This is a genomic window from Pseudomonas sp. GW821-FHT03E01, assembly GCF_059420765.1.
The window spans coordinates 230,687-581,313 of sequence record NZ_JBWKUI010000002.1 but is presented as its reverse complement, the minus strand read 5'-3'; the positions used below and the strand labels follow the sequence as shown (position 1 = coordinate 581,313).

At 60.3% G+C, this 350,627-nt stretch carries 291 protein-coding genes, 2 tRNA genes, 2 pseudogenes and 1 riboswitch (1 of these 296 cut by a window edge); of the genes and pseudogenes, 139 read left to right on the top strand and 156 right to left on the bottom strand.

What is annotated here, in order from left to right; all coding sequences use genetic code 11:
* Positions 1-214: 214 nt before the first annotated feature.
* A complete protein-coding gene (locus AC07VO_RS05520; protein ID WP_018928403.1) occupies positions 215-1,018 on the bottom strand; it encodes a response regulator transcription factor in 804 nt (267 codons plus the stop codon).
* Between the two features lie 109 nt (positions 1,019-1,127).
* Positions 1,128-1,598 (bottom strand): prepilin peptidase, encoded by a 471-nt coding sequence (locus AC07VO_RS05515; RefSeq protein ID WP_018928404.1) that lies wholly within the window; start codon positions 1,596-1,598, stop codon positions 1,128-1,130.
* 75 nt (positions 1,599-1,673) lie between these two features.
* Between AC07VO_RS05515 and AC07VO_RS05510 the strand changes: the two genes are divergently transcribed.
* Both AC07VO_RS05510 and AC07VO_RS05505 read left to right on the top strand, forming a co-directional pair.
* Entirely contained in the window at positions 1,674-2,114 is a 441-nt protein-coding gene (locus AC07VO_RS05510; protein ID WP_018928405.1) for a TadE/TadG family type IV pilus assembly protein, read from the top strand.
* The gene (locus AC07VO_RS05505) at positions 2,111-4,879 is read left to right on the top strand and encodes a PAS domain-containing sensor histidine kinase (RefSeq protein ID WP_086944035.1); all 2,769 of its coding nucleotides are present in this window, start codon (positions 2,111-2,113) and stop codon (positions 4,877-4,879) included. The genes AC07VO_RS05510 and AC07VO_RS05505 overlap by 4 nt, the downstream gene beginning before the upstream one ends.
* Here AC07VO_RS05505 and AC07VO_RS05500 read toward each other — a convergent pair.
* The 5 genes from AC07VO_RS05500 to AC07VO_RS05480 all read right to left on the bottom strand — a co-directional run bounded on the left by AC07VO_RS05500 (position 4,849) and on the right by AC07VO_RS05480 (position 9,389).
* Entirely contained in the window at positions 4,849-6,831 is a 1,983-nt protein-coding gene (locus AC07VO_RS05500; RefSeq protein ID WP_086944036.1) for a pilus assembly protein TadG-related protein, read from the bottom strand. The genes AC07VO_RS05505 and AC07VO_RS05500 overlap by 31 nt on opposite strands.
* Positions 6,832-7,084: 253 nt before the next feature.
* On the bottom strand, positions 7,085-7,642 hold the full coding sequence (locus AC07VO_RS05495) for a DUF4136 domain-containing protein (RefSeq protein ID WP_495007487.1): 558 nt from the start codon (positions 7,640-7,642) through the stop codon (positions 7,085-7,087).
* Positions 7,643-7,695: 53 nt separating this feature from the next.
* Positions 7,696-8,325 carry a DUF4136 domain-containing protein gene (locus tag AC07VO_RS05490; protein WP_086944037.1) on the bottom strand — a complete coding sequence of 210 codons (630 nt, stop codon included), beginning with the start codon at positions 8,323-8,325 and terminating at the stop codon, positions 7,696-7,698.
* A gap of 12 nt (positions 8,326-8,337) precedes the next feature.
* The gene (locus AC07VO_RS05485) at positions 8,338-9,087 is read right to left on the bottom strand and encodes a methyltransferase domain-containing protein (protein WP_018928410.1); all 750 of its coding nucleotides are present in this window, start codon (positions 9,085-9,087) and stop codon (positions 8,338-8,340) included.
* Entirely contained in the window at positions 9,087-9,389 is a 303-nt protein-coding gene (locus AC07VO_RS05480; RefSeq protein ID WP_007937232.1) for a MazG-like family protein, read from the bottom strand. Before AC07VO_RS05480 ends, AC07VO_RS05485 begins: the two co-directional genes overlap by 1 nt.
* Positions 9,390-9,580: 191 nt before the next feature.
* Here AC07VO_RS05480 and AC07VO_RS05475 point away from each other — a divergent pair, with 191 nt between their 5' ends.
* Together AC07VO_RS05475 and AC07VO_RS05470 are read left to right on the top strand one after the other, a co-directional pair.
* Positions 9,581-9,874: a hypothetical protein gene (locus AC07VO_RS05475; RefSeq protein ID WP_018928411.1), complete on the top strand. Its 294-nt coding sequence runs from the start codon at positions 9,581-9,583 to the stop codon at positions 9,872-9,874.
* 85 nt (positions 9,875-9,959) lie between these two features.
* The gene (locus AC07VO_RS05470) at positions 9,960-11,300 is read left to right on the top strand and encodes an MATE family efflux transporter (RefSeq protein ID WP_086944038.1); all 1,341 of its coding nucleotides are present in this window, start codon (positions 9,960-9,962) and stop codon (positions 11,298-11,300) included.
* A gap of 23 nt (positions 11,301-11,323) precedes the next feature.
* On the opposite strand, the gene AC07VO_RS05465 is transcribed toward AC07VO_RS05470, so the two are convergent.
* The 6 genes from AC07VO_RS05465 to AC07VO_RS05440 all read right to left on the bottom strand — a co-directional run bounded on the left by AC07VO_RS05465 (position 11,324) and on the right by AC07VO_RS05440 (position 17,983).
* Positions 11,324-12,121 (bottom strand): DUF4123 domain-containing protein, encoded by a 798-nt coding sequence (locus AC07VO_RS05465; RefSeq protein WP_086944039.1) that lies wholly within the window; start codon positions 12,119-12,121, stop codon positions 11,324-11,326.
* The gene (locus tag AC07VO_RS05460) at positions 12,118-13,440 is read right to left on the bottom strand and encodes a contractile injection system protein, VgrG/Pvc8 family (RefSeq protein WP_086944040.1); all 1,323 of its coding nucleotides are present in this window, start codon (positions 13,438-13,440) and stop codon (positions 12,118-12,120) included. The genes AC07VO_RS05465 and AC07VO_RS05460 overlap by 4 nt, the downstream gene beginning before the upstream one ends.
* A gap of 233 nt (positions 13,441-13,673) precedes the next feature.
* The gene (gene speA / locus AC07VO_RS05455) at positions 13,674-15,587 is read right to left on the bottom strand and encodes an arginine decarboxylase (protein ID WP_018928415.1); all 1,914 of its coding nucleotides are present in this window, start codon (positions 15,585-15,587) and stop codon (positions 13,674-13,676) included.
* A 220-nt stretch (positions 15,588-15,807) separates the two neighbouring features.
* On the bottom strand, positions 15,808-16,179 hold the full coding sequence (locus AC07VO_RS05450) for a translation initiation factor Sui1 (protein WP_007914613.1): 372 nt from the start codon (positions 16,177-16,179) through the stop codon (positions 15,808-15,810).
* Between the two features lie 175 nt (positions 16,180-16,354).
* On the bottom strand, positions 16,355-16,912 hold the full coding sequence (locus tag AC07VO_RS05445; RefSeq protein ID WP_018928416.1) for an NUDIX hydrolase: 558 nt from the start codon (positions 16,910-16,912) through the stop codon (positions 16,355-16,357).
* A gap of 3 nt (positions 16,913-16,915) precedes the next feature.
* A complete protein-coding gene (locus AC07VO_RS05440) occupies positions 16,916-17,983 on the bottom strand; it encodes a DUF2333 family protein (RefSeq protein WP_064616066.1) in 1,068 nt (355 codons plus the stop codon).
* A 290-nt stretch (positions 17,984-18,273) separates the two neighbouring features.
* Between AC07VO_RS05440 and gcbA the strand changes: the two genes are divergently transcribed.
* The 16 genes from gcbA to AC07VO_RS05360 all read left to right on the top strand — a co-directional run bounded on the left by gcbA (position 18,274) and on the right by AC07VO_RS05360 (position 38,048).
* Positions 18,274-19,944, top strand: a complete 1,671-nt coding sequence (gcbA, locus tag AC07VO_RS05435; protein ID WP_018928418.1) for a diguanylate cyclase GcbA — start codon at positions 18,274-18,276, stop codon at positions 19,942-19,944.
* 51 nt (positions 19,945-19,995) lie between these two features.
* Positions 19,996-21,942 carry a methyl-accepting chemotaxis protein gene (locus AC07VO_RS05430; protein WP_086944041.1) on the top strand — a complete coding sequence of 649 codons (1,947 nt, stop codon included), beginning with the start codon at positions 19,996-19,998 and terminating at the stop codon, positions 21,940-21,942.
* 195 nt (positions 21,943-22,137) lie between these two features.
* Positions 22,138-22,476 carry a polymorphic toxin type 44 domain-containing protein gene (locus AC07VO_RS05425; RefSeq protein WP_086944042.1) on the top strand — a complete coding sequence of 113 codons (339 nt, stop codon included), beginning with the start codon at positions 22,138-22,140 and terminating at the stop codon, positions 22,474-22,476.
* Entirely contained in the window at positions 22,454-22,918 is a 465-nt protein-coding gene (locus AC07VO_RS05420; RefSeq protein ID WP_086944043.1) for a hypothetical protein, read from the top strand. Before AC07VO_RS05425 ends, AC07VO_RS05420 begins: the two co-directional genes overlap by 23 nt.
* 200 nt (positions 22,919-23,118) lie before the next feature.
* Entirely contained in the window at positions 23,119-24,861 is a 1,743-nt protein-coding gene (locus tag AC07VO_RS05415) for a protein-disulfide reductase DsbD (protein ID WP_018928420.1), read from the top strand.
* 132 nt (positions 24,862-24,993) lie between these two features.
* The gene (gene aroQ / locus AC07VO_RS05410; protein ID WP_007937215.1) at positions 24,994-25,446 is read left to right on the top strand and encodes a type II 3-dehydroquinate dehydratase; all 453 of its coding nucleotides are present in this window, start codon (positions 24,994-24,996) and stop codon (positions 25,444-25,446) included.
* 48 nt (positions 25,447-25,494) lie between these two features.
* Positions 25,495-25,959: an acetyl-CoA carboxylase biotin carboxyl carrier protein gene (gene accB, locus AC07VO_RS05405; RefSeq protein WP_018928421.1), complete on the top strand. Its 465-nt coding sequence runs from the start codon at positions 25,495-25,497 to the stop codon at positions 25,957-25,959.
* Between the two features lie 17 nt (positions 25,960-25,976).
* Entirely contained in the window at positions 25,977-27,335 is a 1,359-nt protein-coding gene (accC, locus tag AC07VO_RS05400) for an acetyl-CoA carboxylase biotin carboxylase subunit (RefSeq protein ID WP_018928422.1), read from the top strand.
* A gap of 325 nt (positions 27,336-27,660) precedes the next feature.
* On the top strand, positions 27,661-28,539 hold the full coding sequence (prmA, locus tag AC07VO_RS05395) for a 50S ribosomal protein L11 methyltransferase (RefSeq protein ID WP_018928423.1): 879 nt from the start codon (positions 27,661-27,663) through the stop codon (positions 28,537-28,539).
* Between the two features lie 30 nt (positions 28,540-28,569).
* On the top strand, positions 28,570-29,808 hold the full coding sequence (locus AC07VO_RS05390; RefSeq protein ID WP_086944044.1) for a DUF3426 domain-containing protein: 1,239 nt from the start codon (positions 28,570-28,572) through the stop codon (positions 29,806-29,808).
* A gap of 185 nt (positions 29,809-29,993) precedes the next feature.
* Positions 29,994-31,004: a tRNA dihydrouridine synthase DusB gene (dusB, locus tag AC07VO_RS05385; protein ID WP_018928425.1), complete on the top strand. Its 1,011-nt coding sequence runs from the start codon at positions 29,994-29,996 to the stop codon at positions 31,002-31,004.
* Positions 31,001-31,321 carry a DNA-binding transcriptional regulator Fis gene (fis, locus tag AC07VO_RS05380; protein WP_007907419.1) on the top strand — a complete coding sequence of 107 codons (321 nt, stop codon included), beginning with the start codon at positions 31,001-31,003 and terminating at the stop codon, positions 31,319-31,321. The genes dusB and fis overlap by 4 nt, the downstream gene beginning before the upstream one ends.
* 81 nt (positions 31,322-31,402) lie before the next feature.
* Complete coding sequence (gene purH, locus AC07VO_RS05375) at positions 31,403-33,010, top strand: bifunctional phosphoribosylaminoimidazolecarboxamide formyltransferase/IMP cyclohydrolase (RefSeq protein ID WP_018928426.1); 1,608 nt, start codon at positions 31,403-31,405, stop codon at positions 33,008-33,010.
* Between the two features lie 189 nt (positions 33,011-33,199).
* Complete coding sequence (gene purD, locus AC07VO_RS05370; RefSeq protein ID WP_064616059.1) at positions 33,200-34,495, top strand: phosphoribosylamine--glycine ligase; 1,296 nt, start codon at positions 33,200-33,202, stop codon at positions 34,493-34,495.
* Between the two features lie 99 nt (positions 34,496-34,594).
* Entirely contained in the window at positions 34,595-37,369 is a 2,775-nt protein-coding gene (locus AC07VO_RS05365) for a hybrid sensor histidine kinase/response regulator (RefSeq protein WP_018928427.1), read from the top strand.
* 82 nt (positions 37,370-37,451) lie between these two features.
* Positions 37,452-38,048 carry a MarC family protein gene (locus tag AC07VO_RS05360; RefSeq protein WP_018928428.1) on the top strand — a complete coding sequence of 199 codons (597 nt, stop codon included), beginning with the start codon at positions 37,452-37,454 and terminating at the stop codon, positions 38,046-38,048.
* A 119-nt stretch (positions 38,049-38,167) separates the two neighbouring features.
* On the opposite strand, the gene AC07VO_RS05355 is transcribed toward AC07VO_RS05360, so the two are convergent.
* The 5 genes from AC07VO_RS05355 to cobG form a co-directional block, all read right to left on the bottom strand.
* A complete protein-coding gene (locus tag AC07VO_RS05355) occupies positions 38,168-45,235 on the bottom strand; it encodes a TcdA/TcdB pore-forming domain-containing protein (RefSeq protein ID WP_192350770.1) in 7,068 nt (2,355 codons plus the stop codon).
* A 475-nt stretch (positions 45,236-45,710) separates the two neighbouring features.
* Positions 45,711-47,414: a precorrin-3B C(17)-methyltransferase gene (gene cobJ / locus AC07VO_RS05350; protein WP_086944046.1), complete on the bottom strand. Its 1,704-nt coding sequence runs from the start codon at positions 47,412-47,414 to the stop codon at positions 45,711-45,713.
* A complete protein-coding gene (locus AC07VO_RS05345; protein WP_018928431.1) occupies positions 47,414-48,145 on the bottom strand; it encodes a precorrin-2 C(20)-methyltransferase in 732 nt (243 codons plus the stop codon). The genes cobJ and AC07VO_RS05345 overlap by 1 nt, the downstream gene beginning before the upstream one ends.
* Positions 48,145-48,771: a precorrin-8X methylmutase gene (locus tag AC07VO_RS05340; protein WP_007937188.1), complete on the bottom strand. Its 627-nt coding sequence runs from the start codon at positions 48,769-48,771 to the stop codon at positions 48,145-48,147. Before AC07VO_RS05340 ends, AC07VO_RS05345 begins: the two co-directional genes overlap by 1 nt.
* Complete coding sequence (cobG, locus tag AC07VO_RS05335) at positions 48,764-50,065, bottom strand: precorrin-3B synthase (RefSeq protein ID WP_281253742.1); 1,302 nt, start codon at positions 50,063-50,065, stop codon at positions 48,764-48,766. Before cobG ends, AC07VO_RS05340 begins: the two co-directional genes overlap by 8 nt.
* A 143-nt stretch (positions 50,066-50,208) precedes the next feature.
* On the opposite strand from cobG, the gene cbiE reads away from it, so the two are divergent.
* The 24 genes from cbiE to ureC all read left to right on the top strand — a co-directional run bounded on the left by cbiE (position 50,209) and on the right by ureC (position 73,587).
* On the top strand, positions 50,209-51,420 hold the full coding sequence (gene cbiE / locus AC07VO_RS05330; protein ID WP_086944048.1) for a precorrin-6y C5,15-methyltransferase (decarboxylating) subunit CbiE: 1,212 nt from the start codon (positions 50,209-50,211) through the stop codon (positions 51,418-51,420).
* Positions 51,413-52,510: a cobalt-precorrin-5B (C(1))-methyltransferase gene (locus tag AC07VO_RS05325; protein WP_086944049.1), complete on the top strand. Its 1,098-nt coding sequence runs from the start codon at positions 51,413-51,415 to the stop codon at positions 52,508-52,510. The genes cbiE and AC07VO_RS05325 overlap by 8 nt, the downstream gene beginning before the upstream one ends.
* Complete coding sequence (locus AC07VO_RS05320; protein WP_086944050.1) at positions 52,507-53,229, top strand: cobalt-precorrin-6A reductase; 723 nt, start codon at positions 52,507-52,509, stop codon at positions 53,227-53,229. Before AC07VO_RS05325 ends, AC07VO_RS05320 begins: the two co-directional genes overlap by 4 nt.
* Before the next feature lie 253 nt (positions 53,230-53,482).
* Positions 53,483-53,794, top strand: a complete 312-nt coding sequence (locus tag AC07VO_RS05315) for a hypothetical protein (RefSeq protein WP_086944051.1) — start codon at positions 53,483-53,485, stop codon at positions 53,792-53,794.
* Positions 53,795-53,842: 48 nt separating this feature from the next.
* On the top strand, positions 53,843-54,241 hold the full coding sequence (locus AC07VO_RS05310; protein WP_019582256.1) for a DUF2946 domain-containing protein: 399 nt from the start codon (positions 53,843-53,845) through the stop codon (positions 54,239-54,241).
* Positions 54,242-54,289: 48 nt separating this feature from the next.
* The gene (locus AC07VO_RS05305; RefSeq protein ID WP_086944052.1) at positions 54,290-54,769 is read left to right on the top strand and encodes a copper chaperone PCu(A)C; all 480 of its coding nucleotides are present in this window, start codon (positions 54,290-54,292) and stop codon (positions 54,767-54,769) included.
* A gap of 21 nt (positions 54,770-54,790) precedes the next feature.
* Entirely contained in the window at positions 54,791-55,258 is a 468-nt protein-coding gene (locus AC07VO_RS05300) for a DUF2946 domain-containing protein (RefSeq protein WP_086944053.1), read from the top strand.
* Between the two features lie 225 nt (positions 55,259-55,483).
* The gene (locus AC07VO_RS05295; protein WP_192350768.1) at positions 55,484-57,601 is read left to right on the top strand and encodes a TonB-dependent copper receptor; all 2,118 of its coding nucleotides are present in this window, start codon (positions 55,484-55,486) and stop codon (positions 57,599-57,601) included.
* A 124-nt stretch (positions 57,602-57,725) separates the two neighbouring features.
* Complete coding sequence (locus AC07VO_RS05290) at positions 57,726-59,105, top strand: PepSY-associated TM helix domain-containing protein (protein ID WP_086944055.1); 1,380 nt, start codon at positions 57,726-57,728, stop codon at positions 59,103-59,105.
* Between the two features lie 246 nt (positions 59,106-59,351).
* A complete protein-coding gene (locus tag AC07VO_RS05285; protein ID WP_019582251.1) occupies positions 59,352-60,140 on the top strand; it encodes an ABC transporter ATP-binding protein in 789 nt (262 codons plus the stop codon).
* On the top strand, positions 60,137-61,084 hold the full coding sequence (locus AC07VO_RS05280) for an ABC transporter substrate-binding protein (protein WP_086944056.1): 948 nt from the start codon (positions 60,137-60,139) through the stop codon (positions 61,082-61,084). Before AC07VO_RS05285 ends, AC07VO_RS05280 begins: the two co-directional genes overlap by 4 nt.
* A complete protein-coding gene (locus tag AC07VO_RS05275; protein WP_086944057.1) occupies positions 61,081-62,091 on the top strand; it encodes a FecCD family ABC transporter permease in 1,011 nt (336 codons plus the stop codon). Before AC07VO_RS05280 ends, AC07VO_RS05275 begins: the two co-directional genes overlap by 4 nt.
* A 403-nt stretch (positions 62,092-62,494) precedes the next feature.
* The gene (locus AC07VO_RS05270; protein WP_064616046.1) at positions 62,495-62,863 is read left to right on the top strand and encodes a DUF6124 family protein; all 369 of its coding nucleotides are present in this window, start codon (positions 62,495-62,497) and stop codon (positions 62,861-62,863) included.
* Between the two features lie 408 nt (positions 62,864-63,271).
* The gene (gene urtA / locus AC07VO_RS05265) at positions 63,272-64,537 is read left to right on the top strand and encodes an urea ABC transporter substrate-binding protein (protein ID WP_019650644.1); all 1,266 of its coding nucleotides are present in this window, start codon (positions 63,272-63,274) and stop codon (positions 64,535-64,537) included.
* A gap of 190 nt (positions 64,538-64,727) precedes the next feature.
* Entirely contained in the window at positions 64,728-66,230 is a 1,503-nt protein-coding gene (gene urtB, locus AC07VO_RS05260) for an urea ABC transporter permease subunit UrtB (RefSeq protein ID WP_086944058.1), read from the top strand.
* Entirely contained in the window at positions 66,230-67,309 is a 1,080-nt protein-coding gene (gene urtC, locus AC07VO_RS05255; RefSeq protein ID WP_086944059.1) for an urea ABC transporter permease subunit UrtC, read from the top strand. The genes urtB and urtC overlap by 1 nt, the downstream gene beginning before the upstream one ends.
* Complete coding sequence (gene urtD / locus AC07VO_RS05250) at positions 67,306-68,175, top strand: urea ABC transporter ATP-binding protein UrtD (RefSeq protein ID WP_018928448.1); 870 nt, start codon at positions 67,306-67,308, stop codon at positions 68,173-68,175. The genes urtC and urtD overlap by 4 nt, the downstream gene beginning before the upstream one ends.
* Positions 68,176-68,295: 120 nt before the next feature.
* On the top strand, positions 68,296-68,994 hold the full coding sequence (urtE, locus tag AC07VO_RS05245; protein ID WP_019582243.1) for an urea ABC transporter ATP-binding subunit UrtE: 699 nt from the start codon (positions 68,296-68,298) through the stop codon (positions 68,992-68,994).
* A gap of 31 nt (positions 68,995-69,025) precedes the next feature.
* A complete protein-coding gene (locus AC07VO_RS05240) occupies positions 69,026-69,865 on the top strand; it encodes an urease accessory protein UreD (protein ID WP_086944060.1) in 840 nt (279 codons plus the stop codon).
* Positions 69,866-70,008: 143 nt separating this feature from the next.
* A complete protein-coding gene (gene ureA / locus AC07VO_RS05235) occupies positions 70,009-70,311 on the top strand; it encodes an urease subunit gamma (RefSeq protein ID WP_007937143.1) in 303 nt (100 codons plus the stop codon).
* Between the two features lie 9 nt (positions 70,312-70,320).
* Positions 70,321-70,854 (top strand): GNAT family N-acetyltransferase, encoded by a 534-nt coding sequence (locus AC07VO_RS05230; protein WP_018928451.1) that lies wholly within the window; start codon positions 70,321-70,323, stop codon positions 70,852-70,854.
* A 6-nt stretch (positions 70,855-70,860) separates the two neighbouring features.
* Complete coding sequence (locus AC07VO_RS05225; RefSeq protein WP_018928452.1) at positions 70,861-71,394, top strand: GNAT family N-acetyltransferase; 534 nt, start codon at positions 70,861-70,863, stop codon at positions 71,392-71,394.
* Complete coding sequence (locus AC07VO_RS05220) at positions 71,394-71,702, top strand: urease subunit beta (protein WP_018928453.1); 309 nt, start codon at positions 71,394-71,396, stop codon at positions 71,700-71,702. Before AC07VO_RS05225 ends, AC07VO_RS05220 begins: the two co-directional genes overlap by 1 nt.
* 184 nt (positions 71,703-71,886) lie before the next feature.
* Positions 71,887-73,587: an urease subunit alpha gene (ureC, locus tag AC07VO_RS05215; RefSeq protein WP_086944061.1), complete on the top strand. Its 1,701-nt coding sequence runs from the start codon at positions 71,887-71,889 to the stop codon at positions 73,585-73,587.
* 67 nt (positions 73,588-73,654) lie between these two features.
* Here the strand turns inward: ureC and AC07VO_RS05210 are convergent, their stop codons facing one another.
* Positions 73,655-78,574, bottom strand: a complete 4,920-nt coding sequence (locus tag AC07VO_RS05210) for an NEL-type E3 ubiquitin ligase domain-containing protein (RefSeq protein WP_225609211.1) — start codon at positions 78,572-78,574, stop codon at positions 73,655-73,657.
* Positions 78,575-78,815: 241 nt separating this feature from the next.
* Between AC07VO_RS05210 and AC07VO_RS05205 the strand changes: the two genes are divergently transcribed.
* Positions 78,816-79,943, top strand: coding sequence for a sensor histidine kinase (locus AC07VO_RS05205; RefSeq protein ID WP_086944063.1), 1,128 nt, complete (start codon positions 78,816-78,818; stop codon positions 79,941-79,943).
* Between the two features lie 163 nt (positions 79,944-80,106).
* On the opposite strand, the gene AC07VO_RS05200 is transcribed toward AC07VO_RS05205, so the two are convergent.
* Both AC07VO_RS05200 and AC07VO_RS05195 read right to left on the bottom strand, forming a co-directional pair.
* The gene (locus AC07VO_RS05200) at positions 80,107-80,412 is read right to left on the bottom strand and encodes a chaperone modulator CbpM (protein ID WP_018928457.1); all 306 of its coding nucleotides are present in this window, start codon (positions 80,410-80,412) and stop codon (positions 80,107-80,109) included.
* Between the two features lie 25 nt (positions 80,413-80,437).
* On the bottom strand, positions 80,438-81,385 hold the full coding sequence (locus AC07VO_RS05195) for a DnaJ C-terminal domain-containing protein (RefSeq protein WP_018928458.1): 948 nt from the start codon (positions 81,383-81,385) through the stop codon (positions 80,438-80,440).
* Positions 81,386-81,681: 296 nt separating this feature from the next.
* On the opposite strand from AC07VO_RS05195, the gene AC07VO_RS05190 reads away from it, so the two are divergent.
* Positions 81,682-82,956 (top strand): Hsp70 family protein, encoded by a 1,275-nt coding sequence (locus AC07VO_RS05190; protein WP_086944064.1) that lies wholly within the window; start codon positions 81,682-81,684, stop codon positions 82,954-82,956.
* A 130-nt stretch (positions 82,957-83,086) separates the two neighbouring features.
* On the opposite strand, the gene AC07VO_RS05185 is transcribed toward AC07VO_RS05190, so the two are convergent.
* The 3 genes from AC07VO_RS05185 to AC07VO_RS05175 form a co-directional block, all read right to left on the bottom strand.
* Positions 83,087-84,100, bottom strand: coding sequence for an AI-2E family transporter (locus AC07VO_RS05185; protein ID WP_018928460.1), 1,014 nt, complete (start codon positions 84,098-84,100; stop codon positions 83,087-83,089).
* 178 nt (positions 84,101-84,278) lie between these two features.
* On the bottom strand, positions 84,279-84,584 hold the full coding sequence (locus AC07VO_RS05180) for a PsiF family protein (protein ID WP_495007486.1): 306 nt from the start codon (positions 84,582-84,584) through the stop codon (positions 84,279-84,281).
* A 72-nt stretch (positions 84,585-84,656) separates the two neighbouring features.
* On the bottom strand, positions 84,657-85,445 hold the full coding sequence (locus AC07VO_RS05175; RefSeq protein ID WP_086944065.1) for an AraC family transcriptional regulator: 789 nt from the start codon (positions 85,443-85,445) through the stop codon (positions 84,657-84,659).
* A gap of 99 nt (positions 85,446-85,544) precedes the next feature.
* Between AC07VO_RS05175 and AC07VO_RS05170 the strand changes: the two genes are divergently transcribed.
* A complete protein-coding gene (locus AC07VO_RS05170; protein WP_018928463.1) occupies positions 85,545-86,420 on the top strand; it encodes a DMT family transporter in 876 nt (291 codons plus the stop codon).
* 98 nt (positions 86,421-86,518) lie between these two features.
* On the opposite strand, the gene AC07VO_RS05165 is transcribed toward AC07VO_RS05170, so the two are convergent.
* The 3 genes from AC07VO_RS05165 to AC07VO_RS05155 form a co-directional block, all read right to left on the bottom strand.
* Positions 86,519-87,409, bottom strand: coding sequence for an esterase/lipase family protein (locus AC07VO_RS05165; protein ID WP_018928464.1), 891 nt, complete (start codon positions 87,407-87,409; stop codon positions 86,519-86,521).
* 108 nt (positions 87,410-87,517) lie between these two features.
* Complete coding sequence (locus AC07VO_RS05160; protein ID WP_007903452.1) at positions 87,518-87,823, bottom strand: DMT family transporter; 306 nt, start codon at positions 87,821-87,823, stop codon at positions 87,518-87,520.
* A complete protein-coding gene (locus AC07VO_RS05155) occupies positions 87,824-88,462 on the bottom strand; it encodes an FMN-dependent NADH-azoreductase (RefSeq protein WP_018928465.1) in 639 nt (212 codons plus the stop codon).
* Positions 88,463-88,583: 121 nt separating this feature from the next.
* On the opposite strand from AC07VO_RS05155, the gene AC07VO_RS05150 reads away from it, so the two are divergent.
* Positions 88,584-89,513 (top strand): LysR substrate-binding domain-containing protein, encoded by a 930-nt coding sequence (locus tag AC07VO_RS05150; protein WP_086944066.1) that lies wholly within the window; start codon positions 88,584-88,586, stop codon positions 89,511-89,513.
* 152 nt (positions 89,514-89,665) lie between these two features.
* Here AC07VO_RS05150 and AC07VO_RS05145 read toward each other — a convergent pair whose 3' ends face one another.
* Entirely contained in the window at positions 89,666-91,741 is a 2,076-nt protein-coding gene (locus tag AC07VO_RS05145; protein ID WP_086944067.1) for an AsmA family protein, read from the bottom strand.
* 379 nt (positions 91,742-92,120) lie between these two features.
* Between AC07VO_RS05145 and AC07VO_RS05140 the strand changes: the two genes are divergently transcribed.
* The 7 genes from AC07VO_RS05140 (at position 92,121) to AC07VO_RS05110 (ending at position 97,377) form a co-directional block, all read left to right on the top strand.
* Entirely contained in the window at positions 92,121-92,639 is a 519-nt protein-coding gene (locus tag AC07VO_RS05140) for a hypothetical protein (protein WP_086944068.1), read from the top strand.
* Positions 92,640-92,798: 159 nt separating this feature from the next.
* The gene (locus tag AC07VO_RS05135; RefSeq protein ID WP_018928469.1) at positions 92,799-93,431 is read left to right on the top strand and encodes a TetR family transcriptional regulator; all 633 of its coding nucleotides are present in this window, start codon (positions 92,799-92,801) and stop codon (positions 93,429-93,431) included.
* Positions 93,432-93,645: 214 nt separating this feature from the next.
* A complete protein-coding gene (gene ureE, locus AC07VO_RS05130) occupies positions 93,646-94,146 on the top strand; it encodes an urease accessory protein UreE (protein WP_018928470.1) in 501 nt (166 codons plus the stop codon).
* Positions 94,143-94,817: an urease accessory protein UreF gene (locus tag AC07VO_RS05125; RefSeq protein ID WP_086944069.1), complete on the top strand. Its 675-nt coding sequence runs from the start codon at positions 94,143-94,145 to the stop codon at positions 94,815-94,817. The genes ureE and AC07VO_RS05125 overlap by 4 nt, the downstream gene beginning before the upstream one ends.
* Before the next feature lie 23 nt (positions 94,818-94,840).
* Positions 94,841-95,455: an urease accessory protein UreG gene (ureG, locus tag AC07VO_RS05120; RefSeq protein WP_018928472.1), complete on the top strand. Its 615-nt coding sequence runs from the start codon at positions 94,841-94,843 to the stop codon at positions 95,453-95,455.
* A 28-nt stretch (positions 95,456-95,483) separates the two neighbouring features.
* Complete coding sequence (locus tag AC07VO_RS05115; RefSeq protein ID WP_064616033.1) at positions 95,484-96,056, top strand: HupE/UreJ family protein; 573 nt, start codon at positions 95,484-95,486, stop codon at positions 96,054-96,056.
* 193 nt (positions 96,057-96,249) lie between these two features.
* Positions 96,250-97,377 carry an AGE family epimerase/isomerase gene (locus tag AC07VO_RS05110; protein WP_086944071.1) on the top strand — a complete coding sequence of 376 codons (1,128 nt, stop codon included), beginning with the start codon at positions 96,250-96,252 and terminating at the stop codon, positions 97,375-97,377.
* 55 nt (positions 97,378-97,432) lie between these two features.
* Here AC07VO_RS05110 and AC07VO_RS05105 read toward each other — a convergent pair whose 3' ends face one another.
* The 8 genes from AC07VO_RS05105 to amaB form a co-directional block, all read right to left on the bottom strand.
* Positions 97,433-98,203, bottom strand: a complete 771-nt coding sequence (locus AC07VO_RS05105; protein ID WP_086944072.1) for an SDR family oxidoreductase — start codon at positions 98,201-98,203, stop codon at positions 97,433-97,435.
* A 745-nt stretch (positions 98,204-98,948) separates the two neighbouring features.
* Positions 98,949-99,665: an ABC transporter ATP-binding protein gene (locus AC07VO_RS05100; RefSeq protein ID WP_086944073.1), complete on the bottom strand. Its 717-nt coding sequence runs from the start codon at positions 99,663-99,665 to the stop codon at positions 98,949-98,951.
* The gene (locus tag AC07VO_RS05095) at positions 99,662-100,534 is read right to left on the bottom strand and encodes an ABC transporter ATP-binding protein (protein ID WP_018928477.1); all 873 of its coding nucleotides are present in this window, start codon (positions 100,532-100,534) and stop codon (positions 99,662-99,664) included. Before AC07VO_RS05095 ends, AC07VO_RS05100 begins: the two co-directional genes overlap by 4 nt.
* Positions 100,531-101,811 (bottom strand): high-affinity branched-chain amino acid ABC transporter permease LivM, encoded by a 1,281-nt coding sequence (livM, locus tag AC07VO_RS05090; protein ID WP_018928478.1) that lies wholly within the window; start codon positions 101,809-101,811, stop codon positions 100,531-100,533. Before livM ends, AC07VO_RS05095 begins: the two co-directional genes overlap by 4 nt.
* A gap of 3 nt (positions 101,812-101,814) precedes the next feature.
* Positions 101,815-102,729 (bottom strand): ABC transporter permease subunit, encoded by a 915-nt coding sequence (locus tag AC07VO_RS05085; RefSeq protein ID WP_007939055.1) that lies wholly within the window; start codon positions 102,727-102,729, stop codon positions 101,815-101,817.
* Positions 102,730-102,900: 171 nt separating this feature from the next.
* Complete coding sequence (locus AC07VO_RS05080; protein WP_018928479.1) at positions 102,901-104,034, bottom strand: branched-chain amino acid ABC transporter substrate-binding protein; 1,134 nt, start codon at positions 104,032-104,034, stop codon at positions 102,901-102,903.
* A 363-nt stretch (positions 104,035-104,397) separates the two neighbouring features.
* Positions 104,398-105,681 (bottom strand): L-pipecolate oxidase, encoded by a 1,284-nt coding sequence (gene amaA, locus AC07VO_RS05075; protein WP_018928480.1) that lies wholly within the window; start codon positions 105,679-105,681, stop codon positions 104,398-104,400.
* A 94-nt stretch (positions 105,682-105,775) separates the two neighbouring features.
* Positions 105,776-107,266 carry an L-piperidine-6-carboxylate dehydrogenase gene (gene amaB / locus AC07VO_RS05070; RefSeq protein WP_018928481.1) on the bottom strand — a complete coding sequence of 497 codons (1,491 nt, stop codon included), beginning with the start codon at positions 107,264-107,266 and terminating at the stop codon, positions 105,776-105,778.
* Between the two features lie 187 nt (positions 107,267-107,453).
* Here amaB and AC07VO_RS05065 point away from each other — a divergent pair, with 187 nt between their 5' ends.
* Positions 107,454-108,365, top strand: coding sequence for a LysR family transcriptional regulator (locus AC07VO_RS05065; RefSeq protein ID WP_064616030.1), 912 nt, complete (start codon positions 107,454-107,456; stop codon positions 108,363-108,365).
* 126 nt (positions 108,366-108,491) lie between these two features.
* Here AC07VO_RS05065 and AC07VO_RS05060 read toward each other — a convergent pair whose 3' ends face one another.
* Positions 108,492-109,301 carry a helix-turn-helix domain-containing protein gene (locus AC07VO_RS05060; protein WP_064616029.1) on the bottom strand — a complete coding sequence of 270 codons (810 nt, stop codon included), beginning with the start codon at positions 109,299-109,301 and terminating at the stop codon, positions 108,492-108,494.
* Positions 109,302-109,475: 174 nt separating this feature from the next.
* Between AC07VO_RS05060 and AC07VO_RS05055 the strand changes: the two genes are divergently transcribed.
* The 5 genes from AC07VO_RS05055 to nadE all read left to right on the top strand — a co-directional run bounded on the left by AC07VO_RS05055 (position 109,476) and on the right by nadE (position 113,701).
* On the top strand, positions 109,476-110,927 hold the full coding sequence (locus tag AC07VO_RS05055) for an alanine/glycine:cation symporter family protein (RefSeq protein ID WP_064616028.1): 1,452 nt from the start codon (positions 109,476-109,478) through the stop codon (positions 110,925-110,927).
* A gap of 128 nt (positions 110,928-111,055) precedes the next feature.
* A complete protein-coding gene (locus AC07VO_RS05050) occupies positions 111,056-111,313 on the top strand; it encodes a hypothetical protein (RefSeq protein WP_007939041.1) in 258 nt (85 codons plus the stop codon).
* 3 nt (positions 111,314-111,316) lie between these two features.
* Positions 111,317-111,478: a hypothetical protein gene (locus tag AC07VO_RS05045; protein WP_156523278.1), complete on the top strand. Its 162-nt coding sequence runs from the start codon at positions 111,317-111,319 to the stop codon at positions 111,476-111,478.
* 164 nt (positions 111,479-111,642) lie between these two features.
* Positions 111,643-112,869: a nicotinate phosphoribosyltransferase gene (pncB, locus tag AC07VO_RS05040; protein WP_019650677.1), complete on the top strand. Its 1,227-nt coding sequence runs from the start codon at positions 111,643-111,645 to the stop codon at positions 112,867-112,869.
* A gap of 4 nt (positions 112,870-112,873) precedes the next feature.
* The gene (gene nadE, locus AC07VO_RS05035) at positions 112,874-113,701 is read left to right on the top strand and encodes an NAD(+) synthase (RefSeq protein WP_018928484.1); all 828 of its coding nucleotides are present in this window, start codon (positions 112,874-112,876) and stop codon (positions 113,699-113,701) included.
* 71 nt (positions 113,702-113,772) lie between these two features.
* On the opposite strand, the gene azu is transcribed toward nadE, so the two are convergent.
* Positions 113,773-114,219 carry an azurin gene (azu, locus tag AC07VO_RS05030; protein ID WP_064616027.1) on the bottom strand — a complete coding sequence of 149 codons (447 nt, stop codon included), beginning with the start codon at positions 114,217-114,219 and terminating at the stop codon, positions 113,773-113,775.
* Positions 114,220-114,564: 345 nt separating this feature from the next.
* Here azu and AC07VO_RS05025 point away from each other — a divergent pair, with 345 nt between their 5' ends.
* Positions 114,565-115,152 carry a cytokinin riboside 5'-monophosphate phosphoribohydrolase gene (locus tag AC07VO_RS05025; protein ID WP_018928486.1) on the top strand — a complete coding sequence of 196 codons (588 nt, stop codon included), beginning with the start codon at positions 114,565-114,567 and terminating at the stop codon, positions 115,150-115,152.
* A 68-nt stretch (positions 115,153-115,220) separates the two neighbouring features.
* Complete coding sequence (locus tag AC07VO_RS05020) at positions 115,221-115,412, top strand: hypothetical protein (RefSeq protein ID WP_018928487.1); 192 nt, start codon at positions 115,221-115,223, stop codon at positions 115,410-115,412.
* A 129-nt stretch (positions 115,413-115,541) separates the two neighbouring features.
* Here the strand turns inward: AC07VO_RS05020 and AC07VO_RS05015 are convergent, their stop codons facing one another.
* The 13 genes from AC07VO_RS05015 to rnr all read right to left on the bottom strand — a co-directional run bounded on the left by AC07VO_RS05015 (position 115,542) and on the right by rnr (position 133,867).
* Positions 115,542-116,432, bottom strand: a complete 891-nt coding sequence (locus AC07VO_RS05015; protein WP_086944075.1) for a transglutaminase family protein — start codon at positions 116,430-116,432, stop codon at positions 115,542-115,544.
* A complete protein-coding gene (locus AC07VO_RS05010) occupies positions 116,432-118,918 on the bottom strand; it encodes a circularly permuted type 2 ATP-grasp protein (protein WP_086944076.1) in 2,487 nt (828 codons plus the stop codon). The genes AC07VO_RS05015 and AC07VO_RS05010 overlap by 1 nt, the downstream gene beginning before the upstream one ends.
* A gap of 88 nt (positions 118,919-119,006) precedes the next feature.
* Positions 119,007-122,282, bottom strand: a complete 3,276-nt coding sequence (locus AC07VO_RS05005; RefSeq protein WP_064616025.1) for a transglutaminase family protein — start codon at positions 122,280-122,282, stop codon at positions 119,007-119,009.
* A gap of 188 nt (positions 122,283-122,470) precedes the next feature.
* Positions 122,471-122,920, bottom strand: a complete 450-nt coding sequence (locus tag AC07VO_RS05000) for a hypothetical protein (protein WP_019582210.1) — start codon at positions 122,918-122,920, stop codon at positions 122,471-122,473.
* Positions 122,917-123,837 carry an Ssp4 family T6SS effector gene (gene ssp4 / locus AC07VO_RS04995; RefSeq protein WP_064616023.1) on the bottom strand — a complete coding sequence of 307 codons (921 nt, stop codon included), beginning with the start codon at positions 123,835-123,837 and terminating at the stop codon, positions 122,917-122,919. Before ssp4 ends, AC07VO_RS05000 begins: the two co-directional genes overlap by 4 nt.
* Positions 123,838-124,051: 214 nt before the next feature.
* Positions 124,052-126,355: a YgiQ family radical SAM protein gene (locus tag AC07VO_RS04990; RefSeq protein ID WP_026286605.1), complete on the bottom strand. Its 2,304-nt coding sequence runs from the start codon at positions 126,353-126,355 to the stop codon at positions 124,052-124,054.
* 271 nt (positions 126,356-126,626) lie between these two features.
* Positions 126,627-128,024, bottom strand: a complete 1,398-nt coding sequence (gene dnaB, locus AC07VO_RS04985; RefSeq protein WP_019650685.1) for a replicative DNA helicase — start codon at positions 128,022-128,024, stop codon at positions 126,627-126,629.
* Between the two features lie 136 nt (positions 128,025-128,160).
* Positions 128,161-128,607: a 50S ribosomal protein L9 gene (rplI, locus tag AC07VO_RS04980; protein ID WP_007939577.1), complete on the bottom strand. Its 447-nt coding sequence runs from the start codon at positions 128,605-128,607 to the stop codon at positions 128,161-128,163.
* Positions 128,608-128,626: 19 nt separating this feature from the next.
* Entirely contained in the window at positions 128,627-129,520 is an 894-nt protein-coding gene (locus AC07VO_RS04975) for a YybS family protein (protein WP_019582207.1), read from the bottom strand.
* Positions 129,521-129,556: 36 nt separating this feature from the next.
* Positions 129,557-129,787, bottom strand: a complete 231-nt coding sequence (rpsR, locus tag AC07VO_RS04970; RefSeq protein WP_002551829.1) for a 30S ribosomal protein S18 — start codon at positions 129,785-129,787, stop codon at positions 129,557-129,559.
* A gap of 28 nt (positions 129,788-129,815) precedes the next feature.
* Entirely contained in the window at positions 129,816-130,238 is a 423-nt protein-coding gene (gene rpsF, locus AC07VO_RS04965; protein WP_007939579.1) for a 30S ribosomal protein S6, read from the bottom strand.
* 234 nt (positions 130,239-130,472) lie between these two features.
* Positions 130,473-131,240, bottom strand: a complete 768-nt coding sequence (gene rlmB, locus AC07VO_RS04960; protein WP_018928494.1) for a 23S rRNA (guanosine(2251)-2'-O)-methyltransferase RlmB — start codon at positions 131,238-131,240, stop codon at positions 130,473-130,475.
* Positions 131,237-133,867 carry a ribonuclease R gene (rnr, locus tag AC07VO_RS04955; RefSeq protein ID WP_018928495.1) on the bottom strand — a complete coding sequence of 877 codons (2,631 nt, stop codon included), beginning with the start codon at positions 133,865-133,867 and terminating at the stop codon, positions 131,237-131,239. Before rnr ends, rlmB begins: the two co-directional genes overlap by 4 nt.
* Before the next feature lie 226 nt (positions 133,868-134,093).
* On the opposite strand from rnr, the gene AC07VO_RS04950 reads away from it, so the two are divergent.
* The 4 genes from AC07VO_RS04950 (at position 134,094) to AC07VO_RS04935 (ending at position 137,336) form a co-directional block, all read left to right on the top strand.
* Positions 134,094-134,180: transfer RNA gene (locus AC07VO_RS04950), tRNA-Leu, on the top strand.
* Between the two features lie 165 nt (positions 134,181-134,345).
* Positions 134,346-134,432: transfer RNA gene (locus tag AC07VO_RS04945), tRNA-Leu, on the top strand.
* A 328-nt stretch (positions 134,433-134,760) separates the two neighbouring features.
* Positions 134,761-135,771: an extracellular solute-binding protein gene (locus AC07VO_RS04940; protein WP_064616022.1), complete on the top strand. Its 1,011-nt coding sequence runs from the start codon at positions 134,761-134,763 to the stop codon at positions 135,769-135,771.
* Positions 135,771-137,336 (top strand): ABC transporter permease, encoded by a 1,566-nt coding sequence (locus AC07VO_RS04935; protein ID WP_086944077.1) that lies wholly within the window; start codon positions 135,771-135,773, stop codon positions 137,334-137,336. Before AC07VO_RS04940 ends, AC07VO_RS04935 begins: the two co-directional genes overlap by 1 nt.
* Before the next feature lie 96 nt (positions 137,337-137,432).
* Here AC07VO_RS04935 and AC07VO_RS04930 read toward each other — a convergent pair whose 3' ends face one another.
* The 12 genes from AC07VO_RS04930 to AC07VO_RS04875 all read right to left on the bottom strand — a co-directional run bounded on the left by AC07VO_RS04930 (position 137,433) and on the right by AC07VO_RS04875 (position 152,432).
* Positions 137,433-139,367: a methyl-accepting chemotaxis protein gene (locus tag AC07VO_RS04930; protein WP_064616021.1), complete on the bottom strand. Its 1,935-nt coding sequence runs from the start codon at positions 139,365-139,367 to the stop codon at positions 137,433-137,435.
* 138 nt (positions 139,368-139,505) lie between these two features.
* Positions 139,506-140,798, bottom strand: coding sequence for an adenylosuccinate synthase (locus AC07VO_RS04925; RefSeq protein ID WP_018928499.1), 1,293 nt, complete (start codon positions 140,796-140,798; stop codon positions 139,506-139,508).
* 54 nt (positions 140,799-140,852) lie between these two features.
* Positions 140,853-142,040, bottom strand: coding sequence for an ATP phosphoribosyltransferase regulatory subunit (locus tag AC07VO_RS04920; RefSeq protein WP_007939588.1), 1,188 nt, complete (start codon positions 142,038-142,040; stop codon positions 140,853-140,855).
* A 318-nt stretch (positions 142,041-142,358) separates the two neighbouring features.
* On the bottom strand, positions 142,359-143,228 hold the full coding sequence (gene hflC / locus AC07VO_RS04915; RefSeq protein WP_086944078.1) for a protease modulator HflC: 870 nt from the start codon (positions 143,226-143,228) through the stop codon (positions 142,359-142,361).
* Entirely contained in the window at positions 143,228-144,400 is a 1,173-nt protein-coding gene (hflK, locus tag AC07VO_RS04910) for an FtsH protease activity modulator HflK (protein WP_018928501.1), read from the bottom strand. The genes hflC and hflK overlap by 1 nt, the downstream gene beginning before the upstream one ends.
* 96 nt (positions 144,401-144,496) lie before the next feature.
* Positions 144,497-145,798 (bottom strand): ribosome rescue GTPase HflX, encoded by a 1,302-nt coding sequence (gene hflX / locus AC07VO_RS04905; RefSeq protein ID WP_007939591.1) that lies wholly within the window; start codon positions 145,796-145,798, stop codon positions 144,497-144,499.
* 12 nt (positions 145,799-145,810) lie between these two features.
* Positions 145,811-146,071 carry an RNA chaperone Hfq gene (gene hfq / locus AC07VO_RS04900; protein ID WP_007902656.1) on the bottom strand — a complete coding sequence of 87 codons (261 nt, stop codon included), beginning with the start codon at positions 146,069-146,071 and terminating at the stop codon, positions 145,811-145,813.
* Positions 146,072-146,165: 94 nt separating this feature from the next.
* Complete coding sequence (miaA, locus tag AC07VO_RS04895) at positions 146,166-147,137, bottom strand: tRNA (adenosine(37)-N6)-dimethylallyltransferase MiaA (protein WP_086944079.1); 972 nt, start codon at positions 147,135-147,137, stop codon at positions 146,166-146,168.
* On the bottom strand, positions 147,137-149,047 hold the full coding sequence (mutL, locus tag AC07VO_RS04890) for a DNA mismatch repair endonuclease MutL (protein WP_086944080.1): 1,911 nt from the start codon (positions 149,045-149,047) through the stop codon (positions 147,137-147,139). The genes miaA and mutL overlap by 1 nt, the downstream gene beginning before the upstream one ends.
* Positions 149,044-150,474 (bottom strand): N-acetylmuramoyl-L-alanine amidase, encoded by a 1,431-nt coding sequence (locus AC07VO_RS04885; RefSeq protein WP_064616019.1) that lies wholly within the window; start codon positions 150,472-150,474, stop codon positions 149,044-149,046. Before AC07VO_RS04885 ends, mutL begins: the two co-directional genes overlap by 4 nt.
* The gene (tsaE, locus tag AC07VO_RS04880; protein WP_018928505.1) at positions 150,475-150,945 is read right to left on the bottom strand and encodes a tRNA (adenosine(37)-N6)-threonylcarbamoyltransferase complex ATPase subunit type 1 TsaE; all 471 of its coding nucleotides are present in this window, start codon (positions 150,943-150,945) and stop codon (positions 150,475-150,477) included.
* The gene (locus AC07VO_RS04875; protein WP_086944081.1) at positions 150,933-152,432 is read right to left on the bottom strand and encodes an NAD(P)H-hydrate dehydratase; all 1,500 of its coding nucleotides are present in this window, start codon (positions 152,430-152,432) and stop codon (positions 150,933-150,935) included. The genes tsaE and AC07VO_RS04875 overlap by 13 nt, the downstream gene beginning before the upstream one ends.
* Positions 152,433-152,495: 63 nt before the next feature.
* Between AC07VO_RS04875 and queG the strand changes: the two genes are divergently transcribed.
* Positions 152,496-153,560, top strand: a complete 1,065-nt coding sequence (gene queG, locus AC07VO_RS04870) for a tRNA epoxyqueuosine(34) reductase QueG (RefSeq protein WP_086944082.1) — start codon at positions 152,496-152,498, stop codon at positions 153,558-153,560.
* Between the two features lie 93 nt (positions 153,561-153,653).
* On the opposite strand, the gene AC07VO_RS04865 is transcribed toward queG, so the two are convergent.
* Complete coding sequence (locus AC07VO_RS04865; protein WP_086944083.1) at positions 153,654-154,265, bottom strand: trimeric intracellular cation channel family protein; 612 nt, start codon at positions 154,263-154,265, stop codon at positions 153,654-153,656.
* A 239-nt stretch (positions 154,266-154,504) separates the two neighbouring features.
* Positions 154,505-155,047, bottom strand: a complete 543-nt coding sequence (gene orn, locus AC07VO_RS04860) for an oligoribonuclease (protein WP_018928509.1) — start codon at positions 155,045-155,047, stop codon at positions 154,505-154,507.
* Positions 155,048-155,154: 107 nt separating this feature from the next.
* Between orn and rsgA the strand changes: the two genes are divergently transcribed.
* Together rsgA and AC07VO_RS04850 are read left to right on the top strand one after the other, a co-directional pair.
* Entirely contained in the window at positions 155,155-156,186 is a 1,032-nt protein-coding gene (rsgA, locus tag AC07VO_RS04855) for a small ribosomal subunit biogenesis GTPase RsgA (RefSeq protein ID WP_018928510.1), read from the top strand.
* A gap of 300 nt (positions 156,187-156,486) precedes the next feature.
* The gene (locus AC07VO_RS04850) at positions 156,487-156,972 is read left to right on the top strand and encodes a toll/interleukin-1 receptor domain-containing protein (protein ID WP_086944084.1); all 486 of its coding nucleotides are present in this window, start codon (positions 156,487-156,489) and stop codon (positions 156,970-156,972) included.
* 41 nt (positions 156,973-157,013) lie between these two features.
* Here the strand turns inward: AC07VO_RS04850 and AC07VO_RS04845 are convergent, their stop codons facing one another.
* From AC07VO_RS04845 to motA, 3 genes are all read right to left on the bottom strand, one after another.
* On the bottom strand, positions 157,014-158,180 hold the full coding sequence (locus AC07VO_RS04845) for a sterol desaturase family protein (protein WP_064616010.1): 1,167 nt from the start codon (positions 158,178-158,180) through the stop codon (positions 157,014-157,016).
* Between the two features lie 110 nt (positions 158,181-158,290).
* On the bottom strand, positions 158,291-159,337 hold the full coding sequence (gene motB / locus AC07VO_RS04840) for a flagellar motor protein MotB (RefSeq protein WP_018928514.1): 1,047 nt from the start codon (positions 159,335-159,337) through the stop codon (positions 158,291-158,293).
* 3 nt (positions 159,338-159,340) lie between these two features.
* Entirely contained in the window at positions 159,341-160,192 is an 852-nt protein-coding gene (gene motA / locus AC07VO_RS04835; protein WP_018928515.1) for a flagellar motor stator protein MotA, read from the bottom strand.
* Between the two features lie 166 nt (positions 160,193-160,358).
* On the opposite strand from motA, the gene AC07VO_RS04830 reads away from it, so the two are divergent.
* The 4 genes from AC07VO_RS04830 (at position 160,359) to AC07VO_RS04815 (ending at position 165,605) form a co-directional block, all read left to right on the top strand.
* Positions 160,359-161,891, top strand: coding sequence for an HDOD domain-containing protein (locus AC07VO_RS04830; RefSeq protein WP_086944085.1), 1,533 nt, complete (start codon positions 160,359-160,361; stop codon positions 161,889-161,891).
* Between the two features lie 96 nt (positions 161,892-161,987).
* Positions 161,988-162,803, top strand: a complete 816-nt coding sequence (gene rhdA, locus AC07VO_RS04825) for a thiosulfate sulfurtransferase (protein WP_007939613.1) — start codon at positions 161,988-161,990, stop codon at positions 162,801-162,803.
* Positions 162,804-162,821: 18 nt separating this feature from the next.
* On the top strand, positions 162,822-163,682 hold the full coding sequence (asd, locus tag AC07VO_RS04820) for an archaetidylserine decarboxylase (protein WP_495007485.1): 861 nt from the start codon (positions 162,822-162,824) through the stop codon (positions 163,680-163,682).
* 135 nt (positions 163,683-163,817) lie between these two features.
* Positions 163,818-165,605 (top strand): cyclic-di-GMP receptor FimW-related protein, encoded by a 1,788-nt coding sequence (locus AC07VO_RS04815; protein WP_086944087.1) that lies wholly within the window; start codon positions 163,818-163,820, stop codon positions 165,603-165,605.
* Positions 165,606-165,678: 73 nt separating this feature from the next.
* On the opposite strand, the gene serB is transcribed toward AC07VO_RS04815, so the two are convergent.
* Positions 165,679-166,893, bottom strand: a complete 1,215-nt coding sequence (gene serB / locus AC07VO_RS04810; RefSeq protein WP_495007484.1) for a phosphoserine phosphatase SerB — start codon at positions 166,891-166,893, stop codon at positions 165,679-165,681.
* A gap of 134 nt (positions 166,894-167,027) precedes the next feature.
* On the opposite strand from serB, the gene AC07VO_RS04805 reads away from it, so the two are divergent.
* Positions 167,028-168,557, top strand: a complete 1,530-nt coding sequence (locus AC07VO_RS04805) for an AhpA/YtjB family protein (RefSeq protein WP_064616005.1) — start codon at positions 167,028-167,030, stop codon at positions 168,555-168,557.
* Positions 168,558-168,843: 286 nt separating this feature from the next.
* On the opposite strand, the gene AC07VO_RS04800 is transcribed toward AC07VO_RS04805, so the two are convergent.
* The 9 genes from AC07VO_RS04800 to AC07VO_RS04760 all read right to left on the bottom strand — a co-directional run bounded on the left by AC07VO_RS04800 (position 168,844) and on the right by AC07VO_RS04760 (position 178,213).
* A complete protein-coding gene (locus tag AC07VO_RS04800; RefSeq protein WP_018928520.1) occupies positions 168,844-169,557 on the bottom strand; it encodes a PqiC family protein in 714 nt (237 codons plus the stop codon).
* Positions 169,558-169,733: 176 nt separating this feature from the next.
* Entirely contained in the window at positions 169,734-171,998 is a 2,265-nt protein-coding gene (gene parC, locus AC07VO_RS04795) for a DNA topoisomerase IV subunit A (protein WP_018928521.1), read from the bottom strand.
* A gap of 10 nt (positions 171,999-172,008) precedes the next feature.
* The gene (locus tag AC07VO_RS04790) at positions 172,009-172,530 is read right to left on the bottom strand and encodes a retropepsin-like aspartic protease family protein (RefSeq protein ID WP_018928522.1); all 522 of its coding nucleotides are present in this window, start codon (positions 172,528-172,530) and stop codon (positions 172,009-172,011) included.
* The gene (locus tag AC07VO_RS04785) at positions 172,527-173,516 is read right to left on the bottom strand and encodes an esterase-like activity of phytase family protein (RefSeq protein WP_086944088.1); all 990 of its coding nucleotides are present in this window, start codon (positions 173,514-173,516) and stop codon (positions 172,527-172,529) included. The genes AC07VO_RS04790 and AC07VO_RS04785 overlap by 4 nt, the downstream gene beginning before the upstream one ends.
* Positions 173,516-175,423 carry a DNA topoisomerase IV subunit B gene (parE, locus tag AC07VO_RS04780; RefSeq protein WP_018928524.1) on the bottom strand — a complete coding sequence of 636 codons (1,908 nt, stop codon included), beginning with the start codon at positions 175,421-175,423 and terminating at the stop codon, positions 173,516-173,518. The genes AC07VO_RS04785 and parE overlap by 1 nt, the downstream gene beginning before the upstream one ends.
* A 42-nt stretch (positions 175,424-175,465) precedes the next feature.
* Positions 175,466-176,074 (bottom strand): YqiA/YcfP family alpha/beta fold hydrolase, encoded by a 609-nt coding sequence (locus tag AC07VO_RS04775; protein WP_018928525.1) that lies wholly within the window; start codon positions 176,072-176,074, stop codon positions 175,466-175,468.
* A gap of 151 nt (positions 176,075-176,225) precedes the next feature.
* On the bottom strand, positions 176,226-177,041 hold the full coding sequence (gene cpdA, locus AC07VO_RS04770) for a 3',5'-cyclic-AMP phosphodiesterase (protein ID WP_026286607.1): 816 nt from the start codon (positions 177,039-177,041) through the stop codon (positions 176,226-176,228).
* A 111-nt stretch (positions 177,042-177,152) separates the two neighbouring features.
* Positions 177,153-177,605, bottom strand: a complete 453-nt coding sequence (locus tag AC07VO_RS04765) for a DUF1249 domain-containing protein (protein WP_007939629.1) — start codon at positions 177,603-177,605, stop codon at positions 177,153-177,155.
* Entirely contained in the window at positions 177,596-178,213 is a 618-nt protein-coding gene (locus AC07VO_RS04760; protein WP_018928528.1) for an NUDIX domain-containing protein, read from the bottom strand. The genes AC07VO_RS04765 and AC07VO_RS04760 overlap by 10 nt, the downstream gene beginning before the upstream one ends.
* A gap of 229 nt (positions 178,214-178,442) precedes the next feature.
* Here AC07VO_RS04760 and AC07VO_RS04755 point away from each other — a divergent pair, with 229 nt between their 5' ends.
* Complete coding sequence (locus AC07VO_RS04755) at positions 178,443-179,189, top strand: RsiV family protein (protein ID WP_086944089.1); 747 nt, start codon at positions 178,443-178,445, stop codon at positions 179,187-179,189.
* Here the strand turns inward: AC07VO_RS04755 and cytX are convergent.
* Both cytX and thiC read right to left on the bottom strand, forming a co-directional pair.
* The gene (cytX, locus tag AC07VO_RS04750) at positions 179,158-180,450 is read right to left on the bottom strand and encodes a putative hydroxymethylpyrimidine transporter CytX (RefSeq protein ID WP_064616000.1); all 1,293 of its coding nucleotides are present in this window, start codon (positions 180,448-180,450) and stop codon (positions 179,158-179,160) included. The two genes, AC07VO_RS04755 and cytX, sit on opposite strands and share 32 nt — an antisense overlap.
* A 213-nt stretch (positions 180,451-180,663) precedes the next feature.
* A complete protein-coding gene (gene thiC, locus AC07VO_RS04745) occupies positions 180,664-182,553 on the bottom strand; it encodes a phosphomethylpyrimidine synthase ThiC (protein ID WP_018928531.1) in 1,890 nt (629 codons plus the stop codon).
* A 166-nt stretch (positions 182,554-182,719) separates the two neighbouring features.
* A riboswitch (TPP riboswitch) is annotated at positions 182,720-182,825 on the bottom strand.
* Positions 182,826-183,018: 193 nt separating this feature from the next.
* On the opposite strand from thiC, the gene AC07VO_RS04740 reads away from it, so the two are divergent.
* Entirely contained in the window at positions 183,019-184,452 is a 1,434-nt protein-coding gene (locus AC07VO_RS04740) for a TolC family outer membrane protein (RefSeq protein ID WP_064615998.1), read from the top strand.
* Positions 184,453-184,518: 66 nt separating this feature from the next.
* Here the strand turns inward: AC07VO_RS04740 and waaA are convergent, their stop codons facing one another.
* Both waaA and AC07VO_RS04730 read right to left on the bottom strand, forming a co-directional pair.
* Positions 184,519-185,796 carry a lipid IV(A) 3-deoxy-D-manno-octulosonic acid transferase gene (gene waaA, locus AC07VO_RS04735; protein WP_064615997.1) on the bottom strand — a complete coding sequence of 426 codons (1,278 nt, stop codon included), beginning with the start codon at positions 185,794-185,796 and terminating at the stop codon, positions 184,519-184,521.
* 22 nt (positions 185,797-185,818) lie between these two features.
* A complete protein-coding gene (locus tag AC07VO_RS04730; protein WP_018928534.1) occupies positions 185,819-186,709 on the bottom strand; it encodes a LysR family transcriptional regulator in 891 nt (296 codons plus the stop codon).
* Positions 186,710-186,812: 103 nt separating this feature from the next.
* Here AC07VO_RS04730 and AC07VO_RS04725 point away from each other — a divergent pair, with 103 nt between their 5' ends.
* The 4 genes from AC07VO_RS04725 (at position 186,813) to AC07VO_RS04710 (ending at position 190,270) form a co-directional block, all read left to right on the top strand.
* Positions 186,813-187,145: a DMT family transporter gene (locus tag AC07VO_RS04725; RefSeq protein WP_007939639.1), complete on the top strand. Its 333-nt coding sequence runs from the start codon at positions 186,813-186,815 to the stop codon at positions 187,143-187,145.
* Between the two features lie 139 nt (positions 187,146-187,284).
* Positions 187,285-188,460, top strand: coding sequence for an NAD(P)/FAD-dependent oxidoreductase (locus AC07VO_RS04720; RefSeq protein WP_064615996.1), 1,176 nt, complete (start codon positions 187,285-187,287; stop codon positions 188,458-188,460).
* Positions 188,457-189,269: an aldo/keto reductase gene (locus tag AC07VO_RS04715; protein ID WP_086944090.1), complete on the top strand. Its 813-nt coding sequence runs from the start codon at positions 188,457-188,459 to the stop codon at positions 189,267-189,269. The genes AC07VO_RS04720 and AC07VO_RS04715 overlap by 4 nt, the downstream gene beginning before the upstream one ends.
* A 32-nt stretch (positions 189,270-189,301) precedes the next feature.
* Complete coding sequence (locus AC07VO_RS04710; RefSeq protein ID WP_086944091.1) at positions 189,302-190,270, top strand: metal ABC transporter ATPase; 969 nt, start codon at positions 189,302-189,304, stop codon at positions 190,268-190,270.
* 98 nt (positions 190,271-190,368) lie between these two features.
* Here the strand turns inward: AC07VO_RS04710 and hldE are convergent, their stop codons facing one another.
* The 4 genes from hldE to msbA form a co-directional block, all read right to left on the bottom strand.
* Complete coding sequence (gene hldE / locus AC07VO_RS04705; protein ID WP_086944092.1) at positions 190,369-191,799, bottom strand: bifunctional D-glycero-beta-D-manno-heptose-7-phosphate kinase/D-glycero-beta-D-manno-heptose 1-phosphate adenylyltransferase HldE; 1,431 nt, start codon at positions 191,797-191,799, stop codon at positions 190,369-190,371.
* Between the two features lie 102 nt (positions 191,800-191,901).
* Positions 191,902-192,507 carry an adenylyl-sulfate kinase gene (gene cysC, locus AC07VO_RS04700; RefSeq protein ID WP_018928542.1) on the bottom strand — a complete coding sequence of 202 codons (606 nt, stop codon included), beginning with the start codon at positions 192,505-192,507 and terminating at the stop codon, positions 191,902-191,904.
* Positions 192,500-193,204 (bottom strand): sulfotransferase family 2 domain-containing protein, encoded by a 705-nt coding sequence (locus AC07VO_RS04695; protein WP_018928543.1) that lies wholly within the window; start codon positions 193,202-193,204, stop codon positions 192,500-192,502. The genes cysC and AC07VO_RS04695 overlap by 8 nt, the downstream gene beginning before the upstream one ends.
* Positions 193,205-193,389: 185 nt before the next feature.
* Entirely contained in the window at positions 193,390-195,192 is a 1,803-nt protein-coding gene (msbA, locus tag AC07VO_RS04690) for a lipid A export permease/ATP-binding protein MsbA (protein WP_064615993.1), read from the bottom strand.
* Between the two features lie 156 nt (positions 195,193-195,348).
* On the opposite strand from msbA, the gene AC07VO_RS04685 reads away from it, so the two are divergent.
* Positions 195,349-197,214 carry an O-antigen ligase family protein gene (locus tag AC07VO_RS04685; RefSeq protein ID WP_086944093.1) on the top strand — a complete coding sequence of 622 codons (1,866 nt, stop codon included), beginning with the start codon at positions 195,349-195,351 and terminating at the stop codon, positions 197,212-197,214.
* A gap of 136 nt (positions 197,215-197,350) precedes the next feature.
* Here AC07VO_RS04685 and AC07VO_RS04680 read toward each other — a convergent pair whose 3' ends face one another.
* The 16 genes from AC07VO_RS04680 to glnE form a co-directional block, all read right to left on the bottom strand.
* Entirely contained in the window at positions 197,351-198,235 is an 885-nt protein-coding gene (locus AC07VO_RS04680; RefSeq protein ID WP_064615991.1) for a glycosyltransferase, read from the bottom strand.
* Positions 198,232-199,386, bottom strand: coding sequence for a glycosyltransferase family 4 protein (locus tag AC07VO_RS04675; RefSeq protein WP_064615990.1), 1,155 nt, complete (start codon positions 199,384-199,386; stop codon positions 198,232-198,234). Before AC07VO_RS04675 ends, AC07VO_RS04680 begins: the two co-directional genes overlap by 4 nt.
* Positions 199,383-200,267, bottom strand: coding sequence for a DUF6625 family protein (locus AC07VO_RS04670; protein ID WP_086944094.1), 885 nt, complete (start codon positions 200,265-200,267; stop codon positions 199,383-199,385). The genes AC07VO_RS04675 and AC07VO_RS04670 overlap by 4 nt, the downstream gene beginning before the upstream one ends.
* A 52-nt stretch (positions 200,268-200,319) precedes the next feature.
* The gene (locus AC07VO_RS04665; RefSeq protein ID WP_086944095.1) at positions 200,320-201,753 is read right to left on the bottom strand and encodes a PIG-L deacetylase family protein; all 1,434 of its coding nucleotides are present in this window, start codon (positions 201,751-201,753) and stop codon (positions 200,320-200,322) included.
* A gap of 8 nt (positions 201,754-201,761) precedes the next feature.
* Positions 201,762-202,658 (bottom strand): antimicrobial resistance protein Mig-14, encoded by an 897-nt coding sequence (locus AC07VO_RS04660; RefSeq protein WP_086944096.1) that lies wholly within the window; start codon positions 202,656-202,658, stop codon positions 201,762-201,764.
* Positions 202,658-203,788 (bottom strand): glycosyltransferase, encoded by a 1,131-nt coding sequence (locus AC07VO_RS04655; RefSeq protein ID WP_018928551.1) that lies wholly within the window; start codon positions 203,786-203,788, stop codon positions 202,658-202,660. Before AC07VO_RS04655 ends, AC07VO_RS04660 begins: the two co-directional genes overlap by 1 nt.
* Positions 203,772-205,529, bottom strand: a complete 1,758-nt coding sequence (locus tag AC07VO_RS04650) for a carbamoyltransferase family protein (protein ID WP_018928552.1) — start codon at positions 205,527-205,529, stop codon at positions 203,772-203,774. The genes AC07VO_RS04655 and AC07VO_RS04650 overlap by 17 nt, the downstream gene beginning before the upstream one ends.
* Positions 205,530-205,703: 174 nt before the next feature.
* The gene (locus tag AC07VO_RS04645; RefSeq protein WP_081626544.1) at positions 205,704-206,039 is read right to left on the bottom strand and encodes a YceK/YidQ family lipoprotein; all 336 of its coding nucleotides are present in this window, start codon (positions 206,037-206,039) and stop codon (positions 205,704-205,706) included.
* 168 nt (positions 206,040-206,207) lie between these two features.
* A complete protein-coding gene (locus tag AC07VO_RS04640) occupies positions 206,208-207,659 on the bottom strand; it encodes a lipopolysaccharide kinase InaA family protein (RefSeq protein WP_064615985.1) in 1,452 nt (483 codons plus the stop codon).
* Positions 207,659-208,411 (bottom strand): lipopolysaccharide kinase InaA family protein, encoded by a 753-nt coding sequence (locus AC07VO_RS04635; protein ID WP_064615984.1) that lies wholly within the window; start codon positions 208,409-208,411, stop codon positions 207,659-207,661. The genes AC07VO_RS04640 and AC07VO_RS04635 overlap by 1 nt, the downstream gene beginning before the upstream one ends.
* On the bottom strand, positions 208,408-209,142 hold the full coding sequence (locus AC07VO_RS04630) for a lipopolysaccharide kinase InaA family protein (RefSeq protein WP_018928556.1): 735 nt from the start codon (positions 209,140-209,142) through the stop codon (positions 208,408-208,410). The genes AC07VO_RS04635 and AC07VO_RS04630 overlap by 4 nt, the downstream gene beginning before the upstream one ends.
* Entirely contained in the window at positions 209,142-209,948 is an 807-nt protein-coding gene (gene rfaP / locus AC07VO_RS04625; protein WP_019582161.1) for a lipopolysaccharide core heptose(I) kinase RfaP, read from the bottom strand. The genes AC07VO_RS04630 and rfaP overlap by 1 nt, the downstream gene beginning before the upstream one ends.
* Positions 209,948-211,069 (bottom strand): glycosyltransferase family 4 protein, encoded by a 1,122-nt coding sequence (locus AC07VO_RS04620; RefSeq protein ID WP_086944097.1) that lies wholly within the window; start codon positions 211,067-211,069, stop codon positions 209,948-209,950. The genes rfaP and AC07VO_RS04620 overlap by 1 nt, the downstream gene beginning before the upstream one ends.
* Positions 211,069-212,130 (bottom strand): lipopolysaccharide heptosyltransferase I, encoded by a 1,062-nt coding sequence (gene waaC, locus AC07VO_RS04615; RefSeq protein WP_007939663.1) that lies wholly within the window; start codon positions 212,128-212,130, stop codon positions 211,069-211,071. Before waaC ends, AC07VO_RS04620 begins: the two co-directional genes overlap by 1 nt.
* A gap of 1 nt (position 212,131) precedes the next feature.
* Positions 212,132-213,166: a lipopolysaccharide heptosyltransferase II gene (waaF, locus tag AC07VO_RS04610; protein WP_018928560.1), complete on the bottom strand. Its 1,035-nt coding sequence runs from the start codon at positions 213,164-213,166 to the stop codon at positions 212,132-212,134.
* Between the two features lie 343 nt (positions 213,167-213,509).
* Positions 213,510-216,449, bottom strand: a complete 2,940-nt coding sequence (gene glnE, locus AC07VO_RS04605) for a bifunctional [glutamate--ammonia ligase]-adenylyl-L-tyrosine phosphorylase/[glutamate--ammonia-ligase] adenylyltransferase (protein WP_086944098.1) — start codon at positions 216,447-216,449, stop codon at positions 213,510-213,512.
* 383 nt (positions 216,450-216,832) lie between these two features.
* Here glnE and aceE point away from each other — a divergent pair, with 383 nt between their 5' ends.
* The 5 genes from aceE to msrA all read left to right on the top strand — a co-directional run bounded on the left by aceE (position 216,833) and on the right by msrA (position 226,823).
* Positions 216,833-219,478, top strand: a complete 2,646-nt coding sequence (gene aceE, locus AC07VO_RS04600; protein ID WP_018928562.1) for a pyruvate dehydrogenase (acetyl-transferring), homodimeric type — start codon at positions 216,833-216,835, stop codon at positions 219,476-219,478.
* Positions 219,479-219,489: 11 nt separating this feature from the next.
* Positions 219,490-221,436, top strand: a complete 1,947-nt coding sequence (gene aceF, locus AC07VO_RS04595; protein ID WP_086944099.1) for a dihydrolipoyllysine-residue acetyltransferase — start codon at positions 219,490-219,492, stop codon at positions 221,434-221,436.
* A 347-nt stretch (positions 221,437-221,783) separates the two neighbouring features.
* Entirely contained in the window at positions 221,784-223,178 is a 1,395-nt protein-coding gene (locus AC07VO_RS04590) for an alkaline phosphatase D family protein (protein WP_086944100.1), read from the top strand.
* A 235-nt stretch (positions 223,179-223,413) separates the two neighbouring features.
* Complete coding sequence (locus AC07VO_RS04585; protein WP_018928565.1) at positions 223,414-226,107, top strand: putative bifunctional diguanylate cyclase/phosphodiesterase; 2,694 nt, start codon at positions 223,414-223,416, stop codon at positions 226,105-226,107.
* Positions 226,108-226,175: 68 nt separating this feature from the next.
* Positions 226,176-226,823 carry a peptide-methionine (S)-S-oxide reductase MsrA gene (gene msrA / locus AC07VO_RS04580; RefSeq protein ID WP_018928566.1) on the top strand — a complete coding sequence of 216 codons (648 nt, stop codon included), beginning with the start codon at positions 226,176-226,178 and terminating at the stop codon, positions 226,821-226,823.
* 113 nt (positions 226,824-226,936) lie between these two features.
* Here msrA and AC07VO_RS04575 read toward each other — a convergent pair whose 3' ends face one another.
* The 10 genes from AC07VO_RS04575 to putP form a co-directional block, all read right to left on the bottom strand.
* A complete protein-coding gene (locus AC07VO_RS04575; protein ID WP_018928567.1) occupies positions 226,937-227,776 on the bottom strand; it encodes a 23S rRNA (adenine(2030)-N(6))-methyltransferase RlmJ in 840 nt (279 codons plus the stop codon).
* A 323-nt stretch (positions 227,777-228,099) separates the two neighbouring features.
* Positions 228,100-228,423 (bottom strand): hypothetical protein, encoded by a 324-nt coding sequence (locus AC07VO_RS04570; RefSeq protein WP_086944101.1) that lies wholly within the window; start codon positions 228,421-228,423, stop codon positions 228,100-228,102.
* 485 nt (positions 228,424-228,908) lie between these two features.
* Entirely contained in the window at positions 228,909-229,199 is a 291-nt protein-coding gene (locus tag AC07VO_RS04565; protein ID WP_230138900.1) for a hypothetical protein, read from the bottom strand.
* Between the two features lie 94 nt (positions 229,200-229,293).
* Complete coding sequence (locus tag AC07VO_RS04560) at positions 229,294-229,710, bottom strand: hypothetical protein (protein WP_086944103.1); 417 nt, start codon at positions 229,708-229,710, stop codon at positions 229,294-229,296.
* Positions 229,710-229,907 carry a hypothetical protein gene (locus AC07VO_RS04555; RefSeq protein ID WP_026331923.1) on the bottom strand — a complete coding sequence of 66 codons (198 nt, stop codon included), beginning with the start codon at positions 229,905-229,907 and terminating at the stop codon, positions 229,710-229,712. The genes AC07VO_RS04560 and AC07VO_RS04555 overlap by 1 nt, the downstream gene beginning before the upstream one ends.
* A 412-nt stretch (positions 229,908-230,319) precedes the next feature.
* Positions 230,320-230,679: a hypothetical protein gene (locus AC07VO_RS04550; protein ID WP_495007483.1), complete on the bottom strand. Its 360-nt coding sequence runs from the start codon at positions 230,677-230,679 to the stop codon at positions 230,320-230,322.
* On the bottom strand, positions 230,679-235,466 hold the full coding sequence (locus AC07VO_RS04545) for an RHS repeat-associated core domain-containing protein (protein ID WP_495007482.1): 4,788 nt from the start codon (positions 235,464-235,466) through the stop codon (positions 230,679-230,681). Before AC07VO_RS04545 ends, AC07VO_RS04550 begins: the two co-directional genes overlap by 1 nt.
* Positions 235,466-236,203, bottom strand: a complete 738-nt coding sequence (locus AC07VO_RS04540; RefSeq protein WP_086944106.1) for a DUF4123 domain-containing protein — start codon at positions 236,201-236,203, stop codon at positions 235,466-235,468. The genes AC07VO_RS04545 and AC07VO_RS04540 overlap by 1 nt, the downstream gene beginning before the upstream one ends.
* Positions 236,193-238,211, bottom strand: coding sequence for a type VI secretion system Vgr family protein (locus AC07VO_RS04535; RefSeq protein ID WP_086944107.1), 2,019 nt, complete (start codon positions 238,209-238,211; stop codon positions 236,193-236,195). The genes AC07VO_RS04540 and AC07VO_RS04535 overlap by 11 nt, the downstream gene beginning before the upstream one ends.
* A gap of 253 nt (positions 238,212-238,464) precedes the next feature.
* Positions 238,465-239,949 (bottom strand): sodium/proline symporter PutP, encoded by a 1,485-nt coding sequence (gene putP, locus AC07VO_RS04530; RefSeq protein ID WP_018928573.1) that lies wholly within the window; start codon positions 239,947-239,949, stop codon positions 238,465-238,467.
* Positions 239,950-240,409: 460 nt separating this feature from the next.
* Between putP and putA the strand changes: the two genes are divergently transcribed.
* The gene (putA, locus tag AC07VO_RS04525) at positions 240,410-244,363 is read left to right on the top strand and encodes a trifunctional transcriptional regulator/proline dehydrogenase/L-glutamate gamma-semialdehyde dehydrogenase (RefSeq protein ID WP_018928574.1); all 3,954 of its coding nucleotides are present in this window, start codon (positions 240,410-240,412) and stop codon (positions 244,361-244,363) included.
* Between the two features lie 145 nt (positions 244,364-244,508).
* On the top strand, positions 244,509-246,311 hold the full coding sequence (locus AC07VO_RS04520) for an acyl-CoA dehydrogenase (protein WP_086944108.1): 1,803 nt from the start codon (positions 244,509-244,511) through the stop codon (positions 246,309-246,311).
* A 99-nt stretch (positions 246,312-246,410) separates the two neighbouring features.
* On the opposite strand, the gene AC07VO_RS04515 is transcribed toward AC07VO_RS04520, so the two are convergent.
* The 3 genes from AC07VO_RS04515 to AC07VO_RS04505 form a co-directional block, all read right to left on the bottom strand.
* Positions 246,411-248,348, bottom strand: coding sequence for a methyl-accepting chemotaxis protein (locus AC07VO_RS04515; protein WP_086944109.1), 1,938 nt, complete (start codon positions 248,346-248,348; stop codon positions 246,411-246,413).
* A 100-nt stretch (positions 248,349-248,448) separates the two neighbouring features.
* A complete protein-coding gene (locus AC07VO_RS04510; protein ID WP_007936757.1) occupies positions 248,449-248,751 on the bottom strand; it encodes a cell division protein ZapA in 303 nt (100 codons plus the stop codon).
* Positions 248,748-248,978, bottom strand: a complete 231-nt coding sequence (locus tag AC07VO_RS04505; RefSeq protein ID WP_018928577.1) for a hypothetical protein — start codon at positions 248,976-248,978, stop codon at positions 248,748-248,750. Before AC07VO_RS04505 ends, AC07VO_RS04510 begins: the two co-directional genes overlap by 4 nt.
* A 208-nt stretch (positions 248,979-249,186) precedes the next feature.
* On the opposite strand from AC07VO_RS04505, the pseudogene AC07VO_RS04500 reads away from it, so the two are divergent.
* From AC07VO_RS04500 to selO, 5 genes and pseudogenes are all read left to right on the top strand, one after another.
* Positions 249,187-250,023: pseudogene (locus tag AC07VO_RS04500) on the top strand (MCP four helix bundle domain-containing protein); the annotation flags it as partial.
* On the top strand, positions 250,006-250,878 hold the full coding sequence (locus AC07VO_RS04495) for a methyl-accepting chemotaxis protein (RefSeq protein WP_370695248.1): 873 nt from the start codon (positions 250,006-250,008) through the stop codon (positions 250,876-250,878). The pseudogene AC07VO_RS04500 and the gene AC07VO_RS04495, both read left to right, overlap by 18 nt.
* Positions 250,879-251,136: 258 nt before the next feature.
* Complete coding sequence (locus AC07VO_RS04490; RefSeq protein WP_018928579.1) at positions 251,137-252,879, top strand: potassium/proton antiporter; 1,743 nt, start codon at positions 251,137-251,139, stop codon at positions 252,877-252,879.
* A gap of 34 nt (positions 252,880-252,913) precedes the next feature.
* The gene (mscK, locus tag AC07VO_RS04485; protein WP_086944111.1) at positions 252,914-256,264 is read left to right on the top strand and encodes a mechanosensitive channel MscK; all 3,351 of its coding nucleotides are present in this window, start codon (positions 252,914-252,916) and stop codon (positions 256,262-256,264) included.
* A 48-nt stretch (positions 256,265-256,312) separates the two neighbouring features.
* Complete coding sequence (gene selO / locus AC07VO_RS04480) at positions 256,313-257,776, top strand: protein adenylyltransferase SelO (protein WP_086944112.1); 1,464 nt, start codon at positions 256,313-256,315, stop codon at positions 257,774-257,776.
* A 6-nt stretch (positions 257,777-257,782) separates the two neighbouring features.
* Here the strand turns inward: selO and AC07VO_RS04475 are convergent, their stop codons facing one another.
* On the bottom strand, positions 257,783-258,184 hold the full coding sequence (locus tag AC07VO_RS04475; RefSeq protein WP_018928582.1) for a helix-turn-helix domain-containing protein: 402 nt from the start codon (positions 258,182-258,184) through the stop codon (positions 257,783-257,785).
* Positions 258,181-258,477 carry a type II toxin-antitoxin system HigB family toxin gene (locus AC07VO_RS04470; RefSeq protein WP_086944113.1) on the bottom strand — a complete coding sequence of 99 codons (297 nt, stop codon included), beginning with the start codon at positions 258,475-258,477 and terminating at the stop codon, positions 258,181-258,183. The genes AC07VO_RS04475 and AC07VO_RS04470 overlap by 4 nt, the downstream gene beginning before the upstream one ends.
* A gap of 195 nt (positions 258,478-258,672) precedes the next feature.
* Between AC07VO_RS04470 and trxC the strand changes: the two genes are divergently transcribed.
* On the top strand, positions 258,673-259,107 hold the full coding sequence (gene trxC, locus AC07VO_RS04465; RefSeq protein WP_064615951.1) for a thioredoxin TrxC: 435 nt from the start codon (positions 258,673-258,675) through the stop codon (positions 259,105-259,107).
* Between the two features lie 7 nt (positions 259,108-259,114).
* Here trxC and AC07VO_RS04460 read toward each other — a convergent pair whose 3' ends face one another.
* Positions 259,115-259,885: a ParA family protein gene (locus AC07VO_RS04460; protein WP_018928585.1), complete on the bottom strand. Its 771-nt coding sequence runs from the start codon at positions 259,883-259,885 to the stop codon at positions 259,115-259,117.
* Between the two features lie 356 nt (positions 259,886-260,241).
* Here AC07VO_RS04460 and AC07VO_RS04455 point away from each other — a divergent pair, with 356 nt between their 5' ends.
* The 20 genes from AC07VO_RS04455 to AC07VO_RS04360 all read left to right on the top strand — a co-directional run bounded on the left by AC07VO_RS04455 (position 260,242) and on the right by AC07VO_RS04360 (position 278,355).
* Positions 260,242-260,967, top strand: a complete 726-nt coding sequence (locus AC07VO_RS04455; protein ID WP_064615949.1) for a beta-ketoacyl synthase chain length factor — start codon at positions 260,242-260,244, stop codon at positions 260,965-260,967.
* Positions 260,943-261,755, top strand: a complete 813-nt coding sequence (locus AC07VO_RS04450) for a lysophospholipid acyltransferase family protein (protein WP_018928587.1) — start codon at positions 260,943-260,945, stop codon at positions 261,753-261,755. The genes AC07VO_RS04455 and AC07VO_RS04450 overlap by 25 nt, the downstream gene beginning before the upstream one ends.
* The gene (locus tag AC07VO_RS04445) at positions 261,733-262,008 is read left to right on the top strand and encodes a phosphopantetheine-binding protein (protein WP_018928588.1); all 276 of its coding nucleotides are present in this window, start codon (positions 261,733-261,735) and stop codon (positions 262,006-262,008) included. Before AC07VO_RS04450 ends, AC07VO_RS04445 begins: the two co-directional genes overlap by 23 nt.
* A gap of 9 nt (positions 262,009-262,017) precedes the next feature.
* On the top strand, positions 262,018-262,272 hold the full coding sequence (locus tag AC07VO_RS04440) for an acyl carrier protein (protein ID WP_007936741.1): 255 nt from the start codon (positions 262,018-262,020) through the stop codon (positions 262,270-262,272).
* Positions 262,269-262,814, top strand: coding sequence for a COG4648 family protein (locus tag AC07VO_RS04435; protein WP_018928589.1), 546 nt, complete (start codon positions 262,269-262,271; stop codon positions 262,812-262,814). The genes AC07VO_RS04440 and AC07VO_RS04435 overlap by 4 nt, the downstream gene beginning before the upstream one ends.
* Positions 262,811-264,493: an acyl-CoA synthetase family protein gene (locus AC07VO_RS04430; RefSeq protein ID WP_086944114.1), complete on the top strand. Its 1,683-nt coding sequence runs from the start codon at positions 262,811-262,813 to the stop codon at positions 264,491-264,493. Before AC07VO_RS04435 ends, AC07VO_RS04430 begins: the two co-directional genes overlap by 4 nt.
* Positions 264,486-265,220, top strand: coding sequence for a glycosyltransferase family 2 protein (locus tag AC07VO_RS04425; protein WP_018928591.1), 735 nt, complete (start codon positions 264,486-264,488; stop codon positions 265,218-265,220). The genes AC07VO_RS04430 and AC07VO_RS04425 overlap by 8 nt, the downstream gene beginning before the upstream one ends.
* Positions 265,217-266,164, top strand: coding sequence for a lysophospholipid acyltransferase family protein (locus AC07VO_RS04420; RefSeq protein ID WP_018928592.1), 948 nt, complete (start codon positions 265,217-265,219; stop codon positions 266,162-266,164). The genes AC07VO_RS04425 and AC07VO_RS04420 overlap by 4 nt, the downstream gene beginning before the upstream one ends.
* Complete coding sequence (locus AC07VO_RS04415) at positions 266,145-267,689, top strand: HAL/PAL/TAL family ammonia-lyase (protein ID WP_086944115.1); 1,545 nt, start codon at positions 266,145-266,147, stop codon at positions 267,687-267,689. The genes AC07VO_RS04420 and AC07VO_RS04415 overlap by 20 nt, the downstream gene beginning before the upstream one ends.
* Positions 267,682-268,107: an acyl-CoA thioesterase gene (locus AC07VO_RS04410; RefSeq protein WP_018928594.1), complete on the top strand. Its 426-nt coding sequence runs from the start codon at positions 267,682-267,684 to the stop codon at positions 268,105-268,107. The genes AC07VO_RS04415 and AC07VO_RS04410 overlap by 8 nt, the downstream gene beginning before the upstream one ends.
* A gap of 146 nt (positions 268,108-268,253) precedes the next feature.
* Positions 268,254-268,820 (top strand): outer membrane lipoprotein carrier protein LolA, encoded by a 567-nt coding sequence (locus AC07VO_RS04405; RefSeq protein WP_064615943.1) that lies wholly within the window; start codon positions 268,254-268,256, stop codon positions 268,818-268,820.
* On the top strand, positions 268,804-271,143 hold the full coding sequence (locus AC07VO_RS04400) for an MMPL family transporter (protein WP_086944116.1): 2,340 nt from the start codon (positions 268,804-268,806) through the stop codon (positions 271,141-271,143). The genes AC07VO_RS04405 and AC07VO_RS04400 overlap by 17 nt, the downstream gene beginning before the upstream one ends.
* Positions 271,143-272,300 (top strand): sodium:proton antiporter, encoded by a 1,158-nt coding sequence (locus AC07VO_RS04395; protein ID WP_173861138.1) that lies wholly within the window; start codon positions 271,143-271,145, stop codon positions 272,298-272,300. Before AC07VO_RS04400 ends, AC07VO_RS04395 begins: the two co-directional genes overlap by 1 nt.
* Positions 272,287-273,534, top strand: a complete 1,248-nt coding sequence (locus AC07VO_RS04390) for an NAD(P)/FAD-dependent oxidoreductase (protein WP_086944118.1) — start codon at positions 272,287-272,289, stop codon at positions 273,532-273,534. The genes AC07VO_RS04395 and AC07VO_RS04390 overlap by 14 nt, the downstream gene beginning before the upstream one ends.
* Positions 273,531-274,256, top strand: a complete 726-nt coding sequence (locus AC07VO_RS04385) for a class I SAM-dependent methyltransferase (RefSeq protein WP_064615937.1) — start codon at positions 273,531-273,533, stop codon at positions 274,254-274,256. Before AC07VO_RS04390 ends, AC07VO_RS04385 begins: the two co-directional genes overlap by 4 nt.
* The gene (locus AC07VO_RS04380) at positions 274,256-274,753 is read left to right on the top strand and encodes a DUF3261 domain-containing protein (RefSeq protein ID WP_019581872.1); all 498 of its coding nucleotides are present in this window, start codon (positions 274,256-274,258) and stop codon (positions 274,751-274,753) included. Before AC07VO_RS04385 ends, AC07VO_RS04380 begins: the two co-directional genes overlap by 1 nt.
* On the top strand, positions 274,750-275,946 hold the full coding sequence (locus AC07VO_RS04375) for a beta-ketoacyl-[acyl-carrier-protein] synthase family protein (protein ID WP_086944119.1): 1,197 nt from the start codon (positions 274,750-274,752) through the stop codon (positions 275,944-275,946). The genes AC07VO_RS04380 and AC07VO_RS04375 overlap by 4 nt, the downstream gene beginning before the upstream one ends.
* Positions 275,943-276,401, top strand: a complete 459-nt coding sequence (locus AC07VO_RS04370) for a hotdog family protein (protein WP_018928602.1) — start codon at positions 275,943-275,945, stop codon at positions 276,399-276,401. Before AC07VO_RS04375 ends, AC07VO_RS04370 begins: the two co-directional genes overlap by 4 nt.
* Positions 276,401-277,129 carry a 3-oxoacyl-ACP reductase FabG gene (fabG, locus tag AC07VO_RS04365; RefSeq protein WP_018928603.1) on the top strand — a complete coding sequence of 243 codons (729 nt, stop codon included), beginning with the start codon at positions 276,401-276,403 and terminating at the stop codon, positions 277,127-277,129. Before AC07VO_RS04370 ends, fabG begins: the two co-directional genes overlap by 1 nt.
* A complete protein-coding gene (locus tag AC07VO_RS04360) occupies positions 277,129-278,355 on the top strand; it encodes a beta-ketoacyl-ACP synthase (RefSeq protein ID WP_018928604.1) in 1,227 nt (408 codons plus the stop codon). Before fabG ends, AC07VO_RS04360 begins: the two co-directional genes overlap by 1 nt.
* Before the next feature lie 384 nt (positions 278,356-278,739).
* On the opposite strand, the gene AC07VO_RS04355 is transcribed toward AC07VO_RS04360, so the two are convergent.
* On the bottom strand, positions 278,740-279,636 hold the full coding sequence (locus AC07VO_RS04355) for a LysR family transcriptional regulator (RefSeq protein WP_086944120.1): 897 nt from the start codon (positions 279,634-279,636) through the stop codon (positions 278,740-278,742).
* A 118-nt stretch (positions 279,637-279,754) separates the two neighbouring features.
* On the opposite strand from AC07VO_RS04355, the gene AC07VO_RS04350 reads away from it, so the two are divergent.
* Entirely contained in the window at positions 279,755-281,029 is a 1,275-nt protein-coding gene (locus AC07VO_RS04350) for an MFS transporter (RefSeq protein WP_018928608.1), read from the top strand.
* Between the two features lie 69 nt (positions 281,030-281,098).
* Here the strand turns inward: AC07VO_RS04350 and hemE are convergent, their stop codons facing one another.
* The 11 genes from hemE to AC07VO_RS04295 all read right to left on the bottom strand — a co-directional run bounded on the left by hemE (position 281,099) and on the right by AC07VO_RS04295 (position 296,911).
* The gene (gene hemE / locus AC07VO_RS04345) at positions 281,099-282,166 is read right to left on the bottom strand and encodes a uroporphyrinogen decarboxylase (protein WP_018928609.1); all 1,068 of its coding nucleotides are present in this window, start codon (positions 282,164-282,166) and stop codon (positions 281,099-281,101) included.
* A gap of 233 nt (positions 282,167-282,399) precedes the next feature.
* On the bottom strand, positions 282,400-283,818 hold the full coding sequence (locus AC07VO_RS04340) for an FAD-dependent oxidoreductase (protein ID WP_007936832.1): 1,419 nt from the start codon (positions 283,816-283,818) through the stop codon (positions 282,400-282,402).
* 33 nt (positions 283,819-283,851) lie between these two features.
* Positions 283,852-288,297, bottom strand: coding sequence for a glutamate synthase large subunit (gene gltB / locus AC07VO_RS04335; RefSeq protein WP_064615931.1), 4,446 nt, complete (start codon positions 288,295-288,297; stop codon positions 283,852-283,854).
* A 352-nt stretch (positions 288,298-288,649) separates the two neighbouring features.
* Entirely contained in the window at positions 288,650-290,263 is a 1,614-nt protein-coding gene (locus tag AC07VO_RS04330; protein WP_064615929.1) for an AAA family ATPase, read from the bottom strand.
* A 10-nt stretch (positions 290,264-290,273) separates the two neighbouring features.
* Entirely contained in the window at positions 290,274-291,374 is a 1,101-nt protein-coding gene (aroB, locus tag AC07VO_RS04325; RefSeq protein WP_018928613.1) for a 3-dehydroquinate synthase, read from the bottom strand.
* Between the two features lie 150 nt (positions 291,375-291,524).
* Positions 291,525-292,043: a shikimate kinase AroK gene (gene aroK / locus AC07VO_RS04320; protein WP_019581860.1), complete on the bottom strand. Its 519-nt coding sequence runs from the start codon at positions 292,041-292,043 to the stop codon at positions 291,525-291,527.
* A gap of 4 nt (positions 292,044-292,047) precedes the next feature.
* Positions 292,048-294,123 (bottom strand): type IV pilus secretin PilQ, encoded by a 2,076-nt coding sequence (locus tag AC07VO_RS04315; protein ID WP_064615925.1) that lies wholly within the window; start codon positions 294,121-294,123, stop codon positions 292,048-292,050.
* Between the two features lie 13 nt (positions 294,124-294,136).
* Positions 294,137-294,664 (bottom strand): pilus assembly protein PilP, encoded by a 528-nt coding sequence (locus AC07VO_RS04310; protein WP_086944121.1) that lies wholly within the window; start codon positions 294,662-294,664, stop codon positions 294,137-294,139.
* Entirely contained in the window at positions 294,661-295,284 is a 624-nt protein-coding gene (gene pilO / locus AC07VO_RS04305) for a type 4a pilus biogenesis protein PilO (protein ID WP_018928616.1), read from the bottom strand. The genes AC07VO_RS04310 and pilO overlap by 4 nt, the downstream gene beginning before the upstream one ends.
* A complete protein-coding gene (locus AC07VO_RS04300; protein ID WP_018928617.1) occupies positions 295,281-295,847 on the bottom strand; it encodes a PilN domain-containing protein in 567 nt (188 codons plus the stop codon). The genes pilO and AC07VO_RS04300 overlap by 4 nt, the downstream gene beginning before the upstream one ends.
* Complete coding sequence (locus AC07VO_RS04295; protein WP_018928618.1) at positions 295,847-296,911, bottom strand: pilus assembly protein PilM; 1,065 nt, start codon at positions 296,909-296,911, stop codon at positions 295,847-295,849. The genes AC07VO_RS04300 and AC07VO_RS04295 overlap by 1 nt, the downstream gene beginning before the upstream one ends.
* A gap of 217 nt (positions 296,912-297,128) precedes the next feature.
* Here AC07VO_RS04295 and AC07VO_RS04290 point away from each other — a divergent pair, with 217 nt between their 5' ends.
* Positions 297,129-299,567: a penicillin-binding protein 1A gene (locus tag AC07VO_RS04290; protein ID WP_370741087.1), complete on the top strand. Its 2,439-nt coding sequence runs from the start codon at positions 297,129-297,131 to the stop codon at positions 299,565-299,567.
* 133 nt (positions 299,568-299,700) lie between these two features.
* On the opposite strand, the gene AC07VO_RS04285 is transcribed toward AC07VO_RS04290, so the two are convergent.
* The 3 genes from AC07VO_RS04285 to rpmE form a co-directional block, all read right to left on the bottom strand.
* Positions 299,701-300,969, bottom strand: coding sequence for a malic enzyme-like NAD(P)-binding protein (locus tag AC07VO_RS04285; protein WP_018929144.1), 1,269 nt, complete (start codon positions 300,967-300,969; stop codon positions 299,701-299,703).
* A 170-nt stretch (positions 300,970-301,139) separates the two neighbouring features.
* Positions 301,140-301,940, bottom strand: coding sequence for a thermonuclease family protein (locus AC07VO_RS04280; protein ID WP_086944123.1), 801 nt, complete (start codon positions 301,938-301,940; stop codon positions 301,140-301,142).
* 35 nt (positions 301,941-301,975) lie between these two features.
* A complete protein-coding gene (gene rpmE, locus AC07VO_RS04275) occupies positions 301,976-302,194 on the bottom strand; it encodes a 50S ribosomal protein L31 (protein ID WP_018929146.1) in 219 nt (72 codons plus the stop codon).
* A 330-nt stretch (positions 302,195-302,524) separates the two neighbouring features.
* On the opposite strand from rpmE, the gene AC07VO_RS04270 reads away from it, so the two are divergent.
* The 10 genes from AC07VO_RS04270 to AC07VO_RS04225 all read left to right on the top strand — a co-directional run bounded on the left by AC07VO_RS04270 (position 302,525) and on the right by AC07VO_RS04225 (position 315,506).
* On the top strand, positions 302,525-304,744 hold the full coding sequence (locus tag AC07VO_RS04270; RefSeq protein ID WP_086944124.1) for a primosomal protein N': 2,220 nt from the start codon (positions 302,525-302,527) through the stop codon (positions 304,742-304,744).
* Positions 304,745-304,910: 166 nt separating this feature from the next.
* Entirely contained in the window at positions 304,911-306,647 is a 1,737-nt protein-coding gene (argS, locus tag AC07VO_RS04265; RefSeq protein ID WP_018929149.1) for an arginine--tRNA ligase, read from the top strand.
* 1 nt (position 306,648) lies between these two features.
* The gene (locus tag AC07VO_RS04260; protein ID WP_007936813.1) at positions 306,649-307,359 is read left to right on the top strand and encodes an SPOR domain-containing protein; all 711 of its coding nucleotides are present in this window, start codon (positions 306,649-306,651) and stop codon (positions 307,357-307,359) included.
* 231 nt (positions 307,360-307,590) lie between these two features.
* Positions 307,591-308,121, top strand: a complete 531-nt coding sequence (gene hslV, locus AC07VO_RS04255; protein WP_007936812.1) for an ATP-dependent protease subunit HslV — start codon at positions 307,591-307,593, stop codon at positions 308,119-308,121.
* Positions 308,122-308,175: 54 nt separating this feature from the next.
* Positions 308,176-309,516 carry an ATP-dependent protease ATPase subunit HslU gene (gene hslU, locus AC07VO_RS04250; protein WP_019581849.1) on the top strand — a complete coding sequence of 447 codons (1,341 nt, stop codon included), beginning with the start codon at positions 308,176-308,178 and terminating at the stop codon, positions 309,514-309,516.
* A 205-nt stretch (positions 309,517-309,721) separates the two neighbouring features.
* Positions 309,722-310,102: a gamma-butyrobetaine hydroxylase family protein gene (locus AC07VO_RS04245; protein ID WP_018929151.1), complete on the top strand. Its 381-nt coding sequence runs from the start codon at positions 309,722-309,724 to the stop codon at positions 310,100-310,102.
* A gap of 243 nt (positions 310,103-310,345) precedes the next feature.
* Positions 310,346-312,025: a class II poly(R)-hydroxyalkanoic acid synthase gene (phaC, locus tag AC07VO_RS04240; RefSeq protein ID WP_026286647.1), complete on the top strand. Its 1,680-nt coding sequence runs from the start codon at positions 310,346-310,348 to the stop codon at positions 312,023-312,025.
* Between the two features lie 134 nt (positions 312,026-312,159).
* Positions 312,160-313,014: a poly(3-hydroxyalkanoate) depolymerase gene (gene phaZ, locus AC07VO_RS04235; protein WP_086944125.1), complete on the top strand. Its 855-nt coding sequence runs from the start codon at positions 312,160-312,162 to the stop codon at positions 313,012-313,014.
* Positions 313,015-313,143: 129 nt separating this feature from the next.
* On the top strand, positions 313,144-314,826 hold the full coding sequence (gene phaC, locus AC07VO_RS04230) for a class II poly(R)-hydroxyalkanoic acid synthase (RefSeq protein ID WP_018929154.1): 1,683 nt from the start codon (positions 313,144-313,146) through the stop codon (positions 314,824-314,826).
* 59 nt (positions 314,827-314,885) lie between these two features.
* The gene (locus tag AC07VO_RS04225) at positions 314,886-315,506 is read left to right on the top strand and encodes a TetR/AcrR family transcriptional regulator (RefSeq protein WP_018929155.1); all 621 of its coding nucleotides are present in this window, start codon (positions 314,886-314,888) and stop codon (positions 315,504-315,506) included.
* A gap of 89 nt (positions 315,507-315,595) precedes the next feature.
* Here AC07VO_RS04225 and AC07VO_RS04220 read toward each other — a convergent pair whose 3' ends face one another.
* The 3 genes from AC07VO_RS04220 to AC07VO_RS04210 all read right to left on the bottom strand — a co-directional run bounded on the left by AC07VO_RS04220 (position 315,596) and on the right by AC07VO_RS04210 (position 317,365).
* Complete coding sequence (locus tag AC07VO_RS04220) at positions 315,596-316,429, bottom strand: phasin family protein (RefSeq protein WP_086944126.1); 834 nt, start codon at positions 316,427-316,429, stop codon at positions 315,596-315,598.
* A 10-nt stretch (positions 316,430-316,439) separates the two neighbouring features.
* Entirely contained in the window at positions 316,440-316,862 is a 423-nt protein-coding gene (locus tag AC07VO_RS04215; RefSeq protein ID WP_064615915.1) for a phasin family protein, read from the bottom strand.
* Between the two features lie 227 nt (positions 316,863-317,089).
* Positions 317,090-317,365: a polyhydroxyalkanoic acid system family protein gene (locus AC07VO_RS04210; RefSeq protein ID WP_064615913.1), complete on the bottom strand. Its 276-nt coding sequence runs from the start codon at positions 317,363-317,365 to the stop codon at positions 317,090-317,092.
* A 154-nt stretch (positions 317,366-317,519) separates the two neighbouring features.
* On the opposite strand from AC07VO_RS04210, the gene ubiE reads away from it, so the two are divergent.
* From ubiE to AC07VO_RS04155, 11 genes and pseudogenes are all read left to right on the top strand, one after another.
* A complete protein-coding gene (ubiE, locus tag AC07VO_RS04205; RefSeq protein ID WP_007936800.1) occupies positions 317,520-318,290 on the top strand; it encodes a bifunctional demethylmenaquinone methyltransferase/2-methoxy-6-polyprenyl-1,4-benzoquinol methylase UbiE in 771 nt (256 codons plus the stop codon).
* Positions 318,290-318,913, top strand: a complete 624-nt coding sequence (locus tag AC07VO_RS04200) for a ubiquinone biosynthesis accessory factor UbiJ (RefSeq protein WP_086944127.1) — start codon at positions 318,290-318,292, stop codon at positions 318,911-318,913. Before ubiE ends, AC07VO_RS04200 begins: the two co-directional genes overlap by 1 nt.
* The gene (gene ubiB, locus AC07VO_RS04195; protein WP_018929160.1) at positions 318,910-320,514 is read left to right on the top strand and encodes a ubiquinone biosynthesis regulatory protein kinase UbiB; all 1,605 of its coding nucleotides are present in this window, start codon (positions 318,910-318,912) and stop codon (positions 320,512-320,514) included. Before AC07VO_RS04200 ends, ubiB begins: the two co-directional genes overlap by 4 nt.
* Before the next feature lie 91 nt (positions 320,515-320,605).
* A complete protein-coding gene (gene hisI / locus AC07VO_RS04190; RefSeq protein WP_018929161.1) occupies positions 320,606-321,007 on the top strand; it encodes a phosphoribosyl-AMP cyclohydrolase in 402 nt (133 codons plus the stop codon).
* Entirely contained in the window at positions 321,000-321,332 is a 333-nt protein-coding gene (locus tag AC07VO_RS04185; protein ID WP_018929162.1) for a phosphoribosyl-ATP diphosphatase, read from the top strand. Before hisI ends, AC07VO_RS04185 begins: the two co-directional genes overlap by 8 nt.
* A 24-nt stretch (positions 321,333-321,356) precedes the next feature.
* Entirely contained in the window at positions 321,357-321,635 is a 279-nt protein-coding gene (locus AC07VO_RS04180; protein ID WP_018929163.1) for a twin-arginine translocase TatA/TatE family subunit, read from the top strand.
* A 10-nt stretch (positions 321,636-321,645) separates the two neighbouring features.
* Positions 321,646-322,077: a Sec-independent protein translocase protein TatB gene (gene tatB, locus AC07VO_RS04175; protein WP_028939612.1), complete on the top strand. Its 432-nt coding sequence runs from the start codon at positions 321,646-321,648 to the stop codon at positions 322,075-322,077.
* Positions 322,074-322,868 (top strand): twin-arginine translocase subunit TatC, encoded by a 795-nt coding sequence (gene tatC / locus AC07VO_RS04170; RefSeq protein WP_018929165.1) that lies wholly within the window; start codon positions 322,074-322,076, stop codon positions 322,866-322,868. Before tatB ends, tatC begins: the two co-directional genes overlap by 4 nt.
* Positions 322,865-323,572 (top strand): 16S rRNA (uracil(1498)-N(3))-methyltransferase, encoded by a 708-nt coding sequence (locus AC07VO_RS04165; protein ID WP_086944128.1) that lies wholly within the window; start codon positions 322,865-322,867, stop codon positions 323,570-323,572. Before tatC ends, AC07VO_RS04165 begins: the two co-directional genes overlap by 4 nt.
* 212 nt (positions 323,573-323,784) lie before the next feature.
* Positions 323,785-324,867 (top strand): annotated as a pseudogene (locus tag AC07VO_RS04160) (methyl-accepting chemotaxis protein); the annotation flags it as partial.
* Positions 324,859-325,722, top strand: coding sequence for a methyl-accepting chemotaxis protein (locus AC07VO_RS04155; RefSeq protein WP_371917767.1), 864 nt, complete (start codon positions 324,859-324,861; stop codon positions 325,720-325,722). The pseudogene AC07VO_RS04160 and the gene AC07VO_RS04155, both read left to right, overlap by 9 nt.
* A gap of 110 nt (positions 325,723-325,832) precedes the next feature.
* Here AC07VO_RS04155 and AC07VO_RS04150 read toward each other — a convergent pair whose 3' ends face one another.
* The 20 genes from AC07VO_RS04150 to hutC form a co-directional block, all read right to left on the bottom strand.
* Complete coding sequence (locus tag AC07VO_RS04150) at positions 325,833-326,567, bottom strand: amino acid ABC transporter ATP-binding protein (RefSeq protein WP_007936789.1); 735 nt, start codon at positions 326,565-326,567, stop codon at positions 325,833-325,835.
* Entirely contained in the window at positions 326,560-327,519 is a 960-nt protein-coding gene (locus AC07VO_RS04145; protein WP_018929168.1) for an amino acid ABC transporter permease, read from the bottom strand. The genes AC07VO_RS04150 and AC07VO_RS04145 overlap by 8 nt, the downstream gene beginning before the upstream one ends.
* Positions 327,520-327,700: 181 nt before the next feature.
* Positions 327,701-328,498 carry a transporter substrate-binding domain-containing protein gene (locus AC07VO_RS04140; RefSeq protein ID WP_026286648.1) on the bottom strand — a complete coding sequence of 266 codons (798 nt, stop codon included), beginning with the start codon at positions 328,496-328,498 and terminating at the stop codon, positions 327,701-327,703.
* Positions 328,499-328,728: 230 nt separating this feature from the next.
* Entirely contained in the window at positions 328,729-331,299 is a 2,571-nt protein-coding gene (gene mdoH / locus AC07VO_RS04135; RefSeq protein WP_018929170.1) for a glucans biosynthesis glucosyltransferase MdoH, read from the bottom strand.
* A complete protein-coding gene (locus AC07VO_RS04130) occupies positions 331,292-333,097 on the bottom strand; it encodes a glucan biosynthesis protein G (protein ID WP_086944130.1) in 1,806 nt (601 codons plus the stop codon). Before AC07VO_RS04130 ends, mdoH begins: the two co-directional genes overlap by 8 nt.
* Before the next feature lie 320 nt (positions 333,098-333,417).
* The gene (dtd, locus tag AC07VO_RS04125) at positions 333,418-333,855 is read right to left on the bottom strand and encodes a D-aminoacyl-tRNA deacylase (RefSeq protein ID WP_018929172.1); all 438 of its coding nucleotides are present in this window, start codon (positions 333,853-333,855) and stop codon (positions 333,418-333,420) included.
* Complete coding sequence (pip, locus tag AC07VO_RS04120; protein WP_018929173.1) at positions 333,852-334,823, bottom strand: prolyl aminopeptidase; 972 nt, start codon at positions 334,821-334,823, stop codon at positions 333,852-333,854. The genes dtd and pip overlap by 4 nt, the downstream gene beginning before the upstream one ends.
* A 115-nt stretch (positions 334,824-334,938) precedes the next feature.
* Positions 334,939-335,859 carry an alpha/beta hydrolase gene (locus AC07VO_RS04115; protein WP_086944206.1) on the bottom strand — a complete coding sequence of 307 codons (921 nt, stop codon included), beginning with the start codon at positions 335,857-335,859 and terminating at the stop codon, positions 334,939-334,941.
* Positions 335,860-335,909: 50 nt separating this feature from the next.
* Positions 335,910-336,857, bottom strand: a complete 948-nt coding sequence (locus AC07VO_RS04110) for a choline ABC transporter substrate-binding protein (protein ID WP_028939608.1) — start codon at positions 336,855-336,857, stop codon at positions 335,910-335,912.
* Between the two features lie 327 nt (positions 336,858-337,184).
* Complete coding sequence (gene hutG / locus AC07VO_RS04105) at positions 337,185-337,988, bottom strand: N-formylglutamate deformylase (RefSeq protein WP_018929176.1); 804 nt, start codon at positions 337,986-337,988, stop codon at positions 337,185-337,187.
* A gap of 10 nt (positions 337,989-337,998) precedes the next feature.
* Positions 337,999-339,204 (bottom strand): imidazolonepropionase, encoded by a 1,206-nt coding sequence (gene hutI, locus AC07VO_RS04100; RefSeq protein WP_064615901.1) that lies wholly within the window; start codon positions 339,202-339,204, stop codon positions 337,999-338,001.
* A 17-nt stretch (positions 339,205-339,221) separates the two neighbouring features.
* On the bottom strand, positions 339,222-340,631 hold the full coding sequence (locus AC07VO_RS04095) for an amino acid permease (protein ID WP_018929178.1): 1,410 nt from the start codon (positions 340,629-340,631) through the stop codon (positions 339,222-339,224).
* Positions 340,632-340,713: 82 nt separating this feature from the next.
* On the bottom strand, positions 340,714-342,252 hold the full coding sequence (gene hutH / locus AC07VO_RS04090) for a histidine ammonia-lyase (protein ID WP_018929179.1): 1,539 nt from the start codon (positions 342,250-342,252) through the stop codon (positions 340,714-340,716).
* Positions 342,253-342,365: 113 nt separating this feature from the next.
* Positions 342,366-343,889, bottom strand: a complete 1,524-nt coding sequence (gene hutH, locus AC07VO_RS04085) for a histidine ammonia-lyase (RefSeq protein WP_086944132.1) — start codon at positions 343,887-343,889, stop codon at positions 342,366-342,368.
* A gap of 144 nt (positions 343,890-344,033) precedes the next feature.
* A complete protein-coding gene (locus AC07VO_RS04080; protein ID WP_018929181.1) occupies positions 344,034-344,864 on the bottom strand; it encodes a quaternary amine ABC transporter ATP-binding protein in 831 nt (276 codons plus the stop codon).
* Entirely contained in the window at positions 344,861-345,712 is an 852-nt protein-coding gene (locus AC07VO_RS04075; protein ID WP_018929182.1) for an ABC transporter permease, read from the bottom strand. The genes AC07VO_RS04080 and AC07VO_RS04075 overlap by 4 nt, the downstream gene beginning before the upstream one ends.
* Positions 345,713-345,782: 70 nt before the next feature.
* Positions 345,783-346,751: an ABC transporter substrate-binding protein gene (locus tag AC07VO_RS04070; RefSeq protein WP_018929183.1), complete on the bottom strand. Its 969-nt coding sequence runs from the start codon at positions 346,749-346,751 to the stop codon at positions 345,783-345,785.
* Between the two features lie 170 nt (positions 346,752-346,921).
* The gene (hutU, locus tag AC07VO_RS04065) at positions 346,922-348,604 is read right to left on the bottom strand and encodes a urocanate hydratase (RefSeq protein ID WP_018929184.1); all 1,683 of its coding nucleotides are present in this window, start codon (positions 348,602-348,604) and stop codon (positions 346,922-346,924) included.
* A 450-nt stretch (positions 348,605-349,054) separates the two neighbouring features.
* Complete coding sequence (locus AC07VO_RS04060; RefSeq protein WP_018929185.1) at positions 349,055-349,624, bottom strand: HutD/Ves family protein; 570 nt, start codon at positions 349,622-349,624, stop codon at positions 349,055-349,057.
* A gap of 12 nt (positions 349,625-349,636) precedes the next feature.
* Positions 349,637-350,347, bottom strand: coding sequence for a histidine utilization transcriptional repressor HutC (hutC, locus tag AC07VO_RS04055; protein ID WP_161793960.1), 711 nt, complete (start codon positions 350,345-350,347; stop codon positions 349,637-349,639).
* 146 nt (positions 350,348-350,493) lie between these two features.
* Between hutC and AC07VO_RS04050 the strand changes: the two genes are divergently transcribed.
* Positions 350,494-350,627 carry the 5' end (the start) of a formimidoylglutamate deiminase gene (locus AC07VO_RS04050; protein WP_086944133.1) on the top strand. The gene runs 1,231 nt beyond the window's last position, so the window shows 134 of its 1,365 coding nt (coding positions 1-134); it begins with the start codon at positions 350,494-350,496; the stop codon falls past the right edge of the window.

Sequence of the window (350,627 nt, the reverse complement as noted above, 5' to 3'; positions counted from 1 at the left end):
GGAATCGACCAGTGCCAGTTAAAAACTGTTACCTATGTGCTTGAACTGTTTTGTTACCTATGTGGGTGAGTCATACCGGCGAGACCTTTTGGTTACTTTTGGGGCGTTTGCCAAAAGTGACCCGCTGTAAGAGCGGAACCCTAAGCAGCCGTTACCGCAGAAATGGATATGTACCCGGTCAACAAGAACATGGTCGGCCCAAAGGCCGCCAAGATCAATGCGCAGAAACCCGCCGCCCCCCAGCATTCCCGGGCGACAACGCCAACGCCACCTGCGTACGATTATGCATATGCGTCAACCGCAACACCTGCGACACATAAAGCTTCACCGTGTTCTCGGTAATCCCCAACTCACAGGCAATCTGATAATTGGTCTGCCCCTTGCCCACCAACTGCGCCACCTCCAACTGACGCGGCGACAACTGATTGAACACCGCCGGCATCCCCACCACCCGCTCCGGTTCACCGACCACACCATCAACTGAACCTGACACAGGTTCCGGAGACGCCCCCCGACGAACCTTGTCCAGATCCTGATAAAGCTCATCGATCGATTCACAAAGATACTGCAGCTTCTGACTCAAATGCCCCAACTGCAGATTTCTCTGCCGCTCCTGCAAGGCCACCTCCTGACGCTGCAAACCTTCGAGCAACTCAGCCAGATCAATCGGCTTCTGATAGTAATCGGCGAACCCGATACGCAAAGCCTTGATCACATCCTGCTTGTTCGCATGCCCGGTGAGCATGATCGCCTCGAATGCCCGATGCTTGCCGGACAACCGCTGCAGCGCCTGGACAAGCTGGATGCCATCCATGTCAGGCATCTGCAAATCACACAGCACCAAGCCGATATTCACGTCTTCGCTGAAACGCTCGATCGCCTGATGGCCGGAGACACAAGGCACACAGCGATAACCATTGAGCTCGATGAACTCGCAAAGCTCTTCGACAATCAACGGCTCATCATCAACCACAAGAACTTTTACTGCCGAGGTAAGCTTGTTCACGTGCCACTCCATGCCAAGTCTGGCTTGGCTGCTCCTGCACCGACACCACAGGCTGTACAACAACAATTTTGAAAGTAGACGCACTTTCCAACTATGTACATAGAACAGGGGACGCCTGCGATTAATGCATCCAGGCCAGTGTGAGCAGCACACCCACCAACACGAACGGCGCAAAGGGCTGCTTTTTTGACGCGCCAGGCTCCAGGTAACGAAGACGCGCTCTAAGCCTCTGCCCCATATGCAGCCAGAGTCTTGGCGCCAGCAGCAGCCAGAGCACACTGGCCACCCCGGCGCCGATGAAACCGCCGAGCAGGTGCGTACCGTCCGTCGCAAGGCCCAGCGTCGCCATCAGCTTCACGTCGCCTGCCCCCATGCGTCGCACTGCATAACCGGGCAAGGTGAAGGCCAATGCCAACAACAAAGCCCAGCCGCCCTGCACCGCCTCGGCCCCCAGCCACGTAGTCCCTGTCCACAACAGATAGATAAGCGCCAGCACACCTGCACCGACGGTCAGGCCATTGGCGATGTGGCGTTCTCGGGCATCCTGTGCTGCGCAAAGCGTCAGCCAGATGAGTAGGACAAGGCTCTGCATCCGGTAAAAAACGTCCGTTTTGGCTGAATGATTCTATGCTGACACTACGCAGTAATTGTCAGGGTAGACGCACTCATGAAAACAGGCCTCCCCCGCAAGCAAAAAGGTGCCGTGGCGATTGAGTTTGCCTTGGTGTTCGTGATTTTTTTCGCCGTGTTTTATGGATTGGTCAGTTACAGCCTGCCGCTGTTGCTGATGCAATCGTTCAATAAATCCACGGCCGAAGCGGTGCGTCGCAGTGTGGCGCTGGACCCGAGCACCGCCAATTACGACACGGCGGTCAGAAACATCGCGACCACCGAACTGACCCGGCAGCTGGCCTGGATTCCCGCCGCGCTGAATTTCAACGTGGCCACCGACGCCAGCGCCACCTACACCGGCGGCGTGCTGACGGTCAGCATCAACTACCCCACCAGTAAACTGAATCAAGTGCTGCCGTTTCTGGTACTGCCGGGAATCGGTTCGGTGCCCAATCTGCCGCCGACCCTCACGGCCCAATCGAGCCTGCAGTTTTGAGCTCCGGGGACAAACTCTTCGGGCGTCTGCTCAATCGTCACCCGCCACAGACCCCGAACACGCCAGAGCCTGCGAGCGTGCAGCGTGTCGGCTTGCAGCTGCATCTGAATGATGAAGGTCGAGTGATTCAGCTGAGCGGTCCGTTGCGGCATCTGCTGGCGCAACAGATACCCGACGCGCAGTCACCGCACCTGCTCGATTACCTCATGCCCCATAGCGCCCTGTCGGTCGAAGGCAGGCCGGCCGAGTGGCAGGGACAAAACCTGGACCTGGACTTTTTTAGTCTCGCCGGGCAACCGCTGCACTTGCGCGGCTGGGTGCAGCCGTTGGGCGAAGGATGGTTATTGCAGTTGATCGACATCGGCGATCTGTTGCTCGAACGTCGACAAGCGCGCAGTCGTGAACAGTGCCAGTTGCTCGCGGCGCAGGTCAGCGAGCAGTTGCGCCTGTGCAGCCTGACGCGCCTGCCCGAGGTACTGGCCGAACAACTGCAAGGCCTGGCCCAGCGTTTTCAGATCCCGTGCATGGCCATGGCCTTGCTCGATGAACAGGCCGAGGGTTGGTTGATTCACCAGCAGCACGCGGCCTTCGATGCACCAAGGTTGTGGGAAACCCATCAACACCTGGGCACCGGCCTCGACAGTTTGAATGGCTCAGTCCCCCAACAGCTGACACCCAGCGAGCACCCACGCCTGCAAAGCATCTTCGGTAATGCCGAAGGGTTCGCGGTGCCCTATCGCAATGCCCAGGGCGTGGTCGCGTGGTTGCTCTGTGGTTTCTACCCGGTGCAAGAACGTGCCCCCGACTTGAGCGAGCGCGACTGGTTGCAACTCACCGCCGCCCTGGCCGGGCCGCTGTTGGAGCGCTTGCGCGAGCATCAGCACCACCTGCAACTGGAGCGGCTGGAATCTCTACAAGCCTTGCTCGGTACCGGTTGGTGGGAGGTCTTCAGCGACCATGCCGAAGTGCAATTGGCGCCGTCGCTCGCCAGTACGCTGAACCTTGCGAGCACTCGTTTTCCGCTGCACGACTGGCTCGAACAGATTCATCCCGCCGACCGTGAAGAGCTGACGATTCGCCTGCAATCCTTGCAAGACGAAGGCGCGCCGTTGCTGTTGTGCGTACGTCTGCATCGCCCCGACACGGCGCAAGCGCCGATCTGGTATCGACTGCAAGGCCAGGCGTTGGGCATCGGTAAAAACCGCCGGCTGGTGGGTTTCATGCTCGACATCAGCGACATCAAAAACCAACAGCAGAACGCCGCTGCCGCCCATGCCCGGCTGGACAACCTGATCGCCAGTTCACCGGCGGTGATCTACGTGCAGCGCTATGTCGAAGGGGCGCTGCAACCGACGTTTTTCAGTGACAGCCTGTTGCCGCTGCTCGGTTGGTCGCTCGCCGATTGCGCCGCAGGCTCGCTGGTGGAGCGGGTCCATCCTGAAGACCGCGACGGCTATTTCGAGCGTACCCGGCAACTGCTGCGCGAGGGTTCGGTGAGCGCCCGTTATCGACTGCGCGACAGTCACGGCGATTACCACTGGCTGCTCGACGAAGCCAAACTGCTGCGCGATGACCTCGGGTTGCCGGTGGAAGCCGTGGGCCTGTGGCTGGATGTCACCGAGGCGACCCTGGCCACCGAGAAAGTCAAACAGAGTGAAGAGCGCTACCGGATCCTGGTGGAAGACTCCCCGGCGATGATCTGCCGCTACCGCCCCGACCTGACGCTGACGTTCGGCAACCGGCCTCTGGCGACCTATCTGGAATGCCAGCCCGAGCAGCTGCCGGGGGTGAATCTGGGCAGCTGGATGTCGCCGGAGCAGCGCGAAGCGTTCCTCCAGCGCCTCAGTAGACTGAGCCCGGAGTTCCCGGTCAGCACTGCGGAGATCAACCTGCAACTGCCGGGACGGGAACATGCCTGGTGGGTCTGGTCGGATCGCGGCGTGTTCGACGACCAGGGTCGTTTGCTGGAAATTCAGGCCGTGGGCCGCGACAACACTGAGGTCAGGCGCGCCCAGCAGCAGCTTACCCAGAGCGCGAAAATGGCCACCCTCGGCGAAATGGCCACCGGGCTTGCCCATGAAATCAATCAGCCGCTGAACGTGATGCGCATGGCCATCGTCAATGTGCTCAAGCGTCTGAGCAATGGCGATGCGCAAATCGATTACCTGACTGACAAGCTCAATCGCATCGACGCACAAGTCCAGCGCGCCGCGAAGGTGGTGGATCACATGCGGGTGTTCGGCCGGCGTTCGGAGGTCGAGCAGCAGCCGTTCAATCCGGTTCAAGCCATCGAGGGCACGCTGGCGCTGCTGTCCGAAGGCTTGCGCGGCAAAGGCATTGAGCTGCGGGTCAGCGAGAGCGGTTTTGATGTGCAGGTGCGCGGTTACGTCGATCAGCTGGAACAGGTGCTGATCAACCTGATGGTCAATGCACGGGATGCGTTGCTGAGCAAACGCGAGGCCGACCCGGCGTTCAAACCGTGGATTTCGCTGTACGCCGAACGTGATGAGCATTCAGTGCGGCTGTGGGTCGAGGACAACGGCGGCGGCATCGACCCACGGTTGCTGGAGCGGATTTTCGAGCCATTCTTCACCACCAAACCGGTGGGCGTCGGTACTGGGCTCGGGTTGTCGGTGAGTTACGGCATCGTCGAGAACATGGGCGGACGGTTGAGCGTAAGAAACTCGGCCGAAGGCGCGCGTTTCTGCATTGAGTTGCCGATTGTCACGGGCGATCAGATCACCAGCGACGCGCGCCCTGAGTGACAACTGAGGTTGGCGCCGACGTCGACCTTGTTCAAGTCGACCCCAAGGCTTATCAGCACAGTGTTGATCAGACTATCGAGCAACGGGTTGAGCACGCCGTTGATTGCGCTGACCAGCAAACTGGTCACGCTGCTCAGGATCGCCCCCAGACCGCCGACGAGACTGCCTGACGGGCCATACATATCGACGTGAAGGTTGACCGGGGTGTTGAGCAAGTTGCTGACAATGCTGCTGGTGGAAAATGAATAGTAAAACGGCGGCTGGTTGATGTCCGGCAGGCTGTTGGCCGGTGGTGCGGAGTAGACATGGGGCATGTTGGTGTTCGCCGCCACACTGGTGTCGGCAACGACATCGATGCCACCACCGACGCCTGGCACACGCGGATCGCAGGTGATGGGCACGAACAACAACCTGCGACAGGTTTTGATCCCGATATCGATCAGTTTCAACGGCTGCACCGTGACCGTCGGTGGTGCGGTGTTGCTGCCGAACATACTGGCGGCATCGATCCGGCCGATTTTCAGGTTCACCAGCGATGCGCTGGTGTTGGTGGTCAGGGTTTTGTTGGTGTTGCTGATGCAGCTGTAAGCCGTGACGTAACTATCGGCACTGGCGACGTCCACCGCCACGTCGAGCCGTATCGGCCCCGGTAGCACGATGACGTCGGGCGTCTGACAGGGCACGCCGATGGCACAGGTCAGTGAATTGAGCACCGCCACCAGGTCGAGATTGAGCAAGGCGTTGAGGGTGTTGGTCAGCGGTCCTGCCAGATCCGCCGCGGCATTGACCAGCGCCGCGATGGCGTCCAGCGCCGGCAAGTCGATCGACAACAACGTGCGAAGCTGTGCGGTTCTCACGTAGATCCGATTGGGCCCCAGCGGATCCAGCGCGGCGTTTTTCGGATTGCCGATCGCGGAGAGTTGCGGCGGCTCCAACACCTGCACCCGAGCGGTGATTTGCGCCAGCCCTGCCAGATTGATCGGCACTGTCGCCACCACACCGTTTTTCTTGTTGGCCAGTTGCACGACGCCTTCGATCAGGTTGAACACACTCACAGTCGTCGCGAACGTTGAGACGTCGCTGCCGTTCTCGACGTGCAGCAGATTGCCCAACACCACAGTCGTGGAGCCAGCGGCCACCTTGAGAGCTTGCAGACCGACAATAGTCGCCGTCGCGCCGAGGGTGCCGCCGGGGTCCAGCACATTGACGGCGGTCTGGATCAATTGGCTGACGGCCACCGAAGCGCCCAATACCTGGTTATACCCGGCGGCGTTGAGGCCGAGGTCGACCTTCAGTCGATCAAGGTAACCCAGCAGGCTGATGTTGGTGTTCACCAACCCATCCCATCCTGCCACGGACACGTTCAGACTGCCGCCGAGCAAACCGCCGAACAGCGCATTGAGGGTGGCCGACTTGCTGCTATCGATGCTCAGCGCCGTGGTGCGCAGGGTCAGCGATGCCAGTGGTGGCGGCAGCCCCGCAACGGCGGTCGCCGTCAGGTTGAGGGTGGCCCCGGCCGGTGCACCGCCGAACAGGGCGCCAACGCCACCGGCGAAACTCTGCGGCACCGAATGACTGACGATCACCCGAATGGCTTCGCTGCTGCTTGGGTTAGCCACAAAAACCCGAAGACTGTTGGCGTCCAGGCTCAAGGTGCCACAGGCTACCGCCAGGCTGCGCGTGGGGTCAGGAAGGGTGAAGCCGTTGCGGTTTACGCTGGCGGTGGCATAGGCGGTAGCGCTGGCACCCACGGCGCAATCACCGTTGCGCGTGGCAGCCTCCAGTGCGGCCATGTCGGCTATCCGCTGCAAGCTGCGTTTTTCCAGGTACAAGCGGCCACTGTCGACCACGATCAGCAGGAACACCAGGGCCATGCCGATGGTCAGCACTGCCATCAAACCGATCGCTCCCCGTTGCCGGGCCGGGCTACGAAACTGCAAGCAGGGAGACATGGCGCACTCCTTTGCCGGCGCACCGCCGAGGGCTACCTCCATTGATGAAGAGCAGTGTAGACAAGGGTTTGCCGGATTGCTGGCAACTAGCCATCCCACCAACTTATTGTGGGCTTGTGTGACGACGAAGATCCTGTAGGAGCGAGGCTTGCCCGCGAAGAACGATAACGCGTAATGACTGAAAAACCGCGGTGTCTTCTTCGCGGGCAAGCCTCGCTCCTACAGGGGCTGTAGTGTTAGAGGGTTAAGCCATTTAGCGCGGTGGATAGTTAGCCAATATGCGCCCGACCGTCTGGCGTATCGTACTGCTGCGGTCCTCTGGCTTCGGTGTGCGGCTGAGGGTTTGCTCGTCGCTGCCACGCCACACCAGTTTGCCGTCCTTGCCATCGAGCAGGTCGATCTGGATGGTCGCCACCTTGTAGCTGACGTTGCGGGTTTCGTTGTACATCGGCCCGCCCCAATAGCCGTTCCATGGACCACCATAACTACCGCCATAGGAGGTGGTCACTTGTTGCTGGCGATCTTCAACGATCAGGTAGGTCTGCACCTTAAGGTCTGCCTTGGCGCCGGCGGCGGCCGGACGCAAGCCACGCTGATCCAGTTGATCGGCAACGGCCTGGCGGATGCGTTGCTCGGTCAGGTCACTCTTGATCCGTGGGTCGTCTGGACGGTACTGCACGGCGGGCTCTTTCCAGCTCCAGCTGCGATAGGCGGCAAAGTCGCGGCTGGCATCGAAGTCATGATTGACCTCGTTGGCGGCGCAGGCAGTGAGCAGCGCGGCGATGGCCAGTAAAACGAGACGGCGGAACATGATTTTTCTCCGATTGAAGACATGCACCTGCGGGAGGCTTCCTGAACAGGAAGCTAACTAGGAGGATACGCCGACATGGCCTTTTCGACAGCTTCGCGCAGGGCATCGGCACGTTCGCTCTGGTTGCCCTGACTGCTGGTTTCGGCACTGGCACTCCACACCGGTTGACCGGTGCTTGCGTCGAACAGATCGACCCGCACCACCACAACCTGTACCTGATAAGTACGGACGACCGGCACGCTGTTGTACATGCCGTAACCCGTGCCGTAGCGGTTGTAACCACCGCCGTAATACCCGCCGCCATAGCCGCCACCGTAACCAGAGCCGTCCTGCACCTGGCGCAAGCGGGTTTCCAGATGCAGGTCGGCGCTGACCAACAGGTCCGCCGGGCGGTTGTCGTGCAGTGGGCGCAAGCCGCGCTGGTCAAGGGCATTGCTGACGACTTCGGCCACCTGCTCCGAATCGGCCCAGGCCGTGCCCGCAGGCAGGCGCCCGTTGAGCCAGGCCCAGCTGCGGTAGCGACCGTAATCCCGTGGCGCCGCCGGGTAGGCGCTGCGGTCGAAAGTGCCGGCGGCCTGGGGCGGTGCCGGTGGCAAGGGATTGGACGTCGCGATGTAAGGGTTGCTGCCCTGACAGGCCGCCAACCCGAGACAGATCACCAGTAAACCTGAACGACTATTCATTGCGCACTCCGGTCAGATCGGCCGACAGATCCAGTGCAAGTAGCGCCCAAGCCCGGCGAAGCTTGGGTGACGGCGGTGAGCCAGTTCCATTTCGAGCAAGTCGAGCAGTTCGGCGCGGGCCTGGAATTCCACCGGCATGTAGTCATGAAAAACCCGCACTCCACTCTGGGTTTCGACCCGCCACAGCCCCTCAAGTTGCGCTGCCAGATCCCGTGGATCAAGCGGCTGTTGCGGCGTCAGGCTCTGCTTCTCGCCGGCCATGTCGTTCTTGCGCATCTTGCGGAAATGGCCCTTGAGCAGGTTGCGGTAGATCAGCGCATCGCGGTTATAGAACGCCAGGGACAACCAGCCATCCGGCTTCGTCAGCTGATGCAGCACTGGCAAAATCGCATGGGGTTCGGCCAGCCATTCCAGCACGGCGTGGCACAGCACCAGGTCGTAGGGTTCGGTGAGCTGACCGAGCAACTCCTGCCACGGCGCCTGAATGAATGTCGCGGTCTGCCCGGCTTCGGCAAAACGCTGGCGAGCGCCTTCAAGCATCGGCTCGGCGGGTTCGGCCAGGGTCACCTGGTGACCGCGCTGGGCCAGCCACAACGACATGTGGCCCAGGCCGGCACCGATGTCCAGTACACGCAACGGGCGGTCCGGCAGGGTTTCGGCCAGGTCGGCCTGCAGCACCGCGAGGCGGATCGCCCCTTTGGCGCCACCGTAGATTTTTTCAGCGAAGCGGGTCGCCAACTGATCGAAATGACGGTCGCTCATCAGCTGAACCGCCGTTCGCTGTCCGCGAGCTTGTTACGTACCACTTCATTCATGTCCAGTCCCAACTCGCTGCACAGCAGCAGTAAATACAGCACGATGTCGCCGATTTCCTGCCCGGCATGGGCCAGTTTGTCCGCCGGCAACTGGCGCGACTGGTCTTCGGTCAGCCACTGGAAGATTTCCACCAGCTCGGACATTTCCACGCTCGCGGCCATGGCCAGGTTTTTCGGGCTGTGAAATTGCCGCCAGTCATTGCGGTCACGAATGGCGTGCAGGCGTTCGGTCAGTTCAACAAGGTTCATCGGGCTCTCCTGAAGGCGTATAGCTTCAGGGGGATGACGGGTGAAGGCAAGTGGCAGCGTTGTGCCTGCGTACTTGCGCCATACTCAAAAAAATCGCAGCCTTCGGCAGCTTCCACGGGAACCCGGGAGCACGATCAATAGCCCAAGGCTCGGATCCGGCAACCACGCCACCACTCCATCAGGACGTACACATGCAGGTAGACAGCTTTTTCGAATGGCTCGGCCAGGCAATCGGTTCGGTCATCCGTTTTATCATCGACACCCTCAGTGGCCTGTTCAACCTGTTGAGCAACGCCGGCAGCAATTTTGTCGAAGGGCTGGCCCAGGCATTGGGCATGGAAACCTCGATCATCAGCATCATCACCTTGATCCTCGGGCTGATGCTGCTGTGGTCGGCGATCCGCGCCTTCATGAACGCGTCGATCATCATGGGGATTATCTGGTTGCTGCTGGGGTTGTGGTTACTGAGCTGGATCATTCACTAAGGCAGCCACACAGGCTCGCTTCCACAATGGATCGATGCGGATTCCGAGTTCGTCGCTACAATGCAGGCGCCCCCAAGGAGCCTGCATGTCCAACCTGATTGCCGACTGGCGCGACCGTCCGACCCATCGCCGCGTCTGGGCGCTCGCCGCCCCGATGATTCTCTCGAACATTTCCGTACCGCTGGTGGCGCTGGTCGACAGTACCGTCATCGGTCACCTGCCCTATGCTCATCAGCTCGGCGCCGTCGCGGTGGGCGCCAGTCTGTATACCTTTCTTGCCTGGGCCATGGGCTTTCTGCGCATGGGCTCCACCGGATTTGCCGCCCAGGCGGCCGGGCGTGGGGATGGCGCTGCGTTGCGGCAGATTTTGCTGCAAGGTCTGTTGTTGGCCATGGGCCTGGCCATTTTGTTGGGGGCGTTAGGTGTGCCGTTGAGCGGGGTCGCGTTGCACTTCATGCAACCGTCGGCAGAGCTGGATCAACTGACCCGCGAGTTTTTCCACACACGGCTGTTCGGCCTGCCGGCGGCGCTGGCCAGTTATGCGCTGGTCGGCTGGTTTCTCGGCACCCAGAATGCCCGGGCTCCGCTGGCGATTCTGCTGAGCACCAACCTGGTCAACATCGCACTCAACCTGTGGTTTGTGCTTGGCCTGGAGTGGGGAGTGGTCGGCGCGGCACGGGCCTCGGTGATCGCCGAGTGGACCGGCGCATTGATCGGCCTATTCATGACCCGCAAAGCCCTGCGCGCCTATCCCGGCCATATCGCCTGGGCCGCATTGGCGTTGTGGCAGAGCTGGCGCCCATTGTTGGCGGTCAACCGCGATATTTTCATCCGCAGCCTGGCGTTGCAGTCGGTGTTCTTCCTGATCACCGTGCAGGGTGCACGACTGGGCGATGCCACGGTCGCCGCCAATGCGCTGCTGCTCAACGGCCTGCTGCTGACCGCCCATGCGCTGGACGGTCTGGCCCACGCCGTGGAAGCCCTGTGCGGACACGCCATCGGTGCTCGCGACCGTGATGCCCTGCGCCGCTCACTGGTGGTGGCGTGCGGCTGGTCGTTGCTGGCAAGCCTGGGGTTTGCCTTGCTGTTTCTGTTCGCCGGGCACCTGTTCATCCAGATGCAGACCAACATCCAGAGCGTGCGCGACACCGCCTTCATCTACCTGCCGTACCTCGCCGCGCTGCCGCTGATTGCGGTCTGGAGTTACCTGCTCGACGGCCTGTTCATCGGCGCCACCCGCGCCCGGGAAATGCGCAACGGCATGCTGTTGACCGTGATCCTGCTACTGCCCTTCGCCTGGATACTGCAAGGCTTGGGCAACCATGGACTGTGGATAACCTTCCTGCTGTTCATGGTGCTGCGCAGCCTGACCCTTGGCACATTCGCCTGGTACTTGCGCAAGAACGACGGCTGGTTAAAAGGATGACGAGCGACATACCTTCAACCCGTTCAGGGTTGATCGTTCTGCCACAGGTTGCGCAGGCTATCGAGACGCTCCTGCTGGGTGGTTCCCGATAACGACTGCCCCGGCACGGCATCAGGGTGCTGCAAGCGCAGCCATAACCAGCCATCGAGCACCGGGCGCTCACTGAAACCCAGCGCCAGCCCTTCCTGCAGGTGAGCCCACAAGCTGTTGTAGTCGGTGCCGGTGGATCGGCTCCAGCGCCAGGCATGCTGCTCCAGCAGGCAGGTCTGCAAGCTGTCTCGCTGACGCGAGCTGAGGTTTTCTTCGATGGCCAGCGGCCTGACGGCAAGCCGTGGATTGAACAACTGTTGCCAGCCCAGACAGCCAATGGCCCGATCGGCCCAAGTGCCGCCGAACCAGCGTAACTGATCGATCGGACCGAGCCAGCGACTCAGCTCCTGCGCATCGCAGGCATCGAAAAAGTAACTCGCCGTTTGAGGGTTGTAGTAACTCAACAAGGCCCGGTGATGCAGGCTGAAGGTGACAGTGAGCATGCGGCGCAAATGCTCCAGCAGTTGTGATGAAGAGGCTTCACTGACCAGCAGCAACCCGCCCCATGTATGCGGCTCACTTGAGTACAGCTCGGCGAGTGCCGGGCATTCGCGAAGGTCGACCAACACTGGCCCGTGCTCACGCAACGGATGAAACTCGCTGCCTTCGAACAGCCAGAACCATCGGACATGAGCAAACTGTTGCCGCAACATCGCACCGGCCTGAGGCACGCCCGGCACATCGAGCAACAGCCATTGCGGGGTCGAGTCGGGCGCCTGAACGGCAATCATGCCGCACCGCTCTGGCCAAGCTGCGTCGCTGCCCGGCAAGTGCATAAGGATTGCGCGCAATGACTGAAACTGCCCCCACCTGGCAGCAAACACAGGAGTACCAAGGGTTCGCTGGATTGCAGCAAGCCCAATAAACCATCAACCGCGCGGCTGGCTTCAGTGGTCGAGGCGGATAGCAGCTCGACCATGCCCGGCTCTGCGCTGGACGGTGCTCCGGGAAGAAATCCGCTGATCAACGGTTGATCAGGATCACCTTCGATAAAGCTCACCAGCACTTGCGTGCCCTCACTCAAGGGCATGACACCCGCGCTTTCCAGCTCGCCAGACAACGGCAACCAACAGTGGCTGGGGGCTGCGCCTTCGCCCTGATATAGCCAGTCAAACTGCACGGCGACCGATCTGCCGGGATCGGGGCGAGATTCACCGACGTCGACTACCCATCCCCTTTGCAGGCTGTGCATCCTGGGTTTCACAACGGGATGAGCCGCGATGTAAGGCACCTCCTGCGCAACGACGCGCAGCTGGTTGCGATACAAAAAATCTGGCTGTTGTCCTCCCTGATGCTCGACATGGGTCACTAGCCAGAGACGATTCCAGTCCGCATACGGATGACCGGACAACGGCATCAGTTGACCGCTGCGCAGCGTTGGCAGGTTCGTCTGCCCCTCGGCAATCTGCCCGCAGCCATGAAGCTTGAACTGATGCACTCCCGGTCGCTCGCTCACATCCTCGAAGACCCTCTCTTCGCCACGGCGAAACTGCCCCGGACCGTCGCCCAAGACCAGACAATGCCCGCGTGTACGGTGCTCGAAGTAGTAATGAAGCCGCTCCTGGGCGCATAGACGCTGGAAAAACTGCAGGTCCGACTCCCGGTACTGCGTGCAGAAATCACGGGACGGGTAATCGCCGTTCAGGTCGAAACGACGATCCTTGCCGGCAATGCCGTGCTCCTTGAGAACCTGGGCGAGAATGTCCGGCACCGAGCGATCGCTGAAAATTCGCTGATTGAAGCGCTGGGCCAGGCAAGCAAGCCTGGGGCCCAGACGCACACGACAAAGCCTGGGCTCATTGCCATGGCCGGGTTGAACGAGGCCAAGCAACTGTCCGTGAATACCCTCCCCCTGCGGCCCGAAGTGTAAAAAGGCCGAGCGGTACAGCAGGCTTGCAAGGTCCAGTGTCGGGTCATCGTTCAGTAGATCCACGTCGAACGCAAAAGGCTCGCTGATCGCTTCACTACCGGTAAAGGTCAAGACCTCAAAGGGGTCGGCAAGACCCGCTATATCCAGACGAAATGACGGCTCGTTGACTGAATCGAACATCGGCGATTCTCTACAGGAGGGGCGGCCGGGGATTCTCGCTGAGAGACATGGCCGAGTAGAGTGCCGAAGTACAACTTAGGAAATGACCTACGCGAAAAGAAGACCACATCGCTTGGATTGCTCGGTATGTGGGCTATTTCGCGTGACAAAAGAGAAGCCCCGCACCAGGTCATCTGAAATTTCCGCAACCTACGGAGAAATTTCAGACAACCTGATGGGCGCGGTGCCCTACCTCAAGAAGACAGGTAAGACGAACGGGTCAGGCCCAGACGCAAGGCATCAAGGAACTGGGTGCGCTCGCTGGCGCTGATGCGGGCACTGGCGCACTTGTCGCGGTAGTGAGTCATCAGCTCTTCCGGCGACAAGTGCACGTAACGCAGCATGTCTTCGATGGTGTCGTGGGTTTCGATACCTGCGTGGTACACGCTGCCGTCAGCATTCTGATAGATGTTCACCGAGTCGGTGTCACCGAACAGGTTGTGCATGTCGCCAAGAATTTCCTGGTAGGCACCGACCAGGAAGATCCCCAGCAGGTAGTCTTCACCCTCGTTCAGACCGTGCACCGGCAGGCTGGTCTCGATGCTCTGCTCGTCGACGTACTGCTTGATCTTGCCGTCGGAGTCGCAGGTCAAGTCTTGCAGCACTGCACGGCGCAGCGGCTCTTCGTCGAGACGGTGCAGCGGCAGGATCGGCAGGACCTGGCCGATGGCCCAGGTGTCCGGCAGGCTCTGGAATACCGAGAAGTTGCAGATGTACTTGTCGGCCAGCTTGTCGTTGAGTTCGTCGAGCACCTGACGGTGGGAACGCTGACGGGCCTTCAACGAGTTGTGCAGGCGGCGGCAAACGGCGAAGTAGCATTGCTCGGCCAGGGCTTTTTGCGCCAGGGTCAGCTTGCCATCGGCGTATTGGGTGGCCACGTCACTCATGTAGTGCGTGGCGCGCCAGTAGGTCTCGGTGACCATTTCGATGTCGGTCGGGCCGAGCAGGTCAACCAGCCACTGCACGGTTTCCGGCAGTTCTTCCTTGTTGTCGATCTTCGGCACGTCGTCGTTGTGTTTCTCGACGTCGGTCACCTGCACCACCAGCATCGCGTGGTGGGCGGTCAGGGAGCGGCCGCTTTCAGAGAAGATGTTCGGGTGCGGCAGGCTCTGCGCGTCGCAGAATTCCTTAAGCATCCCGACCACGACACCGGCGTAATCGTCCATGTCGTAGTTGATCGAACTGGCGTTACGCGAGTGAGTACCGTCGTAGTCCACGCCCAAACCGCCGCCGACGTCGATGTGATCGACCGGCAGGCCAAGGTTGCGCAGTTCGCCGTAGTAACGAATCGCTTCCTTGAAGCCGTGCTGGTAGTCCGCCAGGTTGGCGATCTGCGAACCCATGTGGAAGTGCAGCAGGCGAATGCCCTGGTCCAGGCCAGCGGCACGGAAACGCTCGACCACCGACAGCAGTTGCGCCGCCGACAGGCCGAACTTGGATTTTTCGCCACCGGTGTCTGCCCACTTGCTCGACGCCAGGGACGACAGACGCACACGCAGGCCGACCTGAGGCTTGACCTTGAGCGACGCCGCTTCTTCGATCACCAGACCGACTTCGGATTCTTTCTCGATCACGATGAACACGTTGTGGCCCAGCTTCTGGCCCATCAGCGCCAGACGGATGAACTCACGGTCCTTGTAACCGTTGCAGACAATGGTGCCGCCCTTCGGCGCCAGCGCCAGTACCGCCAGCAGCTCAGGCTTGGAGCCGGCTTCCAGACCGATCGATACGTTCTGGGTGGCGATGATGTTCTCGATCACCGCTTCCTGCTGGTTGACCTTGATCGGGTACAGCGCGGTGTACTTGCTCTGGTATTCCAGGCGCTCGATGTTGGCGTCGAACGCACCGGTCAGCTGACGCACGCGGTCTTGCAGGATGTCTGGGAAACGCACCAGCAGCGGCAAGGACAAACCGCTTTTGCGCAGTTGGTCGACTTGCTCGAACAGGTCGATAGGCGAACTGGTCGGGCCGTTCGGACGAACTTCGACGCGACCGGCGTCATTGATCGCGAAATACCCGGCCCCCCAATGGCGAATCCCGTAAACACTGCGGCTGTCCGCTACTGTCCATTGGCTGCCATCGTCTTTGCGTGTGCGTCTTACGGACATCGAAGTCCCCTATAAAGAAGTCATAGAGCGTCGCCTTGAGTTCAGGCCGGCGCAGTCTAAAGAATGAAAATGACGTTTCGTCAACGAGGGGGTAGACCTCGCTGACCGCAGTGAGTTTAGAAACCGGTCATGAACAGGCTCTGTGAAAACCATGGAGACGACGCCAGACCAGAATGAAATCAGGACTGGATCAAGCCGCGGGTGGTTTTCACAGAGGCTGCTAGCCGCCGGACTTCTTCGCTTTGAAACCGTGTTTGATCAGCTCAGCCAAGAGTAGCTCGACATGATCGCCCTGGATTTCGATGATCCCGTCTTTCAACGCCCCACCGGTCCCACAACGTTTCTTCAACGTGGTGGCCAGTTCCTTGAGCGCGTCTTCGGCCAGCGGCACGCCGGTGATGGTCGTCACCGTCTTGCCGCCACGGCCCTTGCTTTCGCGTCGCACGCGAGCGATGCCGTCGCCGGCCGGGATAACGGTTTGTTTGCAGATGCAGGCATCCACCGGTTTACTGCATTCCGGGCAATGACGACCTGCGTCGGTGGAAAATACCAGGCCACCAAGGGCGGCGAAGGATGCGGCTTTTTTGGCCACCGGCAATCCTCTTGGGAGGACAAAGACTGATCGCAACCTTGGGCAAGGTTATCGACCGCGAAGCCCCACTCAGGCAGGGGCAGCGCTACTGAGCCGGGCACTGCCGGTTCAGCTTGAAAAGGTCGCGCAGTGTAACGGCAAAAAGCCGACTTGCTAAGAGCCAATCGGCGCCAATTTACAGCTCTTTTGCGACGTCATCCCCTTGGGCGCGAAGATAGCGCTTCAGGGCTGCCAAAGAGTCCGGGCAGTACGGCTTTTGCTGGATTTCCAGCAGGACCTGATCGATCGGGATAAAGCGCGCTTCCAGCACCTCTTCCGGCTGCAGGATCAATGGGCCGTCCCACACCGCCGAAAACGCCGAACACCAGAGCCGGTTGCCGGTGTCCTCGAAGAAAAAGTGATCGTGGGCGGTCAGTTCCACACCGCTCACCCCCAGCTCTTCTTCCAGCTCACGGGCCGCCGATTCGGCGTAGGTCTCGGTGGCCAGCACCATGCCGCCGGCCGCCACGTCCCAATAACCGGGATAAATCGCCTTGCTCAGGGTGCGCCGGTGAACGCACAGCTCACCGGCAGAATTGAACAGCATGATGTAGGTGCCGCGCCCGATCAGCCCACGCTCACGCAGGTCGGAGCGCACCAGGGCGCCGAGCAGGTTGTCCCGCTCGTCGACCCAGGCGATCTGTTCGGCATCGGAGGCCGCGCGGTGGGCGGCCTCTTTAGCGCTATCTACCATGACTCAGCCCTGATTGAGCAGTTGACGCAAGTCGATCACCGCGGCGTTGGCCCGGGAGATGTAATTGGCCATGACCAGCGAGTGGTTGGCCAGCACACCGAAGCCGCTGCCGTTGAGGATCATCGGGCTCCAGACCGGCTCTTGCGAAGCCTCCAGCTCACGGATGATCTGGCGCACGCTGACCGTAGCGTTTTTCTTCGCCAGCACATCGGCGAAGTCGACTTCGATGGCGCGCAGCAGATGGGACAATGCCCAGGCCTGACCACGGGCTTCGTAGAACACGTTATCGATCTGCATCCACGGGGTTTCAACGACTTCTTCGTCAACCTGCGGCACCTGGCCGAGCGCCGGGATTTCGGTTTTCAGCGCAGTGTTGAGCTTGACCCGACCAACGCTGGCCGACAGCCGTTGCGACAGCGAGCCCAGACGGGTCCCTACATCACCCAGCCAGTTGTTCAGGTTGTCGGCGCGGGCGTAGAACAGCGCGCTCTTCTGGTCAGGCCCCGACAGGCGTGCCTGATAGCGGCTCAGGGAGTTGATGCCTTCCTGATACTCGGACTCACTGGATGGCAACACCCAGCTCTTGTTGTCGAAGTTGAAGCGCGGCTCGGCCTTGGCCAAATCGGCGTCTTCGGCGGACTGCGACTGGGAACGGGCGAAGTCTTTACGCAGCGCACGGCTCAGGTCGCGGACCTGGACCAGCACGCCATATTCCCAGCTCGGCATGTTGTCCATCCACAGGCCCGGCGGGAAACGGTCGTTGGAAATATAGCCACCCGGTTTGGTCAGCAAGGTACCGGCGACGGTCTTGAGGGTTTCCACCGTGGTGTACCCGACCACCATCTGCTTACCTTCTTTCTCAGCTGCCATCTGGGCATTCTGCTGAACCGGGAACAGCGCGGGTTCCTGGCTCCAGTACCAGCCCAGCGCGATAGCCACCAACAAGTAAAGGCAAATCAGAGTGGCCAGCGCCCGGCTGAACAACAGGCCACCAAAATAACTGCGGGTGGCCGATTTCGGTTCAGCGGCACGCTCAGGCGCGCTGCCCGTGCGGTTCTTCCAGTCCAGCATGGCGATATCCTTTCAATCACTTGAGTTCATCGGTTCGACTACAACCCTACGCCATCGTGCCTTATTTGCCGCGCATTAAATCCTGCGGGACACAGCGAGCCATACAATGACTGCAATCGAAGCCATCACTATAAATGAAGCACAGCCTTGAGCCTATGCGACCAGTCGGTCGGGAACTGAATGATGTCGCTTTGCAGATTATTGACGCAGGACACTCATGCAATTGAAAAGAGATGCTAGCATAGAGCCACCAGTCGATCTCAGCATGCACCCTAACTAGTAGTCAGGATATGACCGAGCCAGAAGACCCCAGCCGTGAGCGCCTCAAGCACCACTTTGCCCAGCGGGTAATTCATCAGGCACGTCAGATTCTTGAGATATGGCAACGTCTGCAACGCAATGAATGGTCCATCACCGACCTGTCGGAGCTGAGCGAGGCCAATCTGCGCCTGCTGCGCTTTGCCGAACGTTTCGAACAACCGGAACACACCCTGCTGGCCCGTCATATCGGCCAGTCGCTGGAGGCCGTCGACGCCAATCGCGGACGCCTGAGCAGCGGATTGATCACTGACCTCAACCGCCTGATGCAGCGCTTGTCCCGCACCGGCCTGCGCCATGGCGATCAGCTCGAACACACCTTCCTGCCGCCGCTGCGCAAACCGATCTACGTGATGCTGCAGGATCACGACCGGGCCGAACGGCTGGCCAAGCAACTTGAATTCTTCGGGCTCAGCGCCCAAGCCCTCGACAGCGTCGCCGCGTTCCGCGCCTCGATGGTCGAGCGCTTACCGGCGGCGATTGTCATGGACGTCGACTTCAGCGGCGCCGGCATCGGCCTGAAACTGGCGGCCGAAGCCCAGCAAGGCTTGGAGCAGCCCTTGCCGCTGTTGTTTTTCAGCCTGCACGAAACCGACACCCCGACCCGCCTCGCCGCCGTGCGCGCCGGCGGCCAGGAGTTTCTCACCGGCACCCTCGAAGCCTCGAGCCTGCTGGAAAAGATCGAAGTGCTGACCTGCGTCGCCCAGTACGAACCTTATAAAGTGCTGATCATCGACGACTCCCGCGCACAGGCCTTGCACACCGAACGCCTGCTCAACAGCGCCGGGATCGTCACGCGGACCTTGATCGAACCGATCCAGGCCATGGCCGAGCTGGCGGATTTCCAGCCGGACCTGATCATCCTCGACATGTACATGCCGGCCTGCACCGGTACGGAACTGGCCAAGGTGATCCGCCATAACGACCGCTATGTCAGCGTGCCGATCATTTATCTGTCGGCCGAAGACGATCTGGACAAGCAGCTCGACGCCATGAGTGAGGGCGGCGACGACTTCCTGACCAAACCGATCAAGCCGCGCCACCTGATCACCACCGTGCGCAACCGCGCGGCGCGGGCGCGCAATCTGAAAGCGCGGATGGTGCGCGACAGCCTGACTGGCTTGTACAACCACACCCATATCCTGCAGCTGCTCGAAGACTGTTCATTCCGTGCCCGTCGCGAAAACAAGCCGCTGAGCTTTGCGATGCTCGACATCGACCACTTCAAACGGGTCAACGACAGCCACGGCCATCCCATGGGCGACCGGGTGATCAAGAGCCTGGCGCTGTTCCTCAAGCAACGGTTGCGCAAGAGCGACTTCATCGGCCGTTACGGCGGTGAAGAGTTCGCCATCGTCATGCCGGACACCGATATTGAATCGGCCTACAAGGTGCTCGATGAAATCCGTCAGCGCTTTGCCGAAATTCACTACCCCGCGCAGCCCCAGGACCTCTGGTGCACCTTCAGTGCCGGCGTCGTCGAACTGCACGAAGGCTCCGACAGCCTGATGATGGCCACACAGGCAGACGAGGCGCTGTACCGCGCCAAGGACGCCGGACGCAACCGCGTGCAAGCCGCGCGGGAGTCAAAGCAAAGTGCCACTTTTTCATCGGAATCGACCGATTCGGTCATAACGCTGTAACAGAAACGCAATAACTTCAGGCACTTACCATTCTGCCGTTGGTAGTCCGCAATGCGCCTGAAGCTGTTGACCAATCTCAATACCCTCCTTCTGGTCGCCGTGTGCGTGGCCCTCGGCGCGACCCTCTGGTGGTCGCAAAAAGCCCTGGAACGCCCCTATCTGTTGATGGAGCGTTACCTGGGCCTGTCCCAGCAGTTTCAAAATGAAGTGGCGCGCAACGTCGAGGATTACCTGGCCAGCGGCGATGCCCTGCGCCTGAGCAGCGCCAGCCAGACCATCGACAACCTGCAAAAGGAGCTCGGCGAATTACCTCCGCCCCTGGCCGATACCTTGCACCCCAGCCTGTCGAGCCTGGAAGAGTTCAGCAAGACGGACCTGCTGGCTGCCGGCAAACTCGCCGGCGATCCACAAGCCCTGCTGTTGCAAGCTGAACGCGAGCTCGGTGCCAGCCTCGATCAGCTCAGCCAGTACGCCAACGGCAACGCGGCGTACCTGACGCCTTTGCTCGCAGCTTCCCAGCATCTGGGCAAGTTGTCTTTGGCCCGGGACAAACTGGTCAGCAGCGGGCGCAGTGAACTGGCCGCCGATGTCGAGCGCGAAGTCGCCAGCATCCGCGTTCAGGCTGAACAATTGAACAGCTTGCCGCTGCTGGGGGTGACTGCCAGCAGTGAATCGAACACCGATGACTTCTCCGCCATGATGGGCCTGGAGAACACCGAGAAAGCCGTCGCCGAAGACGCCGGCGTCAGCCTCAAGCGCGAACTCAACAGCCTGCTCACCCGCTACCCGACTGAACTGGCACGTACGCGCGAACAGATCCAGAAACGCGCCGACCTCGGCGCCGCGACTCACTTGAAAATCACCGCCGTGCAGCAGGCCATCGCCGGGCTGGAACCGGTAGTGCGCGCCCAGCACGGGCAAATCCAGGGCGAAGTGCGGCTGATGCAGGGCGTGATGATCGGGCTGATTCTGCTGATCGCCTTGCTCATCGATACCTTGCAGCGACGCCTGGCCCGAACCCTGACCAATCTGGCACCAGCCCTTTCGATCTGGGCCGAGGGCGACTTCAGTCGCGACATTCAACTGGGTGCGACCAACCGCGAACTGCATGACATTCAAGCTTCGCTCAATCGCTTGCGTGCCTATCTGGTCGACCTGGTGGGGACCATTCGCCTCAATGCCGAGCAAGTCGCCGGCAGCAGCCGGACGCTGGCCGAATTGAGCAATGACCTGCACAGCGGCGCCGAGCATCAGGCCGGCGACACCGCGCTGATCCGCGACTCTCTCGGTGAACTCGAAGCAACGATTCAACAAGTCGCCGGTGATGCCAGCCAGGCCGCGGACGCCAGTCGTCATGCAGGGCTGGCGGTGGAGCATGGTCAGAAGGTCATCGGCCTGAGCCTCACCGGGCTGCATGCGCTGGTGGGTGAAGTGCAAGGCAACGCGCAGATGATCGAACATCTGGCCGAAGAGTCGGCGACTATCGGCGGCGTGCTGACGGTGATTCGCTCGATTGCCGACCAGACCAACCTGCTGGCGCTGAATGCCGCCATCGAGGCGGCCCGCGCCGGGGAGATGGGCCGGGGATTTGCGGTGGTGGCCGAAGAGGTTCGTTCACTGGCGCAGCGCACCGCCGGTGCCACCGCCGAGATTCAGACACTGATCGCCGGCCTGCAAACCGCCGCGCGACAATCGGTCGAAGGCATGCGCGCCCAGGTCGAACACGCCGAAGCCACGGCCAACCAGGCCCAGGCCGCCGACGGTGCGCTGGATAAAATCGTCGGAGCGATCCAGACCATTTCCGACACCGCCGTGCGCATCGCCGATGTCACTGCCCAGCAGAGCGGCGCTGTCAGCGAAATCCGTGATCACAGTGAGCGGATTCATCAATTGGGTGGGGATAACTTGCTGAGGATTGGTGAAGGGCGCAGCCAAGGCGAACATTTACTGACATTGGGTGGGCAGTTGCATACAGCGGTGCAGGCATTTCGGGTTTAAGGGCTCGGGCCTGAACGCTACCAACGAGCAAGATTATCGACACCTGAGTTTTTGTATGAAAACTCCTGCTTATCTATACGGTGCTTTTAGTCATCGTTTTGATGCTAGAGTTTAGCGCTTCAATCAATCGAGCGTGCACAGGAGTGCCCCGTGATAGTTCCAACGTCGCCCCCAGGCGTATCTGTGGAGGAAAACATGGCCATTGCCTTCCACAAGAAAAAAGTTTTGAAAGAGGGATCCGCATTCATTTACTCCTGGTTCTATAGCCAAGTCAGAAATCGCGGCCCTTGGGACTACAAAAAGCTATCCCCTGACTATGAAGCCTTTGGCAATTTCAATTACGGCGCGACCGGGATTGCTGCGGGGTTTTCCGAGAATGTTCTGTTACGTGCCGCCGGCCTTGCCCAGACACAGGCAAAAACGACAAAAGTAGAATTTGGAAGCTGGTGGAGCGAGGCTCCTTTTGGCGATGATCCTGCGGATCAGGAATGGATCAAGAAGGGAGTCAGGTATGCCCGTTTCAGGAACTACTAAAAACACTGCATACACAATCGTCGCCTCCTCCCTGCTAGCTGTATGCTTGGCTTACATCGGCTGGACATGGCTCATGTCTTCCGGCAACCCGGTGCTGACCGATGTAGTACTCAAACTGCCCCTTGGCGAAAACGGCTTCATCTACGGCGTCAAGGATGATCGAGGCGGAGCAACAGTACCGTTCAGCTATCGATACTATGTCTATCGCGAACTGACATCCAACGAGCAAATAGCGTCTGAACTCAAGACCGCTGGTCCGTTTTTAGTCACCCGAGATCCAGCCATAAAGGTCGATATCCAAGGTTCAACTATCAATGTATCGACCAACCAGGAAGTCTACGAGTATCACAGCAGCACGCTGTTTCGACATACCAACAGTAACCACTACACCCCTGTAACAATCAACTTGTGTAAACACTCCAGCGATCAACCAACAAAGTAAGCCCGAAGCCTGACTGAAACACCTCCCTGCAGGAGCTGCCGAAGGCTGCGATCATTTGATGTTGATCCTGGCGGTGGATCGAGCGTTGAAGATCAAAGTCAAAATATCGCAGCCTTTGGCAGCGCCTACGGGAGATCGGCGTAGTCGCATACATTGCACACTCAGCTATCATGCCCGCACCTCCAATACGCGAGATTGTCATGCGCCGTTTGCTCTGCCTGCTGTTTTTAGTGCTCGCCCTCCCGGCCTCCGCCGCCGGGTTGCTGGACAGTCGCCCCAGTTCCACCCTGGGTTCGATCAACAACAGCGCCGACTTTCTGCCGGTACGCGAAGCCTTTCAGTTGAGCCTGGTAGAAAGTACGCCGCAATCGATCAAGCTGCGTTTCGTCGCCACCGAGGGTTACTACCTCTACCGCCATCGCTTCCAGTTTCGCGCAGATCCGGCCGACGTTGGCCTCGGTGCGGCTCAACTGCCCAAGGGCGAACAAAAGCACGATGAATACTTCGGCGATGTCGAGGTTTACCACGGCATTCTCGATGTAGAACTGCCGCGCACCGATTCCCGCGCCTTTACGCTGGCCGTGACCTATCAGGGCTGCGCCGACAAAGGCCTGTGCTACCCGCCCGAGACCGAGCGCCTGAGTATTGATGGCAGCGGTGCCACGACCACAGCCTGGGGCTGGCGCGAACTGGCGCTGTTCTTCCTCGCAGGCCTCGGCCTGACCTTCACCCCCTGTGTGCTGCCGATGCTGCCGATCCTCTCCGGGGTAGTCCTGCGCGGGCAGATTGGCGGTTTACGTGGCTTCAACCTGTCGCTGGCTTATGTGCTGCCGATGGCCATCTGCTTCGCCCTGTTGGGTGCATTGATGGGCATGTTCGGCGCACAGCTTAATCTTCAGGCGCGCTTGCAATCGGCCTGGGTGCTGGTGCCGTTCGCGATGTTTTTCGCAGTGTTTGCCTTGGCGATGTTCGGGGTGTTCGAACTGAAACTTCCCTACGCCATCAGCAGCCGCCTGGACCGGATCGCCGGGCGCACCGAAGGTGGCTCACTGTGGGGCGCGGCGGTGCTGGGCGTGGTGTCGAGCCTGCTGGTTTCGCCCTGCGTCTCGGCTCCCCTGGCCGGTGCGCTGCTGTACATCAGCGCCAGCGGCGATGCCTTGGGCGGCGGATTGAAACTGTTCATGCTTGGCCTGGGCATGGGCGCACCGCTGTTGCTGGTGGCGACTGGCGGCGCGGCCTGGTTGCCGAAAAGCGGGCCGTGGCTGATCTACGTGAAAAACGCGATTGGTGTGCTCTTGCTGGGGCTGGCGATCGGTTTGCTCAGCCGAGTATTGCCAGGCCAGATCACTTTACTGTTGATCGGCTTGCTCGCCGGTGGCGTCGGTTTGTTCATGGGCGCGCTGGAGTTTGTCTATAAGCCGCCGAGAAAACGCCTGGGGCAATTGCTGGGGATGTTTCTGCTGTTTTATGCACTGGCCTGTTGGTACGGCGCGTTCAGCGGTCAGTCCGATCCATTCAACCCCATTGGCCAGCCGCGCCTCGTCGCCAGCAACGAGCAGCAAGCGCCAATCGCCAGCACCTGGCAAACCATCAGCACTCCAGCCGAACTGGATCGCGTCCTCGCCGAAGCCAAATCCTCCGGCACGCCGCTGCTGCTCGACTGGTACGCCGACTGGTGCATCAGTTGCAAAGTCATCGAACACGAAGTGCTCAACGATGCCAACGTCGTCGAACGTCTCAAAGGCTATCGACTGATCCGTTTCGACATCACCGCCAGCAACACCGAACAGCGCGCCCTGCTCGACCGCTACAAGCTGTTCGGCCCTCCGGCGCTGATGTTTTTCGGCAGGGACGGCGTCGAACGCACCGATGTGCGAGTGATCGGCGAGATAAACGCCACGGACTTCGCCGAACGTGTTGCGAAAGCAAATGACCGGATTTAATCACCCGGTCACATATTTCGCGCAAACATCGGCCATCGTGCTGCCTATTGCATAGAACTGGACAGTCACAAAGTCTTTGCGGCATAGTCGCCGGGTTCTGACAATTGCACACGGATCACAAAGGAGCAGCAGATGGCGACCCTATTGGTTTTGCACGGCCCTAACCTGAACCTGCTCGGCACCCGGGAACCGGGCGTCTATGGTGCAACCACCCTGGCACAAATCAACCAGGACCTGGAACAGCGGGCGCGCAATGCCGGCCACCATTTGCTTTACCTGCAAAGCAACGCCGAGTACGAATTGATTGACCGCATCCACGCTGCTCGCGGCGAAGGTGTGGACTTCATTCTGATCAATCCAGCAGCTTTTACGCATACAAGTGTCGCGTTACGTGACGCGCTGCTGGCGGTGAGCATCCCATTCATCGAAGTGCATTTGTCTAACGTGCATAAACGCGAACCTTTCCGCCATCACTCTTACTTCTCCGATGTAGCGGTGGGAGTGATCTGCGGCCTTGGCGCCAGCGGTTATCGACTGGCCCTGGAGGCCGCACTAGAGCAGCTTGAAAGACAGGCAACGGCTTGAACAACAAGCGTTAAACGCCCCTGACCGACCCTTGGGAGTTGATGATTCATGGATATCCGTAAAGTTAAGAAATTGATCGAATTGCTGGAAGAGTCCGGCATCGACGAGCTTGAGATCAAGGAAGGCGAAGAGTCCGTACGCATCAGCCGTCACAGCAAGACGCCGGCTCAGCAGTACTATGCACCGGCTCCGATGCATGCGCCGGCACCGGCTCCAGTTGCTGCCGCCGCTCCGGTTGCTGCCGCTGCGCCTGCGGCTCCAGCGGCTCCAACGCTGAACGGCAATGTTGCCCGTTCGCCGATGGTCGGCACGTTCTATCGCAAATCTTCGCCGTCCTCGCCATCCTTCGTTGAAGTTGGCCAGACCGTGAAGAAAGGCGACACCCTGTGCATCGTCGAAGCCATGAAGATGATGAACCACATCGAAGCTGAAGCCAGCGGTGTGATCGAATCCATCCTCGTCGAAGACGGCCAGCCGGTTGAGTACGACCAACCGCTGTTCACCATCGTTTGAATCGCGGAGAGCCTTTGATGACTGCGAAGTTGGAAAAAGTTCTGATCGCCAACCGCGGTGAGATCGCCCTGCGGATTCTGCGTGCCTGCAAGGAAATGGGCATCAAGACCGTCGCCGTTTACTCCAAGGCCGACAAAGAGCTGATGCACCTGGGCCTGGCAGACGAATCCGTCTGCATCGGTCCGGCCTCCGCCGCTCACTCCTACCTGCACATTCCGGCCATCATCGCCGCTGCTGAAGTGACCGGCGCTACCGCCATTCACCCAGGCTACGGCTTCCTTGCGGAAAACGCCGACTTTGCCGAACAGGTCGAGAACTCCGGTTTCGCGTTCATTGGCCCGAAAGCCGATACCATCCGCCTGATGGGCGACAAGGTATCGGCCAAGCACGCCATGATCGCCGCTGGCGTTCCAACCGTTCCGGGCTCCGACGGCCCACTGCCTGAAGACGAAGAAACCGCTCTGCGCATTGGTCGCGAAGTCGGTTATCCGGTGATCATCAAAGCCGCTGGCGGCGGCGGTGGTCGTGGCATGCGCGTGGTGCACAAAGAAGAAGACCTGATCTCCTCGGCGAAACTGACCCGCTCCGAAGCGGGCGCAGCGTTCGGCAACCCGATGGTCTATCTGGAAAAATTCCTGACCAACCCACGTCACGTGGAAGTTCAGGTGCTTTCCGACGGTCAGGGCCACGCCATCCATCTGGGCGACCGCGACTGCTCGCTGCAACGTCGTCACCAGAAGGTTCTCGAAGAAGCGCCGGCACCGGGTATCGACGAGAACGCGCGCGAGGAAGTCCTCGCCCGTTGCGTCAAGGCTTGCATCGACATCGGCTACCGTGGCGCCGGCACTTTCGAGTTCCTGTACGAGAACGGCCGCTTCTACTTCATCGAGATGAACACTCGTGTCCAGGTAGAGCACCCGGTATCGGAAATGGTCACCGGCATCGACATCGTCAAGGAGATGCTCAGCATCGCCGCCGGCAACAAGCTGTCGTTCACCCAGGATGACGTGGTCATCCGCGGTCACGCGCTGGAATGCCGGATCAACGCCGAAGACCCGAAAACGTTCATGCCGAGCCCAGGCACGGTCAAGCATTTCCACGCACCAGGCGGCAACGGCGTTCGCGTCGATTCGCACCTGTACAGTGGCTATGCCGTTCCGCCGAACTACGACTCGTTGATCGGCAAGCTGATCACCTACGGCGCAACCCGTGACGAAGCCATGGCGCGCATGCGTAATGCGCTGGACGAGATCGTTGTCGACGGGATCAAGACCAACATCCCGCTGCACCGTGATCTGACCCGTGACGAAGGCTTCTGCAAAGGGGGGGTGAACATTCACTACCTCGAGCACAAGCTGGCTGGCGAGAAGCACTAAGCTTCAGCCGGAACATGACAAGGCCGCCTTCGGGCGGCTTTGTTGTTTCTGGAGATGCCGCCCGGAAACCTTGTGGCGAGGGAGCTTGCTCCCGCTCGGTTGCGCAGCAGCCGCAAGACCATTCATCCGAGTTGTGTCAGACAGAGCCGTATCTGCCATTTTGGGACCGCTTCGCGCTCCAGCGGGAGCAAGCTCCCTCGCCACAGATACCGACGTCTCCGCTATTGGATGGCAACCCGGTCGTCTTCTGCCGCGCGCTCGCGTAAACTTGCGCGCTTCTCGCAGCCCGCTAGGCTGCAATCTATATTTTTCAAAGGTGCCCGCCATGCCTTGGCTGCAAGTCCGTCTCGCCATCAGCCCAGAACAAGCCGAAACCTACGAAGACGCTTTCCTTGAAGTGGGCGCCGTATCGGTGACCTTCATGGACGCCGAAGATCAGCCGATCTTCGAGCCGGAACTCAACACCACCCCGCTGTGGTCGCACACACACCTGCTGGCCTTGTTCGAAGGCGGCACTGACGCCGCCAGCGTGCTGGCCCACCTGGAGTTGCTGACCGGCAGCCCGCTGCCCGAGCATCACAGCGAAGTGATCGAAGACCAGGACTGGGAACGCAGCTGGATGGATGGCTTCCAGCCGATGCGCTTCGGCCAGCGCCTGTGGATTGTCCCGAGCTGGCACGCCGCCCCTGAGCCTGACGCGGTGAACCTGCTGCTGGACCCGGGCCTGGCGTTCGGCACCGGCACTCACCCGACCACCGCGCTGTGCCTGGAATGGCTCGATGGCCAGGACCTGAAAGACTGCAACGTGCTGGATTTCGGCTGCGGCTCGGGGATTCTGGCGATTGCCGCCCTGTTGCTGGGCGCCAAACAAGCCGTCGGCACCGATATCGATGTGCAAGCCCTGGAGGCCTCCCGCGACAACGCCGGACGCAACAACATTGCCGACGAGCTGTTCCCGCTCTATCTGCCGGAAGATTTGCCGCAGGTTCAAGCCGACGTACTGGTCGCCAATATCCTCGCCGGCCCGCTGGTTTCCCTGGCGCCGCAACTGTCCAGCCTGGTCAAGTCCGGCGGTCGCCTGGCACTGTCGGGTATCCTCGCCGAACAGGGCGAAGAGGTTGCCGCTGCCTATGCCCGGGACTTCGATCTGGATCCGATCGCCAATCGCGACGGCTGGGTACGCATCACTGGCCGTCGGCGCTAGAATGAGCGCCTGCATAAACCGGATTGCCGCATGACCGATAGCTTCGTCACCCAATGCCCGCATTGCCAAACCAGCTTCCGCGTCAGCCACGCTCAGTTGAGCGTGGCCCGTGGGGTGGTTCGTTGCGGCTCGTGCTTGCAGGTGTTCAACGCCGCCAGGCAGTTGCTTGAGCAACGGGCCGGCAAGGAAGCGGTAAAACCGGCTGCATCGGCGCCCGTAGAACCGCCCGTGCAGCGGGCCATCAGCCAAAAGCAATGGACCGCGGCCGAGATGGACCTGGACAGCCTGGACCTGGACGAAGAACTCGCCCGGCTCGAACAGCGGGAAATCCAGCCGACGACGGAGTTCGGTCACCCCCGCGAAGACAGCCTCAGTGCTCGTCGCGACAGCACCGAACACGACGAAGCCCCTTGGCCCGACAGTCTCTTCAGTGAGTCGGCCGCCGATCGTGCGCAAGCCGCCGACGCGCAGACGCCATCACCGATGGTCGAACCGACGATCGAGCCAAGCAAACACTCGCGCACCGAGCCTTCGCTGTCCATGGAGCCCGTGCCACTGGACGATGAGCCCGAGATACAGCAGCTGCGCCTGCACGACCCGCTCGACGCCCCGATCCCTTTTGGCAGCCTGTCGGCGAAAACCGATGACGATGAGATCGAAGATGACCTGCCCTCCGTCGAGCCCCTGCGCAAGCGACGCGAACGCAGCGAACCGGCCATGCGCGCTGAAGTGCTACAGGACCTGACCGACGATCCGTTGCAACTGGATTGGCAAAAACGCCGCTCCCCCTGGGGTCGGCGCTTTTTCTGGCTGCTGCTGATCCTGATCGGTGCCGCCGGCCTCGTTGGCCAGTACGTCGCCTACCACTTCGACGAACTGGCGCGCCAGGACCAGTATCGTCCGTGGTTCCAGCAACTGTGCCCGCACATCGGTTGCACAGTGCCGTCCAAGGTCGACATCGCGAAAGTCAAAAGCAGCAATCTGGTGGTCCGCAGCCACCCGGACTTCAACGGGGCGCTGGTGGTCGATGCCATCATTTATAACCGTGCGCCCTTCTCCCAGCCGTTCCCGCTGCTGGAGCTGCGCTTTGCCGACCTCAACGGCCACCTGATCGCCAGCCGTCGCTTCAAGCCCGGCGAGTACCTCAACGGCGATCTCGAAGGCCTGTCCGAAATGCCGCCGCAAACGCCGATCCACATCGCGCTGGACATTCTCGACCCAGGCCCCAAAGCGGTGAACTACAGCCTGAGCTTCCATTCGCCCGAGTAAAACACTCAAGCGTTGCAGGCTTGACGGCGGTTTCCTGACTTTGACCGTTCAAACCAAACCGCTGGCGATAACGAATTAGTTGTTCAGATTTTGTTCAATTCAGCCTTTATCCAGTCATCGAGAGCGGGTATCATGCCAACCCTTTTTCGAACTCTCATGATCCGGCCCCACAACAGGGAAGTCCTATGTCGGCGGTACGCATCGGTCCATATACATTGCACAACGGCTTGATCCTCGCCCCCATGGCGGGCGTCACCGACCAGCCCTTTCGTCAGCTGTGCAAACGATTGGGCGCAGGACTTGTAGTCTCGGAAATGGTCACCAGCGACATGAGCTTGTGGAACACCCGCAAATCGCGGATGCGCATGATCCACGAAGGCGATCCCGAGCCCCGCTCGGTACAGATCGCCGGCGGAGATGCGCAGATGCTGGCGGATGCGGCCCGGGCCAACGTCGAGCTGGGCGCACAGATTATTGATATCAACATGGGCTGTCCGGCGAAGAAGGTCTGCAACAAGGCCGCCGGTTCCGCACTGTTGAAAGATGAAGCATTGGTGACCGAGATCCTGCAGGCCGTGGTGGCTGCGGTCGATGTGCCGGTCACCCTGAAGATCCGCACCGGCTGGGACCGGGCGAACAAGAACGGTCTGACGGTGGCGAAGATCGCCGAACAGGCAGGCATCACGGCGTTGGCCGTACATGGCCGCACGCGCGCCGACCTGTACACCGGGGAAGCCGAGTACGACACCATTGCCGCGATCAAGCAGGCGGTGTCGATTCCGGTCTTCGCCAATGGCGATATCGATTCGCCCGAGAAAGCCCGGTACGTGCTCGACGCGACCGGTGCCGATGGCCTGTTGGTGGGCCGGGCTGCCCAGGGGCAGCCATGGATTTTTCGTGAGATCGACCATTATCTGCGTACCGGCGAAAAACTCCCGGCACCGGAACTGATCGAGGTGGAATGTATTCTGCTTGAGCATCTGGCCGCGCTGCATGCCTTCTATGGCGACGTCATGGGCGTGCGCATAGCTCGCAAGCATGTGGGCTGGTATCTCGCAACCTTGCCGGGCGCCAGGGAGTTTCGCGCCCACTTCAATCGTTTGGAAGATACGGAAGCACAATGCGCCTACGTTCGAGGCTTCTTCGCCGAACGTTACAAGAGCCTGACAGGGGACGGAGAAGGGGTGGCCGCATGACGATGATGACCGAGACTTTAGTGAGTGGAACAACACCCGTGAGCGACAACGTGAATTTGAAACAGCACCTCAATACCCCGAGCGAAGAAGGTCAGACCCTTCGCGGGAGTGTCGAGAAGGCGCTGCACAATTATTTCGCCCACCTTGAGGGCGCTGCCGTCACGGATGTGTACAACCTGGTGCTCTCCGAAGTCGAGGCCCCCCTGCTCGAATGCGTGATGAACTACGTCAAGGGCAACCAGACCAAGGCCAGTGAGCTGCTCGGACTGAACCGGGGCACCCTGCGCAAGAAACTCAAGCAGTACGATTTGCTGTAAGCATTCAATCAAACCAGAAAGGCGCCCACGTAAAACCGGTCGCCTTTTTTGCTGACTCCTTTGCTTTTGATGGAAATTGAGATGACCGACCAGACTACCCGCCTGCCGATCCGCCGCGCCTTGATCAGCGTTTCCGACAAGACCGGGATCCTTGAATTCGCCAAAGAGCTCGAAGCCCTGGGCGTAGAGATCCTCTCCACCGGCGGGACGTTCAAGCTGCTGCGCGACAATGGTGTTGCCGCAGTGGAAGTCGCGGATTACACCGGTTTCGCAGAAATGATGGACGGCCGGGTGAAAACCCTGCACCCGAAAATCCACGGCGGGATCCTTGGTCGTCGCGGTATCGACGACGCCATCATGAGCGAGCACGGCATCAAGCCGATCGATCTGGTAGCGGTCAACCTGTACCCGTTCGAAGCCACCATCAACAAGCCAGGCTGCGACCTGCCGACTGCCATCGAGAACATCGACATCGGCGGCCCGACCATGGTCCGTTCGGCGGCAAAAAACCACAAAGACGTGGCCATCGTGGTGAATGCCAGCGATTACGCCAACGTTCTGGAAAGCCTCAAGGCCGGCGGCCTGACCTACGCTCAGCGTTTCGACCTGATGCTCAAGGCCTTCGAACACACCGCCGCCTACGACGGCATGATCGCCAACTACATGGGCACCGTGAACCAGGCGGCTGAAACCCTCTCGACCTCCGGCCGCAGCGAATTCCCGCGCACCTTCAACAGCCAGTTCATCAAGGCTCAGGAAATGCGCTACGGCGAGAACCCGCACCAGAGCGCGGCGTTCTACGTTGAAGCCAAGCCTGCCGAAGTCGGCATCGCCACCGCGACCCAACTGCAAGGCAAAGAGCTGTCGTACAACAACGTGGCCGACACCGACGCCGCGCTGGAATGCGTGAAGAGCTTCGTCAAGCCGGCCTGCGTGATCGTCAAGCACGCCAACCCGTGCGGCGTGGCCGTGAGCCCGGACGCCGAAGGCGGCATCCGTCAAGCCTACGAGCTGGCCTACGCCACCGACACCGAGTCGGCGTTCGGCGGCATCATCGCGTTCAACCGCGAGCTGGATGCTGAAACCGCCAAGGCCATCGTCGAGCGTCAGTTCGTCGAAGTGATCATCGCCCCATCCGTCAGCGCAGAAGCCCGCGCCATCGTGGCCGCCAAAGCCAACGTACGCCTGCTGGCCTGCGGCGAGTGGTCGGCTGACCGCGTTCCAGCCTGGGACTACAAACGCGTCAACGGCGGTTTGCTGGTACAGAGCCGCGACATCGGTATGATCGGCAGCGAAGATCTGAAAGTGGTGACCAAGCGCGCGCCAACCGAGCAGGAAATCAACGACCTGATCTTCGCCTGGAAAGTCGCCAAGTACGTCAAGTCCAACGCCATCGTCTACGCCAAGAACCGTCAGACCATCGGTGTCGGCGCCGGCCAGATGAGCCGCGTGAACTCCGCGCGTATCGCCGCGATCAAGGCTGAACATGCCGGCTTGCAAGTGCAGGGCGCGGTCATGGCGTCGGATGCGTTCTTCCCGTTCCGCGACGGCATCGACAACGCAGCCAAGGTCGGTATCACTGCGGTGATCCAGCCAGGTGGCTCGATGCGTGATAACGAAGTGATTGCGGCAGCTGATGAAGCCGGCATCGCCATGGTCTTCACCGGCATGCGCCACTTCCGTCACTAATAAGACAACGGCCGCACTGAACCCGGTACCTGCTGCGTTGGAGCCGACCTCGATGATGCTCATTGCCAAAAGGCAACTCCGCTCATCGAGGTCGACTCCGCCTTGCATCTACCGGCTTCATTGCGACCTCCTACGGCGTGAAGCGCTTTAGGTTCCAAAACAGAATTAGCGTCATCCGAGGTTTTTGAAATGAATGTTTTGATCATTGGCAGCGGTGGCCGTGAACACGCCCTGGCCTGGAAAGTGGCTCAGGATCCGCGCGTGCAAAAAGTGTTCGTTGCCCCGGGCAACGCAGGCACCGCCATTGAAGCCAAGTGCGAGAACGTCGCCATCGACGTGCTGGCCCTCGAGCAGCTTGCAGATTTCGCGGAGAAAAACGTTTCCCTGACCATCGTCGGCCCGGAAGTGCCGCTGGTTGCAGGCGTTGTCGACCTGTTCCGCTCCCGTGGCCTGGATTGCTTCGGCCCGACCGCAGGTGCCGCGCAACTGGAAGGCTCGAAAGCCTTTACCAAGGATTTCCTGGCGCGTCACAAGATCCCGACCGCCGACTACCAGAACTTCACCGAGATCGAGCCGGCCCTGGCTTATCTGCGTGAAAAAGGCGCACCGATCGTGATCAAGGCCGATGGCCTGGCCGCCGGCAAAGGCGTGATCGTGGCCATGACATTGGCTGAAGCTGAAGACGCGGTGCGCGACATGCTCGCTGGCAACGCGTTTGGCGATGCCGGCTCCCGCGTGGTCATCGAGGAGTTCCTGGACGGCGAAGAAGCCAGCTTCATCGTCATGGTCGACGGCAAGAACGTGCTGCCGATGGCCACCAGCCAGGACCACAAACGCGTCGGCGACGGCGACACCGGTCCGAACACCGGCGGCATGGGCGCCTACTCCCCGGCACCGGTCGTCACCGCCGAAGTCCATCAGCGGGTCATGGACCTGGTGATCTGGCCAACCGTGCGCGGCATGGCCGAGGAAGGCAATGTTTACACCGGTTTCCTCTATGCCGGCTTGATGATCGACAAGGCTGGTAACCCAAAAGTTATCGAGTTCAACTGCCGTTTCGGCGATCCTGAGACCCAACCGGTGATGCTGCGTTTGCAGTCGAGCCTGGTGTTGCTGGTCGAAGCGGCCCTGGCGCAAGCGCTGGACAAGGTCGAAGCACAGTGGGATCCACGTCCGAGCGTCGGTATCGTATTGGCCGCTGGCGGTTACCCGGGTGACTACGCCAAAGGCGTTGCCATCAACGGTCTGGATGCAGCCGCGGCACTGGAAGGCAAAGTCTTCCACGCTGGCACTGCACTCAAGGACGGTCAGGTGGTGACGGCCGGTGGTCGGGTACTGTGCGCAACCGCCATGGGCACCAGCGTCGACACAGCCCAGCAGCAGGCTTACAAACTGGCGGCTAAAATCGACTGGGAAGGCTGCTTCTATCGTAAGGACATTGGCTACCGTGCCATTGCCCGCGAGCGTGGCGAAAATCAGGAATAAGCCATCCATTCGGCCAGGCAAGGGCTTGCAGCCCTTGCCGGACTATTCCGGCGCCGCGCATAGTTATATTCTGGCATCAACCTACGAAGGGATTTCGCCGTGCGCTGGCTCAGGATTGCCATAGGCTTCACCGTCACTCTGCTGACCTTGCTCTGCATGCTCCCGGCCCAGGCCTCGCAAGGCAGTGGCTGGGCGGTATTGCTCGACGAACAGGGCGATCTGCAGCTGAGCGACATCCGCTCCGGCCGCTACACCAATCAATTCAGCCCCGTTGAACTCGACCGCCTCACCGCAGCCGGGCCTGACGGTGCGCTGTGGCTGCGTTTCAGGCTGGCACCCGGCAAACACGAACAGTTGCTGAGGGTGTTCGCTCCCGACCTGTCGCACCTCAATCTGTATGTGCTCGATGGCGACCAGCTGATCGATCAATTGAATACCGGCACCGGGCAGCCTCAGGCTGAGCGCCCCCTGCCCGGCAACGACTTCATGTTGCCGCTGCCGCAAAGCGACAAAACCCTCGACGTCTATATGCGACTGGTCTCCGAACACCAGTTTCGGCCTTACATCACCCTGCAATCGGCGGTCATGAGCGCAGCCACTCAGAACCAGACGTTGATCTACGGTCTGCTCTTTGGCTGTCTCGGGATGCTGATCCTGCATAACCTGACCCGCTACACCTACACCCGCTCGCGCAGCAGCCTCTGGCTGGCAGCGTGCGAAGGGTTGTTGCTGCTCAGCCTGGTGCTGCTGCTGAACCTGGCCCGCCCATGGTTGCCGAACTGGTCCGTCGTACAAACACCCGGTGCCTATCTTGCCTTGCTGCTGACCGCACCTTGCGGCCTGATGTTCGCCTACCGTTTTTTCGCCCCGCTCGGCCCGCACCCGCTGAACAAGCTGCTGCTGGGGGACATCCTGTTCATCGTGGCCTGCGGCCTGCTGCTGTTGTTCGTCAACACCCTGCCGCTGAACCTGATCACGTACGCACTGGTTGCCCTGGCCGGCCTGAGCATGTTGTTCGTCAGCGCCCATCACTGGCAAAAAGGTTATCGCCCGGCTCGCCTGTTCGTGGCGGCCATGGTGGTATTCAACCTTGGCACGTTGATTATCCTGCCGGCGCTGCAGGGGCTGACCCTTGTCGCCCCGCAAGGCCTGATCATCACCCTGCTGGTGTTTATCTGTATCAGTGGCCTGTTGATGAGTGTGGCCCTGGGCGAGCGACAGCGTAGCATCACCGAAGACCGTTTCAGCGTCAGTCGCGACCTGGCTGCCAGCAATGCCGAAATAAACGCCAAAGCTGAATTCCTGGCGAAAATCAGCCACGAAATCCGCACCCCGATGAATGGTGTGCTGGGCATGACCGAACTGCTGCTGGGCACACCGCTGTCGGTCAAGCAGCGCGACTATGTGCAAACCATCCATAGCGCCGGCAACGAACTGCTGACACTGATCAACGAAATTCTCGACATCTCCAAGCTCGAGTCCGGACAGATCGAGCTGGACGATGTGCAGTTCGACCTCAATGCCCTGATCGAAGACTGCCTGAGCATCTTCCGCGCCAAGGCCGAACAACAGAACATCGAGCTGATCAGCTTTATCCAGCCACAGGTACCGCGCGTCATCAGCGGCGATCCGACGCGCCTGCGCCAGACCCTGCTGAGCCTGCTGGAAAACGCCCTGAAGAAAACCGACGAAGGCGAGATTCTGATCGTTGTCGCCCTGGATGAACGCAGCGCCAAACCGCGGCTGCGCATCGCCGTGCAGGACAGCGGCCAGCCGATGGAGGCTGAAGAACGCGACGCACTGATGCACGCCGAGCTGCACAGCAAGCATTTCCTCTCGGCCACCAGCCTGGGGGGCAATCTGGGGCTGGTGATTGCCCGTCAGCTGATCCGTTTGATGCAGGGCGAATTCGGCATCAAGAGCGGCGCCAACCAAGGCAGCACATTGTGGCTGACCCTGCCACTGGACCCGGACCGTCTCGAGCATCCGACCTCGGACCTGGACAGTCCGTTGCAAGGCGCACGCGTACTGGTCGTGGACGACAACGACACCTGTCGCAAGGTGCTGGTGCAGCAGTGCAGCGCCTGGGGCCTGAACGTCAGCGCCGTACCGTCCGGCAAGGAGGCCCTGGCGCTGCTGCGCACCAAGGCCCACCTGCGCGATTATTTCGACGTGGTCCTGCTGGACCAGAACATGCCCGGTATGACCGGCATGCAACTGGCCGCCAAGATCAAGGAAGACCCGAGCCTGAACCACGACATTCTGCTGATCATGCTCACCGGCATCAGCAACGCGCCGAGCAAGATCATCGCGCGCAACTCCGGGATCAAGCGCATCCTCGCCAAGCCAGTGGCCGGCTACACCCTCAAGACCACCCTGGCGGACGAACTGAACCAGCGCAACAACGGCCCGGCTACCTCGCAGCACCTGCCCACCGGCCCCACCCTTCCGGTCAAGGTGCCCAGCGACTTCCGCATCCTGGTGGCCGAAGACAACAGCATCTCGACCAAGGTCATCCGCGGCATGCTGGGCAAGCTCAACCTGCAACCGGATACCGCCAGCAATGGCGAAGAAGCCTTGGTGGCAATGAAGGCCCAGCGTTACGACCTGGTGCTGATGGACTGCGAAATGCCAATCCTTGACGGCTTCTCCGCCACCCAGCAATTGCGTGCCTGGGAAGTCGGCAACCAGCGGATTCGCACCCCCGTGGTGGCGTTGACCGCGCACATCCTCGCCGAGCACAAAGAGCGCGCGCGTCAGGCCGGCATGGACGGGCACATGGCCAAACCGGTCGAGCTGTCGCAGTTGCGCGACCTGATCGAGCATTGGGTTGCCCAGCGCGATCATCAGAATCGTACGGCTTCGACGTTCTGAGCAATCTCCCGTCGCGCGCCGACAACTTTCTAAACCGGCTGATAGACTCCGCTCCAACAATCTCCTGCCGCGAGCCGACATTATGCTCCACGTGTTATTCAGCGTTTATCTGAAGATGCTGGTGCTCTACAGCCCGTTCTTCGTGTTGTCCTGTTTCATCAGTCTGAGCCGCGGTTATTCGCGCAAGGAACAACGTCGCCTGGCCTGGAAAGTGGCAATTGCCACACTGGTTTCCAGCGTCTTGCTGTACCTGTTCGGGAGGGTGATATTTGACGTGTTCGGCATTACCGTGGATGCATTTCGCATCGGCGCCGGCAGCGTGCTATTCATCTCGGCGCTGGGCATGGCCCAGGGTAAGTCGGTGGTGCAAACCGACAACGTGCAGCAAGACGTGACCATCGTCCCGCTGACCATCCCCCTGACCGTCGGCCCGGGCACCATCGGTGCGCTGTTGGTGATGGGTGTCAGCCAACCGCACTGGGACGACAAACTCACCGCGATCCTCAGCATTGCCCTGGCCAGTTTCACGGTGGGGGTGGTGCTTTACTTGTCGAACCGTATCGAGCGGATTCTTGGCGATCAGGGCCTGCAAATCGTCAGTCGCTTGATGGGACTTTTTGTCTGTGCGCTGGCAGCACAGATCATCTTTACCGGCGTAAAAGGCTATCTGGTGCCCTGATAGGCGAACAACTCCGTCATCCCGTGAACGTGGTGATCGCCACACCGACCCCATCATGTCAAAGGCCGCGAACGGAATCGTTCGCGGCCTTTTTTCATGAACTCGGCGCCAGTCGCTGCTTATCCTGCGACTGCCGGCTCCGCCAACAACTCCTGCAGCGTTGCACTGCCGTTTTTTTCTTTCCTGTCGCGCAACCGCGCCACGAACATCGATACCGGATGGGATTGCAGCTTTTCAAACGCGAGGAACACATCACCGCGCAATGCCGGGTCGACGGAACACACATCACGGAAGATCAGACTGTGCTCACTGTCCGGGTCAACGATGACCAGATGTTCCTGAACAATCTCGAACAGCAATCTTTGCGGATCATCGAAGGCCCAGATCAATTTGCCTGGAATGGCCGGCACTTCACCCAGTGCGTGCCGGCAGTCGACGATGACTGAGTCGAGCCTCAGCCAGACAGCCTTCGTCAGGTGATAAGTCACGGCACCCTGCCCCAATCGCAGAATCAACGTATTGACGTCATCGGGAATCAGCGGCAGGAGATCACCCAGGGTCTTTTCTCCTTCGACAACCAGCACTTCGGCGTTGCGCTGGACATAATCGAACGGCCCGATGCTTCGCCTGTCCGGATACACACGCACCCGTCCTTCCCGGGCCTCATGCAGCAACACATTGACCTGGCCTTGAGTGCCCAGCAGCGAATAATCTACGGGCAGGTCCTTACCGGTAATCCGGATCAGCCGGGCGCTTTGGACGGCATACCACTGCAAGCTGCCGGGTTCGGACTCCACAGATACAAATTCGGCATGTTCCGTCGTTTCCAGTAACGCCTGGAGACTTTCGATCAAGTGTTCGCCATGGGCGCTCACCCAGTCGTGGCTGACGCCAGTGATGATCTCCACCTCTTGATGGCGGAGTTCGAGCAGTACGCCTTCAACGGTTGTCCCACGCAAGCCGGCGCCCTCGATGGTCACGTCGGCAAAACGCCAATCCGCCCACTCTGGTTGATGAGCCGGCAACCTGTCGCCCAGTAACAATCGCGAGCCCGTGCCGAATGCCTGATCAAGTTGCCGCGGATCGATGAACGTCTGATTCCAGATTTCACCGCTGGACAGATCGAACAGCCAGACCGCCTGATTGTCCGGGGTAACGCCAAGCAGGCGAATTTCCTTGTCGAGTCCCGGATCGCACAGCACCAGGCGGTTACTCACATACCAGGCACCCACGTTGCCGTTATCGGCGAAATTGCGCAGGCCGACAATGGCAATATTTTTGCCCGGGTAACGCTCGGCAATCGGCTCCAGCGCCTGCCACCACTGGGCGCGGCCGTTGAGCCACTGCTCGCTCAGGCCGCCCAGCTGCACCTCGCCTTGCGCGGTCAGGTTGAAAAACAGCCCCTCCTCATCGAGTGCCACATAGCCGCTCTCGACGGCCACGACCTGCTTGAGCCCGGCGGGCTGCACCCATTGGTGGGCCCATTGTCCCTTGTCCTCTGTCACGGTCCGTTGCAGTCGGCAAAGGGTCTGGGCGAGCCGGTCGTAAATGAAGAATATGTCGCTGTCGTCGGCCATCGGCAACAGCATCAGATCGTTCAGGTGCTTGATCGAATCGGCCCAGCCACGCGTGTGTTGAGGTCGGGGCAGCGGATGAATGAGCAACTGATCGCGACTGCGAACCCACGCCATGTCTCGCCGATCCGGGTCAAACTTCCAACAGATCGAAACGTAAGGCGCCGGCTGCCAGTCGACCGTTGTGAAGCCGTCCCGCTGAGGAACAGGATTGAAAGACACATACTTGCCGAACACCGATGACCAGTCGGCCAGCGTTTCGCTGGCAAACACCAACGCCTGCAGTTCCCGCGCCATATCGTGAGTCACGGAACTCAACAGCAATCGACCTTCATGAATCAGGTAACGGTACTGCCTGGCGGCCTGATTGCCCGTGACGTACTCCTGCACGACATGAATCACACCATGAGCATCCGCTTCGATACTGCGAATGGTGCCTTTGCTGTCCTCTAGCAGTAAGCGATAGCGATTCTTGAGCAAGCCTGTGGCGGCATCGACTTGCCAGATCTGGTGGCCCTCCGGTTGGTAGAAATAAGCAGAACCCTCGACCACCATCGACAGCCGCGCCTCGTCGGCCTCAAGGACGGTCTCGTTGCGGATATACAGGAAACGATCTTCAGCGCAGTCATACCAGGCATTGGTGTAACGGGGCTCGTCCGGCGCCTCGTACGGAATCAGGTAACGATGGATCTGCGTGTACGGCAATACCAGTCGATGCTCCTGCGCGAGGCCTTTGTAGTGCGCCAGCAATGCCTGTTCATCGAGTCCTTCAGGCGCTGTCTGCTGGAGAATGTCCAATTGGCGTTTGCCAGGGTCAACGCTGAACAACTGTTTATCCACCACCTGGATCAGCACCTCATGACGACCTTTGCCGGCAATTTTCACATGGACAGTACCGATGTACAGTTCGCCGTAAGGCTCGATGCGGATATCACTTTCACTCGCCCAGCTTGCCTGCAACACCCAGTGGCATTGCTTCAGGCTGGGAGAGACAAGACGGATACTTGCACCGGGATTGAGCATCAATGAACAGCTCCCCCCAGCGCCTGTCAGCTCATACGACAGCTTGCCGTGCCAGGCATCCGGCAAAACGGGGACCACCAGTGAACGATCCACCGCATCCAGTTGCACCTCGATGACTGTTTCGCGATACACCGGATTCAGGCGATGAAGGATGTAATGCGACGGAAAGGAATAGAACGTAAACAGAAATAGCCGCTGACCATCCGCTTGCTTTTTTTCAAGGCGCCGGGCCGTGTCAAAACCAGGGTCGTGAAATGCGGAGGCGAACGGCAGCGCCTTGTACTCATAGCCGTAAAAGGTTTGCGGTGTGCATGGCAGCACAATGGCTTGCCCTGTGGGCGGTGCAAATTCTTTTTGACCGGGCAGGTTCAATTCCTGGCGGATATTGATCGCCCGCGTGTAATCAACATCGAAACCCGGCACTCCAAAGTGGTCGTGCAGTGGAAACAGCTTCGGGCTGTCGAGCAGCAACTTGCCAGCACCCAGATCTATGCGCTGGACGATCAGCGAAGGCCGCACGACCCAGGCGCCAACGGTGTGATCGAACCGGTAGCCATGCGAGCGATAACCCCGATCCATGTCGTCGAAGAACTTGCCGACCTCCTCGGCGTCTCGCAAGATGCTGGCAAACCCTTGGGCCAGTGCAGCAACACCAATGGCCAGGCCACCAAGAATCACCCCGGCGCCACCGAGCACCGCAGCGGCGGTCGATGCGCCGGCCAGTCCTGCACCGATACCGCCTGCCGTGAGCGCCAGGCTGGCGGTATCGAATGTCAATTGAGTACCGAACTGGGCCTTCTCGACTTCGTTTTGCGCCGTCGACAGCTGATAAATATCAAAGCCGACGTTGGCCAGCCCCAATACGGCGCCGACACCTTCACCGGCTGCATGCCCCAAAGCTTCGCCGACGACCGGAGCGCAAGTACGAGCGATGATTTTCTCTTCTCTCAACGCGGTGCGAACCAACTGCACCAGGCCAACCACATCCACGACGGTGCCATGCACCAACTGGGCATAGTTGACGTAAGCGTGCAGGCGCACGGCGGTGGTCAATGTCCGGCCCTCCCCTTCCCGGCCACGCAACGCGTTCATCAACGCCTGAATGGCGAACCCTGCGTTGAGGGTGTGAACACTGCCGATCTCTGTCGGATCCACGACACCGCCCGTCCCGGCCGGTTTACGCGCCAGGGTCGAAAACTGTTCCGACAGCCAATTCTTGATCCGCAACAGACGGTGATCGCCGCTGATCACCTGAACCTCGTGTTCCGGGTCTGACGGATTGATCAGACTCACCCGATATTTACCCTCGGGCGTAATTTCCAGCGTTTCGAACAACGGCACCAGCGGCGTTACCGACGCATGCAACTCCTGCAAACCGACGCTGGCGTGTGCGATCTGCTGTCCCCACCAGTGGCTATCGAGCTCCAGCAAACTGCTGCCCAGATGCCAATTGTTGACCAGCGATTGCCCACGGGCACTGTTCAGGCGCTGGCGAATCGGACGCAGCGGTGCTCCCGGCAACGGTTCGGACTTCAGTAGCTGCTCCACGGCAAATCCGGCAGACAGCTTCAAGTCAGACACCTTTCCCCCATGCAGGTCAATCAGGTCAAACTCCGGCCGGGCTTGCGAACCATAGGCCGCGTAATGCCGTGCCATGCCCTGCTTCAGAAAAAAGTATTCCAGCGCCCGCTTGAACATGGCCGGTTGCTCGAACTCGAACAACGCGAAGTTGGGGTCGTAAAAATGATAAGTGGTGTGATCGCCCTCTACGGTCTTGGCCACCAGCATCGAATGATTGTCGGAGTTAAGCATCAGTGCGCGGCTGCCTTCATGTTGCTCGAGAGCGGCAGTGACCTGATCCAGGTCCGCGCGGTCAAGCGGTGCCCCTACATCGTTCAATTGCACATCCCGTAGCTCTTCCAGCGCTTGAAGGAAGGTTGCCGAATCAGCTTGCTCGGGATCGATGGCGGACAGATAGAAACGTTCACGCAACTGCCGGGAGGCCATGTCGTCCTGCATCAGTGCCGCGCTCATCACCAGGGTCAACGGGTAGCACCGACCACCAACCGCCTCGCCACCGCTGCGCAGCAGCAGATCCTGGGGAACCAGTTTGATGCTGCTGGCTTCGATCTCGTCGAGTATCTGCCCCACCTTCTCGACGATCTGCATGCGATGTTCAAGGGTCGCCACTTGCTGGATTTGCGCCATATGGCGCCCCCACTGGCCCGCCGTCCGCGCCAGTGTCAATGCAGCCTTTTTCAGTTCAAGTGCGCTGCCGGCCGCCCTCGGCGCCGGTTCTGAATCACTGTTCAGACTGGCGATGAATCCCGGTGCCTCGCGCTTGTACAGTTGCCGCTCAATGACGGCGTAACGGCCTGAAGCACCCTGCCCGACCATGCTGTTGGCCAGATTGTCCAGCTCACCGGTGAACTCCACAAAGCGTTGGTTATGCAGTGAGTCCATCCCCAACAACACCCCCAGCGACAGCCTCTGCAAGGGGGTCGTCTCGACGAAGTGACGGGTGCCATTGGCGATGTCGCTCAGCACTTCATCGACACCCGGGTTGTGGCTTTTCCCATCGTTCAGGAAAGCAGGGGCTTGCGATTCGAGGGGCTGATTACGAATGGCCTGGCGATCATCAAAACTCAGCGGCAGTGGATCTTCGAAGCGGATAGCGCCAGTGTGTCCCCGACTCATCGCCGCCATGAACGGCTCGCCCAGCCCTTCGACCAAACGCTCCAGCACGTGGGTCAGCAGCACCGGCCGCTCTTCGATCACCGGCCAGCCCTGCTCGAACTCAATCGTCGGGCCTTTGAGCAATTGCGCGATATCGCCGCTGTAACGGGTCTTGTATTGGCCTTCCTGCCAGCGTTTCTGCTCATTACTGACCCATTTATCAGGGTCGGTTTCATTGTCCTTCCAGGAATGGTCCAGTTCTTCTTCGGTGGCGCGGTTGACCGACGTGTAGCGCGCAATGGCGGCCTCCTTGCGCACGGCCTCAGCCACCGAGGGGGTAAAGTGGGCTCTTGCGTAATCGGCCATGCCATCACGCACGGCTCCAGGGCCGGTCAGGTAGATAGTCCCTTCGCTCTGAAGCCGAATGCCGTCGCGAAAGTAGGTCGCAATGGCATCGATCAGAAACCCTGCAAATATTTCCTCTTCCATCGACAGCTCAATCAGCGGCCCATACGTTCCTTCCACCACTTCCTGCACCAGCGGTGCCATGGCATCAACATCGCTCAAAGCAACGCCTCGTCGGGCGGCCAACCGGTTCGAAGCCTCAATCACCTCATAGTTGAACCGGAAACGCTCGAGCACGGTTTGCAGAATCGTCGAGCGGGGATGCGCCATCAGAAATGCATTCGTTATCGAACTGCCTTCCGACGCCGCTCGCAGCATAAAGGGTCGGGCCAACCGATCTGCCGGTGGCTGAAATACCTCACTCAGGCCCGGCCGGCTTTTTACAAAAGCCTCCAGTGCCGGCAAATGCTCAGGGGGAATCGTCTCGATGTAACTGGAGGATGCCCGACGCCCAGGCATCCATTCAGGATTGTCATTGAGCAATAACTGCAAAATCCCCAAATGCGCATCGGAACCCAAACCGTGGATATCGACTCCGCCCAGCGTTCTCGATAACGGCGGCAGGTTATCCACATCGGCATAGATGCCACCTTCGCCAAACAGAACTTCAACACGCACCACATCGGACGCCGCCGCCAGATTGCCGCGTAATCGCATTTCCTGTTCGTAGATGCCCTGTAATTGCAACGGCACCTCGGCCGCATCAAGATCGCGCAATTGGAAACCGTTCATGTCCTGCACACTGCGGTGATTGCTTTCCTTCAACGCTTGCAGCTTCGCCGCATCCTGGCCGTAGGCCCGAGTCAGCAAATCCATCCGAGCCTCATCGGCTGATTCACCGTTTGCCACTGCCGCATTGATGTGTGCGTACATCTGTTGCTTCAGAACAATAGCGCGCTCCTCGTACAGGGTTGCCAGTTCATCTTCGGAGATACTTTTGTCTGCAACCTGCATCAGGGCATGCGCCTTGGCGGCGTCAACAATCAGTTTGTTGGTTTGATAAGCCAGCAGCGCATCGCTGTCATACCAGAGATTGAGGGTGTAGCCATGCTCGGCCAACACTTGTTTCCATAGGTTGAGGTAATCGCGCTGAATGGCGCCGAGACCGCCACCGAGCCAGACAAAATGCAACACCTTGGGAACTTCCGTCGCCACTGTGTTCATCTGCTCCACACTGAACCGAAGACGCGACTCATACCGTTCGACTTCGTCATGTATCTGCGATAGTTGCATCGCGGTGTCGTCAGCATTGCCCGGCGTCTGCGAATCAAGATTGCGTTTGACTCGTTTGTTGCCCAGCAACAGTGTCAGCGTGTGTTTGAATAACCCTAACGGTTCGAGCAGTCTTGGCGATTCCAGCAACCCCACACAGGCAAAGTAATAACGCAATAGTTCCTCGTAGTGTGGACTGTCTTTATGCGACGACAATCCGCGTTCAAGATCCGCCAGTTTGAAAAGACTGACAAAATCAACATAACCATCCTTGTTTCGGCGCTCAATATCGTGCATGCGTATCCCGTTTACTGTTTCGGTTTAATTATCAACGAATAGGCCAGCCAATAAGCACAGACACTCAAACAACAGGGCATCTAAAGTCTTGGCCTGGAAGTTGAAAACTACGCCTTGAAACAGGCAAGCTCAAACAGGAAGAAATTCAATTAATTTCAATAAAGCAGAAACAAAAAAACCTAACAACACACTCTAACGACACCAAAAGTTACTTAACACACCACGAGCAAACATTAAACTACTGCCACTTCAAACAAACCTGTCACACACTCAACAATGCAAAATATTTAATATTTCCGAATAAATAAAACAAGACATTAGCGACAGAAAAAAGACCACAGGCAACCGCGCCAAATCCCATGACAGCCGCTGAAAAGGACGACACGTTCGAACGTGGAAAAAACCAACCCGACCACTGGGATTCCAGTGCTGTGAAGTGACGGAAAAGACTGCGGCCCCGAAGGGCCGCTGGCTATCAGGACGCCGGTTTTTCACCGTACCAGCGTGGCGTATACACCCAATCGCCGCCCTCCGCGCGAGGGAATGCGCAGGTAGTGGAAGAGCCGACGAGCACCATGGTGCGCATGTCCACTTGATCCGGGGTCAACGCCCCCAGAGTGGTCGTGCGCAAGGTCTGTCCCGGTCGGCCGATATCCCGCCCCAGCACCACCGGCGTTTCAGGTTTGCGATGCTGCGCGACGATCTCCAGCGCACGCCCCAACTGCCATGGCCGTGAACGTGAAATCGGGTTATAGAACGCCAGGGCCAGGTCCGCTTCGGCGGCCAGGTCCAGACGCTTTTCGATGATCGACCACGGCTTGAGGTTGTCCGACAGGGACATCACGCAGAAGTCATGCCCCAGCGGCGCACCGGCCTGGGCAGCGGTGGCGAGCGACGCGGAGACGCCCGGCAGGATCTCCAGCTCGACAGTGTGCCAGGCCGGGTCACTCGACTCGTGCAAGGCTTCGAGCACCGCCGCCGCCATCGCGAACACGCCCGGGTCGCCTGAGGACACCACGATCACCGAACGGCCCCGGGCCGCCAGTTCGAAGGCGTGACGGGCACGCTGCATTTCTTCGCGGTTGTCGGTGCAATGCAGCACCTGATCCGCGCGGAAGGGACCGGCCATGCGCACGTAGGTTTCGTAGCCGAGCACATCGGTGGCCCGGGCCAATTCGGCCTTGACGGCCGGCACCATCAGTTCGGCGGCGCCCGGGCCGAGGCCGATCACGGCCAGACGCCCGCGTGGGCGGCCGACTTGCGTGAGGTCCAGTGGTTGTTCGGTCACGGCCACAGCCACATTGTTTGTCGTTGCGATGATCGTCGCCTCGGGCACCGCGCTACGGGCCAACGCGCCGATATCGCTCGCCGGCGCGACAAAACGCAGCGGCACACCCAGCGCAACGGCCGCTTCATGCAACACCGGGTTGGCCATTTCAGTGTCAGGCGCCACCAGACAGGCCAGCGCCTGCACCGCGACGTTCGCCTGCTGTAACGCCGCGCAAACAGTGCTCGGTAAATCCGCCGCGGCGGCGCCAATCGCCACCGCAACACTGCGCGGATAAATCACCAGCTCATTGGCACTCGCCTCACGGGCGTTGCTGCCGACATGGATCGAACGCTGCGCCAGCGGATCTTCCACCAACTGCGCCTGCTCCAGCCACGGCGCCGCGCCTTCGATGCGCACGCTGTGCCCGGCGAGCAAATCAGAGACAAAACGCTTGCCCAGTTCCAGATCGCCAAGGGCGTAACCGCTTGGCGGATTGAGCAGGCAGGTGCCAAAGCGCAGTTCGCCGCTGGTGGTGATCGCCGCAGCGACCTGCAACCCGCTAGCGATCTCGCGCGCCATGACGTTCACGCCACCGAGGCCACCGAGCAAGGGCACCACCGCGCTACCGTCTTCGGCCACGGCCAGCACCGGCGGTTCGGCGCCCTTTTCCAGCAACAGCGCAGCCAGGGTGCGAATGACGATCCCCGCCGCGCACAGGGCAATGATCGGCGTGTCCTGCTGATACAGCTCGCGCAGGGTCGCGCCGAATTCGGGATAAGTGCGGTCGGCACCCTCGACCCGTCCGGCCAGGCCGTGGATCAACGCAGCCGGATACACCTGTTGAATGCGGCGGGCAGTGGCCAGACTGCCTTGACCGAGAATGACGATTGCGGGCGTGGAATGAGTCATCAGCCTTGCCACCGCTCGCCGGGAACGATGATCAGCGAGAAATACGGCGAGGACATCGGCTCGACCTGATCCAGCGGCACGATTTTCTGGTTGGCCATCGTCGCGCGCTCCACATACAGCGCACGCTCTGCCAGACCGAGTTCTTCGAGCACCTGACGGACCTTGGGAAAGTTGCGCCCCAGTTTCATGATCACTGCCGCATCGGCATCGGCCAGGCGACGCTTGAGGTCTTCGTGGGGCAGCACGCCGGACAACACCGACAGGCTCTGATTGCGATACACCAGCGGCGCACCGAGTACCGAGGCACCGCCGAGCATCGAGCAGACACCCGGCACGACTTCGGCTTCGTAACGCTCAGCCAGTCGATCGTGCAGGTACATGTAGGAGCCGTAGAAGAACGGATCGCCTTCGCAGATCACCGCCACATCACGGCCCGCGTCCAGATGCGCGGCGAGTTGTTCAGCGGCCGTATCGTAGAAATCGCTGATCACTTGTTCATATGACAACGGCGCCGGCAGCGCTTCGGTGGTCACCGGATAAACCAGCGGCAGCAGGGTTTGTGGATCTTGCAGATGCGCTTCGATGATGCCGAACGCATTGCCCTTCTTGCCCTTGGCGACGAAGTACGCCACCACCGGCGATTCGCGCAGCAGGCGCAAGGCTTTGACGGTAATCAGTTCCGGATCACCGGGGCCGACGCCCAGGCCAATCAAACGTCCAGGTTGCTGCATCATTCGATCTCCGTGGCGAGGGCATTGACGGCGGCGGCGGCCATGGCGCTACCGCCCAGCCGGCCTTGCATGATGACGAAAGGCACGCCACGGCTGTCCGCCGCGAGCATCGCCTTGGATTCGGCGGCGCCGACGAAGCCCACCGGGAAGCCGAGGATCAGCGCCGGCTTCGGCGCGCCGGCATCGAGCATTTCCAACAGATAAAACAGTGCGGTCGGTGCGTTGCCGATCACCACCACGCTGCCTTCCAGATGCGGACGCCACAGCTCCAGCGCGGCGGCGGAACGGGTATTGCCCAACTCACGGGCAAGCTCCGGCACGCTGTCGTCGCGCAGGGTGCAGATCACCGGGTTGTTGGCCGGCAAACGCGCGCGGGTCACGCCCTCGCTGACCATCCGCGCGTCGCACAGAATCGGCGCGCCAGCGGCCAGCGCATCGCGCCCGGCCTTGCCGGCGCCTTCGGAAAACTGCAGACCATCGATGGCCTCGACCATGCCGCAGGCGTGGATCACCCGCACGGCGAGTTTCTCCAGATCGGCCGGAATACGCGCAAGGTTGGCCTCGGCGCGAATGATCGCGAAGGAGTTGCGATAGATCTCCTGACCGTCGCGGATGTAATCAAGCATCAAGGGGGCTCCGTGAGCGGGCGTCGAGCAAGGCTGCGACCGCTTCAATAGTAAGGTTGTGTGCGTGCAGGGCGCCGAAACCCGGATGCCCTGCATCGCGAAAATAGAGGTCGTAGTGACCGGGGGCGACAGCCAGCAGCGTGACCGGTGCTACATGGGCCGCGGCGCAGGAACGCTGGCAGCCGGACAAATGCACTGTTTGATCGTGACGTTGCAACAGCGCGGCCAATTGCATGGCGTCACTCTTGGTATCGGCCAGGCCCTTGCCGCAGCCAGCGGAACCGGTGCAGGCGATCAACCGTGACACAGGCTGATCAGCCTCACATAGCAGGCCCAGTTGCTCCAGACGCCGAATCACTTCAGGCGCCCGCTCTTTTCGAACGTTGGGCAGCAACAGACTTTGCCATGGAGTGAAACGCAGACTCGCGTCGCCGAATTCGCACGCCAGTTGCGCCACGCCCCTGAGCATGACGGGATCGAGCCGCCCCAAAGGGGGGACGGCGCCGATATAGACGTGTTCGGCTTCACGTTGCGGATGAGCGCCGATGTGCAGAGTGTCCAGGTTCAGTGAACGCTGCCAATCGGCAATCGACTTCAAGGGCACACGCTCGGCCAGGCGAGCGAGAAACTCTGCGAGTGGATACTCGGCCAGCAAATGACGCATTCGTGTTTGATCCGGACGCGCCAGGTCGAGAAACAACTCCAGCACCGCTACCACCAGTGCGTGCCCCTGCTCGAGTGACACCGCGCCTGCGGGCCTGTCCGTAGGGCAACCCGCGAGACCGAACGCCAGCAACAGCTCGCCGTTTCGCTCAGCAGCAGACAACCACAGATCATGCGGGTGTTCGAGCATCGCCAACGCCTCGCCGCCATCGAGTTGCACGGCAAACTTGGCGCTGAGTTCGTGGAAACGTTCGTGGCTTTGCAGCGTCGTGAGGATCTGCTCCGCCAGCGCATGCGTGTCGAAGAGCATGTGCCGGTCAACCCCGGCAGACGGGCTGAGCATCAGATTGCGCACATCGTCGCCCGCCGCGGTACGCGGCCCCAACCCTGCGGCGAGCAGACTGTCGATCAAAGCCGTCTGCTCACTGCCAATTCCGCGAATCTGCAGGTTGGCCCGGTTGGTCGCCTCGATCACGCCCCCGGCAAACCGTTCGGCCGCGCTGGCCACCGCTTCAGCCTGGGTCGCGCTGATCGAGCCGCCGTTCAATTTGATCCGGCAGATGCCGCCATCCAGTGCCGGGACGATACGCAGCAACCCCGGGCAGGCCGAGGGGCGTAAGGCGGTAGACATCGGGCGTTCGTTCAAAGGGGCGACCGGCTGTGTGGGAAAGGCGCTTCGCGGGCGAAGGCGCGGTATTATGCCTGCTTTGTCCGACGGCATGAAAAGACTGCCCGTCGGAACACCCCGTTTGAGGCATTTTTTGAGGACTGCAGATGTCGCCCTGGCTGACAGTAGTAGGTATCGGTGAAGACGGCTTCAAGGGGCTGGGCAAGAACGCCCGTCGCGCCCTGCTGGGCGCTTCGCGGATATTCGGCGGCCAACGGCAACTGGATTTGTTGCCCGTGTGCATTCGCGGCGAGCGCCAGCTCTGGCCCAGTCCATTCTCCCTTGAACCCCTATTGGCGCTGCGGGGCGAGCCGGTTTGCGTGCTGGCCAGCGGCGACCCGATGTTCTTTGGCGTCGGTGCCAGCCTGGTGCGGCAACTGCCCGGCGCAGAAATGCTGATCCTGCCCGCCCCATCCTCCGTGTCTCTGGCGGCCGCTCGCCTGGGCTGGCCGTTGCAGGATGTGGTGACACTGTCGGTGGTCGCCCGTCCCGTCGCCGCGCTCAACGCTCATTTGTTCAGTGGTGTGCGCTTGCTGGTGTTGAGCAACGACGGCCAGAGTCCGGCGGCCATCGCGGCGCTGCTGCGTGAACGCGGTTTCGGGCCGAGTCGCCTGACCGTGCTGGAACATCTGGGCGGCGAAGCCGAACGGCGCATCGAGGGCGCTGCCAACGACTGGAGCGACCCGGCGATCGCCGATCTGAACCTGATCGCCATCGAATGCATCGCTGAACCCAACACGCCGCGCCTGTCGCGCCTGGCCGGCCTGCCAGACTCAGCCTTCCAGCACGACGGCCAACTGACTAAACGCGACGTGCGCGCCATCACCCTTTCTCGCCTCGCCCCGATCCCCGGCGAACTGCTGTGGGACGTCGGCGCCGGCAGCGGCTCGATCGGCATCGAATGGATGCGCGCTCACCCGAGTTGCCGGGCGCTGGCCATCGAAGCGGATGAGGGACGGCAGGCGTTGATTGAACACAACCGCGATGCCCTGGGCGTTCCCGGCCTGCAATTGATTCGCGGCAGTGCGCCGCAAGCCCTGAGCGGACTCGAACGCCCGGACGCGATTTTCATCGGCGGTGGCGTCACTCGTGAGGGCGTGCTCGATACTTGCTGGGCGCAACTCAAACCCGGCGGCCGGTTGATCGCCAACGCTGTGACACTGCAGAGCGAAGTGACCTTGATGGCCTGGCGTGAACGGCATGGCGGTGAGCTGACCCGCATTCACGTCGCCCAGGCGCAACCGCTGGGCGAGTTCGATACCTGGCGTCAGGCGCTGCCGATTACCTTGCTGGACGTGACGAAACCCCTCGATGCGTGACGAAACCGCCGAACAACCCGCCCCGCTGCGCAGCGGCCTGACCACCGGCAGCTGCGCCACCGCCACCAGCCTCGCGGCCGCCCGCCTGCTGCTCGGCGGCGTGGAAGCGGACGCCGTCGAGATCATTCTGCCCAAAGGCAAACGGGTGCAAATGCGCCTGGAATTCTGTCGACTGACGGACGACGGCGCCGAAGCCGGAACGATCAAGGACGCCGGCGACGACCCCGACGTGACCCACGGCGCCCTGCTGTTTTCCCAGGTGCGCCTGCACAGCGAACCGGGTATCCGCTTCAGCGCCGGCCGTGGCGTCGGCACCGTCACCCGGCCAGGGCTGGTGCTGAACGTCGGCGAACCGGCGATCAACCCGGTGCCGCGCAAGATGATCACTGATCACCTGACGTTGCTGGCCGAGGAACTGAATTACCAGGGCGGCTTCGAGGTCACGGTAAACGTCGAGGACGGCGAAGCCCTGGCGCTGAAGACCATGAACCCGCGGCTGGGCATTCTCGGCGGCTTGTCGATCCTCGGCACCAGCGGCATCGTCCGGCCATTCTCCTGCGCCGCCTACATTGCCTCGATCCACCAGGGCATCGACGTCGCCAAAACCAACGGTTACCTGCACATCGCCGCGTGCACTGGCAACGCCAGCGAAGACACCATGCGCCGGGTTTACGACTTGCCGGAAATCGCCCTGATCGAAATGGGCGACTTCGTCGGCGCGGTGCTCAAGCACTTGCGTAAAGTACCTGTGGAAAAACTCAGCCTGTGCGGCGGCTTCGGCAAGATCAGCAAACTGGCAGCCGGGCACATGGATTTGCACAGTCGGCATTCAAGCATCGACCTGCCGCAACTGGCCGAATGGGCCGCGGCGGTCGGTGCGGATGAAGCATTGCAACAGGCGATCCGCGATGCCAATACCAGTCAACAAGCCTTGGCCATGGCCAGCGCCGCCGGGATCGCCCTCGGCGACGCGGTGTGCCAGCACGCCCTCGACTTTGCCCGCAGCGTGGTGCCGGCGCAGGTTCAGGTCGAAGTGTTCGCCATCGATCGCCAGGGCGGGATTGTCGGCCATGCGGGAGTTGTTCAATGAAGCGCGTGTTGTTGCTCGGCGGCGTCACTGAGGCATTGGCCATCGCCCGAACCCTGGGGCCGGAGCACATCTATAGCCTGGCCGGTGTCGGTCGGGTGCCGACGGATCTGAACTGTCAGGTCCGCGTTGGCGGCTATGGCGGCGCCGAAGGTCTGGCGCAGTTCATTCGTGACGAAGGCATTGACCTGCTGCTGGATGCGACCCACCCCTACGCGGCCCGCATCAGCCACAACGCCGCCACCGCCGCGAAGTTGAGCGGCATTGCCTGTTGGGCCTTGCGCCGTCCGGCCTGGCAGCCACAAGCCGCAGATGACTGGCGCGAAGTCAGCGACTGGGCCGAGCTGATCGAAGCGCTGAAACCCTTTCGCCGACCGCTGTTCACCCTCGGTCGCGAGCCATTGCAGCACCTGCACGAAATCCCGTCGGAGCAATTCTGGACGTTGCGTGCACTGGACGTTTATCCGGGCAACGCGCGCTGCGAAGTGATCGGCGCCCGTGGGCCGTTTCTGATCGAGGATGAACGTGAGCTGTTCGAACGTCGGCAGATCGATGTGCTGATCAGCAAGAACAGTGGCAGCACCGCCACCGAGCCGAAGCTGGAAGTGGCGCGGGAACGTGGAGTGCCGGTGCTGGTGTTGAAGCGGCCGGTGTTGCCGGGGGTTGAGCGGGAGTTTGGGGCGGTGACTGAGGTTTTAACGGCCCTCACACAAAACTGGTAGCAGCTGGCGAAGCCTGCGTTCGGCTGCGCAGCAGTCGTAAAATCAAACACCACGGTCTGCCAGGTTGACTGCGGCGCATGGGATCACGACCGCTACGCAGCCGAACGCAGCCTTCGGCAGCTGCTACATAAAATGCGCAATCCCCTACATATCCATCGGACCTAACGCACAACATCATCCAAATCGACTGACTTGTGGGCTCACAACCCAACCCCCATATTTCAAGCCCCACCCATGTAACGGGAAATGGCGGATGACTGAAAAATTCACTCGCTTCGATATCACTGAGTTTCTCCTGACGTCTGCCGATATGTGGCACTACATCAAGGCCTGCGAAGAGGAAGACCCGGGCGATGGAAGCTTCAATCGTGTAGCGCTCAGAGATGTCAAACACACAATCCGGGCAAGAATCCAAAGTGCCCCTCAATTCGCTCAGGCATTAAGAGTCGAAGTCGCTACACTCTTTCAAAACGGCGAGGCTGAGCTTGCACGCCGGCTGCTCGATATGCTGACTGACTCGCTGCGACACCACACCGCACGCGGTCTTTTTACTTATCGCCCCTGATCAGGCTAAATAGCCGCGCCTGATCGCCCACTCAAACGGATCTGTCCCATGTCCCGACAACGGCTCGCATTTGCCTGGATCGCCTGCTTTGCAGTGCTGTTCAACATGCTCGCCATGCCGATGTCCGGAGCGATGGCCCAAACGGCGAAATCGCCGGCCGAACAGTTGCTGTGGGGCAGTTTCTGCTCTTCCAGCGGCACGAAGCTGGTGGCGATTTCCCTGGGTGACATCGAGCAGAAAGCCCCGCAGAACGACGATCATTCCAACATGCAGCATTGCTGGTGTTGCTCGGGCTCCGCGCCGTTGGTGGCGTTGCCGGGGCATACGCCGCAGTTGTATTACGCGCGATTCGAGGCCAATCGAAGCGTGCCGCCTGCCACGCTCGACACACCGACACCGCGCCAGCAATGGCCTAGCCTCAACCCCCGCGCGTCCCCTCTGGTGTGATTCCTTCTCGCAATTGACCTGCGTTTTGAATCATTCTGGAGAACTGCCATGTTGAACAAACTCATCGTCCTGGCTGTGTTGCTGCTGCCTGCCTGTTTTGCCAATGCCCACGAATACAAGATTGGCGAACTTGAGATCGCCCATCCGTGGTCGCAGGAGTTGCCGCCCAACGCGCCCACCGTCGCCGCGTACTTCGTGATTCACAACAGCGGCAAAACCGCTGATCGGCTGCTCAGCGTCGGATCGCCAATATCCGGCAAGGCCGAGTTGCACGAACATGTGATGCAAAACGATCTGATGAAAATGCAGCAAGTGCCCGACGTCGAAATCCCGGCTGGCGGCGAAGTCACCTTCGCCCCGATGGCGTACCACGTGATGCTGCTGGAGCTCAGAGACCGCAGCCTGTTGAGCGACGGCAAACGCTTCCCGCTGACCCTGCACTTCGAGAAGTCCGGTGATGTAACGGTCGAGGTCTCGGTGCAGAAAAAGGCGCCGGACAGCATGCAAGCGCACATGCACGCCCAATAATCGCCCCCGTTGAAAACGCCTATGCGCCCGCATAGCGCCAGGCCATCCGTGCGCCGCCGTCAGCCAATGAGCCTGACCCGCGGCAGCTGGATCAGCCTGTTCGCCATGCTGATGATCTTTATCGGCCCACTGATTTCTCAGTCGATGCCGATGGATTCGCGCGCGGCTGCTTCGAGCATGGCGATAGGCATGTCCATGAACATGTCGATGGACATGGGCTCGGACATGTCGGCAATGGAGCACGCCGACCACGACGCACAACCCGCCGCCGAACACTGCCGGCCGACAGCCGAGCATCACGCGCTGTGGGAAAAATGCGGCTATTGCAGCCTGCTGTTCAATTGCCCGGCACTCACCGGTGGCACTTCATTCACCGCGTTCGACACCCCGCCCGCCACCACCTTCACCACACCCGCCACCCGCCTGGGCCACGCCCGGCAAACCTTCTTTCCTGGCGCCCGCACACGCGCCCCGCCCATCGCCGCGTAAACACCTACCTCCGATCCCACACGGTCCGCAAGTCAACCCAAGCAACCTGTGGGGGCGATTTTTTTGTGGCGAGGGAGCTTGCTCCCGCCTGAGTGCGCAGCACTCACAAAAGGGGCCGCTGCGCAGCCCAGCGGGAGCAAGCTCCCTCGCCACAAAAGCTCGCTCCTACAGGAATTTGCGTCGGCTGCCGGCCGTGTCGTTTACGACTGTTCGATGGAAATTTTCATGTCCAGGTTTTCTGCTGACACACGTTTGGGCGCTGCCCAGGCTTTTTTTGCCCTGAACCCATCCCGCGTTCGCTTCAGGCACGCCACCGCTGCTCTTTGCGGCTTGTTGCTGACGCCAATGGTGCTGGCCGATGAACACGCCGGCCACACCGAAGAACTGAGCCCGACGGTGATCACCGCCATCGCGCCGAGCTCGCCGCTGACCGTCGTCACCAACCCCAAGGAGCCGCGCCAACCGGTGCCGGCCAGCGACGGTGGTGATTACCTGAAGACCATCCCCGGCTTCGCGCTGGTGCGCAACGGCGGCACCAACGGCGACCCGGTGCTGCGCGGCATGTTCGGTTCGCGCCTGAATATCCTCACCAACGGCAGCATGATGCTCGGCGCCTGCCCCGGCCGGATGGACGCGCCGACCTCGTACATCTCACCGGAAACCTACGACAAACTCACCGTGATCAAAGGCCCGCAAACCGTGCTCTGGGGCCCCGGCGCATCGGCCGGCACCATCCTGTTCGACCGGGAGCCGGAAAGCTTCGGCGAACTCGGCACCCGGGTGAATGCCAGCGTATTGGCCGGCTCCAACGGCCGCTTCGACAAAGTGGTGGACGCCGCCGCTGGCGGGCCGCTGGGTTACGTGCGCGTGATCGGCAACACCGCGCACTCCGATGACTACAAGGACGGCAACAACGACACCGTGCCCTCGCGCTACGACAAATGGAACGGTGATATAGCGCTGGGCTGGACGCCGAACGCCGACACCCTGCTGGAATTGACTGCCGGCAAGGGCGACGGCGAAGCCCGTTACGCCGGGCGTGGCATGGACGGTTCGCAGTTCTTGCGCGAAAGCCTGGGCCTGCGCTTCGAGCAGTCGAACATCGGTGAAGTGCTGGATAAGGTCGAGGCGCAGGTCTACTACAACTACGCCGACCACGTGATGGACAATTACACCCTGCGCACGCCGTCCGGCACCGGGATGATGGCCGGTCCCATAGCCTCCAATGTCGATCGCCGAACCCTCGGCGCGCGGATCAAAGCCACCTGGCGCTGGGCCGATGTGCAACTGATCAGTGGCCTGGACGCGCAAACCAACGAACACCGCCAACGCAGCGCCATGGGCGTCGACGCCTACAAGGATGTGCCGCGCAACAAGGACGCCGACTTCCACAACTACGGCGTGTTCAGCGAACTGACCTGGTACCCCGCCGACCGTGATCGGCTGATCACCGGCGCACGACTGGACCGTGCTTCGGCCAAGGATTATCGGCAGACCATCGGCTCCGGGATGATGGCCCGCCCCAACCCGACCGCCGACGACACCCGCGCCGACACCCTGCCCAGCGGTTTCGTGCGTTACGAGCATGATCTGGCCGACAGCCCGACCACGCTGTATGCGGGACTCGGCCATGCCCAGCGTTTCCCGGATTACTGGGAGCTGTTTTCACCCAAGTCCGGCCCTGCCGGTTCGGTGAATGCGTTCGACGCGATCAAGCCGGAGAAAACCACCCAGCTCGACTTCGGCCTGCAATACAAGACCGCCGACCTCGAAGCCTGGGCCTCGGGATATGTCGGGCAGGTGCGTGACTACATCCTGTTCAACTACACACCGGGGATGATGGGCATGACCTCGCAAGCCGAGAACATCGACGCGCGAATCATGGGCGGCGAACTCGGTGCGGCCTACAAACTGACGACCAACTGGAAAGCCGATGCAACCCTGGCCTACGCCTGGGGCAAGAACAGCAGCGACGGCAGCGCCCTGCCGCAGATGCCACCGCTGGATGCGCGCTTCGGCCTGACCTACAGCGAAGACAACTGGAGCGCCGGCGCCTTGTGGCGGGTGGTCGCGGCGCAAAACCGCATCGACCGGAACAAGGGCAACGTGGTCGGCAAAGACTTCGACAAAAGCTCGGGGTTCGGCGTGTTCTCGCTCAACGGCGCGTACCGGATCAACAAGAACTGGAAGGTCAGCAGCGGCGTCGACAACTTGTTCGGCAAGGCCTACGCCGAACACCTGAACCTGGCCGGTAACGCCGGTTTCGGCTTCCCGGCCAATGATCCGCAAGCCATCAACGAACCGGGGCGCACGCTCTGGACCAAGGTCGACATGAGCTTCTAAGAGCATCGCGGGCAAGCCCGCCCCCACAGCTTCAACACCGCCGTGGGAGCGGGTTTGCCCGCGAATGACTGCGCAGCAGTTACCAGACAATGACAAAAGATCCAAGCCTAGCGGAGCACTCGAAGTGAAACAGCCCAAACCGAATTTCTACAACCTGGCCTGGCGTTGGCATTTCTACGCCGGCCTGTTCGTCGCGCCGTTCATGGTGATGCTGGCCCTGACCGGCATCGTCTATCTGTTCAAACCGCAACTCGATCCGTTGATGTACGGCAGCCTGCTGAACGTCCCGGCCGGTCATCACACCGTGGCCGCCGATGACCTGCTCAAGCGGGTAAAAGAGGCGTATCCACAAGGCCAGATCAAACAATACCTGCCGCCAGTGAACGCCGAACGCAGCGCGCAATTTGTGGTGATCAATGAAGGTCATGAACTGAACGTGTTCATCGATCCGTACCACGGCGACATCCTCGGCGAGCAAGACGCGAAGAACAATCTGCAGGCGCTCGCACGCTCGATTCACGGCGAGTTGATGATCGGCACCGTCGGTGATCGGCTGGTGGAGCTGGCCGCCGGTTGGGGTGTGGTGTTGGTGGTCTCCGGGGTATTTTTGTGGTGGCCGCGTGGCCAGCGCGCCGGCATTCTCTGGCCCCGTTTGAACAGTCGCGGCCGCGTGCTGTGGCGTGATCTGCACGCAGTGACTGGCTTATGGGGGGCGGCGCTTTTGCTGGTGATGCTGCTCAGCGGCATGACCTGGACCGGCTTCTGGGGCAAGCAATACGCCGACCTCTGGAACCGCTTTCCGGTCGCCATGTGGAATGACGTGCCCAAGTCCGACGTCGAGGCCCGCAGCCTCAACAGCGCCACACGCCAGACCGTGCCGTGGGCCATGGAAAACACGCCGATGCCAATGTCTGGCGACCATGCCGAACACATGGCTCACGCCAGCACGCAAACCGGCCCGGCGGCGCCGACCATCAGCCTGCAAGACGTGCAAAACATTGCCGTGCAGCGCAAGGTCGAGCCTGGCTACAGCATTACCTTCCCGACCACCGCGACCGGTGTGTTCACCATCGCGGTGTTCGCCGACGACCCGCGCAACGACGCCACCCTGCACGTCGACCAGTACACCGGCGACGTCCTCGCCGACGTGCGCTGGCAGCATTACAGCAACGTCGCCCGCGCCACGGAGGTCGGCGTGATGCTGCACGAAGGCAAGATGTTCGGCCCGTTCAATCAGATCATCGTGCTGCTGATCTGCCTGATGATTTTGCTCAGCGCCGTCAGCGGCGTGGTGATCTGGTGGAAGCGTCGGCCACAGGGCAAGTTCGGTGTGCCACCCTTGCGTCACGACCTGCCGAAATGGAAAACCGCAACGGTCATCATGTTCGCCCTGGCGGTGATGTTTCCGTTGGTGGGGGCTTCGCTGGTTGTCGTGTGGCTATTGGATTGGGGGCTGCTGTCGCGCCTGGGCCGGCAAATTGAATCCACCTCACCTTCATCATGAAACAGGCGAGATACGCGTACGCGTAAAGCCAATACAATGCGGGCCAGCATTGAATCCTTGGCAAACCGCCAAGTTTTTGTGGCGAGGGAGCTTGCTCCCGCTGGGTTGCGCAGCAACCCCAAACCTGACGCCGCGGTTTCTGAGGGTATACCGCGTTGTAGGGTTTTACGACTGCTGCGCAGCCGAGCGGGAGCAAGCTCCCTCGCCACAGGTTGTGTGCTGGCTTGAACGATCATCAGGAATGAAATGACCTCGCTGAACCTCACCAACCTCGCCTGGACACCCCTGGGCCACGGCCACTGCCATCACCAGTTCCAGCTGCGTGACGCCTCCTTGCACGTGGCTGCCGGTGAGTTCGTCGGGTTGATCGGCCCTAACGGCAGCGGCAAGACCAGCCTGCTGCGGTGCGCCTATCGCTTCAGCAAACCCGAGAGTGGCGAGGTCAAGCTCGACCATCACAACGTCTGGAAGCAATCCTCCCGCTGGTGCGCGCAACGCATCGCGGTGGTGTTGCAGGAGTTTCCCGACGCCTTCGGTCTGACCGTCGATGAAGTGGTCGCCATGGGCCGCACGCCGCACAAAGGTCTGTTCGATGGCGATACTCTCGAAGACCGGAAGCTCGCAACCCAAGCCCTCGAATCGGTCGGCCTCAAAGGCTTCGAAGACCACGCCTTCGCCACCCTGTCCGGCGGTGAAAAGCAGAGGGTGATCCTCGCCCGCGCCCTGGCCCAGCAACCGCAATTGCTGATCCTCGATGAGCCGACCAACCACCTCGACCCGCGCTATCAACTGGAACTGCTGCAACTGGTCAAACGCCTGCAGATCGGCACATTGGCGAGCATCCACGACCTCAATCTGGCGGCAGCCTTCTGCGATCGGCTGTACGTGATCCATCACGGTCGCATCGTGGCCAGTGGCACCCCCAAAGAAGTCCTGACCACACACCTTTTGCACAACGTGTTCGGCGTCGACGCCCTGATCGATGACCATCCCTTGCACGGCTACCCACGAATCACCTGGATAACCCAACCATGACTTTGCGTTCCCTGCTTTGCGTCGCGTTGTTGCTGGGCAGTGCCCATGCCTTCGCCGAGGCCACGAAATACCCGCTGACTGTCCAGAGTTGCAACCGCGCAGTGACCTTCAAGCAAGCGCCGAAACACGCGGTCAGCCATGACATCAACATGACCCAGATGATGCTCGCCCTCGGTCTCAAACCCAGGATGGCCGGCTACAGCGGCGTGACCGGATGGAAATCGGTGACGCCCCAAATGCAAACCATCCTCGATGGCTTGCCGGAGCTGGCAGCCAAGTACCCGTCGGTGGAAACCCTGCTCAACGCCAACGTCGATTTCTTCTTCGCCGGTTGGGACTACGGCATGCGCGTCGGTGGTGACCTCACGCCGCAAACCCTGCAACCACTGGGGATCAACGTCTACGAACTCACCGAGTCCTGCGCGTTCGTGATGAAGCGCCCACCCGCGAGCCTGGAAGACACCTACAACGACCTGCGCAACCTCGGCAAAATCTTCGACGTGCAGGATCGGGCCAATGCCGTGATCGCCCGGATGCAGGCGCAAGTCGCCGAGGTGCGCCAGGATCTGCCGACGGAGAAGCCTCGGGTATTTCTCTACGACAGCGGTGAAGACCGGGCCATGACCTCCGGGCGCCTGGGCATGCCGCAGGCGCTGATCGACGCGGCCGGCGGGCGCAACATTCTCGATGATGTCGAGGCGAGCTGGACCCGGGTCAACTGGGAAAACGTGGTCGAGCGCAATCCGCAGGTGATCGTGATCGTCGATTACGGCGAAGTCACCGCTGAACAGAAGGAGCAGTTTTTGCTGAACAACCAGGCCCTGCAATCGGTGGACGCGATCAAGAACCAGCGCTTCATCGTCATTCCTTACGTACAGGCCACCCCGGGGATCGACAACGTGCTGGCGGTCGAAACCCTGGCCAAGGGTTTCCACGGCGAATGATCGACCGTCGCTATGCCTTGTTGCTGATCGGCCTCGGCGTGCTGTTGCTGATGTCGTGTGTGGTGTCGCTGGGTTTTGGCCCGGCGCGGGTGCCAGTGGACGTGGTGTGGCGGATTCTGCTGCACAAGGCGTTCGGTGTTGGCGAGCAGAACTGGACGGCCGGCCAGGAACACATCGTCTGGCTGATCCGCGTGCCGCGCATGTTGCTCGGCGCGCTGGTGGGCGCCGGCCTGGCGCTGATCGGTGCGGTGCTGCAAGCGGTGACGCGCAATCCATTGGCCGATCCGCACTTGTTGGGCGTGACCTCCGGCGCGACCCTCGGCGCGGTGATCGTGGTGTTGCATGTCGGTGAAATCGTCGGCCTGCTGACCTTGCCCATCGCGGCGTTCATCGGCGCGCTGCTGAGCATGCTGGTCGTGCTGATGATCGCCAACCGTCATGGGCGGCTGGACAGTGATCGGCTGCTGCTGTGCGGTGTCGCGGTGTCGTTCGTGATGATGGCGATCGCCAACCTGCTGCTGTTTCTGGGCGACCATCGCGCCAGTTCGGCGGTGATGTTCTGGATGCTCGGCGGCCTCGGGCTGGCGCGTTGGGAATTGCTCGCCGTGCCCGCCGCGAGTGTGTTGCTCGGGTTGGTGTTGTTGCTGGGCATGGCCCGGCCGTTGAATGCGTTGATGGCCGGCGAGCAGACCGCCGTGACCCTGGGCCTCAATGCCCGCACCGTGCGGCTGCGGGTGTTTTTGATTGCCTCATTGATGACCGGGGTGTTGGTGTCCATCAGCGGCTCGATTGGTTTTGTCGGGTTGATGGTGCCGCACATTGCACGACGGTTGGTGGGGGCCGAGCATCGACGGTTACTGCCGGTGTGCGTGTTGTTGGGCAGCCTGTTCCTGGTCTGGGTCGACGTAGCCGCACGCACCCTGATCGCCCCGGAAGACCTGCCCATCGGCGTCGCCACCGCCGCGATTGGCGGGCTGTTCTTCATCGGTCTTATGCGCCGGCGCTGACTCACCGCTCCCACAGGGTGATCGTTCCCACGCTCCTGCGTGGGAATACCGCCGGGGACGCTCCGCGCTCCGCTTTGAATGTTTAACGGATGTATCAGAACGCAGACCTTTCCCACGCATCTTTCAGGTTGTCCGTCGGAAGCGGGCTCTCTAGTCTTTGGCTGTCGCTGACAACTCAGCGATCGGGTGTGAGAAGCCCGGCAACTTATGGTCATCCAGTGTCTGTACACGCATAATCGCCGCCAGCTATTAGCTGCCTGCAAATGTGTTATGGCGGCTGTGTGCGGGCGGACTTCGGTCCGGCCGGGTGTCCATAACCGGTCTTCTCACCTCGCACATAGCTGCCACCTCTTCCCGTGTGAGAAGCGGCAAGTGGGGGCTCCAACGCTGGAGAAATTTTTCAATGGACAAATTAATTCCCGACCCACCCTTCAACACCACCACCCCCAACGCCGAAGTCTCGCGCAACGAAGAATTACTCAAGGATCGCGAAGCCATAAAACGCGCCCTCGACTACTATCTCGATCCCCCGGCGCCCTACACCGAAAAACCCCGCCGCCCCAGCACCATGTTCATCGTCGCACCGAATATGGATACCGAAAGCCTGCTGGCCCACGCCTACGAATCGTTAGCCACGGCGAGTGTCCTGGCCAGCGATTTCGCCAACGACCTGACCGCCCCGCAGCGCTACACGGCGCTGGCGATTCAACAGAGCATCATGCTGGCGGAGCTGGCGGTGAACCGGGCGCTGGATAACGTCGACCCGGCATAGCCCCCCCACTCTTTGGGAACGAGCCTTTGTGGCGAGGGGGCTTGCCCCCGTTCGGCTGCGAAGCAGTCGTAAAACCATTGCACGCGGTGCACCCGATACACCGCAGTTGCAGGTTTTGGGGCCGCTTCGCGACCCAACGGGGGCAAGCCCCCTCGCCACAGGTTTTGTATTCACAGCGCCTTTACCTTAACTGACCGGCATTGGGGCAATTCTTCGCCCCAATGTGGCGCATCTTCTCGCACCAACGCGCCAGCCCCGTCCCTTCATGGTGCGTCACGCAAACCCCGCAACCACTCTAATACGACATTTCCTTGCCCGTCCCCGACCGGGCACAGCCCTTGCAAAACAGCCTTCAGTCGTCCGCATCTGCCAACCATAAAAAACTTTAACGTTCATGGAGATCGCACAATGAAGCGTCGCAGTTTGATCAAGGCTTTCACACTCACGGCAAGCATTGCCGCGATGGGCATGACCTGGACTGTCCAGGCCGCCGAGACCATCAAGGTCGGTATTCTGCATTCGTTGTCCGGCACCATGGCGATCTCCGAAACTTCGCTCAAAGACATGGCGTTGATGACCATCGACGAAATCAACGCCAAGGGCGGTGTGAACGGCAAGATGCTGGAGCCTGTGGTCGTGGACCCGGCATCGAACTGGCCGCTGTTCGCCGAAAAGGGCCGGCAGCTGCTGACCCAGGACAAAGTGGCGGTGGTGTTCGGTTGCTGGACCTCGGTGTCGCGTAAATCGGTGCTGCCGGTGTTCGAAGAGCTCAACGGCCTGCTGTTCTACCCGGTGCAATACGAAGGCGAAGAGATGTCGCCGAACGTGTTCTACACCGGCGCGGCGCCCAACCAGCAGGCGATCCCGGCAGTGGAATACCTGATGAGCGAAGAAGGCGGCAGCGCCAAGCGCTACTTCCTGCTCGGCACCGACTACGTCTACCCGCGCACCACCAACAAGATCCTGCGCTCGTTCCTGCACTCCAAAGGTGTGGCGGACAAGGACATCGAAGAGGTCTACACCCCGTTCGGCCACAGCGATTACCAGACCATCGTAGCCAGCATCAAAAAATTCTCTGCCGGTGGCAAGACGGCGGTCATCTCCACCGTCAACGGCGACTCCAACGTGCCGTTCTATAAAGAGCTGGCCAACCAGGGCCTGAAAGCCACCGACGTACCGGTCGTGGCGTTCTCCGTGGGTGAAGAGGAATTGCGCGGCATCGACACCAAACCGCTGGTGGGCAACCTCGCGGCGTGGAACTACTTTGAGTCGGTGGAAAACCCGGTGAACAAGAAGTTCGTCAATGACTGGAAAGCCTACGCCAAGAAACACAACCTGCCGGGCGCCGACAAAGCGGTGACCAACGACCCGATGGAAGCCACTTACGTCGGCATCCACATGTGGGCGCAAGCCGCCGAGAAGGCCAAATCCACCGACGTCGACAAAGTCCGCGAAGCCCTGGCCGGCCAGACCTTTGCCGCACCGTCCGGCTACACCCTGACCATGGACAAGACCAACCACCACCTGCACAAGCCAGTGATGATCGGCGAGATTCAGGCCGACGGTCAGTTCAACGTGGTGTGGCAGACCGAAGGGCCGATCCGCGCCCAACCGTGGAGCCCGTTCATCCCGGGTAACGACAAGAAGCCGGAGTATGCGGTGAAGAGCAACTGAGCCACTGGGGCCTGAGCATGGAGCTCAGGCCCGACACAACTCCTGTGTGAGCGGGCTTTGTGGTGAGGGGGCTTGCCCCCGTTGGGCTGCGAAGCGGCCCCAAAAAACGGGACTACTGCGTAGTCCAGCGGGAGCAAGCTCCCTCGCCACACAGTTTGCTCCCACACTTAGTCCGCGCAAGGACACTGACATGCCCACTGCCTTTTACCGCTTGATCCTTGCCATCGCACTGTTACTGCCGATGGTCACCCACGCCGGCGACGCCGAAGACTTCGTCGCGGCCAATCCCGTGCAGCAAGCCAAGCTTCTGGAAGCCTGGGCCGCGCAGCCCGATCCGGCCCGTATCGAACTGATCAACGCCCTGCAACAAGGCGAGCTGACCATCGATGGCCAACCGAAAACCCTGCGCCTGAACAATCGCCTGCGGGGTCTGATCGACACCGCTTTGGCCAGCCACCAATTGCTCGCCGCCGACGCCAAAACCCGTCTGACCGCCGCGCAGCAATTGCAGAAAAGCGCCAAACCGGCGCAGCTGAAATTCCTCGACCAACAGCTGACCAGCGAACAAGACGAAACTGTTCACGCCGCCCTGAGCCTGGCCTTGGCCAATCTGCAACTGGTCGACAGTGACCCCGCCGTGCGCCTCGCCGCCGTGCGTTTGCTCGGTGAAACCGGCGACCCACTGGCCCGCACCCGCCTAGAAGGCTTGCTCGAACCCGGCGTCGAAGCCGACGCCAGCGTGCACACCGCCGCCGAAACCAGCCTGGCCCAGGTCAAACGCAAATTGCTGATCGGCGAAATGCTCGGCCAGGCCTTCAGTGGCATGTCCCTGGGTTCGATTCTGCTGCTCGCGGCATTGGGCTTGGCGATCACCTTCGGCCTGCTCGGGGTGATCAACATGGCCCACGGCGAGATGTTGATGCTCGGCGCGTACTCGACGTACGTGGTGCAGCTGATGTTCCAGCGCTTCGCCCCACAAGCCATCGAGTTCTATCCGCTGATTGCGCTGCCGGTGGCGTTTTTCGTTACCGCCGCCATCGGCATGGCGCTGGAGCGCACGGTGATTCGTCACCTCTACGGCCGCCCGCTGGAAACCCTGCTCGCGACGTGGGGCATCAGCCTGATGCTGATCCAGTTGGTGCGGCTGGTGTTCGGCGCGCAGAACGTCGAAGTGGCCAACCCGGCATGGTTGTCGGGCGGGATTCAGGTGCTGCCCAACCTGGTGCTGCCATACAACCGCATCGTGATCATCGCGTTTGCCTTGTTTGTGGTGGTGCTGACCTGGCTGCTGTTGAACAAGACGCGCCTTGGCTTGAACGTGCGCGCCGTCACCCAGAACCGCAACATGGCGGCGTGCTGCGGGGTGCCGACCGGGCGCGTGGACATGCTCGCCTTCGGCTTAGGCTCGGGCATCGCCGGCCTCGGTGGCGTGGCGCTCAGCCAGATCGGCAACGTCGGCCCTGACCTCGGCCAGAGCTACATCATCGATTCGTTCCTGGTGGTGGTGCTCGGCGGTGTCGGTCAATTGGCCGGCAGCGTGCTGGCCGCGTTCGGCCTGGGCATCGCCAACAAGATTCTCGAACCGCAGATCGGTGCGGTACTCGGCAAGATCCTGATCCTCGCGTTGATCATTCTGTTCATCCAGAAACGTCCGCAAGGCCTCTTCGCACTGAAAGGACGGGTGATCGACTGATGAACCAGCCTCTGCTCGTTACCGCGACAAAAAAAGCCGGCCCCAAAGTCACCATCACTGTTGGCGCGGTGATTCTGGTTTTGCTACTGGCGTTGCCATTGCTGTCGTTGTTATCGCCCGACAGCGCGCTTCACGTCTCGGCCTACACGCTGACACTGGTGGGCAAGATTCTTTGCTACGCCATCGTCGCCCTCGCCCTCGATCTGGTCTGGGGCTACGCCGGCCTCCTGTCCCTCGGTCACGGTCTGTTCTTCGCCCTCGGCGGTTATGCGATGGGCATGTACCTGATGCGCCAAGCCTCGGGTGACGGCTTGCCGGCGTTCATGACGTTCCTGTCGTGGACCGAATTGCCGTGGTACTGGACCGGTACCAGCAGCTTCCTCTGGGCCATGTGCCTGGTGATATTGGCGCCGGGATTGCTGGCGCTGGTGTTCGGTTTCTTCGCCTTCCGCTCGCGGATCAAGGGCGTGTATTTCTCGATCATGACCCAGGCCCTGACCTTCGCCGGGATGCTGCTGTTTTTCCGCAACGAAACCGGGTTTGGCGGCAACAATGGCTTCACCAATTTCCGCAGCATTCTCGGGTTTGGCATCACGGAACCGGGGACTCGCGCGGTGTTGTTTTTCGCCACGGTACTGTTGCTGGTGGCGAGCCTGTTCATCGGCTGGCGTCTGGCGCAAAGCAAGTTCGGCCGGGTGTTGACCGCGTTGCGCGATGCCGAGAACCGCCTGATGTTCTGCGGCTACGACCCGCGCGGCTTCAAGCTGTTTGTCTGGGTGTTGAGTGCGGTGTTGTGTGGCCTGGCGGGGGCGCTGTATGTGCCGCAAGTCGGAATCATCAACCCGAGCGAAATGTCGCCGACCAACTCGATCGAAGCGGCGGTCTGGGTTGCCTTGGGGGGGCGCGGCACGCTGATCGGCCCGCTGCTGGGTGCCGGCGTGGTCAACGGGATGAAGAGCTGGTTCACCGTGGCGTTTCCGGAATACTGGCTGTTCTTCCTCGGCGCGCTGTTCATCGTCGTGACGTTGTATCTGCCTAAGGGTGTGATCGGTCTGCTGAAGAAAAGGGGTGAACAATGAGGATCACTGCAACGGCTGAATTCATGCTCGAACCGGCCTTTTTCCCACCGCAGCCCAACAAGGATGCCGGTAGCAGCCGCGATGCCATCGGCCTCGGCCAACGCGTCGGCCCCGGCCTGAATACGCGGCACGGCACCATCCTGACCCTGGAAGACATCAGCGTCAGCTTCGATGGTTTCAAGGCCCTCAACAATCTGAACCTGTACATCGGCGTCGGCGAATTGCGCTGCATCATCGGCCCCAACGGCGCGGGCAAGACCACGTTGATGGACGTGATCACCGGCAAGACTCGCCCCAGCCACGGCAAGGCCTGGTTCGGCGAAACCCTGGACCTGACGCAGATGAGCGAAGTGCAGATCGCCCAGGCTGGTATCGGTCGCAAGTTCCAGAAACCAACCGTGTTCGAAGCCCTGAGCGTGTTCGAAAACCTGGAGCTGGCGCAGAAAACCGACAAGTCGGTGTGGGCCAGTTTGCGGGCTCGCCTGAGTGGTGAACAAAAAGATCGCATCAGTGAAGTGCTGGAAACCATTCGCCTGACCAGTTCGGTCAATCGCCCGGCAGGGTTGTTGTCTCACGGGCAGAAGCAGTTTCTGGAAATCGGCATGCTGCTGATGCAAGACCCGCAACTGCTGTTGCTCGACGAGCCGGTGGCGGGCATGACCGACGCCGAAACCGAATTCACCGCCGAGCTGTTCAAGCGCCTGGCCGGCAAGCATTCGCTGATGGTGGTGGAACACGACATGGGCTTCGTCGGCTCGATCGCCGACCACGTCACCGTGTTGCACCAGGGCAGCGTGCTGGCCGAAGGGTCGCTGGAGCAGGTGCAGGACAATGAGCGGGTGATCGAGGTCTACCTCGGTCGATGATTTTGCCTTTGTCGGAGCGAGGCTTGCCCGCGAAGAACGATAACGCGGTGTTTCAGTTCAACCGTGGCGTCCCCTTCGCGGGCAAGCCTCGCTCCTACAGGGAATGAGAGGAATTTGAAGATGCTGCAAGTCGACAAGCTGCACCAGTACTACGGCGGTAGCCACATCCTGCGGGGCCTGACGTTTGAGGTGAAGGTCGGCGAAGTCACCTGCCTGCTGGGGCGCAACGGCGTGGGCAAGACCACCTTGCTCAAATGCCTGATGGGTTTGCTGCCGGCCAAGGAGGGCGCGGTGAACTGGGAAGGTAAACCGATCACCACGTTCAAGCCGCACCAACGGGTGCATGCCGGTATCGCCTACGTGCCTCAGGGCCGGGAAATCTTCGGCCGGCTGACCGTGGAAGAAAACCTGCTGATGGGCCTGTCGCGGTTTCCGGGTTCCGAAGCCAAAGAGGTCCCGGCGTTCATCTACGAGCTGTTCCCGGTGCTGCTGCAAATGAAGCAACGGCGTGGCGGTGACTTGTCCGGCGGTCAGCAACAGCAGCTGGCGATCGGCAGGGCATTGGCCAGTCGTCCACGGCTGCTGATTCTCGATGAGCCCACCGAAGGCATCCAGCCGTCGGTGATCAAGGAAATCGGCGCGGTGATCAAAAAGCTCGCAGCCCGTGGCGACATGGCGATTTTGCTGGTGGAGCAGTTCTACGATTTCGCCGCCGAGCTGGCCGATCAGTACCTGGTGATGTCCCGGGGCGAGATCGTGCAGCAGGGTCGTGGCGAAAATATGGAAGCCGAAGGTGTGCGCGGGCTGGTTACGATCTAACCTGCAGCCTTCTGACGATAAATTAGACGATATGAATTTACCTCTCCCCACTGCGCTGTTTACCCCGAGCTGGCATGCCGAGCTGGAGCTGGGCTACGCCCGTTTCGGCGCCAGCACCCGCCCGGTACAGCGCCGTCATCAAGGCCCGCTGCGGGTGCAGAAGCACTTGTATGCCGAAGGCCCCGAGGTGTGTCAGCACATCATCGTCCACCCGCCGGGGGGGATTGCCGGCGGTGATCGGCTGGACATCTCGGCCAGCGTCGGCACGCACGCCTGGGCGCAAATTACCAGCCCCGGCGCTGCCAAGTGGTATCGCGCGGCCGGGCCGGCTTATCAGAAACTCGACTTGCGCGTTGCCGCCGGTGCTACGTTGGAGTGGCTGCCGCAAGAGACGATTATCTTCAGCGCCGCTCAGGCTGAACTCAGCACGAGCATTGATCTTGAGGGCGATGCCCGGTTGTTCTACTGGGACGTGGTAGCGCTGGGGCGTCCGGCCAGTGGCGAGCGCTTCGACCTCGGGCACTTCCAGGCCCACCTGGATATCCGCCGCGACGGCCAGTTGCTCTGGCACGAACGCCAGCGCATTACCGGGGATGACGGTTTGCTGGACTCGCCGATCGGGCTGGATGGGCAACCGGTGTTTGCGACGTTGCTGGTGACCGGAGAGATTGATAGTGAATTGCTGGAGAAGTGCCGCTCGCTGCCCAATGAGGTGCGCGGGGATCTGACGCAGCTACCGGGGCTGTTGGTCGCCCGGTGCCTGGCCAGCGAGGCGTTGTTGGCACGGGGCTGGCTGATTGATTTATGGCGATTGCTTCGGCCTGCGTTGCTCGGCCGCGAAGCCGTTCCGCCCAGAATATGGGCCACCTGAACACGATCCACTCTGTAGGAGCGAGGCTTGCCCGCGAAGAACGATAACGCGGTCTTCCCGTTAAACCGAGGCGTCCCCTTCGCGGGCAAGCCTCGCTCCTACAGGTTGAGTACACCTTTAACTGCCGATTATGGATTTCTACGATGGACCTGACCCCACGCGAAAAAGACAAGCTGCTGATCTTCACCGCCGGCCTCGTGGCCGAGCGGCGTTTGGCTCGCGGCGTGAAACTCAATTACCCGGAGGCCATGGCCTACATTTCCGCGGCGCTGCTCGAAGGCGCGCGTGACGGCCAGACCGTGGCCGAGCTGATGCACTACGGCACCACCCTGCTCAGCCGCGAGCAAGTGATGGAAGGCATCCCGGAAATGATCCCGGAGATCCAGGTCGAAGCGACGTTTCCCGACGGCACCAAACTGGTCACCGTTCACCAACCGATCGCCTGAGGCTGCGCCATGACTTACCACATCCGCGATGCGCTGCACGCCGATCTGCCGGCGATCCGCGACATCTACAACGACGCGGTGCTCAACACCACGGCGATCTGGAACGAACAGGCCGTGGACCTGGGCAACCGCCAGGCCTGGTTCAGCGCGCGGCAAGCCCAGGGCTATCCGATTCTGGTAATCGTCGACGGCGACGACAACGTACTCGGCTACGCTTCATTCGGTGACTGGCGCCCCTTCGACGGGTTCCGCCACACGGTCGAGCACTCGGTGTACGTGCGCAACGACCAGCGTGGCAATGGCCTCGGCCCGCAACTGATGGCAGCGCTGATCGAGCGCGCCAAAGGCTGCAACAAACACGTGATGGTCGCCGCCATCGAAAGCGGTAATAGCGCCTCGATCCGGCTGCACGATCGGGCCGGTTTTGTCGTCACCGGCCAAATGCCGCAGGTGGGTACCAAGTTCGGCCGCTGGCTGGACCTGACCTTCATGCAACTGATCCTCGATCCGGGCGCAATGCCACCCGATCCCCACAAGGAGTGATGCCCCATGAACGCCGCCCAACTGCGACGCGTCAATGTTGAAAGCTTTGCGCACTATCGTCAGGGATTGATTGATCTGCTGCTCGACGCCGTCGGCTATGGCGCCAGCGTCGGGTTCATGGCGGATCTGGACGCCACCCAGGCCCGAGCCCATTTCGATGAAGTCCAAGACAACCTGAACAAAGGCAACGTGCTGCTGTGGGTGGTGGTCAAGGACGAACAGGTGCAGGCCAGTGTGCAACTGAACCTGTGCCAGAAAGCCAATGGGCTGAATCGCGCCGAAGTGCAGAAACTGCTGGTGCGTGAACACGCCCGTCGTCGCGGCCTGGGCCAGCAGTTGATGCATGCCCTGGAGCTCGCCGCCCGCCAGCACAAGCGCGGCATGCTCTACCTCGACACCGAGGCCGGCTCCCCCGCCGAAGACTTCTACAAGGCCCTGGGTTACACCCGTGCCGGCGAAATTCCGGACTACGCCTGCGACCCGAACGGGCGCTACAAACCGACCGCCCTCTACTACAAGATTCTCCAAGGAGCCCAGTGATGATTCCCGGTGAGTACCAGATCCAGCCCGGCGACATCGAGCTTAACGTGGGCCGACGCACTGTCAGCCTGAAGGTGGCCAACAGCGGCGACCGGCCGATCCAGGTCGGCTCGCATTACCACTTTTTCGAAACCAACGACGCGCTGACCTTCGACCGCGTCGCCAGCCGCGGCATGCGCCTGAACATCCCCGCCGGCACCGCAGTGCGCTTCGAACCGGGGCAGAGCCGCGAGGTCGAGCTGGTGGACCTGGCCGGGCATCGCCGGGTGTTCGGGTTTGCCGGCAGGATCATGGGCGACCTCGACTGACACGCAAACCCTGTGGCGAGGGAGCTTGCTCCCGCTCGAGTGAGAAGCGCTCGCAACACAGCTGGTGCGATCTATCTGAATAAGCGGAGCGGCAGATTTTACGACTGCTGCGCAGCCGAACGGGAGCAAGCTCCCTCGCCACAATGGACCGCGGACTACCGCACTTCACTTTCAAGGCAAGCGCATGAAAATCTCAAGACAAGCCTACGCCGACATGTTCGGCCCCACCGTCGGTGACAAGGTCCGTCTGGCCGACACTGAGCTGTGGATCGAAGTGGAACAGGACTTCACCACCTACGGCGAAGAAGTGAAATTCGGCGGCGGCAAAGTCATTCGCGACGGCCAGGGCCAAAGCCAACGGCTGGCCGCCGAGGTGGTCGATACCCTGATCACCAACGCGCTGATCATCGACCACTGGGGCATCGTCAAGGCCGACGTCGGCCTCAAGGACGGGCGCATCGCCGCCATCGGCAAGGCCGGCAACCCGGACATCCAGCCCAACGTCACCATCGCGGTCGGCGCCAGCACTGAAGTGATCGCCGGTGAAGGCATGATCCTCACTGCCGGCGGCATTGACACCCATATCCACTTCATCTGCCCGCAGCAGATCGAAGAAGCGCTGATGAGCGGCGTCACCACCATGATCGGCGGCGGCACGGGACCGGCCACCGGCACCAACGCCACCACCTGCACCTCCGGGCCGTGGCACCTGGCGCGCATGCTCCAGGCCGCCGATGCGTTCCCGATGAACATCGGCCTCACCGGCAAGGGCAACGCCAGCCTGCCGGAGCCGTTGATCGAACAGGTCAAGGCCGGCGCCATCGGCCTGAAGTTGCACGAAGACTGGGGAACCACGCCCGCGAGCATCGACAACTGCCTGACAGTGGCCGACCAATACGACGTCCAGGTCGCCATCCACACCGACACCCTCAACGAGTCCGGCTTCGTCGAAACCACCCTCGCCGCCTTCAAGGGCCGCACCATCCACACCTATCACACCGAAGGTGCCGGTGGCGGTCATGCGCCGGACATCATCAAGGCCTGCGGTTTCGCCAACGTGCTGCCGAGCTCGACCAACCCGACCCGGCCGTTCACCCGCAACACCATCGACGAGCACCTCGACATGCTGATGGTCTGCCACCACCTGGACCCGAGCATTGCCGAAGACGTGGCCTTCGCCGAAAGCCGCATCCGCCGCGAAACCATTGCTGCCGAAGACATCCTGCATGACCTCGGTGCCTTCTCGATGATCAGCTCCGACAGCCAGGCCATGGGCCGCGTCGGCGAAGTCATCACGCGCACCTGGCAGACCGCCGACAAAATGAAGAAGCAGCGCGGTCCGCTGCCACAAGATGGCGAAGGCAATGACAACTTCCGCGCCAAACGCTACATCGCCAAGTACACCATCAACCCGGCGATCACCCACGGGATCAGCCATGAAGTGGGCTCGGTCGAAGTGGGCAAGTGGGCGGATCTGGTGCTCTGGCGTCCAGCGTTTTTCGGGGTAAAGCCAACGCTGATCCTCAAGGGCGGTGCCATTGCGGCCAGCCTGATGGGTGACGCCAACGCGTCTATTCCAACGCCGCAACCGGTGCACTACCGCCCGATGTTCGCCAGTTACGGCGGCTCGTTGCATGCCACCAGCCTGACCTTTATCAGCCAGGCCGCGCAGGAGGCGGGTTTGCCCGAGGCCCTGGGCCTGAAGAAGAAAATCGCCGTGGTCAAAGGCTGTCGCGAGGTGCAGAAAACCGACCTGATTCACAACGACTACCTGCCGGACATCGACGTCGATCCGCAGACTTATCAGGTTAAGGCCGACGGTGTCTTGCTCTGGTGCGAGCCAGCGGATGTGTTGCCGATGGCTCAGCGTTACTTCCTGTTTTGAGATTCGGTCAGGCATAAACCCGGCACGAGGGGTGTCATTCTTCGTACCGGGTTAGCTGTTTCTCAGGTCAATCCGTTGCTGGTGCGTTCATAAAGGCGATGTCCACCCTTTGCAGTTTCGCCCGATCCATCGCCTGTTGGGTCAGGGTTTTAAGCAGCGTTTTCATCTCGATATCGATCAGGTTCAACTCGGCGGCATAGGCTTGGTCAGTCATGACCTGGCCCGGAGCAATTTCGCTTTCCAGCTTACCCAGTTCAGCGGCGAGTACCCGGAGCTCCTGCTTCAGATCGGCCTTTGCCTGCAACGAAAGGTTCGGTTCGGAGGCCCTCTTTTCAAGCGCCATGTAAAACTCAGTCGTTGCATCGATTCGGCGCCTGAAAACTTTGAAGGCGCTTCGATTTGTGCCCCGTAGGTATGTTTCCCAGAACGGTTGTTCGATGATCGAATCACGCAGTAAATCGCCGGTTTCCAGCTCCATGACCCGCTGATACGCACTCTCGATCATCTCGGGAGTCACACCGGTGTGCGTGCGAAATTGCAAATCACGGGACTGCCAGGGCAGGTCCAGTCGCTCTGCCAGATCCGTCATGTAAGCCAGGTGGACCTCGACTTCATCGATACTTCCCGACACTGCGCCCTCAGCATCGACAGTCCTGAATTGCTCACCATTTTCCAGGCGCTCGGCAACCACTTTGTGGGCGATCCGGCTCAACTCGTCCAGCCGCGACTTGCCTCTGGCCAGCTGCACCAGTTCGGCCTCCACCAGGCCCGGGTTGGCCAATGCGTAAGCCTCATGGATCAGCACTTCTACGCCCATCGCATTGAACAACTGCGCCCCGGCGTCAACACAGTTAGTGACCTCCTCCCTGCCCATGACGAAAAGATTGCGCCGCAGCTCGCTGTCCTTGGACATAGCCTCCAGCATTCGCCAGAGCTTTTGCGTCATGTCCACCCTGAAGGCTTTGTCAGTTCTGAAGGCGGTTGATTGGGTGAGCTTCCTGATCTGATTGAAAAAAGGTACCGAACCGAACTCATCCTCCACGCTGTTCCATATCTCCTGTTTAGCGACCCAATCAGGTCGCGTCATGCCTTCCTCCCAATCAAGACTGTCGCGCACGCCGCGAGGCGGATACGGACGATCGGGGTCCAGGCCGACGGACCGGATATAACCTCTGAGCGTTTCCAGGTTCTCGGCCGACAACCACGGCGGATCGCGATTCAATACCGTGCGCGCCAACAGCTCCGCGGAGGCTGAGCCGGGCGTAACCTGCGGGATAACGGTCAGTTCGTTGCGCTGCAGGCTCAGGTAAAAATGCCGGAACCTGGGTTGAGCGAACAGCCCCTCCGGCCAGGTATCAATCCCGGTGTCACCCAGCATCAGGGTATGCAGCATGCGCATCCCACCGATGTCGGGCACTCTCCCCAACGGGTTTCCTTGCAGGTCCAGACTTTTCAGCCGGGAGAGCCATCTCAAATAGGTAGCTCCCTGGGCATCCAGCACAATCCGGTTATCACCGAGGTTCAGTTCGGTCAGCCCACGCATTCGCCCCACCGCACGAGGAAATTGCGTGAGCTGGTTACCGGTGAGATTCAGCGAACGGAGTTTCGGAAAATGAACCAGAAACGTGACGTGGGCATCGTTCATTCCAGTGCCCAGCAAGTTCAGGCTGGTGACGTGCTGAAAATCGGCTTCCAACAGAGGCATGCTTCCCAAGTGTCGCCCCAGGGGAACGTTTCTGAAATCAAGCGCTGTCCCGTACATATTTCCCAAAGGGTCCACATCCCTGGGCCCGGTGTGCTGCCAGCACTGGCGAATGGTTGTGTAGATCGAGTTTCGGGTCTGCCATTCGGCAATGCCGGCAGGGCTGTACCTGAACGCTTCGGTGGGTAAATTGAGCCAGTGCCGGAAATTGGCATTGAGGCGATCGAATTCCGCTTCCAGTGCGCTTGCCCGTTGTTCCGGGGTAACGTCGTCGCCCCCGCCGTCCAGGTAAACCTGGGCCTCGGTTTCCGTCCAGCCGGGGCGCACACTCCTGACCCGCTCCTGCGGCGTCACTCGGCCGGTCAGTTGTCGAATGCCCTGGGGGGCAAACATGCCACCGCGCAACTTCATCGTTTCGGGATCGTAGGCGGGCTTGCGCAGAGGGTTGTCCGCCAGCATCGGACGCAGCTTGTCACGCGCCAACGGGGCATTTTGAACACTGCGTTTGAGGTTCGCGCCTTGATAGATCTCGTACCCCAGCGCTTTGCGTTCGGCGTCGGGCAGAGCGTGCAAGACGGATGAAAAAAGATCGTCGGCACCCCGCAGATGGTTATCCTCGGCATCCCGCGCTTCATAGCCCTCGTCCGTGCTGACCAGCACTTTGCGCGTACGTGCGTTCTCCGGGCCAATGCTGTCGCGCAGGTGCCCGGTGAACGAATGTTCGCGAACTTCAATGCGCACGTCGCCCGGCCAGTTCGGCAAGGTTTCCAGGGTGTGCAGCGCCAGCCGTTCCGTATCCGGAGCGTGCATCGAGTCAAGGAACAGCCCTTCATAGGCGCGCGCCAAACGTACTTCCAGCAAGGCCGCCCGCACCTGTTGCCGCAGATGCAAGGCAATGCGCTTTTGTTCGGCCAGTGCTCGCAAATCCGCCGGAGCAGCGGCGGCCAGCAGTTCCTCGGCCACGCCGTCGGGCAATTGTGCAAAAGCATCCTGAAGCACCCGCACATTGGCATTGTCTGATGGCGACAGACCGCTCTGTGGCAGCTTCCCCGTGTCCGACCACGTCTTGAACCGTTCGATCGTGTCGACCAGCAACGCCGGCGGTGCTTCGTTTTCGACATGCAGCCGACGCAGCACATCTGCTTCGACGCCACTGGCGATCCGGATCTGCTCAAGCGTTGCATCGTCGAACGTTTCTACCCTCGCCCCCAACCGCCGCATGAGCTCGGTCGAGGTCCATTCGACAGGGCGGTCGAGCTCGGTATGCCAGGTGCCTGCGCCATTGTGTTCAAGCTTCGGTTGGTAGGCCATCGCTCGATCCGGATGGAGAATCCGCGGTTGCCCCGTGAGTGGATCGTCTTGCACCGCAAAGTATTTACCGCCGATCGACAGGAATTCCTGATCGTTGTGCAGATACAGGCCTCGCTCGTTTGGCTTCGTACCCGGACTCAGACTGACTTGATGTTCATACGGACTCAGGTCCGGATTCCATAGACGGGTCTTGCCGTCAGCGAGCACCACCGGCTTCAGCTGTTCGACAAAAGATGAAGGCCGGACCGCTGGCGCTGCGCCCGTGGGTAAAACATGCCCTGCCGCCATGATTGCCAACTGGGCAGCATTGATCAGGACACCGCACAGAAGCGCCGACGCTTCTTCCTTGTCTCCCTTGCTCCAGTCCTCAATGCCCTCCATGGTTTCGAGCAGCATTTGCCCGACCATCACGCCCAACATGGCCTCTCCCAGGCCCGGCACCAGCATTGCGCCGAAGTTGAACACATTCCAGCCGATGTTCGCGTAACTCCTCAGCCGCGCCCAGCGGGCATTGGCATCTTCATCGCCAGTGGGCACGGCGATATGTCGCGCATCGGCGATGGCCTTGTCCCGCCGCCATCGACTGAACTGAGGCCAGAGCGCGCCTTCGATCACATGGGTGATCGGTTCTGCGTCGGGGTTTTCCACTGCGGTTTCCCGCCACCATGGCCCCATGTTCAACGGTTCCCGCTGCTGCCAGGTGAAGGTGCTGAAGCGCTCCCTGACGCGAGCGAAAAACCTGCCCTGGTCTTTTTGCGGTACGAACCGACTGAAGAACTGCTGATAGTCCGACGAGCGCAACTGGCTCGTCAGCGCCTTCATGAAGTCGGTGAAGGATGGATATTCCTTCAAGGGATGTTCAGGGTCGTCAGGGACGTAGGCGATCAAGGTGCCATCGAGCCGGCTCTGCGTGAAAATATCGTTCCTGCCCAGCACCTCGTCGACCACACCACTTGGCCCGTTGGCAAAAAAGGCCTTGAGCAGTTTGAATTGATCAAACTCCTGCCCGGGTAAAATGGCCAGTTTGCGCGACCACTCCATCATTGTTCGTTGGTCTGCCGGAACCAGGCTGTTGTAGATTCGCTTTACTCGTGTCGGATCAGCCACTGCACTGAACAACACGATACCCGACAGCTTCACGCCCAAAAGAGTCAGCCGATGAGACTGTAACGGGCGATTGCCCATCGTGACGTTTGTCTGGTTGTCTCGCAGTTGCTGCAACTTGCCATATGCATAAGAAGTGATATCACTCTTCAAATAGGCAATCAGCGCTGACTCATTGAACGCGGCCTTTTCGGTCCCGATGAAGTGCTGCTCAAGCGAGGCCTTGGCATCAACCGCCGAAGGGGCCAGCAACCCTTTGATGTGCCGCTGATATTGCGCACCGAGATCCAGATCCCTGCAAAGGCTCGCAAAACTTTCGATGGTCAATGAATGGCGCCTCAGGGCTCCTTCGGCGTCGGTAATGAAAATGCCGGAGCCATCACGAAAGGCGCCAGCACGGGTTTCAGAGTCCTCGAAGTTATGGAGGGCAGCCTCCAGCAGAGTTGACTGCCTGAGCCGACTGGCATTGGTGTCGACGCCAAAACCCAGGAGGGCCGGAATATAAAGCCGTACCGATGTCGCATGAACATCCAGATCCAGGTTCAGCTTTTCTTTCAGGGCCTGAACAAGCAAGGGTTCGGCGAACTTATTGATGTCCTTTTGCAAATCGCCCAGTGTGTCATCCAGGCTGTCTTGCAACCGCCAGCGCTCACTGATGAGTTCGTTGAGATATTGACGGTTGATAGCGCTCGCCTTGATGTACCACTCGGGAACGTCCGGTTTCATATCAGTCGTTGATACAAAACTTGATACAGATGGTTTCTTTATGAATGCGGGAACTTTGGTTGCAAGATAATTCAAATAAACATTGGCGCCAGCTGTCATCTCTTGAGAGATATTGGAAACGCCCCCTTCTGACAATTCATTCATTGCGCATGTATCCCTATGCGTTTGAGAAGAACGCCAAGCTTATTCAATACCTGCAAAAACAAAAGATTAAATAACTGTTGGAAAATAGCGATAAAACAAACAACACCTTCCAACTTAAGAATCTAAAAAACAAATAAGTACCACCTGCAAGACCTGCAAGCATGATCCGGCGTGTCAGCGGTAGTTTTTACCGATCTACAAAGAGGCTAAGATGCCCAGACTCTCCAGGCAGGTAACGGCCATGCGCTTATCCGAATTCATCAGGCAACACGTGGACCGTATCGTCGATGAATGGGAACAGTTCGCCAGAACGATCACCCCGGCGGCCGAGTACATGGATCGAGCAGCCTTGCGCGATCACGCCAAGGCGATTCTGCTGGCGGCAGCGCGGGACATGAGCACCGCGCAAAGCGCCAGCGAACAGCTCGCCAAGGCCAAGGGCGAAGGCCCGGAGAAAACCCCAAGCCTGGATGAAGCGGGTGCCAGCCATGGCGAATTGCGGCATACCGTGGGCTTCGACCTGGTGCAAATGACCAGCGAGTTCCGCCATTTGCGGGCCTGTGTGATTCGGTTGTGGGTCGACAGCCTGGAGTCACCGGACCTGACCTATTTCCAGGACATGATCCGTTTCAACGAAGCCATCGATGAAGCCCTCGCCGAATCCACCGCCGCCTATGCCGAACAGGTCAACCATTCGCGGGATCTGTTTCTGGCGATACTCGGGCATGACCTGCGAGCGCCATTGCAGGCAGTGAGCATGTCCGCCGAGTTACTGCTGCGTAAAGCAACGCTTGAAGGCGATGCTTTGGCCTGTGCCAACAATATTAAGGATGGCGCGCGGAACATGGCGGTGCTGGTCAGCGATTTGCTGGAACTGGTGCGCAGTCGTCTGGGCAAGCGCCTGCCGATCGAACCGGCGCCCATGGACCTGGCCGAGACGGCGCGCGAAGCGATTGCCCAGGCTTGCGCTGCTCATCCGCAATGCGATCCGGCACTGAGCGTCGAAGGCGATACCCGGGGTGTATGGGATGGCCGAAGGCTCGCTCAAATGCTGCAGAACCTGATCGGCAATGCCTTGCAGCACGGTTCGAACCACAGCGTGATCAAGCTGAGCCTCAGGGGTGAAACGGACAGCGTTCGGCTCACCGTGCACAACGACGGCACGCCGATTCCGCCCGAGGTCATCGGCACAATCTTCGATCCACTGGTACGCAGTGCCGACGAAGAACTCGGCGGGCCGAGCACCAGCCTTGGCCTGGGGCTGTTCATCGTCAAGGAAGTGGTTGATGCCCATCAAGGGACGATCGAGGTCAGTTCCAGCGAGGCTGAGGGCACACTGTTTAGCGTGGTGTTGCCCAGGAAGGTGTAACGCCTTGGGACCGCTGTGGCGAGGGGGCTTGCCCCCGTTTGGCTGCGCAGCAGTCGTAAAATCGACGCATGCGGTCAGTCTGAAAAACCGCGATGACCGGATTTGGGGTCGCTACGCAACCCAACGGGGGCAAGCCCCCTCGCCACAGGTTTAGTGTTTACAGCTATTCGATCACCAAGCGCCCCAACCGCTGCTTGAGCATGCGGTTCTCGGCCCGCAGTTGCTGGACCTCGTCAAGCAGGTCCAGCGCCAGGGCGACACCTTCCCATTCCAGCTCCAGGTCGCGCCGCAGCTTGGCGGCGCGCTTGGCCAAAACCAGTTCGTAGTCGGTGAAACGCCAATCCTTGGGCTCTGTACCCTGTGGTTCGAGGATGCCGTGTTCGACGATCTCGATCACATGCACGTCCGACAACTCGGTCGCCTCACAGAATTCTGCCAGGTCCAATAGAACGATCACGGGGTCGCTCATGATTGGGCTCCTCCTTATCTCGGAATCAAAAATTCTCTCGCGGATCGAAAGCGGCTTTTTTCGCCAACTCCTCCCATAACGCCTTGACGTCATGGTCGAGTTTTTTCGGCATCACCGCCTTGAGCTGCACGAACAGGTAACCACGGTGCCCGGCCTTGTGCATCAGGCCGTGGCCCTTGGCGCGCATGCGCTGGCCATTCTGGCTGCCGGCCGGAACCTTGAGGTTGATCTTGCCGGTCAGGGTCGGCACCGCGACTTCGGTCCCCAGTGCCAGTTCCCACGGTGCCAGTGGCAAGGTGATGATCAGGTTCTCGCCTTCGACATCGAATTTGGGGTGCGGCGCAAAACGAATGGTCAGGTACAGGTCGCCATTGGCCCCGCCACCGATGCCCGGAGCACCCTGGCCCTTGAGGCGGATGCGCTCGCCGTCGGTCACGCCGGCGGGGATCTTCACGTTCAGACTTTTGCTGGTGTTGCTGACATGCTGGCCGGCAGCGTTGTACTGCGGCACCTGGAAGCTGACCTTCTTCGATTCGGTCGAGAGGGTTTCTTCCAGAAAAACCGGTAATTCCATTTCCACGTCTTGCCCTCGACGACCGGCGCTATGGCCCGACCGTCCACCACCACCGAAACCCGAACCACGGTTGCCGAAGATCGAACTGAAGAAGTCCGAGAAATCGCCCGTGTCCTGACCACCGCCTCCGAAACCACCACGACTCTGCCAACCCGGCGGGCCCTGGAACGGCTGGCCGTGGTGACCGTATTTGCGCAAGTCGTCGTATTCGGCGCGCTTGTCGGCGCTTTTCAGCGCTTCATAGGCTTCCGACGCATCCTTGAACTTGGCCTCGGCGTCCTTTTCCTTGCTGACATCGGGGTGGTATTTGCGCGCCAGCTTCCGATAGGCGGCCTTGATCGCCTTATCGTCCGCAGTCGGCTCCACGCCGAGAATCTTGTAATAGTCTTTGAAGTCCATCGAGGGAATCACCATCCATTATCGAAATCGCGCCACTCGGTACAGCATGCTCTGGTTTACAGCGTCTTGATTGATCAATCTCAATTTTGTGACCGGGCAGCGCATCAGTAGTTTATCGGCAGCCAGGCGCAGTTCTTGCTGTCGCCCAAGGATTGCCAAACCTATGCAGGGAAGTTTGGGGGTGATGGCGCATCTTTCAAGCGTAGATCAATGTGATTTAACAGATAGTCGGCCTTCGAATCTGCGCCGCACTGACATACACTGCGCGGCCGTTTTTTAACCGGAACTTGAAAGACATGAAAAACGCATCTCCAGCCCGTGCCTGCGGTATCGACTTCGGCACGTCCAACTCCACCGTCGGCTGGCTGCGCCCCGGCATGGAAACGCTGATCGCGCTGGAGGACGACAAGATAACCCTGCCCTCGGTGGTCTTCTTCAATATGGAAGAACGCCGCCCGGTGTACGGCCGGCTGGCGCTGCACGAGTACCTGGAAGGTTACGAAGGCCGGTTGATGCGCTCGCTCAAGAGCCTGCTGGGCTCCAAGCTGATCAAGCACGACACCAGCGTCCTCGGCACGGCGATGCCGTTCAAGGACCTGCTCGGGCTGTTCATCGGCCAGTTGAAAAAGCGCGCCGAAGCCGCTGCCGGTCGGGAGTTCGAGGAAGTGGTGCTGGGCCGTCCGGTGTTTTTCGTCGATGACGATGAACTGGCCGACCAGGAAGCCGAGAACACCCTGGTGGACGTAGCCCGCGCCATTGGTTTCAAGGACGTCTCGTTCCAGTACGAGCCGATTGCAGCGGCGTTCGACTATGAATCCACCATCGAAAAGGAAGAGCTGGTACTGATTGTCGACATCGGCGGTGGTACGTCGGACTTCTCGCTGGTGCGCCTGTCCCCTGAGCGACGCGGGCACGACAACCGTCACGACGACATTCTCGCCACCGGTGGCGTGCACATCGGCGGAACCGATTTCGACAAACAGCTGAGCCTGCAAGGACTGATGCCGCTATTCGGCTACGGCAGCCGTATGAAGAGCGGCGCCTACATGCCCACCAGCCACCACATGAACCTGGCGACCTGGCACACCATCAACTCGGTGTACTCGCAGAAATCGACCCTGGCCCTGGGCAGCATGCGTTACGACATTGAAGACACCGGCGGCATCGATCGCCTGTTCAAGCTGATCGACCAGCGCGCCGGGCACTGGCTGGCGATGGAAGTGGAAGAGACCAAGATCCAGCTGACCCACGCCGACAGCCGCCATGTGCCGCTGGACCGCATCGAGCCCGGTTTGAGTGTGGAACTGACTCGTGCGCTGTTCGAATCCGCCATCGACAACTTGCTGGAGCGGGTGCGCAACAGCGTGACCCAATTGCTGAACGACGCCAATGTGCGGGTCGATCAAGTCGACACGGTGTTCTTCACCGGCGGTTCGAGCGGGATTCCGGCGCTGCGCAACAGCGTCTCGGCGATGTTGCCGAACGCGCAGCATGTGGAAGGCAACATCTTCGGCAGCATCGGCAGCGGGTTGGCGATCGAGGCGGCCAAGCGTTACGGCCCGATGGATTGACCTGAAACCCTGTGGCGAGGGAGCTTGCTCCCGTTGGACTGCGCAGCAGTCCCTTCTTTTGGAGATAAGGGGGGCCGCTTCGCGCCCCAACGGGAGCAAGCTCCCTCGCCACAATTAGATCAACACGGGATCAAACCATCCCCACCTGCTTCAACTCACTCTTCAGGTACGCGTAATAAATCGGCCCCGCCACCACCCCCGGCAGGCCGAACGCGGCTTCGAACACCAGCATCGCCAGCAGCAACTCCCACGACTTGGCGCTGATCTGCCCGCCTACAATGCGCGCGTTGAGAAAGTATTCGAGCTTGTGGATAAAAATCAGATACCCCAATGCCGCCACCGCCACCCAGATCGACAGCGACAGGCCGACGATGGTGATCAAGGTGTTCGACATCAGGTTGCCGATCACCGGCAACAAGCCGAGCAGGAAGGTCAGCACGATCAGGGTTTTGGTCAGCGGCAGCTTGATCCCAAACATCGGCAGGACCACCGCGAGGAAAATTCCGGTGAAGAAGGTGTTGAGCAGGGAAATCTTGATCTGCGCGAAGACGATATTGCGAAACGCCTGGACCAACAGGTGCAAGCGGTCGAACAGCGCCGCGGCCAAGGGCTTGCGCTTGGTCAGGTCCGGTACGCGCTGCAAGGCGATGATCGCCCCCAGTACCATGCCGATCAGCAGCGTCACGAACATGTGCGCCGCGTCCTTGCCCACCAGTTGCAAGTCGCTCAAGTGCTTGCTCATCCACTCGCCGATGGCCACCCGGAATTCGGCGGCACTGGCCGGTAAATAAGCATCGATGAACGGCGGCAACTGCCCGCGTGCACGGTCGACCACGCCCATGAATTTGTCGAGGGAAGCACCGGGGTTTTCCGCCTCGTGCAGCAGGAAACTGATCGCACCGGCAAAGATCAGCGCCAGCACACTGACCACCAAAGTCCCCAGTAACGCCACCGCCAGCCAGCGCGCACGGCGGCCCTCGATCAGCCGTTGCAATTGCGGCGTGAGCATGTTGACCAGTTCGAACACCAACAACCCGGCCAGCAGGCTGGGCAGCAATCGCAGAGGGATCACCAGCAGCAAACCGCCAAAAATAATGACCCAACTGATGAGCAACAAGACCTGACGCTGAGAAAACGCTGACATACAGCCTCAAAACGAACGACGTGAAAGGATTGGCAGTCTGCCAGCGTTCCGGCGCCGAAGCGAGCAAACACGAACCTTGGGAGCGAGCCTGCTCGCGATAGCATCAACGCGGTTCTGCGTGATACCGAGTCGCCTGCATCGTCGGATCGCCGTCCGGAGCAGGCTCGCCCCACACTGCTTATTTTTTCTTCAGGCACTCACTCATGAACGCTTTGCGTGCATCGCCCTTGAGGCCCTTGGTAGTGGCATCGGCGTTACAGGTTTTCATCTTTTCTTGTTGAGGTGTCATGGGCTTGGCGGCATCGGCGGCCGGCGCGGCTTTGAGGCAGGTACTCATGAAGGCTTTGCGCTCATCGCCCTTGAGGCTCTTGGCGGTAGCTTCGGCATTGCAGGTAGTCATTTTGTTCTGTTGGGCAGTGGCAGCAAAACCCTGGGAGCAGAGCAGCAGACCGATCATAAACAACGGGGCATGCAACATCTTCATGGAGTTTTCTCCTTGTTACCGCACCGATGGGTACGGCCTCGCTCTGGAGTGTAGACAAAGCCTGTTACACCTTCATCTGCTATCAAGATGGCTGCGCCGATACTGTTCCGGCGTGCACCCGGCCTGGCGCTGAAACATCGCGATAAACGCCGAGCCGGTGCTGTAACCCATGTCGAAGGCGATTTCCTGAATGCTGCGGTGGCTGTCCAGCGCTTCGATCGCCGCCAGAAACCGCAACCGTTGCCGCCATTCACCAAAACTCATGCCCAACTCGCGAACAAACTGCCGGGCCAACGTGCGTTCGCTGACGTGAACCTGCCCGGCCCAATACGCCAACGGCCGGTTATCCCCAGGTTCGGCCTGCAAGGCTTCCAGAATGCCAAGTAACCCGGGACTGCTGGCGTAGGGCAAATAGCACTCATGCATGGGCGCCTGTTGCAGTTGGTCTACCAGCACTTGAGCCAGACGCTGGTCCGCGTCGTGCTCGGGAATTTTCACATCGCGGGCGGCGAAGTCTTTCAGGATCGCCTTGAGGATGTCGCTGATCGCCAGGGTGCAGGCCTGTTGCGGCAGATCGCGGCACAGCGTCGGCGCGAGGCAGACCGCGCGATAGTTGATCGGCTGATGGCTATAGAAACTGTGTTCGGTCCCGGGCGGCACCCATACTGCGTATTGCGGCGGCGACATGAAGCGGCTGCCGTCGACATCCATGTGCAACACACCATGGGCCGCGTACTCCAGCGTGCCCCACGGATGCCGGTGAGGTGCGGCGTATTCGTGGGCGTTGAAGTCGGCATAGCGGAAATACACCGCCGACGGCAGTTCGCTGAAATCCAGCAGGTCGATGTGTTTACTGTTCATGCTGTCCGGAATCAGGGGCAGATTGTCTGGATCGCAGTATAGGCTTGCATCCAGACAGGCGGATAATTGCCCCTCATTAACGTTCTGGCTTTATTCCCGATGCAATACGCTTATCCCCTGCTGGCCATTTTCATTTGGGCCGGCAACACCGTGATCAACAAACTCGCGGTGGGCGCAATCTTCCCCGCCGAAATCGGCTTCTACCGCTGGCTGCTGGCCGGGATTCTGTTCACGCCTTTCATGCTTAAGCCAGTGATCGCCCATTGGCCGGTCATACGCCCAAACCTGGGGAGGATCTTCATTCTCGGCGTACTCGGCATGGCGGTTTATCAGAGCCTGGCCTATTTCGCTGCAACACTGACGTCGGCCACCAACATGGGGATCATTCTGTCGCTGATGCCGTTGATGTCGCTGGCCATGGCGATAGTCAGCCTCGGCCAACGCCTGACCGCCGGAGCCCTGGCCGGCGCGGTATTGTCGTTTGCCGGTGTTCTGGTGGTGGTGTCGTCCGGCAGCCTTGGCGCGTTGCTGGAGCACGGGGTGAACCTGGGCGACGCGATGATGCTGATCGCCACGCTGGCGTATGCGGTTTACAGCACCTTGCTGAAAAAATGGCAGCTGCGCTTGCCGCCGCTGGTGTTGCTGTATTTACAGGTGCTGGTGGCGGTGGTGGTGCTGTTTCCGCTGTTCCTCGCCTCACCGAAAATCGGCCCGACCCTGCATAACATTCCGCTGGTGCTTTACGCCTGTCTGCTGGCCTCGATGCTTGCGCCGCTGGCGTGGATGCAGGCCGTGGTGCGCCTGGGCCCGAGCCGGACCACGCTGTTTTTCAACCTGCTGCCGTTGATTACGGCGCTGATTGCGGCGGTGGTGCTGCATGAGCAGTTGGCGTTGTATCACCTGGTGGGTGGGGTGTTGACGTTGGGTGGAGTGATTCTTTCCGAGCGCTGGACTACCACGTTGGGCCGCGCATAACTTGTAGCGAGGGAGCTTGCTCCCGCTCGAGCGCAAGGCGGTCGCATTCTGGGGGCTGCTTCGCAGCCCAACGGGAGCAAGCTCCCTCGCCACAGGGGTTAAACGCCTGCCGCCTTCAACCGCGCGGCATGCTCGACAAACAACCGCACGGGCTCCGCCCCTTTGCCCACCAGCCCCAGGGATTGGTTGACGATATCGAAGTGATCCATCGGGTATTGATCGCCAATCACCGTCCCGAGATGCGAGCTGTAGCGCCCGACCATCCCGTCGCAATGCCCCGCTTCACGCACGAAGGTTCTGGCAAACAACCGGCAACTGCGGTTGGTGCCGTCGAACAGGTTGCACCCGCGATCGGTCTTGCCCGGCTGCAAAGTCCCGGACCAGGAGTAATAGCGCACGCCATTGACCACTTCCGGGCCATGCCCACCCCAGGTGTCAGGCAGCCCCTGTGGATAACGCTGATTGAACAGCGCCACGCCGGCCGTGGTCAGCGATTGATGCGAAGCCGGGATATCCACCGGCAGTCGCGGCCCGCGATAACCGGTTTCCAGCAGGCACATCAATGCGCTGATCAACCACAAAAAAAAGGTGAGCAATCGGCCCCTGGCGCTGTCTGCCGGGTAATGATCGTGCAGGTAGTCCGCCAGCTCCGAACCGTGATTGGGCCCGGCCACCGAGGTCACTGACGCCACCTGGTCCGGGCGTTTTGCCGCAGCATACCGAGCGGTCAGCGAGCCCTGGCTGTGGCCGATCAGGTTGACCTTCTCGGCCCCGGTATCGCGCAGGATTTCCTCGATCCGTGCCAGCAATTGCTCACCACGCACCTCGGTTGAGTTAAGCGGCGAAACCTGCACCGCGATCACGGTTGCACCGTCCCGGCGCAACGCCGAAATGATCCCGAACCAATACGGATAGAGCAGCAGACGAATAAACCCGAGCATCCCCGGGACCAGCACCAACGGGTAACGCGTGGCGGAGCCTTGCGACATGGATGAACATCCTTGTGGTCGGTGAGATGAAGCAAGGCTGGATGCAAGGCCTCAGCCAAGCATCGCCACCCAAGATGACAACCCGGTGACCAATCTATGACATCCACCCTACTTCAACCCCACCACGCCCGCCACAATCAGCCCGACCGACACCAGTTTGAGCGCGGTCAGGCTTTCGCCCAGCAGCGCAAAGCCGAGGAACACCGTGCCCAGTGAACCGATAGCGGTCCAGATCGGGTAGGCGATGCTCACCGGCAATTCGCGCATGGCCAAGGTCAGGAAATAGATCCCACCCACGGCCGCCACCACAGTGATCACCGAAGGCCAGAGCCGGGTGAAGCCTTCGGCGTACTTCATGCCCATGGCGAAGGTGACTTCAAACCCGGCGGCGATCAGCAAGAACAGCCAGGCCATCTAGAACTCCCTGGCCAGCGCCAGCAAACGCTGTTCGGCCTCGGCCACGGAAACCTGGAAGGTGCGCTCGGCGGACTCTTCGCCCTCGGCGGCGACAACCGTGACGTCAGTGATGCCGATGAACCCCAGTGCCGTGCGCAGCAACGGGTCGGCATGGTTCATCGCTTCAAGCTCGCCACCGGGGCCGAAACCAAACCCGCCGCGACTGGTGACGATCAACGCCTTCTTGCCCCGCACCAGCGGTTCGTACTGCGCGATGCCGTTGTCCAGGGTGTGATTGAACGTCAGCCCGAGCCGCACAATCTGGTCGATCCAGGCCTTGAGGCCACTGGGCACGCTGAAGTTGTACATCGGGGTGGAAATCACCAGCAGATCATGGCCGAGCAACTCCCCCACCAACTCATCGCTGAGTGCCAGGTCAGCCTGCATCGACAGCGGTCGCGCTTGAGGCTCCGGATGAAAAGCAGCCGCTACGAAGGCTTCGTTGACGGCCGGGATCAACGCCCGGCCGACTTCACGGCGGGTCAATTGCGACTGCGGGTTACGGACCTGCCAGGCTGAAAGAAACACCTCGGCCAACCGCCGCGAGTGAGAGCGTTCGCCACGGGGGCTGGCGTGAATGGCAAGAATTGTGCTCATCTTAATCTCCTTAAGGGCTAAACTGAAACGGCTTGTGGTTGCAGCTTGAAGCGCACAGCCGCCTGCCTTCAAATGAGCAAAAATCAGTCTGGATGAATCTATTTCACCCATGGAGTTTTAAATGTTTGCCTCGTTGCCGTTGATCGCCCTGCGGGCCTTCGAATCCGCCTCGCGCCTGCTGAGTTTCAAGGCTGCCGCCGAAGAGCTGTCCGTGACGCCGACGGCGGTTTCCCACCAGATCCGCTCCCTGGAAAACTGGCTCGGCGTGCCGCTGTTCGAACGACTGCCACGCCAGGTGCGCCTGACCGAGTGCGGCGAACGGCTGTTCCGTAGCCTGCATGGCGCCTTGCTGGAGGTGGCGCAAAGCGTCGATACCTTGCGCCCGCAACGCAGCGGCACGAGCCTGACGATCTCCACCACCGCCGCTTTCGCCGCCCTTTGGCTGGTGCCACGGCTGGGACGGTTTTATGCCCGGCATCCGCACATCAGCGTGCGGCTGGACACTCACTGCGAAGTCATCGATTTGCATCAGGACGCCAGCGTCGATCTGGTGCTGCGCTACAGCCAAGACGACTACCCGAACCTGTATGGGTTGTGCCTGTTCGACGAGTCCTTCGGGGTTTATGGCTCGCCTGAACAAGTGGCCCTGGCGACCCGTCGGGTACCCACCCTGATCAGCGTGCAGTGGCATAACTCCAAACTGTATGCCCACGGCTGGGAAGCCTGGTGCGCGCAATCCGGCGAAACCTGGCTGGCCGGACAGCCAGCGGTGCGTGAATACGACGAAGAGCATTACGCCCTGCAAGCCGCCATTGCCGGGCAAGGTTTGGTGCTGGCGAGCAATATTCTGGTGTCGGAGAGTGTGGCCAGCGGCTTATTGCTGCCTTACCGGGGTGAGATTCAGGTCGACGGGGCCGGATACAGCGCACTGTGCGTTCCAGGGCGCGAACGGCATCCGCCGGTGCGGGCGTTTTTTGCGTGGTTGCAGGAGGAAGCTCGATTGTCTGGTCTATTGCCAAGATCGAAGCCTGCGGCAGCTCCTGCAGGGTAACGCATACCAATGTAGATACCCTGTTCGCGGGCAAGCCTCGCTCCTACAGGTTATGTGTCGCATGCCAATAATGGGCACGACGCAAAACTTGTAGGAGCGAGCGGTGCGGCGATCCGACTTGCCCGCGAAGACGTCATGACAGACGCCAATATTTACTTGGTGGGCTTGACCGTCACCGGTGCCTTGCCCGCCTTCATCTGCTCCAGCAACGGCGCACATTGATTCGGCTCGCCAGCACTCGGCGCGATCAGCGCCAGCAAACCCGCCGCCGGCGCGGCAATCACACCCAACGCCACCATCCCGGCCCCGCGCAGCATCAGCGGCACCGCTTTCACCCCCGCATCCGGCTTGATGAACTTACCCCGCACATACAGTGGCGAACGCAACGAAATCAAGCGCCAGCCCTTGGATTCCGGGCTGATGGTCAGGTCCAGTTGCTCGGTCGCCATGTTCGCCGTGCCATCGATGTAGACAATCGCGTTCTCGGTATCGAAGACGAACAACTGCGTGGTCGCCAGACCGCTCTTGATGTCGAAATTGGCCGCCGCGCAGTTGATCTTCACTTCCTTGTCGCCAAAGATTTTCCCGACCACATAGTTGCCGACATTGAGCCCGGCCAGCTCCATCAGCTCGCGACTGATGGCGCCATCATTGATCAGCATCTTCAAATTGCCGTCGGCAGTGCCCAGCAGCTTGGCCACCGAGTTGCCACGACCGGTAAGGTCGGCGTCGCCATTGAGCTCACCGAAACTGGTTTTCATCCGTTCAATGGACGGGAACAACTGTTTGAGCTTGAACTTGCGCGCGGTCAGTTTGGCCCGGCCTTCCAATGGCTCAGCGCGCCCGTTCAGACGAACCTGCGCATCCAGATTGCCGCCAGCCACGCCGAAACGCAGGGGCTCGAGACTGAGCACACCATCCGTCAGCACCAAATGGGTGTAGAGGTCGTTGAACGGCAGTTTTTCGCTGTGGACGATGCGCTTGCCAGTGAACTCGACGTCAGCGTCCATATCGCGCCAGCGCTCGGTCTTGAATTCCTCGACCGGCAGTATCTTGTCCGCCGGCTGTTTGCTTTCACCGCCGCGGGCCTTTTGCTTGGCATTGGAGTCGGCGCCGATCAGTGGGGCCAGGTCGGCAAACAACAGTTGATTGGACTCCACCGCCCCGCTGAGCTTGGGCCGCGGTTGACTCGCGACATAAGCCAGGTTGCCATGGATGTCGCTCTCGCCGATCTTGCCGTTGAAGTCCTCATAGCGGTAAACCGCCCCGCCCGACTCATGCAACTTGGCGGTCAAATGCCCATCCGTGGCGTACGGCGGGGTATCCGGCAGGGTCACGCCGATCAGCGGATAGAGATTGCCCAGGCTGGCACCGGCCAGTTTCAGGCGCAGATCCAGGGCGCCGAGGTTCAATGGGTCGGTGAGCGTGCCGGCCAGTTCGACGCTGGTGTCGGCAATCTGCATTTGCGCATGAAGCGGGAACGGCTTGGCGGCATCCTGTAGGGCCAGCAAACCACCGATTTTGCCTTGGCCAGCCAGATTCTGGCCGTGGTATTGGCCTTTGACCTTCAACGCGAACGCGTAATCCTGCGGCGAACCGCCCTTCTCAAGCGCGGTTTTCGCCGCTTTGTCGCCGACGATGTCACTGAACGGAATCGGCTTGCCCAGCGGATCGATCAGCAAGTCGAGGCGGGTTTTCAGGCTCTGGTCGTCGAGCGTGACATGGCCCTTGTCGAAGCCGATGGCACCGATGTCCAGCACCCAGTTAGAAGGCTCGGCATTCGGGTCCTTGGGGTCGAACTTGAATGTCCAGTTGGCGCGGCCGTCGGCCAGACGCTGCAGGTCAGCATTGGGCTCGGTCAGGTCGATGCGCGGGATCGTCACCCGCTGTGTCAGCAAGGCCAGCGGTGAAATACGCAGCTCGACGCGTTTGAGGGTGGCCATCTGCGGTTGCTTCGACCAGTCCGGGTTGCCCAGGCTCAGGTCCTCGGCCACCACATGCGGCCACGGTACCCAGGCCCGCCAGCCGCCTTCGTCGGGCTCGCGCTGCCAGACCACCGCGAGGTTGCCGTTGATGGCGAACGGACGATGCAGTTCTTCGGAGACTTTGGCGTTAAGGGGCGGCTTGATCCGGTTCCAATCAAAGAACGCGATGATCAGCACCAGGACGGCCAGCAGCACAACGAGGCTGGCGGAGGTCCAGGCAAGCATTTTACGAGTGCGCGTCATTGCACAGAGCTCCTGAATACGACTGAGCGCCCTGACAGCGACGCACTGATGAAACGTTAGGCCAGAACCGGCCTGCCATGAAATGTACGACTGGAAAACGGCCCGCAGGTTTAACCCGAAGGCCGATTCGAACGCAAATAGCCGTCTCGCCCCTCCCTTTTTAGCGTTACCGACCCCGCACTTTTGCGAGGCGAAAATGAGTCGAAAATACCCACCTCAGTGCAAAAACGTTCGCCGGAAACGCCCGTTCTAGAGCCGCTCGGCCAAACAATCAATTCCGTTGATTATTACCATTGCGTTTATGAACTTTTATATCGACTTATCGAGAGTAGCATTGACCTCGTACCCACTTTATCGCCCTCCCAAGGAGCAACCCATCATGAAACGCGAATTACTGCTTAGCCTGACCCTCTCAATGTTAGCCAGCACCGCTTTTGCTCTGCCGGCTGCCGATCAGGCCACTCCACAAGTCAAAGACAGCCACTCGGTGTTCAGCCAGACCGTTGCCGATGGTGCCAACGGTAACGAGCGCCTGAAAGAAAAAGGCCTGATCACCCAGGATGGCTCGGATCGCACCCCACAGGGCCAAACCCTGGCTGCTGACGGTACCGACCGTACCCCACAAGGCCAAACTCTGGCGGCTGACGGTACCGACCGTACCCCACAAGGCCAAACTCTGGCTGCTGACGGTACCGACCGTACCCCACAAGGCCAAACCCTGGCGGCTGACGGTACTGACCGCACTCCACAAGGCCAAACCCTGGCTGCTGACGGTGCCGACCGTACCCCACAAGGTCAAACCCTGGCCGCTGACGGTACCGATCGCACTCCACAAGGCCAAACCCTTGCTGAAGGTGGTGGTGACCGTGTGATCGAACGCAACAGCGCTGTGAGCTAAGCCCATGGCGGCCTGGAAAAAAAGCCCAATCCCCGGATTGGGCTTTTGACTTTATAGAAGCTGCATTTCCCCCGCGTGATCCCCCGACAGTCCGTTCGACGCCAGCGAAGCCGATTTGCTAGAGTGCGCCGCTGTCCCTGTCCAGAAAACACCCTTGCGATGCTGCCCCGCGCCGAACAGAAACAACAGACCCGCAACGCCCTGATGGACGCTGCCCGCCACCTGATGGAAAGCGGCCGAGGATTCGGCAGCTTGAGCCTGCGTGAAGTGACGCGAACCGCCGGGATCGTGCCCACTGGTTTCTACCGGCACTTCGCCGACATGGACGAATTGGGCCTGGCGCTGGTGTGCGAAGTCGGCCAGACCTTCCGCGAAACCATCCGCCTGGTGCGCCATAACGAATTCGTCATGGGCGGTATCATCGATGCCTCGGTGCGGATCTTTCTCGACGTGGTCACGGCCAATCGCTCGCAGTTCCTGTTTCTTGCCCGAGAGCAGTACGGCGGCTCGCTGCCGGTGCGCCAGGCCATCGGCCGCCTGCGCGAGGACATCAGCTCGGACCTGGCGGCCGATTTGTCGCTGATGCCCAAACTGCAGCATCTGGACATCGCCGGCCTGAGCGTCATGGCCGATCTGATCGTCAAAAGCGTGTTCGCGACCCTGCCGGACATCATCGATCCGCCGGCCGAAGCATTGCCCGAGCACCTGACACCACAGGCGAAAATCACCCAGCAGTTGCGGTTTATCTTTATCGGGCTGAAGCATTGGCAAGGACTCGGCAGTACCGAGTAACCCGTTAGAAAAAAATCGCAGCCTTCGGCAGAAGGCTGCGATCTTTTTGTGCGCTGCAAATTGGTGCGTAAACACCCGCCACGCACCAACTTCAATCAAAGTCCTGCAACATTGTGAGTCCCCCCCGTCGCTCTGACAGGCATTTCCTACCTCTCACCCGATTGGCAAGCCCCTTGCTCTAGCCTGAACATTGTTCATTGCTGGAAGCCTTCCGATGCTGGTGATTCATCGCAGAATCGACCCTCAACCCGTCTGGGCCGCCGAGTTGCACCTGACCTTCGAAGCCAGGAGCAAAAGCCGCTTGCGCTGTTTCAGTGCCGAGGGTGAAGACGTCGGCTTGTTTCTGGAGCGCGGCCAGCCACCGCTGCATGACGGCGAGTGCCTGCAAGCCGAAGACGGGCGCGTCGTTCGCGTCTGTGCTCGCCCCGAACAACTGCTGCACGTCACCTGCGCCAATGCGTTCGAACTGACCCGCGCCGCCTATCACCTGGGCAATCGCCACGTGGCCCTGCAAGTCGGCGACGGCTGGTTGCGCCTGCTCGATGATTACGTGCTCAAGGCCATGCTCGAACAGCTTGGCGCCAAGGCCGAGAACATCGAAGCGCCGTTCCAGCCGGAACACGGTGCCTACGGTGGTGGCCATCACCACTCGCGCCACGGTGACGAGGACTTCAACTACCCGCCGAAACTGCACCAGTTCGGCGTGCGCTTATGAACCCCGCCTGGGCGCTGCTGCGCCTGGCCAGCCCGCAGCTGCCGATTGGCGGCTACAGCTATTCCCAGGGCCTGGAAATGGCGGTGGATAACGGCCGGGTCAATGATCCCGACAGCGCGCGACGCTGGATCAGCGATCAATTGCTGCTGAACCTGGCGCGTTTCGAAGCACCGCTACTGCTCGCCCATTGCACCGCCGCCGCCGAAGAAAACTGGGCCGAGTTGCTGCAACGCTGCGAAGAGCATCGCGCCAGCCGCGAAACCCGTGAGCTGCATCAGGAGAGCCGGCAGATGGGCTATTCGCTGCAGCAGCTGCTCAACGGCTTGCCGGAGCTGGACGAGCCTGCTCGCGCCTTTCTCGAGCAACGCCCTGAACCGCACTTGGCTCTCGGCTGGGCGCTGGCGGCTCGCGCCTGGAACATCGACCCGCAAGATGCGCTGGCCGCCTGGCTCTGGAGCTGGCTGGAAAACCAACTGGCGGTGTTGATGAAAACCCTGCCGTTGGGCCAGCAAGCCGCACAACGCCTGACCAGCGAACTGCTGCCGTTGCTGCAACAGGCGCAGCAAGACGCCAGCCGAATCAATCTCGAACACGTTGGCAGCGCCGCTTTCGGTCTGTCCCTGGCGTGCATGGCCCATGAGCGCCAGTACAGCCGTCTGTTCCGTTCCTAGGGCCTTTTAGTTTGGAGAATCACATGAACACACAACCCCTGCGCGTCGGCATCGGCGGCCCGGTCGGCTCCGGCAAAACCGCCTTGACCCTGGCCCTGTGCCTGGCCCTGCGCGAACGCTACAACCTGGCCGTCGTGACCAACGACATCTATACCCGCGAAGACGCTGACTTTCTGGTGCGCAACGAAGCCTTGGCGCCGGAGCGGATCATCGGCGTGGAAACCGGCGGCTGCCCGCACACGGCGATCCGCGAAGACGCCTCGATCAACCTCGAAGCCGTGGACCAACTGAACCGGCGCTTTCCGGGGCTGGATCTGATCCTGGTGGAATCCGGCGGCGACAACCTCTCGGCGACCTTCAGCCCGGAGCTGTCCGACCTGACCATTTACGTGATCGATGTCTCCGCCGGCGACAAGCTGCCGCGCAAGGGTGGCCCCGGCATCTGCAAATCCGACCTGCTGGTGATCAACAAGATCGACCTGGCGCCGCTGGTGGGCGCGTCGCTGGAGATGATGGACAGCGACACCCAACGCATGCGCAACGGCAAGCCGTTTGTCTTCAGCAACCAGAAAACCGGCCAGGGCCTTGAAGAAATCATCGCCTTCATCGAACGCCAGGGCCTGCTGACTGCGGCCTGATCACACTTATCAACAAGGAAGCTTATCCATGACACTGAAACGCATTCTGGGCGCCATGGCCCTGCTGCTGACCCCAGCCATTGCCTTCGCCCACCCGGGCCATGGCGACAACGGCTTGATCGCCGGCATCAGCCACCCGATCGGCGGCCTCGATCACTTGCTGGCGATGGTTGCCGTGGGGTTGTGGGCGGCGCAGCAGAAAGGCGCTGCGCGCTGGGCCCTGCCGTGCACATTCGTGGGCACCATGTTGATCGGCGGCTTGCTGGGTTTTGAAGGGCTGAACCTGCCGGCGCTGGAAAGCGGGATTGCGGCATCGGTATTGGCGCTGGGCCTGGCGGTGGCGTTGGCAGTGCGTCCGCCGCTGAGCCTGGCGGTTGCGGCGACCGCGTTGTTCGCGCTGTTTCATGGCGTGGCGCATGGTCTGGAATTGCCGGACATGTCCAGTCCCTGGGCGTATGCCGCAGGGTTTGTGGCAGCGACAGCGGCGTTGCATGCCGCGGGTTATGCGATGGTTCGCGTCTTGCCTCAGGCCGCGGCACCATTGGTTCGGCTGGCGGGTGCGGCGTCGGCGGTAACCGGAGCTTGGTTATTAGCGGGTTAATTCTCTAGCGTCTGGACTGACCTCTTCGCGGGCAAGCCTCGCTCCTACAGGATTGTGTTTGACCCCGCAAATCGTGTCATGACACGAAACCTGTAGGAGCGAGGCTTGCCCGCGAAGGCGGCCTGACAGACACCGCATCTCTAAGGCCTGCTAACATGTCGCGCAATTAACCCTGCCGTGACGACGCCAGCCAATGCCGCATGCTTCCCGCTCTGCCTCCCAGCCTGAATTGACCGCCCTGTTCGCCTCAGTGCACCAGCACTTCCAGGACGTGATCGTGCCGCTCTGGCAGGGCCCCGGCTGGAACGCCGACATGGCGTTGCCTTATGAGGCGCTGGATGCCGAGCATAAACCGCTGCCCACTCAGCGCTACCGGGCCATGGCCTGCGCGCGGCAGCTGTACCTGTTCTCCAGCCTGATCGGCCAGGTGCCCAAGGCTGAAGAGCGCGCGGCGGCGCTGTTTCGTTCCTTGCAACGGCATTTCCACGATGCGGAGCATGGCGGCTGGTTCTACAGCATCGACCCGCAAGGTACGCCGCTGGACCAGCGCAAAGACCTCTACACCCACGCTTTCATCCTGTTCGCTTGCGCCCATTATTGGGACAAGGTTCGCGAACCGCTGGTGGAGTCGGTACTCAACGCCGCGCTGGAAGTGGTGGCGCAGCGTTTCGCCATGGGCGACGGCCTGTACGAAGCCAGCCTGGACCGTGATTGGTCCTCGCTCGACTCCGGGCCATTGCAGAACCCTCTGATGCATTTGGCCGAAGCCTTCCTCGCCACCCTTTCGGTGCGCGAAGACGCGGCTGTGCAGAACGCACTCATCGAGTTATGCACAGCCATGCAAAAGCGTTTCATCGACCCGCGACATGCGGTGTTGATGGAGAAGCCGCTGGGAGCTGTGGATAACTGGTTCGAGCCGGGCCATCAGTTCGAATGGTATTTCCTGCTGCAATCCTCGCCATTGCTGCGCGGCTCGACACTGCATGCCTCGCTGGAGCGCGCGTTTGCGTTCACCGAGCAACGGGGTGTCGATCAGCAGACCGGTGCCGTGCGAGCGATGCTGGAACTGGATGATCACCCTCGTGACGCAACCCAACGCATCTGGGCTCAAGCCGAATACCTGCGCGCCCTGACCTTGCGCCCGGGCAGCGAATCATCGGTGCAACGCCAATTGCAGGCGTTGCAGCAGCGCTTTCTGCACGCGGGCGGTTGGTATGAGTGTCGCGATGAGCAGGGCGAAGTAAGCCGCAAGGACATGCCTTCGACCACGCCTTATCACTTGGCAACCTGCTATCGCGGATTGGCCGAGTATCTCGGCTGAGTTTTTTGTGGCAAGGGGGCTTGCCCCCTCGCCACAGGCAAGCCCCTCGCCACCATTACGCCTTGCCGCCATTACGCTCAATGGCAAACCCGCTCCAGGTCTGGCTCACCGGCATCAGCTCAAGGCTGTTGATGTTGATGTGGGCCGGTGCGTTGAGCACCCAGAAAATGGTCTCGGCGATGTCTTGCGGCTGGATCGGGTCGGCACCGGCGTAAGTGGCGTTGTAACGCTCCTGGTCACCGGCGAAACGCACCAGCGAGAACTCGCTCTCGCACAGGCCCGGCTCGATGTTGCTGACCCGCACGCCCGTACCTTGCAGGTCGCAGCGCAGGTTCAGGGAGAACTGTTTGACGAACGCCTTGCTCGCGCCATACACGTGGCTGCCCGGGTACGGGTAGTTGCCGGCGATGGAGCCGAGGTTGACGATGCTGGCGCCACGACCATGAGCGATCAAACGTGGCAGCAACAGGCGGGTGCTGTACATCAGGCCTTTGATGTTGGTGTCGACCATGGTGTCCCAATCATCGAGATTGCACTTGGGCGCCGGGTCCACACCCAGGGCCAGGCCGGCGTTGTTGATCAGCCCGCGCAGCTTGGCGAAGGATGGCGGCAGGTTGGCAATCGCCTCCTCCATGGCCTTGCGGTCCCGTACGTCGAGCACCAGGCCATGGACCTCGGTCTGTTTCGACAACTCGGCGCACAGGGCATTGAGGCGCTCTTCACGACGACCTGTCAGCACCAGTTTCCAGCCGGCCTCGGCAAAACGACGGGCACAGGCTTCACCAAAACCGGAGGTCGCGCCGGTAATAAACAGGGTGTTGGACATCGTGTTCTCCTTGCGTCGGCTGACAGTCAGCCCTTGGAATAGAAAATCAACCGGCAGCATGCCCGGCCTTTTCCACAGCGGCAACCATGGCAAAAAACGTACAAAAAACGATCAATACTGGCAACACCCCATACCCCGTGGCTTGCAGCCATGTACGCGCACCTTATCCACAGGCCGGTCCACAGTTTCCGGGGGCAAGTGGAAAAGCTGCAAGCCGCTATCCACAAGGCTTTGCGGGCAGATTAGAAAGTTTTTTGCTTGACCCTGAGGCACCCGCTGTGTAACCCAGGGCAATTTGCACGACCGAGCGGTCGGAGCGACGATGGCGCCAAGCCAGCAACCACGGCCCTCAGCCGAGTCTTTCCAGAGTTTAACCACAGACTTATCCACAGGCTTGTCCACCTCGGCTCACACCGGCTTCGCTCATAACAAAAAGGTTGACAAAGCCGGCTTGAGGCTCGCCAAAAACACCTGATTAAAAAACAATCACCACTCTGCAGGCCACGGATTCAAAGGCTTACAGCCAGCTACTCCCACGTTATTCACAGCCAGCTCCACAGCAAACGGGGACAAGTCAAAACCGTGACAAAACAGCAATTTGCAGCGGCTTTATGTCGCGCTTTGAGAGGTCATGAATATTGTTTTCCACAATTTCCCTTTACCTCAAACCACAGCCTCGTGTAGGGATTGTGCGGGCATAAAAAAACGCCCTGAGTTCGTCAGGGCGTTTTCCAGGCTCTTCGGTTTAGTGCCCGCCGAGATAGGCGTTACGCACCTCCTCGTTCACCAGCAGCTCCTTGCCGGTGCCGGTGAGGCGGATCTGCCCGTTGACCATCACGTACGCCCGGTCCGACAGCTTGAGGGCGTGGTTGGCGTTCTGCTCCACCAGAAAGATGGTCATGCCCGTCTTGGCCAGTTCCCGCAGGGTCGCGAAGATCTGTTTCACCACAATCGGCGCCAGCCCCAGGCTCGGCTCATCGAGCAGCAACAGCTTGGGTCGGCTCATCAACGCCCGGGCAATGGCGAGCATTTGCTGCTCACCACCGGACATGGTCATGGCCCGCTGGTTACGCCGTTCCTTGAGCCGCGGAAACAGCTCGAACATGCGCTCCATGTCCTCGGCGGCGTACTTGTCACCGATCGGGATGGTGCCCATCAGCAGGTTTTCCTCGACGGTCATGTCGGGGAACACCCGGCGGCCTTCCGGCGACTGAGCGATACCGTTGGAGGCGATGTAGTGGGACGACTTGTGAGTGATATCCACACCCTGATAGACGATTTGCCCGTCAGTCGCCCGTGGCTGACCGAAAATCGACATCAGCAGGGTCGACTTGCCGGCACCGTTGGAGCCGATCAGGCTGACGGTCTCCCCTTCATTGATGTGCAACGAGACTTTCTTCAGGGCCTGGATCGGTCCGTAGAACACGTCGATCTCTTTCAGTTCGAGGATCGGTTGACTCATACCAGTTCCTCTTCGTCGGCGCCCAGGTAGGCGGCAATCACTTTCGGATCGTGTCGGATCGCATCAGGCCCGCCCTCGGCGATGACAACGCCGTGGTCCAGCACCACGATGTGGTCGGAAATGCTCATGACCATGCCCATGTCGTGCTCGATCAACACCACGGTCAGATCATGCTCATCACGCAGCAGCCGGATCATCGCGCTCAGCGCTTCGGTTTCCTGAGGGTTGAGACCGGCGGCCGGTTCGTCGAGGCAGATGATCTGCGGCCGGGTACACATGGCCCGGGCGATCTCCAGACGGCGTTGCTGACCATAGGACAGTTCACCGGCCAGACGGTTGGCGCAGTCCACCAGGTCCACCACTTCCAGCCAGTAGAAGGCGTGGTCCAGTGCATCGCTTTCGGCCTTGCGATAACCCTTGGTGTTGAGGATGCCGGCCAGCATGCCGCGGTTGACCCACATGTGCTGGGCTACCAGCAGGTTTTCCAGTACCGACATCTCCTTGAACAGGCGAATGTTCTGGAAAGTCCGCGCCAGACCGGCACGGTTGATCAGGTGCGTGCCACCGAACATCTTGTAGTGGAGCCGGCTGATGAAGCTTTTCGGCGAAACGAAATCGGTTGCCTTGAACGGCTCTCCGAGCATTTTGATGACGTTGGTCTTCACCCCACGGGTGTTGAGCTCGATATGCCCGCCGGACGCTTTATAGAACCCGGTCAAGCAGTTGAACACAGTGGTCTTGCCCGCGCCGTTGGGGCCGATCAACGCGAAGATCGAGTTGCGCTTGACCTTCAGGCTGACGTCACTCAACGCCTTGATGCCACCGAAGTGCATCATCAGGTTCTCGACCGAGAGTACGACTTCACTCATGGCGCTACTCCTTTACGCGGGGTCACACCGGTACGGCTGATCCGGATCAGGCCGCGCGGTCGCCAAATCATCATCAACACCATCAGGATGCCGAACAGCAGCACGCGATATTCAGCGAAGCCGCGCAGCAGTTCCGGAGCGACGGTCAACACGAATGCTGCCATCACCACGCCGATGGTCGAACCCATGCCGCCAAGTACCACGATGGCGAGGATCAATGCCGATTCGAAGAAGGTGAATGAGGTCGGGTTCACAAAGCCCTGATAGGTCGCGAAAAACACGCCGGCCAGGCCCGCTGTCGATGCGCCGATGGTGAACGCCGACAGTTTGACCAGTACGTGATTCAGCCCCATGGAGCGACAGGCGATTTCGTCTTCACGCAAGGCTTCCCATGCGCGACCGACCGGCATGCGGGTCAAGCGATGCTTGATGTACAGCACGGCCAGCACCACCAGGAACAACACCGCATAAATGAAGTAGTACTTCACGTCCGGGTTGTAGGCGATGCCGAAGAACTCATGAAAAGGTACCCCGCCGTCCTTCGCCCGCTTTCCGAATTCGAGACCGAAGAAAGTTGGCAACGGCGCCGCCATGCCATTCGGGCCACCGGTCAGGGACAACCAGTTGTTGAGGATCAACCGGATGATTTCACCAAAGCCCAGGGTCACGATTGCCAGATAGTCGCCGTGCAGACGCAGCACCGGGAAACCCAGGATGCACCCCGCCAGCCCGGCAGTGATCGCCGCCAAAGGCAGCACCGTCCAGAAGCCCAGCCCCAGGTATTGGTAACCGAGCGCCAGGCCGTAAGCGCCGATGGCATAGAACGCCACATAACCCAGGTCGAGCAGGCCAGCCAGACCGACCACGATGTTCAGGCCCAGGCCCAGCAGCACGTAGATCAACCCAAGGATGACCACGCCCAACAGGTAAGAGTTGGAGAAGAATGGGAATACCACGGCGACAACGATCACCAGCGGGACGACCCAGCGCAACCGGGATTTGTAATCAGGCGCCAGAACATGAACCCCGGAACCGGTGCTCTCGAAGCCTTCGAGAATTCTCAGGCCTTTGGGGGTTTGCAAGAACAGGCTCAGGGCAAAGCGGCCAGCCATGACAATGGCGACTATCCACGCCACGCGCGTCGGCTGCAGGTTGAAGCCGTAGCCGTCGAGGACCACACCAACAATCGGGCCGAACACAATCAGGGCGATGAGGCCGGCAAGAATCGCGTCAACCAGGCTTTTTTTGACATCAATGGTTTTAGTGGTTGAAGACATCGCTTACACCTTCGACACAAGAGGACGGCCAAGCAGGCCTTGAGGCCGAAAGACCAGAACAAGAACGAGCAGCGAGAAGCTGAAAACGTCTTTGTAATCCGAGTTGACCAACCCCGAGAACAGCGACTCGGAGATCCCGAGAATGATCCCTCCCAGCATGGCGCCGGGCAGTGAGCCGATCCCGCCGAGCACTGCCGCAGTGAACGCCTTGATCCCGATGACGAAGCCTGCGTAGAAGTCGAACGTGCCGTAGTTCATGGTGATCAGCACACCGGCCAGGGCCGCCATCGCCGCACCGATGATGAACACGTAGGAAATCACCCGATCGGTGTTGATCCCCAGGATCGAAGCCATCTTGCGGTCTTGCTGGGTGGCGCGGCACATGCGGCCGAGTTTGGTGTACTTGATGACATAGGTCAGCAAGCCCATGCCGACGAATGCGGCAACCAGAATGAAGATTTTGGTGTAGGTGAGTTGAACGAAGCCGCTCCCGACTTCAACTCGCCATGCACCGGTCAGCAGTGTTGGTACACCCTGTTGACGGGCACCCTGACTGATCTGTGCATAATTTTGCAGGATCAGGGAAATACCGATGGCGCTGATCAGCGGTGCCAGTCGGGTGGAGTTGCGCAGCGGTTTGTAAGCGACACGCTCAATGACCCAGCCATACACCGCGGTGACGATGATGGTGAAAACCAGGGTGCCGAGCATCAGCAGCGGGAAGGATTCAATACCGAAGTAAGCCAGCAGAGCCAGACTGATCGCCGCGAGGTACGCAGAGATCATGTAAACCTCGCCATGGGCGAAGTTGATCATGCCGATGATGCCATAGACCATTGTGTAGCCGATGGCGATCAGGCCATAGACCGACCCGAGGGTCAGGCCGTTGACCAGTTGCTGCAGGAAAATACCATCCATAACGCAATCTCACGCACTTGAGAGACTGCACAGAAGCCGGGTGCGACGGACCGGGGTTCAGCCGCCGGCGCAACTCGGTTGTGTGCAGCTCTACGAGAAAAGACAGGTACTGCACGGACATGTTTCAGGACTGCCCGGCGCGCAAGGCGCCGGGCAGATCAACCGCTCATATCACTTCTGTTTTTCCAGCTGGTGGTATTTGCCGTCCTTGTCCCACTTGTAAACCACGTAGTCGGAGACTTTCAGGTCGCCCTTGCTGTCCCAGGTCTTCTCGCCCATGACGGTCTTGACCGGGTTGGCTTTCAGCCATTTGGCAGCGTCCTCGCCCTTGTTGGATTTGGCGCCATTGAACGCTGCGGCCAGGGTCTGGACCGAAGCGTAAGCGTACAGGGTGTAGCCTTCAGGTTCGGTGCCGGCCTTGCGGAAGGCGTCTACCACGGTCTTGCTGTCTGGCAGCAGACGTGGGTCGGCGCCGAAGGTCATCAGTACGCCATCAACGTTCTGTGGGCCACCGGCGGTGGTCACCAGTTCGTCAGTCACGATGCCGTCATCGGACATGAACTTGACGTCTTTGAGGCCCTGTTCACGCAGTTGCCGAACCAGTGGACCGGCTTCCGGGTGCAAGCCGCCGAAGTAGACCACGTCGGCACCCGCCGCACGGATCTTGGTGACGACGGCGCTGAAGTCTTTCTCGCCGCGAGTCAGGCCTTCATACAGCACTGGCGTCACGCCGCGCTTGATCAGTTGAGCCTTGGTGGCATCTGCCAAGCCTTGGCCATAGGTGTCCTTGTCGTGCAGCACGGCGACTTTCTTGCCCTTGAGCACGTCGACGATATAGTCGCCAGCCACGATACCTTGCTGGTCGTCACGCCCGCACATGCGGAACATGGCACTCAGGCCGCGCTCGGTCACCTTGGGGTTGGTGGAACCTGGGGTGATCGTGATGATGCCGGCTTCATCGTAGATCTCGGAGGCAGGGATGGTCGACGAGGAGCAGAAGTGACCTACCACACCAACGACTTTCTTTTCAGTCAGGTCTTTGGCGACCGTCACAGCCTGCTTCGGCTCGCAGGCGTCATCGCCTTTGACCAGTACGATTTTTTCCCCGTTGACACCGCCGGCGGCGTTGACCGCATCAGCGGCTGCCTGTGCACCCTTCATGTACTGCTCGCCAAATGCCGCGTTGGCGCCTGTCATAGGGCCGGCCACACCGATTTTCACATCAGCCTGTGCAAACGCAGAAACACCCAACGCAGCTGCCACTGCGAGGGCCAGAAAGCCTTTCTTGTAAAACGTCTGGGACATGAGGTGGTGCTCCAAGGTTTTTTTTAGTTGGCACTGCGACTTCACTGAATGCTCAGAGCAAGGGCCGTGCCATCGGTTTTTTATTCTGAAAAAAGTCGCTGCTTTCTTGTTATTTCGACTGTTTCGATCCCATTTTCATTGGGCGTGCAACCGTCTAAACCGCGGGAGGTGAAACCATTTATTTCAAAAGGCGCAACCCGCATGCGCCATCATTGCAACCGCAGCGCCAAACGATGTGCAACCTGCCTGTAACAGCCCGCGTCACCGAACTGCACACTGCCGGTGCACAACTGCTACAACCCGCACCATTACAGGCTAGCCGCTTCGCTGAAAAGCGCTGCTTCCAGCAACATATTTCAACAATCAGATCACGATCCGCAGGCACTGGCCCGCGTGATACAGCGAAAAACCGGCCTCATACAGGCAGCTTCGCAGCCCCACGCCCGCCAATGGCTGCATGGGTGCGAAGGGAATCGGCAGGGCTTGAGGATTTCCGTTACACAAGTAGTCGGCGAAGGCTTTGCCGACCACTGTGCCGGTGGTCACGCCTCGACCGTTGTAACCAGTAACGGCCACCAGACCCGGTGCCGGCTCGAACAGGCGCATCAAATGATCGGGGGTGAAGGCGATGCAACCGGTCCAGGTGCATTCCCATTCCACCGGTTTCAGGTAGGGGAAGTAATGCTGCTGAACCCGATCGGCCCAGGCTTTGAGGAACCAGGTCGGTTTCTGGTTGCCATTGCCGAGACTGCCGAGCAACAACCGCCCCTCGGCATCACGACGGATGCTGCTGAGCACTTGCCGGGTGTCCCAGGAACCCTGACCACCGGGCAGAATTTGCTGCGCGGCGTCTTCGGTCAGTGGCACCGAAGCCACTTGATAGTAATAACCGGGGAAGAAGTTGCGACGCAGCTCCGTCCAGTCGCCTTCGGTATAGGCATTGGAGGCGATCACCACCTGTTCGGCCAGCACCGAACCCTGGGCGGTCTGCACCGACCAGCGCTGGCCCTGACGTTCGAGTCGGGTCACCGGGGAATGATCGAACAACTGACCGCCAAGGCCGATAGCCGCGTTGGCCAGCCCCGTGGTGTAGGCCATCGGGTTGATCGTGCCGGCACGCCGGTCGAGCAGCGCGGCGGCGATCTTCCGGGTGCCCGTGGCTTGTTCGCAGGCAGCTCCGGTCAACAATTCCACCGGTGCCCCACGACGTTTCCATTGTTCTTCGCGACTGCGCAGGTCCGCCTCGCCACGCGCGTTGTGCGCCATGTGCAGCGTGCCTTCGCGGCGCAACTGGCAATCGATGTTGTATTTGTCGACCAGGCTGAACACCAGCGACGGCGCGGCTCCGAGCATACGGTTGAGCTGACTGCCGACCGCCTTGCCAAAACCGGCTTCGATTTCGTCCGGAGGAATCCACATCCCCGCGTTGACCAGCCCGACGTTACGCCCCGACCCGCCATGGCCGGCGCGATGCGCTTCCAGCACACAGACACTTTTGCCTTGCTCCAGCAGATGCACCGCCGCCGACAGCCCGGTGAAACCGGCACCGATGACGCAGACATCCACCGTCACCTCACCCTTGAGCGCCGCATTGTCGGGCCTTTGCGGCGTCAGTTTTTCCCACAGACACTCTTCGCGTAACGGCATTGCCAGACTCCGAAAATGAAACCTAACCAACACACCATCGATCGTTCCCGCGCAGAGCGTGGGAACGATCGATCAACAGCTTGTCGCTTGCTGCTTAATCGAACGTAATCCCCTGAGCCAACGGCAATTCCAGCGAATAGTTCACGGTGTTGGTCTGGCGGCGCATGTACCCGCGCCATGCATCGGAGCCCGACTCACGACCGCCGCCCGTTTCCTTCTCGCCGCCGAACGCGCCGCCGATTTCCGCGCCGCTCGGGCCGATGTTGACGTTGGCAATGCCGCAATCGCTGCCCACCGCCGACATGAACCGCTCGGCTTCACGCACGTCGGTGGTGAAGATGCACGACGACAGGCCTTGTGGCACGGCGTTGTTCAGGCGCAATGCCTCTTCGAAATCGGTGTAACCGATCACGTACAGAATTGGCGCGAAGGTTTCGTCGCGCACCACATCGCTTTGTTCCGGCATTTCGACGATGGCTGGTGAAACGTAGTAAGCGTTGGGGAATTTGTCTTCCAGCTGACGCTGGCCGCCAAACACCCGGCCGCCTTCGCTCAAGGCTTGCTCCAGCGCGTCCTGCATGTTGTCGAAGCTGTGTTTGTCGATCAGCGGCCCGATCAGGTTGCCTTCCAGTGGATGGCCGATGCGCACCTTGGAGTAAGCGGCTTTCAGGCGGGTGACGATTTCTTCTTTCACCGATTCGTGGGCAATCAGGCGACGCAAGGTGGTGCAACGCTGACCGGCAGTGCCGACGGCGCTAAACAGAATCGCCCGTACGGCCATGTCCAGATCGGCGCTTGGGCCGAGGATCATCGCGTTATTACCGCCCAGTTCCAGAATGCTACGGGCGAAACGTGCGGCGATTTTCGGCGCCACTTCGCGGCCCATGCGGGTGCTGCCGGTAGCGCTGATCAGCGCGACACGCGGGTCATCGACCAGGGCTTCGCCTGCATCGCGGCCGCCGATGATCACTTGGCTCAGGTGCGGCGGGGCGTCGCTGAAGTTCTTCAGGACACGGTCGAACAGCGCCTGACAGGCCAGCGCGGTCAGCGGGGTTTTCTCCGACGGCTTCCAGATCACCGGGTTGCCGCACACCAGCGCCAGCGTCGCGTTCCAGGCCCAGACGGCGACCGGGAAGTTGAACGCGCTGATCACGCCGACGATGCCCAGCGGGTGCCAGGTTTCGCGCATGTGGTGGCCAGGGCGCTCGGAGGCGATGGTCAAACCGTACAACTGACGGGACAGACCGACCGCGAAGTCGCAGATGTCGATCATTTCCTGAACTTCACCCAGGCCTTCCTGAGTGATCTTGCCGGCTTCCCAGGAAACCAGCTCACCGAGATCGGCCTTGTACTCGCGCAGGATGTCGCCCAATTGACGAACCAGTTCGCCACGGCGCGGCGCCGGCACCTTGCGCCACAATTCGAACGCATGATCTGCGCGACTGATGTGCTGCTCGACTTCAGCGGCGCCTTCCCAGTTCACGGCGGCAATCCGACTACCGTCGATGGGCGAATGCACCGGCACTTTGCCGTTCTGGTACAGGGCCGGGTTCACACCAAGACGATCAAGCAATGCGGCAACCATGGGTCACTCCTCGAGCAGAAACAGAAAACGTGCAGCCGGATTAATTCGACTGATCTGACCTGTAGTTTTAGCGCTCCCGAGGTTCTCCAACAAACGACGATTAAGCGAGATATCATTCCGTTTATTCATGCTGCGAATCTGCCGGTAACACGCGTGCCACGTAGAGAGACAAGAACAAGGAGAACCGATGCTGAATAAACGCTACTTGCCGTCGATCACTGCGCTGCAGTGTTTCGAGGCCGTGACCCGGCATTTGAGCTTCACCCGCGCCGCCGAAGAGCTGAACCTGACCCAGAGCGCCGTGAGCAAACAGGTCGCGCAACTCGAAGAGTTGTTGCAGCATCTGTTGTTCCGCCGGGTGCGCCGACGCCTGCAAATGACCCCCGCTGGCGATTTGTATTTGGTGGAGGTGCGAAAAATCCTCACCCAAGTCGAAATGTCGACCCATTACCTGCGTTCCTACGGCGGAGACACCGAAGTCTTGCGCGTCTCCACCCCTCCGACCTTCGGTGCACGTTGGCTGGTGCCACGCTTGAAAGGCTGGCGCCTGCGTCATCCGTCAATCCATCTGGACCTGTGCAGCGAACAGGAAGCCGACGACCTGCTGCAAGGTCGTAGCGACCTGGCGTTCTACTTCGGCCAGGGCTCACGGCCCGGCACCGAATGCCTGAAGCTGTTTGGCGAAGAGCTTGTTCCTGTGTGCGCACCGGGCAGTCTGCCGGACACGCCGTTCACCGATCCGACCCAACTCACCGACCTGGTCCTGCTGCAAAACGCTTCCCGCCCCCAGGCCTGGCACGATTGGTTCGACAGCCAGGGCTACCACACCGAACACAGCTACCACGGCCCGCGTTTCGAAACGTTCTATATGTGCATCCGCGCCGCCCAGGTCGGCTGCGGCGTGGCGCTGTTGCCGAAGTTTCTGGTGGAAGAGGAATTGGCCGACGGCAAACTGGTCATTCCCTGGCAGCATGCAATGCCCAGCACCGACGCCTATTACCTGGCGTATCCGGAGCACTCGGCGGAAGTGCCCAAGGTGCGGGATTTTGTGAAGTGGATGCTGGAGCGGATTGATAGTCCGGATGCACCGCAGCATTGAGCCCTTGCGCAATCCCTGTGGCAAACGACATATGTGGCAAGGAGGCTTGTCGGAACGCCGCATTGCTCCGCTGGGTCGCATAGGAGCCCCAAAACCGGCAACACGGCTGTCAGGCTCATCATGGCGTCACGCAATAACAAAGAGGCCATCAACGACTTTGGTTTGAGCGAGACGTCCGCGCAAATCATCGTCGATGGCGGGATCATCCTTACTGTACAGCCGCACCCTGCGATACGCATTGACTGGATTGATCTCCTGCCCGAGATACTCCCAAACAACCCTTGAACAGGCGGGAGTACGATGATCAGCTGCGGAAACGCCCATCTTCAAGCCATTGAGTCGAGTAATACAGCTTTTGAAGCTCGGGATAAGAATGGTTTGGCTAATCTCATTGGACGTCAGCGACTCATAATCAATGAGGAACAAGCGATCCTGTAGGTAGTAGGCAATTCCCACGTATCGATACCGCTCAAACTCCCCATCCGCACCAGTTATCTGTAAGCGTTCATTTCGTTCGTATACGAAATGCTGCCCCTCCTCATACATATGCACCAGAGAACACAGAATGGAACCGGGCTCTGTCATTGCATGGTAGTACTCGTAGTAGTAACCCGTGTGGGCTTTTAGCTGCGACGACGACTGTTGCCGAAGGTGGTCAAGCATCCGCTGCGGTGCCGTCACCTCGCTGGACGGACTGATTCGCCTTGCTTTAGCGCCGATAAGAATGATGAATTGCTCTGTCGGCAAACCTATTTCGAACTCTTCGACTCCGAAAAAATCGCAGATCCGCTTAAGGTTAAAAGGTGTGGGAAGGTTGTTTCCGCATAGATATTTATTAAATTGCCCACGATTAATTCGAAGTTTCCTACAGACTTCCGCGACGGATCGATAGTGACTACACAGCAGTCTTAAGTTAGCCGGAAGAAAATCAGACATACAAACCCATCACAATAGCGCCAGAAGACTCGAACATAGCATCAACTCGCATCATTTTTAACCAACTTGCGAAATTGCGCGCAACGATAGATGACCGGATATTACGAATCCTGAAAGCTTCAGGACGCGCTACACCATAAATCCGCCAGCACTCTCATAAGCAAGGAGCTTTGAATGCTTGACATCATCAACGACTTTCTCTCTGGTAAGGTTTTGATACCTTTAGTTCTTGGGCTGGGAAGCTATTTCACAATCCGGTCAAGATTTGTCCAGCTCCGATACTTCATCCATATGATCTCGGTATTACACGGCAGCTGGCATACCGGCAATCATCACTTGAGTTCATTGCAAGCATTGACGCTCAGCCTTGCCGGTCGCGTCGGAACCGGCAACATTGTTGGTGTCGGCATTGCCGTGAGTATGGGCGGCCCTGGTGCGGTGTTCTGGATGTGGATGACCGCTCTATTGGGGATGTCGAGTAGCTTTTTCGAATGCTCACTAGGCCAGCTCTACAAGCGCTGCGATGGAAATGGTCTATATCGTGGGGGTCCGTCCTGGTACATCCAGCATGGTCTGGGCAAACGCTGGCTCGGAACGATTGCTGCGCTCCTGCTTTTGGTGACCTTCGGATTTGCCATCAATGGCCTTGAGTCTCATGCCGTATCGCATTCTCTCAACAATGCTTTTGGTTTATCGACTACATGGTCCGGACTCACGCTGTCTTTGTTGCTGGGCATTGTGTTCGTGGGCGGTATAAAGCGCATCGCGGCGGTCGCCGACTTATTGGTTCCCCTTAAAGTTATTGCCTATATCGGTGTAACGCTTTACGTGATCGTGTTGCAAATTGACCAAGTCCCCGGAGTGCTGCTCAGCATTGTCAAAAGCGCGTTCGGACTGGATCAGGCTTTTGGCGGGCTGGTGGGCAGTGCGATCATGATGGGGGTAAGGCGCGGAGTGTTCTCCAATGAAGCAGGACTGGGCAGTGCACCTAACGTCGCCTCTGCGGCAAAAATCGCCCATCCGATAGCACAAGGTGTGGTGCAGGCGTTCAGTGTCTTCATCGATACCATCATTATTTGCACGTGTACCGCGTTGATCATTTTGCTTTCCGGTTTTTATGCTCCCGGTTTCGAAGGCGACGGAATTGCATTGGCGCAAAACTCTCTGGCAGAGGTAGTAGGCGATTGGGGTCGGGTGTTCATCAGCGTGGTACTTTCCTTGTTTGTGTTCACGGCAATGCTCTACAACTACTATCTGGGAGAAAACAGTTTACGGTTCATATTCGCGGCGCCTCATAAATCATTAATTGCGTACCGCATATCCGTATTGATGCTGGTCTTTTGGGGTTCGGTTGAGGACCTTTCCACGGTGCTCGCGTTTGCAGACATCACCATGACATTTTTGGCCTTGGTTAACCTTATTGCGATGACACTGCTATTCAACGTCTGTATGCGAATCCTGGGCGACTATGATGAACAACGTCGCACAGGAATAAAAACCCCCGTTTTTGACTCAAGCAAATTCAGCGATCTGGATCTCGATTTGATAGCTTGGCCCGCGATAAAAAATCCTCTCCCGCCGAAGAACCCTGCGGATCGGCCTCCAGCTAAAGCTCAGATCGCATAAACTTCAATTGACGCTGAACCATTGCACTTATGCAATGGTTCAGCAGATAAGCAATGCCCAGGCAACATCATCCCCCAAAAACAATTAATCGCGCCCTCATAACCCAAGCGCGCTCAAGGAGTTCGTCTGTGAATCGCTACCAGCCTCTTAAATCCAACGCATCCAACATTCCAACTTTTTATATTGATTCGTACGCCGCACCCCACCTACTATTTGAAGATGCCTGTTTCAGAATACGCGCTGCAACGAGCCTTTTAGAGGCACTGACCTCTGTAACCGTTAAAAACACTAATGACACTGACTTTTTTCGCCTGATACTTCCAGCCTATTTATTGCTACAGGACGGTGTCGACGCGCTGGACCAAATAACATTTAAAGGATTGTAAGTCATGGCCAAATCAGCGACTCATGAAATGATAAAAGCAGCAATGATCAAGGCAATTGAAATAGGGCTTATTCCTCGTCACTCCCACCTTGATGGCTATGTAAGAAGTTGGGAAAGCCTGACGCTCGTTATCCAGGCAGCGCTTGAGGCAACAGCAGATAACTGAGAAACCACAGGTGTTTGCATTTGAAGGTGCCAGCCATGTGATTATTCCACCATGAACACAAAAAAAGCTGGCAATCCTCACCGCTGATATGCGCCACTAGCCCCATTCATTGAAACAGCTGCAACGTCGCTGCCACGGGCCGCGACCCGCCTGGAGACCCCGTTATGAGCGAGAGTGTGTTTGCCGATCGCATCGTGCAGAACCTGCTCGACACCGACTTCTACAAACTGACGATGATGCAGGCGGTGCTGCACAACTACCCTAACGTGGAAGTCGAATGGGAGTTTCGTTGCCGTAACAGCGAGGATCTGCGCCCGTACCTGGCGGAGATCCGTTTCCAGATCGAGCGTCTGGCCGAGTTGAGCCTGAGCGCCGATCAGCTGAGCTTCCTGGAGCGCATCAGCTTCCTGAAACCGGACTTCCTGCGCTTTCTCGGGCTGTTCCGTTTCAATCTGCGCTATATCCACACCGGCATTGAAAACGGCGAGTTGTTCATCCGCCTGCGCGGGCCGTGGCTGCACGTGATTCTGTTCGAAGTGCCGTTGCTGGCCATGGTCAGCGAAGTGCGCAACCGCTATCGCTACCGGGAAATCGTCCTGGAACAGGCCCGTGAGCAGCTCTATCGCAAGTTCGACTGGTTGACCGCCAACGCCAGCACCGATGAATTGTCCGAGTTGCAGGTAGCCGATTTCGGCACTCGCCGGCGCTTCTCGTATCGCGTGCAGGAAGAAGTGGTGAACGTGCTCAAGCACGACTTTCCCGGTCGCTTCGTCGGCACCAGCAACGTGCACCTGTCCCGCGAGCTGGATATGAAGCCGCTGGGCACCATGGCCCACGAATGGATCATGGCCCACCAGCAACTCGGTCCGCGGCTGATCGACAGCCAGATCGCCGCCCTCGACTGCTGGGTCCGCGAGTACCGTGGCCTGCTGGGGATCGCCCTGACCGACTGCATCACTTCCGATGCGTTTCTCGGCGATTTCGACCTGTTCTTTGCCAAGCTCTTCGACGGCTTGCGTCACGACTCCGGTGACCCGGTGCTCTGGGCGGAAAAGGCCATCGCCCACTATCACAAGCTGGGCATCGACCCGATGAGCAAGACCCTGGTGTTTTCCGACAGCCTGACGTTGCCCAAGTCTCTGGAGATTTTTCGGGCGTTACGTGGTCGGATCAATGTCAGTTTCGGCATCGGCACTAACCTGACCTGCGATATTCCGGGTGTCGAACCGATGAGCATCGTGCTTAAAATGACTGCATGCAACGGCCAACCGGTGGCCAAGATTTCTGATGAGCCTGGCAAGACTCACTGCAAAGACCCGAATTTCGTCGCCTATTTGCGACACGTTTTCCAAGTACCTGCCACCCTTTCCAGTACATCAAGCAAGGAGTGAATTCATGCAAGCCGTACAGCGTGAGATTGCTGAACAGCTCAAGGTCCAACCGCCGTTCGTGGATCAACTCGCCCTTGAGGCTGAAGTCGCCCGGCGAATCACCTTCATTCAGGATTGCCTGGTCAATTCCGGGCTCAAGACCCTGGTGCTCGGTATCAGCGGCGGCGTCGATTCCCTGACCGCCGGCCTACTGGCCCAACGCGCCATCCGTGAACTGCGTGAGCGTACCGGTGATAACAGCTACAAGTTCATCGCCGTGCGCCTGCCGTACCAGACGCAGTTCGATGAACACGATGCCCAGGCCTCGGTGGACTTCATCGCCCCGGACGAACGCCACACGGTGAACATCGGCCCCGCAGTCAAATCCCTGGCCGGCGAAGTGGCAGCCTTCGAAGGTAAAGAGGCCGTCTGGGTGGATTTCGTATTGGGCAATACCAAGGCGCGGATGCGCATGGTCGCGCAATACACCATCGCCGGTGCGGCTCATGGCCTGGTGATCGGCACCGACCACGCGGCAGAAGCCGTGATGGGTTTCTTCACCAAGTTCGGTGACGGCGCCTGCGACCTCGCACCGCTGAGCGGCCTGGTGAAAAACCAGGTCCGGGCGATTGCCCGCAGCTTCGGCGCGCCAGAGTCGCTGGTGGAGAAAATCCCGACCGCCGACCTCGAAGACCTGTCGCCGGGCAAACCGGACGAAGCATCCCACGGCGTGACCTACGCCGAGATCGACGCCTTCCTGCACGGCGAACCGGTGCGCGAGGAAGCGTTCAAGATCATTTGTGATACGTACAAGAAAACACATCACAAGCGTGTGATGCCGTTCGCGCCTTGATTCTGTCCCCTGTAGAAATGAGCACAAAAAAAGCGTCCCGGGTGGACGCTTTTTTTGTGCGTTTGAATCGATTACTTCAGTGTAACCGTGCCTTTCATCATCGAGATGTGGCCCGGGAACGAGCAGAAGAAGCCGTATTTTTCGGCTGCATTGAGCTTCGACACATCGATGGTCAGAGAGTCCTTTTCGCCAGCGCCGATGACTTTGGTGTGAGCGATGACACGGGTATCACCTTCTTTCAGGTAATTCTTGTCGATGCCAGCCGACAGGCCGTCGGTGGCGATCGGCTGCATGTCAGCCTCTTTGCTGATCACCAGGTTATGGCCCATGACGTTTTTCGGCAGGCTGCCGGAGTGGGTCAGTTCAACGGTGAAGGTCTTGCAGCTTTTGTCGATTTCAATGGCCTTGGTGTTGAAGGACATCTGATCGGTGGAGTCGATGGTCGTTTTGCACTCGGCAGCCATCAATTGGCTGCTGGCCAGTGTCAGCAGGGATACCGCAACAAGTTTGGCAAACATGGTGAATCTCCAAGGCAGGGTTAACAAAAGTGCGAATGGACAGAAGACTGCCTGAAATCTTCGCAAGTTCCTATGACCTGAATCAAAAATTGTATACAACTTTCGGGCTATGACCCCCATCGAAACAATCTACCAGCCAGACGTCTGGGACGGCCCTATCATCAGGGCCATCATTACTCACCTGGAGCGCCTGTCATGTCTTTCAGCAGCTTGTTGAGCAGTTTGTTGGCCGCCTACGCCTGTGGCGCCAGTGGCACTTACGAAACACCTGAACGCGCGGTTTAACCCTTGGTACGATGCGAGCCTGCCTTTACTCTGTGGTCCTGATTGACCATGGAGCAAGGCATGTCTTTAACGTCCGTTTGTGTATTTTGCGGTGCCAGCACCGGCACCAATCCGGCTTATCGTGAGGCGGCTGTCGCCCTGGGGCGAGCATTGGCCGAGCGCAAGCTGACCCTGGTCTATGGCGGGGGCGCCGTCGGGCTGATGGGAATTGTGGCAGATGCCGCACTGGCGGCCGGCGGCGAAGTGATCGGGATCATTCCGCAGAGCCTCAAGGACAAGGAAATCGGCCACAGCGGCCTGACCCGCCTGGAAGTGGTCGACGGCATGCATGCGCGCAAGGCGCGAATGGCCGAGCTCAGCGATGCCTTCATTGCCCTGCCCGGCGGTCTGGGCACGCTGGAAGAGCTGTTCGAAGTCTGGACCTGGGGCCAGCTCGGTTATCACGGCAAACCGCTGGGTTTGCTGGAAGTGAACGGTTTCTACAGCAAGTTGACGTCTTTTCTCGATCATATCGTCGGCGAAGGCTTCGTTCGCGGGCAGCACCGTGACATGCTGCAAATGAGCGAATCACCGCAAACCCTGCTCGATGCACTGGACGCCTGGCAACCCTCGGTACCGCCAAAATGGACCGAGCAAAAACCCAGCTAACGGCTCGGTGCCGATACAGGGCAGAATATGCGCCGCTCAACCTCACCTTCGACCCCAGAGGATCGCCCATGGCTAAACCTAATTATTCCTTCGCCAAACGTCAGAGAGACTTGGCCAAGGAGCAGAAGAAAGAGGAAAAGCTTCAGCGCAAGAAAGCTACAGCTGAAGAAGAAGCAGCAGCACTGAACCCGGATGCAGAAGGTGAAGTGGCGGCAGAAGATGATGTTGAAGCACCGAAAGATCAGGCGCCCGACGCCTGAGACCCTCAGGGCCCGATGATCTGATCAGGCCCACCGGATCTGTGTCCAGGGTCAGCAACGATGTTGCTGGCCCTCACAGGCCAATTTGAAACCCTCCTCCAAAAAACACATTCCCGCATGGGGTCTGCGCTATTCCAATGGCATCACTGTCACCCGAACTTCGGGATCATGGCTGCCACCGCCCAGAATCACCCCGCGCAACGGCGACACATCGGAAAAGTCCCGGCCCCAGGCCAGGGTGATGTGCTCCAGCGCCGGTTGCACATTGTTGGTCGGGTCAAAATCCACCCAACCCAACACCGGGCAAAACACCGATACCCATGCATGCGATGCATCGGCGCCGATCAGCCTTGGCTGGCCCGGTGGGGGCTGTGTCAGCAGATAGCCACTGATGTACCGCGCCGCCAACCCACGGGAGCGCAGGCAAGCGAGCATCAAATGCGCGAAGTCCTGGCAAACCCCACGACGCCTCTCCAGCACTTCCACCAACGGCGTCGCCACTTGGGTCGCCTCGGCGTCGAAGGTGAACTCGCTGAAGATCTTCTCCATCAACGCTTGAACACCCAGCAGCAATGGCCGGCCAGCAGGAAAGCAACTTTCGGAGAACTCGACGAAACTGCGTTTCAAATGCACGTAGGGCGATTCGAAGCGGTAACGGCAGGCTTCCAGCAACGCAGGCGAGAGTGGCTGACCGCTGTAGGTCAGCGCGTTGCAGGTCGCTTCCCAGGCCGGCGATTGATCGAAATCCAGCGACGGCCGCTCCAGCACTTCGACGGTGAGCCGAGCGTTGACCAGCAATTCATCGTGGGGGCGCTCGAACGCCAACCGGGTCAGCGGATTGCCGAACACATCCAGCTCATCCCTGCGTGAAGTCGGCTGGGGACTGATCTGCAACTGCTGTTCGGTGCAGCGCTGCCAGGCACAGGCGCGCGGCCACAGATGCGCCAGTTGCTGGGCCAGGGACACCGGGCTGTCGTAGTGATAATGGGTGTCGTGGAAGATCTGGTAATGGGCACTCATCAGACGGACACCGTGCGCTGGCTGACATCATCGACATGGGCGAAATGGCGCAAGGCCAGGCGATCCGACACCTGTCCGCTGGCATCGGCGATCTCTTGCAGCAGATCCGCCAACCCCTCTATGGCGGCGTGAACACTGGCCTCGCCGAACAGCGAGTTCTCCAGGCAGCCCAGATCGAAGTGCGCCAACCGCTCCACCAACTGCAGCAGACCTGTTTCGCGCGGCGCGCCGAAGTCGTCGTTCAAGCGCTTCAACGTACGGGTCACCAGTTTCAACTGGAACAGCACCGCGTGCGGGTTTTGTTCATCGAGCAGCAACAGGTCAAGCACCGGGATCAATTGCGCCACCGCCAGGTACCGCGAGCGGTAGGTGATGCTGCTGTTACCCAGTTCCAGCAGCCATTCCAGCCCGGCCTGATCGAAAGCCCCGGCACCGCGCAAAAACGCCGCCAGACTGCCGCTGAGAAATTGCAGCCGTTCGATCCGCCGACCGATCATCAGGAAACGCCAGCCTTCGTCCCGGGTCATGTCGTCGAGGGCAAAGCCGGACAGCGCCGCCAGCGACATTACCAACCGGTTGAGGAAGTCCAGCAACTCGCCGAAATCCGGCTCTTCGGTTTCCAGCTCCATGGCCTCGCGCTGCAACTCCACCAGCGCTTGCCAGTTCTCTCGCGAGAGCTTGCCGCGTACTTGCGACGCCGCCCACTGCAAACGCTGTAGATTGGAACGCAGGCTGAACGGCCAATCATCGCCGAGCAGCGCCGCCAGCAATCGCTGCGGCAACTCACCCTCCTCCGGCAACAGATTCAGGCGTTCACCGAGATCGACCGCCGCCTCCAGGGCTTGCGGGTCATCGCCATCGACATAGCGCGCGAGCATGACCCGCAGCAGCCGCGCGCTGTCATCGCAGCGCTCGCAATAACGGCCGAACCAGAACAGGTTCTCGACCACCCGCGATGGCAGATACGGATCACGACGTACCAGATCGTGAACGCCAATGTTGCGCTGGGCTTTCCATTGTTCGCCGCTGGGTGGGCGATCGCCCAACACCCAGGTGTCTTTGCTCGCGCCGCCGCGTTGCATCGACACCGCTTCGGCATCGGCCTCGGCGGCAACCCGGGTCAGGCCACCGGGCAGCACTCGATAACCCTCCCGACTGGCCACCGCATACACGCGCATGCCGATGGCTCGCGGTTGCAACTGTCCGCCTTCGGCCTGCCAGATCGGCGCCTGGGACAGTTGCGCCAATTCTTGCGCAACATAGGCATAAGGCCGTGCCTGCATGCGCTCAGCCAGAGCCTGGCGCTGTTTTTCACTCAAATCACGCCCAAACACCGGTGCAAAGCTCTGCGACGGAAACGCCGGCTTGATCAACAGTTCCGGCAGTTTTTCCAGGGCCTGGGCCAGCACCGGCGCTTCGCCGCACCACCAAGTTGCGATGGACGGCAGGATCAACTCTTCACCGAACAGGAATTGATTGATTTTCGGCAGGAAGCCCAGCAAACCCGGCGACTCCAGCACACCGCTGCCGAGGGCGTTGGCCACCAGCACCCGACCCTGACGCACCGCTTCGAGCAGCCCTGGCACGCCAAGGGCCGAGTCGGTGCGCAGCTCCAGCGGGTCGCAGAAATCATCGTCGAGCCGACGCATGATCGCGTGAACCCGGCGCAACCCGCTCAAGGTTTTCAGATAGACCGTGGCATCGCGCACGGTCAGATCACCGCCCTCCACCAGTGGATAACCGAGCTGACGAGCCAGGTACAAGTGCTCGAAATAGCTTTCGTTGAAACGCCCCGGTGTCAGCAGGACCACCAGCGGCGCTTCATCGTCGCTCGGCGCCTGCCGGGCGAGTGTTTCCTGAAGTGTGCGGAAGAACCCGGCCAGGTGCCGCACCTTCAAGTCGCGATACAACTCGGGGAAGGCCCGGGACACGATGGTGCGATTTTCCAGGGCGTAACCGGCACCGGAGGGTGCTTGAGTCCGGTCGGCGGTCACCCACCAGCGACCGTCAGGCGTGCGCGCCAAATCCACGGCATACAGATGCAGAAAGGCCCCGTCGGGCGGTGCGATGCCCTGGCAAGGCCAGAGGAAGTTGTTATGACCGAACACCAGTTCAGCCGGCAGCAGGCCTTCGGCGATCAAGCGTTGAGGACCGTACAGGTCCGCCAGCACAGCATTGAGCAAACGCGCCCGTTGAGCGATCCCGGCCGAAAGCTGCTGCCACTCATCGGCTGCAATCACATGAGGCAACAAATCCAGCTCCCATGGCCGATCAGCGCCCTTGGGGTCGGCGTAGACGTTGTAGGTCACGCCGTTTTCCTGAATCTGTCGGGTCAGCAGCGCCTGACGCTGCACCAGTTGCGCTGGCGTGCTGCGTTGCAATTGATCGAACAGCCGCCGCCAGTGCGGGCGCACGGCGCCGCTGTTGTCGAGCAGTTCGTGATAGGTGCCCGCAGTCAACGGGTAGCAGTCAAGCAGGTCAGGCATGGAAAGCTCGTCAGACAGCAAAGAACGGTCAGACTAACGCAGGCTCATGACGCCCGGATAGACGAAAAATCCGAGCGTCGCGTACGGTTTAAAAGCGTCGCAAATCGAGTGTCATCGGCAGCTCGTCGTTGATTTCCAGTTTCGGTACAGGAAGTTTCCCAGGCGTGTGTCCGATGCGGAAGAAACGCGCCATCCGCCGGCTCTCGGCTTCATTGGCGTTCACCGGCAGGCTGTCGTAGTTGCGCCCGCCCGGATGGGCGACGTGGTACTGACAACCACCCAGCGAACGCCCCATCCAGGTGTCGAGCAAGTCGAACACCAGCGGTGCGTGGACCGGGATAGTCGGTTGCAGACAGTTGTACGGTTGCCAGGCACGGAAACGTACACCGGCGACGAACTCGCCGACCCGACCGGTAGGTTGCAACGGCACCGGGATGCCATTGCAGGTCAGCAGATAACGTTGCGGCGGCAACCCCGTCAGCTTGACCTGCAAACGTTCCAGGGACGAATCCACATAACGCACCGTACCGCCCGCGCTGCCCTCTTCGCCCAACACATGCCAGGGCTCCAGCGCCTGACGCAATTCCAGTTCGATACCGCTGACGGCGTAGTCGCCGACCTTGGGAAAACGGAACTCCAGATGCGCCGCGAACCACTCGGCCTGCACCGGATAACCGGCGGCATTCAGGTCGACGATTACATCGGCGAAATCCTGCTCGATAAAGTGCGGCAGCAAGAACCGGTCGTGCAGTTCGGTGCCCCAGCGCGCCAGTTTCGGCGGCGCATAAGGCTCGCGCCAGAACCGCGCCACCAGCGCCCGCAACAACAACTGCTGAGCCAGGCTCATGCGCGCATGGGGCGGCATTTCAAAGGCTCGCAGTTCCAGCAAGCCAAGGCGTCCGGTGGCGCCGTCCGGTGAATAGAGTTTGTCGATGCAGAACTCGGCGCGGTGGGTGTTGCCAGTCACGTCGATCAGCAAATTGCGCAACAAGCGATCCACCAGCCATGGTGGGCATTCTTCGCCCGGCTCCGGCATCTGGGCGAAGGCGATTTCCAGTTCATACAGCGAATCGTTGCGCGCTTCGTCCACCCGCGGTGCCTGGGATGTCGGGCCGATGAACAGCCCGGAAAACAGGTAGGACAAGGACGGGTGGTTATGCCAGTAGCTGATCAGGCTGCGCAGCAGGTCGGGACGGCGCAGAAACGGTGAGTCAGCCGGGGTCGCGCCCCCCAGGACGAAATGGTTACCGCCGCCGGTGCCGGTGTGCCGGCCGTCGATCATGAATTTCTCGGTGGTCAGCCGGGTCTGGCGCGCCTCTTCGTAAAGAAACTCGGTACGTTCCACCAACTCGTCCCAGGTAGCGGACGGCTGGACGTTGACCTCGATCACGCCCGGATCCGGGGTAATGCGAAAGTTGCTCAGACGCGGATCGCTCGGCGGTTCATAGCCTTCCAGCAATACCGGGCAATGCAGTTCCTCGGCGGTGGCTTCGATGGCGGCGACCAGTTCCAGGTAGTCCTCGACCCGCTCCAGTGGCGGCATGAACAGGTACAACCGACCTTCACGTGCTTCGGCGCAGAACGCGGTGCGGGTCAGCCAGTCGGCGGACTGGTCGATCTCGGGCACACGTTCGTCGGCCGTTTTCGGTTGAGCGTGATTCCGTAGCTGGTCGGTGTCCGGTAGCGCCGGGAAATCCTGATTCGGGTCCGTGGGATGAATGAATGGGTACTCCGCAGCTTTCACCCAAGGCTGCGAACCGAGCGGCAAGCGATAACCCAGTGGCGAATCCCCCGGCACCAACCGGCAGTGTTCCTCGCGCAGGTACCAGCGACCGCTTTGCCATTGATCGCCCTTGGCGGTACGCGCCAGCGGCAGGACCTGACCGATGACCTTGTCCAGGCCTTGGCTGAAGACTTTGCGCAGGCGCGCACGCTCCAGAGGTTCTTCCAGGCGTGAGTCTTCGGCGCTGACGTTCTGCGGTAAAGCGCCTTCGCGCCAGAGGTAATAGAAATTGTCTTCGTAGGCCGGGAACACGAAGCGTGTCGGAATTTTCAAGCGTTCGGCGACACTCGCCAGGAAACGCCCGGCCAGTTCGCCATCGGCGCCGTAATCTTCCCGCTCGTCGGCAATCAGCGCGCTGTTATGCCAGATCGGCACGCCATCGCGGCGCCAATAGCAGTTCAGCGACCAGCGCGGCAGTTGCTCGCCGGGGTACCACTTGCCTTGACCGAAATGTACCAGGCCCTTGGGCGCGTAATGCTTGCGCATGCGCTGGAACAGTTCGGCTGACAGCCGACGCTTGTCTGGCCCGAGCGCGGCGGTGTTCCACTCGGCGCCGTCCGGGTCATCAATGGAAACGAACGTCGGCTCGCCGCCCATGGTCAGGCGCACGTCACCTTCGAGCAAATCAGCATCGATCTGCCGGCCCAATGCCTGAATCGCCAGCCATTGGTCTTCGGTGTAGGGTTTGGTAACCCTTGGCGCTTCCCAAATCCGCTCGACCGACATTTCGTGGGTGAATTCGCACTCGCACGGTTCCACCAAACCACTGATCGGTGCCGCAGAGGATGGGTCGGGGCTGCACGCCAACGGAATGTGTCCCTCACCGGCAAACAACCCTGAGGTTGCGTCCAGGCCGATCCAGCCGGCACCGGGCAAATAGACTTCGCACCAGGCATGCAGGTCAGTGAAATCCACTTCGGTGCCCGAGGGACCGTCGAGGCTTTTGACGTCGGCGGTCAGCTGGATCAGATAACCGGAGACGAATCGCGCCGCCAGGCCGAGGTTGCGCAGCAATTGCACCAGCAACCACGCCGAGTCGCGGCAGGAGCCGGAGGCCTGTTCGAGGGTGTATTCCGGAGTCTGTACGCCAGGCTCCATTCGAATCAGGTAACCGATGTCTTCGCTCAGGCGCTGGTTGATCGCGACGAGGAAATCCACGCTGGGCAGCGGCGTGCGGTCGATGCCGTCCAGATAGGCCTTGAATGTCGGCGTCAGCGGCAAGGTTTCCAGGTACGGCGCCAGTTCTTTGCGCTCATCCGCTGCATAAGCGAAAGGGATCTTCTCGGCGTAGGGCTCGAGGAAGAAGTCGAAGGGATTGAAGACTGCCATCTCGGCCAGCAGGTCGACCTCGATCCTCAGTTCATCGGTTTTCTCCGGGAACACCAACCGCGCCAGGTAATTGCCCTGAGGGTCTTGTTGCCAGTTGATGAAATGCTGCTCGGGCGAGACTTTCAGCGCATAGGACAGTATCCGCGTGCGACTGTGGGCAGCCGGGCGCAAGCGAACGATCTGCGGACCGAGCTCGACGGCGCGGTCGTAGCGGTAATGCGTGACGTGATGCAATGCGACATGAATCGACACGGCGGCCTCCTGCGAGCCAGGGCATAGACACAAAGCGCGCAAGACTTATGCCAGAGCGGCGGTCATTGCGCTTTATCAACAGACCCGGTGCAGTACAGCACCAAAACGGCGCCGTGGCCGCGGTTATGGTGCGAGAGTTGCACATATTTGTGGCGCACGTGTGAAGGGCGGGGCCCGAATCTACCCAACTAACGGGCTTTGTGCTTTGCAATAACAGCTTGGCGCAAGTGACGTACTTCAAGCAGCTTCTGGCGCATCTCGCGGTGACGCTTGCTGTTGAGCAGCAATAGCGCCAGCAATGGGAACAACAACGTCACAGCATAAGTCAGGGGATGCACCTCATATGCAATGGTGGGCAATACCCCAAGAAAACAAAGGGCCAGAAGCACAACCAGAGGCCGCACCCAATGCGGACGACCGCGCGCGACCATGAAATGGCAGTGCACGACAATGAGGGTCAGCGCGATCCCCCCGAAAAACGAGTACTTGGTGTTGTCAGCCAACGGAAGGCTTCGAAAATAGCTTTCGAAAAACAAAGGCACCGCAAAGACCAGGGTAAAAATTGACGCGAATATTGCCCCCATGAAGACCGGGAAATACTTCGATAGAAAATTGCGAATGCTGGGCAGCTCATTCATTGCTCAGCCTCCTCGTACAGACCTACGGCAATGGTGCGGACATTCCCCGAAATTGCACTGCCGGTAAAACCGATAGCGGCGCCCAAGGCGTCTTTTATCTGAGTGACCGTTGCATTCTTGACCTCGGTGGGTGTGAAACGCTTGGGCAATTCGCCCGACAACTGCTTCAACTTGATCATCTTCGACGTCAAGCGCGGGTCGTTGATGCTCAATAGTTCTTTGGTCAGTTTGGCACGCTCCTGTCGATTCAGCCCCCTGAGCACTTCCCTGACACTTTTCCCGGTCGTGGCCTTATTCAGCCTGACCAGTTTGAGCGCTGTCAGCGTGGATGCGCCTACCCCGACCAAGGACGCAGCATCCAGCGCAATCATGGTGTACTGGTACCACTCTTCGCTGTCGAGCTCATCGTTACGGGCGGGGTTGACGATCTCATTGCGGGTCCGATAGCCGCTGGCAAAACACTGCACTGAGCTGGCAGCCGCAGCGGTATAACCGAGCGCAGCGACCACCGTACTTGCCCCTGCCGAAAACGGAATAGCCACGGAACCACTGAGCACTACGATCCAGCCGATCACTGCACCCGCGCACGATAAGCTGGTGTTGACTGCCTCACCAACCAGGCGCGATTCGCGCGGATTGTCCTGCACCTGCTGGGCGAATTGCGCAGGCGCAATGTACTTCTGCGCCTCGCGCAAAATGATCCGCTTGGGCTTGATGCTGCAAATCGGCTTGAACTCGCGCAGGGTCACTACGTTGAACTCAGCGTCAATGTACACCACGCCCGCGCCGACGATTCCGGGGTCGGCGTCAATGGCGGCGAACAGGCGTGGCAGGTTGATCTGGCTTTCGATGCGTTGGCGGGCCATGAACTGGGAGGGGCTGTAATCCATGCCGATGCCCGGTAAGGGGTTGCTCATGTGAATCGTCCTTGAGAATCGGGGGTGAGATCTTTATTGCCCGTGCCGCCGTCATCGCGGGCGAGCCCGGCTCCCACAGGATTGGGCGTTATACAGGGAAATCGGTTGTCCGGGCAGCCGTTGAAGTGCGCGCCACCTTAGCAAACAGGCCGCACACTCGCTAGAAAACAAAACGCCAGCACTAAGGCTGGCGTTTTGCGATATGGCGCGGAGATTAACGCGGCACGACCGGCTTGCGCGCAGGCTTCGGCCCCTTGCCTTTGGCCGCGTCCTTACGCTCCTTGGCAGCCTGCTGGTTGCGGGCGAATGCCGCCGCCTTGGCCTGTTCACGCTTGTCCCACGGGTTACCGCCATCGCTGGCACGCGGTGGCAGGCCGGTGTGCTGGGTCAGGATCTTGGTGGTCGTTTCCTTGGCCACTTTGTGGCTGCCAGCCGGCGTCGAGTTCTTGCGACGGGCGCTCTGGTAGCTGTCGGTCGCTGGCTGATGCAACGGGATCAACTGGTTCTTGCCCGGCCCGATCAGGTCGGCGCGGCCCATGCGGGTCAGCGCTTCACGCAGCATCGGCCAGCCTTTCGGGTCGTGATAACGCAAGAACGCTTTGTGCAGGCGACGCTGCTCTTCGCTCTTGACGATGGTCACGCCGTCGCTCTTGTAAGTGACCTTGCGCAGCGGGTTCTTGCCCGAGTGGTACATCGCGGTGGCGGTGGCCATCGGCGACGGGTAGAACGCCTGCACCTGGTCGGCACGGAAACCGTTGCCCTTGAGCCACAGGGCCAGGTTCATCATGTCTTCGTCGGTGGTGCCCGGGTGAGCGGCGATGAAGTACGGAATCAGGTACTGCTCTTTCCCGGCTTCCTTGGTGTACTTCTCGAACATGCGCTTGAACTTGTCATAGCTGCCGATGCCCGGTTTCATCATCTGGTTGAGCGGACCTTCCTCGGTGTGTTCCGGGGCGATCTTCAGGTAACCACCGACGTGGTGGGTCACCAGCTCCTTGACGTATTCCGGCGACTCGACCGCAAGGTCGTAGCGCAGGCCGGAGGCGATCAGGATCTTCTTCACACCCGGCAAGGCCCGGGCGCTGCGATAGAGCTGGATCAGCGACGAGTGATCGGTGTTGAGGTTCGGGCAAATGCCAGGGAACACGCATGAAGGCTTGCGGCACGCGGATTCGATTTCCGGGGTCTTGCAGGCGATGCGGTACATGTTCGCGGTCGGGCCGCCGAGGTCGGAAATGACGCCGGTGAAGCCCGGTACCTTGTCGCGGATCTCTTCGATTTCGCGAATAATCGACTCTTCGGAACGGTTCTGGATGATCCGGCCTTCGTGCTCGGTGATCGAGCAGAAGGTGCAGCCGCCGAAGCAGCCACGCATGATGTTCACCGAGAAACGGATCATCTCGTAGGCCGGGATCTTTTCCTTGCCGTACGCCGGGTGCGGAACGCGCGCGTAAGGCATGCCGAACACGTAGTCCATTTCTTCGGTGGTCATCGGAATCGGCGGCGGGTTGAACCAGACGTCTACCTCGCCATGCTTTTGCACCAACGCACGGGCGTTGCCCGGGTTGGTTTCCAGGTGCAGCACGCGGTTGGCGTGAGCGTAAAGCACCGCATCGCCACGGACTTTTTCAACCGACGGCAGACGAATGACGGTCTTGTCGCGAGTCATTTTCGGGCTGGCCAGGATCTGTACGACCTTAGCCTCGCCAGGGTCTTCAACCGGCCCCTTTTCCTGCTCGATGGCGCAGGCGGCGGTGTCCTGGGTGTTGACGTACGGGTTGATGATCTTGTCGATCTTGCCCGGACGGTCGATGCGCGTGGAATCGACTTCGTACCAGCCTTGCGGCGTATCACGGCGGATGAACGCGGTGCCGCGCACATCGGTGATGTCTTCGATCTTGTGGCCGTAGGACAGGCGCTGGGCGACTTCGACGATCGCACGCTCGGCGTTGCCGTAGAGCAGGATGTCGGCGCAGGCGTCGATCAGGATCGAGTTACGCACCCGATCCTGCCAGTAATCGTAGTGGGCGATGCGGCGCAGGGAGGCTTCGATGCCGCCGAGCACAATCGGCACGTGCTTATAGGCTTCCTTGCAGCGCTGGCTGTAAACCAGGCTCGCGCGGTCCGGACGTTTGCCTGCCAGGCCACCGGGGGTGTAGGCGTCGTCGGAACGGATTTTCTTGTCGGCGGTGTAGCGGTTGATCATCGAGTCCATGTTGCCGGCCGCGACACCGAAAAACAGGTTCGGCTCGCCGAGCTTCATGAAGTCGTCTTTGGACTGCCAGTTCGGCTGCGCGATGATCCCGACGCGGAAGCCCTGGGCCTCCAGCAGCCGGCCGATGATCGCCATGCCGAACGACGGATGGTCGACGTAGGCATCACCGGTGACGATGATGATGTCGCAGGAATCCCAGCCGAGCTGATCCATCTCCTCCCTGCTCATGGGCAGGAATGGCGCTGGCCCGAAACATTCGGCCCAGTACTTGGGATAGTCAAATAACGGCTTGGCTGCTTGCATGTCGATAACCGGTGTTGGCTTTCATTGAATTTCGCGGGCGCGGAATATAGCACAAATTTTGACCAATTCCGACGGCTATGGTCGGAAATCGGTGGAGCTGTTTTCGCAAAAATCCCGGGGCTACATATAACCCTTGTGGCGAGGGGGCTTGCCCCCGTTGGGCTGCGAAGCGGGCCCCATAGTTTATCTGTGATACCGCAAATTCAGGATCTACGACTGCTTCGCAGCCGAACGGGGCGGTGCGGCGTTCCGACAGGCCCCCTCGCCACAGTTATTCATCGTCGTCGAAGTTGTAGCTACCCGGCGCCAGGTTTTCAAATCGGGTGTATTTGCCGATGAAGGCCAGGCGGATAAAGCCGATCGGGCCGTTACGCTGCTTGCCGATGATGATTTCGGCAATGCCTTTGTGTTCGGTTTCCGGGTGATACACCTCGTCCCGGTAAACGAACATGATCACGTCGGCGTCCTGCTCGATCGCTCCCGATTCCCGCAAGTCGGAGTTCACCGGGCGCTTGTTCGGGCGTTGCTCCAGGGAACGGTTGAGCTGGGACAGTGCCACCACCGGGCAGTTGAATTCCTTGGCCAGGGCTTTCAGGGACCGGGAGATCTCGGAAATCTCGTTGGTCCGGTTGTCACCACTGGACCCCGGGATCTGCATCAGTTGCAGGTAGTCGATCATGATCAGACCGATCTCACCGTGCTCACGCACCAGACGACGGGTCCGGGCGCGCATTTCCGAGGGGCTGATACCCGCCGTGTCGTCGATGAACAACTTGCGATCATTGAGCAGGTTGACCGCCGACGTCAGGCGTGGCCAGTCGTCGTCTTCCAGGCGACCGGCCCGGACCTTGGTCTGGTCGATACGACCGAGGGACGACAGCATACGCATGATCAGCGATTCGCCTGGCATCTCGAGGGAGTAAACCAGGACAGCCTTCTCGCTGCGCAGCACGGCGTTTTCCACCAGGTTCATCGCAAAGGTGGTTTTACCCATGGACGGACGGCCGGCGACGATGATCAGGTCGGCCGGTTGCAGGCCACTGGTCTTCTCGTCGAGGTCGGTGTAACCAGTGGACAGGCCGGTGATCGAGTTGTCGGTGTTGAACAAGGTGTCGATGCGGTCGATGGCCTTGGTCAGCAGGTCGTTGACGCTGACCGGGCCGCCGGTTTTCGGACGAGCCTCGGCAATCTGGAAGATCTGCCGTTCGGCCTCGTCGAGAATCTCGGCGGCGGTGCGGCCTTCAGGGTTGAAAGCGCTGTCGGCGATTTCGGTACTGATGCCGATCAACTGGCGCAGGGTTGCCCGCTCGCGAACGATCTGGGCATAGGCCTTGATGTTGGCGACGGACGGCGTGTTTTTTGCCAGTTCGCCAAGGTAACCGAGACCGCCGACCTGGGACGTCTGACCTTCCTTGTCCAATTGCTCGGCCAGGGTCACGACGTCGATTGGCTGGTTCTGGTCCGCCAGTTTGGCGATGGCCCGGAAGATCAGGCGGTGGTCATGCCGATAGAAATCGCCGTCGGAGACTTGATCGAGCACGCGTTCCCAGGCGTTGTTGTCCAGCATCAACCCACCGAGCACGGCCTGTTCGGCCTCGATGGAATGCGGCGGCACCTTCAGGGCAGCGGTTTGCAGATCGTATTGCTCGGGAGCGGAGATATCGTTCATGGCCACTTGGTTTATTCAGGAGAAGCAGAGGTTGTGAAAATCAGGAACTGCAGAAAGACAAAGGGCACGACCTGTAAACAGGATCGTGCCCGATGTTACCGGCAAGCACCCGAGGGTGCCAGCCGACAAGTGCTGCTTAAGCTGCTACCACGACAACGCGTACGGTGGCTTCAACTTCGGCGTGCAGGTGCACGGCTACGTCGAATTCGCCTACGTTGCGGATAGTGCCGTTCGGCAGACGAACTTCGCTTTTTGCAACTTCAACGCCAGAGGCGGTCAGTGCATCAGCGATGTCGTGGGTGCCGATCGAACCGAACAGCTTGCCTTCGTCACCGGCGGTGGCAGTGATAGTCACTTCCAGCTCAGCCAGTTGGGCGGCGCGGCTTTCAGCCGATGCTTTACGGTCTGCTGCGGCTTTTTCCAGCTCAGCGCGACGCTCTTCGAACGCAGCCAGGTTGGCTGGGGTCGCAGCGGTAGCTTTGCCGTATGGCAGCAGGTAGTTACGACCGTAACCAGCCTTAACGTTCACTTTGTCACCCAGGTTGCCCAGGTTGGTGACTTTTTCCAGAAGGATCAGTTGCATGTGAAAATCCTCTTAACTTTTAACCTTCACCGTTCGCGCTATCGGCATCTTTCGGTGCCGAACGACCGCGAAAATCAATCAGGCTGTCGACGATGGCCAGAACCACCAGCAACGGATAGATCAGCTGCATGAACAGCAACAGCGTGACGTACAACCCCACCAGCCAGAACTTGGCCAGTCGCTTTTGCGCCACCAGCCCGTGAATCAGGGCCAGCCCGGCGAACACCAGCGGTACGCTGCACAACGGCGTCAACATGGCCATCTGCGGGCCAAGATTTGGCCCCAGAAGCATTAACGCCAGCAGCAACATCGCCGGTCCCAGCGGGATTCGGATGGCGCGAAACTCGCGACCAAAACCACCCGGGTTGTACAACAACGCCTGCCAGTAGCGCCCGACAATCAGGCTCAGCACACTGACGATTTGCAACAACGCCGCAATCAGGCCAGTCAGGACCGGTGCAATCAGGGACGCAAAGCGCGCTTGCTCGTCTACCGACAATTGCTGGTAGACCTCACCGAGTAGCGACGGCATGACTTTTATCAAAGCCTGCGCCAGCATCTCGATCTGGGGCGCAAAAGCCGCCCCCAGCACCACTGAAAACACCAATCCCATCGCTATGCTGACCAGCAGCACGCGGTTCCAGGACTCGCTTGCGCGCAAAACCAACGCAAGGCTCGAAGACCCCAGCAGCACCAGAAGTGCCCGTGGATCATCGAAGAAAAGCCACCAGATCAACGCCGGCAGCAGTCCCAGAGCAAGTACGCCAACGGCGTCCTTCAATCCGCGCCGCAGGAGCACAAGGCATCCAGCGGCAGCACCCAACCAATACAACAACGGCAATGTTGCGCATCCGGCCACTACCAGAGTGGCCTGCATACGGCCGCGCATGATGAACTCAGCTAAGGCGCGCATGCATTCAATCCTTTGCTACGTGTCGACTGCCCGGTCTCAGCGGCCGTGGCTGTCGGTGTAGGCCAGCAGGGCCAGGAAGCGGGCGCGCTTGATAGCGGTGGCCAGCTGACGCTGATAACGTGCTTTGGTACCGGTGATGCGGCTTGGAACGATTTTGCCGGTCTCGGATACGTAAGCTTTCAGAGTGTTGAGATCTTTGTAATCGATCTCTTTCACGTCTTCAGCGGTGAAGCGGCAGAATTTACGACGACGGAAGAAACGTGCCATGTAATAGGCTCCTCAAAAGGTCCGTGGATTACTCGTCAGCGTTATCGCTGTTGTCGCTGTCATCACTGTCAACGCCTTCAGCGTCGGAGTGCTCAGGACGGTCGCGACGCTCACGGCGCTCACTGCGGTTTTCTTCAGCCTTGAGCATCTCGGATTGGCCGGTAACGGCTTCTTCGCGACGGATGACCAGGTTACGGATCACTGCATCGTTGTAGCGGAAGTTGTCTTCCAGCTCGGCCAGGGCCTTGCCAGTGCACTCAACGTTCAGCATCACGTAGTGAGCCTTGTGAACATTGTTGATTGCGTAGGCCAGTTGACGACGGCCCCAATCTTCCAGACGGTGGATTTTGCCGCCGTCTTCTTCGATCAGCTTGGTGTAACGCTCAACCATGCCGCCGACTTGCTCGCTTTGATCCGGGTGGACCAAAAAGATGATTTCGTAATGACGCATGAATGCTCCTTACGGGTTGTAGCCTGCCGCTCAAAAGCGGTCAGACAAGGAGTGAATGACACTTATGGACTTGCTTGCGATAGACACATGCGTGCCTGCCGTCACAGCAAGGGGCGCAATTGTAGAGAAGGGTCGAGGGAGGTGCAAGGCAATTGGTGATTATTTGAACAATCACTTCGACTGGAAAGCCGAACACTTGCAGGAGCCGCCTGCGGCGACTCCTGCAGAGGAGCCTCAGGACTTTTTGGCGGTCCCGGCGGCTTTGACGCCACGCTGGCGCAGCGCTTCGAACAGGCAGACGCCGGTGGCGACGGACACGTTGAGGCTGCTGACGCTGCCAGCCATCGGCAGGCGCACCAAATAGTCGCAAAGGTCGCGAGTCAGGCGGCGCATGCCGCTACCTTCGGCCCCCATGATCAGGATGGTCGGCCCCGTCAGGTCCTGCTGATACAGATCCTGTTCAGCCTCGCCCGCCGTACCGACGACCCACAAGCCGCGCTGCTTGAGTTTTTCCAGGGTGCGCGCCAGGTTGGTCACGGCGACCAACGGAATCACCTCCGCCGCGCCACAAGCAACTTTTCGAACCGTCGGGGTCAGCGTGGCTGATTTGTCCTTCGGCACGATCACCGCCAGCGCGCCGGCCGCATCGGCCGAACGCAGGCAAGCGCCGAGGTTGTGCGGATCGGTCACGCCGTCGAGCACCAGCAGCAAAGGCGCGCCTTCGGTGCGATCGAGCAGCTCGTCGAGCATCGCCTCGCCCCAGACCTGGCTCGGGCTCACGTCCGCCACCACGCCCTGGTGCACGCCTTCAACCCAGGCGTCCAGCTCGCGACGCTCTGCCTGACCGACGGCCACGCGATTTTCGGCAGCGAGTTCGATCAGCGTCTGAACGCGCGGATCGCTGCGGCCTTCAGCCAGCCAGATCTGCTTGACGCGTTTTGGGTGGTGACGCAGCAACGCTTCTACCGCGTGCACGCCGTAGATCTTTTCCAACTGACTCATGACTTGGCCTTAGGTTTACGCGCCCCGCCGCTTCTGGCGGCTGGAGCGGAACCCGCTTTTGGCGGGCCTTTACGGTGTTTGCTCGGTTTGGCTGGCTTGCCGCCGGAGGCCTTGTCAGGCGCCGACCGCCCGGTCTTTCCCCCAGACGCCGCTTTACCGCCGCTTTTCGCTTCAGACAGCAATGCCTGTTTCATTTCACGACTTTTGCGCAACTCGGCATTTTTTGCCGCCGCATCGCTCGGACGATAGGCCTCGACGGCCTTTTCCTTGGCCGGACGACGCCCGGCCTTGGCCAGTACTGGCTCGGCAGCTGTTTTGATAGCAGGCGCCGCGGTTTCAGTGCCGCGCTTTTTGCGACCGATCGGTGCGCTGATGGTTTTTTCAGCCATCTCGAAGTCGATCTTGCGCTCGTCGAGGTCGACGCGCATGACGCGCACTTCAACGGTGTCGCCCAAGCGGAAGCTACGACCGGTACGCTCACCGGCGAGGCGATGGTGCACAGGATCGAAGTGGTAGTAGTCACCCGGCAGCGCGGTGACGTGCACCAGGCCTTCGACGTAAATATCGGTCAGTTCGACGAACAGGCCGAAACCGGTCACGGCGGTGATCACCCCCGGGAACGATTCGCCCACACGGTCTTTCATGAACTCGCACTTGAGCCAGTTCACTACGTCGCGAGTGGCTTCGTCGGCACGGCGCTCGCTCATCGAGCACTGCTCGCCGAGCTGCTCCAGGGTCGCTTCGTCGTACGGATAGATCCGCGCTTTCGGAATGGTCATCGCACCGGCACGGCGAACGTGCGGGGTGTCCATTTTCGAATGGATGACGCTGCGAATCGCCCGGTGCGTGAGCAAGTCCGGGTAGCGGCGAATAGGCGAAGTGAAGTGGGTATAGGCTTCGTAATTCAGGCCGAAGTGGCCCTGGTTATCGGCGCTGTACACCGCTTGGCTCAACGAACGCAGCATGACGGTCTGGATCAGATGGAAATCCGGACGATCCTTGATGCCCGCGAGCAAAGCCTGGTAATCCTTCGGCGACGGACCGTCCTTGCCTTTGTGCAGGGACAGGCCGAGCTCGCCGAGGAAGGCGCGCAGTTTTTCCAGACGCTCCGGCGGCGGGCCGTCGTGGACGCGATACAACGCAGGGATTTCGTGCTTCTTCAGGAATTCGGCGGTGGCCACGTTGGCCGCCAGCATGCATTCCTCAATCAGTTTGTGAGCATCGTTGCGAACGGTCGGACGGATTTCGGCAATCTTGCGCTCGGAACCGAAGATGATCCGGGTTTCCTGGGTTTCGAAATCGATCGCGCCGCGCACGTGACGAGCCGCCAGCAGAACCTTGTACAGCGCATACAGCTGCTTGAGGTGCGGCAGAACGTCGGTGTATTCACCACGAAGCTGACGCGCTTCGGTGGCTTTCGGCGTTTCCAGCATGGCGCTGACCTTGTTGTAGGTCAGGCGGGCATGGGAGTGAATCACCGCTTCGTAGAAGCAGTAGTCGGTCATTTCGCCGGATTTGGAGATGGTCATCTCGCAAACCATGGCCAGGCGATCGACGTGCGGGTTCAGCGAGCACAGGCCGTTGGACAACTGCTCAGGCAGCATCGGCACCACGCGCTCGGGGAAGTACACCGAGTTGCCGCGAACCTGGGATTCGTTATCCAGCGCCGAACCGATTTTCACGTAGCTGGAAACGTCGGCAATCGCCACGTACAACTTCCAGCCACCGGAGAACAGGCGCAGCTTGCCCGGTTTGGCTTCGCAGTAGACCGCGTCATCGAAGTCGCGCGCATCTTCACCGTCGATGGTCACGAACGGCAGATGACGCAGGTCGATGCGCTTCTCTTTGTCTTTCTCTTCGACTTCAGGCTTGAGCTTGGCGGCTTCTTTCAAGACCGCTTCAGGCCAGACGTGCGGAATATCGTAGGTGCGCAGGGCAACATCGATTTCCATGCCCGGTGCCATGTAGTTGCCCACCACCTCGACCACGTCGCCTTGCGGCTGGAAGCGTGGCGTCGGCCAGTGAGTGATCTTCACTTCAACGAACTGACCGATCTGCGCGTTGGCATTGCGACCTGGCGTCACCAGCACTTCTTGCTGGATCTTCGGATTGTCTGCGACGACGAAACCGATACCGCCCTCCTCGAAGTAACGACCGACGATGCTCTCGTGAGCACGGGACACCACTTCGACAATCATGCCTTCGCGGCGACCGCGACGGTCGAGGCCAGAAACACGTGCCAGGGCACGGTCGCCATCGAACACCAGGCGCATTTGCGCCGGGCTCATGAACAGGTCGTCACTGCCGTCGTCCGGGACCAGGAAGCCGAAACCGTCACGGTGACCGCTGATGCGGCCCAGGATCAGGTCGAGCTTGTCCACCGGCGCATAAGTGCCGCGACGGGTGTAGATGAGTTGAGCGTCGCGCTCCATGGCGCGCAGGCGGCGGCGCAGGGCTTCGATCTGGTCTTCTGTGGTCAGACCAAACTCTTCGACCAGCTGCTCGCGGTTAGCAGGCGAACCTCGATCAGCAAGGTGCTGAAGGATCAGTTCGCGGCTAGGAATAGGGTTTTCATATTTTTCCGCTTCACGAGCGGCCTCGGGATCGAGGGACTGCCAATCGGCCATTAGAGAGTTTTCACCTTGTCTATATGCGGGTTAGTTTGGCATAGGCGTAATGAAACGGGAAATTTCAGGCTATGACAGCCCATCTAAAGCCCTTTATCGACACCGCGAAGCTGATTTGAATGCCGCCGGTAAAATTTTCCAGGTTTTTTTGATGACGGGGGTTTACAGTTAAAAAGACGCTCCGTATAGTGCGCGCCATCGACGACGCACTAGCGCTGCCGATACTGCCCAGATGGTGAAATTGGTAGACACGCCAGCTTCAGGTGCTGGTGACCGCAAGGTCGTGGAAGTTCGAGTCTTCTTCTGGGCACCAATTTCGAGCTTGAGATTAGATCAATTTCAAGGCTCACACAAAAACCCGCGAAAGCGGGTTTTTGCATTTCAGGCTTCTGAATTATTAAAATTAAATCAGGGGTTTACAGATCAAAATGCTCTCCGTATAGTGCGCCACATCAACAGCGGCAACGCTGAAGATCATGCCCAGATGGTGAAATTGGTAGACACGCCAGCTTCAGGTGCTGGTGACCGCAAGGTCGTGGAAGTTCGAGTCTTCTTCTGGGCACCAATTCAAATTCAAGGTCACGATCTTGAATTTCACAAAAACCCGCGAAAGCGGGTTTTTGCATTTCTGGCCTTTGAAGCCATAGCCGCCCTTTGTGGCGAGGGAGCTTGCTCCCGCTGGGCTGCGAAGCGGCCCCCTCATTCTTTCAGTCAAACCTTATTGCCCGGTTTTGCGACTGCTCCGCAGCCGAACGGGAGCAAGCTCCCTCGCCACAAAGATCTGCACCAGCCCCTCTAGCAAACCCTCACCCGCCCTGCAAGGCGCACTTGAGAAGCAATATCGTTTATCATTGTTTCAAGTTTTTGCAATGCGACAGTGAGGAACCCTGCGAATGATGCTTCGAAATACCCTGCGCCGCGGCCTGACCATCACCCTCCTCGGCCTGACACTCGCCATGCCCCTCACCCAAGCCGCCGATCCGGTTTCCCTGACACTCTATAACGGTCAACACAAGGAAGTCGGCGACGCCGTCGCCAAAGCCTTCGAAGCCAAGACCGGGATTCACGTCAATGTGCGCAAGGGCAGCAGCAACCAACTCGCCAGCCAGATCGTCGAAGAAGGCGATCGCTCCCCCGCCGATGTGATCTACACCGAAGAATCGCCACCGCTGAACAAGCTCGGCGAACAAGGCCTGCTGGCGAAAGCCGATGCCGCCACACTTGAAGTTCTGCCCAAGGACTACGTTGCCGGCAACGGCACCTGGATCGGCATCACCGCGCGGGTCCGGGTCGTCGCCTTCAACCCTAAACTGATCGACGAAAAAGACCTGCCCAAGTCCGTGATGGAATTCTCCGATCCAAAATGGCAAGGCAAGGTCGGCTTCGTGCCTAGCAGCGGCGCCTTCCAGGAACAGGCCGTGGCGATTATCAAGGTCCACGGGATGGACGCCGCCGAAGAATGGCTGACCGGCCTGCGTGCGTTCGGCAAAACCTACAGCAACAACATGGTTGCACTGAAAGCCGTGGAAAATGGCGAAGTCGCCACCGTGCTGGTGAACAACTATTACTGGTTCGCCTTGCAGCGTGAAAAAGGCCAACTCGATTCGAAACTGCATTACTTCACCGGTGGCGACGTCGGCGGACTGATCACCGTTTCCAGCGCTGGCGTACTGAAATCCAGCAAACATCCAAAAGAAGCCCAGCAATTGCTCGCCTACATGGCCAGCGAAGAAGGTCAGCGCGTGATCACCCAGACCACCGCTGAATACCCACTGCACAAGGGCATGGAATCGGATCGCGGTCTCAAGCCGTTCAGCGAACTGCAAGCGCCGAACGTCACGCCAGCCGATCTCGGCAACGCCGAAGAAGCCCTGGACCTGGAACGTGACGTTGGCTTGAACTGATGAGCGCCTCGTTATCCGCCCCCGCTTCGCATGGGGGTTACATGCCAAGGCGCAAGCGGCCGTCGATCTGGCTGCTGCTACCGGTTCTGCTGCTGGTGGTACTCAGCCTGTTGCCGCTGGCCTATGTCGGCCTCAAAACCTGGCAAGCCGGCTGGGCCGAGGCACTGCATCTGCTGTGGCGGCCCTACGTGTTTGGCCTGCTGCGCAATACCCTGGCGCTGATGCTGGGCGTCACATTGGCCTGCGGTGTGATTGGCTTGTCACTCGCCTGGCTGCTGGAGCGCAGCAATCTGCCGGGACGGCGGTTATGGGGCGTGATCCTGTGCCTGCCGTTCGCGGTGCCGGCATTTGTCAGCAGCTTCACCTGGGTTTCCCTGAGTGCTCACTTCGAAGGGCTGGGCGGGGCGATTCTGGTGATGACGCTGTCCAAGTACCCGCTGATCTTTCTGCCGGTCGCGGCAACGCTGCGCAATCTCGACCCCTCTCTTGAAGAGTCTGCCCGCACCCTGGGGCAGAATCGTTGGGGTGTATTCTTCAAAATCACCCTGCCCCTGCTCTGGCCATCACTGCTGGCCGGTTCACTGTTGATTGCGCTGCACATGCTGGTGGAGTTCGGCGCGCTGTCGATCATCGGCCTGCAAACCTTTACCACGGCGATCTATCAGCAGTTCGAACTGGAATTCAGCAACGCCAATGCAGCGATGCTTTCTGCGGTGTTGCTGGCGCTGTGCCTGGTGCTGCTATGGCTTGAGTTACGCGTGCGCGGCAAAGGCCGTCACGTACGCACCGGCCAGGGCGCTGCGCGGCATGCGGAGCAGGTTCGCCTCGGGCCGTGGACGGCTGTGGGACAACTTTACTGCTTGCTGCTGGCGATCATCGGCAGCGGCATTCCACTGGGAATGCTGGCGTACTGGTTGATGGTGGGTTCGTCGGCAGCGTTCCCGGTGGCCGCGATCAGCGAGGCATTGCTCTCGTCGCTGGCGCTGTCGCTCGGTGGCGCTGCGCTGTGCCTGGTGCTGGCGGTGCCGGTGGGGTTGCTGGTGGTGCGCCATAAAGGCCGACTGGCAATCTGGGCCGAGCGCTTGCCGTATCTGCTGCATGCACTGCCGGGATTGGTGATTGCGCTGACCCTGGTGTATTTCGCCCTGCATTATGTGCCAGTGCTGTACCAGACCTCGACGCTGTTGCTGATAGCCTATGCGCTGTTGTTTCTGCCACTGGCGCAAGCACCGATTCGCACCGCACTGAACAAGGCCGCACCGCAACTGGAAGAGGCCGCACGCACGCTGGGGGCGTCGTCTTTCAGCGCGTTTTGTCGGGTGACCCTGCCCATCATCTTTCCCGCCCTGGGTGCTGCGTTTGCGCTGGTGTTTCTGGATGCGATGAAGGAACTGACGGCGACGCTGCTGCTGAGCCCGACCGGGCTCAATACGCTGGCGACGGAAGTCTGGGCGCATACCGCGAATGTGGAGTTCGCGGCGGCGGCGCCTTATGCGGCGTTGTTGATTGTGGTGTCGGGGTTGCCTGTGTATCTGCTGACGACGCGGATGTATTTGAGTCGTTGAAAAGCTTCGCGGGCAAGCCTCGCCCCTACAAGGATTACGTAGCCCTTGTAGGAGCGAGGCTTGCCCGCGAAGGCACCAGACCTGCGAACGAGAAACCTAAGCCCTGAACTGCCCCAGGCTCGCCTTCAACTGCGCCGCCAACCCATCCAGCACCTTGCCGCTGGCCGTGGTCTCCACGACCGCCTGAGCCGCCTTCTCAGCTTGAGCATGGATGGTCTCAACCCGCCCACGCACGGCCTGCGCACCTTGCGCCTGATGCGCCGCGGCCTGGGTCGCCAGGCCGATCGCCGCATGCACCTGCTCGACCGACGCCTGCACCGACTGTTGCAACCGCGCGCTATCGCGCAACACCAGCAGGCCTTCGCTGGCCTGACGCCCAGCCTGCCCGATTGCCGCGACGGCCTCACGCGCGCCCTGCTGCAGTGCAACGATGTGCGCCTGAATGTCACCGGTGGAGCTCTGGGTCTTGCTCGCCAGAGCCCGCACCTCGTCCGCCACCACAGCAAACCCGCGACCGGTCTCGCCGGCACGCGCCGCTTCAATCGCCGCATTCAGTGCCAGCAAGTTGGTTTGTTCGGCGATCCCGTGAATCACCGTCAGCACCACTTCAATCTGCTCACTCTGTTGCGCCAGGCGCTCGATGACTTTCGCGCCGGTGTCGACCTGTCCGGCCAATGCCTCGATGAGACTACCGACCTTCGCCGAAGTCCGGGTGTTCTCATCCGTGGCCTGACGAATGCCCACCACCTGCTGCAAAGCGGCCTGCATGGCGTGGCTTTCAGACTGAGCCTCGTCAGCCATTTGCGACAACGCGCGCAGGCTTTCGGCCACTTCATCGCGCTGCATGCCAGCCGCCGCATCGGCACCAGCATTGCGCAGGGTCATGGCGCCGATTTCCACGCCGGTACGCTGGGCCACATCGCCCGCCTCGCGCACGATCGGCTGCAACTTATCCACAAAGCGATTAACCGCTGAGGCCATGTCGCCGATCTCGTCCTGGCTGTTGATCTGCACGCGCTTGGTCAGGTCGCCCTCGCCTGCCGCCAAGTCATCCATCGCGACAATGAGCATTTTCAGGCGATTGACCACTCGACGCCCCAGCACCACCGCCAGTAACAGCAGCACACCGAAACCCACTACCGCCAGGCCCATGCCGATGCGCCAGCGCAAAGCCCCCGCGGCTTCCTGCACGGCGCCCGTGGTGTTGGCTTTCATTTCAGAAGCAGTGGACTGCGCCGATTGCAGACGCCCGCGCATCGCCGTTGCGCTGTCGGCCGCCGCACCTTTGAGGCTGTCACCCACCAATTGATCGCTGCTGGCGATCAGCGCCGAGAAGCGCTTGTCCAGCGCCGCCAGATCGGTTTCCACAGAGGCAGTTGAGACCCCCATCAAGACTTTGCCGATTTCCACGCCATTGGGACTGATCGAGGCTTCGAGGTAGTAGACCGACGGATCGCTCTTCGCTGCGTCCAGCACCTTGTCCAACGCCCGCTCGCCCTGGCCTTTCTCCAGAAGCGCCTTGTTGATCGCGTTCTCCCGGTTGAGATAGCGCGTCAGGTGCTGGCCCGTGGCGTCGTCATAGACCACGAACAACACGTTGGGATTGCGCTGGGCGCGGCGAGCGAATTCGGACAGGGTGGGAATGTCGCTGTCCCACATGGCGCGGGGTGCGACCGACGCCAGAAGTTGCGCCATGTCATTGGCCGAGTCCTTCAGGTCCTTCTCCAGCGTCGTACGCAGTTGAGCCTGCTCGTCTTTCAAACGTGAAGACAGCCCAGCGGTCAGGCGCTGACGGGTATTGCTGGACAGGTTATCCAGGCTCGACGTGACTTCACGCCCCGCCTGCTCCAGCTCACCGGAGAGCTTTTGGCTATCGGAGCCCAAGCGCACGCCCAGATCGGTTTCCAGCGCAGTCACCGTGCTCCGGGTCAGAGCGACAGCCACCAGCACCTGCACCAAAAGGGCGATACCAAGGGTAACGAACACGGGCCGCAACAAACGGCTTTGTAACAGTGAGAGAACGGCCGACACAGGAAATCCCTCTACTCTAACGCCATTAAATTGATGGCATTCTGAAGGCAATATTCACAGCAAAGGTCATGCCGTCCAACAGGCATAAACGACAAAGGCCCCGATTAAGGGGCCTTTGTGTTTTACATCAACGACTTATTAAGCGAACGGGTGACGCAGAACGATAGTTTCGTTGCGGTCCGGGCCCGTCGAAATAATGTCGATCGGCGCGCCGACCAACTCTTCGATGCGCTTGATGTAGTTGCGCGCAGCCTGAGGCAGCTCCTCCAGGGTCTTGGCACCCAGGGTCGACTCGCTCCAGCCCGGCATCTGCTCGTACACCGGCTCCAGGCCGATGTAGCTGTCGGCGTCGGTCGGTGCGTCGATCACTGCACCATCTTCGTTCTTGTAGCCTACGCAGATGTTGATGGTTTCCAGGCCGTCCAGCACGTCCAGCTTGGTCAGGCACAGGCCCGAGATGCTGTTCACATCGATAGCGCGACGCAGGATCACGGCATCGAACCAGCCGCAACGACGGGCACGGCCAGTGGTGGCGCCGAACTCGTGGCCACGCTTGGCCAGGAACGCACCAACGTCGTCGAACAGCTCAGTCGGGAACGGACCGGAGCCGACGCGCGTGGTGTAAGCCTTGGTGATGCCGAGGATGTAGTCCAGGAACATCGGACCAACACCCGAACCAGTGGCGATGCCGCCAGCGGTGGTGTTGGAGCTGGTGACGTACGGATAGGTGCCGTGGTCGATGTCCAGCAGGGAGCCCTGGGCGCCTTCGAACATGATGTCCTTGCCGGCACGACGCAGGTTGTGCAGCTCTGCGGTGACGTCGAGCATCATCGGCTTGAGCAGCTCGGCGTATTCCATGCACTCGTCGAGTGTCTTCTGGAAGTCGATCGCTGGCTCTTTGTAGTAATTGACCAGTACGAAGTTGTGGTAATCCAGCAACTCGCCCAGCTTGGCGGCGAAACGCTCACGATGGAACAGATCACCGATGCGCAGACCGCGACGGGCAACCTTGTCTTCGTAAGCCGGGCCGATGCCGCGACCGGTGGTGCCGATCTTCAGCTCGCCACGGGCCTTTTCACGGGCCTGGTCCAGTGCTACGTGGTAGGACAGGATCAGCGGGCAGGACGGGCTGATACGCAGGCGCTCGCGCACCGGTACGCCTTTCTCTTCCAGCTTGTTGATTTCCCGCAGCAGGGCGTCGGGTGCAACCACCACGCCGTTACCGATCAGGCACTGCACACCTTCGCGCAGCACGCCAGACGGGATCAGGTGCAAGACGGTTTTTTCGCCGTCGATCACCAGAGTGTGACCAGCGTTGTGGCCACCTTGGTAGCGCACTACGGCGGCAGCATGTTCGGTCAGCAGATCAACGATCTTGCCTTTGCCCTCATCACCCCATTGGGTGCCCAGGACTACGACATTCTTACCCATAACACTTGTCCTCATTCGCGCAAACTTGGTGCCGGCGGCGGCCGGCAGGAAAACTCAAGAAGCCAGTGGCGATACTTGCCAAAGCCCGTTCTGCTGAATCAATTGCCGGTCGCAGTCCGCTTCACGGGCGGCGGCCAAAGGTTGCCCAGGCAATGCCTGAACGACACGCTGACCCTCACTGCGCAACTGGCAAACCTGCTGCCAGAGTGCTGCATCCGTACTGTCAGGCATCCAGATACCGCCAGACGGTAGCTCGATCTCAGCACGCCCCAGGGTCACCAGGGTTTTCAAATCGGTGGAGAAGCCTGTCGCCGGACGGGCGCGACCGAAGTCGGCACCGATATCGTCGTAACGACCGCCCTGAGCGATGGACTGGCCAACACCCGGCACGAACACGGCGAACACCACACCGGTGTGGTAGTGGTAGCCGCGCAATTCGCCCAGGTCGAAGTACAGCGGTAACTCCGGGAAACGCGTGGACAGACGCTCGGCAATCGCCAGCAAATCGTCCAGGGCCGCCAGAACAGGCGCCGGCGCATTGGCCAGACGCTCGCGGGCAGCGCTCAACACTTCACGACCGCCACACAGGTCGACCAGCGCTCGCAGCATGCCCGACAGATCGGCAGGCAGGCCTTCGGTCAAGGTAATGACCTCGTCGATGGCTTTACGTTGCAATGCATCGAACAACTGTTGCTCGACTTCGCCGGACAAACCGGCGGCGCGGGCCAGGCCGCGGTAGATGCCGACATGCCCGAGGTCCATGTGCACATCCGGCACATCGGCCAGTTGCAGCATGGCCAGCATCAGGCTGATGACTTCCACGTCGCTGCTCGGGCTGGCATCGCCGTACAACTCGGCGCCCAGTTGAATCGGGCTGCGCGAGGACGACAACGCACGTGGCTGAGCATGCAGCACGCTACCGGCATAGCACAGACGGCTCGGGCCTTCGCGACGCAGGGTGTGCGCATCGATGCGCGCCACTTGCGGCGTGATGTCGGCACGGAAACCCATCTGCCGGCCCGACTGCGGGTCGATGACCTTGAAGGTGCGCAGATCGAGGTCCTGGCCTGCGCCGGTCAGCAGGGATTCCAGGTACTCGATATGGGGAGTCACGACAAACTCGTAACCCCAGCTCTGGAACAGATCCAACACCTGGCGACGCGCAACTTCGATGCGCGCAGCCTCCGGTGGCAGTACTTCTTCGATGCCATCTGGCAGCAGCCAGCGGTCTACCGTTGCCATTACGCCATTCCCCTATGATCCGGGCAGCAAGCCTTTGGGCGAGCCTTGAGTGAAGCAGAAAATGATCGGCTCATGTGCATAAACCCCGCGCATGAACAACGTGGCGAAAAGCCTGGAACCGGCTTCGCCAACCACTTTCCTCGAAAAACCTGTCGAGTCATTCAACTCGGGCGCCTGCATGAAAACAGCAATCAAACGTGCAGACGCAAAAAAGCCGGGAATTTCCCGGCTGCCGCATCATACACACGTTTTCCCAAAGGATCACCCCGCCCGAGGCTTTAGCCGCCAGGCGGGGGGATGATTCAGGTCAACGTCGTATCAAGGCTTGGCTTTTTCCAGGTAACGGAAGAAGTCACTGCTCGGGTCCAGGACCATGACGTCGGATTTGTTCGCGAAGCTTTCACGGTAGGCACGCAGGCTACGGTAGAACGCGTAGAACTCCTGATCCTGGCCGTATGCCTTAGAGTAGATCGCAGCAGCCTGGGCATCACCATCACCGCGCACCTCTTCGGATTCACGATAGGCTTCAGCCAGCAGCACGCGGCGTTGACGGTCGGCGTCGGCACGGATGCCTTCGGCCAGCTCGTTACCCTTGGCGCGGTGCTCGCGAGCTTCACGCTCACGCTCGGTGCTCATACGCTCGAACACGCTGCGGTTCACTTCCTTCGGCAGGTCGATGGCCTTGACCCGGACATCGACAACTTCAATGCCCAGCTCTTTTTCTGCCATCTTGTTCAGCGAAGCGGTGATGTCTGCCATCAGCGCATCACGCTCACCGGACACCACTTCGTGCAGGGTGCGTTTACCGAACTGGTCACGCAGGCCCGACTCCAGACGACGGGACAGACGCTCGTCGGCAATCTGCTTGAGGCCGGAAGTCGCGGTGTAGAAGCGCTCGGCATCTTTCACGCGCCACTTGGCGTAGGCATCGACCATCACGGCTTTCTTTTCCAGCGTCAGGAAGCGCTGTGTCGGTGCATCCAGCGTCATCAGGCGCGCATCGAATATGCGCACCTTGTTGACGTAAGGCACTTTCACATGCAGGCCCGGCTGAACATCGGCCTGGACCACGCGACCGAACTGCAGCAACACCGCACGCTCGGTCTGAGCCACGATGTAGAAGCAGTTCCAGGCAACGATCGCCACGACGACGCCGATAATAAGGGCGATCAGCGATTTATTGCTCATCAGCGACTCTCCCTGGTACGTGCCTGCTGTTGCTGCAGATCTGCTGCCGCACGCACATTCACTTCATTGCTGCTGGCTGCTGCGCCGGTCACCGGAGTGCTGGTGCGGCGACCATCCTCGACCATCTTGTCCAGCGGCAGATACAGCAGATTGCTCTGGCCATTCTTGTTGCCGGTCACGAGAACCTTGCTGGTGTTGCTGAAGATTTCCTGCATGGTGTCCAGGTACAGACGCTGACGGGTAACTTCAGGCGCCTTGCGGTACTCGGCCACCAGTTTGGTGAAGCGGTCAGCTTCACCCTTGGCGCGGGAGACGGTCTCGTCGCGGTAACCGTTGGCATCCTCGAGGATGCGCTGGGCCTGACCACGGGCTTCCGGCACGACGCCGTTGGCGTAGGTTTCAGCCTGGTTACGCGAACGCTGCTCGTCTTCACGGGCGCGGATCACGTCATCGAAGGCTTCCTGGACTTCACGCGGTGCAGCAGCGCTCTGTACGTTGACCTGAGTGACGGTGATACCGGTGCGATAGGTATCGAGGAAACGTTGCAGACGCTCCTTGATTTCGCTGGCCATCAATTCACGACCTTCGGTCAGCACCTGGTCCATGGCGGTAGAACCCACCACGTGGCGCAAGGCACTGTCGGTCGCATGCTGCAGGCTGGTTTCCGGCTGATCGACGTTCAGCACGAAGTCCTGCAGGTTGCTGATCTTGTACTGCACGGTCAGCGGCACTTCGACGATGTTTTCGTCTTCAGTCAGCATTTGACCCTGCTTGGTATAGGCACGCTCACGCGTGACGTTTTCCAGGTACTTGCGATCGATCGGCGGGAAATAGATGTTCAGGCCCGGGCCGACGGTTTCATAGTATTTACCGAAGCGCAGCACCACGGCCTGCTCCTGCTCGTCGACCACGTAGACAGCGCTGTACAGCCACACGGCTGCGAGCACGGTCAGACCGATGCCGAGCAGGCCACCAAAGCCGCCACTCTTGCCCGGACCACCACCCTCATCACCGCGTTTCTTGCCACCACCGAACAACCCGTTCAGGCTTTCCTGCAGCTTTCGGAAGGCCTCGTCGAGATCCGGTGGTCCCTTGCGGTCGCCGTTATTGCGGCGCTTGCCACCCCAAGGATCCTGATTATTCGAGTTGCCACCCGGCTCATTCCAAGCCATAGCGCTCTCCATCTGATAAAGCAAAGACGCACCCACGGCGCGCCGACCAATGCTACAGAATGCCTGTCACCGCGGCACAACCGCTTTCTCAGGCTTTTATTGCAAAGTGTGTTGCTCGATGAATTCCATCGGTTGCAGACCTTCGCGGCTCACGAGTCGATTCAATTCGATCCGTGGCAAGCGAACGGCCAGCAGGCTGATGCCTTCTTCGTCGTGTTCTTCTTTTTGCACCGCACCGAGTTCGAAAAACTGCGCACGCAGTCGAGCAAAACGTTGCGGCAAGCGCAAGGTGCCAACAAACAAATCGCTGCCCAACAGTTCCGCCACTGCCTGCTTGAGCAAGTCCAGGCCGGTACCGTCCTTGGCCGACAACCAGACCCGCTGCGGTTTGCCATCGGCATCGCGCTGGATCTGCGGCTCAACCCCCTCGAGCAAATCGAGTTTGTTGTATACCTCAAGGATCGGCAAGTCTTGTGCCCCGATCTCCCCGAGTACCACCATGACCTGTTCGATCTGGGCCATACGATCAGGCTCGTGCGCATCGATCACGTGCAGCAGCAGGTCGGAGTTGCTCGACTCTTCGAGCGTAGCTCGAAATGCCTCGACCAGTTTGTGCGGCAGGTGACGAATGAAGCCCACGGTGTCGGCCAGCACGATCGGCCCGAGGTCCTCGAGCTCGAGTCGGCGCAAGGTCGGGTCGAGGGTCGCGAATAGCTGGTTGGCGGCAAAGACGTCGGAATCGGTGACCGAGTTGAACAGCGTCGATTTGCCGGCGTTGGTATAACCCACCAGTGAAACCGTCGGAATGTCAGCACGCTTGCGCCCGCGACGAGACTGCTCGCGCTGGCTGCGGACCTTTTCCAGGCGCCCCTTGATCTGACGCAGACGAATCCGCAACAGGCGCCGGTCGGTTTCCAGTTGGGTTTCACCCGGCCCGCGCAGGCCGATACCGCCCTTCTGCCGCTCAAGGTGAGTCCAGCCGCGAACCAGACGCGTACTCATGTACTCAAGCTGGGCCAGTTCGACCTGGAGCTTGCCTTCATGGGTGCGGGCGCGTTGGGCGAAGATATCGAGAATCAGACCCGTGCGATCGATCACGCGACACTCGAAAATACGTTCGAGGTTACGTTCCTGACTGGGCGTGAGGATGTGATTGAAAATCACCAGATCGACCTGTTCGGCTTTGACCAGGTCGCGTAACTCTTCGACCTTGCCGCTGCTGATCAGGGTTTTGGCGGTTGGCCGATGACGCGGCACGTTAAAAAACGCGACGGTCTCGGCACCAGCCGAAATTGCCAACTCCTGAAACTCCTGCGGATCTTCGCGCGCCTCAGGGTCCTGACCATCCAAGTGAACGAGAATTGCCCGCTCACCACCACCGTGGCGCTCAAAGAACAAAGGAGACTCCTATCAGGCGTTACCTGGCTCAGCGTCGCCTGCTTCGGATTCGGTTGCGCTAGGCAGACGAATTGGACGAACTGGCACCACTGTAGAGATAGCGTGTTTGTAAACCATCTGGCTGACGGTGTTTTTCAGCAGGATAACGAACTGGTCGAAAGACTCGATCGTGCCTTGCAGTTTGATCCCGTTGACCAGGTAGATGGAAACCCCCACTTTCTCTTTACGTAAAGTATTCAAGTAAGGGTCTTGTAGCGAATGCCCTTTTGACATGTGCCGCACTCCTTTAAGGATTCAATATAAAAAATAGGTAAACAGATGGCTTGGGGCCGTCACACCCCCAAGGATAGACGGCAATTGCAAGGACTCAGCTCAATATGGAGATGGTCCCGAGGTATTTCAAGGCGCGCGGCAGATTGTCGCAATCGAGGCTGTCCAACCAGTGTAAATCAGCCCAACTGCGCAGCCAGGTGAACTGGCGCTTCGCCAATTGGCGCGTGGCAATGATTCCACGCTCCTGCATCTCGGCTTGCGTCAGCTTGCCATCCAGGTAATCCCAGACTTGTCGATAACCTACTGCACGTATAGACGGCAACCCGGAATGCAAGTCACCTCTATCTCGCAGGGCTACGACCTCGTCGACGAATCCCTGTTCCAACATATTTGTGAATCTTTGTTTAATGCGCTCGTGCAGTACCTGGCGATTTGCCGGAGCGATGGCCAAGTTCGCGACAGTATAGGGCAATTGTTGCAGTCCCGAAGCGGCTGCTTCAGTACTTTGCGCAGATTGTCGCAAGCGTAGCTCAGTCATGCTCTGGCCGCTGACGCGATAAACTTCCAGTGCACGACTAAGGCGCTGCGGATCGTTCGGGTGAATTCGCGCCGCGGATTGCGGATCAATCACCGCCAATTGATCGTGCAGGGCTTGCCAGCCAAGGCGTGCAGCCTCTTCTTCGATTTGCGCACGAACGTCCGCATCGGCCGCCGGCATGTCGGCCAGACCTTCGAGCAAAGCCTTGTAATAGAGCATTGTGCCGCCCACCAGCAGCGGAATATTGCCCCGCGCGGTGATCTCGCCCATGGCTTGCAACGCATCGCGACGGAAATCCGCGGCGGAATAACTCTCGGCCGGGTCGAGAATGTCGATCAGACGATGCGGGAATTCGGCCAGGATCTCTTTGGAGGGTTTGGCGGTGCCGATGTCCATGCCGCGATAAACCAGCGCCGAATCGACACTGATCAGCTCGCAGGGCAGGACCTTGGTGAGTTCGATGGCCAGGTCGGTCTTGCCGGCGGCCGTCGGCCCCATCAGGAAAATCGCGGGAGGGAACTGGCTCATCAACGACCGCGCAAGAACAGTTTGTCCAGATCGTCCAGGCCCAGTTGGGTCCAGGTCGGTCGGCCATGGTTACATTGACCGCTGCGTTCGGTGTTTTCCATGTCCCGCAGCAGGCCGTTCATTTCCGGCAAGGCCAGGCGCCGATTCGCGCGAATCGCGCCGTGGCAGGCCATGGTGCCGAGCAGTTCGTTCAGGTGCGCCTGAATCCGGTCGCTGGTGCCGTATTCCATCAAATCCGCCAGCACATCGCTAACCAGTCGGTTGGCCTCGGCCTGTTTCAGCAACGCAGGGATTTGCCGGATGGCCAGGGTTTCCGGGCCAAGGCGCTGCAATTCAAAACCCAGACGCTGGAACCAGGCGACGTTTTCTTCGGCGCAGTCGGCTTCGCGCTGGCTGACCGCCAGGGATTCCGGCACCAGCAATGGCTGACCGCTCAACCCCTCGCTGGCCATGGCGACTTTCAGCCGTTCGTACATGATCCGCTCATGGGCGGCATGCATGTCTACCAGCACCAGGCCTTGGGCGTTTTCCGAAAGAATGTAGATGCCCTTGAGCTGCGCCAGTGCATAGCCCAGCGGCGGAATGTCATCTTGCCCGGCCGGCAGCGCGACCGCATTGGCCTCGGGCAACGGCGCGAAAAACTCGCGATAGGCCGCCTGGGCTTCGGCGACGGGCACGCCGGACTGAGGTCGCGGCGTGTATTGATACTGATAACCGGCACCGGCGCCAGAGCCCGCCGAAGTATTGAAGGACGGCTGGGCCTGAGGCTGCTCCAGCAGCGCATTGGCCGCCAGACGCATCTCGCCCTGCGGGCCGAACTCGCCGGCTTCGATACCGGTTGGCCGGACCACGGCTGTCGCGACAGGCGCGGCCAACTGGTCTTCCGGCCGCACATCACCCAAGGCGCGATGCAAAGTGCCGTAAAGGAAGTCGTGAACCATGCGCCCGTCACGGAAGCGTACTTCGTGCTTGGTCGGGTGCACGTTGACGTCGACGCCCGCCGGATCGACTTCGAAAAACAGCACGAATGTCGGGTGCCGACCGTTGAACAATACGTCGCGATAAGCCTGGCGCACTGCGTGCGCCACCAGTTTGTCGCGCACGGCACGGCCATTCACAAAGAAATACTGCAAATCCGCCTGGCTGCGGTTGAAGGTCGGCAACCCGACCCAACCCCACAAATGCAGGCCATTGCGTTCGATTTCGATCGGCAACGCCTGCTCCAGAAAGCCCGCCCCGCAGATCGCCGCCACACGCCGGGCGCGGGCCGCGTCATCATGGGCTTCGTGCAGGCTGAGGATGGTTTTGCCGTTATGGCGCAGATGGAACGCCACATCGAACCGCGCCAGCGCCAGACGCTTGATCACTTCTTGCAGGTGATCGAATTCGGTTTTTTCGGTCTTGAGAAACTTGCGGCGCGCCGGGGTATTGAAGAACAAATCGCGCACTTCCACCGAAGTGCCCACCGGATGAGCCGCTGGTTGCACGCGAGCCGCCATGTCCCGGCCTTCGGTTTCCACCTGCCAGGCTTGATCGGCGTCGCGAGTGCGGGAAGTCAGGGTCAGACGCGCCACGGAACTGATGGAGGCCAGCGCCTCACCACGAAACCCCAGGCTCATGACCTGTTCGAGGTCTTCCAGGTTGCGAATCTTGCTGGTGGCGTGACGGGCCAGGGCCAAAGGCAGGTCATCGGCGGAAATGCCACTGCCATCGTCGCGCACCCGCAGCAGCTTGACACCGCCCTGCTCCACATCGACATCGATGCGTTTGGCGCCGGAGTCGAGGCTGTTTTCCAGCAACTCCTTGATCACCGAGGCCGGGCGCTCAACCACTTCACCAGCGGCAATCTGGTTCGCCAGCCGTGGACTGAGTAGCTCGATACGCGCCGTGTTGGTCAGCACCTGGTTCATTCTTTGGCCGCCAGTTCAGTGCCTGGAATGGTCAACGTCTGACCAATCTTCAGCTCGTCACTTTGCAAGTTGTTGGCACTGCGCAAGGTGGCCGCAGACACCTGATAACGCACGGCGATCATCGCCAGGGTTTCACCGGGGCTCACGCGATGGTCACGTGGGCCTTGGGCGATCTTGCCGGAATCGCGCAGCCAGGCAATGTAGGTGCCCGGCGGCGGGTTCTGCTGGAAGAATTGCCGCACGCCGCTGCTGATGGAGCGCGCCAGCGCCTGCTGGTGGCTCGATGCCGCGAGTTTCGAGGCTTCGTTGGCGTTGGAGATGAACCCGGTTTCCACCAGGATCGACGGGATATCCGGCGACTTCAGCACCATGAACCCGGCTTGCTCGACACGTTGTTTGTGCAGCGGCGTGACGCGACCGATGTTGCTCAAGACTTTCTGGCCAACGTTCAGGCTGGAAGTCAGGGAAGCGGTCATCGACAGGTCGAGCAGCACGCCGGCGAGCATCCGGTCCTTGTCGTCGAGGCTGACGTTGCCGGCACCGCCGATCAAGTCGGAACGGTTTTCGCTGTCGGCCAGCCAACGGGCGGTCTCCGACGTAGCGCCGCGGTCAGACAGGGCAAACACCGACGCACCGAACGCTGCGGCTGACGGCGCGGCGTCGGCGTGGATCGAAACGAACAGGTCGGCGCCCTTCTTGCGGGCGATTTCGGTACGGCCACGCAATGGAATGAAGTAGTCGCCGGTACGGGTCAGTTCGGCGCGGAAACCTTTCATGCCATTGACCTGACGCTGCAGTTCACGGGCGATGGCCAGCACCACGTCTTTCTCACGCTGACCGCGAGAGCCCGAGGCGCCCGGGTCTTCGCCGCCGTGACCGGCATCGATCACCACGATAATATCGCGCTTGCCAGCCGGTGCGGGTGGCAGCTTGATCGAAGGCTCGGACGGCGTGACGGGTACGGCGGGTACCGTGGCCACAGACGGTGTTGGCGCAGGCGGTGGCGAGGCATCGGCCGCGTTGTCGAACAGGTCGACTACCAGGCGATTGCCGTACTGGGCGTTCGGCGCCAAGGTGAAGCTTTTCGGCGTGACGGCTTTTTTCAGGTCGATGACTACCCGCAAATCGGTCGGCGTACGCTGAGCCGAACGCATTGCCGTGATCGGCGTGTTGGCCGTGGAGACGTTCAGCGGCGAGCCGAGCGTCGCGCCATTGATGTCGATTACCAGCCGATCCGGTGCGGTCAGGGTAAAGACGCTGTGCTGGACAGGCCCCGTCAGGTCGAACACCAGTCGAGTGTTATCCGGCGCCCGCCAAAGGCGAACACTGTTGACCTTCGTCTCGGCCACAGCGTCGACGGTCACCGCCAAAAACAACACCCCTACGGCAGCAACCAACGCGCGAAAGCGCATACCTAACCCCATCATTTATTTGGATTCCAATGCCAAAACGGCACACCACGACTCGCCACGCGAGCCTTGGGGCAAAATTCTCAGCGAACGCCCGCTGTCTTGCGGGCTAATGGTAATGGTCAGGTCGGGCTTTGGCAAAAAGCCTGCACCCTTCTGGGGCCATTCAATAAGACATAATGCGTCGTCATCGAAATAGTCGCGGATGCCGAGGTACTCCAGCTCCTCGGGGTCGACCAATCGATATAAGTCGAAATGGAAGGCGCGGACGGCGCCGATCTCGTAAGGCTCGACCAGGGTAAAGGTCGGACTTTTTACCGCGCCGGTATGCCCCAGGCCACGGATGATGCCCCGGGACAGTGTGGTTTTCCCCGCGCCCAGATCCCCTTCAAGAAAGATCAGACCGTGCCCTCCGGTGGTTTTGGCGATACGTGCGCCAAAATCGCTCATGGCCTGCTCATCAGCCAGGTACAGGGTTACTTCAGACACGGTGCTTGCTCCTCCAACAACTGACGAATGGCTGGAATCAGATCACTGGCCGCCAGCCCGCGGCCTAATTTACCTTGTTGCGCACCGGCATTGGCGTGCAGCCAGACCGCCAGGCAGGCCGCGTCATACGCGTCCAGGCCCTGAGCGAGCAGGGCGCCCACCAGACCGGCCAGCACATCACCCAACCCGGCCGACGCCATGGCCGGATGGCCCTGATGACACAGCGCCAGACGCCCATCGGGGCTGGCAATCAGACTGCCAGCGCCCTTGAGCACTACCACCGCTGTATATTTTTTGCTCAACGCATGGGCCGCGGCCGGGCGGTCAGCCTGTACGGCCTTTGTCGATATCCCCAGCAATCGTGCCGCTTCGCCCGGATGCGGCGTGATGACACTACCTGCGGGCAAGCTCACGCCACCTTCGGCCAACAGGTTCAATGCATCGGCATCCCATACTTGTGGCTGCGACGCGTTGGCCGCGGCCGACAACAGGCTGCGCCCCCAGGCGGCCTGCCCCAGCCCCGGGCCGACGACCAGCACCGTGGCCTTCTCCAGCAAGCCCATCAATTGATTGGCCGACGACGTACCGAGCACCATAGCTTCCGGCAAACGCGCCAGGGCGGCCGGAACATGCTCGCTGCGGGTGGCCACGGACACCATGCCGGCACCGCTGCGCAGGGCACTTTGTGCACTAAGCAGGATGGCGCCGCCAAAACCGCGATCACCGCCAACGAGCAATACGTGACCGAATTTGCCTTTGTGGGCAGTTGGAGCGCGGCCGGTCAGACGCGGCACATTACCGGCCGTCAGGCGACGCGCACTGATCTCGGCCCCAATAAATGTCTCGGGGGCGACGTGCAGATCGTTAAATACCAAATCGCCCACCACATCCGCCGCGTCACCGGCGAACAGCCCCACCTTCAACCCGATGAACGTCACAGTCAGGTCTGCTCGAACCGCAATGCCGAGCTGGCGACCCGTATCGGCGCACAACCCCGAGGGGATATCCACCGCCGCAACCGGGAGCCCACTGGCATTGATCGCGGCGATGGCGCTGGCGAACGGCTCGCGCACTTCACCGGTCAGGCCGGTGCCGAGCAATGCATCCAGCACAATGCCGCGCAACTCGGAGTGCGGGGTCCAGCCTTGAATGGCCACGCCTTCGGCCACCGCCTCGGCATGCGCCGACGCGGCATCGCCCTGCAAACGCCCGGGGTCACCGGCGGCCAGCACCCGCACATGCCAGCCGGCACGTCGGGCCAGCACGGCCACCAGATAACCGTCGCCCGCGTTATTGCCATGGCCGGCCACCACACTCAATTCGTGCCCGGTCGGCCAATGGCGGACCAGCGCACGCCAGGTCGCCCGTGCCGCACGCTGCATCAATTCGAAGCCCGGTGTACCGGCCGCGATCACGCTCGCATCGAGCCCTCGGACTTGCGCGGCGCTATACAGCGCGTCGGGTAATTCATCTTTAGTGTGCGGCATGCGTCTTCAGGCTCCGATGTCTGGCAGAATTATACGCATCTCAGCTCCGGTTTCTCTCGCCTCATGCCCGCTATTACCACAGACCTGCCCGCCCTCGCCCAATCCATCAAGGACTGGGGCCGCGAGCTGGGCTTTCAGCAAGTCGGCATCAGCGGCCTCGATCTGGCCGAGCATGAGCAGCACCTGGAGCGCTGGCTCGCCGCTGGCTATCACGGCGAAATGGATTACATGGGCGCCCATGGCAGCAAACGCTCGCACCCGGAAGAACTGGTGCCGGGCACCCTGCGCGTGGTTTCCCTGCGCATGGACTACCTGCCGGGCGACACGCACATGGCGCAACGGCTGGCCCAACCGGAAAAAGCCTACGTCTCGCGTTATGCCTTGGGCCGCGATTACCACAAATTAATTCGTAAACGCGTGCAACAACTGGCGGAAAAAATCCAGGCGGTGATCGGCCCGTTCGGCTACCGCGCCTTCGTCGACAGCGCCCCGGTGCTGGAAAAGGCCATCGCCGAACAGGCTGGCCTGGGCTGGATCGGCAAAAACACGCTGGTCTTGAATCGCAAGGCCGGCAGTTACTTCTTCCTCAGCGAACTGTTCGTCGACCTGCCGCTGCCGGTGGACCCACCCCACGCCACCGAGCACTGCGGTCGCTGCACGGCCTGCCTGGACATTTGCCCGACCAATGCCTTCGTCGGCCCCTATGTGCTGGACGCCCGTCGCTGCATTTCGTACCTGACCATCGAACTGAAAAGCGCGATTCCTGAAGATTTACGACCGCTGATCGGCAATCGGGTGTTCGGTTGCGATGACTGCCAGATTGTCTGCCCATGGAACCGCTTCGCCCGGCCTTCCGGGGAAAGCGACTTCAAACCCCGGCACAACCTGGACAACGCCGAACTGGCCGAACTGTTCATGTGGGACGAAGAAAAATTCCTCAGCAGCACCGAAGGTTCACCGTTGCGTCGGGCCGGTTACGAGCGTTGGTTGCGCAATCTGGCGGTCGGCCTGGGCAATGCGCCGTCGAGCATTCCGGTGCTGGAAGCGTTGAAGGCACGGCGGGACTATCCGTCGGAACTGGTGCGCGAGCATGTCGAATGGGCGCTAAAACAACACGGGCTTATGTAGTAGCTGCCGAAGACTGCGTTCGGCGCGACTGCGAAGCGAGCCCTTCGGCCTCGAACGCAGCCTTCGGCAGCTGCTACAGGGACTGCGTGTAAATCAGGCTTCGTCGTTATAAACGAACTTGGGCATTTCCCAGTGGAAACGGATCGCCAGCAAGCGCAGCAGGAAGCCGCCGAATAGCGTGATCAGGATCGCCTGTTCACCCGGCAATTGCAGATAGATACAGAATAAATAGCACCACGCCGCAGCAAACGAGACGCTGGCGTAGAGTTCGCGGCGGAAAATCAGCGGGATGTCGTTGCAGAAGATGTCCCGCAGAATGCCACCGAATACCCCGGTGATCACGCCGCTGACCGAGGCCACCAGCATGCCGTGGCCCATTTCCAGGGCGGTCATGCAGCCGATCAGGGTGAACGCCACCAGGCCCGCGGCGTCGAGCACCAGAAACAGCGAGCGCAGATGGCGCATCCAGCGCGCAGCGAAGACGGTGAACATCGCAGCGATCGACGTCAGCACCAGGTATTCCGGGTGTTTGACCCAGGTCAGCGGGTAATGGCCAAGCAACACGTCGCGCACCGAACCGCCGCCCAACGCCGTGACGCATGCAATCAATACCACGCCAAACCAGTCCATGCCGCGACGGCCCGCAGAAAGGGCGCCAGTCATGGCTTCGGCAGTAATGGCGATCAGGTAGAGCATCAGCAACATGGTGGCGGTCCTTACGAGAAGGCGCGCAGTCTACTCAGATCGTCAGGGCACCAAAAGGGGGCAAGGGTACCTGTGTCGAGGGAGCTTGCCCCGCTGCGCCGCAGAGCGGCCCTATTTGCTGAGAGAGCAACTCTTCAAATAGACCACGCCGGCTGACTATACGACTGCTACGCAGCCGAGCGGGACGGTGCGGCGTTCCGACAAGCCCCCTCGCCACAAAAACCCTCGTTGCCACCCAATCAGAACTTGATGAAATTCTTGCGGTAGTGCTGCAGCTCGGCGATCGATTCGCGGATGTCGTCCAGGGCCAGGTGGGTGCTGCCCTTTTTGAAGCTGTCGCGCACGTCCGGTGCCCAACGCGCGGCCAACTCCTTGAGGGTCGACACGTCGAGGTTGCGGTAGTGGAAATAGCTTTCCAACGACTTCATGTGGGTATAAAGGAAGCGACGGTCCTGGCAGATGCTGTTGCCACAGATCGGCGACTTGCCCTTCGGCACCCATTTCTCCAGGAAGGCGATGGTCTGGGCTTCCGCTTCGGCCATGCTGATGCGGCTGTCGCGAACCCGTTGGGTCAGTCCGGAGCCGCCGTGTTGACGGGTATTCCACTCGTCCATACCGGCGAGGATCTCGTCGCTGTGATGAATGGCGATCACCGGACCTTCAGCCAAGGTGTTCAAATTACTGTCGGTGACGATGGTGGCCATCTCAATGATGACGTCGGTATCAGGGTTCAGCCCGGTCATTTCCAGGTCGATCCAGATCAGGTTCTGCGGGTTCTGCATATGTCGGCTCCTCGGCGTAGGTTCGCAGTTTAGCCTAGGGAGGCGGCCGGGCGTGCTAAACTCGCGACCGTTTTACCTAATCGCTGCATTCTCGATACGGAACACCCATGGCCAAACGCCAACTCAATCGTCGTCAAAACTGGCGCATCGAAAAGATTCAGGGCGAGCGCGCTGCCCGCGCCGCCAAACGCGAGTCCTCGGCTGTCGAGGCACTTGAGGGTGGCGACCTGGGTCCGGAACAGACGGGCCTGGTGATCGCGCACTTCGGTGTACAGGTTGAAGTCGAAGCCCTCGATGGTGAGCTGGCCGGCCAGGTATTCCGCTGCCACTTGCGCGCCAACCTGCCGGCGCTGGTGACCGGCGATCAGGTCGTATGGCGTGCCGGCAACCAGGGCATCGGCGTGATCGTGGCGCAACTGCCGCGCAAAACCGAGCTCTGCCGCCCGGACAGTCGTGGACAGCTCAAGCCGGTGGCGGCCAACGTCGACATGATCGTCATCGTCTTCGCACCGCTGCCAGAGCCTCATGCCAACCTGATCGACCGCTACCTGGTTGCCGCGGAACACGCGGGTATCCGCCCGTTGTTGCTGCTGAACAAATTCGACCTGATCGACGAGCAGAACGCCCCGGCGCTGAATGCCTTGCTGGCGGTTTACCGCACGCTGGGCTACCCGGTGCTGGAAGTGTCGGCGCACCACGGCAACGGCATGGAACAACTTCAAAAACTGTTGGACGGGCACATCAGTGTGTTCGTCGGCCAGTCCGGTGTCGGCAAATCATCTTTGGTCAACAGCCTGTTGCCGGAAGTCGAAACCCGCGTCGGCCCGCTGTCCGAGCTGTCGGGCCAGGGCACCCACACCACCACCACCGCGCGGTTGTTCCACTTCCCCGGTGGCGGTGAGCTGATCGACTCTCCGGGTATCCGCGAGTTCGGCCTGGGTCACGTCAGCCGTGCCGACGTCGAAGCCGGCTTCATCGAGTTCAACGACCTGCTCGGCACCTGCCGCTTCCGCGACTGCAAACACGACCGCGAACCGGGCTGCGCCCTGCTCAAGGCCCTGGAAGATGGCCGCGTGCAGCAGCAACGGATGAACAGCTACCGGTCGATCATCGCCAGCTTGCCTGAAAACAGCTATTAAACAGACGCGCCAGCCGCCCCGACATCAATGGGACGGCTGGCTGCTCGCAGCAGCCTACAAAAACCACCCATCGACTTAAACATCAGATATTTCTGTAGGGCATCCGCACGCCTGTTTGAAGGGTACTTCTCTTTAACCGTAAAGGCCTTGTTCCAGCCCTTCAACTGCATACATTCAAGCCCTCTTCGCATATTAGCGATACTGAGGGACAGCCATGCCAACCTATCACTTGTTCATCGTTCACTCGTGGAACCGTTCAGGCGCCCATTACCGCGAACTCGCCCTCAAGGGACACTTCTGATGCCTGTATTCATCAGCTATCGTCACGCGGATCGCCCCTACGCGATCGCCATCAGCAGCCGTCTGATACAGGCCAACATCAAGACCTACTTCGACGTGCTGGATCCGGAATCCCAGACCACTGACGACATCACCGGGGTCATCACCCGCTACATCAGCGCGAGCACGCATCTGATAGCCGTTGTCTCGGGCAAGACCGTGCCGCCATGGTGGGTACCGTTCGAAATCGGCGAAGCGACAATCAGCAACCGGCGGATTTGCTCATTCCAGACCGAACCGGCGGAACTGCCGCTGTACTTCGATAAATGGCCGAAGCTCAGCACTGACAAGGACCTGGATTTTTTCATTGAGGCCTACCGTGAAGAAGTGGCGACCAAGCGTTCAATGACACTGGATTCAATCAGCGAATCCCTTTGCGGCAGCTACAGACGCAATGCGGAACTGTTCCACGACCAGCTCAAGAGTCGCATCCGACGGGGTTTCTGAGAGGTGCAAAAAAGCCGCGTTCATCGCGGCTTTTTTTGGCCTCAGGAAACCGCTGCCGGCGGTTTCGGCTCGACGCTCTTCAGGCCAGGCTTCTGGAACGGGTACAAGTGCTGGCGCAGGATACCGCCCGGCAAGTCCTTGCCAAAAACCCCGTAGCGCGTCGGCCACTCCTTGGGTGGCAACTTGAAGGTGCCAAACAGCATATCCACCAGCGGCGTATGGATCGCATAGTTCTTGTAGATGTAATCCTTGTGCCGGGCATGATGCCAATGGTGATAGCGCGGCAGGACCAGCACATAATTCAGCCAGCCGCCGTTGATCCGTACATTGGCGTGGGCCAGCACTGCCTGCACCCCGACCAGAATCACGTAGGCGTTCAACGCCTGGGGCGCAAAACCCAGCAGCATCAAAGGCACCAGCACGCCGGTACGGGTGAGCAGAATCTCGATGAAGTGGACACGCGAACCGGCGAGCCAATCCATGTGCGTGCTTGAGTGATGTACGGCATGCATGCGCCATAACCATGGCACGACGTGATACAGCCGATGCAGCCAGTACTGACCGAGGTCAGCCACCAGTACCGCCAGCAAGAACTGCACAACGATCGGCAGGCTTTGTACGCTGGCCTGCAAATCCGCCGACACGGCCCAGCCAGCCATAAAGCTCGACGAGGCAGTGATGAAAATCAGGATGAACTGCACCAGCATATGACTGACAAAAAAGTAGGTCAGGTCAGTTCGCCAGTGCGGACGCAGAATGTTTTGCTCAGGGTCCTTGGAATAGAGTTTTTCCAGGGGGATAAAGACGATGGCCGACACCAGCAGAGCCAGGACGAACCAGTCCAGCCCCAGCGAGTACGGTGTCTGCCCAATCGAGCTGATCTGCACATTGGTGCCGCCGAGAAACACCGCCAGCCCCGAGGCGACAAGTCCGGTAATCCCCAAGCGCTTTCGCTTGTTGAGCAGGATATTCAGGGTGCCCAGGCTGAAAGACAGTACCAGCCCAAGCAATAGCGTGGTGCGCGCAAACTGTTCGTCGTACACCTTGCGCAGTTCGGCGGTGGTCAGCCATTCGGGAAAGAGAAAGCACAATACCGCCAGCAGGCTCAATAGCCCGAGCGTGGCTGAGATGTAGCCACTGACCCGCCCTTCACCAAACTTGAAGGGTGCATTGCCATGCTGCTGAAAATAGGACTTGAGTCTTTCCATTACTGATCTTCCATGATTCCGAAAACAAACTTGCAGTGAGTCGAGTCAGTGCGACGCTGCAGTGACGCAGCCAGAAACAGAAAAGCCACTCATGGTGGCTTTTCTGCAGGTTATTGCTTGGGCGGTACAGCGGGTTTGGGCGGTTCGCCCGGCTTCGGCGCCGGATTATCAAACAGATTCAAACGCTCACGAAGTTCGTGTGCCGGCAGCGGTTCCTTATCCGCCGGCAATGCGTTCGGATCGGCTGGCGGCGCATGCACTTCGCCCGGGCCACCCTGCCCTTGCGTCGGCGCTGGCGCCGGTTCGGCACCTTGTTCACCTTCGATGGCGCGCTGGGCTTTCTTGGTCAGCACCACGATGTCGATCCGGCGGTTGACCGGATTGAACGGGTTCTCCCTGTCGAACAGCGCCGACGAGGCATAACCGACGACTCGCGCGACCTGGGCATCCGGATAACTGCCGGCGACCAATGCACGACGAGCCGCGTTGGCGCGATTGGCCGAGAGTTCCCAGTTACCGAAATCGCCGGTGCCCGAGTACGGCTTGGCATCGGTGTGGCCGCTGATGCTGATCTTGTTCGGCACCGCTTTGATGGTATCGGCCATGGCCAGCAGAATGTCTTCGAAGTACGGCTTCAGACGCGCACTGCCGGAGTCGAACATCGGGCGGTTTTCGGCGTCCATGATCTGGATGCGCAAACCATCCTGGGTGATCTCGAAGAGGATCTGGTCCTTGAATTTCTGCAATTGCGGGTTTTCATTGACCTTGTTCTGCAACTCTTGCAGCAACAACTCCAGGCGTTCCTTCTCGACCTGCTCGGCCATGCCTTCAACCTGCTCGGCGTCGATGGTCACCTTGTCTGGCTGCGGCTGAGATTTCACCTCCGGGTTGAGGGTGTTCTCCGGCGCCAGGGTCGGCGTGCCGCCCAGGTCGATGATGTACGGTGTACCGCTTTCGGAAAACCCGACCGGGTCCTTGAAGTAACCGGCGATGGCGATCTTCTGTTCAGGCGTCGCGGTGGACAGCAGCCACAACACCAGGAAGAACGCCATCATCGCCGTCGCGAAGTCCGCGAAGGCGATTTTCCAGGCGCCCCCGTGATGCCCTCCGGCGATGCGCTTGACGCGCTTGATGATTATCGGCTGGTTATTTTCCATGACTTAACGACCGCGAACCGCTTGTTCCAGCTCAGCGAAGCTAGGACGGTGCGCCGGGTACAGAACCTTGCGACCGAACTCCACCGCCAGCGACGGCGGCATCCCGGAAGCCGAAGCCACCAGCGAAGCCTTGATGGCTTCGTAGGTGTTCAGTTCTTCCTTGGCATCGTGAGCCAGGGAGTGGGCCAGCGGACCAAAGAAACCGTAGGCCGCGAGAATACCGAAGAAGGTACCGACCAGTGCCGCACCCACGTGCAGACCGATGGACTTCTGGTCGCCTTCGCCCAGGGATGCCATGGTCACCACGATCCCCAATACCGCCGCGACGATACCGAAACCGGGCATGGCGTCGGCGATGCCGTTCACCGCGTGGGACGGGTGCTCGAGGTCTTCCTTGAGGCTGTAGAGTTCCATGTCGAACAGGCCTTCCAGCTCATGGGGGGCCATGTTGCCGGAGGACATGATGCGCAGGTAATCGCAGATGAACGCGGTCATGCGTTCGTCTTTGAGCACCGCCGGGTACTTGGCGAAGATCGGGCTCGCGGCGGCATCTTCGATGTCGCCTTCGATCGCCATCATGCCTTCGCGACGGCTCTTGTTGAGGATCTCGTAAATCAGCCCCAGCACTTCCAGGTAGAAGGTGTGGTTGAAACGCGAGCTGAACATGCCCAAGGACTTCTTGAGCACGTGCATTGTCATGTGGCCGGGGTTGGCCTGCAGGAAGGCGCCAAGGGCCGCGCCACCGATAATCATCACCTCGAAAGGCTGGATGAGAGCGGCAATCTTGCCGTGGGAAAGCACGTATCCGCCGAGCACGCTCGCGAATACGACGATGATGCCGATAATTTTAGCCATAGGTAGGAGAGCACTTACTGAGTCGGGTTCAAGGTCATATTCGGAAGTTAAAAAATCTCTTCTTCTACTTATCGGCAAAACTGCGCCAGACTATAGCCAGTTAAGGCGAAAAGCTAATTTGACCCGTTCAGGGCATAGGTAAAGCAGACGATGATCGCGTCCAGACATGGCTAACGAAACGAACGTCCCAACGCCAAAACCAACCACGCTTGAAGGCTGGGTCAAGCTTCTCGATGGCGTGCGCCTGCCGGTTCCGCAAGCCAGCCACGACCGGGTCTGCAAAGCCATCCGCGATAACCGCAGTTCCCTGCGCGACATCGCCGAACTGATGCAGGAAAGCCCGGCCCTGGCCTTGAGCGTGATTCGCGAAGCCAACCGTCACACCCATGGCAGCATGACCGAGCCTGCTGAAAACCTTGAGGTGGCGATCAATCGCCTCGGTTTGAAACGCACCGAAGAACTGCTCGACCGCCTGCCCGCCGAACCCCAATTGCAAATCCCCGTCGCCCTGCGCCAGCTTCAACTGATCAGCCAGCACGCCACTCAACAGGCCAACGGCTTTTTCGCCAGTCGCCTGGCGCGACTGTGGCAGGACATCCACTGGGGCAGCCTGCTGTTTCTTTCGCCACTCTGGCCCATGGCGCTGACCCACCCGCAGTTGCTTGAAGAATGGGAGCTGCGGGTTATCCATAAAGGCGAGTCGGCACGCAAAGTCGAAAAGCAATTGTTCGGCGTGCGCCTGCTGGACATCTGTCTGGCACTGGTGGACGTCTGGCGCCTGCCGATCTGGGTACAGCAAGGTTATCGGCTGCTGCGCAGCGAACAACGTGAGCTGGTGAAAGTCCTGCGCATCGCGCGCGACAGCGACCACCCATTGCGCCAACAGAACCGCCTTGATGACGACCCGACGTTACGCCGCTGGCTCAATCAGCCTGCCAATACCGTGCTGCTGGCCAACGGTCTGGCGTTGGCGGCACAACAGGCCTGGGACAGCCCCCACTGCGAGCGCTGGCAGTACCTGACCAGTCTTTACCTGCAAATGCCGATGGATGAGGTGCAACAACAATTGCACCAGCAGGCCGCCAACAGCGCTCGTCAACACGCTATGCCGGACCTCTGGCACGCGGCCGAATCGCTGATCTGGCCACCGGGTGCGCACCGCGTGCATGCCGGTTTGTTGCCCGCACCGGCACCGACCACCGAAGACCTGGCGAAGTGGCGCAAGCAATGCGCCGAATTGCTGGTGGAGCCGAGCCGCTTTACCAATGCCATGCACTTGACCACATCGGCCCGGGACGCCCTGGTGGCGTGTGGCATGCGCCGGGTGATGATTCTGATGGCCGATCGCACGCACGCCAATTTGCGTGTGCACCAGACCGCCGGGCTGCCCAAGGAAGTGGCCGGCCTGAACCTGGTGGTCAGTCAGAGCACCGTGCTGCAACGCCTGCTCGCGCAACAGGCCCAGGTGCGCCTGACGCCGGCCAACAACGCACAATTCTCGGCCCTGCTGCCAGCCAGCCTGCGCTCACAGTTCAGCGGCGAACACCTGCTGCTGCGCTCACTGGTCAACAACGGCCGGGTGATCATGATCGTGGTAGCGGATCAGGGCGGCGGACCGTTCTCGGAAATCACCGTGCAAGCGTTCGGCAAAACCTCTCAATGCATCGAAAAGGCCCTGCACAGCTTTAGCCACCGCTAGGGCCTGTTATCAGTTATTTCCTGCCCCAAAATAACTGATAACAGGCCCTCATGACGCTGCGCTACAATCCTCCCCTTTGTGCTCTGGAGACCTCACATGTCTGACTTCTCTGGCTTGGCGCTGGTGATCGAACCGAGCGACCTGCTCCCGCGTCTCGACTCCCGCGAACTGATTCTGGTGGACCTGACCAGCAGCGCCCGCTATGCCGAAGGGCATATCCCCGGTGCACGCTTTGTCGATCCAAAACGCACTCAGCTGGGGCAGGCACCTGCGCCTGGCCTGTTGCCGACCCACGCCGCGCTTGAAGCATTGTTCGGCGAACTGGGGCACAACCCCGATGCAGTCTATGTCGTCTATGACGACGAAGGCGGCGGTTGGGCCGGGCGCTTTATCTGGCTGCTGGATGTCATCGGCCACAGCAAATATCACTATGTCGACGGCGGCCTGCCGGCCTGGCTGGCGGAAGGCTTGCCCATGTCGATCCAGATCCCGCCGGCAGTCGGCGGCCCGGTCGCCCTGACCCTGCACGACGAACCTGTCGCCACCCGCGAATACCTGCAAAGCCGCCTCGGCGCCGCTGACCTGGCGATCTGGGACGCACGCGGCCCGCTGGAATACTCCGGCGAGAAAGTGCTGGCGGCCAAGGGCGGGCACATTCCCGGCGCGGTCAATTTCGAGTGGACCGCTGGCATGGATCAGGCGCGCAACCTGCGCATCCGCACCGACATGCCGAAAATCCTGGAACAACTCGGCATTACCAAAGACAAAGAAGTCATTACCCACTGCCAGACACACCATCGTTCTGGCTTCACCTATCTGGTGGCCAAGGCGCTCGGTTATCCGCGGGTCAAAGGCTACGCCGGCTCCTGGGGCGAATGGGGCAACCACCCTGACACGCCCGTAGAGATTTAAGTTTTTCAAGGACAGTTAATGAATCAGCGTTTGTTTATCCTCAGCCAATACCTGCTGCCCCATCACTTGCTCTCGCGACTGGCCGGCTGCATTGCCGAATGCCGTGTGCGCTGGTTCAAGAACGCCTTTACCGCCTGGTTCGCCAAGCGTTATCAAGTGGACATGTCCCAGGCGCTGGTCGAAGACCTGACCGCTTACGAGCACTTCAATGCGTTCTTCACCCGCGCCTTGAAAGACGGCGCTCGCCCGCTGGATCAAACCCCGGGCGCGATCCTCAGCCCGGCTGACGGTGCCGTCAGCCAGCTCGGCCCGATCGAACACGGTCGCGTTTTCCAGGCCAAGGGCCACAGCTTCAGCGTGCTGGAACTGCTGGGTGGCGACGCAGCCAACGCAGCGCCCTTCATGGGCGGCGATTTCGCCACCATTTACCTGTCGCCGAAAGACTATCACCGTGTGCACATGCCGCTGGCCGGCACTCTGCGCGAAATGGTCTACATCCCCGGCCGCATCTTCTCGGTCAACCAGACCACCGCTGAAAACGTTCCGGAACTGTTCGCCCGCAACGAGCGTGTAGCGTGCATTTTCGACACTGAACGCGGCCCGATGGCCGTGGTACTGGTGGGCGCGATGATTGTGGCGTCGATCGAAACCGTTTGGGCTGGCTTGGTCACACCGCCAAAACGCGAGCTGAAAACCTTCCGCTACGACGAAGCGGCCCGTGCGCCGATTCACTTGGAAAAAGGTGCGGAACTGGGTCGTTTCAAGCTCGGTTCTACGGCGGTCGTGCTGTTCGGGCCGGATCAAGTGAAATGGACTGAAGGGCTGGGCGCCCTTTCGCCAGTGCAGATGGGCCAGGGCATCGGCCTGCCAACCTCCTGATCCCTCGATCCGATCCCACGAACGCCTTTCGTGGGATCGGGCATTTCCTCCCGCTGCGCCCCCTCCTCCAGCGTTCATAGCTGCTACAGTCAAAGTCATTCGTTGCCCATTTCACGGTCGGAGTTTGTCCACGGCATGAATGAGACCAATCCTGCCCTGCTGCTACGCGCACCGATCCCGACGCAGTCGCGCCTGTCTTTCTGCGAAGCCACGCCACGCGACCTCAAGCGCTGGATCGCCAACCTGCCCAAAGCCAACATCGGTGAAACCGCTCGCCAGTTGTATCAAGGCCTGAGCGAACTCAACCAGTTGCTCACACCCAGCGACAATCGCCTGCAATTGCTCGAATTGCTGCGGCCCGAGGTGTATTACGTCTGCAAGCACCTGGAGCGGCATTTCCTGCATCAGGCCATTGTGCTCGACGAGCGTTCGCGCAAAATCGCCAACCTTTGCCAGGCGCTGCAGAGCCACTTGGCGATCGGCTACAAGCAGATCGTCGTCCGCATCGCACCGCGCTTCAGTAAAGACCGTGCGCCGCTGCTGACCCAGTCATTGCAACGTGCCGTCCATTGCTTGAACGGTACTTTGATCCGCGCAACTGAGCTCTATTGCCCGGCGCCCGAAGGGCTGTGGCTGGAACTGCATCAGCTGTACCGGATCGGCTGCGAACATCAGCTGCAACGTCAGAGCGTGCGCGATGAACTGGCCAGCCAGACGCAAAGCCTGAGTATCGAGCAGACCTACGTTGTCGCCCTCCTGCTGGGTGCTTCACGCTGCAATCAACTGCGCCAGAACCAGATCGCCCGGCTCGCCGAGGTGCTGGAACCCTGGAGCCAATGGATCAAGCTGCAACCCTTTAAACCGGACAACGGGCTGTTTGCCATCGTCCCGGATCTCGACAGCGGCCCGCGTTATCGCGTCAAGTTCCCGGCCGAACACCAGGAGCGCTTGTTGGGGATCGACCCGCAGCCCCTGGTCGCCGCCATCGAAACCCATCTGCAACAATCGGCCGACAAGGCATCGCCGCTGCCGGTTCCGATGGGCCTCAATCTGGATACGCTGCAACACCTGCATGCCGCCTGGGGGCAGGCCTCCGAGCGCGGCTTCCAGCGCACCGTCGGCCACGGCACGTTGACCCTGTGCGTGGGCATGAGCGCCCTGCACTTTTATCTCGGTGGCAAACGCCCGTTCAACGACATCCTGAAAAAACCCGGCGCCCGTCCCGCGCAGTTCTCGGCAACCGAGCCGACAGGACGCGCCAAGGACCAATGGAAACAGGCCTTCGACGCCGCCCCCCATGGCACGGCAGACACGCTGCTGCCCTACGAAGAGATCGAATATCCACACCTTCAGAAACATGACAACCACGAGGCGTCCGGCCAACAGCATTTCCCGACCTACGCGCTACCGGTGATCAATCACAGCCCTGGCGGTTATTGCCTGGCCTGGCCCGGCGCAGTGCCTGCCGAACTGCAGGCTGGCGAAATGGTCGGTATCGAGGATACGGCCGGTCAAGGCTGGAGCGTTGCCGTGGTGCGCTGGATCCGCCAGGTACGGGGCGGTGGCACGCAGATGGGTATCGAGCAGGTTGCGCCTTACGCCGAGCCCTGCGGCCTGCAACTGATTCGCTCCGACGACGAACACAGCCAGTACTTGCGCGGGCTGTTACTGCCCGCCATCAGCGCCATCGACCTGCCGGCCACCCTGCTCACCCCGCGCCTGCCGTTCCAGGAAGGGAATAAGGTGCTGATCAACACCAATGGCCAGGAACGCCCGGCCGAGCTGGAGCGACGGATGACGAGCACCAACAGCTTCAATCAGTTTGCCTACCGCTCCCTGGAGGTAGCCAGAAACGAAAACGCCGCGGAAGGCGGCGTGATCGGGGTAGCGCAAGAGTTTGATTCGTTGTGGAAGTCGCTATAACGGCGGGGCCCAGAGACCGAGGCGCCCCCATCGCGAGCAAGATCGCGATGGGGGCGCCCGGACGGTCGAAAACTCAGAGCTGCCCGTCGCGATCCCGGAAGCCCAGCAGATACAGCACGCCATCCAGCCCAAGGGTGGAAATCGCCTGCTTCGCCGATTGCTTGACCAATGGTTTGGCGCGGAACGCTACGCCCAGCCCGGCAATTGCCAGCATCGGCAGGTCGTTGGCACCGTCACCGACGGCAATCGTCTGCTCCAGACGCAAACCTTCTTTATGCGCCAGCTCACGCAGCAAATCCGCCTTGCGTTGCGCATCGACAATCGGCTCGACCGCCACGCCGGTGACCTTGCCGTCGACCACTTCCAGTTCGTTGGCGAACACATAGTCGATGCCCAGCTTGGCCTGCAGTTGCTTGGCGAAGTAGGTGAAGCCGCCCGACAGAATCGCGGTCTTGTAGCCCAGGCGCTTGAGTTCGGCGAACAGGGTTTCGGCGCCCTCGGTCAGGCGCAGGGAAGCACCGATGGCGTCCAGCACGCTGACGTCCAGCCCTTGCAGCAAGGCCAGGCGCTCCTTGAAGCTGGCGCGGAAGTCCAGCTCGCCGGCCATCGCCCGCTCAGTAATCGCGGACACCTGGTTGCCAACGCCGGCGGCCTTGGCCAGTTCGTCGATGACCTCGGCTTCAATCAGCGTCGAGTCCATGTCGAACACCGCCAGACGACGGTTACGGCGGAACAGCGAATCTTCCTGGAAGGCGATGTCGACGTTCAGCTCTTGCGCAACGCTGAGGAATTCAGCCCGCAGCGCTTGCGGGTCAGCCGCTTCGCCACGCACGGAAAACTCGATGCAACCCTTGCCCTTGTCGGCCGGGGTGTCCAGCGGCATGCGCCCGGACAGACGGTCGATATGGTCGATGTTCAGACCGTATTTGGCGGTGATCGAACTCACACGCTGCAATTGCTCGGCGGTCACTTTGCGGGTCAACAGGGTGACGATGTGGCGTTTCTTGCCCTGGTTGCCGACCCACTGCTGGTAATCCTCTTCGGACACCGGCGTGAAACGCACTTGTTGCTCAAGCTCATAGCCTTTGAACAGGATGTCTTTGAGCACCGAGTTGCCTTGCTCGGTGTCAGGAATTTCAACCAGGATGCCGAACGACAGGGTGTCGTGGATCACCGCCTGACCGATGTCGAGAATGTTCACACCACCCTGGGCCAGAACGCCGGTTATGGCCGCAGTCAGACCCGGACGGTCGACTCCCGTGATGTTTATCAGGACGATTTCGCGCAAGGCGCACCCCCGCAGGTGGAAAAAAACCGCATTCTACCCATTTTCAGTGACCATCGGGCACCGCGAGCGCTTTGACGGCCTAGGGCCTGTCGCTATACTGCGCGTCAACTTCACGGACAAAGAGCCGAGCTCAAGTGAACCGGCCCACGCCAGTAAAAACCGATAACTTCTTTCTGCTGATCTTCCGGGCACTGCGTCATCGCCGTGTACCGATCGCATTACGCATTGCCAGCCATAACGTGATCCTGGTCGCTCTGGCCCTGGTGATCTATGCCTGCGTGATGGGTTTGCAGTTCAAGCAGGCCATGCACGAGCAGGCGGATGCCCTGGGCGAAAGCCTGACTACCCAGACGGCTACGTCGGCCACGGAGCTGTTGGTGTCCAACGACATCCTCAGCCTGAATGTGCTGCTCAACAACCTGACCAAGAACAAGCTGGTGGCCCACGCTGCCATCTACAGCGTGGATAACCGCATCCTCGCCGAAGCCGGTCAGCGTCCCAAGCACGGCCTGCTGGGCGAAGCCGAAGGCATGTACCAGAGCAAGATCACCTTCCAGGACGTGACCGCCGGGCAACTGCGCATCAGCCTGGACATGGATCAGTTCCAGCAGCCGATGACCATCAGCCTGCAAAGCATGGGCATTCTGAGCGCGATTCTGCTGGCGCTGTCCCTGGCCTTGAGCCTGCGCCTGGGCCGCAATATCTCCACGCCGCTGCTGCAATTGCGCGTGTGGCTGCGCAATATCGACGAATACACCCCGGCCACCGAGCGTCAGGATGAAGTCGGCGATCTGGCTCGTCAGCTGCACGCCAATTTCGCGCCGGAGCCGGCCGAACCCGAGCCCGTTCCAGAGCCCGAGTTCAACGACAGCGATGACGACGAAGAGACCGATCCGGCCTTCGAAGTACGCAACCTGCGTGATCCTAGCTTCGATGAAAGCCGACCGGTGGCAGGTCTCAAGCCTGCTCCGCGGCGCATTGTCAGCACGGTCGAAGACGACGAGGATGACGAAGACCCGTTTGCCGATCTGCGTGACGACTCGACAGACAATGCGCCGAAATCCATCGCAAAGCCGCAGGTATCGAACGTACCTCAACACAGCGCGGTACTGGCGGTACAACTGGGCGCGCAGGATCAACTGCGTCGCCTGCCCCGCGCACGTCTGGAAGAGCTGCTCAAACGCTACCGCGATTGCCTCGATCAGGCGGCGTCGCTCTACCAGAGCGAACTGCACACCCTGAACGATGGCAGCACACTGATGCTGTTCCACACCGAAGACAGCGGCGATGACTACCTGACCAACGCCATCTGCTGCGGTGAGCTGCTGCGCGCCCTGGGCCATCAATTGCAGATCGAAGTCGCCGACAGCGGCATCACCCTGCAATTGCAGTTGGGCCTGACACTGGGCGACGAACTGTTCAGCTTGAGCCAGATCGACCTGCTGCTGACCGAAACCGCTCAGGATGCGCTGGCCCTGTCGCAACACAGCCGCAACCTGCTGCTGGTGGAGCGCAAGATCAGCGATGACGCGCTGATTCGCCAGCGTGCGCGGATCCGCCCGATTGCAAGCCCTGAGGGGGCGTGCTGCGTAGAACGCCTGATGGAGCCTTATCCATCGATGCTGGAGCGGCAACTGGCGCGGATGCACGAACGCCGGGCATAACCCGTAACCTTGTGCCCGCTATAGAGAAGCCCGCAGATGAGTGATCGTCTGCGGGCTTTTTGTTGTCCCTTAACTCTTGTAGCAGCTGCCGAGCCTGCGAGGCTGCGTTCGGCTGCACAGCAGTCGTAAAATCAGGCGATGGGCACGGTCAGGCAAAACGCACCAACAAGGTCTGCGAGGACTTCTTCCTCGAACGCAGCCTCGCAGGCTCCGCAGCTGCTACAACCAACCCGCAAAAACAACAAAGCCCGCACAAGGCGGGCTTTGTTCTGGACTCAATCCAGGCTCAGAACCTGAACACTTCCATATCCGTACGAATCGGCGAGGCCATCGGGATCTTTGGCTGTTTCTCGGGCTCTGCTGCCGGTGCTGCCGGTTTGGCAGCCGGTTTGCGCGGCGCTTCAGCGATCGGTGGCTGGTTGGCCAGTGGCTTGAGCGCTGTGGACAGTTGCTCGGCCAGACGCTGCAGCAACACACCCTGGGCCTGAACCTGGGACGCCGTGCCGCCGGAGTGCTGCTCCTGCAGATGAACGATACGGTTATCACGCACCTGACCACGACGATCGATCAGGCGCCATTGCGCGTCCAGGATCGCCGGTTGCGACACACCCGAGTCCAGACGGGTGATGGTCAGCAGAACCTGAACATCCGGCGTGAAGCCCACTGTCGCAGGTGCCAGGACAACGCGTTGGCTGTCCAGATGACCAGCGACCTGACGCAGCAACAGCTGATCGATGTCCGACGACAGGCTGCCCGCCCAACGACCGTCGGCCGATGCTTGAAGGCTGCCATCCGGCTGACGCTGCAACAAGGTTTCGCGTTGCAGGTAATCAGCAACCGTTACCGGGCCCAACAATACCGCCATGCCCGCGCTTTGCGCAGGCTGAGCCGGACTTCCGCTGTCCAGCTGATACAGCGACACCGGCTGGTGCACGCTGCAACCCGCCAGGCCAAGAACGCCAGCGAGCATCAAAATAAAAGGAAGGCGCAGAGCAGTCATCGTCCCATCCAGGTGGCTGCCACAAGGCTCACCACAGTGAAAATACTCAAAAAATATGAAGAACACTCGGCTACGCCGGCGCTTGAAAGGCCATATCATCCGTGAATATGCGTTCCGACTCCAGCGCCAAAGCGTCGATCTACGCGTCAAATCGTAGATCGAGCGCTCTAGGACGCTTAATTGAGGTTTTCGACGAACAGCGCATCCACCCTCTGGAAGCCCCGTGGCAGTTTGTTACCGCGACGCCCACGCTCACCTTTATAGTGTTCAAGGTCGTCCGCCTTCAGTGACAAGGTACGTTTGCCGGCCTGCAGCACCAAAGTGGCGCCCTCCGGCAAAACAGCGATGTCCGTGACATATTCTTCGCGACTGGCAACACGCTCACCGGGAATCCCGATGATCTTATTCCCTTTACCTTTACCTAATTGTGGCAGATCGCTGATTTTGAAGATCAGCAGGCGACCCTCGGTGGTCACCGAGGCCAGCCAGTTGTGTTCACGGTCGGCCACCGGACGCGGCAGGATGACCTTGGCGTTGTTCGGCAGGCTCAACAGGGCCTTGCCCGCCTTGTTCTTGGCTTGCAGGTCTTCGCCCTTGACCACGAAACCGTAACCGGCGTCGGATGCGATCACGTACAGCGCATCGTCTTCAGGCATCAGCACGCATTCGAAGCTCGCCCCTGGTGGCGGCGTCAGACGACCGGTCAGCGGTTCACCCTGGCCACGGGCCGACGGCAGTGTGTGGGTTGCAACCGAATAACTGCGGCCGGTGGAGTCGATAAACACCGCAAACTGGTTGGAACGCCCGGCCGCCGAGGTCTTGAAGCCATCCCCGGCCTTGTAGGACAGCCCGGTAGCATCGATGTCGTGACCTTTGGCGGAGCGAACCCAGCCTTTTTCCGACAACACGACCGTCACTTTCTCGTTCGGCAGCAGATCGTGCTCGGTCATCGCTTTGGCTTCGGCGCGCTCGACGATTGGCGAACGACGGTCGTCGCCATAGGTTTCGGCGTCTTTGATCAGCTCGCTGCGTACCAGTTTCTTCAGCTTGGCTTCGCTGCCCAGCAGGGCTTGCAGCTTGGCCTGCTCCTTGAGCAGTTCGTCCTGCTCGGCACGCAGCTTCATTTCTTCCAGTCGCGCCAACTGACGCAAACGGGTGTCGAGAATGTAATCGGCCTGGATCTCGCTCAGGGCGAAACGCTCGATCAGACTGGCCTTCGGATGCTCCTCGGTACGGATGATGTGGATCACTTCATCCAGGTTGAGGTAGGCAATCAGCAAGCCGTCCAACAGGTGCAGGCGACGCTCGACCTTGTCCAGACGGAATTGCAGGCGTCGACGCACGGTCCGCACGCGGAATTCCAGCCATTCCACCAGCAATGCACGCAGGTTCTTGAGCTGCGGCTTGCCGTCGAGGCCAATGATATTGATGTTGACCCGGTAGCTGGATTCCAGCTCGGTGGTCGCGAACAGGTGCTGCATCAGCGCTTCGTGATCGACCCGGCTGTTGACCGGAATAATCACGATGCGACAAGGGTTCTCGTGGTCCGACTCGTCGCGCAAGTCCGCGATCTGCGGGGCTTTCGACGGTTTGGCCTGCATCATCGCGGCAATCTGCTCGAGCACTTTGGCACCAGAGACCTGGTGCGGCAGCGCCGTCACGACGATGTCGCCGTCTTCGACGTGGTAAACAGCGCGCATGCGCACCGAACCGCGACCGGTTTCGTAGATTTTCAGCAGGTCGGCGCGCGGCGTGATGATTTCCGCTTCGGTCGGATAATCCGGCCCCTGAATGTGTTCGCAGAGCTGCTCGACCGTGGCTTTCGGTTCATCCAGCAAGCGCACGCAAGCGGTCGCGACTTCGCGCAGGTTATGCGGCGGGACGTCGGTGGCCATGCCCACGGCGATACCGGTGGTGCCGTTGAGCAGGATGTTCGGCAAACGGGCCGGCAACACCAGAGGTTCTTCCAGGGTGCCGTCGAAGTTCGGGCCCCAGTCCGCCGTGCCCTGGCCCAGTTCGCTGAGCAGCACTTCGGAATAACGCGACAGCCGCGCTTCGGTGTAACGCATGGCCGCGAAGGACTTGGGATCATCCGGCGCACCCCAGTTACCCTGGCCGTCGACCAGCGTGTAGCGGTAGCTGAACGGCTGGGCCATCAGCACCATGGCTTCGTAGCACGCCGAGTCGCCGTGGGGGTGGAATTTACCGAGCACGTCACCGACGGTACGCGCCGACTTCTTGTGCTTGGAATCGGCGTCCAGCCCCAACTCGCTCATCGCATAGACGATGCGTCGCTGTACCGGTTTCAGGCCGTCGCCGATATGCGGCAAGGCACGGTCCATGATCACGTACATGGAGTAGTTGAGGTAGGCATTTTCGGTGAAGTCAGCCAGTGACCGGCGTTCTACACCGTCCAGGCTGAGATCAAGGGAGTCGCTCATGCGGGCCTCATTATTTCGTGGTCTGGCGCAGCAGCATGGTGCCACCGCGCTGGGTAAATTCAAGTTTGTTCAGTGCGCTCATGCCGAGCAGCACTTGATTGCCGTGCAAACCGGGCGCCACCAGCGCGCGAACGTCACGCAGCACGATGGCGCCCAGTTGCAGCCGGTCGAGGCGGGTCCGATAACCCTCACTCAAGCCATTGGCCGTGCTCAGGGTCACCCCGAAGCCTTTTTCCAGTTTCAATCGTTCAGCCATTTCGGCCGGGATCGACACATCGGTTGCGCCGGTATCGAGCATGAACTCCACGGGCTGGCCGTTGATCTGGCCGGTGGCGACAAAATGCCCCTGGCTGTTACCGATCAGCTTCACCTCGATAAAACCCTGGCCCTGCTCAGAGCTGACGACGGTGTTGGGATTCTGTTGACGCTCCTCCCATTGACCGAAGAACCGCGTTGCCAGAAACAGCGCGGCGCCCCAGGCCAGCACCATCAACACCCGACCGGCGCGTTTGCCCGGCGGTTGCTGACTCATGGCTTGGCACTCCAGCCACCTTCAGGCGCGGCAAAGCGCCACACAATCGGCCGTACTTCACCGTCGGCGCGCGCACCGTAGTTGTTGTCGATACCGATCCAGGCACCGTCGACGTCCACGATCAACGCTTCCGCCAGCCCAAAGGGCTGTGAATAACGACGGTTTTCCTGCAAGGCCTCGGCAGCAAACGACCAGCAGCGCTCGACCTTGGTCGTCACCGCATCACGGCGACAGATCTGAAAGGCGTTGCGCTCAAGGGTAAACAGCTTGCCGTCGAACAATGACAGATCAGAAAAATCCCGAGGGCGCGCTCTGGCGCGGGGAAATTGCGCTGGCTGCATTTCCACCCCGCCTTCACTCAGCAGCACACAGCTACCGTCGCAGTCCCACACTGTTTGCTGGCGCTTGATCAGCAACAAACCGCGGCGCTCACGTTCGGCGGCCAGCCACAGCGTGTCACCGGCCGGATTGATCGCCAGGCCTTCGAACAACGCATTGAAGTGCAACAACATGCCGCTCGCCCGCGCTTCGCGCACCAGCATCGGCGAGATTTTCAGCCAGGACGCAGGCCCGGTTGGCGGTACTTGCAACACCGCGGCGTGGCCTTCGCTGACGATATAACGATTGCCCGCGCTGTCACAGGTGATGCCTTCGAAATCCAGATCCCCGCCCCGCACGAACGATGCCGCCCAAGTCCGCGCACGCAAGCCCCAAGGCAAACCGGTGTCGGGCACCAGGGGTACGTCAATGTGCACGGTTTCGGCTTGCCAGGTGGGGTTGCGGGTGTCGAGGCGATAGATTTGATCATCGTCGCGATCCGAAACGGTCCACAGCTCCTTGCCACACTGGGCCAGCCCCGACAGATTGCCGCCGCGCATGCCGTCGACGGCATGTTCGGACAACAGGCGCAGCTCTGGCGCGGGTTCCGCGCAAATCGTTACCGAAGTCAGCAGCAACGCGCACGCCAGGGCCCAGCCAAAGCGCATCAGCCCAGAACCTCGGCCAGGTTGCCTTTGGATTCCAGCCAGGTCTTGCGATCGCCCGCGCGTTTTTTCGCCAGCAGCATGTCCATCATTTCCGAGGTCTCGGCGAAATCTTCACCCAGCGTCAGTTGCACCAGACGCCGCGTGTTCGGGTCCATGGTGGTTTCGCGCAACTGTGGCGGGTTCATTTCACCCAGGCCCTTGAATCGGGTGACCTGCGGCTTGCCGCGTTTCTTCTCGGCCACCAGGCGATCGAGGATGCCGTCGCGCTCGGCCTCGTCGAGGGCGTAGTAGATCTCTTTGCCCAGGTCGATACGGTACAGCGGCGGCATCGCGACGTAGACGTGACCAGCCTCCACCAGTGGGCGGAAATGCTGGACGAACAAGGCGCAGAGCAAGGTGGCGATGTGCAGACCGTCGGAGTCGGCGTCGGCGAGGATGCAGATCTTGCCGTAACGCAACTGGCTCATGTCCGCCGCGCCCGGGTCGACACCAATCGCCACGGCGATGTTGTGCACTTCCTGGCTGGCCAGTACTTCGCTGCCGTCGACTTCCCAGGTGTTCAGGATCTTGCCGCGCAACGGCAGGATCGCCTGAAATTCTTTGTCCCGCGCTTGCTTGGCCGAACCGCCTGCGGAGTCACCTTCCACCAGGAACAGCTCGGAACGCATCGGGTCCTGCCCGGCGCAGTCGGCGAGCTTGCCCGGCAATGCCGGCCCTTGGGTAATGCGTTTGCGCTCGACCTTCTTGCTGGCCTTCAGACGACGGCCGGCGTTGTTGATCGCCAGCTCGGCCAGCAACATGCCGGTTTCCGGGTTGGCGTTGAGCCACAGGCTGAAAGCATCCTTGACCACGCCGGAAACGAAGGCGGCCGCTTCACGGGATGACAGGCGCTCCTTGGTCTGGCCGGAGAATTGCGGTTCCTGCATCTTCATCGACAGCACGAACGCGATACGCTCCCAGACGTCTTCCGGCGCCAGCTTCACACCACGCGGCAACAGGCTGCGGAACTCGCAGAACTCGCGCATGGCGTCGAGCAAGCCCTGACGCAGACCGTTGACGTGAGTACCGCCCTGGGCTGTCGGGATCAGGTTGACGTAGCTTTCCTGAACGCTGTCGCCGCCCTCGGGCAACCACAGCAACGCCCAATCGACGGCTTCCTTGTTACCGGCCAGGCTGCCACAGAACGGCTCGTCCGGCAGGCGTTCGAATTCGCTGACGGCGTCTACCAGGTAGGAGCGCAGGCCGTCTTCGTAATGCCATTCGACTTTCTCGCCGGTGGCCTTGTCTTCAAAACTGACCAGCAACCCCGGGCACAGAACGGCCTTGGCCTTGAGCACGTGCTTGAGGCGGCTGATGGAGAATTTCGGTGAATCGAAATACTTCGGGTCCGGTGCGAAGAACACGCTGGTGCCGGTATTGCGCTTGCCGACGGTGCCGACTACTTCCAGCTCGGTTTTCTTGTAACCGTCGGCGAAGGTCATCTGGTATTCGTTGCCGTCGCGTTTGACACGCACCCGGACTTCGGTCGACAAGGCATTGACCACGGAAATACCCACCCCGTGCAAACCGCCGGAGAACTGGTAGTTCTTGTTGGAAAACTTGCCGCCCGCATGGAGTTTGGTGAGGATCAGCTCGACGCCCGAAACACCTTCTTCCGGGTGAATGTCCACCGGCATGCCACGGCCGTCATCGCTGACTTCCAGGGAGTGATCGGCGTGCAGGATGACCTGCACCGACGTCGCATGCCCGGCCAAGGCTTCGTCGACGCTGTTGTCGATGACTTCCTGGGCGAGGTGGTTCGGCCGACTGGTGTCGGTGTACATGCCGGGGCGTTTGCGCACCGGGTCGAGGCCCGAGAGGACTTCGATGGCGTCTGCGTTATAAGAGCTAGCGCTGGGAGTGGCCATGGGGTCTCGTCGTCAGTGTTCAGTGAAAATAGGGGGCAATGATCACAGTGCTGTGAAATCGATCGCCTGATACAAATCTGCGCCGATGCCGGCAAAACTCAATATTGCCGGCAGTTGCGCGGCAAAACCCTGGAAACTATGGTCGCCGCCGGCCTGAATGCGCAAGGCACAGGCCCGGTAATATTGCTGGGCGAGGCGATAGTCCAGTGTTTCATCGCCAGTTTGCAACCATACCTGAAACCGCTGCGGATCCTGGGGCGCCGGCACTTCCAGCTCGGCCAGGGCCGTCACGTGGTCGTGGGTCATTTCCCAGGTCTCATCGGTATACAGGTTTTTCTGCGTCCCCAGAAACCCGTCGAACATCCGGTGCGGGCTGACGGCCGGGTTGATCAACAGGGCTTTCAAGCCATGGCGCTCGGCCAAGTGAGTCGCATAGTAGCCGCCGAGTGAGCTGCCGACCAGCAGTGGCCGCCCCAGCTCCACAATCGCCTGTTCCAGCTGAGCGATGGCCTCGCGGGGATGGTGATGCAGGGCCGGTACACGCAACTGATCGCTCAAGCCCAGCCGTTCCATCACATTCATCAACTGACAGGCCTTTTTCGACGCCGGCGCGCTGTTGAAACCATGGATATAAAGGATCGAACCAGACATTTGAGCTCCCTGTGCGTCGGGTAAAGAAGGCGGAGTTTACAGGGACTCGGGGGGAATCGGGGACATGCGTGGGATTCATGTCGCCTGAGCGAATGCCATCGCGGGAAAGCTCGCGATGGCCACCCCTCGGTCTTTGAAAATGACAAAGAAATCAGTAGCCGTTGGAGCCGTAATCAATCTGGAAATCGAACCCGGTGACGCGCTCAACGCCAGTTTCAAGCTGACCATCGGGCAACAGCCGCAACCACCGATACCCCGGCGCCTGCTCACTCACCTTGAAATCGTCGCTGCCCGGCTCGAACTGGATGCAGGTTGAGGGCGATGCGATCAGGCGAACACCGTTGCGCACTTGATCAATCTCCTGATGAACATGCCCCCAAAGCACCGCACGCACCTGCGCAAATCGATCCAGCACCGCGAACAACGCCTCTGGATTGCGCAATCCAATGGGCTCCATCCACGCACACCCGATCGACACCGGATGATGATGGAAACACACCAGATGATGCCGCTGCGGCGCCTCGCTCAACGAGCGCACGAGCAATTGCAACTGCTCATCCTGCAAATACCCCGGTACTGAACCCGGCACCGCCGAATCGAGCAACGTCACCCGCCAGTTGCCGATGTCCACCACCGACTCCAGCAATGCACTGTGCACCGCCGCCTCGGCCATGATCCGCGGCTCGTCGTGATTACCGGGGATCCAGCGCGCCGGGGCATCGATCTGCCGGGTCAGGTCGCGAAACAGCTGGTACGACTCCAGCGTCCCGTCCTGGGACAGATCGCCAGTGGCAATCATCAGATCGATCTGCGGTTGCTGCTTCAATACCAACTCAATCACCTGTTGCAGGCTGTCGCGGGTATTCATGCCCAGCAACGTCGCGTCCGCCTCGGCAAACAGATGACTGTCGGAGAGTTGCACCAGCAACGCCGGATCGGCGGTGGTCAAAGTGGATACGCTCGGCAAGGCGTTCTCCCAGGGCGTGATCACGGGATTGGAAAGTGCCGCAATTATGCTGGGGGACGATCAAAAGAGGAAACCTGTGAACCGGAAGCAGTTCACAACTACACAGCACTCTTAGCGCACAACGGCGTACTCGTGTCCGCAAGCCAGGCAATGACTCAGCCATTCCCCCAGGAACAGATTGAGTTGAGCCTTTTCGTCCGGCTGATGCATCGCGGCGTTCGGGTAAGGATAGATGCCGCGAAAGCGTCGTGCATGTTCGGCACTGATAACTTCAGCCATGCGCGCGTCGTGATACACCTGCACTTCCAGTTGCGGCACCGGCAACCAGGGCAGGCTGTGTTCCTGACGCACTTGCAGGGTGGTGGTGTATGGACAGGCTTGCAGCACTTCCAGGGCCAGCACGCCCAGCATCTGGTCACCCTGGGTCACGGCAATGCGCCGGGCCGCCGGATCGTTGCGCATGTCCGGCAACAGTCGCATCAGGCGCGCGTAGTTGGCCTCGCAGGAAGCTTGCAGCCCCACGAGATCAACCCGATAGCGATCGCGCAGCTTGTTTACGACCATAACCCCCTCACTTCCACGCGGTTCAAAGCCAACCACTGCAAGGCAATGATGCTCGCTGCGTTGGCAATACGTCCGTCACGCACGGCTTGCAGGGCATCTTCGAAAGCCCAGACCGTGACGCGAATATCTTCAGCCTCTTCCTCCAGCCCATGCAGGCCGCCAACCCCGGCACTGTCACAACGCCCCAGGTACAAGTGCACAAACTCGTTACTGCCACCCGGCGATGGAAAATATTTGGTCATCGGCCAGAGCGCCCCGAATACAAGTCCAGCTTCCTCCTGCGCTTCGCGGTGAGCAACTTCTTCCGGTATTTCATCCTTGTCGATCAGACCGGCGACCAGTTCGATCAGCCACGGATTGTCAGTCTTGCCCATGGCGCCGACGCGAAACTGCTCGATCAGCACCACTTCGTCGCGCAGTGGATCATAAGGCAGCACACACACCGCATCGTGGCGCAAGAACACTTCACGATTGATCTCGCGACTCATGCCGCCGTCGAACAATTCGTGGCGCAAGTGCACGCGGTCGAGCTTGTAGAAGCCCTCGTAGCACTTTTCGCGCCGAACGATATCAACGGCGGTCGGAATGGCGTTGGCAAAATCAGTCATGACAATCCTCGTTTACTGCAAATCCGTTACGAGGCTCCTTTTGGTTACTTGCAACCTCGACTTCGCGCCATCCTAACGCGCCCGCGATGTTTGATGCAGCCCCTTTACAGTCAGCGGGATAGACGGTGAGGGCGAAACCAACTCTAATTAGCTTAGTGGCGAACTGACTGCCTCGTTGAGAGTCGAAGCGGGTAACTTTTCGCCTTCCCCTGTTTCATTAAGGACGCCCATGTCGCTTTTCAAGATCGCCTCCGTGGCCGCCATCGCCCTGACCTTGGGTGCGTGCCAGAGTCTTTTCCAGCCCAATTACCGGGCGCCGCTGGAAACCACCCGCGACGCTTCCGAACAGCTGAAACCGGGTTGCGCCAACCCTGACTGCCCGCTGGTGAACATCGATACGCTGCACTTCCCGGCTGAGCTTGCGCTTGACGGCATCATCGAAAAACGTTTGCTGCAAATGACCCGCACCTCACCCGACGCCCCTGTAGCGCCGACGCTGGCAGCGTATCGCGAGCAATTTCTGAACAGCGCCGAGCCGCGCTACAGCAGCTACTTGCAAGCCAAGGTACGTGAGCAGCATGACGGCTTGGTGATCATTGAATTGTCCAGCTATCTGGACAGCGGCGGTGCCCATGGCACGCCGGGCCGCGGTTTCATCAACTACTCGCGTCAGCAGCATAAAGTGCTGACGCTGTCGGATATGGTGATCCCGGGGCAGGAAGAAGCGTTCTGGAAAGCGGCCCAAGTGGCGCACAACAGCTGGTTGATCAGCACCAAACTCGATCAGGAGCCAGAGTTCGTCAAGAGCTGGCCGTTCGTGAAAACCCAGAACGTAGCGTTGACGTACGGCGGGGTGATCCTCAAGTACGAGGTGAGCACCCTTGCGCCTTACGCATTGGGCCACGTCGAACTGAAGATCCCCTACCCACGCCTGAACGGCATTCTCAAGCCTGAGCTGTTTCCCGGCCGTAGCTGAAGGCTCGACCAAGCACCAGTTGCAGCAGCCCTGCCAGTACCAGCGACGGCAGGGTTGCGCCGATGTCCGGATAGAGATTGGCCAGCAAGTGATAGGTGCTCACCCCGCCCAGCCAAGCGAGCAACGCCGGCCAGCGCAAGGCAGCCGATGCCACACGGGCACTGCGTTTGCGCAGGATGAAGTGATCCACCAGCACCACGCCGAACAGCGGCGCAAACACCGAACCGATCAACAGCAGGAAATTCTGGTACTGGGCCAATGGCGCCAGGCATGCGATCAGCGTGCAGATCACGCCGATGGCCAAGGCCAGATGCTCGACTTTCAAGCGCAACAGAATCCCGCTGGACACCGCCGCCGAATGAATATCGGCAAAGGCATTTTCTGATTCATCCAACAGAATCAGCAGTAACGGAATCCCCAGGCCCGCACCGGCCAGCGCCAGCAGCAAGGCATTCACTTCACCACTCGGCGCGAACGCCAGGGTGTACGCCACGCCCAGGCTCATCAGCCAGAAGTTACCGATAAAGAAACCCAACGCCGTACCGCCGAAGACATTCTTCGCACGTTTGCCGAAGCGTGAGTAGTCGGCAATCAGCGGCAACCAGGACAGCGGCATCGCGATCGCAATGTCAAAGCCCACGGCGAACGGCATCGAACCATCACCGGCCTGCGCCCACAACGCCGCCAGGTCGGCCTTGGCGAACAGGTTCCAGGTCAGCCAGATGCACGCGGCCAGCAACAGCCAGATGCCCCACTTGCGCAGGATCTTGCGCACGAACGTCAGCGGACCGCTGACCGCCAGCAAGGTGGCCAGTGCACCGAAGAACAGCGTCCATAGCAGCGGGTTCGACCACAGGCTGCCTTCGCTGAATGCACGGGCGCCGAGCAGGCTGGCGGCGTCGCGCATCACGATGATTTCGAACGAACCCCAACCGATCAGTTGCAGCAGGTTCAGCACCGCCGGAAGGCTCGCGCCTTTTGCACCGAGGCTGAGTTTGAGCGCGGCCATCGATGACAGGCCGGTGTCACTGCCGATCACGCCGACAGCGGCCAGCAACAGCACGCCGACCAGCGTGCCGAGAAAAATCGCCAGCAATGAACCGGACAGGCCCAGACCCGGCGCGAGCAACGCGCCGGTCTGCAATACCATCAGGCCGATGCCGAGGGAGAACCACAGGGAAAACAGATCCCGACCGCCGAAGACGCGCTTGTCGGTCGGCACGGCGGTATCCGGGGAGTAAGTGCTGGGTTGAATGCTCAAAGGGTGTTATCTCAGAGGAACATGTGTTGTGGTGTTGACCACCCTTTGTGGCGAGGGAGCTTGCTCCCGCTGGTCTGCGAAGCAGACCCAAAACAAGTCACCGCGGTCTGACAGTCAGGTTGCGATTACCGATTTTACGACTGCTTCACAGCCGAGCGGGAGCAAGCTCCCTCGCCACAAGGGTAAGCGGCGCACCCGAGTGCGCCGGTCAGATCAAACCTTCTTGTACAGCTGACTGCCTTCCTGCTTGAACCGCTCAGCCTGTTCCGCCAGTCCCTTGGCGACTTCGGCATCGACGGTTTCGATCCGCTGGTTGGCCGCATATTCACGGACTTCCTGGGTGATTTTCATCGAGCAGAATTTCGGCCCGCACATGGAGCAGAAGTGCGCGACCTTGGCCGAATCCTTCGGCAGGGTTTCATCGTGGTACGAGCGCGCGGTGTCTGGATCGAGGCCCAGGTTGAACTGGTCTTCCCAGCGGAATTCGAAACGCGCCTTGCTCAAGGCGTTGTCGCGAATCTGTGCCCCCGGATGCCCTTTGGCCAGGTCGGCGGCGTGAGCGGCGATCTTGTAGGTGATGATCCCGGTCTTCACGTCATCCTTGTTCGGCAGGCCCAAGTGCTCCTTCGGCGTCACGTAGCAGAGCATGGCGCAACCGAACCAGCCGATCATCGCCGCACCGATACCGGAAGTGATGTGGTCGTAGCCTGGGGCGATGTCGGTGGTCAGTGGGCCGAGGGTGTAGAACGGCGCCTCGTCGCAGCACTCCAGCTGCTTGTCCATGTTCTCTTTGATCAACTGCATCGGCACGTGGCCCGGGCCTTCGATCATGCACTGCACGTCATGCTTCCAGGCGATTTTGGTCAGCTCGCCGAGGGTTTCCAGCTCACCGAATTGCGCTTCGTCGTTGGCGTCGGCAATCGAGCCCGGACGCAGGCCATCGCCCAGCGAGAAGCTGACGTCGTAGGCCTTCATGATTTCGCAGATGTCTTCGAAATGGGTGTAGAGGAAGTTTTCCTTGTGATGCGCCAGGCACCACTTGGCCATGATCGAACCACCACGGGAGACGATGCCGGTCACGCGCTTGGCAGTCAGCGGCACGTAGCGCAGCAACACGCCGGCGTGGATGGTGAAGTAGTCGACGCCCTGCTCGGCCTGTTCGATCAGTGTGTCGCGGAACAACTCCCAGGTCAGGTCTTCGGCGACGCCATTGACCTTCTCCAGTGCCTGATAGATCGGCACGGTACCGATCGGCACCGGCGAGTTACGGATAATCCATTCGCGGGTTTCGTGGATGTGCTTGCCGGTGGACAGGTCCATGACCGTGTCCGAACCCCAGCGAATGCCCCAGGTCAGCTTCGCCACTTCTTCTTCGATGGACGAACCCAAGGCACTGTTGCCGATGTTGCCGTTGATCTTCACCAGGAAGTTGCGGCCGATGATCATCGGTTCCAGTTCGGTGTGGTTGATGTTGGCCGGAATGATCGCGCGACCGCGGGCGATCTCTTCACGGACGAATTCCGGGGTGATGATTTTCGGCACGCTGGCGCCAAAGCTGTGGCCGGCGTGTTGCTGGTCCAGCAGGCCGGCGGCGCGGGCCACTTCGAGCTTCATGTTTTCGCGGATGGCGACGTATTCCATCTCGGCGGTGATGATGCCTTTACGGGCGTAGTGCATCTGGCTGACGTTGGCACCCGGCTTGGCGCGGCGCGGGTTGTTGACGTGGGCGAAACGCAGCTTGGTCAGTTCCGGATCGGCGAGGCGTTCCTGGCCGAAGTTGGAGCTCAGGCCGGACAGGCGCTCGGTGTCGCCACGGGATTCGATCCACGGCGACCGCACATCGCCCAAGCCTTTGCGCACATCGATGGTGACATTGGGGTCGGTGTACGGGCCCGAGGTGTCATATACCACCACTGGCGCGTTGATTTCGCCGCCGAAGTCGGTCGGGGTCACATCCAGGCTGATTTCGCGCATCGGCACGAGGATGTCGGGGCGTGTGCCCTGAACATAGATTTTTTGCGAGCGGGTAAACGGCTGAACCGATTGCTGATCGACCTTGGCCGAGTCACTCAGGTTGGTTGCGCTTTTTGATTTTGTAGTCATCACGGGCTCTCCAGACACACATCCAGGCGGTGGATTTTTGTCGGAGCGAACCTGTAAACGAATGGACGCACGGGCGCTGGAAATTCCAGCAGGTGCTGTGCTCGATGCTCGAGGGGTGTTCGATTGTCGAACAACATCCCGGACGAAGCACAAGAGGACTCGCCGGGTGACGAGAAATCTTGTTCCCTACGCAGGCGCTAACCTGATCAGGTTCAACGGGATCCGAAATTATTCGATCTCAGCCTCATAGCAAGGCACCCCGACAAGAACCCGGCCAGTCTAGACATAACCGGCAAAGAACGCCAACACCACGGTAAACACCATGATGAATGGCGCAATCAGCGGATTGTTGCCATGCCTGCGTGCATCTACACTCGCTACGCCGTGCCGCGCCTTGACGCTGCAGGGCGCCGCGCCGTAGCCTTGGCGTTCAAATTATCAGCATAATTTTTTAGGGATGGCCTCATGCTGCGCAAACTCTCACTGGCCCTTGCCGTGTCTTGTGCGTCCAATGGAATGGCCTGGGCAGCAGAAGCGCCCTTATCGACCAAGACCGACCTGGTCAGCGTCTATCAAGAAGCGGTGGACAACAACGCCGATATCGCCGCCGCCCGCGCCCAGTACGGCGCCCAGAAGGAAGTCGTGCCCCAGGCCCGCGCCGGGTTGCTGCCCAACCTGTCGGCCGGTGCCAACATGAACGACACCCGCACCGCGCTCGATCAACCATCGGTGACCTCGAACCGCAGCGGCACGGTGTATCAGGCGACCTTGTCGCAACCGATTTTCCGCGCCGACCGCTGGTTCCAGTTCCAGGCCGCCAAGGACGTCAACGAACAGGCCGCCTTGCAACTCTCGGCCACTGAACAAAACTTGATCCTGCAAAGCGCCGAAAGCTACTTCAACGTACTGCGCAGCCAGGACAACCTGGCCTCGACCAAGGCCGAAGAAGCAGCCTTCAAACGCCAGCTCGACCAGTCCAACGAGCGCTTCGACGTCGGCCTGTCGGACAAGACCGATGTGCTGCAATCCCAGGCCAGTTACGACACCGCGCGGGCCAACCGAATTGTCGCCCAGCGTCAGGTGGATGACGCGTTCGAAGCGCTGATCACCCTGACCAACCGCCAGTACAACTCGATCCAGGGCATCGTCCACACCTTGCCGATCCTGCCGCCGGCACCGAACGACGCCAAGGCTTGGGTCGACACCGCCGCCAAGCAGAACCTCAATCTGCTGGCCAGCAACTACGCGGTGAGCGCCGCCGAAGAAACCCTCAAGCAGCGCAAGGCCGGGCATGCCCCCACCCTGGATGCGGTCGCGCAATACAGGAAAGGTGACAACGACGCCCTCGGTTTTACCAACCCGAGCGCGACCGGCGTGCATTACGGCGGCGATGTCGAGCAGCGCACTGTCGGCCTGCAATTGAGCATTCCGATCTACAGCGGCGGGCTCACCAGCTCCCAGGTGCGTGAGTCTTATTCACGGCTGGATCAAACGGAACAACAACGCGAGGCGCTGCGTCGCCAGGTCGTGGAAAACACCCGTAACCTGCACCGCGCCGTGAACACCGACGTCGAGCAGGTGCAGGCGCGTCGGCAGTCGATCATTTCCAACCAGAGCGCGGTGGAAGCGACCGAAATCGGTTATCAGGTGGGGACACGCAACATCGTCGACGTGCTCGATGCCCAGCGTCAGCTGTACACCTCGGTGCGCAACTACAACAACACGCGCTACGACTACATCCTCGACAACCTGCGCCTGAAGCAGGCCGCCGGCACCTTGAACCCGGGGGACTTGCAGGACCTGACCCGTTATCTCAAAGCCGACTACAACCCGGACAAGGACTTCTTGCCACCAGATCTGGCGAAGGCTGCGGCGGAGCAGTTGAAAGCGAGGCCTTAAACAGCAAAAGATCGTCCGAAGGCTCGGGCCGCGTTCGGACGATCTTTTTTGTTCGCGCGACTCGGTCTACCGCTCGATCAACCTGCCCAACCCGTCCAGCAACCGCTGCAACGCACCCTGATTGGTGCGCATTACCTTCAGCCCCGCCTCCGCCATCCGCTGTGCATCGCGCGGCAGTTCGAACAGCCGCTGCACCGCCAGTGCCAGGCCTTCAGCATCGTCGACCTCGGCCAGCGCCCCGGCGCTGCGCAACTGCGCGGCGATTTCGAGGAAGTTGAACAGGTGCGGCCCACTGAGCACCGGTTTGGCCAAGGCCGCCGGTTCCAGCAGGTTATGGCCACCATTGGGCACCAGGCTGCCGCCGACGAAAGCGCTGTCGGCCAAGGCGTAGAGAAACAGCAACTCGCCCATGGTGTCGCCCAGCAACACCGAAGTATCTGCGGTCACCGGCTCGCCCGTCGAACGCCGCACCGTGGTGAAACCTTTTTGCCGGCACAACTCAAACACCGGGTTGAAGCGCTCCGGATGACGCGGTACCAGAATCAACAAGGCATCGGGATGATTGGCCAACAGCCGACGATGGGCATCGAGCACCACTTCGTCTTCACCTTCATGGGTGCTCGCGGCGATCCACACCGGGCGATCCTGCGCCTGCCATTGCCCGCGCAGCTCGGCAGCACGCTGCAGCAGTTGCGGATCGATAGTCAGGTCGAACTTGATCGAACCGGTCACTTCAACCGTTTCCGGGCGCGCGCCCAAATCGCGGAAACGCTGCGCCTCGGCTTCGGTCTGCACTGCGAACAGGCTCATCTCGGCGAGCATCGGCCGGGTCAGGTTATGGAAGCGGCCATAACCTTTGGCCGAGCGCTCAGACAGTCGCGCATTAGCCAGGGCCACGGGAATTCCACGCTTGGCGCACTGATGGATATGGTTGGGCCAGAGTTCGGTTTCCATGATTACTGCCAGTTTCGGCCGGGCCCGATCAAGGAATCGCGCCGCAGCGCAAGGCAAGTCATAAGGCAAATAGCAGTGCTGGATGCGCGGCTCGTTGGCAAACAGCGCCTGGATGCGCTCAGACCCGGTCGGGGTCATGCAGGTGACGGTGATCGGCAGCGTCGGATATCGCTGCAGCAAGGCACGGATCATCGGCGCCGCGGCGATGCTTTCGCCTACCGACACCGCGTGCACCCAAAGGCCGTCCGGCTTCATCGCCGGTAGCGCGAGGGAGAAACGCTCGCCAATGCGTTTGGCGTAAGCCGGCGCCTTGCGCGCCCGCAGCCAAAGCCGAATCGCTACCAATGGCAGCCCCAGGTAAAACAGCGCGGTGTAGAGGGTTCTATTCATGGCGGCGGAGTTTATCGGTTTTTTAGCCAATCGCCTGCAAGTGCACGGCAAAACGTTCCGCCAGCCAACGGGCTGCCGGGCCGAGGGGCTCGTCGCGGCGCCAGACCAGCTCCACAATCAATGCCGGCGGCGTCCATTCGCTGGTCAGTTCGACCATCAGATTCTGATACGCCGGGTACTGCACCACATGGCGCGGCAACCAGGCCCAGCCGAGGCCGCGCATCACCCATTCGGCCATCACATAGAAACTGTCGGCCCGCCAGACCTGCGGGCTGGCTGGTTCACTGCCGGGATAGACGCTGGACTGCGTGGACATCAGCAGCTGTCGATGCTGCGCCAGTTGCTGGCAATTGACCTGCGTCTGCTGCGCCAATGGATGCCCCACGCCGCACACCGTGACCATTTCAACGCTGCCCAGCACTCGGCGCTCAAGGGCTTCGGGAATCTGCTCGTGATAAAACAGCAAGCCCAGGTCGGCCCGACGCTCCACCAGTTTGCGCGCGACATCACCCTGGGCAGCGCTGGTCAGTTGCACTTCGAGGCTGGGAAATTGTTCGGCCAGGGCTTCGAAGCTTTCAACCACTGCCTGATAAGGCATTGCCTCGTCCTGAGCCACCCGCAAACTCGCTTCCTGACCGCGCATCATCGCCAGTGCCCGGCCATTGAGGCGCTCACATTGGCGCAGCACTTCCCGCGCCTCTTCAAGCAGCGCGGTGCCGGCTTCGGTGAGTTTCGGCTGGCGACCACTGCTGCGATCGAACAGGCTGACGCCCAGGTCTTCTTCCAGCAGCGCAATCGAACTGCTGACCGCCGACTGCGCCTTGCGCTGATCCCGCGCCACCGCGGAAAAGGAACGTTGTTCCGCGACACTGACAAACAAGTGCAGCTGTTCCAGACTCCATTGCATATTCATGGCTCAACCCATCTCCAGAACAGATAGGTAATGACTTTACCGCATCTGGCGGATCTCTAGAATGCCGACCTCAGAAAGCAACACTTCATACGAGGATTGACCCATGACCGCTTACTACTACCTCGCCATTGCCATCTGCGCCGAAGTGATCGCCACCGTTTCGATGAAAGCGGTCAAGGGTATCAGCACGCCACTGCCGCTGCTGCTGGTCATCGTCGGTTACGGCATTGCTTTCGGGATGCTGACCCTGGTGGTGCGCAGCGTTCCGGTCGGCGTGGCCTACGCGGTGTGGGCCGGCATGGGCATCGTGATGGTCAGCGTCGCGGCGCTGTTTATCTACGGGCAGAAACTGGATGTGCCGGCAATGCTGGGGATGGCGCTGATTGTGCTGGGCGTCGTGGTTATTCAGCTGTTCTCCAAGACCGCGGGACATTAAAACCCGAAGCACTATCTTACTGTGGGAGCACCGCACCGCCGCTCCCACAGGTTTTGCATCCGCTCTATTGATCACCAACAAATCTCCTGCGCATCGAGTCTGTATACTGCGCCCTCGTCTTGAACACTGAGGTCGCTGCATGCCATCCGTTATTTCCACCGACGTTCTGATTGTCGGCGCTGGTGTCGCCGGCCTCTGGCTGAATGCACGCCTGCGCCGCCAGGGTTTCTCGACCGTGCTGGTGGAAAGCGCCAGTCTCGGTGGCGGGCAAAGCCTGAAGTCCCAGGGCATCATCCACGGCGGTGCCAAATACGCGTTGCACGGTGCCCTGACCGGCGCCTCGGAAGCCATTGCCGACATGCCGCGTCGCTGGCGTGAAGCACTGGCCGGCGACGGCGAACTGGACCTGTCCGGCGTGCGCGTATTGTCCGATGCCCATTACCTCTGGTCCCCCGGCACCCTCGCTGGCAACCTCACCAGCTTTTTCGCCAGCAAAGCCGTGCGCGGGCGGGTCGATCAGGTCAAAGGCGATCAACTGCCGCCGGCGCTGCAAGACAAGCGCTTCAAGGGCAAGGTCTATCGCCTGACGGAACTGGTGGTCGACGTGCCGAGCCTGATCCAGCGCCTGGCCGACCTGGCTGGCGACGGCCTGCTGGCCGGTCAGCACATCGAACCGCTGCTGGAGAATGGTGAACTGGTCGGTTTGAAAGTCGACGAACGCGAAATCCGCGCCCAGCGCATCGTTCTCAGTGCCGGTGCCGGCACCGCTGACCTGCTGACCGCGCTGGGCCTGAGCCAACCGGCCATGCAGCGCCGTCCCCTGCACATGATCATCGTCAAAGGCCCGAGCCTCAAACCGCTGTACGCCCACTGCCTGGGCGGCGGGCCGAAGCCGCGCGTCACTGTGACCACTCACCCGGCCGCCGATGGCCAGTGGGTCTGGTACGTGGGCGGCGACATCGCCGAAGCCGAAGGCGTGGCCCGCGAGCCAGCCGCGCAAATTGCCGCCGCCCAGAAAGAACTGGGCCAACTTCTGCCGTGGATCGACCTGAGCACCGCACAGTGGGCGACCTTGCGGGTCGAACGCGCCGAGCCGCTGCAATCGGGCTTGACCCGCCCGGACAACGCCTTCCTCGCCGAGAAGAATCGTCTGCTGGTGGGCTGGCCGACCAAACTGGCCCTGGCACCGGACTTCGCCGACCGCGTCTTCGCCACACTGCAACGCGACGGTATTCAGCCGAGCCATCCGGCCACGCTGCCGGAACTGCCGAAACCGCCGATAGGGACCCCTGCCTGGGAGCAACTGCTGCCATGAGCCAACCGACCCTGCATGACCTGCATCGTCCGCTGGGCAGCACCGGCCTGCTGGTATCGCCCCTGGGCCTGGGCACAGTGAAACTTGGCCGCGATCAAGGGGTGAAATACCCCAACGGCTTTCAGATCCCCGGCGACGACGAAGCCCGCATGCTGCTCAAACTCGCGCGCGACCTGGGCATCAACCTGATCGACACCGCCCCGGCCTATGGCCGCAGCGAAGAGCGTCTCGGCCCGTTGCTGCGTGGTCAGCGTCAGGACTGGGTAATCGTCAGCAAGGTCGGTGAAGAGTTCGCCGACGGTCAGTCCCGCCATGATTTCAGCGCCGCGCATACCCGGCTCTCAGTGGAGCGCAGCCTGCAACGCCTGGAAACGGACTTTATCGATCTGGTGCTGGTGCATTCCGACGGCAACGACCTGGCGATCCTCAACGACAGTGAGGTCTATGCGACCCTTGCCGAGCTCAAGCGCGAAGGCAAGATTCGCGGTTTCGGTTTTTCCGGTAAAACCGTCGAAGGCGGTTTGAAGGCTCTGGAACAAGGTGATTGCGCAATGGTCACCTACAATCTGAACGAACAGAACGAGAAGCCAGTCATTGACTATGCTGCTGCTCACGGCAAAGCGATCCTGGTCAAAAAGGCCCTGGCCAGCGGCCATGTGTGCCTGAGCCCGGGCGTTGATCCGGTGCGTGCCAGCTTCGAGTTGTTGTTTGAACACCCGGGGGTGGCCAGTGCTATTGTCGGGACCATCAATCCGCTGCACCTCGCCCATAACGTCGCGACCGTTGCCCAGGTCCTTCGTAGCCATTGATGCCGCCCACGCGGCCTTAAGCAGGAGCCGACATGCCGCGTACGCTGATCAGAAAGAACCCGAGCAACTTCAAGACCCTGCCGCTGTTCGTCGAAGCCACACCCGAAGGTTTGAGTTATCAGAGCGTCGGGATGCCGTTGAATTTTTCCCAGACCCTGCAACGCCGCCGTCCGGTGACGGTGGCCGACAGCGAGCGGTTTGCCCTGGAGCTGGCGAACCTTGGGGTCTCGGTGCGCCTGACCCTGCATTGGCAGAATCGCGATTACTGGGTGTTGGTGCGTCAGCGTCGGCAGGATCGCGGCGACGTGGTGCTCAAGCTGATCTCCGGCTACGTGCCGGCCCATGAGCTGAACCTGCCGCTGCACACGGCGACCCAGGAAATTGCCGAAGAGTGCCTGCTGGAAACCCCGGAGGGCTGGCTCAGCGGGCGTTTCAACGAAACCTGGCTGCCAGCGCCCTACTCGGCAGCCCTGCATTACCGCGAAGCCCTGCCGTTTCGCCTGACACCACTCTCCGGCTCGGCGCGGCCGGTGCGCTGCGCGAACATGCCGCTGATCGAACGTCCCCGGGCCTACGTGCACTTGCCGACAGCCTCGCTGCAATTGATCTACGATTTGCGCCTGGACGTGCCCAAGGAAGCCAAATCCCTGAGCCTGTTCCATGTCGACGAGCGGCTGGAGGGCGATCAACTGGTGGCCCGGCTCGATCGCAAACGTCCCGATTTGTACCTGATGCCACTGCAGGACGGTCAGCCGATGGCCGAGCTCTATACCCTGAAAAAGGATCACCTGTACCCGGCAAGTACCCGCGGGTTGTATCTGGCGGAGAGTTTTGCCCGGCAGGAAGGCTGGCTGGTGAGGGATGAGCGGATTCGCTGGAAGGATTGGGTGCGGCAGCAGGGTTTGACCCCACCGGGGAAGGATTCGGGCCTGGCCCGGTTACGCGGGAAGGCGAAGCAACTGCTGAAAAGAATCGTGCCGCGCAAGAAAGTCAGCTCTTGAAGCATCACAAAAGCAAAAGATCGCAGCCTTCGGCGGCCCCTACAGGGTCATGTGTATACCTGTAGGGGCCACCGATGGCTGCGATCTTTTTTATGGCTTTACTCCGGCTCTGATTGGCGAATCTTCTCGACAATCGCCGTGGTCGAGCTGTTTTCCACCAGCCCCAGCACTTTCACGGTCCCGCCGTAAGCGCTGACGATGTCCGCGCCAACCACTTGGTCGATCCCGTAATCACCGCCCTTGACCAGTACATCCGGCTTGACCGCACGCAGCAGGTTTTCCGGGGTGCCTTCAGAGAAGCTGATCACCCAATCGACGGCGCCTAAACCTGCCAGCACCGCCATGCGACGGTCGACGCTGTTGATCGGCCGACCCGGCCCTTTCAAGCGACTCACCGACGCATCGTCATTGACCGCCACGATAAGGCGATCACCTTGGGCGCGCGCCTGTTCGAGGTAAGTCACGTGGCCGGCATGCAGGATGTCGAAGCAACCGTTGGTGAACACGATCTTCTCTTTGTGCGCTCGCGCGTCATCGACCGCCAGCAGCAACTGCTCGAGGCCCAGCACACCGCGCTCGGAGCCTTCCTCACGCTGGATCGCACGACGCAGTTCCGGTGCGCTGATGGCCGCGGTACCGAGCTTGCCGACCACGATGCCCGCCGCCAGGTTGGCCAGGGCCACCGCATGGGGCAGCTCTTCGCCAGCGGCGATCGCCGCCGCCAGGGTAGAAATCACCGTGTCGCCGGCGCCGGTCACGTCGAACACTTCACGGGCACGGGCCGGCAGGTGCAGCGCCGGATGATCCGGGCGCAGCAAGGTCATGCCGTGCTCGCCACGGGTTACCAGCAATGCACCGAGGTCGAGGTCGTGCATCAGCTGCGCGCCCTTGCTCACCAGTTCGTGCTCATCGGCGCAACCGCCGACGATGGTTTCGAACTCGCTGAGGTTCGGGGTGATCAGGCTCGCGCCACGGTAGATCGAGAAATCCTTGCCCTTGGGATCGGCCAGCACCGGAATGCCACGGGCACGGGCGGCCTGGATCAGCACCTGATGGTTTTTCAGCGCTCCTTTGCCATAGTCGGACAGCACCAACACCTTGATGCCTTCGAGCAATTCGTCGACTTGCTCGCCCAGCGCCAGGGCGTCAGTTGCGAAAGGCTCTTCGAAGTCGATACGCAGCAATTGCTGGTGACGGCTCATGACCCGCAGCTTGACGATGGTCGGCTGGTGCGCAATGCGCTGGAACAACGCCCGCACGCCGGCACCCTTGAGGCTATTGACCAGGCTGTCGGCGGCTTCGTCGTCGCCGGTCACGCCGACCAGCGAGGCCGGCGCACCGAGCGCGGCAATGTTCAAGGCAACGTTGGCGGCACCGCCCGGGCGGTCCTCGATGTGCTCGACCTTGACGACCGGTACCGGCGCCTCAGGGGAGATCCGTGAGGTACCACCATGCCAGTAACGGTCGAGCATGACATCGCCGACCACCAAGACAGGGGCTTGATTGAATCGCGGCATGGACAACTTCATGGAGCAACCCACATACAAAATGAACAGGGGCGCGATATTAACACAGGGTTGGCGCTGGCTTGCGGGGCGGCTGCAACCGGATGAATCGGCAGGGAATTCTGTTCATTTATTGAGCAGAAATTGCGATAAACGATGGCAAGCGTCCTCACGTTGCAGCACCTGGGTGTCGATCTCGCACTCAGCCGTCAGCGGTGCCTCATAAGGGCTGTCGATGCCAGTGAAGTTCTTGATCCGCCCTTGGCGGGCCGCTTGATACAAACCTTTGGGGTCCCGTTGCGCGCACACCGCGAACGGCGTGCTCACGTATACCTCGATGAAATCGCCCTCAGCGAACAACCGACGAGCGGCATCACGCTCTGCGCGAAACGGCGAGATCGCCGCAACAATCACAATCAAACCGGCGTCGACCATCAGCCGTGCCACCTCGGCCATGCGCCGGATGTTTTCCCGGCGACACTCAGCACTCATTCCCAAGTCACGACACAGGCCATTGCGCAGGTTGTCGCCATCGAGCAGGAACGTGTGCAGCCCGCGCCGATTGAGTTGCAACTCCAGTGCATTGGCCAGGGTCGACTTGCCCGCGCCCGACAGGCCCGTCAACCACAGGCAACGCGGGTGCTGGAATTTGATTGCGGCGCGGTCGCGGTTCGACAGTGACAGATCGTAAGGCCTGATCTCTGGAACAGGTATCGACAGGGGCTCATTCATAACCGAGCATTTCGTAATCGCGCTGGTACACCCGCCGCACCAGCCGACGGGTACGCACCGAGCAGAAATCGCGGGCAAGCATCGGACGCCGCTGTTGCGAGCCGTTGACGTGAGGCAACACCGCCCAGTGACCCACCTGTTCGCAGACCAGGCGAAAATCCCGCTCCAGATGCTCCTGGTAGCCAATGAAGTCCAGGGCCAGATGCCCCAGGGAGTCGGTCAGAAAATCCGTTTGCGCGGCAAAATGCATTTGTCGGCTGATGGTCTCCGAATGCAGCCAGCGAGCGACGAAATCATCGAAGTCGCGGTAGTGGCAGACCAGCCTCTGCGCCGCCTGATCGCGCCGGCCCAACTCATTGCCGCGCAAAAAAGCATAAGCCGAGTAGGCCCTTTCCAGCGGATCACGAACGAAGGCGAACTTGAAACTGGCGGCAAACTGCTCGGGAAATTGCTGCTCGTACCAGTACAACGGCAAGTGCCCGGGGCTCCACCCATCGAACATCGCCGCACATACGCTGCTCCCGGCACACTTGGGAACATGAATGAATAGACAGGAACGCTGCTCGAAGGCCCGTGGGAAGCTCAGGCTGGCCGACATCGACTTGTTGATCACCTGACGGTCCACGACCGACAGGCGTCCCAGCAGGAAAGCCCGCTGCGGCTTGGGCAAGAGCTTCCAGAGATAACGTTGCAGCATGGCAGTACCCGCGCGAAAGGGTTGCCCCCCTCGATTGAAGTCAAAGTTCGTTCAGGAACCTTAACAAGCGCGTTGCCGAGATTTATTCCGGTTTGGTCAAGAAGCGTAAAGGTCTGGATACAATCCACCGGACGCGTTGCACGCCGGTGAACGCAAGGGTGAGCAGGGCTCACCCTTGCATCGAATCAGGCGATGTCTTCAGCCGGGGCGTCGAGGCCCATGGCGTTCAGGCGGGCGTAGTAGCCATTCTGCGCCAGAAGCTCGGCATGGGTGCCGCGCTCGACGATCCGGCCCTGATCCATGACCAGAATCAGGTCAGCCTTCTCGATGGTCGACAACCGGTGAGCGATGACCAGCGTCGTTCGACCTTTCATGACCTGATCCAGCGCAGCCTGAATATGCCGCTCGGATTCGGTATCGAGGGCCGAAGTGGCTTCGTCGAGAATCAGCAACGGTGCATTCTTCAGTAAGGCCCGGGCAATTGCCAGACGCTGACGTTGACCGCCGGACAGCAACACGCCGTTCTCGCCGACCTGGGTGTCCAGGCCTTCGGGCAACTGCGCAATGAAGTCCATCGCGTAGGCGTCTCTTGCCGCTTTCTCGATGTCTTCGCGGGGAGCCCCAGCCAGATCGCCATACGCAATGTTGTTGGCCACGGTGTCGCTGAACAGCGTCACATGCTGGGTCACCTGGGCGATGTGCCTGCGCAGGTTCAGCAGCTTGTACTGTTCCACTTCAACGCCATCGATCAGGATCTCGCCCTTGTCGTGGTGATAGAAGCGCGGAATCAGGTTGGCCAATGTCGACTTGCCGCTGCCCGAACGCCCCACCAATGCCACCATTTGCCCCGGCTCGACCGAGAAACTGATGTCATCGAGTACCTGGCGATCGGTGCCCGGGTAAGTGAAGCTCAAGTGACGCACATCCAGACGACCGCTGACGGCATCGCGCTCGATGGTGCCGTTATCGACTTCGGGTTCGACGTCCAGTTGCTCGAAGATACTCTCGGCGCCGGCCACACCTTTCTGGATGGTCGAGCTGACTTCAGACAATTGGCGGATCGGCTTCGGCAGCAGGCCTGCCAGAGTGATGTAGGCCACCATGTCACCGGCGGACGCATCTCCGCGCAGGAACAACACCAGGAACATCAGCACCGCCATGGCGGTGTAGATCACCAGCTGCAACAGCGGCGTATAGATAGCGCCGGTGCGAGTCATGCGCAATTGCTTGTCGGTGTTGCCCTGGCTGGCATTGAAGAAGCGCCTTTCTTCATAGACTTCGCCGCCGAAGCTGCGCACCACGCGATAGCCCTGGATCGTTTCCGAGGCCACGTGGGTCACGTCCCCCATGGCAGCCTGGATCTTCTTGCTCTGTTTACGGAATTTCTTGCTGGCGGTGCGCACCATAAAGGCGATCAACGGCAGGATCGCAACCATGACCAGCGTCAGGCGCCAGTTCATGAACAGCAGCGAGGCGAACAGGAACGCCACCGTCATGCCTTCACGGATTACGACCTTGATCGCATCTGTAGCCGCCCCCGTGACCATGGTTACGTTGAAGGTGATGCGCGAAATCAGATGACCCGAGTTATGCTTGTCGAAATAACGGTTGGGCAAGACCAGCAGATTGTTGAACAACTGCACACGCAAGTCGTGGACAAGTCCGAGGGAAACCTTGGCCAGAAAGTAGTTGCCCAGATAAGATCCGAGCCCCTGCCACGCTGCAATCAGGATGATCAGCAAAGGCACGGCCTGCAGCAGTTGCAGATCACGCAGGTACGGTACGGTTGGAAAGAGCGCCGCTTCGGGATTGGACAGGCCGTCGACGAAATACTTGAGGATGTACCCGAGCATTGGCTGAGTCGAAGCGAAAATCAGAAAACCGACAATGCTGATCAGGAACAGGCTGATGTACGGCCGGACATAGCTGAGCAGGCGGAAGTAAATTTTCAAGCTCGATGGGCTTGCGGAGAGACTGGAGTCGGTCATATCACGCGAATGTCGATAAAAAGGACGCTGACTTTAGCACAGCTTCTTCAGGGTTCTGGCAATCGCATAAAGGCTGTTATTGTTAAGCGTCAGAATTCAACATCAAATAGCCATCACCCCAAATGGCCGATCAACTTCAGGATTGAATCTCTCAGCATGCAACTCAGTGGCTTCAACAACACATCCAATCGAGTCTTCGATTTCATTTGCCTCTGGATTCTTCCACTCGGCTACTTCCTGCTGCTGTGCGCGATGTTCTTTCTGCCTGGTCGCAGCCTGCATCACAAGATGTTTTATGGCCTGTTCAGCATCCCATCGTTTATTGTCCTGTGCCTGCGCCCCCGCGAACTCAAAGAGTTGCTGCGCGAACCGATCTTCGTCGCGGTGCTGTTGTTCGCCGCCTGGGCCTTGCTCAGCCTGAGCTGGGGGCCGCCGATGGATCAAAGCGTCACCGGTCAGTTCAAACCCGCTTTGCACACCCTGCTGTTGTTCGCTGGCTGCTACCTGCTGGTGCGCTACCGAAGCGAGATCATCCAGCCCCTGCTGTTCAGTGCCGCAATGGTCGGGCTGATCGCGTCGGCCTACAACCTGTTCATGTTTACCCGCCACTACGAGCCGGGCATGCGCCTGATCGGGAGCGGCGCATTCGACAACCCACTGCTCAGCTCCCACGTATTCGGCTTTTTTTGTACCTACTGGCTGAGCGTGAGCATGACCTGCAAGCGTCGCCAGATGCTCTGGCTGAGCATCCCGGCGATGGCGATCATGTTCGCCACGGTGATCGCCACCGGCTCCAGAACCCCGCTGGTTGCTTTGACACTGGCTGCGTTATGGCTGAGTTTCATCAGCTGGAACCGTCGTTCTTTCATATTGCTGGGTACCCTGTTGATCGGTGGCGCAGCGGTTGCCGTACTGTTTTCGCAGATGATCGTCGAGCGCGGCGACTCCTATCGCTTTGAAATCTGGCAGCTGGCCCTGCAAAAAATTGCCGAGCACCCGTGGATCGGTCATGGCTACAACGCCACCCTGACTCTCGACCCCGGTATCGGCTACACCTTGCAGGAGCCTCATAGCTTCGCCTTGGGGGTGCTCTATTACGTTGGTATTTTCGGCTTGCTGCCGTGGCTGTTCTTCCAGGTCCGGTGCTTGCTGAATAGCTGGCGGTATCGCCTGCAGCCGTTGTTCATCATCGCCTCGACCTGGCTGGTATTCGGCATCGGCGCCGGCCTGACCGAAGGCGGCGGTATCATTTCCCGGCCCAAGGAGCACTGGTTTTTGCTGTGGATTCCGCTGGCGCTGGTCGCCGCATTAAGCATCAACCAACGGGCCAGGCGCCTATTGGCAATGCCGATCAGGACCTTGACGCCGGCCGCCCTGCAACAGTTGACCGCCAGTGCCCAGGTGATCGAGGAAGACGGGCTGGGGCCAAAAGTCCTGCGCCTGGTCGATGGCAGCTTCCTCAAGTTGTTCCGCCGCCGTCGCTGGTACACCTCGGGTAGCTTCAACCCCTATTCCGAACGGTTTGCCGCCAACAGCGAGCAATTGCGCAACCTGGGTATCCCGACCCCGCAAATTCTGGACCTGTATCGACTCAAGGACGGTAGCAGTGCCGTACACTATTCGCCGCTGCCGGGCAGCACTTTGCGTCAGGTTCTTCAAGGCATCACCGCGCCCGCGGTGCGTCAGGCGCTGGTTGAGCGTTTCGGCAAGTTCATGGCGCAACTGCATGAACAAGGTGTCTATTTCCGGTCACTGCACCTGGGCAATGTACTGGTACTGGATGACGGTGAGTTCGGCCTGATCGATCTGGCGGACATGCGCATCTACCCGTCATCGCTGAGCCTGTCCCTGCGCAAGCGCAATCTGCGCCATATGCAGCGTTACGCCGTGGATCGACGCTGGCTGTTCGAAGACCACTTTGGCGCGCTACTTCAGGGCTACGCCGTGATGGCGTCGAAATCTGCAGTGGATAACCTACACAGGCAAGTACTGACCGGGAGTCATCCCGCCCGGGCTCATTAATAGTCGAAACCAACCCGTTCATTGCGCTGGCGGCCTACCTGCTGGCCATCGTGACCGCCGCCCTGTTCCCGACACCTCAGGCATGCCGGTGAGGGCCGCTATACCGGCATCGATGGCTGCGCGTCTCAGGGTGGGCTCAGTCTTTTTCCAGCGGTGAGAAATACAGCCGCCCCAGGCCGCGCCAGGTCTTCTTGTTCCAGGCCTTGAACGGTATCTGCGCCAGCAGTTCGCGCGCCAGCTTGCGGTCGCGATTGGAGGTTTTCAGGAACATCGAGCTGAGGAATTTGTAGCGCACCTCGTCGTACAACGGATGATCGCTGAACAGCGCGTAGGAACGCAGGATGTTGTCGATCATGAAGCGGTTATTCTTGTAGGAGTTGGTGGCGTGCTTGCGATAGCGCGCCATCAGCACATTCAGGCCATCGATGAAGTAGCCGGCGCGGGTCACCTTCAACTCGATCAGCAAGTCCTCCAGGCGAATGTTCGGATCGAAGCCGCCTACCTTGTCCAGCGCTTCACGGCGAATCATCAGGGTCGGCGCCGGCGGATAAGGCTTGCGCTCCAGGAACATGTCATCGAAGTCCAGACGACGGAACGGCACATCGCGACGCTGACGATTCTCCGGATAGAGATTGCCGTCGGCGTCGATCAGTTCGATGTTGCCGGCGCAGATCCCGACCTCGGGCTTGCCATCCATATACGCCACCTGGGTGGCGATGCGCTCCGGCAACATGATGTCATCGGACCCGAACGGCACGATCAAACTGCCCTTTGAGCGCGCAATGGCGCCGTTGAGGGTGTTGGTCAGCCCCTGGTTCTGCTGGACCCGGAAATCGAAATCGTGCTGCGCCTGCAAGGCATTGATGCGCTCGACGCTGTCATCGCTGGAGCCGTCATCGATGACCAGCAACTCGATATTCTTGTAGGTCTGGGTGAGGACGCTGAGGATGCTTTCCTCGATATAGCGACCGTGGTTGTACGACGCGATGATGACCGTGACGAGAGGTTGCACGTCGTTCATGGTTGCTCCCTGCGGGCTTGACTCAAGCCGGAGTCGATCAGGTTCAGGTACTCCTGGCGGAATACCTCGATGTCGTGTTGCTCCTGGAGATAGCGGTAGGCCTGTTCACCCTTGGCCTTGAGCTCGTCATCCGACAGCCCCAGGTAGTTCTCCAGCGCTGCGACCAGCGTCGGCACGTCCGCCGGGGTAATTGCCAGACCGCCCGCGCCCTGAATCAGCGGCAACATGGCCGGTACGTTCGAGGCGATTACCGGCAGGTGCCCGCTCATGCCCTCGAGCAATGCCAGCCCCAGGCCTTCAGCCAAGGACGGCATGGTCCAGATGTCGAACGCCCGAACATACTGCAAGGCGTTTTCCTTGAAACCCAGCAAATGCGCACGACCGGTCAACCCAAGGCGCTCGATCTCGGCGGCCAGGCGCGACTCTTCACGCCCCGCACCAATGATTGCCAGTTGGGTGTTCGGGTATTTGTCCTTGAGGGTGGCAAAGGCCTGCAGCAGGTAGGTGTGGCCCTTGACCGGCACCAGCCGGCCCAATGCACCGATCAAGCGCACCGACGGTTCGATGCCCAATAACTCGCGAGCACGCTCGCGGCTGTGCTGCAAACCTTCAGCCTGCTCGATGTCGATGGCGTTGGTGATCGCGTAGGTATTCTGGTCGGTAAAGCCGCAGTCGCAATCGAGCAGGTACTGTTTGACCGCTGGCGACACGCCGACAAAGCGCCAATGGCGATCGATCAGGCGTTGGGTCTGGCGGCGCCGGTAAAACCGGTCGTACTCGCCAAAACCGTGGGAGATGCCGATGCACAGCGGTACTTTCAACCAACGGTTGAGCGCCAGCATCATGTTTACCGGTTTGAAGCGATTGCAAATCACCACGTCGAATTTTTCTGCGCGGCAAAACTTGTACAACTGCCACATGGCGCGCAGGCGCATGCCCTTGAGGGACTTGTCGGAAAACTCGAAATACACCGAACGGTCGGCGCGACTTACGGCCTCGCCAGGCCCGGGCTTGCCACGCAGGAACGCCGCGGTCACTTCATAGCGATCGCTCGGCAGGGCCTTGACGATCTGCTCCGCGAGGTCGGCAAAATCATGGGCTTTGACGTTGTAGTCCGGCTGCAACTGCAGAACCTTTGACCGTTGACTCATAACTCTCCCCGGTGAAAACCAGTCGCATCGATGACCCATGCCGGCTCGGCGGCGAGGCGCCTGATCTCGGCTGGATCGGGTGGGGGCAACCGTGACCATTCGTTGCGTTTCCAGCAGACGAAGTGGAAATACGGATACCGGCGGTCGCCATCGCGATCGTTACTCAAACAGCCATTGCGCCAATACCAGTGCTGCGGAAAATCATTCGTGCCGTCGTGCCACTTGATGCAACCGCCCGGCGTACTGAACGCCTCGATGAATTCGCTGCGGCGGCGCCACGAATTGAGCTTGCCCAACAGAGAGAACAGTGGCTCGGGAAAATTCTTGCGCCAGAGGAAGATCCGACTGAATGCGCCTTCATCCAGCGCGTGATGCGCCTGATCGGTAAAGCGTGTTTGCCAGTCCTTGATCTGCATGAACAACTCACGTTTGCGGGCAGTGTTGCGCATCAGACAGAGATGGCCTGCCACCCGCCGCTCGTGGGTAGAGAACAGGTCATAACTGGCCAACCGATCAGCGGTGAAATAACTTCGCAGGTCACCAAATACCAGATCAATATCGCCGAACGCCCAGAAATCATAGCCTTGCAGGCGGTCGACATGAATATGCCCCAGGGCAGGCTTGATGTCGCAGAGCTTATAAGGCGCGTCCGGCACAAAGTCGATATTCAGCCGCTGTGACACCAGCGCGCAGTACTCGCTGAAACTCATGGCTTCAACAGTCACGTTGGGCGGCAGGTTCTCAGGAGTACCGCAATCACTGAACAGCAACCAGTCGATATCGGCGTTGCGTCGGCAACTCTCGAGGAAAAACGGCATCCAGAACGGCCAATGACCGAAATACGGAATCAGGAACAGGATGCGCGGGCATGGATTGATCACAGAAATACTCACTGCTGCGTGGATACGGCGCCATGCTAGGCCGCGCGATACTTCATTTCTGCCTAACAGATGTTTCACCATGCTTCAGAACCCAGAACAACTCATGCTGCCTGACCGCCTTGCGAAAGAACTCGTTCTCGCCATAGACGGGTGGCACCCTACTGGCCAGAAGCCACTGTATCAACCGTCGTAAACGTCGCTTGAACGGCATGGGCGGTTGCAGGTCGTGCATCATGCCCAACGCCATTGCTTTATCACGCTGACGCGCCAAAGGCATTCGCAGACAGCAGGGCTGCATCGGCGTTGTCGAATCGAACGTCGGTGGCAGGGCGATGCCATGACCCGCATCCCCCATAGGCCAACGATCATTGTCATGCAGATGGTTGGCATAGCCAAGCACGGTGGTCGGCTGCCACTCCAGCCCGCTCAACGCTTCGAGAACCGCTGCCTGGGCACAGATGTGATCCGGGTGCGGGTCGAGGGACGGATGCGGCAATACGATCACTTGCGGACGCGCCCTCAGCAACAGTTCACGCAGATCGGCCAGTAAATTATTCCAGGTCGGCGCACCATCGACATCGCCCGGCAGGGCAAATGGATTCAACTGACGAAATAACCGGGTGTCTCCCAAATCCGCTTCGCGCGAACCTACCGGTGTGGCCGGCGCGGCCTGCATCGCCGCCAGTTGCAGGCAAAAATACCCCAACTGCACGCAATGGGCCTCAGGCACCCCGGCCCAGCGCGGTACGGCGATGCTATCCCAGGCCCGCAAACGGCCTTTGAGACGAGCCGCCTCGACCGTGTTCAGACCCATCTGTTGATAATGTTCGGCTTCAATTTCACCGGCGGTCAGGGTGACGATCCAGGCTTCGTCGGCCTGGCTGTACAAACCGTATGCGGCCAATTCAGCGTCGTCGGCATGGGGTGCAATCACCATCACTCGCTGACGGCGGTAGTCCGGTTGCTCGAACGCCCAGAGCACAGGCTCGCCGAGCAACCGACAGAAACGCCCGCGCAGACGCAACTCGCCTTGCGACAACACGTTTGCCTGACCACTGAGATTGAGGTAACGCAGGCCGTTTACACCGCGCTCGAAGGTTTGCCGGTCGGGGTTATCCCCCCCCAGCAACTCGACCACCGGATCGATAAAGCGCCCCAGCCAAGTACTTTTCACCCGCAGCGCCAGTATCAGCGTGGCGTCATCGACCAGCATGACACCCTCATCCAGCCGTAGCCGTTCACCGTCCAGATGAATCTTGGGTTGCGGGGTATACGGCGGGAAGCTGTATTGGTAATCGTCTTGGGGAGAATAAAACAGATGGTCGGCAAACCACGCCTCGTGGGCGATCCAGCCCAGCACCGCAAGCACCAGCGGCAGCCACCAGGCCACCAGCACGCCGATCGCGATCAGCAGCATCAACGCAATCAACAGGCCGATGCGTTTGTTGCGCCGATGGCGCTTGAGCAGTTGCTGTTTGCGGCTCATGGGTTGGCTCATACCGTGAAGACCGGCACAGAATTGCACCAACGGTCCTTGTACTCACGGTCGGTTCGACCAAAGGAAAACCGTAGGGGTTTATCCAACGCGCGTGCATGTTCCCAGGCGCTTTGGGTGTTGAGGAAGCTCAGCACGCTGCCCGGGCTGAATTCGCGGGTCTCGGGATCGACACCGCCGTTGACGTATTCGATGCTGATCCATTCCGGCGCCTCGACGCGGTACACCAGTTGAGTCGCAATCGGTGCGTCGTTGAGGAAAATCACCGAGCCGATCAGCAACTCGCGCAACAACTCGATCACCTCGCCCATGCGCTCGGCACCGGTGGCCGGAAAGCCCCAGCGACGCTGGAACAGGTCGCAATAGATCGCCGCCAGCTCACTGCTGGAAAACTCGGTAACCGGCCGCACCACGCCGCCCGCCTCTTCCAGCAGACGCAACTCGCGGCGCTGGTTGTAGCGAAACTTTTTCGACAGTTCTTCAGGCGTGCGGGCCAGCGCCAGTTGTTCTGTCTGCAGCTTGATACCGGTAAAACGACCTTCGCTCAGCGCCGACAGGTAACGCCCCCGATGGCGCAACGGTGCCTGGGCATCGGCGGCGGCCGGCAGGATCAGTTCGGCATTGCCGAGGTCGAACAGGCCTTTTTTACCCGTGCGCTTGAGCACGTCCTTGGACAGCGCCAGGTCGCGCCCCCAGGTCGGGATGGCGGCTTTCACTTCGCCGTCCTGCTCCCAAGCCAGGTAACGCACCGGGATGTCGGCCAACTGTGCCAGACGTTCGACCACCAGAGGATGAGTCGCGACGCTGCCGCCAAAACGCTGCCAGGTTTGTGCATAAGTCGAGGCGTCGACCTGCACCCAGCCACGCTCGCGCCAGCCTTGAAATCGGTTGAGCATCAGCCCCTCGGTGCCAGTTCGGTAACGTGCGGCAAATGCCAGAAAGCATCGCGCACCGCGCGATCGGAGAAGCGCTCACGCAAGCGGTCGAACATCAGCTCGGCGCACTGGCGGCGTTGCTGCTCGTCCATCGCGGCCAGATGTTGCAGCCCTTGAGCCAGGTGCCCGGCATCGCCCAGCGGAAATAGAATGCCCACACCTTCGACCACTTCCCTGGCGCCACCACACGCGGTGGCGAGCAACGGCACACCGGCGGCCATGGCCTCCAGCAATACCATGCCGAACGGTTCATGATCGGAACTCAAGGCAAACACATCGAAAGCACGGAAGTAGCGACGCGCCTCGGGCACCTGGCCGAGGAACAGCACGCGATCGCCAATACCCAGTTCACGCGCCAGGGCCTTGAGGTCCTGCTCCAGCCGACCGCTGCCCAGAATCACCAGCTGACTGTTGGCCGGCAACCCCGGCAATGCCGTGGCAAAACCATGCAACAACGTAGTCTGATCCTTGTCCGGATGCAGGCGCCCGACGTTGCCGACAATCCAGGCATCCATCGACAGACCGAGGGTTTCCCGGGCCTCGCGAACCGACACCTGACTGGCCTGTAACGCCTGTACATCAATCCGGTTATAGAGCGTCTGAATCCGCGCCTGCGGCCATTTCGGCAAGCAACGGCGCATGTCGTCACGCACCGCATCGGAGACGCCGAGCAGGCTCAGGCGTTTGCGGAAAATATGCGCGAACAGTTTGCGGGTGCGGCGCTGGTAATCACCAAACGCGTGATGCACGCCAATCACCGGCAACGAAGTGCCGAGCAGGGCGATGTAGATCGGTTTGAAACGGTGAGCGATGCAGAAACTGAAGTTGCGCGACGCGGCGATCTTGCGCAGATCGCCGATGGCGCCCAGCTTCAGGCCACGAATGGCCTTGGAGCTGTACTCCATGAACAGCACCTCGTCGGACGCACAGTTCGCGGCGACTTGGCTATCTGCAGCACCGGTCAGGAACACCGTGGTCACGCGATAACCGGTCCCCGCGAACAGGCTGGCGTACTGCCGGGCGCAGTCCAGAAACGGCCCGTCATAGCCGTGACAGAACTGCAGCACATGGCGTTCAGCCGAGCGAGTCATAAGCGTCCGCGCCTTCTTTGACCACCAGAATGTCTTCCATGATCAGGTACTGCAGGTCGGAACCGAAGAACATGTTCAAGGCGTCGGTCGGCGAGCAGATCATCGGCTCGCCACGACGGTTGAGCGAAGTGTTCAGCGACACACCGTTGCCGGTCAGTACTTCCAGCGCCTTCATCATGTCGTAGTAGCGCGGGTTGTATTCGCGCTTGAGCACCTGGGCCCGGGACGTGCCGTCTTCATGGACGACTTCCGGCACGCGGGTTTTCCACTCTTCAGCCACTTCGAAGGTGAAGGTCATGAACGGTGCAGGGTGATCGATCTTGATCATTTGCGGCGCAACGGTGTCGAGCATCGACGGGCAGAAAGGCCTCCAGCGCTCGCGGAACTTGATCTGATGGTTGATACGGTCCGCCACGCCGGCCACGCTCGGACAGCCAATGATCGAACGACCGCCCAAGGCACGCGGACCGAACTCCATGCGACCCTGGAACCAGGCCACCGGGTTGCCATCGACCATGATTTTGGCGATCTGCTCCGGCATATTGTCGAGCTTGCGCCACTTTGGCTTGTCGGCGTGACGGGCGCAGGCCGCGATCACGTCTTCATTGCTGTAGGACGGGCCGAGGTAGACGTGTTCCATCTTCTCGACCGGTACACCACGGGCATGAGACACATAAGCCGCTGCACCCACCGCGGTACCGGCATCGCCGGACGCAGGCTGGACGAACAGTTCTTTGATGTCGTCGCGGGCAATGATCTTCTGGTTCAGCTTGACGTTCAACGCACAACCACCGGCGAAGGCCAGCTTGCCGGTTTCCTTGAGCACATCGCCCAGGTAATGGTCGATCATCTGCAACGCCAGTTTCTCGAACAGCGCTTGCATGCTCGCGGCGTAGTGAATGTAGGGCTCGTCGGCGATATCGCCCTCGCGCTTCGGCCCCAGCCACTCGATCAGCTTCGGCGAGAAGTAGAAACCCTTGCCCTTCTCTTTATAACGACGCAGGCCGATGACGTTGGCGTAGTCGGTGTTGATCACCAGCTCGCCGTTTTCGAACGAGGCCAGGCGCGAAAAATCGTATTTGCTGGCGTCGCCGTACGGCGCCATGCCCATGACCTTGAACTCACCGTCGAGCATCTCGAAGCCGAGGAACTCGGTGATCGCGCCGTACAGGCCGCCGAGGGAGTCCGGATCGAAGAATTCCTTGATCTTGTGGATCTTGCCGTTTTCGCCATAACCGAAGAAAGTCGTGGCGTACTCGCCCTTACCGTCAATCCCCAGGATCGCGGTTTTCTCTTTGAAACCGGAGCAGTGGTAGGCGCTGGAGGCGTGGGCCAAGTGGTGCTCGACCGGCTCGATCTTGATCTTTTTCGGATCGAAACCCAATTGCTCGAGGCACCAGACAATCTTGTTGCGATAGCGCTTGTAGCGACGGTTACCCATCAGGATCGCGTCGAGGGCGCGGTCCGGGGCGTACCAGTAGCGCTTGGCGTAGTGCCAGCGAGCCTTGCCGAACAGGCTGATCGGCGCGAATGGAATCGCCACCACGTCAACGTCGGATGGCTTGATGCCCGCCTGCTCGAGGCAGAATTTCGCCGATTCGTAAGGCATGCGGTTCTTTGCATGTTTATCGCGCACGAAACGCTCTTCTTCAGCCGCCGCGACCAGCTTGCCGTCGATGTACAAGGCTGCGGAAGGATCATGGCTAAGGGCGCCGGACAGGCCAAGAATCGTCAATGCCACAGGGGTCTAGCCTCTTTAGTCTGCATGCAGGCGCAACGCGCCTCAAAAATTAATGTGCCCTCGCAAGGGGCGAGAGACAGCTAAAGGGCGGGATTATAGCGTAAACGTGGCGGGAATGACCCTGCCCTAATCGGCGCCGTGAAGATGACGTCGAGCCCAAGCGTTCGCCTTTGCTCATCCGCGACCCGGCCGCCAGTAAATCCTGATGTTTCCGTCGGCAGCTTGCCGGTAAATCGTATAGGGCAAGAAAACCGTGTCGAATACACCCGAAAGGGTCAAGTCCAGCAATACGAACGGCACCAGAATACCCGTGGGATCGGGCGGCGCGTGCAGGAGACAAAAGTCGTGAGCCAGACCGCTGTAGATGCGAGGAATGGACTGACAGTAGGTCTTTTGCTTTCTGAGGCCACGAGCGGCGTCTTCGTCATCCTGCAGCACCGTGACAGCGGTCCCGCAGCCAGACAACGCCAGTGAAAAAGAGCTCAACATCACAGCCATTTTTATCGTCAAAATCTGCCCTCCGAGAACGTCAGGCAAACTAGCATCGTGGCTATTCAGGGCACAGTTCATGGGTTCTGCAGATCATGTAGGACGATTCACAAGAACTTGTCCGCCAGTTCTCGGGAGACTGATCTGGCGCCATCGCGGGCAAGCCCGCGATGGCGTCGAAGACCCGCGTCAAGCAGCGCTAGAAATATCTTTGGGCAGACGCTGATCAATCACTTGGTACAGCGCACTGCTCTCGGGCCAGTTGCGCATGAACCGCGCCCTATCCCGCGCATACGCAGGGGCAAAGCTGCTGAGCGAACCATGCTGACACATCGAATCCAGGTCGATCAGCGCCCAGCGATCCTGTTGCCAGAACAGGTTATGGCCCTTGAAATCGCCATGGCTGATCCGCTCGCCAATCAGCTCGGCAAACAGGTAATCCAGAGCCTGCAGCTCAGCCTCTGGCGCATCCCCGCTCTCAACGTACGGCGCGAAGCGCTCGATGATGTCCGGCCCCGGCAAATACTCGGTCACCAGGTACGCCCGGCTGCGCAGCCAGAGAAAACGCTTCTCCAGCAACGCCAATGGTTTTGGCGTGGCAATACCGAGGAACGCCAGGCGATTGCCTTCGCGCCATGAGTGCCAGGCGCGGCTCGGGCGCCAGAAACGCTTGAGCCAGTGGGTAAAGCCTTTGATGTTGTAACGCTTGACCACCAATGTGCGCCCGGCCACCTCGACCTTGCCGACGCTCGCCGCGCCGCCGGTCTTGTACAGATGCCCCTGATCGAGCAAGGCGTCGGCCTGTGCCAGCACCGGCAGCATCGCCGCCTCTTCCTCACGGCGAATCGCCCGCAAGCCGAACGCACCACGCTGGACGCTGAACAGCGTGCATTCGCGGCCGACCTTGATCAGAAAGTCCTTCAAACGCCAGCGACGGACCTTGTCGATCTGTTTTTGCAACGCCTCCATCGGCAACGCGTGTTCGCCATTACTCAGCAGGTAATACACCAGCAACTCTTCGGTGAAGGGTTCCAGCACTTTGGGCAACTGGGCGAAGAACACCCCGAGGTTTTCCAGGACTTTCTGTTGCGACAGCGGCTTGCCCGCCGTCTCGACGCAGATACCGGCGCCATCGATCAAATACAACTGACCGCCATGGCGCAGCAGGTTGTCCAGGTGCAGGTCTTCCTGCCACAGGCCTTTGCTGTGCAGTTGGCCGATGGCGCCCAACGCCTCAGCCAGCACCGCGGATTGTTCATCCGCCAATGCGGGCAAGTGTTCGACCTGCTTCCAGGCATCCCCCAGGCTCTCGGCACCCTCAAGGAAATCGAACAACAGCCAACCGCCCTCGCCGTCCTTGAGGCCATCGGCCAATAACAACGGCGTGGTCAGCCCCTGAGCGGCCAGCAAACGCACACCGTCCAGTTCGCGTTGAAAATGCCGCGCCGCTTTGCCACCGACCAACAACTTGGCCAGCACCGGCCGGCCGCGCCAGACGCCAGCCCCAACATAACGCTGTCCCGGCAACACCCGCAGCAGACTCAGCAACTGCAAATCGGCAGGCCCCGCGGCATCGGCCAGTGGAATACTCAGCGGCAGGCTCGGGCTGCGGCCGGCGTTTTTCAGCTCGGACAAACGCATCAACGCGTCTCCTTGTTACTGCGCCGCGCACTCAGGCGCGATACCCAACGGTCCACCCGCGAACTGTTCAGCGGCTGATCCAGATAAACCGCCAACAATTCGCGCAGCTGGCTGTCGCTCCATTCCGGCGCCCGACGCAGCAGCGGCTCCAGATCCTTGATCCGATCACGCCGGCCGAAAAACAGCGGCCGGGTTTTTTCCAGGTCGATCAATTGCGCCTGATAGCCGTCGCCGGTGGCCTGAAGAAAAATGTGCTTGGGGTAGAAGCAACCGTGGACCTGGCGCCTGCCGTGCAGGCGTCGCGCCAGTTGCCCACAGGCCTTGAGAATGGCCGAGTGCTGTATCGCGCTCAGCTCCGACCAGCGCTGCAACAGCGAATCCAGATCATCCCAACCGTCCAGTGCGTGAGTCAGCAGAATCGCCCGAACTTCGCCATCGACCTTGCGCTCACCAAAAAACGCCGCCTGCAGCGCCGGAATACCCAGCGCCCGATAACGACTGATGTTGCGAAATTCACGGGCAAAACTCGGCTCGCCAAAGGGCGAATGCCGGGAGCGCGTCAGGTAGTTGCTCTGGCGCTTGAGGTAGTAGCCATGACCGTCCAGATCCAGCCGAAACACACTGCTCCAGCCACCCCGACCGGTATTGGGCTCGTCCACCGCGTCGAGCTGTTTGGCCCAAAGCGCGTCGAAGGTGCCGAGACCATGACGCTCGAACAGCGCGCGGTCTTCAGCAGCCAGAAAATCAGTCATTCGCGCCCCTCAAAAAATCTCACCACGTGCCGAATGCGTTTCTTGTCCGCGGCATCGAGCCGGGCGCATTGGCGGTATTGCAGGTAAAAGCGCAGGCGCTGGGTCGCCGACAGGTGATACTTGGCGACCTTGTCGAGGCAGGCCAGGTCTTTGGTGATGCGGTATTTGAGCCAGAAGCCGCGCCAGAAATCGCCGTTGGGGCAATCGATCAGGAACAGCCGGGCCTCATCGTCGACCAACAGGTTGCGCCACTTCAAATCATTATGAGTGAAACGGTTGTCGTGCATGGTCCGGGTGTAACCGGCCAATTGGCGACTGACGGTATCAACCCAGGCGCGGTCCGCCAGTTTCGGATCATGCCGATTAGCCAGGACCGACAAGTCTTCGGTATGCGGCAGTTCGCGGGTGATCATTGCCCCACGGGCGTACGTCACACCGTGCCGCTCCAACCCCCAGGCCACAACCTCTGCGGTGGGAATGCCCCACTTGGCGAAACGCTTGAGGTTCTGCCATTCGGCCTTGACCCGAGGTTTGCCCAGGTAGCGCCGCAGGCCTTTGCCGGCACTGACGTAGCGTTTGACGTAATAGTTGACGCCTTTGCGCTGGACGCGAATAACTTCGGACAGCGGATCATGGGTCAGTTGCTCGCCCTCGAGGGCAAACACCGCATCAAGACTGCCGAAATCTTCTGCCAGATCGCTGTAAGCCGGCTCCAGTGTCCAACCCGACATCAGAGCGCATCCCCGTAGCGCTGTTTACGCTCGTAGAGCTTGTTGGCCTTGCCTTCGAGCCACGCCAGTAACCCGGCTTCTTCAACCAGTATCTGGCGCAGGGGCTGCTGGAAGTACCCCTTGAGGAAACGCAGTTTGTCGCGACGGGTCAGGCCGATCTCCAGCGCCGAAAAATACAGCGCCGCCAGGTCCTTGTTGCGCCAGCGCCGGGTAATCGTCGGGCGGGCCTGGGCGCGGTGCAGGTCGATCACCGACAACTTGAGGTCATCGCAGGTCACCGGCTTATCGGTGTGCAGCAGGAAGTGGCAGATGTAGCAGTCGCGATGGTTGACCCCGGCGCGGTGCATCATGCCGGTCATGCGCGCGACTTCGGCGATCAGCGCGCGCTTGAGCTTTGGCTCCGGCGGGTGCTTGACCCAGTCGATGCTGAAATCTTCAAGGCTGACGGTGGGCGCCAATTCTTCAGTGACGATGAACGAATGCTGATCCGCCGGGTTGCTGCCCTTTTCGCCATAAGCGACGGCAGTCATGGTCGGCACGCCGACTTCTTGCAGGCGCTCAATGGCCTTCCACTCCTGGCCCGCGCCCAGCACCGGCAGCTTGGCGGTCAGCAGGTTCTTGAAAATCTCACCCCAGCCGATACCCCGGTGGATCTTCACGAAGTACCCGTGGCCGTCCACTTCAGTTCGCAGTGTCCGGCGCGCTTCGAGCTCGCGGTACACCTCGCCCTTGAGGCCCTCGACTTCGGCGAACGGGTCGCGTCCGGCCCAGAGGCTCTTGAACGGTTCAGCCAGCATCAACTTCATTAAGCGTGCTCCGCCAGAATCACATCGGCCGCGTGCTGCGGCATGCTGTAGAGGTCGGCCGTCTCGGCGAAGGCCAGACCGTTGCGGCTCCAGGCCGCCCGTGCATCAGTGTCGTTCAACATGCCGGTCAGGTACTGAGTCAGTTGCGCCTGATCGAAGGGTTCGTCCAGCACCAGACCCGCGTCGGCCTCGGCGATGTAATGGGCATACCCACACACCGCGCTCACCAACACCGGCAAACCGGCTACCAGGGCTTCAAGCAATACCGTCCCGGTGTTTTCGTTGTACGCCGGGTGGATCAGCAGATCGGCACCGAGCAGGAAGCGCGGGATATCGCTGCGGCCCTTGAGGAATTGCACGTTGTCGCCGAGCCCCAATGTGGCGCTCTGCAATTGGAATACTTTGGGGTCGTCCTGGCCAATTACAAACAGCCGGGTGCGTTTTTTCAGCTCGGCGGGCAGCGCGGCCAGTGCCTTGAGGCTACGGTCCACGCCTTTGGTCTTGAACCCGGAACCGATCTGCACCAGCAGCAGCTCATCGTCCTTCAGGTTGAATTCGGCGCGGAACCCGGCGCGAATTTCATCCGCGTTCGCGGGGCGACGACGGTCTTGGGCAATGCCCGGTGGCAGCAAATGGAAGCGCGCCAGCGGTGTGTCGTAATGCTTGATGAACAGCGGCTGCTGGACTTCGGAAATCATCAGCACTTCGGTCTTGGCATCTTTGGCGAACACCGCGCGCTCGTACTCGGCGAAGTGCCGGTAGCGGCCCCAGCGACGGTACAGCGAGTTGCGCAGGTTTTGCGCCTTGTCTTCGAAGCAGCCGTCGGCGGCGTAGTAAACGTCCAGGCCCGGCATTTTATTGAAACCGATCAGGCGATCCACCGGGCGCTTGGCCAGGTCGGCCTCCATCCATTCGGTGAGTTTCTCGTTGCGCCGATGATTGAAGAACGCCTTGACCGGCGCCACCAACACTTCGAAGCCCGGCGGGATGTCGCCTTCCCAGATCAACGTGTAGACACGAATTTGATGGCCGCGCTGCTGGCATTCAAGGGCGATGCGCATGAAGTCACGCTGCAAGCCGCCAAAGGGAAAGTACTTGTACAGGACAAATGCCAATTGCATCAGCGCAGCTCCTCAGCCAGTAACAACGTGCTCAGTCGGCTCGCGACACGCTCGGGATTCAGACGCGTGAAGCACAGGGGCCACTCGCGTTTCAGGTCAAACCGACGGGCATCGTCGGCCGTCGGTTGATAGGTGCATTTCTTTTGCAGGCACGGTGCGCAAGGGAAGTCGCTGGCCATGTGAATCTGCGATTTGCCATAGGCGCCGGTCAGGCCCGGATTGGTCGGGCCGAACAGCGACAGGGTCGGCACGTCCAGCGCCGCAGCCAGGTGACCGAGGCCGGTGTCCACCGCCACGCACGCCTGCGCGCCGGCCAGGACTTTGCCGACACCCGCCAGGTTCAGCCTGGGTAGCACTTCGACGTGTTTCATGTCTTTGGCGATGCGCTCGGCGCGGGCTTTTTCGACCGGGTTGCCCCATGGCAGCTTCACCGCCACGCCGAGATAACCCACCCGCTCGGCCAGCTCGCGCCAATAGGCTTCGGGCCAGTGCTTGGTGTCCCAGGTGGTGCCGTGGAGAAACACCACGTACGGATTCTTGCGCGGCAATTCCACCAGCCGCTCGACGTTCAGGCCGTAATCACCCAGGCCTTTGGGCAGGTCGTAACCCAGGGCCACTGCGAACAGCTGACGCACTCGCTCAACCGCGTGCTGCCCACGGGCCACGGCCAGACGCCGGGAATAGAAGCGCGCGGCGATCGGTTCGCGGGCCGAATTCTTGTCCAGTCCGGCCACCGGCGCTTTGGCATAGCGCGTCAGCAACGCACTTTTCAGCAGGCCCTGGGCATCGATCACCAAGTCGTATTTCGTCGCGCGAACGCTTTGCTTGAAGCGCTTCCACTCGCCACTCTTGATGGTCTGCCAGATGTTCTTGCGCCAGCGACGGATCGCCACCGGAATCACCTTGCCCACGGCCGGGTGCCAGGTCGGAATCTCGGCGAAACCTTCTTCCACCACCCAGTCGAACTTGATGCCGGGGATCGCCCTCGCCGCATCGGTCAACGCTGGCAACGCGTGAATCACGTCGCCCAGCGAAGAAGTCTTGATCAACAGTACCCGCAAACTATTTGACCTCGACCACAGTGCCCAGCAACCGCTGCAAGGCTTCGTTCACCGCTTTGGGCATGAGCTGGCGCAAGCAGTTGTAATGACCGAAACGGCAGGTGCGATCGAAGCACGGACTGCATTCGATGCCCAGGCGCACGATCTCGACATGCTCGGCCAGCGGTGGCGTGAAACCCGGCGACGTCGAGCCGTACACGGCCACCAACGGGCGGTTCAGCGCGGCAGCCACGTGCATCAGGCCCGAGTCGTTGGAGACCACCGCGTCGGCGCAGGACAGCAGATCGATGGCCTCGGCCAAGGAAGTGCCGCCACTGAGGTTTACCGACTCTTCACGCAGCCCCGGAATCAACCGCCCACGAATGTCTTCGCCCACCGCGTGATCGTTTTTCGAGCCGAACAGCCAGACTTGCCAGCCTTCACGAATCTTCGCCTCGGCGACCTTGGCATAGTGCTCGGACGGCCAGCGCTTGGACTCGCCAAATTCGGCGCCAGGGCACAGCGCCAACACCGGACGGTCAAGGGCCAGGCCGAACTTGGCCAGTGCGCCGTCGCGAGTCACCGGATCGATCTGCAAGCTCGGCCGTGGATAAGGTTTCGGCAGCTCGATGCCAGGCTCAAAGGCCAGGGCCATGAAGCGCTCGATCATCAACGGATAACGCTCTTTGTCGAGCGTGCGCACATCATTGAGCAGGCCGTAGCGGAACTCGCCACGCCAGCCGGTGCGTTTCGGGATGCCGGCAAAAAACGGCACCAGGGCCGATTTCAGCGAATTGGGCAGCAGGATGGCCTGGTCGTACTGACCGGCCAGGGATTTACCGATGCGCCGACGCGTCGCCAGTTCCAGCACGCCGTGGCCGAGCGGGAAGCTCAAGGCCTGGCGTACTTCGGGCATGCGCTCGAGGATCGGCCGGCTCCACTCGGGGGCCAGCACGTCGATTTCGCACTGCGGGTGGCGTTGTTTGAGACACTGAAAAAGTGTCTGCGCCATCACCATGTCACCGACCCAACTGGGCCCAACGATCAGAATTTTCATGTGGTTTCCAAAAACGAACCGGGGAGGCATACGCCTCCCCGCCTCGAGAATCCAGCACCTGCGGGGTGAGCCGCCAGGTCATTTGGACGAGCCTGTACAGGCTCGTCAGATCAATTTTTGCACATCCAGTGCGTGCAGCTTAGCCAGTAAATCTCTTGGGCTGACTTGTTAATGTGGCGAGGGGCTTGCCCCCGCTGGAGTGCGGAGCACTCCCAAAATCTTCAACCACTTACACATATTATCGAGTGTAACGCTTTGCGACTGCTGCGCAGTCGAACGGGGGCAAGCCCCCTCGCCACAGCAAGCTCCCTCGCCACAAAAGCCTGCCACACTCTTGTCAGCTTCAGCTTAACCCCAGCTCACGCCAGATCCGCATGACCTGCCGTCGCTCATCCACGAACTGATCGCCCGGTATTACCCCGGAGTCCTTCTGCAAGGCCTCCCGGTGAGCGGCGGAGCGGTAGGCTTTATAAGCCTCACGCAACAGGCTGGCGTCTTCGGCGGGTATCAACCCTTCCTCCTCCAGCCCTTCCAGAATGCGGATATTGTCGGTATAGCGCAGCAATGACGGATGTGTTTCAGACCACGCCAGAGCCGCGTATTGCACCATAAATTCAATATCGACGATACCTCCAGCGTCCTGCTTGAGATCGAACGGCGCCGTGGCCTCAAAGGCATTTGCCGCCGTGCCTGCCGCAGTGCTCTTGCTGCCGAGGTTATCGCGCATCTTGGCGCGCATCTCGCTGACCTCCTGGCGCAAGGTCGACAGGTCCCGCGATTTGGCCAATACCGTCGCGCGAACCTTCTCGAACGCTTGGCCGACATCCTGACTACCCACCAGCACCCGCGCCCGCACCAGCGCCTGGTGCTCCCAGGTCCAGGCCTCGTTCTCCTGATACCGGGCAAACGCGCCCAATGAACTCACCAGCAAACCGGAAGCACCGGACGGCCGCAGGCGCATGTCCACTTCATATAGCTGACCGGAGTTGGTCTGAGCCGTCAGCAAGTGAATGATCCGCTGCCCGAGCCGGGTAAAGAACTGTGCGCCGTCGATGGGTTTCGGGCCGTCGGTTTCCGCTTGCGGATCCGCGTCATGGATGAACACCAGGTCCAGGTCCGAACTGTGCCCCAATTCCAGACCGCCGACTTTCCCGTAACCGACAATGATGAATCCAGGGTCGCACACACTGCCATCGGTGCGCAGCGGTGTACCGTACTTGGCCACCGTCTGGCGCCAGGCCAGGGCCAGCACTTGTTCGAGGATCGCTTCGGCAAGCCAGGTCAGGTAATCGCTGACTTTCATCAACGGCAGGCTACCGGCAATTTCCGAAGCTGCGACACGCAAGCGGTGCGCCAGTTTGAAATGCCGCAGGGCTTCCATTTGTTGTTCGAGGTCGTCTTCGGGAATCCGCGTCAGACGCTCGCGCAACTCGGCCGCCAGCTCCGGCGCCAGCGGCGGCTTGAACAGCCGGCCTTCGTTGAGCAATTCGTCGAGCAGCAACGGGAAGCGCGTGATCTGTTCGGCAATCCACGGGCTCGCCGCGCACAGTGTCAGCAGACGGCGCAGCGCACCGGGGTTTTCGGTCAGCAGCACCAGATAGGCGGAACGCCGCGCCACCGCTTCAACCAGTGGCAGCACGCGCTCCAGCACCAGATCGGGATTGGCGTGCTCCACGGCCTGGGCCAGCAAGCGCGGTATAAAAGCATCGAGGCGTTCCCGCCCCAGGCGCTGCATGGCACGCAATTGCGGACTGCTGCGCAGACTGGCCAATGCTTTCAGCGCCTTGGCGGCATCGGCGAAACCGCCCTCTTCGAGCTGGCGGCACGCGGCTTCTTCGTCCTGGGCTTCTTCCCACAGCGGCAGCCATTCCCCGCCGACCACCACTTCGCTCTCGGTGCCCTGCTCTTCATCGGGATCGGCAATCACCTGACCAAAGTGCCAGGCCACCCGGCCACGCCAGTACATCAGTTGTTCGTGGAATGCCGTCCAGTTGGCAAACCCGAGCATGAAGGCAATGCGCGCCTGATCCTGCGGGCCGTCCGGCAACATCTGGGTCTGGCGGTCGGCAATTGCCTGAATCGCGTGCTCGGTGTAACGCAGGAATTCGTAGCCTTCGCGCAGTTCGCTGACCACCGCCGGCGGCAGATAGCCCTGCCCCTCCAGGGTGCTCAGTACTTTTAATAGAGGACGCTGCTGCAGGCTCAGGTCGCGACCACCGTGAATCAGCTGGAAGGCCTGGGCGATAAACTCGACTTCACGGATGCCGCCGGAGCCAAGCTTGATGTTGTCGGCCATACCCTTGCGCCGGACCTCCTGCTGAATCAACTGCTTCATGGTGCGCAGCGCTTCGATGGCCGAGAAGTCCAGGTAACGCCGGTAAACGAACGGCCGCAGCATCTCGAGCAACTGGGCGCCAGCCACTTGATCACCAGCCACCACCCGCGCCTTGATCATCGCGTAGCGTTCCCAGTCACGGCCCTGATCCTGGTAATACTGCTCCAGCGCATTGAAGCTCAGCACCAGAGCGCCGGACGAACCATAAGGCCGCAGCCGCATGTCGACGCGGAACACAAAACCGTCGACAGTCATCGGGTCCAGCGCCTTGATCAGACGCTGGCCGAGGCGAATGAAAAACTCCTGGTTATCCAGCGAACGCTTCACGCCGACGGTTTCGCCGCCCTCGGGGTAGGCAAAGATCAGGTCGATGTCCGACGACAGGTTCAACTCCACCGCGCCGAGCTTGCCCATGCCGAGGATGACCATCTGCTGCGGCTCGCCGCTGCGCCGCCCGGTGGGCACACCGAACTGCTGGCAATGCCGCGAGTACAACCACTGATAGGCCTGATCGATGCTGGCATCGGCCATGTCCGAGAGGTCGCGACAGGTCTGCACCAGATCGGCCTGGCGAGTCAGGTCGCGCCAGATGATCCGCACCTGGTGACGATTACGCTGGCGGCGCAAGGCACGGCCTAGCTGGTCGTCGGTTTCGGCGGCGCTCACCGCCATGGCGATCTGTGCGCACAACTCGCCCGGTGCCAAGGCGCGGTCCAGTTCGCCGGACTGCACCAGTTCCAGCAACATCAAAGGGTCACGCAGACTCTGTTCAATCACAAAATCGCTGGCAGCGGCGACGCGGGCAAATTGCGCCCAGCGCTCAGGCGTCCAGGCAGACAGGCCATGGTCATCGGGAAGGACCCCGACCGTCGTACGAAACGACTGCTCGGCGCGGGTGACTAACGGCAGGAGCCCATCGGGCAGTTCGGCAAGCGAAGGGAGGCTCATGGTCTATCCTTGATCGGCGTGTGAAGGGCTGCATGTAGTGATTCGTGAAAACACGCTACGCGACTGACTGTCGAACAAAGGTTAGAAATAGCTGAAATTTCTTTTTTTTTGGCAGCGATCATCAAGCTTCCACCTTTTTCGATTGGCAAAAGACCAACCTTAACGATTATTCTCACAACGCAGCCGGAGGCCACAAGCCAATCATCTGTAGTTTTACTACTCGTCTATACATTCGAAAGGCTGAAATGCCCGAAGATTTGTAGTAAAACTACACGCCGCCGGAACAACCTATCGGCAATCCAAGAATTTATATCGTCTGCCCACAAGGCCAGTCGCAAACTCAGGCAACCGATTCTGGAAGCCTTTCCGCCCTGGAGCAAGCCATGCAAGACCTCGATCCCGTCGAAACCCAGGAATGGCTGGACGCCCTGGAATCGGTTCTCGACAAAGAAGGCGAAGACCGTGCTCACTATCTGATGACCCGTATGGGCGAACTCGCAACCCGTAGCGGTTCGCAATTGCCTTACGCCATCACCACGCCATACCGCAACACCATTCCCGTTACCCACGAAGCACGCATGCCTGGCGACCTGTTCATGGAACGCCGCATTCGCTCGCTGGTACGCTGGAACGCGATGGCCATGGTGATGCGCACGAACCTGAAAGATTCTGACCTGGGCGGTCACATCTCCAGCTTCGCCTCCAGCGCAACCCTGTACGACATCGGCTTCAACTATTTCTTCCAGGCCCCGACCGACGAACACGGCGGCGACCTGATCTACTTCCAGGGCCACACCTCGCCAGGCGTTTACGCCCGTGCATTCATGGAAGGCCGCATCACCGAAGACCAGATGAACAACTTCCGCCAGGAAGTCGACGGTCAGGGCCTGTCGTCCTACCCACACCCATGGCTGATGCCTGACTTCTGGCAGTTCCCGACCGTATCCATGGGTCTGGGCCCGATCCAGGCGATCTACCAGGCACGCTTCATGAAGTACCTGGAACACCGTGGCTTCATCCAGCCAGGCAAACAGAAAGTCTGGTGCTTCCTGGGCGACGGCGAGTGCGACGAGCCGGAATCCCTGGGCGCGATCTCCCTGGCCGGCCGCGAAAAGCTGGACAACCTGATCTTCGTCATCAACTGCAACCTGCAGCGCCTCGACGGCCCGGTTCGCGGCAACGGCAAGATCATCCAGGAACTCGAAGGCGTGTTCCGCGGTGCTCAGTGGAACGTGACCAAAGTCATCTGGGGCCGCTTCTGGGACCCACTGCTGGCCAAGGACGTCGACGGCATCCTGCAACGCCGCATGGACGAAGTCATCGACGGCGAGTACCAGAACTACAAAGCCAAAGACGGCGCGTTCGTGCGTGAACACTTCTTCAACTCGCCAGAACTCAAGGCGATGGTTGCCGATCTGTCCGACGACGAGATCTGGAAGCTCAACCGTGGCGGCCACGACCCGTACAAGGTCTACGCGGCATACCACGAAGCGGTCAACCACAAGGAACAACCGACCGTCATCCTGGCCAAGACCATCAAGGGTTATGGCACCGGTGCCGGCGAAGCGAAAAACACTGCGCACAACACCAAGAAAGTCGATGTCGACAGCCTGAAGTTGTTCCGCGATCGTTTCGACATTCCGGTCAGGGACGAAGAGCTGGAGAACCTGCCATTCTTCAAACCGGAAGAAGGCAGCGCCGAAGCCCGTTACCTGGCCGAGCGCCGTACCGCACTGGGCGGTTTCGTGCCTCAGCGTCGCGCCAAGAGCTTCAACATCCCGACCCCTCCACTGGACACCCTCAAGGCGATCCTGGACGGCTCGGGCGACCGCGAAATCTCCACCACCATGGCCTTCGTGCGGATCCTCGCGCAACTGGTCAAGGACAAGGAAATCGGCCCGCGCATCGTACCGATCATCCCGGACGAAGCCCGTACCTTCGGTATGGAAGGCATGTTCCGTCAGTTGGGCATCTACTCCTCCGTCGGCCAGCTCTACGAGCCAGTCGATAAAGACCAGGTGATGTTCTACAAGGAAGACCAGAAGGGCCAGATCCTCGAGGAAGGCATCAACGAAGCGGGCGCCATGAGCTCCTTCATCGCTGCCGGTACTTCGTACTCCAGCCACAACCAGCCGATGCTGCCGTTCTACATCTTCTACTCGATGTTCGGCTTCCAGCGTATTGGCGACCTGGCCTGGGCCGCTGGCGACAGCCGTACCCGTGGTTTCCTGATCGGCGGCACCGCCGGCCGTACCACCCTGAACGGTGAAGGCCTGCAACACGAAGACGGTCACAGCCACCTGCTGGCCGCGACCATCCCGAACTGCCGCACCTACGATCCAACCTACGGCTACGAGCTGGCGGTGATCATTCAGGACGGCATGAAGAAGATGACCGAAGAGCAACAGGACGTCTTCTACTACATCACCGTAATGAACGAGTCCTACCAGCAGCCAGCCATGCCGGCCGGTGCCGAAGAAGGCATCAAGAAAGGCATGTACCTGCTCGAGGAAGACACCCGCGAAGCGGCGCACCACGTTCAGCTGATGGGCTCCGGCACCATCCTGCGTGAAGTCCGTGAAGCGGCGAAGATCCTGCGTGAAGAGTTCAACGTCGGCGCCGACGTATGGAGCGTTACCAGCTTCAACGAACTGCGTCGCGATGGCCTGGCCGTTGAACGCACTAACCGTCTGCACCCTGGCCAGAAGCCTAAGCTGAGCTACGTGGAAGAGTGCCTGAACGGCCGTAAAGGTCCGGTCATTGCCTCTACCGACTACATGAAGCTGTTCGCTGAACAAATTCGTCAGTGGGTCCCGTCCAAGGAATTCAAAGTCCTGGGCACCGATGGTTTCGGCCGCAGTGACAGCCGCAAGAAGCTGCGTCACTTCTTCGAAGTAGACCGTCATTTCGTGGTGTTGGCAGCCCTGGAAGCCTTGGCTGACCGTGGTGACATCGAACCTAAAGTGGTGGCTGAAGCCATCGCCAAGTTCGGCATCAACCCGGAAAAACGCAACCCACTGGACTGCTGAGGAGACACTCTGTGAGCGAACTCATTCGCGTACCTGACATCGGCAGCGGTGAAGGTGAAGTAATTGAACTGTTTGTGAAGGTCGGCGACCGTATCGAAGCCGATCAGAGCATCCTGACGCTGGAATCGGACAAGGCGAGCATGGAAGTGCCTGCGCCTAAGGCCGGCATCATCAAGAGCCTGAAAGTGAAGCTGGGCGATCGCCTGAAAGAAGGCGACGAACTGCTGGAACTGGAAGTCGAAGGTGCCGCTGCTGCGGCCCCTGCGGCTGCCGCTGCGCCAGCTGCCAAAGCTGAAGCCAAACCGGCTGCCGCACCTGCGCCGGCGGCGCCTGCTGCCGCGCCGGCTGCTGCCAGCATCCAGCAAGTGCACGTGCCGGACATCGGTTCGTCGGGCAAGGCCCAGATCATCGAGATCCAGGTCAAGGTCGGCGACACCGTCGAGGCTGATCAGTCGCTGATCACCCTGGAATCCGACAAGGCCAGCATGGAAATCCCTTCGCCCGCTGCTGGCGTGGTCAAGGCCATCAGCGTCAAGCTCAACGACGAAGTCGGCACGGGCGACCTGATTCTGGATCTGGAAGTGGCGGGTGCTGCGGCCCCTGCTGCTGCCGCTCCTGCCCAGGCTGCTGCGCCTGCTGCCGCTGCTCCGGCGCCAGCCGCCGCGGCTCCGGCTGCACCGGTTGCCGACAGCGTTCAGGACATTCACGTCCCGGACATCGGTTCGGCGGGCAAGGCCAAGATCATCGAAGTACTGGTCAAGGCTGGCGACACTGTTGCCGCCGATCAGTCGCTGATCACCCTGGAATCCGACAAGGCGAGCATGGAAATCCCATCGCCTGCCGCTGGCGTGGTGGAAAGCATTTCCATCAAGCTGGATGACGAAGTCGGTACCGGCGACCTGATCCTGAAGCTGAAAGTCAAAGGCGCGGCACCTGCTGCAGCCCCGGCTCCGGCTGCCGCTGCCGCGCCGAGTGCTCCAGCGCCTGCCGCTGCCGCTCCGGCTGCTGCCCCGGCTGCTGCTCCTGCCAAGCCTGGCGCGAAAGTTCACGCCGGCCCTGCCGTGCGTCAACTGGCTCGCGAGTTCGGCGTCGAGCTGAGCGCTGTCGGCGCCAGCGGTCCGCACGGTCGCATCCTGAAGGAAGACGTTCAGGTTTACGTCAAGGCCATGATGCAGAAGGCCAAGGAAGCTCCGGCCGCTGCAGCTGGTGCAACCGGCGGCGCGGGCATCCCGCCGATTCCGGTCGTGGACTTCAGCCGCTTCGGCGAAATCGAAGAAGTGCCGATGACACGCCTGATGCAGGTCGGCGCTGCCAACCTGCACCGCAGCTGGCTGAACGTGCCGCACGTGACGCAATTCGACTCGGCGGATATCACCGAGCTGGAAGCGTTCCGTAACGCCCAGAAAGCCGTTGCAGAGAAGGCCGGCGTCAAGCTGACCATCCTGCCGCTGCTGCTCAAGTCCTGCGCACACCTGCTCAAGGAACTGCCGGACTTCAACAGCTCGCTGGCACCAAGCGGCAAAGCGATCATCCGCAAGAAATACGTGAACATCGGCTTCGCCGTCGACACCCCGGATGGCCTGCTGGTACCGGTCATCAAGAACGTCGACCAGAAGAGCCTCCTGCAACTGGCTGCCGAAGCTGCTTCCCTGGCTGAAAAAGCCCGGACCAAGAAGCTTTCGTCGGACGAGATGCAAGGCGCCTGCTTCACCATTTCCAGCCTCGGCCACATTGGCGGCACCGGCTTCACGCCGATCGTCAACGCGCCGGAAGTGGCGATCCTCGGTGTTTCCAAGGCAACCATCCAGCCAGTCTGGGACGGCAAAGCCTTCCAGCCGAAACTGATGCTGCCGCTGTCGCTGTCCTACGATCACCGTGTGATCAACGGCGCCGCTGCTGCACGCTTCACCAAGCGTCTGAGCGACCTGCTGGCGGACATCCGCACCATCCTGCTGTAACACCGACTGGCCCTCCCCTCACGGAGGGCCAATCGCGTTCCACGTTTTCCGAGCGCCACGCTCGTACCTCAACCCCGTCGATTTGGCGGGGCTTTTTTTTGCCCTGAAGAAAGCCCTCCGCGTTTCAGCATCCTATGTAGCAGCTGTCGAGCTTGCGAGGCTGCTGCTACGGGATTGACCCTCTTCGTGCCTTATTCCTACATCTAAGGCTTACGCCACCTACAACCCCAGTCCACTTCTGCCCGATATTTTTCTCCAGCCAATAACTAGGCTTAGTTCGGAGATTTCTAATAGAAACCTCGATGACTTAATTTGCTTAGTTAGCATTACCTCGAATGGATTCGAACATGTTCAAACCAACTGTCGGCCCAATTATCGGCCATACCACAACTAACCATGCGCGTATTTTCTTGCGCGGTGAATTACAGAACGACGCCTTGGTATTTGCGGGCATCCGTTATCGACGCACAGGCGAGAAACTCTGGTCCAAAGGCGTATTTGCAAAACTGTCCGTCTTGCGCGACATGTCCGATGTCATTGCACTCAATGACCTGGTCACCGACACCGACTATGAGTACCAGGCAGGCTGGTTCAGCCCCATGAGCCCGGTGCATACCGTGGAGACAGTTCAGGAACTGCCGCTGCAATGGCCACGGGAGATTTACCGCTTTCGCACGCAGTCCAGCAAAATCAGCCAGCCACGGGCCTATATCGTCGGCTCGTGTCGTTACCTGCGAATGACCGCCGGCATTGCGTCGGCCCCACAGTTGGGCGACCGGATTTTTGCCTCGATCAACAGCTTGGCGGACAGCGCCGAACCGCCCGTCAGTGCCATGCTGATGACTGGCGATCAGATTTACGTCGACGACTTGAACCTCGTGGCCCCCGACCGGGAATACAAGGACATTCTCAAAAAATACCGCACAGCCTTTTCGCAGCCTCATATTTCCAAGTTAATGTCGGGCATGCCGACTTACATGATCCTCGACGACCATGAAATAGAAGACAACTGGCCCGCCAACAAAAGTAACGCCGATGATTACTTATACAAAAACGCCATTGCAGCATATGAGTTATATCAAGCCAGTCACAGCCCCACGTATGAGCTGCTGGCCAATGGGCAAGTAAGCAAAAGACTGGAAAAGTATTGGTATCAGTTCTCCGAGGGTGATATCGGGTGGTTTGTCACCGACAGTCGAACCCGACGCAATCTGTCGGCCAACGACCGGCGGATCCTTGACGAAGAACAGGAACAGGCGCTGCTCAAATGGCTGATCAATAGCCCGGCCCGGGTCAAATTCGTGGTCACCAGTGTCATGTTCTATCCCGACCGTAAACTTCACGGCGATGACGCTTGGAAAGCTTTCCCGGAGCAACGCCTACGGCTGCTGGAGACGATTCGTACACGCGGTATCAAGAACGTCTTGTTCATCTCCGGCGATGTTCACGGCTCCCTCACCAGTCGCCTGACCCACAGCGAGGACCCGGATTTCGAAGTCCACACCATCGTGTCTTCACCGTTGTGCAACAGCAAACTGCTGCCGTACGCCAAGGCATCGACCTTCATCCTCGATCAGACCCTGGCCCGAACAGCGGCAGGCGACTATCGGCATGAACTGACCAGCGAGGTGATCAGCCAGGACAACTTCGCGCATCTGATCGTCGAGGCCGAGCAGGTTCGCGTCAATTATCACGATCGGGATGGCAAGCCATTGCAGTCGATCAGCATCAAATTTCGTTGATCCCTCGAAAAGATCACAGCCTTCGGCAGCCCCTACGGGCTGCAATCTTTTGGCCCACAACATTACTTTTTGACGCCTCGCTGGAGAAAACTGTGCGCCTGCCGACATATTCTTATAGCACTTGGCCTTCATGTCTCTTGTCAGTCGGTGTCGCAATGATGCAACCTTGCCGCAGGCAACAGTAAAGAGGGCGAGAGCCCGGCGCGATCAGCATATTCGAAGCGAGTTTCCTTCAATGAAAAGCCAACCCGATGCCGCCAGCCGTATGGTGGCCGAGGTAGTGACGCAGTTGCCTGTGCCCTCGCGGCTCGGCATGCTGCGTTTCGAACGGCTGAATGAACCAAGCTGGGCGCTGCTGTTTCTCGATCCTAATTGCGAACGACAGTTCGGCCTGCCGGCGGTGGAGCTTTGTGCTCTGGTCGGCTCGCCCTACGCCAGCCTGATGGAGCCCGAAGCGCGCTATCAACTGCATGACACGATCCAGCAGCAACTCACCGAAAGCCCGCATTACCTGATCCGCTACACCTTGCACACCGCCGCCGGCGTTCTGAGCCTGCTGGAACTGGGCGAAGCCTACAAACAACACAATCGGCACCTGCTGCGCGGCTACCTGATGGTGGTGGACGGCCTGTTCGACGGCGAACCCTTGCTGCCGGCGCTGGATCTGGAAACCCAGAACTCACGCCTGCAAATCGCCCTGGAACTCAATCAACGTGCCCAGCAGGAACAACTGCAGCACCTGGACCGGGTGCGCGCCCAGCAAGACCTGATCCTGCTGCTGACCCGCCAGCGCTATAGCACCAACAACTCCCTGCAAGAAGCCGCCGAACTGATCACCCGCAGCGCCTGCGACATCTATGAAATCGACTGCGCCAGCCTGTGGAACCTCGATGGCTCGCTACTGACGCCGATCTCGGCCTATCACCGTGCCACCCGCAATCACCAACTGCCGAAGCCGATCGACGCCAGTGGTTTTCCCGATTACCTCGAGGCCTTGCACACCGGCCGCGCCATCGACGCCCACAACGCCATGCGCGACCCGCGCACCCGGGAAATCGCCGAGTACCTGCGCCCGCGCGACGTCAACGCCATGCTCGACGCCAGCATCCGTGTCGATGGCCAGGTGGTCGGCGTGCTCTGCCTGGAACAGATCGGGGCGACCCGCGCCTGGCAATCGGACGAAATCGCCTTTGCCGGCGAACTGGCGGATCAATTCGCCCAAGTCATCAACAACCACAACCGCCGTACCGCCACCAGCGCCCTGCACCTGTTCCAGCGTGCGGTGGAACAAAGCGCCAACGCCTTTCTGCTGGTCAATTGCGACGGCGTGGTGGAGTACGTCAACCCAAGCTTCACCGCGATCACCCAGTACACCACCGAGGAAGTCCACGGTCAGCGGCTGTCGGAACTGCCGGCGCTGGAAAACCTCAGCGAACTGCTGTTCGACGCTCCGTCGGCGCTGGCCAAAAGCAACAGCTGGCAGGGCGAGTTCAAGAGCCGGCGTAAAAACCTCGAACCCTACTGGGGCCAGTTGTCGATTTCCAAGGTCTACGGCGACAACCGTGAGCTGACGCACTACATCGGCATCTACGAAGACATCACCCAGACCAAGCTCGCCCAGCAACGAATCGAGCGCCTGGCTTACACCGATAACCTGACCAACCTCGGCAACCGCCCGGCGTTCATCCGCAACCTCGATGAGCGCTTCGCCCGAGACAGCGATACACCCATCAGCCTGCTGCTGGTGGACATCGACAATTTCAAGCGGATCAACGACAGCCTCGGCCACCAGACCGGCGACAAACTGCTGATCAGCCTGGCGCGGCGCCTGCGCAACAGCCTGAGTTCGAGCGGCAGTCTGGCGCGCTTTGCCAGTAACGAATTCGCGGTGCTGTTGGACGACACTGACCTCTCGGCGGGCCAGCAGGTTGCCAATCAATTGCTGGCAACCCTCGACAAACCGATGTTCGTCGACAACCAGTTGATCAGCGTCACCGGCTCCGTGGGCCTGGCCTGCGCGCCGCTGCACGGTCGCGACCCACAGACGCTGATGCGCAACGCCGGCCTGGCGCTGCACAAGGCCAAGGCCAACGGCAAACACCAGGTGCAAGTGTTCACCGAAGCGCTGAACGCCGAGGCCAGCTACAAACTGTTCGTCGAAAACAACCTGCGCCGAGCCCTGACCCAGAACGAGCTGGACGTGTTCTACCAGCCCAAGCTGTGCCTGCGCAGCGGTCGCTTGCTGGGCATGGAAGCGCTGTTGCGCTGGAACCATCCGGAAAAAGGCATGATCCGCCCGGACCAATTCATCAGCGTGGCCGAAGAAACCGGGCTGATCATCCCGATCGGCAAATGGATCGCCCGTCAGGCCTGCCGCATGAGCAAAGACCTGACCGCCGCTGGCCTGGGCAACCTGCAAGTGGCGATCAACCTGTCGCCCAAGCAGTTCTCCGACCCGGACCTGGTGGCATCCATCGCCAATATCCTCAAGGAAGAAGCGCTGCCGGCGAACCTGCTGGAGTTGGAACTGACCGAAGGCCTGCTGCTGGAAGCCACCGAAGACACGCACTTGCAGCTCGATCAGCTCAAACGTCTGGGCCTGACCCTGGCGATGGACGACTTCGGCACCGGTTACTCGTCGCTCAGTTACTTGAAAAAATTCCCGATCGACATCATCAAGATCGATCGAAGCTTCATCCACGAAATCCCGGACAACCAGGACGACATGGAAATCACCTCCGCCGTGATTGCCATGGCCCACAACCTGAAACTCAAGGTCGTGGCTGAAGGCATCGAGACTGCCGAGCAACTGGCCTTCCTGCGCCGCCACCGCTGCGACGTCGGCCAGGGCTACCTGTTCGACCGACCGATCCCGGGCTCCGAGCTGATCGAAAAGCTCAAACGCTACCCGCGCGGCCCAATCGCCTGACAGCGACGTAACACTCGGGCAAACTGGCAGTCTGTATTTACATCTCAACCTGACTGAGAGGACTGATCATGGTTCTGCGCTCGGAAATTCTGGTGAACAAAAACGTGCTCCCGACTAAAGAACAAGCTCTGCCTGGCCGCGAAACCCCGATCAAGGTTCCGGAGAAACACTTCGTCAACGGCAACCCGCTGCTGGGTCCGTTTCCGGGCAACGTAGAATTCGCAATCTTCGGCCTGGGTTGCTTCTGGGGCGCGGAACGCAAATTCTGGCAGCGCGAAGGCGTGTTCAGCACCTCGGTCGGTTACGCCGGCGGCTTCACGCCGAACCCGACCTACGAAGAAGTCTGCTCGGGCCTGACCGGGCACACCGAAGTGGTGCTCGTGGTGTATGAGCCGGAAAAAGTCAGCTACGAACAGCTGCTGAAAATGTTCTGGGAACTGCACAACCCGACCCAGGGCATGCGCCAGGGCAACGACATCGGCACCCAGTACCGCTCGGTGATCTACTGCACCAAACCGGAACAACTGGAAGCGGCGAAGAACAGCGCGAAAGTGTTCCAGGCGGAACTGACCAAAGCGGGCAAAGGCATCATCACCACTGAAATCGACGAAGCCCCGACGTTCTACTACGCCGAGGCGTATCACCAGCAGTACCTGGCCAAGAATCCTGAGGGGTATTGCGGGATTGGCGGTACTGGCGTGACGTGCCCGATCTAAATTTCGGACGCTGAAAAGCTTCGCGGGCAAGCCTCGCTCCTACGGTCACACCGACCTGTAGGAGCGAGGCTTGCCCGCGAAGGCGTCCGACTAGACGCCACACATGCAACTGATTAACTCTCGGCGATCAACCAATCCATCTGCCAGCCACCCTGGGTCTGCCCCAACTTCTTGGACAACCACGGCAGCAACTCACGTAACTCCTCTTCCAGCCCCCACGGCGGATTGGCAATCGCCAACCCCGAACCGTTCAGGCTGTTCGGCGTATCCAGCGGATGCACCAGCAACTCCACCCGCAACAACTTAGGCGCGCCCGTTCCCGCCAAATCCTGATAGAAGCGCCGCAACGCCCGCTGATCCTTCACCGGATACCAGATCGCCGCCACCGTCTGGCGCATACGGCCAATCGCCTCTTTCAACGACGCCGCACAACGCTGCATCTCATCAAGCTGTTCGAACGGCGGATCGATCAACATCACCGCCCGCTTCTCCGGCACCGGCAGCAGCGCACGCGGCACATGCCAGCCTTCGCCCAGGTGAACCTTCACCCGACGATCGCCCTTCATGTTGTCCTTGAGCAACACACCGTCTTCCGGGTGCTTCTCATTGAGCAACACACGATCCTGCGGCCGGGTCAAACGCCGCGCCAACTCCGGCGACCCCGGGTAATAGCGCAACTGGCCATCCGGGTTCATCTCGTGCAACACCTTCATGTAATCGGCGGTCAGCGCTGGCAAATCCGGCTGATCCCACAACCGCGCGATGCCTTCCAGGTACTCACCGGTACGACTGGCCTGATCGCCCTGCAGGTCATACAGGCCGATGCCGGCGTGAGTGTCGAGATAGGCAAACGGCTGCTCCTTGCGCGACATCAAGGCGATGAGGCGGGTCAAAGTCAGGTGTTTGAACACATCGGCATGATTGCCGGCATGGAAGGCGTGACGATAATTCATGGCTGCTCCTGCGAAGGCCGGGAAGTTTACCCTGTACGGCGCAGGACGTCAGGGGTTGGTGGCTGAGCGGGCAAGTACAACCCCAATACCGCGCCAATCCATAAACCCTGTGGCGAGGGGGCTTGCCCCCGTTGGGCTGCAAAGCAGCCCCAAAATATCCAGACCACCCCATAACCTGTGGCGAGGGAGCTTGCTCCCGCTCGACTGCGAAGCAGTCGCCAAACCAAGCCACTCGGTACAGCTGACAAAACGGGATCGCAGGTTTTGGGACTGCTACGCAGCCCAACGGGAGCAAGCTCCCTCGCCACAAAAGCCTCTCGACGTTATTCCGAAGGCCGAGCCCGCAACCGCCGCCCCACCACATCCAGCACATCACACCCATCACGCAATGAAATGGCACAGAGCAAGGCAAAATCACTAAGAATGAAAGATTCACACTCGACCGAACCGCGCATGGACATGTTTTCCAGCACCTGAGTGACGGCGCGAATTCGGTAGCTGGCAGTGTCGGTCAAGATATCCAGTGGCGCGTGGGTGTCGACGAACAAGGTGGGCATGTCGGTGCAGTTGCCGGTGAGGGCCATGAAGCGGTTTTCGGGGTGGGGGATTGGTTTTTCGTAGGGCGGATCGGGTGTCAGTGTTTTCATTTTTTTAGACCTTGGTGATTGAATTAAAGCTACCAACGGCCTTTCCTACGGGCTTGGGTGGCAGCCGTACGCGGGAGTAGGAAACTGAGCAACTCACCAAACTCAGCCACGCCGTAGCGTGCCCCGCGCACAGCCGCCGCAAACGATGTTACGGACACAAGTTAAGTGCCGCAATCAAACGACAGCGCTGATGCGCGGTGAGTTGTCCAGGGTTCCTACACCCTGCCACTGCATTTGCAGCGACAGCCAAAGACTATCCATGGATCTCACTTCGCACCAGTTCATGGAAACCGATACGGCTTGAAGGAAACTTCCGACGACCTTGCCCAGAAATTTCGCTCAAAAAAGCAAACGTGGCGAAAGGCTTCACTGAAGCTTGGCTTGATTTCGCCACCTGTTGAATCCACCACCTATAGCTGCCGCTCAGCAACGACAGAATTCGGCCCAGAGTGTGTAAAACGCCTGTAACTCTCTTGCCGCCGACTTCAGACGGAGCAGAATGCCAAGCTATCAAGATCGATCTCGGCGTAGCTCCCCAAATCGCCCTTGTAGAGATGGATCTTGGACACCCCTAGTTCGGTTTGTAAGAATTCAACAAGCTTTCTAAGGTGGCCGTTTTTAGACATCGTAGTCGGACGTACTACCGTTGCCTGTACGGGTTCGTCATCGTAAATTCTGATCAGATACACATCCTCTTCGTTCTGTATGTCGTAGTTATAACCACGGTACTCATATCCAAAATCGTGGTCAACATCATCGAAACGGGTAGATTCCACTATCTTCAAAGTAGCAATCCATTAAAACACCATTGACAAAATCAACAAACACAACAATTAAGCATTAAATTTATCTCTAGTTTAAGCACTACCCTCACCAAGTTGAAATATCCTCCTGGCTCGCTTTATACAGATCATCAACCCACGCTTCGGATAACTTGAGGTACACATCTTCAAAAAACGCCCTAGGATTTTCCATTTCATTCCACCCAGGAGGGAGCGAGGAGGGAGACATCGGATCATGTTCCAAAATCTCAGAAAAAACACTCGAGTCACCCTCAAGAGACTCTCCCAACACAAAGAACAAAACAAACTTGTGCCGATAACTCAACGCAGCGAAGCGTTTGACAATAAACCGGGATATTAAAAACTCTCTATCTGAAGGACACTCAGGATCGTACGCCGACAACTCAACCCCAAGACTCTCCTCGCGATCATATATATCGAACCCACCGAGAAAGTGCTCTACACTTGGATTATATGGAACGTTAAGATACGGATGCATCAGCATTAGATTTTCTCTATCGGATAAAGCGCTATAGGCTTCAATGTCTCAAAATCGAATTTCATCTCAAAGGCATTCATCTGAGGAATGAAACGCGGATTTTCTGGGTCTAAAGGATTAGGTTCATATCCCTGACCTACATTTTCAGCCTCCATTCTTACTACCAAATTTCCTTTACTATCCTCCCCAGTAAAACGAGACATTTTTCTAGTCTCCCTTGTCATCGCTTCATTATAAGCACTCAGCTGCGCTGTATAGCTTATAAATTTAGAACTTGGAACGGCTCTCCACCTCTTGCTGTCACCATGAAGTTCGCAGCTAGTGGTTTGTCGCTGAACAGCAGAACCCGAACTCTCCGCCCGATTCTTATACGTAGCTCGCACTATAGCAATCCATTTTCTAATAGCTATTAACAACATCATTCGTCAAAAACCCACCATAACGGAACACAATAAAACACCAAAAAGACAAAGCAAAAATGGGATAGATTTATTTATAGCCCCTATCAATACTAACAACACCTTTGAAGTTGGCAGCAAATAAATCCGCCCCCTTTGTTGGTCCCTTTGTTGCAATTTACCTGTTCAGACATTAGACCTTCTCCTTCTACAGAAATTAATTATTGCCATTTCCTTGGCTTTGATACCACTCCAAACAACCAAGGAGAACTTTCATAAATTGTCTTTGATCTTTAACGCCATCATCAAAATACGTATCCATTTTTGAAAAAACCTCATCAAAACTATTACCCACCTCTAAAAAATAAGACAAAGTTTCGATTAATGAAATGCGCTCTTGCTCACTATAAATAAAAAATTCCGGGCGTAGCAAGATATCAAAAAGTTCGGCAAGTTCTTTGTTATCATTCACATTTTTCGAAACGATAATCTCCTCCCGCTCCAAATCATGCGTATTTTCAATATCAAAAACAAAAAGCAGACCGCGTATACTCCACAGTGTGTAGGGCCTATTCATCAGTCAAACTCCGTGTATGAAGTTTTAGCTTTACCATTTTTGTCCAGTATGACAACCGCTCTAGTTTGCTCACCATACTGCAATCCCTCCCTTTTAAATCCTTCACCTATTTTTTTACCCATTTCAATAGGTTGTCGTGAAGCATCTATACCACTCTGCCTAAAAATTAACTGAGCACGTTGTATTGCATTAAATTGATCACGATGACTGAGAAAACGCGTCGCGGCCGAAGGAATGACAGGCTCGCCTTTTTTCTTTCCTTTCTCGTACCTTTCTATTTCGCCTGTCGTGGGATTTTTGCCTTCCTTCACCCGATCAAGCTGGGATTGCAGGGTTGTTTGTGCACCATGTTTCTGCTGGAAGTGGGCACCATCAATCGATTCTTCCATTTCCTTTAAACGCCTATAAAAAACCGACTCTGATAACTCATCAATTTTTGCCCGCCGCTGCTCACCCGTCAGCTTCGGCAGTAGCGGCTCACCCTCATCAACCCTAGCGCCAGTCGTATCATCCGGCGCCCCACACCCAGGCTTATTCGGTGGCGGACAATTCCCGCTCAACCCCAACGGATCAACCCACCCCGTCGGGTTCGGCGTGTACTGGTACTGGTTCAGCCCACCCGCCAACTTGATCGGATCCGGTGTCAGATACCGACCAACCTCTGGATCATAGTACCGATGCCGGTTGTAGTGCAGACCACTCTCGGCGTCGAAATACTGCCCCTGGAAACGCAGTGGTTGCTCGAGCTGCTCGCCTCCACCGAGTGCCTGATGCGTGAGCTTGCCGTAGGCGTTGTACTTCGCCGACCAGACAATCTCGCCACCGAAATCCGTCAGTTCCTGCGGTGTGCCCAGGTGATCGAGCTGGTAGTAGAACGGGCAGGCCTTTTTCGGGCCTTTGCCGTCGAGCATGGCCAACGGGCGGAAGTTGCCCGGCTCGTAGACGTAGCTGCGGTAGTGCTCTTTGCTGCTTTCAGCGACGACTTGGTCGCCCTGCCAGAAGAACTCGGTAGTTTGGCCGTCGACGGTTTTGGCGATGCGGCGGCCGAAGGCATCGTAGCGATAGCTCGCGCAACTTCCATCCGGCAACGTGACGCCGACCAGCCGATGCTGGCAGTCGTAGCGGTATTCGGTGACGAGTTTTTGCGCGGTGCCACGGCGTTCGCGGATCAGGTTGCCGAAGGCGTCGTAGTCGTAATGGCGGTCGCCTTGCATCAGCAGGCGATTGCCTTTGACGGTCGTCAGGCCGGGGCGGTCCTGCATCAGCAGGTTGCCGGCGGGGTCGTGGGCGAAGCTTTCCGGTGGGTCGTCGCGGGTGTGGCGGACGCGGGTCAGCCGGTTCAGCGGGTCATACTGGTAACTGCGCTGGCCGTGGCGGGTGTCGGCGATGTGGTCGAGATTGCCGTTGAGGCTGTAGGCATAGTCGCGGCGGTACAGGCTTTTTTGCTGTTGACTGACGGCGTGGGCCTTTAGCCGGCCCTGTTCGTCGTAGGCATATTCGCTGAGCAGCAGGCCTTGCTGGCGCTGTAGTTCTCGACCGGATTTGTACGTGTGGTTTGTAAGACGTGTGCCATTAAGGTCGATAGCCGTCAGCGCACCACCCTTGGCGTGGTGGTAGTCGAGTTTGCTGCCATCCGGCAGGCGCAGGCGGTTAAGTTGGCCGCAGGCGTCGTAGGCATAACGCAGCGTGCCCCAGCCCTGATGCTCGGTGATCAGCCGGTCCTGCTGGTCGTATTCGAATTCCAGCGGATGGTCGTGGCCGTCGTCGACGCTGACCAATCGACCGAGGCTGTCGTAGCGGTATTGGACCTGGATGCCGTCGGGCAAGGTTTTGACTAACAGCCGTCCTTCCGCATCCCGCTCGTACCCGGTAACCAGCTGCGAGCCGTCATCGCCGAATTCGGTTTTCTCCAGCAGATGGCCGTTGAGGTCGTAGACGTAGGCGGTGCGGCGGCCGTCGAAACCGGTTTCCTGTCGGATCAATCCGCTGGGCGTGTAGTCCAGCCGATAGTGTTCGCCGGATTCGTTTTCGATTTCCGTGAGCAGCAGCTGCGCATTGTCATAGCGGTACTGGAGCTGGGTGCCGTCGGGATTGATCCGGCGGCTGACCAGGTGCAATTCGTCGACGTATTCGTAGTGGGTGACGCGGCCCAGTTCATCCCGTTCAGCGGTGATCTTGCCGTAGGCGTTGTAGCTGAACCCACGGGTGGCGCCGGTCGGCAATGTCGCCTGGACCAGTCGGCCGACGGCATCCCATTGATACTGGGTGAGCGCACCGTGTTCGTCCTGACGAGTCGTCTGCCGTCCCAGCGCATCGTAGGAAAACGTTCGCTGCCCACCATCTGGCAGTGTTTCCTCAAGCAACTGACCCAAGGCATTCCAGACAAAGACATGCCGACTGGTGTCCGGGTAGCGGACCGACAGCAACCGGCCCTGAGGGTCGTAGTGGTAATGGGTGACCTGACCGTCGGGATCGGTCGCCTCGGTGACATCACCCTGAGCATTGCGCTGGTATTTCCACACCGCCTGACCGCGATAGCGCGCATGCAGGAAACCGTTGCGATACTCGTAGGCCGTTGGCTCGTCGTCCGGTGGAATCAGCGCCACCAAGCGTCCGACGTCGTCGTAGCGGTATTCAGTGACGGCCCCGAGTGGATCCTGCTCGGCCACCAACCGGCCCTGCTCGTCGTAGGCCTTGAGCTGTTCGCCGCCATCCAGCCCAACCCGGCGCACCAGCCGCGCCTGGTCGTCATGGACGTAAACCTCTTCGCTGCCGTCGATGTTCCGGACGGTGACGCTGCCCTGGTCGTCCCAGACATAACGCGTGTCCATCTGCGCAAACGACGCCCAATGCCGCACGCAGCGCGCCGACTTGCCAGACCGTTCCCACTCCCAGAAGAAACTCGCGCCACCAGCCAGTTGCCGCTGCAGGATCACATGTTGATCGTCGTAGTCGTAACGCTCGCTTTCGCCGGCGGCGTTGCTCGCTTCGATCAGTTGATCGCGTTCGTCGTAGTGGTAACTGACCAAGGTTTGTTCGGTGTGCCAGGCCTCGGCGAGGGTCTGGGCCTGGCGAAAACTTTGGTAGTCGACAGCGATCAGGTGGGCACGGTCGTAGCGCAACAGCAAGGCACGACCGGCGCCGTTGTCGACGCGCTGGATGCGCTCCTGACGATCGCGGGTGATGCGCAAGCGGTTGTCGTAGGCGTCGCTGATCGCCGTCAGCCGACCATTGTGAAAGTGGTAGAACCGCGTGTCGTCACCGGCCTGGGCGAGGATCAGTTCTTCGGGGTCATTGCCCAGGTAAATTGCCGCGCGCGACAGGCTGTTGTGGATCGCCGGGCGTTCGCTGCTCGGCAATGGAAACGTGGTGCGGCGGTTTTCGTGGTCGATCCAGATGACCTGGTCGCCGTCGATTTCCAGCCGATGGGCGAGCGAATGGCTCCAGCCAAAGCCGAGGCCGCAGTCGATCTCGGCGGCGCTGGTGCGATAGAGTCGGGTGAAGTCGAACGGCAGGATGCCGTCCAGCGCACCGTCGGTGAGGGTCAGCAGTTCTTCGCCGGTGACCATCGACACCGGGCATTGGTTGGTCGCGGTTTTGTCGACTGAGTCGGCGCTGTCGCCGTTGGGGTTTTTCGCCTGATCCGGGGAGTCGTCGTGGTGTTCGTTTTGCTTGAGCGTGGTGTTGCGTTTGGCATCCCAGCGCAGTTGCATCCGGCCTTTTTTCAGGCCCGCCGCAACACCGCGCGCGGCGACCTTTTTGTAGCGATCAACGTACTCCATGAAGTTGTTGATGATCGCAACCATCGACTTCACGAAGCCCATGGCGGCCTGAAAAATCTGTGCGCTGTACTTGGCCAGGCGCACGGTCAGCCAGGCAATGCCAACCCCGACCACACTCAGTACCAAACCAATCAACAGGTCGATGACCAACCCAACCACGACCTTGGAAATCGCTTCAGCCGAAGACCCGGCCAGTTGCGAAGGTGGCAATGCTTCCAGCCACAAGGTCGCAGTGCGCATCAGCAAGCACAGCGCCGCCTCGTCGCTGGCCAGCAACATGGCCTTTTCCATCTTGTCTGGAGCGGTTACGGCCAGATCGGCAAGTCTGCCGGCGCTTTCACCCAGCTTCTCGGCATAGGCGTTGGGGTCTTTCAGGATGTCGGCGAGTTCACCCATGCCATCCCAAACCGCCTGAATCGCCGCCCAACCTCCCGCGAGCACTCCGTTGCCCACCGCCGCCAACGAAGCGGATGCCGATTGCTGCGACCACTGTGGCTTGAACCCTTCCCATTCCTTGCGCAGCCAGCTTTCCAGCTCCTGGGTCAGGCCGTCGTAGGAGGAGAAAAGGTCATCGATTTGAGTCGGGGTAACTTCACTGTGGACATGAACGCGGTAGAACTTGCCGGGTGTGCCTTTGAACTGCCCCTGACCGTTTTCATCGAGTGTTACAGGTGTACTTTCACCGCCATCATTGGCAATCACATCGACCTGAATGCTCCCCAACGGAATGTCGTAGACCGATTCAAACTTGCTCTCGATCTCCAGTATTCCGCTCGCAGGACACCGCGCTAAACCCGAGAAAAAATCATCGTCACGACTACTCACCGCTGTAGTCGTAGTGCCGAGTTTTATCACCCGCTCCATGTCCAACAGCGAAGGCATGTCCATCGCCCGGCTGACCCTGTCCGCATTCCGGCTCAAGAAGTTGCCAAGCTGCTGGCGATACAAAACCAGTGTGTCTTTGAAACCGTCGAGCTCCTGCTCGATCCGTACGATCTGATCCATCAGTCCAGCTCCGTCATCAGGTAATCCACCAACGCTGATTTCGGCGCTTGAGGCAGGTCTGGCATCTCAAGAAAGCTCGCGACTTTGTGCCGCAACACGCTTTCGGAGAACGCCTCATAAAGATCAGGGCGGTCCTCGCTCAACCACTTCAGCAGGTTGTTGATATGCGTTGTCGCGGACTCGGTGGCGAGGTGGTTGAGCAGCGATTCAGATACTTCCCACCAGGGGAAAACCCTGGCGCTCTTCAGCGCGCTGCCACCGATATCCAGCGGTTGGCCATTGATCAGGCAACGCCCGATCACCGGCATCAGTTGCGCAGCGTTAACCTCGGCAGATTGCAGAATCGGCAGCACATAGCGCCCATCCCAATAGCGGAAAAACACCGCGTTGCCGTTGGGCATCAGAACGTGTGTGAGGCTGCGCAAATGCTCGACCAACGCCTCTTGAGTGGCGCAAGACACCGCCAGCCAACCCCAATCGCGGGACTCAGTGACGGCGACCCAATCCAGAAACTCACTGTCAGCGGTGACGATTCCGACATAGGGCATCACCGCTTCCCACTCGGCGTAGGCAGTGCCGGCCCAGATCGGGCTTGGCGCTTGTGCAGTGATCGAGCGTTGCCAGGTTTTGAACGGTTCAGCGGCACTGGCGCTGCTGAAAATCGCGAACAGTTGCTCCGACGGTTGCAGTGGCTGGCGCTCCAGCCAGGCGCGAGGCGACAAAACATCAGGCAGCACAGACACCGCCCTTGCAGCGCTCACACTCTTCGCAGAACGGCGCGTCGCTTTGCAGGCTGAGAATCTGCGCGGCACTGAGCAGCGCCGCCGGGGCTGCTGCAAGTTTCAACGGCATATCCGGCAAGCTCGGCGCGGAAGCCATGGCCGCCATCGGTGCCCCACCGACCTGAATCGGCACGCTGCTGAAAATCCCGCCGGGGCCGATGTTGATCCACTGCCCGCCCGCCTGAATGGTCGCGCTGGCGCCGCCGTCGATGACCACTTGTTGGCCGGCGCTGACGTGGAATTGCTGACTGGCATTGAGGGCTTGATTGCTCACGCGAATGTGCCGGTCGCCGACCACCACCAGGTGATCGTCCAACCGCACTTCGGTCTGGCGCTGGCCATGGGTGATGCGCTTTTCGTCGGCCTTCAACTCATGGCGGGCGGTGCCGGTGACGACGATGCTGCGCTGGTTATCAACCTGCACCTGTTGATCGTTAAGGACGTGCTGAGTCCAGTTGCGCTGGGCGCGCAGGTAGATTTCCTCGGCCCCTTTGCGATCCTCGATGCGCAATTCGTTGTAACCGCCGCCACCGGGACTGCTTTGGCTGCGGAAAATACTGCGGGTCTTGTCCGCCGGCAGATCGAGGGGCACAGGCGTCGCGGCGTTGGGCAGGCAGCCCATCACCAGTGGCTTGTCGGCATCGGCATCGATAAACCCCACCAGCACTTCCATGCCGACGCGCGGAATCATCACGCTGCCGTAGCGGTCATGAGCCCAGCCAGTGGCGACGCGTAGCCAACAACTGGAGTGTTCGTTGAGCTGACCGTCACGGTCCCAGGCGAGCTGAACCTTGACCCGACCGTACTCGTCGCAATGGATTTCGCTGTCCGTCGGGCCGGTGATTACGCCGGGTTGATAGCCGAGCATCCGTGGCTTTTCCGGGCCCAGCGGTGGGCGAAAAGAAACGTCCCACGGCGTCGCCAGAAACGTATTGCGATAGCCCTGGAAATCATCCGGGCTGTCGCTGGTGGCTGACTCCTCCAGTACCTGCGGTTGACGGCCGCGGTGTTCTATTTCGGTGATCAACCACAGGTCATTCCACGCCTGACGCGGGTGTTCGGCCAGGTATAGGAAATGCCCGCTGACCAATGCGGATTCGTCGCCACGACCTTCGGCCTGACGGTAATCCGCGTTGTGCCGCTCCAGCGCTCGCTGAGTCAGGTGTTTGCCGTGTTCACGGTCGGTGAATTGACCGGGAAAGTGGTAGTCCTCCAGCGCCGGCCGCTGTTCGCTGTCGAGGCGGCTTTCGAGTTGCAAACGCGGTTTCTGGAAGTCGTAGTCGCGACGGGTGACTGCGGTGGTCCGGGTTTCCAGCCGTACATTGAAACGCTTGATCGCCGGCGCATCCGCAGCCATCCCGCTGCCCGGCAGGTACAGCGTCGGCTCGGGCAGACGGGGGAAAACCGTCTGGTCATCGCCGAACACCAACAGGTGCCCGTCGGGGCTGTGCTGGAAGTGATAGTGAATGCCGACCTCGGCACACAGGCGCTGGATGAACGCCAGATCGCTTTCAGCGTATTGCACGCAGTACTCGCGATCGGGGTAGTCACTGCCGAGCCGGAACTCGAAGGCATCGCGCTGGATGCCATGGTCTTTGAGGATTTGCGTGACGATCGTCGGCACACTTTTGTGCTGGAAGATCCGCTGATTGATACGCCGGTCGAGATACGCCAGACGCGGTACGAGACTGATCTGGTAACCCGTCAGACGGTGCCCGGAATCGCTTTGGCCGACGCGAAAGATCTGACCATGAATACCGGAACCTTGCGCATCGAAACTCAGAAACGCCTGACGATGCAGCAGGCTTTCGAGCTCTATGTCGGGTCGCTCGCTGACCAGTTCCAGGTCAAAACGGTAGGGTTGGCTGATGGCTTCCTTGCCCGTGAACTCAAGCACCTTGAGCTCATTCTGGACGCCGTCGAGGGTCAACGTGAAACGCGGTTGATTGGCAGGCGCGAACATCCGATGTGTCTCTGCAGAATGAAGGCGGGCGATTCTGCATGAGCGACAAGGGGTGTTGATGGAGGGACAAGGAAATCAGATTTACCCTGCTTTTTTAGGGATTTTTCCTTCAAAAAACTGGATAAAGCACTACAGACATTCCTGTCAGAAGCACCACCAAACAAATGTGGGAGCGCAAAAAAACGGCCCGCCTCCAAAAGGAAGCGGGCCGTTTTCATGTTCGGCGAAAGGTCAGAGCATCAGCTCATCCCCCTCACTGGTTCAGGCGGAAATCCTTTTCGGCTGCAGCGAAGCGCGAAAGCATGCCGCTGGTCGGTGCGCCCATTTTGCTGACGATGTAGATCGCCAGGCTGGCGAAGATGAAACCAGGGATGATTTCGTACAGGCCCAGCAGTTCGAAGTGTTTCCAGACGATCACAGTGGTCGCGCCGACCAGGATGCCGGCCAGTGCGCCGTTGCGGGTCATGTTTTTCCAGATCACGGAGATCAGGACAACTGGACCGAATGCAGCACCGAAACCTGCCCAGGCGTAGCTGACCAGGCCCAGTACACGGTTTTGCGGGTTAGCCGCCAGAGCGATAGCGATCAGCGCAACCAGCAGCACCATGGCACGGCCGACCCAGACCAGCTCAACCTGGGAAGCACTTTTACGCAGGAAGGTTTTGTAGAAATCTTCGGTCAGGGCGCTCGAGCACACCAGCAGTTGGCAGCTCAGGGTACTCATCACCGCCGCCAGAATGGCCGACAGCAACACACCGGCAACCCATGGATTGAACAGGATTTTTGCCAGTTCGATGAACACACGCTCGTGGTTTTCGCTCACCGGCAAGGCCAGGGCTGGGTTTGCCGAGAAGTAAGCAATGCCGAAGAAACCTACGGCGACGGTGCCGCCCAGGCACAGGATCATCCAGGTCATGGAGATGCGACGAGCGTTGGCGATCGACTTGACCGAATCCGCCGCCATGAAACGCGCCAGGATGTGCGGCTGGCCGAAGTAGCCAAGACCCCAGCCCATCAGCGAAATCACGCCGATGAAGGTGGTGTTTTTCAGCATGTCGAAGTTGCTTGGGTCTTGCGCTTCAATGGCCAGGAACGTGGTGTCGATGCCGCCAGTGGCCAGCAGCACGATGATCGGCGTCAGCAACAGGGCGAAGATCATCAACGTGGCTTGTACGGTGTCGGTCCAGCTCACTGCCAGGAAACCACCAACGAAGGTGTAGGCAATCGTCGCCGCAGCACCGGCCCACAGCGCGGTCTCGTAGGACATGCCGAAGGTGCTTTCGAACAGACGGGCACCGGCCACGATGCCGGAAGCGCAGTAGATGGTGAAGAACACCAGGATCACGACCGCGGAGATGATCCGCAGCAGGCCGCTTTTATCTTCAAAACGGCTGGAGAAGTAGTCCGGCAGGGTCAGCGCATCGCCGTTGTGCTCGGTCTGCACACGCAGACGGCCGGCGACGAACAGCCAGTTCAGGTAAGCACCGACGATCAGGCCGATGGCGATCCAGCTTTCGGAAAGACCGGACATGTAGATAGCGCCCGGCAGGCCCATCAACAACCAGCCGCTCATGTCGGAAGCACCGGCAGAGAGTGCGGTCACGACGCTGCCCAGGCTACGGCCGCCCAGAATGTAGTCAGAAAGGTTGTTGGTGGAGCGATAGGCCATGAAGCCGATCAGCACCATTGCTGCGATGTAGATCACGAACGTGATCAGGGTTGGATTGCTTACGCTCATTGAGTTACGCCCTGGCATTGTTTTTATGTAGCGGCGGCTGGTGAACCGCTCGCAAACGATGACGTTTGACAGACGATTCGGGGGCCCGCGCATTTATGACTGATGTTTCCCCAGGAAAGCCATCAGCCGGTGCTCCGATTTTTTGACCGGTTGCACCTTGGCCGCGAATGCTATTCAACAATGCAAATAAGGTGCAACCAGTTTCGTTCGAATAAGTTGCACCTAATCGGATTTACCTGAAAACAGTCGGTTTTTGCTCCTTTTTAGGGCGTTTTCCGGATTGCACTAGAAGTAAAAGCACCAAGCAGGAGCGGTCCGGGTGTACCAGAATTTATTTCCTGACGAGCTGCTTATTATTCCGGCAAAAAAAGGGTTGCACCCGGTTGCACCTCAACCAGCGCACAGCTAATCTTGCCGTCAGCTGATGCCACGCGGTCGTGGCAAACATGAGGATAAAAATATGGCTACCACCACCCTTGGGGTCAAACTTGACGACCCGACCCGCGAACGCCTCAAGGCCGCCGCGACCTCGATTGATCGCACACCGCACTGGCTGATCAAGCAGGCAATTTTCAATTACCTGGAAAAACTCGAGGGTGGTGCAACCCTGTCCGAGCTGAACGGTTTGAACGGCAAGGAAGTTGACGAGGTGGGCGAGGTCCACGTCGATCACGCGCACCAATGCTTCCTGGAATTCGCTGAAAGCATCCTGCCGCAATCGGTGCTGCGCGCCTCGATCACTGCCGCTTACCGTCGCCCGGAACCTGAAGTGGTGCCGATGCTGATCGAACAGGCTCGCCTGCCGGCACCGATGTGCGACGCCACCAACAAGCTCGCTGCCTCGATTGCCGAGAAACTGCGCAATCAGAAGAGCGCCGGCGGCCGTGCGGGGATTGTTCAGGGCCTGTTGCAGGAATTTTCCCTGTCGTCCCAGGAAGGCGTGGCGCTGATGTGCCTGGCCGAAGCGCTGCTGCGCATCCCGGACAAAGGCACCCGCGATGCCTTGATCCGCGACAAGATCAGCACCGGTAACTGGCAGCCACACTTGGGCAACAGCCCGTCGCTATTCGTCAACGCCGCCACCTGGGGCTTGCTGCTGACCGGCAAACTGGTCGCCACCCACAACGAAGCCGGCCTGACCTCCTCCCTGAGCCGCATCATCGGCAAGAGCGGCGAGCCGATGATCCGCAAGGGCGTCGACATGGCCATGCGCCTGATGGGCGAGCAGTTCGTCACCGGCGAAACCATCGCCGAAGCCCTGGCCAACGCGAGCAAGTTCGAAGCCAAAGGCTTCCGCTATTCCTACGACATGTTGGGTGAAGCCGCACTCACCGAGCACGATGCGCAGAAGTACCTCGCCTCGTATGAACAAGCCATCCATGCGATCGGCAAAGCCTCCCACGGTCGTGGGATTTACGAAGGCCCGGGCATTTCGATCAAGCTGTCCGCCTTGCACCCGCGTTACAGCCGCGCCCAGTACGAGCGCGTGATGGACGAGCTGTACCCGCGCCTGCTGTCGCTGACCCTGCTGGCCAAGCAATACGATATCGGCCTGAACATCGACGCCGAAGAAGCCGACCGCCTCGAGTTGTCGCTGGATCTGCTGGAGCGCCTGTGCTTCGAGCCGCAACTGACCGGCTGGAACGGTATCGGTTTCGTGATCCAGGCTTACCAAAAGCGCTGCCCTTACGTGATCGACTACGTGATCGACCTGGCTCGCCGCAGCCGTCATCGCCTGATGATTCGCCTGGTGAAAGGCGCGTACTGGGACAGCGAAATCAAACGCGCCCAGGTCGAAGGCCTGGAAGGCTATCCGGTCTACACCCGCAAGGTGTACACCGACGTTTCCTACATCGCCTGCGCGCGCAAACTGTTGTCGGTGCCGGAAGTCATCTACCCGCAATTCGCCACGCACAACGCCCACACCCTGTCGGCCATTTACCACATCGCTGGCCAGAACTATTACCCCGGTCAGTACGAGTTCCAGTGCCTGCATGGCATGGGTGAACCGCTTTACGAACAGGTTGTAGGCAAAGTCTCCGAAGGCAAGCTGAACCGTCCGTGCCGCGTGTACGCTCCGGTCGGCACCCACGAAACCCTGCTGGCGTATCTGGTGCGTCGTCTGCTGGAAAACGGCGCGAACACCTCATTCGTTAACCGCATTGCCGACCAGTCAATTTCGATTCAGGAACTGGTGGCCGATCCGGTGGCCAGCATCGAGCAGATGGCGACGCTGGAAGGCGGTTTCGGCCTGCCGCACCCGCGCATCCCGCTGCCACGTGACCTGTACGGTGCCGAGCGCGCCAACTCCAGTGGCATCGACATGGCCAACGAACACCGTTTGGCATCCCTGTCGTGCGCCCTGCTGGCCACCGCGCACAACAACTGGAAAGCCGCGCCGATGCTCGGTTGCGCCTCCAGCACTGAAAGCCCTGCGCCAGTCCTGAACCCTTCCGATCTGCGTGACGTGGTGGGCCATGTGCAGGAAGCCACCGTCGAAGACGTCGACAACGCGATCCAATGCGCCTTGAATGCTGCGCCGATCTGGCAGGCCACGCCGCCGGCCGAACGCGCCGCGATCCTGGAACGTGCCGCCGATTTGATGGAAGGCGAGATCCAGCCGCTGATGGGCCTGTTGGCTCGCGAAGCCGGCAAGACCTTCGCCAACGCCATCGCCGAAGTGCGTGAAGCGGTGGACTTCCTGCGTTATTACGCGGTGCAGGCGCGCAACGATTTCACCAACGACGCCCACCGCCCGTTGGGCCCAGTGGTGTGCATCAGCCCGTGGAACTTCCCGCTGGCAATCTTCAGCGGCCAAGTCGCTGCCGCACTGGCCGCTGGCAATCCGGTACTGGCCAAGCCTGCCGAACAAACCCCGCTGGTCGCCGCTCAAGCCGTGCGTCTGCTGCTCGAAGCCGGGATTCCGGAAGGCGTGCTGCAACTGCTGCCGGGCCGTGGCGAAACCGTCGGTGCCCGCCTGGTCGGCGACGATCGGGTCAAAGGCGTGATGTTCACCGGCTCCACCGAAGTCGCGCGCCTGCTGCAACGCAACATCGCCGGTCGCCTGGATGCCCAGGGCCGTCCGATCCCGCTGATCGCCGAAACCGGCGGCCAGAACGCGATGATCGTCGACTCCTCGGCACTGACCGAACAAGTCGTCATCGACGTGGTGTCGTCGGCGTTCGACAGCGCCGGTCAACGCTGCTCGGCGCTGCGGGTGCTGTGCTTGCAGGAAGATTCCGCTGATCGTGTCATCGAAATGCTCAAGGGCGCCATGGCGGAATGCCGTCTCGGTAACCCGGAGCGCCTGTCCGTGGACATTGGCCCGGTGATCGACGCCGAAGCCAAGGCCGGCATCGAGAAGCACATCCAGGCCATGCGCGACAAAGGTCGCAACGTGTACCAGGTGGCGATCGCCAACAGCGAAGAAGTCAAACGCGGCACCTTCGTCATGCCGACCCTGATCGAGCTGGAAAGCTTCGACGAGCTGCAACGGGAAATCTTTGGCCCGGTGCTGCACGTGGTGCGCTACAAGCGCAAAGACATCGACCAACTGATCGGCCAGATCAACGCATCCGGCTACGGCCTGACCCTCGGCGTGCACACTCGCATCGACGAAACCATCGCCAAGGTGATCGACAACGTCAACGCCGGTAACGTCTACGTCAACCGCAACATCGTTGGTGCCGTGGTCGGCGTGCAACCGTTCGGCGGCGAAGGCCTGTCGGGGACCGGTCCGAAAGCCGGTGGTCCGCTGTACCTGTACCGCCTGCTGTCGACGCGTCCTACCGATGCGATCGTACAATCCTTCGCTCGCGGCGACGCTATCGCAGCGCCGGACGTGCGTCTGCGTGATGCCATGAGCAAACCGCTGACCGCGCTGCAAGCCTGGGCCGACAGCAACAAGCTCACGGACCTGAGCGCCCTGTGCGTGCAGTTCGCGGCGCAATCGCAAAGCGGGATCACCCGCGTGCTGGCCGGCCCGACCGGCGAGCGCAACAGCTACGCCATCCTGCCGCGCGAACACGTGCTGTGCCTGGCGGACGTCGAAGGCGATCTGCTGACTCAACTGGCGGCGGTATTGGCCGTCGGCGGCTCGGCGGTGTGGCCGGACGCGGAACCGGGCAAGGCCTTGTTCGCACGTCTGCCGAAAGAAGTGCAGGCACGGATCAAGCGGGTGGCCGACTGGACCAAGGACGAAGTGGTGGTTGATGCCGTTCTGCATCATGGCCATTCCGATCAGCTGCGCGCGGTGTGCCAGCAAGTGGCCAAGCGGGCGGGGGCGATTGTCGGGGTTCATGGTTTGTCCCAGGGTGAAACCAACATTGCGCTGGAGCGCCTGGTGATCGAACGGGCGTTGAGCGTAAACACCGCCGCGGCGGGTGGTAATGCCAGCTTGATGACTATCGGTTAAACCGTAATAAAGCCGGGCGCCTGCAATGGGCGTCCGGTTTTTTTGAAGCAAGATCTTTTGCTTCTCCATCACCAAGATCAATCATCCTGTTCAGCCTCTATTCCCACGCCTAGACTCGGTCCATCCCAAATAAAGGTAGGCCGCCATGTCCGAGACGTTGCTCAGTTCCCGCAATCTGGCTTTCGAGCTGTATGAAGTCCTTGATGCCGAGGGCCTGACCCAACGTGAGCGTTTCGCCGAGCACAATCGCGAGACCTTCGATGCCGCCATCGGCACTGCCCGCAATATCGCCGAGAAGTTCTTCGCCCCGCACAACCGCAAGGGCGATGAGAACGAGCCGCGCTATGAGGACGGTCAGGCGATTCTGATTCCGGAAGTGAAACCGGCGGTGGATGCCTTCCTCGAAGCCGGTTTCCTCAACGCCGCGCGCAGTTTCGATGCCGGCGGCATGCAACTTCCTACGCTGCTGTCCCAGGCTTGCTTCGCGCACTTTCAATCGGCCAACGCGGCATCGACCTCCTACCCGTTCCTGACCATGGGCGCGGCCAACCTGATTGAAAGCTTCGGCACCGATGAGCAGAAGCAGCGTTTTTTGCAACCGATGATCGACGGTCGCTTCTTCGGCACCATGGCGCTGACCGAGCCCCACGCCGGCTCGTCACTGTCGGATATTCGTACCCGCGCCGAGCCGGCGTCCGACGGCACCTATCGACTCAAGGGCAACAAGATCTTCATCTCCGGCGGTGATCACCCGCTGTCGGAAAACATCGTGCACATGGTGTTGGCCAAGTTGCCGGACGCGCCGGCCGGGGTGAAGGGGATCTCGCTGTTTATCGTGCCCAAGTTTTTGGTCAACGATGACGGCAGTCTCGGCAAGCGCAACGATGTGCTGCTGGCCGGGCTGTTTCACAAGATGGGCTGGCGCGGCACCACCTCCACCGCATTGAACTTCGGCGATAACGGCGAGTGTGTCGGTTATCTGGTGGGCAAGCCACACCATGGCTTGAGCTACATGTTCCAGATGATGAACGAGGCGCGGATCGGCGTCGGCATGGGCGCGGTGATGCTGGGTTACGCCGGGTATCTGTATTCCCTGGAATACGCCCGCGAGCGTCCGCAAGGTCGGGTGCCGGACAGCAAGGATCCGACCACCGCACCGGTGGCAATCATTCAACACGCCGACGTCAAACGCATGTTGCTGACCCAGAAAGCCTACGTCGAAGGCGCGTTCGACCTCGGGTTGTACGCTGCGCGGCTGTTCGACGACACCACGACGCTTGAAGGCGAAGCCGAGCGCAAACAGGCCCACGAGCTATTGGATCTGCTGACGCCGATCGTCAAATCCTGGCCGTCGGAGTTTTGCCTGAAGGCCAACGAACTGGCGATCCAGATTCTCGGCGGTCACGGCTACACCCGCGAGTATCCGGTGGAGCAGTATTACCGCGACAACCGCCTGAACCCGATCCATGAAGGCACCCACGGCATTCAGTCGCTGGACTTGCTGGGGCGCAAACTGGCGCAAAACGGTGGCGCGGGGCTCAAGCAACTGATCCGCCTGATCGCCGACACCGCTGAGCGGGCGCAGGCGCATGAGTCGCTGACTCCATTGCGTGAACCGCTGGAAAAACTGGTGGCTCGCCTGCAAACCGTGACCATCGGCCTGCTGACTGATCTGGCCCAGGGCAAGGTCAACAGCAGCCTGGCGAACTCGGCGCTGTACCTGAAAGTGTTCGGTCATACGGTGATCGGCTGGCGCTGGCTGGAACAGGCGATTCGTGCCGAGGAAGGGTTCGCCAAGGGTAATGCGGTGGATGTGAGCTTCTATAAAGGCAAGCTACAGGCGGCGCGGTATTTCCTGACGTGGGAAGTGCCGGGTTGCCACCATGAACTGGCGATTCTTGAGGCGCGGGATGATGTGTGTCTGAGCATGCAGGATGAGTGGTTCTGACCCGCTGACACCGATCGTTCCCACGCTCTGCGTCACGGCCGCGGAAGGGACGCGGAGCGTCCCGGGCTGCATTCCCACGCAGAGCGTGGGAATGATCAGTTAGCTCAACTTGAACCCACCCATCTGCCGCGCCAAATCATCGGCCAGACGCTGCAACGTCTGACAGTCTTCACGACAAGCCCTGACCTCCCCCGCCGTGGCCCGTGCCAAATCGGAAATCCCCTGCACGTTGCGGTTGATCTCTTCCGTCACCGCCGATTGCTCTTCAGTCGCTGTGGCCACCTGATGGTTCATGTCGCTGATGTGCTCGACCTGCCCGGTAATCGCCGTCAACGACGCCCCGGTGCGCTGGCTTGACTCAACCCCCGTGCCGGTCGCCGCTTGCCCGGCGTGCATTGAAGACACTGCATGCTCCGCACCCTGCTTGAGGCTGCCGATCATCTGCTGGATCTCGTCGGTGGACGACTGAGTCCGTCGCGCCAGGGTCCGCACTTCATCGGCCACCACCGCAAAGCCGCGGCCCATGTCCCCGGCCCGCGCCGCTTCGATGGCGGCGTTGAGCGCCAGCAGATTGGTCTGCTCGGAAATCCCGCGAATCACCGCCAACACTTGATCGATCGACGCCACCTGCTGGGCCAACTCACCCACCGCTCCGGCGGCGACGCCAATTTCGTCAGACATGCTTTCTATATGCCGAATCGACCCACCCACCACTTCCCGCGCCTGCAGCGCTTCATCCCGCGCGGTTTGCGAAGCGACCGCCGCATTGCCAGCGTTCTGGGCGATTTCCTGCACGGTCAGGCCCATCTCATGAACGGCGGTGGCAACCATGTCGGTCATTTCCTGCTGACGTCCGGAACGCTCGGCGGTGTTGTCCACCACCCGCGCCACCTGACCGACTGCCGTGCGCAAATGTTCACTGGTGGTCAGCACTTCGCCGATCATCTCGCGCTGACTTTCCAGGAACCGATTGAAGCCGCGAGCCAGGTCACCCAGCTCATCGGCGCGGCTGGAATCTAACCGGTGGGTCAAATCTCCACCACCGCTACCGATGGCAACCAACGCCGCTGTTACCTGACGAATCGGTCGCACCAATCCACGAGCCAGCAACACCACCAATAAAAGACAAACCAACGCCACCGCCAGACCAATGCCGCCGCTCATCCACATAGCCCGGCGAGCCTCGGCGTAGATCTGCGACTGCGGCACTTCGGCCACCAGGGTCCAGCCCAAATCGCGCAGCGGCAGGCTCAACGCCAGAAACTCTTCACCATCGCGGGCAAAACTGCTGCTGCCAGACGCGGTGGAGGTCATCACCGCTTGCGCCGCCGAGGCGCCGATCTGTTCGACCAGCGTACGTTTGCCGCTGAACTGCGCCTCGGGATGAACCTGGATCAAACCGTCGGAGCGCACGAGATAGACCTTGCCGCGCTCCCCAAAGTTGAAGTTGTGGATCAGCTCCGAAAGCTCTTTCATGCTCAGCCCCAGCCCGGCCACGCCCACGACTTTGCCGGCCTGCTCGACCTTGAGGTCGATGAACAGCGCCAACTCGCCGGTGGCAGTGTCATTGTCGATATTGAGGGTGCGCGGTTGATTACTGTCGAGGAACGAATAGAACCAGGCGTCATTGGGATTGGAGCGGCTGAGCGTACGGTCCAGGCCCTTTTCGGTGAAGTAATGGTTTGAAGCGGTGCCGATGATCAACGCGGTAAAGGCTTTGTGCTCGGTCCGGATGCCTTCCAGGTAACTGACGAAGGCCGCGGTCTGGGCAGTGTTTTCGCCTCCGGCCAACCAGTCGCGCACCATGCTGTTACTGGCGATGTCCTTGGCGGCGGTGAGGGGTTGGACGAGGATGCGTTCAATGTCGTTGCGCATTGCTTCGATGCTCGACGGCAACGCCTGCTCGACCAGATAGCGCTGGGCGAGGCGGTTGACCACGAGGGTATAAATGCCAACCACGATCAGAATACTGACCAGCAGGGCAGTGCCCATGCTCAGGATCAACTGCCATTGAATACTGCGTCGCCAGAACTGCATGGAGCACCCCCAAAGAATAAAGGGCTGAAACACTGCAACAGCCATGCCGATTGTATACAACCAAATCGACAATTTATTCTTTGGTTGTGCGCAAAGCCGCTCAGGCCTGGTTGATCGTCTTGGCGATCACTTCAACCGTGGCGCTGACTTGCTCTTGGTAACGGTCGAGTTCCTGCTGGTGACGCTTTTGCATTTCGATCTGCTGCGAGCACAGATTCATCGCCGCCAGCACCAGCAAGCGGTCACCGATCAGTGCCGGGTATTTCTTTTTGGTCTCGGCCAGAGCGGCCTTCAACATTAAGGCGGCGTCCAGCAGGGTCTGCTCTTCCCCGGCCGGCGCCTTGATTGAATAGTCTTCACCCAGAATCGAGACGACTTTTACCCCTGCGGCGCCGTAACTCATGCGCTGACAGGGCCGGCGCTGACGCGCTCAACCAAGGCCTGAATGCGTGCAACGGTGGCGCCTTGTTTCTCTTCCTGTTCCATCAGGCTCAGTTGCAAGCTTTCGTTTTCATCCTTGACCTGGGCCAGCTCCGCACTCAGGGATTGATTGGTGCCGAGCAGCGCCTGGTTCTGTTGCACCAGGTCGCTGACCAGTTGTTCCAATTGGCTTAGGGTTGCTTCTAACATTTTGATTTCCGGGCATTTTCAAAGGGCGCGTACGATAAAGAAAAGTCACTGTGGAAGCCAGGGGTATGCAGGCGCAAGGCCTTGATTTTCCTGGCGGTCGACCTTCCTCGCGAACTTTAAAGACTGTGATTGGCGGTTCTGGTTCCTGCACTTCGTCGTCGCGGCCCTTCTGCGACAAATACGCGCAGCGACTCAAGACTTTAGTCGCATGACCGATAAGTCATCCATACAACAGTCTCAGCCTCGCACGGAGGCGCTTTTTTCGGTGAACACCATGTCCCTAAGAAATATGAATATCGCACCGCGGGCGTTCCTCGGTTTCACCCTGATTGGCGCCATGATGCTGATCCTGGGTGTGTTCGCCCTGAACCAGATGAGCAAGATTCGCAGCGCCGCCGAAGAGATCACCTCGAACAGTGTACCGAGCATCAAAAGCCTCGACGAACTCACTCAGATAACCCTGCGCCTGCGTGTGCTGTCTTATCGCCTGTTGGTGAATCGTGAGCCGGACGTCCAGCAGAAAACCATCGAGCTGCTGGAAACCCGTAAACAGCAGATCCGAGCGGCGCAGACGAGCTACGAAAAGTTGATCGCCAGCCCGCAGGAACGTGCAGCCTATGATCAGTATGTGCAACTGCTGGGTCAGTACCGCCAGATCGAAGACCGGATGAAGAGCCTGTCGCGCAACAATCAGGTCGACGAACTGCGCACGCTGCTCAACACCGATTTACTGAACAACGTTGAAGCCACCAACGCAGCGCTCAACCGTTTGCTGGAGATCAACACTCAGCAGACCATCGACACCAACCAGCAAGCCGCCGACCAGTACTCCTCGGCGTTCAACCTGGTGGTGACCCTGCTGGTCATCGCCACTGGCCTGACCCTGCTGTTCGCCTGGCTGCTGACCAACAGCATCACCAAACCGATCGCCAACGCCCTGAGCGCCGCCGAAGAAATCGCCGAAGGCAACCTGACACGCCCGATCACGGTTGACGGTGCAGACGAAGCCGGTCGTCTATTGGCCGCCATGGAGAAGATGCAGGACAAGCTGCGCGACACCCTGCAACGGATTTCCGGTTCGGCCACGCAACTGGCATCCGCTGCGGAAGAACTGAACAGTGTCACCGACGAAAGCGCCCGCGGCCTGACCCAGCAGAACAACGAAATCGAACAGGCCGCCACCGCCGTCAACGAAATGACCAGCGCCGTGGAAGAAGTCGCGCGCAATGCCGTGAGCACTTCCGAAGCCTCGAAAAACGCCACCACCTCGGCGGGAGACGGTCGTGACCTGGTACAGGAGACCGTCAGCGCCATCGAACGCATGAGCGCCGATGTGCAGAGCACCGCCACCCTGATCGGCGATCTGGCCAACGAGTCGCGAGACATCGGCAAAGTGCTGGACGTGATTCGCGGCCTGGCCGACCAGACCAACCTGCTGGCGTTGAACGCCGCCATCGAAGCGGCCCGTGCCGGTGAAGCCGGTCGTGGTTTTGCGGTGGTTGCCGACGAAGTACGTGCCCTGGCCCACCGCACCCAGCAGTCGACCAGCGAAATCGAACGCATGATCGGCAGCATCCAGAGCGGTACCGAACACGCCGTGGACTCGATGCGCAACAGCACCGAGCGCGCCGAGTCGACCTTGAACATCGCGCGCGGTGCCGGCCTGTCGCTGGACACCATCAACAGCGCCATCGTCGAAATCAACGAGCGCAACCTGGTGATCGCCAGCGCGGCCGAAGAGCAGGCGCAAGTGGCCCGTGAAGTGGACCGCAATCTGGTGAACATTCGTGACCTGTCGGTGCAATCGGCCACCGGTGCCAACCAGACGAGTGCGGCCAGCAACGAACTGTCGCGCCTGGCGCTGGACCTGAACAACATGGTTGGGCGGTTTAGCCTGTAACGGCTCCCCTCTGTGGCGAGGGGGCTTGCCCCCGTTCGGCTGCGAAGCAGTCGCAATTGACCCACGCGTTGAACCTGGCGCACCGCAGCGCCGGCTTTGGGGTCGCTGCGCGAACCAACGGGGGCAAGCCCCCTCGCCACAGGGGATGATCGCCGTCAAAAGCTTTTTGACAGCATCACATTTCAACAGGTTAGAATCGCTGGCACGCGGACTGCATGGTCAGTTTGCGCCCGCCTTTACGCTTCCGGAGTACTGCCCTTGAATGCGACGACCATCAACAGCCTGTTCTTGATCGGCGCGTTGCTGGTAGGTGCGAGCATTCTGGTGAGCTCACTTTCATCGCGCCTCGGGATCCCGATTCTGGTGATCATCCTCGCGGTGGGCATGTCGGCCGGTGTCGACGGCGCCGGCATTATTTTCGATAACTACCCCACGGCTTATCTGGTCGGTAACCTCGCCCTGGCAGTGATCCTGCTCGACGGCGGCTTGCGCACCCGGGTGGCGAGTTTTCGCGTGGCGTTATGGCCGGCGCTGTCGCTGGCCACGGTCGGGGTGTTGATCACCACCGGGCTGACCGGGATGGCGGCGGCGTGGTTGTTCGACCTGAACCTGATTCAGGGCCTGCTGATCGGCGCCATCGTCGGTTCCACCGATGCCGCGGCCGTATTCTCGCTGCTCGGCGGCAAAGGCCTGAACGAACGGGTGACCGCGAGCCTGGAGATCGAATCCGGCAGCAACGACCCGATGGCAGTATTTCTCACCGTCACCCTGATCGACATGCTCGCCAGCGGCCAGACCGGCCTGCACTGGAGCCTGCTCGGGCACTTGCTGCGTGAGTTCGGTATTGGCGGCGTCATCGGCCTCGGCGGTGGCTGGCTGATGTTGCAACTGGTCAACCGCATCCACCTGGCCACCGGCCTTTATCCAATTCTGGTGATTGCCGGCGGCCTGGTGGTGTTCGCCCTGACCAACGCCCTGCACGGCAGCGGCTTTTTGGCGGTGTACCTGTGCGGCCTGGTGATCGGCAACCGCCCGGTACGCAGCCGTCACGGCATTTTGCATATGCTCGACGGCATGGCCTGGCTGGCCCAGATCGGCATGTTCCTGGTGCTGGGGCTGCTGGTCACGCCCCATGACCTGCTGCCGATCGCTTTGCCGGCGCTGGGCCTGGCGCTGTGGATGATTCTGTTTGCCCGTCCGCTGTCGGTGCTGGCTGGCCTGCTGCCTTTCAAGGCGTTCCATGGACGCGAGAAGGCATTCATTTCCTGGGTTGGCCTGCGCGGCGCCGTACCGATCATTCTGGCGGTGTTCCCGCTGATGGCGGGGCTGCCCAATGCTCAACTGTATTTCAATCTGGCGTTCTTTATCGTGCTGGTGTCGCTGTTGGTGCAGGGCACAAGCCTGCCGTGGGTCGCCAAGCTTTTGAAAGTGACCGTCCCCCCAGAGCCCCTGCCGATCTCCCGATCGGCGCTGGAAGTGCATGTCACCAGCGAGTGGGAACTGTTCGTGTATCGCCTCGGTGCCGAGAAATGGTGCATCGGTTCACCCCTTCGCGAACTGAAAATGCCCGAAGGCACACGTATCGCAGCCCTGTTTCGTGGCCAGCAACTGCTCCATCCGTCGGGTAGTACGGTGCTCGAAGTCGATGATTTGCTCTGCGTGATCGGCCATGAACACAACCTTCCGGCCCTCGGAAAACTCTTCAGCCAGGCACCGCAACGGGGGCTGGATTTGCGCTTCTTCGGCGACTTCGTACTCGAAGGAGACGCCCAGCTGGGCGCGGTTGCTGCCCTGTACGGATTGAAAGTCGAGGGCATCGATCCGAACATGTCCCTGGGCCACTTCATTGCCCAGAAAGTGGGCGGCGCTCCAGTCGTCGGTGACCAGGTGGAGTGGAACAACACCCTCTGGACCGTCGCGGTCATGGAAGGGAACAAGATTGGGAAAGTGGGCGTCAGATTCCCCGAAGGAAGTCGCCCCGGCCCCGGCCTGTTCCTCTAAACTCCACACTTCGTCTCGTTTTCGATCGGTCTCTATGTCAACTCTGCGTACCTTTTTCATCATGGCCCTGCTGGGCTTGAGTCTTTCCATCAACACGCTGCAAGCCGCCGAGCCGCCGTCCAGCGAAGCCGTGCAAGCGAGCCTGGACAAGATCGCCGACCGCAAACTGCCGGAGGCCGATCAAAAAGCCCTGCAAGCGGTCCTGCAGAGCACGCTCACCCAGCTCAACAACCGGCGTGATTACGACCAGAAACTGATCGATCTCAAGCAGCAGTTGACCAACGCTCCCAGGCAGAACATCGAGAACCAGCGCGAGCTGACCCGCCTCAAGGCCACCAAAGTGGTGCCGGTGGGGCAACGCTATACCAAAGAGACGATCCAGCAGCTTGAGCAACTGCTGACCGAACGCTCCACTCAACAAAGCGACCTGCAGAAAGCCCTGGCCGAAGCGAACAGCCTGATCATTACCGCCCAGACCCGCCCCGAGCGCGCCCAGGCCGAGATCTCTGCCAGCCAGACGCGCATCCAGCAGATCAACAACATCCTCAAACTTGGCAAGGACAGCGGCAAGACCCTGACCGCCGAGCAACGCGATCAGCTCAACGCCGAACTCGCGGCACTGAACGCCTTGATTCCGTTGCGTCGCCAGGAACTGGCCGGCAACAGCCTGTTGCAGGACCTGGGCAACAGCCAGCACGACTTGCTGTCAGAAAAGTCCGATCGCCTGGATCAGGAGATCCAGGACCTGCAAACCCTGATCAACCAGAAACGCCTGGCCCAGTCACAAGAGACCGTGACCCAGCAGTCCATCGAGGCGCAGAAGGCCGGCGGCAGTAGCCTGCTGGCCACCGAAAGCGCGGCCAACCTGAAGCTCTCCGACTACCTGCTCAAAAGCACCGACCGCCTCAACGAAGTCACTCAACAGAACCTGCAGACCAAGCAGCAACTGGACAGCGTGACCCAGAGCGACTCGGCGCTGGACGAACAGATCAACGTGCTCAAGGGCAGCCTGCTGCTCTCCAAGATTCTCTACAAACAGAAACAGGCCCTGCCGCGCCTAAGGCTCGACCGCGACCTGGCCGACCAGATTGCCGACATTCGCCTGTATCAGTTCGAAGTCAGCCAGCAACGGGAACTGCTCAGCAACCCGATCACCTACGTCGATAACCTGCTGGCGACTCAACCACCCGAGCAAGTCACCCCGCAACTGCGCAAGAGCCTGCTGGACCTGGCCAACACCCGCGCGGACCTGTTGGAGCGCTTGAATCGCGAACTGAGCGCGGTGCTCAACGAATCCATCACGCTGCAACTCAATCAGAAACAACTGCTCAGCACCGCGCAAAGTCTGCGGGCTACGCTGGACGAGCAGATGTTCTGGATTCCCAGCAACAAACCGCTGGATCTTGAGTGGATACACAGCGTGCCGGAACGCCTGCAACGCCAGGTCACTACCCTGCCGTGGGCTTCGAGCCTGAGCGAATTGACCGATGGCCTGACGCAACGACCGCTGCTGTTCCTGCCACTGGCCCTGTTGATCGGCGCGCTGCTGTGGCGCCGCAAAAATCTCTATTCCCGCCTGAACAAAGTTCACCAGGACATCGGCCATTTCAAACGCGACAGCCAGTGGCACACCCCGCAAGCGATTCTGATCAACATCCTGCTGGCGATGCCGGTTTCCCTGGGCCTGGCCTTGTGCGGCCTGGCCTTGCAGATCGACGCCCGCGGCCAGAACGCCAACATGGGCGCAGCGCTGTTGCAGATGGCCCAGGCCTGGCTGGTGTTCTACACCGCCTACCGCATCCTCGCGCCGGGTGGCGTGGCCGAACTGCATTTCCGTTGGGAAAAGCCCCAGGTCGAATTCCTTCAAGGCTGGATTCGCCGGCTCGGGCTGGTGGTGATGGCCCTGGTGACTGTAGTGGCGGTCGCCGAGCTGCAACCGGCGGCGCTGGCCGATGACGTGCTTGGCATGCCGGTGGTGCTGACCTGCTACGCCTTGATGACCTGGCTGCTCAGCCGCTTGCTGGTCAGCAGCCCAAACCATGAAAACGCCTCGCTGTTCCGCAAGGCCGTGGGAATCATGTTCACCGTCCTGCCGATCGCGTTGTTCGTCGCCGTGTGCTTCGGCTACTACTACACCGCGCTGAAACTCAGCGACCGGTTGATCAACACCCTGTACCTGCTGATGTTCTGGCTGGTGATCGAAGCCACCTTCGTGCGCGGCCTCAGCGTTGCGGCACGGCGCCTGGCCTATCAGCGCGCCCTGGCCAAACGCCAGGCTGCGAAAGAGGCTGGCGACGGCGAAGCCGTGATCGAAGAGCCGACCCTGGACATCGAGAAGGTCAACGAGCAGTCGCTGCGACTGATCCGCCTGGCCCTGCTCGGCGGTTTCATCGCGGCGCTGTACTGGGTCTGGTCGGACCTGATCTCGGTGTTCTCGTACCTGGACAACATCACCCTCTACGAATACACCAGCGGCACCGGCGCCAACATGAGCATGGTGCCGATCAGCATCGGCGACATGCTTGGCGCGCTGATCATCATCGGCATCACCTTCGCGCTGGCGCGCAACTTGCCGGGTCTGCTGGAAGTGTTTGTGCTGTCCAAGCTCAACCTGGCCCAGGGCAGTTCCTACGCCACGACCACGTTGCTGTCCTATGTGATCGCCGGTGTCGGTTTCGTCTCGACCCTGTCCACGCTCGGCGTGAGCTGGGACAAGTTGCAATGGCTGGTGGCAGCGCTGTCGGTGGGTCTCGGTTTCGGGATGCAGGAAATCTTCGCCAACTTCATCTCCGGCATCATGATCCTGTTCGAACGCCCGGTGCGGATCGGCGACACCATCACCATCGGCAACCTGTCGGGCACGGTGAGCAAGATCCGCATCCGTGCCACGACCATCACCGACTTCGATCGCAAGGACATCATCGTCCCGAACAAGACGTTCATCACCGGGCAACTGATCAACTGGTCGCTGACCGACACCATCACCCGGGTGACCCTCAAGCTCGGCGTCGACTACGGCTCGGATCTGGACCTGGTGAAAGAACTGTTGCTCAAGGCCGCACGCGATAACCCGCGTGTGCTGAAGGACCCGGAACCCCACGTGTACTTCCTGAACTTCGGCGAAAGCACCCTCGACCACGAGCTGCGCATGCATGTGCGCGACCTCGGTGACCGTAACCCGGTGCTCGATGAGGTCAACCGCTTCATCAACCGCGAGTTCAAGAAGCAGCACATCAACATCTCGTTCCGGCAGATGGAGGTCTATCTCAAGAACCTTCAGGGCCAGGAATACAAAATGGTCCCGGTTGAGCCGGAAACCAAAACCATTGTTCCGGCACCCACCAGCAAACCGCGGCAAGAGCCACCGCCTGTCGAACTCGACTAAGCGCGCTATCCCTAGCAAAATGCTCGGACATTCTGCTGGAGATGGCCGTTGAAAGCCCTCGACGAACTGACCTTCGACAATCGCTTCGCCCGCCTGGGCGATGCGTTCTCAACCCACGTACTGCCTGAGCCCATTGCGGCTCCGCGACTGGTGGTCGCCAGCCCCGCCGCCATGGCGCTGCTGGACCTGGACCCGGCCGAGGCCGAAACGCCAGTGTTCGCCGAGCTGTTCGGCGGCCACAAGCTGTGGGCCGAAGCCGAGCCGCGGGCGATGGTCTATTCCGGGCATCAATTCGGCTCCTATAACCCGCAGTTGGGTGACGGTCGCGGCCTGTTGCTGGGCGAGGTCTATAACGAAGCCGGCGAGCATTGGGACCTGCACCTCAAGGGTGCCGGTCAGACGCCTTACTCACGCATGGGCGATGGACGGGCAGTGCTGCGCTCCTCGATCCGCGAGTTCCTTGCCTCCGAAGCCCTGCATGCCTTGAACATTCCCACCACGCGCGCACTGTGCGTGATCGGCTCCGACACGCCGGTCTGGCGCGAGAAACAGGAGCGCGCGGCCATGGTCCTGCGCCTGTCGCCGAGCCATGTGCGTTTCGGGCACTTCGAATTTTTCTACTACACCAAGCGCCCCGAGCAGCAGAAAGAACTCGGTGAGCACGTGCTGGCCATGCACTTCCCGCACTGCCTGGAGCAGCCGGAGCCGTACCTGGCGATGTTCCGCGAAATTGTCGAGCGTAATGCCGAACTGATCGCCAAATGGCAGGCCTATGGGTTCTGCCACGGCGTGATGAACACCGACAACATGTCGATCCTCGGCATCACCTTCGACTTCGGCCCGTTCGCCTTCCTCGACGACTTCGACGCCCACTTCATCTGCAACCACTCCGATGACCAGGGCCGCTACTCCTTCAGCAACCAGGTACCGATTGGCCAGTGGAACCTCAGCGCCCTCGCCCAGGCCCTGACACCGTTCATCAGCGTCGAAGCCCTGCGCGAGACTCTCGGCCTGTACCTGCCACTGTTCCAGGCCCACTACCTGGACCTGATGCGTCGCCGCCTCGGCCTTACTACCGCCGAAGACGACGACCAGAAACTGCTGGAGCAGCTGCTGCAACTGATGCAGAACAGCGGCGTCGATTACAGCCTGTTCTTCCGCCGCCTCGGCGATGAGGCACCGGAGCTGGCCGTCGCCCGGTTGCGCGATGACTTTGTCGACATCAAGGGTTTCGATGCGTGGGGCGAGCTCTACGCCGCCCGGGTTGCCCGTGAAGGCATGATTGATGAGGAGCAGCGCCGCAAACGAATGCATGCGGTCAATCCGCTGTACATCCTGCGCAATTATCTGGCGCAAAAAGCCATCGATGCGGCGGAAAGCGGCGACTATTCAGAAGTTCGTCGCTTGCACGCGGTATTGAGCAATCCGTTCGAGGAGCAGCCTGGAATGGAGAGCTACGCCGAGCGGCCACCGGAATGGGGCAAGCATCTGGAGATCAGCTGTTCGTCGTGAGGCTTGTCAGATAAAGGTCTCTACGGACACACCAAAGCGCTCGGCCAACCAGCGAACCTGCCGCAGGTTGAGCTGGCGCTTGCCGCTTAAGATCTCCGAGACTACCGATTGCGTGCCCACACCGGGCAGCTCGCTCTGGCTCAGGCCGTGTTCGCGCATCATATAGCCAAGAACCTCTGCACCAGAGGCTTCGCGCATGGGGTGATGGTTGCGATCCCACTCCGCAATCCAGTCACCGATGATGTCCACCAAGCTCATCAACGGATGCGACTCATCATCGCCGGTCATCTCAAGCAATTCATCGAGTGCCCGCGCCAACATGTCATAGTCGTCTTCGTTTTTCGGTTTTCGAAGCAATGGCGAGACGAACTCCCAATGCTCAGCAGCTTTTTTGATTAGGACACTCATACCCTTCCCTCCTTCCATTTACCGCGGTCATATTCGCTATGATCCAGCACATGCTTGATATAAAGCTTTTGAGACCGATACCTGACAAAAGCGATAAGCCGCAATTTGTTGCCACCGATGTCGAACACATGAAACTCGCCGACTTTGTCGGTTGCGGGAAAAATAGACTTCATCGCCGCGAAGTCTCCCGGGCTACTCCCTTTGGCGAGTCGATACCACTGCTCCAATGCATTGGCTGCCCGCTGCCACTTTTCCTTGGCCTCACGAATTGGTTTTTCAGTAAACACATGCATGCAACATCCTTATCGCATTCTGCTATGGGGAGTTAAACACAGATCAAAAATATCGCAAGTTGCGATAGCTCTCGGCAGACCAACGGTCTCGCTCAGTACGATTCAGCCTAGTTTCATCGCCAGACGCTGCACGATTGAAAATATGAGCAAACGTCTCCACATAGGAGTGATCGGCTTCTTAACAGGACCTCCTTCATGACCGACCCACTCCTCATCCCCTGCCCCCACTGCAACGGCCTGAACCGCATCCCCGCCGAACGCCTCAACGATCATCCAAAGTGCGGCCGCTGCAAGGCCGAGGTCCTGCTGAGCAAGCCGTTCGAACTGAAGCAAGGCGATTACGCCAGTCAGATCAAGGGTGACCTGCCGTTGCTGGTGGATGTGTGGGCTGATTGGTGCGGGCCGTGCAAATCGTTTGCGCCGGTGTTCGAGCAAGCGGCGGGGCAATTGGCAGGCAAGTGTCGGTTGGCCAAGCTGGACAGCGAGGCGAATCAACAGTTGTCGGCGCAGCTGGGGATTCGCTCGATCCCGAGCCTGATTCTGTTCAAGAACGGCCGGGAAGTGGCTCGCCAAAGCGGGGCCTTCCCGTTACCGCAGTTGATGAGCTGGTTGCACAGTCAGGGGATCTGATTGCCTTTCAGGCATTTTCCAGCAGGTTGTGCAGTTCGACGAATTGCTGGGTCAGCTTGTGCCGCGGGTCGAGGTGGATCAGCGGCGTGTTGGCCTGATGGGATTCGCGCATGCGCACCGAACTTGCCAGGTACACCGGCAGTACCGGCAGCCCTTCGGCGATCAGTTCGTCGAGAATTTGCTGCGGCAGACTGGCGCGGGCCTGGAACTGGTTGACGACAATGCCTTCGACTTCCAGCCCTTCATTGTGGTCGTCCTTCAACTCTTCGATTTCCGCCAACAGACCATACAACGCCTGGCGCGAGAAGCTGTCGCAGTCAAAGGGAATCAGCACACGATCAGCGGCGATCAACGCCGAGACGGCATAGAAATTCAGCGCTGGCGGGGTGTCGAGGTAGATCCGGTCGTAATCCCCGTCCAGCTCCTCGAGCAATTTGCGCAGCTTGTTGATCTTGTGTTTGGCCTCAAGCTTGGGCTGCAAGTCTGCCAGCTCGGCGGTGGCAGTGATGACATGAAGGTTGTCGAACGGAGTTTCGTAGATGTCGACCTGACCTTTCTTCGAGAACGGCCCGGAGGACAGGGTCTGCTTGAAGAAGTCGGCGATACCCATTGGGATATCCTCACCGGTGAGCCCCGTCAGGTATTGAGTGGAGTTGGCCTGGGCATCGAGATCCACCAATAACGTGCGATAGCCTTCGCTGGCGCTGACCGCCGCCAGATTGCAGGCAATGCTTGATTTGCCCACGCCACCTTTCTGATTGAACACCACGCGCCGCATGTCTAAACCTCCGTGTATCAAAGAATGACCGAGTGTAGTAGTCCACATCGCTGCTTAGCTACCTCGCCAGCATCTAGACTACACAGTCATAGGCAAATCTCTGGCCGGAACAGCTGCCAACTCGTCCATTGATAGCCGACAGTGCCGACAGACATGTCCGCCGCATTGTGGATAATGGCCAAACGACAGCTTTTCGCGAACCAGACGGTACATTTCGTTGCGCAAAATGTAACCAGCATTTGCTACACGCCCGCAGCACCGGGATAATGCGCGCCACTCGGCGTTAAGCGCCACGTCAGGTCAGCCGCGGTTCTTGCGACTCACCGCGTTAAAGGAAGCCCGCAGGGGCGGGATGAATGTCTGTGATCAACTTCAACATCGCCCAATGGCGCGCTTGGGCCCCTGGGCTTGAAAGCGTGGATGATTGGCAGGCCTGGAGCCGACAACCGGTCGTGCTCGAGCCCAGCGATGCCGCCCCGGATGTGTCGTTTCTGCCGGCCATGCAGCGTCGGCGACTCAGCCGTCTGGCGCGGATGGCGTTCAGTGTCGGCTGGCCCTTGGCCGAAGGTCATCCGGATTTACCGTTGGTCTTTATTTCTCGCCACGGCGAAACCCCGCGCACCTTCGAAATTCTCAGCGATCTGGCGACCGACCAACCGTTGTCGCCCACCCAGTTCAGCCTGTCGGTGCACAACGCGGTCATCGGCCTGTGGTCGATCATGCGTGGCGAAACCAGCGAAATGACCGCCCTCGCCGCCGCCGGCGATGGCCTTGAACACGGCATGCTAGAGGCCGCGGCGCTGCTTGAGGAAGGCGCGCCCGCGGTACTGCTGATCGTCACTGAAGAGCAACCTCCCGCCGCCTACTCGGCCTGGATAGATGATGTGCCTTTCCCTTATGCGGTCGGCCTGTTGATCACCCCCGGTAATCAGTGGCAACTGTCGCTGAACAGCGACCCGCACACGTTGTCCAAAGCCCGCTGGCCCCATGCTCTGAATCTGTTGCGTACGCTGCTCGGCCAGCAAACAACCTGCCAACATGCCTGGAAAAATCGTGTATGGACCTGGCAACGCAACCCGTAACCGATAAAAACCGCGACGCCTACTACTGGCGCCTGCTGGCCACCGCCGCAAGCTTTACCCTGTTCGGGTTGAGCAGCCTGTGCCTGCGACTGGTGGTGTTCCCGCTGTTGAACTGCCTGCCAGGAGACGCTCAGGTCCATCGTCAGCGCGCGCGACATACGGTCAGCCGGTGTTTCTGGTTTTTCATTCGGTTCATGGCGCGCAGTGGCGTGCTGACCTATGACATTCAGGGGGCGGAAAAGCTCGGGCGCCCAGGCCAAATGATCGTCGCCAACCACCCCTCGCTGATCGATGTGGTGTTTTTGATCGGCCTGGTGCGCCACGCCAACTGCGTGGTCAAGAAAAGCCTCTGGGAAAACCCGTTCACTCGCGGTCCGCTACGCTGTACCGAATACATCAGCAACGATGGCAGCATGGACATGCTCGACGCCGCTGCCGACGCGCTGAAAAGCGGTCAGACCCTGATCATCTTTCCCGAGGGCACCCGGACCCGACCCGGCCAACCGCCGGCCTTTCATCGGGGGGGCGCGGCAATCGCGCTGCGCGGTGCGAGAATCCTCACCCCGGTGATTATCAAGGTCAACCCGACCACATTGACCAAGGCCGAACCCTGGTATCGGATCCCCAAACGCCGCGTGCACTTCAGTTTTCGCGTCGGGGCCGATATAGACCCACAGGCCTTCGCTACGCAAGGCCCTGCACCCCAGGCCTCGCGCAAGCTCAACGACTATTTGCACTCTTACTTTATCAAGGAGCTCGCCGAAGATGAGCGATCAGAACACCGTTAGCCTGATGCAGGAAATCAAAGAGCTGATCATCGAAGCCCTGGGCCTCGAAGACATCAGCGTCGACGACATCGGCGACAACCAGACGCTGTTCGGCGAAGGCCTGGGCCTGGACTCGGTAGACGCGCTGGAACTCGGCCTGGCGATCCAGAAAAAGTACGGCATCAAAATCGATGCCGACGCCAAGGACACCCGTAATCACTTCAGCAACGTGGCGAGCCTTGCGGCGTTCGTCACTGCAAAACAGGCAGCTTGAGACCGGACCATGCAAACTCGTGACGATATTTTCAACACCCTGCGCGATGCTCTGGTCGAACTCTTCGAGCTGGACCCCGAGCGCATCAGCCTGGAATCCAACCTGTACCAGGATCTGGAAATCGACAGCATCGATGCGGTCGACCTGATCGATCACATCAAACGCCAGACCGGCAAGAAAATCGCCGCCGAAGAATTCAAATCGGTGCGTACCGTCAGCGACGTGGTCGAGGCGGTTTACCGTCTGGTTCAGCCCGCCGCATGAGCCGACTGATTGGCCTTGGCCTGCTGCTCGCAGGCCTGCTGTACCCCTTTGCGGTGTATTTCGGCATGGAGCATTTTGCCCCGTGGCAGTTCGGTCTGCTGCTGGGCAGCCTGTGGCTGGCGCGAGCGCTGACCGGCGAACGGCGCCCCGGCAGCCTGTGGATGTCCACGGTCGCCATCGCGTTCTGCCTGCTGCTGGCAGCGTTCGACAGCCCGGTGCTGCTGCGCTGGTACCCGGTGCTGATCAGCGCGTTCATGCTGGTGCTGTTCGGTCTTAGCCTGAAATACGGCCCGCCGATGGTCGAACGCCTGGCCCGCCTGCGAGAACCGGATTTACCGCCCAGGGCCATTCGCTACACCCGCCAGGTGACCATTGCCTGGAGCGTGTTTTTTCTCTGCAACGGTTTGTGCGCCGCCGCCCTGACCCTTTGGGCGCCGCTGAGCTGGTGGATGTTGTACACCGGCCTGATCTCCTATGGATTGATCGGCCTGATGTTTGCCATTGAATGGCTGATACGACAACGGGTACGAGGCCACCCATGAATTGGATAAAACTTGAGCAACTGCTGCTCAAGGCTCAGCCGGAGCGTGCCGTGACGGCCGAGCCGGCGTTGAATCACGCGCAATTGTGCGACCGGGCCCTGAGCCTGGCTGCCGGCCTGCAAGCCCAGGGTGTGCAGCGCATCGCCGTGCACCTTGAAGACGCCGCCGACCTGGCCATTGCCCTGCTCGGCGCCTGGCGTGCCGGGATCAGCGTACTGCTGCCCGCCGACCTGCAAGCGCAGACGCGCCAGCGCTGGTCGACCGAGGTCGATCTGTGGCTGACCGATCAGACCGACGATGCGCACCTGAGCGATTATCGGCATCCGCCGCTACCAGCCCACCCGCTGGACCTGGATCGTTGTCAGCTGAGCCTGTGCACCTCAGGCTCCAGTGGCGAACCCAAGCGCATCGACAAAACCCTGCGCCAACTGGCCAATGAAGTCGAAGCGCTGGAGCACTTGTGGGGCGCAGATCTGGGCGAAGCCTGCATCATCGGCAGCGTCGCCACCCAGCACATCTACGGCTTGCTGTTTCGGGTGCTGTGGCCGCTGTGCGCCGGGCGTTCGTTCGTGCGCAAGCAACTGGCTTTCCCGGAAGACTTGCAACGCGCCAGCCGCGAACACCCGGCCTTCGCCTGGGTCGCCAGCCCGGCATTGCTCAAGCGCATGGGCGACAACCTCGACTGGCCAGCGCTGAGCGCAGTGCGCCGAGTGTTCTCCTCCGGTGGCGCGTTACCCGCCGAAGCCTCGCAAAGCCTGTACGAACGCCTGCAACAATGGCCGACCGAGATCCTCGGCAGCTCGGAAACCGGCGGCATCGCCTGGCGTCAAGGCCAGGATCTCTGGCAGCCCTTCAACGGTGTGGAGCTGAGCCAGGACAGCGATGGCGCCCTGCTTATCGCATCGCCATACCTGCCGGCAGGTCATATCGAACACACCGCCGATGCCGCGCGCATCGCAGCCGACGGCCGTTTCGAGCTGTTGGGGCGGCTGGACCGGATCGTCAAACTGGAAGAAAAACGTATCTCGCTACCCATGCTCGAACACGCGCTGATGGCGCACGCCTGGGTCGCCGAAGCGCGCCTGGGAGTGGTTCAGGAAAACCGCGCCTCATTGGGGGCGTTGCTGGTGCTCAGCGAGCGAGGTATGCACGCGTTGCGCAATCAGGGACGACGCAGCCTCACGCAAGCGTTGCGTCAGCATCTGAGCCAGCACTGTGAAACGCTGGCCCTGCCACGACGCTGGCGCCTGTTGCGGCAGTTGCCGCTGAACGCGCAGGGCAAACTGCCCCAGGCTGAGGTTGAAGCCTTGCTGCTGGCGCCCCGCCCAAAGGCGCCGCAAGTGCTGGAGCAGGTCGAAGCCGATGGTGAGTGGAGCCTGCAACTGGCCGTCCCGCCGGACCTGGCGTATTTCAGCGGACACTTTCCCCGGGCCCCGGTATTGCCCGGCGTGGTGCAAGTGGAGTGGGCAATGAGCCTGGGCCAACAATTGATGGACCTGCCGGCAAAGTTCGCCGGCATGGAAGTGCTGAAATTCCAGCAACTGGTGCGCCCTGGCGATGAAATCCAGTTGCACCTGCGCTTCGACCCGGTGCGCGGCAAATTGTATTTCGCCTATCGCAACGAAACCGCCACCTGCTCCAGCGGGCGGATTTTGCTGGAGGCTGCCAGCGATGCATAACCCCTGCGCCATAATCCCGGTCTACAACCACGAAACCGCCATCACTGCCGTGGTCGATGCGCTGCTTGCCTGTGACCTGCCATGCATTCTGGTGGACGATGCCAGTAGCCCCGCCTGCGCCAAGGTACTCGACCAACTGGCGCAGCGCGACAGGGTTTATCTGATCCGGCTCACCATCAATCAGGGCAAGGGCGGCGCAGTGATGACCGGTCTGCGGGAGGCTTCGCGCCTGGGCTTCAGCCATGCCTTGCAGGTGGACGCCGACGGCCAGCACGACCTGCAAGACGTCAAAGTCTTCATCGAATACTCACGCAACCATCCCGAGGCGGTGATCTGCGGCTATCCGCAATACGACGCCAGCGTGCCGAAAGGTCGTTTGTACGCGCGCTACCTGACTCACGTCATGGTCTGGATCAACACCCTGTCACTGCAGATTCGCGACTCGATGTGCGGCTTCCGTGTCTATCCGTTACCGCCAACCCTGGCACTGATCGACTCGGCCAGGATCGGCAAGCGCATGGACTTCGACTCCGACATCCTGGTGCGCCTGGCCTGGCGCAATCTGCCGATGCAGTGGCTGAAAACCAGGGTCCATTACCCTCTGGATGGCGTTTCACATTTCCGTCTGTTCTACGACAACGTACTGATTACGAGCATGCACACCCGGCTGTTCTTCGGCATGTTGCTGCGAGCACCGGTGATCCTCTGGCGACGGTGGCGGGCATGAACGGCAACGCAGACAAACAGCACTGGGCCGACCGCCAGGAGCGTGGCAGTTTCTGGCTGATGAAGTTCACCGCATTCTGCGCAAAGGTCCTGGGCCGACGCCTGCTGAGCCCGCTGCTCTACGGCATCGTGCTGTACTTTTTCCTGTTCGGACGCAGCGCCCGCCAAAGCGCCTGGCAATACCAGCAGCGGCTCGCCGACTGGAGCGGGCGCAGCGAATTGCGTCCGACTCATTGGCGGGTGTTCGGCCAGTTCATGGCCTTCGCCGATTCCATGCTCGACAAACTCGACGTGTGGAACGGCAAGCTGAGCATCGAGCAGATCGAAATCATCGACCCGGCGCTGCTGCGCAATAAACTGCGCGGCACACGCGGGCAGATGCTGGTGGGCGCGCACCTGGGCAATCTCGAGGTTTGCCGGGCACTGGCCGAGATCGGCGAGAAAGTCACCATGAACGTGCTGGTGCACACCAAGCACGCCGAGCAGTTCAACCGCCTGCTGGGCGAAGCCGGGGCAACCAATCTGCGGCTGATCCAGGTCAGCGAGCTCGACCCGGTGATCATGTTGCAACTGCATGAGCGCCTGGAGCGCGGCGAGTGGCTGGCAATTGCCGGCGACCGCGTGCCGCTGCATGGCGGGCGCAGCGTGACGGTGGATTTTCTCGGTCACCAGGCAGCGTTCCCGCAAGGCCCGTGGCTGCTGGCCGGTTTGCTGAAATGCCCGGTCAATCTGCTGCTGTGCCTGAAGAAACCCACGGGCGACTATCGACTGACCCTCGAACCGTTCACCGAGGCGGTGGTGTGGAAACGCAGCGAACGCGAACAGGTCATTCATCAGTGGGCTTCGCGCTATGCCGAACGCCTGGGTCACTATTGCCTCGAAGCGCCCCAACAATGGTTCAACTTTTACCCTTTCTGGAAGACCGATGACGACGCCAACGCTTGAGCCGGTAACCTTCGGCGAACTCCCTTTGTGCATCGAAGACGTGCTGGCCCTGGCCAACCGTCAGGTGCCGACGCAGTTGCAGGGCAACCCCGAGTTTCGCCAGCGCATTGCCAAGGGTCCGCAGTTCCTTGACTCCCTGCTGGACAAGGAAGGCGTGATCTATGGCGTGACCACCGGTTATGGCGATTCCTGTGTGGTGGCGGTGCCGCTGCACCACGTCGAAGCCCTGCCTCGTCATCTGTACACATTCCACGGCTGCGGCATGGGCAAACTGCTCGATGCCCAGGCCACCCGTGCGGTGCTGGCGGCACGTTTACAGTCGCTGTGCCAGGGCGTGTCCGGGGTACGCGTGGAGTTGCTGGAGCGCCTGCAAGCGTTCCTCGAACACGACATCCTGCCGCTGATTCCGGAAGAAGGTTCCGTGGGCGCCAGCGGTGATCTGACGCCGCTGTCCTACGTCGCCGCGACCTTGTCCGGTGAGCGCGAAGTGATGTTCCGCGGCGAACGCCGGCAAGCGGCTGATGTGCACAAGGAACTGGGTTGGCAACCGCTGGTATTGCGCCCCAAGGAAGCCCTGGCGCTGATGAACGGCACCGCCGTGATGACCGGCCTTGCGTGCCTGGCTTACGCCCGTGCCGATTACCTGCTGCAACTGGCCACGCGCATCACCGCGCTGAACGTGGTCGCTTTGCAGGGCAACCCGGAGCACTTCGACGAGCGCCTGTTCGCCGCCAAACCCCATCCAGGGCAGATGCAAGTTGCCGCGTGGCTGCGCAAGGATCTGGCGATCGACGCGCCGACCGCGCCGCTGCATCGCCTGCAAGACCGTTACTCCCTGCGTTGCGCACCACACGTGATCGGTGTGCTGGCCGACAGTCTGAACTGGCTGCGCTCGTTCATCGAGATCGAACTCAACAGCGCCAACGACAACCCGATCATCGACGCCGAAGCCGAACGCGTGCTGCACGGCGGGCACTTCTATGGCGGCCACATTGCGTTCGCCATGGACAGCCTGAAAAACCTGGTGGCCAACGTCGCCGACTTGCTCGACCGTCAACTCGCGCTGCTGGTGGACGAACGCTACAACCATGGCTTGCCGAGCAACCTGTCCGGCGCCACCGCCGACCGTGCGATGCTCAATCACGGCTTCAAGGCCGTGCAGATCGGCACCAGCGCCTGGACCGCCGAAGCCCTGAAAAACACCATGCCGGCCAGCGTCTTCTCGCGCTCCACCGAGTGCCACAACCAGGACAAAGTCAGCATGGGCACCATCGCTGCCCGCGACGCCATCCGCGTGCTGGAGCTGACCGAACAGGTTGCCGCCGCCACGCTGCTGGCCGCCAATCAAGGCGTGTGGCTGCGCGGCCAGGCTGAAGACGCGCGTCCACTGCCACCGGCCCTGGCCGCGATGCACGAGGAATTGGCCAAGGACTTCCCGCCGGTCATCGAAGACCGTGCCCTGGAAGGCGAATTGCGCCTGTGCCTGCAACGCATCGCCGAGCAACACTGGAGGCTGCATGCGTAGCAAGGGAGTGCTTCACACCGATACGGAAATCCTCGTCCCGTTCTTTGACGTCGACACCATGAACGTGGTCTGGCACGGCCATTACGTCAAATACCTGGAAGTCGCCCGCTGTGCGCTGCTGGACAGGATCGGCCACAACTACGACGCCATGGTTGCGTCGGGTTACGCCTGGCCGGTGATCGACTTACAGTTGCGCTATGTACGCGGCGCCGTGTTCGGCCAGAAGCTGAATGTGCGCGCCAGCCTGGTGGAATGGGAGAACCGACTGAAGATCAATTACCTGATCAGCGATCTCGCAACCGGCGAACGTCTGACCCGCGCTGTTTCAGTGCAGGTTGCCGTCGACATGAGCAGCCGCGAAATGCAGTTGGCTTCGCCCAAGGTGTTTACCGACGCGGTTGAAAGGGTGCTGCCATGAATTTGCGATTCCTTTGTAGCAGCTGGCGAAGCCTGCGTTCGACTGCGCAGCAGTCGCCACCGGATATGCCTGAACGACGGCTTCGCCGCCGGACGCAGCCTCGCAGGCTCGGCAGCTGCTACGGGATTGGTGTGAGCTTGATATTTATGCTGGGCTTTTCATCGTTGGCCCAGGCCTTCGATCTCCAGCAACTGAGCGATCAACTGGCCAAACCCGATGTGATCCACGGCAACTTCATCCAGGAAAAACACCTGCGCGCCCTGCCCCAGCCGCTGACCAGCAAGGGCACCTTCGTTCTGGCGAAAAATCACGGCCTGCTCTGGCTGCTGAAAACGCCGCTGCAACAGGATTACCGCATCAGCGACAAGGGCATTGCCCGGCGGGATGCCAGCGGCTGGCAAATGCTGCCGAACAAGAGTGCCGGCGCCGAACAGAACCGTTTGTTCCTCGCCGTGCTGCAAGGCGACAGCAGTGGCCTGCAACGGGATTTCGAGCTGTCGTTGAGTGGCGATGCGCAGAACTGGAAACTGACCCTGACCCCGCGTTCGATGCTGCTCAAACAGGTGTTCAATCAGATCAACATTGACGGCGGCGAACTGGTGCACAACATCGAACTGCTCGAAACCCAGGGTGACCGAACCCTGTTGCGCATGCAGGACAGCACCAGCGCCCAACCTTTGAGCGATGCGGAGCAACATGACTTTGCCGAGTGAACGGATGCTGCCGCGGCTGTTCCTGGTCCTGCTGCTGGCGGTGCTCGCACTCGCCGGTTGGCAGTGGCGCGACGGCACTCCGCTGTCGGCCAACCTGATGGAACTGGTGCCAGGCACCGCGCCGGACGCACTGGAGTTGCGCGCCGAACAACGCATGCAAGAACCGCTGAACCGGGAAATGCTGGTGCTGGTCGGCCATAAAGACCGTCAGCAAGCCATCGCCATGGCGCAAAAACTCGGTGAACAGTGGCAAGCCAGCGGCGTGTTCGAAAAGGTCCAGTGGAACCTGCAAGCCGACTTGCCAGCGCTGCGCACGCAATTGCTGCAAGGCCGACTGGCGATGCTGTCCGCGGCCGACCGTCAGCAACTCATCGAGCATCCCGACGCCTTTATCCAGCAACGGGTACAAGCCCTGTTCGACCCCTTCACCGGGTTCAGCCTGGTGCCGAGCCAGGATGACTGGCTCGGCCTGACCGGACGCATCCAGAACAGCCAGCCACAGCGCGGTTCGGTGCAGTTGGACATCGGCAGCGGCGTGCTGGTCGCCGATGCCGACGGCAAGAGCTGGGTGATGCTGCGGGCGCGAACCGTCGGCAACGCATTCGACATGAACCTGCCGCTGCAAGTGGCTGACCTGCTCCAGCACAGTCGCGAAGAAGCCGCCCAGGCGGATGTGCAACTGCTCGCTGCCAGCGGCCTGCTGTATGCCGCCAGCGGTCAACGGCAAGCCGCGCGCGAGATCACCTGGGTCGGTGGCGGCGCCACGATGGGGATTTTGTTGCTGCTGTTGCTGGCCTTCCGGCGTTGGCGGGTGGTGCTGGCGTTCGTCCCGGTGCTGGTGGGCATGCTGTTCGGCGCGGTGGCCTGCGTGGCACTGTTCGGTCAGATGCATGTGATGACGCTGGTGCTGGGCTCAAGCCTGATCGGCGTGGCGGTGGATTACCCACTGCATTACCTGTCGAAAAGCTGGAGCCTGAAACCCTGGCACAGTTGGCCGGCGTTGCGCCTGACCCTGCCAGGGCTGACGCTGAGCCTGATCACCAGTTGCATCGGCTACCTGGCCCTGGCCTGGACGCCGTTCCCGGCCCTGACCCAGATTGCCGTGTTCTCCGCCGCTGGCCTGCTCGGCGCTTATCTGTCAGCGGTGTGCCTGCTGCCGGCGCTGCTCAAGGGCGCGCAACTGCGTCCGGCGCAATGGCCGATGCGCATTGCCGAGTCTTTGCTGGCGCTGCGTGAATCGCTGCTCAAATACGTACGCACGCCGGTGCTGCTGGCGCTGCTGATCGCATTCTGTGTCGGCGGTCTGTTGCAGCTGCAGACCAAAAACGACATTCGCCAATGGATCGGCGCACCGCAACAACTGACGGACGAAGCCCAGACCATTGCGCGCATCACCGGCTATCAACCCACCAGCCAGTTTTTCCTGGTGCGCGCGGTCAATCAGCAGGAGTTGCTCGAACGCCAGACGGCACTGAGCGAGCGCCTGGATCAGTTGGTCAACCTGGAAAAACTCCAGGGCTACCTGTCGCTCAACCAGTTGGTCAGCCCGCCGAGCGAACAGCGCAAAGTGCGTGATGCTCTGGGCAAGCTGCCGCAGTTCTGGCAACCGTTGCTCGAGCTTGGCGTGCCTGCCGACGCGCTGCAAGCCGAGTTGGTGAAGCTACAGGCGCTGCCCACCGAAGATATCGATGCGGCCCTGGCCGGCCCATTGGCCGAGCCCTACCGCACCCTGTGGCTGGGGCCGACCGATAACGGCGTGGCCGCGATGGTCAGCCTGCAAGGTTTGAACAATCCGGCGTTGTTGCGGGTCCAGGCGCTGGACTTGCCGGGTGTGCAACTGGTCGACCGCCTCGGCGACCTGAACAAGGTATTTGCCGCAACTCAAATCAGCGCCGCTGAATTGAAACTCGCCTCCTGCGTATTGATCGTGCTGGTGCTGATTCTGCCATTCGGTCTCGGTGGCGCACTGCGAATTGTCTCCCTGCCACTACTGGCGGCCCTGTGCAGCCTGGCAAGCCTCGGCTGGCTCGGGCAGCCGCTGACGCTGTTCAGCCTGTTCGGCCTGCTGCTGGTGACAGCCATCAGCGTCGACTACGCGATCCTCATGCGCGAGCAGATCGGCGGCGCCGCCGCGAGCCTGCTGGGCACCATGCTGGCAGCCGCAACCACATGGTTGTCGTTTGGCCTGCTGGCGGTATCCAGCACACCGGCGGTGAGCAACTTCGGCCTGTCGGTGAGCCTCGGCCTGGCATACAGCTTCATCCTGGCGCCGTGGGCCGGACGCCAAGTCCACACCGCCCCGGTTGCGGAGCCAGCAGCGTGATGGTCGCGGCGTTCTGGGTCATGGCCCTGGTGTTGTTCGCCATGGCCACCCACGTCGGTCGACGTTTCGGTCTGATTCCGATCGTCAGCCAGTTGTTGCTGGCAACCTTCGGCCTGCCGCTGCTGATGTATTTCTGGATCGAACCAGGCTGGCATCTCAGCGGTGCCGACCTGATCTCGCCGAGTTGGCTGAAGAACCTCTACAGCCTGAGCTTTGCCTTGCTGCTGGGGCACATCCTCAGCGACGTGATCGACCTGCGACTGGATCGCCAGAGCCTGAAAATCGCCCTGCCGAGTTTCTGCATTCCCTTTGCCTGCGGGCTGGCGACAGCGGTCTGGCTACTGCCGCCACAGCCGTGGATCAGCTCGCTGGCGGTCGGTCTGTTGTTCGCCATCACCGCGATTCCGGTGTTGTACCTGTACCTGCGACACATCAACTACCCGCCCGCCGCCACCCGACGCCTGGTGCAGACCGCGATCCTGATCGACCTGACTTGCTGGACCCTGTTCGCGTTCGCCCAAGGCAGCCTGCACCTGAGCAGCCTCTTGCTGCCGCTGGCAGGCGCCTGTCTGCCGTTATTGCTGCGACTGCTCGGGTTGCGCCAACCGTTGCTGCACAGCGGCTGCTTCTTCGCGCTGCTGGTGGTCGCCGAGCACTTCAAGCTCAATGCGCTGATTTTCGGCATCGGTTACCTGCTGTGCATGGCCGCGCTCAAGGTGTCGCTGGTACTGCCATTGCCAACGGCGTGGATGAGTCGTTTGCAGACCTGGATCGCCATCCCGTTGATCCTCACGTTCGGCATCGTGCAGATCAACGTGCACAGCGCCCTCGACAGTCTCGGTGGGGTGCAACTGGCCGCGCTCCTGTTGTTGCCGATCGCCAGCAAATTGTTGGGCAACTGGCTGGGCCTCGGCTGGGCCGGCGTCTCGTTTGAAGGTGCCAGCCGCTGGCGGGAAAGCCTTTTACTGAATATCCGCGGCTTGAGCGAAATCGTCTTTCTCAACCTGCTGCTGCAACAACAACTCATCAGCCCCGAGCTGTATTTCGCGCTGATGTTGATGGGCCTGGTCGCAACCCTGCTGCCGGCACTCGCCGGCATGCACCGAATCCCTTTGAACATCGCCGCCCCGGCAAGGAGCACCCGTGCCAACAGTTGAAATGGAACGTCGTCAGGTGGTGGTGATCGGTGCCGGCCCCTCGGGCGCCATCGCCGCCGCGCTGCTCAAGCGCAAAGGCCATGATGTGCTGATGATCGAACGCCAGCATTTCCCGCGGTTTTCCATCGGTGAAAGCCTGCTGTCCCACTGCCTGGATTTCGTCGAAGAAGCCGGCATGCTCGACGCGGTCAATGCGGCCGGTTTCCAATTGAAGAACGGTGCGGCATTCGCCTGGGGCGATCAGTACAGCACCTTCGATTTCGGTGAGACGTTCAGCAACGGCAAGCCGACGACCTTCCAGGTCCAGCGCGCCGACTTTGACAAACTGCTGGCCGATCAGGCTGAACTGCAGGGAGTCGACGTCCGTTACGGCGAAGCCATCGTCAGCGTTGATTTCAGCTTGGCGAAACCGCAGCTCGATGTGCTTCGCGAAGATGGCAGCCAATACCGCGTCGAGGCCGATTTCGTGCTCGATGCCAGCGGCTACGGTCGCGTACTGCCACGCTTGCTGGACCTTGAGGCACCGTCGAACTTTCCGGTGCGCCAGGCGGTGTTCACCCACGTCGAAGACTGTATCGACAGCCCGGCTTTCGAACGGGAAAAAATCCTCATTACCACCCATCCGACCCAGCGCGACATCTGGTTCTGGACCATCCCGTTCAGCAACGGTCGCTGCTCGGTGGGCGTCGTGGCAGCCGCCGAACACTTCGCAGGCCGCACCGAGAATCTGGACGACTGCCTGCGCGGCTTTATCGCTGAAACGCCAAGCCTGGCCGGGGTGCTGAACAATGCGGTGTGGGATACCCCCGCGCGGACCATCGGCGGTTATTCGGCCAACGTCAAAACCCCGCATGGCCCTGGCTTCGTCTTGTTGGGCAATGCCGCGGAATTTCTCGACCCGGTGTTCTCCTCCGGCGTGACCATCGCCATGCGTTCGGCGAGCATGGCCGCCGGGGTGTTGCACCGCCAACTGCAAGGTGAAAGCGTCGACTGGCAGACCGAATTCGCCGAACCGCTCAAGCGCGGCGTCGATACCTTCCGTTGCTACGTCGAGGGCTGGTACGCAGGGACTTTTCAGGATGTGATTTTCTATCAGGGCGGTACAGAGGATATTCGCCGCATGATCAGCTCGATCCTCGCGGGTTACGCCTGGGATGAACGCAACCCGTTCGTCAGCGAAGCCAAACGTCGACTGCGGATGATCTCAGACCTGTGCGCCAGGGAAGCGACATGAGTTATTTGAGCGACAACTACGTCGAAGAAACCCGTTTCGGCTTCTGGTTCCTGCGCAGCCACACCTGGCAGCACCATGTATTGCGAGTGGCGATCAATGACTTGCGCAGCCTGTTCAGCACACCGTTGCCCAGCAATCCGGTCTTGCTGGACGCCGGGTGCGGCCAGGGCAAATCGTTCCAGTACCTGCGCCAGACCTTCGCGCCCAAGCATCTGATCGGACTGGATGCCGACCCTCACAGCCTGAACCTGAGCGGCGAAGAAGCGGCCCGCCAGGGCATGGAGGTAGAGCTGATCGGCAGTGACTGCGCGAGCATTAAAGTGCCGGACGCCAGTGTCGATCTGCTGTTCTGCCACCAGACCTTCCATCATCTTGTCGAGCAGGATCAGGCCCTGGCCGAGTTCTATCGGGTGCTCAAGCCGGGCGGTTATCTGCTGTTCGCCGAGTCCACCGAGGCTTACATTGATACGTGGGTGATTCGCTGGTTGTTCCGCCACCCGATGCACGTGCAAAAGAGTGCCGCCGGCTACCTGGAGATGATTCGTCGGCAGGGTTTTGAATTTAGCCCGAAAAACGTGTCTTACCCTTACTTGTGGTGGAGTCGCGCCAAGGATTTCGGCCTGCTTGAACGCTTCGGCTTGCGCCAGCCAAAACCCTTTGGCCAACGGGAAGAAACCCTGGTCAATGTGGTCGCGCGCAAGCCCCTTGAAGAGAGTGTCTGATGATCCGTTTGCTGCTTCTGGGTTGTGTCCTGCTGCTGAGCGCCTGCGCCAGCCAGACGCCGCTGCCCGAGCGAACCCCGAACCTGGCGTTGCCACTGCAACTGCATATCGAACGGCAGATGGCCGAGCAGCGTCAGGACTGGCTCCTGGTGATCCAGCGTGAAGGCCCGGGCATTCGCTGGTCGATGATGGACCCGTTGGGGATTCCCGTGGCACGACAGAAACTGATCGATGGCCAATGGCAAGCCGACGGTCTGCTACCACCCAATCCGGAAGCCCGGGAGCTGTTCGCCGCCCTGTTGTTTGCATTGACCCCCGAAGGCGAGTTGCACGGCAACTATCCCGCCGCCCGGCAGCATGACGGGCAACGGTCATTGTCAGCGCGCTGGAACATCCGCTATTCACAACCAAGTCTTTCGCAACCACCGAGCTTTGAATTGAACGTGTCCCAAGGCCCGCATTATCGCGTCACCCCGTTAGGCGAAAACACGCCATGACCGCTTACCTGAATGCCCTCGGGGTGATCTGCGCCCTCGGCCGCGACAAGCAGGAAGTCGCCCGCAACCTGTTTGCCGGCGATTGCTCGGGCATACGCAACGAGGCCGGCTGGGTCGCGGAGCGCTCGTTGCCCGTGGCGGCGGTGCGTGGTGAGCTGGCACCGATTCCGGCTGAGCTGGCTCATCAAAGCAGTCGCAACAACCAATTGCTGCTGGAGGCCGCGCTGCAAATTCGCCAAGACATCGAGCAGGCGATCCAGACCTACGGCCGCGACCGTATCGGCGTCATTCTGGGCACCAGCACCTCAGGCATCGACGAAGCCAGCCGCGGCCTGGCCCATTACATCCGCGAACATCACTTCCCGGCCGATTATGACTATCAGCAGCAAGAGCTCGGCGCTCCGGCGACGTTTCTCGCCGACTGGCTGCAATTGAGCGGCCCGGCCTATGTGATCTCCACCGCCTGCACCTCCAGCGCCCGCGCGCTGATGAGTGCCCAGCGGCTGCTCGACCTGGGCATGTGCGATGCCGTGTTGTGCGGTGGTGTCGACAGCTTGTGCAAGCTGACCCTCAACGGTTTCTCGGCCCTGGAAGCGGTGTCCGAGCAACGCTGCAACCCGTTTTCGGCGAACCGCAACGGCATCAATATCGGCGAAGCCGCGGTGCTGTTCCTGATGAGCAAAACCGCCGGCAGCAGCCAACCGATTGCTTTGCTCGGCAGTGGCGCCAGCTCCGATGCACACCATATTTCCGCGCCGGAACCCACCGGCCGTGGCGCCCGGCAAGCCATGCACAAAGCCTTGAGCCGCGCAGGCCTGCAACCCCAACAGATCAGCTATCTGAACCTGCACGGCACCGCCACCCAACACAATGACGCCATGGAAAGCCTGGCGGTGACGGCGCTGTTTCCACAAGGCGTGCCTTGCTCATCGACCAAACCGATGACCGGCCATACCCTCGGCGCCGCTGGTGCCCTGGAAGCGGCGTTCTGCTGGTTGAGCCTGAGCGCGGATAACCACGAGCATGCCCTGCCGCCCCATCTCTGGGACGGGCAGCCCGACCCCGAGTTGCCGGCGTTGCATTGGGTGACCCCGACCGACCACCTGACGTCCATTGCACCCCGCTACCTGATGAGTAATTCCTTTGCCTTTGGTGGCAATAACGTCAGCTTGATTATCGGAGACGCCTCATGATTACCTGGCCGCTCGCCGAATTGCTGCCCCATGCCGGCGACATGATCCTCATCGATCAGATCCTGTCGTTCGACGACGAGCAGATCTATACCCGACTCACCGTCAAACCCGGCGGCCTGTTCAATCGCCCCGACGGCAGTCTGCCGGCCTGGGTCGGCATCGAGCTGATGGCCCAGAGCGTCGCCGCTTATGCCGGTTGCCATGCGCGCCAGAAAGGCAATGCGGTGGAACTGGGCTTCCTGCTCGGCAGCCGCAAATTCGAATGCAACGTGGAACACTTCCCCGCCGGCACCGAGCTGACTATCCACGGGATACGCTCGCTGGAAGACGATAACGGCATGGGCGTATTCGAATGCCACATCACCGCCCCCGGCATCCACGCGACCGCTCGGTTGAACGTGTTCCGCCCGCCTCAAGCCGCTCAATATCTGCATGAATCCCAAGGAGTCGAGTGATGACTGAATCCGTACTGGTCACCGGCTCCAGCCGTGGTATTGGCCGCGCCATCGCATTGCGTCTGGCCAGGGCCGGGCATGACATCGTGCTGCACTGCCGCAGCGGCTTGGCGGACGCCGAAGCCGTCAAAGCCGAAGTGGAAACCTTGGGCCGCAACGCGCGCATCCTGCAATTCGACGTCAGCAACCGCGCCAGCTGCAAAGCGATCCTTGAAGCCGATGTCGAAGCCCATGGCGCCTATTACGGCGTGGTGCTCAACGCTGGCCTGACCCGCGACGGTGCTTTTCCGGCCCTGAGCGAGGAGGATTGGGATGTGGTGATGCGCACCAACCTCGACGGTTTCTACAACGTGCTGCACCCGGTGATGATGCCGATGATCCGTCGTCGCGCCGCCGGGCGGATTGTCTGCATTACTTCGGTGTCCGGGCTGATCGGCAATCGCGGGCAGGTCAATTACAGCGCGTCCAAGGCCGGTCTGATCGGCGCGGCCAAGGCATTGGCGATTGAGCTGGGCAAGCGCAAAATCACGGTTAACTGTGTCGCACCCGGCCTGATCGACACGGCGATGCTCGATGAAAACGTGCCGGTGGAAGAACTGATGAAAATGATCCCCGCACAACGCATGGGCACCCCGGAAGAGGTGGCCAGCGCAGTGAATTTCCTGATGTCGGCGGAAGCTTCGTACATCACCCGGCAGGTTCTGGCCGTCAACGGAGGCCTGTGCTGATGAAGCGCGTCGTCGTCACCGGCATGGCCGGCATCACCTCACTGGGCAGCGACTGGGACACCATCGCCGCCAACTTCGCCGCCAACCGCAGCGGCATTCGTCGCATGCACGAGTGGGATCGCTTTACCGAACTCAATACCCGCCTGGCCGGGCCGATAGACGACTTCGAGGTGCCCGGCCACTGGACGCGCAAGCAACTGCGCAGCATGGGCCGGGTATCGCGGCTGGCAGTCGGCGCTGCAGAACAGGCCCTGGCGGACGCCGGGCTGCTGGGTGATGAGTCGATCAAAGACGGGCGCATGGGCGTGTCCTGCGGCTCGTCCACCGGCAGCACCGACGAGATCAAGGCGTTCGGCAAAATGTTGCTCAATTCGGTGGCCGAAGGCCTGAACGCCAACTCCTACGTGCGGATGATGCCGCACACCACGGCAGCGAATATCAGCATCTTCTTCGGCCTCACCGGCCGACTGATCCCGACCTCCAGTGCCTGCACCAGCGGTAGCCAGGGCATCGGTTACGCCTACGAGTCGATCAAGTTCGGCCGCCTGCCGCTGATGCTCGCCGGCGGCGCCGAAGAGCTGTGCCCGACCGAGGCCATGGTGTTCGATGCGCTCTACGCCACCAGCCTGAAAAACGATGCCCCGCAAACCAGCCCGCGCCCTTACGACAGCGGCCGCGATGGCCTGGTCATCGGTGAGGGCGGCGGCATGCTGGTACTCGAAGAGCTCGAACACGCCCTGGCGCGTGGCGCCCGCATCCACGCCGAGATCGTCGGTTTCGGCAGCAACGCCGACGGCCAGCATGCCACCCGCCCCGAGCTGATCACCATGCGCCGGGCCATGGAGCTGGCTTTGGAAGACGCCGGGCTCGACCCAAGCGCCATCGGCTATGTAAATGGTCACGGCACCGCTACAGAGCAGGGCGACATTGCCGAAACACTGGCGACCAACAGTTTGTTCGGCGAACACATGCCGATCAGCTCGCAGAAGAGCTTCCTCGGCCACACCCTGGGAGCCTGCGGCGCGCTGGAGTCCTGGTTCAGCATCGAAATGATGAACCGCGACCTGTACGTGCACACCTTCAACCTCGACGAGGTCGATCCACAGTGCGGCAAGCTCGATTACCTGCGCGGCGAATTCCGGCAGATGAGCAACCAGTATGTGATGAACAACAACTTCGCTTTTGGTGGGGTCAACACCTCGTTGATCTTCCGCCGCTGGTCGTAAACGAGCCACGCAGGGGCGATCATTACCGGGGTTGCGCTGAAAGGGGATTTGGCGAAGGTTCAGTAACGCCAGAATCGACAAAGGGCGCCTTTCGGCGCCCTTTCACAAACAGGTCGGCTTGTCATCGCCCGGTACCTGCCTGGCTCTGCGATGGCTGGTTACCCAGGATCCTCAGAGTCTCACAAGCCCCTTTCGGGAACGCGGGCAGTATTGCTTGAAACTTAACGGGAGACAACGGGTGGCGACTCGCCCAACTGTGCCACCTCTGATGGCATCACAGGCCAAGAGCGTTGCGTACCGCGGCTTTGATTGCGTAAAACTCAGATAAATCACTAAGACGGATCCATTACTTGAAGTGACCTGAGTGCGGTGATTTGCTCGCTTTCACTTCCCTTCAACCTTACGCGTCAACAACTCCACAAACGCCTTGGCCATCGGCGACTTCTGATCCTTGCGCTGCACCAGCCACACCGCCGAAATCGCCTCTGGATCGAGCAATGGCCGATACACCACGCCATCAATGCGCATCCGCTGATAAGACGCCGGCAACACCGATACCCCCAAACCCGCCGCCACCAGCCCGATGATGGTCATCGCCTCGCCCGCCTCCTGGGCAAAGTGCGGGCTGAAGCCGGCGTCCCGCGCCAGAGTGAGCAGTTGTGCGTACAGACCGCTGCCATAGCTGCGCGGGAAAAATACGAACGGCTCGAGGGCCAGAGCGGACAGGAACAGACCTTCTTCGCTGCCATCCACCAGCGGATGCTTGGAGCTGAGCACCGCCACCAATGGCTCACGCATCAGTTCCACCACGCTGAGGGAGTCCGGCAAGCCCAACGGTCGCATGATGCCGACCTCGATCGACTCGTCCACCAGCGCATCGGCCACTTGGGTGCTGCTCATTTCCCGCAGGTTCAGGTGCACCGCCGGGAAGCGTTGGCGAAATGAGAAAATCGCCTGGGGAATGGTCGAATTGAACGGCGCCGACGAGGTGAAGCCGATCTTCAGTTCACCCAATTCACCAAGTTGTGCCCGCCGAGCCACATCCGCCGCTTTGTCGACCTGCGCCAGCACCAGCCGCGCCTCTTCCAGAAACAGCCGACCGGCCTCACTCAACTCGACCCGACGATTGGTCCGCTCGAACAGACGCGCCCCCACTTCCTGTTCCAGCGCCTGAATCTGCTGGCTCAGCGGCGGCTGCGAGATGCCCAGCACTTGGGCGGCGCGGCCGAAATGCAGTTCTTCGGCGACGGCAATGAAGTAGCGCAGGTGACGCAATTCCATGAAAACTCCATTAGGTCGTTAAACCTATCAAACAGGTCGAACAATATATTGGATAGAAACATTAGCCAGCTATATGATTTTTTCATTGCCTGACCGGCTGCGTCCTCCGAGGTCCGAAGTGAAAACTGCTGTCGCCCCACTCGCCCATGAAATCCCGCCCGCCGCGCTGAATGATGTCGTCGCTGAACACAACGAGATTTACATCGAGAAAGGCACACCGATGTTTATGCGCACGGTGCTGGCGCTGTTCTCCGGAGGCTTCGCGACCTTTGCCCTGCTCTACTGCGTACAGCCGATGATGCCGCTGCTGTCCCGCGAGTTTTCCATCAATGCGGCCCAGAGCAGCCTGATCCTGTCGGTCGCCACCGGCCTTCTCGCCATCGGCTTGCTGATCACCGGCCCCATCTCCGATCGCATCGGGCGTAAACCGGTGATGGTCGCCGCACTGTTCGCCGCCGCACTGTGCACCATGGCCAGTGCGATGATGCCGAGCTGGCAAGGCGTGCTGGTGATGCGGGCGCTGGTCGGGCTGTCGTTGAGCGGTCTGGCGGCGGTGGCGATGACTTACCTGAGCGAAGAGATCCACCCGCAGCACATTGGCCTGGCCATGGGCTTGTACATCGGTGGCAATGCCATCGGCGGCATGTGTGGACGCTTGATCGTCGGGGTGCTGATCGACTTCGTCAGCTGGCACACGGCAATGCTGGTCATCGGCGGCCTGGCGCTGATTGCCGCCGCGGTGTTCTGGAAAATCCTCCCCGAATCGCGCAACTTCCGCGCCCGCTCGCTGCACCCGCGTAGCCTGCTCGACGGCTTCACCATGCACTTTCGCGACGCCGGCCTGCCGCTGCTGTTTGTCGAAGCGTTCGTGCTGATGGGCGCGTTCGTTACCCTGTTCAACTACATCGGCTATCGCCTGCTGGCCGAGCCGTATCACATGGACCAGGCCTTCGTCGGGCTACTCTCGGTGGTGTACCTGTCGGGCATCTACAGTTCGGCGAAAATCGGCGCCCTGGCCGACCAGCTCGGCCGGCGCAAAGTGCTCTGGGCAACCATTGTGGTGATGCTCGCGGGCCTTGCGTTGACGATGTTTACGCCCCTGCCAGTAGTGATCTTCGGCATGCTGGTCTTCACCTTCGGCTTCTTCGGCGCGCATTCGGTGGCCAGCAGCTGGATCGGTCGTCGCGCGACCAAGGCCAAGGGGCAGGCGACGTCGTTGTACCTGTTCAGCTATTACGCCGGGTCGAGTATCGCGGGTACGGCGGGCGGTATGGCCTGGCATCTGGGTGGCTGGAACGGGATCGGGCTGTTCATCAGCGGATTGCTGGTGATTGCGCTGTTGGTGGCGTTGAAATTGGCGAAGTTGCCGCCGTTGGAGAATTTGAAAGCTTAAGGCTGCGATCTTTTTGATTTTGATGCAAAAACGCCCGGCAAATGCCGGGCGTTTTTTATCGGGCGACGATCACTCGTGATACTGCGCCGACAGCTCATGCACCGCGCGCAAGAAAGCGCCTGCGTGCTCCGGATCGACTTCCGGGGTAATGCCATGGCCGAGGTTGAACACGTGGCCACTGCCCTTGCCGTAGCTGGCGAGAATCCGGCCGACTTCGGCGCGGATGGCTTCGGGCTTGGCGTAAAGCACGGTCGGGTCCATGTTGCCTTGCAGGGCGACTTTGTTGCCGACGCGTTGACGGGCCTCACCGATGTCGCAAGTCCAGTCCAGGCCCAGCGCATCAGCGCCGGCGTCGGCGATGCTTTCCAGCCACAGGCCGCCATTCTTGGTGAACAGGATGACCGGCACTTTGCGGCCTTCATGTTCGCGGATCAGGCCGCTGACGATTTTGCGCATGTAGGCCAGGGAGAATTCCTGGTACGCCGCCGCCGAGAGATTTCCGCCCCAGGTGTCGAAGATCTGCACTGCTTGTGCGCCGGCCAGGATCTGGCCATTGAGGTACGAGGTGACCGACTGCGCAAGCTTGTCCAGCAGCAGGTGCATGGCTTGCGGGTTGTCGTAGAGCATGGCCTTGGTCTTGCGGAAGTCTTTCGACGAACCGCCTTCAACCATGTAGGTGGCCAGGGTCCATGGGCTGCCGGAAAAACCGATCAGCGGCACACGGCCGTTCAGTTCGCGGCGGATGGTGCTGACTGCGTCCATGACGTAGCCGAGGTCTTTCTGTGGATCAGGAATCGGCAAGGCTTCGATGTCAGCCAGGGTGCTGACGACCTTTTTGAAGCGTGGACCTTCACCGGTCTCGAAGTACAGGCCCTGGCCCATGGCATCGGGGATGGTCAGGATGTCGGAGAAGAGGATCGCCGCGTCCAGTTGTGGATAGCGGTCGAGCGGTTGCATCGTGACTTCGCAAGCGAACGCCGGGTTCATGCACAGGCTCATGAAGTCACCGGCCTTGGCACGGCTGGCGCGGTATTCCGGCAGGTAGCGACCGGCCTGACGCATCATCCACACTGGGGTGACGTCTACGGGTTGCTTGAGCAGGGCGCGAAGGAAACGGTCGTTCTTCAGGGCAGTCATGTCGGCATCCGGAAAAAAAGTGCGGGCATTTTCTCAGAGCGCGACGCAAAAGGCACGGCAAGAGCCGATCCTTTTGTCTATCGGGTCAATTTGTCGCGGTGAAATGCAGACTTTGCAGCACCACAAAACCCTGTAGGAGCCGGCTTGCTGGCGATTCAGACGACGCGGTGTATCAGGTACACCGCGTTATCGTTCATCGCCAGCAAGCCGGCTCCTACAGGGTCAGGCGTCGATCAGACGCCCAGGTAATCCAGGATCCCTTCAGCGGCATTGCGGCCTTCGAAGATCGCCGTCACCACCAGGTCGGAACCGCGCACCATGTCACCACCGGCGAAGATTTTCGGGTTGCTGGTCTGGTGCTTGTACTGGCCTTGCTCCGGCGCCACGACGCGGCCCTGGCTGTCGGTCTGGATGCTGAACTGCTCGAACCACGACGCCGGGCTTGGACGGAAACCAAACGCGATGACCACGGCGTCGGCCGGGATGATCTCTTCGGAACCCGGGATCGGCTCGGGGCTGCGACGGCCACGGGCATCCGGCTCGCCGAGACGGGTCTCGACCACCTTCACGCCTTCGACACGGTCTTCACCGACGATTGCGATCGGCTGGCGGTTGTAGAGGAATTTCACGCCTTCTTCCTTGGCGTTCTTCACCTCTTTGCGCGAGCCCGGCATGTTCGCTTCGTCACGACGATAGGCACAGGTCACCGCCTTGGCGCCCTGACGAATGGAGGTACGGTTGCAGTCCATCGCCGTGTCGCCGCCACCCAGCACCACCACTTTCTTGCCTTTCATGTCGACGAAATCTTCCGGCGACTTTTCAAAGCCCAGGTTGCGGTTGACGTTGGCGATCAGGAAGTCCAGCGCGTCGTGCACGCCTGGCAGGTCCTCGCCGGCGAAGCCGCCCTTCATGTAGGTGTAGGTGCCCATGCCCATGAAGACCGCATCGAACTCTTCGAGCAGTTGTTCCATGGTCACGTCCTTGCCCACTTCGGTGTTCAGGCGGAACTCGATGCCCATGCCGGTGAAGACTTCGCGGCGATTGCTCAGCACGGTCTTTTCCAGCTTGAACTCGGGAATGCCGAAGGTCAGCAGACCGCCGATTTCCGGGTTCTTGTCGAACACCACCGGCGTCACGCCGCCACGCACCAGCACGTCGGCACAGCCCAGGCCCGCAGGGCCCGCACCGATTACCGCAACACGCTTGCCGGTCGGCTTGACCTTGGACATGTCCGGGCGCCAGCCCATGGCGAACGCGGTGTCAGTGATGTACTTCTCGACCGAACCGATGGTCACTGCACCGAAACCGTCATTGAGGGTGCAGGCACCCTCGCACAGACGATCCTGCGGGCACACCCGGCCGCAGACTTCCGGCAGGGTGTTGGTCTGGTGCGACAGCTCGGCGGCCTGGAGGATGTTGCCCTCGGCCACCAATTTGAGCCAGTTGGGAATGAAATTGTGCACCGGGCACTTCCATTCGCAATACGGGTTACCGCAGCCCAGGCAGCGGTGGGCCTGGTCGGCCGACTGCTGGGGTTTGAACGGTTCGTAGATTTCCACGAACTCTTTCTTGCGTTGACGCAACAGTTTCTTCTTCGGATCCTTGCGCCCGACATCGATGAACTGGAAGTCGTTATTCAGACGTTCAGCCATAGTTAAAACCTCATCAAACTCTTCAGGCGCATATCACTGCGGGTTGGCACGGGTGCTGGAAAGCAACGATTTCAGGTTGGCAGCCTTGGGCTTGACCAGCCAGAAACGACGCAGATAGTCATCGAGGTTTTCAGCGAGGTTACGACCCCACTCGCTGTCGGTTTCCTCGACGTATTCGTTCAGCACGCGTTGCAGGTGGCTGCGATAGGCTTCCATCGCCTCACCGCTGATCCGCTGAATTTCCACCAGTTCGTGGTTGACCCGGTCAACGAAGGTGTTGTCCTGGTCGAGCACGTAGGCGAAACCACCGGTCATGCCTGAGCCGAAGTTGTAACCGGTCTTGCCCAGAACGCAGACGAAACCACCGGTCATGTACTCGCAGCAGTGATCGCCTGTGCCTTCCACCACAGTGTGAGCACCGGAGTTACGCACCGCGAAACGCTCGCCAGCGGTGCCGGCGGCGAACAGCTTGCCGCCAGTGGCGCCATACAGGCAGGTGTTGCCGATGATGGCACTGTCCTGCGTCTTGTAGAGGCTGCCTTTCGGCGGAACGATGACCAGTTTGCCGCCGGTCATGCCTTTGCCGACGTAGTCGTTTGCGTCGCCTTCCAGGTACATGTTCAGGCCGCCAGCGTTCCACACGCCAAAGCTCTGACCCGCCGTGCCTTTGAAGCGGAAGGTGATCGGCGCGTTAGCCATGCCCTGGTTGCCGTGTTTGCGAGCGATTTCACCGGAGATCCGCGCGCCGATGGAACGGTCGCAGTTGCAGATATCCAGGGCGAAATCGGCACCGCTCAGGTCGTTGATTGCCGAGGTGGCCATGTCGACCATTTTCTCGGCCAGCAGGCCTTTGTCGAACGGCGGGTTGCGGTCGACCTGGCAGAATTGAGGCTTGTCTGCCGGGATGTGATCGCTGCCGAGCAACGGAGTCAGGTCCAGGTGGTTCTGCTTGGCGGTCTGGCCTTCGAGGACTTCCAGCAGATCGGTACGACCGATCAGCTCTTCGAGGGAGCGCACGCCCAGCTTGGCCAGCCACTCACGGGTTTCTTCGGCGACGTAGGTGAAGAAATTCACCACCATGTCGACGGTCCCGATGTAGTGATCCTTGCGCAGCTTCTCGTTCTGAGTCGCAACGCCGGTGGCGCAGTTGTTCAGGTGGCAGATGCGCAGGTATTTGCAGCCCAGGGCGATCATTGGCGCGGTGCCGAAGCCGAAGCTTTCAGCGCCGAGAATGGCTGCCTTGATCACGTCGAGGCCGGTTTTCAGGCCACCATCGGTTTGTACCCGGACTTTGCCGCGCAGGTCGTTGCCACGCAGGGTCTGGTGGGTTTCGGCCAGGCCGAGTTCCCACGGCGCACCCGCGTATTTGATCGAGGTCAGTGGTGATGCACCGGTGCCGCCGTCGTAGCCGGAGATGGTGATCAAGTCCGCGTAGGCCTTGGCCACACCGGCCGCGATGGTGCCGACGCCCGCTTCTGCCACCAGCTTCACCGAAACCAGCGCATTCGGGTTGACTTGTTTCAGGTCGAAAATCAGCTGCGACAAGTCTTCGATCGAATAGATGTCGTGGTGCGGCGGAGGCGAAATCAGGGTCACGCCCGGCACTGCGTAACGCAGCTTGGCGATCAGACCGTTGACCTTGCCGCCTGGCAACTGACCACCTTCGCCGGGCTTGGCACCCTGGGCGACTTTGATCTGCAGCACTTCGGCGTTGACCAGGTATTCCGGGGTCACACCGAAGCGGCCAGTGGCGACTTGCTTGATTTTCGAGCTCTTGATGGTGCCGTAGCGCGCCGGGTCTTCGCCGCCTTCGCCGGAGTTCGAACGCGCACCGAGGCGGTTCATGGCTTCGGCCAGGGCTTCGTGGGCTTCCGGCGACAGGGCGCCCAGCGAAATACCAGCGGAGTCGAAGCGCTTGAGCACCGACTCCAGAGGCTCGACTTCGCTGATGTCCATCGGCGTGTCGAGGGTCTTGACCTTGAGCAGGTCGCGGATCATCGACACCGGGCGGTTATCCACCAGTGACGTGTATTCCTTGAACTTGCTGTAGTCGCCCTGCTGCACTGCGGCTTGCAAGGTGTTGACCACGTCAGGGTTGTAGGCGTGATATTCGCCACCGTGGACGAACTTCAGCAGACCGCCTTGCTGGATCGGCTTGCGCGGGCTCCAGGCTTCGGCCGCCAGGGCTTTCTGCTCGGCTTCGATGTCGACGAAGCGTGCACCCTTGATGCGGCTTGGCACACCACGGAAGCTCAGTTCGCAGACTTCTTCGGACAGACCGATGGCCTCGAACAGCTGCGCACCGCGATACGACGTGATGGTCGAGATGCCCATCTTCGACAGGATCTTGAGCAGGCCCTTGGTGATGCCTTTGCGGTAGTTCTTGAACACCTCATAGAGGTCGCCCAGCACTTCACCGGTGCGGATCAGGTCACCCAGCACTTCATAGGCCAGGAACGGGTAGACCGCCGAGGCGCCGAAACCGATCAGCACCGCGAAGTGGTGCGGATCACGAGCGGTCGCGGTTTCCACCAGAATGTTGGAGTCGCAACGCAGGCCTTTTTCGGTCAGGCGATGGTGCACGGCACCGGTCGCCAGCGAAGCGTGGATCGGCAGCTTGCCCGGAGCAATGTGACGGTCACTCAGTACGACCTGGGTGCGACCGGCGCGAACGGCTTCTTCAGCCTGATCGGCGACGTTACGCACCGCGGCTTCGAGACCGACGCTCTCGTCATAGTTGAGGTCGATGATCTGACGCTCGAAGCCTGGGCGATCGAGGTTCATCAGCGAGCGCCACTTGGCCGGAGAAATGACCGGCGAGCTGAGGATCACGCGCGAGGCGTGTTCCGGCGACTCCTGGAAGATGTTGCGCTCAGCACCGAGGCAGACTTCCAGCGACATGACGATGGCTTCGCGCAGCGGGTCGATCGGCGGGTTGGTGACCTGCGCGAACTGCTGACGGAAATAGTCGTACGGCGTGCGCACGCGCTGGGACAGCACGGCCATCGGCGTATCGTCGCCCATCGAGCCGACGGCTTCGTAGCCTTGCTCGCCGAGCGGACGCAGCACCTGGTCGCGCTCTTCGAACGTGACCTGGTACATCTTCATGTACTGCTTGAGCTGGTCGACGTCGTAGAACGCTGAACCGTGGTCGTTGTCTTCCATGGTCGCCTGAATGCGCAGGGCATTCTTGCGCAGCCATTGCTTGTACGGATGACGGGACTTCAAGCGGTTGTCGATGGCGTCGGTGTCGAGGATCTGACCGGTTTCGGTGTCCACGGCAAAGATCTGGCCCGGGCCGACACGCCCCTTGGCGATCACGTCCTCAGGCTGGTAGTTCCAGACACCGATTTCCGACGCCAGGGTGATGAAGCCGTTCTTGGTGGTGACCCAACGCGCCGGCCGCAGGCCGTTACGGTCGAGCAGGCACACCGCGTAGCGACCGTCGGTCATTACCACGCCGGCCGGACCGTCCCACGGTTCCATGTGCATCGAGTTGTATTCGTAGAACGCACGCAGATCCGGGTCCATGGTTTCGACGTTCTGCCACGCAGGCGGGATGATCATCCGCACGCCACGGAACAGGTCGATGCCACCGGTGACCATCAGCTCGAGCATGTTGTCCATGCTGGAGGAGTCGGAACCGACACGGTTCACCAGCGGGCCGAGTTCATCCAGATCCATCAGATCATTGGTGAACTTGGTGCGACGGGCCTGCGCCCAGTTGCGGTTGCCGGTGATGGTGTTGATTTCGCCGTTGTGGGCAAGGAAGCGGAACGGCTGCGCCAGCGGCCATTTCGGCAGCGTGTTGGTCGAAAAGCGCTGGTGGAACACGCAGATCGAAGTTTGCAGGCGCTGGTCGCTCAGGTCTGGATAGAAGGCGGTCAAATCCGCCGGCATCATCAGGCCTTTGTAAATAATGGTCTTGTGGGAAAAGCTGCAGATGTAGTGATCGACATCGGCGGCGTTGGCCACGGACGAACGACGACGGGCGCTGAACAGCTTGATCGCCATGTCCTGATCGCTCAGGCCTTCACCACCGACGAACACTTGCTCGATCAGCGGCAGGCGCTCGAGGGCCAGGCGGCCGAGGACGCTGGTGTCGATCGGCACTTTGCGCCAGCCGACCAGGGTCAGGCCTTCGGCCAGGATTTCGCGGTTCATGTTCTCGCGAGCGGCTTCGGCTTTCACCGGATCCTGGTTGAAGAAGACCATGCCCACGGCATATTGCTTGGGCAGTTCGACGCCGAAGGTTTCCTGGGCGATGGCACGCAGGAACACATCCGGCTTTTGAATCAGCAGACCGCAACCGTCACCGGTCTTGCCGTCGGCGTTGATCCCACCGCGGTGGGTCATGCAGGTCAGGGCCTCAATGGCCGTTTGCAAAAGGGTATGACTGGGCTCGCCCTGCATATGGGCTATCAGGCCAAAACCGCAGTTATCCTTGAATTCATCTGGTTGGTACAGACCTGCTTTCATAGACACTTTCTCACCAGGCTGCCTCTTATCGAGGCAAATTTCTTTTCAATTCAACCAGTTACCATCCGCGCCGAACGTACGCCAGCTTTGCGGGGGCAAAAGGGAGGTCATTGTACACACCGACACAGAGGCTCACAAATTTGACGACGAAATGTCGCAAATCCATGTCGCATTTGTGAAAGGTTTAAAGCGATATGCTGTGCTAGTCAAAACTTTTTTAATTTTGACCGCAGCGACTCAAAGACTACTGTGACGCAGACACCACAAGGCACGCGGTCTATAGAGACAGCGCGCGCACTTGTAGAAATTTTGAGGTGCTTGGAGAGGCGGCCTGGGTAAGGCCGCCGAATCTTCAGCGAGTTGTTGCCAGTTCCTGTTGGACGCTGGCGACAGTGCGAGGCCAAGGTTTACCAGCCTGAACCTTCGCTGGCAAGGCCTTGATGGCAGTAACGGCTGCATCGCGGTTGGCGAAGCTACCGTAGGTGATGACGTAAAGCGGCTTGCCGTTGAGCACTTTCTTGAAATAACGGTACTCGCCGCCCTGCTCCTTGACGAAGTTTTGCGCGGTCGATTCGGAGCTGGTGCCAAGGATCTGCACTACATAGCTGCCTGGTGCCTGGCCTGCGTACCAGCTGCCACCAGCGGCTTTGGCCACGGTAGCTGGCTTCTCGGCGGGTTTGGCCACGACGGCCGGCTTGGCGGGCGCTGGAGCCGGTTTGGCAGCCGGTGCAGGCGCTGGCGCTGGCTTGGCCACAGGCGCGACAGGCTTGGCGGTCGCGACTTGAGTCGGCGCAGGCGTCGGCTTGGCAGCCGGTGTCGGCGCGGGCCCCGCTGGAACGCCTGCCGGTGGCGCAGTGGTGGTCACGGTCGGCGGTGTGGCGCTGGAGCCTTCGACCGGTACGCCATCATCGCCTTCGGTAATGCCTCCAGCCGCTTCGGCCAACGGACCACGCATCACTGGCTGCGAGTTACCGACCAACGGCAATGGCATCGGTTGCGTATTACCGGCGAACTCCACGGAGGGAGCGCCTGCACTGTTAGGTTTTGGCGTGCCCTGGCCCAGCGGCAGTTGTGCCTGTTCGTTGGCAGGCGCGCCGGTGGTCGGTGCTTTGTTGCGACCTGGCATCAACCAGGCGGCAGCTACCGCGACCACGACGACGGCGGAAATTGCCAATACGTGTTTCTTCGGCATGTTGAACCCCATACTTGGACGCTTGACCGCTGAGCGGCTGGCAATCATGGCTTCGATCATTGCATCGCGGGCGACCTGGTTGATGTTGCCAGGCCAACCGTCGGAGCTTTCGTGAATATCAGAGATCTGATCCGCGGTGAAAAGTTCGATTCCCCGGCCAGCACCTTCAAGACGCTGATCCAGATATTCGCGGGTTTCTTCTTCGGTGTAGGGCTGCAATTCGATGACGTGAAAACGCTCTTCCTCGAGGCTCAGCGCATCAAGTTGAGCAATCAGCGAGGACTCACCGAACAGGAATACATGCGGACGACCTTCCGGCGCGCCGGCAGCCAGGGCCAACAAGGCTTCCAGTGCAGACTCGTCGAGTTGCTCGGCGTCATCCACCAGCAAATAGACTTCCTGCCCCGTGAGCGCAAGCTGCACCACTTGAGCCAGGATCGCACCGATCTCGGCCTGAGCAACGTCCAGCGCCTGAGCCACTTGATTCAGCACGCCAGCGGCATCGCCGGCGCCACGGGCGGAAACCACCACGCTCTGCACTGACTGTTTGTTGGTGCTGGCTACCAGGGCCTGACGCAACAGGGTTTTGCCGCTGCCTTGCGGACCGGTGACCACCAGCAGCAACTGGCTGTAGCGAGCCAGGTGGTGCAACTGGCCCAGCACCGGCTTGCGCTGGGCCGGGAAGAATTTGAAGCCAGGCACCCGTGGAGCGAAAGGGTCATGACTTAACTGGTAATGGCCGAGGAAAGCCTCGTCGGCATGCAAACTAGTCATCGGGATCTTATTAACCTTTAAGCTGAGCCAGGGCGCGGTAATCCGCTCCCAGCGTGGCCTGTAAAACCTCTTTCGGATAATCGTCGGTCACCACCGCTTCGCCCATGTGGCGCAGCAGCACCAGGCGCAAACGACCGTCGATCACTTTCTTGTCAATTGCCATGTGTTCGAGAAAATCTGCTTCGGTCATCTCTTCCGGCGGGATGACCGGCAGGCCGGCGCGCTGGAACAGGCGAATACCGCGATTACGCTCCTCTTCGCTGATCCAGCCCAGCCGCGCGGACATTTCCAGAGCCATCACGGTGCCAGCAGCGACTGCTTCACCATGCAACCAGACACCATAGCCCATATGGGTTTCGATCGCGTGGCCGAAGGTATGCCCCAGGTTCAACGTGGCACGCACGCCGGTCTCTTTCTCGTCGGCACCCACCACTGCCGCCTTGGCCGCACAGGAACGTTCGATAGCGTAAGTCAGGGCGGCCTGGTCCAGGGCGCGCAGGCGATCGACGTTTTCTTCGAGCCAGGTCAGGAATGGCTCGTCACAGATCAGCCCGTACTTGATGACTTCCGCCAGCCCGGCAGACAGTTCGCGGGCCGGCAGTGTGTTGAGGGTGGCGGTATCGATCAGCACCACGTTGGGCTGATAGAAGGCGCCGACCATGTTCTTGCCCAGCGGATGATTGATCCCGGTCTTGCCGCCCACCGAAGAATCGACTTGCGACAGCAACGTGGTCGGCACCTGGATGAAATCGACGCCCCGCTGGTAGCAGGCCGCGGCAAAACCGGCCATGTCACCGATCACGCCGCCACCGAGGGCAATCACCGTGGTACGACGGTCGTGCCGAGCAGTCAGCAGGCCATCGAAAATCAGTTGCAGGGTTTCCCAGGTCTTGAAGGCTTCGCCATCGGGCAGCACCACGGAAATGACCGAGAACTGCGCCAGACTGCGGGTCAGACGCTCGAGGTAGAGCGGCGCGACGGTCTCGTTGGAGATGATCGCCACCTGCCGCCCGCGGATATGCGGGGCTAGCAGCTCAGGCTTATCCAACAATCCTTCGCCAATATGAATCGGGTAGCTGCGCTCGCCTAGATCGACCTTGAGTGTCTGCATGTGTCCCCACAGTGAAGATGGAATCAGGCGTCCTGCCTTGAGTTTACGAATTCCATGGCGTCTGCTGGTGTGACGCCGTCCGGTAGTCATCCGCCACAACCTTGAGCGGCTGCGACAGGACGCCGAGGATAGCGCATTTCACCCCGTGCATTAACGGGGCGGCAGCTGCTGCAAGCGTTCGAGAATATCGAGCACCACCATCCGCGGTGGCCGCTCATCGGTTTCCACCACCAGGTCGGCGATTTCCCGATACAGCGGGTCACGGATCGCCAGTAAGTCCCGCAGGGTCTTGGCCGGATCGGCGGTACGCAGCAGTGGCCGATTGCGATCGCGAGCCGTTCGGCCCACTTGCTGCTCGACAGACGCGTGCAGATAGACCACCCGACCACCGGCGTGCAGCGCCCGACGATTGGCCTCGCGCATTACCGCTCCGCCACCGGTCGCCAACACCACGCCGTCGGACGCGCACAGCTCGGCAATCATCGCCTGCTCGCGGTCACGAAAGCCCGGTTCGCCTTCTTTATCGAAAATCCACGGGATATTGGCGCCCGTGCGCAATTCAATTTCCTTATCGGAATCTTTGAACGGCAGGCGCAGCTCTTTGGCCAGCAACCGGCCGATGGTGCTTTTTCCAGCCCCCATCGGTCCAACAAGAATCAAATTTCGCACAGAATCAATGACTCACAGCAATCGCCTGATTGTTCATGATACGCGGAGTGAGAAATACCAGCAGCTCGGATTTTTTCTCCGAAACCACGTCACGCCGGAAAAGGCGGCCAAGATACGGCACATCACCGAGAAATGGCACCTTATCTACAACCTTGCTCTGAGTATTTGAGAAAACCCCACCAATCACGATGGTCTCGCCGTCGTTGACCAATACCTTGGCGTTGACCTCGTTTTTCTTGATCGGCGGTACATCCTGCACTTTGTTCAGGTAGTCCGGTTCGTCCTTGGTGACCTTGACCTCCATGATGATGCGGTTGTCCGGGGTGATCTGCGGTGTCACTTCCAGGGACAGCGAAGCCTCCTTGAACGACACTGAAGTGGCGCCGCTGGAGCTGGCTTCCTGATAGGGGATTTCGGTGCCCTTGAGGATTTTCGCGGTTTCCTTGTCGGACGTGACCACCTTGGGCTGCGAGACGATTTCCCCGTTGCCGGTTTTTTCCATGGCCGTCAGCTCAAGGTCCAGCAGCACATTGTCGGTAATGAAGGCGATGCCGATCCCCGAGGTGTTGGAGGAAGTCCCAAGGTCGACGAACGGCGAGTTGGTGCTGGTGCTGCCCGGCGTGCCGACGGTGGTCGAAGAGCCGTTGACCCCGGAGCCGTTCCAATTACCCTTCTGCACCGAACCGCCCCAGCGCACGCCGAGGCTTTTGTCGTAATCGACGTTGGCTTCAACGATGCGCGCCTCGATCATCACCTGACGCACTGGAATATCCAGCTGTGCAACGATGCGACGCAGCTCGTCGAGGCGGTCCTGGGTCTGGTAGGCAATGATGTTGTTGGTCCGCTCATCGACAGTGATTGAACCGCGCTCGTCGACTTTCGCCTCGGCGCTGGTCACCGACTGGAACAGCTTGGCGATATCGGCAGCCTTGGCGTAGTTGACCTGCAACAGCTCGCGACGCAGAGGCGCCAGTTCGGCGATTTGTTTCTGCGACTCCAGCTCCTGACGCTCCCGGGCGGCGATTTCATCGGCCGGCGCCACCAGCAACACATTGCCAATCTTGCGCTTATCCAGGCCTTTGGTTTTCAACACCAGGTCCAGCGCCTGATCCCACGGCACATTCTGCAGGCGCAACGTGATGCCGCCCTGCACCGTGTCACTGGCCACCAGATTGAGGTTGGTGAAATCGGCGATCAGTTGCAGCACCGAGCGCACATCGATGTCCTGGAAATTCAACGAGAGCTTTTCGCCGCTGTAGGCAAAACGTTCGGCGTTGCGTTTTTGCAAGTCATCGACAGTCATCGGCCGGATGCTGATGGTCAGTTTGTTATCGGTCTGGTAGGTCGAATAATCGAAGGCGCCGCTGGGCTCGATGCTGATGATGGCCCGGTCGCCCGTGGCGCTGGCGTTGACGAACTGCACCGGGGTAGCGAAATCCTTGACGTCGAGGCGTACGCGCAACCGCTCAGGCAATTGAGTTTTGGTGAAGCCGACGATGATCTTGCCATCGCGTTCCTGAATGTCCGGGGCAATGGATGGATCCGACAGATCGATAACCACGTTGCCTTCACCCTGGGTGCCACGCTGGAAATCCACGCCACGAATAGCCTTGCCCACGGGAGCACTGGCTCTGGCGGGTGCGGGTACCGCCGTGGCCGCGCGTGGTGCGCTGGCAATCGGTTTGGACGCCTTGTTACCGGCCGCCTGCCCGACGACCACGAACAGGTTGTTGCCTTCGACACGTGCGCTATACGGAGTCAGTTGAGTCAGACCGATGATCAGCCGCGTGCGGTCCTTGGCTTCCACCACCGTGGCGCTGCGGGCATTGCCGCCGCCCAGGTCACGACTCTTGTTCGCCAGCTGACTGGTAACTCCCGGCAAATCCAGCGCAATCCGCGCAGGCTGCTCAGTCGTATAGCCATGAGGCTGCGGTGGCGGCCCGTCGAACGACAACTTCAGCTCGACACGGTCACCAGGCAGCGCGGCGACATCCAGCGCTTTGAGGTTGGCCGCCTGTACCAACGGCGACAGAAACGCTATCCATAGCGAAATACCGAAGGTTGAGAAAATCCTGTTCATTGTTCGAGTTCCACTATGAGTGCTCTTTCAAAGGGATGGTCCGCGGCCGTTCCAGCCAGGCGCCTTCGCCATCGGGAACGATTTCGACCACATCGACTTGCGAAGCGCTGATGGCGACGATCCGTCCATCATTACGTCCCAGGTAATCGCCGACTTTCAGCCGATGCACACCGCCCGCCCCACGCAGCAGCGCAAAGGAGCCGGAGGCATTGGAGATTGTGCCGACCATTTCAAATTGTTCGATGTTGAAGCCTTCGAGGTACTGCTTGACCCGGTTGGGGTTGGGCTTGACGTTGCGCGAGCCGTGCTTCTGGCCAGCCAGATCGACTCTGACCTGCCGGGAGAACGGGCTGCGCAGGTTGGCAGCGCTGTAGGTGAATGTCGGATAAGACTGGAATGTCGGCGTTGGTTCAATCTTGCCGGGCGCTCGCAGGCGCACTTCGTTCAGGTAGGCGTCGATGTCGCTGAAACCATTGTCACCGCCACAACCGGCCAGGACGACCAGACACATCACCATCGACAGGCAACGAATCGGGTTCATTTCTGCAACCCCTTGTCGTTGTAGCGGTAGGTCTTGGCAAGGATGCTCATGCGCAACTTCGGACCGCCTTCGGGATTGGCCGGCACCAGGTCGAAATCATGCAGGGTGACGATCCGCGGCAACCCCGCCACGCCGCTGACGAAAGTGGCCAGGTCGTGATAGGCGCCGGTGACGGTGATCTGGATAGGGAGTTCGATGTAGAACTGCTGGGTGACCTCCGGCAGCAGCTTGATCTCTTCGAACTCCAGGCCACTGCCCAGGCCGGTGCGGGTGATGTCCTCCAGCAGGCCGGGCACTTCGGTGTCGCTGGGCAATTGCCGTAATAGCATGCCGAAGGAGTTCTCCATTTCCTTCATCTGCTGGGTATACAGCTCAAGATTGGCCGCCATGTGGGCTTTGGTCGCAAACTGCTCCTTGAGCGTCGACTCCTCCTCACGCTTGAGTTCCAGGTGGCTTTCCAGGTCGCTGATCAGGAAGCTATAGCCCAGAGCCATCACCAGCACCATCAGCAGAACACTCGCAAGAACCTTGATCGCCCTTGGCCAGGAACCCATGTTGTTGGTGTCCAGATCGCTGATGTCGATCTGGCGCAACCCTTCGAGCCATTCGGACAGCCTCATTTAGCCACCCCCACAATTGCCGGCTGAGTCTGACGGACGGTCAACTGAAAAATATTGGCCTGATCCAGCTGACCGGCGGTGGTCGCTTTGACTTCCGTGAGATTGGGCGCATCAAACCAGTCGGATGCATCTAGATTGCGCATCAAATCCGAAACACGATTGTTGGACTCCGCCGCGCCGGTGATGGACAAGGTCTTGCCGACCATTTTCACTTCGGTGAAATACACGCCGTCCGGCAAGGTGCGCGCCAACTGATCGAAGATCCTCCCGCTGATCGGCCGGTTGCCTTGCAGGTCCTGGATGATGCGCATGCGCTCGACGAGCTGCTGGCGACGAGCCTTCAGATCGCTGATCTGTTTGATCCGTTCGTCGACCACGGCAATCTGCTTGGCGATGTAATCGTTACGCGCGACTTGTTGATCTATGGCGCTGTTAATGACCTGGTCCGTGATCAGCAGTGCCCCCACCGACCCTGCCAGCACACCGGCCAACGCCAGCAAAAAGCGTTTGCGCCGTGCTTCGCGCAACTCTTCACGCCAGGGTAAAAGATTGATCCGTGCCATCAGTCGAAACTCCTGAGGGCCAGCCCGCAGGCGATCATCAGTGCCGGCGCATCGCTCGCCAGGGCACTGGCGTTGACCCTGCTGCTCAGGGTCATGTCGGAGAATGGGTTAGCGACCTGGGTCGGCGTACCCAGACGCTGCTCGATCAACCGATCCAGCCCTGGGACCGAGGCAGTGCCGCCGGCCAGGAGAATGTGATCGACCGAGCTGTATTGGCCGGAGGCAAAGAAAAACTGCAATGAGCGCGATACTTGTTGCACCAACGCATCCCGAAACGGCTGCAAGACCTCACTGACGTAATCGTCCGGCAAACCACCCTGTTTCTTCGCCAACCCAGCCTGCTCGACCGTCAGGCCATAACGGCGCTGGATTTCTTCCGTCAGTTGTCGGCCGCCGAACAATTGTTCGCGGGTGTAGATGATCCGCCCATTATTCAACACGCTCAGGGTGGTCATGGTGGCGCCGATATCGACTACCGCCACGGTCAGATGCTCCTGAGAGGCGGCCAGCTGGGTTGCCAGCAAGCCGAACGCTCGCTCCAGGGCATAGGCTTCGACATCGACTACTCGCGCGGTCAGCCCGGCCAGGGCCAGGGCCGCTTCACGAACCTCGACGTTTTCCTTGCGACAGGCGGCCAGCAGCACATTGACCCGCTCGGGGTTGCGCACTGACGCGCCTTGCACTTCAAAGTCGATCGCCACTTCATCCAGCGGATACGGGATGTACTGATCGGCCTCGATCTTCAGCTGGTTTTCCATCTCGTCGTCGGAAAGACCGGCGTCCATCTCGATGGTCTTGGTGATCACCGCCGAGCCGGCGACCGCCACGGCGACGTTCCTCTGGCTGGTTTTGGCCTTGAGCAGCACGCGCGCAAGGGCCTGCCCCACGCCTTCGAGCTCGGCAATATTTTTTTCGACCACGGCACTGGCGGGCAGCGGCTCGACCGCATAGGCCTCGACCCGATAACGGTCGCCTTGGCGGCTTAACTCCAACAGCTTCACCGACGTAGAGCTGATGTCGATCCCCAGAAGCGCATTGGTTTTTTTATTGAAGAGTCCTAGCACTACCAATTCCCTATGACTATCCGTGAGTTACGGACTCTGTAATATCCATTGCGTTCAATACCCCCCGTCTTGACAGAAGCGCAAATGACGCTCCCTGCGGAAAAATGCTTATAATGCCGAGCGTTTTTCCGCTTTCACTGCAAGCGCGGGTCATTTTCTTTATAGCCTGAACCCTGATGCCTAATTCATTCTTTGCCCTGGATATCCAAAAGCCTTGATTCGTCTGCTGAAATTCTTCGGTTGGTCCATCGTCGCCGTTTTCTGCGGACTGCTCCTGGGTCTGAGCGGCGCCTTTCTTTACCTTAGCCCTGGATTGCCATCTGTGGAGGCGCTGAGAAGCATTCAGTTGCAGATTCCTTTGCGGGTGTACAGCAGCGACAACAAGCTGATCGCAGAATTTGGCGAAATGCGCCGTACGCCGATCCGTTTCGCCGACATTCCCCCCAATTTCATTAATGCGTTACTAAGTGCTGAAGACGACAATTTCGCCAACCACTACGGCGTCGATCCCAGCAGCCTGATGCGTGCCGCCACCCAGCTGGTAAAGAGCGGACACATTCAGTCCGGCGGCAGCACCATCACCATGCAGGTGGCGAAGAACTTCTTCCTGAGCAGCGAACGCAGCTTCTCGCGCAAAACCACCGAAATCCTCCTGGCCCTGCAGATCGAACGGCAGCTGACCAAGGACGAAATCCTCGAGCTGTACGTCAACAAGATTTATCTGGGCAACCGCGCCTATGGCATCGAGGCAGCGGCGCAGGTCTATTACGGCAAGTCGATTCGTGACGTCAGCCTGGCGCAGATGGCGATGATCGCCGGTCTGCCAAAAGCCCCGTCGCGCTTCAACCCGCTGGCCAACCCGGCCCGCAGCAAGGAGCGTCGCGACTGGATCCTGGGGCGCATGTACAAGCTCGGCAAGATCACCGAAGCCGACTACACCGCGGCGATCAACGAACCGCTGAACGCCAGCTATCACGTGCCGACTCCGGAAGTGAACGCACCGTACGTCGCCGAAATGGCCCGCGCCGAAATGGTCGGTCGCTATGGCAGCGATGCGTACACCGAAGGTTTCCGCGTCACCACCACGGTGCCGAGCGATTTGCAGGAAATGGCCAACAGCGCGGTTCACGAAGGCTTGATGACCTACGATCAACGGCACGGTTATCGCGGCCCCGAGTCACGCCTGCCGGGTAAAACCCGAGAGGCCTGGACCCAGGAACTGACCAAGCAGCGGACCATCAGCAGCCTGGAGCCGGCGATCGTGACCCAGGTCGACAAGAACGGCGTGCAGGTGCTGACCCGCACCGGCGAAGAACACGTTGCCTGGGACACCATGAAGTGGGCCCGTCCGTTCCTGAACACCAACAGCATGGGCGCCAATCCGAAGCAGCCGTCGGACGTCGCGCAGGTCGGCGATCTGATTCGCGTACAACGTCAGCCGGACAATTCGCTCAAATTCAGCCAGATTCCGCAGGCCCAGGGCGCACTGGTGTCCCTCGATCCGCAGAACGGTGCCATTCGTTCTCTGGTCGGCGGTTTTGCCTTCGAGCAGAGCAACTACAACCGCGCCATGCAGGCCAAGCGCCAGCCAGGTTCGAGCTTCAAGCCGTTCGTCTATAGTGCCGCCCTGGATAACGGCTACACCGCCGCCAGCCTGGTGAACGACGCACCGATCGTGTTCGTCGACGAGTACCTGGACAAGGTCTGGCGCCCGAAGAACGACACCAACACCTTCCTCGGCCCTATCCGCATGCGTGAAGCGCTCTACAAGTCGCGCAACCTGGTATCGATCCGCCTGCTGCAAGCGCTGGGCGTCGACCGCACCATCGACTACATCAGCAAGTTCGGCTTCAACAAGCAGGACCTGCCACGCAACCTGTCCCTGGCATTGGGCACCGCAACCCTGACGCCAATGGAAATCGCCACTGGCTGGAGCACCTTCGCCAACGGCGGCTACAAGATTTCCCCGTATATCATCGACAAGATTGAAAGCCGCAACGGCGACACACTGTTCGTTGCCAACCCGCCGAGCGTTCCGAAAGGCAACGTAGTCAGCGACGGCATCGCCGTGCCGGCCGCCAATACCTTCACCGTCAACGCCATCCCAGGCGAAGCGCCGGGCACCCAGCCAGTGTCACAAGCGCCAGCGGTGGCCGAACGTATCATCGATGGTCGCACCACCTACATCCTCAACAGCATGCTTGAGGACGTGATCAAACTCGGTACTGGCCGTCGTGCGCTGGCCTTGGGCCGCAGTGACATTGCGGGCAAGACCGGCACCACCAATGAATCCAAGGACGCCTGGTTCTCCGGCTACAACGCCGATTACGTGACCACCGTCTGGACCGGCTTCGACCAACCGGAAAGCCTGGGTAAACGCGAGTTCGGCGGCACCGTCGCCCTGCCGATCTGGATGAACTACATGGGCGCTGCCCTCAAAGGCAAGCCAGCCCATACCCAGCCGGAACCTGAAGGCATCCTTAGCCTGCGGGTCGACCCGGTCAGCGGTCGTGCAGCCACCCCAAGCACGCCAGGCGCCTACTTTGAGCTGTTCAAGGCCGAAGATACGCCACCGTCGGTGAACGAGCTGGGTAACGGCAATGTGCCGGGCAGCCCGCTACCAGCGGACGAAGCGGCGCCGATCGATTTGTTCTGATCGCCGCAACACCAAAAAGCCCCGCCTTCGAAAGAAGTGCGGGGCTTTTTATTGCCTGCCTGCAAACCACTCAGATACAAAAAAGCCCCGACTCAGAATGAGCCGGGGCCTTTGGTTGAAGCGCTACAACGGCTTAGCCGTTGAACACGTCATCCACGCTTTTCAGCGGGTAGTTCTTCGGATACGGCAGGGTCGCCACGCCGGTCTCGATTGCAGCCTTGGCCACGGCATCGGAGATCAGGGTGATCAGACGGGCATCCATTGGTTTCGGGATGATGTACTCACGACCGAATTCCAGCTTGATGCCGCCGTAGGCATCGCACACTTCCTGAGGCACTGGCAGCTTGGCCAGCTCACGCAGGGCGTTGGCAGCAGCCACTTTCATTTCTTCGTTGATGCGCTTGGCGCGAACGTCCAGGGCGCCACGGAAGATGAACGGGAAGCCCAGTACGTTGTTGACCTGGTTCGGGTAGTCCGAACGGCCGGTGGCCATGATCACGTCGTTGCGAGTGGCGTGCGCCAGTTCCGGGGAGATTTCCGGATCCGGGTTCGAGCATGCGAACACGATCGGGTTGGCCGCCATGGATTTCAGGCCTTCAGCACTCAGCAGGTTCGGGCCGGACAGACCAACAAACACGTCGGCGCCTTCCAGTGCGTCAGCCAGGGTGCGCTTGTCGGTCGCGTGAGCGAAGACGGCCTTGTACTGGTTCAGGTCATCACGGCCGGAGTGGATCACACCGGTACGGTCAACCATGTAGATGTTTTCGATGTTGGCGCCCATGCTCACCAGCAATTTCATGCAGGAGATGGCGGCAGCACCGGCGCCCAGGCAGACGATCTTGGCTTCCGGCAGGGTTTTACCGGCGATTTCCAGGGCGTTGATCATGCCGGCAGCGGTCACGATCGCGGTACCGTGCTGGTCATCGTGGAATACCGGAATGTCGCACTGCTCGATCAGAGCGCGTTCGATTTCAAAGCACTCAGGCGCCTTGATGTCTTCCAGGTTGATGCCACCGAAGGTGATGGAGATACGCTTGACGGTGTCGATGAAGGCTTGCGGGCTTTCGGAGTCGACTTCGATGTCGAACACGTCGATGCCGGCGAAGCGCTTGAACAGAACACCTTTACCTTCCATCACCGGCTTGGAAGCCAATGGACCGAGGTTACCCAGGCCCAGAATCGCGGTGCCATCGGAAATGACTGCAACCAGGTTGCCTTTGCCGGTGTATTTGTAGGCCAGTTCAGGATCGCGGGCGATTTCGCGTACTGGTTCGGCTACGCCGGGGCTGTAGGCCAGCGACAGGTCGCGGGCGGTAGCAGTGGCCTTGGTGAGCTCGACACTCAGCTTCCCTGGACGAGGATTGGCGTGATATTCGAGAGCGGCAGTTTTCAAATCAGACATGTGGGCATTCCGCTTTTTACTGTTGGACAGACGGACCGCCGAGGATACTCGTGTCGCAAAGTCCCCACAAGACTGACCAGTCACCCCTGTCAAGCGCCCTGCCCTACGACTTTGGGCCAAGAGCCACGGAATACAAGGGATAGACTGTTCACAATCTACAGAATAAATGTCTACAATTTTTCTTGCGGCGCGACCTGCAACATCGCCGGATCGGTCAGCGGCAAAAGCCAGCGTGCCTGCCCGGGCTTCAGCCCGCCACGGCGCGAACGATCCACGACCCAGCCACGAGCCTCGATTTGCTTGCCTTTGAGCTTCTCAAGCGACGCGTCATCGAATTGCCCCAGCAAATTGGGTGCAACCCGCAATACAACTGAATCCTGCAACTCGATCCAAACCCCGCCGCGATTGCGCTGAACCTTGCTCACACGACCACTGAGCACGGCGAAGCCGGACGCGTTGATCTGCTCCGCTTTCAGCACAGGTGACTGTCGCCACAGCCCGAGACCGGCCTGACGAGCACTGCGTTCCGCCGCCTGCTGGCAGCCGACCAAATCGACGTTCGGCGCTACCGCGACCTGAAAACCGAGACCTTCAGCAAGCATCTGCGCTTCGAGGTTGGCGCCATCGACGCTGTAGACATGGGCCAGCGTGCGGCCGTAATGGTCCTTGCCTTCTTTACCCGGCAGCAAACCGACCCGCCCGTCGCTGGCGGCCACCAGGGTTTCCAGGCGTTTGCGCGCGGCCTCGGCGAACGGCTCGTCGGAACGACCCTGCTTGCCCAGCTCCGGCGTGTTCAAACCGATCATGCGCACACTGCGCCCATCGCTCAGACGCAAGGTGTCGCCATCCACCACCCGCTGGACTGCGACCGGCGTCAGCCCGCTCGGCGCCGGGCAGAAGGCCTGGGCAGCGGAAAGCCAAATCGCAGACATAAAAAAGGCGCCCGCGAGGGACGCCTTTTTCATCAGCATGGAAAAACCGTAACGGCTTCCCAAGTTGATCGGCCTTAGGCCTTTTTCGCGCCGAAAGCACCGAAACGGTCTGCGAAACGCTGAACGCGGCCGCCAGTGTCCAGAGTCTTTTGCTTACCGGTGTAGAACGGGTGGCATTCGTTGCAAACGTCGATCGCCAGGGCTTTGCCGTAGGTCGAACGGGTTTCGAACTTGTTGCCGCAGCTGCAGGTAACAGCAACTGCTGGGTATTCTGGATGGATATCAGCTTTCATGGTGTCTTCCTCAGGCTAGCGTGCCGCCACCCAACACTATTGTTGAATACCGCACGTAATTAGGCCGCGGATTCTACCAGACCTTTGCAAACACGCAAGCTGTCGTGGGTGCCCTCCATCAGGAAAGACTGTTCAATGTTGACGGCGTCTTTTAACGCCATGCTGCGTTGCTACTCCTCCCCATAGCGCGCTATGAGTCGTCGTAGCGCCTTGCCTGGCATTAAAATCCACTCGTCAACACTTGAACGCTTTCCTGATGGAGGACACAAATCCGACCGTCTGCTAGGCTCCCGGCCTTCTTCATCACCCCTTCACCGAGTAAACAATCGCGTGCCCAACGCCATTCTGCGCCTCGCCCTGCCTTCGCCCCTGCGCCGCCTGTTCGACTATCGCGCCCCGGCTGGAGTCCTGCGCACCCAGTTACACCCGGGCATGCGTTTGCGGGTGCCGTTCGGCCGGCGGGAGATGATCGGGATTCTGGTGGAGATCACCGACCACAGCGAAGTCCCGACAGAAAAGCTCAAACCGGCGCTGGCCCTGCTCGATGCGGTACCGCCGCTGCCACCCGCGCTGTTCAAGCTGTGCCTGTGGACGTCCCAGTATTATCAGCACAGCCTCGGTGACACGTTGAGCTGGGCGCTGCCGGTGTTGCTGCGTCAGGGTGAACTGGCCGAAGCCCGTCAGGAGCGGTTCTGGTCCGCCGCGCCCAGCGCCAGCCTCGATGACCCGCGCATCGCCCGCGCCCCAAGGCAGCGCGAAGCCCTGGCGACCCTGGCGCAACATCCCCACGGCGTCGCCCATCAGTTGCTGAGCAAACTGATGCTGAGCAAGGACAGCCTCGATCTGTTGCTGGCCAAGGATCTGGTGCAGGTAGACATCCGCAGGCACGCGCCCGGCGCTCGCCACGAACACTGGCTGGCACAACCGGAATTGCCGCTCAACCCGGAGCAGCGCGCCGCTTATGAAGCGATTCGCGCCGGGTTCGACAGTTATCACGCGTTCCTGCTGGCCGGCGTCACCGGCAGCGGCAAGACCGAAGTCTATTTGCAACTGATCCGCGAAACCCTCGAGGCCGGCAAACAAGCCCTGGTGCTGATCCCGGAGATCAACCTCGGCCCGCAAACCCTGGCGCGCTTCGAACAGCGCTTCAATGCACGCATCGCGCTGATCCACTCCGCCGTCAACGACCGCGAGCGCCTGGACGCCTGGCTGGCCGCGCGGGATGGCGAAGCCGACATTATTATCGGCACCCGTTCGGCGCTGTTCACGCCTATGAAGAACCCCGGTCTGATCATCATCGATGAAGAGCACGACGGCTCCTATAAACAGCAGGAAGGCTTGCGCTACCACGCCCGCGACCTGGCGCTGGTTCGCGCCCGACAGGAAAACATCCCGATTGTCCTCGGCTCCGCCACGCCTTCGCTGGAAAGCCTGCAAAACGCCTACACCGGTCGTTACGGCCTGCTGCGCCTGAATGAGCGCGCCGGTGGTGCCAAGCAACCGCGCTTCCTGCGCCTGGACGTGAAAAGTCGTCCACTGGACAGCGGCATTTCCGGGCCGATGCAGCAAGCCATCGGTCAGACCCTGGCCGCCGGCCAGCAGGTGCTGGTGTTCCTCAACCGTCGAGGATTCGCCCCGACACTGCTCTGCCACGATTGCGGCTGGATGTCCGAATGCCAGCGTTGCGACGCGCGAATGACCGTGCACCAGCGCTCGGGCGAATTGCGTTGCCATCATTGTGGCTACGTCGAGCGCGTGCCTCGGCATTGCCCAAAGTGCGGCAAGGTCGATTTGCGGCCCGTGGGCGCCGGTACCGAGCGTGCCGAGGAACGCTTGGGGATTCTGTTTCCGGACGTCCCGGTGCTGCGGGTCGACCGCGACAGTACTTCACGCAAAGACGCGATGAATCAGTTGTTCGCGACCATCCAGAAAGGCCAGCCGTGCATTCTGGTCGGCACACAGATGCTTGCCAAAGGGCACCACTTCCCTCGGGTGACCCTGGTGTCGATTCTCGATGCCGACGGCGGGTTGTTCTCCGGCGACTTCCGCGCCAGCGAGCGCATGGCGCAGTTGATCGTGCAGGTCGCCGGGCGCGCGGGGCGGGCCGAAGAACCGGGCAAAGTGATTATCCAGACGCACCTGGCGGACCACCCGCTGCTGGTGCAACTGACCGAACAGGGCTACTTCGCCTTCGCCGAACAGGCGCTGAGCGAGCGCCGCTCCGCCGGGTTGCCGCCATTTGCGCATCTCGCGCTGCTGCGGGCCGAAGCGCACAAACCGGGGCAGGCCGAAGGGTTCCTCGATGAAGCGTGCAGCGAGGCCGAGCGACTGCTGGCCGAACAGCATCTGACCGGCATCGAGTTGCTGGGGCCGGTTCCGGCACCGATGGAGCGCCGAGCCGGGCGCTATCGCGCACAGTTATTGCTGCAAGCCACGGCCCGGGCGCCACTGCATCGATTGTTGAGCAGTTGGTTGCTGGCTTTGGAGCAGATGCCCAGTGGGCGGGCAGTGCGTTGGTCTTTGGATGTCGACCCTGTGGATTTGTATTGATTGGAAGGTTGCTTTCGCGAGCAAGCCCGCGATAGCGGTCGAATAGTCACCACATATCCATAACCTGCCCGCTATAGTTGGCAAGCCCGTCTTCGCAACGGATAATGCCCAGTTTTTCCACCAGCGCACTGAAGCGCCGCCGCGCCTGCGGTCGAAAGAGAAGACCATGAAAGACACCATTCGCCAGCTGATCCAACAAGCCATCACCCAACTCGTCAACGAAGGTGTGTTGCCTGAAGGCCTGTCGCCGGCGATCCAGGTGGAAAACTCCCGTGACAAGACTCACGGCGACTTCGCCAGCAACATCGCGATGATGCTGGCCAAACCGGCCGGCATGAAACCCCGTGACCTGGCCGAGAAAATCATCGCCGCGCTGCCGGCTGACGAAAACGTCTCCAAAGCCGAAATCGCCGGCCCTGGCTTCCTGAACTTCTTCCAGAACACCCAAGCCCTGGCGACCCGCCTGGACGCGGCCCTGGCCGACGACCACATCGGCGTACGCAAGGCCGGCCCGGTGCAGCGCACCGTGGTTGACCTGTCGGCCCCGAACCTGGCCAAAGAGATGCACGTCGGCCACTTGCGCTCGACCATCATCGGCGACGGCGTGGCCCGGGTGCTGGAGTTCCTCGGCGACACCGTGATCCGTCAGAACCATGTCGGCGACTGGGGCACCCAGTTCGGCATGCTGATGGCTTATCTGCAGGAAAACCCGATCACCAGCGACGAGCTGTCGGACCTGGAAAACTTCTACCGCGCCGCCAAGCAGCGCTTCGACGAGTCCGAAGAGTTCGCCGACCGCGCCCGCGGCCTGGTGGTCAAGCTGCAAGCCGGCGACCCGGACTGCCTGGCCCTGTGGACCAAGTTCAAGGACATCTCGCTGTCCCACTGCCAGAAAATCTACGAACTGCTGAACGTCAAACTGACCATGGCCGACGTGATGGGTGAAAGCGCCTACAACGACGACCTGATCAACGTGGTCAACGACCTCAAGGCCAAAGGCATGCTGGTCGAGAGCAACGGCGCCCAGTGCGTGTTCCTCGACGAGTTCAAGAACGCCGAGGGCGAACCGCTGCCAGTGATCATCGTCAAGGCCGATGGCGGCTACCTCTATGCCACCACCGACCTGGCGGCCGTGCGCTACCGCAGCGGCGTGCTGAAAGCCGATCGCGCGCTGTACTTCGTTGACCAGCGCCAGGCCCTGCACTTCCAGCAGGTGTTCGCCGTCGCCCGCAAGGCCGGCTTCGTGACCCATCCGATGGAAATGGAACACATGGGCTTCGGCACCATGAACGGCGCCGATGGCCGCCCGTTCAAAACCCGTGACGGCGGCACCGTGAAGCTGATCGACCTGCTGACCGAAGCCCAGGAACGCGCCTACACGCTGGTGAAGGAGAAGAACCCGGAGTTGGCCGAAGACGAGCTGCGCAACATCGCCAAGGTCGTGGGCATTGGCGCGGTGAAGTACGCCGACCTGTCCAAGCACCGCACCAGCGACTACAGCTTCAACTTCGACCTGATGCTGAACTTCGAAGGCAACACCGCACCGTACCTGCTGTACGCCTACACCCGAGTGGCCGGCGTGTTCCGCAAGCTCGGCAAGGACTTCAGCGAAGTCGAAGGGCAAATCGTCCTCGAAGCGCCGCACGAACATGAGCTGGCGGCGAAACTGGCGCAGTTCGGCGAAATCCTGAATAACGTGTCCGACAAAGGCACGCCGCACATTCTCTGCACCTACCTGTACGATGTTGCCGGCCTGTTCTCCAGTTTCTACGAGAACTGCCCGATCCTCGGCGCCGATACCCCGGCGCAAATGCAGAGCCGTTTGCGCCTTGCTGCGTTGACCGGCCGCACTCTCAAGCAAGGCCTGGAACTCTTGGGTCTGGAAACTCTGGAGCGTATGTAAGTTGGCTGCCAAGAAAAAACCTGCACCCAAGCGTGGCGCCAGCCGTTACCAAGCTCCTGCAAAGCAACCGATCCCGGGCTGGCTGTGGATGGCCATCGGCCTGACGGTCGGCGCGTTCATTGTGTTCCTGATGAAGCTGGAGCCGGGCAAGGGCAGTGACAGCGTCAAGCGCGAGAAGGTCGAGCAACAGCAGAAAGCTACCAAGATCGCCGAAGCCAACAAGACCCCGCCGAGCCCGACGCAACCGGTGAAGCCGAAGTACGACTTCTACACCTTGCTGCCGGAATCGGAAGTGATCGTGCCGCCGGATGCGGTACCGGAGAAAACCCTGCCGACGCCACAAGTGCCGGCCGTGCCGACCACGCCGGTGACGCCTGCGGAAGCGGCGAAGATCGACACCGCCCGGGCTCAGGCGGCATTGGCCGGCATCACTCCGCCGCCAGCGCCACCGGTGGCTAAAGCGGCGCCAGTGACCAAGTTCTTCCTGCAGGCCGGTTCGTTCCGCAAGCAAGCCGATGCCGACAAGGTTCGGGCGCAGATCATCCTGCTGGGTCAGGCCGTGGCGGTTGAATCCGGCACGGTGAAGGACGAGACCTGGTACCGGGTGCTGGTCGGCCCGTTCAGCAACCGAGAACAACTGACCACCGCCCAGAAACAATTGGCGGGCAGTGGCTTCAGTAACCTGTTGTTACAACAACGCCAGAGCCGCTAATTTCGTCAAGGACACTGCGTCATCGTTCTTCGCGGGCAAGCCTCGCTCCTACAGGATCACGTAAATCTCTGTAGGAGCGAGGCTTGCCCGCGAAGGCGTCAGAACAGACAACACATTCATCCCTGCCCACCACCGCTCGTCCCCCGCCGCGTCCTACAGTTGAAAAACGCTCCACCACCCCCATATGAGTTGGCATAAGGCATTTTCGCCCCGCTGCGTGGAGACTCTCCCTTGACCACCATCGTTTCAGTTCGCCGCCACGGCAAAGTCGTCATGGGCGGCGACGGCCAGGTTTCGCTCGGCAATACCGTGATGAAAGGCAACGCGAAGAAAGTTCGCCGCCTGTACCACGGTCAGGTTATCGCCGGTTTTGCCGGGGCTACCGCTGACGCCTTCACCCTCTTCGAACGTTTCGAAGGCCAACTCGAAAAACATCAGGGCCACCTGGTTCGCGCCGCTGTCGAACTCGCCAAAGAATGGCGCACTGACCGCTCCCTCAGCCGCCTCGAAGCCATGCTCGCGGTCGCCAACAAGGATGCCTCCCTGATCATCACCGGCAACGGTGACGTGGTTGAGCCTGAAGAAGGTTTGATCGCCATGGGTTCCGGCGGCGGCTACGCCCAGGCTGCGGCCAGCGCGCTGTTGAAAAAGACCGACCTGTCGGCCCGGGAAATCGTCGAAACCGCTTTGGGCATCGCTGGCGACATCTGCGTGTTCACCAACCACAACATCACCATCGAGGAGCAGGATCTCGCTGAGTAAGCCTGTCTTGGCCTAGCGCCACGGCTCACTTTTGCTTGAGGACCGCCAATTACTATGCCCATGACCCCCCGTGAAATCGTCCACGAACTCAATCGCCATATCATCGGCCAGGACGATGCCAAACGCGCCGTCGCCATTGCCTTGCGCAACCGCTGGCGCCGGATGCAGCTGCCCGAAGAGCTGCGCGTCGAAGTCACCCCCAAGAACATTCTGATGATCGGCCCGACCGGCGTCGGTAAAACCGAGATCGCCCGTCGCCTGGCCAAACTCGCCAACGCTCCGTTCATCAAAGTCGAAGCGACCAAATTCACCGAAGTGGGCTATGTCGGCCGCGACGTCGAATCGATCATTCGTGATCTGGCGGACGCGGCGATCAAGCTGCTGCGCGAACAGGAAATGACCAAGGTTCGCCACCGCGCCGAAGACGCCGCCGAAGAGCGCATCCTCGACGCCTTGCTGCCACCGGCACGCATGGGTTTCAGCAACGAAGACGCCGCCCCGGCCCAGGATTCCAACACCCGCCAGCTGTTCCGCAAACGCCTGCGTGAAGGTCAGCTGGACGACAAGGAGATCGAAATCGAAGTCGCCGAAATCACCGGCGTCGATATCTCCGCGCCACCGGGCATGGAAGAAATGACCAACCAGTTGCAGAGCCTGTTCGCCAACATGGGCAAGGGCAAGCGCAAGAGCCGCAAGCTCAAGGTCAAGGAAGCGCTGAAACTGGTTCGCGACGAAGAAGCCGGTCGCCTGGTCAACGAAGAAGAGTTGAAGGCCAAGGCGCTGGAAGCTGTCGAACAGCACGGCATCGTGTTCATCGACGAAATCGACAAGGTCGCCAAGCGCGGCAATACCGGTGGCGTCGACGTATCCCGTGAAGGCGTACAGCGCGACTTGCTGCCGCTGATCGAAGGCTGCACCGTCAACACCAAACTGGGCATGGTCAAGACCGACCATATCCTGTTTATCGCTTCCGGTGCATTCCACCTGAGCAAGCCGAGTGATCTGGTGCCGGAGCTGCAAGGTCGCCTGCCGATTCGGGTCGAACTCAAGGCCCTGAGCCCGGAAGATTTCGAGCGTATCCTCAGCGAACCGCATGCCTCTCTCACCGAGCAGTATTGCGCGCTGCTGAAAACCGAAGGGCTGCTCATCGAGTTCCAGCCGGACGGCATCAAGCGTATTGCCGAGATTGCCTGGCAGGTCAACGAGAAGACCGAGAACATCGGCGCCCGTCGCCTGCACACCTTGCTGGAGCGTCTGCTTGAAGAGGTGTCGTTCAGCGCCGGCGATCTGGCCAGCACCCATGACGAAAAGGCGATCCTGATCGATGCCGATTACGTCAACAGCCACTTGGGCGAATTGGCGCAGAACGAAGACCTGTCCCGTTATATCCTGTAGGTCTCATTCTGTGTGAGCGGGCTTCCGTGGCGAGGGAGCTTGCTCCCGCTGGGTCGCGAAGCGGCCCCAAAGTCGGTGAATGCGGTTTATCTACAAGACCTCATTCGCCGGATTTACGACTGCTACGCAGCCGAGCGGGAGCAAGCTCCCTCGCCACAGATCACCCGCCGACACAGGGCCTTCATACAAACGGAAGATCGGCCCCATGACGACCCAACTCCCCACCGACATCAAACTGCACAAAGCCTCGAAAACCCTGACGCTCAAATACGCGTCCGGCGAGGAGTATCACCTGCCCGCAGAATTCCTTCGCGTGCACTCTCCTTCCGCCGAGGTCCAGGGCCACGGCAAACCTATCCTGCAATTTGGCAAGATCGGCGTAGGCCTGAGCAAGGTCGAACCAGCCGGTCAGTACGCACTGAAATTGACCTTCGACGACGGCCACGACAGCGGCCTGTTCACCTGGGAATATCTGTACCAGTTGGCGGTGCGCCAAGAGGATCTGTGGAACGATTATCTTGCCGAACTCAAAGCGGCCGGAAAGACCCGTGATCCGAACGAGTCGGTCGTCAAGCTGATGCTCTAGGTCAGGCCTCGAGGTATTTAGAGGGCATTTTCTAATTCCATCTGTTTGAATGCTTGGCTGCCGGGTCAACGATTGGCCCGCTTGCGAAAAAAATTAAACTCGGGTAACCAATGGAGCTGGCAAGTTCCGTGCATTTGTAGCTATGCGCAATTAACGGTCACCCCGAGCAGTAGTACCTGGCGTTTGCTGTGTGACTACACAGCTGGGCTCAGGTACTCGCCTCAGGACAATGGAGCGTCGTAGATGAGTAACAAGCAAAACGATGACCTGAAATTCCAGGCTTCAGAAAATACCTTGGGACTGAATCCTGTTGTTGGGCTGCGTAGAAAGGATCTACTGGGCTCTGCCCGAATGGTGCTGACCCAGGCCATCAGACAACCCATCCACAGTGCCAGGCACGTCGCCCATTTCGGCATCGAACTCAAGAACGTGCTGTTCGGAAAATCCGAGCTTCAACCGCAAAGCGACGACCGCCGTTTCCTCGACCCGGCCTGGAGCCAGAACCCTCTCTACAAACGTTATTTGCAAACTTATCTGGCGTGGCGCAAGGAGCTCCATACCTGGATCGATAAGAGCAATCTCTCGCCCAAGGACGTCGCTCGCGGGCATTTCGTGATCAACCTCATGACCGAAGCCATGGCCCCGACCAACACGGCAGCCAACCCGGCGGCGGTCAAACGCTTCTTCGAAACCGGCGGCAAAAGCCTGCTCGACGGCCTCTCTCATCTGGCCAAGGATCTGATCCACAACGGCGGGATGCCGAGCCAGGTCAACATGGGCGCGTTCGAAGTCGGCAAGAGCCTGGGTGTGACCGAAGGCGCGGTGGTCTTTCGCAACGACGTGCTGGAGCTGATCCAGTACAAGCCGATCACCGAGCAAGTGCATGAACGCCCACTGCTGGTGGTGCCGCCGCAAATCAACAAGTTCTATGTTTTCGACCTCAGCCCGGACAAGAGCCTGGCGCGCTTCTGCCTGCGCAACAACATGCAGACGTTCATCGTCAGCTGGCGCAACCCGACCAAGGAACAACGCGAGTGGGGTCTGTCGACCTACATCGAAGCGCTCAAGGAAGCGGTCGACGTGGTCACCGCGATCACCGGCAGCAAAGACGTGAACATGCTCGGTGCCTGCTCCGGCGGCATTACCTGCACCGCGCTGCTGGGTCATTACGCAGCGATCGGCGAGAAGAAAGTAAACGCCCTGACTCTGCTGGTCAGCGTGCTCGACACCACCCTCGACAGCGACGTGGCCCTGTTCGTCGACGAGCAGACCCTCGAAGCCGCCAAGCGCCACTCCTACCAGGCCGGTGTACTGGAAGGTCGCGATATGGCGAAAGTCTTCGCCTGGATGCGTCCCAACGACTTGATCTGGAACTACTGGGTCAACAACTACCTGTTGGGCAACGAGCCCCCGGTGTTCGACATTCTGTTCTGGAACAACGACACCACTCGCCTGCCGGCCGCCTTCCACGGCGACCTGATCGAGATGTTCAAAAACAACCCACTGATCCGCCCCAATGCACTGGAAGTGTGCGGCACACCGATCGACCTCAAACAGGTCGATGCCGACATCTTTTCCCTGGCTGGCACCAACGATCACATCACCCCGTGGAAGTCCTGCTACAAGTCGGCACAACTGTTCGGCGGCAAGGTCGAGTTCGTGCTGTCCAGCAGCGGACATATCCAGAGCATTCTGAACCCGCCGGGCAATCCGAAAGCACGCTACATGACCAGCACCGACATGCCGGTCAAGGCCGAGGACTGGATGGAAAATTCCACCAAGCACACCGACTCCTGGTGGTTGCATTGGCAGGCGTGGCAGGCCGAACGCTCGGGCAAACTGAAGAAGTCCCCCGCCAACCTTGGCAACAAGGCCTATCCCGCGGGTGAGGCGTCGCCAGGCACGTATGTGCACGAACGTTGAGCTTCAAACAACTCGCAGTCCGCGGCACTGGGAGGTGCCGCGATTGTCATTAATCAGCCTCGAGGCCAGCCTCGAACATTCTGCGACGGCCCGGGATGGCCCGATCAGCGTTTAAAACCTACAGGGCTTCGTGCATGCCGCAACCGTTCGTATTTCGTACCGTCAACCTGGATGGGCAAACCCTCCGCACCGCGGTACGCCCCGGCAAGCCTCACTTGACGCCCTTGCTGATTTTCAACGGCATCGGCGCCAACCTGGAGCTGATATTTCCGTTCGTCCAGGCGCTGGATCCGGACCTGGAAGTCATCGCCTTCGACGTACCCGGTGTCGGCGGCTCATCCACTCCCAGCCGGCCGTATCGCTTTTCGGGCCTGGCGAAACTGACCGCGCGAATGCTCGACTATCTCGATTACGGGCAGGTCAATGTGATCGGCGTGTCATGGGGTGGCGCCCTGGCGCAGCAATTTGCCTATGACTATCCCGAGCGCTGCAAGAAGCTGGTGCTGGCAGCCACGGCGGCCGGCACAGTGATGGTACCGGGTAAACCGAAAGTGCTGTGGATGATGGCCAGCCCACGACGCTACATCCAGCCGTCCCATGTGATTCGCATCGCGCCGATGATCTATGGCGGCTCGTTCCGTCGCGATCCAACCCTGGCGGCCAGTCACGCCGCGCGGGTTCGCTCGGCAGGCAAACTGGGCTACTACTGGCAGCTGTTCGCCGGGTTTGGCTGGACCAGCATTCACTGGCTGCACAAGATCCAACAGCCGACCCTGGTGCTGGCCGGCGACGACGACCCACTGATCCCGCTGATCAATATGCGCATGCTGGCCTGGCGAATTCCCAATGCCCAATTGCACATCATCGACGACGGGCATCTGTTCTTGATTACCCGGGCCGAAGCGGTGGCACCGATCATCATGAAGTTTCTCGAAGAGGAACGTCAGCGCGCTGTGATGCATCCGCATCCGGCGCCATCGGGCAGTTGACCGGCCCCGGCTTTGGTTCAGGAAAAGAGCGTCGACAGGACGTCGTACCGCGCAACAATCCGCAACAACGTCTATGGTGATTTGTTCGGTGAGTTTGTTTTTGGCCTGATGACGAAGGAGTGTTGACTCATGCGCGACAAACCAGCGAAGGGCTCCTTGCCCACTCCCGCTGCATTCATCAACGCACAGAGTGCGGTTACCGGTCTGCGCGGCCGGGACTTGCTTTCAACCTTGCGCAGCCTGGCCACCCATGGCCTGCGCAACCCGGTGTACACGGCCCGGCATGCCTTGAAGCTGGGCGGCCAGCTTGGCCGCGTGTTGTTGGGTGAGACCCTGCACCCGATCAATCCGCAAGACAATCGCTTTGCCGACCCGGCGTGGAGCCTCAACCCTTTTTATCGCCGCAGCTTGCAGGCCTACCTGAGTTGGCAGAAGGAGGTCAAAAACTGGATCGACGAGAGCAACCTGAGCCCGGACGATCGCGCCCGCGCCCACTTTGCGTTTGCCTTGATCAACGACGCCGTGGCGCCGTCCAACACCCTGCTCAATCCGCTGGCGGTCAAGGAGATCTTCAACTCTGGCGGTCACAGCCTGGTGCGGGGTATCGGCCATTTGCTTGACGATCTGCTGCACAACGACGGCTTGCCCAGACAGGTCACCAAACAAGCATTCGAGGTAGGCAAGACAGTCGCCACCACCACCGGCTCCGTGGTGTTTCGCAATGAGCTGCTGGAACTGATCCAGTACAAGCCGATGAGCGAAAAACAGTATTCCAAGCCGTTGCTGATCGTGCCGCCACAGATTAACAAGTTCTACATTTTCGATTTGAGCCCCAGTAACAGCTTCGTCCAGTTCGCCCTTAAAAACGGCTTGCAGACCTTCGTGATCAGCTGGCGCAATCCTGATGTGCGTCACCGCGAATGGGGGCTGTCGTCTTACGTCGAAGCCACCGAAGAAGCGATGAATGTGTGCCGGGCGATTACCGGCTCCCGCGACGTCAACCTGATGGGTGCCTGCGCCGGCGGGCTGACCATCGCCGCGCTGCAAGGGCACTTGCAGGCCAAGCGGCAGCTGCGGCGGGTGTCCAGCGCGACCTACCTGGTCAGCCTGCTCGACAGTCAGATAGAAAGCCCGGCCACCCTCTTCGTCGACGAACAAACGCTGGAAGCGGCCAAGCGCCGCTCATATCAGAAGGGCGTTCTGGAAGGTCGCGACATGGCCAGGGTTTTTGCCTGGATGCGCCCCAACGATTTGATCTGGAATTACTTCGTCAATAACTACCTGCTGGGCAAGGAGCCACCGGCGTTCGACATCCTCTACTGGAACAATGACAACACGCGCCTGCCGGCAGCGTTTCATGGCGATCTGCTGGACTTCTTCAAGCACAACCCGCTGAGTCATCCGGGTGGGCTGGAAGTGTGCGGCACACCGATCGACCTGCAGAAAGTCACCGTCGACAGTTTCAGCGTGGCCGGCATGAACGATCACATCACCCCGTGGGATGCGGTGTATCGCTCGACTTTGCTACTGGGTGGCGAGCGACGCTTCGTGCTGTCGAGCAGCGGTCATGTGCAGAGCATTCTCAACCCGCCGCACAACTCGAAAGCCAACTACGTCGAGAATCCGAAACTGAGCAGCGACCCGCGGGCCTGGTATTACGACGCCAAACGCGTCGACGGCAGTTGGTGGACGCAATGGCTGAGCTGGATTCAGGAACGCTCCGGCGCACTACACGAAACCCAGATGACCCTCGGCAACCAGAACTATCCACCGATGGAGGCGGCACCCGGTACTTACGTGCGCGTGCGCTGACGTTCAATGAACCACGGCCGCCAATGGCCGTGGCCTGACTCGACCATTAAGAAGACTGGATGAAAACCCGCGACCGGATTCTCGAATGTGCCCTGCAGTTGTTCAATCAGAAGGGCGAACCGAACGTGTCCACCATGGAGGTGGCCAACGAAATGGGCATCAGCCCCGGCAACCTCTACTACCACTTCCACGGCAAGGAGCCGCTGATCCTGGGGCTGTTCGAACGCTTCCAGACCGAACTGACGCCCTTGCTCGATCCACCGTCCGATGTGGAATTGGCACCCGAAGATTACTGGCTGTTCCTGCACCTGATCGTCGAACGCCTGGCCCAATACCGGTTTCTGTTCCAGGACTTGTCGAACCTTGCCGGCCGCCTGCCGAAACTGGCCAAGGGGATACGCAACCTGCTCAATGCGTTGAAGCGCACACTGGCTTCATTGCTGGCACAGTTGAAGGCTCAGGGGCAGTTGGTCAGCGACACCCAGGCATTGGGGCAACTGGTGGAGCAAATCACCATGACATTGCTGTTCTCGCTGGACTATCAGCGGATTCTCGACCGTGAAGGTGAAGTACGACTGGTGGTGTACCAGATCATGATGCTGGTGGCGCCGCACTTGTTGCCGCCGGTCAAAGTCGCGACCGAGCGGTTGGCGTTGCAGTACCTCGAAGAGCACAACTGACCCGGTGGGTCTTCGATGGCTTCTGGAATCCATGCACAAACAAAAACGCCCGACCTTTACAGGCCGGGCGTTTTTTTGCGTCCTGGAAATCAGGACTGACTGGTTGGCGCCGATGGAGTCGGTGCGATAGTCGGGGTTACAGCAGGGGTCGGCGCAGCGGCGGAGTTCGCCGGACTGACCGGGGTTGCCGGTTTGGCGGCAGCCACTGCTGGTTTCGGAGCGGCCGCTTTCGGGGCGGTTGGTTTTTTCACTGCTGGCTTCTTCGCCGCAGCGGGTTTGGCCGCTGCGGTTTTAGCTGCAGGTTTGGCCGCTGGTTTAGCGGCTGGTTTTGCGGCAGCTTTTGCAGCGGGTTTAGCAGCGGGTTTAGCGGCCGCTTTGGCTGCAGGTTTCGCAGCAGCAGTTTTGGCGGCCGGCTTGGCGGCAGGTTTCGCTGCGGCCTTGGCCAATGGTTTGGCAGCGCTTTTAGCTGCCGGTTTGGCCGCCGCGGTTTTCGCCGCAACAGGCGCAACCTTGGCACCGGTGAGTTTTTCGATTTGCTTGGTCAGGGTATCGACCTTGCTGTGCAGTGCCTTGACTTCATTGCGGCTCGGTACACCCAGGCGCGAAATGGCGCTGTTCAGGCGCTTGTCGAAAGCCCCTTCCAGCTCATCCCACTTGCCCAGTGCGCGATCTTTCACGCCGCTGATGCGCGACTTGGCCGACGAAGCGGAGTCCTTGGCAGCATCGACAGTCTTGCCGACAGCGCTCTTGGTGAGCTTCTCGGCTTTCTCGCCGTCCTTAACCAATGCATCGAAGAGTTTGCTGCCGTCAGTATCAATCTTCGAGTACACGCCTAAACCAGCCAGCCAGATCTTGCGGGAGTAGTCTTCGACCTTCCCGATCCACGAGCTGCCTTCTTTTTCAGTATTCTTTTTGCCAGCCATCCCGTTCTCCTTAAGATTTACGCGCGACACGTTCGAGCAATGCTGTCAGCTCATCGAGCTTAGCAGAGAGTGTCTCCACGTCATGTTTAGACGGAATGCCGATACGATTCAAGGCACTTGCGATACGCGTATCGAAAGCCTTCTCGACTTTGTCGAGTTGAAGTTCGACTTTGCCTTTGAAAGTACTCACCTCACTCTTGGCTTCATCGATCTCGGCATTAGCCGCTTCAAGTTTCTCAGCAACTACTTTTTTGCCTTTCTTTTCAACAGCTTGACCAGCCTTGATCAACTCTTGAACGTACTCGCCACCCTCTTGACCGACCTTGGTGTAAGCACCCAGGCTCGCCAGCCAGATCTTGCGGGCATACGATTTGACGTCGTTCAGAGTGTTGGTCTCAACGTCGACTTTTTTCTTCACAATAACTTTGGCCATGGTCCACCTCACGCGCAGAAGGGTTGAGGAACTGCCCGCGAAAGTGTCGGGCTCAGGCACAAAGTAGGGAGAAAAATTAGAAACGGCACCCTAACAACCGCAACAATTGCGTGCCGTGGAATACCTGTAGGAGCGAAGCTTGCTCGCGAAGGGGCCGGTCCATCCGCACCATCTTCGATGGCAGGAACTCTGCCTTCGCGAGCAAGCTTCGCTCCTACGGGTCGTCATCACGCGAGGGCTTTGTCGAGGGCCCTTTCGATTTCCGATTTGATGGTGCTGCTCATGGCGGACATCAACAGCCCCAATTCGACATCAACCCGGATCGAATCCTCGCCCACATGCACCGCCCCTTTCACACCGGAGCGCTTGAGGTTCAGCGTGTCGCCAGACCACTGTGGCTCCAGGCCATATTGATCGGACAGTTTCTGCGCCAACTTGTCGGCCTTCTCGCGGGCCGCTTCCTTACCCAGGCCATGGGCACGCTCAACACTAATATGGGCCATCGAATGACTCCTGCTTTATGGACACTTCCTGAAGCATCTTGACCGTTACTGCGTCAAAACGTCCCGGTTTCTCTATATCTTACCTTCAGCCTTGCCAAGACAAAGCAGGCCACCGGGATTAGAATGTCCCGCATTCTATTTTGGTGACAGCGATATGACTGATCAGCGCAAAGGCAGCGATGCCGAACCCACCACTCACTTCGGCTTCAAAAACGTTCCGGAAAGCCAGAAAGCGGAAAAAGTCGCTGAGGTTTTCCACTCGGTAGCCGCCAAGTACGACTTGATGAACGACCTCCTGTCGGGCGGCATGCACCGTCTGTGGAAGCGTTTCGCGATCGAACTGTCGGGCGTGCGTGCCGGTAACCGCGTGCTGGACATCGCCGGCGGCACTGGCGACCTGACCAAAAAGTTTTCGCATCTTGTGGGGCCAACTGGTCAGGTAGTGTTGGCCGACATCAACGAATCCATGCTCAAGGTCGGTCGTGACCGCCTGCTGGATCTGGGTGTGTCCGGCAACGTCGAATTCGTCCAGGCCGACGCTGAAAAGCTGCCGTTCCCGGACAACCACTTCGACTGCGTGACCATCGCTTTCGGCCTGCGCAACGTGACGCATAAAGAAGACGCCCTGCGCTCGATGCTGCGCGTGCTCAAGCCCGGCGGTCGCCTGCTGGTGCTGGAGTTCTCCAAACCCACCAACGCACTGATGTCCAAAGCCTACGATGCCTATTCGTTTGCCTTCATGCCGTTGATGGGCAAGCTGATCACCAATGATTCGGAAAGCTATCGCTACCTGGCCGAATCGATCCGCATGCACCCGAATCAGGAAACCCTGAAGTCGATGATGGTCGAGGCCGGTTTCGACCGCGTGACCTACCACAACATGACCGCAGGCATCGTCGCCCTGCACCGTGGCATCAAACCCTGATGTTGCTGGCCGGCCTGCTCGCCAGCGTTGAACTCGGTCTGAACCGGGTGCTGCGTCTCGACAGCACGGCGCTGCCGCGGCTGGCGCATTTGAGTGGCAAGGTGATTGCCGTCGACTGCCGCAGCCCGGCGTTGCAATTGTTCATCCTGCCCAGCGATGAAGGCCTGATGCTGGCGTCCCACTGGGAAACCGATGCCGACTGCACCTTGCGCGCACCGGCCTCAAGCCTGCTGAAACTGGCGACGAGCAAAGACAAGACGTCGGTGCTGCATGCCCCGGAAGTCGAACTCGACGGCGACAGCGGCGTGCTGCTGGAACTGGCGGCGGTCCTTCAGGACCTGGAGCTGGACTGGGAGTATGAACTCTCGCGCTGGCTGGGGCCTGTGGCCACGCAACTGGTCGGAGGTCATCTGCGCAGCCGCGCACGCTGGTATCAGCAAGGGTTCGCCAGCCTCAACCAGAACCTGGGCGAATACCTGGCCGAAGAATCGCGCACCCTGGTCGGTCAGCGCGAAGCCGAAGCCCGTTTCAGTGAACTGGACCAGATCAAACTCGATCTGGAACGTCTCGAGGCGCGTTTCGAGCGCCTTTCCCGATCCCTCGACCCAAGCGATAACGCATGAAGCTGCTTGCCGTCCGCCGTTTGTTGCGCATCCAGCGCGTCGTGATCCGCTACCGCCTCGATGACCTGCTGTTCGCCCTGCCATTGCCCTGGTTTCTGCTGGCGCTGCGCTATGCCTTGCCGTGGCGCTGGTTCCCGCGCAAGCCCCTGGACCTGAGCCGTGGCGCACGATTGCGCCTGGCGTTGCAGGACCTTGGGCCGATTTTCATCAAGTTCGGCCAGATCCTTTCGACACGCCGCGACCTGCTACCCGAAGACATCGCCGATGAGTTGATGATGTTGCAGGACCGCGTGCCGCCGTTCGACTCACAAGTGTCGGTCCGGCTGATCGAAGAGCAGCTCGGCAAAAAGATCAGTGAAGTCTTCTCTCGTTTCGACGTCGAACCGCTGGCCTCGGCTTCGGTGGCGCAGGTGCATGCCGCGCAGCTGAAAACCGGTGAAGAAGTGGTGGTCAAGGTGATCCGCCCGGGCCTCAAACCGGTGATTGCCCAGGACCTGGCATGGCTGTTCATTCTGGCCCGCGCCGCGGAAAAACTCTCGGCCGACGCCCGTCTGCTACACCCGGTGGACGTGGTCAGTGATTACGAAAAAACCATCTACGACGAACTCGACCTGCTACGCGAAGCCGCCAACGCCAGCCAGTTGAAGCGCAACTTCGACGGTTCGCCCCTACTGTATGTGCCGCAAGTCTATTGGGACTGGTGCCGACCGAAAGTGCTGGTGATGGAGCGCATCTACGGGATTCAGGTCACCGACCTCGCGACCCTGGCCGACCAGCGCACCGACATGAAAATGCTCGCCGAGCGTGGCGTGGAGATCTTCTTCACCCAGGTGTTCCGCGACAGCTTCTTCCACGCCGACATGCACCCCGGCAACATTTTCGTCAGCACCGTGCAGCCCTGGAGCCCGCAGTACATCGCCATCGACTGCGGCATCGTCGGCAGCCTGACCCCGGAAGACCAGGACTATCTGGCGCGCAACCTGTTCGCGTTTTTCAAGCGTGACTACCGGCGTGTCGCGCAATTACACATCGACTCGGGCTGGGTACCGGCGGAAACCAAGCTCAACGAATTCGAAGCGGCGATCCGCACGGTGTGCGAGCCGATCTTCGAAAAACCGTTGAAAGATATTTCCTTTGGTCAGGTACTGATGCGCCTGTTCCAGACCGCTCGACGCTTCAACATGGAAGTGCAGCCGCAGTTGGTCTTGCTGCAAAAAACCCTGTTGAACATCGAAGGCCTGGGTCGTCAGTTGTACCCGGACCTCGATCTGTGGAACACCGCCCAGCCGTTCCTCGAACGCTGGATGCGCGAGCGCGTCAGCCCCAAAGCCTTGCTGGGCAACGTGCAGAGCCAGTTCGAGCAACTCCCGCACCTGGCCAACATGGCCCGCGACCTGCTTGAGCGCATGTCCCAACCCCACGCCAACGACCCGCCGCCTCCGTGGCACCGGCGCAAGGACGACGTGTTCCTGCGCCTGCTCGGTACCGCTCATCTGGCGGGTGGCACGATACTCGCAGCCGGTGGCCCGTTGCACGAACTGGGGCATTGGCCCGCCGGAATCATGGTGGCGATCGGCTTGTATCTGGTCGTTCGCCGATAGCCAGTTGGATCATCGGCTGGCACACTGTTTGAACGCTGAATTTGAACATTGGCCTCAACTATTGAAGTAGAGCCCGCTGTCGGAGTCGAAGATGAAAAACTGGCTGGACGAGATCAAGTGGGACGCCGATGGCCTGGTGCCCGCGATTGCCCAGGATCACAAGACCGGACGCGTCCTGATGATGGCCTGGATGAACCGCGAAGCACTGCAATTGACCGCCGCCGAGAACCGTGCCATTTACTGGTCACGTTCCCGTGGCAAGCTGTGGCGCAAGGGCGAAGAGTCCGGCCACGTGCAAATCCTGCATGAGATGCGCCTGGACTGTGACGCTGACGTGATCATCCTGATGGTCGAGCAGATCGGCGACATCGCTTGCCATACCGGCCGTCAGAGCTGCTTCTACCGCGTTTTCGAGAACGGCGACTGGAAAACCGTCGACCCGGTTCTCAAAGACCCGCACGCTATCTATTGCGCAGGACATACTCATGACTGACACCCTGACCCGTCTGGCCCAGGTGCTGGAAGAACGCAAAGGCGCCGCCGCCGACAGCTCGTACGTCGCCAGCCTGTACCACAAGGGCTTGAACAAGATTCTGGAAAAGGTCGGCGAAGAGTCGGTCGAAACCATTATCGCCGCCAAGGATGCCGCCATCAGCGGTGACTGCAGCGATGTGATCTACGAGACCGCCGACCTGTGGTTCCACAGCATGGTCATGCTCGCCCAGTTGGGGCAACATCCACAGGCTGTGCTCGATGAACTGGACCGTCGCTTCGGTCTGTCCGGACACGTCGAGAAAGCCTCGCGTCCGTCCGCCTGAATAATTATTAGAGAGGAACGCAACATGGGCATTTTTGACTGGAAACACTGGATCGTCATCCTGGTTGTCGTGGTGCTGGTGTTCGGCACCAAGAAACTGAAAAATCTCGGCACTGACGTGGGCGAGTCGATCAAGGGCTTTCGCAAGGCCATGAACGACGAAGAGAAACCGGCCGACCCGACTGCGACTCCGGCCCAACCGGTTCCGCCGACCCAGCCACAGGCCACAACGTCTGTGAACCCGCCGCACACCATCGACGTGCAGGCGCAAAAAGTCGAAGAGCCGATCCGCAAAGACTCGTGAGCACTGACTAATGTTTGGTATCAGCTTCTCTGAACTGCTGCTCGTCGGCCTCGTCGCCCTGCTGGTGCTGGGCCCCGAGCGCCTGCCGGGTGCTGCGCGCACCGCTGGCCTGTGGGTCGGGCGGCTGAAGCGCAGCTTCAACGCGATCAAACAGGAAGTTGAACGTGAAATCGGTGCCGACGAAATTCGCCGGCAACTGCACAACGAGCACATTCTGTCCCTGGAGCAGGAGGCGCGGAAGATTTTCACGCCGACCCAGCAGGAGCCAACGCCGGTGGAACCTGTGGCGACGCCGACGATTCATGCGCCAACAGCTGAAGTCACGCCGGCGGTTGCAGCTGCTGAACCTGCGCCTGCCAGCCCAGTAGAACCTGTTGCTCCTGCCGCTGCGCCGACAACCCCGGCGCCTCACGACACCACTTTGCCGCCGCGAGCCCCATGAGCGATCTCCCCGAAAACGACCAGCACATGCCACTGGTCTCGCACCTCACCGAGTTGCGCACCCGTCTGCTGCGCTGTGTAGCGGCGATTTTCATCATCTTCGCCGGGTTGTTCGCCTTCACCCAGCAGATCTACACCTTCGTCTCCACGCCGTTGCGCCAGTACCTGCCGGCCGGCGCGACGATGATCGCCACCGACGTGTCGTCGCCGTTCCTGACGCCGCTGAAGCTGACCATGATGGTCTCGCTGTTCCTGGCAATCCCGGTGATCCTGCATCAGATCTGGGGGTTCATCGCGCCAGGCCTGTACAAGCATGAGAAGCGCATCGCCGTGCCGTTGCTGGTCTCCAGCATCCTGCTGTTCTACACCGGCATGGCCTTCGCCTACTTCCTGGTGTTCCCGCTGATCTTCAAGTTCTTCGCCGCTGCCACCCCGGCCGGCGTGGAAATGATGACCGACATCACCAGCTACCTCGATTTCGTCATGACGCTGTTCTTCGCCTTCGGCGTGGCGTTCGAGATCCCGGTGGCCGTGGTGCTGCTGGTGTGGATCGGCGTGGTCAACGTCGCCTACCTGAAGAAAATCCGCCCGTATGTGGTCATCGGCTGCTTCGTGGTCGGCATGATCCTGACGCCGCCGGACATCTTCTCGCAGACGCTGTTGGCCGTACCAATGTGGTTGCTGTTCGAGATCGGCGTCCTGTTCGGCAGCCTGATCAGCAAACGCGGCGAGCACCCGGACGAAAAACCGGCTGACGATCACAACGATCAGCCGCCAGCGACCCAAGCGTGAACCTGCTGCTCCTCGAGGAGGCCGATTTCATTGCGGCCGACCGGGCGATCCTGCGCGATCGCCGCTTGACCCATATGCAGGAAGTCCACCGCTGTGAAGTGGGTGACAGCATGCGCGTCGGGCGTATCGGCGGGCTGATGGGTGCCGCCGAAGTGCTGCGCCTGGACGCTGACGAAGCCGAGTTGCGCGTCACCCTCTACCAGCCGCCGCCAGCCAAGCTGCCACTGACCCTGGTATTGGCCCTGCCACGCCCGAAAATGCTCCGCAGGGTGTTTCAGACCGTGGCCGCCATGGGTGTGCCACGAATCGTTCTGGTAAACAGCTATCGCGTCGAGAAGAGCTTCTGGCAAACCCCGTTCCTGGAACCTGAGGCGATTCGCGAGCAATTGATCCTGGGGCTTGAGCAAGCCCGGGACAGCGTGCTGCCAGAGGTCGTCATCGAGAAGCGTTTCAAACCTTTTGTCGAAGATCGCCTGCCAGCAATCACTGAAGGCACTCTCGGCCTGGTCGGTCATCCCGGCAATTACCCGCCCTGCCCCCGTGGCCTGGACGAACCCGTGACCTTGGCCATCGGCCCCGAAGGCGGCTGGATTCCTTACGAAATCGACCTGCTGGCCAAGGCCGGCCTGCAACCGGTGCAGCTCGGCGAGCGCATCCTGCGGGTCGAAACCGCCGTCACTGCACTGCTTTCGCGGCTGTTCTAACCCAGACACTTACCCTTGTGGCGAGGGAGTTTGTCGGATCGCCGCACCGTCCCGCTCGGCTGCGAAGCAGTCGTAAAACAGGTGAATGCGGTCTTGCCGGAAAAAGCGGTGGCCGCTTCGCGCCCAAGCGGGAGCAAGATCCCTCGCCACAGGTGTTTGCTCACCTACAGGTTCCAGCCTGCCTGCCGATACAGTCCCCATAAAACCAATCAATGGTCCGAGGGAGTCGCAGCATGTACCGATGGCTAGCCGAGAAACTGGGAAACGTAAGCGTCAATCGCAAGTTGAGTGTCGGCTTTGGCCTCGTGCTGCTCATGACCCTCCTGATCACTTTCACTGGCTGGAATAGCCTAGGCAGTGTGATCAGTCGCGCAGACAAGCAGAGCTACATCTCCGGCCTCAACGAGTTGGGCAAGGATTTGCGAACCGCCCGTCTCGACTACGAAATGCGCCGTGGCGAACAAGGCCCGGCAGCCGTCAGCGAACTCTTGGGCAAGCTTGACGATGGCGTGCAAGTCGCCCTCAAAATGTTTGTGCGCATCTCGGACCAGGAAGTGCTCAATCAGCAACTGGCCACCATCGGTGATTACAAACGCGCCTTTGCCGACATGACTCAAGCGACGCAGAACCGCGAATCGGCCCGATCCAAGCTCGGCGCCACCGCCGACAACGCTGTGGCCAAGGTGACAGAAGTCGAAAAGTCCTTGCTGCAAGGCGACAGCGTCACTCAATTCAACAACGTGGTCGAGCTGAGCAAACTGCTCCAGCAAGCGCGCTTCCAGGTTCGCGGTTATACCTACAGCGGCAAGCCCGAAGCCGAGCAACCCGCGCTGGATGCCATCGACAACGCCCTGAAAAACCTTGAAAGCCTGCCGGGCAAACTGCCAGAACAACACAGCGCCAACCTGCAACAAGCCACCGAATCGCTCAAGGGCTACCGTGTCGCAGTCAGCCAGTTCCGCGATTCGCAAGTGGCCAGCGCCGTCGCCCTCAAGAAGATGGTGGATCAAGAGACCCGCTTGAATGACCTGAGCGCACAACTGACCCGCTCGCAAACCGACAAACGTAACCAGGAGACGGCCCAAGCGAAAAGCACGCTGATCATCGTGACCGTCCTGGCATTGGCGTTTGGTCTGCTCGCAGCCTGGATCATTACGCGGCAGATCGTCGTTCCACTGCAACAGACGTTGGTGGCAGTCGAACGTGTTGCCTCGGGCGATCTGAGCCATAACCTTGAGGTCGCTCGCAGCGACGAGCTGGGTCAATTACAAAGCACCCTTCAGCGGATGGTCGTCAGTCTGCGGGAACTGATCGGCGGCATCAGCGACGGCGTGACCCAAATCGCCAGCGCTGCTGAAGAACTGTCTGCCGTTACCGAGCAGACCAGCGCCGGGGTCAACAGTCAGAAGGTCGAAACCGATCAGGTGGCCACCGCCATGCACGAAATGACCGCCACCGTTCAGGAAGTCGCGCGCAATGCCGAGGAAGCGTCCGAAGCCGCCGTCGCCGCCGACCAGCAGGCCCGCGAGGGTGACAGGGTGGTCGGCGAAGCCATCGCCCAGATCGAGCGCCTGGCCCTCGAAGTCGGCAATTCCACTGCCGCCATGGGCGATCTGAAGCGCGAAAGCGACAAGATCGGCAGCGTGCTCGACGTGATCAAATCCGTGGCCCAGCAAACCAACCTGCTGGCGCTCAACGCCGCCATCGAAGCCGCTCGCGCCGGTGAAGCCGGGCGTGGCTTTGCAGTGGTCGCCGACGAGGTCCGCAGCCTGGCCCAGCGCACTCAGAAGTCCACCGAAGAAATCGAAGAGCTGATCGTTGGCCTGCAAACCGGCACTCAGCAAGTCGCGACCATCATGGACAACAGCCGCAGCCTGACCGACAGCAGCGTCGAACTGACCCGCCGTGCCGGTGGCTCACTGGAAAGCATCACCCGTACCGTGTCGGCGATCCAGTCGATGAACCAGCAGATCGCCGCTGCCGCCGAGCAACAGAGCGCGGTGGCCGAAGAGATCAACCGCAGCGTGCTGAATGTGCGTGACGTATCCGAGCAGACCTCGGCCGCCAGTGAAGAGACCGCGGCCTCCAGCGTGGAACTGGCGCGGCTGGGGACGCATCTGCAGATGCTGGTGGGCAGGTTCAAGGTTTGAGCGTTCGCTTAAGACCGAGGTGAAGCCATTCGCGGGCAAGCCTCGCTCCTACGGGGGAATTCCTGTAGGAGCGAGGCTTGCCCGCGAATGCGATGGATCAGGCGACGAAGTTAGAGAACCTGGCGCAAAAACGCCTGCGCGCGGGGATCCTTCGGTGCATCGAAGAACTCGGCCGGCGAGGCGTCTTCCAGCAATTTGCCGTGATCGAAGAACAGCACCCGGTCCGCCACTTCCCGGGCGAAGCCCATTTCATGGGTAACGCAAACCATGGTCATGCCTTCCACGGCCAGGGTCTTCATCACATCCAGCACTTCACCGACCATTTCCGGGTCGAGCGCCGACGTCGGCTCATCGAACAGCATGACTTTCGGCTCCATCGCCAACGCCCGGGCGATGGCCACGCGCTGCTGCTGACCACCGGACAGGCGCGATGGAAACTCGTGGGCCTTCTGAGCGATACCAACCTTTTCCAGCAACACCATGGCCTTGGCCTCGCGCTCCTTCTTGCCGCGCTTGCGCACAACTTTCTGGGCCAGGCAGAGGTTTTCCAGCACGGTCATGTGCGGGAACAGGTTGAAATGCTGAAACACCATGCCGACTTCGCGGCGGTAGGCATTGACGTCGGTTTTCGGGTCGGCCAGTTGCAGACCGTCGATGCTCACCGAACCGGAGTCGAACGCTTCCAGGCCATTCAGGCAGCGCAGAAAGGTCGACTTGCCGGAACCGGACGGGCCGATCACCACCAATACTTCGCCCTTCGCCACTTGGGTGGTGACGTTGTCCACCGCGCGAACCACCTGGCCGCGGGTGTCGAAGACTTTTATCAGATCGCGGACTTCAATCACTTTGCGCGAGCCTCCGCTCAAGCCGACTGGCGATTTTCGACAGCGGCAGGTTGATCAACAGGTACAACCCGGCCACGCAGAACAGGATTTCGAACGGCGAGAACGAGGTAGTGATGACTTCACGACCGCTTTTCAACAGTTCGGTAATCGCGATCACCGACACCAGCGAGGTGTCTTTGACCAGACTGATGAACTGCCCGGCCAGCGGTGGCAGCACGCGCTTGAACGCTTGCGGCAGCACCACGTGGCGCATCGACTGGCCACCGCTCAAACCGAGGGAGCGCGCCGCTTCGTTCTGGCCGCGTGCAATCGATTGCACGCCAGAGCGGATGATCTCCGCCACGTAGGCACCGGTGAACAGCGACAGCGCGGCGATCCCGGCGAACTCCCGGGAGAGGTTCATCACGGTGCCGATGAAGAAGTAGAAAATGAAAATCTGCACCAGCAGCGGCGTACCGCGCACCAGCTCGACGTAGATCGTCGAGAGGTCGCGCAGGGTCGGGTTGTTCGACAGGCGGCACAGCCCGGTGGCCAGGCCGATCAGCAGGCCAAGCACGCCAGACACCAGGGACAACCACAACGTGGTCCAGAGCCCCCATAGCAGCGGGCCGGCGGCCCAATGCCGGGTCACGCCGATCACATCGCCTTCGGCCACATCATCGCCTTGCGCGACTTGCAGGCTGTTGTCGTCAACCGTCAGGTGCTGCTCATCCCCTGCATCATTGCGCAGGGTGACTTCAGCCTTGCTGCCCTTGCGCACCAGCTCACTGACGGTGGAGATGTCGGCCGCGCGCTGGGACTCTTCGGCGTGGTAGGCGAAGTACTGCGGCACACGGTTCCAGCGCCATTCGTAGGACATCAGCGAGGTGGCGTAGTACAACGCGCCAGCCAGGCCGATCAGCACCAGCACGGTTAATACGTGCCAGGGCCATTGGGCTTTTTTCTGTTTCATTTAAAGGCAAATCCATAACGATCAGGGCGCCCGCTCCCTCTGTGGCGAGGGAGCTTGCTCCCGCTGGGTTGCGCAGCAACCCTGAAATCGGCCACCGCGCAACGTCGGGTAAAACGAGTCAATCGATTTACGACTGCTTCGCAGTCGGACGGGAGCAAGCTCCCTCGCCACAAAGGCGGTGTTATTCCATGTCCTTGAGCCAGGCGGTGTCTTTAAACCACTTGTCATGGATGCGATCGTAGGTGCCGTCTTCGTGGATCTGGTGCAGGAAGTTGTTGATGAAGTTGAGGCTGTCGTAGTCGCCCTTCTTCAGGCCGAAAGCCAGGGGTTCATAGGTGAACGGCTTGTCGAGGAACAGCAGTTTGCCGTTGCCGACCTTGTTCACCGCCACGACGTTGTAAGGCGCGTCGTAGATGAAGGCGTCAGCCTTGCCGTTGACCACGTCGAGCACCGCTTCCTGCTCATTGTCGTAGCCGTGGTACTTGGCTTTGGAAATGAGTTTTTTGGCGACCATCTCGCCGGTGGTGCCGAGCTTGGAGGTGATGCGGTAGTCGGCGGTATTCAGGTCTTTATAGGACTTGATGGTGCCTTCCAGCTCCTTGCGGATCAGCAGTGTCTGACCGACCACGATGAAGGGCTCGCTGAAGTTCAGGCGCAGGTTGCGTTCCTGGGTCAGGGTCATGCCACTGCCGATCATGTCGAACTTGTCGGTCAGCAGGGCCGGGATGATGCCGTCGTAGCCGGTGGATACCATTTCCAGCTTGACGCCCATGGCCTTGGCCATGGCTTTGAGGATGTCGACTTCGAAGCCGATGATTTCGCCGCGCTTGTTGGTCATTTCGAACGGCATGTAGGTCGGGTCCATGCCGACTTTCAGCGTGCCGCGCTTGACCGCGTCATCGATGGCACCGGCCTGCGCCGCGCTGACTGCAACCAATGCCGTGACGCCGACCAGCAGCATCGACAGATACTTCTTCATCTTCAAGTCCCCAAAACCCATCGCATTGTGAGGCACGCAAACCGCAGGTTTCCTTTGGGAAACCGGCAGATACGAACAGAAAGTTGTCCGGGCGCACCAATTCGGGGACGGATGCTAACGCACTCGGCCGTTTGCACAAGGGGTTGAGGGAGATTTGTTTGATCGTTCCCACGCAGAACACGGGAGCGATCATCAGCACAAAAAAAACCCCGCTTTCGCGGGGTTTTTCATTATGCCAACTGAGGCTGCACGCTCAACGGCTTGAGCGGCAACAGCGGCGCATGCGGATCGGCATCCACCGAAGTGCGCCAGGCCTGCAGCCACTCGGCATGGCCTTCGCTCCAGACCTGCTCATGCAAGCGACCCAGTGCCACCGGATCACTCAGCAGGGCCACGCGCTCGTTGTTGGTCAGCCCTTCAGGCCCGACCTTCATCGCATGGCGAACCCGCTCGATGCGCAGCCATTCGATCGGCTCGGCCTGACGGTGACGAGACGTCGCCAGCGCACACGCCAACGCGTTCTGCTGTGGATCGACCACCGACCGGACGAAGCCGTCGTGCAGTGCATGCCAGCGGTTTTCGTGGGTGTACTGATCGGTCGCCAGCAATGCCTGCGGCGGATTGTATTCCTCAGGAATCAGGAACAGGCTCTCGTCACGGGACTTCAGGCCCAGGCCGACACGACTGGAGATCACCGACACCGGAATCGACAGCATCAGCGAACCGACGATCGGCACCAGCCACCAGAGGAAGCTCGGGTTCAGCCAGATCACCAGCAACGCCCAGAAGAAACCCAGCAAGGTTTGCGGACCGTGGCGCTTGACCGCTTCGCTCCACGGCGTGGAGTCGTCGTCACGTTGCGGCGAGTTCCAGGTCGCGGCCCAGCCGAGGAACGCGGCGAGCACGAAACGGGTGTGGAAAATCATCCGCACCGGCGCCAGCAGCATGGAGAACAACATTTCCAGCAGCATCGACAGCGTCACCTTGAACCTGCCACCGAACTCTTTCGCGCCTTTGGCCCAGATCAGGATGATGCTCAGCAGCTTCGGTAGGAACAGCAGCACGATAGTCGTCGAGAACAGTGCGATCGCCTTGTCCGGGTGCCATTGTGGCCACAGCGGATAGAGCTGGCGCGGCTCCAGGAAGTACTGCGGCTCCATCAGCGTGTTGGTCGCCAGCAGGGCTGTCGACAGCACGAGGAAGAAGAACCACAACGGCGCCGACAAGTAAGACATCACGCCTGTCAGGAACACCGCACGGTGTACCGGGTGCATGCCCTTGACCAGGAACAGCCGGAAGTTCATCAGGTTGCCGTGGCACCAGCGACGGTCACGCTTGAGTTCGTCCAGCAGGTTCGGTGGCAGTTCTTCGTAGCTGCCCGGCAAGTCATAGGCAATCCACACGCCCCAGCCGGCACGGCGCATCAGCGCCGCTTCAACGAAGTCGTGGGACAGAATCGCACCGGCGAACGCGCCTTTACCGGGCAACGGCGCCAGGGCGCAGTGCTCGATGAACGGCTTCATGCGGATGATCGCGTTGTGGCCCCAGTAGTGGGATTCGCCCAACTGCCAGAAGTGCAGGCCAGCGGTGAACAGTGGACCGTACACACGGGTGGCGAACTGCTGCATACGCGCATAAAGGGTGTCCATGCCCGACGCACGCGGCGCGGTCTGGATGATCCCGGCGTCCGGCGTGGCTTCCATCAGGCGCACCAGGCTGCTCAGGCATTCGCCACTCATTACGCTGTCGGCGTCGAGCACGACCATGTATTTGTAGTCACCGCCCCAACGACGGCAGAAGTCGTCGAGGTTGCCGCTTTTACGTTTTACGCGACGACGACGGCGGCGGTAGAAGATCTTGCCGAAGCCCTTGGCTTCACGGCAGACGTCCAGCCAGGCCTGCTGTTCGGCGACGCAGATATCGGCGTCGTTACTGTCGCTGAGCACGAAAAAGTCGAAGCGATCCAGGTTACCCGAGGCTGCAACCGACTCGAAGGTCGCCCGCAAACCGGCGAACACCCGCGGCACGTCTTCGTTGCAGATCGGCATCACCAATGCGGTGCGTGCGTCCTTGGCGATCGGCTCGTTGCCGGCGCTGGCGCCGGAAATGCGGTACTTGTCGCGACCGGTGATCAACTCGAGGAAGCCCATCAGCGCGGTCCAGAAACCGGCCGACACCCAGCAGAACAGAATCCCGAACAGAATCAGGATGCTGGTTTGCAACACGTAAGGCAGCACCTGGGCCGCAGTTTGCAGCAGCGGTTGGTGCAGGACTTCTTCCAGATCGACGAACGACCAGCCCTGGTACGGCATGATGCCTTTCATGTACCAGCCGGCGACGATCGTCTGACCGAGCATCAGCACCAGCAGAATGTAACGACGGATCGAACCGACGGTGCGCCAGCGAGCTGCTGGCAACACGTTCTCGTCTTTCGGCGGCTTCGGCGGGTTGGTGCGACCGGTCAGCCGACGCCAGCCACGCACCAGGATATTGGTGCGCCATGGCTCCGGAACGACTTTGGTCCGACGGATCGGCGGGGCTGCCTTGAGGCAAACCCGACCACTGGCGTCGAGTCCCAACATTTGCGCATCCGCCAGTTCTTCGGCGGTGTTCAGGGTCAGGCGCCGCCCGACCGACGCCTGGGCGGCATCGGTCGGCGCGTCGAACGCCTGGGACGACAGACGTTCGTGCAACTCACTGAAAGACTTGCAGCCCGCGAGTTCCGCGCGCTGCTCGTCGGTCATCGGCAAATGCGCCAGGTACTCGGCAAGCGTTTGTGGCTGTACTTGTGAATTACTCATCGGCAGGCAACTGATAGCTCCAGGTCTCGGTCAGGACTTGTTCAGTCGGTGCCGATTCCGGTGTGGCAGGGGCCGCTTCGGCAGCGACAGGCTGCTTGGCGTCTTTGTTGTCCTTGTCCTTGGTGTCCTTGACTTGCTGGGCTTGCGCTTCAGCTTGCTTGGCCTCCTTGTCCTTCTTCTCCTGCTGCTTGGCGGCGATCTTGTCGGCCTTGGCAACGGAAGAGCTGGACGCTGGCGCCGTGGTCTTGATCGTCTCGGCCGGCGTGATGGTCTTGACCAGTGCTGCACGCATTTCAGTGGACTTGCCCGGATCCTTGATCTTCATCCGCAGGGTCAGGCGCCAGCCCTTGGTTTCAGGGTTGTAACGGACATTGTTCTCGACCAGTTCCGCGTTGTCGCCAACGCTAACCTGGCTGCGTACTTCAGCATCTTCTGGCAAGTCTTGCAGGGACGGACCTTGGAAATCCACCAGGTAGGCCACGCTGCCGTCCGGCTGACGAATCAGGTTCGACTGCTTCACGTCACCCGTGGAACGCAGGGTCTGTTGAACCCAGGCGCTGTCCGCCGAATGCAGGGCGGCTTCGTCGATGGTCCAGTGCATGCGATAGGCGACGTCCAGGGGTTGGCCAGGCTCTGGCAGTTTTTCCGGACTCCAGAAAGCAACGATATTGTCGTTGGTTTCGTCAGCGGTAGGAATCTCCACCAGATCGACGGAGCCCTTGCCCCAATCGCCTTTCGGCTCGATCCAGGCACTTGGGCGCTTGTCGTAGCGGTCATCGAGGTCTTCGTAGTGGCTGAAGTCACGGCCACGTTGCAGCAAGCCGAAACCGCGCGGGTTCTCGATCGAGAAGTTGCTCACGGCCAGGTGTTTCGGGTTGTTCAATGGGCGCCAGATCCATTCGCCGTTGCCGGCATGGATCGACAGACCGCTGGAGTCGTGCAGTTCGCGACGGTAGTTCAGCACTTTCGACGGCTGGTTGGCGCCGAACAGGAACATGCTGGTCAGCGGCGCAACGCCAAGTTTGGTGACCTTGTCACGCAGGAACATCTTGGCCTTGACGTCGACGACCGTGTCGCTGCCCGGACGCAGGGTCAGGCGATAGGCACCAGTGGCGCGCGGCGAATCCAGCAGGGCGAAGATCACCAGGTGCTTGTCGCCCGGCTTCGGCTGCTGAATCCAGAACTCGGTGAAACGCGGGAACTCTTCGCCGGACGGCAAGGCGGTATCGATGGCCATGCCGCGAGCGGACAAGCCATAGGTGTGGCCCTTGCCGACGACGCGGAAGTAACTCGCGCCGAGCATGGTCATGATTTCGTCTTGCTTGTCGGCCTTGTTGATCGGGTAGAGCACACGGAAACCGGCATAACCCAGCTGCTCGGTGGCTTTAGGATCGAACTTCATATCGCCGAAATCGAAACGACTTGGGTCGTATTTGATCTCTTCGACGGTGTTGGCCGTGATTTCGTTGATTTTCACCGGCGTATCGAAGTGCATGCCCTGGTGATAGAACGACAGCTTGAATGGGGTTTTCTGGTTAGCCCACTCGGCTTTTTCGGTGAGGAAGCGGATTTTTTGATAATCCGCGAATTTCATTTCACGAAATTCATTCGGCAGGTTACTGCGCGGGGCTTCGTATTTTTGCCCGGCCAGCTCTTTTGCCTTGACCGATACGTCATCCAGATTGAATGCCCAAAGCTGGCCGGCGCTGAACAGGCAGAGCAGTGCAGAGCCCGCTACCAGAGCATTTCGAAACCGTTTGGCAGACAATTTTGGTGCATTACAGGGACTAACAATCACGAGCAACCCTCGCCGAAAACAGATCAAAAAACCAACGGCCAGTTAAAGTGCCAGCACGGTGTACGGTGGAAAAAACCGACCCTGCGGACCACTCTTGCCAAGTTGGCGAGCATTGTTCCGACTCCCATGGGGCAAAATGATTCCCCAACAGGCCGCGGACAAGTCTCTACCTAAGTCAAAATGGACCAACGAACGCTGATCCCCGTAGCGCGCGATTATCTAGTAGGCCGCGTTACAACGCATCAGGGGGAAGCAAGTATTTATCGGGAAAAGCCTCTGTTTTCAGCCGAAATGCCCTTAAAAACATGTTTCAAGCGCTTTCACGTCTGTAACAGGAAGGTTACCGGGCCATCATTGACCAGGTGCACCTGCATATCCGCGCCGAATCTACCTGATGCCACAGTGCCATGCACCTGTTTCGCTTTGCCCAATAGATAGTCGAACAGCGCCTCGCCCAAGGCCGGAGGGGCTGCAGTCGAAAAACTCGGACGCAACCCGTTTTTGGTATCGGCGGCCAGGGTGAACTGCGAGACCAGCAACAACCCGCCGTCCACGTCAGCCAAGGACAGATTCATCTTGCCCTCGGCGTCACTGAATACTCGATAGTTAAGCAGTTTATGCAGAAGTTTGTCGGCGCTGGCCTGCGTGTCGTCGGGTTCGACCGCCACCAGCACCAGCAACCCCTGATCTATCGCACCAACCACCTCTCCCGCGACCTCGACTCGCGCGCCGCGCACGCGTTGCAGCAGGGCCTTCATGCTTCGTCAGGCGACAGGTCGAGCAAGCGACGGGCCATCTGATCGGCGGCGCGTACCAATGCATCGGTGATCCCCGGTTCGGACGCCGCATGGCCGGCGTCGCGGATCACCTGCAGTTCGCTGTTCGGCCAGGCTTGATGCAGTTCCCAGGCGTTGTCCAGCGGGCAGATCACGTCATAGCGACCATGGACGATGACGCCGGGCAAATGGGCGATCTTGCCCATGTCGCGGATCAGCTGATTCGGCTCAAGGAAAGCGTTGTTGGTGAAGTAGTGGCATTCGATACGGGCGATGGACAACGCACGCTGGGGTTCGGAGAAACGATCGACCACCAGCGGGTTCGGACGCAAGGTCGCGGTGCGGCCTTCCCAGATGGACCAGGCCTTGGCCGCATGCATCTGGGCGATCTGGTCGTTGCCGACCAGGCGTTTGTGGAATGCCGTGAGCAAGTCGTCGCGCTCGTCCAGCGGAATCGGCGCGATGTAGTCCTGCCAGTAATCGGGGAACAGGCGACTGGCGCCACACTGGTAGAACCACTCGATTTCCTGGGGACGGCAGAGAAAAATCCCGCGCAGAATCAGACCGTGCACGCGCTCCGGGTGGGTTTGCGCGTAAGCCAGGGCCAGGGTCGAACCCCAGGAACCGCCGAACAGCACCCATTTGTCGATGCCCAGGTGCTTGCGAATCCGCTCGAGATCGGCGACCAGATCCCAGGTGGTGTTGTTCTCAAGGCTGGCGTGGGGCGTGGAGCGACCGCAACCGCGCTGGTCGAAGGTGACGATGCGATACAGGTTCGGATCGAAATACCGGCGGCTCTGCGCATCACACCCGGCGCCAGGGCCGCCGTGAATGAACACTACCGGCAAACCTTCCGGTGAACCGCTTTCGTCGACATACAGCGTATGGGTTTTATCGACGGCCAGATCGTGCCGGGCGTGGGGTTTGATCTGCGGGTACAAAGTCTGCATTGCGCGCTCCGTAAGGGGTCGAGGTCATCCCTGTAGGGACTTCTATTATTCTGCCGTCCGGCATCATAAACCCGAATTACTTCAATGAGCATGCCCCTTGCAGCGTCAGCGCTTGTCAGCCCGTCTTGTCAGCCAAATAGCCGAGCAGGGTTTCATAGAGTCGGTCGACCTCGGCAACCTGCCCCCGCGCCCGCAAGCACCCGTGAACCAGCCCCTGACCGTAATAAAGCATTGCGCTCACGCCGGCGGTGTTGAGTCGCCCGGCGTAAAGCACGCCGTCATCGCGTAGCGGATCGAACTGCGCCACAGCGATCAGCGCCGGCGGCAGGCCGCTGAAGTCGGCGGCGAGCAAGGGCATCGCATAGGCCGTTGGCTGACGGACACCACCCAGGTACAGCGTGTGATAACAATCCAGATCGCTGCTGCTGAGCAATGGCGCGTCGGCGCATTCGCCGCGTGATGACAACCGGTGATCACCGCCCAGGCCCGGATAGATCAGCACCTGCGCACAAGGCGCCGGTTCGCCGGCATCGCGCAAGGCCAGACACAGCGCAGCGGCAAGGTTGCCGCCAGCGCTGTCGCCGGCCACCAGCGTCCGCGCCGGGTCGAGCTGAAACGGCCCCGTGCGCAACGCACGCCAGACACTCAGGCAGTCATCGAACGCCGCTGGAAACGGATGCTCCGGCGCCAGCCGATAATCGACGGCGATCACCAACACACCGAGCACCGATGCCAGTTCGGCGCAGATGAAGTCGTGGGAGTCCAGATCCCCCACCACCCAACCGCCGCCATGCAGATACACAATGCAGGGCCAACCGTTGGTCGGCGGCGGAACCGGTGGTTGCCAGGCGCGCACCGCCACTCCCGCCAACTCGAGATCGACCACCTCAAGCCCCGCGGGATGTGGCGGGGTAAACGCCCGGCACATCTCGCTGTAGGCCTGACGCATACCGGCGAGGCTGCTGTCGGTGCTGTTGAAGCTGAGGGTTTTCTCGACGAAAGCCGCCATCTGTTCAGAGAGTGGATAAGAAGCCATGGACGACAGCCAGTCAGTTCGAAGTTTTTGATTGATAACCTGCGTCGCGGTCAATTTTTGAGACTGGCCTGAACGGTTGCCACGCCATCCTTGCCATCGAAACTGCTGACACCCGCCAGCCAGCGCTGAAGGTCTTCGGGATGATCACGCAGCCACTGTTTGGCGACATCCTGCGGCGTCTTGCGCTCCATGATCGGCACCATCAACTGGCTTTCCTGGGCAGCGGTGAAGGTCAGGTTTTCCAATAGACGGTTCACGTTCGGGCAACGCTCGGCATAGTCCGGCGCGGTCACGGTGGAAACGGTCGCCGCGCCTTCGTTCGGGCCATAGACGTCTTCGCTGCCGGTCAGGTAGGCGATGTTCATGTTGATGTTCATCGGATGCGGGGTCCAGCCGACGAACACCACGAACTCCTTGCGATTGACCGCCCGCTGCACGGCGGCGAGCATCCCGGCCTCACCGGACTCGATCAGCTTGAAGTCCTTCAAACCGAAGCGGTTGGTCTCGATCATGGTTTTGATGGTGGTGTTGGCGCCGCTGCCTGGCTCGATGCCGTAAATCTTGCCGCCCAACTGATCCTTGAACCTGGCGATGTCAGCGAAGGTTTTCAGGCCGGCGGCAGCGACGTAATCAGGTACGGCGAGCGTTGCCTGGGCGTCGGCCAGGCTCGGTTTGTCCATGACCTTCACTTGATTGGCAGCGACGAACGGGGCGATGTTCTTGTCCATCGCCGGTTTCCAGTAACCGAGGAAGATATCGAGGCGTTTGTCGCGGATGCCGGCGAAGATGATTTGCTGCACGGCGCTGGTTTGCTTGCTTTCATAGCCAAGGCCATTGAGCAGCACATCGGCCATGCCGCTGGTGGCAATGACGTCGGTCCAGTTGACCACGCCCATGCGCACGGTCTTGCAGGAAGCGGGGTCGTTGGCGAAAACGCTGGTGCTCAGAAGAGCAGTGCCGGTGAGGATTAACAGACAGCGGTTGAACAGTCGTTTCATCGGGAAGGCTCGCTCGGCAGCAGATTATTGTGGGCCCGGTGTCTTTGTGCACCGTGCCCACAACGTTACGCAGCGCCGAGTCGGCAAAAGTGACCTGTGGCGACCGTGTTTTGCACGGTGGCGACTGTCCTGATGCGTTACCAAGGCGAACACTAATCTGTGGCGAGGGAGCTTGCTCCCGCTGGGTTGCGAAGCTGCCCCCAAACCATTCAACCGAGTTTCATCAGATACGCCCGACCAACAGGGTTTACGACGGCTTCGCCGCCGAGCGGGACGGTGCGGCGATCCGACAAGCCCCCTCGCCACAAAGGCCCGTTCGCCACAGGGTTACGCGCTGTAATGCTTTTCGCCCCACGCCAACAGCCCTTGCAGCAATTCCCGGAGCACCACTTGCGTCGGCTCGGCCAAATCCGGGCGATAACGGAACGGCTGGAACTCTTCCATATACGTACACTGGCCCAACTCCAGTTGCACGGCATGAATGTTCTCGGCCGGATTGCCATAATGCCGGGTGATGTGACCGCCCTTGAAGCGACCGTTCAGCACATGGCTGTAATCGGTGTGCTTCGCGCAGATCGCTTCCAGCTGTGTGGCCAACTGTGGATCGCAGCTGGCGCCATTGAAGGTGCCGAGGTTGAAGTCCGGCAGCTTGCCGTCAAACAGGTGCGGAATCACCGAGCGAATCGAGTGCGCGTCGAACAGCAGCGCGTAGCCGAACTCGGCTTTCAGCCGTGCCAGTTCTTCCTGCAAGGTGCGGTGGTATGGCGTCCAGATCTGTTCCAGATACGTCGCCCGCTCTGCAGCCGATGGCTCCAGCCCTTCGCGGAACAACGGCACGCCATCGAACAGCGTCGCCGGATACAGACCGGTGGTGGCGCCGACATATAAAGGCTTGTCGTCGGACGGCCGGTTCAGGTCGATGACAAACCGCGAGTACTCGGCCGCCAGGGTGCTGGCGCCCAGTTCGGCAGCGAACTCATAAAGCCGTGGAATGTGCCAGTCAGTGTCCGGCAGGCTTTTCGCGTCGGGGATCAACCCCGCTTCCACCGTCGGGGTCAGGCGCAGGCCGGCGTGGGGCATGCTGATCAGCAGTGGCACGCGGCCTTGTTTGAAGTTCAGAACCTTATCCACAACCGCTCTCCTACAAATTTGATTCAACGCCGTGACGCACGACGCGTTTTTCCAGGTCGCCGCCCAGCCAGTACGACAGGTCGGCCGGACGATCGATTTGCCAGGCGACGAAGTCTGCGACCTTGCCGGCTTCCAGCGAACCGTGGGTTTGGCCCATGCCCAAGGCGGTGGCGGCATGAATAGTCGCGCCCGCCAGCGCCTCTTCCGGAGTCATGCGGAAGCAGGTGCAGGCCATGTTCAGCATCAAGCGCAACGACAACGCCGGCGAAGTGCCCGGGTTAAGGTCGCTGGCAATGGCGATTTTCACCCCGTGTTTGCGCAGGGCTTCCATCGGCGGCAATTGGGTTTCCCGCAAGAAGTAAAACGCGCCGGGCAGCAATACCGCGACGGTGCCGGACTTGGCCATGGCGATGGCGTCGTCTTCGGTCATGAATTCCAGATGATCGGCGGACAATGCGTGGTAACGCGCCGCCAGGCTCGAACCGTGCAGCGATGACAATTGCTCGGCGTGCAGCTTCACCGGTAAGCCGAGGTTCTGCGCGGCGACGAACACCCGCTCGACCTGCGCTGGCGAAAACGCCAGGTATTCACAGAAAGCGTCTACCGCATCCACCAGCCCTTCGGCCGCCAGGGCCGGGAGCATTTCGCTGCAGATGTGATCGATGTAGGCGTCGGCGCGGTCGGTGTATTCCGGCGGCAAGGCGTGGGCCGCCAGGCACGTGCTGCGCACGCTAACGGGTAGCTCGGCGCCGAGACGACGGATCACCCGCAGGATCTTGCGTTCGCTGGCCAGGTCCAGGCCGTAGCCGGATTTCATTTCGACGGTGGTCACGCCATCACGCATCAGGCTTTTCAGACGCTTGGCGGCGCTGGCGAACAGTTCGTCTTCACTGGCGGCGCGGGTGGCGCGCACGGTGCTGGCAATGCCGCCGCCGGCAGCGGCGATTTCCGCGTAGCTGACGCCTTGCAGGCGCTGCTCGAATTCGCCGCTGCGGTTGCCGCCGAATACCGTATGGGTGTGGCAGTCGATCAGGCCCGGGGTGACCCAGGCCCCGCTCAAGTCATTGACCGCCGGGTACTCGCCGGCCGGCAGTTCGGCGCGTGGGCCGATCCACTCAATGTGCGCACCGGACGTCACGATGGCCGCATCCTCGATGATCGAGTAGACGCCTTGCGCCATGGTTGCGACGTGGCAGTGTTGCCAGAGCGTTTTCATCCTTGGCCTCCGTTAGGTTATCGATGAGAAAAAATGGGTTCCTGTTCCACCGGTACCGCCTTGCCTGCCGCCGGTTTGACCCACGTCAGGTAGGCCAGCACCAGCAACACAATCCAGACCACGCCGACGATCAACGCCGCCTGGGTATCCGGGAAATAGCCCAGCACGCCGAAGATGAACAGCATGAAGGCAATCGCCGCCATCGGCGCATAGGGCCAGAACGGCACCGGGAATTTCAATTGTGCGACCTGCTCGGCACTCATGGAGCGACGCATGGCCACCTGGGTGAACAGAATCATCAGCCAGACCCACACCGTGGCAAAGGTCGCGATGGAGGCGATCAGCAGAAACACGTTTTCCGGGATCAGGTAGTTCAGCAACACACCCAGCAGCAGCGCGCAGCTCATCACCATCACCGTCAGCCACGGCACGCCATTGCGCGACAAGCGAGCGAAGCCTTTCGGTGCGTGCCCTTGCTGAGCCAGGCCATACATCATGCGGCCCGCGCCGAAGATGTCACTGTTGATGGCCGACACCGCCGCCGAGATCACCACGATGTTGAGGATGGTCGCCGCCGAGCTGATCCCAAGGTTGTCGAAAATCTGCACGAACGGACTGCCTTGGCTGCCGATCTGCTGCCACGGGAAGATCGACATCAGCACCAGCATCGTCAGCACGTAGAACAGCAGGATTCGCAACGGTACGGCATTGATCGCGCGAGGCAGCACATGCTGCGGGTCTTTGGCTTCACCGGCGGTAACGCCGATGATTTCAATACCGCCAAAGGCAAACATCACCACCGCAAACGAGGCGATCAAGCCGCCCACGCCATTGGGCATGAAGCCGCCCTGGGTCCAGAGGTTGCTGATATCGGTCGCCTGGGCACCGGGCGCATTGCTGATGCCGAACAGCATGATGCCGAAACCGCCAAGGATCATCGCGACGATGGCCGCGACCTTGAGCAGTGACAACCAGAACTCCATTTCGCCGAAGACTTTGACGTTGCACAGGTTCAAGCCGCCGACCACCGAAACGATGCCCAGCACCCAGATCCAGCGGGAAACTTCCGGAAACCAGAAACCCATGTAAATGCCGAATGCGGTCACGTCGGCCATACCGACGATGACCATTTCAAATGCGTAGGTCCAACCGAGGATAAAGCCCGCCATTGGCCCCAGATAGGTGCTGGCGTACTGGCCGAAAGAACCGGCCACCGGGTTATGCACCGCCATTTCGCCAAGGGCGCGCATGACCATGAACACCGCCGCGCCACCGATCAGGTAAGCGAGCAGGACCGCGGGGCCGGCCATTTGAATGGCCGAGGCAGAACCGTAAAACAGCCCGGTGCCGATCGCCGACCCCAGTGCCATGAAGCGAATATGTCGGGCAGAGAGCCCGCGTTTCAAACCTTTTGCTGGCTGTTGCATCTCTCGTCCTTAATTATTCTTATTCGACGCTAAATGATCGTTCCCACGCTCCGCGTGGGAACGATCATCAGGGAAGGAGCTATTACAGGCTAGGCAACAACTTCGCCGTCACCAGGCCATTCAGGCAACGCGTCGCCAACAACTCACTGGCCGCATTGATGTCCGGCGCAAAGAAGCGGTCCTTCTCATAGAACGGCACTTCAGCACGCAGGATCGCACGGGCTTTTTCCAGTTTTGGCGAGGTTTTCAGACCGTCGCGCAGATCCAGCCCCTGGGCCGCCGCCAACCATTCCACCGCGAGAATCCCGCGAGTGTTCTCGGCCATTTCCCACAGACGCTTGCCGGCAGCCGGCGCCATGGACACGTGGTCTTCCTGGTTGGCGGAAGTCGGCAGGCTGTCCACCGAATGCGGATGGGACAGCGCCTTGTTCTCGCTGGCCAGTGCCGCAGCCGTTACTTGAGCGATCATGAAGCCGGAGTTCACGCCGCCATTGGCCACCAGGAACGGCGGCAGTTGCGACATGTGCTTGTCCATCATCAGCGAGATGCGGCGCTCACTCAGGGAGCCGATTTCGGCGATGGCCAGGGCCATGTTGTCGGCAGCCATGGCCACCGGCTCGGCATGGAAGTTACCGCCGGAGATCACGTCGCCTTCAGCGGCGAACACCAATGGGTTGTCCGATACGGCGTTGGCTTCGATGGCAAGCACTTCGGCGGCCTGACGGAACTGGGTCAGGCAGGCGCCCATGACTTGCGGCTGGCAGCGCAGGGAGTACGGATCCTGGACCTTTTCGCAGTTCTGGTGCGAGTCGGACACTTCACTGCGCTCACCCAGCAGATCGCGGTAAGCGGCAGCGGCGTCGATCTGGCCTTTCTGGCCGCGAGCGGCATGAATACGTGCGTCGAATGGCGAGCGCGAGCCCAGTACCGCTTCGACCGTCAGGCCGCCAAGGGCCAGTGCGCCGGCGAACAGATCTTCGCCTTCGAACAGGCCACGCAGGGCGTAGGCGGTGGACACCTGAGTGCCGTTGAGCAGCGCCAGGCCTTCTTTCGCTGCCAGGGTCAGCGGTGTCAGACCGGCGACTTTCAGCGCTTCGGTGGCGGGCAGCCATTCGCCTTTGTAGCGCGCCTTGCCTTCACCCAGCAGTACCAGCGACATGTGCGCCAACGGCGCCAAATCGCCGGATGCACCGACCGAACCTTTCAGAGGAATATGCGGGTAAACCTCGGCATTGATCAACGCGATCAGTGCGTCGATCACCTGACGACGAATACCGGAGAAACCACGGCTCAAGCTGTTGACCTTGAGTACCATGACCAGCCGCACCAGGGCGTCGCTGATCGGCTCGCCGACACCGGCGGCATGGGACAGCACCAGCGAGCGCTGGAGGTTTTCCAGGTCTTCGCTGGCGATGCGGGTCGAGGCCAGCAGGCCGAAACCGGTGTTGATGCCATACGCGGTGCGGTTCTCGGCGAGGATCTGTTCCACGCAGGCAACGCTGGCTTCGATTTGCGCCGAAGCGCTTTCGTCGAGAGTGATTTTGACCGGTTGCTGATACACATCACGCAGTTGGGCAAGGCTCAGTTGGCCGGGAATCAAATTAAGCGCAGTCACATTCATTCTCCTTTTGAGAGCATTTTTATTAACTAACCAGACGCTCCGGAGATATCCGTTGTCCGTCGCTTCCCGCCTTTTGGAGGGGCCGCGCCTTGGCACGCTGGTGGTTGTGGAAATCAGTTGAGGTTCGGTACAGCCTTGTGCAGCAAAATCGGGTCTTTCAAAACAGCAGCGGCGCTGGCGATGTCCGGCGCCAGCCAGCGGTCCTGGTCGTAGGCCGGAATACGTTCGCGCAGCAGGCGCCACGCGGCATCGGTGCCGGCGCCGAAGCGTTGTTCTTTCAGGAATTCAAAAGCCTGAGCCGCCAACAGGTACTCGATGGCGAGGATCTGCGTGCAGTTTTCCAACGCGCGATGCAGCTTCAGCGCGGCGTTGGTGCCCATGCTCAGGTGGTCTTCCTGCAAGCCCGAAGTGACGTAGTTATCGAGCACCGCCGGCTGCGCCAACTGGCGGTTTTCCGCACACAGCGACGCGGCGACGTATTGCACGATCATCATCCCGGAGTTCACGCCCGGGTTGGCCACCAGAAAGGCCGGCAAACCGCTGACGTGCGGGTTGACCAAGCGGTCCAGGCGACGCTCGGCGATAGAGCCGATTTCGGCCATGGCAATGGCGAGCAAGTCAGCCGCCAAAGCAACTGATTGGCCGTGCGGATTGGCCTGGGACATGACGCGGAAATTGTCGGGCGTGCCCAGCAGCAACGGGTTGTCGGTCGCGGAGTTGAGCTCGGTTTCGATCTGTTTTCTGGCGTGTTCCAGCTGATCGCGGGCAGCGCCGTGCACTTGCGGAATCGAGCGGATGCTCAGCGCATCCTGAGTGCGAATGCCTTTGCTGTTGGCGATCACTTCACTGCCGTCGAGCAACGCCCGCAGATTGATACCCACCTGTTGCATGCCCGGATGCGGTTTGAGCGCAATGATCTCGGCATCGAACGCGGCAATCTGACCACGCTGGGCTTCGAAGCTCATGGCGCCGATCACATCGGCCCACTGCACCAGGTTCGTTGCATCGGCCAGGGCCAGGCAGCTGAGGCCGGTCATGCACGGTGTGCCGTTGACCAGGCACAAACCATCTTTGGCACCCAGTTGAACCGGTTGCAGCCCTTCTTCGGCCAAGGCTTGTTGTGCAGAAACGATCTGCCCGCGATAGCTGACATTGCCGACGCCCAGCAGCGCGATACCGATGTGGGCCATGTGGGTCAGATAACCGACCGACCCCTGGGACGGCACCTGCGGAGTGATGCCGCGATTGAGCAGCGCCAGCAATGCTTCGACCACCCGGCGGTGAATGCCGGATTTGCCATGGCTGTAGTTGTGGATCGCGGCGCAGAGGATCGCGCGAGTCTGCTCGTCGGACAGTGGAGCACCGACGCCGCAGGCATGGCTGAGCAAGGTGTTGCGCGACAGCTGGCTGAGTTGTTCATCCTTGAGCGAGACGTTGCACAAGGCGCCCAGGCCGGTGTTGACGCCATAGGCGCGCTCGCCGCTGGCGACGATGCACTGGACGATCGCCTGGGCATTCTCGATCCGCGCCCAAGCCTGGGCCGACAGCTCAAGCTGCGCGCCGTGGCGGGCGACCGCGACCACATCCTGCCAACGCAACGGGGCATCGGCGATAACGATTTTTTCAGCCTGGGACATCTAGAGCCTCATACAAAATTCATGGACGTATGACACCTGTGGCGAGGGAGCTTGCTCCCGTTCGACCGCGCAGCGGTCGCAGATTTTCAGGGCCGCTTCGCAGCCCAGCGGGAGCAAGCTCCCTCGCCACAAAAACGATCAACCTCAAACCACTGCAGCCCGCCGCTGTACGAACCGGTCCACATACTCATCCGCCGGTGAATGCAGGATCTCTCGTGGCGTGCCGACCTGAATCAGCCGGCCATCCTTGAGAATCGCGATGCGATTGCCGATGCGCACGGCCTCGTCGAGGTCGTGGGTGATGAAGACGATGGTCTTGTGCAGGGTCTTTTGCAGTTCCAGCAACTGGTCCTGCATTTCGGCGCGGATCAGCGGGTCGAGGGCGCTGAAAGCTTCGTCCATCAGGATGATGTCGGTGTCCGCCGCCAGGGCGCGAGCCAGGCCCACACGCTGGCGCATACCGCCGGAAAGCTGATGCGGGTATTTGTTTTCGTAGCCCTTCAGGCCCACGGTGTTGATCCAGTGCAGTGCGCGCTCGGCGCACATCTGCTTGCTCTCGCCACGCACTTTCAGGCCGTAGGCGACGTTATCCAGCACGCTTTTGTGCGGCAGCAGGCCGAAGCTCTGGAACACCATGCTGATCTTGTGCCGGCGAAATTCGCGCAGGGCTTCCATGTCGTATTGCAGGATGTCCACGCCGTCCACCAGGATCGCGCCGCTGGTCGGGTCGATCAGGCGGTTGAAGTGACGCACCAGGGTCGACTTGCCGGAACCCGACAGGCCCATGATCACGAAGATCTCGCCGGTGCCGATGCTCAGCGACAGGTCATTCACGCCAACCACGCAACCGGTTTCGGCCAGTACCTGGTCTTTGGTTTTGCCCTGGCTAATCATGGCCAGCGCATCCTTGGAACGGTTGCCGAAAATCTTGAAGACGTTTTTGACTTCGATCTTGCTGATGGCTGCGTTGCTCATTTGCTCACCTCATGCCGTGCACGACCGTACGCCTGTGTAATGCGGTCGATCACCACTGCCAGAATCACGATCGCCAGACCGGCCTCAAGACCACGTCCGACGTTGAGGGTCTGAATCCCCACCAATACGTCTTCACCCAAGCCACGGGCACCGATCATCGAGGCGATCACCACCATCGACAGGGCCATCATGGTGGTCTGGTTGATCCCGGCCATGATGCTTGGCAGGGCCAGCGGCAGTTGCACGCCGAACAGTTGCTGCCAGCGGTTGGCACCGAAGGCGTTGATAGCTTCCATCACTTCACCGTCAACCTGGCGAATACCCAGATCGGTCAGGCGGATCAGCGGCGGCGCAGCGTAAATAACGGTAGCGAAAATCGCCGGGACCTTGCCCAGGCCGAACAGCATCAGCACCGGGATCAGGTACACGAAGCTCGGCATGGTTTGCATGATGTCCAGCAACGGCATCAACACCGAACGCAGGCGATTGCTGCGCGCAGAAAGAATGCCCAACGGAATGCCGATCAGCACCGAGATGACCGTCGCCACCATCATCAGCGCCAGGGTCTGCATCAGCTTGTCCCAGAGACCGACCGCGCCCACCAGGAACAGCAGGCCGACGATGACCGCCGTGGTCACGACTTTGCGGGTCGCGTGCCAGGCCACGCCCGCCACGATCGCCAGCATCAGCCACCAGGGCGCCGCACGCAGCAGCCCTTCAAGATTGACGATGGCCCACAGCAGGGTGTCAGAGATGCTGCGGAACACGTCGCCGTAGTTGGTGACCAGCGTATCGACCCAACCGTTGACCCAGTCGGCGATGGAAAAGGTAAAGCTTTCGGGAAACATAAGAGACTCTCAATCAAGGGGTTGCGATCAAGCATCCGACTGCCGTTGCCGACAGTCGGAGAGGCTCAACCTACAAGGCCGCGTCGATTTTCTTGGCTGCGTCTTCGCTCACCCACGCGTGCCAGACTTCAGGATGTTCCTTCAAGAAGATCTTGGCCAGTTTTGGCGACTCGATCCGCTCTTTGGCCATACGCCCCAGGTTCTGATTCAACAGGTCGATCGGCAGGTTGACCTTTTCCAGCACGGTCACCAGTTCCGGGGCCTGCTCGTGGAAAGTCTTGGAGAGGCCGACCTTGATGGTCACGCGCTTGTCGACACCCGGTTTTTCTTCCAGTTTGACCACGTCGATCTGGCCCATCAGCGGGGTTGGCGACCAGTAGTAGAAAAGGATCGGCTCGCCACGCTTGTAGCTCGACAGCACCGCCGCATCCAGCGCCGGGCCGGTGCCTGGACGGAAGTTGGTGTAGCTGTTTTCCAGGCCGTAGCTTTTCAGCATTTCGCTGTTATCCAGCTCGCAGGTCCAGCCGGCCGGGCAATTGTAGAAACGCCCTTTGGATGGCTCTTCGGCGTCCTTGAATACCGCGGAATATTTAGCCAGGTCGGCAATGTTTTTCAGGTCCGGCGCCTTGGCTTCCAGTTTGCGCTTGGCGTCGCCTTCGATCACGTAGCGCGGCACGTACCAGCCTTCGACGGCACCCACCACCGGAGCGCCGACACCGACGACCTTGCCGGCCTTCTCGGCCTTGTTCCAGACTTCGCTGCGGCCGACCCACTCTTCGGCGAACACTTGGATGTCGTTGCTGCTCAGGGCGTTTTCCATGGTGATGGAGTTGCCCGGCAGGCTGTCGGTCTTGCAGTCGTAGCCTTTCTCCAACACGACTTGCAGCACGTCGGTCAGCAGCATGGCGCTTTCCCAGTTCAGGCCGGCGAATTTCACCGGTTTACCCGATTCGCACCAGCCAGCCGCCTGGGTAGCACCGGCACTGGCCAGCAGGCCCATGGAAAGCAAAGTGGTCAGCAGGGTCTTGTTCGATTTCATTGTGTGACGCTCCTAATCATGAGTTGGCTTACGGCAGTCAAGAGGCATCCAGCCCTGTCCACGTCCAATCAGGCCTGCGCTACGCGCGACCCGCCCCGCTTATTGTTGGGTCTGCAACATCGTGATCTCTGCAGGAGCAGCCGCGACAGCTCCTGCAGTGGTCTTTTCTCTTATTTGCCGGTGATCATCGGCAGGTTCAGCCCCTGTTCCTTGGCGCAGTCGATCGCGATCTGGTAACCCGCATCGGCGTGACGCATGACACCGGTGGCCGGGTCGTTGTGCAGCACGCGAGCGATACGCTCGGCCGCTTCGTCAGTACCGTCGCAGACAATCACCATGCCCGAGTGCTGGGAGAAGCCCATGCCGACGCCGCCGCCGTGGTGCAGGGAAACCCAGGTCGCGCCGCTCGCGGTGTTCAGCAGAGCGTTGAGCAGTGGCCAGTCGGACACGGCGTCGGAACCGTCCTGCATCGATTCGGTTTCGCGGTTCGGGCTGGATACGGAGCCGGAGTCCAGGTGGTCGCGACCGATCACGATTGGCGCGGACAATTCACCGCTACGGACCATTTCGTTGAACGCCAGACCGAGCTTGGCGCGCAGGCCCAGGCCAACCCAGCAGATACGTGCCGGCAGACCCTGGAAGCTGATGCGCTCGCGAGCCATGTCCAGCCAGTTGTGCAGGTGGGCGTCGTCCGGGATCAGTTCTTTGACTTTAGCGTCGGTCTTGTAGATGTCCTGCGGGTCGCCCGACAGCGCAGCCCAACGGAACGGGCCGATGCCACGGCAGAACAGTGGACGGATGTAAGCCGGTACGAAACCCGGGAAGTCGAATGCGTTTTCCACACCTTCTTCTTGCGCCATCTGACGGATGTTGTTGCCGTAGTCGAACGTCGGCACGCCCATTTTCTGGAAGTCCAACATCGCTTTAACGTGCACGGCCATCGATTGCTTGGCGGCCTTGACCACGGCAGCAGGTTCGGTCTTGGCGCGAGCGCGGTATTCGTCCCAGGTCCAGCCGGCCGGCAGGTAGCCGTTGAGCGGGTCGTGGGCGCTGGTCTGGTCGGTGACCATGTCCGGGCGCACGCCACGACGGACCAGTTCCGGGAGGATTTCCGCAGCGTTGCCCAGCAGGGCGATGGAGATCGCCTTGCCTTCGGCAGTGTATTTGGCGATACGGGCCAGGGCGTCGTCGAGGTCTTTGGCTTGCTCGTCGACGTAACGGCTTTTCAGACGGAAATCGATACTCACTTGTTGGCATTCGATGTTCAGCGAGCAAGCGCCGGCCAGAGTTGCAGCCAGAGGTTGAGCGCCGCCCATGCCGCCGAGGCCTGCGGTCAGGACCCAACGACCTTTCAGATCATCGTTGTAATGCTGGCGACCGGCTTCGACGAAGGTTTCGTAGGTGCCTTGAACGATGCCCTGGCTGCCGATGTAGATCCAGCTGCCGGCGGTCATCTGGCCGTACATGGCCAGGCCCTTGGCGTCGAGTTCGTTGAAGTGCTCCCAGTTCGCCCAGTGGGGTACCAGGTTGGAGTTGGCAATCAGAACGCGTGGTGCGTTGCTGTGGGTCTTGAACACGCCGACCGGCTTGCCGGATTGCACCAGCAGGGTCTCGTCGTCGTTCAGGTTGGTCAGGCTTTCGACGATCTTGTCGTAGCATTCCCAGTTACGTGCCGCACGACCGATACCACCGTAAACCACCAGTTCTTTAGGGTTCTCGGCGACTTCCGGGTCGAGGTTGTTCATCAGCATGCGCAGCGGCGCTTCAGTCAGCCAGCTCTTGGCGGTCAGCTTGTTACCGCGGGCAGCACGGATTTCAACGTCACGAAACTTAGTAGGTTTATTCTCAGTCACGAAAAGAACTCCTCAGCAATCAATCCAAACCAACCCAGGTAGTGGGCGAGCAAGCCGATGGGCATCAGTGCACATCAGCGAATCAGTGGACGATGGTTGAGTCTTCGTGACTCATACACATACGTCTTTACTTGTACATACAAGCATATGCAATCAAGCGGCCAACTTGTTGAATGAGCATCCAAGAAAATTTCTTACAGGGCTGGAAAGCGCCTGGATCAAGGGTTCTGGCGTAAGTGAAATTTTTCGCGGGGATTTATTCGGGGACGTGCCGGTTGTTACTTGAGCATGGTTTTGCGCCACACTGGGGCGTTCGGTAACAAATTGGTGCGCGATGGGGAACGGATTTGCGAGGACGAAAAGCATCGCGGGCAAGCCTCGCGCCCACAAGATTGTCATCGACCTTATGGGAGCGAGGCTTGCCCGCGATAGAGGCGACTCGATATTGGATCAGCGTGCAGTCAGCTCAATGACACAGCACGAACCATTGAGGGCGACGTCCTGCAGACCGACGTTACCGTCCAGTTGCAGGCAATCATGGCGACCGAGTTGCGATGCTTTGTTACCGACCTTCACTTCCAGCGCTTCACTGACACTGAACACCAGCAGAGTCCCGGCTTCACTAAAAAACCGCTGCTTGCCTTCCAGCCACTGCAACCGCGCACTGTAACGATCCGGTGCATAAATCAGGTTGAAGTCGCGAATCGGCCCACCGAGCAATGCGCAGGACACGTGACTCTCGCCATTGAAAGCAAACGGGTCGAGCGGTAACAACGCCCGCGTATCCAGGCCATCGACGCGCAAGGTCATGCCCTCGCCTTGCAGTACGGTGATCACCCGCTCATAACCGGCAAAGGTGGAAAAACCGCCCGACTCGCCGATGTCGGCAATCGACAAGCGCCAACCAAAACCATCAAGACCTATCCCCGTATCACGGGTGATTTCTTCAGTGCTGCCGCCGCCGTTCTTCCACGGCATGCGCGGGTAATCGGCCGCGCGTAATACCTTCAACTGACTCATTTATGGCTCTTTTTATTTGTGGAACCGTCCTTCCAGACGATGACGGGAACCGGGGTGGATCAAGCGGGCGGCGGTCACCGGCTGACGGCCGGACCAGGTGCGGCGACGAATCAGCAGGCACGGTTCGCCCTTTTCAATCTGTAGCAGCTTGCATTCGGATGGCTCGGCAAGAATCGCTTCGACCACATGCTCGCCCTCGGTCAACGGCGCGACCTGATTCAGATAGGCGTAAGGCGTTTGCAGGGTGAAGTCTTGCTTGAGGTAATCCGGCGCCACCAGCGCGTTGACGAAACGGTCTTCGATTTGCACCGGGATATCGTTTTCGAAATGCACGATCAGCGAGTGGAACACCTTCTGGCCTTCGCGCATGTCCAGGGCCAGGGCCCGCTCGGAACCGGCGGCCTCTTCTTCGAGGGTGATCACCTTGCACGTGTGACGATGACCACGGGAGGCGATCTCGTCGGCGATGTTGTGCACTTCAAACAGCGCAGACTGACTTTTCGGCTCGGCGACGAACGTTCCGACGCCTTGCATACGCACCAACAGGCCGTCGGCAGTCATCTCACGCAGGGCGCGGTTGATGGTCATGCGGCTGAAACCCAGCTGGTTGACCAGTTCGCTTTCCGACGGAACGCGGTAGTGCGGCGGCCAGTTTCCACTGTCGATTTGCTGGGTGATCATCTGTTTTACGCGGGCGTACAAGGGCGCCGGACTGTCGCCCATGTTCGCGGCCAACGGGGAGACTGGAGGCGGAGTCGGCACGGTTAATCCTTGTTCATTTGGTAGAGGTTGCTAGCTTGCCGGAGTTTACCGAGCAGGCAAACGTCTGTATATGTATATACAAATAACACACGATGGGGTGCTGAACCATGTCCGCCTTCTTTGCCGAACGCGCGCTGCTGCCTAGTGGATGGGCCAACAATGTACGTCTTGAAGTCAACGCCGATGGCGTGCTGACCCATATCCAGGCCGATTCCCACGCAGATGGCGCCGAACGGTTGAG

Coding starts and splice junctions, on each gene's coding strand:
- aceE (WP_018928562.1), top strand. CDS start 216,833: ATGCAAGACCTCGATCCCGTCGAAACCCAGGAATGGCTGGACGCCCTG.
- AC07VO_RS05200 (WP_018928457.1), bottom strand. CDS start 80,412: ATGAGCGACCCCGTGATCGTTCTATTGGACCTGGCAGAATTCTGTGAG.
- AC07VO_RS04925 (WP_018928499.1), bottom strand. CDS start 140,798: ATGGGTAAGAATGTCGTAGTCCTGGGCACCCAATGGGGTGATGAGGGC.
- pilO (WP_018928616.1), bottom strand. CDS start 295,284: ATGAGGCTGTCCGAATGGCTCGAAGGGTTGCGCCAGATCGACATCAGC.
- accC (WP_018928422.1), top strand. CDS start 25,977: ATGACTGCGAAGTTGGAAAAAGTTCTGATCGCCAACCGCGGTGAGATC.
- AC07VO_RS04300 (WP_018928617.1), bottom strand. CDS start 295,847: ATGGCACGGATCAATCTTTTACCCTGGCGTGAAGAGTTGCGCGAAGCA.
- AC07VO_RS05085 (WP_007939055.1), bottom strand. CDS start 102,729: ATGGATGGTATTTTCCTGCAGCAACTGGTCAACGGCCTGACCCTCGGG.
- AC07VO_RS04570 (WP_086944101.1), bottom strand. CDS start 228,423: ATGAAAACACTGACACCCGATCCGCCCTACGAAAAACCAATCCCCCAC.
- AC07VO_RS04685 (WP_086944093.1), top strand. CDS start 195,349: ATGCAACTCAGTGGCTTCAACAACACATCCAATCGAGTCTTCGATTTC.
- urtA (WP_019650644.1), top strand. CDS start 63,272: ATGAAGCGTCGCAGTTTGATCAAGGCTTTCACACTCACGGCAAGCATT.
- AC07VO_RS05155 (WP_018928465.1), bottom strand. CDS start 88,462: ATGAGCACAATTCTTGCCATTCACGCCAGCCCCCGTGGCGAACGCTCT.
- putA (WP_018928574.1), top strand. CDS start 240,410: ATGGCTACCACCACCCTTGGGGTCAAACTTGACGACCCGACCCGCGAA.
- AC07VO_RS04920 (WP_007939588.1), bottom strand. CDS start 142,040: ATGGCAACGGTAGACCGCTGGCTGCTGCCAGATGGCATCGAAGAAGTA.
- rpsR (WP_002551829.1), bottom strand. CDS start 129,787: ATGGCACGTTTCTTCCGTCGTCGTAAATTCTGCCGCTTCACCGCTGAA.
- rlmB (WP_018928494.1), bottom strand. CDS start 131,240: ATGAGTCAGTTGGAAAAGATCTACGGCGTGCACGCGGTAGAAGCGTTG.
- hldE (WP_086944092.1), bottom strand. CDS start 191,799: ATGAAGTTGTCCATGCCGCGATTCAATCAAGCCCCTGTCTTGGTGGTC.
- AC07VO_RS04435 (WP_018928589.1), top strand. CDS start 262,269: ATGAGCCGACTGATTGGCCTTGGCCTGCTGCTCGCAGGCCTGCTGTAC.
- rfaP (WP_019582161.1), bottom strand. CDS start 209,948: ATGAAGTTGATGCTGGCTGAACCGTTCAAGAGCCTCTGGGCCGGACGC.
- AC07VO_RS05140 (WP_086944068.1), top strand. CDS start 92,121: ATGAAACGCGAATTACTGCTTAGCCTGACCCTCTCAATGTTAGCCAGC.
- motA (WP_018928515.1), bottom strand. CDS start 160,192: ATGGCTAAAATTATCGGCATCATCGTCGTATTCGCGAGCGTGCTCGGC.
- AC07VO_RS04315 (WP_064615925.1), bottom strand. CDS start 294,123: ATGAACAGGATTTTCTCAACCTTCGGTATTTCGCTATGGATAGCGTTT.
- AC07VO_RS04620 (WP_086944097.1), bottom strand. CDS start 211,069: ATGCAATTGGCATTTGTCCTGTACAAGTACTTTCCCTTTGGCGGCTTG.
- hutC (WP_161793960.1), bottom strand. CDS start 350,347: ATGGGCGACAGTCCGGCGCCCTTGTACGCCCGCGTAAAACAGATGATC.
- AC07VO_RS04940 (WP_064616022.1), top strand. CDS start 134,761: ATGATGCTTCGAAATACCCTGCGCCGCGGCCTGACCATCACCCTCCTC.
- AC07VO_RS05115 (WP_064616033.1), top strand. CDS start 95,484: ATGACACTGAAACGCATTCTGGGCGCCATGGCCCTGCTGCTGACCCCA.
- AC07VO_RS05190 (WP_086944064.1), top strand. CDS start 81,682: ATGAAAAACGCATCTCCAGCCCGTGCCTGCGGTATCGACTTCGGCACG.
- AC07VO_RS04185 (WP_018929162.1), top strand. CDS start 321,000: ATGACTGACACCCTGACCCGTCTGGCCCAGGTGCTGGAAGAACGCAAA.
- AC07VO_RS04590 (WP_086944100.1), top strand. CDS start 221,784: ATGTTCAAACCAACTGTCGGCCCAATTATCGGCCATACCACAACTAAC.
- AC07VO_RS05485 (WP_018928410.1), bottom strand. CDS start 9,087: ATGAGCGACCGTCATTTCGATCAGTTGGCGACCCGCTTCGCTGAAAAA.
- mscK (WP_086944111.1), top strand. CDS start 252,914: ATGTCAACTCTGCGTACCTTTTTCATCATGGCCCTGCTGGGCTTGAGT.
- AC07VO_RS04145 (WP_018929168.1), bottom strand. CDS start 327,519: ATGAAACAGAAAAAAGCCCAATGGCCCTGGCACGTATTAACCGTGCTG.
- AC07VO_RS04360 (WP_018928604.1), top strand. CDS start 277,129: ATGAAGCGCGTCGTCGTCACCGGCATGGCCGGCATCACCTCACTGGGC.
- AC07VO_RS05345 (WP_018928431.1), bottom strand. CDS start 48,145: ATGCAGCAACCTGGACGTTTGATTGGCCTGGGCGTCGGCCCCGGTGAT.
- ubiE (WP_007936800.1), top strand. CDS start 317,520: ATGACTGATCAGCGCAAAGGCAGCGATGCCGAACCCACCACTCACTTC.
- phaZ (WP_086944125.1), top strand. CDS start 312,160: ATGCCGCAACCGTTCGTATTTCGTACCGTCAACCTGGATGGGCAAACC.
- parC (WP_018928521.1), bottom strand. CDS start 171,998: ATGAGCGACTCCCTTGATCTCAGCCTGGACGGTGTAGAACGCCGGTCA.
- AC07VO_RS05205 (WP_086944063.1), top strand. CDS start 78,816: ATGCGCTTATCCGAATTCATCAGGCAACACGTGGACCGTATCGTCGAT.
- mdoH (WP_018929170.1), bottom strand. CDS start 331,299: ATGAGTAATTCACAAGTACAGCCACAAACGCTTGCCGAGTACCTGGCG.
- AC07VO_RS05325 (WP_086944049.1), top strand. CDS start 51,413: ATGCGTGACGAAACCGCCGAACAACCCGCCCCGCTGCGCAGCGGCCTG.
- AC07VO_RS04210 (WP_064615913.1), bottom strand. CDS start 317,365: ATGGCCCATATTAGTGTTGAGCGTGCCCATGGCCTGGGTAAGGAAGCG.
- AC07VO_RS04975 (WP_019582207.1), bottom strand. CDS start 129,520: ATGCGCGCCTTAGCTGAGTTCATCATGCGCGGCCGTATGCAGGCCACT.
- AC07VO_RS04200 (WP_086944127.1), top strand. CDS start 318,290: ATGTTGCTGGCCGGCCTGCTCGCCAGCGTTGAACTCGGTCTGAACCGG.
- AC07VO_RS04775 (WP_018928525.1), bottom strand. CDS start 176,074: ATGTCTGGTTCGATCCTTTATATCCATGGTTTCAACAGCGCGCCGGCG.
- AC07VO_RS05210 (WP_225609211.1), bottom strand. CDS start 78,574: ATGAATGAATTGTCAGAAGGGGGCGTTTCCAATATCTCTCAAGAGATG.
- orn (WP_018928509.1), bottom strand. CDS start 155,047: ATGCAGAACCCGCAGAACCTGATCTGGATCGACCTGGAAATGACCGGG.
- AC07VO_RS04060 (WP_018929185.1), bottom strand. CDS start 349,624: ATGAGTCAGTTGAAGGTATTACGCGCGGCCGATTACCCGCGCATGCCG.
- tatC (WP_018929165.1), top strand. CDS start 322,074: ATGAGCGATCTCCCCGAAAACGACCAGCACATGCCACTGGTCTCGCAC.
- putP (WP_018928573.1), bottom strand. CDS start 239,949: ATGAGCGTAAGCAATCCAACCCTGATCACGTTCGTGATCTACATCGCA.
- waaF (WP_018928560.1), bottom strand. CDS start 213,166: ATGAAAATTCTGATCGTTGGGCCCAGTTGGGTCGGTGACATGGTGATG.
- AC07VO_RS04115 (WP_086944206.1), bottom strand. CDS start 335,859: ATGGCTTCTTATCCACTCTCTGAACAGATGGCGGCTTTCGTCGAGAAA.
- amaB (WP_018928481.1), bottom strand. CDS start 107,266: ATGGTTGCCGCATTGCTTGATCGTCTTGGTGTGAACCCGGCCCTGTAC.
- urtC (WP_086944059.1), top strand. CDS start 66,230: ATGAACCAGCCTCTGCTCGTTACCGCGACAAAAAAAGCCGGCCCCAAA.
- AC07VO_RS04815 (WP_086944087.1), top strand. CDS start 163,818: ATGAATGAGACCAATCCTGCCCTGCTGCTACGCGCACCGATCCCGACG.
- AC07VO_RS04400 (WP_086944116.1), top strand. CDS start 268,804: ATGACTTTGCCGAGTGAACGGATGCTGCCGCGGCTGTTCCTGGTCCTG.
- argS (WP_018929149.1), top strand. CDS start 304,911: ATGAAAGACACCATTCGCCAGCTGATCCAACAAGCCATCACCCAACTC.
- AC07VO_RS05095 (WP_018928477.1), bottom strand. CDS start 100,534: ATGAGTGAAGTCGTACTCTCGGTCGAGAACCTGATGATGCACTTCGGT.
- AC07VO_RS04510 (WP_007936757.1), bottom strand. CDS start 248,751: ATGAGTTACGGCGCCGCAGGGGTAAAAGTCGTCTCGATTCTGGGTGAA.
- AC07VO_RS04640 (WP_064615985.1), bottom strand. CDS start 207,659: ATGCGTTTGTCCGAGCTGAAAAACGCCGGCCGCAGCCCGAGCCTGCCG.
- AC07VO_RS04535 (WP_086944107.1), bottom strand. CDS start 238,211: ATGTTCGCGCCTGCCAATCAACCGCGTTTCACGTTGACCCTCGACGGC.
- AC07VO_RS05470 (WP_086944038.1), top strand. CDS start 9,960: ATGTCCAACCTGATTGCCGACTGGCGCGACCGTCCGACCCATCGCCGC.
- AC07VO_RS05490 (WP_086944037.1), bottom strand. CDS start 8,325: ATGAATAGTCGTTCAGGTTTACTGGTGATCTGTCTCGGGTTGGCGGCC.
- AC07VO_RS05445 (WP_018928416.1), bottom strand. CDS start 16,912: ATGGTAGATAGCGCTAAAGAGGCCGCCCACCGCGCGGCCTCCGATGCC.
- AC07VO_RS04765 (WP_007939629.1), bottom strand. CDS start 177,605: ATGGTCGTAAACAAGCTGCGCGATCGCTATCGGGTTGATCTCGTGGGG.
- AC07VO_RS04710 (WP_086944091.1), top strand. CDS start 189,302: ATGCCGCGTACGCTGATCAGAAAGAACCCGAGCAACTTCAAGACCCTG.
- urtE (WP_019582243.1), top strand. CDS start 68,296: ATGCTGCAAGTCGACAAGCTGCACCAGTACTACGGCGGTAGCCACATC.
- AC07VO_RS05440 (WP_064616066.1), bottom strand. CDS start 17,983: ATGCTGGACTGGAAGAACCGCACGGGCAGCGCGCCTGAGCGTGCCGCT.
- hemE (WP_018928609.1), bottom strand. CDS start 282,166: ATGACTGCCCTGAAGAACGACCGTTTCCTTCGCGCCCTGCTCAAGCAA.
- AC07VO_RS04245 (WP_018929151.1), top strand. CDS start 309,722: ATGACGACCCAACTCCCCACCGACATCAAACTGCACAAAGCCTCGAAA.
- AC07VO_RS04725 (WP_007939639.1), top strand. CDS start 186,813: ATGACCGCTTACTACTACCTCGCCATTGCCATCTGCGCCGAAGTGATC.
- hfq (WP_007902656.1), bottom strand. CDS start 146,071: ATGTCAAAAGGGCATTCGCTACAAGACCCTTACTTGAATACTTTACGT.
- AC07VO_RS04385 (WP_064615937.1), top strand. CDS start 273,531: ATGAGTTATTTGAGCGACAACTACGTCGAAGAAACCCGTTTCGGCTTC.
- phaC (WP_018929154.1), top strand. CDS start 313,144: ATGCGCGACAAACCAGCGAAGGGCTCCTTGCCCACTCCCGCTGCATTC.
- AC07VO_RS04420 (WP_018928592.1), top strand. CDS start 265,217: ATGAACGGCAACGCAGACAAACAGCACTGGGCCGACCGCCAGGAGCGT.
- AC07VO_RS05145 (WP_086944067.1), bottom strand. CDS start 91,741: ATGACGCGCACTCGTAAAATGCTTGCCTGGACCTCCGCCAGCCTCGTT.
- AC07VO_RS04340 (WP_007936832.1), bottom strand. CDS start 283,818: ATGGCTGAACGTCTGAATAACGACTTCCAGTTCATCGATGTCGGGCGC.
- AC07VO_RS04415 (WP_086944115.1), top strand. CDS start 266,145: ATGACGACGCCAACGCTTGAGCCGGTAACCTTCGGCGAACTCCCTTTG.
- AC07VO_RS05125 (WP_086944069.1), top strand. CDS start 94,143: ATGAACCCCGCCTGGGCGCTGCTGCGCCTGGCCAGCCCGCAGCTGCCG.
- cysC (WP_018928542.1), bottom strand. CDS start 192,507: ATGAATGAGCCCCTGTCGATACCTGTTCCAGAGATCAGGCCTTACGAT.
- AC07VO_RS05195 (WP_018928458.1), bottom strand. CDS start 81,385: ATGGACTTCAAAGACTATTACAAGATTCTCGGCGTGGAGCCGACTGCG.
- AC07VO_RS04545 (WP_495007482.1), bottom strand. CDS start 235,466: ATGGATCAGATCGTACGGATCGAGCAGGAGCTCGACGGTTTCAAAGAC.
- AC07VO_RS04450 (WP_018928587.1), top strand. CDS start 260,943: ATGGACCTGGCAACGCAACCCGTAACCGATAAAAACCGCGACGCCTAC.
- AC07VO_RS05315 (WP_086944051.1), top strand. CDS start 53,483: ATGACTGAAAAATTCACTCGCTTCGATATCACTGAGTTTCTCCTGACG.
- AC07VO_RS04380 (WP_019581872.1), top strand. CDS start 274,256: ATGATCCGTTTGCTGCTTCTGGGTTGTGTCCTGCTGCTGAGCGCCTGC.
- rplI (WP_007939577.1), bottom strand. CDS start 128,607: ATGCAACTGATCCTTCTGGAAAAAGTCACCAACCTGGGCAACCTGGGT.
- dusB (WP_018928425.1), top strand. CDS start 29,994: ATGTCGGCGGTACGCATCGGTCCATATACATTGCACAACGGCTTGATC.
- msrA (WP_018928566.1), top strand. CDS start 226,176: ATGGTTCTGCGCTCGGAAATTCTGGTGAACAAAAACGTGCTCCCGACT.
- ureE (WP_018928470.1), top strand. CDS start 93,646: ATGCTGGTGATTCATCGCAGAATCGACCCTCAACCCGTCTGGGCCGCC.
- rpmE (WP_018929146.1), bottom strand. CDS start 302,194: ATGAAAGCTGATATCCATCCAGAATACCCAGCAGTTGCTGTTACCTGC.
- AC07VO_RS04760 (WP_018928528.1), bottom strand. CDS start 178,213: ATGACTGATTTTGCCAACGCCATTCCGACCGCCGTTGATATCGTTCGG.
- azu (WP_064616027.1), bottom strand. CDS start 114,219: ATGTTTGCCAAACTTGTTGCGGTATCCCTGCTGACACTGGCCAGCAGC.
- AC07VO_RS05150 (WP_086944066.1), top strand. CDS start 88,584: ATGTTTGCCTCGTTGCCGTTGATCGCCCTGCGGGCCTTCGAATCCGCC.
- gcbA (WP_018928418.1), top strand. CDS start 18,274: ATGACCGAGCCAGAAGACCCCAGCCGTGAGCGCCTCAAGCACCACTTT.
- AC07VO_RS04455 (WP_064615949.1), top strand. CDS start 260,242: ATGTCTGTGATCAACTTCAACATCGCCCAATGGCGCGCTTGGGCCCCT.
- AC07VO_RS04405 (WP_064615943.1), top strand. CDS start 268,254: ATGCTGGGCTTTTCATCGTTGGCCCAGGCCTTCGATCTCCAGCAACTG.
- hflK (WP_018928501.1), bottom strand. CDS start 144,400: ATGGCTTGGAATGAGCCGGGTGGCAACTCGAATAATCAGGATCCTTGG.
- AC07VO_RS04865 (WP_086944083.1), bottom strand. CDS start 154,265: ATGTTGCTGATGCTCTACCTGATCGCCATTACTGCCGAAGCCATGACT.
- AC07VO_RS04140 (WP_026286648.1), bottom strand. CDS start 328,498: ATGAAGAAGTATCTGTCGATGCTGCTGGTCGGCGTCACGGCATTGGTT.
- AC07VO_RS04515 (WP_086944109.1), bottom strand. CDS start 248,348: ATGCAGTTCTGGCGACGCAGTATTCAATGGCAGTTGATCCTGAGCATG.
- AC07VO_RS04555 (WP_026331923.1), bottom strand. CDS start 229,907: ATGTCTCGTTTTACTGGGGAGGATAGTAAAGGAAATTTGGTAGTAAGA.
- AC07VO_RS04220 (WP_086944126.1), bottom strand. CDS start 316,429: ATGGCTGGCAAAAAGAATACTGAAAAAGAAGGCAGCTCGTGGATCGGG.
- AC07VO_RS04740 (WP_064615998.1), top strand. CDS start 183,019: ATGCTGCGCAAACTCTCACTGGCCCTTGCCGTGTCTTGTGCGTCCAAT.
- AC07VO_RS05360 (WP_018928428.1), top strand. CDS start 37,452: ATGCTCCACGTGTTATTCAGCGTTTATCTGAAGATGCTGGTGCTCTAC.
- AC07VO_RS05515 (WP_018928404.1), bottom strand. CDS start 1,598: ATGCAGAGCCTTGTCCTACTCATCTGGCTGACGCTTTGCGCAGCACAG.
- AC07VO_RS04080 (WP_018929181.1), bottom strand. CDS start 344,864: ATGAGCAACGCAGCCATCAGCAAGATCGAAGTCAAAAACGTCTTCAAG.
- AC07VO_RS04280 (WP_086944123.1), bottom strand. CDS start 301,940: ATGCTGATGAAAAAGGCGTCCCTCGCGGGCGCCTTTTTTATGTCTGCG.
- hutH (WP_086944132.1), bottom strand. CDS start 343,889: ATGTCCCAGGCTGAAAAAATCGTTATCGCCGATGCCCCGTTGCGTTGG.
- AC07VO_RS04800 (WP_018928520.1), bottom strand. CDS start 169,557: ATGACTGCTCTGCGCCTTCCTTTTATTTTGATGCTCGCTGGCGTTCTT.
- AC07VO_RS04285 (WP_018929144.1), bottom strand. CDS start 300,969: ATGTCTGATTTGAAAACTGCCGCTCTCGAATATCACGCCAATCCTCGT.
- AC07VO_RS04635 (WP_064615984.1), bottom strand. CDS start 208,411: ATGACTGATTTTCTGGCTGCTGAAGACCGCGCGCTGTTCGAGCGTCAT.
- AC07VO_RS05320 (WP_086944050.1), top strand. CDS start 52,507: ATGAAGCGCGTGTTGTTGCTCGGCGGCGTCACTGAGGCATTGGCCATC.
- trxC (WP_064615951.1), top strand. CDS start 258,673: ATGACCGACCCACTCCTCATCCCCTGCCCCCACTGCAACGGCCTGAAC.
- purH (WP_018928426.1), top strand. CDS start 31,403: ATGACCGACCAGACTACCCGCCTGCCGATCCGCCGCGCCTTGATCAGC.
- AC07VO_RS04730 (WP_018928534.1), bottom strand. CDS start 186,709: ATGAATATGCAATGGAGTCTGGAACAGCTGCACTTGTTTGTCAGTGTC.
- AC07VO_RS04355 (WP_086944120.1), bottom strand. CDS start 279,636: ATGGAATTGCGTCACCTGCGCTACTTCATTGCCGTCGCCGAAGAACTG.
- AC07VO_RS04505 (WP_018928577.1), bottom strand. CDS start 248,978: ATGTTAGAAGCAACCCTAAGCCAATTGGAACAACTGGTCAGCGACCTG.
- AC07VO_RS04375 (WP_086944119.1), top strand. CDS start 274,750: ATGACCGCTTACCTGAATGCCCTCGGGGTGATCTGCGCCCTCGGCCGC.
- AC07VO_RS04330 (WP_064615929.1), bottom strand. CDS start 290,263: ATGACTAGTTTGCATGCCGACGAGGCTTTCCTCGGCCATTACCAGTTA.
- msbA (WP_064615993.1), bottom strand. CDS start 195,192: ATGACCGACTCCAGTCTCTCCGCAAGCCCATCGAGCTTGAAAATTTAC.
- AC07VO_RS05465 (WP_086944039.1), bottom strand. CDS start 12,121: ATGATTGCCGTTCAGGCGCCCGACTCGACCCCGCAATGGCTGTTGCTC.
- ureC (WP_086944061.1), top strand. CDS start 71,887: ATGAAAATCTCAAGACAAGCCTACGCCGACATGTTCGGCCCCACCGTC.
- fis (WP_007907419.1), top strand. CDS start 31,001: ATGACGATGATGACCGAGACTTTAGTGAGTGGAACAACACCCGTGAGC.
- AC07VO_RS05045 (WP_156523278.1), top strand. CDS start 111,317: ATGGCCAAATCAGCGACTCATGAAATGATAAAAGCAGCAATGATCAAG.
- aroQ (WP_007937215.1), top strand. CDS start 24,994: ATGGCGACCCTATTGGTTTTGCACGGCCCTAACCTGAACCTGCTCGGC.
- AC07VO_RS05420 (WP_086944043.1), top strand. CDS start 22,454: ATGCCCGTTTCAGGAACTACTAAAAACACTGCATACACAATCGTCGCC.
- queG (WP_086944082.1), top strand. CDS start 152,496: ATGCCCGCTATTACCACAGACCTGCCCGCCCTCGCCCAATCCATCAAG.
- cbiE (WP_086944048.1), top strand. CDS start 50,209: ATGTCGCCCTGGCTGACAGTAGTAGGTATCGGTGAAGACGGCTTCAAG.
- gltB (WP_064615931.1), bottom strand. CDS start 288,297: ATGAAAGCAGGTCTGTACCAACCAGATGAATTCAAGGATAACTGCGGT.
- AC07VO_RS04310 (WP_086944121.1), bottom strand. CDS start 294,664: ATGAACCCGATTCGTTGCCTGTCGATGGTGATGTGTCTGGTCGTCCTG.
- AC07VO_RS05520 (WP_018928403.1), bottom strand. CDS start 1,018: ATGGAGTGGCACGTGAACAAGCTTACCTCGGCAGTAAAAGTTCTTGTG.
- AC07VO_RS04395 (WP_173861138.1), top strand. CDS start 271,143: ATGGTCGCGGCGTTCTGGGTCATGGCCCTGGTGTTGTTCGCCATGGCC.
- AC07VO_RS05080 (WP_018928479.1), bottom strand. CDS start 104,034: ATGTCCCAGACGTTTTACAAGAAAGGCTTTCTGGCCCTCGCAGTGGCA.
- AC07VO_RS05010 (WP_086944076.1), bottom strand. CDS start 118,918: ATGCCTGACCTGCTTGACTGCTACCCGTTGACTGCGGGCACCTATCAC.
- rhdA (WP_007939613.1), top strand. CDS start 161,988: ATGTCTGACTTCTCTGGCTTGGCGCTGGTGATCGAACCGAGCGACCTG.
- AC07VO_RS05105 (WP_086944072.1), bottom strand. CDS start 98,203: ATGTCCAACACCCTGTTTATTACCGGCGCGACCTCCGGTTTTGGTGAA.
- asd (WP_495007485.1), top strand. CDS start 162,822: ATGAATCAGCGTTTGTTTATCCTCAGCCAATACCTGCTGCCCCATCAC.
- AC07VO_RS04470 (WP_086944113.1), bottom strand. CDS start 258,477: ATGCATGTGTTTACTGAAAAACCAATTCGTGAGGCCAAGGAAAAGTGG.
- AC07VO_RS05270 (WP_064616046.1), top strand. CDS start 62,495: ATGGACAAATTAATTCCCGACCCACCCTTCAACACCACCACCCCCAAC.
- AC07VO_RS04695 (WP_018928543.1), bottom strand. CDS start 193,204: ATGCTGCAACGTTATCTCTGGAAGCTCTTGCCCAAGCCGCAGCGGGCT.
- AC07VO_RS05110 (WP_086944071.1), top strand. CDS start 96,250: ATGCCGCATGCTTCCCGCTCTGCCTCCCAGCCTGAATTGACCGCCCTG.
- AC07VO_RS05025 (WP_018928486.1), top strand. CDS start 114,565: ATGTCTTTAACGTCCGTTTGTGTATTTTGCGGTGCCAGCACCGGCACC.
- waaA (WP_064615997.1), bottom strand. CDS start 185,796: ATGAATAGAACCCTCTACACCGCGCTGTTTTACCTGGGGCTGCCATTG.
- AC07VO_RS04070 (WP_018929183.1), bottom strand. CDS start 346,751: ATGAAATCGAACAAGACCCTGCTGACCACTTTGCTTTCCATGGGCCTG.
- AC07VO_RS05185 (WP_018928460.1), bottom strand. CDS start 84,100: ATGTCAGCGTTTTCTCAGCGTCAGGTCTTGTTGCTCATCAGTTGGGTC.
- glnE (WP_086944098.1), bottom strand. CDS start 216,449: ATGAGCCTCCCTTCGCTTGCCGAACTGCCCGATGGGCTCCTGCCGTTA.
- ssp4 (WP_064616023.1), bottom strand. CDS start 123,837: ATGAGCAACCCCTTACCGGGCATCGGCATGGATTACAGCCCCTCCCAG.
- AC07VO_RS05220 (WP_018928453.1), top strand. CDS start 71,394: ATGATTCCCGGTGAGTACCAGATCCAGCCCGGCGACATCGAGCTTAAC.
- accB (WP_018928421.1), top strand. CDS start 25,495: ATGGATATCCGTAAAGTTAAGAAATTGATCGAATTGCTGGAAGAGTCC.
- AC07VO_RS05020 (WP_018928487.1), top strand. CDS start 115,221: ATGGCTAAACCTAATTATTCCTTCGCCAAACGTCAGAGAGACTTGGCC.
- AC07VO_RS05295 (WP_192350768.1), top strand. CDS start 55,484: ATGTCCAGGTTTTCTGCTGACACACGTTTGGGCGCTGCCCAGGCTTTT.
- AC07VO_RS05225 (WP_018928452.1), top strand. CDS start 70,861: ATGAACGCCGCCCAACTGCGACGCGTCAATGTTGAAAGCTTTGCGCAC.
- rpsF (WP_007939579.1), bottom strand. CDS start 130,238: ATGCGTCATTACGAAATCATCTTTTTGGTCCACCCGGATCAAAGCGAG.
- AC07VO_RS05390 (WP_086944044.1), top strand. CDS start 28,570: ATGACCGATAGCTTCGTCACCCAATGCCCGCATTGCCAAACCAGCTTC.
- AC07VO_RS05055 (WP_064616028.1), top strand. CDS start 109,476: ATGCTTGACATCATCAACGACTTTCTCTCTGGTAAGGTTTTGATACCT.
- AC07VO_RS04425 (WP_018928591.1), top strand. CDS start 264,486: ATGCATAACCCCTGCGCCATAATCCCGGTCTACAACCACGAAACCGCC.
- rnr (WP_018928495.1), bottom strand. CDS start 133,867: ATGGCCGATTGGCAGTCCCTCGATCCCGAGGCCGCTCGTGAAGCGGAA.
- AC07VO_RS04790 (WP_018928522.1), bottom strand. CDS start 172,530: ATGAGTCAGCAACCGCCGGGCAAACGCGCCGGTCGGGTGTTGATGGTG.
- AC07VO_RS04475 (WP_018928582.1), bottom strand. CDS start 258,184: ATGAGTGTCCTAATCAAAAAAGCTGCTGAGCATTGGGAGTTCGTCTCG.
- AC07VO_RS04755 (WP_086944089.1), top strand. CDS start 178,443: ATGTCGCTTTTCAAGATCGCCTCCGTGGCCGCCATCGCCCTGACCTTG.
- AC07VO_RS05285 (WP_019582251.1), top strand. CDS start 59,352: ATGACCTCGCTGAACCTCACCAACCTCGCCTGGACACCCCTGGGCCAC.
- AC07VO_RS04370 (WP_018928602.1), top strand. CDS start 275,943: ATGATTACCTGGCCGCTCGCCGAATTGCTGCCCCATGCCGGCGACATG.
- AC07VO_RS04095 (WP_018929178.1), bottom strand. CDS start 340,631: ATGCAACAGCCAGCAAAAGGTTTGAAACGCGGGCTCTCTGCCCGACAT.
- AC07VO_RS04990 (WP_026286605.1), bottom strand. CDS start 126,355: ATGCAAGCAGCCAAGCCGTTATTTGACTATCCCAAGTACTGGGCCGAA.
- dtd (WP_018929172.1), bottom strand. CDS start 333,855: ATGAAGGCCCTGCTGCAACGCGTGCGCGGCGCGCGAGTCGAGGTCGCG.
- AC07VO_RS04110 (WP_028939608.1), bottom strand. CDS start 336,857: ATGAAACGACTGTTCAACCGCTGTCTGTTAATCCTCACCGGCACTGCT.
- urtD (WP_018928448.1), top strand. CDS start 67,306: ATGAGGATCACTGCAACGGCTGAATTCATGCTCGAACCGGCCTTTTTC.
- AC07VO_RS05230 (WP_018928451.1), top strand. CDS start 70,321: ATGACTTACCACATCCGCGATGCGCTGCACGCCGATCTGCCGGCGATC.
- tatB (WP_028939612.1), top strand. CDS start 321,646: ATGTTTGGTATCAGCTTCTCTGAACTGCTGCTCGTCGGCCTCGTCGCC.
- AC07VO_RS04715 (WP_086944090.1), top strand. CDS start 188,457: ATGAGCCAACCGACCCTGCATGACCTGCATCGTCCGCTGGGCAGCACC.
- hutH (WP_018929179.1), bottom strand. CDS start 342,252: ATGAATGTGACTGCGCTTAATTTGATTCCCGGCCAACTGAGCCTTGCC.
- AC07VO_RS04215 (WP_064615915.1), bottom strand. CDS start 316,862: ATGGCCAAAGTTATTGTGAAGAAAAAAGTCGACGTTGAGACCAACACT.
- AC07VO_RS04655 (WP_018928551.1), bottom strand. CDS start 203,788: ATGACTCGCTCGGCTGAACGCCATGTGCTGCAGTTCTGTCACGGCTAT.
- AC07VO_RS04430 (WP_086944114.1), top strand. CDS start 262,811: ATGAATTGGATAAAACTTGAGCAACTGCTGCTCAAGGCTCAGCCGGAG.
- AC07VO_RS04585 (WP_018928565.1), top strand. CDS start 223,414: ATGAAAAGCCAACCCGATGCCGCCAGCCGTATGGTGGCCGAGGTAGTG.
- AC07VO_RS05160 (WP_007903452.1), bottom strand. CDS start 87,823: ATGGCCTGGCTGTTCTTGCTGATCGCCGCCGGGTTTGAAGTCACCTTC.
- AC07VO_RS05425 (WP_086944042.1), top strand. CDS start 22,138: ATGGCCATTGCCTTCCACAAGAAAAAAGTTTTGAAAGAGGGATCCGCA.
- AC07VO_RS05280 (WP_086944056.1), top strand. CDS start 60,137: ATGACTTTGCGTTCCCTGCTTTGCGTCGCGTTGTTGCTGGGCAGTGCC.
- AC07VO_RS04785 (WP_086944088.1), bottom strand. CDS start 173,516: ATGCGCTTTGGCTGGGCCCTGGCGTGCGCGTTGCTGCTGACTTCGGTA.
- AC07VO_RS04675 (WP_064615990.1), bottom strand. CDS start 199,386: ATGAGTCAACGGTCAAAGGTTCTGCAGTTGCAGCCGGACTACAACGTC.
- amaA (WP_018928480.1), bottom strand. CDS start 105,681: ATGCCGTTACGCGAAGAGTGTCTGTGGGAAAAACTGACGCCGCAAAGG.
- AC07VO_RS04225 (WP_018929155.1), top strand. CDS start 314,886: ATGAAAACCCGCGACCGGATTCTCGAATGTGCCCTGCAGTTGTTCAAT.
- AC07VO_RS05165 (WP_018928464.1), bottom strand. CDS start 87,409: ATGTCGCAAGGCTCCGCCACGCGTTACCCGTTGGTGCTGGTCCCGGGG.
- hutI (WP_064615901.1), bottom strand. CDS start 339,204: ATGAAAACGCTCTGGCAACACTGCCACGTCGCAACCATGGCGCAAGGC.
- fabG (WP_018928603.1), top strand. CDS start 276,401: ATGACTGAATCCGTACTGGTCACCGGCTCCAGCCGTGGTATTGGCCGC.
- phaC (WP_026286647.1), top strand. CDS start 310,346: ATGAGTAACAAGCAAAACGATGACCTGAAATTCCAGGCTTCAGAAAAT.
- AC07VO_RS05340 (WP_007937188.1), bottom strand. CDS start 48,771: ATGCTTGATTACATCCGCGACGGTCAGGAGATCTATCGCAACTCCTTC.
- ubiB (WP_018929160.1), top strand. CDS start 318,910: ATGAAGCTGCTTGCCGTCCGCCGTTTGTTGCGCATCCAGCGCGTCGTG.
- AC07VO_RS05500 (WP_086944036.1), bottom strand. CDS start 6,831: ATGTCTCCCTGCTTGCAGTTTCGTAGCCCGGCCCGGCAACGGGGAGCG.
- thiC (WP_018928531.1), bottom strand. CDS start 182,553: ATGACTACAAAATCAAAAAGCGCAACCAACCTGAGTGACTCGGCCAAG.
- AC07VO_RS05175 (WP_086944065.1), bottom strand. CDS start 85,445: ATGAACAGTAAACACATCGACCTGCTGGATTTCAGCGAACTGCCGTCG.
- AC07VO_RS04550 (WP_495007483.1), bottom strand. CDS start 230,679: ATGAATAGGCCCTACACACTGTGGAGTATACGCGGTCTGCTTTTTGTT.
- AC07VO_RS05300 (WP_086944053.1), top strand. CDS start 54,791: ATGCGCCCGCATAGCGCCAGGCCATCCGTGCGCCGCCGTCAGCCAATG.
- AC07VO_RS05135 (WP_018928469.1), top strand. CDS start 92,799: ATGCTGCCCCGCGCCGAACAGAAACAACAGACCCGCAACGCCCTGATG.
- AC07VO_RS05015 (WP_086944075.1), bottom strand. CDS start 116,432: ATGAGTGCCCATTACCAGATCTTCCACGACACCCATTATCACTACGAC.
- AC07VO_RS05275 (WP_086944057.1), top strand. CDS start 61,081: ATGATCGACCGTCGCTATGCCTTGTTGCTGATCGGCCTCGGCGTGCTG.
- AC07VO_RS05170 (WP_018928463.1), top strand. CDS start 85,545: ATGCAATACGCTTATCCCCTGCTGGCCATTTTCATTTGGGCCGGCAAC.
- hflC (WP_086944078.1), bottom strand. CDS start 143,228: ATGAGCAATAAATCGCTGATCGCCCTTATTATCGGCGTCGTCGTGGCG.
- aroB (WP_018928613.1), bottom strand. CDS start 291,374: ATGCAGACACTCAAGGTCGATCTAGGCGAGCGCAGCTACCCGATTCAT.
- AC07VO_RS05510 (WP_018928405.1), top strand. CDS start 1,674: ATGAAAACAGGCCTCCCCCGCAAGCAAAAAGGTGCCGTGGCGATTGAG.
- AC07VO_RS04665 (WP_086944095.1), bottom strand. CDS start 201,753: ATGAGCCGCAAACAGCAACTGCTCAAGCGCCATCGGCGCAACAAACGC.
- pncB (WP_019650677.1), top strand. CDS start 111,643: ATGAGCGAGAGTGTGTTTGCCGATCGCATCGTGCAGAACCTGCTCGAC.
- miaA (WP_086944079.1), bottom strand. CDS start 147,137: ATGAGCCAGTTCCCTCCCGCGATTTTCCTGATGGGGCCGACGGCCGCC.
- AC07VO_RS04660 (WP_086944096.1), bottom strand. CDS start 202,658: ATGCTCAACCGATTTCAAGGCTGGCGCGAGCGTGGCTGGGTGCAGGTC.
- ureA (WP_007937143.1), top strand. CDS start 70,009: ATGGACCTGACCCCACGCGAAAAAGACAAGCTGCTGATCTTCACCGCC.
- livM (WP_018928478.1), bottom strand. CDS start 101,811: ATGTCTTCAACCACTAAAACCATTGATGTCAAAAAAAGCCTGGTTGAC.
- AC07VO_RS05460 (WP_086944040.1), bottom strand. CDS start 13,440: ATGTTCGATTCAGTCAACGAGCCGTCATTTCGTCTGGATATAGCGGGT.
- AC07VO_RS04520 (WP_086944108.1), top strand. CDS start 244,509: ATGTCCGAGACGTTGCTCAGTTCCCGCAATCTGGCTTTCGAGCTGTAT.
- AC07VO_RS04180 (WP_018929163.1), top strand. CDS start 321,357: ATGGGCATTTTTGACTGGAAACACTGGATCGTCATCCTGGTTGTCGTG.
- AC07VO_RS05415 (WP_018928420.1), top strand. CDS start 23,119: ATGCGCCGTTTGCTCTGCCTGCTGTTTTTAGTGCTCGCCCTCCCGGCC.
- AC07VO_RS04830 (WP_086944085.1), top strand. CDS start 160,359: ATGGCTAACGAAACGAACGTCCCAACGCCAAAACCAACCACGCTTGAA.
- AC07VO_RS04460 (WP_018928585.1), bottom strand. CDS start 259,885: ATGCGGCGCGTGGTGTTCAATCAGAAAGGTGGCGTGGGCAAATCAAGC.
- prmA (WP_018928423.1), top strand. CDS start 27,661: ATGCCTTGGCTGCAAGTCCGTCTCGCCATCAGCCCAGAACAAGCCGAA.
- speA (WP_018928415.1), bottom strand. CDS start 15,587: ATGTCCGTAAGACGCACACGCAAAGACGATGGCAGCCAATGGACAGTA.
- cobJ (WP_086944046.1), bottom strand. CDS start 47,414: ATGACTCATTCCACGCCCGCAATCGTCATTCTCGGTCAAGGCAGTCTG.
- AC07VO_RS04720 (WP_064615996.1), top strand. CDS start 187,285: ATGCCATCCGTTATTTCCACCGACGTTCTGATTGTCGGCGCTGGTGTC.
- AC07VO_RS05495 (WP_495007487.1), bottom strand. CDS start 7,642: ATGTTCCGCCGTCTCGTTTTACTGGCCATCGCCGCGCTGCTCACTGCC.
- AC07VO_RS04445 (WP_018928588.1), top strand. CDS start 261,733: ATGAGCGATCAGAACACCGTTAGCCTGATGCAGGAAATCAAAGAGCTG.
- AC07VO_RS05180 (WP_495007486.1), bottom strand. CDS start 84,584: ATGAAGATGTTGCATGCCCCGTTGTTTATGATCGGTCTGCTGCTCTGC.
- AC07VO_RS04410 (WP_018928594.1), top strand. CDS start 267,682: ATGCGTAGCAAGGGAGTGCTTCACACCGATACGGAAATCCTCGTCCCG.
- hisI (WP_018929161.1), top strand. CDS start 320,606: ATGAAAAACTGGCTGGACGAGATCAAGTGGGACGCCGATGGCCTGGTG.
- AC07VO_RS05100 (WP_086944073.1), bottom strand. CDS start 99,665: ATGAGTCAACCGATCCTCGAACTGAAAGAGATCGACGTGTTCTACGGA.
- AC07VO_RS05480 (WP_007937232.1), bottom strand. CDS start 9,389: ATGAACCTTGTTGAACTGACCGAACGCCTGCACGCCATTCGTGACCGC.
- AC07VO_RS04680 (WP_064615991.1), bottom strand. CDS start 198,235: ATGAACGACGTGCAACCTCTCGTCACGGTCATCATCGCGTCGTACAAC.
- AC07VO_RS05240 (WP_086944060.1), top strand. CDS start 69,026: ATGAATTTACCTCTCCCCACTGCGCTGTTTACCCCGAGCTGGCATGCC.
- rsgA (WP_018928510.1), top strand. CDS start 155,155: ATGGCCAAACGCCAACTCAATCGTCGTCAAAACTGGCGCATCGAAAAG.
- AC07VO_RS04575 (WP_018928567.1), bottom strand. CDS start 227,776: ATGAATTATCGTCACGCCTTCCATGCCGGCAATCATGCCGATGTGTTC.
- AC07VO_RS04885 (WP_064616019.1), bottom strand. CDS start 150,474: ATGATGGGGTTAGGTATGCGCTTTCGCGCGTTGGTTGCTGCCGTAGGG.
- AC07VO_RS04630 (WP_018928556.1), bottom strand. CDS start 209,142: ATGTCGGGTTGGACACTGGAGCCGGCTTACAGCGATCTGGCAGAAGAT.
- AC07VO_RS05355 (WP_192350770.1), bottom strand. CDS start 45,235: ATGCACGATATTGAGCGCCGAAACAAGGATGGTTATGTTGATTTTGTC.
- AC07VO_RS04075 (WP_018929182.1), bottom strand. CDS start 345,712: ATGTTTCCCGAAAGCTTTACCTTTTCCATCGCCGACTGGGTCAACGGT.
- AC07VO_RS05305 (WP_086944052.1), top strand. CDS start 54,290: ATGTTGAACAAACTCATCGTCCTGGCTGTGTTGCTGCTGCCTGCCTGT.
- AC07VO_RS04850 (WP_086944084.1), top strand. CDS start 156,487: ATGCCTGTATTCATCAGCTATCGTCACGCGGATCGCCCCTACGCGATC.
- AC07VO_RS05310 (WP_019582256.1), top strand. CDS start 53,843: ATGTCCCGACAACGGCTCGCATTTGCCTGGATCGCCTGCTTTGCAGTG.
- urtB (WP_086944058.1), top strand. CDS start 64,728: ATGCCCACTGCCTTTTACCGCTTGATCCTTGCCATCGCACTGTTACTG.
- AC07VO_RS04440 (WP_007936741.1), top strand. CDS start 262,018: ATGCAAACTCGTGACGATATTTTCAACACCCTGCGCGATGCTCTGGTC.
- cobG (WP_281253742.1), bottom strand. CDS start 50,065: ATGTCTACCGCCTTACGCCCCTCGGCCTGCCCGGGGTTGCTGCGTATC.
- hslU (WP_019581849.1), top strand. CDS start 308,176: ATGCCCATGACCCCCCGTGAAATCGTCCACGAACTCAATCGCCATATC.
- nadE (WP_018928484.1), top strand. CDS start 112,874: ATGCAAGCCGTACAGCGTGAGATTGCTGAACAGCTCAAGGTCCAACCG.
- ureG (WP_018928472.1), top strand. CDS start 94,841: ATGAACACACAACCCCTGCGCGTCGGCATCGGCGGCCCGGTCGGCTCC.
- AC07VO_RS04935 (WP_086944077.1), top strand. CDS start 135,771: ATGAGCGCCTCGTTATCCGCCCCCGCTTCGCATGGGGGTTACATGCCA.
- mutL (WP_086944080.1), bottom strand. CDS start 149,047: ATGAACCAGGTGCTGACCAACACGGCGCGTATCGAGCTACTCAGTCCA.
- AC07VO_RS04495 (WP_370695248.1), top strand. CDS start 250,006: ATGGAGAAGATGCAGGACAAGCTGCGCGACACCCTGCAACGGATTTCC.
- AC07VO_RS04560 (WP_086944103.1), bottom strand. CDS start 229,710: ATGCTGATGCATCCGTATCTTAACGTTCCATATAATCCAAGTGTAGAG.
- dnaB (WP_019650685.1), bottom strand. CDS start 128,024: ATGAACGATATCTCCGCTCCCGAGCAATACGATCTGCAAACCGCTGCC.
- pip (WP_018929173.1), bottom strand. CDS start 334,823: ATGCAGACTTTGTACCCGCAGATCAAACCCCACGCCCGGCACGATCTG.
- motB (WP_018928514.1), bottom strand. CDS start 159,337: ATGGAAAATAACCAGCCGATAATCATCAAGCGCGTCAAGCGCATCGCC.
- AC07VO_RS04875 (WP_086944081.1), bottom strand. CDS start 152,432: ATGCCGCACACTAAAGATGAATTACCCGACGCGCTGTATAGCGCCGCG.
- AC07VO_RS05060 (WP_064616029.1), bottom strand. CDS start 109,301: ATGTCTGATTTTCTTCCGGCTAACTTAAGACTGCTGTGTAGTCACTAT.
- AC07VO_RS04155 (WP_371917767.1), top strand. CDS start 324,859: ATGGTCGTCAGTCTGCGGGAACTGATCGGCGGCATCAGCGACGGCGTG.
- AC07VO_RS05430 (WP_086944041.1), top strand. CDS start 19,996: ATGCGCCTGAAGCTGTTGACCAATCTCAATACCCTCCTTCTGGTCGCC.
- purD (WP_064616059.1), top strand. CDS start 33,200: ATGAATGTTTTGATCATTGGCAGCGGTGGCCGTGAACACGCCCTGGCC.
- AC07VO_RS05000 (WP_019582210.1), bottom strand. CDS start 122,920: ATGAATGAGCTGCCCAGCATTCGCAATTTTCTATCGAAGTATTTCCCG.
- AC07VO_RS05475 (WP_018928411.1), top strand. CDS start 9,581: ATGCAGGTAGACAGCTTTTTCGAATGGCTCGGCCAGGCAATCGGTTCG.
- AC07VO_RS04845 (WP_064616010.1), bottom strand. CDS start 158,180: ATGGAAAGACTCAAGTCCTATTTTCAGCAGCATGGCAATGCACCCTTC.
- AC07VO_RS05065 (WP_064616030.1), top strand. CDS start 107,454: ATGCTGAATAAACGCTACTTGCCGTCGATCACTGCGCTGCAGTGTTTC.
- parE (WP_018928524.1), bottom strand. CDS start 175,423: ATGGCCACTCCCAGCGCTAGCTCTTATAACGCAGACGCCATCGAAGTC.